This window comes from Paenibacillus xylanexedens (genome assembly GCF_007676705.1).
In the GTDB taxonomy this organism is placed as follows: domain Bacteria; phylum Bacillota; class Bacilli; order Paenibacillales; family Paenibacillaceae; genus Paenibacillus; species Paenibacillus xylanexedens_C.
The window spans coordinates 921,483-1,382,855 of record NZ_VEBF01000001.1 but is presented as its reverse complement, the minus strand read 5'-3'; the positions used below and the strand labels follow the sequence as shown (position 1 = coordinate 1,382,855).

The 461,373-nt window shown below is 46.9% G+C and carries 418 protein-coding genes, 4 tRNA genes, 1 other RNA gene, 2 pseudogenes and 2 riboswitches (1 of these 427 cut by a window edge); of the genes and pseudogenes, 324 read left to right on the top strand and 101 right to left on the bottom strand.

What is annotated here, in order from left to right; translation table 11 throughout:
* Positions 1 to 72: 72 nt before the first annotated feature.
* Complete coding sequence (locus tag FS628_RS06090) at positions 73 to 642, top strand: DMP19 family protein (RefSeq protein ID WP_145320011.1); 570 nt, start codon at positions 73 to 75, stop codon at positions 640 to 642.
* A 64-nt stretch (positions 643 to 706) separates the two neighbouring features.
* On the top strand, positions 707 to 991 hold the full coding sequence (locus FS628_RS06085) for a hypothetical protein (protein WP_145320009.1): 285 nt from the start codon (positions 707 to 709) through the stop codon (positions 989 to 991).
* A 92-nt stretch (positions 992 to 1,083) separates the two neighbouring features.
* Here the strand turns inward: FS628_RS06085 and FS628_RS06080 are convergent, their stop codons facing one another.
* Both FS628_RS06080 and FS628_RS06075 read right to left on the bottom strand, forming a co-directional pair.
* On the bottom strand, positions 1,084 to 2,448 hold the full coding sequence (locus tag FS628_RS06080; protein WP_313958533.1) for a hydroxysqualene dehydroxylase: 1,365 nt from the start codon (positions 2,446 to 2,448) through the stop codon (positions 1,084 to 1,086).
* A gap of 142 nt (positions 2,449 to 2,590) precedes the next feature.
* Positions 2,591 to 3,364 carry a sporulation protein gene (locus FS628_RS06075; RefSeq protein WP_145320007.1) on the bottom strand — a complete coding sequence of 258 codons (774 nt, stop codon included), beginning with the start codon at positions 3,362 to 3,364 and terminating at the stop codon, positions 2,591 to 2,593.
* A gap of 224 nt (positions 3,365 to 3,588) precedes the next feature.
* On the opposite strand from FS628_RS06075, the gene FS628_RS06070 reads away from it, so the two are divergent.
* The 20 genes from FS628_RS06070 (at position 3,589) to FS628_RS05975 (ending at position 23,168) form a co-directional block, all read left to right on the top strand.
* Complete coding sequence (locus FS628_RS06070; protein ID WP_145320005.1) at positions 3,589 to 4,029, top strand: hypothetical protein; 441 nt, start codon at positions 3,589 to 3,591, stop codon at positions 4,027 to 4,029.
* A 15-nt stretch (positions 4,030 to 4,044) separates the two neighbouring features.
* The gene (locus FS628_RS06065) at positions 4,045 to 4,587 is read left to right on the top strand and encodes a GNAT family N-acetyltransferase (RefSeq protein ID WP_145321421.1); all 543 of its coding nucleotides are present in this window, start codon (positions 4,045 to 4,047) and stop codon (positions 4,585 to 4,587) included.
* A gap of 44 nt (positions 4,588 to 4,631) precedes the next feature.
* Positions 4,632 to 5,156 (top strand): YfiT family bacillithiol transferase, encoded by a 525-nt coding sequence (locus tag FS628_RS06060; RefSeq protein WP_145320003.1) that lies wholly within the window; start codon positions 4,632 to 4,634, stop codon positions 5,154 to 5,156.
* A gap of 37 nt (positions 5,157 to 5,193) precedes the next feature.
* On the top strand, positions 5,194 to 5,715 hold the full coding sequence (locus FS628_RS06055) for a GNAT family N-acetyltransferase (protein ID WP_145320001.1): 522 nt from the start codon (positions 5,194 to 5,196) through the stop codon (positions 5,713 to 5,715).
* A 117-nt stretch (positions 5,716 to 5,832) separates the two neighbouring features.
* Positions 5,833 to 6,216, top strand: a complete 384-nt coding sequence (locus tag FS628_RS06050; RefSeq protein WP_145319999.1) for a VOC family protein — start codon at positions 5,833 to 5,835, stop codon at positions 6,214 to 6,216.
* A gap of 220 nt (positions 6,217 to 6,436) precedes the next feature.
* Positions 6,437 to 7,156: a class I SAM-dependent methyltransferase gene (locus tag FS628_RS06045; protein WP_145319997.1), complete on the top strand. Its 720-nt coding sequence runs from the start codon at positions 6,437 to 6,439 to the stop codon at positions 7,154 to 7,156.
* Between the two features lie 50 nt (positions 7,157 to 7,206).
* On the top strand, positions 7,207 to 7,971 hold the full coding sequence (locus FS628_RS06040; RefSeq protein ID WP_145319995.1) for an SDR family NAD(P)-dependent oxidoreductase: 765 nt from the start codon (positions 7,207 to 7,209) through the stop codon (positions 7,969 to 7,971).
* 155 nt (positions 7,972 to 8,126) lie between these two features.
* Entirely contained in the window at positions 8,127 to 8,816 is a 690-nt protein-coding gene (locus tag FS628_RS06035) for a response regulator transcription factor (RefSeq protein ID WP_145319994.1), read from the top strand.
* Entirely contained in the window at positions 8,813 to 9,817 is a 1,005-nt protein-coding gene (locus FS628_RS06030; RefSeq protein ID WP_145319992.1) for a sensor histidine kinase, read from the top strand. The genes FS628_RS06035 and FS628_RS06030 overlap by 4 nt, the downstream gene beginning before the upstream one ends.
* 116 nt (positions 9,818 to 9,933) lie before the next feature.
* Positions 9,934 to 10,689 (top strand): ABC transporter ATP-binding protein, encoded by a 756-nt coding sequence (locus FS628_RS06025; RefSeq protein WP_145319990.1) that lies wholly within the window; start codon positions 9,934 to 9,936, stop codon positions 10,687 to 10,689.
* A complete protein-coding gene (locus FS628_RS06020; RefSeq protein WP_145319988.1) occupies positions 10,686 to 12,611 on the top strand; it encodes an ABC transporter permease in 1,926 nt (641 codons plus the stop codon). The genes FS628_RS06025 and FS628_RS06020 overlap by 4 nt, the downstream gene beginning before the upstream one ends.
* Positions 12,612 to 12,810: 199 nt before the next feature.
* Positions 12,811 to 13,356 (top strand): ClbS/DfsB family four-helix bundle protein, encoded by a 546-nt coding sequence (locus FS628_RS06015; RefSeq protein ID WP_145319986.1) that lies wholly within the window; start codon positions 12,811 to 12,813, stop codon positions 13,354 to 13,356.
* Complete coding sequence (gene pgsA, locus FS628_RS06010; protein WP_145319984.1) at positions 13,356 to 13,895, top strand: CDP-diacylglycerol--glycerol-3-phosphate 3-phosphatidyltransferase; 540 nt, start codon at positions 13,356 to 13,358, stop codon at positions 13,893 to 13,895. The genes FS628_RS06015 and pgsA overlap by 1 nt, the downstream gene beginning before the upstream one ends.
* Before the next feature lie 190 nt (positions 13,896 to 14,085).
* Positions 14,086 to 16,755, top strand: a complete 2,670-nt coding sequence (locus FS628_RS06005) for a LuxR C-terminal-related transcriptional regulator (protein WP_186327720.1) — start codon at positions 14,086 to 14,088, stop codon at positions 16,753 to 16,755.
* A gap of 136 nt (positions 16,756 to 16,891) precedes the next feature.
* On the top strand, positions 16,892 to 18,973 hold the full coding sequence (locus tag FS628_RS06000) for an S-layer homology domain-containing protein (protein WP_145319980.1): 2,082 nt from the start codon (positions 16,892 to 16,894) through the stop codon (positions 18,971 to 18,973).
* Between the two features lie 158 nt (positions 18,974 to 19,131).
* Complete coding sequence (locus FS628_RS05995; RefSeq protein WP_145319978.1) at positions 19,132 to 19,557, top strand: GNAT family N-acetyltransferase; 426 nt, start codon at positions 19,132 to 19,134, stop codon at positions 19,555 to 19,557.
* Between the two features lie 49 nt (positions 19,558 to 19,606).
* Positions 19,607 to 20,041 (top strand): GNAT family N-acetyltransferase, encoded by a 435-nt coding sequence (locus FS628_RS05990; protein ID WP_145319976.1) that lies wholly within the window; start codon positions 19,607 to 19,609, stop codon positions 20,039 to 20,041.
* Positions 20,042 to 20,149: 108 nt separating this feature from the next.
* Positions 20,150 to 20,572, top strand: a complete 423-nt coding sequence (locus FS628_RS05985) for a hypothetical protein (RefSeq protein WP_260870934.1) — start codon at positions 20,150 to 20,152, stop codon at positions 20,570 to 20,572.
* 175 nt (positions 20,573 to 20,747) lie between these two features.
* Positions 20,748 to 21,968, top strand: a complete 1,221-nt coding sequence (locus tag FS628_RS05980; protein ID WP_145319974.1) for an RtcB family protein — start codon at positions 20,748 to 20,750, stop codon at positions 21,966 to 21,968.
* A gap of 21 nt (positions 21,969 to 21,989) precedes the next feature.
* Positions 21,990 to 23,168 (top strand): DUF4272 domain-containing protein, encoded by a 1,179-nt coding sequence (locus tag FS628_RS05975; RefSeq protein ID WP_145319972.1) that lies wholly within the window; start codon positions 21,990 to 21,992, stop codon positions 23,166 to 23,168.
* 160 nt (positions 23,169 to 23,328) lie between these two features.
* Here FS628_RS05975 and FS628_RS05970 read toward each other — a convergent pair whose 3' ends face one another.
* Positions 23,329 to 24,366, bottom strand: coding sequence for a LacI family DNA-binding transcriptional regulator (locus FS628_RS05970; RefSeq protein ID WP_145319970.1), 1,038 nt, complete (start codon positions 24,364 to 24,366; stop codon positions 23,329 to 23,331).
* A 527-nt stretch (positions 24,367 to 24,893) separates the two neighbouring features.
* Here FS628_RS05970 and FS628_RS05965 point away from each other — a divergent pair.
* From FS628_RS05965 to FS628_RS05920, 10 genes are all read left to right on the top strand, one after another.
* Positions 24,894 to 26,276, top strand: a complete 1,383-nt coding sequence (locus tag FS628_RS05965) for an ABC transporter substrate-binding protein (RefSeq protein ID WP_186327719.1) — start codon at positions 24,894 to 24,896, stop codon at positions 26,274 to 26,276.
* A gap of 125 nt (positions 26,277 to 26,401) precedes the next feature.
* Positions 26,402 to 29,329, top strand: coding sequence for an extracellular solute-binding protein (locus tag FS628_RS05960; protein WP_145319968.1), 2,928 nt, complete (start codon positions 26,402 to 26,404; stop codon positions 29,327 to 29,329).
* Between the two features lie 75 nt (positions 29,330 to 29,404).
* Positions 29,405 to 30,316, top strand: coding sequence for a carbohydrate ABC transporter permease (locus tag FS628_RS05955; protein WP_062833376.1), 912 nt, complete (start codon positions 29,405 to 29,407; stop codon positions 30,314 to 30,316).
* A 2-nt stretch (positions 30,317 to 30,318) separates the two neighbouring features.
* Positions 30,319 to 31,182: a carbohydrate ABC transporter permease gene (locus FS628_RS05950; protein WP_017689719.1), complete on the top strand. Its 864-nt coding sequence runs from the start codon at positions 30,319 to 30,321 to the stop codon at positions 31,180 to 31,182.
* 11 nt (positions 31,183 to 31,193) lie between these two features.
* Positions 31,194 to 32,660, top strand: a complete 1,467-nt coding sequence (locus FS628_RS05945; RefSeq protein ID WP_145319966.1) for an NHL repeat-containing protein — start codon at positions 31,194 to 31,196, stop codon at positions 32,658 to 32,660.
* Entirely contained in the window at positions 32,641 to 33,261 is a 621-nt protein-coding gene (locus FS628_RS05940; protein WP_145319964.1) for a YIP1 family protein, read from the top strand. Before FS628_RS05945 ends, FS628_RS05940 begins: the two co-directional genes overlap by 20 nt.
* A 14-nt stretch (positions 33,262 to 33,275) precedes the next feature.
* A complete protein-coding gene (locus FS628_RS05935) occupies positions 33,276 to 35,861 on the top strand; it encodes a DUF5696 domain-containing protein (RefSeq protein ID WP_145319962.1) in 2,586 nt (861 codons plus the stop codon).
* Positions 35,858 to 36,757 carry a carbohydrate ABC transporter permease gene (locus FS628_RS05930; protein ID WP_076327086.1) on the top strand — a complete coding sequence of 300 codons (900 nt, stop codon included), beginning with the start codon at positions 35,858 to 35,860 and terminating at the stop codon, positions 36,755 to 36,757. The genes FS628_RS05935 and FS628_RS05930 overlap by 4 nt, the downstream gene beginning before the upstream one ends.
* Positions 36,758 to 36,785: 28 nt before the next feature.
* Complete coding sequence (locus FS628_RS05925) at positions 36,786 to 37,796, top strand: carbohydrate ABC transporter permease (protein ID WP_083656930.1); 1,011 nt, start codon at positions 36,786 to 36,788, stop codon at positions 37,794 to 37,796.
* 28 nt (positions 37,797 to 37,824) lie between these two features.
* Positions 37,825 to 38,787, top strand: coding sequence for a glycosyl hydrolase (locus FS628_RS05920; protein WP_145319960.1), 963 nt, complete (start codon positions 37,825 to 37,827; stop codon positions 38,785 to 38,787).
* A 125-nt stretch (positions 38,788 to 38,912) separates the two neighbouring features.
* On the opposite strand, the gene FS628_RS05915 is transcribed toward FS628_RS05920, so the two are convergent.
* The gene (locus FS628_RS05915; RefSeq protein ID WP_145319958.1) at positions 38,913 to 39,182 is read right to left on the bottom strand and encodes a SunI/YnzG family protein; all 270 of its coding nucleotides are present in this window, start codon (positions 39,180 to 39,182) and stop codon (positions 38,913 to 38,915) included.
* Between the two features lie 230 nt (positions 39,183 to 39,412).
* On the opposite strand from FS628_RS05915, the gene FS628_RS05910 reads away from it, so the two are divergent.
* From FS628_RS05910 to FS628_RS05870, 9 genes are all read left to right on the top strand, one after another.
* Entirely contained in the window at positions 39,413 to 39,949 is a 537-nt protein-coding gene (locus tag FS628_RS05910; RefSeq protein WP_145319956.1) for a hypothetical protein, read from the top strand.
* Between the two features lie 205 nt (positions 39,950 to 40,154).
* The gene (locus FS628_RS05905; protein WP_260870933.1) at positions 40,155 to 41,732 is read left to right on the top strand and encodes an extracellular solute-binding protein; all 1,578 of its coding nucleotides are present in this window, start codon (positions 40,155 to 40,157) and stop codon (positions 41,730 to 41,732) included.
* Between the two features lie 45 nt (positions 41,733 to 41,777).
* Positions 41,778 to 42,725 (top strand): ABC transporter permease, encoded by a 948-nt coding sequence (locus tag FS628_RS05900; RefSeq protein ID WP_222125209.1) that lies wholly within the window; start codon positions 41,778 to 41,780, stop codon positions 42,723 to 42,725.
* A 61-nt stretch (positions 42,726 to 42,786) separates the two neighbouring features.
* Positions 42,787 to 43,659, top strand: a complete 873-nt coding sequence (locus FS628_RS05895) for a carbohydrate ABC transporter permease (protein ID WP_440131248.1) — start codon at positions 42,787 to 42,789, stop codon at positions 43,657 to 43,659.
* A 43-nt stretch (positions 43,660 to 43,702) separates the two neighbouring features.
* The gene (locus tag FS628_RS05890; protein ID WP_145319950.1) at positions 43,703 to 46,111 is read left to right on the top strand and encodes a helix-turn-helix domain-containing protein; all 2,409 of its coding nucleotides are present in this window, start codon (positions 43,703 to 43,705) and stop codon (positions 46,109 to 46,111) included.
* Positions 46,112 to 46,153: 42 nt separating this feature from the next.
* Complete coding sequence (locus FS628_RS05885) at positions 46,154 to 47,671, top strand: sulfatase family protein (protein WP_145319949.1); 1,518 nt, start codon at positions 46,154 to 46,156, stop codon at positions 47,669 to 47,671.
* 148 nt (positions 47,672 to 47,819) lie between these two features.
* Positions 47,820 to 49,718 (top strand): rhamnogalacturonan lyase family protein, encoded by a 1,899-nt coding sequence (locus FS628_RS05880; protein WP_145319947.1) that lies wholly within the window; start codon positions 47,820 to 47,822, stop codon positions 49,716 to 49,718.
* A 23-nt stretch (positions 49,719 to 49,741) separates the two neighbouring features.
* A complete protein-coding gene (locus tag FS628_RS05875) occupies positions 49,742 to 50,815 on the top strand; it encodes a formylglycine-generating enzyme family protein (protein ID WP_260870932.1) in 1,074 nt (357 codons plus the stop codon).
* Between the two features lie 166 nt (positions 50,816 to 50,981).
* Positions 50,982 to 51,590 carry a DUF1349 domain-containing protein gene (locus FS628_RS05870; RefSeq protein ID WP_145319945.1) on the top strand — a complete coding sequence of 203 codons (609 nt, stop codon included), beginning with the start codon at positions 50,982 to 50,984 and terminating at the stop codon, positions 51,588 to 51,590.
* 25 nt (positions 51,591 to 51,615) lie between these two features.
* On the opposite strand, the gene FS628_RS05865 is transcribed toward FS628_RS05870, so the two are convergent.
* Together FS628_RS05865 and FS628_RS05860 are read right to left on the bottom strand one after the other, a co-directional pair.
* The gene (locus tag FS628_RS05865) at positions 51,616 to 52,722 is read right to left on the bottom strand and encodes an MFS transporter (protein WP_145319943.1); all 1,107 of its coding nucleotides are present in this window, start codon (positions 52,720 to 52,722) and stop codon (positions 51,616 to 51,618) included.
* Between the two features lie 88 nt (positions 52,723 to 52,810).
* Entirely contained in the window at positions 52,811 to 53,341 is a 531-nt protein-coding gene (locus FS628_RS05860) for a TetR/AcrR family transcriptional regulator (protein ID WP_145319941.1), read from the bottom strand.
* Between the two features lie 203 nt (positions 53,342 to 53,544).
* Between FS628_RS05860 and FS628_RS05855 the strand changes: the two genes are divergently transcribed.
* The 21 genes from FS628_RS05855 (at position 53,545) to FS628_RS05755 (ending at position 69,984) form a co-directional block, all read left to right on the top strand.
* On the top strand, positions 53,545 to 54,390 hold the full coding sequence (locus FS628_RS05855) for an AraC family transcriptional regulator (RefSeq protein ID WP_145319939.1): 846 nt from the start codon (positions 53,545 to 53,547) through the stop codon (positions 54,388 to 54,390).
* Positions 54,391 to 54,611: 221 nt separating this feature from the next.
* A complete protein-coding gene (locus tag FS628_RS05850) occupies positions 54,612 to 55,163 on the top strand; it encodes a nucleotidyltransferase family protein (protein WP_145319937.1) in 552 nt (183 codons plus the stop codon).
* Positions 55,164 to 55,213: 50 nt separating this feature from the next.
* Entirely contained in the window at positions 55,214 to 55,948 is a 735-nt protein-coding gene (locus FS628_RS05845) for a YdcF family protein (protein ID WP_145319935.1), read from the top strand.
* Positions 55,949 to 56,107: 159 nt separating this feature from the next.
* The gene (locus FS628_RS05840; protein WP_145319933.1) at positions 56,108 to 56,629 is read left to right on the top strand and encodes a hypothetical protein; all 522 of its coding nucleotides are present in this window, start codon (positions 56,108 to 56,110) and stop codon (positions 56,627 to 56,629) included.
* Between the two features lie 116 nt (positions 56,630 to 56,745).
* On the top strand, positions 56,746 to 57,636 hold the full coding sequence (locus FS628_RS05835; RefSeq protein ID WP_145319931.1) for a TIGR01777 family oxidoreductase: 891 nt from the start codon (positions 56,746 to 56,748) through the stop codon (positions 57,634 to 57,636).
* A 117-nt stretch (positions 57,637 to 57,753) separates the two neighbouring features.
* Positions 57,754 to 58,755 carry a beta-ketoacyl-ACP synthase III gene (locus FS628_RS05830; RefSeq protein ID WP_145319929.1) on the top strand — a complete coding sequence of 334 codons (1,002 nt, stop codon included), beginning with the start codon at positions 57,754 to 57,756 and terminating at the stop codon, positions 58,753 to 58,755.
* Positions 58,745 to 60,037, top strand: coding sequence for an ATP-grasp domain-containing protein (locus tag FS628_RS05825; protein WP_145319927.1), 1,293 nt, complete (start codon positions 58,745 to 58,747; stop codon positions 60,035 to 60,037). Before FS628_RS05830 ends, FS628_RS05825 begins: the two co-directional genes overlap by 11 nt.
* Complete coding sequence (locus FS628_RS05820) at positions 60,034 to 61,029, top strand: NAD-dependent epimerase/dehydratase family protein (RefSeq protein ID WP_145319925.1); 996 nt, start codon at positions 60,034 to 60,036, stop codon at positions 61,027 to 61,029. The genes FS628_RS05825 and FS628_RS05820 overlap by 4 nt, the downstream gene beginning before the upstream one ends.
* Positions 61,023 to 61,883 carry an MBL fold metallo-hydrolase gene (locus FS628_RS05815; RefSeq protein WP_145319923.1) on the top strand — a complete coding sequence of 287 codons (861 nt, stop codon included), beginning with the start codon at positions 61,023 to 61,025 and terminating at the stop codon, positions 61,881 to 61,883. Before FS628_RS05820 ends, FS628_RS05815 begins: the two co-directional genes overlap by 7 nt.
* On the top strand, positions 61,880 to 63,208 hold the full coding sequence (locus FS628_RS05810) for a F390 synthetase-related protein (RefSeq protein ID WP_145319921.1): 1,329 nt from the start codon (positions 61,880 to 61,882) through the stop codon (positions 63,206 to 63,208). The genes FS628_RS05815 and FS628_RS05810 overlap by 4 nt, the downstream gene beginning before the upstream one ends.
* Before the next feature lie 65 nt (positions 63,209 to 63,273).
* On the top strand, positions 63,274 to 64,194 hold the full coding sequence (locus FS628_RS05805) for an SDR family oxidoreductase (protein WP_440131247.1): 921 nt from the start codon (positions 63,274 to 63,276) through the stop codon (positions 64,192 to 64,194).
* Positions 64,195 to 64,271: 77 nt separating this feature from the next.
* Complete coding sequence (locus FS628_RS05800; protein ID WP_145319919.1) at positions 64,272 to 64,853, top strand: DJ-1/PfpI family protein; 582 nt, start codon at positions 64,272 to 64,274, stop codon at positions 64,851 to 64,853.
* The gene (locus FS628_RS05795) at positions 64,850 to 65,428 is read left to right on the top strand and encodes a GNAT family N-acetyltransferase (protein ID WP_145319917.1); all 579 of its coding nucleotides are present in this window, start codon (positions 64,850 to 64,852) and stop codon (positions 65,426 to 65,428) included. The genes FS628_RS05800 and FS628_RS05795 overlap by 4 nt, the downstream gene beginning before the upstream one ends.
* Positions 65,425 to 66,309: a serine/threonine-protein kinase gene (locus FS628_RS05790; protein ID WP_145319915.1), complete on the top strand. Its 885-nt coding sequence runs from the start codon at positions 65,425 to 65,427 to the stop codon at positions 66,307 to 66,309. Before FS628_RS05795 ends, FS628_RS05790 begins: the two co-directional genes overlap by 4 nt.
* A 90-nt stretch (positions 66,310 to 66,399) precedes the next feature.
* Positions 66,400 to 66,771, top strand: coding sequence for a hypothetical protein (locus FS628_RS05785; RefSeq protein WP_313958530.1), 372 nt, complete (start codon positions 66,400 to 66,402; stop codon positions 66,769 to 66,771).
* Between the two features lie 35 nt (positions 66,772 to 66,806).
* Positions 66,807 to 67,487, top strand: a complete 681-nt coding sequence (locus FS628_RS05780; protein WP_222125182.1) for a GNAT family N-acetyltransferase — start codon at positions 66,807 to 66,809, stop codon at positions 67,485 to 67,487.
* Positions 67,484 to 67,699, top strand: coding sequence for a hypothetical protein (locus FS628_RS05775; RefSeq protein WP_145319911.1), 216 nt, complete (start codon positions 67,484 to 67,486; stop codon positions 67,697 to 67,699). The genes FS628_RS05780 and FS628_RS05775 overlap by 4 nt, the downstream gene beginning before the upstream one ends.
* Positions 67,659 to 67,919 (top strand): GNAT family N-acetyltransferase, encoded by a 261-nt coding sequence (locus tag FS628_RS05770; protein ID WP_145319909.1) that lies wholly within the window; start codon positions 67,659 to 67,661, stop codon positions 67,917 to 67,919. Before FS628_RS05775 ends, FS628_RS05770 begins: the two co-directional genes overlap by 41 nt.
* Positions 67,920 to 67,945: 26 nt before the next feature.
* Entirely contained in the window at positions 67,946 to 68,332 is a 387-nt protein-coding gene (locus FS628_RS05765) for a hypothetical protein (protein WP_145319907.1), read from the top strand.
* A gap of 293 nt (positions 68,333 to 68,625) precedes the next feature.
* On the top strand, positions 68,626 to 69,408 hold the full coding sequence (gene murI / locus FS628_RS05760; protein ID WP_145319905.1) for a glutamate racemase: 783 nt from the start codon (positions 68,626 to 68,628) through the stop codon (positions 69,406 to 69,408).
* A gap of 24 nt (positions 69,409 to 69,432) precedes the next feature.
* Positions 69,433 to 69,984 carry a histidine phosphatase family protein gene (locus tag FS628_RS05755; RefSeq protein WP_145319903.1) on the top strand — a complete coding sequence of 184 codons (552 nt, stop codon included), beginning with the start codon at positions 69,433 to 69,435 and terminating at the stop codon, positions 69,982 to 69,984.
* 72 nt (positions 69,985 to 70,056) lie between these two features.
* Here the strand turns inward: FS628_RS05755 and FS628_RS05750 are convergent, their stop codons facing one another.
* Positions 70,057 to 70,419 carry a DUF423 domain-containing protein gene (locus FS628_RS05750; protein ID WP_145319901.1) on the bottom strand — a complete coding sequence of 121 codons (363 nt, stop codon included), beginning with the start codon at positions 70,417 to 70,419 and terminating at the stop codon, positions 70,057 to 70,059.
* Positions 70,420 to 70,486: 67 nt separating this feature from the next.
* Complete coding sequence (gene coaA, locus FS628_RS05745; protein ID WP_145319899.1) at positions 70,487 to 71,416, bottom strand: type I pantothenate kinase; 930 nt, start codon at positions 71,414 to 71,416, stop codon at positions 70,487 to 70,489.
* A 194-nt stretch (positions 71,417 to 71,610) separates the two neighbouring features.
* Here coaA and FS628_RS05740 point away from each other — a divergent pair, with 194 nt between their 5' ends.
* From FS628_RS05740 to odhB, 6 genes are all read left to right on the top strand, one after another.
* Complete coding sequence (locus FS628_RS05740) at positions 71,611 to 72,399, top strand: DUF3891 family protein (protein WP_145319897.1); 789 nt, start codon at positions 71,611 to 71,613, stop codon at positions 72,397 to 72,399.
* 230 nt (positions 72,400 to 72,629) lie between these two features.
* Positions 72,630 to 73,139 (top strand): 8-oxo-dGTP diphosphatase, encoded by a 510-nt coding sequence (locus tag FS628_RS05735; RefSeq protein ID WP_145319895.1) that lies wholly within the window; start codon positions 72,630 to 72,632, stop codon positions 73,137 to 73,139.
* Between the two features lie 355 nt (positions 73,140 to 73,494).
* Complete coding sequence (locus FS628_RS05730) at positions 73,495 to 73,980, top strand: GNAT family N-acetyltransferase (RefSeq protein WP_145319893.1); 486 nt, start codon at positions 73,495 to 73,497, stop codon at positions 73,978 to 73,980.
* Positions 73,981 to 74,033: 53 nt separating this feature from the next.
* The gene (locus FS628_RS05725; RefSeq protein WP_145319891.1) at positions 74,034 to 74,468 is read left to right on the top strand and encodes an NUDIX domain-containing protein; all 435 of its coding nucleotides are present in this window, start codon (positions 74,034 to 74,036) and stop codon (positions 74,466 to 74,468) included.
* 632 nt (positions 74,469 to 75,100) lie between these two features.
* Positions 75,101 to 77,974 (top strand): 2-oxoglutarate dehydrogenase E1 component, encoded by a 2,874-nt coding sequence (locus tag FS628_RS05720; protein ID WP_145319889.1) that lies wholly within the window; start codon positions 75,101 to 75,103, stop codon positions 77,972 to 77,974.
* 5 nt (positions 77,975 to 77,979) lie between these two features.
* Positions 77,980 to 79,251 (top strand): 2-oxoglutarate dehydrogenase complex dihydrolipoyllysine-residue succinyltransferase, encoded by a 1,272-nt coding sequence (gene odhB, locus FS628_RS05715; RefSeq protein WP_145319887.1) that lies wholly within the window; start codon positions 77,980 to 77,982, stop codon positions 79,249 to 79,251.
* 129 nt (positions 79,252 to 79,380) lie between these two features.
* Here odhB and FS628_RS05710 read toward each other — a convergent pair whose 3' ends face one another.
* From FS628_RS05710 to FS628_RS05695, 4 genes are all read right to left on the bottom strand, one after another.
* Positions 79,381 to 80,376, bottom strand: coding sequence for an alpha/beta fold hydrolase (locus FS628_RS05710; RefSeq protein WP_145319886.1), 996 nt, complete (start codon positions 80,374 to 80,376; stop codon positions 79,381 to 79,383).
* A gap of 41 nt (positions 80,377 to 80,417) precedes the next feature.
* The gene (locus FS628_RS05705) at positions 80,418 to 81,395 is read right to left on the bottom strand and encodes a type I phosphomannose isomerase catalytic subunit (protein ID WP_145319884.1); all 978 of its coding nucleotides are present in this window, start codon (positions 81,393 to 81,395) and stop codon (positions 80,418 to 80,420) included.
* 189 nt (positions 81,396 to 81,584) lie between these two features.
* Positions 81,585 to 82,169 carry a class I SAM-dependent methyltransferase gene (locus tag FS628_RS05700; RefSeq protein ID WP_145319882.1) on the bottom strand — a complete coding sequence of 195 codons (585 nt, stop codon included), beginning with the start codon at positions 82,167 to 82,169 and terminating at the stop codon, positions 81,585 to 81,587.
* Positions 82,170 to 83,123 (bottom strand): TIGR01212 family radical SAM protein, encoded by a 954-nt coding sequence (locus FS628_RS05695; protein WP_145319880.1) that lies wholly within the window; start codon positions 83,121 to 83,123, stop codon positions 82,170 to 82,172.
* Positions 83,124 to 83,441: 318 nt separating this feature from the next.
* On the opposite strand from FS628_RS05695, the gene FS628_RS05690 reads away from it, so the two are divergent.
* Together FS628_RS05690 and trmB are read left to right on the top strand one after the other, a co-directional pair.
* On the top strand, positions 83,442 to 83,642 hold the full coding sequence (locus FS628_RS05690; protein WP_017689675.1) for a hypothetical protein: 201 nt from the start codon (positions 83,442 to 83,444) through the stop codon (positions 83,640 to 83,642).
* A 152-nt stretch (positions 83,643 to 83,794) separates the two neighbouring features.
* Positions 83,795 to 84,550 (top strand): tRNA (guanosine(46)-N7)-methyltransferase TrmB, encoded by a 756-nt coding sequence (gene trmB, locus FS628_RS05685; RefSeq protein WP_145319878.1) that lies wholly within the window; start codon positions 83,795 to 83,797, stop codon positions 84,548 to 84,550.
* Positions 84,551 to 84,668: 118 nt separating this feature from the next.
* On the opposite strand, the gene FS628_RS05680 is transcribed toward trmB, so the two are convergent.
* Positions 84,669 to 86,921 carry an AraC family transcriptional regulator gene (locus FS628_RS05680; RefSeq protein WP_145319876.1) on the bottom strand — a complete coding sequence of 751 codons (2,253 nt, stop codon included), beginning with the start codon at positions 86,919 to 86,921 and terminating at the stop codon, positions 84,669 to 84,671.
* A gap of 408 nt (positions 86,922 to 87,329) precedes the next feature.
* Between FS628_RS05680 and FS628_RS05675 the strand changes: the two genes are divergently transcribed.
* From FS628_RS05675 to FS628_RS05665, 3 genes are all read left to right on the top strand, one after another.
* Positions 87,330 to 88,235, top strand: coding sequence for an ABC transporter permease (locus tag FS628_RS05675; RefSeq protein WP_017689672.1), 906 nt, complete (start codon positions 87,330 to 87,332; stop codon positions 88,233 to 88,235).
* 96 nt (positions 88,236 to 88,331) lie between these two features.
* On the top strand, positions 88,332 to 89,195 hold the full coding sequence (locus tag FS628_RS05670) for a carbohydrate ABC transporter permease (protein ID WP_370511436.1): 864 nt from the start codon (positions 88,332 to 88,334) through the stop codon (positions 89,193 to 89,195).
* Between the two features lie 100 nt (positions 89,196 to 89,295).
* Positions 89,296 to 90,849: an ABC transporter substrate-binding protein gene (locus FS628_RS05665; protein ID WP_440131246.1), complete on the top strand. Its 1,554-nt coding sequence runs from the start codon at positions 89,296 to 89,298 to the stop codon at positions 90,847 to 90,849.
* A gap of 107 nt (positions 90,850 to 90,956) precedes the next feature.
* Here the strand turns inward: FS628_RS05665 and FS628_RS05660 are convergent, their stop codons facing one another.
* Both FS628_RS05660 and FS628_RS05655 read right to left on the bottom strand, forming a co-directional pair.
* Complete coding sequence (locus tag FS628_RS05660) at positions 90,957 to 92,108, bottom strand: MGDG synthase family glycosyltransferase (protein ID WP_145319872.1); 1,152 nt, start codon at positions 92,106 to 92,108, stop codon at positions 90,957 to 90,959.
* Positions 92,109 to 92,158: 50 nt separating this feature from the next.
* Positions 92,159 to 92,686, bottom strand: a complete 528-nt coding sequence (locus tag FS628_RS05655; RefSeq protein WP_145319870.1) for a phosphatase PAP2 family protein — start codon at positions 92,684 to 92,686, stop codon at positions 92,159 to 92,161.
* Between the two features lie 711 nt (positions 92,687 to 93,397).
* Between FS628_RS05655 and FS628_RS05650 the strand changes: the two genes are divergently transcribed.
* The 9 genes from FS628_RS05650 (at position 93,398) to FS628_RS31265 (ending at position 102,117) form a co-directional block, all read left to right on the top strand.
* Complete coding sequence (locus tag FS628_RS05650) at positions 93,398 to 94,636, top strand: glycosyltransferase family 2 protein (RefSeq protein WP_145319868.1); 1,239 nt, start codon at positions 93,398 to 93,400, stop codon at positions 94,634 to 94,636.
* A gap of 329 nt (positions 94,637 to 94,965) precedes the next feature.
* Positions 94,966 to 95,460: a translation initiation factor IF-3 gene (gene infC, locus FS628_RS05645; RefSeq protein WP_145321407.1), complete on the top strand. Its 495-nt coding sequence runs from the start codon at positions 94,966 to 94,968 to the stop codon at positions 95,458 to 95,460.
* Between the two features lie 24 nt (positions 95,461 to 95,484).
* Positions 95,485 to 95,688, top strand: a complete 204-nt coding sequence (gene rpmI, locus FS628_RS05640) for a 50S ribosomal protein L35 (RefSeq protein ID WP_017689665.1) — start codon at positions 95,485 to 95,487, stop codon at positions 95,686 to 95,688.
* Between the two features lie 89 nt (positions 95,689 to 95,777).
* Positions 95,778 to 96,137, top strand: a complete 360-nt coding sequence (rplT, locus tag FS628_RS05635) for a 50S ribosomal protein L20 (protein WP_017689664.1) — start codon at positions 95,778 to 95,780, stop codon at positions 96,135 to 96,137.
* Between the two features lie 577 nt (positions 96,138 to 96,714).
* Positions 96,715 to 97,755, top strand: a complete 1,041-nt coding sequence (locus tag FS628_RS05630) for a BMP family lipoprotein (protein ID WP_145319866.1) — start codon at positions 96,715 to 96,717, stop codon at positions 97,753 to 97,755.
* Between the two features lie 184 nt (positions 97,756 to 97,939).
* Positions 97,940 to 99,478 (top strand): ABC transporter ATP-binding protein, encoded by a 1,539-nt coding sequence (locus FS628_RS05625; RefSeq protein WP_145319864.1) that lies wholly within the window; start codon positions 97,940 to 97,942, stop codon positions 99,476 to 99,478.
* Complete coding sequence (locus FS628_RS05620; protein WP_145319862.1) at positions 99,471 to 100,550, top strand: ABC transporter permease; 1,080 nt, start codon at positions 99,471 to 99,473, stop codon at positions 100,548 to 100,550. The genes FS628_RS05625 and FS628_RS05620 overlap by 8 nt, the downstream gene beginning before the upstream one ends.
* Complete coding sequence (locus tag FS628_RS05615; RefSeq protein WP_145319860.1) at positions 100,551 to 101,513, top strand: ABC transporter permease; 963 nt, start codon at positions 100,551 to 100,553, stop codon at positions 101,511 to 101,513. It begins immediately after the preceding gene.
* Positions 101,514 to 101,727: 214 nt separating this feature from the next.
* The gene (locus FS628_RS31265; RefSeq protein WP_186327717.1) at positions 101,728 to 102,117 is read left to right on the top strand and encodes a hypothetical protein; all 390 of its coding nucleotides are present in this window, start codon (positions 101,728 to 101,730) and stop codon (positions 102,115 to 102,117) included.
* A 6-nt stretch (positions 102,118 to 102,123) separates the two neighbouring features.
* Here the strand turns inward: FS628_RS31265 and FS628_RS05605 are convergent, their stop codons facing one another.
* A complete protein-coding gene (locus FS628_RS05605; RefSeq protein ID WP_397351990.1) occupies positions 102,124 to 102,567 on the bottom strand; it encodes a GNAT family N-acetyltransferase in 444 nt (147 codons plus the stop codon).
* Between the two features lie 602 nt (positions 102,568 to 103,169).
* Here FS628_RS05605 and ilvB point away from each other — a divergent pair.
* From ilvB to FS628_RS05585, 4 genes are all read left to right on the top strand, one after another.
* The gene (gene ilvB, locus FS628_RS05600; RefSeq protein WP_145319858.1) at positions 103,170 to 104,921 is read left to right on the top strand and encodes a biosynthetic-type acetolactate synthase large subunit; all 1,752 of its coding nucleotides are present in this window, start codon (positions 103,170 to 103,172) and stop codon (positions 104,919 to 104,921) included.
* Complete coding sequence (gene ilvN, locus FS628_RS05595) at positions 104,918 to 105,400, top strand: acetolactate synthase small subunit (RefSeq protein WP_024628317.1); 483 nt, start codon at positions 104,918 to 104,920, stop codon at positions 105,398 to 105,400. Before ilvB ends, ilvN begins: the two co-directional genes overlap by 4 nt.
* Before the next feature lie 264 nt (positions 105,401 to 105,664).
* On the top strand, positions 105,665 to 106,657 hold the full coding sequence (ilvC, locus tag FS628_RS05590; protein ID WP_062833429.1) for a ketol-acid reductoisomerase: 993 nt from the start codon (positions 105,665 to 105,667) through the stop codon (positions 106,655 to 106,657).
* Positions 106,658 to 106,797: 140 nt separating this feature from the next.
* On the top strand, positions 106,798 to 108,339 hold the full coding sequence (locus FS628_RS05585) for a 2-isopropylmalate synthase (RefSeq protein WP_145319856.1): 1,542 nt from the start codon (positions 106,798 to 106,800) through the stop codon (positions 108,337 to 108,339).
* Positions 108,340 to 108,593: 254 nt separating this feature from the next.
* Here the strand turns inward: FS628_RS05585 and FS628_RS05580 are convergent, their stop codons facing one another.
* Entirely contained in the window at positions 108,594 to 109,574 is a 981-nt protein-coding gene (locus FS628_RS05580) for an aldo/keto reductase (protein ID WP_133384119.1), read from the bottom strand.
* Positions 109,575 to 109,806: 232 nt separating this feature from the next.
* Here FS628_RS05580 and leuB point away from each other — a divergent pair, with 232 nt between their 5' ends.
* From leuB to FS628_RS05510, 14 genes are all read left to right on the top strand, one after another.
* Entirely contained in the window at positions 109,807 to 110,892 is a 1,086-nt protein-coding gene (gene leuB, locus FS628_RS05575) for a 3-isopropylmalate dehydrogenase (RefSeq protein WP_145319854.1), read from the top strand.
* 277 nt (positions 110,893 to 111,169) lie between these two features.
* On the top strand, positions 111,170 to 111,709 hold the full coding sequence (locus FS628_RS05570; RefSeq protein ID WP_036610146.1) for a peroxiredoxin: 540 nt from the start codon (positions 111,170 to 111,172) through the stop codon (positions 111,707 to 111,709).
* Between the two features lie 356 nt (positions 111,710 to 112,065).
* Positions 112,066 to 112,482: a hypothetical protein gene (locus FS628_RS05565; protein ID WP_017689649.1), complete on the top strand. Its 417-nt coding sequence runs from the start codon at positions 112,066 to 112,068 to the stop codon at positions 112,480 to 112,482.
* Positions 112,483 to 112,929: 447 nt separating this feature from the next.
* Positions 112,930 to 114,036 carry a PAS domain-containing sensor histidine kinase gene (locus FS628_RS05560; RefSeq protein WP_145319852.1) on the top strand — a complete coding sequence of 369 codons (1,107 nt, stop codon included), beginning with the start codon at positions 112,930 to 112,932 and terminating at the stop codon, positions 114,034 to 114,036.
* Between the two features lie 122 nt (positions 114,037 to 114,158).
* Positions 114,159 to 115,124 (top strand): AAA family ATPase, encoded by a 966-nt coding sequence (locus tag FS628_RS05555; protein ID WP_145319850.1) that lies wholly within the window; start codon positions 114,159 to 114,161, stop codon positions 115,122 to 115,124.
* Positions 115,125 to 115,128: 4 nt separating this feature from the next.
* A complete protein-coding gene (locus tag FS628_RS05550) occupies positions 115,129 to 116,244 on the top strand; it encodes a DUF58 domain-containing protein (protein WP_145319848.1) in 1,116 nt (371 codons plus the stop codon).
* On the top strand, positions 116,241 to 117,554 hold the full coding sequence (locus tag FS628_RS05545) for a DUF4129 domain-containing protein (RefSeq protein WP_145319846.1): 1,314 nt from the start codon (positions 116,241 to 116,243) through the stop codon (positions 117,552 to 117,554). Before FS628_RS05550 ends, FS628_RS05545 begins: the two co-directional genes overlap by 4 nt.
* 83 nt (positions 117,555 to 117,637) lie before the next feature.
* A complete protein-coding gene (locus FS628_RS05540; RefSeq protein WP_053780435.1) occupies positions 117,638 to 118,594 on the top strand; it encodes an aldolase catalytic domain-containing protein in 957 nt (318 codons plus the stop codon).
* A 289-nt stretch (positions 118,595 to 118,883) separates the two neighbouring features.
* Positions 118,884 to 121,010, top strand: coding sequence for a bifunctional diguanylate cyclase/phosphodiesterase (locus FS628_RS05535; protein WP_145319844.1), 2,127 nt, complete (start codon positions 118,884 to 118,886; stop codon positions 121,008 to 121,010).
* A 160-nt stretch (positions 121,011 to 121,170) separates the two neighbouring features.
* Positions 121,171 to 121,241: transfer RNA gene (locus FS628_RS05530), tRNA-Gly, on the top strand.
* 518 nt (positions 121,242 to 121,759) lie between these two features.
* Positions 121,760 to 123,652 carry a ribosomal protection-like ABC-F family protein gene (abc-f, locus tag FS628_RS05525; protein ID WP_145319842.1) on the top strand — a complete coding sequence of 631 codons (1,893 nt, stop codon included), beginning with the start codon at positions 121,760 to 121,762 and terminating at the stop codon, positions 123,650 to 123,652.
* Between the two features lie 410 nt (positions 123,653 to 124,062).
* Entirely contained in the window at positions 124,063 to 125,097 is a 1,035-nt protein-coding gene (pheS, locus tag FS628_RS05520) for a phenylalanine--tRNA ligase subunit alpha (RefSeq protein ID WP_145319840.1), read from the top strand.
* An 82-nt stretch (positions 125,098 to 125,179) separates the two neighbouring features.
* Positions 125,180 to 127,633, top strand: a complete 2,454-nt coding sequence (gene pheT / locus FS628_RS05515; protein ID WP_145319838.1) for a phenylalanine--tRNA ligase subunit beta — start codon at positions 125,180 to 125,182, stop codon at positions 127,631 to 127,633.
* 138 nt (positions 127,634 to 127,771) lie between these two features.
* Positions 127,772 to 130,480: a hypothetical protein gene (locus tag FS628_RS05510; RefSeq protein WP_145319836.1), complete on the top strand. Its 2,709-nt coding sequence runs from the start codon at positions 127,772 to 127,774 to the stop codon at positions 130,478 to 130,480.
* A 104-nt stretch (positions 130,481 to 130,584) separates the two neighbouring features.
* Here the strand turns inward: FS628_RS05510 and FS628_RS05505 are convergent, their stop codons facing one another.
* Both FS628_RS05505 and FS628_RS05500 read right to left on the bottom strand, forming a co-directional pair.
* Positions 130,585 to 130,971: a cytochrome C oxidase subunit II gene (locus FS628_RS05505; protein WP_145319834.1), complete on the bottom strand. Its 387-nt coding sequence runs from the start codon at positions 130,969 to 130,971 to the stop codon at positions 130,585 to 130,587.
* Positions 130,972 to 131,188: 217 nt separating this feature from the next.
* The gene (locus FS628_RS05500) at positions 131,189 to 131,548 is read right to left on the bottom strand and encodes a phage holin family protein (RefSeq protein WP_036610114.1); all 360 of its coding nucleotides are present in this window, start codon (positions 131,546 to 131,548) and stop codon (positions 131,189 to 131,191) included.
* A 187-nt stretch (positions 131,549 to 131,735) separates the two neighbouring features.
* Here FS628_RS05500 and FS628_RS05495 point away from each other — a divergent pair, with 187 nt between their 5' ends.
* From FS628_RS05495 to FS628_RS05480, 4 genes are all read left to right on the top strand, one after another.
* Positions 131,736 to 134,102 (top strand): endonuclease MutS2, encoded by a 2,367-nt coding sequence (locus FS628_RS05495; RefSeq protein WP_145319832.1) that lies wholly within the window; start codon positions 131,736 to 131,738, stop codon positions 134,100 to 134,102.
* A 70-nt stretch (positions 134,103 to 134,172) separates the two neighbouring features.
* Positions 134,173 to 134,592: a DUF350 domain-containing protein gene (locus tag FS628_RS05490; RefSeq protein ID WP_062833445.1), complete on the top strand. Its 420-nt coding sequence runs from the start codon at positions 134,173 to 134,175 to the stop codon at positions 134,590 to 134,592.
* A 120-nt stretch (positions 134,593 to 134,712) separates the two neighbouring features.
* A complete protein-coding gene (locus FS628_RS05485) occupies positions 134,713 to 135,279 on the top strand; it encodes a hypothetical protein (RefSeq protein ID WP_145319830.1) in 567 nt (188 codons plus the stop codon).
* Between the two features lie 131 nt (positions 135,280 to 135,410).
* The gene (locus tag FS628_RS05480) at positions 135,411 to 136,625 is read left to right on the top strand and encodes an MFS transporter (protein WP_145319828.1); all 1,215 of its coding nucleotides are present in this window, start codon (positions 135,411 to 135,413) and stop codon (positions 136,623 to 136,625) included.
* Between the two features lie 96 nt (positions 136,626 to 136,721).
* Here the strand turns inward: FS628_RS05480 and FS628_RS05475 are convergent, their stop codons facing one another.
* Positions 136,722 to 137,942, bottom strand: a complete 1,221-nt coding sequence (locus tag FS628_RS05475) for an NAD(P)/FAD-dependent oxidoreductase (protein WP_145319826.1) — start codon at positions 137,940 to 137,942, stop codon at positions 136,722 to 136,724.
* Between the two features lie 97 nt (positions 137,943 to 138,039).
* Between FS628_RS05475 and FS628_RS05470 the strand changes: the two genes are divergently transcribed.
* The 7 genes from FS628_RS05470 to FS628_RS05440 all read left to right on the top strand — a co-directional run bounded on the left by FS628_RS05470 (position 138,040) and on the right by FS628_RS05440 (position 142,292).
* Entirely contained in the window at positions 138,040 to 138,273 is a 234-nt protein-coding gene (locus FS628_RS05470; protein WP_145319824.1) for a hypothetical protein, read from the top strand.
* A gap of 81 nt (positions 138,274 to 138,354) precedes the next feature.
* Complete coding sequence (locus FS628_RS05465) at positions 138,355 to 138,714, top strand: spore coat protein (protein ID WP_440131245.1); 360 nt, start codon at positions 138,355 to 138,357, stop codon at positions 138,712 to 138,714.
* Between the two features lie 158 nt (positions 138,715 to 138,872).
* Positions 138,873 to 139,373 carry an Lrp/AsnC family transcriptional regulator gene (locus FS628_RS05460; RefSeq protein WP_145319821.1) on the top strand — a complete coding sequence of 167 codons (501 nt, stop codon included), beginning with the start codon at positions 138,873 to 138,875 and terminating at the stop codon, positions 139,371 to 139,373.
* Between the two features lie 13 nt (positions 139,374 to 139,386).
* Entirely contained in the window at positions 139,387 to 140,595 is a 1,209-nt protein-coding gene (locus FS628_RS05455) for an aminotransferase class I/II-fold pyridoxal phosphate-dependent enzyme (RefSeq protein ID WP_145319819.1), read from the top strand.
* A gap of 175 nt (positions 140,596 to 140,770) precedes the next feature.
* Positions 140,771 to 140,992, top strand: coding sequence for an aspartyl-phosphate phosphatase Spo0E family protein (locus FS628_RS05450; protein ID WP_186327769.1), 222 nt, complete (start codon positions 140,771 to 140,773; stop codon positions 140,990 to 140,992).
* 168 nt (positions 140,993 to 141,160) lie between these two features.
* On the top strand, positions 141,161 to 141,712 hold the full coding sequence (locus FS628_RS05445) for a hypothetical protein (RefSeq protein ID WP_145319815.1): 552 nt from the start codon (positions 141,161 to 141,163) through the stop codon (positions 141,710 to 141,712).
* Positions 141,713 to 141,749: 37 nt separating this feature from the next.
* A complete protein-coding gene (locus FS628_RS05440; protein ID WP_145319813.1) occupies positions 141,750 to 142,292 on the top strand; it encodes a bifunctional adenosylcobinamide kinase/adenosylcobinamide-phosphate guanylyltransferase in 543 nt (180 codons plus the stop codon).
* A gap of 87 nt (positions 142,293 to 142,379) precedes the next feature.
* Here FS628_RS05440 and FS628_RS05435 read toward each other — a convergent pair whose 3' ends face one another.
* Positions 142,380 to 142,991, bottom strand: coding sequence for a DedA family protein (locus FS628_RS05435; protein WP_145319811.1), 612 nt, complete (start codon positions 142,989 to 142,991; stop codon positions 142,380 to 142,382).
* Between the two features lie 148 nt (positions 142,992 to 143,139).
* Here FS628_RS05435 and FS628_RS05430 point away from each other — a divergent pair, with 148 nt between their 5' ends.
* From FS628_RS05430 to FS628_RS05395, 8 genes are all read left to right on the top strand, one after another.
* A complete protein-coding gene (locus FS628_RS05430) occupies positions 143,140 to 143,715 on the top strand; it encodes a cob(I)yrinic acid a,c-diamide adenosyltransferase (protein ID WP_145319809.1) in 576 nt (191 codons plus the stop codon).
* Complete coding sequence (locus FS628_RS05425; RefSeq protein WP_145319807.1) at positions 143,712 to 144,695, top strand: RluA family pseudouridine synthase; 984 nt, start codon at positions 143,712 to 143,714, stop codon at positions 144,693 to 144,695. Before FS628_RS05430 ends, FS628_RS05425 begins: the two co-directional genes overlap by 4 nt.
* A gap of 468 nt (positions 144,696 to 145,163) precedes the next feature.
* Positions 145,164 to 145,529: an arsenate reductase family protein gene (locus FS628_RS05420; protein ID WP_145319805.1), complete on the top strand. Its 366-nt coding sequence runs from the start codon at positions 145,164 to 145,166 to the stop codon at positions 145,527 to 145,529.
* A 138-nt stretch (positions 145,530 to 145,667) separates the two neighbouring features.
* Positions 145,668 to 146,561 carry a 5'-3' exonuclease gene (locus FS628_RS05415; protein ID WP_145319803.1) on the top strand — a complete coding sequence of 298 codons (894 nt, stop codon included), beginning with the start codon at positions 145,668 to 145,670 and terminating at the stop codon, positions 146,559 to 146,561.
* A complete protein-coding gene (locus FS628_RS05410; RefSeq protein ID WP_145319801.1) occupies positions 146,558 to 147,673 on the top strand; it encodes a phosphodiester glycosidase family protein in 1,116 nt (371 codons plus the stop codon). The genes FS628_RS05415 and FS628_RS05410 overlap by 4 nt, the downstream gene beginning before the upstream one ends.
* 30 nt (positions 147,674 to 147,703) lie before the next feature.
* Positions 147,704 to 148,390 (top strand): MOSC domain-containing protein, encoded by a 687-nt coding sequence (locus FS628_RS05405; protein ID WP_145319799.1) that lies wholly within the window; start codon positions 147,704 to 147,706, stop codon positions 148,388 to 148,390.
* A gap of 72 nt (positions 148,391 to 148,462) precedes the next feature.
* Positions 148,463 to 149,341 (top strand): ROK family protein, encoded by an 879-nt coding sequence (locus tag FS628_RS05400; protein WP_145319797.1) that lies wholly within the window; start codon positions 148,463 to 148,465, stop codon positions 149,339 to 149,341.
* Positions 149,342 to 149,515: 174 nt separating this feature from the next.
* Positions 149,516 to 150,517: an HRDC domain-containing protein gene (locus FS628_RS05395; RefSeq protein ID WP_145319795.1), complete on the top strand. Its 1,002-nt coding sequence runs from the start codon at positions 149,516 to 149,518 to the stop codon at positions 150,515 to 150,517.
* Positions 150,518 to 150,588: 71 nt separating this feature from the next.
* On the opposite strand, the gene corA is transcribed toward FS628_RS05395, so the two are convergent.
* Entirely contained in the window at positions 150,589 to 151,524 is a 936-nt protein-coding gene (corA, locus tag FS628_RS05390; RefSeq protein ID WP_062833460.1) for a magnesium/cobalt transporter CorA, read from the bottom strand.
* 451 nt (positions 151,525 to 151,975) lie between these two features.
* Positions 151,976 to 152,100: riboswitch (SAM riboswitch) on the top strand.
* Positions 152,101 to 152,341: 241 nt separating this feature from the next.
* On the opposite strand from corA, the gene metA reads away from it, so the two are divergent.
* From metA to FS628_RS05360, 6 genes are all read left to right on the top strand, one after another.
* Positions 152,342 to 153,259, top strand: coding sequence for a homoserine O-acetyltransferase MetA (gene metA / locus FS628_RS05385; protein WP_145319793.1), 918 nt, complete (start codon positions 152,342 to 152,344; stop codon positions 153,257 to 153,259).
* 24 nt (positions 153,260 to 153,283) lie between these two features.
* Positions 153,284 to 154,471, top strand: a complete 1,188-nt coding sequence (locus FS628_RS05380) for a PLP-dependent transferase (protein ID WP_145319791.1) — start codon at positions 153,284 to 153,286, stop codon at positions 154,469 to 154,471.
* Positions 154,468 to 155,640, top strand: a complete 1,173-nt coding sequence (locus tag FS628_RS05375; RefSeq protein WP_145319789.1) for a trans-sulfuration enzyme family protein — start codon at positions 154,468 to 154,470, stop codon at positions 155,638 to 155,640. Before FS628_RS05380 ends, FS628_RS05375 begins: the two co-directional genes overlap by 4 nt.
* A 239-nt stretch (positions 155,641 to 155,879) precedes the next feature.
* A complete protein-coding gene (mqnC, locus tag FS628_RS05370; RefSeq protein WP_145319787.1) occupies positions 155,880 to 157,016 on the top strand; it encodes a cyclic dehypoxanthinyl futalosine synthase in 1,137 nt (378 codons plus the stop codon).
* 233 nt (positions 157,017 to 157,249) lie between these two features.
* A complete protein-coding gene (locus FS628_RS05365) occupies positions 157,250 to 158,221 on the top strand; it encodes an aldo/keto reductase (RefSeq protein ID WP_145319785.1) in 972 nt (323 codons plus the stop codon).
* 2 nt (positions 158,222 to 158,223) lie between these two features.
* Entirely contained in the window at positions 158,224 to 159,237 is a 1,014-nt protein-coding gene (locus FS628_RS05360; protein WP_145319783.1) for a zinc-binding alcohol dehydrogenase family protein, read from the top strand.
* 278 nt (positions 159,238 to 159,515) lie between these two features.
* Here FS628_RS05360 and FS628_RS05355 read toward each other — a convergent pair whose 3' ends face one another.
* From FS628_RS05355 to FS628_RS05340, 4 genes are all read right to left on the bottom strand, one after another.
* A complete protein-coding gene (locus tag FS628_RS05355; RefSeq protein ID WP_145319781.1) occupies positions 159,516 to 160,421 on the bottom strand; it encodes a YitT family protein in 906 nt (301 codons plus the stop codon).
* A 112-nt stretch (positions 160,422 to 160,533) separates the two neighbouring features.
* Positions 160,534 to 161,772, bottom strand: coding sequence for a cation:proton antiporter (locus tag FS628_RS05350; protein WP_145319779.1), 1,239 nt, complete (start codon positions 161,770 to 161,772; stop codon positions 160,534 to 160,536).
* Positions 161,773 to 161,776: 4 nt separating this feature from the next.
* Complete coding sequence (locus tag FS628_RS05345) at positions 161,777 to 162,271, bottom strand: cation:proton antiporter regulatory subunit (protein ID WP_062833468.1); 495 nt, start codon at positions 162,269 to 162,271, stop codon at positions 161,777 to 161,779.
* 291 nt (positions 162,272 to 162,562) lie between these two features.
* The gene (locus tag FS628_RS05340) at positions 162,563 to 162,967 is read right to left on the bottom strand and encodes a hypothetical protein (RefSeq protein WP_145319777.1); all 405 of its coding nucleotides are present in this window, start codon (positions 162,965 to 162,967) and stop codon (positions 162,563 to 162,565) included.
* Between the two features lie 171 nt (positions 162,968 to 163,138).
* Between FS628_RS05340 and FS628_RS05335 the strand changes: the two genes are divergently transcribed.
* From FS628_RS05335 to FS628_RS05260, 16 genes are all read left to right on the top strand, one after another.
* Positions 163,139 to 164,092, top strand: a complete 954-nt coding sequence (locus tag FS628_RS05335; protein WP_145319775.1) for a putative sporulation protein YtxC — start codon at positions 163,139 to 163,141, stop codon at positions 164,090 to 164,092.
* Between the two features lie 413 nt (positions 164,093 to 164,505).
* Complete coding sequence (gene thrS / locus FS628_RS05330) at positions 164,506 to 166,443, top strand: threonine--tRNA ligase (RefSeq protein ID WP_145319773.1); 1,938 nt, start codon at positions 164,506 to 164,508, stop codon at positions 166,441 to 166,443.
* Positions 166,444 to 166,873: 430 nt separating this feature from the next.
* Entirely contained in the window at positions 166,874 to 167,404 is a 531-nt protein-coding gene (locus tag FS628_RS05325) for a 3D domain-containing protein (protein ID WP_440131264.1), read from the top strand.
* A gap of 111 nt (positions 167,405 to 167,515) precedes the next feature.
* Positions 167,516 to 167,731: a hypothetical protein gene (locus tag FS628_RS05320; protein ID WP_145319771.1), complete on the top strand. Its 216-nt coding sequence runs from the start codon at positions 167,516 to 167,518 to the stop codon at positions 167,729 to 167,731.
* A gap of 184 nt (positions 167,732 to 167,915) precedes the next feature.
* Entirely contained in the window at positions 167,916 to 168,944 is a 1,029-nt protein-coding gene (liaF, locus tag FS628_RS05315) for a cell wall-active antibiotics response protein LiaF (protein WP_145319770.1), read from the top strand.
* Positions 168,945 to 168,947: 3 nt separating this feature from the next.
* The gene (locus FS628_RS05310; protein WP_076330279.1) at positions 168,948 to 169,973 is read left to right on the top strand and encodes a HAMP domain-containing sensor histidine kinase; all 1,026 of its coding nucleotides are present in this window, start codon (positions 168,948 to 168,950) and stop codon (positions 169,971 to 169,973) included.
* 18 nt (positions 169,974 to 169,991) lie between these two features.
* Complete coding sequence (locus FS628_RS05305; protein WP_145319768.1) at positions 169,992 to 170,654, top strand: response regulator; 663 nt, start codon at positions 169,992 to 169,994, stop codon at positions 170,652 to 170,654.
* Between the two features lie 149 nt (positions 170,655 to 170,803).
* Positions 170,804 to 172,465, top strand: a complete 1,662-nt coding sequence (locus FS628_RS05300) for a S1C family serine protease (protein WP_145319766.1) — start codon at positions 170,804 to 170,806, stop codon at positions 172,463 to 172,465.
* 171 nt (positions 172,466 to 172,636) lie between these two features.
* Positions 172,637 to 173,326 (top strand): response regulator transcription factor, encoded by a 690-nt coding sequence (locus tag FS628_RS05295; RefSeq protein ID WP_145319764.1) that lies wholly within the window; start codon positions 172,637 to 172,639, stop codon positions 173,324 to 173,326.
* Position 173,327: 1 nt separating this feature from the next.
* Complete coding sequence (locus FS628_RS05290) at positions 173,328 to 174,788, top strand: sensor histidine kinase (protein WP_145319762.1); 1,461 nt, start codon at positions 173,328 to 173,330, stop codon at positions 174,786 to 174,788.
* A gap of 67 nt (positions 174,789 to 174,855) precedes the next feature.
* The gene (locus FS628_RS05285; RefSeq protein WP_145319760.1) at positions 174,856 to 175,809 is read left to right on the top strand and encodes a 4-hydroxy-3-methylbut-2-enyl diphosphate reductase; all 954 of its coding nucleotides are present in this window, start codon (positions 174,856 to 174,858) and stop codon (positions 175,807 to 175,809) included.
* 256 nt (positions 175,810 to 176,065) lie between these two features.
* Positions 176,066 to 177,130, top strand: coding sequence for a 3-deoxy-7-phosphoheptulonate synthase (aroF, locus tag FS628_RS05280; RefSeq protein WP_036610039.1), 1,065 nt, complete (start codon positions 176,066 to 176,068; stop codon positions 177,128 to 177,130).
* A gap of 414 nt (positions 177,131 to 177,544) precedes the next feature.
* Complete coding sequence (glnA, locus tag FS628_RS05275) at positions 177,545 to 178,969, top strand: type I glutamate--ammonia ligase (protein WP_145319758.1); 1,425 nt, start codon at positions 177,545 to 177,547, stop codon at positions 178,967 to 178,969.
* 239 nt (positions 178,970 to 179,208) lie between these two features.
* Positions 179,209 to 180,297: a 3-phosphoserine/phosphohydroxythreonine transaminase gene (serC, locus tag FS628_RS05270; RefSeq protein WP_145319756.1), complete on the top strand. Its 1,089-nt coding sequence runs from the start codon at positions 179,209 to 179,211 to the stop codon at positions 180,295 to 180,297.
* Between the two features lie 139 nt (positions 180,298 to 180,436).
* Positions 180,437 to 180,904 carry a tRNA (uridine(34)/cytosine(34)/5-carboxymethylaminomethyluridine(34)-2'-O)-methyltransferase TrmL gene (trmL, locus tag FS628_RS05265; RefSeq protein ID WP_145319754.1) on the top strand — a complete coding sequence of 156 codons (468 nt, stop codon included), beginning with the start codon at positions 180,437 to 180,439 and terminating at the stop codon, positions 180,902 to 180,904.
* 167 nt (positions 180,905 to 181,071) lie between these two features.
* On the top strand, positions 181,072 to 181,326 hold the full coding sequence (locus tag FS628_RS05260) for an AbrB/MazE/SpoVT family DNA-binding domain-containing protein (RefSeq protein ID WP_036610032.1): 255 nt from the start codon (positions 181,072 to 181,074) through the stop codon (positions 181,324 to 181,326).
* 98 nt (positions 181,327 to 181,424) lie between these two features.
* Here the strand turns inward: FS628_RS05260 and FS628_RS05255 are convergent, their stop codons facing one another.
* A complete protein-coding gene (locus FS628_RS05255; protein ID WP_145319751.1) occupies positions 181,425 to 182,342 on the bottom strand; it encodes a serine hydrolase domain-containing protein in 918 nt (305 codons plus the stop codon).
* A 514-nt stretch (positions 182,343 to 182,856) separates the two neighbouring features.
* On the opposite strand from FS628_RS05255, the gene FS628_RS05250 reads away from it, so the two are divergent.
* The 6 genes from FS628_RS05250 to FS628_RS05225 all read left to right on the top strand — a co-directional run bounded on the left by FS628_RS05250 (position 182,857) and on the right by FS628_RS05225 (position 190,477).
* The gene (locus FS628_RS05250; protein WP_260870931.1) at positions 182,857 to 183,579 is read left to right on the top strand and encodes an alpha/beta hydrolase; all 723 of its coding nucleotides are present in this window, start codon (positions 182,857 to 182,859) and stop codon (positions 183,577 to 183,579) included.
* 11 nt (positions 183,580 to 183,590) lie between these two features.
* Positions 183,591 to 184,550 carry an ABC transporter permease gene (locus tag FS628_RS05245; protein ID WP_145319745.1) on the top strand — a complete coding sequence of 320 codons (960 nt, stop codon included), beginning with the start codon at positions 183,591 to 183,593 and terminating at the stop codon, positions 184,548 to 184,550.
* A gap of 18 nt (positions 184,551 to 184,568) precedes the next feature.
* The gene (locus FS628_RS05240; RefSeq protein ID WP_145319743.1) at positions 184,569 to 185,471 is read left to right on the top strand and encodes a carbohydrate ABC transporter permease; all 903 of its coding nucleotides are present in this window, start codon (positions 184,569 to 184,571) and stop codon (positions 185,469 to 185,471) included.
* A gap of 53 nt (positions 185,472 to 185,524) precedes the next feature.
* A complete protein-coding gene (locus FS628_RS05235) occupies positions 185,525 to 187,120 on the top strand; it encodes an ABC transporter substrate-binding protein (RefSeq protein WP_145319741.1) in 1,596 nt (531 codons plus the stop codon).
* Positions 187,121 to 187,217: 97 nt separating this feature from the next.
* Positions 187,218 to 189,383 (top strand): beta-glucosidase BglX, encoded by a 2,166-nt coding sequence (gene bglX / locus FS628_RS05230; RefSeq protein WP_145319738.1) that lies wholly within the window; start codon positions 187,218 to 187,220, stop codon positions 189,381 to 189,383.
* Between the two features lie 77 nt (positions 189,384 to 189,460).
* Positions 189,461 to 190,477, top strand: a complete 1,017-nt coding sequence (locus FS628_RS05225; RefSeq protein WP_145319735.1) for a LacI family DNA-binding transcriptional regulator — start codon at positions 189,461 to 189,463, stop codon at positions 190,475 to 190,477.
* A 296-nt stretch (positions 190,478 to 190,773) separates the two neighbouring features.
* Here FS628_RS05225 and FS628_RS05220 read toward each other — a convergent pair whose 3' ends face one another.
* Together FS628_RS05220 and FS628_RS05215 are read right to left on the bottom strand one after the other, a co-directional pair.
* The gene (locus tag FS628_RS05220) at positions 190,774 to 191,838 is read right to left on the bottom strand and encodes a phosphodiester glycosidase family protein (RefSeq protein WP_145319732.1); all 1,065 of its coding nucleotides are present in this window, start codon (positions 191,836 to 191,838) and stop codon (positions 190,774 to 190,776) included.
* Complete coding sequence (locus FS628_RS05215) at positions 191,835 to 192,245, bottom strand: uroporphyrinogen-III C-methyltransferase (RefSeq protein ID WP_062833490.1); 411 nt, start codon at positions 192,243 to 192,245, stop codon at positions 191,835 to 191,837. Before FS628_RS05215 ends, FS628_RS05220 begins: the two co-directional genes overlap by 4 nt.
* 438 nt (positions 192,246 to 192,683) lie before the next feature.
* On the opposite strand from FS628_RS05215, the gene FS628_RS05210 reads away from it, so the two are divergent.
* From FS628_RS05210 to FS628_RS05200, 3 genes are all read left to right on the top strand, one after another.
* Positions 192,684 to 193,340, top strand: a complete 657-nt coding sequence (locus FS628_RS05210) for a response regulator transcription factor (RefSeq protein WP_145319729.1) — start codon at positions 192,684 to 192,686, stop codon at positions 193,338 to 193,340.
* Between the two features lie 134 nt (positions 193,341 to 193,474).
* Positions 193,475 to 194,698, top strand: coding sequence for an aminotransferase-like domain-containing protein (locus tag FS628_RS05205; RefSeq protein ID WP_145319726.1), 1,224 nt, complete (start codon positions 193,475 to 193,477; stop codon positions 194,696 to 194,698).
* 189 nt (positions 194,699 to 194,887) lie between these two features.
* A complete protein-coding gene (locus FS628_RS05200) occupies positions 194,888 to 195,514 on the top strand; it encodes an FMN-dependent NADH-azoreductase (RefSeq protein WP_145319723.1) in 627 nt (208 codons plus the stop codon).
* A gap of 110 nt (positions 195,515 to 195,624) precedes the next feature.
* Here the strand turns inward: FS628_RS05200 and FS628_RS05195 are convergent, their stop codons facing one another.
* Positions 195,625 to 196,470, bottom strand: coding sequence for a DUF2161 domain-containing phosphodiesterase (locus FS628_RS05195; RefSeq protein WP_145319720.1), 846 nt, complete (start codon positions 196,468 to 196,470; stop codon positions 195,625 to 195,627).
* A 361-nt stretch (positions 196,471 to 196,831) separates the two neighbouring features.
* Here FS628_RS05195 and FS628_RS05190 point away from each other — a divergent pair, with 361 nt between their 5' ends.
* From FS628_RS05190 to FS628_RS05170, 5 genes are all read left to right on the top strand, one after another.
* Positions 196,832 to 198,727 carry a PrkA family serine protein kinase gene (locus FS628_RS05190; protein WP_036610009.1) on the top strand — a complete coding sequence of 632 codons (1,896 nt, stop codon included), beginning with the start codon at positions 196,832 to 196,834 and terminating at the stop codon, positions 198,725 to 198,727.
* 241 nt (positions 198,728 to 198,968) lie between these two features.
* Positions 198,969 to 199,976, top strand: coding sequence for a globin-coupled sensor protein (locus FS628_RS05185; RefSeq protein WP_145319717.1), 1,008 nt, complete (start codon positions 198,969 to 198,971; stop codon positions 199,974 to 199,976).
* A gap of 129 nt (positions 199,977 to 200,105) precedes the next feature.
* Positions 200,106 to 201,110: a LacI family DNA-binding transcriptional regulator gene (locus FS628_RS05180; protein ID WP_145319714.1), complete on the top strand. Its 1,005-nt coding sequence runs from the start codon at positions 200,106 to 200,108 to the stop codon at positions 201,108 to 201,110.
* A gap of 265 nt (positions 201,111 to 201,375) precedes the next feature.
* Positions 201,376 to 204,201, top strand: coding sequence for an endo-1,4-beta-xylanase (locus tag FS628_RS05175; protein WP_145319711.1), 2,826 nt, complete (start codon positions 201,376 to 201,378; stop codon positions 204,199 to 204,201).
* A 267-nt stretch (positions 204,202 to 204,468) separates the two neighbouring features.
* Complete coding sequence (locus FS628_RS05170; RefSeq protein ID WP_145319708.1) at positions 204,469 to 206,952, top strand: EAL domain-containing protein; 2,484 nt, start codon at positions 204,469 to 204,471, stop codon at positions 206,950 to 206,952.
* 86 nt (positions 206,953 to 207,038) lie between these two features.
* Here the strand turns inward: FS628_RS05170 and FS628_RS05165 are convergent, their stop codons facing one another.
* Together FS628_RS05165 and yhbH are read right to left on the bottom strand one after the other, a co-directional pair.
* Entirely contained in the window at positions 207,039 to 208,475 is a 1,437-nt protein-coding gene (locus FS628_RS05165; RefSeq protein WP_145319705.1) for a SpoVR family protein, read from the bottom strand.
* Positions 208,472 to 209,641 carry a sporulation protein YhbH gene (gene yhbH, locus FS628_RS05160; protein WP_145319702.1) on the bottom strand — a complete coding sequence of 390 codons (1,170 nt, stop codon included), beginning with the start codon at positions 209,639 to 209,641 and terminating at the stop codon, positions 208,472 to 208,474. The genes FS628_RS05165 and yhbH overlap by 4 nt, the downstream gene beginning before the upstream one ends.
* Positions 209,642 to 209,896: 255 nt before the next feature.
* Between yhbH and FS628_RS05155 the strand changes: the two genes are divergently transcribed.
* From FS628_RS05155 to FS628_RS05115, 9 genes are all read left to right on the top strand, one after another.
* Positions 209,897 to 211,231, top strand: a complete 1,335-nt coding sequence (locus FS628_RS05155) for an MFS transporter (protein ID WP_145319699.1) — start codon at positions 209,897 to 209,899, stop codon at positions 211,229 to 211,231.
* A gap of 422 nt (positions 211,232 to 211,653) precedes the next feature.
* Entirely contained in the window at positions 211,654 to 212,922 is a 1,269-nt protein-coding gene (locus FS628_RS05150; protein ID WP_145319696.1) for a sulfotransferase family protein, read from the top strand.
* A complete protein-coding gene (locus tag FS628_RS05145; RefSeq protein ID WP_145319693.1) occupies positions 212,919 to 214,850 on the top strand; it encodes an asparagine synthase-related protein in 1,932 nt (643 codons plus the stop codon). Before FS628_RS05150 ends, FS628_RS05145 begins: the two co-directional genes overlap by 4 nt.
* Before the next feature lie 29 nt (positions 214,851 to 214,879).
* Positions 214,880 to 215,017 carry a paeninodin family lasso peptide gene (locus FS628_RS05140; protein WP_174806426.1) on the top strand — a complete coding sequence of 46 codons (138 nt, stop codon included), beginning with the start codon at positions 214,880 to 214,882 and terminating at the stop codon, positions 215,015 to 215,017.
* 136 nt (positions 215,018 to 215,153) lie between these two features.
* The gene (locus FS628_RS05135; protein ID WP_145319690.1) at positions 215,154 to 216,101 is read left to right on the top strand and encodes an aldolase; all 948 of its coding nucleotides are present in this window, start codon (positions 215,154 to 215,156) and stop codon (positions 216,099 to 216,101) included.
* Positions 216,098 to 216,397 carry a lasso peptide biosynthesis PqqD family chaperone gene (locus FS628_RS05130; protein ID WP_145319686.1) on the top strand — a complete coding sequence of 100 codons (300 nt, stop codon included), beginning with the start codon at positions 216,098 to 216,100 and terminating at the stop codon, positions 216,395 to 216,397. Before FS628_RS05135 ends, FS628_RS05130 begins: the two co-directional genes overlap by 4 nt.
* 3 nt (positions 216,398 to 216,400) lie before the next feature.
* Positions 216,401 to 216,883, top strand: coding sequence for a lasso peptide biosynthesis B2 protein (locus FS628_RS05125; protein ID WP_145319683.1), 483 nt, complete (start codon positions 216,401 to 216,403; stop codon positions 216,881 to 216,883).
* A complete protein-coding gene (locus tag FS628_RS05120) occupies positions 216,873 to 218,069 on the top strand; it encodes a nucleotidyltransferase domain-containing protein (protein ID WP_145319680.1) in 1,197 nt (398 codons plus the stop codon). The genes FS628_RS05125 and FS628_RS05120 overlap by 11 nt, the downstream gene beginning before the upstream one ends.
* A complete protein-coding gene (locus tag FS628_RS05115) occupies positions 218,069 to 219,886 on the top strand; it encodes an ABC transporter ATP-binding protein (protein WP_186327768.1) in 1,818 nt (605 codons plus the stop codon). The genes FS628_RS05120 and FS628_RS05115 overlap by 1 nt, the downstream gene beginning before the upstream one ends.
* A gap of 167 nt (positions 219,887 to 220,053) precedes the next feature.
* On the opposite strand, the gene cysC is transcribed toward FS628_RS05115, so the two are convergent.
* Positions 220,054 to 220,692, bottom strand: a complete 639-nt coding sequence (gene cysC, locus FS628_RS05110; protein ID WP_145319674.1) for an adenylyl-sulfate kinase — start codon at positions 220,690 to 220,692, stop codon at positions 220,054 to 220,056.
* Positions 220,693 to 220,843: 151 nt separating this feature from the next.
* Here cysC and FS628_RS05105 point away from each other — a divergent pair, with 151 nt between their 5' ends.
* Both FS628_RS05105 and pdaA read left to right on the top strand, forming a co-directional pair.
* Complete coding sequence (locus FS628_RS05105; RefSeq protein ID WP_145319671.1) at positions 220,844 to 221,251, top strand: hypothetical protein; 408 nt, start codon at positions 220,844 to 220,846, stop codon at positions 221,249 to 221,251.
* 261 nt (positions 221,252 to 221,512) lie between these two features.
* Positions 221,513 to 222,292: a delta-lactam-biosynthetic de-N-acetylase gene (pdaA, locus tag FS628_RS05100; protein ID WP_145319668.1), complete on the top strand. Its 780-nt coding sequence runs from the start codon at positions 221,513 to 221,515 to the stop codon at positions 222,290 to 222,292.
* Between the two features lie 206 nt (positions 222,293 to 222,498).
* On the opposite strand, the gene FS628_RS05095 is transcribed toward pdaA, so the two are convergent.
* Positions 222,499 to 223,347 carry a DegV family protein gene (locus tag FS628_RS05095; protein ID WP_145319666.1) on the bottom strand — a complete coding sequence of 283 codons (849 nt, stop codon included), beginning with the start codon at positions 223,345 to 223,347 and terminating at the stop codon, positions 222,499 to 222,501.
* Between the two features lie 106 nt (positions 223,348 to 223,453).
* Positions 223,454 to 223,924: a hypothetical protein gene (locus FS628_RS05090; RefSeq protein ID WP_145319663.1), complete on the bottom strand. Its 471-nt coding sequence runs from the start codon at positions 223,922 to 223,924 to the stop codon at positions 223,454 to 223,456.
* 280 nt (positions 223,925 to 224,204) lie between these two features.
* On the opposite strand from FS628_RS05090, the gene FS628_RS05085 reads away from it, so the two are divergent.
* Positions 224,205 to 224,591 (top strand): DUF423 domain-containing protein, encoded by a 387-nt coding sequence (locus tag FS628_RS05085; RefSeq protein ID WP_145319660.1) that lies wholly within the window; start codon positions 224,205 to 224,207, stop codon positions 224,589 to 224,591.
* Positions 224,592 to 224,744: 153 nt separating this feature from the next.
* Here FS628_RS05085 and FS628_RS05080 read toward each other — a convergent pair whose 3' ends face one another.
* Positions 224,745 to 225,323, bottom strand: coding sequence for a hypothetical protein (locus FS628_RS05080; RefSeq protein ID WP_145319655.1), 579 nt, complete (start codon positions 225,321 to 225,323; stop codon positions 224,745 to 224,747).
* 299 nt (positions 225,324 to 225,622) lie between these two features.
* Here FS628_RS05080 and FS628_RS05075 point away from each other — a divergent pair, with 299 nt between their 5' ends.
* Together FS628_RS05075 and FS628_RS05070 are read left to right on the top strand one after the other, a co-directional pair.
* Positions 225,623 to 225,883: a hypothetical protein gene (locus FS628_RS05075; protein ID WP_145319652.1), complete on the top strand. Its 261-nt coding sequence runs from the start codon at positions 225,623 to 225,625 to the stop codon at positions 225,881 to 225,883.
* Between the two features lie 395 nt (positions 225,884 to 226,278).
* Positions 226,279 to 226,581 carry a YunC family protein gene (locus FS628_RS05070; protein ID WP_017689545.1) on the top strand — a complete coding sequence of 101 codons (303 nt, stop codon included), beginning with the start codon at positions 226,279 to 226,281 and terminating at the stop codon, positions 226,579 to 226,581.
* 114 nt (positions 226,582 to 226,695) lie between these two features.
* On the opposite strand, the gene mtnA is transcribed toward FS628_RS05070, so the two are convergent.
* A complete protein-coding gene (gene mtnA / locus FS628_RS05065; protein WP_145319649.1) occupies positions 226,696 to 227,769 on the bottom strand; it encodes an S-methyl-5-thioribose-1-phosphate isomerase in 1,074 nt (357 codons plus the stop codon).
* A 22-nt stretch (positions 227,770 to 227,791) separates the two neighbouring features.
* Positions 227,792 to 229,009, bottom strand: coding sequence for an S-methyl-5-thioribose kinase (mtnK, locus tag FS628_RS05060; RefSeq protein WP_186327715.1), 1,218 nt, complete (start codon positions 229,007 to 229,009; stop codon positions 227,792 to 227,794).
* Between the two features lie 296 nt (positions 229,010 to 229,305).
* Here mtnK and FS628_RS05055 point away from each other — a divergent pair, with 296 nt between their 5' ends.
* The 9 genes from FS628_RS05055 (at position 229,306) to FS628_RS31895 (ending at position 237,350) form a co-directional block, all read left to right on the top strand.
* Positions 229,306 to 229,767, top strand: coding sequence for a Dps family protein (locus FS628_RS05055; RefSeq protein WP_145319641.1), 462 nt, complete (start codon positions 229,306 to 229,308; stop codon positions 229,765 to 229,767).
* Between the two features lie 123 nt (positions 229,768 to 229,890).
* The gene (locus FS628_RS05050) at positions 229,891 to 230,466 is read left to right on the top strand and encodes a DUF1802 family protein (RefSeq protein ID WP_145319637.1); all 576 of its coding nucleotides are present in this window, start codon (positions 229,891 to 229,893) and stop codon (positions 230,464 to 230,466) included.
* A gap of 367 nt (positions 230,467 to 230,833) precedes the next feature.
* Positions 230,834 to 231,616, top strand: coding sequence for a Fe-S cluster assembly ATPase SufC (gene sufC, locus FS628_RS05045; protein ID WP_017689540.1), 783 nt, complete (start codon positions 230,834 to 230,836; stop codon positions 231,614 to 231,616).
* Positions 231,617 to 231,641: 25 nt separating this feature from the next.
* On the top strand, positions 231,642 to 232,946 hold the full coding sequence (sufD, locus tag FS628_RS05040; RefSeq protein WP_145319634.1) for a Fe-S cluster assembly protein SufD: 1,305 nt from the start codon (positions 231,642 to 231,644) through the stop codon (positions 232,944 to 232,946).
* Positions 232,943 to 234,163 (top strand): cysteine desulfurase, encoded by a 1,221-nt coding sequence (locus tag FS628_RS05035; protein WP_145319632.1) that lies wholly within the window; start codon positions 232,943 to 232,945, stop codon positions 234,161 to 234,163. Before sufD ends, FS628_RS05035 begins: the two co-directional genes overlap by 4 nt.
* Positions 234,153 to 234,584 carry a Fe-S cluster assembly sulfur transfer protein SufU gene (sufU, locus tag FS628_RS05030; protein ID WP_017689537.1) on the top strand — a complete coding sequence of 144 codons (432 nt, stop codon included), beginning with the start codon at positions 234,153 to 234,155 and terminating at the stop codon, positions 234,582 to 234,584. The genes FS628_RS05035 and sufU overlap by 11 nt, the downstream gene beginning before the upstream one ends.
* A gap of 20 nt (positions 234,585 to 234,604) precedes the next feature.
* Entirely contained in the window at positions 234,605 to 236,002 is a 1,398-nt protein-coding gene (gene sufB / locus FS628_RS05025) for a Fe-S cluster assembly protein SufB (protein WP_053780522.1), read from the top strand.
* A 338-nt stretch (positions 236,003 to 236,340) separates the two neighbouring features.
* The gene (locus FS628_RS05020; RefSeq protein WP_145319629.1) at positions 236,341 to 237,060 is read left to right on the top strand and encodes a M23 family metallopeptidase; all 720 of its coding nucleotides are present in this window, start codon (positions 236,341 to 236,343) and stop codon (positions 237,058 to 237,060) included.
* A gap of 158 nt (positions 237,061 to 237,218) precedes the next feature.
* Positions 237,219 to 237,350: a YjcZ family sporulation protein gene (locus FS628_RS31895; RefSeq protein ID WP_222125181.1), complete on the top strand. Its 132-nt coding sequence runs from the start codon at positions 237,219 to 237,221 to the stop codon at positions 237,348 to 237,350.
* Between the two features lie 67 nt (positions 237,351 to 237,417).
* On the opposite strand, the gene FS628_RS05015 is transcribed toward FS628_RS31895, so the two are convergent.
* Positions 237,418 to 238,467: an HD-GYP domain-containing protein gene (locus tag FS628_RS05015; RefSeq protein ID WP_145319625.1), complete on the bottom strand. Its 1,050-nt coding sequence runs from the start codon at positions 238,465 to 238,467 to the stop codon at positions 237,418 to 237,420.
* A 123-nt stretch (positions 238,468 to 238,590) separates the two neighbouring features.
* The gene (locus FS628_RS05010; RefSeq protein WP_145319622.1) at positions 238,591 to 239,337 is read right to left on the bottom strand and encodes a molybdenum cofactor biosynthesis protein; all 747 of its coding nucleotides are present in this window, start codon (positions 239,335 to 239,337) and stop codon (positions 238,591 to 238,593) included.
* Between the two features lie 119 nt (positions 239,338 to 239,456).
* On the opposite strand from FS628_RS05010, the gene FS628_RS05005 reads away from it, so the two are divergent.
* The 7 genes from FS628_RS05005 (at position 239,457) to FS628_RS04975 (ending at position 246,199) form a co-directional block, all read left to right on the top strand.
* Positions 239,457 to 240,890 carry a bifunctional metallophosphatase/5'-nucleotidase gene (locus FS628_RS05005; RefSeq protein ID WP_145319619.1) on the top strand — a complete coding sequence of 478 codons (1,434 nt, stop codon included), beginning with the start codon at positions 239,457 to 239,459 and terminating at the stop codon, positions 240,888 to 240,890.
* Positions 240,891 to 240,957: 67 nt separating this feature from the next.
* Positions 240,958 to 242,079: an HD-GYP domain-containing protein gene (locus tag FS628_RS05000; protein ID WP_145319617.1), complete on the top strand. Its 1,122-nt coding sequence runs from the start codon at positions 240,958 to 240,960 to the stop codon at positions 242,077 to 242,079.
* 221 nt (positions 242,080 to 242,300) lie between these two features.
* Positions 242,301 to 243,437 (top strand): radical SAM/CxCxxxxC motif protein YfkAB, encoded by a 1,137-nt coding sequence (gene yfkAB / locus FS628_RS04995; protein ID WP_145319614.1) that lies wholly within the window; start codon positions 242,301 to 242,303, stop codon positions 243,435 to 243,437.
* 46 nt (positions 243,438 to 243,483) lie between these two features.
* The gene (locus tag FS628_RS04990; protein ID WP_145319611.1) at positions 243,484 to 244,836 is read left to right on the top strand and encodes a hemolysin family protein; all 1,353 of its coding nucleotides are present in this window, start codon (positions 243,484 to 243,486) and stop codon (positions 244,834 to 244,836) included.
* 266 nt (positions 244,837 to 245,102) lie between these two features.
* Positions 245,103 to 245,342, top strand: a complete 240-nt coding sequence (locus FS628_RS04985; protein ID WP_179088483.1) for a spore coat associated protein CotJA — start codon at positions 245,103 to 245,105, stop codon at positions 245,340 to 245,342.
* Positions 245,332 to 245,607 carry a spore coat protein CotJB gene (locus FS628_RS04980; RefSeq protein ID WP_076209123.1) on the top strand — a complete coding sequence of 92 codons (276 nt, stop codon included), beginning with the start codon at positions 245,332 to 245,334 and terminating at the stop codon, positions 245,605 to 245,607. The genes FS628_RS04985 and FS628_RS04980 overlap by 11 nt, the downstream gene beginning before the upstream one ends.
* Before the next feature lie 22 nt (positions 245,608 to 245,629).
* Complete coding sequence (locus FS628_RS04975) at positions 245,630 to 246,199, top strand: manganese catalase family protein (RefSeq protein WP_145319609.1); 570 nt, start codon at positions 245,630 to 245,632, stop codon at positions 246,197 to 246,199.
* A 211-nt stretch (positions 246,200 to 246,410) separates the two neighbouring features.
* On the opposite strand, the gene FS628_RS04970 is transcribed toward FS628_RS04975, so the two are convergent.
* From FS628_RS04970 to FS628_RS04955, 4 genes are all read right to left on the bottom strand, one after another.
* A complete protein-coding gene (locus FS628_RS04970; protein ID WP_145319606.1) occupies positions 246,411 to 247,403 on the bottom strand; it encodes a 3-oxoacyl-[acyl-carrier-protein] synthase III C-terminal domain-containing protein in 993 nt (330 codons plus the stop codon).
* A gap of 54 nt (positions 247,404 to 247,457) precedes the next feature.
* The gene (locus tag FS628_RS04965) at positions 247,458 to 247,808 is read right to left on the bottom strand and encodes a hypothetical protein (protein ID WP_145319603.1); all 351 of its coding nucleotides are present in this window, start codon (positions 247,806 to 247,808) and stop codon (positions 247,458 to 247,460) included.
* Positions 247,809 to 247,994: 186 nt separating this feature from the next.
* A complete protein-coding gene (locus tag FS628_RS04960; RefSeq protein ID WP_017689521.1) occupies positions 247,995 to 248,363 on the bottom strand; it encodes a carboxymuconolactone decarboxylase family protein in 369 nt (122 codons plus the stop codon).
* A gap of 12 nt (positions 248,364 to 248,375) precedes the next feature.
* Complete coding sequence (locus tag FS628_RS04955; RefSeq protein WP_145319600.1) at positions 248,376 to 250,007, bottom strand: thiamine pyrophosphate-binding protein; 1,632 nt, start codon at positions 250,005 to 250,007, stop codon at positions 248,376 to 248,378.
* 409 nt (positions 250,008 to 250,416) lie between these two features.
* On the opposite strand from FS628_RS04955, the gene FS628_RS04950 reads away from it, so the two are divergent.
* Positions 250,417 to 251,388: a Gfo/Idh/MocA family protein gene (locus FS628_RS04950; protein WP_145319598.1), complete on the top strand. Its 972-nt coding sequence runs from the start codon at positions 250,417 to 250,419 to the stop codon at positions 251,386 to 251,388.
* 144 nt (positions 251,389 to 251,532) lie between these two features.
* On the opposite strand, the gene FS628_RS04945 is transcribed toward FS628_RS04950, so the two are convergent.
* A complete protein-coding gene (locus tag FS628_RS04945) occupies positions 251,533 to 253,251 on the bottom strand; it encodes a methyl-accepting chemotaxis protein (RefSeq protein ID WP_145319595.1) in 1,719 nt (572 codons plus the stop codon).
* 293 nt (positions 253,252 to 253,544) lie between these two features.
* Here FS628_RS04945 and FS628_RS04940 point away from each other — a divergent pair, with 293 nt between their 5' ends.
* Complete coding sequence (locus FS628_RS04940; protein ID WP_145319592.1) at positions 253,545 to 254,231, top strand: HAD family hydrolase; 687 nt, start codon at positions 253,545 to 253,547, stop codon at positions 254,229 to 254,231.
* 96 nt (positions 254,232 to 254,327) lie between these two features.
* Here the strand turns inward: FS628_RS04940 and FS628_RS04935 are convergent, their stop codons facing one another.
* From FS628_RS04935 to FS628_RS04915, 5 genes are read right to left on the bottom strand one after another with little or no spacing between them, the layout of a single operon-like run.
* A complete protein-coding gene (locus FS628_RS04935; protein ID WP_260870930.1) occupies positions 254,328 to 255,506 on the bottom strand; it encodes a YheC/YheD family endospore coat-associated protein in 1,179 nt (392 codons plus the stop codon).
* Between the two features lie 36 nt (positions 255,507 to 255,542).
* A complete protein-coding gene (locus FS628_RS04930) occupies positions 255,543 to 256,649 on the bottom strand; it encodes a YheC/YheD family endospore coat-associated protein (protein ID WP_145319589.1) in 1,107 nt (368 codons plus the stop codon).
* Positions 256,649 to 258,022, bottom strand: a complete 1,374-nt coding sequence (locus FS628_RS04925) for a YheC/YheD family endospore coat-associated protein (RefSeq protein WP_145319586.1) — start codon at positions 258,020 to 258,022, stop codon at positions 256,649 to 256,651. The genes FS628_RS04930 and FS628_RS04925 overlap by 1 nt, the downstream gene beginning before the upstream one ends.
* Positions 258,023 to 258,082: 60 nt before the next feature.
* Positions 258,083 to 259,273, bottom strand: coding sequence for a YheC/YheD family endospore coat-associated protein (locus FS628_RS04920; RefSeq protein ID WP_145319583.1), 1,191 nt, complete (start codon positions 259,271 to 259,273; stop codon positions 258,083 to 258,085).
* A gap of 32 nt (positions 259,274 to 259,305) precedes the next feature.
* On the bottom strand, positions 259,306 to 260,673 hold the full coding sequence (locus tag FS628_RS04915; RefSeq protein WP_145319580.1) for a YheC/YheD family endospore coat-associated protein: 1,368 nt from the start codon (positions 260,671 to 260,673) through the stop codon (positions 259,306 to 259,308).
* Positions 260,674 to 260,909: 236 nt separating this feature from the next.
* On the opposite strand from FS628_RS04915, the gene FS628_RS04910 reads away from it, so the two are divergent.
* The 3 genes from FS628_RS04910 to FS628_RS04900 all read left to right on the top strand — a co-directional run bounded on the left by FS628_RS04910 (position 260,910) and on the right by FS628_RS04900 (position 263,221).
* Positions 260,910 to 261,257, top strand: a complete 348-nt coding sequence (locus FS628_RS04910) for a YlbF family regulator (protein WP_036609862.1) — start codon at positions 260,910 to 260,912, stop codon at positions 261,255 to 261,257.
* Positions 261,258 to 261,353: 96 nt separating this feature from the next.
* Positions 261,354 to 261,641 carry a hypothetical protein gene (locus tag FS628_RS04905; protein ID WP_440131244.1) on the top strand — a complete coding sequence of 96 codons (288 nt, stop codon included), beginning with the start codon at positions 261,354 to 261,356 and terminating at the stop codon, positions 261,639 to 261,641.
* Positions 261,642 to 261,886: 245 nt separating this feature from the next.
* The gene (locus tag FS628_RS04900; protein ID WP_145319575.1) at positions 261,887 to 263,221 is read left to right on the top strand and encodes a DRTGG domain-containing protein; all 1,335 of its coding nucleotides are present in this window, start codon (positions 261,887 to 261,889) and stop codon (positions 263,219 to 263,221) included.
* Positions 263,222 to 263,367: 146 nt separating this feature from the next.
* On the opposite strand, the gene FS628_RS04895 is transcribed toward FS628_RS04900, so the two are convergent.
* The 3 genes from FS628_RS04895 to FS628_RS04885 form a co-directional block, all read right to left on the bottom strand.
* Complete coding sequence (locus FS628_RS04895; protein WP_145319572.1) at positions 263,368 to 263,709, bottom strand: YtpI family protein; 342 nt, start codon at positions 263,707 to 263,709, stop codon at positions 263,368 to 263,370.
* 94 nt (positions 263,710 to 263,803) lie between these two features.
* The gene (locus tag FS628_RS04890; RefSeq protein ID WP_145319569.1) at positions 263,804 to 264,292 is read right to left on the bottom strand and encodes a hypothetical protein; all 489 of its coding nucleotides are present in this window, start codon (positions 264,290 to 264,292) and stop codon (positions 263,804 to 263,806) included.
* A gap of 21 nt (positions 264,293 to 264,313) precedes the next feature.
* Positions 264,314 to 264,643, bottom strand: coding sequence for a YtrH family sporulation protein (locus tag FS628_RS04885; protein ID WP_026081169.1), 330 nt, complete (start codon positions 264,641 to 264,643; stop codon positions 264,314 to 264,316).
* A 262-nt stretch (positions 264,644 to 264,905) separates the two neighbouring features.
* Between FS628_RS04885 and FS628_RS04880 the strand changes: the two genes are divergently transcribed.
* The 8 genes from FS628_RS04880 to FS628_RS04845 all read left to right on the top strand — a co-directional run bounded on the left by FS628_RS04880 (position 264,906) and on the right by FS628_RS04845 (position 275,017).
* On the top strand, positions 264,906 to 268,958 hold the full coding sequence (locus tag FS628_RS04880; protein WP_145319566.1) for a DNA polymerase III subunit alpha: 4,053 nt from the start codon (positions 264,906 to 264,908) through the stop codon (positions 268,956 to 268,958).
* A gap of 184 nt (positions 268,959 to 269,142) precedes the next feature.
* Positions 269,143 to 269,634 carry a phosphatidylglycerophosphatase A family protein gene (locus FS628_RS04875; RefSeq protein WP_145319563.1) on the top strand — a complete coding sequence of 164 codons (492 nt, stop codon included), beginning with the start codon at positions 269,143 to 269,145 and terminating at the stop codon, positions 269,632 to 269,634.
* 283 nt (positions 269,635 to 269,917) lie between these two features.
* Positions 269,918 to 270,106 carry a hypothetical protein gene (locus FS628_RS04870; protein WP_017689496.1) on the top strand — a complete coding sequence of 63 codons (189 nt, stop codon included), beginning with the start codon at positions 269,918 to 269,920 and terminating at the stop codon, positions 270,104 to 270,106.
* A 406-nt stretch (positions 270,107 to 270,512) separates the two neighbouring features.
* On the top strand, positions 270,513 to 271,406 hold the full coding sequence (accD, locus tag FS628_RS04865) for an acetyl-CoA carboxylase, carboxyltransferase subunit beta (RefSeq protein ID WP_145319560.1): 894 nt from the start codon (positions 270,513 to 270,515) through the stop codon (positions 271,404 to 271,406).
* A complete protein-coding gene (locus FS628_RS04860) occupies positions 271,407 to 272,438 on the top strand; it encodes an acetyl-CoA carboxylase carboxyltransferase subunit alpha (protein WP_145319557.1) in 1,032 nt (343 codons plus the stop codon).
* Between the two features lie 105 nt (positions 272,439 to 272,543).
* Positions 272,544 to 273,971 (top strand): pyruvate kinase, encoded by a 1,428-nt coding sequence (pyk, locus tag FS628_RS04855; RefSeq protein WP_062833547.1) that lies wholly within the window; start codon positions 272,544 to 272,546, stop codon positions 273,969 to 273,971.
* A gap of 103 nt (positions 273,972 to 274,074) precedes the next feature.
* On the top strand, positions 274,075 to 274,611 hold the full coding sequence (locus FS628_RS04850) for an acyl-CoA thioesterase (RefSeq protein WP_145319553.1): 537 nt from the start codon (positions 274,075 to 274,077) through the stop codon (positions 274,609 to 274,611).
* 7 nt (positions 274,612 to 274,618) lie between these two features.
* Positions 274,619 to 275,017 (top strand): FxsA family protein, encoded by a 399-nt coding sequence (locus tag FS628_RS04845; RefSeq protein WP_145319550.1) that lies wholly within the window; start codon positions 274,619 to 274,621, stop codon positions 275,015 to 275,017.
* A 93-nt stretch (positions 275,018 to 275,110) separates the two neighbouring features.
* Here FS628_RS04845 and ytvI read toward each other — a convergent pair whose 3' ends face one another.
* Positions 275,111 to 276,229 (bottom strand): sporulation integral membrane protein YtvI, encoded by a 1,119-nt coding sequence (gene ytvI, locus FS628_RS04840; RefSeq protein WP_145319548.1) that lies wholly within the window; start codon positions 276,227 to 276,229, stop codon positions 275,111 to 275,113.
* A 529-nt stretch (positions 276,230 to 276,758) separates the two neighbouring features.
* On the opposite strand from ytvI, the gene citZ reads away from it, so the two are divergent.
* The 4 genes from citZ to FS628_RS04820 all read left to right on the top strand — a co-directional run bounded on the left by citZ (position 276,759) and on the right by FS628_RS04820 (position 280,828).
* Positions 276,759 to 277,871, top strand: coding sequence for a citrate synthase (citZ, locus tag FS628_RS04835; RefSeq protein WP_145319545.1), 1,113 nt, complete (start codon positions 276,759 to 276,761; stop codon positions 277,869 to 277,871).
* Positions 277,872 to 278,018: 147 nt separating this feature from the next.
* Positions 278,019 to 279,311, top strand: coding sequence for an NADP-dependent isocitrate dehydrogenase (icd, locus tag FS628_RS04830; RefSeq protein WP_145319541.1), 1,293 nt, complete (start codon positions 278,019 to 278,021; stop codon positions 279,309 to 279,311).
* Positions 279,312 to 279,326: 15 nt separating this feature from the next.
* The gene (gene mdh / locus FS628_RS04825) at positions 279,327 to 280,268 is read left to right on the top strand and encodes a malate dehydrogenase (protein ID WP_076330336.1); all 942 of its coding nucleotides are present in this window, start codon (positions 279,327 to 279,329) and stop codon (positions 280,266 to 280,268) included.
* Between the two features lie 134 nt (positions 280,269 to 280,402).
* Positions 280,403 to 280,828 carry a hypothetical protein gene (locus FS628_RS04820; protein ID WP_145319538.1) on the top strand — a complete coding sequence of 142 codons (426 nt, stop codon included), beginning with the start codon at positions 280,403 to 280,405 and terminating at the stop codon, positions 280,826 to 280,828.
* A gap of 218 nt (positions 280,829 to 281,046) precedes the next feature.
* Here FS628_RS04820 and FS628_RS04815 read toward each other — a convergent pair whose 3' ends face one another.
* Complete coding sequence (locus tag FS628_RS04815) at positions 281,047 to 282,606, bottom strand: histidine kinase N-terminal 7TM domain-containing diguanylate cyclase (protein WP_145319535.1); 1,560 nt, start codon at positions 282,604 to 282,606, stop codon at positions 281,047 to 281,049.
* A gap of 390 nt (positions 282,607 to 282,996) precedes the next feature.
* Here FS628_RS04815 and FS628_RS04810 point away from each other — a divergent pair, with 390 nt between their 5' ends.
* The 12 genes from FS628_RS04810 (at position 282,997) to FS628_RS04755 (ending at position 296,181) form a co-directional block, all read left to right on the top strand.
* On the top strand, positions 282,997 to 283,866 hold the full coding sequence (locus FS628_RS04810; protein WP_145319532.1) for an SDR family oxidoreductase: 870 nt from the start codon (positions 282,997 to 282,999) through the stop codon (positions 283,864 to 283,866).
* 297 nt (positions 283,867 to 284,163) lie between these two features.
* Positions 284,164 to 284,511, top strand: coding sequence for a cupin domain-containing protein (locus tag FS628_RS04805; RefSeq protein ID WP_145319529.1), 348 nt, complete (start codon positions 284,164 to 284,166; stop codon positions 284,509 to 284,511).
* A gap of 43 nt (positions 284,512 to 284,554) precedes the next feature.
* Positions 284,555 to 286,378, top strand: a complete 1,824-nt coding sequence (gene pnpS, locus FS628_RS04800) for a two-component system histidine kinase PnpS (RefSeq protein WP_145319527.1) — start codon at positions 284,555 to 284,557, stop codon at positions 286,376 to 286,378.
* 116 nt (positions 286,379 to 286,494) lie between these two features.
* Entirely contained in the window at positions 286,495 to 287,223 is a 729-nt protein-coding gene (locus FS628_RS04795) for a response regulator transcription factor (RefSeq protein ID WP_145319524.1), read from the top strand.
* A 152-nt stretch (positions 287,224 to 287,375) separates the two neighbouring features.
* On the top strand, positions 287,376 to 288,557 hold the full coding sequence (locus FS628_RS04790; protein ID WP_145319521.1) for a methyl-accepting chemotaxis protein: 1,182 nt from the start codon (positions 287,376 to 287,378) through the stop codon (positions 288,555 to 288,557).
* Between the two features lie 228 nt (positions 288,558 to 288,785).
* Positions 288,786 to 289,541 (top strand): phosphate ABC transporter ATP-binding protein PstB, encoded by a 756-nt coding sequence (gene pstB, locus FS628_RS04785; protein ID WP_036609821.1) that lies wholly within the window; start codon positions 288,786 to 288,788, stop codon positions 289,539 to 289,541.
* Positions 289,542 to 289,604: 63 nt separating this feature from the next.
* Entirely contained in the window at positions 289,605 to 290,264 is a 660-nt protein-coding gene (gene phoU / locus FS628_RS04780) for a phosphate signaling complex protein PhoU (RefSeq protein WP_145319518.1), read from the top strand.
* 235 nt (positions 290,265 to 290,499) lie between these two features.
* On the top strand, positions 290,500 to 293,154 hold the full coding sequence (polA, locus tag FS628_RS04775) for a DNA polymerase I (RefSeq protein WP_145319515.1): 2,655 nt from the start codon (positions 290,500 to 290,502) through the stop codon (positions 293,152 to 293,154).
* Positions 293,155 to 293,272: 118 nt separating this feature from the next.
* Complete coding sequence (gene mutM / locus FS628_RS04770) at positions 293,273 to 294,109, top strand: DNA-formamidopyrimidine glycosylase (protein WP_145319512.1); 837 nt, start codon at positions 293,273 to 293,275, stop codon at positions 294,107 to 294,109.
* 132 nt (positions 294,110 to 294,241) lie between these two features.
* On the top strand, positions 294,242 to 295,015 hold the full coding sequence (locus FS628_RS04765) for a manganese efflux pump (protein WP_440131243.1): 774 nt from the start codon (positions 294,242 to 294,244) through the stop codon (positions 295,013 to 295,015).
* A 9-nt stretch (positions 295,016 to 295,024) separates the two neighbouring features.
* Positions 295,025 to 295,621, top strand: a complete 597-nt coding sequence (gene coaE / locus FS628_RS04760) for a dephospho-CoA kinase (RefSeq protein WP_145319506.1) — start codon at positions 295,025 to 295,027, stop codon at positions 295,619 to 295,621.
* Positions 295,618 to 296,181 carry a lytic transglycosylase domain-containing protein gene (locus FS628_RS04755; protein ID WP_062833563.1) on the top strand — a complete coding sequence of 188 codons (564 nt, stop codon included), beginning with the start codon at positions 295,618 to 295,620 and terminating at the stop codon, positions 296,179 to 296,181. Before coaE ends, FS628_RS04755 begins: the two co-directional genes overlap by 4 nt.
* An 82-nt stretch (positions 296,182 to 296,263) precedes the next feature.
* On the opposite strand, the gene FS628_RS04750 is transcribed toward FS628_RS04755, so the two are convergent.
* Positions 296,264 to 296,485, bottom strand: coding sequence for an alpha/beta-type small acid-soluble spore protein (locus FS628_RS04750; protein WP_091032511.1), 222 nt, complete (start codon positions 296,483 to 296,485; stop codon positions 296,264 to 296,266).
* 116 nt (positions 296,486 to 296,601) lie between these two features.
* Between FS628_RS04750 and nrdR the strand changes: the two genes are divergently transcribed.
* From nrdR to FS628_RS04715, 8 genes are all read left to right on the top strand, one after another.
* The gene (gene nrdR, locus FS628_RS04745; protein WP_062833564.1) at positions 296,602 to 297,069 is read left to right on the top strand and encodes a transcriptional regulator NrdR; all 468 of its coding nucleotides are present in this window, start codon (positions 296,602 to 296,604) and stop codon (positions 297,067 to 297,069) included.
* A 186-nt stretch (positions 297,070 to 297,255) separates the two neighbouring features.
* Positions 297,256 to 297,328 (top strand) — tRNA-Ala (locus FS628_RS04740).
* A 257-nt stretch (positions 297,329 to 297,585) separates the two neighbouring features.
* Positions 297,586 to 298,395, top strand: a complete 810-nt coding sequence (locus tag FS628_RS04735) for an alpha/beta hydrolase (RefSeq protein WP_145319503.1) — start codon at positions 297,586 to 297,588, stop codon at positions 298,393 to 298,395.
* Between the two features lie 46 nt (positions 298,396 to 298,441).
* The gene (locus FS628_RS04730; protein ID WP_145319500.1) at positions 298,442 to 298,969 is read left to right on the top strand and encodes a MarR family winged helix-turn-helix transcriptional regulator; all 528 of its coding nucleotides are present in this window, start codon (positions 298,442 to 298,444) and stop codon (positions 298,967 to 298,969) included.
* 147 nt (positions 298,970 to 299,116) lie between these two features.
* Positions 299,117 to 300,466 (top strand): FAD-binding oxidoreductase, encoded by a 1,350-nt coding sequence (locus FS628_RS04725; protein WP_145319497.1) that lies wholly within the window; start codon positions 299,117 to 299,119, stop codon positions 300,464 to 300,466.
* A 185-nt stretch (positions 300,467 to 300,651) separates the two neighbouring features.
* Complete coding sequence (locus tag FS628_RS32560) at positions 300,652 to 301,032, top strand: hypothetical protein (protein ID WP_260870929.1); 381 nt, start codon at positions 300,652 to 300,654, stop codon at positions 301,030 to 301,032.
* A 38-nt stretch (positions 301,033 to 301,070) separates the two neighbouring features.
* Positions 301,071 to 303,350 carry a LuxR C-terminal-related transcriptional regulator gene (locus FS628_RS04720; RefSeq protein ID WP_260870928.1) on the top strand — a complete coding sequence of 760 codons (2,280 nt, stop codon included), beginning with the start codon at positions 301,071 to 301,073 and terminating at the stop codon, positions 303,348 to 303,350.
* Positions 303,351 to 303,443: 93 nt separating this feature from the next.
* Complete coding sequence (locus tag FS628_RS04715) at positions 303,444 to 304,364, top strand: NAD(P)-dependent alcohol dehydrogenase (RefSeq protein ID WP_145319494.1); 921 nt, start codon at positions 303,444 to 303,446, stop codon at positions 304,362 to 304,364.
* A gap of 211 nt (positions 304,365 to 304,575) precedes the next feature.
* Here FS628_RS04715 and FS628_RS04710 read toward each other — a convergent pair whose 3' ends face one another.
* From FS628_RS04710 to FS628_RS04700, 3 genes are all read right to left on the bottom strand, one after another.
* The gene (locus tag FS628_RS04710; RefSeq protein WP_145319491.1) at positions 304,576 to 304,872 is read right to left on the bottom strand and encodes a putative quinol monooxygenase; all 297 of its coding nucleotides are present in this window, start codon (positions 304,870 to 304,872) and stop codon (positions 304,576 to 304,578) included.
* Between the two features lie 98 nt (positions 304,873 to 304,970).
* The gene (locus FS628_RS04705) at positions 304,971 to 305,621 is read right to left on the bottom strand and encodes a nitroreductase family protein (protein WP_076209073.1); all 651 of its coding nucleotides are present in this window, start codon (positions 305,619 to 305,621) and stop codon (positions 304,971 to 304,973) included.
* 27 nt (positions 305,622 to 305,648) lie between these two features.
* Complete coding sequence (locus FS628_RS04700; protein WP_145319488.1) at positions 305,649 to 306,068, bottom strand: MarR family winged helix-turn-helix transcriptional regulator; 420 nt, start codon at positions 306,066 to 306,068, stop codon at positions 305,649 to 305,651.
* 394 nt (positions 306,069 to 306,462) lie between these two features.
* Between FS628_RS04700 and FS628_RS04695 the strand changes: the two genes are divergently transcribed.
* From FS628_RS04695 to FS628_RS04635, 13 genes are all read left to right on the top strand, one after another.
* Positions 306,463 to 308,064, top strand: coding sequence for an AraC family transcriptional regulator (locus FS628_RS04695; protein WP_145319486.1), 1,602 nt, complete (start codon positions 306,463 to 306,465; stop codon positions 308,062 to 308,064).
* Positions 308,065 to 308,172: 108 nt separating this feature from the next.
* On the top strand, positions 308,173 to 309,153 hold the full coding sequence (locus tag FS628_RS04690) for an ABC transporter substrate-binding protein (protein WP_145319483.1): 981 nt from the start codon (positions 308,173 to 308,175) through the stop codon (positions 309,151 to 309,153).
* Positions 309,154 to 309,972, top strand: coding sequence for a hypothetical protein (locus FS628_RS04685; protein ID WP_145319480.1), 819 nt, complete (start codon positions 309,154 to 309,156; stop codon positions 309,970 to 309,972).
* 235 nt (positions 309,973 to 310,207) lie between these two features.
* Positions 310,208 to 310,729 carry a TetR/AcrR family transcriptional regulator gene (locus tag FS628_RS04680; protein WP_145319477.1) on the top strand — a complete coding sequence of 174 codons (522 nt, stop codon included), beginning with the start codon at positions 310,208 to 310,210 and terminating at the stop codon, positions 310,727 to 310,729.
* A 119-nt stretch (positions 310,730 to 310,848) separates the two neighbouring features.
* Positions 310,849 to 311,802 (top strand): NAD-dependent epimerase/dehydratase family protein, encoded by a 954-nt coding sequence (locus tag FS628_RS04675; RefSeq protein ID WP_145319474.1) that lies wholly within the window; start codon positions 310,849 to 310,851, stop codon positions 311,800 to 311,802.
* A gap of 351 nt (positions 311,803 to 312,153) precedes the next feature.
* Complete coding sequence (locus FS628_RS32995) at positions 312,154 to 317,142, top strand: beta strand repeat-containing protein (protein ID WP_313958523.1); 4,989 nt, start codon at positions 312,154 to 312,156, stop codon at positions 317,140 to 317,142.
* A 113-nt stretch (positions 317,143 to 317,255) separates the two neighbouring features.
* Complete coding sequence (locus FS628_RS04665) at positions 317,256 to 317,495, top strand: DUF896 domain-containing protein (RefSeq protein WP_036670038.1); 240 nt, start codon at positions 317,256 to 317,258, stop codon at positions 317,493 to 317,495.
* Between the two features lie 329 nt (positions 317,496 to 317,824).
* Entirely contained in the window at positions 317,825 to 319,252 is a 1,428-nt protein-coding gene (locus FS628_RS04660; RefSeq protein WP_145319471.1) for an NAD(P)-binding domain-containing protein, read from the top strand.
* 174 nt (positions 319,253 to 319,426) lie between these two features.
* Positions 319,427 to 319,876, top strand: a complete 450-nt coding sequence (locus FS628_RS04655) for a hypothetical protein (RefSeq protein ID WP_222125180.1) — start codon at positions 319,427 to 319,429, stop codon at positions 319,874 to 319,876.
* A 355-nt stretch (positions 319,877 to 320,231) separates the two neighbouring features.
* Entirely contained in the window at positions 320,232 to 320,978 is a 747-nt protein-coding gene (locus FS628_RS04650; protein ID WP_145319465.1) for a DeoR/GlpR family DNA-binding transcription regulator, read from the top strand.
* A 2-nt stretch (positions 320,979 to 320,980) separates the two neighbouring features.
* Positions 320,981 to 321,892 (top strand): 1-phosphofructokinase, encoded by a 912-nt coding sequence (gene pfkB / locus FS628_RS04645; protein ID WP_145319462.1) that lies wholly within the window; start codon positions 320,981 to 320,983, stop codon positions 321,890 to 321,892.
* A 91-nt stretch (positions 321,893 to 321,983) separates the two neighbouring features.
* Positions 321,984 to 323,951: a PTS fructose transporter subunit IIABC gene (locus FS628_RS04640; RefSeq protein WP_145319459.1), complete on the top strand. Its 1,968-nt coding sequence runs from the start codon at positions 321,984 to 321,986 to the stop codon at positions 323,949 to 323,951.
* A 244-nt stretch (positions 323,952 to 324,195) separates the two neighbouring features.
* On the top strand, positions 324,196 to 324,984 hold the full coding sequence (locus FS628_RS04635; RefSeq protein WP_145319455.1) for a class I SAM-dependent methyltransferase: 789 nt from the start codon (positions 324,196 to 324,198) through the stop codon (positions 324,982 to 324,984).
* Between the two features lie 77 nt (positions 324,985 to 325,061).
* Here FS628_RS04635 and FS628_RS04630 read toward each other — a convergent pair whose 3' ends face one another.
* The 3 genes and pseudogenes from FS628_RS04630 to FS628_RS04620 all read right to left on the bottom strand — a co-directional run bounded on the left by FS628_RS04630 (position 325,062) and on the right by FS628_RS04620 (position 327,407).
* Positions 325,062 to 326,201, bottom strand: coding sequence for a zinc-dependent alcohol dehydrogenase (locus FS628_RS04630; protein WP_145319452.1), 1,140 nt, complete (start codon positions 326,199 to 326,201; stop codon positions 325,062 to 325,064).
* A 77-nt stretch (positions 326,202 to 326,278) separates the two neighbouring features.
* A pseudogene (locus tag FS628_RS04625) lies at positions 326,279 to 326,535 on the bottom strand (cupin domain-containing protein); the annotation flags it as partial.
* A 2-nt stretch (positions 326,536 to 326,537) separates the two neighbouring features.
* A complete protein-coding gene (locus FS628_RS04620; RefSeq protein WP_145319449.1) occupies positions 326,538 to 327,407 on the bottom strand; it encodes an SDR family NAD(P)-dependent oxidoreductase in 870 nt (289 codons plus the stop codon).
* A gap of 172 nt (positions 327,408 to 327,579) precedes the next feature.
* Between FS628_RS04620 and FS628_RS04615 the strand changes: the two genes are divergently transcribed.
* From FS628_RS04615 to FS628_RS04590, 6 genes are all read left to right on the top strand, one after another.
* Positions 327,580 to 328,014, top strand: a complete 435-nt coding sequence (locus FS628_RS04615; RefSeq protein ID WP_260870927.1) for a MerR family transcriptional regulator — start codon at positions 327,580 to 327,582, stop codon at positions 328,012 to 328,014.
* 243 nt (positions 328,015 to 328,257) lie between these two features.
* The gene (locus tag FS628_RS04610; protein WP_145319443.1) at positions 328,258 to 330,861 is read left to right on the top strand and encodes a tetratricopeptide repeat protein; all 2,604 of its coding nucleotides are present in this window, start codon (positions 328,258 to 328,260) and stop codon (positions 330,859 to 330,861) included.
* A complete protein-coding gene (locus FS628_RS04605) occupies positions 330,845 to 331,519 on the top strand; it encodes a DUF1266 domain-containing protein (protein ID WP_186327713.1) in 675 nt (224 codons plus the stop codon). Before FS628_RS04610 ends, FS628_RS04605 begins: the two co-directional genes overlap by 17 nt.
* A gap of 4 nt (positions 331,520 to 331,523) precedes the next feature.
* On the top strand, positions 331,524 to 332,426 hold the full coding sequence (locus FS628_RS04600; protein WP_091017588.1) for a LysR family transcriptional regulator: 903 nt from the start codon (positions 331,524 to 331,526) through the stop codon (positions 332,424 to 332,426).
* A gap of 161 nt (positions 332,427 to 332,587) precedes the next feature.
* Positions 332,588 to 333,331: a spermidine synthase gene (locus tag FS628_RS04595; RefSeq protein ID WP_260870926.1), complete on the top strand. Its 744-nt coding sequence runs from the start codon at positions 332,588 to 332,590 to the stop codon at positions 333,329 to 333,331.
* 265 nt (positions 333,332 to 333,596) lie between these two features.
* A complete protein-coding gene (locus tag FS628_RS04590) occupies positions 333,597 to 335,108 on the top strand; it encodes a sensor domain-containing diguanylate cyclase (protein WP_313958521.1) in 1,512 nt (503 codons plus the stop codon).
* A 123-nt stretch (positions 335,109 to 335,231) separates the two neighbouring features.
* On the opposite strand, the gene FS628_RS04585 is transcribed toward FS628_RS04590, so the two are convergent.
* Positions 335,232 to 336,224, bottom strand: a complete 993-nt coding sequence (locus tag FS628_RS04585) for a Gfo/Idh/MocA family protein (RefSeq protein ID WP_145319430.1) — start codon at positions 336,222 to 336,224, stop codon at positions 335,232 to 335,234.
* A 224-nt stretch (positions 336,225 to 336,448) separates the two neighbouring features.
* Between FS628_RS04585 and FS628_RS04580 the strand changes: the two genes are divergently transcribed.
* Positions 336,449 to 336,533: transfer RNA gene (locus tag FS628_RS04580), tRNA-Leu, on the top strand.
* A gap of 100 nt (positions 336,534 to 336,633) precedes the next feature.
* Here the strand turns inward: FS628_RS04580 and FS628_RS04575 are convergent.
* Complete coding sequence (locus FS628_RS04575) at positions 336,634 to 336,819, bottom strand: hypothetical protein (protein ID WP_145319427.1); 186 nt, start codon at positions 336,817 to 336,819, stop codon at positions 336,634 to 336,636.
* Positions 336,820 to 336,978: 159 nt separating this feature from the next.
* On the opposite strand from FS628_RS04575, the gene FS628_RS04570 reads away from it, so the two are divergent.
* Complete coding sequence (locus FS628_RS04570; protein ID WP_145319424.1) at positions 336,979 to 338,127, top strand: sn-glycerol-1-phosphate dehydrogenase; 1,149 nt, start codon at positions 336,979 to 336,981, stop codon at positions 338,125 to 338,127.
* A gap of 228 nt (positions 338,128 to 338,355) precedes the next feature.
* Here the strand turns inward: FS628_RS04570 and FS628_RS04565 are convergent, their stop codons facing one another.
* Entirely contained in the window at positions 338,356 to 338,952 is a 597-nt protein-coding gene (locus FS628_RS04565) for a helix-turn-helix domain-containing protein (RefSeq protein WP_145319421.1), read from the bottom strand.
* Between the two features lie 439 nt (positions 338,953 to 339,391).
* On the opposite strand from FS628_RS04565, the pseudogene FS628_RS04560 reads away from it, so the two are divergent.
* The 10 genes and pseudogenes from FS628_RS04560 to FS628_RS04515 all read left to right on the top strand — a co-directional run.
* Positions 339,392 to 339,784: pseudogene (locus FS628_RS04560) on the top strand (phage holin family protein); the annotation flags it as partial.
* 285 nt (positions 339,785 to 340,069) lie between these two features.
* Positions 340,070 to 340,357, top strand: a complete 288-nt coding sequence (locus FS628_RS04555) for a Dabb family protein (RefSeq protein ID WP_145319417.1) — start codon at positions 340,070 to 340,072, stop codon at positions 340,355 to 340,357.
* A gap of 173 nt (positions 340,358 to 340,530) precedes the next feature.
* Positions 340,531 to 340,992: a DUF86 domain-containing protein gene (locus FS628_RS04550; RefSeq protein ID WP_145319414.1), complete on the top strand. Its 462-nt coding sequence runs from the start codon at positions 340,531 to 340,533 to the stop codon at positions 340,990 to 340,992.
* 10 nt (positions 340,993 to 341,002) lie between these two features.
* Positions 341,003 to 341,917, top strand: coding sequence for a DUF4261 domain-containing protein (locus FS628_RS04545; RefSeq protein WP_145319410.1), 915 nt, complete (start codon positions 341,003 to 341,005; stop codon positions 341,915 to 341,917).
* A gap of 177 nt (positions 341,918 to 342,094) precedes the next feature.
* A complete protein-coding gene (locus FS628_RS04540; RefSeq protein WP_145319407.1) occupies positions 342,095 to 342,475 on the top strand; it encodes a YtxH domain-containing protein in 381 nt (126 codons plus the stop codon).
* A 224-nt stretch (positions 342,476 to 342,699) separates the two neighbouring features.
* A complete protein-coding gene (racE, locus tag FS628_RS04535) occupies positions 342,700 to 343,509 on the top strand; it encodes a glutamate racemase (RefSeq protein WP_145321401.1) in 810 nt (269 codons plus the stop codon).
* Between the two features lie 230 nt (positions 343,510 to 343,739).
* Positions 343,740 to 344,951 carry a M14 family zinc carboxypeptidase gene (locus FS628_RS04530; RefSeq protein ID WP_440131242.1) on the top strand — a complete coding sequence of 404 codons (1,212 nt, stop codon included), beginning with the start codon at positions 343,740 to 343,742 and terminating at the stop codon, positions 344,949 to 344,951.
* A gap of 193 nt (positions 344,952 to 345,144) precedes the next feature.
* Complete coding sequence (locus tag FS628_RS04525; protein ID WP_017689423.1) at positions 345,145 to 345,402, top strand: hypothetical protein; 258 nt, start codon at positions 345,145 to 345,147, stop codon at positions 345,400 to 345,402.
* A 141-nt stretch (positions 345,403 to 345,543) separates the two neighbouring features.
* The gene (locus FS628_RS04520) at positions 345,544 to 345,846 is read left to right on the top strand and encodes a heme biosynthesis protein HemY (protein ID WP_036609727.1); all 303 of its coding nucleotides are present in this window, start codon (positions 345,544 to 345,546) and stop codon (positions 345,844 to 345,846) included.
* A 21-nt stretch (positions 345,847 to 345,867) separates the two neighbouring features.
* Positions 345,868 to 346,089 carry a DUF1450 domain-containing protein gene (locus tag FS628_RS04515; protein WP_017689421.1) on the top strand — a complete coding sequence of 74 codons (222 nt, stop codon included), beginning with the start codon at positions 345,868 to 345,870 and terminating at the stop codon, positions 346,087 to 346,089.
* A 99-nt stretch (positions 346,090 to 346,188) separates the two neighbouring features.
* On the opposite strand, the gene FS628_RS04510 is transcribed toward FS628_RS04515, so the two are convergent.
* A complete protein-coding gene (locus tag FS628_RS04510) occupies positions 346,189 to 346,587 on the bottom strand; it encodes a hypothetical protein (protein ID WP_145319404.1) in 399 nt (132 codons plus the stop codon).
* Between the two features lie 149 nt (positions 346,588 to 346,736).
* Between FS628_RS04510 and FS628_RS04505 the strand changes: the two genes are divergently transcribed.
* Entirely contained in the window at positions 346,737 to 347,018 is a 282-nt protein-coding gene (locus tag FS628_RS04505; RefSeq protein ID WP_145319402.1) for a hypothetical protein, read from the top strand.
* Between the two features lie 175 nt (positions 347,019 to 347,193).
* Entirely contained in the window at positions 347,194 to 348,024 is an 831-nt protein-coding gene (locus FS628_RS04500; protein ID WP_145319399.1) for an aldo/keto reductase, read from the top strand.
* 355 nt (positions 348,025 to 348,379) lie between these two features.
* Here the strand turns inward: FS628_RS04500 and FS628_RS04495 are convergent, their stop codons facing one another.
* From FS628_RS04495 to FS628_RS04480, 4 genes are all read right to left on the bottom strand, one after another.
* Positions 348,380 to 349,105 carry a DsbA family oxidoreductase gene (locus FS628_RS04495; RefSeq protein ID WP_145319396.1) on the bottom strand — a complete coding sequence of 242 codons (726 nt, stop codon included), beginning with the start codon at positions 349,103 to 349,105 and terminating at the stop codon, positions 348,380 to 348,382.
* A gap of 85 nt (positions 349,106 to 349,190) precedes the next feature.
* Positions 349,191 to 349,616 carry a cytidine deaminase gene (locus FS628_RS04490; RefSeq protein ID WP_145319393.1) on the bottom strand — a complete coding sequence of 142 codons (426 nt, stop codon included), beginning with the start codon at positions 349,614 to 349,616 and terminating at the stop codon, positions 349,191 to 349,193.
* 61 nt (positions 349,617 to 349,677) lie between these two features.
* Positions 349,678 to 351,678, bottom strand: coding sequence for an LTA synthase family protein (locus FS628_RS04485; protein ID WP_145319390.1), 2,001 nt, complete (start codon positions 351,676 to 351,678; stop codon positions 349,678 to 349,680).
* A gap of 214 nt (positions 351,679 to 351,892) precedes the next feature.
* Positions 351,893 to 353,047 (bottom strand): THUMP domain-containing class I SAM-dependent RNA methyltransferase, encoded by a 1,155-nt coding sequence (locus FS628_RS04480; protein ID WP_145321398.1) that lies wholly within the window; start codon positions 353,045 to 353,047, stop codon positions 351,893 to 351,895.
* Positions 353,048 to 353,287: 240 nt separating this feature from the next.
* On the opposite strand from FS628_RS04480, the gene FS628_RS04475 reads away from it, so the two are divergent.
* A complete protein-coding gene (locus FS628_RS04475) occupies positions 353,288 to 353,920 on the top strand; it encodes an O-methyltransferase (protein WP_145321396.1) in 633 nt (210 codons plus the stop codon).
* Between the two features lie 176 nt (positions 353,921 to 354,096).
* Here FS628_RS04475 and FS628_RS04470 read toward each other — a convergent pair whose 3' ends face one another.
* Positions 354,097 to 355,308, bottom strand: coding sequence for an asparaginase (locus FS628_RS04470; protein WP_145319387.1), 1,212 nt, complete (start codon positions 355,306 to 355,308; stop codon positions 354,097 to 354,099).
* A gap of 547 nt (positions 355,309 to 355,855) precedes the next feature.
* On the opposite strand from FS628_RS04470, the gene FS628_RS04465 reads away from it, so the two are divergent.
* A complete protein-coding gene (locus FS628_RS04465) occupies positions 355,856 to 357,049 on the top strand; it encodes a cytochrome P450 (RefSeq protein ID WP_145319384.1) in 1,194 nt (397 codons plus the stop codon).
* 96 nt (positions 357,050 to 357,145) lie between these two features.
* Here FS628_RS04465 and FS628_RS04460 read toward each other — a convergent pair whose 3' ends face one another.
* Complete coding sequence (locus tag FS628_RS04460) at positions 357,146 to 358,357, bottom strand: MFS transporter (RefSeq protein WP_145319381.1); 1,212 nt, start codon at positions 358,355 to 358,357, stop codon at positions 357,146 to 357,148.
* Positions 358,358 to 358,561: 204 nt separating this feature from the next.
* Between FS628_RS04460 and hemE the strand changes: the two genes are divergently transcribed.
* From hemE to FS628_RS04430, 6 genes are all read left to right on the top strand, one after another.
* Entirely contained in the window at positions 358,562 to 359,626 is a 1,065-nt protein-coding gene (gene hemE, locus FS628_RS04455; protein ID WP_145319378.1) for a uroporphyrinogen decarboxylase, read from the top strand.
* Positions 359,619 to 360,569: a ferrochelatase gene (hemH, locus tag FS628_RS04450; protein WP_145319375.1), complete on the top strand. Its 951-nt coding sequence runs from the start codon at positions 359,619 to 359,621 to the stop codon at positions 360,567 to 360,569. Before hemE ends, hemH begins: the two co-directional genes overlap by 8 nt.
* Positions 360,569 to 361,993 carry a protoporphyrinogen oxidase gene (gene hemY, locus FS628_RS04445; RefSeq protein WP_145319372.1) on the top strand — a complete coding sequence of 475 codons (1,425 nt, stop codon included), beginning with the start codon at positions 360,569 to 360,571 and terminating at the stop codon, positions 361,991 to 361,993. The genes hemH and hemY overlap by 1 nt, the downstream gene beginning before the upstream one ends.
* Before the next feature lie 185 nt (positions 361,994 to 362,178).
* Positions 362,179 to 363,591 (top strand): CapA family protein, encoded by a 1,413-nt coding sequence (locus FS628_RS04440; protein WP_145319369.1) that lies wholly within the window; start codon positions 362,179 to 362,181, stop codon positions 363,589 to 363,591.
* A 25-nt stretch (positions 363,592 to 363,616) separates the two neighbouring features.
* Positions 363,617 to 364,369, top strand: coding sequence for a glycerophosphodiester phosphodiesterase (locus FS628_RS04435; RefSeq protein WP_145319367.1), 753 nt, complete (start codon positions 363,617 to 363,619; stop codon positions 364,367 to 364,369).
* 38 nt (positions 364,370 to 364,407) lie between these two features.
* A complete protein-coding gene (locus FS628_RS04430; RefSeq protein WP_145319364.1) occupies positions 364,408 to 365,040 on the top strand; it encodes a fumarylacetoacetate hydrolase family protein in 633 nt (210 codons plus the stop codon).
* A gap of 120 nt (positions 365,041 to 365,160) precedes the next feature.
* Here the strand turns inward: FS628_RS04430 and FS628_RS04425 are convergent, their stop codons facing one another.
* Positions 365,161 to 365,568, bottom strand: a complete 408-nt coding sequence (locus FS628_RS04425) for a hypothetical protein (protein ID WP_145319361.1) — start codon at positions 365,566 to 365,568, stop codon at positions 365,161 to 365,163.
* A gap of 374 nt (positions 365,569 to 365,942) precedes the next feature.
* Here FS628_RS04425 and FS628_RS04420 point away from each other — a divergent pair, with 374 nt between their 5' ends.
* The 9 genes from FS628_RS04420 to FS628_RS04380 all read left to right on the top strand — a co-directional run bounded on the left by FS628_RS04420 (position 365,943) and on the right by FS628_RS04380 (position 375,393).
* Positions 365,943 to 366,500 (top strand): MarR family winged helix-turn-helix transcriptional regulator, encoded by a 558-nt coding sequence (locus FS628_RS04420; RefSeq protein WP_145319358.1) that lies wholly within the window; start codon positions 365,943 to 365,945, stop codon positions 366,498 to 366,500.
* Positions 366,501 to 366,558: 58 nt separating this feature from the next.
* Positions 366,559 to 368,007 (top strand): aryl-sulfate sulfotransferase, encoded by a 1,449-nt coding sequence (locus FS628_RS04415; protein WP_145319355.1) that lies wholly within the window; start codon positions 366,559 to 366,561, stop codon positions 368,005 to 368,007.
* A gap of 39 nt (positions 368,008 to 368,046) precedes the next feature.
* On the top strand, positions 368,047 to 369,075 hold the full coding sequence (locus tag FS628_RS04410; RefSeq protein ID WP_145319352.1) for an ABC transporter substrate-binding protein: 1,029 nt from the start codon (positions 368,047 to 368,049) through the stop codon (positions 369,073 to 369,075).
* Between the two features lie 27 nt (positions 369,076 to 369,102).
* Positions 369,103 to 369,879: an ABC transporter ATP-binding protein gene (locus FS628_RS04405; RefSeq protein WP_074094443.1), complete on the top strand. Its 777-nt coding sequence runs from the start codon at positions 369,103 to 369,105 to the stop codon at positions 369,877 to 369,879.
* A gap of 17 nt (positions 369,880 to 369,896) precedes the next feature.
* The gene (locus FS628_RS04400; RefSeq protein WP_145319349.1) at positions 369,897 to 370,670 is read left to right on the top strand and encodes an ABC transporter permease; all 774 of its coding nucleotides are present in this window, start codon (positions 369,897 to 369,899) and stop codon (positions 370,668 to 370,670) included.
* 226 nt (positions 370,671 to 370,896) lie between these two features.
* The gene (locus FS628_RS04395) at positions 370,897 to 371,706 is read left to right on the top strand and encodes a DUF92 domain-containing protein (protein WP_145319346.1); all 810 of its coding nucleotides are present in this window, start codon (positions 370,897 to 370,899) and stop codon (positions 371,704 to 371,706) included.
* A gap of 13 nt (positions 371,707 to 371,719) precedes the next feature.
* Positions 371,720 to 372,298 carry a TetR/AcrR family transcriptional regulator gene (locus FS628_RS04390; RefSeq protein ID WP_145319343.1) on the top strand — a complete coding sequence of 193 codons (579 nt, stop codon included), beginning with the start codon at positions 371,720 to 371,722 and terminating at the stop codon, positions 372,296 to 372,298.
* Positions 372,299 to 372,357: 59 nt separating this feature from the next.
* On the top strand, positions 372,358 to 374,289 hold the full coding sequence (locus FS628_RS04385) for an ABC-F family ATP-binding cassette domain-containing protein (protein WP_145319340.1): 1,932 nt from the start codon (positions 372,358 to 372,360) through the stop codon (positions 374,287 to 374,289).
* A gap of 177 nt (positions 374,290 to 374,466) precedes the next feature.
* On the top strand, positions 374,467 to 375,393 hold the full coding sequence (locus FS628_RS04380; RefSeq protein ID WP_222125179.1) for a hypothetical protein: 927 nt from the start codon (positions 374,467 to 374,469) through the stop codon (positions 375,391 to 375,393).
* Between the two features lie 120 nt (positions 375,394 to 375,513).
* On the opposite strand, the gene FS628_RS04375 is transcribed toward FS628_RS04380, so the two are convergent.
* The 5 genes from FS628_RS04375 to FS628_RS04355 all read right to left on the bottom strand — a co-directional run bounded on the left by FS628_RS04375 (position 375,514) and on the right by FS628_RS04355 (position 379,606).
* Complete coding sequence (locus FS628_RS04375) at positions 375,514 to 376,554, bottom strand: M42 family metallopeptidase (protein WP_145319334.1); 1,041 nt, start codon at positions 376,552 to 376,554, stop codon at positions 375,514 to 375,516.
* A gap of 112 nt (positions 376,555 to 376,666) precedes the next feature.
* On the bottom strand, positions 376,667 to 377,047 hold the full coding sequence (locus FS628_RS04370; protein WP_145319331.1) for a LapA family protein: 381 nt from the start codon (positions 377,045 to 377,047) through the stop codon (positions 376,667 to 376,669).
* 132 nt (positions 377,048 to 377,179) lie between these two features.
* Positions 377,180 to 378,970, bottom strand: a complete 1,791-nt coding sequence (gene pepF / locus FS628_RS04365; protein WP_145321394.1) for an oligoendopeptidase F — start codon at positions 378,968 to 378,970, stop codon at positions 377,180 to 377,182.
* A gap of 213 nt (positions 378,971 to 379,183) precedes the next feature.
* Positions 379,184 to 379,369, bottom strand: coding sequence for a hypothetical protein (locus FS628_RS04360; protein WP_047842378.1), 186 nt, complete (start codon positions 379,367 to 379,369; stop codon positions 379,184 to 379,186).
* Between the two features lie 3 nt (positions 379,370 to 379,372).
* Complete coding sequence (locus FS628_RS04355) at positions 379,373 to 379,606, bottom strand: hypothetical protein (RefSeq protein ID WP_017689395.1); 234 nt, start codon at positions 379,604 to 379,606, stop codon at positions 379,373 to 379,375.
* Positions 379,607 to 379,768: 162 nt separating this feature from the next.
* Here FS628_RS04355 and FS628_RS04350 point away from each other — a divergent pair, with 162 nt between their 5' ends.
* Positions 379,769 to 379,966 (top strand): cold shock domain-containing protein, encoded by a 198-nt coding sequence (locus FS628_RS04350; RefSeq protein WP_017689394.1) that lies wholly within the window; start codon positions 379,769 to 379,771, stop codon positions 379,964 to 379,966.
* A 160-nt stretch (positions 379,967 to 380,126) separates the two neighbouring features.
* Here FS628_RS04350 and FS628_RS04345 read toward each other — a convergent pair whose 3' ends face one another.
* Positions 380,127 to 381,299 (bottom strand): MFS transporter, encoded by a 1,173-nt coding sequence (locus FS628_RS04345; protein WP_145319328.1) that lies wholly within the window; start codon positions 381,297 to 381,299, stop codon positions 380,127 to 380,129.
* A 40-nt stretch (positions 381,300 to 381,339) separates the two neighbouring features.
* A complete protein-coding gene (locus tag FS628_RS04340; protein ID WP_145319325.1) occupies positions 381,340 to 382,680 on the bottom strand; it encodes a multi antimicrobial extrusion protein MatE in 1,341 nt (446 codons plus the stop codon).
* Positions 382,681 to 382,859: 179 nt separating this feature from the next.
* On the opposite strand from FS628_RS04340, the gene FS628_RS04335 reads away from it, so the two are divergent.
* Positions 382,860 to 383,939 carry a tetraprenyl-beta-curcumene synthase family protein gene (locus FS628_RS04335; protein ID WP_186327712.1) on the top strand — a complete coding sequence of 360 codons (1,080 nt, stop codon included), beginning with the start codon at positions 382,860 to 382,862 and terminating at the stop codon, positions 383,937 to 383,939.
* A 53-nt stretch (positions 383,940 to 383,992) separates the two neighbouring features.
* Entirely contained in the window at positions 383,993 to 384,964 is a 972-nt protein-coding gene (pfkA, locus tag FS628_RS04330; protein WP_076292040.1) for a 6-phosphofructokinase, read from the top strand.
* An 87-nt stretch (positions 384,965 to 385,051) separates the two neighbouring features.
* Here the strand turns inward: pfkA and FS628_RS04325 are convergent, their stop codons facing one another.
* The 4 genes from FS628_RS04325 to FS628_RS04310 all read right to left on the bottom strand — a co-directional run bounded on the left by FS628_RS04325 (position 385,052) and on the right by FS628_RS04310 (position 389,136).
* Positions 385,052 to 386,404 (bottom strand): MATE family efflux transporter, encoded by a 1,353-nt coding sequence (locus FS628_RS04325; RefSeq protein WP_145321390.1) that lies wholly within the window; start codon positions 386,402 to 386,404, stop codon positions 385,052 to 385,054.
* A 203-nt stretch (positions 386,405 to 386,607) separates the two neighbouring features.
* The gene (locus tag FS628_RS04320) at positions 386,608 to 387,789 is read right to left on the bottom strand and encodes a putative glycoside hydrolase (protein ID WP_145319322.1); all 1,182 of its coding nucleotides are present in this window, start codon (positions 387,787 to 387,789) and stop codon (positions 386,608 to 386,610) included.
* A 162-nt stretch (positions 387,790 to 387,951) separates the two neighbouring features.
* Positions 387,952 to 388,140, bottom strand: coding sequence for a hypothetical protein (locus tag FS628_RS04315; protein WP_029880762.1), 189 nt, complete (start codon positions 388,138 to 388,140; stop codon positions 387,952 to 387,954).
* Between the two features lie 174 nt (positions 388,141 to 388,314).
* A complete protein-coding gene (locus FS628_RS04310) occupies positions 388,315 to 389,136 on the bottom strand; it encodes a YitT family protein (RefSeq protein WP_145319319.1) in 822 nt (273 codons plus the stop codon).
* A gap of 305 nt (positions 389,137 to 389,441) precedes the next feature.
* Here FS628_RS04310 and FS628_RS04305 point away from each other — a divergent pair, with 305 nt between their 5' ends.
* From FS628_RS04305 to FS628_RS04290, 4 genes are all read left to right on the top strand, one after another.
* On the top strand, positions 389,442 to 391,037 hold the full coding sequence (locus FS628_RS04305; RefSeq protein ID WP_145319316.1) for a DEAD/DEAH box helicase: 1,596 nt from the start codon (positions 389,442 to 389,444) through the stop codon (positions 391,035 to 391,037).
* A 209-nt stretch (positions 391,038 to 391,246) separates the two neighbouring features.
* A complete protein-coding gene (locus FS628_RS04300) occupies positions 391,247 to 392,059 on the top strand; it encodes a YesL family protein (protein ID WP_145319313.1) in 813 nt (270 codons plus the stop codon).
* Between the two features lie 51 nt (positions 392,060 to 392,110).
* Positions 392,111 to 392,302, top strand: a non-coding RNA gene (gene ssrS, locus FS628_RS04295) — 6S RNA.
* A 182-nt stretch (positions 392,303 to 392,484) separates the two neighbouring features.
* The gene (locus tag FS628_RS04290; protein WP_017689382.1) at positions 392,485 to 392,877 is read left to right on the top strand and encodes a DUF1499 domain-containing protein; all 393 of its coding nucleotides are present in this window, start codon (positions 392,485 to 392,487) and stop codon (positions 392,875 to 392,877) included.
* 73 nt (positions 392,878 to 392,950) lie between these two features.
* On the opposite strand, the gene tpx is transcribed toward FS628_RS04290, so the two are convergent.
* Positions 392,951 to 393,469 carry a thiol peroxidase gene (gene tpx, locus FS628_RS04285; RefSeq protein ID WP_145319309.1) on the bottom strand — a complete coding sequence of 173 codons (519 nt, stop codon included), beginning with the start codon at positions 393,467 to 393,469 and terminating at the stop codon, positions 392,951 to 392,953.
* A gap of 148 nt (positions 393,470 to 393,617) precedes the next feature.
* On the opposite strand from tpx, the gene FS628_RS04280 reads away from it, so the two are divergent.
* Together FS628_RS04280 and FS628_RS04275 are read left to right on the top strand one after the other, a co-directional pair.
* Entirely contained in the window at positions 393,618 to 394,244 is a 627-nt protein-coding gene (locus FS628_RS04280) for a rhomboid family intramembrane serine protease (protein WP_145319307.1), read from the top strand.
* 69 nt (positions 394,245 to 394,313) lie between these two features.
* Positions 394,314 to 395,225 (top strand): LysR family transcriptional regulator, encoded by a 912-nt coding sequence (locus FS628_RS04275; RefSeq protein ID WP_062833647.1) that lies wholly within the window; start codon positions 394,314 to 394,316, stop codon positions 395,223 to 395,225.
* A 41-nt stretch (positions 395,226 to 395,266) separates the two neighbouring features.
* Here the strand turns inward: FS628_RS04275 and FS628_RS04270 are convergent, their stop codons facing one another.
* Both FS628_RS04270 and FS628_RS04265 read right to left on the bottom strand, forming a co-directional pair.
* The gene (locus tag FS628_RS04270; protein ID WP_145319304.1) at positions 395,267 to 395,947 is read right to left on the bottom strand and encodes a zinc metallopeptidase; all 681 of its coding nucleotides are present in this window, start codon (positions 395,945 to 395,947) and stop codon (positions 395,267 to 395,269) included.
* A 28-nt stretch (positions 395,948 to 395,975) separates the two neighbouring features.
* On the bottom strand, positions 395,976 to 396,404 hold the full coding sequence (locus tag FS628_RS04265; RefSeq protein WP_076209500.1) for a MerR family transcriptional regulator: 429 nt from the start codon (positions 396,402 to 396,404) through the stop codon (positions 395,976 to 395,978).
* A 352-nt stretch (positions 396,405 to 396,756) separates the two neighbouring features.
* Between FS628_RS04265 and FS628_RS04260 the strand changes: the two genes are divergently transcribed.
* Genes FS628_RS04260 through FS628_RS04250 form a run of 3 tightly spaced genes read left to right on the top strand, consistent with a single transcriptional unit; the run spans position 396,757 to position 400,018 of the window.
* Positions 396,757 to 398,157 (top strand): ammonium transporter, encoded by a 1,401-nt coding sequence (locus FS628_RS04260; protein WP_074094452.1) that lies wholly within the window; start codon positions 396,757 to 396,759, stop codon positions 398,155 to 398,157.
* Between the two features lie 41 nt (positions 398,158 to 398,198).
* Entirely contained in the window at positions 398,199 to 399,284 is a 1,086-nt protein-coding gene (locus FS628_RS04255; RefSeq protein WP_440131263.1) for a DUF294 nucleotidyltransferase-like domain-containing protein, read from the top strand.
* On the top strand, positions 399,281 to 400,018 hold the full coding sequence (locus tag FS628_RS04250) for an exonuclease domain-containing protein (protein WP_145319298.1): 738 nt from the start codon (positions 399,281 to 399,283) through the stop codon (positions 400,016 to 400,018). Before FS628_RS04255 ends, FS628_RS04250 begins: the two co-directional genes overlap by 4 nt.
* Here the strand turns inward: FS628_RS04250 and FS628_RS04245 are convergent.
* Positions 400,004 to 400,495, bottom strand: a complete 492-nt coding sequence (locus FS628_RS04245; protein WP_145319295.1) for a M67 family metallopeptidase — start codon at positions 400,493 to 400,495, stop codon at positions 400,004 to 400,006. The genes FS628_RS04250 and FS628_RS04245 overlap by 15 nt on opposite strands.
* 226 nt (positions 400,496 to 400,721) lie before the next feature.
* Between FS628_RS04245 and FS628_RS04240 the strand changes: the two genes are divergently transcribed.
* The gene (locus FS628_RS04240) at positions 400,722 to 401,273 is read left to right on the top strand and encodes a TlpA disulfide reductase family protein (protein ID WP_145319292.1); all 552 of its coding nucleotides are present in this window, start codon (positions 400,722 to 400,724) and stop codon (positions 401,271 to 401,273) included.
* An 82-nt stretch (positions 401,274 to 401,355) separates the two neighbouring features.
* Here FS628_RS04240 and cimA read toward each other — a convergent pair whose 3' ends face one another.
* Complete coding sequence (gene cimA, locus FS628_RS04235; protein WP_145319289.1) at positions 401,356 to 402,975, bottom strand: citramalate synthase; 1,620 nt, start codon at positions 402,973 to 402,975, stop codon at positions 401,356 to 401,358.
* 509 nt (positions 402,976 to 403,484) lie between these two features.
* On the opposite strand from cimA, the gene FS628_RS04230 reads away from it, so the two are divergent.
* From FS628_RS04230 to FS628_RS04220, 3 genes are all read left to right on the top strand, one after another.
* The gene (locus FS628_RS04230) at positions 403,485 to 404,807 is read left to right on the top strand and encodes a DNA polymerase IV (RefSeq protein ID WP_260870925.1); all 1,323 of its coding nucleotides are present in this window, start codon (positions 403,485 to 403,487) and stop codon (positions 404,805 to 404,807) included.
* Between the two features lie 117 nt (positions 404,808 to 404,924).
* Entirely contained in the window at positions 404,925 to 405,167 is a 243-nt protein-coding gene (locus FS628_RS04225) for a ferredoxin (protein ID WP_145319286.1), read from the top strand.
* Positions 405,168 to 405,395: 228 nt separating this feature from the next.
* Positions 405,396 to 406,838: a L,D-transpeptidase family protein gene (locus FS628_RS04220; RefSeq protein WP_145319283.1), complete on the top strand. Its 1,443-nt coding sequence runs from the start codon at positions 405,396 to 405,398 to the stop codon at positions 406,836 to 406,838.
* Positions 406,839 to 406,880: 42 nt separating this feature from the next.
* Here FS628_RS04220 and FS628_RS31260 read toward each other — a convergent pair whose 3' ends face one another.
* Positions 406,881 to 407,018, bottom strand: coding sequence for a hypothetical protein (locus FS628_RS31260; RefSeq protein ID WP_017689367.1), 138 nt, complete (start codon positions 407,016 to 407,018; stop codon positions 406,881 to 406,883).
* Between the two features lie 254 nt (positions 407,019 to 407,272).
* On the opposite strand from FS628_RS31260, the gene FS628_RS04215 reads away from it, so the two are divergent.
* The 3 genes from FS628_RS04215 to FS628_RS04205 all read left to right on the top strand — a co-directional run bounded on the left by FS628_RS04215 (position 407,273) and on the right by FS628_RS04205 (position 409,789).
* Positions 407,273 to 408,370, top strand: coding sequence for a quinone-dependent dihydroorotate dehydrogenase (locus tag FS628_RS04215; protein ID WP_145319280.1), 1,098 nt, complete (start codon positions 407,273 to 407,275; stop codon positions 408,368 to 408,370).
* Between the two features lie 134 nt (positions 408,371 to 408,504).
* Complete coding sequence (locus FS628_RS04210; protein ID WP_105410597.1) at positions 408,505 to 409,320, top strand: GTP pyrophosphokinase; 816 nt, start codon at positions 408,505 to 408,507, stop codon at positions 409,318 to 409,320.
* Positions 409,307 to 409,789: a DUF309 domain-containing protein gene (locus FS628_RS04205; RefSeq protein WP_145319277.1), complete on the top strand. Its 483-nt coding sequence runs from the start codon at positions 409,307 to 409,309 to the stop codon at positions 409,787 to 409,789. The genes FS628_RS04210 and FS628_RS04205 overlap by 14 nt, the downstream gene beginning before the upstream one ends.
* A 214-nt stretch (positions 409,790 to 410,003) precedes the next feature.
* Here the strand turns inward: FS628_RS04205 and FS628_RS04200 are convergent, their stop codons facing one another.
* Positions 410,004 to 410,552, bottom strand: a complete 549-nt coding sequence (locus FS628_RS04200; protein WP_145319274.1) for a thioredoxin family protein — start codon at positions 410,550 to 410,552, stop codon at positions 410,004 to 410,006.
* A 221-nt stretch (positions 410,553 to 410,773) separates the two neighbouring features.
* Here FS628_RS04200 and FS628_RS04195 point away from each other — a divergent pair, with 221 nt between their 5' ends.
* From FS628_RS04195 to FS628_RS04170, 6 genes are all read left to right on the top strand, one after another.
* Complete coding sequence (locus FS628_RS04195; RefSeq protein ID WP_145319272.1) at positions 410,774 to 412,471, top strand: RsmB/NOP family class I SAM-dependent RNA methyltransferase; 1,698 nt, start codon at positions 410,774 to 410,776, stop codon at positions 412,469 to 412,471.
* Complete coding sequence (locus FS628_RS04190) at positions 412,468 to 413,214, top strand: pseudouridine synthase (RefSeq protein ID WP_145319270.1); 747 nt, start codon at positions 412,468 to 412,470, stop codon at positions 413,212 to 413,214. Before FS628_RS04195 ends, FS628_RS04190 begins: the two co-directional genes overlap by 4 nt.
* 498 nt (positions 413,215 to 413,712) lie before the next feature.
* A complete protein-coding gene (locus tag FS628_RS04185; RefSeq protein ID WP_145321386.1) occupies positions 413,713 to 414,516 on the top strand; it encodes a Cof-type HAD-IIB family hydrolase in 804 nt (267 codons plus the stop codon).
* Between the two features lie 106 nt (positions 414,517 to 414,622).
* The gene (locus FS628_RS04180) at positions 414,623 to 415,663 is read left to right on the top strand and encodes a hypothetical protein (RefSeq protein WP_145319267.1); all 1,041 of its coding nucleotides are present in this window, start codon (positions 414,623 to 414,625) and stop codon (positions 415,661 to 415,663) included.
* A gap of 106 nt (positions 415,664 to 415,769) precedes the next feature.
* The gene (locus FS628_RS04175; protein WP_145321384.1) at positions 415,770 to 416,318 is read left to right on the top strand and encodes a GNAT family N-acetyltransferase; all 549 of its coding nucleotides are present in this window, start codon (positions 415,770 to 415,772) and stop codon (positions 416,316 to 416,318) included.
* Positions 416,319 to 416,720: 402 nt separating this feature from the next.
* On the top strand, positions 416,721 to 417,851 hold the full coding sequence (locus tag FS628_RS04170) for a glycosyltransferase family 4 protein (RefSeq protein WP_145319264.1): 1,131 nt from the start codon (positions 416,721 to 416,723) through the stop codon (positions 417,849 to 417,851).
* A gap of 139 nt (positions 417,852 to 417,990) precedes the next feature.
* On the opposite strand, the gene FS628_RS04165 is transcribed toward FS628_RS04170, so the two are convergent.
* The gene (locus FS628_RS04165; protein ID WP_145319261.1) at positions 417,991 to 419,046 is read right to left on the bottom strand and encodes a YkvI family membrane protein; all 1,056 of its coding nucleotides are present in this window, start codon (positions 419,044 to 419,046) and stop codon (positions 417,991 to 417,993) included.
* Positions 419,047 to 419,250: 204 nt separating this feature from the next.
* Between FS628_RS04165 and FS628_RS04160 the strand changes: the two genes are divergently transcribed.
* The 4 genes from FS628_RS04160 to FS628_RS04145 all read left to right on the top strand — a co-directional run bounded on the left by FS628_RS04160 (position 419,251) and on the right by FS628_RS04145 (position 421,052).
* The gene (locus FS628_RS04160; protein WP_145319258.1) at positions 419,251 to 419,832 is read left to right on the top strand and encodes a xanthine phosphoribosyltransferase; all 582 of its coding nucleotides are present in this window, start codon (positions 419,251 to 419,253) and stop codon (positions 419,830 to 419,832) included.
* A 97-nt stretch (positions 419,833 to 419,929) separates the two neighbouring features.
* Complete coding sequence (locus tag FS628_RS04155) at positions 419,930 to 420,259, top strand: hypothetical protein (protein ID WP_024629266.1); 330 nt, start codon at positions 419,930 to 419,932, stop codon at positions 420,257 to 420,259.
* Between the two features lie 119 nt (positions 420,260 to 420,378).
* Positions 420,379 to 420,597, top strand: coding sequence for a hypothetical protein (locus tag FS628_RS04150; RefSeq protein WP_145319255.1), 219 nt, complete (start codon positions 420,379 to 420,381; stop codon positions 420,595 to 420,597).
* 125 nt (positions 420,598 to 420,722) lie between these two features.
* The gene (locus FS628_RS04145) at positions 420,723 to 421,052 is read left to right on the top strand and encodes a carboxymuconolactone decarboxylase family protein (RefSeq protein ID WP_017689352.1); all 330 of its coding nucleotides are present in this window, start codon (positions 420,723 to 420,725) and stop codon (positions 421,050 to 421,052) included.
* A 97-nt stretch (positions 421,053 to 421,149) separates the two neighbouring features.
* Here FS628_RS04145 and FS628_RS04140 read toward each other — a convergent pair whose 3' ends face one another.
* The gene (locus tag FS628_RS04140; RefSeq protein ID WP_062833670.1) at positions 421,150 to 421,614 is read right to left on the bottom strand and encodes a C40 family peptidase; all 465 of its coding nucleotides are present in this window, start codon (positions 421,612 to 421,614) and stop codon (positions 421,150 to 421,152) included.
* A gap of 5 nt (positions 421,615 to 421,619) precedes the next feature.
* A riboswitch (cyclic di-AMP (ydaO/yuaA leader) is annotated at positions 421,620 to 421,751 on the bottom strand.
* 428 nt (positions 421,752 to 422,179) lie between these two features.
* Here FS628_RS04140 and pelA point away from each other — a divergent pair.
* The 3 genes from pelA (at position 422,180) to FS628_RS04125 (ending at position 424,468) form a co-directional block, all read left to right on the top strand.
* Complete coding sequence (gene pelA / locus FS628_RS04135; RefSeq protein ID WP_222125178.1) at positions 422,180 to 423,133, top strand: pectate lyase; 954 nt, start codon at positions 422,180 to 422,182, stop codon at positions 423,131 to 423,133.
* Between the two features lie 174 nt (positions 423,134 to 423,307).
* Positions 423,308 to 423,392, top strand: a tRNA-Leu gene (locus FS628_RS04130).
* A gap of 200 nt (positions 423,393 to 423,592) precedes the next feature.
* Positions 423,593 to 424,468, top strand: a complete 876-nt coding sequence (locus tag FS628_RS04125) for a divergent polysaccharide deacetylase family protein (protein ID WP_260870923.1) — start codon at positions 423,593 to 423,595, stop codon at positions 424,466 to 424,468.
* Here the strand turns inward: FS628_RS04125 and FS628_RS04120 are convergent.
* On the bottom strand, positions 424,443 to 425,228 hold the full coding sequence (locus FS628_RS04120; RefSeq protein WP_145319252.1) for an N-acetylmuramoyl-L-alanine amidase family protein: 786 nt from the start codon (positions 425,226 to 425,228) through the stop codon (positions 424,443 to 424,445). The genes FS628_RS04125 and FS628_RS04120 overlap by 26 nt on opposite strands.
* Before the next feature lie 194 nt (positions 425,229 to 425,422).
* On the opposite strand from FS628_RS04120, the gene FS628_RS04115 reads away from it, so the two are divergent.
* A complete protein-coding gene (locus FS628_RS04115; RefSeq protein ID WP_145319249.1) occupies positions 425,423 to 425,641 on the top strand; it encodes a YqzE family protein in 219 nt (72 codons plus the stop codon).
* An 83-nt stretch (positions 425,642 to 425,724) separates the two neighbouring features.
* Here FS628_RS04115 and FS628_RS04110 read toward each other — a convergent pair whose 3' ends face one another.
* The 3 genes from FS628_RS04110 to FS628_RS04100 form a co-directional block, all read right to left on the bottom strand.
* A complete protein-coding gene (locus FS628_RS04110) occupies positions 425,725 to 426,687 on the bottom strand; it encodes a hypothetical protein (protein WP_145319246.1) in 963 nt (320 codons plus the stop codon).
* 203 nt (positions 426,688 to 426,890) lie between these two features.
* Positions 426,891 to 428,084 (bottom strand): YqhG family protein, encoded by a 1,194-nt coding sequence (locus FS628_RS04105; protein ID WP_260870922.1) that lies wholly within the window; start codon positions 428,082 to 428,084, stop codon positions 426,891 to 426,893.
* Positions 428,085 to 428,087: 3 nt separating this feature from the next.
* Positions 428,088 to 429,845 (bottom strand): DEAD/DEAH box helicase, encoded by a 1,758-nt coding sequence (locus FS628_RS04100; protein WP_145319243.1) that lies wholly within the window; start codon positions 429,843 to 429,845, stop codon positions 428,088 to 428,090.
* A 505-nt stretch (positions 429,846 to 430,350) separates the two neighbouring features.
* Between FS628_RS04100 and FS628_RS04095 the strand changes: the two genes are divergently transcribed.
* Positions 430,351 to 432,966, top strand: a complete 2,616-nt coding sequence (locus tag FS628_RS04095) for an adenosylcobalamin-dependent ribonucleoside-diphosphate reductase (RefSeq protein WP_145321380.1) — start codon at positions 430,351 to 430,353, stop codon at positions 432,964 to 432,966.
* Positions 432,967 to 433,049: 83 nt separating this feature from the next.
* Here the strand turns inward: FS628_RS04095 and catA are convergent, their stop codons facing one another.
* Positions 433,050 to 433,697 (bottom strand): type A chloramphenicol O-acetyltransferase, encoded by a 648-nt coding sequence (gene catA / locus FS628_RS04090; protein ID WP_145319241.1) that lies wholly within the window; start codon positions 433,695 to 433,697, stop codon positions 433,050 to 433,052.
* A gap of 666 nt (positions 433,698 to 434,363) precedes the next feature.
* On the opposite strand from catA, the gene FS628_RS04085 reads away from it, so the two are divergent.
* The 8 genes from FS628_RS04085 to FS628_RS04050 all read left to right on the top strand — a co-directional run bounded on the left by FS628_RS04085 (position 434,364) and on the right by FS628_RS04050 (position 446,471).
* Positions 434,364 to 436,448, top strand: a complete 2,085-nt coding sequence (locus tag FS628_RS04085) for an acyltransferase family protein (RefSeq protein WP_145319238.1) — start codon at positions 434,364 to 434,366, stop codon at positions 436,446 to 436,448.
* Between the two features lie 258 nt (positions 436,449 to 436,706).
* A complete protein-coding gene (locus FS628_RS04080; RefSeq protein WP_145319235.1) occupies positions 436,707 to 438,020 on the top strand; it encodes an extracellular solute-binding protein in 1,314 nt (437 codons plus the stop codon).
* Between the two features lie 185 nt (positions 438,021 to 438,205).
* Positions 438,206 to 439,087 carry a carbohydrate ABC transporter permease gene (locus tag FS628_RS04075; protein WP_062833683.1) on the top strand — a complete coding sequence of 294 codons (882 nt, stop codon included), beginning with the start codon at positions 438,206 to 438,208 and terminating at the stop codon, positions 439,085 to 439,087.
* A 15-nt stretch (positions 439,088 to 439,102) separates the two neighbouring features.
* Positions 439,103 to 439,978: a carbohydrate ABC transporter permease gene (locus tag FS628_RS04070; RefSeq protein WP_145319232.1), complete on the top strand. Its 876-nt coding sequence runs from the start codon at positions 439,103 to 439,105 to the stop codon at positions 439,976 to 439,978.
* A 30-nt stretch (positions 439,979 to 440,008) separates the two neighbouring features.
* Positions 440,009 to 441,787: a sensor histidine kinase gene (locus tag FS628_RS04065; protein ID WP_145319229.1), complete on the top strand. Its 1,779-nt coding sequence runs from the start codon at positions 440,009 to 440,011 to the stop codon at positions 441,785 to 441,787.
* On the top strand, positions 441,784 to 443,367 hold the full coding sequence (locus tag FS628_RS04060; protein ID WP_145319226.1) for a helix-turn-helix domain-containing protein: 1,584 nt from the start codon (positions 441,784 to 441,786) through the stop codon (positions 443,365 to 443,367). Before FS628_RS04065 ends, FS628_RS04060 begins: the two co-directional genes overlap by 4 nt.
* Positions 443,368 to 443,456: 89 nt before the next feature.
* Positions 443,457 to 446,033 carry a beta-mannosidase gene (locus tag FS628_RS04055; protein ID WP_145319223.1) on the top strand — a complete coding sequence of 859 codons (2,577 nt, stop codon included), beginning with the start codon at positions 443,457 to 443,459 and terminating at the stop codon, positions 446,031 to 446,033.
* Between the two features lie 207 nt (positions 446,034 to 446,240).
* Positions 446,241 to 446,471: a hypothetical protein gene (locus FS628_RS04050; protein ID WP_145319220.1), complete on the top strand. Its 231-nt coding sequence runs from the start codon at positions 446,241 to 446,243 to the stop codon at positions 446,469 to 446,471.
* 113 nt (positions 446,472 to 446,584) lie between these two features.
* On the opposite strand, the gene FS628_RS04045 is transcribed toward FS628_RS04050, so the two are convergent.
* On the bottom strand, positions 446,585 to 447,700 hold the full coding sequence (locus FS628_RS04045) for an FAD-dependent monooxygenase (RefSeq protein ID WP_145319217.1): 1,116 nt from the start codon (positions 447,698 to 447,700) through the stop codon (positions 446,585 to 446,587).
* A gap of 269 nt (positions 447,701 to 447,969) precedes the next feature.
* On the opposite strand from FS628_RS04045, the gene FS628_RS04040 reads away from it, so the two are divergent.
* Positions 447,970 to 448,452: a MarR family winged helix-turn-helix transcriptional regulator gene (locus FS628_RS04040; protein ID WP_145319214.1), complete on the top strand. Its 483-nt coding sequence runs from the start codon at positions 447,970 to 447,972 to the stop codon at positions 448,450 to 448,452.
* A gap of 98 nt (positions 448,453 to 448,550) precedes the next feature.
* Here FS628_RS04040 and FS628_RS04035 read toward each other — a convergent pair whose 3' ends face one another.
* The gene (locus FS628_RS04035; RefSeq protein ID WP_145319211.1) at positions 448,551 to 448,850 is read right to left on the bottom strand and encodes a hypothetical protein; all 300 of its coding nucleotides are present in this window, start codon (positions 448,848 to 448,850) and stop codon (positions 448,551 to 448,553) included.
* A gap of 404 nt (positions 448,851 to 449,254) precedes the next feature.
* Between FS628_RS04035 and FS628_RS04030 the strand changes: the two genes are divergently transcribed.
* The 5 genes from FS628_RS04030 (at position 449,255) to FS628_RS04010 (ending at position 454,204) form a co-directional block, all read left to right on the top strand.
* Positions 449,255 to 451,279, top strand: coding sequence for a Na+/H+ antiporter (locus tag FS628_RS04030; protein ID WP_145319208.1), 2,025 nt, complete (start codon positions 449,255 to 449,257; stop codon positions 451,277 to 451,279).
* Between the two features lie 109 nt (positions 451,280 to 451,388).
* Positions 451,389 to 452,327, top strand: a complete 939-nt coding sequence (locus FS628_RS04025; RefSeq protein WP_145319205.1) for an aldo/keto reductase — start codon at positions 451,389 to 451,391, stop codon at positions 452,325 to 452,327.
* Between the two features lie 65 nt (positions 452,328 to 452,392).
* Positions 452,393 to 453,181, top strand: coding sequence for a polysaccharide deacetylase family protein (locus tag FS628_RS04020; protein WP_145319201.1), 789 nt, complete (start codon positions 452,393 to 452,395; stop codon positions 453,179 to 453,181).
* Positions 453,182 to 453,395: 214 nt separating this feature from the next.
* Entirely contained in the window at positions 453,396 to 453,602 is a 207-nt protein-coding gene (locus FS628_RS04015) for a YwbE family protein (RefSeq protein WP_026081155.1), read from the top strand.
* A 20-nt stretch (positions 453,603 to 453,622) separates the two neighbouring features.
* The gene (locus FS628_RS04010; protein WP_145319198.1) at positions 453,623 to 454,204 is read left to right on the top strand and encodes a DUF4269 domain-containing protein; all 582 of its coding nucleotides are present in this window, start codon (positions 453,623 to 453,625) and stop codon (positions 454,202 to 454,204) included.
* A gap of 221 nt (positions 454,205 to 454,425) precedes the next feature.
* Here FS628_RS04010 and FS628_RS04005 read toward each other — a convergent pair whose 3' ends face one another.
* Complete coding sequence (locus FS628_RS04005; protein WP_145319195.1) at positions 454,426 to 455,835, bottom strand: hypothetical protein; 1,410 nt, start codon at positions 455,833 to 455,835, stop codon at positions 454,426 to 454,428.
* Positions 455,836 to 456,371: 536 nt separating this feature from the next.
* Here FS628_RS04005 and FS628_RS04000 point away from each other — a divergent pair.
* The 4 genes from FS628_RS04000 to FS628_RS03985 form a co-directional block, all read left to right on the top strand.
* Positions 456,372 to 458,171 carry a sensor histidine kinase gene (locus FS628_RS04000; RefSeq protein WP_145319192.1) on the top strand — a complete coding sequence of 600 codons (1,800 nt, stop codon included), beginning with the start codon at positions 456,372 to 456,374 and terminating at the stop codon, positions 458,169 to 458,171.
* Positions 458,146 to 459,759, top strand: coding sequence for a response regulator transcription factor (locus FS628_RS03995; protein WP_186327711.1), 1,614 nt, complete (start codon positions 458,146 to 458,148; stop codon positions 459,757 to 459,759). Before FS628_RS04000 ends, FS628_RS03995 begins: the two co-directional genes overlap by 26 nt.
* A gap of 185 nt (positions 459,760 to 459,944) precedes the next feature.
* Positions 459,945 to 460,931 carry an ABC transporter permease gene (locus FS628_RS03990; protein ID WP_145319186.1) on the top strand — a complete coding sequence of 329 codons (987 nt, stop codon included), beginning with the start codon at positions 459,945 to 459,947 and terminating at the stop codon, positions 460,929 to 460,931.
* 17 nt (positions 460,932 to 460,948) lie between these two features.
* Positions 460,949 to 461,373, top strand: partial view of a carbohydrate ABC transporter permease gene (locus FS628_RS03985; protein WP_076330510.1) — the start only. The gene runs 484 nt beyond the window's last position; 425 of the gene's 909 nt are visible here — the first part of the coding sequence; the start codon lies at positions 460,949 to 460,951; the stop codon falls past the right edge of the window.

Sequence of the window (461,373 nt, the reverse complement as noted above, 5' to 3'; positions counted from 1 at the left end):
GACCGCGTAGTGGTCCAGTGTAAAACATTCGTTCAAACTATTCAGATAGAGAGATACAGGAGGCAGAGAAAGATGAACAAGTTACAAGAAGAACTGCAGGAATTGTTACCACTCGATCAGCTTGAAGAGATGTCGGGTGAAGAAGTGGTGGGCGGTATTGCCATGGACCTTTATCGAGCTGAATTTGCCACGATTCGAGAGAGCGGACCGGAACTTCCACAAGTACTGCGAGATACCATTCTAATCATCGATTTGGATACTGAACTGTCCATGAACGGCATGACCGGTTTCCTTGAGAATACCAGCGGGCAGTATCTGGTTGAGACAATAGCAGCGATGGAGCGGATCGGCAATGACGGAGATGCCGTAATCCTGAAAAAGATAGAGCAGATGTTGTCCGAAAGCGGCGTAACGCCCGGGCAATTACGAGATAATGTGAATGGTCTGTCTGAAGATGACATCACGACAAGCCTGCAAACACACGGGGAACAGATTCATGAGGTATTGCAGCAGATTGAACTGGAAGCCGCGAATTTGAGCATGCAATCGGATAACGAAGAAAGCTTCGACTTGCTGTATCAATATGTGGATGAAAATAAAGATCGTTTAAAACAGGAAATGCAGCACATCTTGTCTAATTGAATGGGAAGAGACTTCGTATAAAGTAATTCTTCACAACCACAATTAAGGAGGCAAAATGGCGAGCATGAACAAACGATTAGCGATGGAATCCGTTCTGGTTACCCTGTTATTCATCATTGGTTATGCAGCTTGGAATGTCGTTCAAGGCATGATCATGACTATGAATTACGTACCTGATCTGACGAATACCGCTCCTTCCGGTACCCCATTTCAATCCAAGGTTGCTTTTGGAACTATTGTTCGATGGAATTCTTCTATGATAATCGTTGGCATAGGCGCAGTTATCCTGTTTGCAACTGCTTATTATGTTATCCGCTCACAATTCCAGCAACGGAAGCAGCGCCCCTAGTTCGATAGTAATCTCGTAACACATATTTCTTTATACACTAAAAAGAGCCCTTATTGTCAGATCACTGATAATAGGGCTGCTTTTCGTTAGCCTCATATATTAAGAATGCCGGCCGCAGCCTTCTGACCAGATATCACAGCACCTTCCATTGTGGTGAACATGGGCTGTTTGGTGTAATCCCCAGCGAGGTATAACCCTTGAATTGGAGTCATTTGTTCGGGTCGCTTGGGCTCATTGCCTGGTGAAATCCGATAAAAGTTCTCATTCCCCCGAACGATCCGGTAATCCGTTACGGAAGACACACCTTCGGCAAGTCCGATATCGACCAACCCTTGTTTGGTACGCTCCCATACTTCCTCATCGGGCAGATCAATGAGTTCGTCGGGATTAACCAGAATGATTGAAGCTCTGCCAGGCCGCCCGCGAAACGTTGTTCGGGATTGCTCCCCAAATGAACCGATGTCGGTGCCTGGCCCAAAGGTCGTACGGTCCTCGGGAAGGAGTGGCAGTTCTGATTCGAATTGTGCTGTAACGTGTGGCATGGCATCCAGACTCAAAAAGGGCTGAAACCATTCATGTTCACTGAAGTGCTCTTCAAGTAATTGTTGGGAACGTCGGATATTGGTAGCTACAACAACACGTGTAGCGGAGAGCTGTTCACCATTTTCCAGTTCAACACCCTTCAGACCTTCCGAATCATAGAGCAGTCGGATTACTGGGGCGTTGATTCGTACTTGTCCCCCTTTTTGCGTGATGGCAGCAGCCAAAGGTGCACACATGACATCCGTCATACCGCCAGTAAAGGCACCAATGCGCATTTTATGAATCCGAGGAATACCCGGCAGGAACAGGCCAAAGAAGGCATACGCAGAATATTTTTCAAGTGGCATGAAAAAAATGCCTGAAGATAACGGTTCAACGATTCGTTGCAGAGCCTGTTCGCTTACCCCGTGCTGATTCGCAAAATCAAGCACCGATATTAAATCCAGTTCCTCGGGGCTGGATACACACTCCTTGAAGCCAGCAGCTAAAAAAGGAATAAGTGAAGCCTTGTCGGCTGGCGTGATGAAATTATTGTTTCCCAGAACACCTGATAGTGTTTTGAGTGGAGCATGAATAACGTCAAGTCCAAATTCACCATACTCATCGGCATTCGGGTGACGGACTTCCATCGTGGTTTCCCACACCAACATATCATCCAGGTCAATGCCAGCACGTTCAAGCAGATCTGGCAGTGCTTTGTAATATCCAATGAATTTGTGGAACCCGGACTCCACCTCCATTCCCCGCTCATTCCAGTTCCCTGTGCGTCCGCCTACATAGGAGGCAGCTTCGAGGACCAGTACAGACTTCCCCTGTTCTACAAGTTCAAAGGCACAACTCAAACCTGCGAGCCCTGCACCAATGACAATGACTCGATCATCGTTCATCTGAGAATTGTTGGGTTGTGTAGACAATCATATTCCCTCCTTTTATATCTAATATACCCATTAATTCCTGTCCAAAAGCTTCTATACATGATTGAGATCGAGTTATCGAAGTACAAAAAACAGCTCTTTGACACGGATGTGCCAAAGAGCTGTTGGGTACAGATAACAATCAGATATGTTTGGATATAACTTCTTCCAGTCCTTGTGCAACAGAATGCGCACCCCGCGCCAGATGTCTTTCATACAGATGCAGGCGGACGAAACTCTCATCCGTGCCCATCGCTTCCGAGAACATTCCACTGAGTCCGCGAGCGCGGCGATCAATCTGTAATAGCAGCTCCAGTGAATCGCCCATCGGATAGAACATGACTTCCAGCTCATCCAGATGCCCACGGAATTTGTTGGTTGGCACATATTCGAATTCCTGAACAAATGGCAGATTGCCGCCCAGTTTCGGTGCATAATCGTTGGTCACTTCACGCAGTTTGAAGCCGAGGATATCCATTGCATCGAGCACGGTGTTCATGTCTTTGGTAGGAACGACATGCAGTCTGTCCCGGTCTGATGGGTCCACAGCGCTTGAGATATCGAGGCCTGTTTCTACCCACACCTCTGCACGATGTAGCGTAATAGGCAGGTTTTCTGGTAAGTCAAATGAGAAGTCTTTCTCCAATTTGGCTCCGGGCTGCAATGTGAAACCTTCGGTGAGCAAATATTTGGCTATAACGGCTGTTTCTTTTACTTTGCGATCATCGCGCTCCCGTATGTAATGGGTTTTGATTGAAAGATAGATTCGATCTACGTTCTGTTCCACATCCCCACCTTCAATGTACACGACCCCCGAGATGATTCCTCCAGGCGTGACCTCAGGTGTATGCAATTCTGTATTCACTTTGGCTGCTCCAACACCTACACTGGCTAACATTTTCTTGAAAAATGACATGCGCTCGACCTCCAGATCAGATGGTTTACTATTTGGGGATAAATATGACTTCGACCTTAATACGGAAACTGGAAGAGATGCGTTTCAAATTTTAGTAAAGATATATCGCGAATTAAACAGGAGAATCGACTTGTTTATGTCGAATGTTTTGGATGAAGGAATTTTTTGTCAGGAGGGCCACTAGACACAAGTATATTTTGCAGGCCGTTAGGAGCTGAGCGCGATTGAATACAGAACCTTCAAGACAGAAAACTGGAGAGACTGGTGTCAAAACCAGCTTTGAACAGATGGCGAACGGGGAAGAGAAATATAAAATGACTGCCGAGGATGGCAGTTATTATTGCAGAACGGTTGCCTCATCCCAGGGAGCTTGGCAAAACAGTCATGTACATGCCAATGTAACGGAGTTTTATGTGGTGCAAACCGGATGGATTGCTTATGCCAGTTATGGGGATGACCAGATGCTTTCCATTCAAGTGATGCGTGAAGGAGAGCACATTATTGTCCTGCCGGGAGTTCATCACAATATATATATGTCAGCCAATAGTGTCATTCATACAATCAAGTATGGAGAAAATACCTCCAGTGATTGGACGCCATCACCTGAGTTGGATAGGTTAACTCAATCTTTAACGGAGAAGGTACTATTTCAAAAGTATGGTTAAGGAGTATGCAGAATGATGAATGTATATGAATCGAATGAAATCGTCGTACGCCTCTTGGAGATTGAAGATGAATATCATCTGGTGAAGTGGCTGTCTGATCCGGAAGTCCTTCAATACTATGAAGGTCGTGATTGGCCGCATGATCTGGATATGGTGAGAGCACATTTTTACAATCAGGATGATGATGCTACTCGTTGTATCGTTGAGTATGGAGGAAATCCGATTGGATACATTCAGTTCTATGAGCTTGAGGATCAAGAACGATCGGAGTATGGTTATGGAGACACGGATGAGATCATTTATGGAACGGACCAGTTTATTGGTGAGATAGACTACTGGAAAAAAGGGATTGGAACACAGTTGATGCAGTCCATGCTGGCTTATCTAATTAATCAAAAGCAAGCCAGTAAAGTGGTTATGGACCCTCAGGCTTGGAATCATCGAGCGATATCCTGTTATGAGAAATGTGGTTTTCAAAAGATCAAACTGTTGGAGAAACACGAGCAGCATGAAGGACAGATGAGAGACTGCTGGCTCATGGAATATACTTCCTTGTAGCAGCTTAAGTTATAGTGAATAACACACACAAGGAGGAATAATGGATGGATGAAAGATTTCCGATAGGACCATTTGTACACACAGGCGAGGTTACGCCTGCACAGAGAGAGCAGTGGATTCAGGACATTGCTGAGTTGCCTGAACGCGCCCGAGAAGCGGTTAAAGGACTGAGTGAAGAGCAATTAAGTCTGCCGTACCGAGAAGGTGGATGGATGCTCAAACAGGTCATTCACCACATGGCAGACAGCCACATGAACAGTATGATTCGTTTCAAGCTGGCACTGACAGAGGATACACCTACGATTCGGCCTTATTATGAAGAACGCTGGGCTGAATTGAGTGATTCAAGAGACCTGGATATCGAATTCTCGCTGCAAATTCTGGATGCGCTGCATCGTCGCTGGGTGTTTCTGTTAAACGCGTTGACGGATGCAGATTATGCCAAACAATTCTATCATCCCTCATCGCAAGAAACGACGAGACTGGATTACAATCTGGGCATGTATGCTTGGCATGGCAAACACCATGTTGCCCACATCACATCGCTTAGAGAAAAACTGGGAATATAAAGAATCAACAAACCTGTTGTAAAGGGAGAGAGCTGTGATGAATATACATATACGCCTCTTGAATGAGAATGATCCACTTGTAATCTCGCAGGCTTTTCAAGCGCAGGGATGGCAAAAATCTGCCGAGCAGTATCTTCATTACCTGACCGAACAGCAGAATGGGGAACGTGTGACCTTAGTTGCGGAGTTGAATGGAGAATTTGCCGGTTACGTCAATGTATTATGGGCATCATACTATCCAGCGTTCAGGGAGCAGGGGATTCCTGAAATCAACGATTTTAATGTACTGAAGAAGTACCAGCGTCAAGGTATTGGTTCACGGCTTATGGACCGAGCAGAGGAAGTTATTCTGGAACGAACAGATGTGGCAGGCATTGGTGTAGGCGTGTTTTCCGATTATGGCAAAGCGCAAATTCTATATGCTCATCGCGGATACATACCAGACGGTCACGGTGTACACAAGCATGATCATTATATTCAGCCGGGTGAAGAAACGATAATGGACGATGATGTTGTACTTTATCTTACGAAGAAGTTAAAAGCCGCGCAAGAAATGTAATGTTTACATGCTAAGAAAGATGATAAAAAAGCCGTCCTGCATGTTATACTCTATTGGAATTAGAGGAATGATCAGCAGAATGTTGGGAGATTACTTGATTAGAGGAGTGAATGATGCATGTTTAGCAAAGTCGGCCAGATTATGTTGTATGTCAACAATCAAGATGAATCACTGGCATTTTGGACGGAAGTTGCGGGATTCCATATTGTGGATGAAGTAAACCTGGATGAGGGCATGAGATGGATTGAGATTGCGCCTACCCCAGATTCGCAGACGAGTATTATTCTCCATGACAAGGAGTTCGTGGCGCGGATGTCAGCAGGTGTAAATCTGGGCACACCTTCGTTAATGTTCTTCACTGAAAATCTGGATCAATTATATACCGACTTATCCAGTAAACATGTAACGGTGGGAGAGATTGTTGAGATGCCAACCGGGCGTGTCTTCAACTTTGCTGATAACGAAGGGAATTACTTCGCCGTCCTGGAACGGGCAAAGTAAATTACAACTGAAAACGGATATTATTTCAAGCGATCGACATCCCATGTCGGTCGTTTTTTTGTTGAGAATATACCTGTATTTATGAGTGAAAAAGCACAAGAAAAATAGAGAACTACTGGGTAAAAATGTTATAATGGAGCGTGGCTGATTTCATGCAAATAACGAGGATGAATAGTCAGAAATGAAGATTGGAATGGAGAACTTAAGGAGGAATGTGGTTGTGGAAAAGACGATTAAAAGTGTGCAGGATCTATATGATATGCTCGATGCGGACTTCAGATCTGCCAAGCAGTTTTGGGAACCTTTCTATGAGGATCGGAACAGACCTATTCCCTTTTTTCCAAACAAACCGGATGAGAATCTGGTAGCACATGTGAACGCAAGTTTGTTACGTGGTGGCAAAGCACTGGAACTGGGTTGTGGGCCGGGCAGAAATGCGCTGTATCTGACTCGCCAAGGATATCAGGTCGATGCTTATGATCTTTCGGAGACAGCTATTGCCTGGGCTAAGGAGAGGGCTGCAGAAGAGCAGCTGGACGTGCATTTTGAATGCCGCTCCGTGTTCGAACTGGCTCCGGAGCAAGAATATGATCTTGTCTACGACTCGGGTTGTCTGCACCATCTGCTACCACATCAGCGTATTCCCTACATAGAGATGATCCACAATGCACTCCGGCCTGGAGGATACTTTGGAATGACTTGTTTCGCTCCGGGTTTTGGTGATATTGGTGGGCCGGAGATCGTTATGAATGATTGGCAGGTGTATCAAGAGAAGTCGATGCGAGGTGGTCTGGCATTCACGGAGGAGAAGCTTCGCTACATGCTGGAAGATGGCTTCGAATGTGTCGAGTTTCGTGCGATGAAGGCGATGGAGCAGCATGAACCGTATTTTGGTGTACCTTTTCTCTGGGCCACGTTGTGGAGAAAGAAAGATTCGTAAGCTTATATGGCGATATGATCGATTGTAAATAGAGGAGACGTGGTATTGGAATGGGAACAGGAACAGGAAAAAGACACTTTATCATTACAGGTACATCGAAAGGAATCGGTCTACAGCTTGCAGAGTTGTTATTAGCCAAGGGTGAATGGGTCTACGGTATTTCACGCGGGAGCTCGGATCTGTTGGAATCAAGCGAGGAATGGAGCGGGCGTTATCAACATATTCAGTACGATCTCGCCGACCTGACCGGGATTGACGATTTGATTACACGCATATTGGACCAAATACCTTCTCAGGAAGCTGAATTCATTGGACTCATTAATAATGCAGCGATGCTGGAGCCACTAAGACCTATAGATCAATGCAGTGCGGCAGAGATAAGTCAGAGTCTCAACATCAGTCTCGCAGCCCCAATGATATTAAGTTCCTCTTTTATTCAACACACGAATCACCTGTCCGCTAGACGTAAAATTGTTAATCTCTCTTCAGGTTCAGGAAGTTATCCCGCGCCTTCCATGACAGTGTACTGTACATCCAAGGCAGGTATGAACATGTTCACCCAATGTGTATCCTTGGAGCAAACGGGAAAGCTGAATCCTGTTGAGATTATTGCTTTTGATCCGGGCATGGTCGACACGGAGTTACAGGCTGTTGCACGCGGAAAAAGTGCAGAGGAATTTGCGCTATCCGGGCTATTCAGCCAAGTTTATGAGGCAGGCCAGTTAAGATCGCCACAAGATGTAGCGAAGCAGTTGATCGAGCGGATCGACGAATACAGTGATGCAAGCCATGTTATACACTCCACCGAGAGTTAATATCGTATACTTCATTTTGCTCGTTTTCTTGTGGATTTCCCTGTACACTGGTAACAGCGATCGGAAGAACGATTCATAACGATAACGGTCACCCGTAATAACGGAGTCTAATGACCTATTCAACCTTAGAAGATCAGAAACGTAGGTGAAATCTTTTGTTTAAAATTATGCTCATTGAAGACGATGAATCGTTATTCAGTGAAATCAAGGAACGTTTGTCCCAGTGGTCGTATGACGTGTACGGTGTGCAGGATTTTGGCAAGGTACTGCAGGAGTACAGCAGGATTCAGCCGCAATTGGTCATTATTGATATTCAGTTACCTCAATATGACGGATTTCATTGGTGCCGGATTATTCGTTCGCACTCCAATGTGCCGATTATCTTTTTGTCCTCACGGGATCATCCCGCGGATATGGTCATGTCCATGCATTTGGGTGCAGACGATTTTATCCAGAAGCCTTTTCACTTCGATGTATTGATTGCCAAGATCCAAGCGACTTTGCGGAGGGTGTACAACTATAACACAGAGCATACTGAACTCCGAACCTGGCGCGGTGCTGCTATTGAATATGTGAAAAATACGTTGACCTGCGGGGATGAATCTGTCCTGTTGACCAAAAATGAGATGTTCATCCTTAAAGTGCTGGTCGAGCACAAAAATCAGATTGTTACCCGTGAAGATCTCATCCGGAGTTTGTGGGATCATGAGCATTTTGTAAGTGACAACACGCTGACGGTTAACGTTAATCGGTTACGGAAGAAACTTGAACCCATTGGATTGGACGGTTACATTGAAACCAAAGTAGGTCAGGGCTACATGGCAACGGAAGAGGCGGAAGCATGATCGGCAAGTACATACGAGAAAAGGCTAGTTGGTTGGGGCTACTGGTAAGCATGCAGCTTATTATCTTATTTGTGGCCTACATGGACTCGTCCATTCCATTCAGATCTGTAGCGTATATCGTAGTACTCAATGTGGTGGTATGTCTTGTTTTTATCTGGGCGAGATACCCGAAAGAGTCCCGTTTCTATAAAAAGTTAAATGCCTGGGATCATACCTATGATCTTGGGGAGCTTGACATCGCCGAGAGTCCGTATGAACTTATCGTACACGAGGCCATTACCTCCCAGACGCAGCGTTATCATAAGGAGTCATCACATCATTTTATCGCTCTGGAACAGGAGAAGGATGAGATGTTGTCCTGGATTCATGAGGTGAAGACACCCCTGACTGCACTGCAACTCATGATCGAGCGTTTGCCAGATGACAAGCTACAGACCCAAATGACATATGAATGGCTACGAATCCATCAGTTGCTGGATCAGCAGCTTCACCAGAAGCGGATTCCATTTATGCACAATGACTTGTTCATCGAAGAGACGGAACTTGAACCGGTGCTGAAGGGCGAGATTCGAGCCCTGAGATCGTGGTGCATTTCCAAAGGCATTGGCTTTGATGTCTCGCTCACGGATACTCGCGTGCTGACAGACAGCAAATGGTTAGGATTTATTATCCGGCAGTTGCTGAGCAATGCGGTGAAGTATAGTGATTCATCGGATATCCTCATCGAAACGCGGGAACAGGATGGACATATTGTACTGATCATTCAGGATCACGGGCGAGGGATTGAGACTCAAGATCTGCCACGTATATTTGATAAAGGATTTACGTCCACCCGAGGCAGAATGGATGGGGCGGCTACCGGGATGGGGCTATATTTGGTTCGTCAGGTGGTCCAGACGCTTCATATGAACATTCATGTAGAATCTTCTCCTGGCGAGGGCACAACCGTCACACTTACTTTTCCGCGAAAAAACGACATGGTGCATCTTGCAAGCGTGTGACAACAATGTCACATGCTTTTTGGTTTTGTTCGGTGAATCGCACGATAACACTGCACATCCCGATTATGATATAGACATGAGCATTTTGCAGAAGATCAAAGAGGAGTGAGTGGGATATGTGGATACTGGAAGCCAAAAAAATTCATAAAGTCTACGGTAATAAATTAAATAAACAGGAAGTGCTGAAGGGGATTGATCTCGGGGTAAGCAAGGGAGAGTTTGTCGGTATCATGGGGCCTTCGGGTTCAGGCAAAACAACACTCCTTAATGTACTTTCTTCCATCGATCGGGTGAGCCAGGGCACGATTGATATTGAGGGCAAGGAATTTACCGGAATGAAGGAGAAACAGCTTGCTGAATTTCGCAAGCATCATCTGGGCTTTATTTTTCAGGAATACAATCTGCTGGATACGCTAACGGTGAAGGAAAATGTATTGTTGCCGCTCTCCATCACGAACATTCCAAAGCAGGAGGTACACCGGAAGTTTGAACAGATCGCCCGTGAACTGGGGATATATGAATTGAAAGACAAGTATCCATCTGAGATTTCAGGGGGTCAGAAGCAGCGGACTTCGGCAGCACGAGCATTTGTCCACGAACCAAGTATCATTTTTGCGGATGAGCCGACAGGAGCGCTGGATTCCAAGTCCGCTTCGGATCTGCTGGGTAAGTTAAGTGATATGAACAGTGCAAGAAAGGCGACCATTATTATGGTTACCCATGATCCGGTTGCCGCAAGTTATTGCAGCAGAGTGATCTTCATTCGTGATGGTCAGATCTATACCCAACTGAATAAAGGAGACGAGTCCCGGCAATCGTTCTTCAACGACATTATCAAAACCCAGGGCGTGTTGGGTGGTGTGCAGCAATGAGCTTGAGTTATATCATCTTCCGCAATCTCAGGAAAAATCTAAAGAATTATTATCTCTATGTTTTTGCACTTGTGTTCAGTGTGGCCTTGTATTTTTCCTTTGTGACGTTACAGTATGATCCTTCCATGGATGAGGTGGCTGCTTCAACGAAAGGTGCGGCGGCCATAGGTGCTTCTTCGGTACTGTTAATTGTCATTGTCGGCATCTTTTTGCTCTATGCCAATACGATCTTTATCAAGCGGCGTAGCAAAGAAATTGGATTATTTCAATTGATTGGACTGACAAAGGGCAGAATTTTTGGCATTTTGAGTGCGGAGAACAGTATTCTCTATTTCGGCTCCATGGCCATCGGTGTGTTGATTGGGTTCCTTGCGTCCAAGCTGGTATTGATGATATTGTTCAAAATTCTCGGTGTGGACGCGATTACGAAACTGTATTTCTCTCCGATGGCGCTGATGCAAACGGTGATTGTCTTTACGATGATGTATCTGCTCATCATGCTGATGAACTACACCTTTATCAAGAGACAGAGCATTCTCTCGCTCTTTCGGGTGTCGGCCACTTCGGAGCAGCAGGTGCAGAAGATGTCTGTCGGACAGATGATTATTGGCGTCTTGGGCATTGCGCTCATTGTGTATGGATACTTTTTGTCTGCACGGTTATTCAGCGGTGAGGCAATGGATATGCAGCAGTTGATGTATACGATGATCCTGATTCTCTTCTCGGTCATACTGGGGACATACCTGTTCTATAAGGGTTCGGTAAGTTTTATTTTTAATCTGATTCGCAAAAGTAAAAACGGATACCTTACCATTCATGAGGTGTTGTCTTTATCTTCAATCATGTTCCGCATGAAGTCCAATGCATTGTTGCTCACAATTATTACAACCGTGTCGGCGCTTGCTATTGGCATGCTGTCACTCAGTTACATTTCGTATTATTCGGCAGAGGCTCAGGCCAAGGAAAGCTTGCCGGAGGATTTCTCTTTTGCTCAGGCGGAAGTGAAAAATCGCTTTGTAGCGGAGTTGGAACACAAACAGATTCCATATGAGGAGAAGCATAGACAGCCCATTTACATCGAAATTGATGCTCAAGCAGTGATGGATGAGTCCATGACGGAACAATACCTGTTCAGTAGTGTAGTCAGTGACAATATGGTAGATAACATCGATCTGCAACCAGGTGAAGTGGTCTTCATGGGATACGGAAATGCCATTCAGCAGTTGATTTCCATTCAGGAGACAGGTCCAATCGTCTTGCATGGATTGAAGCGAACGCTAGACCAACAACTGATCGGAACCACTAAACAGGGGGTTCTTCCTTCATACTATACTAGGGGCACGCCGGTTGCCGTAGTGGATGAAACGGTATATGAGCGATTGCAGCAGGATCTCGATCCCGAGCTTCAGAAAGCCGAGTGGGCTGAATACTATGGTGTGCATATTATGAACGAGGGACAGGCTGAAGAAGCATATGCTGTATATAAGGAGCAGCAATTGGAAGCTCCGAGCTTCTCCCAGCTTGAGTTCAAAAATAACCAACGTAACACTATGGGACTGATTATGTTCATTGTTGGTTTCCTTGGATTGACGTTCTTAATCACATCGGGGTGTATCCTGTACTTTAAGCAAATGAATGAGAGTGAAGAGGAGAAGGGCAATTATACCATTCTGCGAAAGCTCGGCTTTACGCAAGGTAATCTCTTGCGTGGCATTCAGATCAAGCAATTGTTCAACTTCGGTATTCCGCTTGTGGTGGGACTGAGCCATAGTTACTTTGCCGTGAAATCAGGTTGGTTCTTCTTTGGTACGGAGCTTGCGACACCCACGGTCATTGTCATGATAGTCTATACATTGTTATATTCGATTTTTGGCCTGCTGTCTGTGTGGTACTATAAGCGGGTGATTAAGGAAGCCTTGTAGAGTTGGGATCAGGAGTGTGCTGATATAGCAAAATAGGTTGAGTAAAGGGCAGCTGTATTGTTTACAGACTGCCCTTTTTTCTTACAGAAATGAATAGAGCAAACTGAAAAAAAGGATGATTATGGAATTAAGTCGAAATGATGATAGAGTCCATGATTCTGATTCATGTATAACGGTGAAACGAGGGGAGTGAAGTAGCGTGCCTGGAGTTCTTTATGCATCGAAGAATGAGTTAAGTGAGGCGATTCGACGCACCTATGTATTGTTTGAGGGTGAATTCAATGACATCCATAACAGTGACAAAGATAAGTGGGTTGAAGGTGTGGATAAGACCCCTGCCCAGATGATTGCCTACCAGCTGGGATGGATGAACCTGGTGATGGACTGGGAGCGCAATGAACAGTTGGGACATGAAAGTCATATGCCGGCACCAGGATATAAATGGAACCAATTGGGGCCGTTAAATGAATCATTTTACGAAAAATATTCAAGTTATACGCTGGAGGAGCTACGCTCTTTGTTTCGGGAGACAGAACAACAATGGCAGAACTGGATTGACTCACTGAGTGAAGAGGAATTATTTGTACAAGGGATGAGGCAGTGGACGGGAACGAAGCCCGGGTGGGCTATGGTGAAGTGGATCCAGATTAATTCGTTAGCCCCTTTTAAATCTTTTCGGACCCGAATTCGTAAATGGAAAAAAGGTCAGTTAGCCAACATGGATATGAGGAGTGGAGATATCTAATGAATCTGGCAAATAAAATCACGTTGGCTAGAATCGCGTTGATTCCATTGTTTATGATCTGTTTTCTCAATCAGCAAAGCGTGATGATTGCACTAATTATATTTGCAGTAGCGGCAGGTACGGATAAATTGGATGGATATGTGGCGAGGAAATATAATCAGATCACGAATCTGGGAAAGCTGCTTGATCCACTGGCGGATAAACTGTTGATTGCGGTAGCGCTGGTCATGATGGTTCAGGAGAGTATGATCAGTTCATGGATCGCTGTAATCATTATTGGACGTGAGATTGTCATTACAGCGTTACGAATGGTAGCGACAGAGCAGGGCATTGCTCTTGCAGCCGATCAGTATGGAAAAATCAAAATGGTGCTTCAGGTGGCAGCCATCATTGCCATTTTGTTGAACAATGTTCCGTTTAGTTTGCTGACTGAGGTGCGGGTTGATGTAATTTTATTGTGGCTGGCGGCAGGAGTTACGCTGTTATCGGGATTGAATTATATTGTAGTAAACTATAAGTTGCTACAGACAGGAAGATAGGGAGCGTCAATTAAATCATGTCTTCACAACCCAAATGGTACCCTGCATTCAACGTGCAGGGCTTGTTTGTCGTTGCTTCTGCTCAAAAATATGTGGGGCATGGCCATGGTTCCTTGTATACTTAGGGTATCTGAATGTACATATATTGAATCGGAAAAAAGGGCACCATGGTGCTGATTCAGGAGGACTTATGCAACAGGAACATACCGCTGGTCTGCACGGGGACTGGCTTCAATTTATGATTTTGACAACCAAACTGGAACTCCCGCCATTACCAGTGGATACAATGGACCGTCCGAGGCTCAGTTCACAACACAAAGAATTGTTCCAATCCAAAGTCACCTTGTTGACCGCCCCGGCGGGTTCAGGGAAATCAACACTCTTAGGTAGCTGGGTGAGAAATGAAGAAGCACATGTGGCATGTGTCTGCCTGGATGATAAGGACCAGGACCCACTTCAGTTCTGGCTCTACATCATTCATGCACTGGATCGAGTGAGAGAGGGATTCTGCGGAGATGTCCTGCCACATTTTATGCAAAGGTATCCAATAGATCCGAGATCAGCATTAATATTGTTGTTGAATCGTGTTGCCCAGGCTAATCAACATGTACTGCTTATTCTGGATGATTATCATGCAGTAACCCGGTCTGAGATTCATGAGCAGATGCAGTATTTTATTGAAAATCTGCCCCTATCTGTTCATCTCGTACTATCAAGTCGTACCTATCCTCCGTTCAAGCTTGAGAAGCTGCGTCTGCGAGGTGAATTGAAGCAAGTTACGCTTCAGGAACTGGCGTTTACGGAAGAAGAAGGCATTGAATACTGTCAGGAAATTATGCAGTTGGATATCGCCGGGCAAGAAGCGCGTGGCTGGGTACAGCAGACTGAAGGATGGGCTGCCGGATTGAAGTTGTTTGCTTTATCTCAAGGATCGCATGCAGAAGAGTGGGTGAACCCAATGAATTCGATATCATCTTCTCTGCCTCATGAAGATCAAGTGCAACTTGGCGAGAAGACAGTTTCGGATTATCTGCTTGAAGAGGTATTCCAGCGTCAATCACCAGAAATGCAGCAATTTCTGCTTCGGACATCCATCACGAGAAGAATGAACAGCAGTTTATGCCAGGTATTAAGTGACATGGTGGACGCCCCTCAAATGTTAAGACAGCTGGAGAGAGAACATCTTTTCCTTATTCCACTTGATCGGGAAGCACACTGGTATCGTTATCATCATTTGTTCTCTGCATTTCTAAAGCGTGAGCTGGCTCGTTGTGGCTCAGAACAAGTGAATGAGTTACATGCTATTGCTGCACTTTGGTATGAACAACAAGGATATCCGGCTGAAGCGCTGGATCATTATATTCTCGGGCAACATATGCAGGATGCAGCCAGACTGCTGGAAGAGTTGTTTGCCCATTTTATTATGGGAGAGTGGTGGACACTCCGGCGATATTTCGATGTTTTGCCACTGGAGATTGTGAAAGCCCATCCGAAATTATATATGTCTTACCTGTTCCTTGTTGCACGTGAAATGCCTTATGGACAGATGGTGAAGCAACTTGATGAATTGGAACACGTCATCCGGGTGCATCTTCAAGGTCAGCTTGAACCTGAGATTATCGGATATTTATTGCAAGTTATATGTGTAATGCGAGCTTATATGGCCTATCTGAACAGAGATTTGGATGGGTTGGCTCATTATTTGGTGTCCTATATTGATCAGGGATATCCCGATGATATTGCCTTTCAGTATATGGACTATGACCGGAGAGAGAGCATGCGCTTACGCAGCTTCCATGGAGTTAATGGCTACCTGAGGCGTGGTGAAGCCTGCTTTGGAGCGATTACGACGCGTTGGTATGCTGAACATGCTTATGTGACGTCCTACTATGGTGTAGGGTATGGTGAGATTTTAATGGAACAGGATCGAATAGCAGAAGCGGTCGGTTATGCGGACCGAGCGCTTGAAGTGGCTTTGCAGATCAAGGTGGCTGCGTTGCTCGTTCCTGCGTATGTACTCAAGGCCAGACTTGAACTTATACTTGGCAGACCTGAGGAAGGCTTGAAACTGCTTCAGCAGGTCTCGGGTTTATTATCTGTGAAGGATATGGATTACTGGCAACCTGCACTGTCAGCGCATCAATACCGAATTTTACTTGAAATGAGTCCCGTGGAAACGGCCCAAACCATTCTGGACAAGCCTGCAAGCGAAGGTGGTATGGCTGCTGAGATCAGTTGTGATCAGATCTTCCATTCCATGGTTCGCATACGTGCGATGATCGTCCTTGAACAGTATGATCATGCACGAGAGGAACTGAGACGAATCCGTAAAAAGGCTGAAGAACGGGACTGGCTCACTGAACAGGTAGAGTGTGCTCTGCTAGAGTCAATCCTGTTACAAAAGCAAGGATTCACAGATGCCAGTATTGCAACGTTATCTCGTGCTCTGGTGTTGGGTGGACCCGAAGGGTATATCCGTTCATTCGTTGCTGAAGGTGATCGGATGAAGCAGTTGCTGCAACAGTATCTGTATCTGTGCCGTACGAAAGAGATACAGGATCATGGTGTAAAAATGGCTTATGTGAAGCAGTTAATATCAGCATTTGCTAAAGACAAGCGGGGACGGAGCCGTTCCTCTTTAGGGGAAGCGAAACTTGATTCGAAGGAAGTTGGACTTAGTCCCATGGAGCAAAAGATATTCGGGCATATAGCGGAGGGTCTGACCAGCAAACAGATTGCAGCTGAGTTCGGTATCTCGCCCGGTACTGTTAATACGCATATTCGCCGAGTTTTTGCGAAGCTGGGTGCAAGTAGTCGTACTCATGCTGTTCAAATCGCGGAGCAACGGGGATTATTATAATTTTGTGAAACGGTGTCTACTCTTTTGTAGACTGTTTTCGAACGAAGGTCTCTCCTACAATGAAGATAATTAAATAACTCTGACGAGTCTTTGCGGAGACCAGGGTTTATGTTCATGTGGGAGGTAACATTAAGAGATGTCAACACGAATATCCAAGCGAAAAGTTCATACTAACAATAAGATCCGTAAGGTCTCGCCTTATTGGGCAGTCCTTCTGTCTTTATCCGTCATTACAGTTCCCGGGACAGTGAGCGCAGCGACCGATGCAGTAATCATTCGTGACTTGCAGGAGGCAGCGCCATGGGCCAAGCAAGCCATCGAAAGGGCTGCCGAGCAACAGGTGATTCTGCCGGACCAAGCAGGGAATTTCAATCCGAGCGCAACATTAACAAGAGGGGACCTTGCGTATGCACTGGCTCAACTTTTGCATATGAACGAGTTGTCTTCTAATCAGCTTCCAGATCTGTTATTCAAGGATTTGGATCGTAACGCGGAGAATGGATCCTATATTCATTCACTTCAATTGGCTGGAACTATAAACGGTTATCCGGATGGTACGTTTCGACCAAGGGGTCTGGTGACACGGGAAGAGCTGGCAACAACGATCATTCGGGCGCTCAAAGTTAAGGGGAATGATGAAACGTCAAATCAGACTAAAGAGTTGTTATTCAAGGATACCTCCGACATTAGTGCCTGGGCTCTGCCAAGTGTACAACAGGCTGTTGCGTTGGGAATCTTGAAAGGGGACAATGGAAACTTTGCGCCGAAGCGTTCTACTTCCAGACAGGAAATGGCCGTGATCGCTTTACGTACAACTGAAGTTATTCAAGCGCTTGAAGCTGCGAGTCAAGAGGGTGATCGTGATAACCCGGAATCCAATCCTGATGAGCCAGGAAAGGTAACTGAGGTGCAGGGAACGACTACAGGTGGCAATGCCGCAGGGAACGGTACTGGAAACGCAAACGGTGATTCCGGGACAACGCCAGGGAATGGAAATGGAAGTGGAAGCACGGGTGGAGGCAGTGGAGCTGCGCCAACCACTCCGACGAATCCTTCCACTCCGTCCAATCCAGGTACGGGGAACAGGGCGCCACTGGTTACTAGTGGCGGTATGCCTGATCAGGAACTTACACTAGATCATGCCGCATTGGACTTGAACGTCTCTACGTATTTTAGTGATCCAGATGGAGATCAATTGCAGTTCAGTGTCACAGCAGGAGATGAAACCATTGTTTCCTCCACGGTGGTTGAACAAGTGATTCAACTTGTACCACAAGCTGCTGGAGAAACATTGCTGACAATCAAAGCTGTCGATGTTCGGGGCGCAAGTATCACGGCACAACTCAAGGTTAAGGTGCAGCCCAACACGATAATCCGTCAATTCCCTGATCCGCATTTGGCTGGAGCGATTGCTTATTGGTTGCAAAAGGATGTGGATGATCCGCTAACCAAGGATGAATTGGTGGAGGCTCTCATTCAAACCAATGGAGGATTGTATGCGAGAAATGCGGGCATTTCCGATCTGACAGGAGTTGAGATATTCAAAGGATTGAACGTAACTGAAATCGACCTTTCCGGAAATGAAATAAGCAAAGCGGATGCCTCTGGGTTCGATAGACTGAATTGGCTTGATTTATCCGGTAACGAACTGACGCAGATTAATGTTACAGGATTGGATCAGCTGGAGCATCTAAAACTCGCGAATAATCGACTTGCTTTATTGGATGTGAGCGGACTAGACTCCTTACAAGAACTAGATATGAACAGTAATGAGCTTGTTCATCTACCAACTGGAATTGCTGGACTGTCTGATCTGCAATACTTGGATGTGAGTAACAATTCCATATCCCTGAGACAAGAGCCTGACTTCACACTGCATCACATGTTGCTGCAACGTGTGTACATGTATGATTTTGATGATGCACCTCCTGTACTGGTAGAGGCACCTGCGGATAATACCGCTTATGTTAATGGAGATGAGCTTGAAATTGACCTGTCCTTCATGTTTGAAGATGAAGATGACGCTGGTCCAACCCTCATCCTACTCGCTGACTCACCTGATCCACAATTGGCAGAGGTCAAAATGGTTGGACAGAAATTATACGTTACAGCACTGGAGACGAGTAGTGAGCTTATTCGGATTGAGGTGAAGGCCACGGATTCCCTAGGTAAAATTTCTATAGGTCATGTGTACGTTGATCTGAGAGAAATAGAGTAGAGTATTTTAAAACAGCATATGTGAACTAATGCAAGTTACATCGACGTGCCTTCCTCTATGGAAGGTGCGTTGTTTTTATTTTTGTGGGGAATCAAATTATGTTAAAATATGCAAGAAATGAATGAGGCTGCGAGTAATGACGATAGGGGGAGAAGCGGATGTCTGATATAAACATCATTGCAAGTACTGCGGAGGAATCGGAATATGTTCGCCAGCAATTAGTCGCATACAATGCGACCCATGTGAGTGAGGAATTAAGGAATCGGTACGAAGAATTGAATTTTAATATCAAAAATGAGGCTGGCGAAATTGTCGCAGGAGTGCTCAGTACACTTTGCTGGAACTGGGTGGAACTTGATATTCTCTGGGTAGATTCTGAACAACGGCATCGGGGTTACGGCTCCCAATTGCTACATGAGGTCGAACGTCTTGCGCGCGAGAAATCCTGTGATTTTATTATGTTGAACACCTTCTCATATCAAGCACCGGAATTCTACAAGAAGCACGGATACCAATTGATCACAACGATAGAGGATGCACCAAGAGGGCATCATCACTACTATTTCAAGAAGGACCTCACTTAAGATAGAATAATAGAACACCAATTAAGAGAGAACGTCAGGGGGACAGGTTATGGTTACAATCAAGGCCATTGAACTACAGGATTTATCGGCTTTAAGCAAACTGTATCATGAGTTAATAGGAACGCCGTCGCACGAGCAGCAGATGCAGAAAATGTTTCATTACATACAGCAGAATGGTCATTATCACGTTCTGGGTGCATTTTACAATGGCGAACTTGTCGGGTCTGTTATGGGGATTGAGTGTATGGATCTGGTAGGCCAATGTAAACCGTTCATGGTTGTGGAGAATGTGATTGTATCGGATCGGGTGCGCAGGCAGGGGATTGGTCAGAAGCTGATGCTCCAGATTGAGCGGATTGCCAGGGATCTCGGATGTGAATACATGATTCTGGTGTCTGGCGATCAGCGTAAGGAAGCGCATATATTCTATGAGAAGCTGGGTTTCAAGGATGAGAAGGTTCAGGGTTACCGGAAGCATATCTGAATAACCGAGCCTGTGAAAAGTTCTTGTACGAGTGGAAGGATTACTTAATGAGCATGGCGAATAAGGCATAGTCTTAACAAAAGAGATGAATAAGAGGGAGGCACTCTCGTGTTCAAAAAATGGGCTAATGTGTTCATGATTCTAAGTCTGGTATTCGCCGTCTGCTCCCCAACTTCCCATGCTGCTGCCAAAACGGTTAAGGTCACCGTGACGTTGGTGAGCGCTGAGCTTGTGGAAAATAACTCTGTTGGCAACGAATGGGCCATCGGAGCAAGTGTGAACGGCAAAGATCTGGAAGAGGGTTCGTCAGTCACCTTAAACCTCAAATCCACGGGTACATTGAAACTGGAAGGCATCGCCGAAGAACAGGACAAGATTCCTGACTATGGGAGCAAAAGTACCAACGTCAAACTATCTTCGTTCTCCAAATCAACCAACAAGACGCTTTCCGTGGTGGTGACTGAGAATAGAGGGCGATATTCTGGTAACACAGCGACTTGGGCGTTCAAGTTTAAGATTAGCAAGAAGTGAATAGGAATCACCTGTGAGAAAAGGGAGCCGAGCTCTCTTTTTTTTATGCGCGAATAATGGTGAACTGAAGGAAGACGACGTTTCGAGCCACACTGATCTTTGTTAAACTAATGAGAGCAACAGATAGAAATATAAGATGAAGTTCCAAAAAAGTACATAGGAGGTTAACACGATCATGCGTATTGTAGATAACATTAAAGTCTGGGGGGAGCCGCTGGAGAACGCCGTAAGTCAGGCGGTGACTTGCTCGCAATATGGAGATGTACTGGGTGTGGCTCTGATGGCCGACCATCACAAAGGCTACTCGCAACCCATCGGTGGTGTTGTCGCTTACCGGAATATGATCAGTCCGTCAGGTGTCGGATACGATATTGCCTGTGGCAACAAGGCTGTGCGCACGAATCTGATGTGGGACGATATTCGAAATCAGATCGCAGAGATCATGGATGACATCAATTCGACCATTTCTTTCGGCGTGGGCCGCAATAATCCAACACCGGTGGATCATGAATTGTTTGATGATGCGAGCTGGAAGCTGTTGGATACCATTGAACCGGGATTACAGCATAAGCTGAAGACACTCGCACGCAACCAGCTTGGAACTGTAGGCAGTGGCAATCATTTTGTGGATATTTTTGTAGAAGAGGCAACGGGAAAGGTATGGATCGCGAATCATTTTGGCAGTCGCGGGTTCGGTCACAAAGTGGCGAGTGGATTCCTTAACCTCGCTGCAGGACGCGAGTTCAGTGGTAAAGCTCCGGGCGAATCGATGGATCAGCCACCTACACTGTTTGACCTAAATAGCGAAATGGGTGATATGTATTGGGACGCAATGACTTTGGCGGGCCGGTATGCCTATGCAGGGCGTGACTATGTCATTGAACAGGTGCTTGGAATTCTCGGGGCAAGTGCTGAATATGCCGTTCATAACCATCACAACTTTGCCTGGAAAGAACAGCACAAGGGTGAAGAGGTAGTCGTGGTCCGCAAAGGCGCAACGCCGCTGGCACCCGGGCAGCTCGGTTTTGTCGGTGGAAGCATGGGAGATATCTCGGTAATTGTGGAGGGGATCCACAGCGAAGAGAATACCGAATCATTCCGCAGCACTGTGCACGGAGCAGGGCGTACGATGAGCCGAACCCAGGCGGCTGGCAAAATGAACTACAAGCTGCGCACACGCATGGGCGGTGAGATTAGTGAAGCACAGATGCATGAAGCAATTCGTGCCTATGGGGTTGAGCTCCGGGGAGCGGGCACGGACGAAAGTCCGTTTGTGTACAAGAAACTGCAAGACGTACTGAACGCACATGCGAATACACTGAAAATCAACCATGTGCTGCGCCCAGTAGGCGTTGCCATGGCCGGAGGCAATGAATTCGATCCGTATAAGGATTAGTCAGAGGAGAAGGTGAACTTCATGAGAAATTGTGCGATATATAGCTCTCAGTTTGACCTGGATCAGCTGTTTGAAGTGATTCAATCCATTTATCCTGAGGGTTCGATTGAACGCCGGGAAGATAAGACCCATATTCAAGTGACTCAGAAGAAATGGTTCAGTAAGAAAACCAAAGGCTTTAATATCATGACCAGCCAGACGCATCCTGAGGAATTTACGACAATGATTCAGGGGATGCTTGGATTTTTGGGTCAGATTCAAGGGCGCAATGCTGCGCTCCAGGAAAAGGTACTGATCAAATGTTCCACACTCAATATGGTGGTTGGTATTGAGACGGAAGAGGACATATCGGAAGAATTCTTCGGCGAATTGTTGCGGTTGGCTGATGCGCTGGATGCCGTCATCTTCTGGGGAGGTGGATCTCTGCTCAATGCACAAGGCCAGCTATTACTGGATGTGAATGGAGAATCTGAGGTGGAGGATTACACGGTGACAGCACACACCAGTTTCCTTGACGGTAACAGCCCCCAGTCGGAGTCTGGCATTCAACGTAAAGCGCGTTCAGAGCAACTGTTGACTGAACAAGGCATTCCGTATAATGCGAACTTGCCCGCAAGGGCCGGAGACGAGCACACCACGATTCGGAGTAAAGAGGAAGTTGCGCGCCGTGCGGTTGCCCTATGTCTTGCTGCGCTTAAAGGAGAGTGTCTGGGAGCTGGCGAAAGTGCGGAAGATACCGCAGCGCTGGTTCAGGAAGTGATTGACAAGTATGAGGCTGAATCCTTTTTCTCACCCGTAGAGAAGAGGTTTATCGATCAGCACGGAGCAGAGCAGCAGGAGATCATATCCTTCTCCTGGGGATATGAAGCATACCACGTGATGTTGTGGGCGCTTGGTTACGTGAAGGAACTAGGCGCACCAACGGAGTTGTGTAACGTAGGGAAGGATGTCGGTTATTTGCAGCAGAAGGATAGCTTTACGGAATTTCTCACGGATGCATCCCTGCGTAGCAAGAGCGAGATTCTGGATGAAGCAGATCTGATCTACCGTTACAACTGGGTGTGTGTGGATAGTCGGGTAAATGACAGAACGCCTCCCGCTGGTTTGAATGGCGGGGTGGCTTATGAACGTCACCGTGCATTGAACTGGCTGATCTGTTACCTGGATCAGGACTGGGATGATGTGCGCACGGATACGTAGAACGGCCCAACATAAAATAATCAAGCCAAATAACCCAAAAGCCGCATGATTACACGGTTAAAGGGGTATTTGGCTTGCTGTTCTGTGTGGCATAAGTGTTATTCCATATATGATTTTCAGTATGTACACTCACATATGTACCACCATGTACCCTACCTTTTTAGCCGCTATGCCGGCTGAACTGTTCACGAATAATAACGTCAGCAAGAATCAGCTTTTTCTCTACGCTGCTCTCTGGGTTCGCAATGCGCCATAACATCTGATCCACTGCACGTGACCCCAGCAATTCCTTGTTCACATTGACTGTGGCCAGTAAGGGAATATTTTCGTATAGATTATCAAACCCGGTGACAACACACTGATCGGGCACACGAATGCCCATACTCTCAAGAGCTTCTATGGTGTATAGCCCATAGAAATCATTCGCACATACAAACACTTCAGGCAGGGTATCCTCATTGATCACTGAAGTGAACGTCTGGCGGAACTCATCCAATGCCTGATTACTTAGCTCGGGAATCTGGTGTATCTCCATTCCATGGCCCATGAGCACAGAAGTATAAGCAATCCAGCGTTCATAGAAGCTATGAGCATCACTGATATTGCCGACGAACTGGAAGGTTTTGAAGCCCTTGCGGAGCAAATAGAGCATGATCTCGCGCATGGATGCAAAGTTATCGGTAAATATGCTGTCACTGTGGAAAACAGGGTCCAGATGATCTACCATCACAACCGGAATGCCCAGACGCTTGATTTCAAGTAGAATCGGCGTCGAGATGGAACCAACGGTAATAATTCCCCGAATAGCATCCGGATTCAATAGCGTGAACAACTGATCTGCTGAAGGTTCCGTCAAGGTCAGGATATTTATACCTTTCTGGTTCAGCTTGGACGAGATTCCGTTAAAGACAGGTCCCCAGTACACGGACTCTTGATTTTGATAACGAACATTGGGAAACAAAATCAAGATGGTACCGCTTGAACGTGTGTTCTTCGGGTCGTGTGATTCACTGCTGTGAGACAGTTCACCAGACAAGATGCTGTTATCTTTGAAATATCCAAGTTTGCCGGCGGCCTTGAGAATAACATCCCTCGTCTGATCGCTAACTCCCGATTTTCCAGACAAAGCTCGTGACACCGCGAATTTCGACAAACCCGTAAAATGTGCAATTTCCTGAATTGTTACCTTCGTTTTCATCATACCATCCTTACACTCGTAGTTCTGCCGTATTCCTTATTTGGAGCGATATCCAACTGATTCTAGTATAGCATGATGTATTTCTCTTAATCTAATAACGGATAGAGAATTCAAAATGTTAGTGATTCGCAGTATTTTACGATAGCCATCCAACGTGAAGGTAAGCACATTTTCAGATAGTATGACGAATTTTGTCTCAGGAATTATTATTTTGTTATTTAAATAAAATAACAAATGATTGAAATGTAGTGCTGATTATAACAAGTGTGTACTTAGGGACTGACCTGGTGAATAAGTTGTAATACAGCTAAAATATAGATTTATCAGCATTTTATCAGAATAAATAGAAAATGTTAACAACAAAAATGTTGACGCTTACATTTTGCTGTGTTAAATTTTGTTTGTCAAAAACAAACAAGAAAATAACAAATGGTGGTGGTCGTTTATTTTCGATTGGTTGATGATCGGGGTTAATGAATTAGCGTGGACCATGATTGGCATACACATTCGGGGAGGTTGTTAAAATCATGATTAGAAGATGGAATGTTCTACCTCTGATGTTATTGGCTGTGATTCTTTTTGTATCCGCTTGCAGTGGTGGGGGAACAACGCAGACGGGGACTGATGCAGAGGGAACAACGAACTCAGGCAACAGCACCGAAGTTGCTGAAACAGAGAAAGAGGACGTAGCGGAAGAAGCTGTGGCGAATGTGCCTGATCTGGGTGGACGTGTCATCAAGGTTGCGGCCTGGTGGGATCTGAAACCGGCGGGAGAGACGGCCTCGGATAAGGCCAGACTCGATAAAATTGCAGAGGTAGAGAAGAAATACAACGTAAAACTGGAGTTCGTCAACGTACCTTTCGAAGAATACATGAACAAATTTACAACGTCTGCACTAGCCGGCGAACCATTCGCTGACATCGTTCAGATGGAATACAAATCCGCACTACCAGCCATCCTCAAAGGGCAATTGTTGCCCATCTCCGAATTCACTACACCTGAGAACAACATCAACCAAGAGGCAAACCTGATTGCTAAATTCCCTGCCATTGCAGGCAACGAATACGCCTTCGAATCTCCAACCAGCATCGGTCTGGGACTTCACTATAATCGTGACTTGTTCAAAAAACTGTCATTACCTGATCCGCAGGAACTGTATAGCCAAGGTGAATGGAATTGGGATAAATTCTTGGAACTCGCCAAACAGGCAACCAAAGATACGGATAATGACGGCAAAACAGATGTATACGGATTTTCTGGCTGGGCCCTTGATGTCGTTCGTCATTTTACTGCAGCCAACGGTGGAACCATCGTGGATGATACCAATAGCAAAGAAGGATTATCCGATCCGAAAACGATTGAAGCTGCTGAATTCGTGAAACGCCTGTATAACGTGGAGAATGTCGTGAAGGTCAAAACCGGCGACAAAACCAACTGGGAGGAAAGCAATACGTTCAAGGATGGAGACGTAGCTCTGTTCACTGCTGCTGAATGGCAGTTGGGCGATCTCACCTTTGCTGTCGGCGTTGTACCGATTCCGAATGGGCCACAGGGTAGCAAAGAGGTAACGTATGCAAACAACGCGGCATCGGCGAAGTTCATTCCGAAAGGTGTGGAGGATCCGAAGATCGTCTACCAAATCTATGAAGAGACCTTCGACATCCCGCAGATCGAAGAGTATCCAGGTCAAGATTATCTGGAGAGTCGTTATACCGATGAGAAGGATATTGCGATCATTCGCGAGCACATCGCTGGAACGGGCCGCATTTTACTGGATGATGCTTACACGGGTTACCCATTTGGAGATTACGTGAACGATATCATCAAAAACAACGCTTCCGTGACAGCAACAGCCGAGAAATACAAAGCACAGGCACAAGCTGCAATTGATAAACTCGGCAAACAATAACAACACTTATCACCAGCAAACGATTCAGGCAGGGGCTCGTGTCGGCAAAGTTGCACGGAGCCCTTTTTTCCTGAACCACCAAATCGGCATTGCTGGCATCAGCCTTGATGAGGAGGACTCGTAGGATGGCTGGAATTCTACAACGTAAGAAATGGATATTGTCCACAGTAATCATCGTGGCGGCAGCCTGCATCATTCTATATGTAACTTCCGGCGCTGATGTGAAGAGTGCAAACATTCCGCCTGGCAGTCTGCCTGCCATTGAAGTGGATGCAGTCTTGCAGCAGACCCGGCAGAAAAAGGGGTACGAACAGTATCGATCCGGAACGGATCAGGCTACACAGCCGAATGTGGACATCACCATTGAAGCAGGAGATTACATAAAAGCCGAAGGTGAAGACGTCCGCAAACTGACTAATTATGAGGGAATGGATGGTGTATCTCTCCATACCGGAGAGACCGGACAAGTCGATTGGACCATTAACGTGCCGGAGACCGGGCTGTATAACCTGTCCGCCATCTATTATCCCGTTGAAGGCAAGAGTTCGGCCATTGAGCGTGCATTGTACATTGATGGTGAACTTCCTTTTGCGGAAGCCGCCTATTTGCAGTTTGACCGGGTGTGGGCGAATGAGAAAGATGTCGTGGAGCAGGACAATCAAGGCAATGACCTACGCCCGAGACAAGTGGAGCAACCACGCTGGATGGAAGAAACGTTTCAGGACTCCGACGGGTACGAACAGACTCCATTCAAGTTTTATTTGGAAAAAGGGGAACACACGCTAACGCTAAAATCATCACGCGAACCCATGGTGATTCGGTCCATTCGTCTTTTCAATGAGAAGACAGCTGTTCCTTACGCGGAAACTGCAGGTGCACAACAGTCGGATTCCTCCGGACAGCCGAAGGATGTACTTATTCGCATTGAAGGAGAAGCCGCGATTGCCAAATCTTCACCTACGTTATACCCGACCAGCGAAAGGTCAAGTTCTGCTGTATCTCCTTACAGCGCTTCCCAGGTACGCATTAATACGATTGGCGGCTTTAACTGGCGTCTGCCAGGACAATGGATTGAATGGGAAGTGGATGTGCCGGAGAGTGGACTTTATCATATCGGTTTTACCGGACAGCAGAATTTTGTCAAAGGCATCTATTCCACACGCAAGCTCACCATTGATGGTGAAGTTCCGTTTGCAGAGATGGCCAAAGCCCCTTTCCGTTATCAGAGTGACTATCGCATTGACGTCATGGGCGGCAAGGAAGCATACAAGTTTCACTTGGAAAAAGGAAAGCATGTGCTACGGCTGGAGAACAGCCTCGGAGATTTTGCACCTCTTATCCGCAATGTGGAGGACAGTCTGTACAACTTGAACTCCATGTACCGACGAATTCTGATGATTACAGGTACAAAGCCTGATGAATTCCGGGATTACCGGGTGGAGAAACAGATTCCGAACCTGCTGGAAGTGTTCAGCGGGGAAAGTAAACGACTCAAAGACGTGGCCGCACAGCTTCGTCTTCTGTCAGGACAGTCCAGCGATCAGGAAGCGCTGATCAAGACGATGGCGTTGCAACTAGACGAGATGATCGACAAGCCGGATACCATTCCAAGACGGCTCTCGGCTTATAAAACCAACACGGGTGGTCTCGGAACATGGGTGCAGCAAGCACGAGAGCAGCCCCTTGAGATCGATGCACTGTACGTCACTTCGATTGACCGCGATATTCCCGGAACAGGCATGGGACCACTCGCGAAGCTTGGTCATGAAGCAAAGATATTCTATCATTCGTTCTTCATTGATTATAACCAGATCGGCAATGTAGCTACATCTGAAGATCAGCGCACGGTAACGGTCTGGATTGGTAGCGGACGTGACCAGGCGAATACGATGAAAGCGATGATTGACAAAACCTTCACACCAGACAGTGGCATTAACGTGAATCTGAAGCTGGTCAACATGGGAACCTTGCTGCCAGCAACCTTGTCCGGTGAAGGACCCGATGTTGCCATGCAGATCGGTAATGACCTACCCGTGAACTTTGCGATGAGGAACTCGGCTGTTGATCTGACGCAATTCAGTGATTATAGCGCCGTGGAACAGGAGTTCAGGGAAAGTGCAATTGTGCCGTATGCCTATGATTCAGGCGTATATGCCCTGCCGGAAACGCAAACCTTTAACATGCTGTTTTATCGTAAAGACGTGCTCGAAGAACTCGGACTTGAAGTGCCTCAGAACTGGGAGGATGTCGAGGCTCTACTCGCGATTTTGAGCAAGAATCACATGGAATTCGGCATGCCGGTTGTGACCCAGGCGAATATGCAGGGTGTCAATATTCCGCCGAACTCGCAGTATGCAACGATGCTGCTCCAGAACGGCGGCGCCTTCTATCGTAACGATGACAAGGAATCGGATCTGGATTCCCGGATCGGAATCGAGACCTTTAAGCAGTGGACGGAATTCTATACCGATTACAAGCTGGAGCGGGAATATGATTTTGCCAACCGTTTCCGTACAGGACAGATGCCTATTGGACTAACGGATTACACCATGTACAACCAGCTGTCTGTATTTGCACCGGAGATTCGGGGACTGTGGGGATTCGTTCCTGTCCCAGGAACCGTTCAGGCAGATGGTACCTTGAATCGTGACGTCCCGGGTGGAGGCAGCGCGGTCATGATGCTGGAGAGTGCCAAGGATCAGGACGCGGCGTGGGAGTTCATGAAGTGGTGGACCAGTACGCCGATTCAGGCTGAATTCGGACGGGAGATGGAAGGACTGATGGGTGCGGCTGCCCGTTATCCAACGGCCAACATCAAGGCGCTGGATTCCCTGCCTTGGCCTGCGGAGGATTATGCGAATCTCAAAGCCCAATTCGAAACCGTGAAGGGTATTCCCGAAGTACCTGGTGGTTATTTTACAGGCCGCCATCTGTTCAATGCATTTTACAAAACCGTTGTTGGCCAAGTGGAAGCCAGGGAATCCATCATGGATTATACCCAATATATTCAGGACGAGATTCGCGTCAAGCGTAATGAATTTGGTCTTCCGTAAGCAGAGGGAGGGTTAATCGTGCCACAAATATCACTCCGAGACGGACAAAACAGTCCTCCTGAGAAAGCGTCAAGGATGGGCATGAAATCGTGGTGGAGCTGGAAGCTCCAGGAAATGAAGGCCAGCAAACATTCCTATGTTCTGCTTGCACCTTATATGCTCCTGTTCATCATGTTTACCGTGATTCCGGTTGTCATCTCGATCATACTCAGCTTCACCTACTTTAACATGCTGGAATTTCCACGTTTTATTGGCTGGCAGAACTACACCCGCCTGTTTCTGGAGGATGATGTATTCCTGATTGCGATCAAGAATACGTTGTTGTTCGCCATTATTACCGGGCCGATCAGTTACATTGCCTGTTTCGTCTTCGCGTGGATCATTAATGAGTTAACACCGAAATGGAGAGCGTTCATGACGCTGATCTTCTACGCGCCCTCCATCTCGGGCAATGTGTATTTTATCTGGCTGATGATCTTCTCGGGAGATCGTTATGGTATTGCAAATGGGCTGTTGATCAAATGGGGTTTTCTGCTGGAGCCGATCCAGTGGCTGAAGACAGAAGCTTACATTATGCCGATCCTCATTCTCGTGCAGCTGTGGCTGAGTCTCGGAACCGGATTTCTGGCGTTTATCGCCGGTTTGCAGACCGTAGACCGGACGTTATATGAAGCAGGAGCGGTAGATGGGATCAAAAATCGCTGGCAGGAACTATGGTACATTACCCTGCCTTCGATGCGTCCACAGTTGATGTTCGGCGCAGTCATTCAGCTTACAACCTCGTTTGCCGTGGCCGATGTGTCGATCGCGCTGGCTGGGTTCCCGAGCGTGAACTATGCAGCAGAGACTGTGGTGACCCATTTGATCGACTTTGGTACAACGCGGTTTGAGATGGGATACGCATCGGCGATTGCCACCGTGCTGTTCATGATTATGGTGGGCACCAACTTGCTGGTACAGAAACTGCTTCGAAGGGTGGGAGAATAGCTATGGCTGCAATTGCGACAGGCAAAAAGCGGGTGAATCGCTCGCTATCGGGAAGCCTCTCCCTGTTTGCCCTTCTGCTCGTATTCGGTGCTTTCATGGTACTGCCGTTGATCTATGCGATCAACAATGCATTCAAACCATTGGATGAAATCTTTACCTTTCCACCAACGCTGTTTGTCAAAAATCCCACGTTCAGCAACTTTACGGATCTGCTGAATCTGCTGAGTGACTCGTGGGTGCCGTTCTCACGTTATATATTCAACACGGTATTTATTACAGGTATCGGAATCGTAGGCCATGTGCTGCTAGCTTCCGCAGCGGCCTACCCGCTTGCCAAACACAAGTTTCCAGGTAAAGTATTCATGTTCCAGGTGGTTGTACTCTCACTAATGTTCACACCAGCGGTGACAGCCATTCCGAACTATATGATCATGTCATGGCTCGGATGGATTGACACGTACTGGGCCGTTATCATTCCGGCATTTGCCTATTCACTAGGGTTGTATCTGATGAAGCAGTTCATGGAGCAAATCCCGGATGCGCTGCTGGAAGCAGCCAAGATTGATGGTGCAAGTGAATACCGGATCTTCTGGTCCATTGTGATGCCCAATGTGAAGCCAGCCTGGCTTACATTGATCATTCTGCTGTTCCAGATGTTATGGGGCAGTGATGGGAATGGATACATCTACAGCGAGCAGCTCAAGACTCTGCATTATGCAGCAGGTCAGATTATTCAGGGCGGAATATCCCGGGCAGGAGCGGGTGCTGCGGTAGCACTGATTTTGATGAGCGTGCCGATCACGCTATTTATTTTCTCTCAGAGCCGAATCATTGAGACGATGGCGAGCTCGGGCATGAAGGATTAAGGGGGAACGATATGGCACGCACAGTGAAAAGATGGCTTGTTCTCCTGGCGGCAGTATCTCTGCTGCTGGTGAATGCCGTGCCTGCGGCGGCCTCCCCGGCGCCGTATGAAAGTTATAACTACAACTACTGGAAAGAGGCTGTACCTTCACCGGATGCCTATCTGCCCGAGCGTACCCTATCAGGTCGTGATCTCGGCATTAGTGAGTTCAAAGACCCCGGTGATGTGAACGTTTCGCCCTCCGGGTTGATCTATATTTTGGATAGCGGCAACAGCCGAATTGTCGTATTAGACCCAGACTTTAAGCTGCTGCGCGTCATTGATGGATTCATGATGGATGGTAGCAAGGAGACCTTCAACCTTCCGGGTGGATTGTTTGTGGATGAAGAAGAACACATATACGTCGCCGATACGGGCAACGGTCGTGTGGTTGTCCTGGATGGAGAGGGGACGCTGATTCAAACCATTACGAAGCCCGAGTCGGATATCCTATCGACCCAATTCCAGTTCCAGCCTTTGAAGCTGACGGTTGACCATGTGGGCCGGGTGTATGTTGTGGCACAGGGGGTCTACGAGGGCATTATGCAGTTTGACGAGAGCGGAAAATTTATCGGATACGTCGGTACGAACAAAGTGGAGCGGGACTACGGAGAATATATCTGGCGCATGTTATCGACCAAAGCCCAACGCGCACAGATGGTCCTGTTTGTCCCAACGGAGTTCTCCAATGCGGATATCGACCACAAAGGATTCGTGTATGCGACGAATATTGATCCTGGCTCGAATGAACCGATCAAACGTCTCAACCCGTCGGGCGAAGATGTACTGAAGCGGTTTGGTTATGTTGACGTCAAAGGCGATATCCGGTTCCGCAACAATCCCGGTCCATCCAAACTTATCGATGTAAAAGTGCTGGGTAACGGCATGTACAGTGTACTGGATGCGACACAAAATCGGGTGTTTACGTACGACGATGAAGGTCATCTGCTCTACATATACGGTGGCAAAGGAAATCAGGTGGGTACCCTCAAAACGCCTGTCGCGATTGAACAATCCGGTGAGCACCACTTGGTTCTGGATCGGGGCAAGAACAATCTTGTCGTCTATGAGCCAACCCGTTTTGGTTCCCGTGTGAACGAAGCGGTGGCACTCCACTATCGCGGAGAGGACACGGAGGCCGTGAATATTTGGAGAGAAGTGCTGAAGCTGAATGCCAACTATGACATCGCCTATATTGGTATCGGCAAGTCCTTATTAATGGAGAAGGAAAACGAGGAAGCGCTGGGTTACTTCGAACTTGGGATGGACCGAAAGAGTTATTCTGTCGCGTTCAAGAGGCACCGGCGGGAGATGATGAAGGAACACTTCGGTACATTCCTGACCGCTGCGATCGCGCTGATTTTCATTCTGATCCTGACCCGAGTGGCGGTTAAATGGAGACGGAGGAGGCAGGTTGATCGTGAAGCAGGATTTCATTAAGTTTCCGCTGCATCTGATTTTTCACCCCATTGATGCATTCTGGGACCTCAAGTCGGATAACCGGGGACGGTTGCTCGTTGCTTTTGCAGCGCTCGTGCTCACCATCATCATGATGATTTTGCAAAAGCAGTACGCAGGATTTCTCGTCAATTACATCGATCCTCGTACGATTAACAGCATCATCGAGATCGCCACAGTTGCTATCCCGTTCTTTCTATGGTGCACAGCCAATTGGGCAGTAACGACCTTGATGGAAGGGGAAGGGAAATTCAGAGAAATCGTTCTGGCGACAGGATACTCGCTCATTCCGGTTATTCTGATCTATGCCCCGATGATCGTGATCAGCCGCTTCATGGTGCAGGAGGAGACTGCTTTTTATTATCTTTTTAATAGCATCGCGTTCTTCTGGTTTGTGTTGCTTCTGTTCATTGGCATGATGACGGTTCATCAGTACACCGTGATTAAAACAATCATTACGATGGTGCTAACGCTCATTGTGATGGGCATTATCGTATTCCTTGGTGCCCTCGTCTTCAGCATGCTGCAACAGTTGTACGAATTCGGTTATAACATTTACCGTGAGTTGATTTTTCGGACCTAAAGGAGGCGGCATCCGTGAACAAAAGGCAACGACTATATACGGTGCTGGCTGGTGGTGCAGCTGTAATCATGATTGCAGCCGGGCTGCTGTATATAAACAACAGGGGGGTTCCTGCTGTAGAAGCCGCGGCTTATCTGGATACAACAACCCAGGCCATGCCCGTCACGGAGGAACCGTTGCAGTTCCTTGGCGACTCTTCGCAGGGGGTGCCTGGTATGCAACTGGTCGCCGAAGATCAGGGATTGGCCCTGTACTACAACGAGGAGACAACAGAAATTGCAGTACGTGACGGAAAAAGTGGAGAGATCTGGTATAGCAACCCGAAAGAACGGGATGGGGACAGTCTCGCTTCCGCATATGAAAAAGAAGTGCTGTCCTCCCAGCTGAACGTGTCTTTCCGGGATGCGATGGGAACACTGGAGAACTTTCCGAATTTCAGTTCCAGCATCAGCAACAAGCAATTCACTGTGGGGCAGATCGATCAGGGGATTCGGGTGAACTATACGCTTGGTGATACGTCGCTTGGCATTGACGCGCTGCCCAAACTGATTAGCAAGCAGCGCCTGGAGGAGAAAGTGCTTTCCAAACTGGACACTACTGTCGCAAGATACACATCTGCCCGTTATTATCCAACCAAGAACAATCCGGATATTCTGGAGCGGCTGGATGGACAGATCTCGAAGCAGCTTGTGCTGAACAAGATGTTGGGAGCCTTTGAGACGGCGGGTTACACGGCGGACGATCTGGCTTTTGACAATCAGGAGAACGGTGTCGAAGGCGGAGGTGTATCGGATAAACCCAGCTTCGTGATTCCTGTGGAATACCGGTTGGATCAGGGCGCACTTGTCGTAACCGTTCCTTTGAGTCAAGTTCAGGAAAGTGGGCAATATCGCATTCGGAATGTTGATTTGCTCGCTTACTTTGGTGCTGTGGATACGAAGGGTGAGGGCTACATGCTCGTACCTGACGGTTCAGGCAGCCTGATCCACCTGAACAACGGGAAAACCCAAGAAGAACAGTATGTGCAGCGCGTCTATGGCGCAGACCCAAATGATAATTCGCTTAGTCGTCCTCAGGTGAGTGAATCAGCGTATATGCCTGTGTTTGGTCTGAAGAACGGGGAGAATGCCTGGTTTGCGGTGATTGAAAAAGGGGACGGCATAGCCAGTATCACTGCAGATATTGGAGGCAGGCAGAACAGTTACAATCATGTGCATGCGACCTTCTCCCTGCGGGGTGAGGATGAATTGGAGATGTACACCTCGCAGAAAATGCAGGAGATTCAGCTGCTTAGCGAAGAGCCTTTCCGTGGAGATATCCAGGTGCGTTATCATTTCCTTCATGGAGAAGATGCCAGTTACTCGGGTATGGCCCGCCTGTATCAGCAGCAATTGATAGAGCAGGATGTATTGAAGCCACTCGCAGAACAGACGGAGTTGCCGTTCTATGTAGATGTACTTGGTGCGGTGGACAAAGAGGCTTCGTTCCTGGGCGTGCCATATCGTTCCACCTTAGCTATGACCACGTACGAACAGGCTACTGAAATGGCGGCGAAGTTGCAGCAGGAAGGTGTAAACCGCGTGCAAATGCGGTATCAGGGATGGTTCGGCGGTGGGATCAGTCATCATATGCCAACCCAGGTGAAGTTGGACAGTGAGGTAGGCAGTCGTTCCGAACTTCAGGCGTTGTCCGCTAAGCTTGGGCAGTCTGGCGGAGCCTTGTTCCCGGATGTGGCTTTCCAGCACATTTATCACGACGATATGCGCTTTGCTCCCTCTTCGGATGCGGCACGCTTTGTAACGAAAGAGACAGCGGAACTGTATCCATACAGTCCTGCCCTTAATCGCATGGATCAGAGCAAGGACAGCTATTATCTGCTCTCAGCGGCCAAGCTTCCATATGTGGTGACTGAGTTTGCTGATAAATTCAATAAACTGGACCTCGGTGGATTATCCCTCCGTGATCTTGGGCAAGTCCTGACTTCCGATTATCGGGATAGTCGGGTGATTCATCGGGAGACGGCGAAGAACATTGTGAAGGAACAGCTGGGACAGCTGGAACAGTCCTATCCCAACTTGATGATATCTGCAGCAAATAGCTACGCTTGGGGAAGTGCACAACATGTTGTGAATGTACCCGCAGGGTCAAGTCGGTTCAATATTACCGATGAAGAAGTTCCTTTTTATGCGATGGTTATTCATGGATACATGAACTATGCTGCATCTCCGATGAACACGTCGGGGGATCAGGATCTCCGCAAACAATTGCTGCGCAGCCTGGAGCTTGGGGCAGCTCCGTATTTTCAATGGACATATGAACCATCTTCCCGGCTGAAACTTACGAATTATGATTCGGCCTACGCGACCGAGTATGGCTATTGGGTAGATGACGCTGTTGCCTTGTATAAGCAGGCCAATGAAGTGCTGGGAGAACTGGAGAATGAGCAGATCCTGAAGCATGAACGCATCCAGGATGGCGTGGTCCGGATCACTTATACGGGCGGTACATCCATTCTTGTGAATTACAATGTGGATTCAGTTACTGTTGGTGGAACAACAGTTGGCGGGACGGATTATGTGGTGGAAGGAGTGAACCGATGAGAACCATTCGATTATCGCTGAAGTCACGGAGAGCGCTGCTTGGACTTGCATTTATATCGCCGTGGCTGGTCGGCTTCATCTTCCTCTTTGCCACGCCACTCCTGCAATCCATCCGGTTCAGCCTGAGCAACCTGTCTGTTGCTCCGGGCGGATACGTCCTAGAATACGTTGGATTTAAAAATTTCAAGGATGCGCTTCTGGTTGACGCGACGTTCAACCGGATTCTGGTTGACTCGGTTGGAGCAATGCTGCTGAATGTGCCAATGATACTGTTTTTCAGTTTGTTCACGGCGACACTGCTTAACCAGAAGTTCAGAGGCAGAACGATGGCGCGTGCAATCTTCTTCTTGCCGGTTATTCTGGCTTCCAGTGCAGTTGCAGCAGCTGAGTCTGCGGGATTAATTAATCTGATGGGAGATGCGAGTGCGGTCGATGCATCTGCCGATGGCGGGGCTTCGTTCAACGTAGTATCCATTGTGCGAATGCTGGCGGATGTGGGATTGCCGATGGCCTATGTGGATTACATTGTAGAAGCCATCATGCGGATCTATGAGATTATTAGCAGCTCTGGCGTCCAGATTCTGATCTTCCTCGCCGCGCTGCAATCGGTGCCGGGATCGATGTACGAGGTTGCGAAGATCGAAGGGGCGACAGCCTATGAATCATTCTGGAAGATTACATTTCCCATGGTGAGTCCGTTGATTCTGACGAATGTCATCTATACCATTATTGATTCATTTGCCGGAAGTCCGGTCACACAAGCTATCTATCAGACCGCATTCAAAACCCAGAACTTTGGCTTAAGCTCGGCGATGTCCTGGTTATATACCTTGGTGATTGGCCTTGTACTGATCGTAGTGGGCTGGGTGCTGTCACGGCGGGTTCATTACAACTGACGGTTAACGTTGAGGGAGGCTTCAGATTATGGCTGCGTCAGGAACAGATCGCATGGTGGTGGTTCCAAAACAGAATTACCACATGCAGCGGGTACGAAACAAGACATCGGACCTTCTCTATTCCATTTTCAGATATGCACTGGTCATCGGAATTTCATTTATTATTTTATATCCGTTATTTCTCAAAGTTTCAGTCGCGTTCAAGGATAAGCAGGATATCTACAATCCGACGATCTATATGATTCCCCAGCATTTTACACTGGATAACATCCGGCTTGCAGCCCAAGTGATGGATTTTCTTCCCTTGCTGGCGAACACCTTACTCTTTGTTACCATCACAACGCTTCTGACAGCCATATCCTGTGCACTTGCCGGATACGGCTTCGCCCGGTTCTCGTTTCCGGGTAGCAATGTGCTATTCATCCTGGTGATTCTAACAATTCTGGTTCCGACAAGTACGCTTATGGTACCGATGTATCTGCATTTCCGCAGCTTCGACTTTATGGGCATCATCCAGTTGTTCACGGGGAAAAACGGGATTAACCTGCTCAATACGTACTGGCCTTCAATGATTACGGCTGCTACGGCAGGAGGGCTGAAGGCGGGGCTATTCATCTATATCTTCCGGCAATTTTTCAAGGGGATGCCGAAGGAAATCGAGGAGGCCGCACTGATTGACGGCGCAGGTGGATTCAAAACATTTGCCCGTATCATGTTACCCAATGCAATCTCGCCCCTGATTACGGTCATTCTGTTCTCGTTTGTCTGGCAGTACAATGATACGTTTTATTCGGCACTGTTCATGAGCGAAAGTCCGCTGATTTCACTGAAGGTGGCTTCTTTACCGGCTCAGGCGAACCAATTGATTCCGCAACTGATGGGCTTTGGCTCGAACTCGGGCATCAAGGCCGATCCGAACTATGTGGCCATGATCGTGGATACAGGCATTTTGCTGGCGATTGCACCGCTGATAATTCTGTATCTGTTCGTGCAACGTTACTTCGTGGAGAGTATTGAACGTTCTGGTGTAGTGGGTTAACAAGGTAAATCCAATTGGAGGTGTAGAGATGACAGTGCGTGAGATCAGCAGAGTTCCGGTGAATAAAGCAGCGACACCCGAAGCGAGAGAGCTTATGGCGTTCCTGGTCGAGCATTATCGAAAAGGGATGTTGTCAGGCCAACAGGATTACAGCAATCTTAACTGGATTAATGAAAATACAGGCCGGAAGCCAGCTGTGATTGGCTTTGATCTCATGGAATATTCGCCATCAAGAACAGAGCGTGGTGCGGTCTCCCAGGAGATTCGGGATGCGATAGACTGGCATAAGCAAGGCGGGATCGTGACGCTATGCTGGCACTGGAACGCACCGACGGATCTGATCGATGAACCAGGTAAAGAGTGGTGGCGGGGGTTCTATACGGATGCTACAACCTATGATCTTGCCTATGCGCTTGCTGATACTGAATCGGAAGCATATCAGTTATTGATCCGGGATATCGATGCGATTGCAATTCACTTGCAAGAGTTGAAGGATGCTGGTGTGCCTGTATTATTCCGACCGCTTCATGAAGCAGAAGGTGGGTGGTTCTGGTGGGGAGCGAAAGGCCCCGAACCTGCCAAACAGCTATATTGTTTGTTGTATGATCGATTGGTTCAAGAACATCAGCTGCACAACCTTATTTGGGTCTGGAACTCGGAAAAACCGGAATGGTATCCGGGTGATGATGTCGTGGATATTGTCAGTGTGGATGTATACCCGGAAGCAGGAGACCACAGCCCGTTGGCTGCGCGTTACGCCAACCTGCGTGAGCTTGTGAAGGATAGCAAAATCATTGCTCTGGCCGAGAACGGCTCTATTCCGGACCCCAAGAAGATGAAGGAACAGGTTGTACACTGGAGTTGGTTCTGTACCTGGACAGGTGGATTCCTGAGAGACGGGACGCATAATGATGTGGCATTTTTGAAGGAAGTGTACCATAGTGCAGAGGTTATTACGCTCGATCAGTTACCGAAGTGGAGTTGGACATAGGGCTGTCATCTGAAAGGATACTCAACTTACAAAAAGCGTCAGCAAGGCATGAGAGAATTATGCCAATGCTGACGCTTTTTATATGAAACGATCTCTTGCGAATGGATGCAAGTTCGATGAATGAGCTAACTTACTGTGCTGGACACCAAATCACTAATTTTCGGAAACAATGCTTCGTTAGAAGTAAACAGAATGTAGGATTGATTGGTAGTACGGATCAGGATGGTTTCGGAGGCACCATACGCTGCTCCTATTCGAACGGCTGATAGTTCGCTGCCACCATATGTATCGTCAAGGGTAACTGACGTAATGTTGGAGATGGGAATTTCTACTTTGGAAAACTGCCAACGGATGACCAGTTGATCTTCTATTTTTTTCACGTTAACACCTAACATAATATAACCTCCTTTTAAGCCGCTGAAGATAAATACTTTTTATTAGTCTACCACTTATTGGTTAATATTTCCTTAATAATAGTGGATTTCCCCCGTGCAATTGAAGTGCCCAAGGGTAACTTTATCCACGGGTAATATTTCGCTACAGATATTTCCATAAATGTTGGCATGATGTACACTATGACTAACGAATATGGATACGGAGCGATTTGTTGGAGGTGGAGATTCGTATGACGGATTTGAACGCATATCATTATTTTGAAAAAAGTCTTGGTCCTTTCCGAAATCTCTCCAGCCTGTCTAATGAGGAAGCCGAAACAGTTACTCAACAAATCCGTGATCAAGGGCGGAATTTTGCCAGTCAGCGATCAGCGGATTATATGACCATCCGAAGAGCACTTGAACATAAAGCGTACGAGCAGTTTAAGGGCAAAGGCGGAACCCCGACCAATCCATATCCCCACTATATGACCCTCGGTGCATGTGAATGGTTGTCATCCTGGTATACCGAACCGGATCAAGTGATCATTTCGTGGGAAGATCTGTCTGCCGAAGTTGTGAGCTTCACGTATGGAGACCTCTTTCCAACCATGCGTTATTCCGATGATAAACCTTACCGTAAGCAGATCTACACCAAGGATGAAATCCTGGAAATTATTCAGGCCTATGGTTGGCCTCAAGAATGGAACCGTCTAGGCGATCAAGGCCCGGAACGATATATTGAAGTACAAGTATGGGACGAGCGTGTCATCAGAACCTATCGTTGAAGTGAAAGGGTTCATGGCGCATTTTTTAACGTTTCTAACAGGTGCAAAAAAGTGCAATTGCAGGAAATACGGGTGTTCGTTATAGTGAGTGAAAGCTTTGACTGGTCAGGAAGAATCTTCTTCAAAGGCCTGTCAAAGCCCCTTTTTTAATCGTTAATCCGATTAAGACTATAGGTTTAAGAGACTAAGGAGGATGGGAAAGCCTATGCAAAAAGTGGGGAAACGTAACACCCGTAATCTGACCTGGATCATATCGGTTGTCATGGTCATGTCCGTGGTACTTAGTGCATGCGGAAGTAAAGAAGAAGGACAGGTAAGTGGGCACAGCGGCAATGCAGACGATCCGTTAGAAGTCAGCATTATGACCATCACGCCGAGTGCCGTCCCCGCTGCTGATGATAATGTAATCAAACGTGCCATTGAAGAAGTAACTAACTCCAAATTGAATATCCAGTGGGTCTCCAACAATATCTATGGTGACAAGCTCAATCTGACCCTGGCTTCCGGGGATATACCTGATCTGATCATGATTAATGATCCGTTTGGAAGTACTTTCACCAAGATGGTCAAACAAGGTGCTTTCTGGGACATTACCCCTTATATCAAGGACTATCCGAATCTCAGTGGAGGCATTCCTGATATTGCATGGGATACGACCAAGGCAGCAGACGGCAACAATTATGGTATCCCGCGGCCTCGTCCAGTCACTGGAGATTCTTTTTTCATCATCCGCAAGGATTGGCTCGACCGATTGAATTTGCAGGTGCCAGAGACCACGGATGAGTTATTCAACGTGATGGAGGCTTTTGTAGAGCAGGACCCTGATGGTAACGGAACTAAAGATACCACAGCACTTGCCGCGTATATTAGTCCCGATGATCTCGGCTGGGGAGGTAATCTGGGCCCCGTTCTCGGTGCCATTGAGAATTCCTTTATCGGAACCAATAGCAGTTGGAAATGGAATGAGTCTCAGGGGAAGCTGGTCTACAGGGAGCTGTTACCCGAGGTGAAAGAATCCCTTCAATATCTAACCAAAGCCTATAGCAGCGGCATGATGCCGGAAGATCTGCTTTCGCTCAAGCTGACGCAGGCCAGAGAACTGTTCAAGCGCAATCAGGCGGGTATTATCGTGGACAAGACAGGTACGATGCGCAAAATCTATGCCGATGACCTGAAGAAGGTCGATCCTTCTTTTAAATATACGGATTTCTATCCCTTGACCAATCTGAATGGATATAATCCGAAAGGTTCGGGGTACAACGGTATTCTGGCGATCCCTGCCAGTGTGCCGGAAGAGAAGATGAAACGAATTCTCCAACTCGTCGATACCTGGATGAATCCGGAAGTGTTTGAAATCCAGCAGTTCGGGATTGAAGGTACACATTATGAAGTGGTCGATGGCAAAAAGGTAGCAAGTAGTGAAAAGTTGACGGCGGATAACGCGTCGGATTTCAATCATATCGTTAACGTCATCGACCTGCCTTGGGATACCACTGGTGAAACGGATGAAGAGACACAGGCCAATGAACTGTTCAAAAAAGTGGAGGCAGAGCGAGACAAAACGAGCGTGGCGGATCTGGCCGCCGGCCTTCAATCGGAGACCGGGCAGAAAGTGCTGCCTGAACTCAACAAGAAGATCCAGGATCTGAAAGCAAAGATTATTCTGGGCCGGGAGCCAATTGAAGCTTGGGATGCCTTTGTGGAAACCTTGCGGAATGATCCGAATTTCCAGGCCATGAGTGATGAGATGACCGAAGCATACAAGAAAAGAAATGGACAGTGAATCTGAGGGAAGGAGCTGCAAACCATGAGCACCCATGAGCAACGAATGAGTACGGTTAAGGGGAAGCAGACTTCAACCAAAAAGAAAGGATTAAACTTGCTGTCTGCACTTCGGCGTGACCGGTCGTTATATGTGCTTGCACTGCCGGGCATATTGTTCTTCCTCGTTTTCAAATACATCCCGATGTGGGGCATTATCATTGCGTTTCAGGATTACTCGCCCTTTCGGGGGATTCAGGGCAGTGAGTGGGTTGGTTTGCAGCACTTTACAGCACTCTTTGATAATCCGGACTTTGCCTTGTTGTTCCGAAATACGCTGGCGATCAGCCTGCTCAATCTGATATTGTTCTTTCCTTTTCCGATCCTGATCTCCCTGGGACTCAATGAACTGCGAAGTGTGGCGTATAAGAGACTCATTCAAACGATTATCTATATGCCGCATTTCCTCTCCTGGGTAATCATTGCTGGCTTAACGTTGCTGCTGTTCGCCAAAGGAACGGGACTGATTAACGAGTTATTCGCTTTATGGGGATGGCCCCGCGTGGATATCTTAACGAACCCGGACAGCTTCTGGATCATGGTCACCTTGCAAGCGATGTGGAAGGAAGCAGGTTGGGGCACGATTGTGTTTCTGGCGGCCATGGCGAGTGTGGATACTCAGCTGTATGAGGCGGCACGCATGGATGGAGCGGGACGATTGCGCCAGATCTGGCACATTACGCTGCCTGCCATCCGCAGTGTCATCATCGTACTCTTGATTTTAAGGCTGGGAGACATCATGGAAGTGGGGTTTGAGCAAATCTTCCTCATGTACAACGGCGCTGTATCTGAAGTGGCCGAAGTATTCGACACCTATGTATACCGCACAGGGATTGAGCAGGGAGATTTCAGCTACAGTACAGCGGTTGGACTGTTCAAATCCGTAATTGGTCTGGTGCTGGTCGTTGTCGCAAATCGTGTGGTAAAGCGCTTGGGTCAGGAAGGCGTCTATTAGTTAGTACCGGTACCCTACCCATATCCGTACCAGCCTTTGATCAATGGAGAGGAGGTTTCGAATGCATCGCATGAAATGGAGTGAGCGGATTGGACAGTCCCTGAATGTGGTTACGCTTGGACTATTGGCTGTGGTTATGTTTTTCCCGCTATATTATGTTTTCGTCGTTTCATTCACGGACCCCGGAGAGTATTTGCAAAAGAAAATCGTACTCTTCCCGGAACGCTGGTCTGTTGAAGCCTATACGTATTTGTTATCCACGCCTGCCTTTGCACGCTCGCTGGGAAACAGTGCATTTCTGGCAACCGTCGGTACGGTGTGCAGCCTGGCTGTATCATCCTCTCTGGCTTATGCACTGTCCCAGAAGCGATTCCAATTCAGAAAAATACTGATGTTCCTGATTGTACTAACCATCTTGTTTAGCCCGGGCATCATTCCAAATTACCTGCTGGTGCGGGAACTGGGGCTGATCAATAATATCTGGGCACTGATCCTGCCTGCGCTTGCCAATGGCTGGACGGTGTTGCTGATGAAAAATTTCTTCGACAGCCTGCCCGCAGAGATCAGCGAAGCAGCGTCCATTGATGGCTGTAGTGCCATCCGAACCTGGTACACGATTGTGTTGCCCTTATCGATGCCTGCGCTTGCTGCCTTTGGATTGTTTTTTGCCGTAGGGTACTGGAATCAATTCTTCACGGCACTGTTATATCTGAACGATTCTGCGAAATGGCCCATTCAAGTATTACTGCAAAATATGCTGCTGAATGCATCCAACATTGATCTGGTTGCGCCTGGACAGCAGGTGGAGACACCGCCGACAGAAATGTTGAAGATGGCCGCGATCATTGTAGCCATATTACCAGTGCTGGTGGTGTATCCGTTTATACAAAAGCATTTTGCCAAAGGAGCCCTGATCGGCTCGGTCAAAGGATAAGTCTGCATTCAGGCGGGTATTCCCGGAAAGGAGGTCCATACAGATGATATTCAAGCGCACAGCAGACCCACTACCCAAAGGGCGTTATTTCAGGCGAAGCCTGATGATGATTCTGTTGATCGCCTGTATTCCGGGAGTCATTACAGGGGTGTTGCTGTATGGCTGGGTCACCGTCAAAATGGAAAAGATTTTGCAGCAAACCCATCTGCATCAATTTGGACAACGCACCGTGTGGGTTGGCGAACAATTGGATGCGCTTGAATTGACCTTCTCGCAGTGGGCCTTCGATCCGGTTTTCGATAACCGTCTGAAAGAGCTCGATTTTGTATTCAAATATAAACAGGTTCATGAACTGTACCGATTGCTGCTGATGATTCAGAATTCCAATACACTGATCAGCAAAGTTCAGTTGTATCTGGGGGAACCCCGGGCCGTGAAGATGGATTCTGAACGATATGATTTTGTTAAAGACGCTGGGGAGATTGAGAAGTATGAACTGCTAACTCACCAGCCCCAGGCCACATATTGGTCCCGCTCCATGGATGGCATGTCCATGATGATGGTGAATCGACTTCCGGGTGGAAGCGACGATGCACTGGGTGCACTAACGATTACGCTGGATAACAAGCAACTGGGTAACATGTTACAGACCTTGTCTCCGTATAATGGCGGGACGACATTCCTGCTGGATGAGCAGGGCAAGCCCATGCTTCCGCAAGACCAAGCGCTTGGCGGATTACAGCATGCTGTCCGTGAACATATGTTGAACCTGAAAGGGAATCTGTCTTCTTTCCTGATGGAATATGAGGGACTGACCTACTCGGTTCAATCGGGCACCTTCCGCAGACTAGGTACCGATTGGACTTATGTGTCCGCGGTTCCCCTCAATGAAATTGTAGCTCCGATTGTGTCTGTACCCCGAATCGTTCTTCTCGTCAACGGATCAGGACTCTTACTGGCTCTTATTCTGGCGTGGGTCGGTTCGCTCCAGCTCTATAAACCGTTTACGAAATTACTGCGAATATTTACCGTGACTGGAGCACCGGTCGACGCTATAGCGCCAGAAGTGTCATCCTCTCCCAAAGTGTTGTCTGCAGCGTCTACCCGCTCAAATGGGTCTGTACAACTGGATGAAATCAAGCATATTGAACAGCGCTGGATCGGCGTTAATCAGGAGAGAGAATCGTTGCAGCAACGGTTGGAAGAGCAGCTTCCACTCGCCCGGGAGAGCTTGCTGATTCAGCTCACGCTGGGTCATCTGTTACTGTCATCCGACCATGAATGGAAGGAACGTCTGGCACAGCTGGGCTGGGTCCTTCGGGATGAGCGGTTTATCATCCTGTTTGCTCACATGCGTCCGAGTGCATTTCTTCTATATGGGGCTAAGGAGCGAAATCGGAGCGAATCTCAGGAGTGGATCAGTTTTGCCGCAACGGACATGCTGAACAGGCAGTTGGAGGGACTTCCTTACCGGGCCGAGACGATCAATTACCATGACATGTCCATTGCGCTGTTGCTCGCTGTCCCTCCAGAGGTCCAGACAGAGACACCTGAATTCAGGCAAGAATTATCTCGGATGGCCCAGCATTGGCTGGAAGCCGTGCAGTCGGAATGGAACGTTCGCATGACAGTCTCGATCAGCAAACTCACATCAGATGCTTCCCATATCCCACAGCTGGTCAGAGAATCGAGGGCTGTGTTGAGGAAAAGACAGTTCTCTTCCAATGTGACCATCATTGATATGAATGAGGAGGCAGAGCAGGATGTGAATGAACATGGAGCTTATCCGCTTGAGCTGGAGCAGGCCATCATCTCGGCATTACGGAGTGGTGAACAGGACACTGCTCTGGAACAGTTCAGCCTATTTATAGGCAGATCTGAAGCGCCAAAGAAGCATGTTCGTCAGGCTTTATTCCAACTGCTGGCACGCATACAACATACCCTTTTGCAATTAGGGGAAGATCCGGTTGAACTGTTTGGTGTAGGGATGTATGAAGAGGTGCTGCAACTGCATGATCTGGATGAATTGTTCCTGTGGTTCAGGGAACGGGTTGTGCATGTATGTGTAGAGGAATTCACAGGCAAGGAAGAGAAGCAGATACAGATGGCTGTTCATCAGATGAAGGAGCATGCGCAGCAGCAGTATGCAGAAGCGTTATCGCTGGATGAATTGGCAGATCTTTACGGGATTCATTCCTACACATTAAGTCGGGCATTCAAGCAGGCATTCGGGCAGAACTTTGTGGACTATCTGACTGAGATAAGGCTCCAACGGGCCAAGGAGCTGCTTGAATCGACAGACGTCAAGATCAGTGAAATTGCGGAGCAGGTGGGCTATCAGCCCAGTTACTTTAATCGTTTGTTCAAGAAAAGTGAAGGGACGACGCCAAGTCGTTACCGGGAAGACATTCACAAGCATACCGGGCACAATCGGGGTAACCGCTCCGTTTAAGACACGCCCTAGTTTTCAGCCCAAAGGAGAGTGGGATGTGACGTGTCACAGGACAAGCCAAATATTATTTTTCTCATGACGGATCAGCAGCGATGGGACTGTATTGGAACGTTCAATGAACATATTCATACACCGAATCTCGATAAACTTGCAGCCGAGGGAATCACTTTCCGCGATGCGGTCTGCCAATCGCCGATGTGTGCGCCGAGCCGAAGTTCCATGATGATGGGATATTATCCGTCACAGCTTGGGGTTCGAACGAATTATGGCGGATTGTTCGAGGAAGACAAGCTGCCTTCTGAACCTTTGCCGGAGTTAATGCACCGCGCAGGGTATCAGACAGCCGGATTCGGAAAAACGCATTGGAACCATAGCGAAGGCGTAGATGAGCCTTCCACGCGAGGGTTCGAAGTAAGATCCATCGGACTTTCTCGTCAAAGTGGTCATTATGAACAGGGAGCGACAATGATGGGTGACTCCCATCCGGAAGCGCTGGAAGCCTACCATGAGGAGACCAAGGATTTTGGAAGCGGTGAGGAAAATGTCAATGGCTATACAGGGCTTACAAGTCAGATTCCGATGAATCAGCATCGGGATGGCTGGGTAGCCGAGCAGGCGCTGCAATTTTTGGATGAAGGGATAGACCCGGAGCGGCCGTTATTTTTTTATCTGTCTTTCCTGAAGCCACATGCCGGGTTCAATGTGCCCAAAGCATTCGAAGACCTGTACAGGCTGGAAGATATTCCGGATATCCCGCAACCGCCGTGGGAGGATGAAGTGCAGACTCACCTGGCCGCTTCCGATGAATTGAATTCGAATAGTCGACAGTCGTACCTCGACAAGAAGAAGGTATGGGACCAGCGCAGCTCGGAGGAGCGAAGGAGGACTACGCTTAGATACTGGGCGAATTGCTCCTGGCTCGATCATTACTTTGGACTCGCTTTGGAGAAGTTGGAGAACCAGGGGAGGCTGGATAACGCGCTGATTGTATTTGTCTCGGATCATGGAGAGATGCTGGGGGAACGACAGTTTCGTTTCACCAAATATAATCTGTATGACAGCAGTGTGAGGGTGCCGCTTATATTGTCCGGTACCCACATTCAGGAGCAGAAGCGCGGAACGATTGATCGGGGGCCTGCGGAATTGGTGGATCTGGTGCCGACATTGACACGTGCAGCTGGGCTTGAAGCGAATCCGATGCTGCCTGGTGTCGATCTGCTGGGCGATCTCCGGCATCGGGGAACGTTCTGTGAATTTCATGGAAAGGGAGTAACGGCACCTCATTCGGCTCCGGCCTATATGTGGCGGACTGCGGAGTGGAAGCTCATTCTGTACCTGGAAGGCTCTGTCGCGGAGTCTGCATCTAGAGTGCATGAAACGAAGGGGGAATTGTATCACCTGACGGTTGACCCTCATGAGTGGACGAACCTGTATGATGAGGAGCAGCATGCTGTAATTCGGGAGCAATTAAAGACCGAACTGCTGATGCATCTGGCTGTCAGTTGGGCGAAAGGCCCCTTTTTCTATGATCGTGGAGGAACCAAGCCGTTAGAGCGGTAGATAGACCATGTTGACCGGGCATCCGGAGGCAAAGCAGTTATTACTGAACCAGAGCAGTCGATCTCATTAGATTGGCTTGTGGGGACAGAGATAACAGGCTTTGCCTTTTTTTATGCATATACAAACCATCGATGGAGGGGCATTGTAAATGAAAACCAAATCAACTGTGGCCAAAGGAACCAAAGTACTATTCACGTTACTGTTAAGTGGAGTTATTGGATGGACCGGCATTGTATCACCGGGAGGGGGAGTACTTCAGGCAGATGCCGCAGAAGGGTCTGCACCACGTCTGGTTGAAAATCTGGGACGAGGCCTTACTGCCGTATATCTGGGAGAGAACAAGGTATATCTGAGCTGGCGTCTGCTTGGGACCGAACCGCAGCAGGTTACATTTGATATCTATCGTCGGACGGGCACAGAAGAGGTGAAGCTGAACGCCCAGCCTTTGACGCAGGGAACCAATTATACGGATACAAATGTGGATGTAACCCTGAGCCACACGTATATCGTGAAGTCTTATGTGGACGGTGAGTTGCAGGATGCGAGTGCCGAGGTCGTATTGGCAACCAATCCCGAGATCCGTAATTATTTCAGTATTCCGCTGCAAAATATAACACCCAATCCGTCCGATTATTTTGTGCAGCATGGCTGGCCTGGGGATCTGGACGGTGATGGGGAATATGAATACGTGGTCACCCGAATTCCGGTGAACGGAGGGAATAAATATGTGGAAGCCTACAGTCTGACCGAAGGTTTCCTGTGGCGGATTGATCTGGGTCCATACAGTGTCACAACGATAGATACATATAATGCGCCGCCTGCTTCCGTCAGTGAATTTGGAGTGCCGGGACTTGGAGGCTGGCGGGACAACGACAATATAACGGTATTTGATCTGGACAGTGACGGGAAGGCTGAAGTACTGCTGCGTACCTTTGAAGGAGTGAGGTTTGCAGATGGTCAGGTCGTTCCTGCGACAACGGAGCGTGCTCAATATGTGTCCGTCGTGGATGGACTGACCGGAACAGAAGCGGCACGCACAGCGATAACCAATGATTATGCAGCCGATGGTCCACTCAGTGGGCACTTTGGCATTGCTTATCTGGATGGTGAACATCCAAGCTTGATTACGGCGCTCAAGAATCGTGCGCTTAGCCGTAATTTTCAGTATGTGACCTCAGCCTATGATTATGCAGACGGTGCCCTGACCGAGCGTTGGAGACATGCTGGAGCGGACGGTGAGTTTTTCCACCAGATTCGTATACTGGATCTTGACGGGGATGGGAAGGATGAGGTGTCATTCGGAGGCTGGGCGCTGGATGATAACGGAGAGACCTTATACAGTCTGCCGGGCGTAGTCCATGGTGATCGATTCCACATTACAGACATTGATCCGGATCGACCGGGGCTGGAGCAATTCGGGGTTCAGCAGGCGAAGAATGGAAACGTCAATCAATTTCCTTGGTTTTATGCCGATGCGGCGACGGGCGAGATTATTCGTACAGGGGAAGTCCCACAGGACGTCGCACGGGGAACGCTGGCGGATATTGATCCACGGCACAATGGGCTTGAGATGTGGTCCAGTTCAGGCCATATCTACAATGTGCACGGTGAAGTGATCAGCTCAGTCCAGCCCTCGACCAATTTCAGAATTTGGTGGGATGGTGATGTGCTCGGCGAGCTGTTGGATAAGAACTTTGTGGAAAAGTGGGATTGGGAGCAGAACACGACAACACGTCTGTTTACAGCCGATGATGTTCGCGTAAATTCCAGAAACGCCCCAGTACTCTATGGCGATCTGCTGGGGGATTGGAGAGAGGAAATTCTCTATGAAACGAGTGATTTCAAAGAACTGCGTCTGTACACAACAACGATATCATCCGATGTCCGCATCTACACCCTGTCGCATAATCCGGCTTACCGTAATGGACTGGCGGTGAAAGGATATATGCAATCCTTGTTGACTGATTATTATCTGGGTGAAGGAATGACAACACCAACGGTTCCGAACATTCGTCCTGTCTTGTACAGTGGGAATCAGGAGTCTTAAAGCAGTGAAAGGGGATGTTTCAGATGCATGGTCAGATACCCGAAAAGGGAGTTTCTTGCTGTTGTTCTGCAAGCCGGAGCGGCAGGCTTAAGGAGGGAATTCGATCAGAAAACACGTCTGAATCGACGGCTTACCGTGAGATGAGTGCAGCGTCCGACCATGTATCTCCACTTTTCGTTGACCGTCTACCGCCTAATGCGCTGGCGGGAGACGATGAATACATCGCCGGACGAAACGACAGGAACAGCATATTAATTGAAGGTGGACGTTTCCTTATGGGCACCAATGACCCGGAAGCCTTTGCAGGAGATGGGGAAGGGCCTGTCAGGGAAACCCAGGTAGACTCCTTTTATCTGGATGAATGCACGGTGACCAATGCGCAGTTTGGACAGTTTGTGCGGGAGACCGGGTATCGAACAGAGGCCGAGCGATTCGGCTGGTCCTTTGTTTTTCATGTATTCGTTTCTTCGCAAACGGCTGCGCATGTTCGTACCGTGGCGCAGCAAACGCCCTGGTGGTGGGTTGTCGAAGGTGCGGAATGGTCTCATCCGGAAGGACCTGACTCTGATGTGCACGACAGGGCTGACCATCCCGCTATTCATATCTCCTGGAACGATGCGAATGCGTATTGTGGCTGGGCGGGGAAGCGCCTGCCTACAGAAGCTGAGTGGGAATATGCAGCAAGAGGTGGATTAATCCAGAAGAAATATCCCTGGGGCGACGTTCTGAGGCCGGATGGACAGCACCAGTGCAACATCTGGCAAGGTACCTTTCCAACTCAAAATAATGCCGCTGATGGTTATGCGGGCACGGCCCCATCCCGATCCTTTCCTGCTAACGGATATGGATTGTACAACATGTCAGGAAATGTATGGGAATGGTGCGCTGACAACTACGTGACGGATCATGAGAAGTCTTTACTTGCTGAGACTGTTGCTTCTCCCGATGAAATTCGCAAGGTGTTAAAAGGTGGTTCCTACCTATGCCACCGTTCCTATTGCAATCGGTACAGAGTGGCAGCACGGATTTCCAATACGCCGGATACATCGACCGGACATATCGGGTTCAGATGTGCATCTGATGTATTGCCGGTATAGTGTGCTATTGATATGACATACCGAATACGATTATGTATATATGAAATACAAGCGACTCATGTGAGTCGCTTTTTTCCTTTTACTGATCCGAAAGGATAATTCCGTTATTTCACGAATACAACAGAGAACTCAGCGAATTCAAAATCACAGACAAAGGGTGTGCCACATGACGAATCTATTCGAACAATGTTCAGGTAAAACATTATCTGCCAACCTGGGATGGCTGAACGAGCCAGCAGATTGGTCCATTGAAGACGGCAAAGTAACAATAACCGTTTCGCCAATCAGTGACTTTTTTATTGATCCGGGAGGTGAGCCGGTGAAAGCCTCAGCTCCATTTTTACATACGATAATCAAGGGAGATTTCAGCATCACCACTCAAGTACAGGTGGATATGAAAGAACAGTATGATTCGGGCTGCCTGATGGTGAGGGTGGACGATACGAATTGGGCTAAAGTTTGCTTTGAGTATTTCGAAGAACAGCCGTCCATTCTTAGTGTCGTTACTCGTGGTAACTCGGATGATTGTGTATCAGCACCTGTAGAGGTTAACAAGCCTTATTTACGTGTAGCCCGGGCAGGCAACAGCTTTGCTTTCCATTATTCTCAGGATGGAGAGAAGTGGAAGCTGGTACGTTATTTCGGCCTCGACTGCCCGGATGAGATCAAAGTTGGCATTGTGGCCCAGTCCCCAATTGGGCAAGGGACGACGGTTACTTTTACAGATGTACAGCTTCAACATGGAGTGACCGGAAGTGTCCGCCGAGTAGAATAACACGATCAGAAGGTTGTTCTGTTATTCATTTCACTCGAATTAGCAATCCGAACAGGCCGAGTACAGCAAAGGACAGGAATGCCGTTGTATTGGAAAACACTTCAATTGTGTAACCTGCCATGGAAGAGCCGAGAAATTGCCCGACACCCAGCGCGAGAAAGGCAAGGCTGATTCCGATGGATACATTCGGACTGAATAGTCTCGTTGCCCATACGATAAACACACTGGTCAGGAAAATATACGTGCTGCCAAACATGATGGCAGAGATCAGGCTGGCAGTCATCGATGGCAGTAGGATAACCCCCAGCGAAATAGCCAATAACAGTATGCCTATTCGGTAGGACCGCCCAATCTCGATACGTTCAATAATGCGGCCAGCGCATCCGCCGAGTATCCCCATAACCCCCATCACAATCCAGAACAACACGGCTTCCGAATCGGAGGCCCCCTTCTCGTCCGTGAGGAAGTTGCGGGCAAAAGTCCAATAGATTGCAGAACTGAAACCTGTCAGCAGACAAGCCATAAGCAGAGCAGAACCTGGTCTGGTTGGTTTCATACATGTCCAGAGAGATTTGGTACAAGGCGGTGTCTTGGTTGCCGGAATAACACGTCTGTTCCAAAACAGAACCACAACACCGATTACAGCAAACAGGATGTAGGTTAGACGCCAGTAATCCGTGAATAGCCAGTAGAGTGGGCCGGATATAACAATCCCGAAGCTGGTCCCTGTGTTAATCCAGCTGTTGCCTCTTGCTTGCAGATCGGGTGCAAGCTCGGCATTAACCGTGTTACCGAGGGCTGGAGAGGACCAGCCTGTACTCAAACCGGCTAGAAATACACTAAAGGCAAGAACCCATGCATTTTGAGAAAAGGCAATGCCGGTTAATCCGAGCACTGCGCTGATCCCTGCCAACTGAATGACATAATGATGTCCCCTGCGATTAATTAATAGTGGTGCAGTTAGAAGGGACAGACAGTAGGCAATATACGTTCCTGAGTTAATCGCGCCAGAGGCTGCATCATTCAATTGTAAGGCTTCCGAAATTTCCGGCATAAACAATCCATAACTGAATCGCCCGAACGCATAACATACAGCGATAAGTGCAATGCCTGGAAAGATAATTTTTTTCATTAAATCCACCGCCTTTTAGATAGAACGATCATTATATTTCTTATGAAATAAAAAAGTGAGTTGAAATATTAACTCACCCGGAATAGCTTTATTTGAAACTGGTTTGCGTCATATGGATCAGTTCACGGCAGACGTCATTTACATTTTCTGTCTCAGCGAGTGCCGTGGAACCCTCCAGCAGCAGGGAGAATCGCAATAGATCTCGATCACTTGCAGCAGGCGCCAATGTTTGGATTAAAGTTCTCATATGTCTTTTATGCGCATTCACTGTCTGGACGATGATATGGTCTGCATGACCTCCGAATTCTTCTTTGGCGCGTAAAAATAAGCACCCTCTTGATTCGTGTTCCTTCAGCCAGGTTGCATGTCCTTCAGCCAGATTGAGGAACATGGGTTGTGCTTTATTGTTTGCATATTGCCTTAGCTGTTCTAAATAACGCTGTTCGCGCCGCAAGAGTACCTGGACAATGAGATCATCCTTGGACTCAAAGTGATTGTATAGCGTCATAATCGCGATCCCTGCATCCGTGATAATCCGCTTCAAGCCAATGGAATGGAAGCCGTGAAGGTAGAACAATTCTTCAGCCACGTTCAAAAGCATTTCCTTTTTGCTGCTCATGATCAGTGATACTCTCCCTTCAAAATAAGATAGAACGATCATTATACCCACAGGCTATAGTAAATCGTTTACATTGTCAAATTTTGTGAGCAGGGGTTATATGAACTACATCGCCTGCGCTTAAACCGGACAAATGAAAGCACAGTATGACAGGTTATTGGGGTGTTTATCCGTTATATTAGACATCAAGGAGTGATTATCACATGAACTGGATCAACTCATTACAGGTCGCTATTCAATATATGGAAGACCACTTGCTCGAAAATATGACGATGGAGCAGATTGCAGCGGAGGCTCATATCTCTCCTTTTCATTTTCAACGTACCTTTGCCTTATTAACTGATGTTACTGTAGCCGAATACATAAGACGCAGACGATTGACACTGGCGGCACATGAGCTTCTGCAAAGTGAACACAAAATCATTGATCTGGCGCTTAAATATGGTTATGAAACACCTGAATCTTTTTCCAAAGCATTTCGTAGACAACATGGTATCGCACCCCGTGAGGCTCGAAAGAATAGTAACGCTGTCCACTCGTATAATCGTCTGGTGATTCAAGTGAGTCTAAAAGGAGCAGAGCCGATGAAGTACAAAATTGTTGAGCAAGCTGAATTTACGTTGGTCGGAGTAAAACAAACGTTCTCATATGCAGATGGGGAACATCTGCAAGGGATCGGGAAGATGTGGCAGGAAGCGTGGACGAGCGGTACAGAAGATCGTTTATTTGATCTGAACAACGGGGATATTCCAGGGTTACTCGGTGTCGTAGTGGATCAGAGCGAAATTCAGGAGAAACAGATGCAGTACTGGATTGCTACGACTTATGATCGTGAAGCGCCGGAAGGATTATCAAGCTTCACCATGCCTGCTTCCAAATGGAGTGTATTTGAAGTAGAGGGCCCGATGCCGGAGAGCATGCAGCTTCTGTGGAAACAGATTATTTCGGAATGGTTTCCATCGAACCCTTATGAGCACGCATATATGCCGGAGCTGGAAGTATACCCGGGTCTCAATCAGCCGCCACAAATCTGGATACCAATTAAATAAATATAACCGTCTCAAACTCCATCATTGTAGCCCGTAAACACTCGGATAACCGAAGCTGTTTATGGGTTATTTGGATGTGATTGATCAAAGATTCGAAGTAGTTACAGAGGATGTTCAAGCGTTGTTCATTTTATTGCAGCTAGGTAAACATGATATATTGGAACGAGGGTTTATCTCTATCAAGAGGACAATGAGGTAAACCGCAGGAGGAGGAGGGAGACATGTTATATGAGGACCCATTCATCCAGACGATCATTAAGCACGAGGCATTAATGCATGACCTGCGGAGAGTTCGTAGTCTCCATTTGCCTCAAAGTTACATAGGTGCAGGATATATTCGTAATTATATCTGGGATGTTCTTCATGGATATGCTCTTCGTGACCTTCATAGCGATATTGATGTTGTCTATTATGATGCGCAAGACTTGCGTGAGGAGCGAGACATACAGCTCGAACAACAGCTTCGTGAGGAGACTGGCAATCCAAAGTGGTCGGTCAAAAATCAGGCGAGAATGCATCTGCGCAATGGCACAGTTCCTTATCATTCTACTGAAGATGCTCTTCGTTATTGGCCAGAAGTTGTGACTGCCATAGGAGTACAGTTGGATGAAGAGGATCGGGTGAACATCTGTGCTCCGCATGGTTTGCATGATCTGTATCACCTCGTGGTCCGGAAAAGTCCGTTCTTCACGGATACTGATGATTACAATCAGCGCGTACAGAAGAAGCGCTGGCAGGAACAATGGCCGAAACTAACGATAATAACAGCTTGAATAATAAGTGATTTGAGGAATTGTGGGTACAAGAAGGAGTGTCTACGGATTTGATAAAAAAGTTCTTACAAAAAAATGGGCTGATCATTGATCTTGTTCTGTTGGCATGTTTTGTGGCGTTTCTGACCTTCTGGGGCCAAAGATTCCCAGTCATGTTTTTCGGAATGATCACGGTGGCTTTTATCGTACTAAGGCGGATCGACTATCAGAAGCATGTTATTCTGAAACGGATTATCCTTACCGGATTTGGCGTGGCTGCCGTCTCTTTTGTCATTATTGAAGCACTTGTATTCACACAGCTCGGTGCGAATGATCCGGATGAGGCAGACTATGTTATCATTCTGGGTTCAGGCATCCGTGGAACGGAATTGTCATTGACCCTGAGGCAAAGGTTAGACGCCAGTCTGGACTACATTCGCAGTCACCCTCAGACACCCGTCATTGTATCAGGTGGGCAGGGACCTGGGGAATCGATTCCCGAAGCGCTCGCCATGAAAAACTATTTGATTGAACAGGGGATTAGCCCTGCCCAAGTCATTATGGAAGATCGTTCCACAAGTACACAGGAGAATTTGGCCTTTTCCAAAAAAATTATTCTTGAATCTGGGTTGGAGCACCCCGAGATCATGATTGTCACCAGTGACTATCATATGTTTCGCTCCAAATATATTGCTGCCAAGAACGGTTATGCGGCAGAATACGGCATATCGGCCCCGTCACCGGGATATCTGAAACCCGTCAACATGATTCGTGAATATTTTGCTACGATCAAAACGTTTATCTAACCGATTGGCATATATTCGAAAAGACAACGTTAGACTCTCCGAATAGAGTTTATGTTGTCTTTTTGTCATTGTCTCTGCACAAGTTGAACTGAATCAAATATTTGAATCTCAAACCATGCTATAATATACGTCATTAATAGAAGAACGATGTAGGAGTGAATGATCATTACAGCATATCAATTACCTGCTCTTTATGAGCAGAAGAAAGTTTCAATGCAAGAGATGGAAGAGATTGTACGCCTGCTGGCCCAAGCACCGCTACTATATGATGATGGACAGAGCATTCAGGTCCAGGATTACATGGGAGGATTGGAGATTGAACTTGAGCATGAGGTACGTCGTGCAGTGACCGAGTTGTATGAACTGGCTGTTGAGGCCTGCCGCGCCTTCGCTGATCCATTGGCGTACGAGCAACTTCAGGATGCGTTTGGGTTACAAGCCGAGTTATGGCAGGAGGAAGTGCTTACTCTTGCGAAGTGGATGGACTGGCTGAAGCAGATCAGTGAAGGAAAGAGAACACTGCCGCAGTATAACTTTACAGCCATGCTTGGTAATTTGCCAGACGGATTCATGATCCATGATTTTTATGATGAACTTCGATATCAGCTGGAACAAAACCCTGCAAACACATGGGCTATCGAAGAGCGGGATCGCTTGTACGCAGCTCTGGGTGTGAAATAAACCAAACCAAAGGGTCAGCGACGGTGTTTAATCTAATATCTGCATTTTGCATGCATAGAAGTATTCAATCTATATCTTGCGAATTCTTTACCCAGTATGGGAAATGAGGGGATACCGTGAAGAAGGTTGTATTGGCTGGTGGAACGGGATTTGTAGGACAGGATTTTGCTCAAAGGTTCAAGAAGCTGGGTTATGAGGTATTGATTATCTCGCGTCAGCCCGGTCATATTGCCTGGGAAGATCGTGCAAGGATTATTGAGGCACTGGAAGAAGCAGAAATGCTGATTAACCTGGCGGGTAAATCGGTGAACTGTCGTTATACGGATGAGAATCGCAAAGTCATTCTGGAATCCAGGACCCGTACAACACGTATTCTTGGCGAGTCCGTCTTGGCTTGTAACCACCCTCCTGAGCTATGGATTAATTCGAGTACGGCGACTATATACAGACATGCTGAAGATCGTCCCATGACGGAAAAAGAGGGCGAGATTGGCTCCGGATTCTCGGTCGACGTTGCCAAGGCATGGGAACAGGCTTTCTTTGAATTCAGTCTGCCGTCTACGCGTCAGATTGCACTGCGGATTGCGATTGTGCTTGGTGAGGGGGGCGTGATGGTGCCCATGACGAACCTGGTCCGTTTTGGCTTAGGTGGATCGCAAGGCGCAGGAACACAGCAGTTCAGCTGGATTCATATCGAGGATCTGTTTCGTATGGTGAAATATTTGCAGGAGCATCCGCAATTGAATGGTGTATTCAATGCTTCCTCACCGCATCCGGTTACGAATCGGGAGCTGATGGCGAGCCTGAGAGAACATATGGGTGTTCGGATCGGACTGCCTTCTCCTCGCTGGATGCTTGAACTGGGTGCACGTTTCATTCAGACCGAGACGGAACTGGTTCTCAAAAGTCGTTGGGTCATTCCTGAGCGATTGGAGAGGGAAGGCTTCACTTTCACATACGGTACGCTGGATGCGGCACTTGCCGAGATTTTGAATAAGAAGAAATGACAGTACTTAATAACAAAAGAAAACACAACAGGAAGGGCAGAGGCATCTGCCCTTTTATTATATATGTTCAAGGCTTCTACTATTAATCAGTCAGATGAACAGAAAGAGGTTGGGGAAATGCAACTTAGAAGAGTAAGGATCGCGGGAACAGGGAAGTACCTGCCTGAAAAGGAAGTCACTGATGAGGAACTGGATCGCCGCTTGGGCGTGCCTGCTGGATGGGTCAGCAAAGCAACAGGCGTAGGTGTACGCCATTATGCCTCTGGCGAAGAAACCTCCTCGTTCATGGGCGCGCGTGCTGCGGAAGCTGCACTGGCGGATGCAGGACTGCAATTCGGGGATATCGACTGCCTGGTGTGCACCAGTGGCACGAAGGAACAACCGTTGCCAAGTACGGCGGTGTTTATCCAGCAGGCCATGGGGCAGCAAGATTCAGGTATACCCGCCTTCGATATGGATGCGACCTGCCTGAGTTTCATTAACGGACTGGATGTAATCTCCTATATGGTAGATGCCGGACGTTACCAGCGAGTACTGCTCGTAGCGACTGAGATTGCCTCAGCCGGATTGAATTGGTCTGATAAAGAGAGTGCGGCCCTGTTCGGTGATGGAGCGGCGGCCGTCATTATTGAGCGTTCGCCTGAAGGATCATCGTCGCAGATCGTACATGCTTCACTTCGAACTTACAGCCGAGGTGCTCGCTTCTCAGAGATTGCAGGTGGGGGTACACGGCTGCATGCTTCGAAGTACAAGGCGGATCAGCCGGAGCCCTACCTATTTCATATGGATGGACAGGCCATCTTCCGCATGGCTTCCAGACTCCTGCCCGGATTCATCGGCGATATGTTGCAAGCGACGGGGATTCAGATGGAGGATTTCCAATTGGTTATTCCTCATCAGGGGAGTGCCATGGCGATGAGACTGATCCGTAAGAAGCTCGATATTGCTGAAGATCGATTTATGGATATCACACGAAATCACGGCAATACGATTGCTTCATCTATCCCAATGGGGCTACATGAAGCGATTAAGCAGCAGCGAATCCAGCGGGGGGATCGGGTGCTGATGATTGGCACGGCCGCCGGATTATCATTGGGAGGACTCATTTTTGACTACTAGATCTGAGGGAACCGGACATCGTGCATCTGCTTCTCTCCGTGTGCTGCTTACCGGCGGAAGAGCTCCTGTAACGCTTGACCTGGCGCGTATGCTTCATCGGGCAGGTCACCAAGTGTATGTTGCGGAGAGTGCAGCACGGCATCTGACCCGATCAACAGGTGCAGTGGAACAGTGCGCTGAGGTCCCATCGCCGCGTCATGACACATGTGCATATCTGGCGGAGCTGGAGCGGTTGGTTCAGGAGTGGCAGATCGACCTGTTGATTCCGATGTGTGAAGAAGTCTTCTATGTTGCTCAAGGGGCAGAAAGGCTGCGTGCACATTGCCGTGTGCTGGTTACGACTCTGGAACAGCTGCATGAACTGCACCATAAATACAACTTTATCCAGCTTGCAGGATCACTTGGTCTCTCGGTTCCGGATACACGCCTCATCAATAATAAGCAGGAATGGATTGAAACTCAGTCTGTTCTGCAAACGGTGGGGAATTGGGTATGGAAACCCGTGTATTCCCGCTTTGCCGCCAAAGTACGCATGCCGAAAATCATAACCTATGACAATGGGACAGGCAGTGATCAGCAATGGGATGTAAGCCATAAAAATCATCGACATTTCCGAAACGACCCTCCAGACGAAGAAGAATTATCTTCTGTTTCACCGTGGGTTGCACAGGCCTACATTCCCGGTCAGATGTTATGTACATACAGCATAGCGCATGAAGGGCAACTGGTTGCGCATTCCACCTACGACAGCCGCTATCGTACAGGAAGCGTGGGAGCCAGTGTCTTTTTTGAACAGGTGGAACATGAGGGTGCCCTTGCGTGGGTAAGACAATTTGTTGAGGCAACGGGTTTTAGTGGACAGATTGGGTTTGATTTTATAGAAGATCAGGATGGGCGAGTATACGCGATTGAGTGTAATCCGAGGGCAACGAGTGGGATTCATCTGTTTCATCCCGGAGGTGACTTGGTGCGTGCACTGACTGAACCGGAGACATTGGTCAAAGAAAGAAGAATGATCACGCCCGCACGAGGCAGCAAAGCCATGCTCATGCTTCCCATGCTGGGAAGCGGAGTACAGCAGATCTTCGGCAAAGGGAAGCTCCGTGCATGGATAACTGCGTGGCGTGGAACCAGGGATGTGGTCTATGTAGGGCAGGATATCCAGCCAATATTTGAACAATTCGGAGTGGTGTTGGCCGCCTGGCATCTGGCAAGATCGCAGAAGATCTCGCTGACTGAAGCTTTGACTCACGACATAGAATGGAACGGTGAACAACAATGAATAGAGCATTGGTTACAGGTGCTACGGGATGTCTGGGTAGACACCTCGCGATACGACTTGCAAAAGAGGGCTGGGAAGTAACTGGCATGGGCCGACAGTCAAAGGTTGGTGCAGCACTTGAATCGGCAGGAATTCGATTCCTCAATGGAGATATACGGGATAAGGCAGCAGTGAATGAAGCGTGTGCAGGAAAGGATGTGGTGTTTCACTGTGCGGCACTATCATCGCCATGGGGTAAATATCGTGACTTTTATAGCAGTAATGTAGAAGGCACACAAAACCTTACGGAGGGCTGCCTGCATAATAAAGTACAGCGATTCATACATGTCTCGACTCCAAGTATATATTTTAACTACATACCACGATATAACGTACATGAGAATGACCCGTTGCCATCCAAACCAGCTAATCATTATGCAGCCACGAAGCTTCTCGCTGAGCAGGTTGTAATGGAGGGGCATGCGAAGGGGCTTCCGTCGATCATCATTCGACCGCGTGCCATCTTTGGTCCGTATGATCAGACGTTATTTCCCAGGATTGTCGCAGCGAACGCGAAATCGGGAGTGCCCATGATCGGTGATGGACAGGCATTAATCGATCTGACATGTGTGGATAATGTGGTGGATGCCTTATTATTGTGCCGCGATGCCTCTACAGAAGCACTTGGTAGAGCCTACAATATCTCCAATGGCGATCCGAGGACGTTCAGTGAGTTGGTAAGCAATCTGTTTGGCATGCTGGATATGCCTCTGCGTCGACGGAACATTCCTTATCGCACGGCATATGGTGTGGCAGCATTGCTGGAGCGGGTTCATGGCTTTATTCCTGTGTTGGGTGAACCTCCATTAACACGGTATACCGTTGGCTCCTTATCTATTCCACAGACGTTGGATATTACAGAGGCACGGGAGCAATTGGGGTACGTCCCTCGGGTGTCCATTGAAGAGGGTTTGCAACAATTTGCAGACTGGTGGAGGGCAGAATCATGCTGACGACAACTCCGGTAGAACTATATCTGGGTGCGGCGGGTTACTGCACACATCCAGAGTTTCTGACGCTGCGCGGTGGTCGATTGACCCCAGTGCCTTTCCCTGCAGGATTTGCCTGCATCATTCATCCTGTACATGGACCGATCCTACTGGACACGGGATATAGTTCCCGCTTTTTCGAGGAAACGGCTCATCTGCCTAACGCACTGTATCGTCATATTACACCTGTGGTCTATCGTGAAGAGGATAGTGCGTTTCATTTTCTGGCTCGAATCGGGCTGAAAGCTTCGGATATTCGGTATATCATCCTCTCGCATTTTCACGGCGATCACATCGCGGCTGTACGAGATTTCCCGGAGGCACAATTCATCTATCTTCCAAGAGCCTATGATGCTGTGTGCTCACTCGGTCCGATTGCGGCTGTAAGGGCAGGTTTTCTTGCTGGGCTGTTGCCCGAGGATTTTACGGCCAGATCATTGCCTGTTACGCGTCAGCCTGAGCGTTGGACGAGAGCGGGGGAAGAGTTCCCTTTTGATGAGGTCTACGATATCTTTGGCGATGGCAGTCTGCTGGGGGTGGATGTGTCTGGTCATGCGGAAGGAATGATGGGGCTCCTGCTGCGTACGGAAGAACATGACTATTTCCTATGCGCGGACGCGGTGTGGTCGAGTCGAGCTTTTCGTGAACGGCGTAGACCGAATATACTCGCTGGAATCATTATGTCGGATCGACAGGAGTATGGACGAAACTTTGACCGACTAGTTCGGCTGCATCAGCAGTTTCCCCACATTCGTATTGTGCCAAGTCATTGCCGAGAGGTACTGGACGCTTGGGGTACAGGAGGGCAGAAACGATGAGCAATACCCTTCGTATTGTGGTTCATTATGCTCTCGCACGTGGGCTGAGAAAGTGGAAAACGCGAGAACAACTTGAGCGCTGGCAAGAACGACGGATTATTCGGCATGTGCATCAGGTCCGTGCCCGATCTCCGTTTTACCGGAAGTGGTGGGGTGACGTGGACGCATCCGACTGGAGAAGATTTCCGTTGATTGACAAATCGATCATGATGGAACATTTCGATACACTGAACACGGTGGGCATTACCAAGGATGAAGCGCTGGCTCTTGCAGGCGAAAGTGAAGAAACACGTGATTTCAAACCTTCCATTCAAGGGGTGACGGTTGGACTGTCTTCGGGTACGTCAGGGAACCGGGGGATATTTTTGGTGAGTGATCGGGAGCAGGACGCTTGGACCGGCACGGTGCTGGCTAAGTTGCTGCCTGGTGGACTGTGGAAACCTGCCAAGATTGCATTTTTCCTGCGGGCCAACAGTAATCTGTATGAATCGGTGCAACGTGGCAAATTGCAATTTCAGTACTTTGATCTGCTGGAGCGTGTGGAGACCTTGGTGAAGCGACTTGAAACGTATCAACCTACCGTGTGGGTAGCTCCTCCATCCATGCTGCGCATGTTGGCGGACGCTTATGTGGCAGGACATCTGACCGCTGTACCGGATAAAATCATCTCTGTTGCCGAAGTGTTGGACCCCCTGGATCGCAAGGTGCTGGAGCAGGTCTTCGGACAGACCGTTCATCAAGTCTATCAATGTACAGAAGGATTTCTAGGTGCGACCTGTCGCTACGGCACACTGCATTTGAATGAAGACATCGTTCATATTGAAAAAGAGTTCATTGATCCCGCCACCCGGCGGTTCGTGCCCATTATTACGGACTTCTCCAGAACCTCACAGCCGATCATGCGGTATCGACTGAATGATATTCTGACCGAGGCAGCCATGCCATGTGCCTGTGGTTCACCGTTTACCGCCATTGAGCGGATTGAAGGCCGCTGTGATGACACGCTTTATTTTTCACAACTACATACGGGTGAGGCGGTACCCGTCTTTCCGGATTTTGTCACCCGTTCAGTCATTGCGGCTTCGCCGGATATTGAACATTATCGTGTGGTGCAGCAAGGAGACGGGACAATGGAAGTATCCCTTCGGCTTGGCGGGAGCGCAGTGCTGGAACAGGTTGAGGCTGATGTAATGCGGGAACTGATGAAGCTGGGAGAGCGGCTCGAATGCACTTTGCCTGAGGTTAGATTCGTTCCGTATACGTTCGAACCGGGAATCACGAAGCTGCGCAGGGTGGAGAGACGGCATAATGGAGTGGCGGATTAATCAGGAGTCGTGCGGTACAGGTCGGAACGGAAGTAAGCAATTTACCGAGGAAAGAAGGACACACCGTGACAGTAGAGGAACACTTAACAGAGGAAGGGCAGGGACGAATCAATACGGGTCTTGATGTAGTGAAGAAGACCAAGGAAGGAGCGAACGCTCCGGTGGCTTTAATTACGGGTACCTCCAGTGGCTTCGGTATGCTCACCGCAATTACTCTAGCCAAGCAGGGGTATCTTGTTGTTGCTACGATGCGTGACCTGAGTCGGAAAGAAGAATTGGCAAGGCTGGCTGAACAGGCGGGGATAACCGAACGTTTGCAATATGTGCAACTGGATGTGACCGATGCTGTATCAGTGGACAAAGCTGTGGGGACCGTTCTTCAAAACAATGGACGAATCGACATGCTGGTGAACAATGCGGGATTTGCGGTGGGCGGGTTCATTGAGGAAGTATCGATGGACGATTGGCGGCGCCAGATGGAAACGAATCTGTTTGGATTGATTGCTGTGACACGTGCCGTCCTGCCTGTGATGCGTGAACAGAAGCAGGGGTTAATTGTTAACTTGTCCAGCGTTAGCGGTTTATCCGGTTTTCCAGGATATGCGCCCTATGCTGCCTCCAAATTCGCTGTGGAGGGATTCACGGAAAGTCTGCGGCATGAGATGTCTTCGTTCGGCGTTCGGGTGGTATTGGTTGAGCCAGGCGCTTATCGCACGCCGATCTGGAATAAGGGTCTGGGGGAAATTCACAGAAACGAGGATTCTCCGTATAAGCATAAGCTGGATGCGGTTCTTCGCTATTCCAAGCATGCGAGCGAGACAGCACCTGATCCACAGGAAGTGGCAGATCTGATCGGCCGAATTGCACGGATGCGTGCACCTAGACTTCGATATGCGCTCGGAAAAGGTTCGCGTGTGCTCATCATAGGCAAAGCGCTGCTACCGTGGAAGTGGCTGGAGCGGATCATCGCCCGTGGATTAAAATAGAAGTAAGGAAGCGTTGGAACAGGATCGGAATCAGAAACATAATCAGGATGCTCCAAATTAAAACACGGAGGTTACCAATGAAAATTGCATTCGTTTTGTTTGATGGACTGACTTTCCTTGACTTTGCAGGATTTTATGATGTGATCAATCGGTTGAATTTCTTTGAACAAACCAAAGGAACGACGTGGGAAACCTGTGCCATGACAGATCAGGTCACGGATGAGTCTGGTTTAACGTTGAAAGTAGACCGAGTGAAGCCTGACTTGGCGGATTATGATCTCGTGTTTATCCCGGGAGGCATGGGAACGCGTAAGCTGCGGTATGACGAGGCATTTGTAGGCTGGCTGAGACAGGCCGAGCAAGTGCCTTTGAAGGTTTCGGTGTGCACAGGCTCTTTGCTGCTGGGTGCAGCTGGTTTTTTATCCGGCAAAAAAGCAACGACACATCCTCATGCATATGATCTCCTTCAGACGTATGTCGATGAGGTGATTCCGAAGCGGATTGTAAAAGATGGAAATGTAATTACAGCCGGTGGGGTAGCTACATCTATTGATCTGGGGATCTATGTTGTTGGGTTGCTTGCAGGACAGGAAGCGGCAGCGAATGTAAAACTTCAGATCGATTACCCTTATCAGATGCAGGGAGTGGTCGAAGAATGAGCAAAGATCGAAAGCAAGAGACCTATATTATTCGTAATATTCAGCGGGATGAAGCAGACCTCTACTGGCCTTTGCGACTGGAAGCACTGAAAACACATCCTGAAGCCTTCGGTGCTTCGTTCGAGTTGTCCATTCAACTCCCCATGAGTGAAGTGCAGGAGCGCATACATAATGAACCGGATGATTATATTTTGGGAGCATACACAGAAGAAGGAACCTTGGCGGGAATGATGGGGTTCAAAAGGGAGTACGGCCTGAAACTCAGGCACAAAGGCATGATCTGGGGCGTCTATGTAGCTCCGCAATATCGGGGATGTGGGCTGGCTTCACGCTTGCTCCGTGAAGTATTGGATCGGGGAAGGCATCTGGAGGGCATCAAGCAGATTAATCTGAGTGTAGTGACAACGAATGAAGCAGCCAGACGTTTATATGAGCGATATGGATTTGAAGTTTACGGCATCGAGCGTAACGCGTTGGAAGTCCATGGCCAAGGATATGATGAGGCGCATATGAATTACTTTTATATGGAGCACTCAAGATTGAATGATGATGTTACGACAGGAGGGGTCCTATGACAGGTCAGATTGAACTTGAGATAGACGGTGTTTCGTTTGTCATAAAAGAAGCCCATTCTTTCGATTGGTTACAGCCCTTGGGTACGGTCTTTCGCGTATTCGATCAGCAGGATTCAGGAAATCTCTCCTTCGGTATCGTGCAAAAGGATGGAAAGAGATTGTTCGTAAAGTATGCGGGAGCACATACGATTCATGCGAATCATACGGGAAGTCCCCCGGAAGCCATTCGTAATCTGAAATCATCTGTTTCCGTCTATGAGGATCTGGCGCATGACACGTTGATTCGACTAACGGATCATTTTGCAACGAATGAGGGTTATGCCTGTGTCTTCGATTGGGTGGATGGGGAGTGTCTGCATTCCCACTGGTATTTCCCGCCTCCGGCCAAATATGAAGATCCGCGTTCGCCCTACTATCGGTTCAGACAACTCCCAGTGCAGACACGTATTCAGGCAATGGAGCAGATTCTGAATTTTCATATCGAGGTGGAACGGAGAGGTTATGTGGCTGTTGATTTGTATGACGGCAGTCTGATCTATGATTTTGACAGAAACTTCATGAAAATTTGCGATATTGATCTGTATCGGAAGGGCTCTTTTACCAATACCATGGGACGTATGTGGGGATCTTCCCGCTTTATGTCTCCCGAAGAGTTCGAGCTAGGCGCACCCATAGATGCGGTTACCAATGTATTCAATATGGGTGCAACGGCGTTCGGGTTGCTTGGCGGGGAGAAAGATCGTTCTTATGCGAGATGGGATGCTGGAGAAGCGTTGTATCAGGTTGCCAAGCGTGCAGTGAACGCCGATCGGTCCCAGCGGTACGCAACGATTGCGGAACTTGGTGAGGCCTGGAAACAAGCAGCGATGCAAGATGAATAAGTAGTGTGAAGGAATTGTTCGCAAATGTGCAAAATCAAGTCGTATCCGCACTGGAAATCCCGTATAATGGAAATTAATGAGGAGGTGCAGATGATGTGCAGATATGCCATGTCAGGACCATACAAGGACATCTATGCCTGTTTCAACTGTCGCAAATCATTTAAACAAGTTTCCAGACATGACCTGAGCCCTGAAGTGGTGGCAAAGCTTGAATATAAGTGCCCGCAATGTGCCGCATCTATGGTTAGCATGGGACAGGATTTCCAGGCTCCGAAGCAAAATGATACCAAACAATGGACCAAAGTGATGATGCTGTATCGTCATGGCTTTACCTATCATAATTGCGGGTGCGGGGCTGGATATCGTCCGACTGATTTACGTGAATTGCCCGAATTTCTGGAGCAGCAGGAAACGGGTAAAGGCAGTGTAGGCGAACGATTATTGCAAAGGTTGACTTCATAGATATGGTTCCAAAATCGAACCTGTCGCCTATGGAGATGTTGAAGATACAGGCGAGCACTTTATATACGATCAACGAGCAACAACGTCTTCTAAGTATTAACGAGCCGGGTGGTGGGAAGGCTCCAGCCCTTTTTATCGGCATGACTTCGGCCGGTTCACTCACCTATTACCATGAACAGTTACCGCCGGATCTAACGGTTGAGTTAGGTAGGAATAGCGAGCTTCCATTGGATATTCCGAAACTGATTCGGAAGGTGGAAACCTTTGAGCCAGTTAACCATATGTGGATGGGACCAGCCTATGCTTTTCCTGAGACATCTGACGAGTGGAATCTGAACGTACAACTAATTGGTCATGAGCAGCGTTATATGCTGGCAGAGCATTTCCCGGAATTAACGGATCACTTGCATGAAAGAAGCCCTGTTGCCGCTTATGTTATTGGGGATTCTGCTGTGGCAGTGTGCTGCTCTGCAAGGGTCTCCATTCATGGTGCAGAGGCGAGCTTGTATACTGCACCGGGTTTTAGAGGGCGTGGGTATGCAGCGGAAACGGTGAAATGCTGGCAATATTATGTCAGGGAAAGTGGACGCATGCCGATCTACAGTACTTCGTGGGATAATCTTGCTTCACAGCATGTTGCCCGTAAACTGGGGTTGATTCAGTTTGGTGTGGATTTCAGTATTACGACCCTTGATTTGAGGCGGGGTAGCAGATGATTCGCACGTTTGTAGAAAAGGACCTGCAATATGTCATTGAAGCGCATATCCGTATTTATCGAAAAGAGTATAATTATGATGATAGCTTTGCTGAATTTATCACGAATGCGGTGAATTCGTTTGGACTTACGGGCAATTACTCCAAGGAGATGTTATGGATTGTTGAGCTGAATCAGTCAACTTCCGGCTCAACTGCGCTGGTTTCTGATTGAACCCACAGCACGAGGTGCAGGATGGGGGAGACAGCTTATTGAACAGGCCGTTCTTTTTGCAAAAGAAAAGGGATATACTTCCATGATCCTGTGGACCAACGAGTCCTTGGATGGTGCACGCAGATTATATCAATCTGCGGGCTTTGAAGTGAAGGAAGTCCGCAAGCAGGTTTTGTCAGGTCAAGAGCTTACCGAGGAGAAATGGGAACTTGCTCTATAACTCTCTTTGTTGAAAGGAGTGGGACGGTGAATCGTAAAAAACTGATTCTCGGCTTGGTATCACTTTGCACTGCATTGATGGTGACAGCGTGTTCGACTCGGACGGAAGAACAAGTGTTATCAGCAACAATTGAAAGCAACCTGCAGAAGATGGTTCACGACCCTGTCCTCATGACCAGCAGCAATCCCAATGATTATATTGCTGGTAATCCGGAGGCTTACGAGGATATCCTGAATACGGGTGAAGCAGGGATGCACTACCTGCTACAACAGCTCGAATCCAGCTCGGATAACGGTCTTAAGGAATGGATTATGGCTCAGGCAAGTACTGAATTGCTTGGAGTACATAACCCTGTAGAGGCGTGGCATAGTGGCAAGGACTGGCTCAGGCAGTATAAAATGAGCGTAGAATAATGGCTCATCATCTATAGTATCTGACTTAGCGGAAGTAATGGAGGGGGCGGAATCGATTCTGAAGAAGCGATAGCGTTCGCCTTTGTCTCCGAATGTATACATCTATAAGGTTATTCAAGAAAATTTGGAGACAACAGCGATCAGAAGAACGATCCGTAACCGGAATGATTCCCGCAAGTCGTCAAGCACGGTAGTGTGTGATGAGCCGGAAGTACAAACCTCACCTCCAGTCAGCATGAGCAGCATTGAGAGGTTCTTGGAACCCGAAAGAATACATTATAGAGGTGAAATCCTTGACTAAGAAAATTGCATTTTTTGATTCAGGCATCGGTGGTTTAACCGTTTTGCATAAGGCCTTGCAACAATTCCCGGAAGAACAATTCCTGTATTATGCGGATACCAAGCATGTTCCTTATGGAACCAAGTCTGCGGATGAGGTCAGAGGCCATATTTTTGATTGCGTGGAAGCAATCGTTCAGGAAGATGTTCAAGCCATTGTGATTGCTTGTAATACAGCGACCAGTCTGGCTGTTAAGGATCTGCGCGCCAAGTATGATATTCCGATCATTGGCATGGAGCCTGCGGTGAAACCAGCCGTGGAGATGAATCGCGATAGCGGGAAGAGAGTGATTGTATTTGCTACGGCCCTCACCTTGAGCCAATCCAAGTATAACGAACTTGTATCGCGTGTTGATGATCACCATAGTGTGGATTCCATTGCGCTGCCGGAACTTGTGGAGTGGTGTGAACAGCTGGATTTTGATCCGAGCAAAATTGCTGATTATTTCCGGTTGAAGCTGGCAGATCTCGATCTTCGTGGGTATGGCACAGTGGTGCTTGGCTGCACGCATTATCCGTTCTATACGTCCATTCTGCGCACGGTTCTGCCAGATCATATACAGATTATTGATGGCAGTACAGGTACGGTCAACCACCTGAAGCAGCGGCTTCAATTGGTGGGTCAACATGCAGGCAGAACAGGGGAACAAGTCACTTTCCTCAGTTCATCAGGCCGACCTGAAGAGCAGGAGAAGATGTACCGTGCACTCCAATATCTTGAGAAGAGTTCCATGTAGGTTACACCATAGGAGGTGACAGCCATGCAGTCCATTTATCTTATCCGTCACGCCAAAGCAACTGGGCAGGAACCCCATGCAGAGCTTACCGATGAAGGGCTCAGGCAGGCTGAGAAACTTGCCAATATGTTGGCTCATCATACCATAACGTACATTGTATCCAGTCCATGGAAAAGGGCCGTACAGACGGCTATGCCACTGGGCATAGCAACGCTGCAACATATACATACGGATGAACGTCTCCAAGAGAGAATACTCAGCTCCCTAGATCTGTCTAACTGGATGGATGTGCTGAAACGTACATATGACGATGTGGATTGGGTAGAAGAAGGCGGGGAATCTTCAAGGGCTGCGGCTGCAAGAGGGATGGTATTACTGGAAGAGCTGTGGAGCAGACCGGAACAGCACGGAGCTGTGGTTACGCATGGGAACTTGTTATCCCTGCTTATCCGCCAATATGAACCATCCTTTGGCTATGAGGAGTGGACCAAACTCTCTAACCCGGATGTGTATGTGCTGGAGCGACAAAGGTCAGATGGAGAGCTGCCCACCATTCGCAGAATTTGGACAGATTGAAGAACAGCAAAAGAGTGCTCCAGCGATAGGATATCAGCCAGGACACTCTTTTCGTTTATCTATGGGGCATGTTTACAATGCGGCAATCATGATCATTACCCATCCAGCCAGAAATGCGACTCCGCCAAGTGGGGTAATGGCTCCCAATTTGCGAACCCCCGTTACACTTAATGCGTACAGGCTGCCAGAGAACAGGATAATTCCCGCGAACAACAGCCATCCGGCAAGCATGACGAGTGAAGAAGATTCGAGACGGTCTGCCAGCAGTCCGATCAGGATGATCCCAAGTCCGTGAGCGATATGATACTGAACACCGGTTTCGTAGATTTTGATCATGTCAGCGGATAATTTGCGCTTGAGCGCGTGTGCTCCGAATGCACCCAAAGCGACAGCCAAGAACATCATAATACTGCCGAGTATAATTAGGGTTTGCAATGTGTTTTTCTCTCCTTTTAAGGGTAATTAGGTACAACACCACAGTGTCGTCCTCCCCGAATGCTGTTTACAATTTGCGTAATTGAATCTGCCCAATGGAGTGATCTGCTTCCTTTTTCAGGATCAATCTGGCCCGTCCTTTGGTGGGTAAAATGTTTTCATGCAGGTTTTTGGCATTGATATCCTGCCAGATCTGGTTGGCTGTCTGAACGGTTTCCTCTTCATCAATATTGGCGAATCGTTGATGGAAGAAGGAGTCCGTGTTCTGAAACGCTGTATTGCGGAGCAACTTGAAACGCTCAACGTACCAGTGCCTTATATGTTCTTCTTCCGCATCAATGTAGATGGAGAAATCGAAGAAATCACTGACCAGCAAGGGTGTTTCCTTTTTGATCTGAAGCACATTGATGCCTTCAATAATAAGAATATCCGGCTGAGAGATCTGCTTCTCTTCCCCTTGAATGACATCGTAGGCGAGGTGTGAATAGACCGGTGCTTTCACTTCAGGTTTGCCTGATTTCACATCGCCCATGAATTGAATCAGGGATTTGATATCATAGCTTTCCGGGAACCCCTTGCGGTTCATGATGCCCTTCTCTTGCAGCACGGCATTGGGGTATAAGAAACCGTCGGTTGTGACCAGGTCAACCTTGGGTCTGTTTTTGCCTCTGGCGAGCAACGCCTGAAGCAAGCGGGCAGCAGTACTTTTGCCCACGGCAACACTTCCCCCGATTCCAATGATGTAAGGCGTGGGGGATGCTTCTTTTTTCATAAAGGAGGCCGTCAGTCGATTCAGCTCTCGTGAAACTCTTGCATATAGGTCAATAAAGTGGGTAAGAGGCAGATATATATCTTCGACTTCTTGAATCGATACCTCTTCATTCAATCCCTTTAACTGTTCTAATTCGGCTTCCGTCAGTGGAAGAGTGGTCTGATGTTCTTTAAGTTCAGCCCATTCCTTGCGGTTAAACTCGATGTAAGGAGAGTATGAATTCATGAGATCCCGCTTTCTGTATGTAATATTATCGTGGACACAACCTTTAGTGTACCAAATTTCAGGAAACTGACAACACATTTACATTGTCCATTCCATGAGGCCTTTCGTAAAATTGGAGCGAAAAGCAACTTATAGGAAAGTTTAACCCAATTTATGTTAAAGTCAACGTATACCATGCGGAAGGGTGACAGCATATGATCGTATATGAGAGAGAGCATGATTTTGTTTTGACCGCACAGCATGAGCATGGATTAGTAGCCGGCGAGATGGCTTCCCACTGGAAAAATGAATTGCTTGCCGATGCCGCGCATCGGGATGAGTTAGTCTTGGCGGCCAAAGAACATGATCGGGGCTGGATCGAATTGGATTCGTCACCGTTCTGGAATGATTACAGTCAATCGCCATATTCGTTTCGTGATTTTCCGCTGCGTCCGCGTTTTGTATTCTACCATAAAGGCATTGAAGAGGTTCGGCAGAAAAACCTCTATGCCGGATTATTGTGCAGCTTGATGTATACGGAGTTGTTTCAGAAAAATCTGGGGGCCAATGCTCAGGATGATGATGACATCCGAGAGTATCTGCAGGAAGAACGCGAACGTCAGTTGAGTTTGGAGAATCAGCTGGGTGGCGATGCTGAAGCGCTGAAACGAAGGCTGCAAAGCGATGTGGAAATTATGCTTTTTTGTGATCAGCTCAGTCTGTTTCTCTGTATGGAGGAACCTGGAACACCTGCTGCACGTTATGACTTTTTTGCAGAGGGACTTAGTTGTACGTTTGATGCTTGTTCCAGACAACCGATTCAGGCGGAGTGGTTATCCAATGAAAAAGTAGGCCTGTCGTTTTTCCCGTTTGATGAGGACTTTACAGTCGTTTTACCTTACAAATCGGTACCAAAGGCAAGTATCCGAAAATTCGGTATGCAACAGGCTTATCGCCGAGCTGAGTGGAAAGAACGTCGTGTGTTGATTACGGAATTGAGCTAAGAACGTCAACTTCCAAGCTTGAGGTATAAACAGCATAGAATATCACAAAACAGGCGGGCTTCTGATGTTACAGGGTGTCCGCCTTTCGTATGCATATATATTATCGTGGACGATACTACGAGAATGGTGAAAATACCGATGAATCAGAGTGGGAATAAAGAAGGAAAACACATGTTATTCCCAGAAATGTTAGTGTACAACTTAGAAAAGCACTTAGCGGGAGGACGAATATGAATACCAGAATAGAGATATTAACGATGTGTATGGTCTGGGACAAAAAGAATGATCAGGTGTTATTGATGAATCGGCCGGATCGCAAAGGTTTTCCGGGATACATCGCTCCTGGGGGGAAGGTAGATTTTCCAGAGAGTATCGTGGATGGTGCTGTGCGGGAGGTTCTGGAGGAGACAGGGCTGGCGGTGAATGAGATTACATACAAAGGACTTGATGAGTTCTGTGATCCCGAACAAGGATTGAGGTATATGGTATTCAACTATCTAGCGACTTCATTCGAGGGCGAGTTATTGCAAGATCCGCCAGAAGGCGAACTGTTATGGGTGCCTATGAAGCAGGTTTTTGAGCTGCCTATGCAGGATTGGTTTGCTGAGCGTGTTCCCCGCTTTTTTCAAAAAGGTACTTTTGAGCGGAGCGTGATCTGGGAGAAGTCATCCGGACGTACCCTGCAAGAGACTTTTATGGTGTATAGCGATTCGGTTCTTGAACAGAGTGGAGTTAGATAAGCCAAAACGGCCAGGAGGGAAAAATCATGGGATACCAGTATGCCCTGGAAGGATACATTGTGGCGACGCTTGATGGGGAATGGAAATTAATCCATGAGCATTTAAGCTTGGGTTAGGAGTAACAATAATGCCTCATAATGTATCATCCATATCTATATATTTATATCCAGATATTATGATATAATGAAGTTTACTATTTTTATGGGAGATGACTAGTCTGCGAGTAATATGTGGTTAATAGATTGAGTGAACTAGTTTGCTGGATGAAGAATGATATATTTGTAGATTCGCCATACATAGGCTTCTGCAAACAGGACGTAAATGAATATTGTACGATGAAAAGGTGGAGATTGGCATGAAATTGTCGTTCCGGATTTTGGACTGGGAAGAAGAGAGACCATATGAACTCTTATTGATGGCTGATCCTTCAAAAGCGATTGTTGATGAATACTTGAGCCGGGGTGTTTGTTTTATTGCCGAGTATGAAGGAGAGATGGTTGGGGAGTTCGTATTGTTGAAGACTCGTCCGGAGACTGCGGAGATTGTTAATATTGCCGTACAGGAAGAATTGCAGGGACAAGGTGTAGGCAAACATATGATTAAGGAAGCGATGGAAGCTGCACGTAGACTGGGCTGCCGGATTCTCGAGATTGGTACAGGCAATTCAAGCTTTCACCAATTGAAGTTATACCAACGTTGCGGTTTCCGCATTATCGGGGTCGACCGTGACTTCTTTGTGAGGCATTATGAGGAAGAGATTATAGAGGACGGTATCCCCTGTGTGGATATGATCCGTATGGCCATAGATCTGGATGCTGTTACAGAGGATGAAAAGAAATAGGAAGTATTCGCTGGAAGTAAGGTACATCTTACTGACGAGAGGAAGAGATGTAAGTGGATCGATATACACATATTGGGGTATATGGCTTGGTCGCTTGGGAGCACAAATTCCTGTTGATTCATAAGGCTCGCGGAGCATATCAGGGGCAATGGGATTTACCAGGCGGAAGGCTGGAATTTGGTGAGCAGCCAGAGGCTGCTCTTCATCGTGAGATTGAAGAAGAGACGGGCCTGACCCATCTACAATTGGTGATTAATTCTGCGGAGTCTAGTCTACTGGAATGGGTGCATCAAGGTGAGCCGGAAGAGCTGCACCATATCGGGATGTTGTATGATGTCGCTTTGACCGCAGCCAGTCAGCCGAATCATATCAAAAAGGAACCCGATGGTGAAGATTCGTTAGGCGCGGACTGGTTTACACTGGAGCAGGTTAGAGAACTGTCTCTAACGCCGTTTGCAGAGTATATGATTAGTCAAAGTAGAGCTTGAGGCGCATCATCAACTATATTGTTAACTCAACTTGTTGTTTCCAAATAAGTTGCTCGGATAGTTTATGTCTGGGCCAGCTTTTTTCTAATGTTCTCCTGAAGAAAAATCCAATGATTTGTTGAATGTGGTGCCAATTGGTTAATATTTAACTTGATGGTTTGTTTTTGCCCACAATGGACCACAATTCAATAAAGGAGGTAAAATGGGGAGCCTATGCCTATTTTGATGTAATTAAGTGTTCATTGTCCTGCTCAAGTTGCTCGATTTATTCGATTCATCTAATTTATGCATCAATTGGACTAAAAATAGGAAATGCTCCTGAGCGTAAAAGTTTATAGAATAGATATTAGAACACGGACTTCGCTTGAAAAAGAGGAGAAGGTGTAACCTTCGAACGGATCAGGACAGTATTCGACATCTGTGCGACGGTATATACAATCATTTTTTTACTATGATTTTGAAAACGCAGACAAACCTTGACGGGAGCGTCGGACTAACGTTACTACCACCAACAGCACGATTATTGGACTTCATGAAAAATTTCGCTTAAAATGTTGAACGAACGCAAATTACGGCTTAGTCAATGATTTCCGTCAAAAACTTATGACTAAATCAAGACGGAGGGAACGTCGATGACGATCGTGGAAGGCAACAAGAAGCCCTGGGAAAGTTACTATGGCCCCAATATGGGATACGTACAGGAACAATATGAATTATTCACTCAAGACCCTGGTTCGGTTACACCGGCCTATCGGGAACTATTTGAACAATGGGGTGCACCGCCGATGTCTGGCAGGGATGCACGCACAACTTCGAATTCCGGCAACGCCCAATCTGCTTCCGGAAACGTAGACATTCAACTATTACAGAAAGCGGTTACAGCGGGAAAACTGGTATGGAATATCCGTACCTATGGTCATCTTGCTGCAGACATAGATCCGCTTGGAATCAGTGAAGATACAGATACATCTTTGCTGGAACCTCAGCATTTTGAATTAAACGAAGAAGATCTGAAAGCTCTACCTGCTTCCCTGATCTGGGAAGGAGCAGATGGGCAGACAGCAACCGGATGGGATGCAATCCAACGCTTGCGTCAGATCTACACTGGTCCTATGGCCTATGAATTCAGTCATGTGCACGAAGTTCAAGAGCGTGAGTGGCTGAACCGTCGTGCGGAATCTCGGACATCACCGGCCCCGCTTACGCCGAAGGAACGCAAGAAGTTGCTGGAACGGTTAGTTGAAGTTGAGCAATTCGAAGATTACCTTCACAAAACATTTGTTGGTCAGAAACGTTTCTCCATCGAAGGTAACGATGTGCTTGTACCGATGCTGGATGAAGCAGTTCGCATCATGGCAGAAGCCGGATCAAGCCACATACTGATGGGGATGGCCCACCGTGGGCGGTTGAATGTACTGGCACATGTTTTGGGTAAACCGTACAGCAAAATTTTCTCTGAATTTCATCATGCTCCGAACAAAGACATGGTTCCATCGGAAGGTTCGACCGGAATCAACTACGGTTGGACGGGGGATGTCAAATATCACATGGGTGCCAACCGTTTTGTAAAAGACGGTGAAACCGTACAGGCCCGCCTTACCCTCGCCAATAACCCGAGCCATCTGGAGTATGTTAATCCGGTTGTACAAGGGTTTGCGCGTGCGGCTCAGGATGACCGTCGTGACCCTGGATATCCGAAACAGGACGTAACGAAAGCAGCCACCATTTTGATGCATGGTGATGCAGCATTCCCTGGAGAAGGGATCGTTGCAGAGACGCTTAACTTCAAGGCTTTGCCAGGTTATCAGAATGGCGGAACCATCCATATTATCGTCAACAATCGTCTGGGCTTCACTACAGATAGCAGTGATTCCCGTTCGACGTACTACGCAAGTGACCTTGCTAAAGGGTACGAAATTCCGATTGTACACGTGAATGCGGACAATCCGGAAGCTTGTATTGCAGCCATTCGCATGGCAGCAGAGTATCGCAATCGTTTCAAAAAGGATTTCCTGATCGACTTGATCGGTTACCGTCGTTACGGCCATAATGAAACCGATGATCCCGAAACGACGCAGCCTACCGTCTATGACAAGGTGAAGAACCATCCAACGGTAAGTCACTTGTATCAGGATCAGTTGAAGCAGGAATCGGTTATCGATGATGCTTCCATTACGAGCATTCGTGATGGAGTTATGAACAAGCTAAAAGAAGCTTATGACCAGATGAAGAAAAATGAAGTACATGAATATTACCAGCGGAAAATCAGTGAGCCGGAAGCGGTTACGATTACGCCTACTGCGGTACCGCTTGAGAATCTGCGCAGCATTAATGCTAATCTGCTGAAATGGCCTGAGAATTTCAATGTGTATCCGAAGTTGCAGCGGATTTTGCAGCGCCGGAGCACTTCCCTGAATGAAGGCGAAAAAGTGGATTGGAGCCTTGCAGAGACACTTGCATTCGCAACCATTCTGGCAGATGGCAAACCGATTCGGATTAGTGGACAGGATGCCGAGCGCGCTACATTTGCTCATCGGAATTTGGTACTGCATGACTCGGAGAACGGAGCAAAGTTCTGTCCGTTGCATCACTTGCCACAGGCAAAAGCATCCTTTGCGATCTATAACAGTCCGTTGTCTGAAGAATCCGTCGTTGGATTCGAATACGGCTATAACGTATATTCACCAGATACATTGGTCATTTGGGAAGCTCAATTCGGAGACTTTGCCAACTGTGCACAGGTTATATTTGACCAGTTTGTATCAGCGGGCCGCGCCAAGTGGTCTCAGAAGTCCAGTTTGGTGATGTTGCTGCCTCATGCGAATGAGGGTCAAGGGCCTGAGCATACAAGTGCTCGTCTGGAACGCTTCCTGCAATTGTGTGCAGAAGATAATATGACGGTTGCCAACTTGTCGAGTGCTTCCCAGTACTTCCACTTGTTGCGTCGTCAAGCCTCGTTGACTGAAACGGAAGATGCCCGTCCACTTGTGATGATGTCACCGAAAAGTCTCATTCGTAACCCGCGTGTTGCATCACCGGCTGTCGAATTCAGTGAAGGCAAGTTTGAACTTGTACTGGAGCAAGCTGGACTGGGGACACAGCCGGATCGCGTAGAGCGCATTATTCTGTGCAGTGGCAAGATTGCCATCGACCTGGAAGATGCTATTGAAAAAGATAAAGCAGATTGGTCATGGCTTCACATCATTCGAGTGGAACAGCTATATCCGTTCCCGGCAGAAGAGATCAAACGTGTCCTTGCACGTTTCAGTAATGTAAAAGAATTGGTATGGGTACAGGAAGAGAACAAAAACATGGGTGCCTGGACATACATGGAGCCTCGTCTTCGTGAAGTCGCCCCGGAAGGCACAACGGTTAGATACGAAGGTCGCCCGGAACATGCAAGTCCTTCCAGCGGTTATCAGCTTGTGCATAGTATGGAACAGCAACAGATTATTACATCTGCGTTGAAGCAAACGGCGAAGAATAATATTCCACTGGGGAGGTAACAGCTGTGAGTGAAATTAAAGTACCTGCAATGGGTGAGTCTATAACTGAGGGAACTGTATCCAGATGGATGGTTAAAGAAGGAGAAACCGTTAATCAGGGCGATGTGCTTCTTGAACTGGAAACGGATAAAGTAAATATCGAGATCAGCGCAGAAGAAAGTGGTGTGCTGGAGAAAATCATTCGTCAGGAAGGAGAGACCGTAGAGATCGGTGAAACGATCGGTACACTCTCCGCTGGATCGGGAGGAGGAAGCGGTGCACCCGCTTCCGAACCGGCAGCAACGGAAGAGAAAAAGGCTGCTGCACCTGCACCTGAAGCTCCAACACCATCGGCACCTGTTGCCGCAGCGCCAGAGTCATCTGATAGTGCCAAGACGGCTTCGCCGTCAGCTCGCAAGCTTGCACGTGAGCGTGGTATCGAGCTGGATCAGGTTCAGAGCAAAGATCCGATTGGACGGGTATACCAGGATGATGTGAAGAGCCACAGTAATCAGGCACCTGCTCCTGCTGCTCCACCTGCAACTAAAGCTCCAGCCGCACCAAGTGCTCCGGCAGCTGGAAGTTCCACCTATACCAAGCCGGTAGAGCGTCAGCGGATGTCTCGTCGCCGTGCTACGATTGCCAAACGTCTGGTAGAGGCTCAGCAGACTGCAGCCATGTTGACTACGTTTAATGAAGTAGATATGACAGCTATCATGGATGTACGTAAACGCCGTAAGGACAAGTTCAAAGAGAAACATGAGATTAACCTGGGCTTCATGTCCTTCTTCACCAAAGCGGTTGTGGGTGCTCTGAAAAAGTTCCCAACCATCAACGCAGAGATTGATGGAGAAGATGTTGTGCTCAAAAAGTATTATGATATCGGTATCGCCGTATCTGCGAAGGAAGGACTGGTTGTACCGGTTGTACGTGATGCTGATCGTCTGGGCTTTGCCGAGATCGAGAAGAGCATTGCGGACCTGGCATCCAAAGCTCGTTCCAACACACTGGCGTTGTCTGATCTTCAAGGCGGAACGTTCACCATTACCAATGGCGGAACATTTGGTTCCTTGTTGTCTACGCCAATCCTGAATACACCTCAAGTGGGTATTCTGGGTATGCATAAGATTCAGCTTCGTCCAGTGGCAATTGATGCAGAACGGATGGAGAACCGTCCGATGATGTACATCGCGTTGTCCTATGATCACCGGATTATCGACGGTAGTGAAGCGGTACGTTTCCTTGTGACCGTGAAAGAACTGCTTGAAGACCCGGAATCCCTGTTGATTGAAGGATAATCCATAAGTTATAACCTAGCTATTATTCATATCGTTTAACGAAAAGCCCCTGAACTGGAGCGCAGCGTAAGCTGTACATCCAATTCAGGGGCTTCTTGTGTTTCGTATTATTTGTTAAGGAATGACTACTTACATAGATTCAGATATCGCCGCAGCAGGGCTCGCTGCACTGCTTACTGCACGGTGGTATTCACTAGAGTCAGGTGTATTCCGCTCCAGCCAGTTCAGAACATGCTGGGCCACTTCGGTCCGATTCGTCTCATGCAACATTTCGTGGCGTCCACCCGGATACAGGTGATACTCAATATTCTCCAGGTGAAGCTTCTTATACTGGGAGACCAGATTAAGAACGCCTTTGCCATGAAGTCCAACAGGGTCTTTCTCGCCTGAGAACAGATATACGGGTTTATGTTTGGGTATGCGCTCCATATTGTGTGGGAGATGGACTTCGAGCAGCAATTTGAAGAAGTCGCGGAAAAATCCTGCTGTACAGACTGCTCCGCACAGGGGATCATCAATGAACCGTTGAACTTCTTGCGAATCCCGTGACAGCCAATCAAACGGTGTCGTCGCAGGGCGAAAAGAGCGATTGAATCCACCAAATACGATCGCGTTGAGCAGCATGCTGGGATGACTGGCCCCCTGAATGCCACACTGCAAGAATGCCAGTTTCTCTCCAAATCGTAGGAGACCGCGTCTGCCATTCGTTCCAGATAAAATAAAGGCATGGTACTGCTCATGACCAGCGTACATGAGATGCTGTACCAAGAACGAGCCCATACTGTGTCCCATTAGAAACAGGGGAACTCCGGGGTTCTCTTTGACGGCAACTTCGCCCAGATTAATCATATCACTCGCCATCCAGCGGAAAGCATCAATGCCAGCATTACCGAGCAGAGCGGTATTCTCCACGGTTTTGCCATGACCCCGATGGTCATTGGCATAGACCGCGTAGCCGTGTCTGGAGAGAAATTCGGCAAATTCGGCGTATCGGGCCGCGGTCTCACCCATGCCATGTGCAATCTGCACTACGCCCTTAACGTTACATTCCGGATCGGGAAGCCAGCGGTACACATGAATACGGGTACCTTCACTACCGACCAAGGCAAAGGTAGATTCCTGCATCTCGTGTAATTCCTCCTTCACAGGTTACATATAAAGTTGATTTATGGCAGATAAGAGCGAAGAACAGTCGTATTCCCATCTAATGTATAAGAACCCAGATTGGCTGGCAAGAGATAACATTGTCCAGCCTTCAATTCAATGTTGTCTGATTCAGCATCAGCCCACGAGAGTGTTCCAGCGCCTTCACAGACAACGAGAATTGTGAAGCTGTCAGGACTTGTGGAGAGTTCCCAACGTTCCGTTACAATCCCTTTTTCAACCACAAAATAAGGGCATTCCGCAAGTTTGAGCCATCCACCGGGAGTAGCGTTATTTGTTTTCATCGTTGAAGCACCTGCGCCCTCATAGGCCGTTACATTCAACGAATCTTCAACATGCAGTTCACGTGGCTTGCCATCCAGCCCCGGACGATTGTAATCGTAGATCCGGTACGTCGTATCCGAGTTTTGCTGGATCTCAGCGACAACTACACCTGCACAGAGCGCATGTACTGTTCCCGCAGGGATAAAGAACGTATCTCCAGCTTCAACAGGGACCTGACGGAGGGTATCCATCACTGTACCGTTCTCCAGTGCTTCTTTCAATGTTGCACGATCCACGCCGTCATTTAAGCCATAGATGATGTGTGCGCCCGGTTTCGCGTCGAGTACATACCACATTTCTGTTTTGCCAAGCTCACCAGGAGGAAGTGCCTCGTATTCATCTGTTGGATGAACCTGAACGGACAGATCATCATTACAGTCGAGCAACTTAATCAAAAGGGGGAAACGCCCACCTTTCTCAGAAACACCTTTCGTTCCGAGCCATTCGGTGCCCAGTTGTTCGCGAACTTCATCCAGACCTTTGCCAGCAAGTGCTCCATTTAATACCTTGGTTGTACCGTTGGGATGATCTGCAATCATCCATCCTTCACCAATATGTCCTTCAGGGGGCGTAAGGCCGAATTGCTCCAGAGCACGACCGCCCCACACACGTTCTTTGAATTCAGGTTGGAATTGTAATGGATATGGCGTAGACATCAGTAATCTCTCCTCTAGTATATGAAATGGTGGATCGCTTTAACCAGTCATGGGCAAGTAGTCCCCATGTACAAACAAGTGAATACGTTTGCATATGTTTATGTAGAACACAGATCGCAGTAAGAGAAAGTTAGTGATGGCTCGCCTTGCGATTGTGTCTAGTTTATTGTATTTGGTGAACAAAGGAAATTATTTTTTCTCGATTCCGATCAGGAAAGGCGAAGTTTCTCGCTGTAACTGGCGATAGATCACGACCTGTGCCTGTTCTACCGGCAGGGCAGAGGACCATTTCAATACGGCTTCCGCTTCCTGTGAGCCTCCGTCATGACCGGGGTAGAGCACAACCGTAATGATTCCGCGAGGACGTAATAGTGCCAGTGCAGCCTCAAGTGCAGCAATTGTGCTGTCTGTCTCCGTTATAATGGAGGAATCAGCACTTTCTGTAGGCAGGTATCCCAGATTGAACATAACTGCGCCCACCGCACCAACCCATGATTCAGGCACAGCTTCTGCCATTCGGTCATGGCTTAGTTGAAGCATGGAAATGGAGCCAAGCTTGGCTTCGTCATCTTGTTTTCGAATACGGGCCTGTGCCAGGGTGAGGGCTTCATTTTGAATATCGAATCCGATCACTTGACCACGTCTACCTACTTTTTGTGCCAAAAATAGCGTGTCTGCACCTGTGCCGACTGTTGCATCTATTGCCAGATCACCAGGTTGCAGACGGGAAGCAATCCACTGATGAGCACAGCTGAGAACCGAAAGAAATCCCATCTATGCTCGCCTCCAATACTTCCCTTGCCATGAATCCCGCTCTCGCAGCTCACGATCAATGGAGTTCAACACTTCCCATTTGTTCAGGGACCACATCGGCCCAATCAGCAGATTACGTGGTGCATCGCCTGTAAGGCGGTGTACGATCATTTCCGGTGGAAGCATCTCCAGTGTATCTACAATCAGCTTGATATACTCGTCCTGATCCAGAAAACGTAGAAGACCGGCTTCGTATTGCTTCACCATTGGTGTTTTGCGCATGAGATGCAGCAGGTGAATCTTGATGCCCTGTACATCCATATTGGCGACTGCCCGTCCGGTGTCCAGCATCATCTCATGCGTCTCTTGAGGCAGACCATATATGATATGTGTGCACACGCGTATATTCCGTTTGCGAAGTTTCTCAACCGCTTCTTCGTAGCACTTCGTGTCGTGCGCCCGATTAATCAAGGTTGATGTGGAATCATGGATCGTTTGAAGCCCCATCTCAACCCACAGATAGGTGCGCTCGTTCAGTTCAGCCAGATAATCCACAACATCATCTGGTAAACAATCCGGGCGAGTGGCGATAGATAATCCAACAACACCTGGTTGCTCTAGAATTTCTTCAAAATATTCACGTAACTCCTCAACCGGAGCATACGTGTTCGTATAGGCTTGGAAGTAGCCAATATAATGGGCCGTAGGCCACTTTAGGTGCTGTTTATCTCGAATCGTATTGAACTGGGTGACCAGATCTTCACGTCGGCTGCCAGCAAAATCGCCTGATCCACGCGCACTGCAGAAGGTGCAGCCACCTTTGGCAATGGCACCGTCACGGTTGGGACAGGTGAATCCAGCATCCAGCATCACTTTGAAAACCTTATTGTTAAATTGATCTCGCATCTCATAATTCCAGGTATGGAATCGTTTATCTCCCCACAACAGAGGGGGCTGTAATGCAGGTGCATTCATCTTCAGGGTACTCCTTTGGCTGTCGAATTACAGTAATCATACGTGAACAAAAATAGAAGCGCTATGCGATTTCCGTCAATGACAATCGATAGCGATTTTAGGTGTCTTCATGAACTTTTATCATTGTATCAAAAAACTGAAAAAAAAGGGAATCGAAACGCAAAAATAGGCCGTAAAATCAAGGTTTTCTCCTTGCTATAGTTTACACCTTGTGTTATATTTAAATCAACGTCAGACACCATCTAATGGGTATTATTCATCATAGCATTTGCATCAATGTTGACGTCATGGACCATACTATACCGTGAGGTGATATGAATGAATTCCCAAGTTAAAAACAAAGAATTGAATCATGTGTCTGTTGAACTGACGGCAGAAGAAGCATTGGCCTTAACAGGTGTTCGTTTTAATGGAAATCCGAAAGTGAAAGCGGCTGCAAGACAAAAAGTTCGCGATGCTTTCGAAAAGACATTTGATTTTTCACACCAAGATAAGGTAGACTATGAACTACTAAAGTAGTTGGACCCCAATTCCAAATAAATCGAAAAGGGAATCTTTGAGATTTGCCCAAAGTGGCAGATCCGAAGATTCCCTTTTCATTGCTCTTTACAATTTGCCAGTTCTTCGGCAAAATAAGTTTGAGACAAGTATGGGACAAACGGAGGAATAAAATGCGTTTACGTGGCAGAAAAGGGATAAGAGAAAATCTGGAGCAGCAAGTCGATCTTGTTGTACTGGACCCCAAGCAGCACAAAGGAAAATGGTCTGAACTGTTTGGCAATGACCATCCGATCTTCGTGGAATTTGGTATGGGTAAAGGTCAATTTATCAGCCAAATGAGTTATAAATATCCGCAATTTAATTTTATCGGAATTGATATGTATGATGAGCTGGTGCGTCGTGCCAGTGAGAAGGCTCGCAATGCATGGAGTCAGGCTGATGTGGAGACACCACCGAACCTCAAGCTTGCGCTGGCGAATATTGAACAGATTGAGGAAGTTTTTGAACCGGAAGAACTGGAACGCATTTATTTGAACTTCAGTGATCCTTGGCCAAAAGCCAAGCATGCGCGCCGTCGGTTGACGCATCCACGCTTCCTGAAAAAATATACGGAATTGCTTAATGCAAAAGGACAGATTCATTTCAAAACCGATTCGGAGACGTTGTTCGATTTTTCACTCAACGCGATTGCCGACTTCGGCCTGCAAATGACCAACCTGTCTTTGAATCTGCATCGTGATGGCTTGAACGAAGAGCATGTGATGACAGAGTACGAGCAGAAATTCATGGGTAAAGGGATGAATATTCACCGAGTTGAAGTAATTGTTGGTGAAGAGGCTTTGCGTGAGTACCAACAGACACGTCTGGACAAGTATAAAGTTCGTGAAGCTTCGGATGAGTCTGGCGAAGATCAGGAACAGGAATAAAAGTAACTTCATACAAAAAAAGAGCGACCTATGAGAATGAACCATTCATCTCATCAGTCGCTTTTTTTCGTTGACGCTCGTTGCACAATGAACCTTTAAACTCATGTCTTTTATGTTTTCAAAAGTTCTCTGAATGGAACTCTTTGCGGCGATAATCGTTTGGTGTAACGCCATTGAACTTTTTGAACATGCGATAGAAGTATGAACTGTTGGTGAATCCGGTTCTCTCGGCAATATCGGCTACGGAGTTCTCCGTCTCCACCAATAGATGCTGAGCCTTGGCTATGCGAGTTTCGTTAATCACATCGGTGAGCCCTTTCAGGGTGAGTTGTTTGTAGAGCCTGCTCACATAGATTGGCGACATGCCCAGTTCATCTGCAATCGAGGTTAGACAGAGATTAGGGTCTGCATAGTCCCGTTCAATAATGCCATTGATTCTACGAATCAACTCTTCATGCTTCAGTGTACGTTTCTCCTCAACTTTGGAACCAAGCTCATCAAACATCCGATAGAAATGTTCATGTACCTCACTGATGTCCTCAGCGTCTTTAACAGGCAGCATTAGACCATCGGAGACTGAATCAAGCGTAAGCTGATTATTCTTCTTGAGCGTATTTCGTACATGATTTAGGGTCATCGTCAGATGGGATAAAGCTAGTTGGAAGACGGTGAACGGATATGCGGCTGTTTCGCCGACAATGTCTGCATAGACTTGTTTGGCTTCTCGTGTCTTGCCTGTCATTAGATAATCGATAAGTTGTCTTTCCTTACCTGCGGGGAATGCGTATTCTTTGGTGTGATAAGCCATGATGTCAGAGGTATAGATCAGACAGCCCGCTCCCATGAACAAACGATGGAGTGAAGCTTCGGCTGATCTGGTGTAAGATGCAATACTGTCTTCCAAGGAATCTTCTTCCGTGCCGATGGTAAAGGAGATGGAGCATTTTAAATGGGTCATTACAGCTGCCTGCATCATACGTAGCAGATCTTCGATCCGGTTATGAGCAGGTTGCCCAAGTTCATGGCTTTCCTCTTTTTCATTGAAGATGAGTGTGATCAGATCACCGCCCATGTCCACAGCTTCCGCATTGTAGTGGAGATCGGCTGTCTCGGTGCATATGTTCATCATGGCGTATTTTACAAGTTGGGTCTCATCACGGTACGTTTCGCAGAATTCGGTAAAATGGTCAATACGCAGCAATACCAGCCTGGATGTACGCTGAACGTCAATAGAGGAGCCGTAGAACTTCATCCGTTCTTCCAGCATACCTCCAGTTACTGTTTCGCGGCCCTGCAGGGCCCCTCGTAGAAAATCCTGCCGTAACAAATGAAGACTGCCACGTCGCTCTGCTTCCATCACACGTAAACGAACAAGCACCTTATCAATAGGGTGATAAAGTTTTCGGGACACAAGGTAAGAGAGCAGTAACCCTGCGAAGAGAAGTCCAACACAAAACAGAACGGTATGTGTGCGCATACTCCGTATATCTGAGGTAATCAGATCATAAGGTGTTATTCTCACATAACGCCAACCCAGGTCATCGGGAGCGGTATAGGTGATGAGAGATTTCTCTCCGTCGACCTTCTCGGTAAAGTAAGCTGACTGCTCCGTATCCTGCATAATTGGCTTCATAAAAGCTTCGCTGGAGAGATTTTTCATCAATGAACGGTCGCCAAAGTCAGATAAAAGGTCTCCATTCTCATTTACGATAAAAGTTTTGCCTGGTTGATCCACAGCATTCATATTTGGACTGAGCCAATCATCCTTGATATTAACGACGACAGCATAGTTTAGCTTCGCGTTATCATTAATCGTGTCATAACAGAGATAGGTGTAGCTGTTAACCTCTGTTGCTTCGGTAGAGCCGACCTGATATGTACGCGGGATGGGCACAAAAGGTTTATAGTCATGGAAGCGTTGGAGGATGCTTGTAATCCCCTGATCATCGATCTCCGAGATGGACTGCTGCCCATTGCGCACGTTGGAACTGATATAGAATTCATTACTTTTGGAGTTATATACATAGATGGATTCGATAAAGGGAAGGGACATACGGTAGTTGTCTAGCTGCTCCATCGCCGATGTGATCTCATAGATATTTGGTTTGGAATAGAGCAGTAATGAAGAGATAGTGTAGTCCTGATAAATCTGATATGACAATGATTTTGCAGTCTCGGTCATTTTGGCCACTTCACGGCTGGTTTGAGTAAGACTGTTCATATCTGTACGATACACCTGGCGAAGAGCAATCCGATTATAGTTGACATACAAAATAGAAGAAGCCACAAGTAAGGTAGCGACGGTACTGATAATAATGCCGATCAGAATCCGTGTGAAGACCTTCTGACTGTCCTCTGAACGTTTACGCATTCTGTTTCCCCCTCAGACCTCCTATTTTGGGTGAACAACATAGAATTTCATATACATACGTGAGGCTTCATATATGGATGAGCAGAAGAACAAGAGTAACTTGAATTATATATTATGTATGCGTTTACATCAATGATAGACAGGCTGTTTTGCCTGTTTTGTCTACATAAAGTTCAACTTTCGCTGGATTGTTCACTAGGTGTAGCCTATGCACGATATCAACATTTGTGAACGGATGTGTGTGGATGTCTGTTCATTTCATGGTTCGTTCGTTTTGTTCATAGTTCATTTCGCAGAATCGTTCATTTTCTGAAGGGAAGCTTCAGTATCCGTGAGTGAAGAGAGCATCTACAATAAAAAGAGAGCTCCACCACGCAGCACCGCAAGAAATTCGGGAGGGATCGAGCCATGCTCAAAGAATTGAACAAAAACAAAATCATGTTTCTGATGCTGTTGCCCACGCTGATCTTTTTTCTGATTAACTCGTATTTTCCGATGGTCGGCATCTATTATGCGTTCACCCGGTATGATTTTGAAGGCGGATTATTTGGTAGTCCATTTGTCGGTCTGGAGAACTTTAAGTTCCTGTGGCAATCCGGAATGCTGCTGAAGCTCACAACCAACACTGTGGGTTACAATCTCGCCTTCATTATATTAGGAAACGGTCTGGCGATCTTCTGTGCGATCATGCTTAGCGAGATCCGGGGCAGGTTATTCAAAAAAATCACGCAATCCGTCATGTTCTTGCCGTATTTCATCTCATTTGTACTATTAAGTGTAATCGCTTACAACATGTTTAACTACGAGTCGGGTTTTGTGAACACGGTGCTCAAACGTTTTGAGGCTGGCCCGGTCGACATTTATAACACACCCTGGATCTGGGTGTTCCTGATCATCATCTTTTATCTATGGAAAAATCTTGGATACAGCATGGTCATCTATCTGGCCGCCATAACGGGTATCAGTGACGAGTATTATGAAGCCGCCCGAATCGACGGGGCCAATATATTTCAGCGGATCTGGTACATTACGGTACCGATGCTGAAGCCAACCTTTGTCATATTGTTGTTGTTCTCGCTCGGTAGCATTATGAAGGGGCAGTTTGATCTGTTCTATCAACTGATCGGCAACAACGGGGTTTTGTACAACGCTACAGATATTATTGATACGTATGTGTATCGTTCACTGAAAGTAACTTTTGATATCGGGATGGCAACGGCAGCTGGTCTGTATCAGTCCTTGTTTGGATTCATTTTGATCATGACCGTCAACTATATTATTCGCAAAGTAAATGAGGACTACGCCTTGTTCTAGAACGCCCGCAGGGCAGGAGGGAGAACGATCATGAACACGCCCATGAATACTCACACTCGTACGAATACTCGTCTCAGAGATTCGGAATTCACTTTCATGTTTCAACTGATTTCCTACAGCTTCATCATCATTTTATCAATCATGTGCTTGCTACCGTTTCTGTTGATTCTATCCGGTTCATTCAGTAGCAACGAGTCCATTGTGAGGGATGGTTATCACCTCTTTCCAACGGACTTTTCCCTGGAAGGTTACAAAATGGTGTTCAAATTCCCGACTCAGGTACTCAAGGCTTATGGAGTAACGGTCTTTACAACGGTGGTGGGGACTACGCTAGGGCTATTCCTCATCACGATGGCCGGATTTGTGCTCCAGCGTAAGGATTTTAAATATCGTAACACGTTCTCGTTTTTTATCTACTTCACAACCCTGTTTGGTGGGGGACTTGTACCTTGGTACATTATGCTGGCGAACTACTTCAATCTCACAGATACGTACACCGTACTGATTTTCCCGGGGTTGATGACGCCATTTCTCATTATCCTGATGAAAAACTTCATTCGCTCCGCAGTGCCGGATGAATTGATTGAGTCCGCCAAAATTGATGGAGCGAATGACTTCCGCATCTATTTCAGCATTGTGTTGAAACTGGCGATGCCTGGTATCGCCACCGTAGGTCTGTTTCTGGCACTGGGTTACTGGAATGACTGGTTTACCTCATCCCTCTTCATTAACAACCCGGATATGTACCAACTTCAATTTTATCTCTACAACACGATGAACACGATTACATTCATTGACCAGATGGCGATTGGCACAGGGATCACACTCAGTCAGGATGTGCCTACCGAATCAACCAAGATGGCAATGGCTATCGTTGTAACGGGACCGATTTTGTTCCTGTATCCGTTTGTACAACGTTATTTTGTCAAAGGACTCACCATTGGTGCAGTGAAAGGTTAGAACGTGAACACGCTGTGGGTGTCAGGCCATTGACATCATTTCCGGTCTGAAACATGGCGAGTCTGCGCTAACATATAAAGGTTCACCACAAAAAGGGAGGATGCGTATGCGTAACAAAACAATTCGGCACCTGTCTCTGGTACTTGCCCTGATGTTGTTCGCCGGGGTACTTGCCGCATGTAATAACGGTTCGGGGGGATCGACGCAAGGAAGTGAACAAGGAGGAACATCCGAGAACAAAGGCGAGAAAGTCACGCTTCAATTTTACATGCTTGGGGATGCTCCAAAAGATCTGCCTGTTATTGAATCCGAGATCAATAAGCTGGCGGAGGCTGATCTGAACGTCAATGTGAAATTCAACTACACCTCATGGACCGACTGGGATCAAAAATATAAACTGCTGCTGTCTTCCGGGCAGCCGATCGATCTGATCTTCACAGCGGATTGGACATTCTACCAGTCCTATGCCAAGAAGGGCGCGTTCCTGCCACTGGATGAAATGCTGCCTACAGCAGCGCCGGCACTGAAAGCCCATGTCCCTGACGACATGTGGAATGCAGTCAAAATCAATGACAAAATCTATACCGTTCCATCGACATGGATTGAGTATGTAACAGAGGGAATTGCATACCGCGAAGATTTGCGCGAGAAGTACAATCTTCCGAAGCCGGAATCGTTGGAGACACTCGAAGCGTATCTGGAAGGAATCAAAGCCAACGAACCGAATATGATTCCGATCGCAGACAGTAATGCCAACCACACCCACGGTATTCGTCAATTGACATCCAAGCTGGTGAATACAGCAGGTCAACTCCCATATGGACTGGATATTATGTATGACACGCCGTCCACTGTGACGTCTTATTGGGGATCGGCGCAACATCTCGAAGACCTGAAAACATACAAGCGGTGGATGGACAAAGGCTTTTTCCCGAAAAACGTACTGAATGTAAAGGATACTTCCAACTCATTGCTGCAAAATGGAAAAGCAGCTGTTGTTCTGTCTGGAGAGAACCCGAACAAATTTAATGCAGATGTCATCAAGGTACAGTCTACGCATCCCGATTGGAAACTGGCTTATTTCCCGTACCCGAATGCGAAAGGGTTTGCACAGCCGGTTCACCCGATTCACAACGGTTTTGCGATTCCGCGTAGCAGCAAAAATCCTGAAAAAGCCTTGGCCTTTTATGAGAAGCTGGTGACAGACAAACGATATAACTGGTTGACTGAATACGGCGTTGAAGGCAAAAACTTTGAGGTAGATAATGGATACTACAAGATGGTAGGCGATGCACAGACGAACGGCTTCCCGCGTGAGGGCATGAATGGTTGGGCATGGCGTAATCCGGAATTCATGCTCTATGACAAAACCTTTGATGACGTGCTGACCATGTTTGAAGATCTCGACAAAATCAAAAAACCTGATATTTATACCGGATTTGCTGAAGACTGGACACCGTACCAAGCCGAGAAGGCTGCATTGGAACAAGTGGAAAAACAATATTTGTATCCGCTTAATGTAGGTTTGGTGGCAGACGTAGAGGCTGGATTGAACACGTTCATGGAGAAGGCAAAACAAGCAGGTTTGGAAAAAATTCAGGCGGAGTACACCAAGCAGTGGCAAGAGTACTTGAAGTTAGCTGGCATTCAATAGTTTGTACTTTCCTTCATAAGAAAAGGTGCCTTCCGATTCGAAGGCACCTTTTCGATGTGGTTGCAGGCTTGTTTGAAGCCGTTGGTTAGAGGCTTGATTGGATAAAATTATAAACGGGCCTCTTCTGCGGATGAAGGACGAACGTCCTCCAGCAGGTCGATAATACTTTGAGCGCTCTCCATCGGATGAACCTTGGCGATTTCCGCCAGATGGCGTTTGCGTTTACGTACGATATCCGGATAGTGATTCAGCAACTTATTCATCCATTTGATCACTACATCGAGCGAAGTTATGGGTTCTCCCAAACCTCTTGCGGTAAAATAATGAACGTTCTCTTCTTCCTGACCTGGTATAGGATTATGGAACAACATTGGAATTCCCTTGGCCAATCCTTCGCTGCAAGTCATGCCGCCAGGCTTGGTGATCAGCAGGTCGGATACTTCCATCAATTTGTCGACTTCGTTGGTGTAACCAATAATATGAATGTTTTCTTTGCGATACATCGAGTTCTGTTCCATGCTGATCCGTGCTTTATCATTGCGTCCGAAACAGAAAATGATCTGAATATCTTCATGCCAGCGTGTCAGTAACGGATGAACTAACTTGTCACTGAGCATTCCCCAACCCCCGCCCATTACCAGTACAGTGGGCATGTTTTTGAGATTAAATCTGCTTCGGATCTCATCTCGACCGGGATGCTCCCAGAAGTTTGGATGTACGGGAATGCCTGTGACTCGAATTTTGTCTTTAGGTACGCCACGCAACATTAGTTTGGACTTAACCTCATCTGAAGAAACCAGGTAAAGGTCTACTTCACGGTTAATCCATGTCCCATGTGCATCATAATCGGTAATGACTGTGCAAAGGGGAACCTGTACACCCAGTCGCTTCAGTCTGGATATGACAGCACTTGGGATCGGATGGGTGCATACAATCGCATCGGGACGTAACTGACGCACGACGCTGCGTGTATGTGTATAGAACAGTTTATGCAGCGCCAGCGTTGTGAGCCGGTTCAATGACTTTTTATATTGATGCCTGTATACGTACCCCACGAGTTTGGGCTGGTTAGTCACCGTTTTTTTGTATGCCGTTATAATAAGAGGTGCAACCTTGGGATTTAAGAAACTTCCCAGTTCAAGCACTTTCGTCTGCACGTCTGGCGACAGCTTTCGCAAATGGCTGGACAGTGCATAGGCGGCTTGAGTATGCCCCGTACCAAAGCCTTCAGATAATAGTAATACTCTTTTTTTCTCCACGCTTGCTTCACCTGTTCCTGCTAGGTTTTTCTGAGTCTAACATATCGGCTTTAAGACCAGAATGCAACTGTTGCAAGTGCGACTAAAGTACCTATTGTAGCACCTGCCAGAACATCGGAAGGATAGTGTAATCCCAGATAAATTCGAGAGAATCCGACAATAAGAGCCACAGGCAACAATATTAGCAATAAGATCGGATCAGCGGTCATAAATGGAACCGTGACCGAAAAAATGGCAGTTGTGTGTCCTGAAGGAAACGAGTGGTCCGTCAGGGGATTACGAAACGTAATGGTATCCGGCAAGGCCAGATAAGGCCGAATGCGAGGATACAATTTTTTCGCGATGGCTACAGGAATATGGCTGACCGCAAGAGCGATACAAGCCTGAAGTCCTGTTGTGCTCCATGGAGCTGGAGCAAGCAGCCAGATTAACAAGGATACTGCAATAGAAGAAGTTGCCCCACCCAGATGAGTGAAATAATACAGCCAAAAATTCATAAAACGATTATGAAGTCGGCCGTTGATCCACATAAAAACATTTCGATCATAATCTTGAAACTTTAAGAAAAAACGGCTCATATTGGCCTCCTGCCAGTCAGGCCGCCCGTAATGGCGGCAGTATTTCCGGTGAATTTCTGCATCCGGTTTCGTCCTGATTAGTATATAACCGTTTTTCGCGAACTTGAGGTTATTTCAGGTATATGTTTATCATATTTTTAAATGTTGTCCTTTTCAAGACGAACACATGTAAAGAACGTAAAATTCATGTTAAAGAGTGGATAGATATCCATCTTAACTTTTTGACTTGAGTAAGCCAAAAAAGATACAATGATTCAACATGGCTGAAATGAGGTAAAAAAATGTGAGTTTTGTTTTAAACTTTTTGAGGTCTGTTTGCGTTATTTGTTATAGAGCCTCTGACGAAGAATAACATGCTGATGAAAAAAGCAGGGACTTTAGAAATAAAAATCAAGTAAACGGCTGAAAATAAGATATAACAGGCATGAATGCGAGGTTGTGGTATCACGAAGTGTCTATTCAGCCTTTAAAGATCACATTTCTGCTTTAGAAAGTGGAATTGGGGTTTTGACAAATGACTGAAAAGAATACAGAATCGATAAAGCAGCCAACTGATAGCAACCAAGCTTTGAAACATTGCCTGATATATTCGCGTAGTACACAAAAGAACAGGGTCATATTCTGCAGATCAAAAAAAAATAACTTGCAGAATCAGGAAGAGAAAATGCTTTAGTAAACTGGGTTTCGAAAAAAAGGGGGTAACAGAGAACGATGTTGGACGCTATATTCGTCACGATGCAGGTCATTCTGGCACTGCTAGCCGTGTACCAATTCACGTTTTCGCTGTTTGGTCTGATTAGGAAAAAGAAAAAGAAACATTATCCGGCGACAAAATCTTTCGCTGTACTCGTCGCAGCACACAATGAGGAACAGGTCATTGGTGCCTTGATGGAGAACCTCAAACAACTTGATTATCCGGAAGATCTGTATGATGTGTTTGTCATCTGTGACAACTGTACGGATGGAACGGCACAGATTGTCAGAGAACATGGGTTAAATGCCTGTGTGCGTACCAATGCCGATCTAAGAGGTAAAGGGTATGCCATCGAATGGATGCTTAAGTACCTGTGGAAATTGCCGCGTCAGTATGACGCAGTTGTCATGTTTGACGCGGATAACCTGGTTGACCGTAACTTCTTGCTTGAGATGAATGATGACTTGAACAATGGTTCGCGTGTTATCCAAGGATACATTGATACGAAAAATCCGGAGGATTCCTGGATTACTGCAGCATACGGTGTATCTTACTGGTACATCAACCGTCTGTGGCAGTTGTCTCGTCATAACTTGAATATGGCGAACTTCCTCGGAGGTACGGGGATGTGCTTCGAGACCAACCTGCTGAAGGAAATTGGCTGGGGCGCAACAAGTCTGGTTGAGGATCTGGAGTTTACGATGCGTAGTGTGCAACGTAATGTATATCCTGTTTTCAACTACGATGCCAAAGTATTTGATGAGAAGCCATTAACATTCAAAGCTTCAGCGAGACAACGTCTGCGCTGGATGCAAGGTCACTTTACAGTTGCTCGTAGATACTTCTTCCCACTGCTCTGGCAGTCCATTAAGGAAAGAAGCTTGGTGAAATTTGACCTTGCTATCTATGGAGCCAATGTCTATGTTGTATTGCTTACATTCCTCATGACTGCTGCGATGTGGGTAGACATGGCTATATTCAAGGGTCCGCACATTGCAAATATTTATGGATACTTCCCGCTATGGGTTGGATTTGTGGCTATTGGCTTGAACATCCTGACGTTCCTGTTGTCGATGGCGTTAGAGAAGGTTACCTTTGCCAAAGTTTATCTATATCTGATCCTGTTCCCGATTTACCTGTTGTCATGGTACCCGATCACGTTCTACGCTTTCTTCACGCAGAACAACAAACAGTGGAGCCACACGCAGCACACGCGTGTTGTACGTTTGGATGAGGTACAGAGCAAACAAGGGTAAGAAGCAGGCATACATGAGTTGTTGCATCTGATATAACAAATGTATAATTACGAAAAAAGTTGTGAAGATGTTGACAAGGTATTTCGTGGATGTTATAGTATTCAAGTGCGTTAAAACGAATAGCAATGGAATCACAAGTAGAAGTCCGACTTCTCACCTGATCAACACTATGTTGGCTGGTCAACGATCCCAATAATTTATGAAGTGTATACTCATGAAGAATTGTGTTGATTACAGGGATGTCGGTAGCTTGACCGGCATCCCTTTTATTTTTGTGTAACAGGATATTCAAAATGACCTGGAGGTGGACGGTTATTAGTAAAGATCACATGATTAATGATGAGATTCGGGCGAAGGAAGTACGCCTTGTCGGAGCTGAAGGAGAACAAATTGGGATTACGCCCATTCGCGAAGCACTGCAAATGGCAATTGATCTGAATTTGGATCTGGTCAATGTGGCACCACAGGCTAAACCGCCGGTGTGTCGCATCATGGACTATGGCAAATTCCGCTATGAGCAACAAAAGAAAGATAAAGAAGCCCGTAAGAACCAGAAAATTGTTGACATTAAAGAAGTATGGTTCCGTTCCAATATTGAGGAGCACGATTATCAAACGAAGCTTCGTAATGTAGTTAAGTTTTTGAACGAAGGCGACAAAGTGAAATGTTCTGTTCGTTACCGCGGACGTGAAATTGCACATGCCGCGATTGGTCAACGGATTTTGGAGCGCGTTAAGGTAGAAGTTGCAGAACTTTGTACTATTGAACGTCAACCGAAATTGGAAGGCCGCAGTATGATCATGATTTTGGCTCCTAAAGCCTGATAACATTGGAGGAGGAAACACAAAATGCCTAAAATGAAAACACACAGCAGTTTGAAAGGACGCTTCAAAATTACCGGTTCCGGTAAAGTCCTTCGTTACAAAGCTCACAAAAACCACTTGCTTTCTCACAAATCCAAACGTGCTAAGCGCGTTCTGAACGGTAACCCAGTTATGGCTGCCGGGGATGTTAGACGTTTGAAACAAGGTTTGGCTAACTTGAAAGGCTAATTCTAATTAGTACATTCCGTATGGGGGGATCGGCTACGGCCGTACACATACAACGGATACATTTATATTTATTTGGGAGGTTCTTTAATATGGCAAGAGTAAAAGGCGGTTTTGTAGTACGTCGTCGTCATAAAAAGGTTTTGAAACTGGCAAGAGGTTATTTCGGTTCCAAACACCGTATCTTTAAAACAGCAAACGAGCAAGTAATGAAATCCCTGGTATACGCATACCGTGACCGTCGCAACACGAAACGTAACTTCCGCAGACTGTGGATCGTTCGTATCAATGCAGCAGCACGTATGAATGGTTTATCTTACAACAAACTGATCCATGGTTTGAAACTTGCTGGTGTAGACATGAACCGCAAAATGTTGGCTGATCTGGCCGTTAACGACATCAATGCGTTCAACTCTTTGGCTACTGTAGCTAAAGGCAAAATCAACGCTTAAATTGTATGATACAAGCCGCCGTACCTATATGGCGGCTTTTTTACGGCTTTGAGGGGATTAGGAGATGAATCTCTGAAGGAGTAGAACGAATAGGCTATAGTCTGGAAGGGAACAATGAGACCAGACAACGAATGAATAACAGACCATGGGAATACATAAAATACGAACGGTGAAATAGTACAAAAGAAAACAGGTGAATTTCACATATCACTAAAGTTAGCGGTATGTTTTTGTTATATAACATCACATCGTTGTAACGTTAGTGTGTTAAAACGCTAAATTATTAAGCGTTTTCAATAAAAAAAGAACAAAAATATGTGATATTTGGTGATGAAACATCTGGATTTTAACACTGGTTGATTGTATAATCACCTCTAGTAGGCTAGTCCTAATTTTTCTCTCCATGTCGTAATGTTCGGTTTTTCGACAGATGATTGGATGCTTCAAGGGTGAGAATGCGCTTTTAATGTCGAAGAAACCATACATTCTGCATAAAAGTCATTCCTGCTATCTGTTGATCCGATCAATGTAGGCTGGATTGGAATGAAGGATATATCATTAAGGGGGAAAAAGAGAAATGAAAAAGATGCTCAGCTTGTCTTTGGTAATGTTGCTGGCGGTATCGGTTATGCTCGCAGGTTGCGGTAGCAAACCGAAAGAAGAAACAAATGCCGGAGGAGATACAGGTGGCACATCCACTGAAGCAAAATCCGATCTTAAAATCGGTATGGTTACTGACGTAGGTGGAGTTAATGACAAATCCTTTAACCAATCCGCTTGGGAAGCTCTGCAAGCGACTGAAACAGAAACAGGTACTGCAGTTAAATACCTGCAAAGTAAATCCGATGAAGAGTACATTCCGAACCTGAACGAATTCGTTAAAAACGGATATGACCTGACTTGGGGTATCGGTTTCCAATTGGCTGATGCAATCAAGACTGTTGCTGAGCAAAACACAGAAGCTAAACTTGCGATCATTGACAGTGTAGTTGATGTTCCTAACGTTAAATCCGTAACATTTGCTGAAGAGCAAGGTTCTTTCCTGGTTGGCGTTGTTGCCGGTCTGACTACAAAAACGAACAAAATCGGTTTTGTTGGGGGAATGGACAGCCCATTGATCAAGAAATTTGAAGTTGGTTTCAGAGAAGGCGTTAAAGCAGTTAATCCTGATGCTGAATTGATCTCCAACTATACAGGTGCATTTGACAAACCAGACCTTGGTAAAGCAGCAGCAGCTACGATCTACAACCAAGGTGCGGATATCATTTTCCACTCTTCCGGTGCTACTGGTAACGGTGTGTTCAACGAAGCAATCGCTCGTAAGAAACAAGGACAAGAAGTATGGGTTATCGGTGTAGATAAAGACCAATCCCTGGAGTTTGGTGATGAAGTAACACTGACTTCCATGATCAAAAAAGTTGATGAAGCAGTTAAGAAAGTAAACCAAGAAGTGATCGACGGCACATTTGCTGGCGGTTCCGAAAATCTGACTCTGAAAGAGAACGGTGTAGGTATTGCTGATACTTCTACAAAAAATGTTTCTGCTGACATCCTTACTAAAGTGGATGAATACAAAGAAAAAATCATCAGCGGCGAAATCAAAGTACCTACTGAGTAATTTGATCCTAGTCGCATAAGAATAAATCATCAGGGCCGGTCTTGACCGGCCTTATGATTGCAAGAACAGGAACATTTGATCAAGTCATCATAACAATTGTACAAGGTCATTGTGCATCAACGCTCCGGTAGGAGCTTTTCTTTCGTTTGCGGAACCACACTATATCAGTTATAAGGGTGATTACATGGGTGCAGCAACCCCCGTCGTTGAGTTAAAACAAATAACGAAGCGTTTCCCAGGCATTGTTGCCAACGACGCTATCAGCCTTCAGCTTCGTAAAGGCGAGATTCATGCGCTACTGGGCGAAAACGGCGCTGGTAAGTCAACGTTGATGAATATTGTATTTGGTCTCTATCAGCCAGATGAAGGTTCCATTGAAGTGAATGGCAAGCCTGTCATCATCGACAGCCCTAACCGAGCGATCGATCTTGGCATCGGCATGGTGCATCAGCACTTTAAGCTTGTACAGCCGTTCACGGTAACAGAGAACATTATTTTGGGATCTGAACCAACGAAGGGTCTCAATATTAACTATAAAAAAGCAGCCGCTGAAGTGCAGCGTCTGTCCGAACAGTATGGACTCAAGGTGAATCCGCATGCCAAAATTCATGATATCTCTGTCGGAATGCAGCAACGTGTGGAGATCGTTAAAACCTTGTATCGCGGTGCAGACATTCTGATTTTTGACGAGCCTACAGCGGTATTGACTCCTCAAGAGATCAAAGAATTGATGATCATCATGAAGAAGCTCGTAGCTGAAGGCAAGTCGATTATTTTGATCACGCACAAACTGAAAGAGATCATGGAGATCTCCGACACGGTAACGATTATTCGTCGGGGTAAAGTCATTGATTCGGTCAAAACATCGGAAACCAATCCGAATGAATTGGCAGAGAAAATGGTAGGTCGGAATGTCACATTCAAAGTGGACAAAAAACCGGCTACACCAGGAGCCAATGTGCTTGAAGTTAGTAAATTGACTGCGAAGAATAAAGAAGGTATTTCGGTTCTGAACCAACTTAACCTGAATGTGCGTGCAGGAGAGATTGTCGGAATCGCAGGCGTGGATGGTAACGGTCAAAGTGAACTCATTGAAGCCCTTACCGGACTTCGTAAAGTCGAGAGCGGTTCGATTCGTTTGGAGGGCAAGGAGCTGTCCAATCATTCTCCGCGCCATATTTCTGAATCGGGCATAGCCCATATCCCGGAAGATCGACACAAACATGGACTTGTCCTTGATTTTTCAGTGAGTGAAAATATCGTTCTGGAATCGTACTATAAAGCACCATACACCCGTAAAGGATTCCTTAACTTCGATGCGATCAAAAAGCAGGCGAAGCGGCTTGTGGAGGCATTTGACGTGCGTACACCAAGCATCGAGACCAAAGCTCGTTCCTTGTCCGGAGGAAACCAGCAGAAGGCCATTATCGCCCGTGAGGTGGATAAAAACCCTGAATTGCTTATTGCTGCCCAACCAACACGTGGTTTGGACGTAGGGGCTATTGAGTTCGTGCAAAAGCAACTGATAGCACAACGCGATCAAGGTAAGGCTGTTCTACTGATTTCATTTGAGCTTGATGAGATTATCAATGTATCTGACCGAATTGCTGTTATCTATGAAGGCCAGATCGTTGGCGAGGTGCTGCCGGAAGAAACCAATGACAGGGAGCTCGGCTTGATGATGGCGGGCAGCACCCAAAAGAGAGGTACTGCGCATGAATAACGTATTGAAATGGTTTACCCGAGATTCATTTATTTTGCCTGTCGTCGCCATTGTTATGGGTCTGATTCTCGGTGGGGTTGTCATGCTGATCGGTGGTTACAATCCGGTTGAAGCTTATGGCGCATTGTTCACCAAGGTATTTGGAGACATGTACAACTTTGGTGAAGCGGTACGTGAAATGACGCCACTGATCATGACTGGACTTGCATTTGCATTTGCATCACGTGCAGGGCTGTTCAACATCGGGGGAGAAGGTCAATTTCTCGTCGGTATGACAGCTGCAACATTTGTTGGTGTTAAGTTTGCAGGTTTGCCGATCTACCTCCATGCGCCACTGGCTTTGATTGCCGGTGCATTGTTTGGTGGTCTTTGGGCCGCGATTGCTGGTTATCTGAAAGCGGCACGTGGGGTCAATGAAGTTATCAGCAGTATCATGTTGAACTGGATTGGTCTGTATCTGGCTAACCTTATCGTTCGCCAATTCTTGCTGTTAAAAGGCGAGAATCGTTCCGTGGATATCAGTGAATCGGCTTCGATTAGTTTGACATGGCTCTCTGAACTGATGGGCAACTCCCGTGTACACATGGGGACGTTGATTGCCATTGTGATGGCTGTGCTCTTTTATATCTATATGTGGAAAACAAAACAGGGTTATGAAATCCGCGCGGTAGGCTACAACCCGAATGCGGCTGAATATGCAGGTATGCATGTTAACCGGAATATCGTAAAAGCGATGTTCATCAGTGGTATGCTTGCAGGTCTTGGTGGTGCATTCCAGGTGCTCGGGGTGTTCCAGTACCAGACTGTCATGTCGGGTTCGCCGGGAACAGGTTTTGACGGAATTGCGGTTGCCCTGATTGGTTTGAATCATCCGTTTGGGGTGTTATTGGGGGCAGTGCTGTTCGGTACCCTCACGTACGGATCTGCAGGTATGAGTTTCGCTGCGGATGTTCCGCCTGAGATTATTCGGATTGTGATCGGTTCGATTATCTTCTTCATTGCGGCACAGGGCATCGTGCGCTGGATACTTAAACCGTTCTATTCGAAGCGCAAGAAAGAGAAGGTGTTGTAGATGGACTTGTTGACAATTGGGCAAATTATCAATACGACGCTTGTCTTTGCTACGGCATTGATTTTTGCATCCCTCGGCGGAATTTTTTCGGAAAAATCAGGTGTGACTAACCTCGGACTTGAAGGCTTCATGGTCTTTGGTGCCTTTGCAGCTGGAATCGGGGCACATTATGCGCAAGAAGCGGGCATGGGTGGAACCACATCGGCCTGGATGGGTATTTTGCTTGCGATTGTATTGGGCGTACTCGTGTCGCTGATTCATGCCGTTGCGTCTATTACATTTAAGGCAGACCAGATTATCAGTGGTATCGTTATTAACTTTTTGGCAGCAGGAAGTACGTTGTACCTGGTTAAACTGTTGTTTGAAGGTTCTGGTGATTCACCGTTGGTATCAGGGTTCAGCAAGTTTGATGTGCCGTTCTTGAAAGACATTCCTTTGCTTGGAGAGGCCTTCTTCAAGAATGTATATCCAACGACATATCTGGCCATTCTGTTCGTATTCCTGACGTATTACATCATGTTCAAAACGCCATTTGGTCTGCGCCTGCGCTCTGTAGGTGAACATCCAAGTGCGGCAGATACGGTTGGTATTAAAGTGCGTCGGTATCGCTATGTTGCCGTTATGATCAGTGGTGCACTTGCGGCCATTGGTGGAGCTGCGATTACATTGACGACTACAGGTACATTCTCACACAATACGGTTTCCGGCCAAGGTTATATTGCCATTGCAGCTATGATCTTTGGTAAGTGGAATCCGATCGGTGCCTTTGGTGCGGCTGTGTTCTTCGGATTCTCTCAAGCGATCCGAAACTATGTACAGTTGTTCGAATGGTCACAGAGTATTCCCCAGGAAATTATTTATATGCTGCCTTACCTGCTTACCATTATCGTTCTCGTTGCAGCGGTTGGTCGTTCTTCGGCTCCGTCTGCCCTCGGTGAAGCGTACGATCCGGGTAAAAGGTAACAACCTTCAGCATATCAAGTTAGCTATCCAATGCTTTGTTAAAAGGGTCCGCCTTGTGCGGGCCTTTTTTGTTTTCTTGAATGCTCATCCACTTTTGCATACTCTCCCTGGTTCTCGTTCAGATACCCATATTTTCAGGTAGGGACAAAGAAACAGGCGAATCCGGTCATGGACGAATACACTGTTTTGAACGATCCGAGGAGGAGGGGAAAGTATGAAACAACAAGTTACGCGTGATGAAGCGATGAAATTAATAGGCAAAAATATTGTGGTAATCAAAAAAGACGGCACTCGGGTTACGGGAAAGCTGTTGAAAGTATCTGGCAACAAACTGGTACTGAAGCGTCTGAATGGCAAAAAAGTACGTACAAAAGCGATTCTGCCACTGGTGTTGTTTGATCTGCTTGCTATTGCCACACTGCCTTACGCTTATGGTCCTGGCCCCGGCTTCGGTCCCGGATATGGACCTGGACCGAAACCAGGCCCTGGATATGGTCCAGGTTACGGACCGGGATATGGACCTGGAGGACCTGGTGGCGGTTATGGCCCGGGCCCTGGTTTCGGCCCATATGGACCGGGTCCACGTCCACCAGGATTTTTCTAGGTCATTCTATAATGTTTTTTCCATTTCGTAGCAGCGGCTTATCATAATGTATCGAATCGCACTATATCCATTTTTTTGATAAAACTGAAGCCCTTTGGTATTGCCTTCATCCACCATGACTTTCGATCTTTTACAACCCCGAGATGCCGCAAAGCTCTCTGCTTTAAGTAACAAAGTCTGACCGTAACGTTTGCGTTGCTCTTTCGGACTAACGGCCATCATATCGACATAGAGCAGTTCACCATGCATGAGAAAATGGATGAATGCAACAGCAGCTTTGTCTGGCTCTGGCGAGACAACAAAGGTCATGCCCCTGTTCATTCGCAGGGGTATTTCTTTGCGGATTTTATTAATTTCTTTTTCACTCATATGAGATAGAGGAACAAGTTGAGTGTCAATCAGCTTCATGATGGCGCCATCATCCAGCTTGGATGTGCGTTGCCGAATCACCATGCGGAGCCTCCTTTCAGGACCAGTCGTGCTGCTCGTATATTCTATGCCCGAAGCAAGATAAAAGGTGACTGAATGAAGTGCGGGGATTAGGGCAAACTTATAGGCTGAACAGGGAGGAAGGAAGGTTCTCTGAATTTTTATGCAAAACAGGTATTGACTTATCGGTTGGAGGAATCATATAATGTTCCTAACATTTAACGAGAATATTTCATCGGCTATGAAGAGGACGAAGTTTTAAGGGCTCTTTTGCTCAGAGAGTGGCTGGAATTGCTGAAACCACCACCATAACCCCTTATATACGAGCTCACCTCGGAGCTGTTTTCCTGAAAAGCACTGGATGTCACTCCTTTCGCGTATTAGGGAAAATCGTATGTCTGCGTTACAGACAACAGGTATGGGAAACGACTATGTTCGTTTGAGCTATCGTTTTGTTGTACCTGGTAAGGTCCGTTATTGCGAAATTTCGGACAAAGTTGGGTGGTACCACGGAAGCGATAACCTTTCGTCCCTCGCAAGCATGAACTTGTTTGCAGGGATGGAAGGTTTTTTTTGTAACTTTAAATGTCAGAATGATGTAAATTCCGAGAGGAGGATGACTGATGGGAGCTCAAATTCCAGAAGTACGGTCAACAGATGAATTACGCGAAAAATGGATGAAGCCTGAGGTCATTAGCGGATCAGAAATTCTGCTGAGAAGCTTGTTGCTTGAAGGTGTAGATTGTGTATTTGGTTACCCGGGCGGCGCAGTGTTGTACATTTACGATGCAATGTATGGTTTCGAGGACTTTAAGCACGTCTTAACCCGTCACGAACAAGGTGCAATTCACGCGGCTGACGGATATGCACGGGCAAGCGGAAAAGTGGGTGTATGTATTGCTACCTCCGGACCAGGAGCAACGAATCTGGTTACCGGTATTGCAACAGCATATATGGATTCAGTACCACTCGTAGTCATTACGGGGAACGTAATCTCGAGCCTGATCGGTTCAGATGCTTTCCAGGAAGCGGACATTACCGGGATTACAATGCCAATTACCAAACACAGTTACTTGGTGAAAGATGTAAAAGACCTGTCCAGTGTAATTCATGAGGCATTCCATATTGCCAATACCGGTCGTAAAGGTCCTGTACTGATCGACATCCCGAAAGATGTATCTGCGAACAAAACATTGTTTGAACCGACAACTGAACCTGTTATATTGAGAGGGTACAATCCACGGACAGTACCGAACAAACTGCAGGTTGACCGTTTGGCTCAGGCCATTCAGGAAGCAGAACGTCCAATGATTTTGGCCGGTGGCGGTGTGGTATACTCGGGTGGACATGAAGAACTGTTCGAGTTTGTTGAGAAGACAGGCATTCCAATTACAACTACACTTCTTGGTCTTGGCGCATTCCCGAGTGGTCATGAATTATGGACGGGTATGCCAGGTATGCACGGAACGTACACTTCCAATCAAGCCATTCAAAAAGCGGATCTGCTGATTAACATCGGCGCACGATTCGATGATCGGGTAACAGGCAAGCTGGATGGATTCGCTCCACATGCCAAGATCGTTCATATCGATATTGATCCGGCTGAGATTGGTAAAAACATCGCAACGGATATTCCAATTGTTGGTGATGTGAAAACCGTACTGGAAATTGCAAACAAAGAAGTTAAGCGTGCAGAGCGTGCAGATGCATGGAGAGACCAGATCAAACAGTGGAAACAAGAGAAGCCTTACAGCTATACGGATTCAGACGAAGTGCTGAAACCTCAGTGGGTTGTAGAAATGCTGAATGATACAACCAAAGGTGAAGCGATTGTGACGACGGATGTGGGACAACATCAGATGTGGGCAGCACAATATTATAAGTTTAATCAACCACGTTCATGGGTAACTTCGGGTGGTCTCGGAACGATGGGCTTTGGATTCCCTTCTGCAATTGGTGCTCAGATGGCTAATCCGGACAGACTCGTTATCTCTATTAACGGTGATGGCGGAATGCAGATGTGTTCCCAAGAACTCGCGATCTGTGCCATTAACAATATACCGGTAAAAATTGTTATCATTAACAATCAAGTACTTGGAATGGTTCGCCAATGGCAGGAACTCATCTATGAGAACCGTTACAGCCACATTGATCTGGCAGGAAGTCCGGATTTTGTAAAACTGGCTGAAGCATATGGCGTGAAAGGATTGCGTGCAACGAATAAAGAAGAAGCGGCGCGGGCTTGGCAGGAAGCTCTGGATACACCAGGACCAGTCGTTGTAGAATTCGTGGTACGCAAGGAAGAAAATGTGTATCCAATGGTTCCGCAGGGAGCAACAATTGATCAAATGCTGATGGGGGATGCTGAGGAATGATTAGACATACGATTTCAATATTGGTTAACGATCAGCCAGGCGTCCTTCAGCGGGTATCAGGGTTGTTCGGTCGACGCGGATTTAACATTGAAAGTATTACAGTGGGTCAATCGGAAGAACCCGGACTCTCCCGGATGGTTATTGTCACCATTGGTGACGATAAAACACTGGAGCAGATTGAGAAACAATTGTACAAAATCATCGATGTCATTAAAGTGGTTGATTTCAGCCTGAAACCGATGGTAGCCCGTGAACTCGCGCTGATCAAAGTGAAAGCAGAGCCTTCCGAGCGTCCTGAAATTCTGGGTGTGGTGGAAACTTTCCGCGCATCCGTTGTAGATGTTGGTCCAGGCAGCCTGATTGTGCAGGTGGTCGGAGATACGGACAAAATTGATGCGATGATTGAATTGCTCAAGCCATACGGCATTCGCGAATTGTCCCGTACAGGCATAACTGCATTGGTACGCGGCAACGTATAAGGCTATAATGAATGAAGAGGGGACGACGGTTAGCTAACATATACAGTTGATCTTATGTGAGAGTGTCAGTCCCTTAACAGTTATAAGGTAACATTTTAGTGATGTAACGCTTGAAAAGATAGCCACACTCCCGCATTAATGGGCGGGTGTCTGAACGGATCGGATCAGACCAGAGACGCTTTCAATACTTTAAGCGAGCCGGTCCCTTGAGACACCCGCTCATTAATGAAGGGTTCTTTACAATACAAAGGAGGACTAATAAACATGCCAGTAACTACTTATTATGAACAGGACGCAGAGCTTAACGTATTGAAAGGAAAAACGATCGCGGTAATCGGTTATGGTAGCCAGGGCCACGCCCAAGCTCAAAACCTTCGTGATAGCGGATTGAACGTAGTCATCGGACTTCGTGAAGGTAAATCCTTCGACACTGCAAAAAATGACGGATTTGAAGTTCTGTCCCCGGCTGAAGCAACAAGCCGCGCAGATGTAGTTCAAATCTTGCTCCCTGACGAAACTCAAGCTTCTGTATACAAAAACGAAATCGAACCAAACCTGAAAGAAGGCGCTGCATTGCTCTTCTCACACGGTTTCAACGTTCATTTCGGTCAAATCGTTGCTCCAAAAAACAGCGATGTATTGCTGGTAGCTCCTAAATCCCCTGGTCACATGGTACGTCGTACTTATGTAGAAGGTTTTGGTGTACCGGGCCTGATCGCAATCGAGCAAGATGCAACAGGTAAAGCGAAAGAAATCGGTTTGGCTTATGCAAAAGGTATCGGTTGTACTCGCGCAGGGGTTATCGAAACTTCCTTCCGTGAAGAAACAGAAACAGATCTGTTCGGAGAGCAAGCTGTTCTGTGTGGTGGTGTAAGTGCTTTGGTAAAAGCTGGATTCGAAACATTGACAGAAGCGGGTTACGCTCCTGAAATGGCATACTTCGAATGTCTGCACGAACTGAAGCTGATCGTTGACATGATGTATGAAGGCGGACTTGCAAGTATGCGTGATTCCATCAGTAACACAGCTGAGTACGGTGACTATGTAACTGGACCTCGCGTTGTAACTGAAGATACGAAGAAAGCAATGAAAGAAGTCCTGACGGATATCCAACAAGGTAAATTCGCACGCGACTTCATTCTGGAGAATCAATCCGGACGTGCATTCTTGACAGCAACTCGTCGTAACGAAGCTGAACACCCAATCGAAGTGGTTGGCGGACAATTGCGTGAGATGATGCACTGGATCAAGAAGTAAGCATTAACTTTCAGAACATGCACTTATAAGGTATTCAAGTAAACTTAGAGCTTTAACTGGGAATAGCGGCCGTGCTTATGCGTGAGCCGCTATTGCTGGTTCAGAGAAACATAATATTACAAGTACAGGAGGTGCGAAGCGTGCGTAAAATCTATGTATTTGACACAACGCTGCGTGATGGAGAGCAATCCCCGGGAGTCAATCTGAACACTCGTGAAAAGGTGGAAATTGCCCATCAGCTCGAGCGGCTTGGCATTGACCGGATGGAAGCTGGTTTCCCGGCGGCATCTCCAGGTGACCTGGCCGCTGTCAATGCAGTAGCAAAAGCGGTCAAAAATGTGACCGTAATTGGCTTGTCCCGTTCCAGAGAGCAAGACATTGATGCGGTTAAGGAAGCGCTTAAAGGTGCACAGGACCCATGCATTCACGTTTTCCTGGCAACTTCGCCTATTCACCGCCAACATAAATTGCGTATGGATAAAGGGCAAGTCCTGGATACGGCTCGTTCCGCGATTCGTTATGCGAAGAAAACATTTTCAAAGATTGAATTCTCGCTGGAGGATGCAGGTCGTACGGAGTATGATTTCCTTGTGGAAATGGTGAATATGGCTGTCGAAGAGGGTGCTTCCGTCGTGAATATACCGGATACAGTCGGCTACCTGAGCCCATATGAATACGGAAACATTTTCAAACATCTCAAGGAGAATGTGCACGGTATTGAAAAGGTACAGCTAAGTGCCCACTGTCATAATGATCTGGGTATGGCGACAGCCAATACACTTGCAGCCATTCTGAATGGAGCCGATCAGATCGAAGGGACGATCAATGGCATCGGTGAACGTGCAGGCAACACGGCGATCGAGGAGATTGCTATGGCACTGGAGACACGTCAGGAATTTTTCCAGGCGAAAACATCGCTGCAGTTGTCTGAGATTGCACGGACCAGTCGTTTGGTTAGCCGTTTGACAGGTATGGTTGTGCCCGGCAACAAAGCCATTGTTGGAGCGAACGCATTTGCACATGAATCCGGAATTCACCAGGACGGCATGTTGAAGGAAAAAACAACGTACGAGATCATGACTCCAGAGTCCATCGGTTTGAAGGAAAGCAAACTTGTACTGGGTAAACATTCCGGTCGTCATGCCTTCCGTGAGCGTTTGATTGATCTGGGATATGAGCTGGAAGAAGAAGCGTTGAATCGTGCTTTTGCCCAGTTCAAAGATCTGGCTGATAAGAAGAAAGAAGTGACTGACGAAGATCTGCTCGCGGTAATTGAAGAGAAATTGCAGGATGCACCTGAGGTGTATAAACTGGAATCGATCTTTGTTACGTACGGTGATGAATCGGTACCAACAGCCAAAGTCCGCATTGCGACGCTTGACGGGGATACGGTTGAGAAGCAAGCAGAGGGTAATGGATCAGTAGATGCAATCTACAACGCGATTGACCAGGTGAGCGGGGAAGAGGTAACGTTGTCTGACTATTCCATCAAATCGGTAACGCATGGTAAGGATGCATTGGGTGAAGTACATGTTGTGCTGACTCAAAATCAGGTCTCGGTACAAGGGCGTGGTGTGAGCACGGATATACTGGGTGCAAGTGCACGTGCCTATGTGGACGGTCTGAACCAATTGATTGAGAAACGCAAAACATACACGAATCGTGTAAATGTGAACCTGTAGGTCTCGGTGCAGCAAGCACGAACTCTTAATTAAACTAGGAGTTGGAACTCATTTAAGTCGTTAGAATGATCGTCTTAATCTGAATGGATATAGAAGTTCGTGTGGCTTTCTTTGCTCCGTTCAGTGAGGTACGTAAAGAGTCTGACTCTCTTGTGAGGGTCAGACTCTTTTGCCTTTTATTTATATGATTATGACAGTAAAACACAGTGCAAGTTGCACGCTTAACTCTCGAATTGGCTTATGCTATCAAGCTTTTACCACGCATAAGCATTAGGTGCATGTCCACCTGGACCCGGGAAAATCTCATCCAGACGTTTGAGCACGGCTTCATCCAGAGTCACATCCAGACATTTGAGTGCGGTTTCAAACTGCTCCAATGTACGCGGTCCGATAATCGGGGCAGTTACTGCCGGGTTGGCAGCAACCCAGGCCAAAGCCACCGTATCCTGTGGTTCACCGAGATCACGACAGAGTGCTGCAAAGTCTTCGAGTTGAGTCTGCTGTTGCTCGATCCGCCCAGCGATGCCTCCGCTGCGTGTTCCTTCCAGCTTCTGAAGCGCATTACGTCCCAGTAACCCACCATCCAGTGGACTCCATGGAATGACACCGAGGCCCAGTTCTTTGGCGGCAGGCAGCACTTCCAGTTCAGGTAAACGACAGTTGAGACTATATTTATGTTGTTCGGAAACTAGGCCGAGGAAATGGCGATTCTTGGCTTCGCTTTGTGCAATTGCAATCTGCCATGCAGCAAAGTTGCTTGACCCTACATAACCGATTTTACCCTGGTGAACGGCATTCTCAAATGCGCCCCACAGCTCGTTCCACGATATGGCAGGGTCCACATGGTGCATCTGGTACAGCTCGATATGATCCGTCTGCAAGCGGCGGAGGGAACCTTCCAGATGACGTCTGATTTTGTATGCAGAGAGGCCGGCTTCGTTGTTGGGGCCGTCTGTATCATCATGCATGGAGCCATAGACTTTGGTGGCCAGAACTACTTTTTCACGTCTGCCACCGCCCTGATTGAACCAGCGTCCGATAATTTCTTCGGTAAGACCGGAATTCTCACCCCAGCCGTAGATGTTAGCGGTATCAAAAAAGTTCACGCCTGCATCGAGTGCTGCGTCCATAATGCGGAAAGCCTCTTTCTCATCTGTAGCAGGCCCGAAATTCATGGTACCAAGACAGATTCGGCTGACCTTAAGGCCTGATTTACCCAAATACGAATATTGCATGTTAACTACCCCTCCTGCGTACTGATTTGAATTCAGTTATATTTTACCCCACCGGGAGGGTCAGGAACAACTTGTGCAGGCTAATCTCTATTAGCTTATAGGTAAAATCTATTAAAGTCATAGATTGTATATCTTGGTCAAATGACCTTGGAATATGATACAAAAGAGAGAGTTAATATGAGACGTTACTTTATGAATAATTAATGAATGAAATATAAGGAGTGGACAACCCATGGCAGACGTGAAAAAAATTGCAGTTATTGCAGGTGACGGAATCGGTCCTGAAGTCGTAGCTGAGGCTGAGAAAGTTCTTAAACGTACGGAGGAAGTATTCGGTTATCGTTTTGAGACAGAGCATGCGCTGTTCGGCGGAATTGCGATCGATGAGAAGGGTACACCTCTTCCTGAAGAAACGCTGACGGTATGTAAAAGTGCAGATGCAGTCCTGCTTGGAGCGGTTGGCGGTCCAAAATGGGATAACAACAGCAAGGAGCTTCGTCCGGAAACGGGCCTGCTGGGTATTCGTAAAGCACTCGGATTGTTCTCCAACCTTCGTCCAGCTGTCGTATTTGATTGCTTGAAGGATGCTTCAACTCTGAAGCCTGAAGTCCTTGAAGGTACAGATCTGATGGTGGTACGTGAGTTGACAGGTGGTATCTACTTCGGAGAGAAGTTCAGACGTGAAAGTGCACAGGGCGAAGAGGCAGTAGATACATGCGCATATAATGTTACAGAAGTGGAGCGGATCGTTCGTCAGGCGTTCGAAATTGCGCAAGGACGTCGCAAAAAGCTGGCTTCTGTAGACAAAGCCAACGTATTGGAAACGTCCCGTCTCTGGCGCGAAGTTGTAAACCGGGTAGCACCGGATTATCCGGATGTTGTACTGGAGCATGTGCTTGTGGACAACTGCGCGATGCAATTGTTGCGTCGTCCATCCAGCTTCGATGTCATCGTAACAGAAAACATGTTTGGGGATATCTTGAGTGATGAAGCAGCAATGCTGACGGGTTCCATCGGTATGCTCGCATCTGCATCACTGGGAGAGGGCAGCTTCGGACTCTATGAGCCGGTACACGGTTCTGCACCGGATATCGCAGGTCAAGGCTTGGCCAATCCAATTGCAACGATTCTCTCGCTGGCGCTGATGTTCCGCACAACCTTTGGTTATACAGAAGGTGCAGATGCCATTGAAGCAGCTGTGTCTGATGTGTTGAACGCAGGACACCGCACGAGTGATATTGCTGTAGACAAGAGCACAGCGATCAGCACAACTGAAATGGGCGATTTGATCGTCGCTGCTATTCAAAAACAGGCGTAATTATATTACCAACAACATGGCAGCCCTTTGTTTCCAATTATGGAATGTACAGAGGGCTGTTCCTTTGTAAATTTGGCACGAAAAATCCTTATTTATAATGATTATAAAAAAATAATGTTTATAATCTTGACTTTGGGAAGTCCGGATGATAACATTTTACTTGTACTTGTTATCAAGTATCAAATCATTTTAATTACAGGAAAAGCGTTCGCGTTTTTCTTGATGATGAGCAATCCGTATGGATGCTTACATAATCCCAAAGGAGGAATTTTTAGTTATGGCAGAACGTTTGGTAGGTAGACCAGCACCGGATTTCGCAATGGAAACAGTATCGGGAGACGGACAAGATTTTGGTTCCGTTAAACTGTCCGATTATCGTGGCAAATGGCTCGTATTCTTCTTTTATCCTTTGGACTTCACATTTGTGTGCCCAACTGAAATTACAGCTTTGAGCGTTGCTTCTGAGCAATTCAAAGCTTTGGATACTGAAATCCTTGGCGTGAGTGTAGACTCCGTACACAGCCACAAAGCATGGATCAATACACCTGTAGACAGCAATGGTCTGGGTCAATTGAACTTCCCACTGGCTTCCGATATCACGAAGCAAGTGGCTAAAGATTACGGCGTTCTGATCGAAGAAGAAGGCGTAGCATTGCGCGGTCTGTTCATCATCGATCCAGAAGGCGAACTGAAATATCAAGTGGTTAACCACAACGATGTAGGCCGTAGTGTTGAAGAAACACTTCGTGTACTGCAAGCACTGCAATCCGGCGGATTGTGTGCAATGAACTGGAAACCAGGCGACACTAACCTGTAAGCCAAGTCAACTTGAACGGTTATTGTTCAAGCCCTCATCCCGTTAGGGATTGAGGGCTTTTTGCACCCTTTTGCCGGAAGTTATCACGAAGTAAATCAAAAGTGTTTGAACAAGCAGCTAAACGTGTTAATGATGTAATAGAAGAAAGTCTTCTTTTTATCTGTTGAAAGAGGAATTGATGGCCTTCAAGGCGAATAGGGTATGGAAACCCGGTAAATATTCCGGTGCTCTGCATTTATAATTTGTACATGAATGTGATACACTGATGGAACTATTCCTTTTCGGAAGTGCTGGAAGTGTACGGGATTGAATGTTTAACAAAAAAGTCCCGGCACGAATAAGGAGGGTGAACAAAAATGAGTTACTGTTGTGGGGCAAGTATGGTTGGAACGAAGGGCACGCTGAAGCATTACCGCACCCAGGTTCATAATGTTCCCCTGCTGTTTTGCCCGGTATGTCACCGGGTTGAGGTGCATTATAAAGTGGAAAATGAATATGAAATTCTCGCTGAATATGCACATGGAGACGGTGCATCCGAGATCGATTTTCAGGATTATGTAACAGAAGACGAGGATGCTATCTTCGAAAACTGTGTAAACCGTGAGAGTGAGGATGCCATGGTCATTGTGCAGCGCCAGATTGATATGGCTCTGGATTTGCTCAGGCTCGCAAAAGAAACAAAAGACGAGAAGTGGGAAAGTGAACTTAAACGTCGATTAGCTGTGATGAGTCAGCGCAGACTGAAAATTCAGCATAATAAGACCGGACTATAGATGACCTCGGATATATCATAAAGTAAAGATAATAAAAACGAAGCTGAATTGCCTGTTGGGTGAATCGGCTTCGTTTTTGTGCTTTCTTTCGAAACTAATTCGAGGTTTTTTTTAAAATAATTTCCATTCGACACTTTCTCCGATTGACTCCCTTCTATAAACTTGTCTATGATAAAAACAGACTTGCAAAAGAGGCGGAGCAAAAAAAGTTCGTGTTTGGGAATAGGAGAAGGTCACAATGGAACAAGCGTATATGATTTTCCGGATCAACTGTTGGTTACCGGGAATAGACCAGCTTGAGTTCCGGACATGCCATCCATATTTTCGGCTCAGCCCCCCAACGAAAGGGCACCGGTAATGAACAATAAAATCGGCCCTTCCTGTTTCTGTGATGATATGATGTCCGAATGGCAAGTTTATCATTTACGTGAAAAGGAGGAACCTGACATGATTAGTGAATTTCAGGATACAGTGCCTCAACCAACGGATGGATTCCCGCCTGTGCATCTGGATAACAACAAGTATGAGAATGTACTGGAGCATCTAGATAGCGGTATTATGTTGTTTGACAGTCACGGTGTATTGACGTTTATTAACGTTCAGATGGCAAAGTTGTTGGAGCTTCCCAGAAGTTTGCTCAGCGGCTGCACCCTGATGCAAATGCTGCATCATCCACAGATGAGCCGATTCAAGAAAAAGAAAATTTTACGTATCTATCGGGAAACCATCTTCCACCGTAAGCGCTATCATGAGTTGATTGATGAATATGGGAGGCATTGGCTGGTTACGGTGACGTACGGCGATCAGATGGACGGGGACTTCTTGTTTAGTGTCAAGGATGTATCTGATTATAAACAGATTGAGCAGACCGCTTATCAAAATGACAAACTTGCGATGCTGGGGCGCATTTCAGCGTCTATTGCTCATGAAATTCGTAATCCGTTGACAGCAATCCGCGGGTTCATTCAATTGCTGCGGCCTCATCTGCTGCAACTTGGCAAAGATGAGTACGCCCGCATCATACTGACGGAGATTGATCGAGCGAATGACATCATCTACGAATTTTTGAATTCTTCCAAACCATCAGCACCACAGAAGACGGTCATGTCCGTTGACTCTTTGCTCAAAGAAGTGGTCTTGCTGACAGAGAGCGAGGGTTTGATGAAGGGATGCGAGATCACGCTGGATGAAGGGGATGCCCCACTGAATGTGTCCATTGATGTCAAACAGATTAAGCAGGTTATTTTGAATATGGTGAAAAATGCAATGGATGCTATTGAAGAAGTTGGCGAAGAGCATACCGGTCTGATTCGAATATCAACTTCCACGGAAAACAAGTTCGTGGAGATCTCCATCGCCGATAATGGTCATGGGATGGACCATAACACGCTTGTGCGTCTGTTTGATCCATTCTTTACGACCAAGGAGAGCGGAACGGGGCTCGGACTCTCGGTGAGTTATCGCATTATCAAGAACCACGGTGGTACCATCTCGGTAGATAGCAAAAAAAGCGAAGGTACGCGATTTAAGATTATGTTACCCTTGGTATTTTGAGAATTATGATGACTAAAGGAGTCGGCAAATGGCCGACTCCTTTGTTTTTTGTTGGCAATTAGGGTTATAGTTAGTAATGAATGCGAATACATAAGCTCCATTAACGGAAGGATGGGAATGCGATGGATATCCAAGGAATGGAACAAATGAATCAACAATTGATGAATCATGTGGGAAAAGTCATTGTGGGGAAAGAGCATACCATAGAGTTGGTCATGACAGCGATCATAGCGTCAGGACATGTCCTGTTGGAGGATGTGCCAGGTACCGGAAAAACGATGCTTGCCAAATCGGTAGCCTCTTCATTGGACTGTACATTCCAGCGTATACAGTTTACACCGGACTTGCTTCCATCTGATTTGACAGGTATTCATTTCTTTAATCAAAAAGATGGAGATTTTGAATTCCGACCGGGCCCATTGTTCGCCAATCTTGTACTGGCCGATGAGATTAACCGGGCTACGCCGCGTACTCAATCAAGCTTGCTGGAGTGCATGGAAGAGCGTCAGATCAGTATCGATGGTTCAACGCGACAGCTGGAACGGCCATTTATCGTCATAGCCACTCAGAATCCCATAGATAACCAGGGAACTTTTCCGCTTCCTGAGGCACAGATGGATCGCTTTATGATGAAGATTCGTATGGGCTATCCAAGCAGCGAAGAGAGTGTAGAAATTCTGAGACGCACGGTGGCAAGTCGCTCTGTTGACGATTTGTCGGCGGTGATCAGCCGTGAAGAACTTTTGAAGGCACAGGATACGTATAAAACAGTGCAAATCAATGAAGATTTGCTACGATATATCATTCAGTTAACCGAAGCGACAAGGCAACATCCGGAGCTCTCGCTTGGCGTAAGTCCACGAGGGGCTCAGGCATTACTCAAGGCAAGTCAGGCTTGGGCCGCACTGCATGGCAGAGACTTTGTTTTGCCGGATGATATTAAAGTTCTGGCGGAACCTGTGCTGGCCCACCGACTTGTATTCCGTAACCGGGTCAGACAACAAGAAGGCTTGGCGGAGCGTATCATCCAGGAGCTTCTGAATCAGATAGAAGTACCCACAGAGAACCTCGCTACAAGCGGGCGCTAGTCTTATGGCATTATTATGGCTTGTCCTTGTTGGAGGCATTGTCGTTGGCATACACGGTGTATGGTTCGGACGACCTGCACTACGAAAGCTCAAGTACAGCAGACAATTCAGCAAGCTGCGTTGTTACGCTGGAGATGAACTTGAGATGGTGGAGACGATATCGAATGAAAAACGAGTCTCCGTTCCGTGGCTCAGACTTGAATCGATGATGCCTGTGTCGTTTGTATTTCGTTCCGGCTCGGGTATGGATATTAGCCAAGGCGAGATTTATCAGAATCATAAGAGCATTTTCACACTGAAACCTTTTACTCGTATTACACGCAAGCATCCGTTCGTATGTACTCAGCGTGGGATCTATCCACTCAATACAGCAAGTATGACAGGTGGAGATCTCTTTGGCATATGGCGCTCCACCAAACCAATTCCTTTACACATGTCCATGGTCGTGTATCCTTCATTAATGAATACAGAGGATCTTCCGGCGATCTATCAAGTGTGGCAGGGGGAAGTGGAAGTATCGCGATGGATCGTCGAAGATCCGTTCCTGATTCTGGGAGTTCGTCCCTATGGTGCAGGCGACCCCATGAATCGCATTCACTGGAAGGCGAGCGCACGTACGGGTGAATTACAAGTCTACAAGCAAGGATGGACAGCAGATCCGCAATCCTGGATTGTAGTCAACATTCAGGAGTCAGCAGATATGTGGAGTGTGGTTACTCGTCCGGAAAAGATTGAACGGGCACTTCGTTACGCCGCCACGGCTGCAGTGGATGCCATCGGAAGAGGGCTACCTGCAGGCTTCGCCCATAATGGTTATCATGTGGGTGGAGGTCGGGATGCACTTCGAATTGAGCCGGATTATGGTACACCTCATCTGGAGAGGCTGCTGGAAGCTATGGCAGAGACAGAGTTAAAATGTATGGTGCCGATGGAGCAATTCTTGAATGATGAAGTACGTCTGAATGAAGAAGCGCAGCAAATCCGCAGCTATCTGTTGATTACATCCTATGTATCTGCCACTATGGAGCACGAGATTGCACGTCTGCACGAACAAGGACATCGCGTGACGATTCTGCCCGTACAGGACATGAAGGGCGATACGAAGGCGGTGAGTGCATGAGGGACAGACATATAGTAACGATCAAGGCGCTCATAGCGATGTTGGCTGTCATGATGGCGGGCATATACCTTTTTCCGATATTTACGCTCGCTTCATTTTACGCAATGAAACATTTGCCGTACACATTATTCATCCTGGTTGTTCTCACGGGTTGGTTGGGGCAATTCATTCAGTATAAAATTCCGGGTTATCGCGAGAAAAGCACATTCATTCGTGGAGTAACAGCACTTGTCATAGGCCTTCTCTTCGCACTCTTTATCGGGATGATTCTCATTCTCCCGTTGCCGGATATCATCACACTGGCACTGTGCGGAGTCATCTCAGCTTATGCAGGCCTGACCTTTGAGCCAGCCTTTCATTCTGTTTTGTTATGGCGTTTGCAGATTATGGGGATAATCAGTGCGATCGTGCTTACGGTTGCTTCGAGCCAATTTGCATTCATGCAGCCATTGCAAGACTACACGATATGGATCTATATTGCTGGAGTGATCAGCTTTGCCTTCTGGCTGCTTGGACGATATATGCTACAACTGGACCGGGCAATACTCAATGACGGCAAGCGAAAATTAGTACTGCGCGATTTTGCGCGTGCGAATCATCAGCGGTTCATGTGGATGTTTATTGTCATCGTCGCCATCGGTGCTTTCCCAAGTTTGGCTGCGTGGTTGAGACCGCTACGCGACCGTTTGCTCGCATGGATCAGGGGATGGTTTGGCCCGATTTCCAGCGAGGAGCCACGACTACCCATGGACGACCCCAATCAGCCGTTAAATATACCGCAGGAATGGAGAGAGCCACCTTCCGAGCCCTCGGTCTTCTGGAACATTCTCGGATGGGTAGTGATGTGTGCTGTAGCAGGAGCAATCCTGTGGCTGCTTCTCAGGTTGGGGAAAAAGGCGATAAACAGACTTATGGATCGATTCAAGGGAATATTGCAACCCGGTGAAAAGAAGGTAGAACCACGGACGGAATATATGGATTTCAGTGAGACACTTGAGGCGCCGGCAAAAATCCGAAAACCTTGGTTTCGGAAGAAAGAAGCGCCACCAGTACAGGATGCAGAACGTATCCGATATTACTATCGGACATGGATGGACAGGGCCACTCACCGAGGCGTGGGAATACAGGCGACGCAGACTCCGCTGGAGGCTGCACAAACCATTATTCAGAATGGTGTGAAGCCGGAAGAAGATGAGCTGTCCAAGAGACTGCCAGATACGTATAATGCCATTCGTTACGGAGAGAAAGCTCCTGATGGCGACGATATGGTTGAGATTGATCGAATCTGGAAATCTTATCGAAGTAAATAAGCCCGGAATCCCTTTACTTTTCTTGTCACGTTCAAGTATCATGAGAGGAATACACAAGTTGGTCAGAAAAGGAGCAGACATTAATGAAGACAAATCATTGCAAAATAGTAGATTGTACGATCCGTGATGGCGGATTAGTGAATAATTGGGACTTTAGCGTGGACTTTGTTCAACAGCTGTATGCTGGATTGAATGAAGCTGGCGTTGATTATATGGAAATTGGATATAAAAACTCTCCGAAGTTGCTTAAAGGTGCCGAGGAAGCAGGACCATGGCGTTTCCTGAACGATGATTTCCTGCGTAAAGTTATTCCTCAAAAGGGCAATACCAAACTGTCTGCACTGGTTGACGTAGGACGGGTGGACGAGAATGATATCTTGCCTCGCAGTGAAAGTATGCTGGATCTGATCCGGGTTGCTTGCTACAGCAAAGATGTAGACAAGGCACTTGCACTGGTTCAAACATTCCATGATCGTGGATATGAAACAACACTGAATATTATGGCCCTCTCCAATGTTATGGAGAATGAGTTGCTGGAAGCATTTGAATTGATCAAAGAAAGCGCTGTGGATGTTGTCTACATTGTAGATTCCTACGGTAGCCTGGACCATAATGATGTGAAATACCTAGTAGAGAAGTTCAAGACCCACTTGCCTAACAAGCGTCTTGGCGTTCACACACATAACAACATGCAGCTCGCGTTCTCCAACACATTGGTTGCGGCAGAACTCGGAGTCGAACTGCTTGATGCTTCTGTATATGGTATGGGACGTGCGGCAGGTAACTGCCCAACGGAATTGCTCGTAGCTCATCTGAAAGGTACGAAATACAATCTGCGCCCAGTACTCGGTGTATTGGAACAGTTAATGGTACCCCTCAGAGAAAAAGAAGAATGGGGCTACATTCTTCCATACATGATTACAGGTACATTGGACGAGCATCCACGTTCGGCCATGGCGCTTCGTTCATCGGAAGACAAGGACAAGGTTGTTGATTTCTATGATAAATTAACAACACCTGAAGTGAATTTTGATAAGTAATATAGTCTTAAATACAGTTGCAAACTAGGGAAACATGGACTCCACCTGGAGGTCCATGTTTTTTTAGTTCTTAATGCCTTGTTTTTCTCCATTTTTATGAATAAATATTCCTAGGAGTAACTATTTTTTAGTTCACGTATACAGAATTAAATGTTATTATGTACCAGATAGCATGTGTATGCATGTGAATTGAACGTTGGTAAATATGTTTTTGTCGAATTGTGTAGCAGGCTTGGCAAGTTTCGTTAATGTAATTCAGGATAGGTGATCCCGGGAAGGAAAACACGGCATGAAGGTTAATCTGCAAGATCAGAGAAAAATTGGTTGGGTCGCTGTATGCGGCATATTGTGTTTCCTCGCAAGTCAATGGTTTCGTTCTTCTTCAAGCTCTGATCTGATCATATCGGGTTACCCTGTTTTGACACTCTTGGGTGGATTCGCTGCGGCGGCGGCTTGTATCGGCATTTATAATCAAAGCTGGTTGTTTCGGACACAGAAGCTGACTCTTCGAAGAGTGTTATTAACAACACTCTTTTTATTGATTGGTCTATTTGAGCTGGTTCATATCGTGTCATTTGCAGAAGAGATTCCAAACGGGGCAATGATGGAATCAGAATTCTCCTTGATGATGTCAACGATGGGATCTTTGGTTTGTTCAATAGGTTTGCTGCTCGTGTATACCTTAAATGAGAAGGAAATTGCATTACCACGCAAATTTTTACTGTTCAGTGGTACATTGGGTACCTTTGTTATTTTATACATACTGGCTATTCAGGAATGGAGCATGTTGCCGAACATGCTTGAGGGTGAAGTTCTCGGTGGAATTTTCACCCGGGTTCATTTTATGGTCGGATTACTGTATGGCCTTATTGCCGTTATTTTGTTTGTCCAGTGGAAAAAAACCAAAGATGGTGACTTGCCATCCATTCTATGCGGCATCCTGTGTTTCTTCTTTGGGCAATGTTATTTTGTTTTCGCAACAGGGGTGAACGATCTCAATCTACTATTAGGATTGCTCAGTAACTGTATGGCCTATTTCTTCATCCAAAAAGGGCTGTATACGTCCGTAGTGGATACGCCGTTCCTGCAACAGCAGGTTGCCGAAGCCAAGATGAACTATATTGCTCATCATGATGATGTGACGGGGCTTCCAAACCGTCGTCGCCTTTCACAGCGGTTAAAAATGATGATGGATGATGCCGTGGTGCAGGAACAGCTTGTTGGTGTGCTGGTCCTGAATATTAATCGGTTCAAGACGATCAATGATTCGCTCGGACAGCAAGCGGCCAACAGGGTTCTGCGTCAGGTAGGTCAACGTCTGAAACATTCGTCACTTCCAGGGGAAGAAGTATTCGGCTTGGGAAGAGATGAATTTGCATTAACGATGACAGATTTCAGTACAACGGATACAGCGTTACGGCGCACAAGATCCATACTGCAACTTTTTGAGAAACCGGTCCTGGTTGACGGTAATGAGTATCATCTTACACTTGGAATCGGTATGGCGATTTTCCCACACGATGGTGAGTCACCACAGGAGATTATTCAGAATGCCGATACAGCGCTACATAATGCCAAAGAACAGGGCATGGAATTAAATCGTTATGCCCATGCGATGCAGATGAAAGCTCAGGAGCGTTTGCAGCTTGAGAACGATCTGCGCAAGGCGTTGGATCGAGGTCAGTTCTACCTGGTCTATCAGCCGCAGGTAAATCTGCAAAGTGGGCTGATTGTCGGCATGGAAGCACTGGTACGCTGGCAGCACCCGCAACGGGGCTCGGTGTCTCCAGCGGAATTCATTCCCTTGGCAGAAGAGAGTGGGCTGATTGTGCCGCTTGGTGAATGGGTGCTTCGTGAAGCTTGTGCCCAGAACAAACTATGGCAGGAAGCCGGTTATCGTAAACTGTGTGTATCGGTGAATCTGTCCATGAGACAGTTCAGACATTCTCATCTATTGGACAATATCAATGGTATTCTCAAGGAGACAGGGCTTGAGCCTGTATGGCTAGAACTGGAGATCACGGAGAGTATGACATTTGATAAAGATCGGGCATTCGAGCAGTTGCGTAAAATTAAAGAAATTGGTGTGCATATCAGTATTGATGATTTTGGAACGGGATACAGCTCGTTGCATTATCTGAAGGACCTGCCGATTGATCGGCTCAAGATTGACCGTTCATTCGTAAATGAAGTCATGGAGGACAGCAATAACGCTGCGATTGTATCCACCATTACTTCAATGGCGCATCATTTACATCTGAAAGTGACAGCGGAGGGTGTGGAGAACGAAGATCAGATGGTCTTTCTTCGCAATCAACATTGTCATGAGGCTCAGGGGTATTTTTTCAGCAAACCGATTGAGGCCGCAGATTTTGAAAGGCAGTTCTTAAGAGATGTGGATAAACCCACAGGATAGCGAACAGCAGGGGCGCGTGAGTACTCCTGCTTTTTTGTGTGGATGTATAATGAAAAAAATGGTAAATATGACTTGCATGCTATGGAGGTTCATGGTATATTATTATTTGTAAAATCAATGTTAACTTCCTAATGGAGCTTAACTACGAATCGTCATTCATGCGGGTGTAGTTCAATGGTAGAACTTTAGCCTTCCAAGCTAATAGCGTGGGTTCGATTCCCATCACCCGCTTCATTAAGCAGTACCAAAGCCCTTGCGATGCAGGGGCTTTTTCTTTTGCCCTAAAAGAATCTGGGTGTAATAGCGATCAGGATGATTGTTCTGTTATTGGAGTGGTGAGTAAGTAAGTATTCTTTAGTTTAATTTATATAACCTTTGCTTTTTTACAATGATCTGGTACAATAACGGAGAAATTGATACTACACATGAATGAGAGGTAACCATACGTCCCATGAAGTAAAACACATGAATTGAACCCCAGTTAACTGCAGACGGTTGTATAACGCAGTCAGCCAGAGCGGCTGAGCAATGAGGGGATTCGTGTGTCCAAATTCAGCTATGGGATCAGGTGTGGAACCAGTAAGCCTTTGAGGTTTACGTGTACCCTGTATTTGGGGTTTCTTTGTTCATGCCGTAGCTTACCTTAGTTCTGTCTTTGAATGCTTGATCCAACCCTGAATTGCCAAACCGCCGGCTGATGCCAGCGGTTTTTTTGTTCAGCAAAAAGGATGCAGGAAGGATGAGGCCTCATGATGACATTGGTACGCTTACATGAAGTATCAAAAGAGTGGAACGGCAAAGAATTGTTTACAGGATTGAATCTGGAGATTAATGAGGGCGAGCGGCTCGCCATTCTGGGTCGCAACGGATGCGGCAAGACAACGTTGTTAAGCATCATTTTGGGTGAAGAGCATGGTGGTGGACGGATTGAACGTCATATCCCGCAGCAGGAATGGGGGTTCATGCGTCAGCGCTCAGAGATTGAGACGGGGATGAATGTTCTGGATGCGGTCCGACGTGAGAGCGGTCAGATCTATGAAGTGAAACGGGAACTGGAAGAACTGGAACAACGCTTGAGCATCAGCAGTGAGGCTGATGATGAGCTGCTTGCAGCCTATACGCAAGTGACAGAGCAGTATGAACAGTTGAACGGTTATATGTGGGAGACCGAAGTAGAGAAGGTGCTGACACGCCTTGGATTGTCCGGAGAACATTGGAACAGACCCTATCATTCCTTAAGCGGTGGGCAAAAAACAAAGGCCCGTTTGGCGGGTCTGCTTGTCAGCAAGCCCAAATTCCTGATTCTGGATGAACCGACGAATCATCTGGATGAGGGAAGCATGCGCTGGCTTGAAGAGTGGTTGTCTTCATATGAAGGAACGCTGTTATTTGTATCTCACGATCGTACGTTTATTGATCAGGTAGCCACAGGGGTCATTGAGTTTAGTGCAGAGGCTCTGACCAAATACAAGGGCGGATACTCCGACTACAAGATCCACAAAGAGCGTGAATTAAGGGAACAGGAAACGATCTACCGCAGGCAGGAGTTGGAACGTAAGGCGCTGGAAGAGACGATTCGAAATTATCAGGAATGGTTCCATAAAGCGCATAACTCAGCGACCGATGTGGAGGTAAAGATCACCCAGAGCTTTTACAAAGCCAAAGCCAACAAAAATATTTCTCGTTACCATGCGAAACAAAAACAGTTGGAGCGGTTGGAAAAGGAACGGGTGGATAAACCTCGTGAAGCTGCCAAGTTGAACATGGAACTACAGATGAGCACACTGGCTGCACGTCAGCTGCTTGCGCTGGAAGAGGTGAGTTTTTCGTATACACGTAACCAGCCACTGCTGCGCGATCTTCGAATTACTGTGGAACGCGGAGATCGGCTTGCTGTACGAGGCCCTAATGGAACGGGCAAGACGACACTGCTGAAGTTGATGATTGGTGAACTGGAACCTTCGCAAGGCAAGGTAACACGGCATCCACAGCTGAAAATCGGTTACTTTTCACAGGAACTGGAAGGACTTCCCGAGAATCAGACGCTTCTGGATAGCTTGCTTACCCTTCCATCCATGACACAAAGTGCGGCACGGACCATTCTTGGATGTTTTCTGTTTTCCAGAGATGATGTATTCAAGCGGATCGGAAATTTGAGCATGGGGGAAAAGTGCAGAGTAGCCTTTCTAAGGCTATACTTTGGCGGAGCGAATCTGCTGGTGCTGGACGAGCCGACGAACTATCTGGACATCGATACCCAGGAAGTCATGGAGAATGTATTGAAACAGGCGTCAGGTGCTTTGGTGCTTGTATCCCATGACCGGATGCTAACGAAGACACTCGCGAATCGGTTGTGCGATCTGGAGGCTGGAGGCACAGCAACCCTGTTTGAAGGAGGTGTATCCGATTGGGAGCAGTCCAGCAAACTTCGGGAAATGGCGTTGGAGACCCGGGAATCCGATGATGAGCGATTGCGACTTGAAATGCGATTATCCGAATTACTTTCTCCTGTGAGTACTGCTGGGAAAGACAGTCTGACACTGCCCGAACATACGAATGAACGAGCAGCCGAGGCAGCGGAGATTCGAGAAATCCAGCAGCGCTTGAGACAATTGAAAGATAAGGGTGCAAGCATAAATTAGAATATGGACGACTTGCTATTTCGATCTATTTTGCATATAATTATGAACGATCATCGATCATTGCATCGATATAGGTAAACTAAGTAAACGTGATGATGGAGATAAGTAAGCAGTGCCTCTGGACAGGGAGGAAGCGCCGTAGATTGAGAGCGTTTCTGTAGAACAAGGCTGCCGAAATTCACTCCGAAGCGGTTCCCTGAACCTGTTTGTGTGTAAACACAGAGACAACAGTAGGGGCAAACGGTTAACGGTCGTTATTCCGTACAAAGTGAGACAGAACAAGTTGCAGACCGAAAGGGTTGTGCAGCAATGGATGTCTAACAAGGGTGGTACCACGGTCTTTTCGTCCCTTCAGGGGAGAGAAGGCCTTTTTTTGTTGCAAAAACACCACAAAAAGGGGGCAATTACACATGAAAGAACGTTTAGAGGCATTGAAGATCGAAGCGCTGGAGCAGTTGTCTGGTGTCAGTGATCCGCAGACGCTCAGTGATCTGCGTGTGAAGTATTTAGGGAAAAAGGGTGCATTGACTGAAATTTTGCGCGGTATGGGTGCGCTTAGTGCGGAGGAACGTCCAGTTATTGGTCAAGTAGCCAATGATGTTCGAGCTGCCATTGAGGAAGTCATCGACAGCAAGCAGGATCAGTTCCAGAAGGAAGAGACAGCGAAGCGTCTGCAATCCGAGAAAATTGATGTGACCCTGCCAGGACGTCGTGGACGTCAAGGCGGACTGCACCCACTGACCAAAGTGGTACAGGAGATCGAAGATATTTTCATCGGTATGGGATACCGCGTTGCGGAAGGTCCTGAAGTCGAAATGGATTATTACAACTTTGAAGCGTTGAATCTGCCGAAGAATCACCCGGCGCGCGATATGCAGGATTCCTTCTATGTTACAGAAGACTTGTTGATGCGTACCCATACATCTCCGGTTCAAGTACGTACCATGCAGAGCATGAAGGGCGAAGTGCCTGTCAAAGTCATCTGCCCAGGTAAAGTATACCGCCGTGATGACGACGATGCGACGCACTCTTTCCAATTCAACCAGGTCGAAGGATTGGTTATCAGCGAAAACATTCGTATGAGCGATCTGAAAGGAACCCTGCTGCAATTCGTGCGCGAAATGTTCGGTTCCCACACGGAAATTCGTCTGCGTCCAAGCTTCTTCCCGTTCACGGAGCCAAGTGCGGAAGTGGATGTAACTTGTGTACAATGCGGCGGCAGCGGCTGTCGGGTATGTAAACAAACAGGCTGGCTCGAAATTCTGGGCGGCGGTATGGTTCACCCGAAAGTGCTTGAGATGGGCGGTTATGATCCGGAGAAATACAGTGGTTTCGCATTCGGAATGGGCGTAGAACGTATCGCGATGCTGAAGTATGGTGTTGATGATATCCGTCACTTCTACAACAGTGATCTGACCTTCCTGAAGCAATTCGGACGGCTGTAACTTTACAATAAATAGATCTGCATTCATAGAGCAAGCGTTAGGAACGGCAACACCAATTTATAGATGAAGGAAGTGAACGTCCATGAGAGTATCGACAGATTGGCTGTCTGATTATATTTCCCTTGAAGGTGTGACGCCACAGGAATTGGCGGAGAAAATCACCCGTGCGGGAGTCGAGATTGATGTAGTGGAGAACCGCAACAAGGGCGTGAATAAAGTTGTTGTGGGTTATGTGAAGAGTAAGGAAAAGCACCCGGATGCAGACAAACTTAATGTATGTGTCATTGATGCCGGCCAGGAAGAAGATCTGCAGATCGTGTGTGGTGCGAAAAATGTGGATGCTGGTCAAAAAGTAGTTGTAGCTCTGGTTGGAGCGAAGCTCCCTGGTGGATTGGATATCAAAAAAGCTAAACTTCGCGGTGTTGTATCCCTTGGCATGATCTGTTCCGCTAAAGAGCTGGGCATGAACGATAAATTGCTGCCAAAAGATCAGCAGGAAGGTATTCTTGTACTGCCAGAACAAACGGAGATTGGCACGCCAATCAGCCAGGTTCTTGGTCTCGACGACCATGTGCTTGAACTGGACCTTACCCCGAACCGTTCCGACTGTCTCAGCATGCGTGGTGCAGCTTATGAAGTGGGTGCCATCCTGGGACGTGAAGTGAAGCTGCCGAGTCCCAAAGACCAACTGGTTGAGGTTGGTGATGCGGCTGCGAATCATATCTCGGTAGAGATTAAGGCGCAGGAGCAATGCAGTCACTACGCAGCTCGTTATGTAACCGGCATTAAGCTGGGGGCTTCCCCGCTCTGGATGCAAAACCGTTTGATGGCTGCAGGTGTTCGTCCAATCAACAATATCGTTGATATCACGAATTATGTCATGCTGGAATACGGTCAACCGCTACATGCATTTGATGCGGATAAGCTGGATAAAGGCCATATTGAAGTGCGGATGGCTAACGAAGGCGAAACGATTGTTACGCTGGATGGACAGGAGCGCAAGCTGGAGCCGCACATGTTGCTTATTACGGATGGCGTGAAGCCAGTAGCCATCGCTGGGGTTATGGGTGGAGAGAATTCCGAGGTATCAGAAGGCACAGTGAATCTGTTGCTGGAGTCCGCCAAGTTCGACGGCGGAACCGTTCGGAAAACGTCGCGCCAACTGGGGCTGCGTTCCGAAGCAAGCATGCGTTTTGAGAAGGAAGTGGATCCGGGTGCAGTCATTACAGCTCTGGATCGTGCGGCTGAACTGATTCAGCGTTATGCTGAAGGTGAAGTGCACCAGGGAATCGTGGAAGCTGGAGCAGAAGCTGCAGAGAAACGTGTAATTCAATTGTCGCTGGACAGACTGAATCGTTATCTGGGAACAGATCTTTCATTGCTCGAGGTGAAAACCATCTTCGCTCGCTTGCACTTTGCATGTGGTGATGCTGATCAAGGATTGCTGGATGTGGAAGTACCAACACGCAGAGGGGATATTACGCTCGATGTAGACTTGTTTGAAGAGATCGCGCGTCTGTACGGATATGACAACATTCCAACCACATGGATTGAAGGACCGACGACTCCGGGTGCTTATACACGCTCTCAAGCGATGCGTCGCACCATTCGTGGATTACTCTCAGGTAGTGGCTGGCAGGAGATGATCAGCTACTCCTTTGTACACCCGGATAAAGCAACACTGTTCCCAGCGTTGACACAAGGCAGTAAAGCCGTGAAGCTCGCGATGCCTATGAGTGAGGACCGCAGTGTGCTTCGTACGAGTATTTTGCCGCAAATGCTGGATGCAGCGGTGTACAACATGAACCGCAAACAGGACTCACTGGCTGTATTTGAAGTGGGCAATGTGTTCTTCACTGAAGAAGACCAGTTGACCAAGCAACCACATGAGATTCCGGTACTGGGCTTGTTGCTCACTGGGAATCGTGCAACTCAGCAGTGGAATGTTGGAGCGGAGAAAGTGGACTTCTTCGATCTGAAAGGTGCGCTTGAGCATCTGTTCGCCTATGTGGGTCTGGAACAACGCATTCGCTTGGTAGCGAACAGCCCTGAAGGATTCCATCCGGGACGTTCCGCATCGGTTTATCTGGAAGGAAAGGATGGCGGGGAAGGTAAATTGATTGGTACGCTGGGTCAATTGCATCCGGAACTGCAACAACAGTATGATCTGAATGATGTATACATCGCAGAGATTGCGCTTGAATCAATCTACAGTGAAGCGGACGCTGATATTCGTTATCGTGAACTTCCGCGTTTCCCGGCCATGGAACGTGATATCGCGGTTGTTGTGAATGAGGATATCGAAGCAGGGGATATGCTGCGCGCCATTCGTGAATCTGCAGGTGAATTGTTACAAACCGTACAGGTATTCGATGTGTTTACTGGCAGCAAACTGGGTGAAAACAAGAAGAGCGTGGCGATGGCACTGGTGTACCGGAATCGTGAACGTACACTGACTGATGAGGAAGTTACTGAAGTTCACGCCCGTGTAGTGGCTCGTCTGGAAGAGCAATTTGGAGCGGAATTGCGTAAATAGGACAGAAGAAGATTTTTTGAACAAAGATTAGCAGGAATTGTTTGAAGTCACATCGAATCCTTAGCATTAGAGGATCGATGTGACTTTTTTGTGATTACAGCTTAGAATCAACATACAGACTTGAAGGAGGGCACAACTGTGACTACACCTGACCGTACACGCGTCACCGTAGAGATCTACGGGACTTCCTATAAACTGGTTGGCAGCAGTGCCGACTATATGAAACAAGTAGCTAACCTGGTAGATGAGCGTATGAGCGCGATCTCCAAGCAAAATTCCCGTCTGGATACTCCGCGTATTGCGGTACTGGCGGCTGTACATATGGCTGAACAGTCTCTTCAGACTCATGAAATCCGGAATGAACTGAAGATGCTTACTGGAGAACGTACAGAACTGAGAAACGAATTGAATCGGTTAAACGCCATACAAAATGAACATCAACAAGAATTGGAACGTCGTGATCAGTCTCTTGCTGAATTGCAGAAGCTAAAGCTCGAAGCAGAGCAGGCGTTGCAAAAGTCCGAAACGGACAAAAATTCAGAGATAGCCAAGTTGAATAAGCTGCTGGAGCAAGAACGCGCTCAAGCAACGGAGCGAGTGCAGAAATTGCAGGCCCAAGCGACGGCACAACTGAAGGAAGCAGAAGCCAAGGGAACGAAACAGCTGAAGGAAATGGAAGAGAAAGCGGCTAACCAGCTTAAAAATGCACAGGCACAGGCTGCTTCCCAGCTCAAAGAAGCTCAGAACCGTTCTGCAGCTGAATTGCAGCAGGCGCAGGCAAAAGCTGCGGCGCAATATAAAGAGTTGCAGGACAAGACTGCAGCTCAATTGAAAGAAGCCGAAAGCCGTGCCGTTGCAGAACGTCAACAGATTGAAGCCAAGGCTGCGCAACAGGTTCAGACAGCCAAGGAAGAAGCCGAGTCGGCCATTTTGTCCGAGTTGGAGCAGGCAGAGAGCAATCTGAAGAAAGCTGAGGAAGAAGCGGCACTGCGATATCATGAACTTCAGCAACAGATGGAACTTCGTCTTCAACAGGCTGAAGAAAAAGCGCTGCAACAGACACAAGAGCTCACGGATCAGGCGAATCAGGAACGGGCTGACTTGCAGGAACAAGCGGAGCAGAAGCGCCTGACTGAGATAAATCAGTTGAATGCGGAGTTCAAGGCGTTATCCGAGCAGTTGGAACTCGAATGGATGGAGAAAGAAGCAGCCCTCGAGGAACAATTGCAGCAAGCCAAGGAAGCAGCAGCATCCCAGGCAACAGAAGCGGCATCGGCTGCAGAGTCCATACTGCAAGAAGAACGGGGCAAGCTTAAGCAGCAACTTGAGGAACAACGTAAACAGGCGGAGACTCGACTATTAGATGTCGAAGAGCAATTGGAAGAAGTGATGACCCAGCTCATCAGTGCACAGGATGTGGTTGCGGAGCAAGAACAGCAGCTTCAGCACGAGCGTGATCAATTGGAAACGTTGCGTCATGAGTATGAGGGTCGTAAACAGGAGCAGGAAGTTCAGGCTCGCCGAATCACGGAACTGGAGCAGCAACTGGAACAGTTGAAAGAGGATCGTTCCCAGTTACAGGAGCTTCTCCGTGAAACGGAGCAGGCTGCTCAGCAATCTCGTGATGCACAGCAGCAATGGAAGCAGAAGTATAATGAAACTGTTGATAGAGAAGCCTCTCTCACAGCCCAGCTACGCAAACTTCAGGAGCAACACGCACAGCTTGAACAGGAAGCCCAAAAGCTTCGTGAGGCTGAAGTGAAGTCGGAAGAGGAACAGCGTAGGCTGCATAAGGTGCTTGAACAGGCTCATGCTGCGGTGCGTACATTGCAGCATGAGATCAGCACACTCACGGAACGTGAGCAGTCCTGGAAAGACCTTGCTGAGCAGCGATTGGCTGAGATCGGTGACCTGGAGAATCAGATTCTCGAAGTTGCTGAACAAAATGAAACGCTGGAGTCTGGTGTGCAATCTCTTCATGATGAATTGTCCGTGGTGAAGGAAGAATCTCGTTTCAATCATGAGGAGGCTGTGCATTATCAGAAGAATGCAGAGCTTTTGGAAGAGAAGTGCAAACAGCTTGAAGTTGAGCTAAATGGGGTCCGGGAAGAGTTGAACCGACTTCAGGATAGTTATAAACAAATCCGTAATGATTACAGTGATGCATTACAACGAGAAGAGAATTACAGTTCCAAGCTTGATGAATTGAGTAAGGAGAAACAAGAAATTGTAAGTGCGCTTGAAGAAGCAAGACAGTCTTCAGCGAAACTGTCCGAGCGCTACTCGGAGCAAGAGAGCCGGTTAGCCCAGACCGAAGAAGAAGCGTTGGAGTGGCAGATCAAACACGAAGAGTTGTCAGTCAAACAGGCCGAGTTGTCATCCCGCCTAGAGCAGTTGACGAGACGTGAAGAAGAACTCCGCTCAAGCGTTGAACAAGCAGAGCAGAACGACCAGGTGTGGCAACGCCGTGCAGAAGAATGGGCGGCTCAGGAACAATCCTGGCAGGAACGCTGGGCTGCGCTTGAGAATGAACTGACGGTATGGAAGAGAGAAAGTGCGGCAAGTAGCGAGTTGCTGGAGGGACTGGAGCAAGAACGACAGCAGCTGGACCAGTTACGGGCAGAAGCGACCCAGGAGAAACAGATCATGGAAAATGAACTGCTTGAGATGGGGGAGCGTTACGAACTAGCGGCCAATCAATTACGTTTGTTACAGGTTGAACGCGAAATGGAGCAGGAAAAGGCAGAGCAGCTGAATACGGAATATCGTCAGTTGCATGATGAATATACGAAATTGCAGACGGAATATAACGAATGGATTGAATTGATTGAACAGGACCAGACCTAGCGGATTGATTGTAGCAGAACTGGCTCGTGTGCAACGCACTCTGGTACAATTTGTTATACTAAAGAAGGAGCTCCCGTCGCTGCGGGGGCTCCTTGTCTTGAATACTATTCTTCAACGATAATTTTGGAGATCATGCTGCTGTGTCCGGAACCACAGAAGACCGAACAGGACATTTCAAATTCACCGACTTTGTCCGGGGTGATCACTTTGGAACTATTTCTGGTGTCGAGCGTAAGATTCAGCTCAGGCACGAGAATACCGTGGTTTCCGTTTACATTTTCATAAACAATCTTAACCGGGACACCTTTTTTAAGATGGTACTCGGGTTGATCAAATTTGTAGTTGCTTGCCTTGATGACCAATTCTTCACTGGCTGTAACGCCAGCATCCGACCCGTTGCTGTCAGAGTCTGCGGACTGATTCGCTCCTCCGCATGCAGCGAGGACCAGAATTAACATACAGGCAGCAAGCCATGCTATGCCTCTCTTCATCATGTGCCTCCTTAGGGTAATATGGGTAAAATGTGAATGATTGCTCCAGTCATCATACCGCAATATGTGGATGCCTGTACACGCAGCGTATGTCGTTTTTTTGAAAACTGTATGTGTTTGTTGCACTATCGTTATGGCCCGAATGAAATAAACCTCTTCCGGCAAAGGCCTTCAGAGGTTTAGGAGTATTCATGCACACGAAAAGGAGAAACTGATATTAGCTTTTGGAGCTTCGTCCGGCATCAAAAGGGGTGGAAACCGGAATGAAGAGATCGATAATCCCGATAACCAGGGCGGCCAAGATGGCACCGAGCAGGCTGACCTCAACATGATCGACAACATATTGACCTAGCCAAATCACCAGTGCGCTAACGATAAATCCGACAATACCGCGACCAAAGGGGTTGACCCTTTTGCCGAAGATACCTTCAACGATCCAGCCGAGCAGGGCAATAACGAGAGCAAGCAACAGAGCGCTCCAGAAGCCTCCAACGGCGAATCCGGGAACGATCCAGCTGACCACCATTAAAACAATTGCGGCGATAACAAATCGCACAACATGTCCCAGAAAATTCATGGTGTTTACCTCCTTTTATTCGGATTGAACTGAGCAGGGCATCTCTAAGGCTTTGGAGAGGTTGCACAATCCTGACACCTGTAGTTTGTGGTGCTATGGTTGAAGTTATGTGTGGAAGGATTCGTTAAATAGCGCAAGAAAGTTTCTTTCGTTATAATACAGATATAGTTTGGAAGGAGTTGTACTCTTGGACACGAAAATTTTACACACACTGGAATATCGCAAGATTTTAAATACATTGCTTAGCTTTGCCCAAACTACAATGGGCAAAAAGAAAGCGGAGCAACTTGAACCGATCAGTGAACTTGAAGAAGTAAAGCGGTTGCTGCAGCAAACCGATGAAGCATTCACATTTGATCGTCTGAAAGGTTCGCCGTCTTTTGGAGGGATTGTAGATATTACGGCCTCGATCAAACGTGCTGAAATTGGAGGAACGCTTAATCCTCACGAACTTTTGGGAATATCCAATACAACCTTTGCTGCACGACGATTGAAGCGCCTGATTGCCACAGTGCATGAAGATGAGACGATTGACTCCTTGTTTTATATCAGCGATCAATTGTCAGAGCAAAAAGCGCTTGAGGATGCCATCAAAATCTGTATCGACGATAATGCAGAAGTTGCCGACAGTGCAAGCGTAACGCTAGCGCAGATTCGTCGTGAGCTGAGAGGCGGAGAAGCACGGATTCGCGAGAAACTGGATTCCATGATTCGATCCTCTACCGTATCCAAGATGTTGCAGGATCAGCTCATTACGATCAGGGGAGACCGTTTTGTTATCCCGGTGAAAGCCGAATATCGTTCGTACTTCGGAGGGATTGTGCATGATCAATCCGGTTCAGGTGCGACATTGTTCATTGAGCCGGAATCCATTGTTGCGATGAACAACAAATTGCGCGAGACCCGGATTCGGGAGGAGCGCGAAATAGAAATTATTTTGCAGAAATTGACGGCACTTGTTAGTGAACAGGGAGAATGGCTGCTGTATGATGTCGACTTGCTGGGCTCTCTTGATTTTATCTTTGCCAAGGCACGCCTGGCTCGTGAGCTGAAAGCAACGTTGCCACGCATGAATGACCGTGGATTCCTTAAGCTCAAGAAAGGCCGTCATCCGCTGATTCCGATTGAAAATGTGGTCCCAATTGACATAGAGCTGGGCAATGATTACACCTCCATCATCGTGACAGGTCCAAATACCGGTGGTAAGACGGTAACGCTCAAAACAATTGGATTGCTGAGCCTGATGGCGATGTCCGGCCTATTCGTTCCGGCAGAGGATGGCAGTCAGCTATGTGTATTTGATGCGATCTACGCCGATATTGGCGACGAGCAGAGTATTGAGCAGAACCTGAGTACCTTCTCCAGTCATATGACGAACATCATTCGCATTCTGAAGAATATGACACCGAAAAGCTTGGTATTGCTCGATGAACTTGGAGCAGGAACAGATCCAGCTGAAGGTTCCGCACTGGCAATCTCTATGCTGGAGCATATGCACCGGACGGGATGTCGCATGGTTGCAACTACCCATTACAGTGAACTGAAAGCATACGCATATGAGCGTAAGGGCGTCATTAATGCCAGCATGGAATTTGACATTAATACATTGAGTCCAACCTATCGCCTTCTGGTGGGTGTACCTGGACGAAGTAATGCATTTGCCATTGCAGAGCGCCTGGGGCTTCCGGGTTATATTCTCGACTACGCTCGTGGCGAAGTGAAGGAAGAGGATCAACGGATCGAGCATATGATTGCTTCTCTTGAAGAGAACCGACTTACGGCAGAGCAAGAGCGTGAGAAGGCGGAGAGCTTGCGTCAGGATATGGAGAAATTACGCAGTCGTCACCAGTCTGAACTGGAAAAGCTGGAACAGCAGCGTGATCGTCGGATTGAAAAAGCAGAAGAAGATGCACGGAGCATTGTGGACAAGGCTCGTGCGGAAGCGGAGAAGATTATAGCAGATCTTCGCCAGTTGGCTATGGAGGAAGGTGCTTCCGTGAAGGAGCACAAACTCATTGCTGCCCGCAAACAGCTGGATGAAGCTGAACCAGAGAAACGCAGGAAAACCGTCAAGAAGACGACATCAGCACCGAAGACTCGTGCCATCGGTCCTGGTGATGAAGTGCTGGTCTATAGTTTGAATCAAAAAGGCCATGTTGTGGAGATGTCGGGTAGCAAAGACGCGATGGTGCAGCTAGGGATTATGAAAATGAAAGTATCCCTGGATGATTTGGAATTGCAGCAATCGGCTCCCGCAGCCAAACCGAAACAAAAACCGGTAACTGGCATGAAACGCACGCGTGATGACAATGTGAAGAGTGAACTGGATCTGCGTGGTACCAACCTGGAAGAAGCCCTGATGGAAACAGATCGTTTCATTGATGAAGCTTTCCTCGCCAACCTGGGCCAAGTGTATATTATTCATGGTAAAGGTACAGGGATTTTGCGTTCCGGTATTCAGGATTACCTGCGTAAGCATAAACATATTAAAAGTTACCGGCTGGGCAATTACGGAGAAGGCGGGAACGGTGTGACCGTCGCAGAATTGGAATAGCCGGACCATGAATCAATGATATTCTGCAACTTTTTCATGAAGGTCGCAGATGGGGAGAGGGGAACGGTGCGTGAAAGAAAGCATTGACCAATTGCTGTCTCATCCCTTGGGGATGGTACTCGGTTTTTTCTCGGTAGCGATTATGGAGCTGCTTGTATTTCTGGCTTGCTTCGAACTGGTGACCAAATATAAATGCTGGACAGAGATCAAGAAGGGCAATGTGGCCGTTGCCATGGCAACAGGAGGCAAGATCTTCGGGATCTGTAACGTACTGCGTTTCTGCATACAGGCTAAATCTTCGGTATATGAAGCCATGACGTGGTCGTTTGTCGGATTCATCCTTCTGCTCGTTGCCTATTTTTTGTTCGAATTCCTGACGCCCGTGTTCTCCATTGATAAGGAGATCGAAGCGGATAACCGAGCTGTTGGATTGATATCCATGATTATTTCCGTCTCATTGTCGTTTGTTATTGGCGCGAGTATTATCTAGGGGGACCGGTCATGAAGATATTGATACGGATTCTGTTTGCGGCATCAATTGTGTTCTTTGCCATCGGTGTCATCTATGTGATGAATACATGATTATTTGAAAGAGAAAGGTTGATTCAATATGGAAACAACAGTATGCCCTTGGTGTCACACGGAGATTGTATGGGATGAGGAACTCGGTCCTGAAGAAGAGTGTCCATACTGCCACAATGAATTGAAGGGATATCGTACGCTCAACATTGACATCGGTGATGAAGAGCAAGATGAAGTTGAAGACGACATTTATGATGTGGATCATGCAAACGATGATAAACAGACTACGGATCTTTCAGATCTGTGGGGGGATGAAGTCGAGCTTAAATTGCCTGAGTTGCGAACGTTAACCAAATACGCGGATGAAGGCAATGACCTGATTCAATATGAACAAGGTGTCCAGAAGCAACTTGATCATCAGGAAGAAGTACCGGAGTGCCCGAATTGTCGGGAATTCATGATTCTCGCTGGCACTCAAGCTGCAACGGAGGATAACTTTACTTCAGTTGCTAACGCAGCTTCGGGTGAAGGCTCCCTACTGTCACCACCATTCACGGTACAAACTTATGTATGCTCGGGATGTTTCCAAGTTCAATATAGTCTGTCTGAGAATGATCGCTTGCGTCTGATTAAGAACCTGAGTGCGCATAAATAGATAGCATTCGGAAATGCATACCAATTTCAAAGCAATCCTGAAGATTCATCATGTTTTCCTCCAGCTTGGGGCACGTTAACCCTAAGACCTACCTGTAAACAGTTCACTTCAGGTGGATTAAGGAGGAGCAGATGAAGATTACTTTAGGCCGACAATCCATTCTGCTTTTGGGCGTGAATGGATTGTTTGCGTTAGCCGGAGCGCTGTCGGGAACCTTTTTGAATGTGTTTCTGTGGAAAAGCCGTCCGGATTATGCCATGTTGGGTTGGTTCACAATCAGTCAGCAATTGGCCATTGGACTCACGTTCTGGCTTGCTGGCAAATGGGTCAAGGAACACAATAAAATGAGTGCTTTACGACTGGGTACTGCGCTGTCCGGCCTTTTCTATATGGTTGTCCTCTGGGCCGGTTCCAGAGCTGTAGACTGGATTTGGCCTCTGGGCATATTACTGGGTTGTTCTCTGGGGCTATTCTGGATCGCATTTAATGTCGTGTATTTTGAAATAACGGATCGGGAAAACAGAGATCTATTCAATGGCTGGGTCGGATTACTTGGCTCGATGACAGGAATTATAGGTCCATGGTTCTCCGGTCTGATTATTACCCGAATGGCGGATAATACAGGGTATCGACTCATATTTACGGTATCACTCGTCATTTATGTTATCGCGGTAGTCTTTAGTTTTTTTCTCAAAAAGAGAAAGGTAAGCGGAACATACCGCTGGTCCGAGCCTTGGATACAGTTATCCAAACCGGATAGTCCCTGGAGGACCTTGGCTTTGGGTTTGTTCGCTCAGGGTGCGCGTGAAGGTGTTTTTGCCTTTTTGATTGCACTGCTTGTATACGTGGCCACTGCACAGGAGTATAAATTGGGACAGTTCTCACTCATCACTTCTGCTGTAGCATTACTAAGTTATTGGGCAGTGGGGAAATGGTTTAAACCACAGTATAGATCAAGAGGCATGTTCATTGGAGCTCTGATTCTGCTGATTGTGCTGATTCCTCTTCTGTGGAAAGTGACCTATGTTACGCTGTTAATCGTGGGGATTGGAAGTGCAGTCGCGATGCCATTGTATATTTTACCTATGATATCAGCGGGATTCGACATGATGGGTACAAGTGGCGAAAATGTGGAGAAAAGGGTTGAACTTGTCGTATTGAGAGAGTTATGTCTGATGGGTGGCCGACTTTTCGGGTTGACCATATTTATTGTAACGGTCATGAATACTCCGTCCCTGCGCATGTTAACTTGGCTTATTATCGTTCTGGGTGCGTTCCCGCTGATCGGCTGGTTCTTTATGCGTAAATTATTGAAGCGGCCGGAAGGTCAAGAGTCGGCGGGCTAGCAGCCTTTCAATATATAAACAGGGTACAATGCAGGGAAAGATAAAACTTTCCTTGTACTGTACCCTGTTTGTATTGGTATTGGTTCATATAGTTGGTTATACAGGAGATGGTTTACTTGTACGTGTAAGTGAGAATAGATCCATATCAGGGTTCTGCTTGCCCGTAATGGCATCCACAATCAGAGAGGCAGCAATCATACTGTACACGGTACCGTTGCCTCCATACCCTTCAACAAAGTACGAATTCGGATAATCTGGATGTGGACCGATAAACGGAAGACCATCATGGGTACTGCCAAATACAGCTTCCCAAGCGTAATCGACTTCGAGATCAGGTAATGGAAAATACTCGGCAATCTTCTGTAACAAAATCTCACCTTTATGAACCGCCTTGATCGCCCGTTGTTCTTCTCGAGGACGATTCTCATCAAGTCCACCAGCCATTATTCTTCCGTCTGGAGTCGTGCGCATATATAGATAAGGTCGTTCGGTCTCCCATATCATGCACTGCTTATACCAGCTGCTTAGATCCTGTATTGGCTTGGTAGCTATAGCATATGTGCTTATCAGGTATGCGCCTCTGTCTTTTTTGATTTCTTGTGTTTCATAGCCTGTTGAGAAAATAACATGTTTGGCACGTACAGTGCCATGAGGTGTGTAACATAGGACACCATTTCCATCGTAATCACAGTGGGTGAATTCACTATGAGCATAGACTTTAGCTCCTTGACGTGAGGCTGAGTGGAATAGTGAATGAACCAAACGATAAGGATTTACCTCAGCATCCCCGCTTGTATATAGTGCAGCGCGTCTGCTGAACGGGAACAGTGCACTGATTTTTTCCTGATCCCACAGCTCTACATCAAATCCATAATGTTTCAGGTTACGATATTCTTCCTCCAGCAACGGTACATCTTCCTCGTGACTGGCGCAATACAGACTTGTGCGAGGCACAAACCAAGGATCAATCTCAAGCTTCGATGAAATTTTTTCGAGATGTTGCATGGCATCACGGCATAATTCGTAGAATCGAACACCGCGTTCTTCTCCGAATGTCTGGATACAAGAGGTGAGCGTTTTGTCGTTCGCATATTGGAGCAGGCCCATATTTGCCATGCTGCTGCCATGACCGATATCTCTTTTGTCAATAACAACGGTATCAATCCCCTGATCTATCAGAAGCTTGGCAGAGAGTGCGCCTCCTATTCCACCGCCGATGATTAGGCAATCACAGGACAGATTTTCTTTCAAAACAGGATAATGGGGATGGGAATCAAAGGTGGTTGGCCAAAACGTTTCCCCGTTAATAAGTTCCACAATTAATCACCTCTGTAGAATGTAGTTGAAGTATACTTTTTCAGGTTAGGGTAACAATAAATTCGCAATAACTTTAGGTTAAGGAGGTCAGACATACATGCAAAATTCACAAATGCAAGCACTGAGCCCCAAGGAACTGAACTATATCGCGGATTCAATTTCCAATGAGGAAATGTTAATCAAACAATGTGCAGCTACAGCCTCCATCACACATAATCCGCAAATTCAACAGGTGCTGAATCATTATGTTCGCTCACATGAGCAGCATCTGAATACTCTTGTCAATGCGTTACAGCAACATCAATCTCTTGCACCAGCGCAATCCCAGTAAAGCTCAAAACACGACAAGTTATTCTAAAGCATAGGAGGAAAATAAGTGTACACTCAATCTTTGTCATCTGGTGGGAATTTTATGCAAGAACAAGATTTGTTGAAGTCGATTCTTGCAGATTTAAGACGAACCTCACGTGAATATACAACAGCAACTACTGAATCTTCCTGTCCCACAACTCGTAGAATGTTCAATGAGTTAACGAACGATACATTAAGATTGCAAGGTGAATTGTTCAATCTGATGCAACAAAACAACATGTATTCCGCTTCATCCAAAGCACTTCGTCAGGATGTGGACAAACAAATCCAGTCTGCACAACAGACCCAACAGAAGTGTCAGCAATTCATTCAAGAAAAGAACACGCAGAACAGTTCATATAGCCAAGCTCCTAATGTGCCTCAGCATCAGCCGAATTACGGTAACCCTTATTACATGTAACCCGTGTATAAGAGGTTTGAGCACCTACGATCCAGGACCATACCACCGCTTGCCTGAATTCAGGGCAGGCGGTCTTTTGTCTTTGCATCAACGTTAAATTCATGTAATATAAGTATTAATTCATTTTCAGGAACCTGGATGATGCTGGAGGGAAAACCATGAAAGATTTGAACGATCTGCAATTAAAAGTTCTGGATCTTCTAAAGGAAGACGCGAGAAGGACTCCCGCACTGCTGTCGACGCTGCTGGGGGAGTCGGAAGACAAGATCAAGAACGTCGTGGCACAGCTTGAACAAGACCACGTCATCGTGAAATACGCAACCGTCGTGAACTGGAGTAAAATAGATGATGAGAAAGTAACGGCCTTGATTGAGGTGCAGATTACGCCGGAGCGTGGTCGTGGCTTTGAAGGAATTGCTGAGCGCATTTATCTATACCCTCAAGTGAAGTCCGTATATCTCATGTCAGGCGCATACGATCTGCTCGTTGAAGTGGAAGGTGGCAACCTGCGTGAAGTCGCTAATTTCGTGTCGGAGAAACTGTCTCCGATTGACTCTGTACTTTCAACCAAAACGAATTTTATTCTTAAAAAATATAAGCAGGACGGGATTATCTTTGAAGACCATCAGGAAGACAACCGTCTCATGATCTCGCCGTAAAGGAAGATGTGTCATGATAGTGAATGAACAGACAACCGGGAACAACAAGAATATGACATCTTATCTGGCACCTCTCGTGCAGCAGATACCTCCATCCGGAATTCGCAAATTTTTCGATCTGGTTGGTGACAACAAGGATATTATCACATTGGGCGTGGGTGAACCTGACTTTGTTACACCTTGGCATATGCGTGAAGCTTGTGTATACTCGCTGGAAAGAGGTATGACCAGCTACACATCCAACGCAGGCATGCCGAAGCTGAGAGAAGCCATCAGCGAGTATCTGGATACGCAGTTTGATACCAAATATGATCCCAAGGATGAGATTATTGTTACCGTGGGTGGCAGTGAAGCGATTGATTTGGCTTTGCGCGCATTAATTGTACCTGGCGACGAAATTCTCATTCCTGAACCTTCGTACGTAGCTTATTCACCAATCGCTTCGATCGGTGGAGGGATACCGGTCGGTGTTGAAACCTATGCGAAAGATCAGTTCAAGCTAACGGCTGAAGCACTTGAAGCAGGCATCACACCGAAGTCGAAAGTGGTTATTCTGTGTTATCCGAGTAATCCAACAGGGGCGATCATGACCTATGAAGAGTGGCTGCCGATTGCTGAAGTGATCAAAAAGCATGATCTAATCGTGATTGCGGATGAAATATATGCTGAATTGACCTATACGCAAAAGCATGTCAGCTTTGCTGCTATTCCTGATATGAAGGAGCGGACCATTCTGGTAAGCGGATTTTCCAAAGCCTTTGCAATGACAGGATGGCGGATTGGATATATGTGTGGTCACCCTGAACTTATTGCAGCCATGCTCAAAATCCACCAGTATACGGTAATGTGCGCGCCGGCCATGGGCCAGGTTGCTGCACTTGAGGCATTGACGAATGGTCTGGGTGAGAAAGACCGGATGGTAGAATCGTATAATCAACGTAGACGTTTGATTGTGCAGGGATTCCGGGATATTGGACTTGACTGTCACGAACCTCAGGGAGCATTCTATGCATTCCCGAGTATTCAAAAGACAGGCATGAGTTCCGACCTGTTTGCCGAGCGATTGTTAACGGAGAATAAAGTTGCTGCTGTTCCTGGGAATGTTTTTGGTCCTCAGGGTGAAGGCTTCTTGCGTTGCTCGTATGCTACTTCCGTAACCCAATTGAATGAAGCATTGGAACGAATCGGAAACTTTGTTTACAAATTGCAAAAAGAGGGTTAATACTTTTTACACAGATATACATTTTATCATTGTAAAAAAATAACTTTCTTTTACAAAATATTGTGATATAATTTCAATTTGAAATAAGTTTTCATAATTTGGAAACCATTTTTCCAAGGAGGGGTTGGCTTTGTTTTGTGTTGAATATGATTTACCGACTAATCGTGGGCACTATCTGGCAGAAGGCGATCATGGCGACCGATGGTCGGTGAAACCTGATCACGCATCTTTGCATGACATTTCCTTGGAAGATGAGATTCATATGCTTCGTCGCAAGATGGAACAGATCTTCCTTGAAGAGAAATCATTCACATCCGATATTGTAATTGAAATCAGCAGTTTGCTGGATCTAAAGATTAATGAATACATGAAGGCTAACCCGATTAAAGGGAAATAACGTTTTCGCTGGATTTGAAACGTTTCGTTAATGGAGTTAGAAAAGGAGACCTGAGAGGGTCTTCTTTTTTGTGTGTAGAGCAAAGGATATCCCCCGATAAGCCAGGTTATTTTTTTGCGTGGAACAATTGTGATATATTGGACATAGGAGACTAAAGGGGGAACTGGAATGAAGAGATTTTGGGGGCTTACTGCGATCATTTCTGTTATTTTTTTGTTGGCTGGTTGTGGGGGAAAGGATGGATTTTCCGTTTTTATCATTGATAACCAAGGAAATCCATCTGTGATCTCGGAGCAGTTGCAGGCCAATCTGCAACAGAAACTTGGCGAGGAGCCCAAGGTGGAAGTGATCACCAGTGCGATGTATGATGTTCAGAAAATTATGGTAGAGTATGCGGCTGGGGGACATGATATCTTCATATTGCCTGAATCCGACATGAAACAATACGGAAGTAATGGTTCCAATGTTCCGCTTGATGATACCTTTGATCCCAAGAAGTATGAACGTGGTGTATTTGAAGGTGGGGTCTTAGTGGAGCAAGGTGAAGGAGATGCAGGTTCAGATCTCAAGCAAGAATCACATCTTTACGGCATTCCACTCGAAGACATGAAGATGTTTAAAGATGTAGAATATGCTGCAAGTAATCTATTTGCCACCATTCCGGTATCAGCTTCCAATGTCGAAGAATCCAAAAAAGTGCTGAAGGCGCTAACAGAGTAAACGAAATACAGAATGGCTACGGAAGGAGGGAAGCGGATTGTTGATTACGGTCACAGGCGGCATAGGTAGTGGTAAAACCCGGTTTGCCCTCAAGTACGCAGCCGGGATTAGCCGGGAGGGCGTATATTTATCCACTGGTGATCATGATCCCGTTATTCCCGAATTGCCATCCGCTCATTATCGTGCCATTCATGCCGGGAACGGTCAGCATCTGACAGAGGTGATCACCCAGATTAATCGGGAATCCAATCTGTTTTTGGCGGATCAGCGAATTGTAATTGTAGACAGTCTTACCTCATGGATGGCTGCCGGCTTCAGGGCCACAGAGGATCTGAATCACCAGCGTGCAGAGACACAGCTTTTGCTTGATGCATTATTGTCTTATCAGGGGAAGTTGCTTGTGATTACCAATGAAATGCATGGCACATTGCATCCTACAGAGGAAGAACGAATATTTACAGCGAGAATGGCTTCGGTTAACCGGATGCTGCAGACACGTGCTGAAAAGATGTACATGCTGGTATCCGGTCTGGCTATCGATCTTAAGCGTCAGGGAATGCGGGATGAAGATGAACGGTAGCGAGATGACATAAACGGGTGATATGAAGAAGCCTCCTCGACCACGAAATGGTGGCAAGGAGGCTTTATTTATTGAGTCTGTCATTATTTATTTCTGCTTTTTGCTACGTCTGATCCACCAGATAATACATCCGATAACAATGATGGCCAAAATAACATACACGACAATGGAATAGACGTCCATAAAGTGCAAAATGCTCTCCCATGATGCGCCGAGCGCAGCGCCAACAGAGACAAGAATAATATTCCATACCAATGTACCAATGGTTGTAAAGAGAAGGAATAAACCAAATTTCATGTTGGACATGCCTGCAGGAATGGAGATGAGACTACGGACAAGGGGGACCATTCGACAGAACAATACGGTCCACATGCCATATTTGTCAAACCATGCATCGACACGGTGAATATCCTCTTTTTTGATGCGCAGAACATGTCCCCAGCGTTCCACAATTTTTTCAAGGCGTTCGACGTCAATGAGTAGTCCAATGCCATACAGGAGCACAGCGCCAAGGACCGAGCCGATGGTAGCGGCAATAATAACACCTGGAAGGGTGAGACTGGTATAAGTGGTCATGAATCCGCCAAACGGCAAGATGATTTCAGATGGAATTGGGGGAAATACGTTCTCAAGAGCAATAATGAGTGCAATGCCTATGTAGCCGTATTGTTCCATGAAATCGGTTATCCAGTTTTGCATAATCGTCTCCTTTACTTTTGGTTTCCTTCGATTTGTCGTATACTCGGCAGAGCACACCAATTCTTATATACGTGTAAAGCGATAGACTGGTTTCTGAAAAAATGGCATTCTCGTATTCATGATTAAATTAACAATTGGAGGGATCACGATGGGTATATATACACGAACAGGTGACGAAGGACAGACTTCGGTCATCGGTGGACGCGTCATCAAGGATGATGATCGAGTTGAGGCCTACGGTACGATTGATGAACTGAACTGTTTTGTCGGTCAGGCGATTAGCCTCATTAATTCTGCTCAAGGACAATTCGAAGATCTGCGTGAACATCTGCTGGAAGTTCAGCAGGAATTGTTTGATTGCGGGTCCGATCTGGCCTTCGTGAAGATTAGTGAGACCAAATATAAGGTGAGAGATGAGATGGTCACACGTCTGGAACAATGGATTGACCAGTATGATGCAGAGAATCCAAAAGTGGAACGATTCATTATTCCTGGTGGCAGCCCGTTGTCTTCCGCTCTTCATGTGTGCCGTACCGTATGTCGCCGCGCGGAACGTCGCACGGTAACACTGGGACAACATACGGATATTAACCCGTCTGTCCGACGGTATTTAAACCGACTGTCTGATTATTTCTTTGTGGTTGCACGGACGGCCAATGCGAGACAACAGGTGGCCGATATTGAATATGTGCGGAGCAAAAAAGTATTCCGCCGCAAAGAATGAGCCACTACTATTCGCCGATTGTCTACACGGTGACCGAACAAGAGGATGGCTGGCTGCTGAAGACCGTGCTTCAGCGCCGGTTGCTGGTGTCGCGCAAGCTCCTATCCAAAATCAAACTGACCGAGCAAGGTGTCATGCTTAATGGAGAACGTGTATACATTAGCGTCAAGGTAGCTGCGGGCGATGTCGTTGAAGTTCGGATGGAGCAAGAGGAATCAGATGATATATTGCCTGAACCTATTCCTTTTACCATTCTGTATGAAGACGAGCACTTGCTTGTTGTCAACAAGGATGCGGGCATCATCGTTCATCCGACACATGGACACTATACAGGTACTTTGGCGAATGGCGTTGTTCATTACTGGAAATCCAAGGGCGAGCGCTTCCGGTTCAGACCCATTCATCGGCTTGATCAAGAGACGTCAGGAGTGCTAGCGATAGCCAAGAATCCCTATGTACATCAGCATGTGTCTGAACAGATGATCGCGGGTACAGTAGACAAGAAATATATTGCACTTGTTCACGGCAGTCCTGTCCCGCAACAGGGAGCGGTGGATGGACCGATTGACCGCGATCCTGAAGAGCCACACCGCCGAATCGTAACACCTGATGGCTACGCTGCAAGAACGTTGTACACAACCTTAACACGTTGGTCAGGAGGCAGCGCCAGTGCGATAAGCCTCAAGCTGGAAAGTGGCAGAACCCATCAGATCCGGGTACATATGACGTCCATCGGCTGCCCATTGATCGGTGATCGAATGTACAAGACACTACCAGTGCACGAGATCGATGAGCAGACCATGGCTGTTCGGGAGGAACGGGATAGCTGGATTGCACGTCAGGCATTGCATGCTTGTGAACTGACGTTTGAACATCCCATTTTACAAGAGCGCATGACGTTCCAGGCTCCTTTTCCACCAGATATGGCCGCGCTTGAGAAGCGTTTGAATGATGAGGCAGCTCCCAGAGAAGAACTGTAGGAAACTGCGACGAGGGCCTTAGATCTGCACCCTGTGTTGAACTTTCTGCAAGGCCCCTCCTGTTTAGGGAGCACACTGGTTTTGATGTGGTGTGATGGATGCTGCCTGCACCCGAACAGCATGCCGTAGGCTAATCCTTATGGTTGCATGTTTCATGTATGGATGTTTAGCACTTTCATAATAAAGCTGTTAACATGTCCAAACTTTAAAATGCTTTTAAAGTGATTAAAGCAAAGTAGTAAGGTCTTGATCCCAAAAAAATATAGCGAATGTGTGTTTTTGATCTCATTCGCAAAAGTCAGTAAAGTTGCATGGCGATGGTATCGATTTGGAGCGACTTTTGGATTTGCGAAGCAAACCAAGGGAAGCGAGAAGTCGAAACCGGAGCCACACGAAACCGGAGCCACACGAAACCGGAGCCACACGAAACCGGAGCCACACGAAACCGGAGCAAAGGAGGGACACACAATGAGCAATTTAAAAGTATATCAATATGCCAAATGCGGCACATGCCGCAAAGCAGTAAAATGGCTTGAAGCTCAAGGACATGAGCTGGAGCTAATCCCTATTTTTGATACACCGCCATCGGAAGCGGAATTAACCGAGCTGATCCAACAGAGCGGACTGGAAGTGAAGAAGTTCTTTAATACGAGTGGGGAAGTATATAAAGAACAACAATTGAAGGACAAGCTGCCAGGTATGTCAGCCGATGAACAGATTCGTTTACTGGCTTCGAATGGTCGTCTGATCAAACGTCCAATCGTTACGGATGGAGAAAAGGTGACGGTTGGATTCAAGGAAGAAACGTATGAGCAGGAATGGAATAACGCATAAACTTGGTGATTATCGGCCTTGAATTGTTCGAAATTCAGGGCTTTTTTGGCTGAACGATGGTTGGCGGAACTATGCTATAATGATAGAATTAGTTTCGATATTTATATGCTAGATTTAGATAGGAGAGAACAAATTCAAGTGAATCAACGTAATGAACCTACTTTGTTGCTGGTAGACGGTATGGCGGTGTTGTTCCGTGCTTTTTATGCGACATCTGCAAGCGGATATATCAGACGTACAAAGGCAGGATTGCCTACCAACGCAGTCTACGGATTTATCCGTTATTTCTGGGATGCGGTTCAGACTTTTGGGCCAAGTCATGTTGTATGTTGTTGGGATATGGGCGGTAAGACGTTCCGCGGTGAAGAGTATGCAGCTTACAAAGGCAACCGGTCCGAAGCTCCGGATGACCTGATTCCCCAGTTTGCCCTGATCCGTGAAGTGATGGATAGCTTGGGTATTCCGAATATAGGTGCACAAGGATTCGAAGCCGACGATTGCATCGGAACGCTTGCGAAGTATTACACCGAAGAGACAGATATGAATGTAATGGTACTGACGGGTGACCATGACATGCTGCAACTGATTAATGACCGCACGAGTATCATTATTATGAAAAAAGGCCATGGCAACTACATGGTGTATAACCCTGAAACGCTCATGGCAGAGAAACAACTTACCCCTCGTCAAGTCATTGACATGAAGGGTCTAATGGGAGATGCCAGCGACAATTATCCCGGAGTACGGGGAATTGGTGAGAAAACAGCGTTGAAGCTTGTACAGGAGTATGGCTCTATCGAAGGGATTCTGAGCAACATGGACAAGCTTACGCCTTCGGTGCGTAACAAGATTGAGAGTGATCTGGACATGCTTCATCTGTCCCGCAAACTGGCAGAAATTCATTGTGCTGTTCCGGTTGCCTGTGCGCTGGATATCTGTGAATTGCGTCTTGATCCGGATATGGTGATGGACAAGTTTGAACAACTTGAGATGAAGAGCCTTGGCTCTTGGATGGGAGTGGCAATAGGGTGAGCAACAAGCAGAACGTACGAACAGGCAAAAAGTGGTGGACAGGGGCTATGGCCCTCGTCCTGGCCTTGCCCGTGATTCTTTCGGGAGCAGTAAGTGCGCCACAGACAGTGGATGCCAAAGCAGCAATTAGCACCAAAGTACAGAAAGTAAAAGCAGCAGGTCGCAATTTTACCGTGCAGACGGTTACGATTCCAAAAGGAACACCGGTTACTGTGGGACTGGCGAAGAAACAAGTTGGCCAAACGGCAACACTGCCATCGATTGTGAAAGCCTATGGCGCACAAGCAGCCATTAATGGAGCATTTTTTGAAGCGTATAACGGAGCACCAGATCCATATGGCATGTTAATAGCAAATGGCAAGGTCATACATATTGGAAGATACGGAACATCCATCGGATTTAAGGAAGATGGCTCGGCGATTATGGATTCACTTCAGGTGAGCCTGACTGGTAAAGTGACAGATACGAAAGGCAAATCACGCAGTTGGTATGCGACCTTTATTAATCGAACACCTTCAGCGAATGCTAGCATTACAATGTTGTATACGCCTGAACGAGGTGCCACAGTCGGTTTCAAAGGTGGTACTGCGGTTGTCATGGAGAAGGGGATTGTGACCAAAAAGGTGCCAAACACCAATGTAGCGATTCCTAAGAATGGCTCGGTATTGGTCTTCACCGGCAATCAGAAGTCTTCTTCGGATCGTTTCACCGTTGGTTCAACCGTAGAAATGAATTATAAGTATACGAACGCAGCAGGCAAAGAGATCCCTTGGCAAGATGTAGTGACCGCTGTTGGAGCAGGACCACGTCTAGTGAAAGACAGTAAGGTAGCTGTAAATCCGGCGAGCGAAGGTTTCAAGGATGCCAAGATTCTTACCGCGTCCGGAGCCAGAAGTGGTATCGCCATCATGGCGGATGGTTCCGTAATGCTGGCTACTGTTTCCGGAGCGACAGTTAAGGAGTGGGCAGGGGTGATGCAGAAACTTGGTGCCAAACAGGCCATGAATCTGGATGGAGGTGCATCCTCAGGCATGTATGCCGCAGGTAAAATGCTGACTTCTCCGGGCCGACTCTTGAGTAATACGCTGGTATTTGGTGGCTCTGTGCGTTAAAAGAAAGTGATTATGGGAGGTATGATGCAAATGACACTCACATCTGATCAAAAGCGGGGGGAAGGCAACACAGCTGTTCTGGCCATTAATGTCGGACTGCCGCGCCCGCTCCCTGGGCAAAAGCGTGAAGTGATGAGCGGCATTGTGAAACATCCTGTATCCGGCGCGGTTTTCCTGTCATTCACTGGAATGACAGGGGATGCGCAGGCGGATCTGGTGCATCATGGCGGACCTGACAAGGCCGTTTGTGTATACGATTACAGTCGTTATCCGGCGCTAGAACAACGGATGGATCGCAAGCTGGAATGGGGAGCTTGTGGAGAAAATCTGACGGTTGAGGGCTGTGCCGAAGAAGATGTCCGGATTGGTGATGTGTATGAGTTGGGCGAAGCTACGGTACAGGTCAGTCAGCCGAGACAACCATGCTTCAAGCTGGGTGCGCGGTATGATTATAAGGAGCTGCCTGTTTATTTTCAGGAGAGTGGACATACCGGCTTTTACTTTCGTGTACTGCAAGAAGGGGAGGTTCGGCCTTCATCGATATTTCGACGAATCAGCACCGATCCTTCATCCATGACGGTTCTTGAAGCTAATCGAGTTATGCATCAGGGGAAGGAAGATGTGGAAGGTATTCAGGCACTGCTGGCCATTTCTGCACTGTCAGATAGCTGGAGGCAGACGTTAATGAAACGACTGTCCAAGCTGGGGATCGAGTAGCAGGGTAATTATAATGTCATCCAGTGAGGAACGATCAATCCTTTTTTAAACTAACTTGGGAGTGTGACTAACATGACGATCTTAGGCGCGATTGAAGCAGGCGGAACCAAATTTGTATGTGGTATTGGCACGGAAAATGGAGAAGTTCTTGAGCGCGTAAGTTTTCCAACGACAACACCGGAAGAGACAATGGCTCAAGTGATTTCTTTTTTTGAAGGCAAAGGCATTGAAGCGCTAGGCGTAGGTTCATTTGGCCCGATTGACCCGATTGAAGGAAGCCCAACGTATGGTTATATCACAACAACACCCAAACCACATTGGGGACAGTATAACCTGATTGGCAAGCTCAAGGAGCATTTTGATGTACCGATGACATTCGATACGGATGTGAATGGTGCGGCACTTGGAGAAGCAACCTGGGGCGCTGCACAAGGTCTTGACAGCTGTCTGTATATCACTGTGGGCACAGGTATTGGTGCAGGCGCTGTGGTCGGCGGTAAAATGGTCCATGGATTGTCTCATCCAGAGATGGGACATATCATTGTGCGCAGACATCCGGAGGATACATACGAGGGTTTCTGTCCGTATCATGGGGATTGCCTTGAAGGTCTTGCAGCTGGCCCGGCCATTAACAAACGTTGGGAGCAACCGGCTTATGAGCTGCCTGCAGATCATAAAGCATGGGAGATCGAAGCACATTACCTGGCACATGCACTGATGAATTATGTTCTAATTCTCTCTCCGCAGAAAATCGTAATGGGTGGCGGAGTAATGAAGCAGGAGCATCTGTTCCCGATGGTTCGTAGCAAACTGCAGGAGTTGCTTGCTGGATACGTTCAGCATCCGGCACTTCAATCTGACATTGACCAGTATGTTGTTTCACCAGGACTTGGTGACAATGCAGGGCTGTGTGGTTCGCTAGCGCTTGCTAAGTTGGCATTGAATATCTAGAAAAATAAAGGATTGACGAAATTTACCATTGTGGTATGATATGGGCAACAGCATAGCACGGTTAATGAGGAAGCACCTCTCTTGCATGGATTTTGCAGGAGAGGTGTTTTTTGTGCTGCCTGTAGGTAGCATATCTAACTCGTATAGGCTGAATATTCAAAGGGAGGAACAAAAATGGAAGTCATTTTTATGAACAGATTGTCCAGAATGTCAGATCAGAACGCAGAGTATGCGCAGCTATGGATTGGGGAAGAGGAAGATAGCTGGCAGCTGGGATGGAGCCGCTATGAGGAAGGGGAGCGAGAGGACAGCATCTGGTACGAAGGAGCTTCTTGGGAGGAGCTGCTTCATATCTACCGTCATCAGCTTGCCATACAGATGAGCGAAGGATACCGACCGCAGCTGCAGGGTTTATTTTACGAGAATGATGATCTGAAGTCACGCAGTTATGGTGGTCAGCGGCTCCATTGCTACAGTGAACTATACGGCAATGAGCAGTTATATACGGATCTGTGCACGTGGCGCAGGAAGAGAGCTGTATCTGACCGGAAGGCACCCTATTTTATTGCAACGAACCGTCTGCTGCGTTTGATCAGTGCCTTTGTTCCGCAATCGATGGATGAACTCATGCAACTGCCTGGCGTAGGGGAGAGCAAAGCGACCGAGTATGGTATGGAGTGGATGGAGATTACGAATGGGTTGGAGCGTTCAACAACGTTCCCGCTGGATTGGGTATACACGGCTCTGAAGGAAGAAGAATATGAAAGCTGGTTATACAAGCAGAGAGAGCAGAAGTACAAGCAGGAACTCGACAAGTTCACCACACGTAAGCAGGTGCTTGAGGGCATGAAGGACGGGCATACGTTAGAAGAGATTGTTAATCGATCCGGATTATCCCGACGTGAATTGATTGAGCTGTTGGAGACACTGGATCTTGAAGGTTATGACACCGATTGTCTTCTGGATGTGGAGCTGGCAGTTATGCCAGAGAACGAACAAGAGGCCGTATGGAGTGCGTATGAGGAGCTGGGAGATACGTTCCTGAAGCCGGTATTACATAAGGTGTATGGAGGAGACAAGCCCGACGGAGGAAGTCTGGAGCAGGTCTATGAAAGACTGCGCATGATTCGAATCCGCTTTCGTCGGCACGCAGAGACAGAGCGGCATGTTGGTTAATGATCGGAAATGAAAAAAAGACGAGGCGTTCCTCCAGAAGGAGCGCTTCGTCTTTGTTATTTCATACGAGTTCATACCCAGTCTTTTTTGCGGAAAATAAAGAACATGCTCAGGCCCAGCGTTACCATCAGGCCAATCACAACAAAATAGCTGTATTTCCAGTTAAGTTCTGGCATATTCGTAAAGTTCATACCGTATATACCGGTAATGACCGTCAGCGGCATGAAGACCGTAGTAATCGCGGTAAACACGCGCATGATCTCATTCGCCCGGTTCGCAATACTGGATTGATAGGCTTCTCGCAAGTTACCCATCAGGTCGCGGTAGGTTTCAAAGGTTTCAGATATTTTTACGGCATTCTCATAGATGTCACTGAAATATTTTTGCAGTTGATCATCAATGAGACGCAGATCTTTTTTGTTAAGAGTGTTAATGACCTCTTTCTGAGGTCCAAGCACTTTTTTCAGCCACAGAATCTCACTGCGTAGCCCGATGATTTCATTCAGATGAGACTTTTTGGTGTGCATCAGAATATCTTCCTCAAGCTTCTCGATCCGAGCTTCAATTCGGTCACCTACGGTGAAATAATTGTCAACAATCAAGTCAACCAGCAGATACAGCAGACGATCGGGTGTACTGATTTCCTGTTCCCACAGGATGGGTTTTAATGTGCGTAATTCGCTGACCTTCTGTTTTGTAACACTTATAATGAAATGTCTGCCGAGGAACAGGTTGACCGCACGTAGAAATATCTCTTCATCATCAAAACGGATGCTATTAATCACAATAAAATAATGGTTCTCATAGATCTCAATCTTCGGACGTTGTTCCTCGTCACTTAGACAGTCTTCCACAGCCAGATCATGCATCAAGAACAGCGGCTGAAGTACCGCCAAATCGTCTACGTCTGCATCAATCCAGTAAAATCCTTCCGCTGGTGGAGTCAGCGCCTGCTGAATGTCGTCCACCGGAATAAATACACCGTTGTTTACCAACCGGATTTTCATCGTTAATCTACTCCTTCTGCACCCGCCAAGCTGGCGGATATTATCATTATGGGCGCAAAAAGAACAAATCAGCCGGTCGGCAGCGGAGCCTGGAGATCAGGGCTGCGTTCACTTTATAATCAAACGGAAGTTACGTCCCGCTGCCGGCATGCTGATGTCAATTCTCTATGCAGTTTGTCGGAATTCGGCTGCCAGTCAGGCCTCGGGTCGCCATCCATTTAATATGTCACCTCTCACATAAGGGTTTATAACACCTTGTTTAGTATACCGCTGGTACAAGGTGCTTTCAAGCGCAAAAATGTGTCTATTTCGCGCTCTGAGGCAGTGTATGACAACGGATGATGAACGGTTCCGATCTGGAAAGCAGACATTGAACTGCAACTTGACGTGAGGGCATTAATGTAATAAAGTAGACGGTGAACCATATTAAATTACAATCTAATACAGCGAAATCTTATCAAGAGTAGGTGGAGGGACTGGCCCGATGAAACCCGGCAACCGGCGGTATACCGCACGGTGCTAATTCTTGCAGCGACCAAGTGCCCATGTGGCACTGTTGTAACTGAGAGATGAGAGAGGCGCATATCTATTTACATATGACCTTTCTCGAAATCCGAGGAAGGTCTTTGTCATATGCCCCGACTTCTCAGCAGTGATTTTCGCTAAGGAACTTGAGGTTGTCTGTAACTTTTTTTGGATGGACGTGTAATCCAACATATGTAGACAAACTCATGGCAGCCTATAACTGTATTGATGTGGACACATCAAGCCAGCGGTAGCTGCATCTATCAATGCACAAGGAGGAGTTAGATTTACCATGCCAATCAAAATACCTGATACTCTGCCAGCAAAAGAAGTACTTGAAGGAGAGAATATCTTCGTCATGGATGAAACTTCTGCATACCAGCAGGATATTCGTCCACTCCGTATCGCTATATTAAACCTGATGCCTACAAAGGAAACGACGGAAACACAATTGCTTCGTTTGGTGGGGAATACGCCCATTCAGGTAGATGTCGTTCTGGTACATCCCAAATCCCATACCTCGAAGAATACGTCTCAGGAATATTTGGATTTGTTCTATAAAACGTTCGATGAGATTGAGCACCGCCGCTTCGATGGAATGATTATCACAGGTGCTCCTGTGGAGCAGATGGATTTCGAAGACGTGAACTATTGGAATGAAATCCAGGAGATCTTCGAATGGACCAAAACGAATGTGACATCAACCCTGCACATATGTTGGGCCTCCCAGGCTGGTTTATACCACCATTTTGACGTACCCAAGGTTGCACTTGAAGAAAAGTGTTTTGGCGTTTTCCCGCATACCATCAACAAACCCCATGTTCCGTTGCTGCGTGGATTCGATGAAGTATTCAATGTTCCGCATTCCCGTCATACGGAAGTGCGACGTGAAGATATTGAAAAGAACGAGAAATTAGAGATCTTGGCTGAATCCGAGGAAGCGGGGATCTTCCTGGTTGCTACCAAAGATGGCAAACAGATTTTTGCCACAGGACATGCCGAGTATGATCCCTTCTCATTAAAGTGGGAGTATGACCGGGATGCCGCGAAAGGGCTGGATATCGCGCTGCCTAGACATTATTATCCGAATGACGACCCTTCCCGTGTGCCACCGGCTACATGGCGCGCTCATGCCAACTTATTATTCTCTAATTGGCTCAATTACTATGTGTATCAGGAAACACCTTACGATATTGGCCCGCAAATCTAATCGAGATCACAGGAGGATGCAGCAATGGAAGACAACAACAAGTTGAAAATTGAAAGCCGCTTAGCACAAATTGGGTCCATCAATGAACCGGTAACAGGCGCCATTAACTTTCCGATCTATCAATCCACTGCGTTTCGCCACCCGAAGCTTGGACAAAGCACGGGGTTTGATTATATTCGTACAACCAATCCAACCCGCAAAGTGTTGGAAGAAGCCGCCGCAGCGCTGGAATCCGGTGATGCAGGGTTTGCCTGTAGCTCAGGCATGGCAGCGCTGCAAACCATCTTTGCCATGTTTGGTCAGGGAGATCATCTAATTGTGTCGCTGGATCTGTATGGCGGAACCTATCGTCTGCTTGAACGCATCTTGTCTCGTTTCGGTGTAACCGCAAGTTATGTGGACACGAATGATCTTGTAGCATTGGAGAATGTTCGTCAGCCGAATACCAAAGCTGTATTCATCGAGACGCCGACGAATCCGCTGATGATGATTACCGATGTAGAAGCCGTCGCTTCCTGGGCGAAAAGTTACAACCTGTTGACCATTGTTGACAACACGTTGCTCACTCCATTTTTCCAACGTCCGATTGAACTGGGTGCCGATATCATCATTCATAGTGCTACCAAATATCTGGGCGGACACAATGATGTACTGGCCGGATTAATCATAACCAAGGGTGAGGCATTATCCGCGGAAATGGCTTTCCTGCATAATTCGATTGGAGCCGTATTGTCTCCAAGTGACTCTTATCAGTTGATGAAAGGCATGAAAACGCTAGCTCTTCGCATGGAGCGTCATCAGCACAATGCACTTACCATTGCCAAATACTTGCTTGAGCATCCAGCGGTGGTTGAAGTGTACCATCCAGGCCTATCCGATCATCCGGGGTATGAAATACAGAATAAACAATCCACCGGTAACACAGGTATCTTCTCTTTCAAAGTGAAGGATGCCCGTTATGTTGAACCGTTGCTGCGTCATATCAAACTCATTGCTTTTGCCGAAAGTCTCGGCGGAGTGGAATCACTCATGACTTACCCGGCAGTACAAACTCATGCGGATATACCGCTTGAAATTCGTGATGCCATAGGTGTGGATGACCGCCTGCTCCGGTTTTCCGTAGGCATTGAACATGCGGATGATCTGATTGCAGATCTCGGCAATGCGCTGACAGCTGCACAACAGGAAGTTGAAGGAGGCGTGCACTCATGAGTGAGTCCAACAACAAGCCGAATTCCGAGTTGAAATTTGATACGAAATTGCTCCATTTCGGCGATGAGATTGACAAAACGACTGGGGCCTCCAGTGTACCGATCTATCAAGCATCCACATTCCATCATTTTGATATCTTCAATCCGCCTCAACATGATTACAGTCGTTCGGGTAATCCGACACGTCAGGCATTGGAAGATTACATCACATTGTTGGAGGGTGGAGCACGAGGATTCGCCTATTCATCCGGGATGGCTGCGATCTCTAGCGTGTTCATGATGTTCTCCGCAGGAGATCACATGATTGTAACGGAAGACGTATATGGAGGTACGTATCGTTTGCTTACTTCCATATTGAGCCGTATGCAGATCGAGACGACCTTTGTGGACATGACTAATATAGATGAAGTAAAAGCGGCGCTCAAGCCGAATACAAAGGCAGTTTATATGGAAACACCGTCTAACCCGACCCTGCGAATTACGGATATTGCTGCCGTAACTGACTGGTCGAAGGAACATGACCTGATTACGATTCTGGATAACACCTTTATGACACCGTACTACCAGCGTCCAATTGAGCTTGGTGTGGATATCGTCGTACATAGTGCTACCAAGTTTCTCGGGGGTCACAGTGATGTGTTGGCGGGGTTAGCCGTTGCTCGCACGGAATCGCTTGGCATACAGCTGAAACAGTTGCAAAATGGACTTGGAACAGTACTCGGGGCACAAGAATCATGGCTTTTGATGCGCGGGATGAAAACCTTGGGGGCTCGCATGGCTCACAGTGAACAGAGCACAGCCAAACTGGCCGCGTGGCTGAATGAGCGTAGTGATATTGCCGCTGTCTTTTATCCTGGGCTGGAGGATCATCCGGGCCGCGAGGCACATGAGCGCCAGTCAACAGGTTATGGAGCTGTCGTTTCGTTTGACGTCGGTTCAGGGGATCGGGCAAAAGCAGTGCTTAACCGGGTGAAGTTACCCATTGTGGCTGTAAGCTTGGGAGCTGTGGAAAGCATCCTGTCTTACCCAGCGATGATGTCGCATGCGGCAATGCCGGCTGAGGTTCGCCGTGACCGTGGCATTACTGATGGATTGCTTCGTTTCTCGGTAGGTTTGGAAGACATCGATGATCTGATTGCCGACTTGGAACAAGCACTTCAGGAATCCTAGAAAAGTGGTACCGGAATACGTCTATGCATATCATTTAATATCAAATTAATTGGATTTTATATGTAAACATTTTTACTTATTTTTAAAGCACCTGTTCATAAGGTGCTTTTTTTCACATGTAACCTGTGTTACGATATGTGGAGTACAGAAATACGATGTTGCCACCAGAACTTGCTTTTCTTGAACAAGTCGGGACGGATCGTTATATAATTTCTCTTCATGAGGGAGGCTTTTTTACGATGAGTACGGTAGACCGTATCTTAGATAAAGCCCTTCGGGGCGAACGTTTAGACTTGGAAGACACGATTGAGCTATTTGAATCGAATGAAGTGGACAAAATCGGGGCAGCTGCTAATGTCATTATGAAACGCATGCACCCTGAACCATACAGAACATTCGTAATTGGGCGTAACGTCAACTACACGAACGTGTGTGATGTGTACTGCCGTTTTTGTGCTTTCTACCGCAGACCTGGTTCTGAGGAAGGATACGTACTTCCAGACGAGGTCATTTTCCAGAAAATTCAGGAAACAGAAGATGTGAATGGTACCGAGATTCTGATGCAAGGCGGAACGAATCCGAATTTGCCTTTCAGCTATTACACAGACCTGTTGAAAGCCATCAAGGAGCGTTTCCCGAACATCACGATGCACTCTTTCTCACCTGCCGAGATTATGAAAATGGTTGAAGTATCCGATGGGCTTACTTTGGAAGAGGTTGTACGTGCTATTCATGAAGCTGGACTGGATTCCTTGCCTGGTGGCGGTGCTGAAATTCTGGATGACCGCACACGTCGGAAGATTAGCCGTTTGAAAGGTTCATGGCGGGATTGGATGGACGTTATGCAAACGGCACACCGCATCGGTATGAACACCACCGCTACGATGGTTATCGGACTTGGTGAATCGATGGAAGAGCGTGCACTGCACTTACTCCGTGTACGTGAAGCACAGGATGAATGTATTGCGAACAAGTATGACTCCGAAGGTTTCTTGGCGTTTATTCCGTGGACGTTCCAACCGGATAATACAAATCTCAAGCTGGAGCGTCAGACGCCAGAAGAGTACTTGAAGACTGTAGCCATCAGCCGACTGGTGCTGGATAATATCAAGAACATTCAATCCTCTTGGGTAACGATGGGTCCCGAGATCGGTAAGAAGTCGCTTGAATTTGGCTGTAATGACTTCGGTAGCACCATGATCGAAGAGAACGTTGTATCTGCTGCAGGTGCAACGTATAAAGTTAACATTGAATCCATTCTCCGTTTGATTCGGGAGTCCGGTTATATTCCGGCACAACGTAACACCCGATATGACATCGTGCGCATGTTCGACGAAGAGAATTCCGTGCATGAAGATTTCGTAATGCAGAACTAATCCTAATTATTTGAATACTATTCCAATAAATGCTGATCATTTGATGAGTATTTATGAAGCAAGCCCGCTGACTACTCCGTTTGGAGAGACGGCGGGCTTTTGTTTTTTTCCGCGGATCGAGGTCATTAAACAGTACATGTTACGCAATTGCCGATATTTTATATTGAAATTGAACTGTTACAATGAGAAGGAACTTGTGAAGTCAGACATGCTGGAAAGGGGCAAGCCAACCGATGAAGAGAAGAATTCTGGGAAAGACAGAACTGGACGTACCTGTATTGAGCTTTGGAGCATCCTCACTCGGTTCCGTGTTTCGTGATATAGATCGGGATGAAGGTATTCGTACCGTACATGCTGCCGTTGATGCGGGGATGAATTACATAGACGTTTCGCCGTACTATGGACTGACGAAGGCAGAGACGGTGCTGGGTGAGGCCATTCGCAGATTGCCGCGCAATTCGTATATTTTATCCACCAAAGCCGGACGGTATGGAGAAAATGAATTTGATTTTTCACGTCAGCGGATTTTGAATAGTGTGCAAGAGAGTCTGGATCGACTGCATACGGACTATATTGATATTTTATTCCTGCATGATATTGAGTTTGTACCAGCAGAGATCATTGTAGAAGAAGCCTTTCCGACGTTACTGCGTCTGAAAGAGCAGGGAGTTATTCGTCATGCGGGGATATGCGGATTGCCCTTGCCATTGTTTGAAAAGGTTCTGCCACAGATCGATGCGGACGCCATTATCTCGTACTGTCATTACGCATTGAATGATAACTCACTGTTATCGTTGCTGCCGCTGTTGGAAGAGAAAGAAATTGGCCTCGTGAATGCTTCGCCTCTCTCTATGGGCTTGTTAAGTACTCGTGGCGCTCCTGCCTGGCATCCGGCAGATGAACGGGTGAAACAACTTTGTCTGGAGGCTGCTCGCTTCTGTGCAGAACAAGGCAGTGACATTGCCAAGCTGGCCGTGCAATTCTCCACGGCAAATGAACGAATTCCAACAACACTGGTTAGCAGTGCCAACCAGCGCAATATTATCAATAATGCAGCCTGGATAGAAGAACCGTTAGATCAAAATCTGCTGGATGAAGTGCTACGGATTTTGGCTCCATTGCATAATGAGACTTGGTCAAGCGGACGTCCTGAATATAATACAAAGTACAGCAACATGACATCAGAAGCATCCAAGGGGGAATAACGATGAGGGCTATTGTATGTGAAGGAATAGATCAATTGAAGCTCCAGGACTTGCCTCAACCGGAACGAGCAGAAGGAGAGGCGTTGGTTGCAATTCGGCGGATCGGTATCTGTGGAACGGATCTTCATGCGTACAAAGGCAACCAGCCATTCTTTACCTATCCCCGCGTTCTGGGTCATGAACTGGCGGGTATTATTGAAGAGATCGGTCCGAACGCTGCCGGGTTACAGCCTGGGGATCAGGTAAGCATTATTCCGTATCTGCACTGCGGTCACTGTGTTGCTTGTCGCAGTGGAAAAAGTAATTGCTGTGTGTCCATGCAAGTCATGGGTGTGCACGTAGACGGAGGCATGAGAGAGAGAGTCAGTGTACCTGTCTCACATCTGCTCTCAGCAGGAGGCTTGACGCTGGATGAGACGGCAATGGTAGAACCATTAAGCATTGGTGCTCATGCCGTCAGGAGAGCAGGAATCAAGCCTGGTGAGCATGTGGTTGTGATAGGAGCAGGTCCCATTGGACTTGGTGTGATGGCATTCGCCAAACAGGCCGGGGCGCGTGTTATTGCCGTTGATCGTAATCTGGACAGGCTGGAGCTCAGCCGGACTTGGGCTGGAGCGGATGACCTGGTTCAGGCGAATGAACGTACTGTGCAGCAAGTGGCTGAAATCACGGGAGGTGACTATGCTACGGCTGTCTTCGATGCAACGGGTAACGTGAATTCCATGAATGAGGCCATTCAGTATGTGGCACATAGTGGTCAACTCATTTTTGTAGGACTGGTGAAGGCCGATATTACCTTTCATGATCCTGAGTTTCACAAGCGCGAGATGAGCATATTGGGCAGCCGAAACGCAACCCGTGAAGATTTTGAACATGTCCTGTCGAGCTTGCGTAAAAAGAAAATTAGCATGGATGGGTACATCACACACCGAGTGAAATTTGATGAGTTACCTTCTGCAATAGATCGATGGCTATTGCCAGATTCACATGTAGTCAAAGCCATTGTTGAACTATAATATTAAGTAATTCTGATAACAGAAAAAAACGCTCTCTGACCTTGTTGAACAAAACTGTTCATCCATAGGGTAAGAGAGCGTTTTTTGTATGTTGAATTAAAATTACACGATAACGAAGAGGACAGAAGAAACCTGAAAAAGCGAAGCGTTCGCCTTTATCCCCGGATTTTTCCCTTCAGAAAAGGGAATCGAAAAAATCTGGGGATAACAGCGATTGGAAGGTTGTTCTGTCATCGTAGTGTCAGTGTAAATATCTTTAGTTCAACTTACATGAGCTATTATTTTTCCGGATTCGTCACAATGCCCGCATGTGGATCAATGTGACGAACAATGGATTTTAGCCAGATCATTTCCAAGACATGTACTTCATAATAAAGTGCACCGGGGATCTGTTTGATCCATCCTTCAGCCTTAGCAAATTGTGTTGAGTCAGAAGCTGCTCCCAGCGTTCCAGGTTCACGGCGCAGCCGTTTGCGTACAGCTTTTTCAACTTGAGAGCTTTGTGTGGTCAAAATGCATATTTTGCGTTTGGAAGAGAAACCCCTGAACGCAATGTACACCATTTCATAAGCAATAAGGTAGGCGATTACGGAATACATCGCTTGGTCCCAGCCAAAGACAACACCAGCGGCTGTCAGTATCAACAAGTTAAACAGCATGATTATTTTTTCGATAAGCATCCGTTTTCCGCTAAATACACGTTCGGGTGGGCGGGAAGACGGATCACCAATTTCCAGCGTATCCAGTGTCCCACCATACCGCACGACGAGCCCAATTCCGAGTCCGAGACACAAACCACCAAACATGGCGGCAGCCAGCGGGTGCTCTACAAGTGGCGGCATGGGATGAAGCACAATGGCACCGATCGAAAAGACAACCAGACCCAGAACAGTTACGAGTACAAATTTCTTCTGCACAATCTTGTAGGACAGAAATATAAACGGAACATTGAATAAAAATAAGAACAATCCAATCCTCATTTCGGTCCAGTGGGCGAACAGTGAGGAAATGCCTGTAATGCCTCCAATAATGATCTTATTGGGGTGTAAAAACAATTCAAGTCCCACGGAGGCCAGAATTCCGCCCGCGATCACGAGCAACAGGTTCAACCAGCGGCGGGTAGACGATATTCTGGTCTTGGCGGTGTTTGGCACCGGGTTAGCCGATATCAGAGGTGCTTTCATAGGTCATCCTCCTTAGTGCGGCTTTCGAGCCATTCTCCCTGGGTTAGTCACAGAAAGATCGGCGTAGAGCCGCGAAGTACGATAGTATGTCTGTCTGTACAGACATAAGGAATTATCCTTCTTTCTGCAGAACCTTCGGCTCTTCTTTCTTTTTCCGATTATCTTTGAACTTGAATATCTTATCTAAAATACGGAATACATGTTTGGACTCTTTGGTCAATAAAGGACCCAAAATGGCCAGAATCAGGACATACAACGCGGCAAACGGTTGAATCATTGGTAACAGTCCCCCGGCTTTACCCATGTTAGCCAAGATGATGGAGAATTCACCCCGTGACACAATGGTTAATCCAATATTGGCCGATGCTTTGGGAGATAGTCCTGCACTGCGTCCTGCCAGCATGCCTGCCAGGAAGTTACCAAACAATGTAATAACAACTGCAATCAGAGCCAGCCATACGGCTTCTCCACCTAGGGACAACGGATCAATGGACAATCCGAAGCTGAAGAAGAAGATTGCTCCGAAGAAGTCACGGAACGGCAGAATCAAGTGCTCAATCCGCTTCGCATGTTCTGTTTCAGCAAGTACCAGTCCAACCAGCAATGCACCGATCGCTTCGGCAACATGAATGGTTTCAGAGAAACCGGCTACCAGGAACAAGGCTCCGAATACAACGAGTGAGAATAACTCATTCGATCGAATTTTAAGGGCTTTGTTTAAGAGCGGTGTTGCTTTGCGTCCAAGGATAATCACGATAAGCATGAATCCGAGGGCGATAAGGGCGGACATGATGACGCCTCCGATGGAAGACGAATCACTAAGCACAAGTCCGGATAAGATCGAGATATATACTGCGAGGAATACATCTTCGAACATAATGATACCGAGTATCATCTCTGTCTCCGGATTGGCCGTTCGTTTCAAATCGACGAGTACCTTGGCCACGATGGCACTGGAAGAGATGGTAGTTATACCTGCGATAATAAGTGCTTCTGCAACTGGGAAGCCGGAAACAAAACCGAATATTAATCCCAGCGTAAAGTTAATTCCGATGTAGATCGAGCCACCAACTGCAATAGAGCGGCCCGATTTAATTAAACGACCTACCGAGAATTCAAGTCCAAGGTAGAAGAGAAGGAACAAGATACCGATCCGACCCATGAATTCAATAAAAGGCTGACTTTCAATAAAGCGGAAGTCCAGATGCCAGATTTTCATGGCATGAGGCCCAACGGCCATCCCGATCAGAATATAAAACGGAACGACCGAAAATCTTAGTTTTGCCGATAAAAGGCCGGCTGCCGCAATGAGCACAAGGGCCAGACCTACTTCGAATATCAGATGATCCATCTATTTACCCCCTTCCAGTCAGGAGGAGGGATTTAAACAGTTTCTGTTGATTGCGTTCGCCAACGGCTACCACCGTGGATTCTGCACTGATAACTACCTCCGGACCTGGGCTGATGTGTTTTTTGTGATTTTTCTCTACAACGGCAATTACCGTTGCCCCAGAGTTTTGACGTACGTCCAATTCGCCGATGGATTTACCGATACATCCGAAGGATGCTTCGATTTTGTACCACTCGATAATCAGGTCGTCAAACGTGACTTCTATATTTTCAAGCTGCTTCGGTTTGTAGGTTAATCCACCAACAATAGCAGCAATCTGTCGTGCTTCGTAGTCGTCAAGCGTAATCATCGAGATACTTTGATCGGGATCATCATACTCGAAGTGGTACATTTCCCGGCGACCGTCATCGTGAATGATAATGACAATTTTATCACCGCTGCTTGTTTCAATCTGAAATTTTTTGCCGATTCCCGGCAAGTCTGTTTCGCGTACATCCATGGATAGTGCCTCCTTATAATAGGGGCTGGCCACAGAAGATAGGCTTATTTCCCGAAGTTGAATAATCTGCTGCTCAAAGGAACATCAAATGATGCGGGTAAACAGAGCCAGCAATTCCTGACACAGCCATATGATTTGAATTTGTCGGTGTGGGTACAACAAAAATAGGTACTGTCATATACATTGGTTTATCTAACGTGTGCTAAAAGGGTTATAAGTTATGCACAAGCACACCGTCTAAAAATACAGAGGTGTCTCTATGCAAAGCAACCTGTAAATACGTCGTAACGTCTAGTGAAGAACGTTCACGTATTTTGGTGCCAAAGGGGTGAGGGATACATACATGCTGGTAAACTTAATAGGCAGCAGAAATAATCTGCGTTTAAACAGACAATACCACGGTTTAAAGGACAGACCCGGTGTAGGGATTCGCAGCATCAATACCAATGCGAGGACAAGAAAGACAGGCTTATTATGCGTAACCGCAATCAGCTTGGACATGACTTGTGGGTATTTGCGAATGACAGGTTTCTGCTGGGATTCGGGTATTTGCAACAAAACTTCCTTGTTGGAAGTTGCATCAACAGACACCCCAACGGCAGATTCGGACTGCATTGGAATAGGGAAGCACAAGGCTTGGAATACGCACAAAATGATAATAATGGTGTAATGGAGTATTCTAGGTTGTTGTCTCATTTTGGCTTCCCTCCTTTTCCGTGAAACATACTGTTATTAAAATAATAACACATTTTTGTCTTAACTCCAAACCTCTTCATAATATACTGAGAAATCATGACACGCTTTCCATCAATCCGCTTCGTATATCCCCATCGGCCTTGCCATATACTTTGAACAGGAAGGAAAGGAGTGATTCTAGTGGAACTGTTCGCTGTATGGACCGATGTATCGGGGCAAGAGGAAGCAGATCAATTTTATCGTTGTGTCAAGGAAAAAACCAAAGGTTTACATATAAGTAAAAGAGGCTTCCGGCTCACCTTCAAACATAATGATGGAAGAGCAACTTGGGTGTGCAGAGGGAATGAGAATCACGAAGACTTTCAGCAATGGCTTCCCCGAATCAGTGATCTTCTCTCCCTGGGACTCGCCGACTTCATTATGGATACACAAGAACGGAACATGGTGGAGAATATAATTGCCAAAGCGTGTTCTGTCATGGATGAGCATGAGGTGGAGAAGGTCAATCGGATCTGCATGCCTCTACTATTAAATGGGGATCTGGATCAGCCTGGACTTCGGGAACGCCGCCGTACTACGTTGGCAAGTGGACTACGGCAGGATCTCGAGGATGTTCACTTTTTTCACCTTGAAGGCATTATCAATTTTCGCATACGGCCATATAAGCAGGAGCTTCAGGAACTAGTGGAGTATGCGCTCGATGAGTTCTGGATGGATCGGCAATATGAAGAGTTTATGGGACTGTTAAAATATTTTGTATTCTTTCAGGAAGCCAAAGTACCTCTGATCCATCTTGTACACAAGGGCATGCATGAATTTCAGGTGCTTGATGCTGGACTTAATCTGTTGCCCGTGCAAAAGGATGAGCAGGTTGTTGTGGAGATGCCGGGTCTGGAACTGGAAATGGATATCGAAGATATGATTGTGAGTACACTCATCTCGATCTCTCCTGAGAAAGTTATGCTGCATACGCGTACCCCCGATCTGCCGATTATCTCGACCATATGCCAGATCTTTGAAGACAAGGTGCAAATATGTCATCAATGTCCGGAATGCGAAGTGCTGCGCTCAGGATTGTTGACAGGTCTTGACGCAAGTGATCTCGGCAATTATAATAACTGTTGATCCATGAATTTTTCATGTGTACCATTGAACCAAAAGCGTTGACAAAGACAACAACCACACGCAAGATCGGTGCAGAGAGAGGAACCCAGGCTGAAATTTCCTCCGGATATCACGTATGGTTTACCCCTTTGTAGCTGCAATTTTGAAAGTGGAGTTTAATATCGCCTTTATTGGGGATTATCCGCGAGTAAGGATCTGCCGGGTCATGCCCGTTATCGCCATGCCAATGAGGGCTGTATTCCGAATAGGAATGAATCAGCTGAATTAGGGTGGAACCACGAGTATATATCACTCGTCCCTTTGCCGGGACGGGTGTTTTTTGCGTTCCTTTGCATAATGATTGGAACAGCAATAGATAATCAGTCCATGAACATCTGGACACGAAGGTTACATTTACAGGAGGAATGAGACAAATGGCAGTGAACATTAAATTACCGGATGGTTCGGTACGAGAGTACGCAGATGGTAGCAGCATTGAGGATGTAGCGGCTTCGATTAGCAGCGGATTGCGCAAAAATGCTGTAGCGGGTAAGCTCGATGGCATCGTGGTGGACTTGTCCACAACACTTCATGAAGGAGCATTGGTGGAGATCGTAACTTTGGATTCACCAGAAGGACTTGAAGTGATGCGTCATAGTACAGCTCACTTGATGGCTCAAGCAGTAAAACGTTTATATGGTAACAAAGAGGTACGCCTTGGCATTGGCCCTGTCATCGAAGATGGTTTCTACTATGATATGGACCTCGAACACCCGCTCAATCCTGAAGATCTGCAAAAGATTGAGAAGGAAATGGAACGTATTGTGAACGAGAACTTGCCAATTGTACGTAAGGAAGTTAGCCGCGAGGACGCGATTAAAACGTTTGAAGAAGTAGGCGATCCTTACAAACTTGAGTTGATTCGTGACTTGCCGGAAGACAGCGTAATTACCATCTATGAGCAAGGTGAATTCTTCGACTTGTGTCGTGGTCCTCACGTACCATCGACTAGCAAAATCAAAGTGTTCAAACTGATGAATGTGGCTGGTGCATACTGGCGTGGAGATAGCAAAAACAAGATGCTTCAACGTATCTATGGTACGGCTTTTGTGAAAAAAGCACAGTTGGACGAGCATCTGCACTTCCTTGAAGAAGCTCGCAAACGTGATCACCGTAAGCTCGGTAAAGAGTTGGAAATGTTCACATTCTCCCAACTGGTCGGTCAAGGTCTGCCAATCTGGTTGCCTAACGGTGCAAAACTGCGCCGGACTTTGGAGCGTTATATTGTGGATCTGGAAGAAAGCCTTGGATATCAGCATGTATACACACCGGTTCTGGGTAACGTGGAATTGTACAAAACATCCGGACACTGGGAGCACTACCAGGAAGATATGTTCCCGAAAATGGTGATGGATAACGAGGAACTCGTTCTCCGTCCAATGAACTGTCCTCACCATATGATGGTGTACAAGTCCAGCATGCACAGCTACCGTGATCTGCCGATCCGGATTGCCGAGCTTGGCATGATGCACCGTTACGAAATGTCGGGGGCGTTAACAGGTCTGCACCGTGTGCGTGCAATGACTCTGAACGACTCACACATTTTTGCTCGCCCGGATCAGATCAAAGAAGAGTTCGCTCGTGTTATCGAGTTGATTCAAACGGTATACAAAGATTTCGGTATCAACGAATACCGTTTCCGTCTGTCCTATCGCGATCCGAAGGATACTGAGAAATACTTCCAGAACGACGAGATGTGGGAGATGTCCCAACGCATGCTGCGTGAAGTTGTGGAAGAACTTGACCTTCCATTCTATGAAGCTGAAGGTGAAGCGGCGTTCTATGGCCCGAAACTGGATGTGCAGATCAAAACAGCACTGGGTAAAGAAGAGACATTGTCTACGGTTCAACTGGACTTCCTGTTGCCTGAGCGCTTTGAACTTGAATATGTGGGAGATGACGGACAGAAACACCGTCCAGTCGTTATTCACCGCGGGGTAATTAGTACAATGGAACGTTTCACAGCATTCTTGCTGGAGAACTTTGCAGGAGCCTTTCCACTGTGGTTGTCTCCGGTACAGGCCAAGGTTATCCCGGTATCCGGAAACTTCGACGATTATGCGCGTGAAGTAGAAGCGAAGCTTAAACGTGCGGGTATCTCTGCTGAAGCCGATCTGCGAAACGAGAAGCTTGGATATAAAATTCGTGAGGCGCAGCTTGAGAAAATGCCTTATATGTTTGTCGTAGGTGAGAACGAGCGTAATGCAGAAGCAGTATCTGTGCGTAAGCGTGGAGAAGGCGATCTAGGCATGAAGCCGGTTGATGAGATTATCGCTCAACTGAAAGAGGAAATTTCAACACGTTTGGTGTAATTGAACAAATGAACTATCAAATAACCAGTGCATAAGTTGCACTGATCAATCAGAAAACGCCTGGATAACATGGGATTGCCCTATGTTATTCAGGCGTTTTTTCGTAGTGTTTGGTGTGAAAAGTATAGATTAATTGCTTTTTGGAAAACCTTTGCAGTGAGGGGGAGGTTATACAATGAAAAAGCAATTCTCAATTCAAAAGAAAAATATACGGTGTTTACTGGTTGGCTGCGTGATGTTCGCCGGAATGATGATCAGCCTGAATCGGGCGGATGCTTATACATTTGAAGAGGAAAGTGCGGTACTGCATGTCGAGAGTCGAAGCAGTGAAGCTTCGATTATTGAGACTTCAAGCAAATCTGATCAGAAATTTTCGGAACATGTAAGCGATCAATACAGCGATGAGGCCCAGCTGACGACCATGGTGTATATGGCTTTACTATGGTCACCGCAACCAATGGTCATTCCAAGGCCTGAGCTTCCCGAGAAACAATTGACTGATCCAGCTATGCCGGTGCTTGCTCCGCGTTCTGAACAAGTACTGGGTACACAAAAGGTGACAGCAACGGGATATACGGCAGGGGTCGAGTCTACAGGAAAAGGACCTAAACACCCACAATACGGAATTACGTATTCCGGTGTAAAAGTACGTCGTGATAAAGAAACGGTTTCCACGATAGCAGCTGATCCAAAATTATTCCCAATGGGCTCCATTCTGTATATTCCGGGCTACGGATACGGAATTGTTGCAGATACCGGTTCAGCGATCAAAGGCAATAAAATCGATCTGTATTTTCCGACAACGAAGCAAGTGTACAAGGAATGGGGCAAAAAGGACGTTGAGGTACAAGTGATCAGACAAGGTGCTGGGAAATGCACAGAAAAGATGCTGAACGAGTTGGCAGATGCGATCGACGTGTACAAATCCGTACCGGACTCGTGGCTGGACAAGGCCATATAATTTCACCTGGTCACATGAATAACTGAGGTGCTCTCTTCACATAATATTGACTGGGGACGAACCCCGCGGTGCAGAAATGCAACGTAAATATGAAGAGAGAGGTGATTCGTTGTGGCTAAGAAAACTCAAGGACAAGGCTACCAAACGCCAAACGAGAAGTACAATGCAGAGTTTGGAGAAGAGAATGCAGCAGCTAAAGTGAAGCAATCCGCTCAAAACAAAGTACAAGATAATTTCCAAACACCTGATGAAAAATTCAATGCCGAGTTCGGTGTAGAAAACACTGGTCAAACAAACCAAGGCCGTGCAGGGAAATTCCAGAAATAATTGAAGATAAAGATTCAGCACCCTGGAGCAAAAGCTCCGGGGTGTTTTACATATGCGAATTTTTTACATAAATATCCTCCCATCTCAGTCTCGAGACCGAGATAACTTCCATCTGCCGCCGCTGTTCTCATTGTCCTGTCTGAGTTACACTGGATACATAATACAGACGAAGGAGACTTGAGCGATGAAACGATCTACGCGTGACCGCTGGTGGGTTGGCATACCTCTTATTGCTATTGGTGCGATGATCTTGTTCAGACAATTGGGATATGACATTGATGTTGGATATATTTTCAGAACATACTGGCCGTTATTTCTGATCTGGTGGGGGGTCAAAGGAATATCCGAGATTCGTCGTAATGGGGGGTACGCCTTCATTGGACCGGTAATTGTCCTCGCGATCGGTGGTTACTTCCTAGCCCGTAACCTGGGATGGATTGATTACTCCATGGGGGAGTTCATCCGTTATCTGATTCCGGTTATGCTGATTGGCGGAGGATTGTTCGTACTGATTGGGCCACGACGTCGTGATCGGAAACATCATGACAAGATGCAGCCACCTCCAGCACCTGAACAACCTTATAAACCGTTGTCTCCGGAGGATCTGGAGATGCCATCGTCGTTTGACGAACAATTCGAGAAAACATTTGGCAAACCAAAACAGGAACAGAAGAACGATGCACATGGCCCTCAATTCACAGGATCAACGGATTCATCATCACAAGGGCAACAGTTTAAGAAGAAATATCAATCGTATAACTCTAACGATACCGGATATGGAGAACATTATGATGATGGCTACGGAAATGGTTATGGGGATTATGGCAGTGGCAATACCATTAATAAATCGGCGTTCATTGGGGATTTGTATATGGGACAGGAAGTATTCTCGTTGAAACCCATGAACATCTCGGCTTTTATCGGCGATACCGTAATTGATTTGACCAAAGCACAGATTCCTTATGGTGAGACGAAGATTGTCATTTCTTCATTTATTGGGGATGTGAAAGTATTTGTACCGGAAGATATGGATCTGGGTGTGACAGTAACGACGAATTCCTTCATTGGAGATATGTCATTGTTGAACCAGAAACGCGGTGGATTCCTGAGTAGTGCCCAGGCTGAAACTGCCCACTATCGTGAAGCAAGCAAAAAGGTACGGATTATTGTGAGTGTGTTTATCGGAGACGTCAAAGTTAATAAGGTGGGTTAATGCATGATTCGAACAATTCTCAAAGCCAATAAGTGGGAACTGATGATGTATTTTGCGCTAACTGGTCTGATTACGCTGGGCGGATTCTATCTATTGTATGGAGAGGTATTAATGGGGGCTGGTCGTCAGCGGGCATGGACCTATGTTGCCGTTGTTGTGCTGGCCACCGTTATCACCGGATACATCGCTGCATTACGGCTTCAGCGCAAGATCGACCTGCTAGATCTCAACATGTTGAAAGTATCCAAGGGCAATCTGGCGGTGCGCATGCCTGAAGCGGATGACGCTTCGTTTGGTCGTGTCTATCAGGAGTTCAATGTCATGATGGATTCGATTGAGAAAAAGATGAGACTGCTTCAGCGCCTCGGTGAGCAGGAAGTCATTGAGAAGGAGCAAGCCTCGGAGCGGGCTGTGCTTGAAGAGCGCAAACGAATGGCAAGGGACCTCCATGACACGGTTAGCCAGCAGCTGTTTGCCATGCATATGTCGGCTTCGTCCTTACCTCGTCTGCTGGAGATGAATCCTGAACATGGCGGTAAAGTACTGGACCAGTTAATCCAGATGTCACATATTGCACAGCGTCAGATGCGAGGACTTATTGCCCAACTTCGACCGGTGGAGCTGGAAGGGCGTGACCTCACCGCAGCACTGGATAGCTGGTTTCCTGATTATTGCAGGCAGAATGGTCTTAAAGGTGTGAAAGAGCTGGAACTGGATGGCGGAATCTCGGATGCCATTGAGCACCAGCTGTTTCTTGTTATCCAGGAGGCCGTTGCCAATGTAGTGAAGCATGCAGAGGCTGGGCTGGTCAGTCTGTCCATACGGGAAAGTGAACATCAGATCAGCATGAGCATCAGCGATGATGGCCAGGGATTTTTGCAGCAAGCCGAGCGTCCAGGGTCATACGGGTTATCCACCATGCGTGAACGGGCGGAGAAGCTTGGGGGGCAAGTTCAGATTATATCGAAGCCGGGAGCGGGAACGACGGTACGGGTATTCATCCCGAAATTCCCGAATGTTCCTGAGTGAACCAGAGGGGGAGACGGAATGAGTGGTAAAGTAAACGTGATGATTGTGGATGATCATGATATGGTGCGCATGGGATTGAAAACGTATCTGATGCTGGAACCTACTTTTCATGTGATGGGGGAAGCGAGCCAGGGGCAAGATGCGCTTGATCAGTTGCGTAAGTTAAATGATATTGAAATGCCGGACTTGATCCTGATGGATCTGATGATGCCAATAATGAATGGCGCTGAAGCAACAAAAGCCATCATGACTGAATTTCCGAAGATGAAGATTGTGATGCTGACCAGTTTCCTGGAGGATGATCTTGTTGTTCAAGCGATTGAAGCGGGTGCGGTGAGTTATGTACTGAAGACGGTGTCGGCCGAAGAACTGATCTATGCTCTTCAAGGGGCTTACAGAGGCATGCCTGTGATGACAGGTGATGTGTCGCAGGCATTAACTCGGGGAATCAGACAGCGTACAGCGAGAGAGAGCGAATCAGGTCTGACTGAACGAGAGAAGGAAGTGCTGTTACTTATTGCAGAGGGAAAGACCAACAAAGACATTGGAGAAGAATTACATATCAGTATCAAAACCGTCAAAACACATGTGAGCAACCTGCTGATGAAATGCGAGATGGATGATCGTACACAATTGGCTATCTATGCGCATCGTCAGGGCTGGGTGAAAACGAAAGGGTAAAATGCTGTCATGACGGGGGAAATTAATCTATTCTTACTTGCTTTTATCTCCTTTTTAATTGTTTTTAAGGTACGGTTAAGGTTTAAAGTACAAAATAAGGACAGTTAAAGAATATCTCTTGCGAATAAGAGATTGGGAGGTAGAGAGGCATGGACGAACGTAATTATAGATCGAACCGTCAAGAAGATGAAAACGAAATCAAACAAACGGAGAATCGCAATTCTTCCGGAACGGACGAATCCTCCTATTATTATTCTTATGGACCTTTTCAGTCCGTAAATCAGGAAGATACAGCAAATCACATGGGAAGCAGTAATCAGCGTGAAGAAGGCAATGTAGAGATTACAAAACCTGAACCGGTGAGACCCGTACCTACTTACTATAACAACGGATCATCCGAGCAAGCGAAAAGATCGTCCGGAGTCGGCGGAAACGGCTCAGGTAATGGTGGAGATCAAGGGAATGGCGGCAAAGGCAATTGGAATTATAATAACCGCAAGCCGCGCTCTTCCGTAAGATCACTTCTGTTTTCCTTTATTGCAGGGATGTTGGTCATTACCGTTCTCATGTACACAGCTGACAGAACGAACATGTTCACACCGGAGACAGCACTTACGAACGCGGACAGTCAAAGCTCCGGACAGGAAGCATCCACGAACACAGGCGGAGGCAACAATGTAACCGCGTCGTTACTGCCAACAGGCAAAGAAGATGTTTCTTCCGTAGTAACAAGTACAAGTCCGGCTGTCGTCAAAATCGAAACACTCGCGAAGCAGTCCTCACGTACAGGTACTGGTCAGGGTGGATCGAATACAAGCGATCCGCTGTACCAATACTTCTTCGGTAATGGGGGCGGAACGGAAGGCAATCAAGGCCAAAGCCAGCAACCACAAAGCAGTAATCAGCTTGTGCCTATGGGCATTGGTTCCGGATTTATTTTTGACAAAGAAGGATATATCCTGACGAATCAACACGTAGTTCAGGGTGCAGATGTAATCCAGGTAACCCTGGAGAACAACAGTAAACCTTATGAAGCTAAACTGCTGGGAAGCAGCTTTGATCTGGATTTGGCTGTATTGAAAATTGAGAAAAACAGTGGTGACGATGCGTTCCCTGTAGCTCCACTGGGTGATTCCAATAGTACTCAAGTCGGTGAGTGGCTTGTAGCTATCGGTAACCCTGAAGGATTCGAACACACGGTTACAGCAGGTGTACTGAGTGCCAAAGAACGTACGATCAGCATTCCAGATGAAGAAACAGGAAAAACACGTGAGTACAGCCATTTGCTGCAAACGGATGCTTCGATTAATCCGGGGAACTCCGGTGGTCCGTTGCTTAACCTGAATGGGGAAGTCATCGGAATGAACGTTGCAGTAAGCGCAGATGCACAAGGAATTGGTTTTGCGATCCCGTCGAGCGTCATCTCTGAAGCCGTTAAATATCTTAAAGAGAACAAAGAAGTTCCTAAAGAGCCAGTACCCTTTATCGGTGCATCTCTGATGGCTCTCACACCTGAAGTCGCTAAACAAATGGGAACAGATGTGACCGAAGGTTCAGTTGTAGCCAGCACGATCTTCCAATCGCCGGCTTACCAAGCAGATCTTCGTGCATATGACATCATTACAGGTGCGAACGGTACCCCTTACGCCACAAGTCAGGATCTGATAGATTTTATCAAGAAACAGGAAATCGGCAGTGAAGTGACATTGAATGTTGTGCGTGATGGTAAGAAGATGGATCTGAAAATCAAAATTGGAAACAAAAATGATTTTGATACTTCACAAACAACAGATACACAACAACAACCATAATATTGGGTTAGGATTGGCAGAACGGAAGGGTTTGAAGGCCCTTCCGTTTTTTTGCCCTGAACTAACGGGATAACAATGGAGCATGCTTGAATGGAGCCTTCTACTTGAAGATGCAGATTGTGCTTCTGCCTGTTACAATGGGATAAAACGTTAGGATAAAGGAGAAAGACCATGCGCTCAACTATTTTGATTGTCGATGATGACGAAAAAATTGTGTCCATGCTCCGCCGGGGGCTGGCTTTTGAAGGATATGAGGTACAGACCGCTTCCAATGGAGCCGAAGGCCTCAGCAAACTGATGGATAAAGAGCCGGACATCGTTGTACTTGATGTGATGATGCCGCAGATTGACGGATTTGAGGTATGTCGCAGACTGAGAGAAGCAGGCAGCAAAGTGCCTGTGCTAATGCTGACGGCTAAGGATGAAGTGCAGAGCCGGGTGACCGGATTGGACACAGGGGCCGACGACTATCTCGTGAAGCCTTTTGCGTTGGAAGAATTATTGGCACGTGTTCGTGCATTGTTGCGTCGCAAGTCAGACATCGCGGGCACGCCGGACAATCGCCTGATGTATGAGGATATTATTCTGGACAATGACTCACGTGAAGTATTGCGGGATGGGCAACGTCTGGAACTGACTGCCAAGGAATTTGAACTGTTGAATCTGTTTATGCAAAATCCAAGACGGGTCCTATCCCGCGATCTGATTATGGATAAAATCTGGGGTTATGATTACAGCGGTGAGTCTAACGTGCTTGAAGTGTACATTGCCATGCTCAGACAGAAGACCGAAGAATACGGTGGCAAACGTCTAATCCAGACCATCCGGGGAGCCGGCTATATTCTGAGAGGTGACTCCTGACATGTCCATCCGGTTAAGATTAACCGCATGGTATTCTGGTATCCTGGCCGCCGTGCTTATTTTTTGGGGCGTTGTCATCTATGCCTTTGTGTATTTTAACTCCTATCAGGAAGTCGAACAGCAATTGAAGGTGAAGAGTGCCCGGATAACGGAGCAGATCGGTGTAAATCCTCTTTCACAGTCGTTGGATCTGGACCCATTTACAGAGAGTCAGCTTCAGGAGGCACAAATCTATATTCAACTCTGGGATTATCAGAGTCGTTCAGGCAGAATTTCCGGTAATATGGAGAAACTGAGGATTCAGTTTCCAGTATTGAAATCCAATGAAATTATTGAAAAGCGGGGCATATCCAAGATCTATGTGGATGGAACGCCGTTTCTGGTGAATCAGCTCCCCCTTTCTCTTCAGGGAACCAATGAAGTCAGAGGAATTCTTCAGGTTGGTGCGAATGTAAGTTCACAGGAGCGCTTGCTGGAAGCGTTGCTTAATATTTTGGTTTTTGGCTGGCTGGTAGCGATGGCCCTCGCTATTACCTCAGGTCTCGTTCTGGCCCGCAAGTCGATGCGTCCGCTCGTGAATGTCATTGATGCTGCGAATCAGATCCAATCCGGTGATGACTTAAGTGTACGAATTCAATATGCGGGGCCGAAGGATGAGATCGGGCGTCTGATTGAAACGGTTAATAATATGCTTGAACGTACAGAATTGTCATTCCGCGGTTTAGAGGAGACGAATGCTGCCCAGCGCCGCTTTGTATCCGATGCATCGCATGAACTTCGTACGCCGCTGACCACCATTCGCGGGAACGTAGACTTCCTGAAGAAGTTATGGGATCAGGAGGGAACCGACCGACCGAATCTGGATGAGGAGACTGTCAAACAAATGTCGCTGGAAGCCATTGAAGACATGGCGGACGAGGGAAAACGTATGAGCAGGCTGATCAGCGACATGTTATCGCTGGCGAGAGCGGATACGGGTCAGAAAATTGAACTGAATCCGATCCCACTGCAGATTCTCGTACAGGAAGTGGCACGCAGAGCACAATTTCTGGATCGTCAGGCAGACTGGCTTCCAGGAGATTTTTCCATCCTTAACGGCATTTATGTGAACGGTAGCAAGGACTATCTGCAACAGATGCTGTTTATTTTCATCGAAAATGCGTTTAAATACACACCTGAAGGCTCTGTGACGCTGGATGCCGTATTATACAAAGGTCAGGTGGGACTACGCATCAGCGACACCGGTATTGGGATGGATCGGGACGAAGTGCCGTTCATCTTTGATCGCTTCTATCGGGCAGATGAATCACGCGGGGCTACACCGGGCATAGGTCTGGGACTTTCGATTGCGAAGTGGATTATTGAGGAACACCATGGGTCGGTCGAGGTTGTGACTAGACGCGGAGAAGGAACGACCTTTATTATCTGGTTGCCGGTTGTCTTTGCTCCGCCTATCGAATAAAGGTATAATAGACAGGACTGCAATTACATCGGCAACGTTGCCGAGAAAGAAAGCGGGTGGCAACCAAGTGGAAGTACTGCGAATTTCGCCGCGTGGATATTGTTACGGCGTTGTGGATGCGATGGTGCTCGCGCGTCAAGCGGCACGCAATCTGGATTTACCACGGCCTATTTATATATTGGGGATGATTGTGCATAACCAACATGTGACGGATTCCTTTGAAGATGAAGGCATTATTACATTGGACGGTCCGAACCGGATGGATATTTTGAGCCAAGTGGAGAGTGGCACGATTATTTTCACAGCTCACGGTGTGTCTCCTGAAGTGCGCAAGCTGGCACGGGACAAAGGATTGACAACAGTGGATGCAACATGCCCTGATGTGACCAAGACACATGATCTCATTCGCGAAAAGACAGCAGAAGGTTATCAGATTATCTATATTGGTAAAAGGAACCATCCTGAACCAGAAGGTGCTGTTGGGGTTGCGCCAGACCTAGTTCACCTGATCGAGAAGGAAGAAGAGATCGATGGACTGAACGTTCCTTCAGGCAAAATCCTGATTACGAATCAAACAACGATGAGTCAATGGGATATCAAGCACATTATGAGTCGTCTGCTGGAGAAATTCCCGGGCGCTGAGATTCATAATGAGATTTGCCTCGCAACTCAGGTTCGTCAGGAAGCTGTTGCTGAACAGGCAGGTCAAGCGGACCTGGTTATCGTGGTGGGTGATCCTCGCAGCAATAACTCTAACCGTCTGGCACAAGTGTCGGAGGAGATTGCGGGTGTTACGGCCTACCGTGTATCCGATGTTTCCGAGATTCAGCAAGAATGGTTGAAAGGTGTAAATAAGGTGGCGGTTACTTCGGGTGCTTCAACACCAACACCGATCACGAAGGAAGTTATTCTTTATCTGGAACAGTATGAACATGACAAGCCGGAGACGTGGGAAATCAAGCGTACCGTGAACATGAGCAAACTGCTGCCTCCAGTTAGAGAAAAAACACGTACACCGTAGGGCAACGAAATGTAAGTGGAAATGAGAAGAACCCTGTTACACAGAACCGAATTCGGAGCCTGTGGAACAGGGTTCTTTTTGTGCATGGATAAGGAATGTGTACCTTGACGCAACAGGGGAACTATGATATATTTACTTTAACGGATAAAAGCTTAAAAGCGAACAAGCGTTTAAGCGTGACAGAGTTTTTTTATTTTAATCAGACGCACGTTAAGAAATATACAGTGCTCTCATACAAGGAAGGATGGGAATTTATATGATCGTTATTGCAGGCAAGGCTACTCCAGAGGAACAGATCCAGGATATCGTGGCAGTCATCGAAAAAGAAGGGCTTCAGGTGCATATCTCTCGCGGAGAGGATCGTACCATCATTGGTCTGATTGGCAAAGTTGAACCTAAAATGCAAGAACATCTTCGTCAAATGAAGGGCGTTGAGAATGTCGTCAAGATTTCAAAGTCCTACAAATTGGCGAGTCGTGACTTCCATCCGGAAGATACGGTGATCTCCATCAAAGGTGTAGATATCGGCGGAAAAGAACTTGTTGTCATGGGCGGACCTTGTGCGGTTGAATCCGCTGCACAGATTGATGAGATTGCTGGGCTAGTGAAAGCTGCTGGTGGGCAAGTGCTGCGTGGGGGCGCATTTAAGCCACGTACGGGTCCATACAGCTTCCAGGGAACGGGTGTAGAAGGATTGATCATGATGGCGGAAGCAGGAAAGAAACATGACCTGCTGACGATTACAGAAGTCATGACGCCAGAGTATGTGGATATTTGCGCCGAGTACGCAGATATTCTGCAAGTAGGTACACGTAACATGCAGAACTTTGACCTGCTCCGCAAATTGGGTGAGTGTGGCAAACCGGTATTGTTGAAACGTGGCTTCAGTGCGACGTACGATGAATTATTGAATGCGGCTGAATACATTCTTGCGGGTGGTAACCCGAATGTCATGTTGTGTGAGCGTGGTATTCGTACGTTTGAATCCTACACACGGAATACGCTTGATCTGTCAGCGATCCCTGTTCTGCAGTCTCTGAGCCATCTGCCAGTTATTTCGGACCCGAGCCATGGTACTGGACGTCGTGAACTGGTGGAACCAATGACGAAGGCTTCCGTTGCTGCGGGTGCCAATGGTCTGATTATTGAAATGCATACCGATCCGGATAACTCCATGACAGGAGATGGTGTGCAGTCCTTGTTCCCTGATCAATTCGCCAACCTGCTGCAGGATCTGGAGAAATTGGCACCAATCGTGGGTAAATCATTCAGCACAGCCAAACAACCGGCAGAATTTTTCCCGGCTCGTGTAGGCGTATAGTTTAAGAAATCATAGTCAAGAGTCTGGATCAATTCCGGGCATCTCCTGTGGTCGTATTTATTGCGACGGAAGCAGGTGGATGTCCGGTTTTTTGTACATTTTGCAGTTTTGAACGTATTTATTAATCAATGGTGATAAGAAATATTTATGATGTGAAGTTTTTTCCATGATTTAGGATGTAAAAAGGGTCACTTTACCGCATTAAATCGGTTAAATGTATAGTAATAGTGTTGTTATATGAATTTATTATATTTATAAAATGTGAGTATATCTAACATCCTCGCAAAAAATACCTTACATACGTATTGACGATGTCATGTTTCAGAATTTATAATGACGACAGAAAAAAATTCGAATTTAGACATTTTCTTAGTGGGGTTGTTTAATGTTCGGAATATTTGGGAGGACGAATACATGTCGGTTGAAAACGTATTGAAATCAATTCAAGAGAACAACATCGAGTGGGTAGATTTTCGTTTTGTAGATTTAGCTGGTCGTGCACATCACATCTCGTTGCCAGCTTCGGCTGTTGATGCAGACACGTTCGTAAATGGAGTAGCTTTTGACGGTTCTTCTATCCAAGGTTTCCGCGGAATTGAAGAGTCCGATATGGTTATGATGCCAGATCCTGAAGCGACTTATGTCGATCCGTTCACTGCACACCCTACATTGAATGTTATGTGTGATATCTTCACTCCGGATGGCGAGCGTTATGAGCGTGACTCACGCAGCATCGCTGTTAAAGCAGAAGCTTACTTGCAAGAGAGCGGTGTAGGTACAGCGGCATTCTTCGCACCTGAATCCGAGTTCTTTATCTTCGACGATGTACGTTATGAGAGCGGAACGAACAGCTCTTCCTACTTCGTAGATTCCGAAGAAGCTTCATGGAACACGAACCGCAAAGAAGAAGGCGGTAACCTGGGCTTCAAAGTTCGCACTAAAGGCGGATATGTTCCAGTAGCGCCAGTCGATACACAACAAGATATTCGTAGCGAAATGTGTCGCCTTTTGGAAGAAGCTGGCCTGTCCATCGAGCGTCATCACCATGAAGTGGCGACAGCGGGTCAAGCCGAAATCAACTTCCGTTTTGATACACTGAAGAAAACAGCAGATAATCTGCTTGCATACAAATACATCGTGCACAACACTGCACGTCAATATGGTAAAGTAGCAACATTCATGCCAAAACCATTGTTCGGTGATAATGGTAGCGGAATGCACGTTCACCAATCCATCTTCGATGGCGATTCCCCATTGTTCTATGACAAAGCGGGATATGCTAACCTGAGTGAAATGGCTCTGCACTACATCGGAGGTATCTTGTACCATGCTCCGGCACTGATCGCTTTGACTAACCCTAGTACGAACTCGTTTAAACGTCTCGTACCTGGTTACGAAGCACCAGTAAACCTGGTTTACTCCAAAGGTAACCGTTCTGCAGCAGTACGTATTCCGGTTGCAGCTGTGACACCAAAAGGTTGTCGTATCGAGTTCCGTACACCTGACTCCACAGCTAACCCGTACTTGGCATTCTCCGCAATGCTGATGGCTGGTCTGGATGGAATCAAACGCAAAATCAACCCAACTGAGCTTGGATATGGTCCGCTCGACAAAAACATCTATGACCTGTCTGATGCAGATAAAGAAAACATCCGCAGTGTGCCAGCTTCCCTCGAAGAAGCACTTGATGCATTGGCAGCTGATAACGAGTTCTTGACTGAAGGCGGCGTATTCACAAAAGAATTCATTGAAAACTACATCAACCTCAAACGTGATGAAGCGAAAGCAGTAGCGATCCGCATTCATCCGCACGAGTACAGCCTCTACTTCGACTGCTAATCGGTCGGGGTCGGAACAGCTCTTGTTCCAACTTAAAGCCTCCGGGACACGCTCTCGGAGGCTTTTCCTTGAATTAAACAATGTAGTGCTTTAACTTTGCAGGGTGATAAAGGAATTTGATGGCCTGAAATCAACACTTCAGTGCATATTGCCCTTGAAGCAGATAGAGAATACTGCTATCATAGCCATAATATTTACTTTGTATGTCAGAGTTACGGATGGAAAGGGCGGGGGATTTTGTGACAAAGAGAGCGTATAATTTTAATGCAGGACCTGCGGCGTTGCCACTTGAGGTACTGGAGCGTGCACAGGCGGAATTTGTAGATTTTCGTAACACAGGCATGTCGATCATGGAGATGTCTCACCGTGGAGCGGTGTACGAGTCTGTACATAATGAAGCTCAGGAGCGCTTATTGTCGCTTCTAGGCAATCCAAAAGGATATAAGGTTCTCTTTCTGCAGGGTGGTGCAAGCACTCAGTTCGCGATGCTGCCAATGAACCTGCTTGGGGCAGGACAGACTGCAAGTTATGTGATGACTGGCAGCTGGGCCAAGAAGGCTCTGTCTGAGGCGAAGCTGATTGGCGAGACGCATGTAGCAGCATCTTCGGAAGCAGAGAAGTTTATGAAATTGCCGGATGTTTCGAATCTGAGTTTGCCTGAACGTACGGCTTATGTGCATCTGACTTCTAACGAAACGATTGAAGGTACGCAATTCAAGTCATTCCCGGACACTGGTTCTGTACCTCTGATTGCTGACATGTCGAGTGACATCTTCTGTAAACCATTTGATCTCAATCAATTTGGTATGATCTACGCAGGTGCGCAGAAGAACTTGGGTCCATCCGGGATTACGGTTGTCATTGCTCGTGAGGAACTGGTTAGTGAATCGCCCAAAACGATTCCAACCATGCTTCGTTACAGCACGCATGTAGATAATAACTCCCTATATAACACGCCACCTTCCTTCTCCGTATATATGGTGAATGAAGTGTTGAAATGGATTGAAGAACAGGGCGGATTGGCTGGCATTGAGCAAAAAAATACGAAAAAAGCGGAATTGCTCTATAACACGATTGATTCTTCCGGTGATTTCTACCGTGGTTGTGTCGAAGCAGAAGATCGTTCTTTGATGAATGTAACCTTCCGTCTAGCCTCTGAGGAACTGGAGAAGAAGTTCATCAAGGCATCGGAGGAAGAAGGATTCGTAGGTCTGAAAGGACATCGTAGTGTGGGTGGTCTACGTGCCTCCATATACAATGCTGCTCCTTATGAGAGTGTTAAGGCGCTCACAGACTTTATGAACCACTTTCAGAAGACAAATGGATAAATAGTATAGGGTACTGTGTCATAGACCTTAGTGTCTAATCCTGTGCTTTACCAGAGCCTTCCACATTGACGTGTGGAGGGCTTTTCTTTAAGATTAGAGGGTTGTCGTCAACATGAAATGAAAAGGAGATTGAACACATATGGCTTTACACATTGTTCTGGTTGAACCAGAAATTCCGGCAAACACAGGGAATATTTCTCGTACTTGTGCGGCAACCGGCACCCATCTGCATCTCGTGCGTCCACTTGGATTTCGAACAGATGATGCTACATTGAAACGGGCAGGGCTGGACTACTGGCATGCCGTTCATATTGAATACCACGACTCGTTCGCCGAGGTTCAGGAAAAATATTCGGAAGGTCGTTTCTTCTACGCAACTACGAAGGCGAAGAACCGATACAGTGATTTTAAATTTCAGGATGGGGATTTCCTCGTCTTTGGTAAAGAGACTAAAGGCCTGCCGCCTGAATTAATTGCTGCCAATCCCGATACATGTATGAAAATGCCAATGACTGGTGATGTTAGATCATTAAATCTGTCGAATTCGGCAGCCATTATTGTGTATGAAGCATTACGCCAGCTCAATTTTCCGGGGTTAGAGGGATAAATTAAGGTTATTCATACCGACTAGAATTCGGTAAAAAAACATTTTTCAAAAAAAAGGACAAAAAATGTTTATTTCCAGCAGGATTCGACAAAATCTTGGCGAATCTATAAACATAGTACAAATGTACCTAGAAATTTAGAGTAAGATAGGAGAGGTGTGCCGTAGCTATGAAGCCAGCTGGAGTAGTTCGCAAAGTTGACCAATTAGGTAGGATCGTATTGCCTAAATCTTTGCGTAAAAGGTATCAAATGAATGAGGGAGATCCTGTAGAGATTTTAGTACAAGGGGACCATATTATCTTGGAGAGATATCGTCCAAAATGTATTTTCTGCGGATCCATCGAGGAAGTCAACGAGTTCAAAGAGCGTTACATATGCGCACAATGTTTAGATGAAATGACTCAGCTTCCACAGCACGGGTAAGAAGTAACGCCATGGGGTTTTATGACCCCGTGGCGTTTTTTGTTTTAATATCTAGCGAATCGCATAATATCAAATTGAAAAAAGATAAGATAAATAGACTAATGCTGGGTGTAAAGGGGTAAAACCTCAGACCATACAGCATTCAAGATGCCTTGCATATTTTCTTCCTCACTATTAATACATATGACAGCTTCCTTTGAGGGAATGATGATACACAATTGACCATAGGCTCCATCGGCTCGGTATGCGCCATGAGAACACATCCAGAACTGATATCCGTATCCTTCTCCCCAATCACCGCCTCCAGTCGTTTCGATCTGCCGCGACGTAGCCTGTCTGATCCAATCCGCAGGTACAAGCTGTGTGCCGTTCCAGAGGCCCTCCTGCAGCATGAACTGTCCAAATCGACTTAGTTCCTCATTGCTTATCCATAGACCAGCACAGCCGAGCGTTACACCGAGTGGAGAGGATTCCCACTCTACATCATGGATACCAAGCGGCTCAAATAACCGTGGAGTCAGGTAATCTTTCACGGTTTGGCTAGTAGCAGCCTGCAGCATGGCCGAGATCATAAAGGTATCACCACTGCTATATGTAAATTGTTCTCCAGGTACCCGGTCCAGAGGCAGAGACATGTAATATTTTGCCCAGTCCTTCTCGGTCAATGAAGCTCGTTCATCAGCCCAAAGAGGGGGAGAGTCATGGCCCGAAGACATTCGGAGAAGATCACGTAGTTTCAATTCCCGCGGCGAGGGGAGATTGTGCTGTGCAATGGGTGCGTGATTGTAGGCGAAATAATCACCGAGTGTGGCATCCAGATGTAATAGACCTTCTTCAATCGCAAGACCAACGGCCATGCTGGTGAAGGATTTGCTGATGGAATGTTGCACACGGCGCTGATCTCTGTCCCTGTCCCAATGGGCAAGCAGCTGCCCTTTTTGTAATATGCGAATGGAGAAAACATTCAATTGTTGTTCTGTAATCGTTTGAACGAAGCCTTTGAGTTGCTTAGACATATTAACCTCCCTAATCTCAGGTAAAACCTGAGTAAAATCGGTTGGTGAAACGTTTCCGTAATTTGAATGCAAAATCAGAACCCATGTTAGTATAAACCTAGTTGGGTGTCAATTAAAGTTGTAATACCACTGACTAAAATTTCATTTTTTCGCAATAATAGTGTCTTTGGACGCAAATTTAGACTTAAAAAAGCATTTTTTCGAGAAAATAACGCGAAATTTGTAAAAAGGTTATTGACAGGATTTACTCATCGGGCTTATGATTTATTCGAAACGATTCGAAGAAATCGCTTCCACATTAAAAGTGTTGTAATGAAGTCCATGTGGATCAACGTTGGTTATGTTTTGAAACGATTCGAGAAAATCGTTTCGATAACCCATCGTAATACAAGGGAATCTACAACAGCCTGCAATCCAACGCCAGAGAAGCGAATGAGTAAAGACAGCAGGCGATGATGAGAGGGGTTACATTATGGCGCATATAACGATCGAAACTGGATCGCCAACATTATGCATGAATACGAGCATACATGTTGTGTCCAGTGACTCCGGAGAGACTTCAGGCGGTACACTATATTTGTTGCACGGGGCAGGCGATAATGCGAGTACCTGGCAGCGGTTAACCACAATTGAGATGTATGCAGCGCAGTATGGCTGTACCATCATTATGCCAGAAGCGAATCGAAGCTATTACACCGATATGGAATACGGCCTGAATTACTTCCACTACATCACTCAGGAGTTACCTGAAGTATGCAAACGTCTACTCAATCTAAATCCTGATCCGGAGAAAACGTACGTTGCCGGTTTATCCATGGGTGGATATGGTGCACTGAAATGTGGGCTAACTTATCCAGAGCGTTATCGCAAAGTCGTGTCTTTATCTGGCGTTACGGATATTCAAACACGACTTCATGACCCCCATATGCCAGCGACTATGATCAAGGAAATGAAAGCGGTTTTTGGAGAACGGTTACAGGTAAAAGCCGATCAGGATATTTACGCACTGTCAGCCAAGTTGCTGGAACAGGGTGTTCCTTTACCGGATATCCTCAGTTGCTGCGGCGATAGTGATCCCTTCGTGGAGATGAATCGCGATTACGCGAAATACATGCAGGGTACTGCCTTTGATTTTCGGTATGTGGAGACGCCGGGTGCTCATGAATGGAGATTTTGGGAGCACCACCTGAGAACGATGTTTGATTTTCTGTACAACGACAAGACCAAAGTAGAGTGAGGAGATGCAATGTGAAACCTGCAGCCGAAGGACCTAGCAAAAAGCTGAAGGGAAACGTGAAGGGCAATTCGCTCTGGACTGAAATCTGGAAGCACCGAATGACATACACCCTGCTTATTCCGGGGCTTGTCTGGCTAATCCTGTTTGCCTACTTGCCAATGGGCGGCCTGTCTCTGGCGTTCAAAGATTACAAGGCTAATCTGGGCATCTGGGGAAGTCCATGGAGCGGATTCGAGAACTTCAAATATGTTTTCCGTGATCCAACCTTTATCGATGCAGTATGGCGTACGCTGTACATCAATATTCTAAAGCTGATTATTCAGTTCCCGTTCCCGATTATTCTGGCGTTGTTGCTGAATGAACTGCGGATGCGCAGAGGGAAAAAGTGGTTCCAAACCGTACTTACGTTCCCGCACTTCCTGTCTTGGATCATCGTATCCGGGGTTGTCATCAATGTCCTGGCATATGACGGATTGGTCAATAGCGCGCTCGGATTACTCGGATTGCCAACGATTAACTTCCTGGGTTCCGAATCCAACTTTGTACCGATGTTGCTGTTGACTGATATATGGAAATCAAGTGGATGGGGCGCGATTATCTTCTTGGCTGCCATCTCAGGTATCGATCAGGATCAGTATGAGTCGGCACAGATTGACGGGGCTTCTCGTATGCAACAGATGTTCCGTATTACCTTGCCAAACATTCTACCAACCATCACGGTAATGTTCATTTTGTCGGTAGGTGGACTGATGTCTTCCGGTTTCGACCAGATCTTCAACTTGGCAAATGCAGCAACCAAAAACGTATCGGAAGTACTCGATGTATATATCTATCGGATTACGTTCCAGTCATCAACCGATTTCTCATTCTCGACAGCGGTCAGCTTGTTCCGTTCCCTGGTGAATATGGCCTTGCTACTTCTCGCTGACAGATTTGCCAAGTGGCTTGGCGGAGACGGTTTGTTCCGATAAGAGAGGAGGAGAAATGAGATGAGCAAGAAAGCTAACAAAAAGCCGAGAATTGGCACAGAAAGAATGACACTTCTTGATTACTTCATATTTGCCATATTACTTGTACTTGCATTAATGATTCTGATTCCATTCTGGAATGTCATCATGATCTCGTTTGCAACACAAAAAGAATATGCTGACAATCCATTTTTGATGTTCCCTAAAGAATGGACATTGGATTCCTACAAGGCATTGTTCGCTGACGGAACGATTCTGTCGGGGTACAAAAATACAATTATATTGCTAGTCATCGGCTTGCCACTCAGCTTGTTCCTGACAACAAGCATGGCATATGGCCTTAGTCGCAACAAATTTCCGTTTAAGAAATTTCTCTTTTTCCTGGTACTGTTCACCATGATCTTTAATGGTGGTATCGTACCACTGTACCTGATCATGAAATCACTTCATCTTACAGGTACGCTGTGGTCCGTTATCCTGGCGGGAAGCTTCAGTGCTTTTAACATGATTCTGATGATGAACTACTTCTACACCTTACCGGAATCACTGATGGAATCAGCGAGACTGGATGGTGCCGGAGAGTGGAGAATCCTGTTCTCCGTCGTTCTCCCGCTGGCTACACCTATTATGGCTACGATCACATTGTTCTACGGTGTGGCTTACTGGAACAGTTGGTATGATGCGATGATATTCCTTCGAAAAGCGGATCAGTTACCGCTCCAGAATGTACTCCGAAATATTATCGTGACATCTACGACGAATGCATCCAATGCATCCAGTGTGGATGCTGCCCAGGCAAGCAACTTCTCAATGGGCATGAAGATGGCGGCCGTATTTGTCACCATGGTACCAATTATGTGTTTCTTCCCAATGCTGCAAAAACACTTTGCCAAAGGGGTATTAACAGGGGCAATCAAGACCTGATTATACGTATAGGATTTTGCAATAAAATTCTACTAAAAACATGGGGGTAAAACATGAAAACGAACAAAAAGTTGTCAGTAAGAGCTCTCTTTGCCATCACGCTTAGTGTAGTTATGCTGATGGTGACCGCTTGTTCCAGCCAAGGAGCTTCAGGTGGTAACGAAAAAGATGCAGAGGGAAATTACAAAGACAACCTGACCATCTCTGTAGCTAACCTGACAGAAATCAAAAACGGGAACCTGGATAATGACTTCCACAAGTTCTGGACAGACAAATTCAATGTAACTTGGGACTACAACTATATTGATTGGGATTCATGGGGCGAGAAGCTTCGTCTGTGGATCAACTCTGGTGACTTGCCGGATGTAGCGGTATGGAACTACGTACATGGCGATGCCATAAACAGCATTGAACAAGGTTTGTTCTACAAATTCCCGGATGACTGGAAAGAACGCTGGCCTAACGTGGCAGCAGCTTACAATTTGACAGGTCTTGGAGACAAGTTGGAAGAATTGACGGGTGGAACATATGTCCTGCCTAGACCAATCTACTTCGAGAACAAACCAGCTGACCCACTCACGAACCAAATTGGTGTCATTGCGCTTCGTAAAGACTGGGCTGAAGCAGTTGGTTTTGAACTGAAAGATGCTTATACAACAACCGAATTGAATGAATATGCTGCGCTAGTGAAAGAAAAAGATCCAGGCAAAGTGGGTAACAAACTTGTACCTCTGTCCTACAATGCGGCAGATGCCATGACAAACATGATTATGCCAAACAGTGTGCATGCCATGACTGATTCTCCGTTCTACAAAGGTGAAGATGGCCAATTCCATTGGGGACCAGCAGATCCTGAAACGCTGACAGGACTTAAATTGATGCAAAAAGCCTATAAAGACGGACTGCTCAATCCTGAGTTCTACACATGGAAAAACAATGAAGGTCAAAACAACTTCAAAGTAACAGGTACAGCTGCTGTAACAAGTCTGGGCGGACTGGCTTCGTACAGACAAGGTCTGGATTCTGATATGAGAAAAAATCTGGGTGTAGATAGTGATGAACTGGTACACACAGCAATCGTAGTAGGCGATGACGGGAAATACCGTAACATGGAGCAAGCCAACTTCTGGTCTGCATTGATCTTCAATCCGGACATCAGTGACGAGAAATTCGAACGGATCATGGATCTGATCGATTACTCCGCAACAAAAGAAGGACAGTTGCTCATCAACATGGGCTTTGAAGGAAAAGATTGGAAATATGATGAAAACAACGAACTCGTTAGCTTGTTGCCAGAAGGAACGGTATTGGAAGATAAATATCCAGCACGTTTCGAAGGTCTGTATCTGCTCGGTGACGACTTCAGTGTTGTAAACCCTGCAATCAAAAAAGATTACCGTGATAGAGCCGTGAAATTGTTCGAAGAAAAAGCAAAACTCGGTACAGAAGGCAAATCACTTGCAGCATATGATTGGGATATCAACCTGTACGATTCCAAAGCTAAGAGTCAAGCTTCATTCGATTACCAGAACGAATATGCCAACCTGATCCTGAAAAGCGGAGATCTGGAGGCTAACTGGAAAGAATGGGTGAACAGTAAAATGTCCCTGGTTCAACCTTATCTGGATGAGCTAAACGAGAAATTCTAGTAATCGTTCAGTAATTAATTTTGAACCCGGTGCGCGGTCTCTCCCCGAACGCAGCCGGGTTCTTTATTTCAACAACTTGTAGTGGAGGATACTATTGATGAATAACGAGCAGTTGTTAGACCTGGTGAAACAGATGACGTTGGAGGAAAAAACAGCACAGCTTCTTCAGTTGACTGCCAACTTCTATGAAGGAACGAATGTGGAAGGTCAGATCACCGGACCGATGGAAGAAATGGGAATCACGGAGCAGTCCGTGGATGCCAGTGGCTCCATTTTGGGGTTGTCCGGTGCACAGGCCATCATTGATGTACAGCAAGCTTATATGAAGAAAAGTCGTCTGGGCATTCCACTCTTGTTCATGGCTGATGTTGTACATGGATTTAAAACCATTTTCCCGATTCCGCTGGCCATCGGTTGCTCATGGGATACCGAACTCGCTGAGAAAAGTGCTGAAATTGCAGCACGTGAATCGGCTGTATCCGGTTTGCATGTTACCTTTGCACCGATGGTGGATCTGGTTCGTGACCCGCGCTGGGGTCGTGTGATGGAGACGACAGGAGAAGATCCTTATCTGAACAGCTTGTTCGCGGCTGCATTCGTACGTGGATATCAAGGAGACAGCTTGAAGGATGAGCCGGAGCGTCTTGCAGCTTGTGTCAAACACTTTGCGGCGTATGGAGCGGCTGAGGGTGGTCGGGATTATAATACGGTGGACATGTCCGAGCGTAACCTGCGTGAGTACTATTTGCCAGCGTACAAAGCAGCATTGGATGCGGGTGTGGAAATGGTCATGACTTCGTTCAATACAGTCGACGGTATTCCGGCGAGCGGCAACGAAAAGCTGATGCGCGGTATATTGCGTGACGAGTGGGGCTTTGATGGCGTACTGATCTCGGATTGGGCTTCCATTCGCGAGATGATTGCCCATGGCGCTGCGGAAGATGACCGTGAAGCGGCATACCGTGCCATTCGCGCAGGGGTGGATATGGAGATGATGACACCTTGTTATGTGCATCATCTGCCTGAGTTGATTGAGAGCGGTGAAGTAGAAGAGGAACTCATTGATGAAGCCGTTCTGCGAATTTTGCAACTGAAAGAAAAGCTGGGATTGTTCGACAATCCACTGCGTGCAGCTGATCCGGAACGTGAGCGCGAGATTGTGTTCTCCAAAGAGCACCGTCAGGTATCGTATGAACTGGCAACGAAATCAGCTGTTCTGTTGAAAAATGATGGCAACGTTCTTCCGCTTCAGCCGGAAGCTAATGTAGCCCTTATTGGTCCTTTTGCACAGAGTCCAGACATTCTGGGTTGGTGGTCCTGTGAAGGGGTTAAGGAAGATGCAATCAAGCTGGGAACAGCTCTGCAAGAGCGTTTGACGGGTGGGAAAGTTCAATTTGCCCAAGGCAGTGATGTTCATACCATCACAGCTGAGCAGATTGCCGAAGCTCTGGAAGTGGCAAGCAAAGCAGATCTGATCGTCCTGGCTCTAGGGGAAGACTCCGAGATGAGCGGAGAAGGTGGCTCACGTACGGATATTCGTCTGCCAGCGGCCCAATTGGAATTGGTCAAACAGCTCAAAGCAGCAGGGAAACCTATTGCCACCGTTATTTTCAATGGCCGTCCATTGGATCTGCATGGTGTAATCGATGAAACGGATGCTGTTCTTGAAGCCTGGTTCCCGGGTAGTGAAGGCGGAGCTGCGATTGCAGATGTTCTGACAGGTGTAGTGAATCCATCTGCACGTCTGACCATGTCCTTCCCGCAATCCGTAGGTCAGATTCCGGTGTATTACAACCATTTCAATACAGGCCGGCCGCTTAACCCGGAAAAGACGGAAGAACGTTATGTATCCAAATACATTGACAGCCCCAATGAACCTTTGCTTCCATTTGGCTACGGTCTCTCTTACACTTCCTTCGTTTATGGTGATCTTGAAGTGTCAAGTAACGAGTTGACTGCTGATGAGTCTTTGAGCATCCAGGTTCGTGTAACGAACACAGGTGAGCGTGCAGGAGTGGAGACCGTTCAGTTGTATGTTCGTGATGTAACGGGTGAAGTGGTTCGTCCGATGCGTGAGTTGAAAGGATATGTGAGACTTGCACTTGCACCAGGCGAGAGTGGTAAAGCCACGTTTACATTAAATGAAGAACAGCTTCGCTATCACCATTCTGACTTAAGTCATCGCAGTGATCGAGGCGAATTCCATATTCTGGTTGGTCCGAACAGCCGGGATACCCAAAAGAAATCATTCCGACTCGTGTAATCCGATGGATGGAAAGAGTAATGTGTCAGGCCTTTCACTATGGGAGGCCTGATCAACATAACAGGGGAGCGAAGAATGTGGTCAGTATCAAGGATATCGCCAAACAGGCGGGAGTTTCTATATCCACCGTGTCATATGCGCTGAATGGCAGCAACAAAGTGACCGATGAGACGAGTTCCAAAATTTTGGCCATAGCCAAAGAGCTGAACTATGTTCCAAATGCCGCTGCAAGAACACTGAAGAAGAGAGAATCCAAAATTCTGGGTGTTTTCTTGACCGATTTTAGCGGAGATGTATATGGAGACTTACTTAGTGGCATGAAAGCCGTATGTAATGCTCAAGGTTATGACCTGATCGTGTGCAGCGGTAAACAGTCCCATCGCATGCTTCCGGAACGGATGATTGATGGTGCAATCATTCTGGATCATACGTTTGCAAGTGAAGAACTGATGCAATATGCCGATCGAGGGCACAAAATCGTTGTACTGGACCGGGAGATGGATCATCCCAACATTAATCAGGTTCTGCTCGATAACAAAGCCGGGGCGACACTTGCCATGGAGCATCTGATTGAACAGGGACATAAGAAAATCTATGTGGTGACGGGACCGGAAGGTTCGTTTGACTCTGTGCAGCGTTTGAAGGCTGTAAGACAGGTTGCGGAACGTGAAGCCGATGTAGAATGGATTGAGATCACGGGGGATTTTGAGAAGAGTGGTGGAGAACGAGCCGCAGATCAGATTGTACAGGCGTATGATGGACCAGCAGCTGTATTCTGCCTTAATGATGAGATGGCTATTGGCTTGTGTGATCGTCTCGCAGACAGTGTACTTGGCGTGGGTCAGGAGATTGATGTCATCGGATTCGACAATATTGAACTGAGCAAATACGTGCAGCCGAGATTGGCAAGCATTGATTATTCCAAACGTAAGTGGGGATCACTCGCTGCTGAACAATTAATCAAGATTATTGCTGGAGAACCCGTTGACCATGAACGGATATACGTGACACTGGTTGAGGGTGGGTCGGTGAGTGGACCTACTCTGTCTGATTCTATGATATCAATGCAAAGTGACCGGGCGGTTAGCTATTGATCCCGTCTAGCAAGAGACAAGGCTTAGAAGAATTGAAGCATTCTTTTAAGCCTTGTCTCTTGCTATTTCGAGAATAGAGCATTAAAAAAAGCCTCTCCGGAGAGAGGCTTGGCCTTTACAGGCCTTTTGTCTTGTCATTGTTGTAGGATGAAGTGAGAATGCCTGTAATGAAGAGAGTCAATACAACTGCAATAATCCAGAATGTCAGTGAAAACGACATACCCTTCGCACCTCCTGCACAAGCTCATTTTCTTCTATTATAACCATTATAAGTAGAAAAGAAATGCTTCACCCCATCATTTATAAAATAAAAAGTGTGTGGGCACCGGTCTGAGGCTGCCATCCGAAGGGTTATTCACAACCCGATTATTCAGAATAAGCGAGGAAGATCCACCGCCATCCAGATTATAGGCATCGATGACCCCAAGCTTGTACAACCGTCCTTGCAACTCTTCAAGGGTAGCACCAGAACTTCCGCCTTCATTATATCCATCGACCACGATGATCAACAACTGATCGTCTTTGTAATTGCCGATGACAGTACGAGGTGCTCGTTTGGGTGATACCTTCCACTTATCGGGAATTGCTGTTTTGCGCCCATTCTGTAGCAGCACCGGTACAAACGTAGCCCCGAATTGCGGTTGCAGGCGATCCAGCGAGTTTTTATCGAAGAACTTGCCTCCGACCAGCTTGCCGGCATCGTTAAGTCCTACAAAGAACAAATCTTTGAAACTGGCCTGAAAACCATTCACGTATTTCCCATCCATGACGGTTGTGCTGAGAGGATAACGTTTGCCGCCACTGTCAGCGAACCCTCCTGCGTTGATACCGGCAATTGCGCCGTTACGCTTCACAGCCTGCATGGTTGTCTCAGAACGTCCAGGTTCGCTATCCAGAGCCATCTGCATGGCCGTGGGATCTTTTAGCTTAATCTTCATGGCATAGCCCTTATAACTGCCAGGATTCACTCTGTACATTTCAATCGTCAGCCGGTCACTGTCTACCCGTTCAAATGGAACGCCCAGCTTGGATGAGATTCGTTTGTTATAAATGCTTTCTGGGCGATCCGCCTGAGCAGTCGCCTTCTGCACAAGTGTAGACATCGTACTCGTTGTCTTATTATAGAGCTGTGTCGTTCTTTTAATAGAAGAAGAAGTCTGGACAGCAGCGTCTTTTGCCCCGGCAAGCTCTTGGCTAATTGCTTGGGTCCGGGGAGTAATGCTGTCCTCTGACAGCTCGGTGGGAATCAAACCTCCGGGTTCAAGCGGAGGACGAAGCAGCAGCAGACATACTATGAATCCAACAAAAGGAGCGAGTGCAAGCATAAAAAAACGATTAACCTGTTTGACGGGTGTAATCATTTGAGCAGGTCCATCTTTTTCTGGAGTGTCTCCAGTTGTTTTTTGACTTCGCTCAGCTGGGTATACAGTTTGTTGCTGTTATCCGTTTTGTCACTTGCATTATCCTTGGTAAAAGTCAGCAATTCATTGAAGGATTGAACCTGTCCTTGCAGGTCGGCTACTTCCTTCGATATCGTTGTTAGCTGCTTTTCATAGTCGGTTTTTAGCGCTGCAATCTGCTGCTGATTATGGGCCTGAAGCTGGTTAATCATCTGTTGCTGGAGATGGTTACTATAGTAGTAGGTTCCAACGACTCCTAGTGCAATCAGAACAATCCACATTACCAGAAACAGCTTGATTGAAGATCCGGCCTTGCCTTTGGCACTCCGGGTGTGATGGATGTCAGAGGGCGGGGCAGATGGTTTCATATCATCACTCCTGGTCATTTATAGGTACAAAAATTTTTCCAGTCCTCATTCTATCATGCCCCTATTGATTACGCAAAAATGAAATTCTTTACTTAATAGAGCAAAAAGAGATTGCATCGGAAGGAAGTCCTAGGATACAATTTCTTATAGATGCAATAAGTAGGAACTTTGGGCAGGTTTTTCGACTTTTTTAGATAGAAATGCAGGAAATTTATACTATATTTTGACCTTTCCGGGCATGGAGAGATGAACATCATGGTGTTTTTAGAACAAAATACAGTGAAGATAGAGCTTTTTTAACTGCCTCATCCTGTATTTTTATGTTTTTCGACATAATCCGACCTGTGCTTCTTCTATACTCGGACTGTCGCAAGACGATGGAATCATCATGACAGAAGGTAGAAGTTATTTGTCCAATACATAACAGGGGGAACAACAATGAAAAAAGTATGGCAGGTGGTCATCGTAGATATCCACCCCACCAGCATGCTCGGTACAAAATTGATTTTGGAAGAGCAGCAAGATCTGACGGTACGTGGCATGACTTCGACCGGAACAGAAGGGCTCGAACTGGTGAACATTCACCAGCCTGATCTGGTTCTCATGGATTATCGTCTTCCGGAGGGCCAGGCAGATCAATATATTGCCCAGATGAAGAATCTGTCAGCACATAGTCACATCATCATTTTAACGGATGAAGACAATGTGAAGCTGTTTCGTCATCTGATGAGTCTTGGTGCAAGCGGCATGCTATCCAAACAGGCTTCCCCTAGCCAGTTGATTCATCTGATCTCGGGGTTACGTGAGGGCCATGTATCCATTCCATTATCGTGGTTGAACAGTGCGGAGTGGGCGCAACCCGTAGAGTCTCCAACAGAAGAACGTGTCATTGAATTAACCGAAACTGAAACTTTTATCATGGAAAGAATTGTTCAAGGGGTAACCTATGATAAAATAGCGAGTGAGATCAACGTTAGCAGGCGATCGATTGATAATTATCTGCGTAAAATATACGTGAAGCTGGAAGTAAGCAGCAGAGCACAGGCCATTGAACGTTATGCCTTGCATGCAAGGCAATCGAAGACGGTATCCTGACGAACCAGGTATGTTCTTCTAGCATCACAACAGGTCAGGTGTGCATCCGGTCATATTCGATGGCGAGCAGGAATAGGTTGTAGGGCTGCGGACTGCGAGTTCAGTTTCGATAGGGATGAAAGGGGATCGGATCGATGAAATATTTCTTTGCTTCCCGTACCAACAGGCTATTGTCATCACCGCTGAGGGATATACGTGAGATGTCTGGCAGGGATTATTTCATTTCTCTGGCAGAGGAATTGCCTGCGGAGGAGTTGTTTCCTTTCAAATTGCTGGAAGAAGCAGCGGTGTCTGTCTTTAGTTCAGGCCCCTCTGCATTGCAATATGGTGAGCCTGCAGGCTACACACCCTTAAGAGAGTGGCTGAACAAAGACTGGAATGCACGCAAAGGCATACGAACGGTACCCGAGCAGATTCTGTTGACCACTGGTACCCAGCAGGCCATCGATCTGGTGATGCGTCTATTGCTTGAACCAGGAGACTCCGTGCTGGTTGAGCATCCTACATCTCCAGGTTGTCTTGAGGTTCTGGAGATGCAAGGGGCCAAAATTGTGCCCGTGATGGGTGATCGGGACGGGATACTGCCTGACCTTTTGGAGCATCACATGCAGCAGGTGAGACCGAAGCTGCTTTTTGCTGCACCCAGTTTCTCGAATCCGACCGGTGCTTTGTGGAGTATGGAGCGGCGGGAGGCTGTGCTTGATCTGTGTTCACGCTATGGTGTACTGCTTGTGGAAGATGATTCTTACGGAGAACTTCATTTCGATGGCCTTGAGCCGGCGGAATTCTATCGTAAATATCCTTCACTCTTTGCACTGGATACTGCCGACCAGGGTGGACATGTTCTCTACATCGGTTCGTTTAGCAAAACGGTAGCGCCCGCTCTTCGAACCGGATGGGCTGCTGGGCACCCTGCACTGATTCAGGCCATGGCTTCAGTTAAACGAATTGCAGATGGTCAATCCAGTCCGATGAATCAGCGGCTGTTGTATCAGCTGCTGGCCCATTCTCCTTTTCGATGGAGTGATCATCTATCCATGTTGAATCGGGAGTATAAGACCAGGCTCAAGCTGATGCTTGAACTGTTGAAAAGACCGGGCTGGAAAGGGTGTCAATACACCATCCCTGAGGGTGGAATGTATCTGTGGGTACAATTGCCCGAAGGATTGGATAGTGGTGCTCTGCTTAAGGCGGCTCTGCCCAAAGGTGTATCTTTTCTTCCTGGATCGTTATGCTCCACAGGTGTACAGGATCAACGCTACATTCGATTGAACTTTAGCCATCCGGGACGCGATGAATTGCTGCTTGGCATGAACCTGATCAGTGAAACCATATCTGAATTTACGGCTCGCAGCTGAGCCGGATCGAAAAATAGATTGTAGCAAAATCCAAATTGGTTCATAAACATCGTGATTACGTTATTGCATCCACTAACATTTTTATATATAATATGAATTAATGAGTTGTTGGTTTCTTTATATAAGCTGCAATTGTGGTGAGTTCAGAAAAAGCACTCATATATTTTATTTAACGGGGGAAAATTCAACATGTCTAATATTTTATTCGTAAAAGCAAATGACCGTCCTGCAGATCAAGCAGTCAGCGTTAAATTGTACGATGCATTCTTGAGCGCATACAAAGAGTCCCACCCAGGTGACACAGTTACTGAGCTGGATCTCTACAATACAGATATTCCTTACTATGGCAACACTGTAATTACTGGTGGCTACAAAGCAGCAAACGGCATTGAAGCAACTGCCGAAGAGCAAAAAGCTGCAGCACTGGCTGCACAACTGCAAGATCAATTCCTGGCAGCAGACAAAGTGGTATTTGCATTCCCGCTCTGGAACTTCACTGTTCCGGCTCCACTGGTGAATTACATTTCCTACCTGAGCCAAGCTGGTAAAATGTTTAAATACACAGCTGAAGGCCCTGTAGGTCTCGTAGGCGACAAAAAAGTGGCATTGCTGAATGCTCGTGGTGGCGTATATTCCGTAGAGCCAATGGCATCTGCTGAAATGTCCGTTAAATATGTAACTAACGTATTGAACTTCTGGGGCATTCAAAACCCTGAAGTGGTTATCGTTGAAGGACATAACGCTTCTGCAGATCGTGCTGAAGAAATCGTTACTGCAGGTCTGAAATTGGCTTCCGAAGTAGCAGTAAACTTCTAATAACAATCTTCTATATAGAACACATCAAAACACCTGTAGTCTCCAGTGGAGATTACAGGTGTTTTTTTGCATTCTCATTTTTTCACATCCGTTACTTCGGATGATCCGAATCAGATCTTGCCTGTATTTTTCAAGTACAACTCTGCTGCTTCAGCAATGTGTGCAAGGTCGTCCTTATTTTCACCAGATACGGAATACGTTACATCAAGTTCATTAATGGTTCGTTCAATCATATCATTATCCTCAAGCATGTGTGCATGCTCGGTTAACGCCTGTACTCCCTTAATCGTCAAAATATACTTTCCGCGGGAGAGGCGTTCAAACCAGCCATAATAATTCTTTTGCAGAATCGCCGCTGCAGAACCTACGCCTGTCTGTCTGGCAAGGTTGGCGGGAGAGGCTTCTCCGTTCGTTCGTAGAGCGGATGCGACACGTAAAGCCTTCTCACGATATGCTGTGACCAGCTGTCTTCGTGTGCTGCCTCCCGTATTGTAGTCTCCACTGCGTTCGTCGAATTCCTTGAGCAATCGTTTCCGCCGAACACCGCTTTTGCGGGCAACTTGATTGGCGCCAGTAAGGGGCGTCTGGGCGGAAGGTTCGCACAGTACATCAATCAGGGGGGCTTTGGTTTTGTAAAATGTGACAGTCAGCAGCCCCAGACCAAGTTGTCTGCATAGTGCAGCCAGTTCGCTCCAGCGTTGGTTCACGGCTCCGCGTTTACTGCGATTGCGCTCGACGGCCAGATACACGAACGGGCTAAGCTTCAAGCGCTGCATGCCCTGCAATAACAGGGAGAGGTTGAATGTTTTTTTCATCTCCACGATCAGTGGTTCGTCTTGGTCCGATCTGACCCCGACGAGGTCACAATGTCTGACTTCCGCCTTGACGTCGAAGCCACGCTGCTCGAAGAAAGCCTTCACAGGCGAATATAATTCGGTTTCGTATTTCACTGCCATCGTCCGTGCTCCTTTCCTGAAGTGGCCTGTCCCTGGCCATACGTTGTACGTTTTCCTGAATTTAGAACCCTCATTATATCATATTCGTTCTTTTTTTTCTGAAGGCACAAGATGTCTGATAGAACAGGGAATAGCCAAAATTCGAAACCTTGGATTGAAAAAAAGAGGTCAACTTATCTGAATTGCCGCATAGGTATGTAATACACTTTTCACAACAAAACAAGATGTTTGGACAGAGGGTGGCGGGACTACACAGGACCGCAAGATTGGTATTCAAGCAGGAGCCGCAATTCTATTGATTTCTTCATACCATTCGGAATGGTTGACAATCACACTAAAGGAGCCATGGGAGGTACCAAGCATGAATATTTTTGAACGCGTTGCGGAACATCGGGCAGAGAGTGACCGTTTGACATGGAACGGAACATTTGAAGATTATATTGCACTGCTGAGAGAGGACCCGACTCCGGCAATGACGGCTCACGCCAGAGTGTATGAGATGATTGAATCGTTTGGGGTGGAAGAAGTAGGTGGGCATAAGCGGTACAAGTTTTTTGAGCAGGAGATCTTTGGGCTGGACCGTTCGATTGAAAAGCTGGTTGAAGAATACTTTCACTCGGCAGCACGCCGTCTGGATGTACGGAAGCGGATCTTGCTCCTGATGGGTCCCGTAAGTGGCGGGAAATCGACGCTGGTGACGCTTCTAAAGCGAGGTCTTGAACAGTTCTCGCGGACAGAGAAAGGTGCCATATACGCCATTGATGGATGCCCAATGCATGAGGAACCGCTGCATCTGATTCCATTGGAGCTTCGTCCTGAAGTGGAAAAGGAGATTGGAGTCCGAATTGAGGGTAACCTTTGCCCATCCTGCCAGATGAGACTCCGTACCGAATATGGTGGTGATATCAGCAAGGTGCCGGTGGAACGGGTCATTGTTTCCGAAGATAATCGCGTGGGAATAGGAACGTTCAGTCCATCCGATCCGAAATCGCAGGATATTGCCGATCTCACAGGGAGTATCGACTTCTCCACCATTACGGAGTTCGGTTCCGAATCCGATCCACGTGCCTATCGTTTTGATGGGGAGTTGAACAAGGCGAACCGTGGGTTGATGGAGTTCCAGGAGATGTTGAAATGTGATGAGAAATTCCTGTGGAATCTCCTGTCACTCACGCAGGAAGGGAACTTCAAAGCAGGACGCTTCGCCTTAATCAGTGCGGATGAAATGATTGTGGCGCATACGAATGAATCGGAGTATAAGTCGTTTATCTCCAACAAGAAGAATGAAGCGCTGCAATCCCGGATGATTGTCATGCCAATTCCGTACAATCTGAAGGTGTCCGAGGAAGAGAAAATCTATGCCAAGCTCATTCAACAAAGTGACATGAAGCATGTTCATATTGCACCGCATGCACTGCGGACTGCAGCCATTTTTTCGATACTTACCCGCTTGAAGGAAACGAAGAAACAAGGCATGGATCTCGTTAAAAAGATGCGCATGTATGATGGTGAAGAAGTGGAAGGATACAAAGAAGCCGATCTGCGCGAGATGCAAAATGAGTATTTGGATGAAGGGATGTCTGGCATAGATCCACGGTATGTCATTAACCGGATCTCCAGTGCTTTGATCAAGCAAAATCTTCAGTGCATTAACGCGCTGGACATTCTGCGGGCGATCAAGGATGGTCTGGACCAGCATGCCTCGATCACGAAGGAAGAGCGGGAGCGTTATCTGAATTTTATCGCTCTTGCACGCAAGGAGTATGATGAACTGGCCAAGAAGGAAGTGCAGAAAGCATTTGTGTACTCATTCGAGGAGTCCGCAAGAACGTTGTTCGAGAATTATCTCGATAATATTGAAGCGTTCTGCAACTGGTCCAAAATTCGTGACCCGCTCACGGATGAAGAGATGGACCCGGATGAGCGTCTGATGCGTTCCATCGAGGAGCAGATCGGGATCTCCGAGAATGCAAAGAAAGCGTTCAGGGAAGAGATTCTGATCCGAATCTCGGCATACTCCCGCAAGGAGCGCAAGTTCGAATACAGCAGCCATGACCGTTTGCGTGAAGCGATTGAGAAGAAGTTGTTCACCGATCTGAAAGACATCGTCAAGATCACAACCTCAACCAAAACACCGGATGCAACACAATTGAAACGTATGAATGAAGTCATTAAACGCTTAATTGAGGAACATGGATACACCGCAGCCAGCGCGAATGAACTGCTGCGTTATGTGGGCAGTCTGCTTAATCGCTAATCGGTAACGAACCATTCCGGATCAGGCTCCTGATGCCTGCTGTGAGGCTCCTTCACAGCAGGGTCAGGGCCTTTTTAATTCCATGAAGGTCATATTAATCTAAAAAGCTGACAAATAAGGTTAATTTTAAAGAATTAGTTCTAATGGTATATGTATATTTAGGTATTTTAGTCTATAATCGATACATATATTTACAATTTAAAGTAATTTAGTGTTTATTAAGGAGCTGACTGAACCCGATATGAGCAGTATTTCCACAACAAGACAGAAGCAACTTGATTACATGGGATTAAACGCAGGGGATCTTAAACTGCTTGCCGATCATCGGCCTGTTTTTAAAAAAGTCGTTAATGAAGTGGTAGATCATTTCTACAATCATGTGGGAAATTATCCTGAATTGGTAGATCTGATCGCTCGATTCTCTACCATTGATCGTCTAAAAGAAACACAGAAGATGTACTGGTTATCCATGACGGACGGAGTCGTTGACGACGCATATATTGAGCAACGGATTGCGATTGGACTCGTGCATTCACGTATTGGTCTGTCTGAAGATTATTATCTGGGTACCTATATGGTCTACCTGGATATTGCAACGAGCATATTCCAACAGGTTATCCCTGATTCCTGGCATCTTGTCATTCAAGCCCTCAGCAAAATGTTCAATCTGGATTCACAGCTTGTCCTTGAAGCCTATGAGAAGAAAGAAAAAGAAAAGTTACATCAGCTTGCCGATGACCAACAACATACATTGCAGGCCATTACACAGATTACCCAAGAGCTTACAGGCATGATTAGTGAATTAAATGAAAATGCAATGGCTATATCGAGTGTAGCCAAAGAAACAGCGGCTTCTCAGGATCAGGCTCAAGTTCTGCTCACCGAATTAACAGGGGAGATCCATCAGATTGGAAAAATGGGTGAACTCATTCGCGAGATATCGGATCAGAGTCATCTTGTCGGCCTGAATGCAGCAATTGAAGCTGCTCATGCAGGCGAGTTCGGCAGGGGCTTCGAAGTGGTCGCCAGTGAGGTGCGCAAACTTGCCGCCAGTTCCCGGGATGCCCAAGGTAAAATCCAGTCTAATCTGGAGCAAATCATGAAGAAACTGAGCAGTGTGCAGCAGGAGTCGGATCATACGTCCAGAGGGGCACGCAGCCAAGCGTCACGCTCGGCTGAACTCGCTGTATTTGCAACAACAATGGAGAAACTGTCTCTGGATTTGAAGAAACTGGAACAGCAGGAATAGACGTTTAATCCATTAGGAAGCTTCCATACCGTTTCAGGCTGTTTTAAGCTATAATGGGTAGACAAACCTGCCGATGTTATAGAATAAGCAGCCGGAGACAGGGGATTTGAAAGAGGTTGAGGTGATCAGATGGCTTCTATCCATGATGTGGCCAAGGAAGCGGGAGTATCTGTTGCAACCGTTTCCAAAGTGATAAACGATTATCCTGATGTAAGTGAAAAAACGCGCAAAAAAGTCAATATAGCCATCGAATTATTGAAATATCAACCCAATGTGGTCGCACGTGGACTTGTAAAACGCCGTTCATGGACGGTAGGCGTACTGTTAACGGTTCCGTTTACGAACCCTTTTGTATCAGAATTGCTGGAGGGGATCAAGACTGCGCTGGAGAACAGTGGATATGATCTTGTCCGCTTGTCGACTCGATTCGATGATCCGGCTTACTCATTCATCAAACATTGCCGTAGTCGGAATGTAGATGGCGTTGTGGTATTCGGGGAAGGCAGAGAAAATGCGAGTATTCAGGAACTGGTGGATGCAGAGATTCCAACGATGTTTGTTGATACGGACATGTTAGGCAAGCGTGCCGGTTACATTACTACGGATAACGCAAACGGCATCTCGATGAGTGTCAAACATCTGCATGAGCTTGGGCATCGCAAGATTGCCTATATCTCAGGGACACTAGGACCTGCCGTAGCCAATCTGCGATTGGAAGGATATCGGGAAGGGCTGCGAGAATGCGGCATTCCGTATTCTACGGTATATCTGGAAGTCTGCGATTATTCATTCGATGGGGGAAGCAAGGCTGCCCGGCGATTGCTGGCACTTCAGGATCAACCCACAGGAATTGTCTGTGCTTCAGACATGTCTGCCTTTGGTGCAATTCATGAAATTGAAAAGCATGGACTGAGTGTGCCAGAAGATATCTCGGTTGTCGGATTCGACAACACGTATTATGCTGAGGTGTTCAAACCTGGGTTGACCACGGTGAATCAGAATATCTATTCCATTGGCATCAAGTCCATCGAATATCTGATTGCCATGATCGAGAATCCGGCTTATTCTCCTCCCGTCGTTACGGAACCTTCCAATCTGGTGATCCGTCAGACGACAGCACCTTTAAAAGTGTAAATATGTAATGACGGTGACACGGAGCACAGCTAACCAGCTGTGCTTTTTGTCGTTCTATACTTCCTTGAATAGGACTAAACATATTTAGAGCAAATTCTATAGTTTAACGGGTAAACAAAGTCTGCTGGCAATCGTATAATGAAAGTGCTTACAATTTCTCTGTTCATTAACGTCTATCTTATCCTGCACAACGATCTTGTAAAGGGCTGGCACATGACAGAGCAAAGGTTACTCTTCACAAACAACCAACCAAGGAGGAGATTGGATGCATTTGAGAAAATGGTGGAGCTTGTGCTTGTCGGCGGTATTGATCTTCAGTCTGTTCCCAAGTATGGGAACAGGAGGGGCACATGCTCAAGCGGCTGCGGACGTGAAGACAGATAATGGTGAACCGCTGTTTGAAGCTAATTTTGAAGACGGTGTGTTGGGACAATGGCGTCCACGTGCGAATGAGAAACTCGATATCGTGACGGAAGTGGGCCATGACAGTATGCACAGCCTGAGAACCTCATCCCGTACCGAAACGTTCCACGGGCCCTTAATTGAGGTAATAAACCATGTACAGAAGGGCAGTACGGTTCATATTTCGTTTTGGGCCATGTACGATGAAGGACCCGACAGTCAGGTCATTAACGGGTCACTGGAGAAAGAGTACAATAACGACGCCTCGAGTCGAGAATATGCTACGTTTGCTTCTGCTACCCTGAACAAAGGGCAATGGAAAAAAATCGAGGCCGATGTGGTGATTCCTGGAGAAAATAGCGGCATCACGGGATTCCGGATGTATGCAGAGACACCATGGAAGACGTCAGCAGAAGTGACGCCGTCCGATACGATTACTTTTTACGTGGATGATGTTCTGATTACGGAAGCTGAAAAAATTGAAATAGAGCCGAACATTCCGGATCTAGTGGATATCGTCGGACAACATTATGCAATGGGAGCGGCAATCGATCAGTCTGCATTGGATTCGGAAGATCCGCATTCCCAATTGTTGACGAAACATTTTAATAGTATTACAGCTGGGAACTTTATGAAAATGGATGCGATGCAGCCTCAGGAAGGACAATTTGTCTGGTCAGAAGCGGATCGTCTGGTGAACTTTGCCGAGGCAAATGGCATGGAGGTCAGAGGTCATACGTTGTTATGGCATAGCCAGGTGCCAGAGTGGTTCTTTACCGATCCGAACGATGCATCGAAACCTGCCACGCGGGAACAGTTGCTTTCGCGGATGAAAACCCATATTCAAACCATTGTGACCCGGTACAAAGGAAAGGTTCATACATGGGATGTCGTCAATGAAGTCATCTCGGATGGAGGCGGCTTGCGTGACCAGGCAAGCAATTCCAAGTGGAGAGACATTATAGGGGATGTGGATGGCGATGGAGATGACAGTGATTACATTGAGCTGGCTTTCCGATATGCACGCGAGGCTGACCCTGATGCGGTATTGGTGATTAATGACTATGGACTGGAGGGCAGTGCAAGCAAGCTGAACGATATGGTGAAGCTTGTAGAGAAACTGCTGGCGAAAGGGACACCCATTGATGCGGTTGGGTTCCAGATGCATGTGTCTATGTACGGACCGGATGTAAAGCTCATTCGTGAAGCTTTTGAGAAAGTGATTGCTCTTGGTGTGAATGTACAGGTTACAGAGCTGGACGTTTCGATCTATTCAAGTAATTCCGAACTGGAGATGCCTGTCACAGATGAATTAATGCTGCAACAGGCATATCGTTATCGTGAACTGTTCGACCTGTTTGAAGATTTGGGGAAACGCGGCGTAATGGACAGTGTCACCGTATGGGGACTTGCCGATGATGGGACATGGCTTGACAATCATCCGGTCAAAGGACGTAAAGATGCCCCGTTGCTGTTCGATCGTAAATTGAAAGCGAAACCAGCCTATTGGGCATTGGTGGATCCTACCACTCTTCCGATATATCGAAATGAATGGACAGCGCCTAAGGCTAGCCCTTCTCTCCCAGATCGCAAAGGGCAGGAAGATATACTGTGGGGTGCTGTAAGAGGACTGAATATTAATGATCTGGCAGATGGTACATCCGGGGTTACGGGTGAGGCGAGAGTTCTCTGGGATGCCAAAAAGGTGAATATGCGAGTGGAAGTTAAGGATACGACACGTCGCAAAGGAGATCAGGTTCAGGTTTTCCTTGCAGAAGAAACGCAGGGCACAGCCGCTGCACCTTCTGGAGAGATTTTATCAGCCAAGAAAAAAAATCCGCCTTCCACGAATGGTCAGTATACGTTCAAGCGGGAGGGAAGCAAAGGCAAGGATAAGATTGCATACAGCGTACAGGAGACCAAAACGGGATATATCGTATATGCCTCCCTGCCTTTGTCAGCCGTTTTATTAACAGAGGGGCAGGTACTGTCTCTGGATTTTCGAATTATGGACGAATATGCTGCTGGAAATACAGCCACGATCGTATGGAACGATATTTCCAATCAGCAGCCCGATAAACCTGCCAATCGGGGTAAACTGAAGCTTGGTTCTGCCCTGAAGCATGCGAAGGTCACTTATGGCACGCCGGTTGTAGACGGTCAGAAGGATCGAGTCTGGAAAAAGGCAACATCGATCTCCACAGATGTCTGGGTGCTTGGAAATTCCGGTGCAACGGCGACAGCACAGCTCCTATGGGATGAACAGTATGTATATGTGCTGGCAGACGTCAAAGATCCTTTGCGAAGCAAGTCAAGTTCCAATGCACATGAGCAGGATTCAATCGAGATTTTTATCGACCCAAGTAAAGACCAGACAACATACTACCAGGAGGATGACGCCCAGTACCGGGTTAACTTTGATAATGAGACTTCTTTTGGAGGAAATGCACAGAAAGAAAGCTTCAAATCAGCCACCCGATTAACAAGTGAAGGATATACAGTTGAAGTGGCCATACCACTGGAGAGTGTTCTGGATGAAGGGAAAAGATGGATTGGATTTGATCTCCAGGTTAATGATGATGGAGCCGGGGACGGCAAGCGAAGCAGTGTCTCCATCTGGAGTGATTTATCAGGTAATTCTTATCAAGACACTTCCGGTTTTGGCAGTCTGTTACTGACTCGCAAATAGATTATTCAGATCTGTATTTGGATGTGCCAATGTCAGGTATTAAACATCCGTGTTTCTGGAAAAAAGTGTTGATTTTCAAGGCTAGGACGTTTAGACTATACACATTGATATTAAACGGGTTCCGATGTATGACACTGGCTTGAACTAAGTCGGTGTTCACAAGTCAAATGATGCGGAGGGAGTGCCTGTCATCCAGACAGCGCACTCGCTTCTTTTTTACATTTTTGCATACATATGAGGCATTTCCCGGTTGAAAGGACAGAGTGAGTGGAGCACCTACATGGTACGTACAACTTAGAACTTGTTATTTTATCCTATATTATTGCATCATTAGCTTCTTATGCAGCGCTTGACCTTGCAGGCCGTGTAAGTCAGGCTAGCGGGGTAGCGCGGAATGTATGGCTTACCTGCGGTGCAGTCTCCATGGGTTTGGGAATCTGGTCCATGCATTTCGTGGGTATGCTGGCTTTTGTTCTGCCTACGCAAGTCTCCTATTCTACGGGTAAGGTTGTTTTATCTGTTCTACTCGCTATTGTCGCATCCGGGGTGGCCTTGAACATAGCGGGCAGACAATCCGGCAAGATGAGCAAGCTCTTGATTGCTGGAGTACTGATGACTGCAGGGATCAGCTCGATGCATTATGTGGGCATGGCAGCGATGTCGACTCCTGTTACGTATGAACCAGGCAGAGTGGTGTTGTCCATTCTGATTGCAGCAGTTGCTTCATTTGCGGCATTGTGGCTTATGTTTTTCTTCCGTTATCGTCAATCCAGACATACCTGGGTTTACAAGATGGGCAGCGGCCTCATTATGGGAATCGGAATCTCAGGAATGCACTATACCGGGATGTCAGCCGCACAGTTCCATCAGTCACATGGCTCGATGGCAAGTTCAGGCATGCAGATTGAGCCAGGCATTCTCGCCTACTTGATTGCATCAGGTACATTTATTGCATTGGGCTTGACGTTGTTCGGCATATTTATCAATCAACGAATGTCTCAAAAGGATCAACGGATTCATGAGAATGAGCAGTGGTATCAGGCCCTGTATCATAACCATTCCGATGCCATAATTTCAGTGGACAAGGAAGGCATCGTCAAAGGCATTAATGCTGCTGTAACGACGATCACCGGATACCCTGAAAAAGAGGTCATGGATCGTTCCATTGATGATATCGCTCAGCAGATCGATATCGAGTGGATTAGTGAATTTGATTCCATCGATTGGGATGATTATGGGCTTGAGCAGGCGCATTATATGGCCAAGATGAGGGACGTACAGGGTGAACTTCTGGACCTTAGTATCGTCGTGGTTCCTGTTGTCATTGATGGTAAACATGTGGGAAGCCACATTTTGATCAAAGATATAACGGAAGAGAAGAGGGTTCAGGAGAGCATTCGTCACCAAGCCCTGCATGATCCGCTGACGGGACTGCCCAATCGGCGCAAGTTGGATGACGTGCTGGCTTACACGATCCAAGCTTCGGAGGAAAAAGGGAACTCTTTTGCCGTTATGGTGATGGATATAGACCGTTTCAAAATGATTAATGATTCACTGGGACATTCCATTGGGGATGTATTTCTAAAAGAAGTCAGCAGCCGAATCATGGCAGCGATCGAAGCTTCTGATCCAAAAGCCATGGAAAATGTCATGCTGGCCCGTATGGGCGGTGACGAATTCACATTGGTGGTAACCCATGAGCAAGCGACTGAGGTTCGGGTGGCCGAACTTGCGAAACAGATTGTAGAAGCCATACAGCTACCTTACCGATTGAAGGAAAATGACTTTTACGTGACAGCCAGCATCGGGATTGCGATGTATCCACACCATGGAGCAGGAGCAGATTCTTTGCTGAAACATGCGGATTCCGCGATGTATGAAGTGAAGAAGAACGGCAAGAATGGTTTCCATTTCTACACCGCCCAACTGGACTCGGAGCTCTATGAACGCATTGAACTGGAAGGTTACCTGCGTAAAGCGTTGGAGCGCGATGAGATGGTCCTGTATTATCAACCGCAGATTCGTACCGAGGATAGCCGCATGATTGGTGTGGAGGCACTTATTCGTTGGAATCATCCACTCAAAGGTCTGCTCGCACCGGATGTGTTCATCCCGCTTGCAGAAGAGACGGGCATGATCTATGAGATTGGTAACTGGACGCTACGGGAAGCCTGCAGGCAGATGAAGCTCTGGCATGCCAGTGGGGGACCGCTCATTCCGGTATCGGTTAACTTGTCCAGCCAGCAGTTCCATCAATCCAACTTGGTGGAACAGGTCAGGAATGCCCTCCATGAGACAGGGCTGGAAGCCCGTTATCTGGAGCTGGAGATTACAGAGAGCATGATGATGGATGCAGCAGTATCCACGGCAATCCTGAAAGAACTCACGGCACTGGGTGTCAAAATCAGCCTGGATGATTTCGGTACGGGATACAGTTCACTGAGTTATCTGAAGCATTTCCCGATTCACAAGCTCAAGATTGATCGTTCATTCGTGACGGACATTACAGAGAGCCATAGCGATCAGGCGATTGTAGCGACCATTATATCGATGGCTCAGAATCTCAAGATGGAAGTCATCGCCGAAGGTATTGAGACGAAAGGTCAACTGGATATTCTGATGCAGAATGACTGCCGTGAGATTCAGGGATATTATTTCAGTCGTCCGCTGCCGGCAAGTGAAGTCGAACATGACTTTTTTGTACCGCTGCGTTTGCAGGGCAATGGTACTCCAACGGTACAATCAGAGTAAAGTAAATGCCAAGCGGCAAGTCCCCGTGTATGTCTGGAACTTGCCGCTTTTTTGTGTCTTATCTTACGATAATTTTATTTACAACCTCACAAAAACTTGCGGTGGTGTTTCTTGCCATCATACGTAAACCAGATCGGTTTATCCTCGACACGTGTCTCCACATGTACGGTACGGCCCCAGAGGCGATACAGATAAGGCATGGTGCGCTCCATATATTTCAGGTCCAACTCGATGCCTTCGTATTGATGCTTCAGTACGAGTTCCCCGGTCCGCATATAGTCGGCATCTTGCACGACCAGATAAGGGGAACCTCCGTTGACACGTGAAAATACGAGCTGATCCCGTATGTTTTCCCAGGACTTGTCGGTAATTTTCCAGTCCGGGCCTTTTTTCTCAAAGACGTAAAGGTCGAGGTCCTCAGTTAATTGTTTAGTCATGTAATTCCGAATAAAGGAGGTATCGGAATCGAATTCACGCACCTCGAACATTTTGGCACGACCTTGGCCGGGTTTACGGCCCCAACGATCCTGTTCTTCCCGGGTTGGGTTATCCCAACGGCGTTCAATATCCTCGAAAATCTTCAGTCCCAGATAATACGGATTCAGACTTTGTTTGGATGGCTGCACCACGGAGGAGTTGAGCTTCGCGAATTCGATCGTATCCTCACTGTTGAGATCGAGTTCACGGATAATGCGTTGATGCCAGTAGGAAGCCCAGCCTTCGTTCATGATTTTCGTTTCCATCTGTGGCCAGAAATAAAGCATCTCTTCACGCATCATACTCATGATATCCCGCTGCCAGTCCGTCAACACTTCGGAGAATTCCTGAATAAACCACATGACATCCTTCTCTGGTTCAGGCGGAAAGTGATGGACCTGAATGCCTTCGGCTGGTGTTTCTTCGGTCTTCACATCATCAAGCGACCATAAATCATCATAGCGGCCTTCCGGTTTGGGTGCTTTCTCACCGCGCTGCTCCCGCATTTTCATCTCCATATAGCGTTGTTTGTCCAAATGGCGGGGTTTAATCAACTGTGGGTCCACATGTTCCTGAATCGCGATCACGGCATCGATAAAGGCTTCAACCGCTTCGGTACCATACTCCATCTCATAATTGCTGATCCGGTCCGCCGTAGCGGCCATACTTTCGACCATATTCCGGTTGGATTTGGAGAAGCGGGCATTATTTTTGAAGAAATCGCAGTGTGCCAGCACGTGGGCTACGATCAATTTGTTCTGAATCAGGGAATTGCCATCCAGCAGGAAGGCGTAACAAGGGTTGGAGTTGATGACAAGCTCATAAATTTTGCTGAGTCCAAAATCGTATTGCATTTTCATCTTATGAAATGTTTTACCAAAGCTCCAGTGACTGAACCTGGTCGGCATACCGTAAGCTCCAAAGGTATAAATAATATCCGATGGGCAGATTTCGTACCGCATGGGGTAATAATCCAGGCCGAATCCATCGGCAATCTCCATAATCTCGGCAATGGCGTATTCGAGGTCGCGGATCTCATCTGTCATCTAACAATGCCTCCTTCCCGTTTCTGGAAAAAGCTGCGCAAAGCTTTGTACACTTCGCCTTTTTCTTTGATCACATAATACATGAACTGATCCATCTTGATATGACGGTAAGCCGACATCAGTGTGCTGCTGCGGTTGTACTGATTCACCTCGCCGTATCCGAACATGTTGCTGCGTTTCATTAACTCACCGATCAGCTTCACACACCGTTCGTTATCCGAGGTCAGGTTATCCCCGTCAGAGAAGTGGAATGGATAGATATTGTAGCTGGAAGGCGGATAACGACTGTCAATAATATCCAGTGCCTTCATATATACAGAGGAGCAGATGGTGCCTCCGCTCTCGCCACGGGTAAAGAACTCTTCTTCAGTCACTTCCTTGGCTTCCGTGTGATGGGCGAGGAAAACAATCTCGACTTTCTCATACTGACGGCGTAGAAAACGGGTCATCCAGAAGAAGAAGCTGCGCGCGCAGTATTTCTCAAAAGAACCCATGGACCCGGATGTATCCATCATGGCAATAATAACGGCGTTGGATTGCGGAATAATTTTGTCTTCCCATGTCTTGTAGCGAAGGTCATCCGGGCTGATGTGATGGATGCCTGGCGTACCGGTCGTAGCATTGCGGCGCAGATTCTCCAGAATGGTACGTTTCTTGTCAATATTGGACTGCATACCTTTTTTGCGAATATCGTTGAATACTACCGTATGTGTCTCAATCAGGTCTTTGTCCTTCTGCTTCAGATCGGGTAATTCCAACTCAGCGAAGAGCATATCTTCCAGTTCCTCAATACTCACTTCGGCTTCCACAATATCATGACCAGGCTGGTCACCAGCTTTTTCGCCTTTGCCGGGTTTCTGCGAAGCGGCGGGATCACGACCGATGACGTCTCCGACCTGACTGTCACCGTCTCCTTGACCGACATGCTTTTGCTTCTGGTAGTTATACACAAAACGGTACTCATCCAGACTGCGGATTGGTACCTTGATGATTTGTTTTCCATCAGACATGATGATGTTTTCTTCCGTGATCAGATCAGGCAGATTCTGCTTGATGACATCTTTCACCTTTTGCTGATGGCGCTGCTGGTCCTGGTACCCTTTGCGGTGAAGCGACCAATCTTCCTTCGACACGACGAACGAGTAAGGCTGGTGTGAATTTGACATGTAGGCACCCCCCATTGATTACGCGGCACAGTTTGGCCTGTCGGTAATTAAGTATATTCACGGGCGAGGACGATATGTGATGAGAGCGGATATAAAATGATACAATTACGCAAGTTCACCTTGGAGGTAAGGTGAGTCTTCAGAACAGAAGATGCTCCATTTTTTACAGAAACAGTGAACAAGTGTGATATCCTTCCTTTACAATAGGAGAAAGACATCAATCATTTAATAGATGCATGAAAAGGAAGGATTTCTGTGAACAAAAAGGCGATCAAGGCTTGGATTATGTATGATTGGGCCAATTCGGCTTATGCGACAACTGTGTTGGCAGCGGTACTGCCCGTATTCTATGCTTCGGTGGCAGCAGCAACGCTGGATACGGATACAGCCGCCTCCTATCTGGCCTATACACATTCCATTGGCATGTTGTGCGTAGCTCTGCTAACACCGCTGCTTGGTACACTGGCTGATTTGTCAGGGCGTAAAGGCGACTTCCTGCGTGTATTTGCAATCATAGGCGTCCTTGCGACGTTGGGATTCAGCGCGATTGGAGAAGGGGACTGGTTTCTTGCTTCGGCGTTGCTGGTCATTTCCACCATTGGTTTTGCGGGTGGCAACACCTTTTACGATGCAATGCTGCCGGACCTGGTACCTGTGGAACGAAGGGATATGATATCCTCCAAAGGTTATGCTTATGGTTACATTGGAGGAGGTTTGCTGCTTGCCGTAAACATGCTGATGATACAGCAACCAGGCTGGTTTGGGATGAGCAGTACACTGGCAGGTACAAGGCTTGCGTTCATCTCCGTATCATTGTGGTGGTTACTGTTCTCGATACCGATCTTTCGCCATGCTCCGAGACGGCCTGCTTCACCGGACATGCCCGGCTCGTGGAAAGGGTATGCTGCGATGGGAGTGCGCAGACTACGGCAGACCTTTCGTCAGATGCGGCGTTTTCCCCAATTAATCCGCATGCTGGTGGCTTTCTGGTTTTTTAATGACGGGATTAATACCATCATTCTGATGGCTACCATCTATGGGACAAGTATAGGCATAGGCACAGCCGACTTGATGCTCGCACTACTGTTAACCCAGTTCATCGGTTTCCCGTGCACTTTGTTACTGGGAGCATGGGCACAGCGTTGGGGAGCAAAGCAGGTATTAATCGTTAGCTTATCCGTATACATATGTATCGTGATTCTGGGTTATTTCATGACACAAGCGATTCACTTCTATGTGCTCGCCGGGTTGGTTGGAGTCGTGCAGGGTGTGAGTCAATCCACAGCGCGTTCCCTGTTTAGCAATCTGATGCCGGCAGGCAGAACAGGAGAGTATTTTGGTTTTGTGAATATTACAGGCAAATTCTCTTCGATCTTCGGTCCATTTGTGTTTGGTTATGTCGGACAGATCATGGGTTCCACACGTTGGGGCATTCTGTCGCTTATTTTCTTCTTCGTCGCGGGCATTGCTGTATTGTTAACTGTGAAGGTACAGAAGGGGATGCAGGATGCAGCATTGGCAGATCAGGAAGAAGGGCGAAATGGGAGTTTCGGAGCTCCTGGGAAAAGTTCAAATGTAAGGTTCACCTGATAATTGTTCAACGGTTTTCATAGTAAGTTTCTCAACAGATTACGCATGGCTTCAGGCATTGTTCCTCACAGAACATGTCTGGAGTTTATTCGCGTTTGTGCAATCAAACATAACTGATCAGGAATAAGTGCTTAAACGACAGACAGCAGAATACAGTGAAAGAGTAAGAATTTATGAAAAGGTGAAAATAAAAGATTGACATGATACATTTTGTATCATAGAGTAAAACTATAAATACATATTGTATCTGAGAGTTGTCGAAAGAATACATGTATTTGCATCACTCTCGGGTAAGGTTCCGACGGAATGTTGCAAAATACTGATCTAATAGTTTGCGTAGTATTCGTTTTGCCAAACACAAAAGTAGAGTCTGGTCTATCCCGGCTGCATGCTTATTTTATTGAACAGAGGAGAGGCTGCCATTGATCGACGCTCAAGGTAACGGACTTGTTTTCTTACTATGTGTTCCCCGCAGTGGTAGTTCATTATCCACAGTCATGCTGCAAAATCACAGTCGTATATTCGCCACCCAGGAAATGTGGTTTCTGATGAGTCTTGTCGATCTGCCAAAAACCGATTCACGCGCTTATGGTGGCAGCTCCATCATGCGTCAGTTCTACAATGCCATGGTATCCGAGGATGTCTTCGAAAAGGCGTGTAGAAGTTTTGCTCTTGAGATCTACAATGGATTCCTGGAAGGGAGCGGAGCTGACTTCATCGTTGATAAATCTCCGCGTTATTATTACATGCTTGAGTGGCTGGATCGTCTGTTCCCACAGTCCAAGCGCATTCATCTGCAGCGTAATCCTCTAGCCATAGCAGCATCATTCAAAAAGGTAAACCGCCATACAGGTGAAGGATTCGACCTGACTCATAGTTTGCAGAGCTCCAAATTAAATATGAAATCTGTAGATCTCACACTGGGTATGCTCCGCTTGAATGATTATTTTGCCGAACCACATGTGAACGCATATGAACTGCAATATGAACAATTGGTCGCCAGACCTCAAGAAGAACTTGAGAAATTATGCTCATTCTTGGGAATTCGATATGAACAGGGTATGGAGCAGTATGGACAGTTTTTGGACAGTGCAAAGTCTGACATGTTCTACAGTATGGGCGTGGGTGATCCATTCCTCTCTTCACATCAAGAGGCTCATCAAGGTTCTGTTAACAACTGGAAAAACATATTGGAACCCCAAGAAGTTGAGCTGTATTGCCGTGTGATGGGAGCGGATCTGTTCCATCGGATGGGGTACAGCGACCAGTTGGCAGAAGCTGAACAATGGACGGGTGTTCGTTATGAAGCAAAACCGGATCAAGAGGTCATTGAGCGAATCACGCATCAGTTGACGACAGCGACCGGTTGCGACTGGCAGCAGCACTATCGGATGCAGCCAGCTGATTCTCTCGTCCATGATTCCCATGAAAATCGGAATGATTCAGTTCTCGAAGACCCGGAAAAGATAGATCCCACACTGGCTGCACTGGCAACGATCAGGCAGCTGCAGGCCGCACTACGGGCGGCAGATCATCGTCTGGAACGGGGATACAGTGAACGAGAACGCTTGAAAGTCCAGCTGGCTTCTGCTCAAGGTAAAATACAACGCATCAAATCATGGGTACCATTCGGTCATCAGATCAGCGCCTGGGCTTCACAGCGCAAGATACTTCGGGGAGGTAAGTCATGAGCGCCATAGCAGGAATTGTTCACAACGATGGTCAGCAGGCGCTATGGGAAGATAGCTGGCGCTTGTACGCAAGCCTGGGGCATGTCCCTGCAGATACGACAGGGGTATGGAAAGGCAATGAGGCGTTCCTTAGCTGTCATGCCCAATGGATTACACCGGAATCGGTTAGCGAGAAGTTGCCTTTATATGATGAAGAGAGTGGTCTGACCATCACGGCAGATGCCATTCTGGATAATCGGGAACAACTGGCGGATCAATTACAGATATCCAGGGCTGAACTGGCGATGTTGGCGGATAGTGAACTGATCCTGCGTGCCTATCAACGCTGGGGAGACGATGTGGCTGTCCGATTGCTAGGGGATTTTGTATTTGCCATCTGGGATGATCGTAATCGCAAATTGTATGCAGCGAGAGACATTACAGGCATGAGAGCTTTTTATTATCGACATGATGGTTCACGTTTTGCTTTCTGCACACTCATGAATCCGTTGCTTGGGCTTGAAGGGGTACATAAAGAACTTGATGAGACCTGGTTGTCTGAGTTCCTTGCCATTCCTGACATGCACGATTCAGCAGATATCAACTCGACCGTATATCAGGGAATAAGTCAGCTACCTTCTGCACATACACTTATCTTCCGGGACGGGAGGCTGGAACTGAAGCAGTATCATCGCTGGGATGAAGTGGAGCCTCTAAGGCTTAAATCCGATGGTGAGTATGTAGAAGCGTTTCGAGAGGTCTTTGGGCAGGCGGTCGGATCACGACTACGAACTCACAGGCAGGTGGCTGCTGCATTAAGTGGCGGGCTGGACTCGGGAGCCGTGGTTGGTTTTGCTTCCGGTACACTGAGAAGTCAGGGCAAACGGCTGCATGCTTATAGCTATGTTCCCGTGCCGGATTTTACGGATTACACGTCGAAAACGTTGCTTGCTGACGAGAGACCATTCATACGTTCGACCATTAACCACGTCGGGAATATCACAGAGAACTATCTGGATTTTGAAGGCAGAAGTCCTCTCAGTGAAGTAGACACCTGGCTCGACATTATGGAAATGCCCTATAAATACTTTGAAAATTCGTTCTGGATTCGCGGATTCTATGAAAAAGCGAGCCAGCAGGATGCAGGTATTCTGCTCACAGGAGCACGCGGTAACTTCACCATCTCCTGGGGGCCGGCTCTGGATTATTACGCCAGTTTACTGAAAGGTGGCCGTTGGTACCGCTGGTTCCGTGAGATGCAGCAGTATAGTGAGCGGACCGGGATGCCCTTCTCCCGTATTGCCAAGATCACAGGGCGAAAGGCATATCCCGAATTTTTCAAGGCTCAGTCCAAAGGAGCCAGCCAGGCTGCATCCGTGCAGTTGATCCATCCTGATTTTGCTCAAAGAACAGGTGTGCTGGAACGACTCAAATCCATTATTGTTCTGCAGGGCGGTGCCCAGGCTGATGCACTCAAAGTACGTGCCGAGAAATTCAATAACCTGGCCATCGCGAACAAAAACGGTGCTGTAGCTACGAAATGTTCTCTCCGTTATAGGGCTTGGGAACGTGATCCGACAAGTGATGCCAGAGTCATCCGGTTCTGTCTGTCCGTTCCGATTGAACAATATGTGAAACACGGGACGGATCGTTCATTGATTCGCCGGGCAACTTCACCGGAGTTGCCTGACAAGGTCAGACTGAATCAACGGGTACGGGGTGTACAACCGGCGGATTGGCTGCATCGCATCATTCCGAATTGGGATGCCTTTACGGCCGAGTTGCGTGCCTTGTGTTCTGATAGCAAGGTTGCTGGCATATTAAACACGGAGCGTATCAAGTCTGCCCTGGCCAATTTCCCCAGTCCAAGACCTGAACTTGCTTCGCATCCAGATCTGCGATTGATGATGCATAGTCTAATCGTCTATCGGTTCATTCGGAAATTCTGAATGAAGGCACATGAAAGGAGGTGAATACGATGCAAATGGAAAAAAAGGAATGGCAAGCACCAGCTCTTGAAGTGTTGGAAGTCAATCAAACAATGGCCGGTACTGGCTACAGACAAATTGACTGGATCACTGTTCACGATGCGGATCTGTACGATCCAACTTCCTAAGTTGTTTAGTTCTAAAACGTGTCATCATACTTAAAGGGCGGAAATGGAACCAATCCAGCTTCGCCTCCGCCCTTATATTGAGCAACATGAATATAAGGGCTTTTTTTTACATTTTATTACGAGGAGGCGTCGTTCATTGTTGCCTGTGCATTATGTAGCGTATGGCTTGCGCTGGTCGAGCCAAATTCCGATGCCTGAACTGCAGTGCGTACCCGAGGGTGCAGAGCACAATGCTGATGCCGTAGATGTACACATTGAGTCTTCAGATCTGAACCCATTGTGGGAGAGCTGGGATGTTGGCAATGACAACTTTGTGGCACGGGAAGGCAGCCTTTTTTTCAAAATCGAAGATGCAGGCCTGTTTCTAATGAAGAATGGAAAGCGTATCGTTGTATCCCCTCAGCCAGGAGCGGATGAGAAGAAGGTCAGATTATTCATTCTGGGCACCTGTATGGCGGTCATTATGATGCAGCGTGGCATCCTTCCATTGCATGGTAGTGCAGTTGTTATTGATGGCTGGGCTTACGCATTTGTCGGACATTCGGGGGCAGGTAAATCGACGTTGTCGGCTGCACTGGCATCACGCGGATATCCGCTTCTCACCGATGATGTTGTCGCACTGACCTGGGATGCCGGAGGAAGAGCTATCGTATCACCTGGTTACCCGCAACAGAAGTTATGGCAACCCAGCCTGGATGGTTTCGGCATGAAGGAGCAGGATTATGCAACGGTTCACGCGGAGATTACGAAGTATGCGATACCTGTTCAACACTATTTTCATGGAAAGGCCGTGCCACTAGCGGGGGTATTTGAACTTGCTCCACAACCGGAAGAAGCCCATACGTCCGTTCAACTGGTTGAAGTGGCGGGGCTGGAACGATTGCATCTATTGTGCTCTCATACGTTCCGCGGTGGACTGGTTGCAAGACAGGGGCTGGCACAGTGGCTGTTCGAGACCGCCTCCAGACTCTCGGCAAGTGTGGAAATTGGCAGATTGACCAGAACGGGTGCTGAATTTACAGCTTTTGAGATGGTGGATCGAATCACAGATCATATACGCAAAGGAGTGCATTCAGGACAATGACAGCGACTACGCCGATGAATGTGGAAGACAAGGTAACCCGGAAGGAAGGCAATCTGGTTAGTGATATGGGCGGTGAGAAAGTCATGATGAGCATTAACACTGGAAAATATTATAATCTCGGGAGTACCGGTGGGCGAATCTGGGATCTGATCGCAGAGGAGCGGACGCTGGGTGAACTGGTTGAGGTGCTGGCTGCGGAGTATGAGATTGAGCCAGATGTATGTCGTGAGCAGGTGGTGCAATTTCTTGAACACCTCTCCCGTGAAGGATTAATCGACGTTACTCGCGGAGTATAGAACATGCTGCGAAAAATAAAGGCTTATTTCTCGCTTCCGCGCGCGATACGTCGACTGGTATGGGAGGCCTATATCCTCCTTGGCTGGGCACGCATACAGAAGGCTATGCCTTTCGCCAAAATTGCACCAGGGCTGGGGACGCCTATGGTAGAAACACCGATGACCGGGCTGGATCGCAGCGAGGTGATCGCTATACGGAATATTTCCAAGGCGATTATGATCGCCAGCAAATATACGCTATGGGAGAGCCGCTGCCTTGTGATGGCGATCGCCGGGATGAAGATGCTTGAGCGCCGCAAGATAGGGAGCACGTTATATATGGGGACTGCACGGAATAAACAAGGACATATGATGGCTCATGCCTGGCTGCGAAGTGGGAAATTGATCGTGACCGGAGCGGATACTATGGACCAATATACGGTTGTCGGCGTGTTTGGCAAACGTTGTCCGGAGAAGGGATCTGGGGAGATTGTCTATGACACATGAAATTGAACTCTATTCATCAGGGTTTCCGAAGGAGCTTAAACTGATTTTAAGCATGATTAGAGGTGATCTGACGTCTCTACCCCCTGAAGAATTCCAGGCGCGTTTGCAGGGAACGGATTGGCAGCTTTTTCTGCGGCTTGTGTATCATCACCGCTTGTACTCTATTCTCTACTTGAAAATGAAAGAATGGAACTCGTCGATTGTTCCCGCAGATGTTCTGGAGAGTCTGAGACAACAATACACGGCGAATACATTTCGTATGTTACATCTGACAGCAGAAATGGAGCAGGTGTGCGGAGCATTCCGAGAATGTGGTATCCGCAATATTACCCTGAAGGGACCAGCGCTGGCTCATGATCTCTATGGGGATGTATCCATGCGTACCTCCAAAGATCTGGATATCCTGATTCCATTGGCTGATGTGGAAGCGGCCGAAGGGATTCTTTCAACTCTGGGTTACGTGTGCAAGGATGGAGATCGAACAGCTACGGTTGGCAGCTGGAAGTGGCGTGAACACCACATCTGTTACACCCATCCGGTCAAACGGACTCAAGTCGAGATTCATTGGCGGCTCAACCCGGATTCGGGGAAAGAAACCGATTTTGAATTGCTGTGGAAACGCAGCCGGTTCAGTTCATACACACAGACACCTGTCCGTATGCTCGAACAAGAAGACCTGTGGGCTTATCTCGTAACCCATGGCGCACGACACGGCTGGTTCAGACTGCGCTGGTTACTGGATATCGACCAGATGATCCGCAGCATGCCACTCGATGTGAAGAAAGTAGAAAGACGTCTAAAAGCGGAGGGACGTTTATCAATCGGTTCACAGGCTCTTTATCTGGCCTCGGAACTTCTGAACACGCCGCTGGATGCAGCGTACAGGTCTTTGATGTCCTTGAGTGACCGTACAGGCAAGCGATTAGCCAGCGAGGGCGCAAGGTTCATGAATGACATGCTCGAAAGTCCAGCTGACATGAAAAATTATCAATCGTATCTGTTTAAACTTCGAAGTACGAAACAGAAATGGTTCTTTTTTATTGAACGTTTGTATCCAAGTACATGGGATGTGGATCAATTGCCGCTTCCACGTTCATTGTTTTTTCTGTACTTTCCGTTACGTCCGTTTCTCTGGTTCTGGCGGCGCATTAAAAGGTATACGATGACGGAAAGGGGTAAAGTATGATCTCCGAATTAAAGTACTTCATGCGAAAGTTGCATCATGTCACGGGGCCCATTTTATATTGGAATCTGCTGGGGATGATCTGTATCAGTCTCATGGAAGGGATCGGCATCTACATGCTTGTTCCGATGCTGAGTCTGATCGGCATTTTTGAGATGGGCTCCACAGGCTTGAACATTCCCTGGATTGGAGAAGTGTTGAATCGTTTTTCTGAGAATAGCCAATTGTTACTCGTACTGTTCACCTTTGTGTTGATTGTCTCCGGACAGGCCTGGATGCAGCGTCTCCAGACGATCCGTAATACTCGAATCCAGCAGCAATTTGTGCGAACGCTGCGCATGGAAACCTATGGTGCCATTATTATGGCGCAATGGTCATTTTTTCTCCAAAAACGAAAATCCGATTTTAACCATATATTAACCACTGAACTTGCACGTGTGAGCCAGGGAACGAACATTATGCTGCAAATGGCAGCCTCCCTGATCTTTACGGGAATTCAGATCGGTCTAGCTTTCTGGTTATCCGCCAAGTTGACGGCACTTGTGCTGGTCTGTGGATTATTATTATTTTTTGTCTTGCGAAAATTCGTCAAGCGGGCCAAGCAGATCGGGGATCAGACTTCTGAATTTTCCCAAAGTTACTATAATGGCATTACGGAGCATTTCAACGGAATCAAGGATATTAAGAGCAATATGCTCGAACATTCACACATGAACTGGTTTGAGCGCATGTGCAGACAGATTGAACGCAACGTCATTCAATTTAGCCAATTGAACAGTGGAACACAGCTCATTCATCGGGTGTCCGCGGCTGTCATTATTGCGGCATTCATCTACCTGTCTCTCCGTGTAATGACGGTACCTCCCGCAAGTTTGCTGCTCATCATTCTTATCTTTTCCCGCTTATGGCCAAGGTTTACGGCAATTCAGTCCAATCTGGAGTACATCAGCTCGATGCTGCCTGCATTTCGGGTGGTAAGAGAACTGCAAGCGCAAACGGCGAAAAGTCGTGAGATCAGCGAAGAGATTGCCTCAGTAGGAGATGCTGGAATGGATGGGATTCAACCTATGGAACTGAAGGAATCCATCACGTGTCAGGATGTCTGTTATCGTTATGAGGGAAGTGATATGTACTCATTGATGAATGTGCAAGCTTCTATTCCGGCAAGGGGCATGACCGCAATTGTGGGCAAATCCGGAGCAGGCAAGAGCACGTTGATTGATCTGGTTATGGGACTTGTCAGACCTGAGAGTGGTCGCATTTTGATTGACGGTGTACCTCTGTCAGAGGAACGATTACTGAGCTGGCGAAGTTCCATCGGATATGTCTCCCAAGATCCATTCCTGTTTCATACGAGTATTCGTGAGAATCTGCGTCTGGTTGATCCGAATGCAAGTGAAGAACAGATGTGGCAGGCTTTGCAGTTTTCATCCTCTGCAACTTTTGTACGGAAGTTACCTCAGGGTCTGGATACGATCATAGGTGATCGGGGTATTCGGCTATCCGGCGGGGAACGTCAGCGATTGGTGCTTGCCCGGGCTATGCTGCGTAATCCTTCTGTATTGGTACTAGATGAAGCAACGAGTGCGCTGGACAGTGAGAATGAACAGTACATTCATGAGGCGCTGGAACGATTGAAAGGACATGTGACCATTATCGTGATTGCACACCGTTTGTCTACGATCCGAACGGCAGATCGTGTGATTGTGCTGGATGAAGGTCGCGTAATTCAAGAGGGCGGATATCAACAGCTATCTACTGATCCGGTAGGGACGTTCAGCAAGCTTTTGAACATGCAAGCGGGTGTTGTGGGACAGTAAGAGGGTGGATAGCAGAATCCATTCCAAAATTCAAACCCGAGTATGGGACATATGTATTTGCTTCTGTTCATTCGTTTATTTATTGAATAATCAGGCACGACACATGTAAAGAGGCGCGCCACGATGGGCGCGCCTTTCATGTAGGTGGTTCGTATATTGAGCAAGGATTAATGAACAACGGCTGTTTTCGTAGGAAGCGGCAGCTGAAGAGCACCGATCTGCTCCAAATGCTGTACGATCTCTTGCACAGCTCCCTCAATGGACCATTGCTCTGTATCGATGATGAATGAAGGAGATTTCGGTACATCATAGGGGGCGGAAATGCCTGTGAAATGCGGAATATCACCATTGCGGGCTTTTTTGTAAAGGCCTTTGGGATCACGTCGCTCACATTCTTCAATCGAACAGCGCACATAGATTTCAATGAAATCATCCGGTTCGAATAATTGTCTAACCATCTCCCGATCCTGTTCATGAGGAGAGATAAAGGCCGAAATTACAAACAACCCGGCATCCACCATTAACTTGGATACTTCCCCAATTCGGCGCAGATTTTCTTGACGATCCGCAGCTGTAAAACCAAGATCGCGGTTCAGCCCATGACGTACATTATCCCCGTCCAGAACATAACAGCGTACACCTTGGTCATAGAGATACTGCTCCAGAGCAAATGCAAGAGATGATTTGCCTGCACCGGATAAGCCGGTGAACCATATGGCTCGACTATGATGGCCGTTATGTTTCTCCCGGTCTTGTCTATCAATGCTGGATGATTGCCAGGTTATATTACGCTCTTCCTTCGACATGGTATCCCGCCTCTTCCTATAGGTATGATCTGTATTATATTTTAACATATTTTCAAGATTATAGCACCTTGTGGTTTTCTTCATACATAAGCGTGAATCGACAAAATATCGGGTATAGATGTAGTACATACATAGCAGGAGGAACAATGTCATGAGCGAAAACATTAAAAATATAGAGGTTGGGTTCAAATGCCCGGATTGCCAGCAGAATATAAGAGCAGAATTCATACACGAACAAGTAAGTACTGTTCGTTGTGGGGGTTGTGACAGAGCGTATACGCTTATGAAGCCAACCATCGGTGATGAGATTCTACTTGATTGGGAACAGGAGGCTTTGTATCATAAGCTGCGAGCGGAGCGGTCTGAACTGGATAACCATAATATGTCGGCCTTGATTATCAAAGTGATAGAGCTGCTGACATGGCGTGATCGGGGAGATGGCCAGACACGTGCCATACAGACTGTGAGAGAATGGCTCGCTTCCAGTGGAAAACCTCAGACCTTGCTGGAATTGTTCCATCAAACTCCGCCACAACATGAAAATAAACGTTTCGATTAGGGCGTGTCTGAAAACTCCGAAGGAAGCAGATTTTACTGAATTTTCGTTCCAAGCAAGGAAGTTTTCCGCAGGCGTGCCGGGGCACGTCAAGGGAAAGTGACGCAGCAAGGGGCGAAAAGGCAGTAAAAGATGCACTTCAGCGAGTTTCAAGATACGCCCTAATGAGCATTTACATACATTAGCCGTTCCTGTGGCATATTACCTGAAGGTGTTCGTGTGCAAACGACAAACCAAATCTTTTCAGGAACAGGAGCGGATAGAATGAAGCGAATGGTTCTATACATACTGTTGGGGCTATTATCCATCAGTGTGGTTCCGGCACAGGTCGAAGCATCGCCGGTTACCGGAGCTTATCACTTTGGCTTCAAGAAAAGCCAGAACGGTCAGCTGCCCTCGATTGATCAGGAAGGCTTTAAATCGATCTTACAACATAACGATGCCATTTTCCTGGGGGATACAAAACAGAAGGAATTGTATCTCACGTTTGATAACGGGTATGAGAATGGACTCACGCCTGCGATACTGGATGTTTTGCGTGCCAAGAAGGTACCTGCGGCTTTCTTTGTGACAGGTCACTACCTAAAGGATCAACCTGAGTTGGTTAAACGCATGGCGGCTGAAGGTCATATCGTGGGTAATCATTCATGGAGCCATCCGGATATGACCCGCATCTCCAATGAGAAGCTTAGAGAGGAACTGGAGAAGGTCAAGTCGGAGGTGAATCGGCTGACGGGTCAACAAGCGACCTTTTTGCGACCGCCGCGCGGAATTTTTAACAATCGTACGCTCGCAGAGAGTCATGCCCAAGGGTATGTGAACGTGTTCTGGTCTGTTGCCTACAAAGACTGGGATACCAATGTGCAGCGTGGTGCACAATATGCTCATCAACAGGTGCTTAAACAACTCCATCCGGGCGCTGTCATTTTGCTTCATTCGGTATCCAAAGACAACACTGAAGCCCTGGGTTCCATCATTGATGAGGCGCGTAAGCAAGGATACGCATTCAAAAGTTTGGATGATCTGAGGACCAAAAGTTATTGATCCATTATCATCATAATGACCAATGAGCCAGACTTAAGTCTTTCCGAAGTTTAGCTAATATAAAGGGCATCCTGAGCGACGAAGCTCGGAATGCCCTTTTTAGGTTGTATCGGTATATTGGTCGCAATCGTTAGATGTGACCAATATACCGATACAGAATCCAGACGAGAAGGATTCTGGGATATTATATAATGTTGTGTGTAATTCTATAAAACGGTGTTATAGATGATTCCGATGGTTTTGGGACCGCAATGACTGCATACAACACAACCAGCAGTGGTCAGTTCTACCCGGGCACCGGTTTGCTCCTGCAAAGATCTCTGCAAGTCGAGCGCATCCTCTTCAGCCATCGTATGCACAACGATCAGCAGGTCTGGATCAATCTGATCCTTTGCACTAAGCGTGTTTTGCAGCATTTGTTCAAGGGCTTTCTCCCTTTTACCGCGAACTTTATATGCAGGGGCCATCTTGCCATCCGTAACCCGGATGACAGGGCGGATTTTCAACAGACTTCCAATCAGGTTCTGCATACCTGAGCAGCGTCCCCCTTTGTGCAGATACTCCAGAGTATCGATGACAAACTCCGTGCGCACATTCGGTTTCATTGCCTCAATCAGGTGTGTAATCTGATTCAGGGTTTGTCCTTTCTCGGCCGCATGGACAGCCTTCATTACCATAAGAGCAATCCCTGATGACAGATTCTGTGAGTCGATGACAGAAATGCGACCTTCCGGGAACTCGGAACTCGCGAGTCGTGCATTTTGGTAAGTAGAAGAAAGTTCAGAGGATAAGCTGATATATAAAATTTCATCCCCTTGGTCTATGTAAGGTTGAAATGCCGTCATGAAATCAGCGGGTGAAGGTGCAGCCGTTTTGGGAAGACGCCCATCTTGACTGACACGCTCATATAGCTGCTCTGGCTTAATCTCAGCCCCGTCTTTCAGTGATTCTTCACCGAACACCACATACAAGGGGATGATGCCGATATCGTGCTGCTGGACCCATTCTGGAGCCAGATCACTTGTGCTGTCCGCAAAAATTTTGATTCGTGACATGTCAATCTCCTTTGAAATACAATAATTTTGGCGAAAAATATAGATTATACTTATGTGTAAACCCATTCATTTTAATTATAAGGAAACATGACGCTGATGCAAACCGTTACATCAGCGTCATGCCTACCAAGATAAGTCCAACGAATAACAGAATCATGATTCCATTTAATATGGTCCCGATAATGGCAAAGACTTTCTTTCGATTCTTAAGGACAAGACCAATGATTCCGAGGATGCTTCCGACCAGATTGAGAATCAGGCAGACCAGAATGGATAATGAAGCCAGAATGACCGCTGGATGCAAGGCCAGTTCTTCGGCCTGCAACGGGGTGAGAACGCCGATCGACTCGTTTACAGCCATGGTGGCAATAAAGAATATCAGAAGATAACCTAAGATCGCAAGTAATCCAATGACAAAGCTGGCGATTCCAGGTCCAGAATGTTTTAGTGGAGCCAATGGTTGCCTCTCATAATCCGGCGGGTATGGTTCATAGATATTGTTATTGTATTGATCTGCATGGTTAGCATTCTGATCCGTGTTGTTGGAGCCTGAATTGTAGGAATTGTGATTATCCATAATTGTAATATCCCTCCCTTACTCATTGTACTGATTGATTAACCTAATCGGTGTGAATTGATTCTCCTTAAAATAGAACGATCGCATACCTGTTTACTTTTCCATAATTATCGATAAAAATCAAGGATTTACGCCAGTTTTCAATGATATATAGGGCAGGGATAGGACTAGTAAGTATAAACAGACATATAACTCTTCGTAACTCCGAGCCGACTGGTAAAGGTGGAGTGGATTCGCTACAATAAAGGGAGTGAAAGTTGAATTAAGGGAGAGAACTTACATGCAACGAAGATGGATGATGCTTGGAGCTATATTAACCATGTTATCTGTGGCAATTGGTGCGTTTGGTGCACACATGCTCAAGGATGCGATTGGACCGGCTGCCATAGCTACGTATGAGACTGGTGTGCAGTATCACATGATTCATGCACTTGCTTTGCTCATTATCGGCTTGACGGCTGGTCAGCTTGGGGCATCTACGAAACTGAAGTGGGCAGCTCGCCTTTTATTTATTGGAATTATCGTGTTCTCGGGTAGCTTATATGTGCTTAGTATTTCAGGTATCAAGATTTTGGGAGCCATCACCCCAATTGGTGGGGTAGCCTTTATTGCTGGTTGGCTGTTACTCGCAGTGGACGTATGGCAGCGAGGTAAGGATCGCACCTAATTCAGGAAGAGAATAGTCCCCAATTCGAAGTCCGTTTATATGAAAAATAAGTTGTTTCTTGATTCGTAATCGTCAATTAAAAAAGCAACTTGCGTGAGAATTGTATGTGAAATTCCCACGTAAGTTGCTTTTTTAATGTTTTGGATCTCATAGTTACAGAAATTCATCGATTTCATTGGTCCGGAACGTGTACACTTGTTTTTCATCTACATGGTAGATACTCACAATACTTGTATCCCGATCAAAATTCAAAATGCGGCATGGAATACTCTGATGTTTACCGTTCTTGTTATTGACAACAATACGGGTGAGTTTATTCTCTTTAATGAGCGTGTCAATCCACGCATCAAATGAATTTCCATCGGTAACATTGGATGTTGGGGGGGCAGTTTTTTTCTCACTAACTGGTTTTTCTTGCTGATTCTGTGTTTTGGCTGGAGCAGGTGAGGCAGGTGTCTGAGTTGCAGTTGACGCCTTCTGTGCAGCGATGGCTTGTGATTTTTTACGTTCGTTGTGAAGTGTGACGAAGGAGTCCTTCTTGGACTGGAGTGTCGCTTCAATAATTTTGCCAAGCTCTATGCCGGATTGAATCCGAAAGTCCGCAATTTGTTCCTCTTTGTTTATGAACTCCAACAGGGACTGCAGTGCCAATGCATTTGAGCGGCTCTTAATAAGTATATCGACATTAAATAAAAAGCCGATTTCCTCTTGATTGGATAAGGTTTCTTTCATTCATCCCAGCCCCGTTAAAAGATATGTCAGCTCAAAAAAACGCTTCAATACACTATATCATTAAAAAGGTGATAATCATAGTGCTAGAGACGCAGAAAATGAGTTGATAAACTGGGAAAATGTTACAATAACAACCCAATATTCACGTCTTTCTGCAGGTGTCCATACGACAATTGAAAATGAGGCATACAATTATGGTGACGATGGACCTTCAAAGGAAATATCATGTGCGGAGTAACTATCGTATCTCATTTTCGTTATGATACAATATGTTCATCACATATTAAGGAATGAAGACCATGCGTCAAGAGGACAGTGTATTTGAACAGATTATGAAGCAGAAAAGATTGAAACCTGTCAAGCCTGAAACTACAAAAGTTCAAGTTAAACCAATACATAAAAAGAAACTAGCTCAGGAGCAATTAAGTGATTTGGATGTCCCGTTCAAAAAATTGGTAGCTGAATCAATAGACCGTAGTGTACTTCATAGACGTGTACTGGAAATTAGAAAAGAGTTAACGGAGATAAGGCGATTAAAGGATGATGATCATAAGTTTTAAGGTAGGCCCAATTTGACTCACCTTGGACGATACTTTATTTCATTCCACTTTGGTATAAACCGCATAGATAGGCTATTTGGCCACTTAAATTAAATCCTATCTTCTAAACTTGAGAAGCTGATGGAATGTTATCAAAGATGGTTAACTCCGAGATGAACTTATAGACGCCCAAAAATATTGATGACTATTATGAGAGCTGCCTCATTTCTGAGGTGGCTTTTTATATTCCGATGAAAGCATATTACTACGATTTAAGTCTGCGAGGAGAATAACCAATAATGTATTTGAACTATAAGTACCTACATTTTCTCAAACACGGCAGGTGTCCACACGACAATTCAGAATGAGGCATACAAATATCGTGACCTGTGGAAGAGGAGGTGGATCGGGAAATTATGGTGACGATGGAGCCCATTGTAGTTGGAGAGCATGTATTGGTAGGGGTAGAAGTTAAGCTACCCAAAACAACGTTGCTGACCATTAACACATCCAAAGGATATATCATGTGCGGAGCACTCGACGTAGGATTACTTAATGAGAAGCTCGGGGATCGCAAAATTATTGCAGCTCGGGCGGTTGGTGTGCGTACACTGGAGCAATTGTTGCATGCACCTATGGAGTCGGTGACAACAGAAGCCGAGGCCATGGGCATTACGGTTGGTATGACAGGTGTAGAGGCATTATTGAAAATGATCTAATGACTAACAAAAGGGCTCCCCTTATGGGAAGCCCTTCTTTAGCAACTTAATATAGAGTCTGGCACGTCGTAGCCACTAACTCTATAATGAACTCTTCTTAAATACTTTATTAAGTTAAGCTTCTTCCTTCGCGAACAAGGCAGCCAGGTTTTCCTTGAAAGGTGCTCGAACAACGCCTTTCTCCGTAATGATAGCTGTTACATATTCGTTAGGCGTTACGTCAAATGCTGGATTGAATACTTTAATACCTTGTGGTGCTGTACGCTTACCAAATCCTTCGGTCACTTCCTCGGCAGCGCGTTCCTCAATTGGAATCAGGTCTCCGGATGGAGTGGACAAGTCGATGGTTGACAATGGGCTCGCTACATAGAACGGAATGTTGTGAGCTTTGGCAAGCACCGCCACACTGTAGGTTCCGATTTTGTTGGCTACATCACCATTTGCAGCAACACGGTCTGTTCCGACAATAACGGCTTGAATCCAACCTTTGGACATCACCATGCCTGCCATGTTATCACAGAGCAGCGTAACGTCGATGCCGGCCTGCTGTAACTCAAACGCGGTCAGGCGTGCACCCTGAAGTACGGGACGAGTCTCGTCTGCAAATACTTTCAGGTGAATACCGCGTTCCTGTGCGAGATACATTGGAGCGGTTGCCGTACCGTATTTCGCTGTTGCCAGTCCGCCTGCATTACAGTGGGTGAGTACACCCATACCATCTTCGAACAAAGGCAGTGCATTCTCACCGATCATGCGGCATACTTCTTCGTCTTCCTTCTGAATCAACAGAGCTTCTACTTCAAGAGCATCAATGCCCTCTTCCAAGCTCATACCAGATTCAACGACCTCATTTGCTTTTTGCATCATGCGATCCAATGCCCAGAACAGGTTCACCGCTGTTGGACGGGAAGTAGCCAGATGAGCACATATGGATTTTACGTGATCCAACCAGCCTTGAATGGTCATTCCATCGTATGATTTGGCACCCAATACGACACCAAATGCAGCAGCGATACCAATCGCCGGAGCACCGCGTACTTTCATGGAGTGAATAGATTCCCATACTTCCTCAGGTGTGTACAATTTCAACATGAGGATCGTTTCGGGCAGCAGACGCTGGTCAAGCATTTCAAGCTTGTCCTTTTTCCAGATCAGGGAGGACAGAGGCTGATATTCAGGGGTTGTCATGGATGTACCTCCGTTCCTTATATTAAACCTTAGTAGTAGAGACAGCTGTAGATACAATATCGAGTACTTCACCGATGGTATTCAAGCGACGATTGTTCTTGATCAATGCTTTACCAATGGACAATGCTTTACGCTGAGCATGCTCACGTTCAGTCGCATCCGAAATGGTATCTATATCGGCCACGTGAGCGAGGCCCACGATACGGCGAACCATTTTGGCACCTGCGAAGCCGATTGAATCTCTGAACAATTGCTGTACATACAGATCCTGGTACCCTGGCGTTTTTGCCATCGGATCTACCAGGTCGTTAGCCCAGAGGCCACGGAAACGGGATTCGAACTCAGTCCATACATCACGAACCATATTCAGCAAAAGCGTTTCACGCTTACGCAGAGCCGTCTCCTCTTGAATCCATCCTGGCAGGGAGGCGTAGTTTAATAGCAGGTTGGCAAGTACTGCACCGACATCGAATCCCATGGGGCCATAATACGCAAATTCGGGATCAATAACCTTGGTTGATTCCGGTGTGACAAAAATACTGCCTGTATGCAGATCTCCATGAAGCAGTGCCTGCCCATGTGTCAGGAATTTTTCCCGCAGCAAAGCCACTTCAAGGTGAAGCTCTCCATCGGAACGAAGCGCTTCAGCTTCATCTTCAATGGAAACATCATAATTATTTTTCTCGGCGATCCGATAGGGTTCATCAAAGATCAGATCTTCCGTTATTTTGCATTGGTCCGGATTAATGAATCTACCCTGTTGTTCCTTCTTCAATTGCTGATCCATGCCCAAGTCGGATGTGAAGAACAACGTTCTTGCCATGAATTCCCCAATATGCTGTGCAAAAAGAGGATAGGTAACACCTTCAATCAAGCCTTTGCGCATGATCACATGATCACTTAGATCTTCCATAACCGTTAACGCGAGATCATCATCGTAATGATACACTTCGGGTACCATACCTGGACACAGACGATACTCTTCCTGCAGAATTTCACGTTCAATGCGGGCACGTACCAGAGAGAGTGGCCATGATTCTCCAACCACTTTCGCATAAGGAAGCGCCTGTTTGATAATGATACTTTTATCGGAGTTCTGATCCGTGATGTGGAATACCAAATTCAGATTGCCGTCGCCGATCTCGTGACAATCCAGATTCGCATCTGCCGCAAACGGACCCGGTAATGTTTTGGCCAGTTCAATTGCATCCTGGGGGGTAAAAGGGCGATATTGGGACAAAGGTGCCACCTCCATATATATGAAGAAACAGGAAAACCCACTTCTTTGCTTGGTATATGTCAGTATATCGGAAATAGCGCGCTTTTTGAACTTTTTTTTGAGACAAGCTAAGTCGATCCTGATTCGAACTTCATGTGCAAGGGTAAAAACAAATAGGCTGGACGTTTGAGAGAAACGCCGTTAACAAGCCTCTCCGCTACCATGCGGTGACGTATTATTAACTCTCTGTTATGCATTGCAGGCCAAACTGCTTACCAAGCATGACAGACTAATTTTAAATAAAGGATGGGATTAATATGGCTACAAAAAACAAAACAGATCAAGCGAAATCGGTGGAACAAGTACTTAATCGTCAGGTAGCTAACCTGAACGTATTGTATGTCAAAATCCATAACTATCACTGGTACGTTAAAGGACCTAACTTCTTCACGTTGCATGTGAAATTCGAAGAATTCTACAATGAAGTTACAGTGCAAATGGATGAAATCGCTGAGCGTATTCTTACGCTGAAAGGTAGCCCTACAGCTACAATGAAAGAGTACCTGGAGCTTTCCTCTATTCAGGAAGCAGCAGGCGGTGAAGACGCGAAGACAATGGTGCAAAACCTGATTGAGGACTTCGCTACACTTTCGAACGAATATCAGGAAGGTATCGAAGTTGCAGATGCAGCTGAAGATCAACCAACATCCGATATGCTGACTGGCTTCAAGGCGGATCTGGAGAAACATATGTGGATGCTTCGCTCTTTCCTTGGTTAATACATCCACGATATAAGTCTAATGCAAGTAGGTTTCTAATGTAAGCTTTCTGATCCGGATCATGTTGTCAGAAATGCCTTGAGCGTCTATACTGCTGACAAGAACGATAGGAGGGGACCGCTTATGTTAGAACCAACGATTCCGGCTTTAAAAGAATGGGCATCTGCAATTAAAGCACTGGAAACGGGTCGCCAGATTATGGTGATGCGCAAAGGTGGTATTGTGGAGGAAACCCGACATTTTGAGTTGAAAAGTCCGGCATTTTACCTGTATCCGACTTATGAACATCAGCGTAAAGAACTGATTAAGTCCTCGGATCAATCCTATGTTGAAGAATCATTGGCCGAATGGGTGCCCGAAGCTTCGACAATCCGCATTACGGCATATGCCGAAGTAACGCAGGACCTGGAGATACGAGATCAGGAGATGCTGGATCGACTTCTTGACTTTCATATGTGGACAGCGGATTTTGCCGAAGACCGTTTGAAATGGAAACGGAAGGATCCGCTCCATGTATTGATTCTACGTGTGTACCTTTTGAAGGAACCGATGGAGATCCCAGTACTACCTGAATATAATGGTTGCCGTTCCTGGATTTCCATTCCGAATGGTCCGGTGCCGCGCGAAATGACGCCGGTGGTGGACGTTGCGGATTTTGACGAACAGGTACAGAAGATTAACGAAATGCTCAAAATGTAATGTTATTAACGGAAGGACTTGTCCATGATATGGATAAGTCCTTTTTAATTAGCATAGAAGAATCAGATAAAAGGTTTGTTTACCGTGATTTTTCTCACTGTCTATCTGTGCCGAAGATGTTTTCTCATTTGATTCAATTAGGCATTTATTATAGAATCAGATAGAATAATGTTTCCTGCAAGGAACAGGGACTCTTAGGAAATGACTTGATTATCATTGAGAATCAGTTTAGAATTATTCTAAAGTGTTCTTCCTTTACAGAATCAAGTACAGGAGAAATTCAGGGGAAGCCCTGTTCAGATATAATAGGCGCTTTTTCGTTTTCGACAGCAAACATCAAATTAATCAATGGAGGGAAACAATACACATGGCTACGAATTTCGTCATTGAAGGTCTGAAAGCGACCATCGAAGGTAAGGAAATCCTGAAAGGCATTAACCTGGAAATGAAAGGTGGAGAAATCCACGCAATCATGGGGCCGAACGGAACAGGTAAATCAACTCTGGCTTCTGCATTGATGGGTCACCCTAAATATGAAGTAACTGACGGTACAATTACACTTGATGGTGAAGATGTATTGGACATGGCTGTAGATGAGCGCGCACGCGCAGGTCTATTCCTGGCTATGCAATATCCAAGTGAAATTGCGGGTGTTACGAACTCCGACTTCTTGCGTAGTGCGATTAACGCACGTCGCGGCGAAGGTAACGAGATCTCCCTGATCAAGTTCATTCGTCAAATGGAAGGTAAAATGAAAGAACTCGACATGAACCCTGAGTTCGCTCATCGTTACCTGAATGAAGGTTTCTCCGGTGGTGAGAAAAAACGTAACGAGATTCTGCAAATGATGCTGCTTGATCCGAAAATTGTAGTACTTGATGAAATTGACTCCGGTCTGGACATCGATGCTCTGAAAATCGTGGCTGACGGTGTGAACGCTATGAAGAGCGAAGATCGTGGCTTCCTGATCATCACTCACTACCAACGTCTGTTGAACTACATTACGCCTGACTATGTTCACGTAATGATGCAAGGTCGTATCGTGAAATCCGGCGGACCTGAATTGGCTCACCGTCTGGAAGCGGAAGGGTATGACTGGGTAAAGGCAGAGCTGGGAATTACAGACGAAACTGTAGGCCAAGAAGCGTAAAGACAAAACGGAGGAGGATTAATCAATGACTACACAAACAATTCTTCCGGTTGAATCTGAAGCGCTTCGCGCCTTGTCGGAAAGCAATAATGAACCCGGCTGGTTGACCGAACAGCGGCTTGAAGCCCTTAAGCTTGCGAGCGGGCTTGCGCTTCCTAAACTGGAAAAACAAAAAATCGAACGCTGGAATGTCAGCGAGTACGGAACATATAAAACAAGTGAGGCCATTTCTTCTTTAGAAGAAGTACCTGCTTCCATCAAAGATCTGGTTAAAGATCAAGCTGAGGGTAGTCTGGTTATCCAGCGTAATTCCGGTATAGTGTACTCCAAGTTGTCTGCTGATTTGGCGGCAAAAGGAGTTATCTTCACGGATCTGGCTACAGCGGTTCGCGAACACGGTGATCTGGTAAAAACGTATTTGAACACAGCAGTGAAAGCAGATGAGCATTCCCTCGCTGCATTGCATGCAGCACTTTGGAATGGCGGGGTTTTCCTCTATGTTCCGAAGAATGTCGAAATTGAAGTGCCGCTGCAAGCAGTCCTGCTTACGGATGATGCATCTGCAACGTTTGCACCTCACGTGCTCGTGGTTGCTGAAGCAAACAGCTCTGTAACTTATGTGGATAACTATGTTTCTGGCGAATTGTCCGCACCTGTTTTCCATAATGGTGTTGTGGAAGTATTTGCAAAATCCGGTGCTAAAGTTCGTTTCGCTTCGGTTCATCAACTGAGTGTGAATGTGACTGATGTTTCATTCCGTCGTGCAGTGTTGGAGAATGATGCTTCAATCGAGTGGATCGTTGGTGAAATGAACAACGGTGATACAGCGAGCAACACGATGACCGTGCTCAAAGGCAATGGATCAAGTTCTGATTCCAAAGTCATCGCTGTGGGTTCCGGTTCGCAAAAAATCAACTACACCACAGAAGCTCGTCACTTCGGCAAGAATACGCCAAGTCAGATGATTACACGTGCAGTTATGCGTGAAGAAGCTTCTGCGATCATCAACGGAATCACGAAGATTGAGAAAGGCGCGACCAAAGCCGATGGACAGCAGACAGAGAAAGTGTTGATGTTGAGCCCTAAAGCACGTGGAGACGCTAACCCGATCCTTCTTATTGACGAGGATGATGTAACAGCAGGTCACGCGGCTTCTGTTGGTCAAGTCAATGCCGAGCAGATTCATTACTTGATGTCGCGCGGAATTAACCGTACGGATGCAGAACGCCTGATCATTTATGGCTTCTTGGCTCCGGTGGTGGCGGATATTCCTTTGGAAGCACTGCGTACCCAATTGCAGTCTCTCATTGAACGGAAACTCGGACAATGAACCCGTCCATTCGCGAGCAGTTCCCGATCCTCCACCAGGAAATTAACGGACACCCGCTCGTATATTTAGATAGTGCTGCAACTTCACAGAAGCCTCATGCTGTGATTGAAGCAGTCAAACATTATTATGAGTATGAGAACTCCAACGTGCATCGCGGTGTTCATACCCTTGGAAGCCGTGCGACCGACGCCTACGAAGGTGCTCGTGAGAAGGTAGCCAAGTTTATCAATGCCCGTCGTACGCAGGAGATTATCTTTACCCGCGGCACAACGACAGCCCTGAACCTGGTGGCTTCATCTTATGCCCGTGCCAATTGCAAAGAAGGCGATGAAATTGTTATTACACAAATGGAGCACCATAGTAATCTGATTCCTTGGCAGCAGGTTGCCAAGGAGACAGGTGCAACATTGAAATACATCCCGCTTCAGCCTGACGGTCACATTGAAATGGCTGATGTCGAGAAGACGATTACGAACAATACTAAAATTGTAGCAATCGCTTATGTATCCAATGTTATGGGCTTAATCCATCCTGTGAAACAAATTGCTGAAATTGCACACCGCAATGGTGCTGTCATTGTTGTTGATGGCGCACAAAGCACACCTCACATGAAGGTGGACGTTCAGGATCTGGACTGTGATTTCTATGCATTATCCGGTCATAAAATGTGCGGACCAACTGGAATCGGTGCACTCTACGGCAAAAAGGCGCTGCTGGAGTCCATGGAACCTATTGAGTTCGGCGGTGAAATGATCGATGATGTGGGTCTGTACGAATCCAACTGGAAAGAGCTTCCCTGGAAGTTCGAAGGCGGAACCCCAATTATCGCAGGTGCGGTAGGGTTGGGAGCTGCCATTGATTTTCTGGAGCAGATTGGTATGGATGAGATTGCACATCATGAAAGTGTGCTGGCAGCTTATGCAACGGAACGACTGGCTGAAATCGATGGGTTAACGATCTATGGACCAGCCAAGCGGCATGTGGGTGTCGTTACCTTTAACCTGGGTGATGTTCATCCACATGATGTGGCAACTGTGCTGGATGCGAGTGGCGTAGCCATTCGTGCCGGACACCATTGCTGTCAACCGCTAATGCGCTGGCTTGAAGTTAGCTCAACAGCTCGTGCCAGTTTCTATCTATACAATAACGAACAAGATGTAGATCGGCTTGTCAGCGCCTTAATCCAGACAAAGGAGTATTTTGGCGATGCAACTTGATGATCTGTACCGGCGTGTTATAATGGACCACTATAAAAACCCGCGTAACCGCGGAACATTTGATAATGACGCTGTCACGGTGAATTTGAACAATCCAACGTGCGGCGACCGGATTTCACTACAAATTTTGCTGAAAGACGGAATCGTTCAGGAAGCCAAATATACGGGTGAAGGCTGCTCCATCAGCATGTCCTCGGCATCAATGATGACGGAGGCTGTCAAAGGCAAAACGATGGAACAGGCACTCGATATCGCTAACCGTTTTTCCTCACTGATGAAAGGTGAAGAAGTCGATTTCGACGATTATGAAGATCTCGAAGCCCTATCCGGTGTGAACAAGTTCCCTGCACGCATCAAATGTGCCACTCTGGCCTGGAATGCATTACGCAAAGGGATTGACGAAGAGAACAAAGTACAATAACGATAGGGAGGTAGAGCAAGATGGCTAAAAAAGCACCAGAAATGGAAGAGTACAAATATGGTTTTCGCGATGAGCACAAATCCATCTTTCAAACCGGTAAAGGTCTGACTGCAGAAGTGGTTACCGAGATTTCCCGGATTAAAAACGAACCGGAATGGATGTTGGAATTCCGTTTGAAATCCTTGAAACAATTCGAAAAGATGCCAATGCCGAAATGGGGCGGAGATCTCGACGGATTGGATTTCAATGAAATTCAATACTACGTCCGTGCTTCGGAGAAGCAAGGTAAAACATGGGAGGAAGTTCCTTCCGAAATCAAGGAAACCTTTGATAAATTGGGTATTCCTGAAGCAGAGCAAAAGTTCCTTGCAGGTGTATCGGCTCAGTATGAGTCCGAGGTTGTATACCACAACATGCAAAAGGAATTGGAAGACCAAGGTGTAATCTTCATGGATACGGATACGGCTCTCAGAGAGCATCCGGAAATCCTGCGTGAATATTTTGCAACGGTTATTCCGCCAGCAGATAACAAATTTGCTGCATTGAATAGTGCGGTATGGTCTGGAGGAAGCTTCATCTACGTGCCTAAGGGCGTTAAATGTGAAGTGCCTCTGCAAGCCTACTTCCGGATCAACTCCGAGAATATGGGACAATTCGAGCGTACACTCATCATTGCCGACGAAGACAGCTTCGTTCACTATGTAGAGGGATGTACAGCTCCAATCTACAGCACGAATTCACTGCACAGTGCGGTCGTTGAGATCATTTGTAAGAAAAATGCCCGTGTTCGTTACACAACGATCCAAAACTGGGCACCAAACATCTATAACCTTGTTACAAAACGTGCGGTTGCAGAAGAAAATGCAACGATGGAATGGGTCGATGGTAACATCGGTTCCAAACTGACGATGAAATATCCGGCGGTTGTACTGAAAGGCCGTGGAGCTAAAGGTTCTGTACTCTCCATCGCTGTAGCTGGTAAAAACCAGCATCAGGATGCAGGTGCGAAAATGATCCACTTGGCTCCAGATACAACATCTACGATTGTATCCAAGTCGATTAGTAAACATGGCGGTAAAGTAACGTACCGTGGTTTGGCTTCCTTTGGACGTCAAGCGGAGGGCGCGAAATCCAATATCAAGTGTGATACACTCATTCTCGATAATGAGTCCACATCGGATACAATTCCTTACAATGAAATCATGAATGATAACATCATGCTGGAGCATGAAGCTACAGTATCCAAAGTGTCTGAGGATCAGCTCTTCTACCTGATGAGCCGTGGTCTGACTGATGCAGAAGCTACACAGATGATCATCATGGGCTTCATTGAACCATTCACGAAGGAATTGCCAATGGAATACGCTGTTGAGATGAATAGATTGATCAAATTCGAAATGGAAGGCTCTATTGGTTAATCCAATACAGCGCTCTTCGAAGCCGTGAAGCAGAACGATGTTGCTGCTATTAAGCTTCAGATCCGTTTCACGGAATCACAAAATCATTGAAGAAAGGTCGAGGGATATTCCTTCGACCTTTTTTTGAATTTCTTAGTGTACTGATGAGCTTGGCGTTTTTCAATTACATAGCTATTATATTTATAGTAGTGTTTTGCGCCGCTTGGAATATACGTTGGAGAGACCACAGGGTTTTTCCAATCATATTCTGAGCGGTATTTTTGTGGGATAAAATAAGACTAATAGCACAAGCCATTTCATAGATTTAAGCATTTAATGATAGAAAAGGATGTGAGTGTATGAGCGTTAACCCTTTCGAGGGATATCGAATTACAAGTTCATTCGGCTATCGAATTCATCCCATTCATGGTGGACAGACATTTCATCGCGGAATTGATCTCGTGACAGAGCCCTGGAATGGCCCCGTCTATGCCTTTATGGAAGGTAGGGTACGTTTTGCTTCCGAGGGAGTTACAGGCTCCGGATTCGGCGGTTACGGGCTTACAGTAGCACTTCAGGATCATCGAGGTTATTTGCATTGTTATGCGCACCTTTCACGTATTGCTGTAAGCGTTGGACAGCAGGTGAAGCGAGGCCAGCTTATCGGTAATCAGGGGAGCACAGGTCAGAGTACTGGTCCGCATGTACATTATGAGATCCGGAAAACCAGCGCGCCATCTTACGGATATACTGCCAGTGAAGATGGTGTGACAGAACCGGGAGCATACCTACAGTCTGAATACGGAACTGCGTCCCAAGAAGAGGAGGCCCAGCCGATGACTACGGAGCAGAAGAGAATGTTTGAAGCCATGCAGAAAACGCTCGAGACTCAGGGAGACTGGATTCAGCAACAGAAGCAACTGTCCAATATGGATTGTCCTGCATGGGCAAAACCAGCGCTAGACTATTATCGACCGTTTATTATGAACGATACAGGCAGTTATGAATTTTGGCGATTACTTGTCATCATGTACCGCAAGGAAAACGGTATCCAGGTTCATTCCGATCCTGATCTATAGAACACTACGATGAAGAGGGATTTAGGATGAGTTCGAATCTTTAAGGCAGGATGCGAGACCTGACAGATAACCATTTATCGAATGTTGCCGTTTCGCCCGGTTCATCTGGCGCGGAGCGTCATATGTTAGGGTATACCTGATGAAGAGGAGGCAATCACATGAGCGAAGTAGGATATGGCTGTGGAGGCAACGTAGGCGGCGTAGGTGGATACAATCCATTCACATCGACTGGTGCAATCTTGGTACTGTTCATTCTGTTGGTTATCATCACAAAAGCATTCTACGTTTAATCCAACATGAACGAATCACGATAGACAAAAGGGAAGCCGATTACGGCTTCCCTTTTTATCCTTATGCTTACTGTACATAGATTTCAACAATAGCAATATCTCTTTCCTTCGCTAAATCAATAAAGGCCGTAGAGGTCTGAACGAGTGGCCGGAAATAATCTGCAGGATTATTCATGACAATGAGTCCCGTTTGACCCGTTGTGAGCAGCACTCGTTTACCAATAAAATTCGGCAGCATGTGCTTGATTAGTTCTTGTGTTGCTTCACCATTTAGCTGACCGAAGCTTAGGCTGTACAATTCGCACAGAACAGAGATAAGCTCCTGTTTGGTCTGGTACACCCGATTCGTCGTCATCGCGCTGTAGACGTCAGCTACAGCGGTTATACGGGCATATGGATGGATCTCATCGCGACGTAGTCCATGAGGATAACCACTTCCATCCTCGCGCTCATGATGCTGAAGGGCAACGGTGGCGAGAATTTCATCTTGCGTCGATTCTTTAATAATATCGTACCCATAGAACGTGTGTTTCTTCATTTCATCGAACTCTTCCGTGGTCAGTTTACCAGGTTTATGTAACATTTCAGAAGGAATCTTGGACTTGCCGATATCATGGAGATATCCTGCTTTCGCTACCGTTAGACATTCCTCGGGGTTGTAGCCCATCCAGCCGGCGATATAAAAAGCAAGCATTCCGACTTGTAATGAATGGTTGTAGGTATAATCGCTATCCCCGTCCAGCATAAGTAACAAGGAGACAACATCTTTCTGTTTTTCCAGCTGTCCCGTAAGGGTAATCAAAATCTCATCGACCTGTGTCTCATCAATAAAACCCTTCTCCATTGCTTGTTGAAATAGAGATTCAGTACCTTTGATCGTATCGTTAAACAGATTAGTTAACAGACGGGTTTGATCGGAAGGTATGGTTTGTGCATCAGAGTGTAGGTCGGATGTTGTATGTTCTACATCTGCGTAATCGATTCCATGTTGCAGCAGCTTGGACAGGTCATCTTCACTGAGGGTGGAACCTTTCATCAGCATGTGGAGACCCGAACTGTTGTATACATCATTTTTTAACAGGTCGCCAGGTTTAAGATCAGTAACATGCACTCTCACGTATAAACCACCTTTTCCTCGACTAATATCGACACATATCTTTATAATAACAAGAAAAAAATGGGTTGACAACGACTTATTTACTATTAACCCACTCCATCAAAAAGGTGTAAGGACTCATGGTTAGTTCTCCATAGGGTTCCAGGGTCCTAATTGATGTCCCTTCCATTCAGACCCATCTTCCCAGATTTCCTTTTTCCAGATCGGGACCGTCTGTTTGAGTCTTTCTATGGCGTAGCGGCTTGCATCATAACAGTCATTGCGATGAGGCGAGGAAACGGCAATGACTACACTAATCTCTGCCACATCGACTTTGCCGATGCGGTGACTGATTGCGCACAGTACACCAGGCCATCGATCGGAGATTTCCGTTCCAATGGCTGCCATCTGTGAAAGAGCCATCGGTACATAGGCCTCGTACTCCAGATGAACGGTACGCTGTTCACCGGTCATTTCACGAGTCGTACCTACAAAAGTAAGAGCTGCGCCGTGATTGGCGGTAATTACTAGCGCTGTTGTAGCTTCCACAGACAAGGCGGATTCGGTAATCAGAAATAACCCATCTTCAGTCCGATGCTCGGTAGAGGCAGAACGTTGCTCTTCATTTGGCATGTTCGTACCATCACCACCGGAGACAGGAGGGATTAAAGCCAGTTCGTCTTCTGACCTGAGTATAGTATCGGCAGGAGCGTACTGCTGGTTAACTGCGAGAAAGGAAGTTCTTATCTGAGATGCTGCCTCGGGGTAGGCCAGACTCAGTTTTTCTTTTACATCGGCAGCAGTCGGAGCATCTCCAATGTACTCAAAATCCAGGAGGGATGTATTTAAACGTTCTGCAATGCCTGCAAATAGTTGAATTGTCAATTTCATGATATGACTCACCTCTTTTTGATCTCTAAACCCTTTAAATATATCATAACGACGTGGAAAATGTTATGCTTATCCATTAGAAGAATGAACGTTTATTGAAGAGCGGGGGAGGCGGTGTGATGAGCACCAGGGAGAAGCAAACATTGACGATTCTGCACACCAACGACATCCATAGTCACTTCGGCTCCATGAGCACCATCGCCGCTATGATCAATGAGGAACGTGAACAAGGTGGAGACATCCTTGTACTGGATATCGGTGATCATATGGACCGGATGGCTGTGGAGACAGAAGGAACTTTAGGCATGGCCAATGTCGATGTAATTAACCTGACTGGCTACGATGCTATAACCATCGGGAACAACGAAGGACTGACCTTTACGCCTGATCAGCTTGCCCAGTCCTACGCTGGACTTCTGTGTCCTGTGGTATGTGGCAATGTCGTTGAACAAGCGACCGGTCTTCCGCCAGTGTGGATGAAACCTTCCCTCATCGTGGAGAAAGGTCCATTTCGCATTGGGCTGCTGGGGGCTACTGCGCCATTCACCACGTTCTACGAACTGCTGGGTTGGGATGTTCTGGACCCGTTGGAGACGCTAAGAGTTCAGGTTGAAGCATTACGCGCCGAAGTGGATGTGGTGGTTATTCTCTCGCATCTGGGACTCTCTACAGATCGGAGACTGGCGGAGCAGATTGCTGGAATTGATGTTATTCTCGGTGGGCATACCCATCATGTTTTGGAAGAACCATTAGTCATTGGGCAGACCGTGCTGGGCGCAGCCGGCAAATTTGGTCAGTGGCTTGGGAAAGTGGTTTTGGAACGAACCAGTTTGGGAGAACCTCTCCAACTGGTAAGTAGCGGATGTATTGCTGCCAAGAGTATATTACTGGATGATCAGGTCACGCTGGCAATCGCCACGAATCGTACGGAAGCCGAAAGGGCACTGGATCAGACAGCAGTGATCACCGACCGATTGTTGCCCATCCAGTATGACCGGGAATCTCCTCTTGCATCATTGCTTGCACAAGCTGTCCGTCAATTCACAGGAGCTCAGCTGTCACTGGTGAATGCGGGTCAGCTTCTTGGAGACCTTCCACAAGGCAAAATTACGAAAGGAATGTTGCATTCCCTATGTCCATCTCCTATAAATGCTTGTACAATATGCTTGAGTGGAAGTCATATTCGTGAAGCACTTGAGCAGTCCTTGTTGGATGAGTTCTCAAGTAAATCCATTGTAGGATTTGGTTTTCGTGGTCAAATTCTCGGTACGTTATGTATGGATGGAATGGAAGTTCAATACAATCCAACTGCACCAGCTTATGAGAAAATCCAATCTATCTCCATCAATGGGGAGCCGATGGACGATCAGGGTGAGTATGTCGTTGGAACGCTGGACATGTTTACATTTAACGTAGGGTATCCTTCTTTGGCTCATGGAACCAACACACGCTATCATCTTCCGGAATTCATACGCGATTTGCTGGAACTGGAATTAAAACGACCAGGGGCGCTGGACGACAGCCTGCGAGCCCGTTGGCGTGAAACTAAATAAAGGACTTGCCTTCTGCTGAAGCGGCGGCTAGTGGTAATTACATCTACGGAGCGGGAGAGGATAGGCTGTGCGTTTAGTACATATAAACTTATTGCAGCCTGGCATGAAGCTGGGGAAACGTATTTATAGTGAAGAGGGCCTGGTATTACTTAGTGAGGATGTAGAGCTAACAAGCCGACTGATTGGACGTCTCAAAGATCTCGGGGTTGGTTATGTTTATATCAGAGATGCCGCGACCGAAGATATCATTGTTCCAGATATGTTGCAGGAAGAGACCAGGAGAAAAGCGCTGGTTGAGATCAAGCAGCAATTTCAGAGTATGTCTGGACTGAAAACGAAGAACCGGATTCCTCATTTCGGTAAAGCGCTTAGTGGTGTGATGAATACCATTCTGGAAGACATCGGCAGTCAAAAGGAAGCCATGATTATGCTGATGGACATGAACTCCAGTGATTTTGACCTGTATAATCATTCTCTGAATGTATGTGTGTACACACTGGTTCTTGGTGTCGCTGCGGGTTACACACGCCGGCAATTAATGGAGATTGGTCTGGGTGCCTTGTTGCATGACATTGGCAAAACACAGATTGCAACGGAAATACTTCATAAGCCCTCCAGATTGAGTGACGAGGAATTTAAAATCATTCAGCAGCACACTACATATGGACATCGTATTCTCAAAGACGAACCAGGTATACCGCTTCTATCTGCACATTGTGCATTGCAGCATCATGAACGAATTGATGGCAGTGGATATCCATTTGGCCTGAAGGACAAAGAGATTCATGAATATGCCAAATGGATTGCGCTTGCTGATTCATATGATGCCATGACAACGAATCGGGTGTACAAGCAAGCCTTGCTGCCGCATCAGGCAGTAGAGGTGTTATATACAGGTTCAGGCACGCTTTACGAACAGCGGATGCTGGAGAGATTCAGGGATTGTGTGGCGATCTACCCCGTGGGTCTTTCCGTCACGCTTAGTACAGGAGAAGTTGGGGTGGTCGCAGCAATCCATCCCCGAGTTCCTCAGCGTCCCCTTATCCGAGTCCTCAAGGATGCGGATGGTCAGACGTTATCTTCACCTTACGAAATTAACCTATCGACAGCACTGTCTGTCATGATCACAGGTGTGGAAGGTGTGGAGGATGCACCTTCATCCGGCCAAAGTGAACGGTTGGAAAGTTGAACAAGCTTGGAAGATGATTAGCGCTCATGTCGCAATATCGGGGCCGTTTCGTGATTCGACCCGGAGTTGTTTGAGCGTTTTTTGTCATGTAATGGACAGGGTCTACGTATGCCGGAGCACTCAAAATTGTGCTATGATAAAAGATAGCTCCAAAAAAAGAAACACAAGGTATGATGTAAATAAAACTTTTTAGGTTAATAAAAGGAATAAGGTGAGGAACAATGACCATGCTAAACTCAGGATCGGTACAACCGATGCCTTTATCGCCGGCGAATGATCCGTGGGATCCGATCGGCTCTCTGCGTACATATGGACGCCATGTGCTGACCAGTGTAGAAATGACGGTGACACATCTGTGCAACATGAGGTGTGAGCACTGCGCTGTGGGAGATATGCTTACGATGCGTGAAGCGCCAGCTCTTCCGCTACCGCTGATGCTGAAACGATTGGATGAAGTCGAGCATCTGCAGACAATTAGTCTAACGGGTGGCGAGCCAAGCTTTAGCCAGAAAACAGTGGATGAGATGATTATCCCACTGCTTAAATATGCCAAGGAACGTGGCATCCGTTCCCAGATTAATTCGAATTTAACACTGGATATTAGCCGGTACGAGCAACTTTTACCGTATCTGGACGTTATGCATATCTCATTCAACTATCTGAATGCAGATGATTTCCATCAGGTTGGATTTGCGAACAGTGGAAGACCTGTGAAACGTGAAGTAGCGGTGAAGATGTATGAGAAAATGATTGAAAATTCGCGCAAATTGAGTGAAGCAGGCATGTTTATCTCTGCGGAGTCCATGATTAACTTCCGTACGCACGACAAACTGGATGGTATTCACCAATTGATTCGTGAGATGGGCTGTGTCCGTCATGAAGTGCATCCGATGTATAACTCTAACTTTGCTTCGTCATTGCCTGTGTTATCACTGGACCATATGAGAGCAGCGATTCATCGTTTGCTTGATGTGCGTGACAAGGATATGTGGATGCTCTTCGGTACCCTGCCATTCTTCGCGTGTAGTGCAGCAGAGCAGGATCGGGAACTGATTAATCGACTATACAGTGAGCCCAATGTGACGGTACGCAATGATCCGGACGGACGCAACCGTGTTAACGTCAACATGTTTACGGGTAATGTATATGTGACGGATTTTGCGGACATCCCGGCATTTGGCAATATTCGAGATCGTAAGCTGGATGATGTGTTCCATGAGTGGTCAGCAGAACATCCGTTGAATCAGACGGTTAACTGCCATTGCGATATCGCTTCCTGTTGCGGGCCAAACCTGCTGGTGGCAGATATGTACTACAAAGGTGTGGATTTCAAATCGAGAAAGGCAATCACACGTTGATATTCCAGGTGTATTCCTGAAATAGATAGAAAAGGGGAGTTTCAACTTGGATATTCATACCGAATTTCATCTTGGACAGCTGGTATTTAATCTGGTCTGTGTCTTTTTGCTCGTATTTTTGAATGGCGTATTTGTTGCAGCGGAATTTTCCCTTGTGAAAGTAAGGCAAACGCGCTTAACTCAATTGCAGAGTGAAGGAAACCGTTTGGCTGGTTATGCACTGAAGGTGAATAGTAAACTGGATTCCTATCTATCGGCAACTCAGTTCGGGATTACATTGACATCACTTGGACTCGGGTGGCTGGGAGAACCAGCCATCTCTGAATTGCTCGTTGAGCCTCTCATGTTTAAGCTCGGTGTAGGAGATACAGGGCTTATATCGACCGTGTCCGTCATTATCGGTTTCTGTATCATTACGTTTCTGCATATTGTGCTGGGTGAGCTTGCGCCTAAATCGTTGGCAATTCAAAAAACAGACGGAGTGGCTTTGTTCTTATCTGCACCCTTGCTGTTGTTCTACAAAATCTTCTTCCCGTTCATCTGGGTACTGAATGTTTCGGCGAATGCTTTGCTACGTCTGGCAGGTATCGAACCTGCCAGTGAAGGGGAAGCTCACTCGGAAGATGAACTTCGTATTCTGATGAAGCAGAGTGCGAAGAGTGGTGTAATTGATAAAGATGAGATCAAACTGATGGATAACATCTTTGATTTCTCCGATATGCTGGCACGTGAAGTGATGTTGCCACGTACAGACATGGATTGTCTGTATACCCATATGTCTTTGGAAGAGAACCTGGAGATTATTAATGCAACCAAACATTCCCGGTATCCTGTGGCAGGAGAAGACAAGGATGAGATTATCGGATTTATACACATCACCGATCTGTTGCTGGCTAAACCGGAGCAACAACATGATCTGGCTTCACTTGTTCGTCCAATCTTGAACGTGCCTGAATCGATGGAAATCAGTCATGTGCTGCGTCTGATGCAGAAGAAACATTCTCAGATGACACTGGTGGTTGATGAATACGGTGGCACGGCGGGACTGCTGACTGCCGAAGAGATTCTGGAAGAGATCGTTGGAGATTTGTATGACGAATTTGAGGATGAGCGTCCGCATATGGAACGCAGTGGTGATTCGTTTTCGATTGACGGTCGTTCTCTTATTGAAGAGGTTCATAAGTGGACTGGGGCGATCATTGAGGATGAAGAAGTGGATACCATTGGCGGATGGCTGTTTAAAGAGCTTGGAGGTAGTCCAGCCAAGGGCAAAACTCGGGAGCTGAATGGATACGTCTTTGAAGTGGAGGAGTCCACTCGTTTGCGAATTACCCGGGTTCGAGTGTACAAGCAATCTGTTCCTCAAGACATGAATTCGGAAGATAAACCAGCAGAATAGATTTTGTTGTAGTGTGATGATGAGTGGGACGAGCAAGTGTGAACATGTTACTCATTTTACGAAATACAGACCTTTGGAAGTGCCGTAAGAGGTGCTTCCAAAGGTCTTTTTTGATTGAGAGTGAAGTAGGCATGAGAAATTCCTTACGAAGTTTTGATAAATGGGGATTAACCTGTAGAACTGAAACATATGCATATAGAGACGGGAAGCAATGGTTTGAATTGTATGGGGGATGCATGTAAACATCGTTGAAGGAGGCGTTTCGAGTGAAGGATCCACAGCTTCGAGCCTATGCTCCTTTTGTGGGGCCGTTTGATCCTTGTAAACCGATGGAAATCCGTACGTATCTTGTTCCACCGCAGTTGTTTATACCTTTCCAGCCCATGGGTTGGCCGCAATACAGTCCGGCAGAAGCGTTAAGACTGGGAACATTATGGCCTGCATTATATAGCCCTTACACATCCAAGAAATCAAAGGAGAGGAAGGTGGAGGCAGATGGAACCTGAAGCACCGAAAGCCTGTGATGCAAAATACTACGAGTTGCTGGAAGAACTTCAGGCGCTGGACTTCGTGTTAGTGGAACTGAATCTGTATCTGGATACCCATCCAGGTGACTTCCAAAGCATTGAGCAGTACAACAAGTTCAGCCAGGAGCGAATGCGGGTAGCTCATGAGTTTCAACAGCTGTATGGACCGCTGATGAATTTTGGTCACGCCTTCTCGAAATATCCGTGGGAGTGGTCCCAGACACCATGGCCTTGGCAGGTATAAAAGTTAAAGGAGGAGTCGTGGAATGTGGGTCTACGAGAAAAAACTGCAATATCCCGTTCGCGTGAGCAAATGTGACCCTTACATGGCCAAATTACTGATGGAACAGTATGGTGGAGCAGATGGCGAATTGGCGGCAGCCTTACGCTATCTGAATCAACGTTATACTATTCCAGACAAAATTATTGGTCTGTTGAATGATATCGGCACAGAAGAATTTGCTCATTTAGAGATGATTGCAACCATGATCTATAAGCTCACCAAAGATGCTACAGTGGAACAGCTGGAGCAAGCCGGGCTGGCTGCTCACTACGTTAATCATGATAAGGCCCTTTTTTACAGCAATGCAGCAGGCGTACCGTTTACCGCTACGTATATTCAAGCCAAGGGTGATCCGATTGCGGATCTGTACGAGGACATTGCAGCGGAAGAGAAGGCCCGGGCTACATACCAATGGTTGATCGACATGACGGATGACGTGGATCTGCAGGACAGTCTGAAATTTCTGAGGGAACGGGAGATCGTGCATTCCTTGCGTTTCCGGGAGGCGGTAGAGATCCTGAAAGACGATCGCGAGACGAAGAAAATTTTTTAAACGTTTGGTATAAAAGCAGAAGTCTGGCAGTCCGGTAGGGCTGCTTTTTGCTTTGAGTTAACTGCTATGAGTTAATAAAGCTAGAAGCAGTGTACGTGGTGAAGTGAGGATTCCGTTCAAATAAAAAGACGATCCTTTTTAAATTAAAATAAAAGGGATCGTCCTGGTTATTATTCTGCTGAACAAAGAAATGTTGGCGGAAAAGGCTAGCCTAGTATTCTACCACCATGGCAACATTTTGCCACCCGGCTCCAACGGTCCAGAACAACACTTTGTCACCGCGCTGAATCTGACCGCTTGTAACCGCCCGATGCAATGCAATGAATGGACTGCTGGTTGAGGTATATCCGAATTCATCGCCAATGTAGACGGCAATATCATCAGCAAGGCCGACATTCTCGGATACAGCCCGAATATTACTAATGGATAGTTGAGAGAAGCAGGCGGCTTTGATCTCGTCTGGTGCAATCTCGTTGCGTGTTAACAGGGTACGAATGGACTCCGAAGCGGCATCCACGCAGATGGAATCATCGAATGGTACGAATTTCACATGAAAGGCACCTGCATCCACACCCGTTTTGCCCAGTTTCGCCAGGCCTTCTGCAGGAAAGAGCGAATTACCATACACACACGTATCCGTCTGATAGATTGAATCAATGAAACCGACAGCCTGTTCATCCCGCTCCACAATAACCGCCGCTGCTGCATCACCGAAGTTAGCGAAGTAGACGGGATCATCCGGACTGGCGTGAGGAGCCACGTAATCTGAGCCGATGATTAATGCACGACGAATGCGAGGATTGCCCAGCATCTGCCGGCTAACCTGTTCGAAAGCTGCTGTCATGCCTGCGCAGTTGGCGTTGCTGTCAATGCAGATCGTGTGAGAAGCGCCGTTAATCAGGCGATGGATCATCAAGGAATTCGTAGGAAAGATGTATTCTGGCGTTTGGCTTGCATAAGCAATCAGATCAATATCTGCACCGGTGAGTCCGGTTTTTTCCAGTAGGTTACTGGCTGCCTCAAAGGCCATGCTTAGTGAGTTTTCGTCATCGTTGTCAATTTTATAACGTGTATCACGACCAAGTGCCTTTAACAATCCGCGAATATCTACACCTCTTGCGTCAAAATGTTCAATATAAAAGTCATTGTGCACCTTGGTTGCTGGATGATAGATATCGATATCTACAATACGAATTCCGGCCATCTTCATTCTCCTCTTGAGCGGAAGGGTAAATTCACAGCTTGTCCGCCTGGTTTATTAAGTGGTAACGGTAGAGATGATTTCGAGATTGTCCAGACCGACTGACCGGCCGAGCCGGGACAACTGCATTTTTAGAATCGCGTTGTTCTCGAGGGTCAACACGACTTTTTTGTATTCGTCTTTTTTGAACATCTGAAGGCATCCTTCCAGAAGAGGCACAATCTCCGGAGCAGTAACATTCAACTTTTTGCAATCGATGTTCAGGTGATACTCCTTGGTATTAATAGGAGCGATCGTATCCTGATAGGCCGAGATGGAACGCAAACCGTCTTCTTGAGAGAAAGAACCCTCCAGTTCAATGTTTAACACCTTGTTCGGAACGTCAGTCTTCAGAATGAAATTTCCCATGCTTGATCTCTCTCCTTTAAATGAGTTAAGGCTATCCTGCTAGTGGATACACAGCCCATTGGGCCTCTGCTGAAAGCTTCTAAGATGCGAGCTGGCTCGAAGGATAATTTAACCATATTATAAAGGTAGGAATGTAAAAAGATCAATAAAAAAGTCGAATCATGTATAAAAATGCAGAAAAGTGAATTACTGTATTTCATCCAAGGTGGCAAGTAAAATATTGAATGCACTAATGATGCGCGGAGCACCTACACATGGAGCCAAATGTAGCAATATCCCCTTGAGCTGATCTACAGTTACCCCGACACTCAGAGCCATCGTGTAATGCACTCCTAGTTGTTCATACTGTCCTTGGGTGATCAAAGAAGATATGATAGCGACTTCCTTCCATTGATCCGTAATGGTGGTGCGCTGAAAAATATCCCCATATGCTGTCCCCATAATAAATTCAGATAATTCGGGAAAATGCTCCTTGATTGGTGCGAGGGCTCTTGCGCCGTACTCACCAGAAAGTTTAGCAAAACGGTCCAGTCCCTGAGCTACATGTTCGCTCATGATATGCTCCTCCTAATTCAAAGTTACGGTGCGGTGAGCCGTAGGTGGAATTTCATCTCGATCAGTCAGAAGCTCAATGACAGTCACCTGATTCAACGTTTGGGCTGTGCTCAGCGCAGATGAAAATTCTTCATGTGTCTCTGCCCGGAAAGCGACAGCTCCCAGAGATTCGGCGAATTTGGCTGCATCCATGGGAACCTCAAATAAGGTGCCATCGATCCTGCCTGTTGTTTTTTCCATTCCTTTGAGAGCCATGTCCAGTTGTTTGTTATTGACGACAATAAAGATCACGGCAAGATTGTTGCATACTGCGGTATTAATCTCAGTCCCCAGCATCATGAAACATCCGTCCCCGGTGATACATACGATAGTTTCCTCAGGAGAAGCGGCTTTGGCACCAATGGCCATACCAATGGCATTACCCATGCATGCAAAGTATGCGTCAAATACAAAACTGCCAGGTTTTTTGACTTTATATCGCTGTACCGCATGAAATCCATGGCTTCCATCATCAACAAACAACTTATGATCGTACGGAAGCAGATCACTCATACTGTCCAGCACAGAAGCCAGAGACAGTTGGGGCAGATCAGGTAAAGGGACAGTGTAATCCATGGGGGACGTGGTTCTCTCAGGAGTAGGGAGGTCTTCTAATGTGCCCAGCAAATATTGCAAGTTGTCCTTCAAATCACCCGTGATATGTAAGGTTTGAGCGCTAAGGATCTTACCTACAAACGTAGGATCAGCATCAAATTGTATGAGGTGTGCCGGGTGGTTCTCAGGCTTCAGGTTGCAGATGGTCATATCACTCAGACGTGAACCGAGTACAATATACAGATCACTTTGATTCAGCATGTCGTCTGCATGTGGGAAACCTCCAACACCACATGGGCCATGATACAGGGGATGGTCCCACGCAATCGCTCCTTTTCCACCAGGAGTGGTAATGACGGGAATGTTGAATGTTTCAGCCAAATGAAGCAGTTCATCATGCGCTCTGGCACGACTTACACCTTTACCTGCGATAATTAAGGGATGACTGGACTGTTGAATTAGAGGAAGAATACGATTCAGGTTAGATATACTAAAAAGAGGTTCCGGTTCGGGAATGATAATCCGGCATTGCGATAACAATTCAGTCTGTACGTCAAAAGGAAGACAGAGGTGAACAGGGCCTTTATTCGGGCCAAGGGCAATGGATAAGGCATGATTCAGTAGGGTGCCGAAGTGATCTCCACGCTCAACGAGTTTGCTGAATAATGTGGCAGGCCGGAACATCTCGGCTAGATCAGCCAGATAGGAAGAGGAATCCTGGCACTGAGGTAGCCCCAGTTCCTGGATGGATTGGTGACCCGTAATAAATAGAACGGGCAGATTGTTGGCCTTTGCATGAGCGGCAGCAGTCAGTAGATTGGTTCCGCCTGGCCCAGATGTGGCAAAGGCAACGCCAAGCTTGCCTGTCTGTAATGCATAACCGGCTGCGGCAAAGCCTGAGCTGGATTCATGACGGCCTGGAATGAATTCTAATCCGTAATCCACCATCTTCAGCACAGCAGGACAGATGGATTTTCCAATAATACCAAAGACATGAGTAACACCTAGATTTCGTAGACTTTCTGCCAAATAGTCCGCAACTGTTCTCATGCGGGACACCTCGCTTCATGAAATAGGTTATTTGAACCATACGCATATTCCATTTGTTGAATGCAAGTCGTTATCTGAGGTTGTAAGAGGAAATATATTCTTGTTATTAGGAAGAGTATCTTTTTTTGTGGTTTTTTGTCAACCTATTTTATAAGTCAAATATCCTGATTCTTAAGTTGGTAACGCTTAAAGTGTTGCTGGATAAAGCAAAAATAAATGGTTATATATTCCTGCAACAAATTACCCATTCAAAGCTAGGATACAAATAATGTAAAATAATGTCTGGAAATGGTGATTTTCAATCTGGAAAATGACATGGCAGCAAGAGGGACATCTCTTTTTCGCATTCGTGTATAGCGTTGGCAATACTTTGCTTTCTGCTATACTGGAATGGATTGGGGTGAATGGAATGACAGTGATTAAGATGGCTCTGATTGGGCTGGGTAAAATGGGATTACATATGGTTCATCAAGTCGAGAATACGAAGATGGACACGAAGATTGAGATTGTTGCAGTGTGTGATTCGAATGAGGAAAATTTGGCGGCTTTTGCAGCTTCCCATGCGGGGATTAGGACGTATACGGATTACAAGCAACTCATGGACGAACATCAGATTGATCTGCTGTATATTGCAGTTCCGCCGAAATTTCATTATCCGGTTGTCATGGAAGCGCTGGAGCGCAAAATTCATGTATTCTGCGAGAAACCACTTGCCAATAGTGTAGTAGAAGCCAAAGAGATGCTGGATGCAGCGCAACAGGCGGGCGTCGTTCATGCCATTCATTTCTCTATGCCGCATGAACCTTCAGTGCTGAAGTTGCAAGAGATGATTGAGCAGGGCACTGTGGGTGCGATTCGCAAAATAGACCTGATTCTGCAATTCCCGCAGTGGCCACGATCATGGCAACAGAATGCATGGATTACGAGCCGGGAACAGGGTGGATTTATTCTTGAAGTGGGGATTCACTGGATTCATATGATTCAAAAGGTGTTTGGTGCCATCCGGGTAGTGAGCACTCAGGTTCATTATCCCGAGAATGGAGACTGTGAACTTGAAGTACAGGCTGCTCTGAGGTTGGAAGACGGAACCCGAATTCAGCTAAACGGCATCTCTCAATTTGCGGGGGAAGAACGTGTATCCATGGTGGTGTACGGCACGAACGGTACGATTGCCCTGGAAAATTGGGAAGAATTGAAAACTGGCCTGGTGGGGCAGCCACTATCTCCGGTGGAAGTGTTTGAATCCGCCAGTGAATTGCCTGTACTTAAACATGTCATTGCCCGTATACAAGGCAAACCAGCTAAGATATATGACTTTAACGATGGGTATCAGGCACAGCTTGTGCTTGAAGCGTTGCGGAATACGGAACAATCAGGATAAGAAAAGGAACTCTAAATGAACCAGCTCTCCTTAACACCAAGAAGCATCGCAGAGGCTCATGTGAGCCTGTCCGCGATGCTTCTTTCCTTTGATATATGCACAAGATATAACTATAAAGATACTCGCTCAGTAGGTTGAATCGGGTTACTCAAGCTTGAATCGCTTAACCAGCTGATCAAGCGAATCGGACATTTCATTCAACTGCTTGGATGTGTCGGACATTTCCTGCAGAGAAGCAAGTTGTTCCTCCGTCATGGCGGATACTTCTTCCGTAGCTGATGCAGTATCCTCCACAACAGCCGATACCTCGTTAATGGACTTCATCACGGTTTCGCTGCCGGAAGTCAGCTCTTCTACAACAGCGGATACCTCCAGTACTTCACCACTGAGGTTGTGAATATGCTGAGTAATCGTTGAAAAAGCATTGCCTGCATCTTCAATAGTTCGCAACCCTTCATTCACATGCAGAGTGCTCTCATCAACCACCTGCACTGTACTTTGAACACCCGCTACAACGGTTTCCAATATACTTGTGATCTCTTTGGCTGATGTTGCACTTTGGTCTGCAAGATTACGGATTTCCGAGGCAACGACGGCAAATCCGCGTCCATTTTCCCCAGCACGAGCAGCTTCAATTCCGGCGTTAAGTGCGAGCAGACTGGTTTGTCTCGCGATACCTGACATTGAATCTGCAATGTTGATCACTTGATCAGACATCTTCGAAATTTCATTAATGGCTCCCTGTACAGAGAGGAAAGATTGCTCAATGGAACTCATTTTGCCCACAGCATTATCGATGCGCTGTTGCCCATCTACGGCAATGGATTCGGTACGCACGGCACGTTCAGCCACGTCAGCAGCAGAGGAGGCGACACGATTAAGTCCTGTGAGAGATTGCTGCATTGCAGCTACCATCGTTTGAGTGAGAGCTACCTGTTCATCAGCGCCTTCAGCGACGCGTTCCATGGCAGTGGCAACCTCTTTTCCAGCAAGATGGCTATCGGAGACCCCTTTATCCAATCGATCCGAAGCAGTACTCAGAATCATGGCATTGCTCTGAACGTCAAGCATCATGTGCTGCAAACCAGCGAGCATCGTATTGGCTGCCTCCGCGAGTTCACGGGTTTCGTCTTTCATGGGCGTAGCAATTCTCAGCGTCAGGTCACCATTGGAAGAAGCGATGTCATTCAGTGCCTGCTTCACTGTACGGATGTTTCTAACAATGGCACGGGACAGGACTAACGCAGTGATGAACGAGATGATGGCGACCACGATAAGTGCACCATAGAGTTCCAAGTTCAGGATTGTGTTTTTCTGCTTAAGCGCTTCTGTACGGGTATCGGTCAACGTAAGTTCGTTGGTACGAAACGTATCCAGGGAGGTGCGAATCTGGTCCATGTCTCGTTTACCAGGATCATCGGCAAAAAAATCTCGAATGGCTTGCGTATTATTCGCTTGGCGAAGGGCGACGACCGGTTCACCAGCGATCTGTATCCAGTTCTCCATGTTACTATGTATGTCTTCCAAGAGTGCAGTTTGGGCCGGGTTGTCCGAAATTAATACCGCAAGTTCATCTTTGAGAGTAATCAGTTGTTCTTTTCCTGTGGTGTAGGGATCGAGGTAATTGTCCTCACCCGTGATGATGTAACCACGTTGTCCCGTCTCCATATCTACCATGCTTCTTTCAAGTTCATAGGTTAGCGCGTGTACTCTCATATCGTGATCAACCAGAAAATCAAGCTCCCGTTGAAGCTGACGGGTACTGTTCTGAATCAGAAGAATGCAACCAGCCAGTACAGCCAGTACAAGTAAATATCCTAATCCGATCTTATAAAAAATCTTGAAGGTCCTACGCGTATTCATGTTTGTTATTCCTCTCTATGGGGTATATGTAATTGTCGAAAAAAATGGAAATGTGAGTTGTTTAGGTCTTTAGATTAGGTGTCTAAAGTACTATTTTTAAGTATTATACGTAAAGCAATCTATTTTGTACATAGTTTGTTGAACTAAAATATAAGGTTTGTTGAGTTTGTATAAGGTTGAGGTTGTCGACTGTTTTACAATCGTTGGTTTACACGTTCAAACGTTATGTTTATCATGGAAAGGGAACGATTCCAACTACATATATATATCCCAATCCGAAAGGAACATTGGACATGACCAAAGAGACAGTATTGCTCAAACCGGAAGCGATGATTTTTGACATGGATGGTACGCTGTTCCAGACAGAAACCTTGTTGTTGCCAGCCTACCAACAATTATTTGATACATTGCGTGCCGAAGGGCATTTTGAAGGAGAAACACCACCAGAGGAACGGATGCTCGGAAGCTTGGGCATGTTGCTCGAAGATATATGGAAAGTCGTGATGCCTGAGGCTTCGGTAGCGGCACATCGCCGTGCAGACGAACTGCTGCTTCAACTGGAGATTGAGGGGCTTGATCAAGGCAGCTCCCAATTGTATCCAGGAGTGAAAGAAACGCTGCAAGCATTGAAGGACCAAGGAGTGCGGCTGTTTGTTGCAAGTAACGGGCTGGAGGATTATGTCAAGGGTGTTGCGTTTGCACACGAGATCATGCCTTTCTTTGAAGGCGTATATAGTGCAGGCCAATACAAGACTCCCTCGAAGATCAACCTGGTGCAGATCCTGCTGGAGAAGCATCGAATTCAGGACGCCTGGATGGTAGGAGATCGCTCCTCAGATGTGGAAGCTGGTAAAATGAACGGTCAGACGGTCATTGGCTGTGCCTATGCAGGATTTGGCCGTGATGAAGAGCTGGCAGGCTCGGATGCGCTGATCTCTGATTTTACAGAACTGCTGCGTCTGTATGATGAAGCGGAATAAGCCAGTCAACGATTAAGAACGTCAGTAATCATACGAGAGCGCCCAACCCCGTGATGTGTCAGAGGGTTGGGCGCTCTTTTATTCGTGATCAACAGATCATCTCTTTTTGCGTGCCTTCTTCAATGCAGATGTTCTGTTGCTTGCAAGCCGGGTGGTTCTGATTTGTTTGACCGGGCGACTGGCCTGGTTGCGGTACACCCATAAGGCATAGTCCAGCGGCTGAGTGATGGCCTTATAATAGATATCCCGCTCACCAATGCGAGCGAATACTTCACGTGCGGGCTTGGGGTTAACTTCGAGCAAGTAGATCCGTCCGCTTTTGTCAATTGCCAAATCCAGTGCCAACTCGCATAAGTCCCCATACGTATCTTCCAGAAACGAAGCGACATCAATGCCGAATTTCTCTGCAGTTGTGCTAATTTCTGCTCGGAGGTCCTCATCAGCAATCCATTGTTTCATGAGTCGATTCATGGCTACAGCCTGACCGCCGCCATGCAGATTGGAGGTTACGCTTTTCTCTGCACCCATACGTCCTGCACATCCGGTAAGCTCCCATTGTCCTTCACCGTTCTTCTGAACGAGCATGCGATAATCATGCACACGCCCATTCGGAAGCTGAAGTTGAATGCCCTTCTGCACAAGATATTTGTCTTTCATGTTCCAGTGCTGGAGCAGCGCCCCGAGACGTGATAAATGGACTTTGCGTGGCGTGATAATACGACGCTTCTGATCCCGTCCCTGTACAAGTACCGTATTGGCTTCACTACTACTGCGTTCAACGCGCAGAATACCACGTCCGCCAGTGCCGTTAATCGGTTTGAGGTAGACGAGAGAAGACGCTTTGAGCATCCGGTTCACATCGGACATATCCTGAAATAACACCGTTTCTGGCAGGTGTTCGCGAAAGTTGGCTTTTTCCGAAAGGGTCTGATGAATGGTCCATTTATTGCGCAGTGGTCTGTTCAGAAAGAGCAGGTGCCCATACTTTTCACGAAACGCAAGAAGTTGCTGGAATCTGCGGTTGCGTTGAATCCGGCAGCGATCAAAGATCAGATCCGGGAATGATCGCCATTCCCGTGACCAGCCTTTTCCCTCATGAAAAACCATCGCTTCAATCTGTTTGCCTCCCGGATGTACGTCGGCAGGTGTGAACACATAGATATCGAGTCCCCGCTTGCGCCCCTCAAGAATCATTCTGCGATAGATGCTTCGTTCTTCAAGAGCGCGATGTTCATTCAAGTACAACGTCATGATGCCCAGAACAGGTGAGGACACAAACAATCACCTTCTTTTTGCAAGTATTCCTGTCTATCATCGTTTGGACTGACGGGCAAGATAGGCGCTGTAATGAAATATGCGTTCCAGTGACCGCCGTCTGATCTGTGGTTCATCGAACTTCATGGGCTTCGCATTGGCTTCAAAGAACCAGATTTCCCCCAGGTCATCAATGCCCAGGTCCATGGACATCTCTCCGAGCGTGTAACCCGATCCTCGTTCCACCTGTCTTGCGATCATCAATGAAGTGGATTTCACACGTTTCATCAGGGTGGTTGTCATTTCTTCACCAAAAAGTTCAGTCAGCAGCTTCTCCGGATCCTCTACGCTACCGCCGCGCGGCACATGAGTTGTGATGCTGCGGGAGCCAGCAAGTCTCGCACCTACACCGGATACGCTCCATTGACCCTTGCTGTTCTTTTGAACAAGAACACGCAGATCGAAGGGACGTTTACGAGAAGAGGCCAGTTCAATGCCTTGTTGCATGATATAGGGTGTACGTCCGGTTTCTTTGCGAATTCGTGCCCATAACTTGGCAAGTGTAGCCGTCTTATAGGTCGTGTTTTTCCGTGTGGTCTGAATTTTCAGCCGATAGGGAAGGCGCTCTTTTTCTTGGAATTTAAGCATCATGATTCCTTTTCCAGCTTTGCCGCTCTCGGGCTTGAGGTACAGATAGGGATATGTCCGTAGAACGGCACCCAGAGAAGAAGCACTTCGCATCCGCCGAGTATAAGGGATCAGTTGCTGAGTCGATTTGGATTTCTTGAGCCATTCGAACAGATTCCATTTATTGAAGAAGAATGGGTTATACAGTTCGATTCCAGACTGCATACATTCGTCAATTTTGCGCTGAACGGAAGGTTTTCCTTCGTCTTCCCGGTTGGGAATACGATTGTACAGCACATGGGGAAGGGGGAAAAGCTGTGAAACCCACTTTCCACTCCCCTTGTTGTACGTATATCCTTTCACGGTGGGACCACTTACGTCCAGATCCCGCACAGTTACAACGTACACTACATATCCCATACTCTCGCCTGTCTGCACAATATCCTGAAAATTTTGATGATTCCCCCTGAACATCCGCTGATTATCATGCATGGTCAAAACAGCAATGACAGGTTTGAAATCATCATGAAGGCTCATCAAATGCCTTCCTTCTTCCGGAACTTGCTCAAATACAGGCAGTGTTCCAAAATGTGCTCCACCGACGATTTTCCCTCCACCCGGAGTGAAGGGTGACGGAAAATGGAGCGCCCGGGTTTGGCGTTCGCTTCGAACATCCATACATGTTCCTCCTGATCAATGCCCAGATCAAAGCCAATCTCACCAATCAGATGCTGGTGCTGAGTTTCAATCGCCTGGGCCAGTGTAATAGCGACGGACTTGGCATGTTGAAGAACTTCTCCCGCACGATCGCCGAAGTTGCGACTGAGCGCCTGCTCAGGAGTCATTAGGGAGCCACCATTTTTGATGTGTGTTGTGACGCTGCCACGCCCTGCCTTCTTGGCGCCAATCCCGACAACAACCCATTGATTGTTACCATTTTTATGCATGTGAAAACGAAAATCAATTGGACATTCATCAATCTCGATCAGCCGTATTCCCTGCTGAACAACATATCCGCGAAGTTGTTTACCATGTCTTCCCTGAAGCATACGCATCAGACTGTTGAAAGATCCGAAGCGCAGGAGTGCGTTGCCGCCTTTTTTACGATAACGTGCGAAATATCCACGTTTGGGCGAATAGGTCAGGCGATAGATCCCGTTCCCCAGACTTCCGGCAGTAGGCTTATAGTAGACAAACTGATGGCGTTCCAGCATTTCTTTCATCTGTTCCACCGACGGATTGGTAATCGATTCAGGGATATACCGTCCTGCTGCCGGCTCGTTCTCCAGCAACGTATAGATATCCGATTTGTTGAAGAAGCTCCAGTTGAAGAACGGAATTTTTCGACGAACAAATCGTTCCCGCAGCTGGTTGATTGCTGGTGAGAAGTCTGAGCGTCTGCTCGGCAATCGGTTGTAGACAACATCGGGCAGAGGTACTGTTTTGCGTGTGAAGCTTCCGTTATCATTCAGGAAAAAACCGGATACGGTCTCGTTCTGCCAATTGATATCCCGAGGAGTAAAGGCGTAAATGTAGGATTTACGGCTACCTTCACGGAGCAACTGTTTGATGAAACCTGTACGGGAACCGAATGGATTGGTGCTTGTCGAAGGCCCGTCGGAGAGTACGCCGATCAGTGGGCCTAACTGAACTTCATCATTCTGCAAGTTACGGAGATAAATACTGCCCCTTTTGGGAACATTCATCAGATTACGGATACCTGAGGCGAGATAGAGATGTTTACCTGCTTTTTTGATTGGTTTGATCGTCGCAGGCACCCGGTCACGCCCGAAGCGCAGGTGCACCGTTTTTTTGCCGGACAGGTTGAGGCTCTTCATTAAAGCGTTGGATACATAAACCACTTTATCTGGTTGCTTGGTGAAATGCAGATTGCAAAAGGTCAAACTCATGATTTATCCTCCTATCCTGAAAAGATCCTTGTGCTCCATGGCAAGCGGGCGCTGCGGGCCTCAGCCGCCGTGAATCGGGATGGGTTTCAGGCCAGCTTTGCTGGATGTATTCGGCATTTTCATTGGACGAATGACGTCCGTGAGAACATGTTGTTGCAACAGATAACGGGCATAGGCAAGCGGACGGGTATATGTCAAGGCATGCATGCGTCGGTCACCCGCTTCTGCGAATGAGGTACGGCCTGGTTTGGAGTTGACCTCGATCAGCCAGAGTTGGCCCTCTGCATCTGCTCCAAAATCAAGCCCCAATTCAGCTAGCCTGCCGAAACGGCTCTCCAGCAGGGTGGGGATAAGAGCGGCAGTCTGCTGTAGGCTCTCGAGCAGAGCTTCCGTGCGGACCGTTCCATATCGCTGGAGCAAATAGGCCTCCGCAGGATATGCCCTTCCTCCTCCGTGAAGATTGGATGTAAGTGAACCCTCGGGTCCTTCTCGCACCATACATCCGGTAAGCGTCCAGCGACCTTGCCCATTCTTTTGCATAAGAGCCCGTATGTCGAACGCTCTTCCGTGATGGCTAAGGTCCAGATACGGCTGTACGATCATCTTGCGCTCAGACTGTTGTAATTCCAGCCAGGAAGATACGGCCTGGGTATTATTAAATGTAAGATAAAAGTGCTCATTGTTCGCGTTGCGACCCTCCACGATCCAAGTTGACGGAATGGTGCCGCGAGACAGGCGAAAGGTATTCTTGCCATGCGTCCCTGAAAGAGGTTTGAAGAACAGTCCCATGGGCCAATGTTCCAGCCATGTTTCCCAAGGGATATGCAATCCTATCCGGGTTGTGGGTGCAAGGCGTGCCCGCAATTCAGCATTCCGGGACAACACTCGATGTACCTCCCATTTTCCTGGCAGGGAAGCGGACCAATAACGGTGTTTATACGCACCATTGGCGGATAACTTTTTCTCAATCTGTTGTCTGACGCTCCTGGGGAGGGGACGAAGACAACGGTCCATAATGAGGTCGAGTGCAGGAATAGGGACCACCTTCCACTTCCCTTGGTCATAGGTATATCCCCTTTGAAGAGGGTAAGGGTCTGCATCAACCGATATAGGAATCACAATAACCTGAAGGGCATATCGCATACTTCCCACACTGAGACGACGGCAGAAAAGTTCATCCGTGAAGGGAGGCGAGCCTTCGGTTGCACGTACCAGAATGGCCAGTGTCTTGGTCTGAGATGATGGAAACATTACGCTGCACCTCTCTTCAATGGGATAACTTTTCAAAACCCGGCCAAGTACGTAGAGTATTCAAGCATGGCTTTGACGGAAGGACGAATCTTGCTCTCACTCAGTGGTGTATTATCATTCTTGGAAGGTTTCGAGTTGACTTCGAGCAGCCATACGCGTCCAGTGGAGTCCAGGGCCAGATCAATACCCAGTTCTCCAAAGTGGGCAGGGATGGCACTCTCGATCCCTTTGGCGATATCCAGTGCTGCGGTGTGCAATCCTGCATATGCGGAAGCTTTGGTAGATCCGGACAACTGTGTTTTGGCAACAGCTTCCTTGACGGTGCTGAGGCTTCCACCGCGTGCCAGATTGGATACGTAGTGACTCCCACCAGCAATCCGGGCTACGATGGAGGTTACACTCCATTTTCCCGTGCGGTTTTTTTGCACAAGTGCACGGAAATCCACGGGTCTGCCACTGTGATCAATGAGAGTCAGCCCTTGCTGGATCTGGTAACGCGTTGTTTTCATTTTTCCAGACATACTGGCATACAGTTTATCCAGAGAAGCATACGTTTGTTTCCGGGTACCCCCGACACCAGTCGCCAGAGTCAGGAAACTTCCGTCCGTCTGACGTGAGACCCGGATGATGCCTTTGCCCAATGAACCACGTACTGGCTTGAGAAATACAACCGGATGTCGATTGCACATCGTCTTGAGCATGGTGGATGTCTTGAGCAAATGCGACTCGGGAAGAACTCGTTTAAGCGTTGAAATGGACTTGAGTGCATCAAATACTTCGTTTTTGTCCAGAAACTTTTCGTTGAAGGTTTGCGTGCCGTAGAGCGATTTTACTTCTTTCATAAAATGCTGTACGCTAGGTTTGTTCTCAAGCTTGCGGGACGTTAGCCGGTTATTGACGACGTCTGCTACAGGCAGAACAGTCTTTTTCCAGCCGTCATCATACACCCAGCCTTTCATATAACCCGTTACCGCTCCAATATCCTCCGGTGTGAAAAAGGATACATAGGCGCCTTTCTTACGGCAGGCGTTCACCAGTTCTTGACAGAACATCGTGATGGAGCCAAAGGGCCGATCGGGCTGATCGGGATAATCCTGGCTAACCAGAACACTGATGTAGGGTCCAAGGCGAAGCGTACGGCTGGCTGAACGATAGGATACCCGCAGGACCGAACGCGGAACAAGGCCGGTCTTGCTGGCAACCGTCTGATTAATGCGCAGCCCGTCATACTTTGGTACCGGAATGACAGTGACTTCACGGCGGAAAGAGCCGAATTGCAGCTGAAGTGGCCTTCCTGAAGGGATCTTAAGCGACTTGAGTACCCCTTCGCCCAACATGATGACGTCGTCCTGCAGGATGCCCGAGCCGGTAACCTGAATCGTTACTTTTTTAGTGGACATCACGGATCTCCTTCCGGGCGGCAACTTGATGTCTGATCTCGAAGTTGAACGGCATCTGAACATGGCATGTGCTTCATCATATGAGGACATATAACCCTTGGTGATTGACCTATATGGATTAAATGCATTTGATTCGAAGCAGGTTATGGATGGCCTGTTTCAGATCGTCCTTGTTTGACAGCGGAGAAAAGCGTGTATTAACACGGATGAACAAACCAATCTGAGGAGGAATAATAGTGAACATTTATGACAAAGCCAATGATTTGGCCAAAGCACTGAGAGAAAGCAGCGAGGTGGAAGAGATTACTTCCGCGATGAAGCTGATTGAAGCTGATCCGGATGCAAAAGCAATGCTGGATAACTTCCGTGATCAACAAATGGAATTGCAACAACGTATGATGAGCGGGGATATGCCGGCTCCGGATGAGATGGAGAAAATGGAAAAATTGTTTGAAGTACTGAGCTTGAATCTGAACATCCGTCGTTTGTTTGATGCCGAGCGTCGTCTCAGTGTGATCATTGAAGACGTGAACAAAATTATTGCAGACAGCCTGGGTCATCTGTATGGTGGCGCAGAAGCGTAAACGCTTGTCTTGTTTTTCTTACTGAACCTTTCATATTACCTCCTTATCGTTCATAGACTAGACATATAGAGTCGATCAAGAACGAAGGAGCTGTGAATGGTGAAGAGGTTGAAAAAAACAAAACATGTGATCTATCTGCTTATCGCGTTGTCGATGCTGGTTATTGCACTGCCACGAATTTCATTTGCCGGAGGAATGGACTGGGTTAATATTTTTGGCATCGTATGGGTGCTGTTCTCTTTATTAATCGTTGGCGCACATCTGCATTTTATTCTCGGTGTGGATGAGGAGAAGAAGCGTGCGCTGGAAGCCGTTCGTCGGGCGAAACTGCGGCAGTGGGAAATGAAACTGCTGGACAAGCAGGAGCGGAGCAAGTCTGTATAAAGGATAGAATGACAATCCGTATGCCAGGGCCAACAGAGTTGGTTCTGCCTTTGGAACAAGACCGGATTCCCTTGCACATAAGGGGCCGGTCTTTTTGGTACATACAAGGATCAGGGAATAATCGGAAGATTGAATTCAAGCAGCCCATTTCCCAATAAGGTTGGGATAGGAAGTGGGGTTATTTTCCTAACGGCGTGTTATAATAGGTACAGTATAGTACAGATGCATCTTCGGGGGTGGTACAGATGGACGGGCAGGAAGAGAACGTAACGAAGCATGAACAGTTACTTCAACATATTGAACAACTGAAAGTTGGCAGTAAAATATCGGTACGTGGACTTGCGCGAGAGCTGGGTGTAAGTGAAGGGACAGCTTATCGTGCGGTGAAAGAGGCGGAGAACTTCGGGCTAGTGGTGACGAAGGAACGAATTGGGACGGTGCGGATCGAGAAGAGACCTCGGGGCATGTCGGAACAGTTGACCTTTGCTGATGTCGTGACCATTGTGGAGGGGCATGTACTGGGTGGAAACGATGGCCTCGCCAAACCGCTGCACAAGTATGTGATCGGTGCGATGAAAGAGCAGGCGATGGCCCGGTATATTGATGCTGGAAGTTTACTGATTGTGGGTAACCGGGAAGATGCTCACTCGCTTGCCCTCGAACAGGGAGCTGGCGTGTTGATTACTGGTGGCTTCGGGACAAGCCGTGAAGTAAGAATCATGGCGGACGAGCTTGGGCTACCGATTATCTCATCCAGACATGATACATTCACCGTGGCTTCAATGATTAACCGTGCGATCTTCGACCGGCTGATTAAGAAAAAAATTATGCTTGTTGAAGATATTATCGGTCAGAAACCTCGCCTGCAGGTGTTGAAGGTCACCAGTTCAGCCGCAGATTTTCATATGCTGGTGTCGGAGACGGGTGAACATCGCTTCCCGGTCGTGGATGAATGGAACCGGGTCATCGGGATTGTGAGTCTTAAGGATGTCAGTGAGCTTACAGCAGATCAGAGTATTGAGAAATGCGTGATACGCCGCCCGATTACGGCCTCATTGCAGACATCTCTCGCTTCTGCTGCCCAGATCATGACGTGGGAAGGCATCGACTTTCTGCCCATCGTGGATCGGAACCGCAAACTGATTGCGTCCGTCACACGCAAGGAAGTGCTGCAGGCCATGCGGGATGCTCAGAAGCAGCCCCAACTGGGAGAGACGTTTGATCATCTGATTTGGAATGGGTTTGCCGAGGAACGCGGAGAACAGAACGAACTGTTATTTCACGGATTCATTATCCCACAGATGGCTACGGACTTGGGTACGATCTCGGAAGGTGTTCTCTTGAATGTGATGACCCAGGCCGGCCGGCGGGCAGCCTGGGATGTTACAGGGAACGATCATGTGGTGGATAATGTGACGACGTATTTTGTGCGACCGGTGCAGATTGAAGATCAGATTCTGGTTCGACCGATTATTCTGGAAACCAGCCGTCGAACGTGCAAGATGGACATTGTGGTTACCCGCGAAGGCAGTGTGGTATGTAAAGCGGTCATGACATTGCAATCCATTGACCATGCCTAACAGGGGAATGAACCCGGGCATAGACCAAGAGAGTACCCCCTAACCCGAGAAGATCTACTGAATTCCGCATAAGTGCGTGTTCAGTCTTCGTATGGTGTAGGGAAGTACTCTCTTTTTTTACATAACGATAGGGTGGGCCTAGTGAATCATGCAGATTGTCCTGAGGTTTTGCTGGTTCCATTCTGCGAACGTTGTTGAAGCCGGGCATAATAACTGCGGTTGCGTATTCCAGCAAATACATTGTATGCCCCCATAATTAGAAATAGCGCTTCCACAATGACAGATACGGTAGAACCCGTGAACACAAACATCAGGATCAGGGCAAGGATAATAAGCATGCCTCCCATCCAGATATTCGTCCAAGAGCGGTAAAGACCAGCGCTGGCCGCATCCGAGGTTCTGCGTGAACGAATGCTGTTCAGTGCGGCAAAGACCATGGCAACAGCAAAGATAGCGATCAGAGCATATTTGAGTACATCGATGAACACCAAGACGCAGCTCCTTTTCTGGAAAGCTTTTACTGCCCTTATTGTACCATGCAGTGATGGAGACAAGGGCAGTTTTTTTGCTATTATCCCATCATTATGCAGGAACATGCAGGCGAATCTGTACCCATACTTGCAACACGCCTTCCATAACCAGCATCGTTTTCACCTGAACGGTATACTCTTTTTCCCTGACCGTATATACTTTCTGATTCAGCATGATTCGCGTCATTTTGCTGTACTCGTCGATGTTGAATACATCTCTGCCCCGAAGTACCTCAAGTTCGTCCCCGAGCTTCTGTAACATCACTTTTAGAGAAGCTTCGTCCGGCCCCTTATCAGATTCCTCTGCACGGACCTTGATTTCCTTGATAACGGTTTGGCGTTTACTGTATTTTTTCAGCGTTTTGATATCCTCCTCATTCTGATGCAGCTGAAGCTGCAGCTCCTGATTGTTCAGCCACAACGCATTGTAACTCAGGTGAAATACCCCATTGTAGACGACACATCCAGCGATCATTCCGAGAACAAATACAGCGGTCATTCGCATCAGCGGGCGGTAACGGGAGAATGGCGGAATTCTCATGAACGCTGTTCCTGTCTCATGTTAGCTCCGGCCTCCGCCGCACACCCATTTCACCAATTCGGTTCCCATATGCGCACCCATAAAAGCAGAGATCAGATACAGAATTTGTTTGACCGCCGGAGACAGGTTACCATCCAGGAAATTGCTCTCGATGACACGCATGGGATCGATGGTGCCGCCGACTGCAGCTGCAAGTGCCCATATTTTTATTTTCCCGGAAATATCGAGCATCGTCTGAGTCGGAGGCTGAAGAGAGATCACTGCTCCAATACCTCCGATCATCGCGCCGCCCAGCACGATCCCAAACGCAATAAAGAAATCAAGTATGGCTTTGGACAAAAATGTGCTCATTGGCAACACCCCTTTCAGACCCAGCAGCACACCTCCTGTCGTTGGTCTGTAACAGGGGGAGCGGCTTGTACTTCTATTGTATGGGCGTGCCCCCGAGCGTTATGATAAAATAGGATAATAAAGTCTTCTTTTAAGAGGTTGTCACGAATTTTAATAGGAGATTCCATTTTTTATTTATTTAATTCATATATATGAGAGATAGGGCAGTAAACGGATCAGAAGATCGATGCTGCGACTATCTGCGGCGAAAGGAAGAAAAAACATGAGTTCTTTTGTGCATTTGCACGTTCACAGCGAATACAGTTTGCTGGACGGCGCTGCGCGTATTCCGGATCTCGTGGGTAAGGCTGCAGATCTTGGAATGACAACACTGGCGCTGACCGACCATGGCGTGATGTATGGTGCTATTCCTTTCTATAAAGCCTGCGTTGAACGAGGCATCAAGCCGATTATAGGTTGCGAGGCATACATGACTGCAGGGTCCCGCAAAGAGCGGGGAAGCCGCAAGGATCAGCCGATTCATCATTTGATTTTACTGGCCAAAAATATGACGGGTTACCGGAATCTGATGAAATTGTGCTCGATTGGACATCTCGAAGGTTTTCATTACAAACCACGTGTAGATATGGAAAGTCTGGCTGCCCATCACGAAGGCATTATCTGTCTAAGTGCGTGTCTTGGTGGTGAAGTACCACAACATTTACTGCATGGACGAGAAGAAGAGGCGAGACGTGCGGCGTTACGCTACAAAAATATCTTTGGTGACGACTTCTATCTGGAACTTCAGGATCACGGGCTTTCGGAGCAAAAAAGGGTAAATCCTCAGCTTATTCGTCTGGCTGCCGAGCTTGAGATTCCGCTTGTAGCCACCAATGATGCGCATTACCTGTCCGAAGAGGACGCGGAGCTTCAGGATGTATTGATCTGTATCGGAACAGGCAAGACCGTAGATGACGAGACACGGCTTCGGATTGGAACCAATCAGCTCTATCTGAAAAGTGAAGAAGAGATGGCTCGTTTGTTTCCTCATGTGCCCGAGGCTCTGGCCAACACCGTCCGCATTGCGGAATCTTGTGAATTGGAGCTGGAATTCGGCAAATCGATTTTGCCTGAATACAGACCACTCCCCGATGGACTCAGCCCTTCGGCGTACCTGCGTCAACTGTGCGAAGAAGGAATGGAGGAGCGTTATGCGCAGTCCACACGTTGGACAGACGCGGAGCTTCGATCCGAACTCGAACAACGATTGGCGTATGAGCTGGGTGTAATCGACAGCATGGGATTCTCGGATTATTTCCTGATTGTCTGGGATTTTATCGCCTATGCGCATAAGCAAGGCATTGTTACTGGACCAGGCCGGGGCTCCTCAGCAGGTAGTCTGGTAGCATACACGTTGCATATCACCGATGTTGATCCGATGAAATACAACCTGCTCTTCGAGCGGTTCTTGAATCCCGAGCGGATCTCCATGCCGGATATTGATATTGACTTCAGTGATGAGCGGCGGGATGAGGTCATTGATTATGTAGCGCATAAATATGGCAAAGCCCATGTCGCTCAGATCATCACGTTTGGAACGATGGCTGCCCGGGCAGCCGTACGGGATGTCGGACGGGCCCTGAATGTGCCTTACGGCGAAGTGGACAAGGCTGCGAAGCTGATTCCAGCGCAGCTCGGCATTAACATAGAACGGGCCATGGAGGCTACACCTGAACTGAAGGCGCTATATGAAACCAAGCCAAAGACTCGTGAGCTGCTGGATATGGCCATGAAGGTCGAAGGCATGCCACGTCATGCTTCGACGCATGCGGCGGGAGTGGTCATCTCCCGTGATCCACTAACCGATGCAGTGCCGCTACAGGAGGGCAGTGAAGGGACAGCGTTAACCCAGTATTCCATGGAAAACCTGGAGTCGATTGGTTTGCTTAAGATGGATTTCCTTGGTCTGCGTACCCTCTCGATCATTGAGCGTTGTCTACGCTGGATTGGGGAACATGGAGAAATTCCGGATTTCCGTCTTATCCCGGATGATGATGCGTTAACGTATGAGATGCTTGGGCGAGGGGACACGATGGGCATATTCCAACTGGAATCTGCCGGGGTGCGCCGGGTGCTGAAAGAAATGAGGCCCAGCGTATTTGAAGATGTGATCTCCGTATTGGCCTTGTATCGTCCAGGTCCGATGGAGTTCATATCTAAATACATTCAGGGCAAGCATGGACAGATCGAAGTGGATTACCCGCACGTGGATCTGGAGCCCATTCTGAAAGATACGTATGGCATCATTGTGTATCAGGAGCAGATTATGCAGATTGCTTCACGGATGGCTGGTTTCTCGCTGGGTGAAGCGGATTTGCTTCGTAGAGCGGTCTCCAAGAAGAAACGGGAAGTACTGGATCTGGAGCGTGGACACTTTGTACAGGGCAGTCTGAAACAAGGGTATAGCGAAGAAGAGGCAGATCTGGTCTATGATATGATCGTCAAGTTTGCCAACTATGGCTTCCCGCGTGCCCATGCTGCGGCGTACGGCGTACTCGCGTTCCAGACGGCTTATCTGAAGGCACATTATCCTGTTCATTTTATGGCATCGATGTTAACAGCCGTAATGGGCAGTCATCGTAAAGTGGCCGAGTACGTGGTGGAATGCCGTCGTATGAATATGGAGGTACTCCCACCGGATGTGAATGAGAGCGGTATTCTGTTTACGCCTGTCTTTGTGCCCACCGGCAACGGGAGTTCCTTTGGGGAGCATTCCGACCATGAGGAAGATGGTTATTCGGGACAGGCCGAGTATGGTGAAGCACCTTTGCCAGATGACCCGGGGCCGGGACCGGATGAGGAAGATGGCGGATATGAGTGGCAAGCATCGGCATCCATGCCTGAGGCATCCGACAACCGGAAGGGACCGGGATTGGTGACGGCTGCTTCAACGGAAAATGGTGATGATCAGGTACGAGAGGCTTCTACTTCTTCTACTTCTTCTTCGCAAGCGGAGCATGGTGAATTGTCCACTGTGGAGAAGACTGTTGCCATGTCTGATGAGAATCCGGATGAGGCAAAATTATCTGGTGCGATACGTTTCGGTCTGGCTGCTGTGAAAAATGTCGGTACCCAGGCGATGGAAAGCATCATGATCGTAAGACAGGAGAGACCATTCGACAGTTTGCTCGATTTTTGTCGTCGCGTCGATCTGCGCGTGTGTAACAAACGTGTGATTGAATCGCTGATCCAGGCAGGAGCTTTTGACACCTTGCCTGGGCACCGGGCACAATTGCTCGCGATGCTGGATGAGACGGTGGAGGCGGCGCTGAAATGGCGCAAGGAACGTGAGGATCTGCAGATTCAATTGTTCGACTTCGTTGAGACGCCGAACTGGGAGATCGAATACCCGGAAATTCCTCCTTATTCCTCAGGTCAGCAACTGGAGCTAGAGCGTGAGTTGTTAGGCTTGTATCTTTCCGGTCATCCGCTGGATGACTATGAAGATGTGCTGGAATCGAGTGGGGCTGACCGGATCATGGAGCTGACCGAGGCGGCTGACGACACGATGACGGTGGCCGCGGGAATGGTTGTGTCTGTGAAGTCGATTACGACGAAACAGGGCAAAGCCATGGCGTTCATGGAGCTGGAAGACCAGATTGAACGCTGCGAAGTGGTTCTCTTTCCTGAGGTATGGCGGCGTAGCCAGCAGCATGTCGGGAAAGGTGAACTGCTCGTCGTGCGTGCCAAAGTGCAGCAGCAGGACGAAGGGTTTAAGCTGCTGGCTGAGGAGGTGGCGCCGCTGTCACCGGCGGCACTGGAGCAGCAGCTGCGCAGCCGTGACCGGCGCGGCAAGCCCGGCAGCGGCAGCTCTTCGCGCCCGGCGCAGGCGGCTTCGCCGCGGCGGCCAGCGGGCGCAGGAGCCCAAGCGCAGCAGAGCAGCGCAGGCGTAGGTGCTTCGGCTGCGCATGGCAGCGGAAGCCAAGGCCCAGCAGCGACGCGCAGCGATGCGGCGGGTATGGGCGCAGCCACGGCGGCAGAGTCCCGGGCCGATAGTGCCGCAGAGACGGCTGGCAGCCCGGAGCAGGGCCGCGGACCGCGGGCGGTGGAGCAGCGGGTGTTCGTGAAGATTGCGCCGCATGCAGAGAAGCCTGAGCTTCTGGCACGACTGAAGCAGCTGCTTCAGGAGCATCCCGGGCCTGTGGCGACGGTTCTCTTCTATGAGCAGCAACAGAAGTTACTTGCCTTGAGTGATGCCTATCGGATTAAGCCATCACCAACCTTGTTCTCCGATATGGAGAAGATGTTGGGTGAAGGCACGGTCAAGATTAAATAAAACTTGAATGTCCCTTGAGACTCCTAAGAACCTGTTCAGTGAACTGCTGAACAGGTTCTTTTTGATTATTTTAACGGTTTCAAGCATCCGCACATTTTATGAACATTTTAGCAGTTTGCTGCATACACTTGAGAACACCGAAGGACCTCGCGGTCCTCGGGGGATTGATGCGGGAGGTCGAGATATGTCATATGAAATCGTAGAAGCCATGCTGGCCCGGCGAGGTGTACGAATTGATGCCATCGCAGCAATAGTATACCGTTTGCAAAAAGGGTACCACCCGGAACTGACCTTGGACGACTGTGTAACCAGCGTGAAATCCGTTCTGCAGAAACGAGAGGTGCAATATACGCTCTATACAGGTATTGCGCTCGACGAACTTGCGGAGAAAAAACTCTTGCCCCAACCGTTACAGGCTATTATGGAAGCGGATGAATCTTTGTATGGAGTGGACGAGACTCTGGCCCTCGGCATTACTCATGTGTATGGTATGATCGGTTTAACCAGCTTTGGTTATCTGGATAAAGAAAAAATAGGTGTTATTCATGATTTGAACGAACATGCATCCGCCATTCATGTCTTTTTGGATGATCTGGTCGCAGGGGTGGCGGCTGCAGCTTCTGCCCGGATTGCTCACAAAAATATTAAAGCCAAAAAATACCCCTCCGACCTGTAACCCCCTGCATTTCCATGCTTACATGCTAGTGTCACTCCAATGGCTCATATGAAGTCATCAAGGGCGGCTGAGGCTGCCCTGGTAGGCTTGATGCTGCTTGTTGTTGAGGTGTGACCAAGAAGATTTCGTCAACCATATGAGTTGTCCGTGGGGGACAAATGTCCCTCATGATCCCAAATTCTCCCCAAAGGTCCCGAACCCTTTCTTGCAGAAAAAAAGTGAGGTATGTTATCATTAGTCCAATATACGGGCTCTGAACATTAGCTTAGGGGGCGGACAAGGCATGTGGACGGTGATTTACATTGCACCGACAGCAAAGGTTGCGGACAAGATTAAGACCAAGCTTTCGGAAGAAGGTTTTCTGGTACAGACCCGTCCCATCAGTTTATCCAAGCAGCAATTTGAGATTCGCGTCCCTTCTGGGGAATTGGAAGAGGTCCAGGAAGTGCTGAATTCCATTCTGCATTCCTGATTTGTTCGACATCGACGTGCCTTGGCAGATGAAGAAGTACCATCGGTACATAAGGGACTAATCGCGTAAGCGGAGAGAGGAATCGACTTGCATGTATTGTATGCTGCTGTCCTTCCTTCTTTTTTTGTTAGGACAAGGACCGACCTGGTTGCTCCCGGAGACCCTACCAAGATAGATTCAAACATCGGCGCAACAATCTTTCGGTTATTGCAGGTAACATCAATCGTGCTGACAGAAGCCGCTGATCCTTGCCCTGTACCGGCGGATTTTTTTGTTGTGAATGCTGGACAAGGGCTCATGGCAGTGTGTGGGTCGTAAGCGGTTTACCGTAGCGCGCGGGTGAAGCTGCCTCAAGCAGCGAACTGCAGGTTGCGGCCATCAAATCAACGGCTGGAGAGGTGTAGTTGTGTTCAAAGATATATTCCAGAAGAAACGGAAGTACGCTACCATACCTTCCGAGCGTGCACTTCCAGGTGAAGGCCAGGAAGTCCTAGAACGCCCAAAACGTGAAATACCTGAAGGGCTTATGAACAAGTGCAGCAAATGCGGCACCATTCAATATAGCAAGGAATTGGAGAAAAATCTGAAAGTATGTCCTGCCTGCGGTTACCATATGCGTCTTAACGCTATGGATCGTATTGCCATGGTACTTGATGATCAAGGATTTGTTGAGTTTGACGCTGATATGATATCGGTTGATCCGCTTGGCTTTCCCGGATACAGCAACAAACTGGAACAACAGCGCCTGAAATCGGGCCTGAAAGAAGCCGTAATTACAGGGGAAGGCACGATTGATGGCCTGCCTGTGGTTGTGGCTGTCATGAGTTTTGATTTCTTCTCAGGGAGTATGGGTTCGGTTGTAGGGGAGAAAATTACTCGTGCCATTGAACATGCAACAGAGAAACGTTTGCCATTGATCATTTTCTCCACATCAGGTGGTGCCCGGATGCAGGAGAGTATTCTCAGTCTCATGCAAATGGCCAAAACAAGCGCAGCTTTATCCCGTTTGGATGAGCAGGGCGGGCTGTTTATCTCGGTCATTACGGATCCAACGACAGGTGGAGTCTCGGCAAGTTTCGCGAGTCTGGGCGATATTAATATTGCCGAACCTGGCGCTGTATTTGGTTTTGCCGGCAGAATCGTTATTGAGCAGACCATCCGTCAGAAGTTACCTGATGATTTCCAGACGGCTGAATTTAATATGCAACACGGCCAGCTGGACATGGTTGTCCACCGCAAAGAACTGCGGGCCACTCTTGGCAAGCTTCTGGATATGCATAGTGAAAAAGGAGGGGTCTAAATGGCGGGTGAGTTGCCATATGAAGCGCCTCTGGTTGAGATGCGCAAAAAGATTGATGAACTTGTACAGTTTGGGCAGGAGAAAGGCATCGACTTCACGGACGAGATTGCCCGCCTGGAAGAACGTTATCATAGACTTGAAGAAGAGATCTACACAGGCATAACGGCAGCTCAGAAGATGCATCTGGCGCGTCATCAGCAGCGCCCAACTGCTCTGGATCTGATCCAGTTGATATTTACGGACTTTATTGAGCTGCACGGCGACCGTATGTTCGGAGACGATCTTGCGGTTGTTGGCGGGCTTGCCAAGTTAAATGGAAAAACGGTAACCGTCATCGGACAACAGCGGGGGAAAGATACGAAGGACAATATCGCCCGCTTTTTCGGGAGCGCTCATCCGGAAGGTTTCCGAAAAGGGCTGCGTTTGATGAAACAAGCGAACAAATTTGGTCGCCCTATTATTACGTTTATTGATACTAAAGGGGCGTATCCGGGTAATACTGCAGAAGAGAGAGGTCAATCGGAAGCTATTGCCCGCAACCTGATGGAAATGGCGAAGTTTTCGGTTCCTGTTATAGTTGTGGTCATCGGCGAAGGAGGAAGCGGCGGTGCCCTCGCTATGGCTGTGGGTAACCGTGTGTTGATGCTGGAACATGCGATCTATTCTGCGATCTCTCCGAATGGTGCTGCTTCGATTCTCTGGAAGGATGCATCTAAGGCAGATCAAGCGGCTGAAGCGATGAAAATAACAGCCAAAGACCTGCTGGAGATGGAAGTCATTGAAGATATCATCCCTGAGCCACGCGGCGGTGCTCATCGGGATTATGAAGCGTCTGCTGCGTTCATCAGTGAAGCTCTGGTTCGTCATCTCGAGGAGATGAAAGGTTGGAGCGGAGAGCAGTTAAGGCAGGATCGTTATGAGAAATTCCGTAAAATTGGATCGGTCACGTTTGAGCCTCAAGCGCCTGTTGAAGTCCCTGAAGAGCGGGTAGAAGTCGATGTGGCGAGTAATTTGTCGGGAAATGCAGAATAATGTGACGAATTTCCTATACAAATGAGCAAAAGTATAGTAAATTTAATAGTTGGAAAAAGAAAAATAGATAAAGAGATATACCTTTAAAATCGGAGGAAACCCAAAATGCGCAAAACGAAAATTGTATGTACGATTGGTCCATCCAGTGAATCTCTGGAGAACACCAAAAAATTGATTATGGCCGGTATGAATGTGGCCCGTCTGAACTTCTCCCACGGTGATTTCGATGAGCACGGCGGACGGATCATAGCGATTCGCCAAGCATGCGAAGAGTTGAACAAAACAGTAGCGATCCTGCTGGACACCAAAGGACCGGAAATTCGGACAGGTAAACTCGAAGTTGAGCCGATTGAATTGGTTCAAGACGAGTACATCACTTTGACAACAGAAGAAATTCTGGGCACCAAAGAACGTCTTTCCATTACGTATACAGATCTTCCGAATGATGTTGAACCGGGATCTACAATTCTGATCGACGACGGTCTGATCGGACTGACTGTGGTGGAAGTGCAAGGCACCGAGATCAAATGCCGTATCGTTAACGGCGGATCGATCAAAAGCAAAAAAGGTGTTAACGTTCCGGGCGTTGCCATTTCTCTGCCGGGTATCACTGAAAAAGATGCTAACGATATCGTATTCGGTATTGAGCAAGGTGTCGATTTCATCGCAGCTTCTTTTGTCCGTAAAGCGAGTGACGTACTTGAGATTCGTGAACTGCTTGAAAAACACAATGCTGGACATATCCAAATTATCTCCAAAATCGAAAACCAACAAGGTGTCGATAACCTCGATGAAATCCTTGAAGTGTCTGACGGCCTGATGGTTGCTCGTGGAGACCTGGGTGTTGAGATTCCTGCGGAAGAAGTACCATTGGTACAAAAACGCATGATCGAAAAATGTAATGTTGCAGGTAAACCGGTTATCACAGCTACACAAATGCTGGATTCCATGCAACGTAACCCGCGTCCAACACGTGCGGAAGCAAGTGACGTGGCGAATGCGATCTTCGACGGTACGGACGCAATCATGTTGTCCGGTGAGACAGCTGCGGGTAAATACCCAGTTGAATCCGTTCTGACAATGTCCCGTATTGCTGAAAAAGCAGAATCTGCTCTGCCTTACCAAGAGCTGTATCTGAAGCAACGTGTGGCTCAACAAACAACAGTAACAGAAGCGATCAGCCAATCGGTTGCCCTTTCAGCTCAAGATTTGAACGCGAAAGCGATCATTACTTCGACTGAATCCGGACATACTGCACGCATGATCTCCAAATATCGTCCAGAATCTCCAATCATCGCTGTGACAACGGAAGACAGAACTTCCCGTCGTCTGGCCCTGGCTTGGGGTGTAACTCCTGTCAAAGGAAGACTGGTTGATTCCACAGATGCATTGTTCGAAAACGCAATTGAAGGCGGCGTAAAATCCGGACTGGTTAAAGAAGGAGACTTGGTTGTGATCACAGCTGGTGTACCTTTGGGTCGTTCCGGTTCTACCAACCTGATCAAAGTAAGCCAAATTCCAAACAACGCTTAATTGCGTTTTTTGGATGGAGAAGCAACAGGAAAGAAGCAATGGGGCGTTATTGTCCCGTTGCTTTTTTTCCATCTTAATGACACTTTACAGTGATGTAACACGTATGAATGGTAGAGCGAAGGAGGCCAATAACGTGCGAGAGCAGAGCAAGGGTAGCTGGTATGCGGCACGTCTTCGTGTACGCTATCAAGAAAGTGACCAGATGGGCGTGGTCTATCACGCGAACTATTTAAATTGGTTTGAAATCGGTCGAACTGAGATGATTCGCCAAATGGGGTATACATATCGTAAAATGGAGGAACAGGGGTTACTGCTTCCCGTAACCGGACTGGATGTGAAGTATCACAAACCTGCCCGATATGATGATGAGATTATCATTTTCACCCGTATTGCTGCATTTAGTGGTCTGCGACTGAACTATGAGTACGACGTAAGGCGCATGTCTGAAGCCCTTGATGAACATATGGCGATTGGAGAACGGGTATGGACAGCTGATGAATCACTCCCCGGTGAACGGTTGGTTACAGGTTCTACCCAGCACGTATGGGTGAACGGGAACTGGAAGCCAGTCCGGCTGGATAAAGCAGCTTCTGAGCTATACAGCGCGCTTGAAAAGGTGTGGCTTTCGGGAAAGGGGTAATTCGTCAATGCGAAAATGGATGTGGGCTCTACTATTAATCATTCCGGTGATTGAATTATTTGGTTTCATTCTGATGAGTGACTGGATTGGAGCCGGAAAGACATTGCTTCTCATGATTCTCACGTCCTTGATTGGTATAGCCATGTTGCAGTTTGAAGGGCGAAAAGTACTTGTAGACGCCAAATTGGAGATGGAGCGCGGCAAGGTACCTGGACGAAAAATGGTCGATGGTCTTTTTATTTTTGTCGGTGGTTTTTTGCTCTTGATTCCAGGCTTTGTAACCGACCTGATTGGATTCACACTTGTGTTTCCATTAACACGTCCGGTCTACCGTCTGTTCTTCCTGGGATGGCTGGAGAAAAAAATGAAAAATGGCAACATCACGTTTTATCGTCGTCCGAAATGAGAAACCTGTGCTATGCCAAAAGGCTCCGTTCAACAGATAGTTCTGTTGAACGGAGCCTTTTCTATTATACCTGTATGCTCCTGCAGATAAGCCTCATCGGACACGTCCGTTAATGATATACGTTCTGAGATCACGCAATACGTTAGCACGATTGAACGCATCAAGGATCACCAGACTGACAGGACCAATAATCAAGCCGAGTACGCCAAAAAGTTTCAAACCCACGAACATGCCAACGAGCGTGGCGAGCGGGTCGAGTCCTACGCTGCTGGCAAGTACCTTCGGTTCAATTATCTGACGGGCAATCAGTAAGATCAGATAGATAACACTAATGCCAATACCAAGATACAGATCTCCATTCATAAACAGGTATGCTGCCCAGGGCACCATGACAAGACCAACACCCAGATAAGGAAGCAGATCGACCAAACCAATCATCAGAGCGATGGTGAAGGCTGAATTGACCTGCAAAATAAGTAGTCCAATCATGACGAATAGTGCTGTAATCGAGATCATGATCAATTGTGCTCTTGCGTATCCGAACAGTGCCTTCTTAAGGTCAGTCCATATGTCGGAGATCGGCTTGCGAATGGAAGAGGGTACCCATCCCGATACGGTGATGCTGTGCCTGGTCCAACTTTTGCTAATGAAGAATGTAGACAACAACACAACGATTAATACCGCGCCCATGTTAGGCAGGGAAGTCAGCAGACTCAGAATCATGTTGAAAAATCCGGTGACCAGATCTGTCACGGCTGTACCCACCGTTTCGGTCGTTTTACTAATATTGCTGTTGATGGTTTCCTGGTAGTTGGGATTTTCCTTGTAAAATTCATTGATCTGCGCAGTCAAGCTCTGAATCGTGTCATTCTGGGTCCAGCGCACAAACGTGTCCTTGATCTCATCAACATGAAGATCGAAGCTCGTCGTGAGTGAAATGACTTCTTTCACCATACGGGTAACTGCCGCAGACAGCACTACCGCTATGGCTCCAAAATAAAGGATCAATGAGAGGGTCACAGCCAGCCACCGGGGGAATCGTGCTCTATGCTGAAGCAATTTCACCAATGGATTCATGGCATAGGCGATAATCCAGGCGATCACAAAAGGGTATAAGAGCGGGAACAGCAAGTATATGGCAACGGCGATCAGAAAGGTCGCAATAATAACCCATAAGCCGCGGAGCAGGCGTTTCAATATGATTCTATCCAAGCATCAACTCTCCTTATTTCAATTAAGCCGACCTATGTATAATTCATGAAGCCGTATTAGAATAGATGGCTATCTTAATTAATATAGAGCATTTACAAGGTTTTGAAACGCCGGGATGCTAACAGTGTGCGTTCAAAGGGGACTTTTTGAAGTACCTCTACCCAGAATCTTTCTTTTGCCTAGAGTATGCCTCAGTACTACAGAATATAGCAATAGAAAGTTCCTCAGAAGACAAGATTGGTTAAAAAACATTAAATGTCAACCTTGTTTTTGTAAAGGCTTTCAAAAATGCTTTATCACTCCGATAAAGAAGTTTGATGTGCGAATGATCTCGCATCATGTTCACATAAACGACAAAATCCAGTATGATGTTATAAGTAAATAGCGATTGACAGATAGGAAAACCGTATTTTGTATTATTTGGTAATTTTAAAATGAAAATGTTTACAAAAAGAGGATAGGTGCATTTTGGCACTTATATGGCACTCTGGAATGGTTCTTGATTTCGCTTATTAAAGGAGAGATGTATATGACAGCTACCAAAGGTCTGGAAGGCATCGTTGCAACAACCTCTTCGATCAGTTCTATTGTAGACGGTGTGCTCACATACCGTGGTTACGATATCGACGATTTGGCTGAACATGCTAGCTTTGAAGAAGTTGCCTATTTGTTGTGGTTTGGTAAATTGCCAACAACGGATGAACTGAAATCCCTTCGTAAAAGCCTGAGCGATTACGCGCCGATTCCGAGCGAATTGATTGCACAAATCCAATTGTATCCGAAAAACATCAGTACCATGGCAGCACTTCGTTCCGCTATCTCTGCACTTGCACTGTACGACGAGCAAGCTGATGAGATGACAACGGAAGCGAATGAAAACAAAGCAGTTAAGTTGCAAGCACAGTTGCCAACGATTGTGGCAGCCATCGCCCGTATTCGTCAGGGCAAAGAACCTGTGGCTCCAAAAGAAGGCGCTTCCATCGCAGAGAACTTTTTATATATGATGACTGGTGAAGAACCGTCCGAGACCGCAGTCAAAGCACTGGACCAAGCGCTCGTCCTGCATGCGGATCACGAATTGAACGCTTCGACATTTGCAGCCCGTGTAACGGTTGCTACGCTGTCCGATATCTATTCCGGTGTAACTTCCGCCATTGGCGCACTGAAGGGACCACTGCATGGCGGTGCTAATGAAGCCGTTATGAAAATGTTGAATGAGATCGGTACGCCTGATCGTCTGGAAGCGGCTATTCAGGAAAAACTGAACAACCGTGAAAAGATCATGGGCTTTGGACATCGCGTATACAAAAACGGTGATCCACGTGCCAAACATCTGCAGAAGATGTCCAGAGAACTGGGCGAAATGAACAATGATACACGTCTGTATGATATGTCTGTGAAGATCGAGGAACTGGTAACAGGACAAAAAGGACTGAAGCCAAACGTAGACTTCTATTCTGCTTCTGTGTATACCCAACTGGAGATCGAACAGGAATTGTTTACGCCGATCTTTGCGATCAGCCGGGTGTCTGGATGGACTGCGCATATTCTGGAACAGCTTGCGGACAACCGCATCATTCGTCCACGTGCGGAGTACACCGGTCCTACAGAACAGAAATACGTTTCTATTGAACTTCGCTAATAGTCGCAAAACCAGTATAATAATATAGACGAGGTGAAGGGTTGGAAAGTAGAAGCCTTACTAGCTTGGACTTTCAGGACCCTTCCTTCAACAAGACTAGTGGTATGATAAATACTGCATATACAAAACTTAGGAGGAATTTTAACTATGAAATTAGAAAAATTTGCTCACCCAACTGAAGGCGAAAAAATTCAAATTGATAACGGTACACTTCAAGTACCTAATAACCCGATCATTCCATTTATCGAAGGTGACGGTACAGGCCGTGACATCTGGAAAGCTTCCAAGCGTGTATTGGATGCAGCTGTTGAAAAAGCATATGATGGCAACAAAAAAATCGCATGGTATGAAGTGTTTGCTGGACAAAAAGCATTCGATACATACGGTGAGTGGTTGCCGAATGATACACTTGAAGCCATTCGTGAGTATATCGTAGCGATCAAAGGACCATTGACTACGCCAATCGGTGGCGGTATCCGTTCCCTGAACGTAGCGCTGCGCCAAGAGCTTGACCTGTACACATGCTTGCGTCCGGTACGTTATTTTGACGGTGTACCTTCTCCGGTAAAACGTCCTGAGTTGGTAGACATGGTCATTTTCCGTGAAAATACGGAAGATATCTATGCAGGAATCGAGTATGCTGAAGGTTCTGAAGAAGTGAAAAAAGTAATCCAGTTCCTGCAACAAGAGATGGGTGCTAACAAAATCCGTTTCCCTGAGACTTCCGGTATTGGTATTAAACCGGTTTCTTCCGAAGGTTCCAAACGTTTGGTACGTGCAGCAGTGCAGTATGCAATTGATCATAACCGTAAGAGTGTTACATTGGTACACAAAGGTAATATCATGAAATTTACTGAAGGTGCCTTCAAAAACTGGGGATACGAAGTGGCTGAAGAAGAGTTCGCTGACAAAGTATTCACTTGGGCACAATACGACATCATCAAAGAAAACGAAGGTACAGATGCAGCGAATGCAGCACAAAAAGCTGCTGAAGATGCTGGTAAAATCATCGTAAAAGATGCGATTGCCGATATCGCTCTGCAACAAGTATTGACTCGTCCAGGTGAATTTGATGTTATCGCAACATTGAACCTGAACGGTGACTATCTGTCCGATGCACTTGCAGCGCAAGTTGGCGGAATTGGTATCGCTCCTGGAGCGAACATCAACTACGTAACAGGACATGCTATCTTCGAAGCAACTCACGGTACTGCACCTAAATACGCGGACAAAGATGTTGTGAACCCTGGTTCCGTTATTCTGTCCGGAGTAATGTTGCTTGAGCACTTGGGATGGCAAGAAGCAGCTAACCTGATCTACAAAGGTATGGAAACATCCATTAACAATAAAACAGTAACGTATGACTTTGCACGTCTGATGGACGGCGCTACTGAAGTGAAATGTTCTGAATTCGCGGATCAAATCATTAAAAACCTGTAAGGGGAGATGTGAATCTTGACTATTCAGCGCAAAAAAATCACAGTAGTCGGCGCCGGTTTTACCGGTGCTACGACCGCATTAATGCTTGCCCAAAAAGAACTCGGGGATGTTGTGCTGGTTGATATTCCTCAACTGGAGAACCCGACGAAGGGGAAAGCACTCGATATGATGGAAGCAAGTCCTGTTCAAGGATTTGACAGTCATATCGTCGGTACTTCCAACTACGAAGATACTGCAGGTTCTGAGATTGTAATCATCACCGCTGGTATCGCCCGTAAACCGGGTATGAGCCGCGACGATCTGGTCAATACGAATGCGGGTATCGTGAAGTCCGTTTGTGAAAATGTGAAAAAATATTGCCCTGATTCCATCGTCATTATTCTAAGCAACCCGGTGGATGCGATGACGTATGCTGCCTATCAGACCCTCGGTTTTCCTAAAAACCGTGTTATCGGTCAGTCAGGTGTTCTGGATACAGCACGTTATTGTACCTTCATTGCACAAGAGCTGAATGTATCTGTTGAAGATGTTCGTGGATTCGTTCTAGGCGGCCACGGAGACGACATGGTGCCACTCGTTCGTTATTCGAGCGTAGGTGGTATTCCGATTGACACGCTGATTCCTGCAGACCGCATCGAGTCCATTGTTCAACGCACACGTGTTGGCGGTGGCGAGATTGTGAACCTGTTGGGTAACGGCAGTGCCTATTATGCACCAGCGGCTTCACTCGTTCAGATGACCGAAGCGATTTTGAAGGACAAGAAACGCATCATTCCAGTGATCGCTTATCTCGAAGGGGAATATGGCTACAATGATCTGTTCCTTGGTGTACCAACCATTCTGGGTGGTAACGGCATTGAGAAAATATTTGAACTTGAACTGACAGCGGAAGAAAAAGCAGGATTGGACAAATCGGCTGATTCGGTACGCAACGTCATTTCGGTAGTAAACTTATAAGTTTGATCACTTTTTGAACAGAAATAAAAAGAAAACCTCCGGAGAGCCGGAGGTTTTCTTTTCTTTGGATAAGTTCCCCAGTATAATGGGATGTGATGTATAGCACACCGAAAATGTTGAGGAGGATGAAAATTTTGACAATGATTATGTATCTGCTCCATATTGTTGGAGCACTGGCGATGGGGTTCTATCTGATTTTGCCATTCGTGGTCGGTAAAATCCGTACCTTGAATGCTGCAGCACAAGAGGGAGCATTTGCGTCGCTTCGTTCTTTGAACAAAGTCGCGCAGTATGGACTTGTGATTCAACTTCTTACAGGCGGTTACCTGATGACAAAAGGTGAGTATTCTCATATCTGGATGGCTGTCGTTGTTGTTCTGCTCTTGGCTATTGCGGCTATTGGAGGAATTATGGGTAAACCGCTGCGACTCGCTGCAGAAGGTGTGAAAAACAAGCGTGATGTGGGCGCGGAACAAAGCAAGATCCGTATGTTCAGTACACTTCTGGCTGTGTTCTTGCTGATCATGGTGTATCTGATGGTGAATAATCAGGTAATCTAAGTACGTTGTGGACGGTTAAACCAACTCTACGATGATGTATTCTGAGCCGTAGATGAAGCGTTTGCATGTCATATGGACAAGCTAAATCAGTTTACGTAAGAGGGTATTACGTTATAACGAATGAAAAATAGACAGCCTCTTGGGCTGTCTATTTTTGTTATTGCGACGAGAAGCTCGCAATTAACTTCATACATCGCATCAGAGAAGGCCAGCTTTGGTTAGACTGTACTCACAGCATGTGTACGAACTGCATTTCGACCATTGCGCTTGGACTCATACAAGGCAGTGTCAGCGTCGCGCAGCAAGGACTCCAGGGAATCCACCCCGCCATTGTACTGGGCAATACCAAAGCTTGAGGTCAGCGTAATAGGGAGACCCTGAACATCGAGCGGTTCATTCAACAAGGCAACTCTCAGTTTCTCTGCCAGTTTCTCAGCTTCTTGAAGCGATGTATTCGGAAGAGCGATGACGAACTCTTCTCCTCCATAACGGGCGAACAACATCTCAGGGTTCAAATATCGATTACATACGGAGACCACATGAATGATGGCCTGATCTCCAACATCATGTCCGTAGGTATCGTTGATGCGTTTAAAGTGATCAATATCAAATAAAATAAAGGAAACAGGTTGCAGATTAAGCTGAGCTTCACTTAAAATTTCCCGCCCCTTATGCAAAAATTGCGTGCGGTTATATATTTTGGTCAGACCATCGAAATATGCCAGTTGCTTCAACTGTTCTTGCAAGAAACGTTGTTCCGTTATATCAATAAGCATAATGAGGCTGCCCACAGTCTGTGCGTCCTTGTTGTACACGTAAGATGTTCGGACCTGATAACAGACGGTCTCTCCGTTTAACTGCCAGTACAGATCGGTTTGTAATCCTTCCCTGCCGTATTCGACGGGAAAGGCCTCTCCTGCAAGATTAAGCCATATGTCATCCAAGGGTTGGCCGATCATCGCCAGATTAAGCTCTGGCAACATGTCACGCAGAGATCTGTTGTAATCGACCAGGCGATTGGAACTATCCAGTACAATAACACCTTCACGCATGCTCTCGAAGATACTGTCTTTGGCGATTGGTACGATGGTCAGCAGACGTGAGGATAGAATCGCCCAGATATACATGGCAGAGGTAATACACATGAGTACTGGCACGGGGTCCATCCCGCCTGGCGTCAGACCAAGCAAATACAGGAAAGCGGCGACCATCGGAATAATCTGCGAAGTAATCAGTGTAAGTAATTGACGACGATACATCTTCTTGGTGTGTCTCCATTGTCCAATCAGAATAAGACAGGCACACAACAGACAGGAGAAAGTGAAGGCACCGTGCACGACATACCATTGGCCTACTGCGATATCCATCAGAGGTACGGGACTATCTTCTCTTAGCCATACTTTTTTATAAAAGAGATGATGGAAGTCATTGGTTGCTACCATACATAGCGTAATGGAAGGGATTACAAACAGCGCGGCAGTTACCTTTTTGGATAACGTTTTTCCTGTATATTTTATCATCAGTATAAGGCCGAGAGAGGCGGAGAAAGGCATGCCTATATACTCCACGGTGGTCCAAAACTTCATTTGCTCCAGCGTGTTGCTGGCCAGCTCAATCGCGTAACCAAAAGTGTAGATGGAGAGTGCTGCTGTGTAGAGAATGAATATTTTGGCACTGGGAATCTCGGATCTTCTGAAATAGGTATACAAACACAAAAACACATTCAGTACGGCTGAAGTGGCTACGAGTGTTATATATGAATTAATATGCGATTCCATTGTCAGGTCTCCATGTCAGGTTAGAATGATTAAGCCAGCAATAATGAAAATCTAAGCACATCTGTATACTGTACATTGTACATCAGCCCAAGCAGCATAGGAATACACTTTGTATCATGAAACAGTCTAATTTCGAATGAATTTCGAATTTTCGGCAAAAGAAGTAATGACGCAAACAGGTTGTTTGATATCCAAGTATCGTGGTAAATAACGATTAGAGACAGCACGCTGAGGCTTGAGTTGCTGTTGATCGCAGAAGAATAATCTGGACTATTACTGCCATCCTACAGAATGAGACTTTTTTCAGAGAACGAAAGACAGGGAAGTGTGCAGTTATGTCCATGTCTTCTGTAATCCAAATATGTTCACATTTTGAGAGGAGAATGTTAGATGTCAACTACACCACAAAATCAAAAAACAATGCCGGCACAGCACCAGGATCAACGCCCCGGAATCGAATCGGAGATGCATCCCAGACCGGAATTTGAGAAGCCTGAATACAAGGCAGCAGGAAAACTGACGGGTAAGGTGGCGCTCATTACAGGGGGTGACAGCGGGATCGGACGTGCTGTTGCTGTGACGTACGCCAAGGAAGGCGCGGATGTCGCGATTGTATACCTGAGCGAGCACGAAGATGCCAAAGAGACGAAGCGTCAGGTCGAACAAGAAGGACGCAAGTGCATCTTGATTGCCGGGGACATTGGTGACGATACCTTTGCCAAGAAGTCGGTTCAGCAGACTGTAGATGAACTGGGTAAACTGGACATAGTCGTGAATAACGCTGCAGAACAGCACCCACAGCAGAACCTGGAGGATATCACACCAGAACAGCTGGAACGTACATTCCGTACCAATATTTTTGGCATGTTCTATGTGACGCAGGCTGCACTGCCCCATCTGAAGAGTGGCAGTACGATTATTAACACAACATCCATTACGGCCTATCGCGGCAGCCCGACCTTGCTTGACTATTCATCTACCAAAGGAGCAATCACATCGTTCACACGTTCTCTGTCGATGAATGTGATTGAGAAGGGCATTCGTGTCAATGCCGTTGCACCGGGACCGATCTGGACACCGCTCATTCCATCCACATTTGATGAGAAGAAAGTAAGCGAGTTCGGCGCAACGCAACCAATGAAGCGGCCGGGACAACCGGATGAACTGGCTCCCGCTTACGTATACCTTGCTTCGGATGACTCTTCGTATGTGAGCGGACAGGTGATGCATGTGAATGGTGGCGAAGTGGTGAACGGGTAATTCGTTAAGAAGGTTCAGGTTCGGAATAGGATTAATATTAAAGAGGCGTATCGCTTTCAGCATTGCTGAGCGGTGCGTCTTTTTTTATGTGAGGGTATACAAGGCAAAGGATATAGTTTAGCACCTGTTTACAAAAGTCTGCATCTCTGTTGATACAACTATGATATTTTACCATTAGCCCTGTCTGTCTGAAGCCGAAGTAGCACCGTTTGTTGCAAAGCTCGATTGAAAAGAATGGAAGACTAATGATCTATGATATGATAGATCGAGCAAGTTTACTTCAGGGGGTTCATGCATATGAAAATGAGCAAACAGAATGCAGCACATTATATATGGGGTGCACAGTGTGATGGATGGCATCTCGTTCAAAATGAAACACTGAGCATCATTCATGAGCGGATGCCGGCAGGAACGGCTGAAATACGACATTATCATTCGATAAGCCGTCAGTTCTTTTTTATCCTCAGCGGTGAAGCCTGCATGGAACTACATGGAGAAGAGTTCGTGCTCGAAACCCATGAAGGGATAGAGATTCCTCCAGGAGAGCCTCATCAGATGATGAATCGAAGCGATTCAGATACCGAATTCCTGGTTATTTCCCAGCCTGGCACCCGCGGGGACCGAATTGAATTGGATTCATTGTAGAGCAAGTCATTAAATATTAATTTGATCATAAAGGAAGAGATAGATGAGACCGTTCCGAATTCGCCTTGCCATCATTATGATGGTGCTGATCGGTGTATCCGTCATTGTGGCTGGATATACGATGGGCAGAGTGTTTAAGACTACACATACTACCGCACTGGAGCAAACCATGGTACGCGAGATTAATTTGCTCAAAGCCACATTCCCATTCCATGATGCAAGTGATCCAACCTCGCAAGAAACACGAAAGTATTATTCAGATCGGGCGCTGGAATTGGATCGTCTGACGGATTCCCGGGTAACCTTCATCAATAAAGATGGAACGGTTATCGGAGATTCAGAGAGTGACCCGGCCTCCATGGATAATCACTTGGACCGGGAGGAGATTAAGGGCGCCGTTGGAGACGGGTATGGGCAGTCCATACGTTACAGTGAAACATTGGGACAAGACATGCTCTATGTGGCACTACCTGTGAATTCGGATCAAAGTGACATGATTGAAATACCGAGCGGCAAATTTGATGGCTACATCCGTCTTTCCATGAGTCTGCAGGCTGTGGATCAGGGGCTTCAGCGTGGCTGGATAATCATGTTTGCTGCACTGGGACTCCTGTTCCTGATTGTCGCGTTTGTCAGTTACCGGGTTGCACGGGGATTAACCTCTCCGATTGAGCATATTACGAAAGTAGCCCATCGAATTACCAAGCTGGAATACGATGCGAGAGTTGATGTCACGCGCAGGGATGAGATCGGACAACTTGGGCTCGCGATAAACGGAATGGCGGATAGTTTGCAGTCTCAGCTGAAGACGATTCGTGATAATGAGGCACTGCTACAGAGTGTCTTGGCGAATATGACCGGAGGCATTGTCATGATCGATGCAGCGCAATCCATTGCACTGGTCAATCGGGAAGCGGAGCGTATGCTGGGTATTCAGGCTGGAAAGGTTACGGGTAAGCCTTATATTGAACTGAAGAGACACTACGAGTTGACCCGTACCATTGAAGAGAGTGTTGCACTTCGTGATCGGATGCATGAAGAAGTGAGCGTGTTCAACCCGGAAGAAAAATTGATCCGTATTGACGGCGTACCGATGTCCGAAGATGATGGCGGGTATCGAGGCATGTTGTTCCTTTTGCAGGACGTGACAGCAATCCGGCGACTGGAATCAATGCGCAGTGAATTCGTTGCGAATGTCTCTCATGAGCTCAAAACACCTGTTGCTGCAGTCAAAGGCTTTGCCGAAACGTTGCTCAGTGGCGGGGTTCAGGATAAAGAGACAGAGCGCTCATTCTTGCAAATCATCTATGATGAAGGCGATCGACTTAATCGTCTAATTGGGGATATTCTGGAGTTATCCAAAATTGAATCCAAACGCGCACCGCTGCAATGCTCACCTGTTCATGTGCACTCTTTCTTCGAAATGGTGCTGGGTACTCTATCGAAAGTGGCGGAGAAAAAGCAGATTCGTCTGGAAATGAATGTTCCCGAGGAACTGTACATTGAAGCAGATGAGGATAAAATGAAGCAGATCTTTATCAATCTGTTATCCAACGGAATCAACTACACCCCAGAGGGCGGACGTGTGAAGTTGCAGGTGAATATGGATCAGAACGATGATGAAGTCGTGTTTGCTGTGTCGGATACGGGCATTGGCATACCGAAAAAAGATTTGCCGCGAATCTTCGAACGTTTCTATCGCGTGGATAAAGGCAGATCCCGTAATTCCGGGGGCACGGGGCTTGGACTTTCCATTGTTAAGCATCTGGTGGAATTGCATCATGGCAAATTGTCTGTAGAAAGTGAGCTGGGCATGGGCACAACGTTCCGCGTTATCCTTCCATTAATTCAGGACGAAGAGATCTAGGTGTTTGGGCGCAAAATGTAAAAAGTATGTATTGTTTTACACAGCGTTAACATTTTAGTGCTATGATAGAAAAAGTGTTGTGGCAACAGACAACCTATGAAGAGAGAAGGGGTATCATGGCACAGCGTTTGCTAGTTATTGAAGATGAACCTACATTATCGAGATTGCTCACGTATAACCTGACACAGGAAGGTTATGACGTTACAGCCGAGGATCACGGATCTGCAGGATATGACCGGGCCTTGTCACAGGAATTTGATCTCATTTTGCTGGATCTGATGCTTCCGGGCATGAATGGTCTGGACATTCTGAACAAGCTAAGAATTCAAGGTGTCACTACGCCCGTTATCATTCTGACGGCCAAGAACGGTGAAGCCGAGGTTGTGCAGGGGCTGAAATCGGGTGCCGATGATTATATTACCAAACCATTTGGCGTATCTGAGTTATTAGCCAGAGTGGATGCGGTATTAAGACGTTATTCCAATGGTGAAGATTTACCACAGCCTGAGGACAAGGATGGCTCGCGAATTATTCTGGGAGAGCTGGAGATCTATCCTCTGAAGTATGAAGTGACTCTGGGTGGACAATCCATCAGCCTGCGTCCGAAAGAGTTCGAAGTACTGCTATATTTGGCCAAAAAGCCGGGTGTGGTGCTGACCAGGGACGATCTGATGAACGCTGTGTGGGGCTTCGATTATATCGGAGGCCAACGAACCGTGGATGTTCATGTCAGTTCATTACGTAAAAAGCTGGAGCTTGATCCGGAATCGGTTCACATTGATTCGATTCGTGGTGTAGGTTATAAATTGGTTGTCAAAAGAAAAACTCCCCATCATTCAAGTTAGCAATGATCGGGGAGTTTTATTTTACGTTCATTTAACATAAAGGAAGACTTTTCTTTACGTAGAGGGAGTAGCATGGACTTATCTTAGTGATACTTTGTACCTATACATCCCGCCTCAAGACGGAGCTAATACGTAAAGGAGATTGCGCATTTATGCCCATGTTGCTCGAAGTGAAACCCGATCAGCCTCATGTTGTTTTACATAATGAAGAATTAACGACACCCATAATGGAGCAAACTGAAGTAGCACTAGTTGCTGAAGAACCTGTAATCCATTTGCATGACTATTATCGTCAGGTTCCTGTCGCCGGGGTCCATACAACCTGTGGAGAAGCTGCGACGATGATGAATCAGGATCAGGAGTACCCATGTATTGTACTGTGTGATGAACAGATGAAACCGACGGGATTGTTAATGCGAGAGACGTTATATCGAATGTTAAATGGTCGGTTTGCCGCAGATCTATTTTACCGTAAGCCGGTCATACAAGTAGCCAATGCTTCTCCGGTTATTGCGGATATTCATATGGAAGCCACAACGATTATCGATATCGCCCTTGGACGGGATGAACAGCATTTCTACGACTGTCTGCTGGTTACGGAACAAGACAGACTGCTCGGCGTGCTGACGATGCGTGATGTGATGTCCCTCTCCCGCAGGCTGCAACAGGCTTCATCGGCAGAGCGTGTACGTACGGTAACCGAGAGCAGACAGGAGATATCCAGAATCAACGATGCAGTCACCAAGCTGGTGCATGCAGCTAACCAGACGGTACATGAAGCCCGTGAGATCATGGCATTGTCCAAGCATGGAGAAGAGAGTCTGAAGGACGTCGATGCTTCCTATAACCGGGTGCATCAGCACATGGAGAGTCAAGGGCAACATGCAGATCATATGCTGAATTCGATTAAAACAGGATCGGGCATGGCACAATCCATCCGGTCGCTGGCAGATCAGAGTGGCCTCCTTGCCCTGAATGCTTCCATAGAAGCAGCTCATGCGGGTGAATATGGACGAGGCTTTCAGATTGTTGCAGGCGAGATCCGCGCGCTCGCGAAACAGACCCGCGAAGTTGCAGGGAGCATGTCTTCTTTGCTTGAGAACATTGGTGGACTGACCCTTCAGACCGTGGAACTGGTTAAGGCAAGCGGAGCGGAGATTGACGACAGTTCAGTGCATGTCACCGCGGGAGGAGCAACGTTCCGGCAACTGAACAGTGCGGTGAGAGACCTCTCCCGTATAGCAGAGGAGATTGCCATGGAAGGCGGCAAAGCTGGTGAAGTCGCAGAGCATATTCGAATGAAGCTGGATGAGATGGTCTCGGATAGCGAGTGAATTACATGCAATTCAATAAGGCAGACATCAGGAATCGGAATGATCGATGAAGCAGATCATGAAGGTTAAGGATGTCTTTTTACATTCCGTTAACATGAAAGTGATACTGTTTTTACAATGAGAGGGTAGGATAATAAAGATGGCCGAGCAGCGATGAAAGAATATCAGCATCGGTCTCAACGTAAAGGGAGTTTCAGTGTCCCTGCAGCGAAGGAGAAGTGAACATCCATGAAGGACCTCATTCACATTGAAAATCTTAATTTATACTATGATACGCATCACGCGCTTAAAAATATATCCATGGATCTGCCGGAAAAAACCGTTACTGCGTTCATCGGGCCTTCGGGTTGTGGTAAATCAACATTGCTTCGCACATTAAACCGGATGAATGACATGATTCCGGGTGTTCGTGTGGAAGGACAGGTTATGCTGAATGGCTCCGATATTTACAGTAATGAGATTGAAGTGGAGACACTGCGTAAACGGGTCGGCATGGTGTTTCAGCAACCGAATCCTTTTCCGAAATCCATTTATGACAACGTGGCTTATGGACCGCGCCTACATGGGGTAACCCAAAAGGCTGAACTGGATCAGTTGGTGGAACAAAGTCTTGTCCATGCTGCACTGTGGGATGAAGTGAAGGATGTATTGAAGAAGTCGGCACTTAGTCTGTCTGGTGGACAACAACAACGTCTCTGTATTGCACGGGCGCTGGCTGTACAGCCTGACGTTCTGCTGATGGATGAAGCGACGTCAGCGCTTGATCCGATCTCCACATTGAAGATTGAGGAATTGGTCAAGGAATTGCATCACAAGTACACGATCGTTATGGTTACCCACAATATGCACCAGGCGGCACGGGTGTCTGGACGCACGGTATTTTTCCTGAATGGTGAAGTGGTGGAGGCAGCTGATACGGAGACGTTATTCTCCACACCGCAAGATTCCCGAACCGAGGATTATATCTCCGGAAGGTTCGGTTAAGCGAGCTGAATTGGAACGATCCCGGCATACCCGGAGATGATGGACAAGGAGGACATGAAATCTATGATTCGCAGAAAAGAATTTGATCAGGAGCTTGAAGAGCTGCGTACCTTGCTCAAGCAAATGGGTGAACATGTTGGAGCGGCACTGGATGGTGCCATTGAGAGTTTACAGACGATGAACGCGGAGAAAGCTCAGGTCATCATCAAGAATGATGCGAATCTGAATGCCCTTGAAGACAAGATTATGGAACTTGGCTCCAAACTGATCATCACACAACAGCCGGTGGCGAAAGATCTCAGACGTATAATCGTTGCATTCAAAATCTCCAGTGATCTGGAGCGTATGGGAGATCTCGCACTCGATGTGGCGAAGGTGACACTGCGGATGGATGGGCAGGAGCTGATTAAACCATTGGTGGACATCCCGCAAATGGCAGAAATCGTGAAATCCATGATCGATGAATCCATCGAATCTTTCCTGAAAGAAAACACAGACCTGGCCTATAAAATGGCTCAAACAGACGATCAGGTCGATCAATTGTACAGTCACATGATCAGTGATCTCTACACGTTAATGACTGAACACCCGAATCAGGCTTCTCAGGCCATGCTGCTGATGATGGTTGGGCGTTACATTGAACGTATTGGCGATCATGCGACCAATATTGGTGAGAGCACGGTATATCTGGTAACAGGTAAACGTCCGGATCTGAATCAATAGGAAGAGCATTGCTTTGGAATTGGGGAATCAGTGCTTGCAACAAAAGCAATAATACCGTAAAAAAGAACTTTCTCTTGAGTAGCCTGTTCACAGACTACCTACAGAGAAGGTTCTTTTTTACGGGTAAAACTAAAGTGAAAAGTTGGCTATTCTTTTTGATGTGACAGGTGGGTATGGTATCATGGGAGTAGATGTAATTTGAAGATGTTGACCATATGATACGCGAGGTGCTGGAATGGACAAGTTTATTCTCATAGATGGAAATAGCATTATTTACAGGGCGTTTTTTGCAATGCCGCCTCTGACCAACTCCAAAGGTTTGCATACGAATGCGGTATATGGCTTCACCACAATGCTGCTGAGACTGCTTGAAGAGCATAAACCTACACATGTCATGGTCGCTTTTGACGCAGGCAAAGTCACGTTCCGCCACGAAGGGTATCAGGAATACAAGGGCGGTCGGGAGAAAACACCACCAGAATTGTCAGAACAATTCCCATTGCTGAAGGAACTGCTCAAAGGACTTGGCATTGCCCAGTTTGAGCTGGCTGGATTCGAAGCGGATGACATTATCGGAACGCTAACCAAACGCGCAGATGAAGCGGGCAGACAGGTGCTCGTTGTATCGGGTGACAAAGATATGCTGCAGCTCGCTTCTGAACATGTACATATCGGACTGACGCGTAAAGGGGTAACCGAGATTGAGTTGTATGATCCTGCTCAGATTAAGGAGCGCTACGGTCTGACACCACTGCAAATTATTGATCTAAAGGGTCTGATGGGCGACACATCCGATAATATTCCGGGTATTCCCGGAGTCGGGGAGAAAACCGCGTTGAAGCTTCTGCATCAGTTCGGATCGGTAGAGGATGTGCTGAACGGCACAAGTGAACTGAAGGGCAAGATGAAAGAGAAGATTGAGGCACACGCCGATGATGCCCGGATGAGCAAACAACTCGCGACGATTCACCGGGAAGTTCCGCTGGAGCAGACGTGGGAAGATATGCAATTCGCCGGATTAAAAGAAGAACATGCCGGCCCCGCACTAGCTAAGCTGGAATTCAAATCGTTGCTCGAACGCCTGTCGTTTAGTGGCACTATCGGTTCTGAACAGGAAGCTGTACCTGCTGCCGAGGTGGAATCCTCCATTGCAACAGAGGACACGATCAGTGAGCTGTTCAATTCTCTGGATTCCATTGATGTCCTCCATGTGGAGACACATGGGGATAACCCGCACCAAGCGAAATTGATTGGACTAGCTGTAGGTTCCGCTGGAACCTATACGTTCATATCTCCAGAATTGCTTCATTCCGATGCTGCGGCTCCAGTGCGGGAATGGCTCGGTAATTCAGACCAGCCGAAGCGCGGGTATGATCTTCATCGTGTAGACCTGGCCCTCCATGCGCATGGCATTGAATTCGCTGGCGCGTCATTCGATGTACAGCTGGCGGCGTATTTGCTTGACCCAACAGAATCCAACCAGACGATTAGTGGACTCACGACCAAGTATGGTCTGCCGTCCCTCGTAGAGGATGACACGGTCATGGGCAAAGGCGCCAAGTACAAGGTGCCGGAAGTGGAGATCTTGGGCGATTTCCTGTGCCGCAAAGCTGCTGCAGTCGCAGCCATTATCCCACTTCAGGAGCAGGTGCTGGAAACCGATGAGATGAATTCGCTGTTCCATGAACTGGAGATGCCGTTGTCACGCATATTGGCAGACATGGAGAAACAGGGCATCAAGGCCAATACAGCCGATCTGCAGGCTTTGGGCAGTGAGTTTGAAGAACAGATCAGCAGATTGATGGCTGAGATCTACAAGCTGTCAGGAACGGAATTCAATCTGAATTCACCAAAGCAATTGGGTGAGATTTTATTTGATAGATTGGGCTTGCCTGTCGTGAAGAAGACCAAAACGGGTTATTCCACAGATGCGGAAGTATTGGAGAAATTGGCTCCTTATAATGATGTGGTCAAGCATATTCTGCAATATCGTCAGCTTGCCAAGCTGCAATCCACTTATGTGGAAGGATTGCTCAAAGAGATATCTGACCGGGATGGCAAGGTGCATACGTATTATCGGCAGACCATTGCTGCAACAGGGCGACTTAGCAGTCAATTCCCGAACTTGCAGAACATTCCGATTCGGATGGAGGAAGGTCGCAAAATTCGGAAGGTATTTGTTCCTTCCGAGCCAGGATGGTCCATTTTGGCGGCAGACTATTCCCAGATTGAACTGCGTGTACTGGCACACATTTCGGACGATGAGCGCTTGAAGGAAGCATTTGTCAACGATATGGATATTCATACGAAGACCGCATCGGATGTATTTGGCGTGAAGCCTGAGGATGTGGATGGAGATATGCGTCGTTCCGCCAAGGCAGTTAACTTTGGTATCGTTTATGGAATAAGTGATTACGGCTTATCACAGAACCTGCATATTACGCGTAAAGAGGCTGCGCAGTTTATTGATCAGTATTTTGAAGTATTCCAGGGTGTGCGCCGATATATGGATGACATTGTGAAGGAAGCTCGTCAGGATGGTTACGTTAAAACGTTATTGGAACGCCGTCGCTACCTGCCGGAGATTAATGCCAGCAACTTTAATTTGCGTTCCTTCGCAGAGCGTACGGCGATGAATACACCTATTCAGGGAACAGCCGCGGATATCATCAAGCTTGCCATGGTACAGATGGATGAAGCGCTTCGGGAACGCAAGTTGAAGAGTCGCATGTTGCTTCAGGTGCACGATGAACTTGTATTCGAAGTACCTGCCGATGAATTGGAACTGATGAAAGAATTAGTGCCTTCTGTCATGGAAAAAGCTTTGGAACTATCGGTTCCGCTGAAAGCCGAAGTCAGCTTTGGGGATAACTGGTACGAAGCGAAATAAATCAAGTGCTGCGCGGTTTTTCCGGTATTTTACAATAGACCTTTCCATGTTAGTGATATAAGAAAAGGGTCCCGCTGAGCGCCATCTTCCGTTATAATATAGGGGAGGTGAGAACATCATGCCGGAATTACCGGAAGTCGAAACAGTCAGAAGAACATTGAATCAGCTTATTGTAGGCAAGACCATTGATCATGTTACGGTTAGCTTGCCGCGGATTATTCAGCGGCCAGACGACATAGATGCATTTGCACTGGAACTCGCGGGACATACCGTAATTGGGGTGGAGCGTCGAGGCAAGTTTTTGCGTATTTTGCTGGATGGGCTGGTGCTTGTCTCCCATCTGCGGATGGAAGGAAGATACGGTGTGTACGAGCAGCATGAAGATGTGGAGAAACATACACATGTGATCTTCCATTTTAATGATGGTACGGAGTTACGTTATAAGGACGTGCGTCAGTTCGGTACGATGCACCTGTTCAATGCAGGTGAGGAACTGGTATCCAAACCTTTGCTGAAGCTGGGACTGGAGCCGCTTGACCCGGCCTTTACGTTAGCAGCGTTCCGAGAAGCAGTGGGCAAACGAACAACCAAAATCAAGGCTGTACTGCTAAATCAGGCATATGTGGTTGGTATCGGGAATATTTATGTGGACGAGGCTCTATTTCGCGCAGGCATCCATCCCGAGACCATCGCTAAGACACTGACCGAAGCTCAGTTAACGGTGCTCCATGAAGCGATTGTGGCTACGTTGCAAGATGCAGTGAATGCAGGGGGATCTTCCATCAAATCCTACGTGAACGGACAGGGTGAGATGGGGATGTTCCAGCATCAATTGAAAATCTATGGACGCAAATCGGAACCTTGTGCAACATGTGGTACGTTAATCGAAAAAACGGTGGTTGGTGGCCGTGGTACGCATTTTTGTCCGAACTGTCAGCCGCTGAACATGAACTGAATGAACGAAATGATGAAATCATAGCACCCTTGGATTCCTCCCTCCATATACTGATATGGCAGAAATAAGCGGGCGTATACCCATACTGGCATCTTCAGTTGGCACGAGTACCGCACAGAGGAGGAGTCCGGGGTGCTGCATCATTTTATTTCATTGCTGGCGCTTGCTTTAGCGCTTAGTTTAGATGGTTTTGGAGTCGGGATTACATATGGGTTACGGAGGACTAAGATTCCCCTGTTATCTATCGCTGTTATTTCGATCTGTTCGGGATTGGTTATTGCTTTGTCGATGCAAGTAGGTGTGCTGTTGTCCCATGTGGTGTCACCGGATATCGCTTCGATTGTGGGAGCCGTTATTTTGATAGGTATTGGTGCATGGTCACTGTTGCAACTTATTCGAAAGCAAGGCAAGGAACAGCTGGAAACAGACACTAGAGCGGGTGAGGGAACAGAAACAACGGTAACTGGTGTTAGAGAAGCCCAAAAGACGCTGACGGATTCAAAAGGCAGGAATCAGGTGCTTGCGCTGGATCTGGAGCAGTCGGCTTCAGGTGGATCGCTGGAACGCATGGTTTTTACATTGGAGCTGCGTAAGCTGGGGGTCGTCATTCAGATTCTTCGCAGTCCCTCCAAGGCGGATATGGATAACTCGGGAAGTATATCTGCCCAAGAAGCGATGTGGCTGGGTATTGCCCTGTCTCTGGATGCGTTTGGGGCAGGATTGGGAGCGGCACTTCTGGGATTCCCTACACTGTGGACGGCACTCATTATTGCGCTGTTTAGTGGAGCGTTTCTGTTACTTGGGATGAAAGTTGGACTGCGATTCTCAGCTCTGCGCTGGATGCGAAGACTGTCTATACTGCCAGCACTATTGTTAATGATTATGGGAATAATGAAGCTGTTATGAGGTGAAACGATGAATATAGGCTTAACCGGCGGGATCGCGACAGGCAAAAGCAGTGTTTCCGCCTATCTCGCCAGTAAGGGAGCGTTGCTCATCGATGCAGACGTTATTGCCCGGGAAGTTATGATGCCCGGGCATCCCGTGTTGGCCGCCGCTGTTAAGCGGTTCGGACAAGCCATACTGAACGAAGATGGAACACTGGATCGGAAAAAGCTTGGAAGTATTGTTTTTCAACAACCAGAGGAACGAAAGGCATTGGAGGCCATCACACACCCGGCGATTCGTAGAGAGATGCGTGAACGGGCTGCCGCATACGCATTGGAACATCCGGATAAACTTGTGGTATCGGATATTCCTTTGCTGTACGAATCGGGTCTGGAAGATGGTTTCGAGGAAGTCATGGTTGTATATGTTCCAAGATTAGTCCAACGAGATCGCTTGATGAGTCGGGATGGAATGACTGCAGAACAGGCTGAGGCTCGAATGGATGTACAGATGGATATTGAGCGCAAAAAGCAGCTTGCAGACATTGTCATTGATAACAGCGGCTTATGGCCTGCGACGGAGCAGCAAATTGACTCATATCTAAAGCGTAAGGGTTTGTTATGAAAATATTGCGCAAGAAACGTGTACTGTTGTTGATGTTTGTGTCCTTTGTATTGGTATTATTCCTGAATACAAACTGGATGGCATGGTTCTATCCGATTCATTATAAGGAAGAGATTCGTGCCCAATCCCAGAGCTATGAGGTTGATCCGTTTCTGATTGCTTCCATAATCAAGGTGGAGACCAATTTCAAGACAAGCAAGGAATCCAAACGAGGAGCCATTGGACTCATGCAGCTGATGCCGGACACGGCCAACTGGATACTGGAACAAGCCAAAATTCCCGACACTTCGCTGGAGGAATTGAAGCACGAGCCTGAACGAAATATTCAGTTAGGGACATGGTATCTGCGGAATCTGTCTGATCAATTCGATGGTAATGAAGCGGTGATGATCGCTGCCTATAACGCGGGTCCGGGCAAAGTGAACAGTTGGCTTAGAGATGGTGTATGGGATGGCTCATTCGATACGGTGAAGGATATTCCGTTTGGTGAGACGCGTCACTATGTACAAAGAGTCATTTACTATTATAATCAGTATGTAAAGATCTATAATACGTTCTGAATATATAAGTAGAAGCACAGAGCAGGCCGGTTGTTCACCGGCCGCTCCATGCTCCTCTGTGTAGCGTATTACGATGCAGATATTATTGGTATTGACCTGCCAATTGCTGTTCTGCAATTGTTACCAGACGCTTCGTGATGTATCCACCGATCGAACCGTTCTCGTAAGAAGTCATGTTACCTTGGTATCCGTCTTGTGGGATGCTGATTCCGAGTTCTTGAGCAACTTCGTATTTCAGTTGTTCGAGGGCTGCGGAAGCTCTAGTTACCACCAGGTTGTTGGAGTTACCGTTGCTTTGTGCCATTGCTGTTCACCTCCTCGCGGGTTGGTAAAAGTATTATGTGTCGGCAATGCATTTTTCATTACAAGATCAGTACAGGGAATATGTGGTAAAAAGTAAAACATGGGAAGTGATCTGATTTGAAATGTCCTTATTGCGCTTTTCTGGGCACCAAAGTCCTTGATTCACGGCCGGCCAATGAATCAAAATCGATTCGTCGCCGTCGTGAATGTGAGCAATGCGCCAGAAGATTTACAACGTTTGAGATGATTGAGGAAACACCATTGATCGTCATTAAGAAAGATGGCAGCCGGGAAGAGTTCAGCCGTGACAAGATTCTCCGCGGGCTTATTCGTGCCTGTGAGAAACGTCCGGTCTCTGTTGAGACGCTGGAGATGATGGTATCTGAAGTAGAGAAGTCTCTGCGTAATACAGCCGATGCTGAGGTCGAGAGTCGCCAGATTGGTGAGCTATTGATGGAGCAGCTGTTTCCAGTCGATGAAGTGGCGTATGTGCGCTTCGCTTCCGTGTACCGTCAGTTCAAAGACATCAATATGTTCATGAAAGAACTGAAATCCCTGTTGTCCAAAGACAATCTGGAGGATTAGTGAAGTGGGTAAAGGGAGAAGAGCAGTCTGGGGTTCCAGTCCGTATGTGCCAGTGAAATCGGTTGTTCTTCTCCAATCACTTTGGATCTTGAAAAAGTGATTGACAGCGAAAGCTGGATTTTATATGATATAGAAGTCGCTTGCGGAACGCAGCAGTGTTGGACAAGCTTATCAATTTCATATCCTGGGGCCTTAGCTCAGCTGGGAGAGCGCATCGCTGGCAGCGATGAGGTCAGGGGTTCGATCCCCCTAGGCTCCATAGTCAAGAACGCCATCACAATATTGTGATGGCGTTTTTTTGTTTTATGTTTCTGTGAATATGATTCTATGGTCGATTTTGTGTAAGCGCTTCAATCTATCGTGGACAAAAGAAACATACAGGTGATATATTGTTTCTGTAAGAAACGATATTATTTTTAACGCATATTATTTGATCACAGTAAATTAAATTATATGTGCCCAAGACAAAATATCTTATCTGAATGTTCTTGAACATTACGAAGGAGTGGGATAAATATGAGTAAAATCGAGACAACAATTGAAACCTTTGACAGTACTCGGCTATATTCGAGTAAGAATTTAGTTAGTGATGCGAAGGCAGCCGTGGTCATTGTTCATGGTCTATGTGAACATGCAGGGCGCTACGATTATGTGACCGAACAACTAAATAAACGTGGTTTTAATGTGTATCGCTTCGACCATCGCGGTCATGCCAGATCCGAAGGGCAGCGTACGTTCTACAGTGATTTCCACCAGATTATAGAGGATGTCAACGTTGTGGTGGAAAACGCATTGCAAGAGAGCGGCGATCTTCCGCTGTTTGTTATCGGGCATAGTATGGGCGGCTTTGCAACCTCATCCTTTGGAACAAAATATCCAGGCAAGGTTAAAGGCATCGTACTATCCGGAGCGCTCACTCGTTACAATACAAGAGTTGCCGGAGAACTGCCGATGGATCTTCCTGCAGGCACGTATTTCCCGAACGAGCTGGGCAGCGGCGTATGCAGCGATCCCGCAGTTGTATCCGCTTACACGAATGACCCGCTGGTTGAAAAGGAGATCTCTGTAGATTTATTTAACAGCTTGGGAAATGGCATAGCATGGCTCAAGGAGAACGCCAAGCAGTTTGTAGATCCCGTACTTGTTCTGCATGGGGCCAATGACGGGTTGGTCAGTGAACAGGATTCTCGTGACTTTTATGGGGATATCGCTTCAACTGATAAAACACTCAAAATTTATGCTCATCTGATGCATGAGATATTTAATGAACCGACTCGTGATGATGTTATTGAAGAAGCAATCACATGGATTGAAAAACGGATCTGATTTCAGTAGAGTAAGAGAGAGAATCTGAATATGAAAGGGATTACTCATGAAATTAGATTGGATGGGCGACCATCGGGAACTGATTGAGAAAATTATCAAATACGGCAATGCGTACTCGAACACCTATAAGCTGCAGCGAAGTTATGGTACGGACATGATGTTCTCGGCTTCACAGATTCAGACGCTGGAATACATTCTTGAAGCCGAGGACAAGGAAGAGAACATGTCGGAAATGGCCGTACGCCTGGGTGTAAGCCGTAGTACATTTTCCAAGAACGTGAAGAATCTGACGGAAAAAGGTCTGCTCGAAAAATTTCATTTAAGCGGCAACCGCAAAGACATTTACGTCAAACCTTCGGCGAAAGGACGCGACGTATATGCGAAGTACACCGAATTTGTGCGGGAGCTTTGCTTTGATGAGATTTTCAAGTACGCAGATCAGATTTCAGAAGCGGATAAGCAGAACTTTGTTCGCATCATGGATTTGTTTGCCGACGTGCTCGTCTGGTATGGTGAAAAAGAACAGGAAGCGCGCAAGTTAATCAGAATTGATTCCGATTCGCGCAGCGACTAGTTTCGAGATACACATACAGATTCAATCTGAAACACGAACTTTGAAATTAAGGCACCAGCCCATTCCCTCCGCGAATGTCCGTCATACAGTATAAAGTGCCTTGTGTTGAAATACTGTAGAACATTTGTTCAATAGGGAGTGGGATGTGTGAAATCATCAACAAAGCTTACCGGACGGGTTATTTATAAAGGAGATCCGGGATACGAAGCGGCGCGGAAGAACTGGGATCCGCATACCGACAAGTATCCTAAAGTCTTTGTATTTGCCCAAAAGACGAAAGATGTCTCCAATGCCATCAAATGGGCTCGTGAAAATAATGTACCGATCAGGCCGCGGAGTGGAAGACATGCGCTTGAGGTCAATCTTTCACAAGTGAATGGTGGAATTGTCATTGATGTAAGTGATCTGAATTCCATCAAGCTCGATAAAAAAAATGGAACCGTTGTTGTGGGGACGGGTAACCGAGTAGGGAGAATTGCGAATACCCTCGCCAAGCAAGGATTCATAGCTCCTTTTGGTGACAGCCCCTCCGTAGGGATCGGTGGAATTACGTTAGGTGGGGGAATTGGGCCTCTCCAGCGTACCATCGGTCTCATCAGTGATAACCTGCTTGAGGTGGAGATGGTGGATGCGAACGGAAAAGTGATACGGGCCAATAAAAATCGTAATGCGGATCTCTTTTGGGCCTCGCGGGGAGGCGGCGGTGGTAACTTCGGAGTATATACCCACTACAAATTCAAAGTGCGTCGTGCTCCAGCGAAGGCAACTGTATATAAGATTACCTGGCCATGGGCTCAATTCGAAAAGGTGCTCAAAGTATGGCAGAAGTGGGCTCCCTCTGTGAATACAAGATTGGGTAGCGAACTGTCCATCGGACCGAAAAAGGGTGGCAATGTTGTCATGGAGGGGCTGTTCCTAGGGTCAAAAACAGAGGCTCTCCGTCTATTGCAGCCGATTACAAGTGTTGGCACACCGACAAGCTCCATTGTTCGTTTGTTACCTTACACAGAAGTTGTGAAGTTCTTATTACAACCTGATCCGACCGAGACTCAACGGTATAGCAACCAGTTCTCGTCCGGTTTTGGACGAAAACCATTCCCCGACAAAGCCATCAAATCGATGCGATCATTCTTGGAGAACCTAGAAGAGGGACCAGGCGGATTCTATTTCCTCAACTGGGGCGGAGCGGTAAGTCGCAAATCACCTAGATCAACCGCGTTCTTCTGGCGCAAAGAGAAGTTCTATGTGGAATGGAACAGTACGTGGGTCAAACCATCCCATGCCGCTAAAAATATCGCACTCACTCGGAACACGCGTAAGAAGTTGCAACCATACATTGTGGGTTCCTATATCAACGTTCCGGATCAAGGGATCAAAAATTCCGGTTTAGTTTACTATGGAGCCAACTATGCCAGACTGCGCAGAGTCAAAGCCAAGTATGATCCGAAAAATGTGTTTAACAATCCGCAAAGCATCACGCCGGCTCGGAGAGCATAAAGGTAAAGCCATTCATTTTTACTAGCAGCTTGTGCTAATCAGAAGTGAAATTCATCTATGTACTACTAATAATAAAGACACGTCTTTTATGGCGTGTCTTTTTGATTTTTATGGTAGTATAGATGCCAAAACGATATATGAAACAATACAGTTGCTGTTCGTAACCCTTGAATGGAGGTTGGCTCATGTATGCACCGATCTTATCTACGAAATTAACCATTCCAGTTCAGCGCTCCCATGTAGTCGATCGTCCCCGCCTGTATGTCCGTTTGGACGAGGGGATGCAGGCTAAACTCATACTGGTCTCTGCTCCTGCAGGATCAGGCAAAACACTACTCGTCAATCAATGGGTTAAGTCTTCTTCAATAGATACAGCTTGGCTCTCGCTGGAAGAAGCGGATAACGATCCTTCACGTTTTTTGACATACCTATGTGCTTCGTTACAGACGATTGTCCCCCAACTTGCTGAAGGAATCATGGGATTTGTTCAATCTTCCGAGCCGCCACCGAGCCGCCACCGATCGAGACAATTATTACATGCCTCCTTAATGAAGTTTCTGAAATAACCGATCATTTTGTACTTGTTCTGGATGATTATCATCTCATGACTTCAGAAGTGATCCATCAAGCGCTTGTCTACTTACTGAGGCACATGCCCCCGCATATGCATATCGTCATGACTACGCGTCAGCAACCCAAGTTACCTTTGGCTCGACTGCGGGTTAAGGGGGAATTGATTGAATTACGTGGTAGTGATTTGCGTTTTACTTCTGCCGAAAGCAGTGAGTTTTTGGATCGGGTCATGAGATTGAAACTTTCAGAGGAACATGTTGCTCTCCTTGAAGAACGAACAGAAGGCTGGGTTGCCGGGTTGCAGTTAGCCGCCTTATCCATGCAGGGTTCTTCTGATCCGAATCACTTTATGGAAACGTTCAGTGGCAGGAACCCATTTGTCCTGGACTATCTAATGGAAGAAATATTACAAGGGCTAACCGAACAGGTACAGAACTTTTTGTTGAAAACGTGCATGTTGGATCGATTATGCGGTTCATTGTGTGATGCGATCTTTGATATAGGTGAACCAAAGGAACATGAATCATTTGATTTTACCGGACAGGACATGTTGGAGTGGCTGGAGCAAGCCAATCTTTTTATCGTTCCCCTGGACAATGAGAGGCGATGGTATCGTTACCATCATCTGTTTGCAGATTTATTGCGTAAAAGAGTACACCAGAATTCAAATTACGTCGGCACAGCGGAGACCGATCTGTCTGTTACTGAGATACATAAGCGAGCGAGCATCTGGTATGAGAAGCATCAAATGGAGCTGGAGGCTTTCAATCATGCTGTAGCTGCGGCAGATACTCATCGGGCATCGGATCTGTTGGAAGGTAAAGGTATGCCACTTCTTTTTCGCGGGGGTGCTGTTCCTGCGCTTCAATGGTTGAGTTCTCTATCCTCAGCAGAAATGGATTCAATACCTTCCCTATGGGTGATGCATGCCGCTGCGTTGTTAGTGTCAGGACATATGGTAGACGTGGAACCCAAATTGCAGTCTGCTGAACAAGCGTTACAAAATATGGAATTAGAACATACCGATTCTGATCTGATTGGACATATCGCTTCCATCCGAGCCACGCTGGCTGTCAGCCGGCACGATGCGGATACGATTATTACAGAGTCACTCCGAGCACTCCAATATTTGCATCCTCATAATCTGCCCATTCGTGCAGCGACAGCTTGGACATTGGGATATGCATACCAGCTTCAGGGAAAACGTGTGGAAGCCGAATTGTCTTACGAGGAATCATTAGCGAACAGTACCAAGATCGGACATCATACCATCACCATGATGGCGACACTGGGCTTGGGGAATATACAGGAATTCAACAATCAACTACATCTGGCAGCTGAATCCTATCAGCAGGTGGTACTTATGGCAGGTAAGCCACCGCTACCTATTGCATGTGAAGCCCATTTGGGTCTGGCGCGAGTGCATTATGAATGGAATAATCTTGATGTGGCGATGTTGCACGCTCAACAGAGTGTGCAGTTGGCACATCAATTTGTCCAAACGGACAGGGTTGTTGCAAGTGAGTTATGGCTCGCCCGAGTGACGCTTGCGAAGGCGGATCTTCATAAAGCCGCTATCATGTTAGATAGAATCAACGAAACGGCCCAACGGTTAAATTTTACAAAGGCGATCCCTGATATTACTGCTGCATACGTTCTTGTGCTCCTTCGTCAGGGCGATCTGAAAAAAGCAATGCGATTATCATGGGACAGAAATCATGCGCTTAGTCAGGCCAGAGTAATGTTGAGACAGGGTGCTACTATAGAGGCACTTGGTATTATGGAATCCTGTCTTCGCTTGGCCATAACCAAAGGCTTCAAGGATGAACAGCTCAAGGCAACAATCCTTCTAGCGGCTATCCATGAGGAATATGGAAATATAACAAAAGCTATCGAGCTCCTGACTGAGGCAATGATGATGGCAGAGCCAGCAGGCTTCATTCGTGTATTTGTAGACGAAGGTGTTGTTGTGCACAGTCTTTTGAAGAGGATGACAGCACGCGGTGAATCACGTTTATATCTGCTTCAATTACTGGCTGCATTTGAAGGTGAGGACAACAGAATAGAAATGATTTCCGAAGAGACAGATGTATATCCGAGCGTCTCTGAACTGCGAATTGATCCGTTAAGCGTGAGAGAGCTCGAAGTATTACATCTCATTGCACAGGGAAGATCCAATCGGGAGATTAGTGAGATACTTCATATTGCACTGCCTACCGTGAAAGGACATAACCGGATTATTTTTGACAAAATGCAGGTGAAGCGACGAACCGAAGCAGTGGCAAAAGCACGTGAATGGAAACTCCTATAACGGGTGTGTCCTTGAAACGATACTTTAGTATCTAGGGTCCGAACCCACTTCCCGATATACTCATGGCAAACAGGAACATGTGGGGGGAAAGATATGAGAGCTATCATATGTACGAAGTATGGATCACCAGATGTGTTGCAGCTTAAAGACATAGCGAAGCCATCACCCAAAGATCATGAGATTCAGATTAAAATACACGCAACAACTGTAACATCCGGGGACTGCAGAGTTCGTGGTTCCAATGTTCCGTTTCTGTACTGGGTACCGATGCGTCTTTTTCTGGGATTCCGAAAACCTCGAAATTCGGTCCTGGGCGTAGAGTTGGCAGGAGAAATTACGGCGATTGGCAAGGAAGTAAAGCAATTTAAGTTAGGTGATCAGGTGTATGCCATCAATGGATTGTCTTTCGGTGCCCATGCTCAGTATATATGTCTATCCGAAGAGGATCCAGTCGCTCTGAAACCGCTCAACGCAACGTATGAGGAAGCAGCAGCTATTCCGTTCGGTGGAACTACGGCCTTATATTTTCTGCGCAAAGGAAACATTAAACGGGGAATGAAAGTGCTCATCTATGGAGCTTCGGGAGCCGTAGGAACTGCTGCTGTGCAGCTTGCCAAATATTTTGGAGCAGAAGTAACAGGGGTATGCAGCACAACGAATGTGGAGTTCGTGAAGTCACTTGGGGCCGAGCATGTTATCGATTATATGAAGGAAGACTTTACAAAAACAAGTCAGCGGTATGATCTGATATTGGATGCAGTCGGCAAAGTCTCCAAAGGTCAGTGTCGGCACCTATTGGCACCTAACGGCACATATGTCACTGTTGAGGGGCAAGGCATCGCAAGGGTGACTGCAAAGGATCTGATACTTCTTAAAGAGTTGATGGAGGCTGGTGAGATCCAAGCAGTGATTGACAGACGTTATCCGTTGGAGCAAATTCCGGAAGCTTATCGTTATGTGGAAACGGGGCGAAAAAGGGGCAATGTCGTGATTACGGTCAAACATGAGAACTAATTGGCAGTGTGGCCTTTTTGAGTTGGAACGGAACCTAACGTCGCACAATTAGCCAACCTATTTGCAAACAGTCCTTATGAGATACACGAGGCCACCAAGTAACAGTGAATCTGAAGTGAACTTACTTTTCAAAGGGAACTAAAAACCGCCCTCGGTCATATGACCAAGAGCGGCTTCTTCCATGCCAATTATGCATGCCAGTTCAGGAGTATTAAGCTTTAACTTGTTCTCCAGCAAATACTTCAACGTTCATTGGAGCGGCCATGAATGCTGCTGCTTGTTGAACAAAAGCTTGGAAATGCGCGCTGGTGTTGTGAGAAGCTGTAGCAGCTTCATCTTTCCACAGCTCGATCATTGTGTATTGGTGTTCGCGTTCTGTGCTTTTTGCCAAGTCATAGCTAATGTTGCCTTCTTCTTGACGTGTTGCAGCGATCAGTTCTTTGGTTGAAGCGAGGAATGCTTGCTCTTGATCCGGTTTAACTTGCAGATGCGCGTGAATGATAATCATAATATATAACCTCCATATTGTGTTTGTTTGGAATGTGTTAAGAATGTATGCTTATTGACCAATATAATCGAGACTTACAGGGAAACAAGTCCCTGATATTATGCCCAAGTTGTGATGGTTTCTACAGGCAGACGGTAGGATGGGTGACCTTCTTTGGCCGATTTACCGATCGAGATCAACATAACGGGTTGATAACGCTCTTTGTCCATGCCGAATGCTTCTGCAATTTGATCTTTCTCATAACCACCAATTGGGTTGGTGTCATAACCATGCGCACGTGCAGCAAGCATCAATTGCATGGAAGCAAGGCCAGCATCGATCAGGTTAACGTCGCGAAGATCGGAAGCAGCCATCTTTTCGTAATAAGGCATTACGGTTTTGAGCTGCATATCCTTAATGTCTTGTGGCATGTAACCAAGTTCTACAGCTTTACCAAAAATCTCATCCATGTATTCAACGTTGTTCATATCAATAAATACGCCAATAACAGCGGCAGAAGTCAAAACCTGATTTTGATTGAATCTTGCAAGAGGCGCAAGCTTTTCTTTGCCTTCAGCCGTATCTACAACCAGAAAACGCCAAGGCTGCAAATTGATCGAAGATGGTGCACGGGAAGCTTCTGACAGAATTTCAGTCATTTCTTCACGGCTGATCTTCACTTCAGGATCGTAAAGTTTAACAGAACGACGACCGTAGGTGATTTCGTTAAAATCATTGGTTTTTTGGAATTTGCTTTGAATGGTACTCATGAATGGATCTCTCCTCTATATATGGGTTTAGAAATTGTTCTGCATACGTTCCAGGAAATCAGCGAGCGCTTGAACCTCGTCTTCACTGAAATCCTGCAAAATCTGATTGATAAAATTGGTCTTCTCAGCTTTGTAGCCTTCAATCTGCTTCCGACCGTGGTCCGTCAGACGAACAAAAGTGACCCGATTATCTTCGGGGTTCTTGCGTCTTGTAACCATCAGGTCTGCCTCAAGTTGCTTCAGGTGACGTGTAATGGCAGCACTATCTATGTTGATCATTTTTTGAAGCATAGACTGGTTAATCTCATCGACCTGATCGAGCTCATGCAGAATCTCAAACCGTGAAGAACTGATGCCAGTACAGCGTTCGAACTTTGGACTGATTTTGTTACCCAGCACGTTCAGCAGGTTGATGATCTGTTCTTCTTTGGAAACAATACGTGTCATGACTAGACCTCCCGGGTGAATCTGAATCATGAACAACGGCGTATGTTAACCAATAATTAAAGTTGCAGTATACAATGCCATTGCCTAATGATTATTTGGATGCTCTCGATCATTGATGTATCAATATTTGATGCCTCAATCATTGATGGCTCAATTAATATAGCATGCCTTTTATGATTTTGCAACAGGTTAGAAAATGTTGCTGATGCTGGCGCTTTTATCCCGCTACATATACATTGCAGTCCGTATAGGATGTCCAAATAGATAAGTTAATATTGATTATTTATGTTATTGAGAATTGTTATCAATCTATCTATAATTAACTGAAAGGCAAAAAAATATGGTTTAATCAGGTGATTATAGGGTTCGATCCAAACAGGGAGGTGACGTGAGCATGGAGGAAAATGATTGGATCAAACGACTGGAGCAACTACATTTCTCTGCTGTCCACGTCTGCCATTACTCTAGCAATCCGGGGGCCGTTCAGCGTCGGATCTGGAAGAGGTTCGCTATTTGCAGGGTTATCGCTGGCAAGGGATCTTTGTCTATGGATAACGTTGTACATACGGTGTCTCAAGACGAGTGGTTTTTGTTGAAGCCAGGCATGCATGTGGAGTTTCAGACAGATATGGGAGCACCTGTCCGATATCAGATCATTTTATTTTCCTGTGTTACACTTACCCGGCGTCGGAATGCTTGGCATACCGAGGCATTTGATCTCCCTGTGACGGGCAAGCTTAATATTCCTTCCAATACACGTGATATTCAGGAGATGATGGATACCCTGGTGAGTGGAAAGCACTCCATCACGAGTTTGGAAAAGACGCGCAGGAAACATCTTTTGCATCAGTTGTTGATTCAATTAATGATGCACGTGAAAGAAGCAACTCCAGCTGTAGCAGGGATGGATCTGGCACTTGAATATATGACGCATCAGTATATGGAAGACATTCGAATTGATCAGATGGCCCGCATGGCAGGGCTTAGTGTGAATCATTTTATAAGAACATTCAAACGGCAATTAAATATGACCCCGATTGAATATATACTGAAACTACGTATGGCGAAGGCCAAGCAGCTGTTATTTTCTTCAGATAAAATCAAGGAAATTGCGGAGCAAGTGGGTTATAAGGACGAGCACTATTTCAGCAGAGTCTTCAAGAAAAACGAAGGAATCGCCCCAACGTTGTATATGAAAAATAAAGTGAATCGCATTGCGACCTTGTATTACGGGTTGGACGATTATGTGATAACGCTCGGTTTGAGGCCAGTATCTGCTTTATCCTATGGTCAGAGAGTGGCTCGTCATGTTGCCATACCTGCGCTTCAGGCACACAGTCATCAGGGACTTATCCTGGATAGCTTCAACCAGAACTATGATGATTTGAGGCGAGTCCAACCGGACCTAATCATTACAAGTGATCGTTTGGAGCCAAATGACTCCCTCCATCGTATCGCGCCTACCACCATGCTGGAGCACACCAACCATTTTGGCGAGAGGCTTCTGTATATGGCGGACATTATGGGCCGCACCGAACAGGCTGTACAGTGGATTGAACAGCATGCTGAACTGAGCCGGGTTCTTCGAGGGCGCATTCAATCGAGGTGGGGGAAACAGAGTGCCATGTTCATCCGGGTGACTTCTCATTTCTATCGAATGTATGGGTTGAATAACCAGACAGGGGCCCTGTTGTATGATGATCTGGGATTTTATTTGCCTCGTGATTTTCCGAAACAACAGTGGGCTGTAGAGAGTAAAGTTCGCAATTTGCAGTTATACGACGCGGATCATGTGTTTGTAATGGTCGATCCCACAGAAGAGGCACGTGCTCAACTGAGGCAATTACAGCAATCCAGGGCATGGTTGGCATTAAAGGCTGTTCAAGAAGGCCATGTATATAATGCAGGAGATATTTTCTTCAAAACGCTGGGTCCAACCGGACGCATGTGGGCCATGCGATATGTGGCAGAGCAACTTGGGGTTACCTTACGGTGATATTGTGCAAGAGAAGAGAGTGGAATAATCCATGGTAAGCCTGTTCGCTTTTCCCTACTATAGTGATAATGATTATTATTATTAAATAGTAGAGGGGATTTACTACAAATGGTAAGACAGAGAGCAGCAACGATGATACTGTTGGCCCTGCTTATGCTCGTTCTGACGGCATGTGGCAAGGACACAGAAGTAACGGAAGCAACGCCTCCGCAACAGGATACACCTGTGGAAGAGAGTGGTACGCAAACGATTGAGCATCTTAAAGGAACAGCGGTTGTACCGCAAAAGATAGAGCGCATGGTGGTATTATCTGCTGCTTACATCGATCACATGTTGACGATTGGTGAGAAACCAGCAGGCGTTAATGTAGAAGTTCGTTACGGAGGAGATTATTTGCCTTACCTTGCAGATCAGCTTGCCGGCGTTCCAACGGTAGGGTCGGCAGACAGTCCTAACCTGGAGGCTATCCTTCAGATTGATCCGGATGTCATCGTTATTGAGAGTCGAACTGCGGAGAGTACGTATGATCAGTTGGAGAAAATTGCTCCGACGATTGTACTTGGTACTGAATGGCTGGATTATGCTAATGATACAACGTATTGGACACAGGATCTGTTGACCATTGCCGAGATGTACAACAAAGTGGATCTGGCAAAAGAAAAGATAGTCGAGGTAGAGCAGCAGGCGAAGCAACTAAAGGCGGAGATCGAACAACTGGATCAAAAAAAGTTGGCTTATCTGCGTGTAAGAGAGAAGACCTTGCAAATTTACGCGGCAAAAGGACATCCAACCAACACACTTTTGTATCATGATCTTGGATTTGTGCCAACGGCTGTGACACCTGCCGAACAACGTGAGGACCTGTCCATGGAGAAAATTGCAGATGTGGATGCTGATTTCGTAGTTCTGGAGATTGACCCGAATGCCGATGAGTATTTAAACAATATCAATGCAAGCTCACTCTGGAAGGGAGTACCTGCTGTTGGGGCAGATCAGGTCTATACGACAGACTCGTTCTGGTTGTTTAAGGGCTGGGGAGCCATTGGGCGAAGCGAGATTATCAACGAAGTTGAAGACATGATTCAATAGATGAGACGTTATCCAAGACATGACTATTTAGAGATGACGGAAGCATTACAGCAATTTTTTGTGACGACGATTCGTGCGAATTGCGATGATTCCAAGTATCCCTACCGTGTGAAGGATCTGCTGAATGAAGAGAAACGAAACTCGATATTGCGTGAACAGGCTATGCAGCAAGGGCTTCAACTGGGCGGCAGAGGAAGTGCGGCCGTCGGTACACTTTTTGCCAAACGTTACTCCGTATTCGTTATGTCCGTAATCTCAGCATTCAGTCTATACGATACGATACTTAGCATTGCAGACGATGATGTGCGGTTTGAATTGAATGGAGCAGGTGGCATGCGATATGCGACTCGGCTGGAGAGAACCTCTCTGGAGGCTGAAGATCCTGTTCAGCGCAGGTCAGAGAGTGGCTTGCTCAAGAAAAGAGTGCTGCTACATCTGGAACCTGTCCTGCGAGCGGTAGCCGTCGGTACAGGAGCGAGCGATAAGGTCATGTGGTCTCTGGTTGCGCATAATGTGCAACAATTGTATGCACGTATGATCAATGATCAGAGCATATGGAAGACAGATGAACGGCTTGCAAAGATTCAAGCAGATCAAAGCCTCTGGCTGGATCGGCAAAACGATAATGCATGTACATGTACATTTGCCAATGAGCTACAGCACTTCGAACATTCCGGGTGGCAGGGACCGCCGTTCCTGATACGCCGATATTGTTGTTTGGCATATCAGGTTGGGAGCGGCAGTCACGCACATGCATATTGTAACAGTTGTCCAAAGCTGGATTCGGAATCCCGATTGCGCAAACTTCTCCAGCAGTGAACAGACACTCTTGTACCGCATGGTACGAATCTGTTTCAGACAATCCATGTTCTCTTCGGTTTCCAGTGGATAGAATCTGTGATCGACAAGCTACACAACCTGCAGCGGCTTGAGCCAGCGTCTGCAGGTTTGTTGGCTTTGTACAGGGTCACGATACCTTTGCATTGAGGGATAGTATTCGCTATACTTCAAGCTATTGATCAATTAATCACTAACTATTGGAGGACGGATGATCATGGCTAAGGATACAGCAGCGTCAATTAACCGGCGAAATGATATTATCTCTGCAGCGATTGAGGTCTTCGCGGAAATTGGCTATTATCGTGCAACGACAGCCCAAGTGGCTGAGAAAGCACAGATCTCACAACCGTATATATTTCGTTTTTTCAAGACCAAAGAAGCGCTATTATTAACTGCACTTGAGGTCTCGTGGACTCGGGTGATTGAATCGTTTCGAAGTGTAGTGGAGAAGGCGACACCAGATCAGTTGGAGAATGATCTCATTGAAGCCTACGATAAGATTCTGGAATCTCACAAGAACGAAATCTTGCTTCAGATGCAGGCGCAAACGATCCGGGAAGAAGTTATTCGTCAGGCCATGCAAAAAGGCATGAGTGATGTAAGAACCATGGTACTGGAAGCTTTCACAGTTGCAGGAATTGCTGAACCGCTGAAAAGAACAATGATTTTCCTGGCGATCGGGATGTTGTGTAATATATCTACTGCACTGGATATGCCGGAGCTGAAGGATCGATAGAGAGGGAGGGAAATTCCCTTTTTAAATTTTAGTTATTGATCAATCACTAAATATGGTTTATATTATTTTCAGGTAAGTAATTGATCAATAACTAAATGGATGGAAGAGGTAGATATACGATGAAAAAAGCTATTGTGATTGGAGCCACAGGTGGAACAGGTGCAGCGGTTACGGAGGAATTGATTAGAAGAGGAATTTCTACGATCGCATTTGGGCGCTCCCGTCAAAAACTGGAGCAAATTGCGGTAAAATTGGGATCTCCGGATCACCTGCATATCGCAGTTGGAGATGCATTTCGGTCGGATGATATTATTGCTGCTTCCCAGGGTACCGATGTCATATTTCATTGTGCGAATGTGCCTTATAACGAGATGGAGAGCAGGCTGATTCCGCTCGGCGAATCTGTGATGACGGCGGCAGAACACTTGGGGCTGAACGTGGTTGTAATAGACGGAATCTATCCCTATGGCAGAAGACAAATGAAGGAAGTAACGGAAGAACATCCGAAACAGCCACATACCCGTAAAGGCAAGACACGACTTGCCTATGAACAGATGTTATTCAGCACAAGATGGAGCAGAGCTCAGGTGATGATTGTTCGCTTGCCAGACTATTATGGCCCAACGGCCAATCAGGCTTCCTATCTGGGTTCAACACTTGAAGCGATAGCAAAAGGAAAGATGGCTTTTTTTATCGGGAATATGAAGGTACCCAGAGAGTACATCTATTTACCGGATGCTGCGGTCATGGTGGTGGAGCTGGCAAGCAGAGAGACGACGTATGGACAGAACTGGAACATTCCTGGATCGGGGATCATCTCGGGTCATGACATCGTGCGATTGGCACAGAAGGTTGCGGGAAGAAACAAACCTGTGATGGCGTTAGGAAGAGTGGGATTGTCGTTGATTGGACTAGGTGTACCCGTTATGAAAGAAATTGTAGAAATGTTATATCTGACCGAGGAACCGCTGGTTTTGAGCAGACAGAAGTATGAGGAACGTATTGGCCCGGTTGTGGCAACCTCTTTTGAAGAAGGAATTGCTTTGACGATTAAAGAGCTGCAAGGAGAGTAGAAGGGAATATATTTTTTAGATTAAAGTAATTGATTGATCACTAACCAATTGACATGTTTAGGCTTAATAATAATGTGCGCACAAAGCTAGTCCAGGGCATAAAGTGTACTATTGTAAAATGCGGAGAATTGACGTGGTGTACAAGGAGGGGGGGATTTTCTTGTGAGCGATATGTCTAAAAAGAAACGCAAAATTTCCTCAATCAGTAAAGTTAAACGGAAAGGAAAAAAATCAAAAACGCACACCATCCCAAAGAAGAAGGGTAAATCTTGTAAGAAAAACAGACGTAAATGTAAAAAAAAGAAAAGCCACAGGAATCCTTTCCTTCGCGGCCCACGGGGGTATCGGGGAATGAGGGGATTCACCGGAGCAACAGGAGCTACTGGGTTAACCGGAGACCCTGGGTATCCCGGCATATGGGGAGCAACCAATTTAACAGGACGGACCGGAGTAACTGGAACCACGGGAATTACCGGAATAACTGGAGTCACAGGTGCAACAGGAGCTACCGGACTGATGGGCACCACAGGTGTGACTGGAACTACAGGATTTACAGGTCCGACCGGTCCAACGGGTGAGGCGGGAGCAACTGGATCTACAGGAAGCACAGGAGTTACAGGTGCAACGGGTACAGGATCGACTGGAGTCACAGGAACAACCGGCGCAACAGGAATTACCGGATTTGGTGTTACAGGCGTGACCGGGGCTACAGGAAATATAGGTATAACCGGCTTTACGGGCAGCACCGGATTTACAGGTCCAACTGGAGTTGCTGGGTTAGCTGGGGCTACTGGAGCAACTGGTCCGACTGGAATTGGTGTGATGGGACTAACTGGATCTAGTGGTGAAACAGGACCAACAGGTACAACCGGATTAACTGGTATTACTGGATTTACAGGTAGCACAGGTGCGATCGGAGCAACTGGTGCCACTGGCACAACCGGAGTCACAGGTACGACTGGTGTGTCAGGACCCACTGGGGATACAGGAGTAACGGGAACTACCGGTACCACAGGAATAACTGGCGTTACCGGAGCAACTGGTGCCACTGGAGAGACGGGTCTAACTGGGAACACCGGCACGACAGGACCGACCGGGGCTACTGGAGAAACGGGGACCACCGGAGTTACAGGTGCTACAGGATCTAGTGGGGCGATAGGGGCAACGGGAAGTACAGGTACAACCGGCGTTACTGGCATAGCAGGTACGACCGGTACTACGGGAGTTACAGGAATTACTGGAGCAACTGGAACTACTGGAGATACCGGTCCAACAGGGGTCACAGGAACGACAGGTGTGACGGGATCAACTGGCGCAACTGGAGAAACGGGGATTTCAGGTGCAACCGGAGTTAGTGGCACAACAGGAATTACCGGAGCTACCGGAATTACGGGTGCTACAGGAAACACCGGGACGACAGGTGTAACTGGAGAAACAGGGTTCACAGGACTAACGGGAGTTACCGGCCCAACAGGAACGACAGGATTAACAGGGGTAACCGGAATCACCGGGGAGACCGGAGCCACAGGGATTACAGGTACAATTGGACTAACTGGCATTACTGGAACCACGGGTATCACAGGCGTGACCGGAGTTACCGGACTGACTGGTGTCACTGGGGAAACGGGTCTAACAGGATTCACAGGCACGACAGGAGCGACGGGACCGACTGGGGCGACTGGAGCAACTGGAGCAACCGGAATTACAGGTATCTCGGGAGTGACTGGCGTAACCGGAACGACGGGAATTACGGGAGCGACCGGGGCCACTGGTGTCACTGGAGAGACGGGGCTAACAGGAGTCACAGGTGTAACGGGCTCAACCGGTTCGACTGGCCCAACAGGAGAGACAGGACTAACAGGAGAGACAGGACTAACAGGTATAACTGGAAGTACGGGTGCGACGGGAACAACTGGTGTTACAGGTGCAACCGGAGTTAGTGGCACAACAGGAATTGCTGGTGTAACTGGCGCGACAGGACTCACCGGGGCTACTGGTTCAACTGGTAATACCGGAGCTACTGGCATAACCGGGGTCACCGGCGAAACAGGGCCAACCGGTTCGACTGGCTTAACTGGTGTTACGGGTACAATTGGTGTGACCGGAGCAACAGGCCTCACTGGAGAGACCGGAGCTACAGGTCTGACGGGAAATACAGGACCAACGGGTGACACCGGATTTACGGGTCAAACAGGTGAAACAGGAATAACTGGAGTTACTGGCCCTACTGGAGCAACCGGAGCTACTGGAGATACAGGTCCAACAGGGGTCACAGGTACGACTGGTGTAACGGGACCAACTGGCACTAGTGGTATAACGGGAACAACTGGTATTACGGGAGTAACCGGAGCAACAGGTGTCACTGGAGAGACGGGTTTAACAGGAGGTACAGGTGCAACTGGTATTACAGGTGCTACGGGTGCGACTGGACTAACTGGTATTACCGGAACCACGGGTACAGCTGGTGTAACGGGCCCAACAGGTGCCACTGGAGCAACAGGAAGTACAGGTGCCACGGGAGTAACCGGAACAACTGGTGTCACTGGAGAGTCGGGTCTAACAGGATTCACAGGCGCGACGGGACCGACGGGATCGACTGGGGCGACAGGAGCAACCGGAATTACAGGTATCTCGGGAGTGACTGGCGTAACCGGAACGACAGGTGTTACTGGAGAAACAGGGTTCACAGGACTGACGGGAGTGACCGGGGCCACTGGTGTTACTGGGGAGACCGGTCTAACAGGAAACACAGGTGTAACAGGCCCTACCGGTTCGATTGGCCCAACTGGTGAAATAGGACCAACCGGCACGACTGGTTTAACTGGCGTAACGGGTACAATTGGTTTGACCGGAGCAACAGGCGTCACTGGAGAGACGGGTCTAACTGGGAGCACAGGAGCCACAGGAATTACTGGTGCAACCGGAATTACTGGAGATATAGGTCCAACAGGGGTCACAGGTACGACTGGAGTGACGGGCTTAACTGGCGCAACTGGAGAAACGGGGATTTCAGGTGCGACCGGAGTTAGTGGCACAACAGGAATTACTGGAGCTACCGGAACTACGGGGGCTACAGGAAACACCGGAACGACAGGTGCGACTGGAGAAACAGGAAGTACAGGTGCAACTGGAGAGACGGGGCTAACCGGAGTCACTGGTGTCACCGGGGTAACGGGTCTATCCGGGGCCACAGGTGTAACGGGCTCAACCGGTTCGACTGGCCTAACAGGAGTGACAGGACTAACAGGTATAACTGGATCTACTGGAAGTACGGGTGCGACAGGAACAACTGGTGTTACAGGTGCAACCGGAACTACTGGAGATACGGGTCCAACAGGGGTGACGGGCTCAACCGGTTCGACTGGTCCAACAGGAGAGACAGGACTAACAGGTATAACTGGAGTCACTGGAAGTACGGGTGTGACAGGAGCAACAGGTGTCACTGGAGAGACGGGTCTAACTGGGAGCACCGGTCCGACTGGAGTTACTGGTATAACCGGTCCGACAGGCACTACAGGACTAACAGGGAATACTGGTGAAACAGGACCAACAGGTACGATTGGGGCAACGGGTATCACGGGAGTTACTGGTGCAACCGGAACTACTGGAGCTACAGGTCCAACAGGGGTGACAGGTACGACTGGAATGACGGGCTTAACTGGCGCAACTGGAGAAACGGGGATTACAGGTGCAACAGGAGTTAGTGGCATAACAGGAATTACCGGAACGACAGGTGTAACTGGAGAAACAGGGTTCACAGGACCAACGGGAAGTACGGGTACTACGGGAGCTACTGGTGTAACGGGCACAACTGGCATCACAGGGGAAACAGGTCTAACAGGAATTACTGGTCCAACTGGTGTTACGGGATTAACTGGAGCCACGGGCACGACAGGCACGACAGGACCAACAGGACCAACAGGACCAACCGGAGCCACTGGTGCGACTGGCATAACCGGAGTCACAGGTACGACTGGAGTTACAGGAGCAACGGGGAGTACGGGTTCCACAGGAATAACTGGCGTAACCGGGCCGACTGGTGCTACTGGAATTACTGGCCAAACTGGTGTGACAGGATCAACCGGAGTTACTGGAGTTACGGGACCAACCGGTGCGACCGGAGCCACTGGGGAAACAGGTATAACAGGGGTTGCAGGAACGACTGGGGCGACCGGATCTACGGGAGTTACTGGCGTAACCGGCTCGACTGGAGAGACGGGTGCAACAGGCGTTACTGGCACGACAGGTACAACCGGAGTCACAGGTACGACTGGTGCTACAGGGGCAACCGGTCCAACGGGTATTACTGGTGAAAGAGGAACAACCGGCACGACCGGCGTAACTGGCATTACGGGTGTGACCGGAGCTACTGGAATTACAGGTGCCACCGGCACAACTGGCCAAACTGGTGAGACGGGTCTAACAGGGGTCACAGGTACGACTGGTGTGACGGGACCCACCGGGGCTACTGGAGCAACGGGAACTACGGGAGTTACTGGCGTAACCGGCGCGACTGGTGCCACTGGCATAACCGGCACAACTGGCGTAACTGGTGTTACGGGTACAACAGGTACGACTGGAGCAACGGGAACTACGGGTATCACAGGTGTGACTGGAGCAACAGGAACCACGGGTATTACAGGAGAGACGGGTGTAACAGGCGTTACCGGCCCGACAGGTGTAACGGGACCAACCGGCACTACTGGAACAGCAGGAACTACGGGAACCACGGGTATTACTGGCGCGACCGGAGCAGCTGGGGCTACAGGGCTCACAGGTGTATCAGGAGCCACAGGCACAACAGGAATTACGGGTATCACGGGGGTGACTGGAGCTACGGGCCCAACTGGGCCCAACTTTGCAACACAAGGGTTCTCGGCCTTCCTGGCTACACTCTCTACAACAACAAGCACACAGTTAACCAACTGGACGACCGCGGCTCCCTATTACGGTAATGCCAACTTCAATGCAACAACAGGAAATTATACCGTCCCGGTAACAGGAAGATATTCGATTGTGGCCACGATCAATTATGCAACGACCGCAGCGATTGCTCTTTCCCTGGGTGCTGGGGTTAACCCAGCCTTTCTTGTACAGAGAACATCACCTACGGTAACGACGCTTGTTAGTGGTTTGTTGCCCGTCCTAAACGTCGCGATTACGCTACTTACACTGCGGGCAGTGCTGGGAAGCGGTTCAGTGACTTTGGCAGTGGAAGTCGCACTGAATGCGGGAGATGTGATTGGACTGTTCTATGCAGCAAACGGGCTGACGATTACGTTGAACCTGGGCAGTGGTGCTACGAATGGCATTGTGTGGTCTGTGCATGAGATTACCTAAAAATACTTCTTAACGGACTGTGCCTATGGACAAATTCGCAAAGTTGTAATAAGTTAGTTTGAAGATATTCGAAATATCTTTCAGAAATTGGACTAACAAGTGAGGTGGATTTCATGATTCCTATTTTGGGACGCATTAACGAATTAAGTCGAAAACAACGCAGCAGCGTCGGTTTGACGAAAGCAGAACAGAGCGAGCAGCATGAGCTTAGAAAACAATATTTGCAGGCTATTCGAGGTCAGGTACTGACAACCATGCTGGCAGTATCCGTTGTGGACCCGCTGGGTCATGATGTGACCCCTGAGAAATTAACTAATGAAAAATTGCAGCGCCGTGAACAGGCCGGCCAATAGCATTCCATTAATAAGACAGACCAAGGATACATCTTGGTCTGTCTTTTTTATTTTCTGTAAAGCATCCATCTAGAAGAAAGCTCATCAAAGAAGAGGGTACCGCCCAGTTAGGATTTCGTGTGAATTAACAAGCATGTTAGATATTTTTAGTTTTGATGACAATAAAGCTACCGCGAACTTCAAATCATCCCCGATAACTCATATAATAACGCTAATATATGTCATGATTACAAGTGGGAAACAGAATTTTCTTCATATAACTAACAAGAAACTAACATTAAATAATTTTAAAAAAAGTTCATATGTGTCCTTGAAAGGGTTGATGAATCATGAGCTTGGAAGCTTTGAATGAACGTGTGAAGAAAGATCTAGCTTATTTGTCATTTGGTGGTTCGAACTGGGTACGCCCAAGAGAACATTCGGATGGTCATGTCTATGATGTCGTCATTGTGGGTGGAGGTCAGAGTGGATTAGGGGCGGCATTTGGACTTCTTCGTGAACGAATCTCTAATATTCTCGTTATTGACGAGAATACCTCAGGCCTTGAAGGGCCTTGGGAGACTTATGCGCGTATGGTTACTTTGCGCACACCCAAGCATCTGACTTCCATCGATCTGGGTATTCCTTCGTTAACCTTTCGCTCATGGTGGGAAGCGCAGGTGGGGCCCGAAGGTTGGGAAGAGGTAGACAAGATCCCGCGTAGAGACTGGATGAATTATTTGCGGTGGTATCGGGAAGTATTGAATCTGCCTGTTCTTAATGAGATAGAATTAACGCTTGTTGAGCCTATGGAGTACGGAATACATCGACTTCATGTGAACAAGGCAGGAACTCAGAAGGATGTCCTACTTGCTCGCAAAGTCGTCCTAGCTACGGGAATACAAGGTGGCGGCGAGTGGCATGTACCTTCCATGATTGCTGACAGATTACCTCGGGAGTTGTATGCCCATACGTCTGAAGCGATTGATTTTGATCGGTTAAAAGGTAAAAGAATTGCTGTGCTTGGTGGTGGTGCTTCTGCTTTTGACAATGCGAGCTATGCCCTTGCCACAGGCGTGGCGGAAGCTCATGTATTTGTACGGCGGGAACAGCTGCCTAGTGTTAATCCCATTCGTCAGATGGAACAATCCGGTATGATCGAGCGTTACCACGCTCTTCCGGTTGCTGATAAATATAAAGTGATCTCTCATTTCTTCAAATTCAATCAACCACCAACCAATGATACGTTTAATCGTGCGGCAGCCTGGCCTGGTTTCGAGCTGCATTTGAACTCTCCATGGCTAAGTGTAGAAGCATCCGATCATGGAGCGATTGTGCATACCGCACAGGGAACATTTACGTTTGATTTTCTGATTATTAGCACGGGTCTGCTTAGTGATCCGGCTCTCCGTCCTGAACTGAAGCTTGTGGAGCCATTCATCGCGCGTTGGGAGGACTGTTATCAGGCTCCGCCAGAACATCGCAATGCATTACTAGATGCACATCCATACCTGAGCTCCGGGTTTGCGATGACGAGCAGGAGCGAACAGGGTGAGAAAACGTTGCATGGACTGTTTGTATTCAACTACTCTGCACTTGCCAGTTGTGGTCTGTCGGCCTCGGCAATATCGGGGACCAAGAGTGCGGTGCCCAAACTGGTCTCTGCCATAGCGGATCAGTTGTTCCTCGATGATCGGGAGGTTATTCTGCAACAATTCTATGCGTATGAAGAAGAGGAATTTACGGCTACATGGGTGAAAAGTGGTGCCCTCGGCTAAATGAATACACTCCATAAGTTAGTGAGCGTGTGGCATCTGATGCTGCACGTTTTTTTATTTTTCACAGGATGAAGGTTACACTTGCCTCTAATTTGTTGTAAAATGTCGGTTGGAACATGTTAAAGGCAGGGATAATAGATGAATGTAATGAACTATGAGCAATTTAGAGCTCATTTGAAGAAAGCGTCGCGTAAACGAAATGTACCTTTGATTAAAATCGTTGCATTTCAGGAGAGATACATGAAGATTGAAGAAGTTCAATTTTACGATGTGGAACAAAATCATATGAGTGTTCAGGCCTGCAATACGTTGTGGATGCATCTGGAGAATAAATCTTTCCGTAATATGGTGTCCCAACATTTGCAGTTTTATAGAGATATGGAGAATCTCGGTCGGCATTCCTTTGAGAATCTGATCAAAGAACTATATGATACGTCTGTTCCTGTGCAGCTCGATTACAATCCTGCTGATTATTACACCTCGGGGCAATTGGCTGAGATTCTGGTCATGGATGAGGAGCGATTGATAGAACAATTGGAGATGGGCCGCTTCAAGGGGGCTTTTATTAATGAAGAAGGCAAATGGCTTAAACCCAAGCCGGATGCAATGGTTGTAGAGTCATAAACGCGCATGAAATTCCTATGAATAGTTAAATCCTGCAACGCCGCGCTTGAAGCGCCGGATGCTGCAGGATTTTTAATGGATATGAAGCGCACGGAATGACATCTTTATGGACAGGGAAACTTCGTTCAATGAATACTCAAGTCTCTGACGAATCGTAAATCCATCTTTACTTGGATTAGGAGTCCCGGCGATCGGAACGAGGCTCGCGGGCCCGAATAATATTGATTAGTGCGGAAGAGTATGAGTTACGTGAGTCGAAAGTTGCGGGTTTTTGAATGTTTTTAAATTGTTTTGAATGAAAGTGGTTGTTTTTTGAGGGATTTATGATACTATAGAAGCAGTTGGAGGAATGAAGATGCTGACTGAAGAACGATATGCTGCAATTATAGAGCGCTTACATTTACAGGGAATTGTGAAATTACAAGAGCTTGTTGATGTGTTAGGTGCGTCTGAATCAACGATTAGACGTGATTTGATTGATCTGGAGAGTCGTCAGATGCTCAAACGCATCCACGGAGGGGCCGCTCTGGTGAATGAAAAAACGCTAGAACCGGGCATGGAAGAAAAAACGTTCAAAAACATTCAACAAAAAATAACGATTGCCCGTTTGGCTGCACAGGAGATTGAAAATGGCGAATGCATCTATCTGGATGCAGGTACGACAACGTTAGCCATGATTCCCTTTATTGAAGCCAAGGACGTAACGGTTGTTACCAACGGACTTTCACATGTTGAAGCATTGGTAAGCAAGCGCATTCGCAGCTACTTGCTTGGAGGTATGATGAAAATTCATACCAAAGCAGTCATTGGCAGTATTGCATTGCAGAACATGGATAATTTCCGTTTTGATAAATGTTTTCTTGGAAGCAATGGAGTGGACCCCGAAATGGGGTATACAACACCTGATCCCGAGGAAGCCTTGATTAAAAGGCGTGCACATCAATTGTCGGGAAAATCTTATGTGCTGGCTGATTCCAGCAAAATAGGGGAAATTACTTTTGCCAAATTGTTTGATTTGGAGGAGGCCGATTTGATTACCGAGCAGATGCCAGAACACTGGCGGCCTGGAATCGCCCAGAAAACTAAAATAATTGAGGGATAACGATGATATATACGATAACACTTAACCCGTCCATTGATTACATCGTGGAAGTGGATGAGCTGAAGCTTGGCGGATTGAATCGAATGAATCGGGATTTGAAGCTCCCTGGTGGCAAAGGCATTAATGTCTCTCGCATCCTGAATCAACTCGGGGCAGATAACACGGCTATTGGTTTCCTTGGTGGATTCACGGGACGTTTCATTAATGACAAGTTGCATGAAGATAACATCCGAACAGACTTTGTTACGATTGCAGATGATACCCGCATTAACATTAAGCTGAAGCATGGAGAAGAGACAGAGATTAATGGTCTTGGACCTGCAATAAGCGCAGAAGAGGCAGATCAGTTGCTACGCAAATTATCTTCATTGCAAAAAGGAGATATTGTCGTTCTGTCCGGAAGCGTACCACCTTCTCTTGGATCGGATTTCTATGATCGTCTCATTAAAGTATGCAAGCAAACGGGTGCCGAATTTGTAATTGATACGACTGGACCTGCGCTAATGGCAGCTCTAGAACATGAACCATTACTGGTGAAGCCGAATCATCATGAGCTGGCTGAACTGTTCGGTGTAACCATTGAGACACGCGAGGAACTGGTGTTATACGGGCGTAAGTTGCTTGAAGCTGGTGCTAAACATGTGTTGATCTCCATGGCAGGCGAAGGTGCATTATTCATTACCAAAGCGGAAGTTCATCATGCAAATGTTCCTAAAGGTACCGTGAAAAACTCGGTCGGTGCCGGAGACTCCATGATTGGCGGATTCGTAGGTACCTACGTCCTGAACGGGGACCTGCTGGAAGCTTTCCGGACAGGGGTTGCATCCGGAAGCGCGACTGCGTTCTCCGATGACCTGGCAACACGTGAACGGATTGATGAACTGCGCAATCAAGTAACCATTACGGCGATTTAGTTTAACGCTCACATAAAATTAATTTATTGTAATTGTAATGTAGTGCGGCCTGCACATCGCAGGCCGATAGAACTTAAGGGAGTGTACCAAGATGAGAATAACAGACTTGATGATCCAGGAAACGATGATCATGGACCTGCAAGCCACAACCAAAGACGAGGCTATTGATGAATTAATTGCAAGCCTTAACCGAAGCGGACGTATTAATGATCCGGTCCTGTTCAAGGAAATGATCTATAAAAGAGAAGCTGAATCCAGCACAGGTATTGGTGGCGGAATTGCGATGCCTCACGCCAAAACTACAGCGGTGAATGAACCAACGGTTGTATTTGCTAAGAGTAGAAAAGGACTTGATTTTGAGGCGTTGGATGATCAGCCAGCTCATGTGTTCTTCATGATCGCGGCTCCAGAAGGCGCAGGTAATACCCATCTGCGTACGCTTGCAGCTCTTTCCAGGTTGTTGATTGATAGCGATTTCATCTCACAACTGATGAGCACAGATACACCTGCAGAAGTCAGTGCATTGTTTGATGCCAAACAGGCGGAAGCCGCAGAGAAGGAAGCAGCCAAAGAGAAAGCAAAAGCTGAAAAAGCTGCCAATGCCGCATCCGCTTCTACTACTGGTCAGCAACAGAATACTTCTGGTGTGATTGTAGGTAATGCAAATTCGGAGGATTTTGTTGTCGCGGTTACAGCCTGTCCAACAGGTATAGCTCATACATTTATGGCTGAAGATGCACTTAAAAAGAAAGCTCAGGAAATGGGCATCAATATTCGCGTAGAGACGAACGGTTCCGAAGGCGCGCAGAATGTTCTCACTGCTGACGAGATTGCCCGCGCCAAAGGGGTTATCGTTGCCGCAGACAAAAATGTGGAAATGGCACGTTTCGATGGCAAACCGGTATTGCAAAGACCAGTGAGCGATGGAATCCGCAAATCCGAAGAACTGATTCGCAAGGCCGTTAACGGCGATGCACCGATCTATCGCAGTCAGGGCGGAAATGCCAAGGAAGAGGGCGCAAGCACTGGTAAGATTAGTGTAGGTAGCAAAATCTATAAAGATCTGATGAATGGTATCTCGCATATGCTGCCATTCGTTGTAGGTGGCGGTATCCTGCTAGCAATCTCCTTCTTGTTCGAACAGCTTGCTAGCCCTGAGAATCCGATTGTGCAACTGCTTCAAACGATCGGTGGCGGAACAGGTGCGTTCCACTTCCTGATTCCGGTACTTGCCGGATTTATCGCGATGAGTATTGGTGATCGCCCGGCTCTGATGCCTGGTATGGTCGGTGGATTGATGGCAGTTAACTCGAACGCTGGTTTCCTTGGCGGTTTGGCTGCCGGTTTCCTGGCTGGTTATGTAGTCATTGGACTCCGTAAGTTGTTCAAAGGTTTGCCGAAAGCGATTGATGGCTTAAAACCAATCTTGCTGTATCCGGTATTCGGCTTGCTGATCGTGGGGGCAATCAGTTTCTATGTCTTTGATCCAATCTTTGGTTCCCTGAATACTTGGCTTGTAGACGCACTTGGTAATCTGGGTACAGGTAATGCGGTATTGCTGGGCTTGCTGCTTGGCGGCATGATGTCCATCGATATGGGTGGACCGTTCAACAAAGCGGCTTACACGTTCGCCATTGGCGTATTCACATCCAGTGGTAACACAGACGGTGCATGGATGGCAGCGGTTATGGCAGGCGGTATGGTACCTCCTCTGGCCATTGCACTTGCAACCACGTTCTTCAAATCCAAATTCACGGAGCAAGAACGCAAGTCTGGCCTGACTAACTATGTACTTGGATTCTCTTTCATCACAGAAGGTGCAATTCCATTTGCTGCGGCTGATCCATTACGTGTATTGACTTCATGTATTCTGGGTTCCGCTGTTGCCGGCGGACTGACACAACTGTGGAGCATTAATGTACCTGCTCCGCATGGCGGGATCTTCGTTGCAGCACTGGCGAACCACGCACTGTTATTCCTGCTCGCTGTTGCGATTGGTGCTGTGATCTCCGGTCTGATCCTGGGACTGTGGAAAAAGTCGCCAACGCTCGTGAAGTAACCATAAGGATTAGTACTAGAGGTTAACATGTCATTGTTATGATGATTAAAATATAAGAAGCATCCCCTGAGTGGAATTCACTTGGGGGATGCTTTTATTTCGACTTTTTTGTCGGTGATGGGGAGATGCCTCCGGATCTGGGTGAAATGCTTATTTAGCTTTTATATTTATCTGTGGTAAAATGAATATAATTATGTTATGAAACTAGGTTTCGTCTAATGAAACAAATGTAGGAGGAATTGGAATGTCTGATGTAATCAAGAGTCAGGTCCAGAAGCAGTTTGCAAAAAATGCGGAGAAATACGTGACGAGTGCTGGACACGCCAAAGGTGAGGATCTCGCGCTGCTCGTGGCTTCATCTCAAGCCACTCCGGATATGAGGATGCTGGATATCGCCACTGGGGGAGGGCATGTAGCCAATGCAATGGCTCCACTTGTGCAGCAGGTAACAGCCTTGGATCTGACGGAGGAAATGCTCCAGGTAGCTGAACAGTTTATTCGGAGAAATGGGCATCGTAATGTAGATTTTGTAGCCGGGGATGCAGAGAAGTTGCCTTTCGACGATGATTTCTTTGACCTTGTCACCTGCAGAATCGCTGCACACCATTTTCCAGACGTTTCTTCCTTTGTCTCTGAGGCACTACGCGTCTTGAAGCCTGGTGGAAGGTTGTTATTGATTGACAACGTGGCTCCTGAACGCGATGAGAATGACCAGTTTTACAATGAAGTGGAGAAGTACAGAGATGCAAGCCATGTTCGGGCATGGCGTAAGACGGAATGGATTCACATGCTGGAGTATGCCGGATTCCGAATGGAAACAATGGTTTCCTTCCAGAAGCGCTTTAAGTTTGAAGAATGGTGTAACCGTGCAGCACTGCCGAGTGAAGAGAGAAGGGAACTTGAAGCGAGTATGTTGAGTGCACCATCCATCATCAGAACATTTTTTAACTTTGAAGAGACGGGGCAAGGTAACCTCATCAGCTTCCAAGGAGAAAGTGTGTATATTCAAGCCATCAAGCCGACTTTTGGATAAAAATAAAACAGGCAGACGTACCTTGAACAGGTAGTTCTGCTTGTTTTATTTTGCATATTTAAAACAAAAATGTCGGCTCAGGGTTTGAGTATAACTTTGGTGCATTCGTCTTCATGATCGTTGAAAATGCGGTACGCATCGCTTGCATTCTCCAGCGAAATTCGATGGGAGATGATCTCGGTTGGATCAAATTCACCAGCAGTGATCTTGCGGAACAACTCAGGCATGTAATGTATAACAGGAGCTTGTCCCATTTTGAGATTAATATTACGTTCAAACAGATTGCCTAACGGAAACATATTGTAGGATGAACCATACACACCCGTTAATTGAAGGGTACCGAATTTGCGGATAGCTTTCATGCCGATTTCGATCGCGCTTAGGGAGCCGCCATGAAGTTTTAGTTTCTGCCCGATTTCTTCCAGCATGTTCTTTTTGCCATCCATACCGACACAGTCGATAACAACGTCAGTCCCGCCTTGTGTAATCTCACGAATATGCTCGCCCATATCGTCGTAGTCTTCAAAATTAAAGATCTCTGCATCATTTAAGCGTTTGGCTTTCTCCAGTCGATAGGGTAGTCGATCCACAGCAATAACGCGCTTGGCACCTTTCATCCAGGCGAACTTCTGGGTCATCAGCCCAATGGGTCCACTACCGAGTACGGTAACTGTATCTCCCGGTTTAACTCCTGCATTCTCGACACTCCAGTAAGCGGTTGGGAGAACATCGGACAGAAACAATAAGGCTTCATCTTCCAATTCGCAGGATTCCGGAATCACAAACGGTGTGAAATTCCCGTAGGGGACACGCAACAATTCTGCCTGACCTCCGGGGTGGTTTCCGTAGCGTTCCGTGAATCCAAAATAACCACCTGTATGAATATCCGGGTTGCCATTGGAATTATCGCATTGGCTCTCCATGTCATGATGACAATAGAAGCATTCACCACAAGCGATGTTAAAAGGCAGGACCACGCGGTCCCCCTTCTTCACACGTGTCACTTCCGGACCAACTTCTTCTACAATGCCCATCGGTTCATGACCGATAACGTAATCTTTGGCAGCAGGCAAGGCTCCCTGATAAATGTGCAAATCGGATCCACATATGGCTGTGGAAGTAATACGAACGATAATGTCATCCTTCTGTTGCAGTTTGGGATCTTCAACCTCTTTGACTTGAATATCCTTGATTCCCTGAAACGTAACGGCTCTCATCTTCATATTCCTCCTTGTATAGTGGGATTCTCTGACAATTACCCTATTTCGGTACAAATGATAGAGGTGCATACTACATTCAATGACACATCCTCAAAGCGATCAACTCCGGAATATCTCCAAGAACCATAATGTGTCTGTACCGGTATTCTGTATATAGTGTCCCAATGCCACAGGTACATATCCCACATCTCCAGCCCGATAATTAAATGTGCGAGCAAATGCCATTTCCTCCGGAGACGGTCATTCTTCCTTGTCCTGTCAGATAGTATGGCCATTCATCTGCATTGGGATGCCAGTGCAATTCCCGTACACCTCCAGGCGTCAGATTCATGTTCACGCCACGGGATTTCCAGATTGATTTATAAGAAAACGCTGCTCATAGATCTCATTTACTCGATGTAGAACAGCAGGACCTTGCTCTGTGAAACGAAGGGCTGTCGCTTTATTTTTAACCAGAAACGTACCGGATTCATGTCTGGTTGGTGAGAAGGCCCCATTGTAGAGCAGCGAAGCGCCATGACTCGGATGGGGGAAGAACCATTTCATAATGGGTTTGATATAGAAGGGTAAACCGGATGTTTTGTTGCCCCTTAGCGTATTATTTCCACCGGGATCTACACTTAGCAGTTGTATGCCATCCGCTTTGGCAGATTTGGCAACCTCGCGTGTCCATAGGGAGAGGCCAAGCTTCGATATGGCATAGGGACCAAACAGCTTTTTGAATTCAGTCGGACGTTCCAGGATGTTTAGATCGAATTGTTTGACCATATTGAAAGCAGTGGTAGAGGTATTTACGACGGTTTTCATCTGTCCTTTGAGTAATAGGTCAACTAAATCCATGTAAATGATGTAAGGAACCACGGTCTGAAGTTCAAAGTGCATTTCATGCCCCTGATCAGAAAAACGAAGTTCAGCAGCGCTACCTCCTGCATTGTTAAATAAGACATCGATCGAATCGGTATCGGATTTAATCTGTTCCAGTGCCGTTCTCAGACTGTCGTAGTTGGTCAGGTTAGCCTGAACTAACTGGAGCTGGCCTGATCGTAATGCGTTCTGAATATCGGTATCGTCAGTCGGGAAAGTGGAACGATTGAGACCGATGACCTGCCATTGTTCGGCCAGTAACTTGCGAGTCAGTTCTAGCCCGATTCCTGACGTTGAGCCTGTGATAAGTGTGGTGCGAAGTTGATTTTGTATATTCATATATACCTCCAGAAGAAATGAGATTACAGAACGAATCTGTATGCTGCGCTCATTCTATAACTTGGAGTCGACTCCAAGTCAAGGGGGGAGATGAGAGAGCCGATCATGCTTGACTTGGAGCTGACTCCAAGTTGTAATATGGAGAGAGATGAAAGTGGAGGAGGCCCGTATGATGAGCGAAAATGAATTGTTCTCCATTAAAGAAACGTCAGAAAAGGCCGGATTATCGGAAGATACAATTCGTTATTATGAGAAAATTGGACTTCTTCCCCGAGCAGAACGCAAGGTCAATCGGCATCGGGTATACCGCCCGGAGGATATACTCACGATGAAATTGATCACTTGCCTGAAAAAAACAGGAATGTCTCTGGAGGAAATGAAGCCATATCTACAGATGTCCATGGATTCGGATCTGGCAGATTTCCCAGAGGAACGGGAGATGCTGGTGAATCATCGGAAGAAAGTTGAAGCGCAGATTGCTTCGTTACAACAGGTAGTGGATTTTATCGACGAGAAGTTGCATAAACGAAGTATGTTTCCTGATGAATGTCCTATTACCGGCGAGAATCAGATGTCTGTACTTGAAAAAAAGAATATATTCTCCTGATGGCCATGCTCTCCATTGGAATTTGAAAACCCACGTCATAAATGATGTGGGTCTTTTATTTTTGGAATTCCATATTTTGTGTACGGAAAAGTCGTTTGATTTCGCTTTTGGGTGGGAGAGGGCTGTCGGAAAAGAACCTTAAATAAGCCGGGATATGATATATTAATGATCAAGTTTACTTTTTTTTGATAGCAACTAAATCTGTAGATTGAGAAGAATTCCAGATAAGAGAGGAACGACATCATGGACTACTGGGGAATACTTGGTATTGAACCTACCGAAGATTTGAATGTGATTAAAGGGGCATATGCCTCAAGGTTAAAACACAATCATCCGGAAGAACAGCCCGAAGGTTTCAAGGAACTTAGAGCAGCTTACGAGCAAGCTAGAAAAATGGCATCAACAGTTAAGGATCAACCGATGAAGAATGACTTTGATGATGATCGTACAGACCGATTCACGGAAGATAAGCAGGATTTAGCTCAAGGTATACATATCGAAGACTTACATATAGCTCCTCCAAAGTGGGAAGATCCGCTGCGTGAAGTTGTAAATCATTTTCTGGAGGAAGTGATTAGACTGTATGAGGATTTCAACTTACGCATTCGTTACGATCTATGGGTTAACCTTGTGGAGGATGAGCAATTCTGGGGCATTCAGGTTCGTGAAAGACTACACACGGAATTGTTAGTTGTTCTGTCAGAACGAAGCTGGCTCCCTGGTTTTGTATGGAAATTACTAGATGATACGTTTGGCTGGATGGACAATGAACTGGAGTTAAGCGAGCGATTTTCGTCATCGTTTCTGAGTCATATTCGTTACCAAAATCAAAGTCTATATGATTTGCAGCTGGAATTTTTACACCAAGCGGCAGCAGATGGTTTGGAGATAGACAATTATTTATATATTCGTGAATTCGCAAGACGTGCACTCATTCATCAAGACTTGGACACAGCCCACGAGATGTTGGGCAAAGCTTACGAACTGTATGAACAAGACCCTGTGTTACTGCGCTTGATTGCGGTATATTCGATGAACGTTGAGGATTGGGAGACCGCACTCCATATGTACTCAAGGCTTGCAGTTATTCTACCGAATGAGCCTCTAATTCTCCGTAACTTAGCAGACATGTTACTGAAGTGTGGACATACGAATGAAGCCCTATCCATCAATATGCAGTTGTCGGATGCAACTGAACCAGCCATCTATTGTCCTGCATTATCATCTGCAGCGCAATGTCTGATCCTGTTGGGTAGAAAGAACGAAGTCATAGCCTTATATAAGGCAGCGTTAGAACGATTCCCAGCGGACTTGGAACTACGAACTCGTCTATGGCATGTACGAAATGAATATGAGCAAGAACGTATTACGATTTTGGAAGAAGAGCTTCAAAATAACAGTTATCCTCGAACGGAACATATCGAGGAACTGATTGAGCTTTACCGTATAAGTAAACAATCAGACAAGGTATTATCCTTGATTGAAGGATTTGGATCAGAGGTGCTGTTAAGCAGTAATGCTTGGTTCTCGGCTGCTCAAATTGCATACGATGTTGATCGAAAACTCGCTTTACAGTACCTTAATCATTCTGTCGCAAAGGCTGCAGATGAAGCCTTTGTTCATCAAGAGGCTCTGTACTTACGCACAAAGGTCAATTATAATCTCGATCATTATGAGGCAGTAATATCAGACGGTCTTATTCTAAAAGAATATATGGCAGAAGAGCCTGGAGTCTACTTTTATCTCGGTGAATCCTATCGAATGCTTGAAGAATATGAGCAGGCTATTGAGAATCTTTTGCAGGCACAAACTTTAAAAGGTGGGGAAGGCTACGAATTTGGATTAGCTTTCAGTTACTATCACCTAGAACAGTATGATAAGGCTATAACGTGCTTTGAGACTCATCTGAATGAAGGTAATGAAAGAGCTGATCTCTATTACTACCTTGGCATCTCTTATATGAAATTGGACAGATTCGAAGATGCCGCACAGTGTTTCCAAGCTTCTTTGCGCATCGAGAGTTATCCGAGCACGCTGTATCATCTATTTACAGCCTACAGGAGACAATGTGAGTTTGATCTTGCCTTGACTGTCATTGATCAATATTTGGAGACTGGAGACAATTCGTATCGGGGAGAAGCTCTTGGCGCAGCAGCGGATATTCATTTTTATAGAAAGCACTGGAGCATGGCCTACGATTTCTTGCTGACATTTTATCATGACATACCGGAGAGTCTCTATCTTCAAAAAATGATTGCTGTCTGCCTGCTTGCGGATCGTAAGTTTGAGGAGGCAGCAAAATGGATTCTGATGATTCAGAATCACGAGCCTAATAATCCGTGGGCACTTTTACAGATGATTCGCATCTTTGCCGAACTCAAGCAGTGGGATGAGTTGGACAGCGCTATGGTGCACTATTATAAAACGGTAGAACCTGCCAAGATTGATGGTTACAGCTATTTTTATGGGGGCTTACATCTATATCAAGCACGTAAATACGATGTCGCTCGCAAAATGTTAACCCGAGCCTACGAGTTTGGTTTGCGGGGGGATACATGTAGTTTACTGAGTTTATCCTATATGCATCTTGGTCAAGGAGAATCAGCGCTTGTTTATGCCAAAGAGGCTGTGGCAGAACGACCTAATCATCCGGATTACCTTGCACGTTTGCAGGATTTGGAAGAGCGTCTGAGTCAAAGAGGAGCTTGGTTCAATAAGCTGAAGTTCAATATATTCCAGACGGGATTGAAACAAACGGTACCGCTTCAATTCCCGGATCTTTTAAATGATGAAGAACTCAGACCGTATTATAACGTGGAGGTATTCAACGATGCATTCTTTGCTTGATGCAAGACAGCAGTGGACACTGGCAGCGGGAGCTATTTTACTTGAGGCAAATGCTTTGGAATTCGCCGCAGGGTATGATATTGAACGATTGGATGGGAAAAGGGAAGGCATCATTGAGATGTTTGGTCGGGCATGGAGTATTCGGGACGAGCAGTCATTTCATCAGCAAATGGAAAATTTTCGAGAAGGAAGCGGGCATCATGATAAATTTGATCAACGCAGGGCGTTATTGTCTGTAATGACGCATCAGGAGCAAGAGAACTATATCCTTGGTTTGGAGGATGAGAAGCTCAGAACTCAATTGAGGATAATCCAGCTCTATGACAGTCGTCTGAACGCGGCAAGCATCAGCGCTTGGGACTGGGGACGAGCCATATCAATGGCGATGCAGGTCGGTTATGTAGATGAGAAGACAGCATGGACGTTTATGTATGAAATGGCGCAGCGAATTCAAAAGGCGTATTCAAGTTGGGCGGAATTCGGACTTGCTTACCTTATAGGACGTCAGTATGGGTATGAAGAATTGGACACGGAGTCAGCCTTGGAGCACTTTTCGCTTGTAGAGCATTTGTTCGAACGGGCAGACAGTCCATGGAATGTACTTCCGTGGGAAGAAGCGACCGTTGGTCTGCCTGTTGAACCAGAAAGAGAGGGATAAAACCTTGACCTTACAGCAATTAAAATATGTGATTGAAGTTGCCACACGTGGCTCGATGAATGAAGCAGCCAAACGGCTGTTTATCTCTCAGCCCAGTCTGTCGAATGCCATTCGGGATTTGGAGCAGGAGTTGCGAATTACCATTTTTGAACGTACCAATAAGGGTATATCGCTGTCCAAAGAAGGCGTGGAGTTCCTGAGTTATGCGCGTCAGGTGGTAGAACAAGCTGAACTGCTGGAGAATCGTTATCTGAACGCCAAGCCATCCCCGCAGCATTTCTCCGTATCGACGCAGCATTATGCGTTTGCGGTGAATGCCTTTGTTCGTCTGGTACAGCAGTATGGTCAGGATGAATACGAGTTGGCGCTTCGAGAGACAAAGACCTATGAGATTATTCAGGACGTGAAAAGCCTGCGTAGTGAAATTGGCATCCTGTACTTGAATGAATTCAATGCCAAAGTAATTAACAAATTGTTAAAAGATGCGGGCCTGGTCTTCACAAGCTTGTTCACAGCCAAGCCCCATATCTTTATCAGTGTGAAGAACCCGCTGGCGAAGCAGGAGTCGGTTGCAATCGAGCAACTGCAAGATTATCCGTACCTGTCTTTTGACCAGGGAGAGTACAATTCCTTTCATTTTTCCGAAGAGATCCTGAGTACGTTATCTCATCCGAAAAGCATACAGGTCAATGACCGCGCAACATTGTTTAACCTGTTGATTGGTTTGAATGGGTATACCATCTCTACGGGAGTGCTTAGCGCCGATCTGAACGGAAACGAGATTATTCCTGTTCCGCTGGAATGTGAGGAAACCATTAATGTAGGCTGGATAAGTCACAAGAGTACTTCTCTCTCCAATCTGGGCGTGGAATATGTCCAGGCTCTGCATGAGGCGATAGGCTCTTAATAATGTTGAAAGCTTCATAAAAAGGCTGTTTCCGTATGATCGGAATCAGTCTTTTTTGTTCTATTACGATCATTCAAGTATAGGGTGGAATGTTGTCATCCCGTGTAATAGAATGAAGATATATGTCGAATAAGTGTGAGAGTACGAAGGGAGAACGGTTCGTGAGAGTTCTGTATCGAAATAAAAGTGAACAGCATGAGCTGACGGTATATGATACAAAAAGGCTTTATGGAGAAAAGGGGCGGTTTCGTGTATTAGAATTCTCCAACGCAGCTGTGCAGGGAGCCATGGATCTGGATGAGCCAACACGGATGGTGTTGGAGTATCCCCGAGCGATCGTGCATCTAATGGAACGAAATGACCCTGCATTTGATAAAGTGTTTGTGGTAGGACATGGTATTGGCACGTTGCCAACCTACTTGTCCGATCGTCAGGTAAAGGTGGCCGAGCTGGACGCAGAGGTCGCTGAATTGAGCCGAACCTTTTTTGGATTTCAAGGAAATCCTGTGCTCATAGGGGATGGTCGTGAATTATTAGGGCATGAACCCGCTGAGACATATGATTATATTATTATTGATGCTTTTACGGCAACGGGTACACCTAAGCAGTTTATATCCAGTGATTTTTTTGCCATGGTCAAGGACAAGCTGGACTCGGATGGAGCTGTGATCCTTAATGTGTTCGGACGTGCGGGCAATGATCAGCTTGTCAATGCGATCTATACCACACTTCTGGGACAGTTTGCCTATACACGTGCATTCGCATTGCCTGCAGAAACGGCAGATGAGGTCCAAAATCGTATTTTGATGGGCAGTCATCATCCGATTGATTTTCAGCTTCGTCACATGGCGGGGTTTGTTGAACAGGAGCCAGAAGAAGGATATATCATTGTCGATTCAGGTTGATCCTGAACATTAATTCTGCCAGGAAAAGTAAAATGTCATTAAATCGTCAATCTTACGATGTAATTGTTAAGACTTCACAAACTCTTCATTCGATCTTAACAACTTTCGTATAAGATAGAGGGAATATGCTTTTTCATGAAAATCCGGGGGAAGTAATAAAATGATTGCACCAAACAGGATATCCAGATTACAAAAAAAACTAAAAAATATCAAGAAGATTAGCCTTACGGCCTTGCTTGGCGGGTTGGTCACCATTTCAGTTTTAATGACATTGACCATCATGGTCATCTCATCTTATACATCTCAGAAGCAATCACTCATTGATAACACCTTGTCGCTAAATTACGCAAGCGCTGTGCAAATGAGCCAAACGCTGGATTCGCTTTTTTATTCCATGCAGGAGAGTTTGAAATATGCAGCCAAATATTTCCCGGATATGGATCAATCCAATACAAAAGAATTGAATTCCACATTGGATTTGGTTCGCAATAGCAGTAATTTTTTCAATTCCGTTTCTTTGGTAGATAAAGCGGGAGTAGTCAGGTCTACCTCACCTTACTCACAGGCTAGCGTAGGTCACCATGTTAGTTCCAATGCAGCAAAAGAAGCAGTTAAATTGAGGGCTTCGTATATCTCCGAAGCGTACCAGACACCCAGAACCAAACGCAGAATTGTATTTGTAAGTGAACCGATCTTTGATTCGGCAGGGGAGTACCAAGGAACAATCGGTGGAAATATCTTTTTACAGGAAAATAATATATTGAGTCTGTCTTTTGGCAGTCAGCTCAAGACAAGTAATGGTTCCTACTTTTTTATTGTGGATAAGAAGGGCACTTTGTTATTTCACCCAAACACCAACCGAATTGGTGAAAATGTCAGTAAAAATGAAGTGGTGCAAAAGCTGTTAGCAAACGAGCACGGTAAAGAACAATACAAAAACCTGGCAGGTGTGGATTCGCTTGCAGGTTATTACAAAGTTCCATCAACAGACTGGGGCGTCGTAATCGTGTCTCCAACACAAACGGTGTACGATCAGTTGAATCATCATATCCGTATGTTGTTACTGTACACTTCAGTGCCTTTCCTGATCCTGACCCTTATTGTGGTTCGGGTTGCACGCAAGCTGGCCAGTCCTTTTGCTATGCTGGCTGATTTGGTGAATCAGGTCGATAAGGGACAAGTGGATCTACCGGTGATGAAGCCTCACTGGAATAGAGAGGCAGACCTTCTCACACGAACGGTTGTTGGTGCATTGGCGAACTTTAGGAAACAGACAAACCAGCTTGTCTATGATGCCAGAACAGATGTTTTAACAGGCATGAACAATCGCAGAACCTTCGAAGAAGTCATCCAGGAATGGATTCAGGATGAGGTGCCGTTCTCCATTATTGTTCTGGATATTGACCGCTTCAAATCCATTAATGATACATTCGGGCATCATGCTGGGGATGAAGTATTGAAACACATTGCCAATATCATTCAATTGTCTGTTCGACCAGAAGATGTCGGTGCCCGGTTTGGTGGAGAGGAATTTGTAGTCTTGTTAAGAAATTCCGAGTCTAACGTGGCTTTTGAGATTGCTGAACGTATCCGAATAACGGTCGAAGAAAGTATATTGCCTATTGATCGTTCCGTCACCATCTCGGCTGGAATTGCTGAATATCCATTGCATTCCACCACGGCAACGGAATTGTTCCACTTGGCGGATAATGCTCTGTATCAAGCGAAGGAAGAGGGACGTAACCGCACGATTACAATCCAGACCGTTATCAAATAAGTAAAGAAGCTGACCCCTAAGAACAAGGGACAGCTTCTTTTGTCTTTTATACGTTTACTTTTTGTGAGAAGCAGGCCCAAAGAAAGATCCTCAGTTGCGTCTTGTGAAATGAACGTATATACGTCATTTCAATGACGATAGAATAGAGTCACATAGCGCCATTGTTCCAATATTATCCTTCGCGCTGGAATGTGGGACAGAATGATTTTGGCAGCATTCAATAAAATGAGCCATTTCACCAACGAACCCACGCAGATAAAGATCACGATAAGCTCCAGACATGGGAGATCCGGAAGAGGTATATACGCTATCTTGTTCCTCGAGAGACTTCCAAGGAAGGCTGGTTGAGCGTCGGGATGGATGAACAGTGAGTGTATTGATCTCTTCAGCAGACGCAAATCCGTTATCGAAGGTCACGAGTACACTTTCGCTTTCTCGTGACCATGCACTCATGCCGGTGAAATAGGCACTACCCACGACGTTATTCTCAAATATAAGGGAAATGCTCTGGTTGATATGTTCCCCATCCTTCACAGTTGTGCCTGTAACCCGTACGGCTTCTCCGAACAGGAAACGCATCAGATCAACCATATGAATGGCAGCGAGCTTCATGAATTGTTCCTCATCCTTGCAAAATGGTGTGCTGTCTACCGCGAACTTCATCTGGAACGAACGCACCTTACCTAGCGAACCTCCATCAATGAGTTCCTTGAGTTTCATATATATGGGAGCATAACGTTTCATGAAACCGACCATGACGACGACGCCAGCCTGTTCGGCAGCTTCTGCTACAGCGGCGGCTTCGGCTGCGTTCCATCCAAGCGGTTTATCCACGTATACATTCTTGCCAGCCCGAATACATTCAAGGACAAGAGTGGTCTGATCTACAGGCTGGGCGACGACAACGACTCCATCACAGGTTTCCAGCTGTAACATAAGCTGAGCGTTGTCATACCCTTTTCCGTTGCTGCCAAATCGCAGCAGAGCTGCTTCAGAGCGTTCGATATTGCGAGTGGCAATGGCCTGGATCTGCCCTCCAGCCTCAACAACAGAAGGATATATATTCGTGGATGCATGAGATCCGGCACCGATAAAACAAAGTTTGGCTGTTTTCAAAGTAGATCTCTCCTTCATTTTTCCGGTTGTATGGTTGGTATATTTGCTTAATGCTACGATAGGATGTTTGAATTTGATATAAAAGGACATATGTCCTTTTCCTGAATGAAATAAAAAAAGAAGTTGCATTTTAATTTTGAACCATGTATACTCTGAATTACGGTAAAACAAGGAATTGCTTCACCGGAACGCTTTTCATCGATGGATGAGGAGATACATATTATGCGGTCGTGGCGGAATTGGCAGACGCGCACGGTTCAGGTCCGTGTGGGCTAACCCCCCGTGGAGGTTCGAGTCCTCTCGACCGCATCAAACAAAAGAAAGGTTCATGAGTTGCTCCAGAGCAATTCATGAACCTTTCTTTGTTTTTTGTAGAATTAGTGTGAATATGCCATTTTGCGCCGACATTCTAATGCTGCCGCTGCCGCAAAATGATTGCCATGATGATTCCCGCAATGGCTCCTGCGATACCGAACAGCGTAACACTGGCAATAACTTCAACGGACTGGAGACGAAACAAAAAAGCGATACCGCTACCAAAGGTGGTTCCGGCGAGAAATCCGAGCGAAACCCCTAATTCTTTCGTTAATTTCATCGATTCACCTACTTGGAAATATGAGATATGGATTTGCAAATGTTGGGTACAGGAAGTAAAGTGTGATCAGGAAAATCATCACATTTTATTTCCTTTTTTCATTTTGTGGTTTTAACCTGTTAATTATGCATGATATCTCATATGGGAGGGTAAGAGCGAATGAATATGAACGAACGAATTGCAGCATGGAATGAGGAAGCGCAGCAGTGTGCTTGTGGACATGAACATCGATTGGTGGATATGTTGATTCATCTGGAAGCTGGGGCCATTCAGAGGTTGCCGGGTTATTTGTCTGAGCGAGGGTACAATCATGTGACGGTTGTTTATGATCGTCATACGTTTCTGGCCGCTGGATCTGATGTACTGAGCAGTATTCGGGAAGCGGAAATTCATGTGGATGAGATCAATCTACCGGAGAATCACACGGGTGATATCGTTGCCGACGAAGCCGCTATTGTACAAGTCATGTTGGGTGTGAACCTGACTAGTGAGGCAGTCATCGCCGTGGGTTCAGGTACCATCCATGATCTGGTGCGATTTGTCTGTTCCAAAATGAACAAGCCATTTCTGTCCATACCGACAGCGGCTTCAGTAGATGGGTTTACCTCTGCAGGTGCACCCTTAATTGTAAGCGGAGTCAAACAGACATTTCAGGCTGTGCCGCCTGAGGCCATCTTTGCCGATCTGGATATTCTGGAGCAAGCCCCCCAAGTGATGACTGCTGCCGGTTTCGGAGATATGCTTGGGAAGTATACTTCGCTTGCAGACTGGATTGTTTCTCGTGAGCTGGGCGGAGAACCGTTCTGTCCGGTCGCTTATCGGATGACAGAAGAAGCACTGAACACCTGTATAGATCATGTACAAGCTATTGCGGAGGGACGAGCTGAAGGGGTGGCTGTATTAATGGATGCGTTAATTGTATCAGGCATCTCCATGCTGATCATAGATCATTCCCGTCCGGCGTCCGGAGGAGAACACCACCTGTCTCATATCTGGGAGATGGACCTGATGCAAGCGGGAGAGAGACCTGTTCTGCATGGTGCCAAAGTTGGCGTAGCTTGTGCATTGCTTACTGTAAAATATAAAGAACTCGCACAGACATCGGGTGAACCCGTGTTTGGCATATACGACCATTTGCCGGAGGCTGCTCAGCTCACCGCTTGGTTGGAACAAGTAGGCGGACCTGTAACTATTGAACAACTGGGTGTAACCCCGGAAATGGTAGAGCATGCATTCACCACAGCACACACGCTTCGTCCTCGATATACCGGTTTGAAATATATTAATGAAGTGTTGAACACGAGGTGAGGATGGTCTTTTAGAGAGATCAGTCATGATGAAATGCATAAACTTAGCTTGAGGAGGGCTGTGATGGCTCTCCTTGGAAGCAAAAGGCGAAGAAGGGTAGATTATCTGACATTTCCGATGAAATAGCCAGAAGACTGCTTCAAGTCCGGGAGAGAAGGCATACGTTTTATGTTAAAAAAGGCTCTGGCCTCCCTAGGGGAGAGCAGAGCCTTTTGGCTGTTCGCTTATTTAGTTGTTGCGACGATCTTTCAAGATGACATCTGCGAACAAAATAGTTTTCGGGATGCGGAAAAATTGCTCCGCTTGTTCCTGAAACGCAGCAGAAGGCAGCGTTCCCTGATGCAGCCATTTGCGGAAAGTGCCGGGATGAACCCCGATCCAGTGGCTGACATCTGTCACCGACAAATCATGGACCATACACAAGCCTGTCAGAATACGGTTACTAACCGGAGAACGGGTCACCGTACGCTTCATGAAGCGAGATGCCTCGGGTTGACATATCACAGGGCTATTACGCACAACTTCTTCATTAAAAAGAATGTGGCGCGGGTAACCGAGTAATTGGCATGTCTTGTCCAAATTGGTACTGCCGGGTATCCGTCCTTCATACACCCACGCACTGACACTGCGTGATGAGATGGAGAGGTCCTCTGCGAGCTGGGATAGCTTGATATCATTGGCCATCAGTACGGCAAGAAGAACACGATTGCGGATTTGACAGCGTGTCGGTTTTCGGAATCGTTTAACACGGACGCCTTTTCCCAAGTATTTACGGTTGATCAGAGACCACGCCTGGATGGAATGTTGTTCTGGTTGATTAGGCATATTTCCTCCGATTTTTTTTAACCAAATACTACAATAAACAACGGGGTACTTTCAAGTGCCGGGTTTACCGGTTACAAATGCGTCAATGCGTCAATTCACGATAAAGAGGGAACTACGAACTAGACCATGCGCAATTGACATCCTAGTATATTCCTAGATTACAATGTTTCACTAAAAATGACGGGTCAAATTGAACGGGAATAAAAATAATATAGTTCTAATTAACCACTAATAGGTCTAAAGAACTTTTATCTAATTTTTGTTGATATGATGCGGTTTATTTCCCTGATTTCCCCAAAAACATCCTCTTTTCTTCATCGGCTTGAAAAAAGGATGTGCACAAATCTGAAATGATAATTCCGCAAGTTCAGCATGACATGTGACCTGTCAAATCTCTTACTTTTACATATATTGTAGGGTACTCAAGTGTAAGGGAGAGGTGAGGAACGTGAGTCTATCTGTGAATACCTTTGCTGCTGTCTCGGGAGCGATTGTTACGTTTGCTTTTGGCGGATGGGATCAACTGCTGAGCCTGCTCGCGGTCGCGATGGCTGTGGATTATATAACAGGTTTGGCGGCGGCTGTGAGGACGGGAACCGGATTGAATAGTAACATTGGATTCTGGGGGCTAGCTCGCAAAGGGCTGATGCTGACCGTTGTCTTGCTTGCCCACCGAATTGACCTGCTCATGGGAACCGATATTATCAAAGGTGGTGCTATTTATTTCTACCTGGTCAATGAACTGATCTCAATTACGGAAAATTATGCAAAAATCGGACTTCCGTTGCCTGGGAAGCTCAGACAGGCTATAGCCGTGTTGAAGAAACAGGAAGGTCAGGAGTATCTGACGGATCGGGAATGGCCCCAACCGCAGCAAAGCCCGGTCAGTATGAAGCAGCAGGCCGAAACAGGACAAACTTCGCAGAATGAATCCGCAAAACAGACGGATGATGGATCTCAAGAGAAATCCGAACCGAAAGGAAACGGTTCGGATTAGTTTTTCTTCTCAAGAGAACGTTTCCAAGTATCCTTTCGTAATAGAGAACGTTATGATATATTTTGAATACACGAAAATTCATTCATTTCTACTATTATACCAAACGAGGTGCTTGCTCAGATGATTAAACATATTGTCCTGTTCAAAATGAAAGATCGTTCAGCAGAAAGTATTGAAGCCGCTGCCCAGGTGCTTCGCAACCTGGAGGGCAAAATTGATGTTCTGATTTCACTTGAAGTAGGCATTGATGTGCTTCGCTCGGACAGATCATTCGACATTTCACTCACAGCAGAATTTGCTTCACTGGAGGACCTTCAGGCGTATCAGGTTCACCCGCTTCATCAGGAAGTAATCAAGTACATGAACGAAGTCAGAGAACAGTCGATCGCCGTGGACTATGAAATCTAATCTGTCATTCACACGACTTTAAAATAAAGGGGACTCTGCATGAGCGATTTAAGAGACGTTATGGAATTTCTATATATTTTTGTTGTGTTTCTAATCGCTTGTCCTGTGATGATATTCTGGCTTAAGCGAAGAGGGAAACGGAACCGATAACTCACTGAACGGGAAGTGAACGAATGTATTATGTGAACAGAGAACAGATTGCCCGCCGGCTAGCTGCTGTACCGGAGGTAGCCGAAGGGCTTCGCCGGGCAGCCCAGGCCTGGGATGGCAGTCTCATGCTGGGGATGGTACAGGAACGTTGTCTTCACCTGGCGATCGAGATTGTTACTGATGTGGGAAGTTATCTGATAGATGGCTTCATCATGAGAGATGCGAGCAGCTATGATGATATTATTCAGATTAATTATGAAGAAAAGGTTTTTGACAATGATACCTATGAGATATTGCGTCAGCTTGTTACGTTACGTAAGCCGTTGGTGCAGGATTATTATAGTTGGGAGCGGTCTGAGCTCCATCCGCTTAGCGTAGAGTTGCCAGGCGTACTTGAACATTTTGCCATCCAGGTTAGCGACTACGTGGAAAAAGAACTTGGTCCTTTCAATACGGCACAAGCCGAGGGACAGCGTAAGGAATGAGGGAAATCGCATGACGAATGAATCAAAAGAATTCAATGAAGTAAATACTGAAAGCAAAGATACAAATGAAATACCTTCTGGATTCCATCCGGTATATATGGTTGAACTTTTGTTTCGGGAACGTCCGGAGGTGGATCGTCTGCGATTGCAGGAAGCTCTGATTCGTCACACAGGACAAGTCCGGCTGGATGTGAAACAAGGGGATGGAGAGCGAGCGCATGAGATGCTGGTCTTCTATCATCTGGACCACAAGGTATCCTTTCAGGAAGGGGATATCCCTGCCCAGACCTGCATGCTTCCTGTCAATGAGATTGTGGATCGTGCACGTTTTGGCGGGGCTTTACAGCAAGCATGGCACTGGCCTGAAGCAGGACAAGTTGTAGAAGCTGCGCGGTACTCCATCCGATTACATGACATGTTCACCGCAGCCATGCCTCGCAAACAGCGTCTGGAGTTGTTCCAGAAGACTGTACTGGCAATCATGGAAAGCCTGACCTGTGATGCGCTATATTGGTACGGCAGTGATAAGCTGGTTGAACCGGAAGCATATACGCAAGCTCAGGAACGTGAGGAACATCTGTATGCAGCCATGAACGTTCGGATGTATCAGGCGGGTGGTACGGAAGAACAACGCGAATTAGTTATGGATACGGTAGGGTTGTCGGCACTGGGTGTACCTGATGTACAGTGTCACTTCGTCGGTCTTGATCCGGATACGGTTGCCCAGACCTTACTGGGTGCGGCGTATTACATATTTGATCAGGGAGATGTTCTGCAGGATGGACAGACGTTGGGTTCTTCCGGCGGACGACGCTGGCGTTGTGAGCATCAGGCGGCACTGATCGCACCAGGGCGATATGTCATTGATTTGGACCCGGGAGATGAGCATGCGGCGGCTGATCTGGAGCCTGCTCGTCAGACCTGATTGAGCGAAGATAAAGCTGAAAAGAGAACTGTTCAGATTTTTTTGTTATCTGGAGTGTCAAGTCAAGCCTGTGCTGCTTATAATGCATCAACAGAGTAGGCATTCGCCCGGATGGGTGAGCGACAGGCCGTTGCTTCTGATCCGGTACTTAAACGAAAGTAAAGGGAGAGATGTGACGTGAAGGATTCTAACAAAAGTTTGTTGTGGGGAGCTCTTATCGGCTCTGTAGTGGGTTCGGTAACAGCGTTACTGCTGGCACCAAAATCAGGACGCGAACTTCGTCAGGACATTACGGAAGGTGCTCGTCAGGTATCGGAGAAAGGTCAGGAACTCGCTGGCAAGGTTGGAGAACAGAGTTCACAGATCGTATCCAAGGTCAAAGAGACCGCAGATGTTGTGATTCAGGATATTCAATCCTGGCGTAACTGCGCTGAAGGCAAGGAAATTCGCATATCGGCAGTCATCACAGAACCCGATACGGACAACAAAGCAGCAGATGAGTCCGGAATCGACATTGTAGCGAAGCTTCCTGCGGATGAGTCCAAGGACGACAACTAAGCAAAGTTTGGGATAAAGCAGGCTTTCCTCGGGTTTAGAGGAGAGCCTGCTTTGTTGTGTGTCCACACGGTGTGGACACAGCACGCGGGATTTTATTTGAACCCTGTTATAAAATCGGGTAAGATGTAGGTACCTTTTTGCCGGAATGTTCATACGGTAGGAAGAAAGCTTTGTGGAACAATCATTATCAGAACCAATTCAATGAAGAAGGAAGCGGTGTGTTCGTGCAGCAAGCAATCGCTATATTAGACTCCGGTGTGGGTGGATTGACCGTCGCCAAGGAAGTGATGCGTCAGCTTCCGCGGGAAAAGATCATTTATTTTGGGGATACTGCCCGAACACCGTACGGACCCCGTTCGTCCGAACAAGTGAAACAATTTACGGAACAAATCGTTGATTTCTTGATCCAGTTCGATCCGAAGGTTATCGTTATCGCCTGTAACACAGCGACAGCAGCTGCGCTGGAGTATATCCGTGCCAAGGTGAATGTGCCTGTCATTGGTGTTATACATCCGGGGGCGCGGGCAGCAATCACAGCGACACGTACAGGACGCATTGGTGTGATCGGTACGGTGGGTACCATTGGGAGTGGGGCGTATACATTGGCGCTCAAGCAGTTGTCCCCCTATATCGATGTGGTCAGTCAGGCTTGTCCGGCGCTCGTGCCGTTGGTGGAGCAAGGTGAATTTCGTTCCGAGCACACGACACATACGGTGGAGCAATCATTGGGTGAGATCAAACAACAGCCGATTGATTGTCTTATTCTGGGTTGTACGCACTATCCTTTCCTTATGGACACTATTCAGGAGGTTATGGGACAGGAAGTGAAGCTAATCAGTTCGGCAGATGAAACGGCGCGGGAAATCAGTACGATTTTATATGATAAACGGAAACTGGCCAGCGGGAATGAGACCCCGGTGCATCAATTTTTCTGCACTGGTGACCCGGGCATGTTCCAGAATATCACTCGTCGATGGTTGGGAGAGCAGATCTCCAAGACCCCTGTGGTCTGGCAGGTTACGCAATTACCATAGTTATATGCAAAAGTATGTATGAATAGGACTTATAATTAAAGTATATTGCCTGTGACAATATCCCGGAACTGTGATGTTCCGGGATTTTTTGTCATGTTTCTGCATCGACAGGTGATGGAACATGATTGATGTCACATGACGGACAACCGGGGCTGCATATATATGTTATAGACACGAAATTGGGAGAACCCGACAGGAGGCCTGCCTTTTCCTGTGGAAAGGAGAACAACATGGAACTGCAGTGGATCATTGTTCAGCGGGGAGATACAATGCCGCGAATTGCGTCAGCACACCATATGACCAAAGAATTACTTGCTGCTCTGAATCCGGAAGCTGCCTCCCAGCCTTACCTGCTTGCAGGTCAGATGCTGCGTATTGTCCCTGGGACAGGTCGCAGGTATGCTGTCCCACCTGGAGAGAGCGTAGGGGGGATTGCAGGGCGCTTTGGTTTGGATGAAGAGGACTTGCGTCGGGCCAATCCTGAAATTGCCAATATAGCTGACTGGGTTGGTCGCTGTATTCATATTCCGGCTTCCAATGGAAAAACTATTGTCAAGATTCAGGGAGAGTATGGTTATCGAGAATTAATCAGGGATATAGACCGGCTGGAGAAGCTTTACCCGTTTGTTGAGACGGGCTCGATTGGAACAAGTGTCATGGGGAAGTCACTGCCTTATTTGCGGATCGGGCAAGGGCAGAGACATATTCATGTTAACGCTTCCGTTCATGCCAATGAGTGGCTGACAACAGCAGTTCTGATGAAATTTATCGAAGAATATGCCCAGGCGTATAGCACGCATAAGGCATGGCATCAATTCCAGACAGAACGCTGGATGCAAGAGACGACACTCTGGGCAGTGCCGATGGTTAATCCGGACGGGGTTGAGCTGGTTCAGGAAGGTGTGGTCAATCAGCACCCGCATGCACAGCAATTGTTAGCCTGGAATGCCGGCAGATCGAATTTTACCCACTGGAAGGCCAACATTAGAGGGGTGGATCTGAATGATCAATTTCCTGCCCATTGGGATGAAGAAGCAGCGAGAAGGGGTGTGTCCTCGCCTGGTCCCCGGGATTACGCAGGCACAGCGCCTTTGACAGAACCGGAGGCGCAGGCGCTAGCACAATGGACCCAGCAGCACGCATTCGCTGCGGTCGTATCCCTGCATAGTCAGGGTCAGGAGATCTACTGGAACTATCGTGATCTGGAACCGAGAGAAAGTGCGCCGCTGTCGCGCAGGCTTGCCAAAGCTTCCGGCTACAAAGCAGTGAAGCTCGGCGGAAGTGATGCCGGATACAAAGACTGGTTTATTCAAGATTTCGGTAGACCAGGCTTCACGGTGGAAGTTGGATTGGGTGTTAATCCGCTTCCGGTAGAACAGTTTGATGATATCTGTATAGAAGTGGGAATGTTGCTGGCTGAACTGTTATCCAATGGACAATGAGGCAAGGTCCCTGATTATGAAGGTGTGAAACTTAACGGTGGATTATTCGTATAACAGGAACGGACGCTGTGAGCGACGTTCCGTTTTTTATTTTTTAATTCACATGTTACATCATTCGTTCTGAATGGTTCTTGAAGGGGTAATGATGTGCGTGTCGTTATGGCGACCTATATAATGTTACGGAGGGATTCAAATGAAGTGGAGAAGACTGCTGTCGTTCAAACGATGGACACAAGTTTTCAAAAGGCTCCCCCGGTTGCTCCGGGCTCCGCAGATTCCTTTGGGAGAAAAGCTGTTGTTTATTATTCCAGCCCTGTTGTACTGGGTACTTCCGGACGTAATGCCGTTTATGCCCATAGATGATATCGGGGTCACTTTGATTCTGATGAACTGGTTTGTAAGCCGTGCAGAACGCAAATATCCCGTGCTTCAGGAGGGCGCACCTTCTTGATTGTGATCAAATGGATAGGTTTAACATTGAATTCGCGTCAATGTTATTGCGAAGAGCGGTAACTTTCTTTACAATAGATGCTGTAGTTTAAGAATGCTGAAATTGTTGAAACCAGCAATTACAATATAGGAGATGAAGAGAATGAACTGCAAAATTACGCGTAATGCGGCTAAAGTATTGAAGCTTGAATTGGACAAGCCGGAGAACGAAGGAAAAAAACTGCGCGTTGTCATCACACATGCACATGGTGACCATGCTCACTACGGTCTTGATATCGACACACCAAAAGAAAATGATACGGTTGTATCTACCGATAAAGAGATTGATGTCATTCTCGCGAATGATCAGCCTCTGTTGAACGGTGTTAAAATTGACTATCTCTACTTCCCGGAAGAGGGATTCGTCATAACGAATCCGTCCCAAGGCAATCACGGCGACCACTAAGGGCGCGAAGAAGGGGAACTCATGGCTAACGATATCCGCGTATGCGAAAAGTGTAATCATGTCCGACTAAAATCGATTGTGCCCAAGCTGCAAAAAATGGCTCCAGATACGGAGATCAAGATTGGGTGCAAATCTTATTGCGGTCCTTGCGCGAAACGTGCGTTTGTCTTTATCAACGGTCGGTACATTAGTGCTCCGACAGAAGAAGAAGTGCTCGCCAAAGTCGCAAAGTTCGTCAAGTAATAGGATATAACAAGGTAAGTGGGGAAAACTGTCCACAGACCGGAAAGGAGGGGCTGCGAGCCTCTCTTTTTTTGTGTTTGGGTAGCGTGAAAGGATGTGTTACTCCATAGCACCTTTGACCAATTCAGTAATTTGGAAGGAATCTTCTTGAATTTCAATGGCAATGACGGTAGTATCTTTTTTTAGGAAATGTACATTTCCAAGTCGTTCTTCCTCCAATTCTACCCAACCTGTATCCGCTAACTTCTGAAAATAATCCATTGGCGTGTATAGTCCTTGCTCACCCCCAATATGTTTCAGCTCATACTTAACACCTTCTTTAAGGGTGGGATGATCGGAATAAGCTATGTTTTCAATAAGTTTTGCATTGGTTGGAACCGGGATGTCTGGATTCATGGATGACTCTGTATATCCTTCTATCTCGTATGTTGCAGGAGTGCAGCCTTGTACCCAAATGAGCAAGGGCAACATGCAAAGTGTCAGTAATATTTTCTTCAAATGAATTCCTCCTGATTCGGCATGATTATCTAATAAACGTAGCCAAATCAACTAAAGTTACAATAAAACACAACAGAGGAATAAGGAAGGCTTGTGTTATCCATCCTAAAGGGGTAACAGGAACATGATAATCCCAAGGAGGAATACTCATGCCGAAGCGTTATGATTCCAGTTTGCAGGCTGATACCACCGTATCTCAGGCGCAAAATGCGGTGAACAAGCTTCATTATGCTGTATCTCAGGCGATGTCTCATCCGACGGCACAGACCATTGCACAGGCGGAACGACGTTTGGCACATACGGAGCAGGCGATGCATCAAGCAGAGCTTTCGCTCGGAGGACAAGGTGTTGAGCTCGCAGAAGAGATGTTCATCGAGGAGAAGAGAAGATTGAATTCAATCCAGAGTCAGCACGGTCAAGGGAATCAATAACGTTCCTGTTCACACCAGAACCCGCAGGCAGCAATGCTTTGCGGGTTCTTCATGTCTTTTGCAAGCACTCCCGATCCATGGGTCTTCTTCGACAAGTATGTCGAATGTTCGCTTAAAATTCTGTGAGAAGGTTAATAGAACAAGAGCAGGCAAAATTCCATACGGGAGGTACAGAATGACAAAACATATAACAGATTGTACGATTCTGAACAACGGAGTAACGATGCCATGGCTAGGATTTGGAACATATAAAGCAAAAGGCAAGGAAGTGCAACAGGCGGTCGAGACGGCTTTGGAGGTTGGATATCGAAGTATTGATACCGCGTCCATCTATGGCAATGAGGAAGAAGTGGGACAAGCGATCGCAAGCAGTGGCGTTGCCCGTAACGAACTGTTTGTGACAACTAAGCTCTGGAATGAGGATCAGGGTTTTGATTCAACGTTGAGGGCATTTGAAGCCAGTCAGAAGGCACTTGGACTGAATGTGATTGATCTTTATTTAATTCACTGGCCTGGCAGAGACCAGTACAAAGAGACGTGGAGAGCATTCGAACGTCTATATAGCGAAGGAAGCATCCGTGCAATTGGTGTGAGTAATTTTCAAGTTCACCATCTGCGCGAAATCATAAATGAAGGTGGTACGGTGCCTGCGGTGAATCAGGTAGAATTGCATCCGGGCCTGATTCAACAGGAATTGCAGGATTTCTGTGGGGAGCAGGGGATTCAACTGGAAGCTTGGAGCCCGATTATGAAAGGCAAGCTGAACCAAGAGTCGACGCTTAAGGCGCTGGCCCAGAAATATGGGAAAACACCGGCACAGATTATTCTGCGTTGGGACATTCAGAATCGGATTGTGACGATTCCGAAGTCGGTTACCCCTGAGCGTATTCGTGAGAATGCGGACATCTTTGACTTTGAATTAACACCAGATGAGTTGAAACTGATTGATGCGCTGGATTCGGATAAGCGAACTGGACCACATCCCGATCAACTCTTTTGGGATTGAGTGGGTAGGCGCTAATTGAATATAAGTGTTTGATGATAAGTTAGTGGGGGTTCCGGTTACGAATCGTTCTTCGTGGGTTTAAGATGTAAGTATAATCGGTCACGCTAAGACACTGCGTGTGCAGAACAATCTTTCGATCGCCGTTATCCCCAGATTTTTTTTGAAATTTCTATCAAGGAAGAAATCCGGTGATAAATGCGAGCGCTCCGCTTCTCCAGCTTTTTTCTGCCCACTCCGTTATCGTGAATATTATAAATCCATCTTTAGATTGGGTGGGTAATTAAGAAGGATATAAAAAAAGCAGCAGGATCGGGAAATATCCCCTGATCCTGCTGCTTTTTGTGTGTGAATTGGCTTAATTTTTATTCGGCACTTCGCAGCCGTCATCTGTGCAGACGCCACTGCCGTCTGTTTCTGTTGTGTTGGATTCAACCATTGTGAAAGGGGAGCGCTCGTCCCATGCTTTCTGAATGGCATCTAGGAACACCTCGTCAGGTTGAGCGCCTGATACGGCGAACTTGCGGTCGAATACGAAGAACGGTACACCACGGATGCCCAGTTGCTCGCCTTCTGCTTGGTCAGCGCGGACATTGTCGGTGAATTGATCACTGGACAGCACTGCCGCAGCTGCATCGCGATCCAAGCCGACTTCCTCTGCTAACTGAGCCAACACTTCAGGGTCGCCGGAGTGTTTACCTTCAATGAACACAGCTTGGAATATCCGCTCGCTCAGTTCAAGGGCTTTGCCTTGTGTATCCGCCCAGTGCGTCAATCGGTGAGCTGAGAAAGAATTGGTAGGGATCATGGCATCGATATTGTATTCCAGTCCTGCCGTACGAGCATTGGCATTCATCTGAGCATTCATGCCTTGGGCCTGCTCTGCGCTAATATTATATTTGGAAGCCAGGTATTCCGTATTGGTTTTGCCTGGGTTCAATGCAGCGTTCGGATCAAGCTCGAAGCTTTTGAATTGCAGCTTCACTTCATCACGGTGTGGAAACTGTTCCAATACATTCTCCAGGCGGCGTTTGCCGATATAACAGAATGGACACAGAAAATCAGACCATATCTCAATATTCATATTGTTAAAACCTCCATCATCCATATAGTTGAAACTAATATAGTTACAATTATAAAGCCACTTTCTATAATTCGCAAGGAGATTGCTATTTATCCCGATATGCCTTGGACCAATGGTAAGGTTGAATCTCATCCAATCTTTTAAAAATCAACTGACCAGCAGGATCGTATACGGCAGCCTTGACTTCTTCACCCCAATAAAACAATCGTTCCTGGCATATACCGCAAGGTGTAAGGACCTTGAATTCCGAATGCTCGTCATTACGAGCGATACAGAGAGAGTGGGTGACGCGTTCATTCAATTTGTGGGCTTCCAGATACGCCCCTGTTTCCATACACAGATGCGTGGCGTCGTTGATAACCTCTGGTGCCACGCTAATTAGCAGGGAACCAGCTTCGGTATAGACTGCACCTGCCCCGCCCCATCCCTTGGGATAACGCTGCTGCACGAAGCTTGCGGCTGCATCGAACAGTTGCTGTTCAATATTGAATGTTTCTGTGTGTGAAGTCATGTAATGTAAGTTTCCCTTCTTCAATGCAATTCATTTTATTTCGTGTAATTGTTCATCTCGGTTATTGGGATGTTGCCGCTGAACTGTCATCCTCTCGAAAACGCTGAATCAAATCATAGGTAATCACCGTGTCCGAGACATGTAATCGCTTGGTTGCTTCATCACGAGCGGGACGGCAAGCATTGATATCTGTTTTGTCACGTGTGGACAAGTCATAACAAGCGCCGCTCTCGTAGATATAATCATCCGATGGAATATAGAATACAGAACCATCCGAGAATGCACCATTCCGCAACACAACTGTACGTGCAGACCCGTCATATACGTCGTTGCCCATATGATAATAGGACTGGTCGGATACGCCGAGCAGATGCAGCACGGATGGCGTGATGTCCAGTTGTCCCGAAGGTTCGTCGATGGTTCCTGCAGCTGCTCCGTCCGGTAAATGCACGAGTAGAGGTACCTCGTTCATGATCTGTGCCATATCGAGTTCGTTCAATGAACGTCCCAGAAATTGCTCGTATTGTGATTGTTCCTTAATCGAGTTGTCGTGATCCCCGTAGAACATAAAGATGGTATTTTCCCATAAGCCCCGATTTTTCAGATCTTCGACCATCTTACCCAGTGCCGAATCCACGTAATGAACGGATTGCAGGTAGTCACCGAACATCGTTCCCTGGAAATCGCCTACATCCAGTTGCTGCTTCTCTTTTGGCAAGGCATACGGATGGTGACTGCTGAGTGTAATGAGGAAGGAATAGAACGGTTCGGTCACCTCACTGCTCATTTTCTCAACGGATTGCCGGAAAAAGGATTCATCAGACAGGGACCAGCCAAGCGGGTCATCCTGTGCAAAATCGTTTTTACTATAAAACTTGTCATACTTCATGTTCTGATACATCGTGTACCGATTCCAGAAGCCACTCTCATATGCGTGAAATACGTTGGTGCTGTATCCGTTATCCTTCAGAATGGAAGGAAGGGAATCATACGTATGGTCTGCATATCGAACAAAGGCTGATCCAACCGGAAGTGGATGTAGGGAGATGTTTGCTCCAAAATCGGCATCCGACGTTCTGCCCTGACCTGTCTGGTGGTAAAAGTGACTATAATACTGACTTTCCTTCATCAGTTCATTAAAATGGGGTGTGATCTCCTGACCGCCAATGCTCTGGCCAATCATGAAGTTCATAAAAGCCTCACCCTGGACGATAATGACATTGCTGTCCTTATATTTACCGAACAAGGCATCGTTCTTCGGTTCAGCTCCCTGCCTTTCGGCGAAGAATGCCTTTGCTTGTTCAACATCAGCGGGTTCAGCCTGCGGCCCGGAGCCGATATGGTCTTTGGCAAAGTTGTATAGATCATAACCGTGAAAAGCGAGAAGTCCGGTCACATTATACATGGATACATTCCACCAGTTGTTATCGAACAGGCCCTTAGCCCATGTTTTGCTGTAAAAATAAATCGGGCCGACTGCGAGGCCAAGTCCCAGCACAAGGGCAATGCTGCCAGCAGTGAGACGGCGGCGCAACCGTGTCTTGCCGTCGTTATACGAATAACTCCCATAGCCAAGTACCGACGCACTGGAGTGCTTCGAACGGTAACGTCTGCTGAACAGTACGATAGCTGCGAACGGAATGACGACAAGCCAGTCGGCAAAGAACCAGAGATCGCTTGTGTAAATCAGTGTAGCGATGCTGTCACCCAATGCGTCAACTTGTCTGGCCTGCAACAATACCGGGATGGTCAAGAAATCCTGGAAATAACGATAATACACCATATCGGCATAGATTAGTGCGGTAAGAAGCAGGTTAAGCACCGCGAGAGACACGATCATGCCTCTGCGAGGCAGCCACCAGGTCCAGAAGGAGATGAGCAGTAAAGATCCGATGGCAATGACTTTATCCAGCAGTCCCATCGTAATGTTATAGGCGTGAAGATTGTGATGGAGCCACATGAGTTTGAGCAGCATGAGCACAAGAAAAATAAGATATAACGTTAGTGGGTGATTTAGAAGCCCGCGTGGCATGGAACTGCGCGTAGGCCGAGTGACAACCATATGTATGTCCCCCTTGCTTTCGTTGTTTTGTAATCGGAATGTAAAATAGGGCTCCATCCATTATAGCGTGGCCTCATCTGTTTTCAACTATGCTTCAGGCAGGATCAATTCCTGCGGAAGCGAACACCGATGATTGTGAATTCATATGACTAGAATAACGCACAAAAAAAGTGCCCAAGCCATGGATGGCAGGAGCACTTTATATTCGAAACAATTATGAAGATTGTGGTGTTTTATTTCGCGGGGGCAGTGGACCTAAATACTGATAGTACTGGGTTTCAATTCGTCCGTTGAACAACTTGCGACGCTTGTCTGCCTTATGACCGAAATACTCCTCGAAAGCTTTGGTCGACGTGATTGCAAAAAAGGACCATGTCGGCATGTCGAGGTAACTGCGCCCTAATGAGCGGAGTAACTTCTGAACTTCTTTCTCTTCACTCAAACGTTCACCATATGGGGGATTGGTAATGATGACACCATATTCACCCTGTGGTCTTGCGCGATGAGCAGGCAGGACGCTGACTTCAATGTCATTGGCGAAGCCGGCACTTTTGATCGCTGCCATAGCAACTTCAATTGCTTCAGGATCAATATCGCTACCTGAAATCTGTAACGGGACATCGTCACGTACAGCATCGAATGCTTCTTCGCGCGCCTGTTCCCATAATTCTTCAGGAATAACAGCCCAGTCCTCGGAGTTGAAGGTCCGACGAAGTCCCGGTGCAATGTTCCAGCCGATCATAGCGGCTTCAATCAGCATTGTGCCTGATCCACAGCATGGATCATAGAATGGACGAGATACATTCCAGCGGCTGAGCTGAATAAGAGCTGCAGCAAGTGTTTCTTTGAGTGGCGCTTCGGTGACGAGTTTACGATAACCCCGTTTATGCAGACCTGGTCCCGTCGTATCTAAAGTAAGCAGGGCGCGATCGTTCAGCAGAATGACCTCAATCACATAACGAGACCCATCCTCTGGGAACCACTCTGTGTCATAAGTCAGCTTCAGTTTCTCTACGATTGCTTTTTTTACGATCCCTTGTGATGCAGGCACACTGCTTAACTGGGATTTTTGAGAACGACCCTCTACAGGGAATTCGCCGTCGGCTGGAATCCACTCTTCCCAAGGAAGTGCTTTGGTGCCTTCAAACAATTCGTCGAATGTTGTAGCAGGGAATTCACCCATTTTGACCAATACGCGATCCGAACTTCTCAGCCACAGATTACACCGGCAAATATCAATATAATCCCCAGTGAAGAAAACCCGTCCATTGTCGATCGTAACATCCTCATACCCCAGTTGCTTCAGTTCCCGGGCAACAACAGCCTCGAGTCCCATCGCCGAGGTCGCAATCAATTGCAATTGAGCCATGTGATTCATTTCAACTCCATTTCAAGCTGGAGAAGGGATATCCTTCTCTCTGCTGTATAGTAACGGTGCGGCCTTGCCGCTTTCCGTGAAAAAACTTACAATGAGAAATGCGGTGAACGTATGCATTCCTCTCTCGAGGCAATTGCACCAGTCGACCGCCTGTGTTGATAACAAACATTTATTATAGAACATTGGCATCCATATGGAAAGCAGTCCAAGTGTCCAAGGAGGATTTTAGTGGTGAATCTGACCCCTGATGAATATGTAAATCAATTATTTCAAGAGGATGATCTTTTGCTGAAAGTGAAAGAGGCCATCCGTTCGAACGGTATGCCGGAAGTTTCCGTTGCTGCGGCGTATGGGCGTTTGCTCACGTTTCTAGCCAAGACATCCAAAGCGGAAGCTGCGCTCGAAATTGGCGTGCTGGGCGGATACAGTGGGATCTGCATTGCTCGCGGGTTGAGTGAAGGTGGAACCCTGACGTCGCTGGAACTGAAAGACGAATATGCGGCAATGGCGCGTGGTCATCTGGAAGAAGGCGGTTTTGGTGAAAAGGTCGAGTATCGGATTGGTCCGGCGGCAGATAGCCTGAAGCAATTGGAACAGGAAGGTTGCACATTCGATTTCTTCTTTATTGACGCAGACAAGGAAAACTATCCGGTATATCTCGACTATGCCATTAAGTTGGCTCGGCCAGGTGCGGTCATTGTGGGTGACAACTGTTTCCTGCGTGGTCGTACGCTGAATCCGGACAAGCAGGGCCCGGCAGTGCTTGCTGTTCGTCGCTTCAATGAACAGATGGCAAGTGACCCACGTCTGGTGACGACCATGTTGCCGGACTACGATGGGCTCGTACTTGCTTGGGTGAAGTGAAAAATCCCTAATGATAAAGCACCGATGGAACACGATCTCACGCTCTTATGTTTGTGAGGGTGATCGTGATTCTGTATGGCGTTTTCTGGAAAACACAAAGAAAGAGACGACACACCTTGAATGTCAGGGAGTATCGTCTCTTCTTTTTGTCCAGATTTATAAAGGATGAGTTCTATTTATACTTCCGGTGTTCCGTACGTTTCGAACCATTTTTTGATGGTGTCAAAATCATCACTGAAGGATAATCCCAGCATCAATAATACACGAGCTTGTTGTGGACTTAGGTTGTCGCCGGCAATAATGCCTTTGCCGCCGCCGTATACACTTCCCGAACCCGTCCGAGTGGTAGTTACGAAGATTACACCTTCTTCAATGGCTTTGGTACGGGCTTGTCCCATAGCTCTGGAGATGCCGCCAGCTCCTGTACCGGAGGTTACGATTCCTTGCGCACCATTGCTGACGAACCCTTCAATGGCTCCGCCTCCAGCTTCTTGATACGAGATCGCAATTTCTACTTTAGCGAGGTCTGCCTTTGTGATTTTACTCAGATCGAATACGGGCTTCGCTGTGCCTTCAGGTTTCAAGGCGCGTGCAGGAGCGCGGTAGATTCGAATGTTGTCTTCATCAATATATCCTACGGCACCGAGCATCGGTGTTTCAAACGTATCTGTCCGATAATCATTTGTTTTGCTTACACCGCGTGCGAGTTGAATGGTGTCATTCAGCATCAGTACAGTTCCGAATGAAGTGGTACGACCACTACCTGCAAGTTTGATTGCGTTATACAGGTTGGCTTGAGCGTCAGAGCCGATGACAGTCCATGGACGCATGGAACCTGTGATCACGACCGGTTTGTCACTCTGAACCGTCATGTCGAGGAAATAGGCGATTTCCTCCATGGTATCTGTACCCGTGGTAACCACAACACTGTCATATAGTGCAAGAGCTTTGTCCACCGTTTGCGACAAGTCATAGAGATCAGCCATGCTATAGGATCCCGAACCTGAATTTCCGAATTGGAGTGTGCTAACATCTGCAATCTTCTGCTTATCCGGTAAGGCGTCTACCATCTCTCCAATGGGAAGCGTACCTGCCTTGTAGTTCTGGAAGCTGGTCGCATCCTCGGATTGACCGGCAATCGTTCCACCGGTTCCGATCACCAATACATTGGGGAGTGCAGATTGCTTGGAGGAGTCCGGTACGGCAGGGATAGAGGTATTGCGAGCTGGAGTAGTCGGTGTTGTCTGGACAGTACCTGTTGTGCCTTTCACCTCTACCGTAGCTGCGTGAGCAGCATAGGTTCCGATGGGGGACAACGAGATCGTTAATGCTGTTAAAGCTGCGGTACTCCATACGGCCCAGGGACGAAGATTGGATGTTTTACTCATGAATAGCACTCTCCTTCAAGTAAGTGTGATGTTAAGTTTGTTAAGAAGAATATGTATACCATTTCAAAATGATTGTATTTCATGTTAAGTAATATGACAACAATAGATATTGCTAGAGTAATCGGTTACATTTATAGATAATGGGAGTAAAATGATTGTTTATAAGGAATATTGGAAGAATATTCACTCTGATAGAGCGAGAGGAGTTGATAGATTTAATAGTTTTAGATATTAAACAGCTAGTTACATGTTAGTTAATGTTACGTATCGAGTTTTTTTCCTGATAAACGAAGCTTTTAAAAAGGAATGTTAAATACAGATTTATGCTGGGGGATACCAATGATCAGAAGGTTATTCTGTCATCGTAGTACCAAGAGTAAATATCCTTTAGTTCTATTTACATAAAGTGCGAGAGGAAGTTGGTAGCGGTTAGTAGGTAATGGGTCTCAATTACGTTCCATAGATTGGTTTCGTTATGAAGTTGTGTTTATAATAGGGGTGAACAACATATGTAAATAAATATATAATATTGATTGGAGGAGAAACGATGGAACAGGCACCCAGAAAGTATGCAAATTACATTCCGATTCGGGAACTGGAGACTTTGGAACAACGGCTGTCTCCCTTCCAGGTGTACGCAGAGCTTCGTGACAACACTCCAGTCCGATATGATGAGCATCGAGAATGCTGGGATGTTTTCGGTTATGAAGATGTGAAGTACGTATTGAAAAACCCGAAACTGTTCTCTTCCGCACGTGATCGTGCCAATACGAGCATGTTGACGACAGACCCGCCCAAGCACAAACAGCTGCGTGATCTGGTGAATCAGGCGTTTACACCCAAGGCAATTGAAGCATTGGCTCCGCGTATTCAGGAAATCACAGATGAGTTAATTGCTCCACACCTGTCAGAAGGACATATGGAACTTGTTGATGACCTTGCCATGCCATTGCCTGTCATTGTAATTGCTGAATTGATCGGAGTCCCTGCAACGGATCGTCAAAAGTTCAAGGACTGGTCTGATGTATTAGTGAAGGGTGCACGTGATGATAGTGAGCAGGCTTTTCAGGAGTTGTTGGAGGAGAAAAAAAGAAATATACAGGAACTGCATATCTATTTCACTGGCATCATGGAAGAACGTCGGTTGCAGCCACAGGATGATCTGATTTCGTTACTGCTTGCTGCGGAGATTGATGGTCAGAAGCTGACTGCAGAGGAAGTGGTAGGCTTCTGTATTCTCTTGCTTGCTGCTGGGAATGAAACAACAACCAACCTGATTACCAATGCGGTTCGTATTCTGTCTGAACAACCCGATCTACAACAGGAGTTGCGCGAACATCCAGAACGGATTACTTCTGCGATTGAAGAGACGCTGAGATATTATCCGCCAATTGTTGCGATTGGGCGGGTCGCCAAGGAAACCGTAGAGTTGAATGGACAGACGATACAAGCGGGAGATCAGGTGATTTCCTGGGTTGGATCAGCGAATCGGGACGGTGTGCAATTCGAGCGTCCGGAAGATTTTATATCTGATCGCAAGCCGAACAGACATATGGGATTTGGATTTGGCATTCATTTTTGTTTGGGTGCACCACTCGCTCGTTTGGAAGCAAGGGTAGTTCTGCATACGTTGCTTCAGCACATGGAGTGCATTCAGCTTGTGCCGGGAACGGTCCTGCAGCCGATACAAAGTGCTTTTGTATTTGGTGTGAAACATTATCCGATACAATTCAATACATGATTGATACATGAATGACAAAAGCCGCTTCCAGGCCATTAGCACTGGAAGCGGCTTTTCTGAAGAACGTTGATATGGATTGGTTATATAGATGGGAAATCAGGATTCCCGCGGCAATGCCGGTTTGTTGTACAATTTGAATCTGACCCAAACCATATTGAGCAGTAGCAGTCCACCAGAGACAATAAAGAGACCTTCAATTCCGATGAATCCTGCCATAAAGCCTCCGATGACCGCCCCAAGCATGTTGCCCAACGCCAAAGTGCTCGTATTAAAACTGAATGCACGGCTAATCATGCTATCTGATGTGTAGGAACGGATCAAGGCGTTAACGCTTGGAAGCAGGCCACCCATAAACACACCCATCATGAAACGGACAAGTATGAGCTGCCACACCGTCTGAACAAATGCCTGCGGAATAAGCATGAGTCCTGTTCCGATGAGTGAGAAGGTAAGGACTTTGTGTGGGCCGATCCGGTCACTCAGCTTCCCTAGAATCGGAGACATCGCCATATTGGATAGTCCCGTAACTGCACCGACAAGTCCTGCCCAGAAGGCCACATTTACATCCGAAGCATGCAATTTTTGTACATACAGCGGCAAGAGTGACATGGGGCTTATCATCGCAAATTGCAACAGGAACGTCACAGCAAACAGTGCGGGCAGTTGGGGTGACTTGTTCAACTCCTTGAGACCGGACAATACGGATTGTGCCGGCAGTTTGGCTGCTTCTTTGCGGTCGAATTTCTCTCTCACAAGGAACATGGCGAGCATGGAAGCGACGAAGATCAGTCCGCCTGTAATGTAGAAAATGGGACGGAAGCCTACCGCATCAGCTAGCAAGCCACCAATGAGCGGACCCAGGATCGTGCCGGCAACCTGCCCGGACTGACTGATTCCCATGGCGAAACCCATTCGGTCCTTCGGAGTGGTACCCGATATCAGCGCAACAGCTGCAGGATTGAAACCGGAAATTGTACCGTTAAGCAAACGTAATAAGAGAAGCTGCCAGGGATTCTGTGCCAGACCCATAAGGGCGATCACGATGGCCATTCCGAATCCCGAGCGCAGCAACATAACTTTTCGACCATACTTGTCAGATAATTTGCCCCAGAGCGGTTGGAACAAAAATGAGGTCAGGAAATTGGCTGCAAATATAAATCCGGCCCAAATGCCAATTTCATGTTCGCCAACAACGCCAAGATCTCTTGCGAGATACAGGGACAAAAATGGGGTAATCATGGTCATGCCCGAATTGACCAAAAATTGTCCGAACCAAAGCACAATGAGGTTTACTTTCCACGTTTTCAAAGTGCTTTCACTTCCTTTCAAAGATATTTCTGTAATTCTCAAAAAAACACCATTCTTTCATTATAACATAATTGGCATATGGAGGAGGGGTGTAAGGAATGTCATAGTATTGTCACGTAGAACGCATCTGCATGTGGTTGTTACGGCTGTTTAAAAAGGGCATAATGGTAATTATGAGTCCAAAAACTATTGGAGGCTTCTTACATGAGCTATAATGATCGACTGATTCGGGCAAGTTTCAAGCAACAGGTCGACCGTGTTCCGGTATGGTACATGCGTCAGGCTGGACGTTACGATCCTGAATATCGCAAGATTAAAGAAAAGTACTCCTTACTAGAAATCTGCCAACAACCCGAGCTGGCGGCTGAAGTTACACTCATGCCCGTACGCAAGCTTGGTGTAGATGCGGCTATTTTGTATTCCGATATTATGAATCCGGTTGCCTCACTGGGCATTGATTTTGACATTGTAAAAAATATTGGTCCAGTTATCGATAATCCTATTCGATCCGCTGCAGATGTGGATCGTTTGCGTCCCATTGACGTCGAAGGAGATCTGTCACATATTCTGGAGACCATTCGAATTCTGGATAAGGAACTTGACGTGCCTCTGATTACGTTTGCGGGCGCACCTTTCACGATTGCGAGTTATCTGATCGAAGGACAACCTTCGAAAGGTTACATCCGCACCAAAACGATGATGTACAGCGAGCCTGAAGTGTGGCACAAGTTGATGCAGAAGCTTGGTGATATGGTAATTACATATATCCGTGCGCATATTGCGAATGGCGGTAAGGCATTCCAGTTGTTTGACAGCTGGGTTGGAGCACTTTCTCCCAAAGACTTCAGAACATATGTGTTGCCTACGATTACCCGTATCTTTACCGAATTATCGGATTTGAATGTACCGAAGATTTATTTCCCTGGTGTCGCTTCGGGCGAATTGTTGCCAACGCTGCATAATCTGCAAGCCAATGTGATTGGATTGGACTGGAGAGTATCGATTGCGGAAGGGCGCCAACGACTTGGCGGCAAATTTGCAGTCCAGGGTAATTTGGACCCTTATGTGCTGACTGCACCGATGGAACTGATCAAGGAACAAGCTAAAGTGATTATCGACGAAGGAATCAAGGAGCCGGGGTATATATTCAACCTGGGTCACGGACTATTTCCTGAGGCATCTCTTGATAAGCTCAAAGAACTAACCGCATATATTCATGAATATTCTGCGGAAGCATTGAAGACTGGGGTGACGATAACGAATGACTAAAACTGTAGGTGTACTGGTGATGTCATATGGCACACCAGAAAATATGGAAAGTGTTGAAGCGTATTACACACATATCCGCAGAGGGCGTCCGCCTGAACCGGAGCAATTGAAGGAACTGACGGATCGATATGAAGCTATTGTTGGCGGTGTGTTTCCGCTTCGGGAGAACACGGACAATCAGGTCAAGGCTCTTCAGGAGACGTTAAACCGCGATGAGCGTGGGAGTGACGTGGAATTCCGTTGTTATCAAGGACTGAAGCATGCCTATCCGTTTATTGAGGATGGCGTGGAACAGATGGCGAAGGATGGGATTCAGACAGCAATTGGTATTGTGCTGGCTCCCCATTTCTCAACGATGAGTGTAGGCAGTTATATCAAGCGAGCGCGGGAAAAAGCAGAAGAACTGGGCGTTCATATGTCCTTTATCGAGAGCTATCATCTGCATCCGAAGTTAATTCAGGCCTTGTCCACGCGTGTCAGTGCCAAGTTGGATGCGTTCGAGGAAGCCGGAGCAAAACGCGGAGATGTGAAAGTGTTGTTTAGTGCCCACAGCTTGCCAGCACGTATTGTGGAGATGGGTGATCCGTACCCGCAACAATTGCTGGAGACTTCGGAAGTGATTGCCTCGCGTGTGGGCATTACCAATTGGCAATTCACTTGGCAAAGTGCCGGAAGAACAGCTGAACCATGGCTTGGGCCAGATATCCTCGATACGTTACAGGAACTTTCCCGTGAGCAAGTAGAGGATGTTCTTGTGGCACCAATCGGGTTCGTTTCGGATCATCTCGAAGTGCTCTATGATCTCGATATTGAGGCCAAATCGATTGCCAAAGAGATCGATATGCGCCTGATGCGTATTGATTCTCTCAATAGCGATCCTCTATATATGGAGACGTTAAGCGACGTTATTATAAGCCAATGGCAGCAAGGGTCGGATGAGTAATGGATGACAAGAAACGCCGCGTTGTTATTGTCGGCGGTGGCCTCACCGGCCTTAGCGCGGCATTTTATATCCGCAAGCATTACCGGGAAGCAGGAGTTGAACCTGTGATTACCTTGGTCGAGAAAAGCTCGTCCATGGGAGGCATGATTGAGACGCTGCACCGGGATGGATTTGTGATTGAAAAAGGGCCGGATTCTTTCCTGGCTCGCAAAACAGCAATGATTGATCTGGCCAAAGAATTGGAGATCGATCATGAGTTGGTAAGTCAGAATCCGGAATCAAAGAAAACGTATATCATGCAGCGTGGCAAGCTTCATCCTATGCCAGCAGGACTCGTTCTCGGTATTCCGACAGAATTAAGACCATTCTTGAGAAGTGGTCTGGTCTCTCCGGTTGGTAAACTGCGGGCGTTGATGGACTTTGTCATCCCACCGCGTCGCACAACAGAGGATGAATCGCTCGGTTATATGATTGAGCGACGTCTTGGAGCAGAAGTGCTGGAGAACTTGACCGAACCGCTGCTTGCGGGAATCTATGCAGGGGATATGCGGCGATTGAGTCTCCAGGCTACTTTCCCGCAATTCGGAGAAGTAGAGCGCGATTACGGCAGCTTGATCCGGGGCATGATGACTGGTCGAAAACCTGCCGAGACGCATACTGGAACAAAACGAAGTGCCTTTTTGAATTTCCGGCAGGGGCTTCAAAGTCTTGTTCATGCCCTCGTCCATGAGTTGCAGGATGTGGATCAACGTCTGAACACCGCGGTGAAGTCGCTGCAACCTATTGCTGGGGCGCAGACCCGATACCGTGTTGAACTGGGTAATAGCGAAATGCTTGAAGCCGATGATGTAGTGGTTACCGTGCCGACGTATGTCGCGTCGGAGCTGTTGAAGCCACACGTGGATACAGCGGCTCTGGACGCAATTAACTACGTGTCTGTAGCTAATGTGGTGCTCGCTTTTGAGAAAAAAGAGGTAGAGCATGTATTCGACGGATCAGGTTTCCTCGTTCCGCGAAAAGAGGGCCGGAATATTACGGCTTGCACGTGGACATCGACGAAATGGCTGCATACCAGCCCGGACGATAAAGTCTTGCTCCGTTGTTATGTTGGTCGCTCTGGGGACGAACAGAACGTAGAGCTTCCGGATGAAGCGCTGACCGATCTGGTTCTCAAAGATCTGAGAGAGACCATGGGTATCGAAGCGGTACCGATCTTCTCTGAGATTACAAGGCTTCGCAAATCAATGCCACAGTATCCCGTGGGACACCTCCAACATATTGCCGCTCTTCGTGAGGAGTTAGGCAGTAAATTACCGGGTGTGTACATTGCAGGTGCAGGTTATGAAGGCGTAGGTTTGCCAGATTGCATCAGACAAGCGAAGGAAATGTCTGTCCAGGCTACAAAAGAGTTTGCGGTAGAATAAGTGCAGCAAGAGAGCTGTCTCAAACGTAGAATTATCTACAGGAGAGACGGCTTTTTTTACATGAAGATCTGAAAGTTAACCGAGTTCATACCCTTCCAATTGATACAGTTCCAAGGAATGATGGAAATCCAGAATATGCCTGATATAATGGTATGTATGGCTGTGAAGAAGAAGAGGAGTTGCTTATGTATCCCCCAAGATCAGAGCGAAGTGTACAGAAGAAAAAAGGTAAACGTACCCGCAATACAGTCATCTGGATAGTTAATATTGTATTGATCATGGCAATTGGTCTAGTCGGCATTTTTTATGTCATCCATTCACGTCAGCAACAGGCAGACGAGCCGGTGCAACAAGAAATTGTCGATCAGAATCAGCCTTCCATTGGAGACGATGCCAAAGGCGGCGATCAAGTAATTTCACCAGACTCGGAGTCCGATGAGACTTCGGAAGAAGAACCCGGAGCTGCGGATGAAGAGACATCAGAGGATGCAGAAAAAACATCCGGCGTAGCGACACCTGACACTTCAGGCAACACCAATAGTGGGAAGACGGAGTCTGGAACGAAAAAACCTGCGGCGGTTTCGACACCATCCAGCACCAAGGGAAATGCAGGTGTGGATAAGGAATCTGAGACGTCAAAACCCTCCAACTCAGCGGAGGATGTTACGATTAATTTTGTTGGGGATATTCAATTCTCGGGCAAAGTTGCTGAACTGTTGGATAGGAACGGTTATGATTATCCCTTTGCCAAGCTCGGCAGATTATTCAAGGACGATGATCTTACCATCGGTAACCTGGAGACACCCATAACGCTGGGGGGTACGGGTGCAGCTGACAAAACATATGTATATAAATCTTCGCCCAAAGCATTGGCGGCAATGGCCTCTGCTGGTTTTGATGCTGTGAATTTGGCTAACAATCATATCCTGGATCAAGGTGTAGAGGGCTTGGTGGATACGCTAACCTATCTCAAGGAGTATGGCATAGCCCACACCGGGGCTGGCATGAACAGAGATGAGGCCTATGCACCAGCGTATCTGGAACGCAAAGGCATGAAGATCGCATTGCTTGGGTTCTCCCGAGTTGTACCGGAAACGAGTTGGAAGGCTGAGGGTAATCGGGCTGGCGTGGCTGAAGCCTATGATTCCACAGGAGCAGTTACAGCGATCCAGGAGGCCCGTAATAAGGCGGATCTGGTCATTGTGGTTGCACACTGGGGAGAGGAACGGGTAAGTACTCCGAATAGTGACCAGACCCGATTGGCTCGTGAGTTTGTAGATGCTGGTGCGGATCTGGTCATAGGTGGACATCCCCATGTATTGCAAGGGTTGGAGTATTACAAAGGGAAGTGGATTGCATACAGTACGGGGAATTTTATTTTCTCCAGATCCACAACCGAAGAAACGTGGAAAACGGCTGTGTTTCAGGCACGCTGTAGTCGCGAGGCTGCTTGCAGCATGAAAGTTATCCCTTATGAGGCGGGGCTTGGTCAGGCCATCCCGATGATTGATGAGGCAAACAGACTTCTGCTGCAGCAGATGGCACAGCTATCCCCAGGCATTCGATATGATGCGAATGGAGTGGCTTCGCCAAATTGAGAACCATTGTTGAGGAGGGCATCAAATGAACAACCTTTGTGTAGCGCACCGTGGATTTTCTTCCATTGCACCAGAGAATACGATGGCTGCATTCTTAATGGCTATGGAACGGCCTGAAGTTCAGTGGATGGAGCTGGATGTGCAGTTATCACGTGATGGTGTACCAGTGATCATTCATGATTTTACAGTGGATCGCACGACGAATGGCAGGGGCCTGGTTCGGGAAACCGATTGGGCTGATCTGCAACGGCTGGATGCCGGATCATGGAAAAATAAGTCTTACAAAGGCGAACGGATTCCGGCTCTAAGTGAATTGTTAGATCGCTCGTGCGGGAGAGTGCGTTTGAACATCGAACTGAAAACGCAGGGTGATATGTACCCTGGTTTACCGGCAGCGGTGATATATGAACTAAGAAAACGACATATGCAGAATGATGTAGTGATCACTTCGTTTGAACCAGCCGCTCTGATTGAAGTGAAAAAACTTGCACCGGAGATTCAGACGGGGCTAATTATTGATGCGCGACCGGGTGATCTGTTAACCGCATTGCGACAAATGAATTGCACGTTCCTCTCGATTGGATATACCAATGTAGACAAATCCTTAATGAACGAAATGCGGAGTGCAGGCATTCGTGTGATGGCTTGGACAGTGGATGACAAGAACATTATGAAGAGACTGGCGGCAGTAGATCCAGAGCTCATGTTGTGTACAAACCGGCCTGACGTATGGGAACATGCATTTCAGGAGACGAGCAGCCGATTCTTCAGACCGTAATTTACTCTATTTACACTAATGAAGGTGGTTATATTCCCATGTTGACTAACATTCGCAATGTATACTGTGTAGGACGCAATTATAAACTTCACGCGGAAGAATTGGGCAACGCGGTTCCGGATGAGCCGATGATTTTTATGAAACCATCTCACGCAGTCGTACCCCTGAATGGAGCTACTCTTGAATTGCCTGCTACGAAGGGTGAAGTTCACTATGAAGCTGAACTGGTGGTACATATCGGCCGGAGTTATGAGCCAGGTATGGCGGTAGATGAGCTGGTGGATGCATATGCGTTTGGTATTGATTTTACGTTACGGGATGTACAGACCGTGATTAAGAAAAAGGGACACCCTTGGACAGCGGCAAAAGGGTTCAAAAATTCCGCTCCGGTTACTGCATTTCAGGCATTTCCAGGTGCGGCAGCATTACTGGAGAAAGACTTTACATTGTCCAAAAATGGTGAGGAAGTCCAACGTGGCAACATTCGTAACATGATCTTCAGTTTACAGGATATTATGGATTATGTAGGTAACCATTACGGCCTGGGGCCGGGCGATGTCATTTTTACAGGAACACCCGAAGGTGTTGGACCAACACAAGCAGGAGATGTGCTCGAACTGGCATGGGACGGCGAATCCTTGGGTGCATGCACGATTGGGGCAGCACAATAAGGATTACACATCACACCTGCTTGAGATGGATAGGGTACAAGAAAGGGGCGTGCATACGCTCCTTTTTGTCGTGAGATCAGAAAGGTCTTCAAAATTTCTATCGTACGGATTCGACGCTAATTACGCTAAGTTGTATGCAGTATTCGCACTTTGTGTGACCAACTCTTCCAGTTCAGCTTGTTGTGCAGCATATTGCTCCGAACGGATACTTCCACTTGCGAGCCGTTCATCCAACTGTTCCTTGAGCTGCCTAACCTGTATAGCAATGACCTCATTCAAGTTTCCGTTGTTTTCTTCCGTGATCGTCCTCAGTGATTTGCCGCTATACAATTCCTCGTACAAATCCGCTTCTGAAGGCTGATTCAGAGCGCTGAGCAGCTCGTCGCCGCTTACCTCACGAGTATCCAGGTCAACGATGGACCATTTAGCAGTAGGTATAGGGGAGATGGCAGATTGACCCCATGCTGTTCCGGCGAAGGACATAGTGACAATCATTGTGCCTATAATAATGACTCTTTTCATGTTCATATGGATAATCCTCATTTCTGTAGTTGAGTACGAACTGAATCGTAGCTTGTCGTTGATGTTTTGACCTGAGAATAGTGTAAACGGGAAACCTGAATTGAAACTTAAAACAGGATAAGTAATTTCAAATCAGTGGGGAATAAACGTGAAAGTAAAATTACTAATATAATTCACACTTGACAGGTTGGGTTAGTTGGTTATATGATGATCTCAATTATTTTAATACTCATTAAATGAACAGTGAAATAATTTGAACTGAAAACGGAACTGAGCTGATTGGACCACCAAAGGCTCCCGGGACTACTCCACTATGGAATGTCCACGGGGGCCTTTTTTCGTATGCGATTGAGGCTTCAGACGAACAAGGAGGATATGGAATGAGCGATAGAGATTGGGAAGCGTTGGAGCGGACGGATTGGTTATTTCGCAAAATGGTCAGACGATTTGTCAAAGAGCGGGATCGCATCTCTGTAGAAGGCATTAGCCTGCCGGGCATGCTCATCCTGCACAAGATCATTCGTGAGGGAGAACAACGGCTTGGGGATTTGGCAGAACAATTGGACTTCACATCAGGTGCCATTACAGCGCTAACCGATAAGCTGGAGAAAAAGGGACTCTCCATCCGCAGGCGAAAGGAAGACGATCGCCGGACGGTTTTACTGGACATTACATCCAGCGGGCGAGAGATGTATGCGAGAAACAGCAACATCGGTGCCCGATGTATTACGCTTCTGTTTGAGGGGTTTACCACGGAGGAACTGGAGCAACAAAGTCAATTCTATGAGCGGGTGGTAGCGAATCTGGAGGGATTCTCGGACACGGTGCTGGAATTGGCAGAGAACAACGGGATACAGGAACATGAGCAGTCCTCTACAAGTGACCTTGAGCAGAAGCAGCGGGACAATACCGGGAAGGGGAACTATCTCAGTTATTGAGGTTGAATCAAGTAGTGATATTCGACATTCCACAAACATTCTAGGGGAGAGATGATTAATGGGACACTCAACAATATATCCAACTGGAGCAACGTTATACAATCCGGATAAGGCTTGGGGCGGTTATACCGTCTATCAGGCAGGTGAGGAAGGCGTAGTGTTGATCGATATGAATGGCAAGGAGGTCCACCTGTGGAAAGGGTTGTTAGGGTTTCCGGCCAAAATATTGCCTGGTGGCTACGTGCTGGGCAGCACGGGTCGGAGAGATCCGAAGTTCGGTATTCAGGACAATGTCGATCTGGTCCAAGTGGATTGGGACGGCAACATTGTATGGAAATACAATAGCTACGAACATATTGAAGATCCGGGGTATGAGCCACTATGGTATGCCCGCCAGCATCATGATTATCAACGTGAGGGTAATCCGGTAGGTTACTATGCACCTGGCCTTGCGCCGAAGACGAAGAGTGGTAAAACGCTCATCCTGGCACACAAAAATGTGAGTAACCCTCAAATTTCAGATAAGCCATTGCTTGATGATGCCATTATCGAAGTGGATTGGGAGGGAAAGGTACTCTGGGAGTGGCTGCCTAACGAGCACTTTGAAGAATTAGGTTTTGATGAAGCTGCTCGAAATGTCCTGTTCCGTGATCCGAATACACGTTCTTTCGGTCACCTGGGCGGTGGTGTTGGTGACTGGTTACATATTAATTCTGCTTCATATGTTGGACCCAACCGATTCTATGATGATGGAGACGAACGGTTCCACCCCGACAATATTATCTGGGATGCCAGAGAGGCCAACATTATCGCCATTACAGACAGACAGAGCGGAAAGATCGTGTGGAGACTAGGGCCAGACTATACTTCACCTGAAGCGAAGCACATTGGCACAATTATCGGGCAGCATCATGCACATATCATTCCCCAAGGTCTACCGGGAGAAGGGAACTTGCTCGTATTCGACAATGGCGGCTGGGCAGGTTACGGCCTTCCGAATCCGGCTTCCCCATTTGGATTGAAACATGCGATTCGGGATCACTCCCGTGTGTTGGAGATTAACCCGGTCACCCTGGAAATTGTCTGGCAGTATACATCGGCAGAGGCTGGGTTTTCCGTCCCAACGGACTCCTATAAATTTTATAGCCCATACATCAGTTCTGCCCAGCGTTTACCTAACGGCAACACCCTGATAACCGAAGGTTCCAATGGCAGATTGTTCGAAGTCACAGCGGAGCATGAGCTGGTCTGGGAGTATGTATCCCCTTACACCGATCGGCGCAATACCAATATGGTCTATCGCTCGTATCGCGTTCCTTATCAGTGGGTTCCGCAGTTAGAGAAGCCGCAGGAAGTTGCCATTGAAGCAATTGATGTCTCCAACTACAGGGTGCCGGGAGCAGCACCCAAAGGTTCTGCATCCATCGTGAGCGTGGAGACAACTCTTCCATTTGTGGAGGGTGCAGCCTGTGTGGCAACGTCGGATGAAGGCAAGTCAGGCGGTTAAGCGTCAAGAATCATGACTAGATCGAATGGGGTGTATATTGTGAGAAAATCATCTATAATTACCGGCGTATTGATATTATTCCTGGCTACGGCACTCATATTATCTGGATGCAGTTCAAATGCAGCAGGATCTGGAGCAAAAGACGCTAACGGCAAAAATGCCAATAATGTAAAAATTCGAATTGCAGATACAAGTACCAACCCAACGTTCAGGGTAGCCATTGCCAAAGGTTTCTTTGAAAAACGGGGCATTGATGCAGAGAGTATTACGTTTGGCTCACCGGCTGAAGGTGTAAATGCACTATTTATCAAACAGGTAGATATTGCGTACGGGGCAGACTTCCCTGTATTAAATGCGCTGGCTAAAGGGGAATATTCGGTCATTGCTTCCGCAGGTCAGGCTACGGATGAAGCGGCAGCCGCCTGGAAGCTGTATGCAAAAGAGGATATTCAGAGTGGAGCGGATTTGAAGGGCAAGAAAGTGAGTTTCATTCGAGGCACATTTATTCCGTATCTATGGGATGAATATTTGAAAGATCAGGGGGTGGCGCTGAGTGATGTGACGCAAATTGGTCAGGGGGCTTTTGATGAGGCCTACATCGCACTGAAACAGGGAGACCTTGATGCCGCTTGGGTCATAGGTTCCGCGTTAACCGATAAATTCGATGCACTCGAAGGAGTACATCAGCTGACGGATATGTCTCAGACGCCTATACGCCTTGGTATGGGACTGGTATCAAGTAATGAATTCATCCAGGCAAACCCTGAAAAGATAAGTGACTTCCTTGCAGCGCTGGATGAAGCATCCACGTATGCCCAAGCGCATCCTGAAGAGGTTGCTGATCTGATGTATCAAGAGACCAAACAGCCTAAAGATGCCACGTTGAAAGACCTTCCGATCAATCCATGGGAAGTTGGATTTACGCAGGCTGCTTATGATAGTTTGGCAGGTCAGAAGCAATATATGGTGGACACCGGAATCATCGAACAGGATTTTGATCTCGACACCAAACTCAATCTGACTTCTCTCCAGCAGGCTTTGCCGGAAAAAGTGACATATAGTAAATAATTCTTATTGAAATGGGAGGTGTCCGTTATGTCCTTACCTGCAACTCAGCATACCATTCATATTGAACAGCTTCGAAAAACATATCATGCCCCGACCAATGGGGATGTGCATTATATCATTAAGGATGTCGATCTGGTTATCAAGGGAGGAGAATTCTTCGTCCTGCTTGGACCCAGTGGATGCGGGAAGTCGACGCTGCTGAACATGATCGCGGGTTTTATCTCCAAGTCGGGTGGACAGCTCAAGGTAGACAACAAGGAGATCGACAGGCCGGGCAGGGATCGGGCAATGGTGTTCCAGCAGGCGGATTCTTCTCTCTTTCCATGGCTAACGGTGAGGGAGAATGTTGAATTCGGGCTTCGAATGTCCAAGGTGCCTAAGACACAACGGCGTGAGATCTCTGATCGTTACATCCAGCTTGTTGGACTGAGTGCTCATGAGGGGAAATTTCCGAAAGAACTTTCGGGCGGCATGAAGCAGCGGGTTCAATTGGCTCGGGTACTTGCGAATGACTCGGCGATCTTGTTGATGGATGAGCCATTCGGTGCGCTGGACGCGATGACGAGACGAACCATGCAGAAGGAACTGGTGAATATTTGGAAAGAAACACATAAAACCGTTATCTTTGTCACACACGATATTCAGGAAGCGTTATTACTTGGTGAGCGCATAGGCATTATGTCCGTAGGTCCATCTTCAAATATAACGGATATTTACCACAACACTTTACCTTACCCTAGGAACATCGCCTCGTCTGAGTTCAACACCCTGTATGACCGAATTCAAGGCCACTTTGAAGAATAACTGAGGTGATATGTAAGATGAAATGGTTGGAGAAAAAATGGGTATCTATCCCGCTTCTATGGGTAACGGTCATCTTAATCTGGCAGCTTGGTGCCCTCATCTATGGGCCTGACGTAATCCCTGGTCCGTGGCACACGATCCTGGGAGCACGCGAACTGATTGCTGACGGTACGCTGATGCAGTATATCGGAATCAGTTTCACTCGTGTACTGGCGGGCTGGGTACTCGGAAGTATCATTGCTATTCCGGTAGGACTGATTATTGGCAAGGTGCATATCATCCGGCTGTTCGCCGAGCCATTCCTTAACTTTATACGTTTTATCCCGCCCATTGCTTTTATTACCTTATTTTTGGTGTGGTTCGGAATTGGAGAGCAATCCAAGATCGCGCTCATCATGTACGCTACCTTCTTCATTGTTGTGCTGAATACACTGACAGGTGTACTCTCCGTTGAAGAAGACAAAATCCGTTCGGCCCGCAGTATGGGAGCCAATGAACGGCAGATTCTGCTGCATGTGATTGTTCCGGCGACAACCCCGTATATCTTCACGGGTGTACGACTGGCGATGGGAACTTCTTATATGGCCATAATCGGTGCTGAGATGATTGCCTCGAATGAGGGAGTCGGTTACTTGATCTGGAATTCCAGACTCTTTTTCCGGACGGATTGGATCTTTGTCGGGCTGATTTCCCTAGGTTTTATGGGATTCCTGACGGATCGATTGTTCAATTGGTTTGGTCGCAGAGTACTCTACCGATATGGGGTCATTGGCGGAGCGAAGCGGGTCTGAATGAGAAGATAGGCACACTGAATAACAGACGTTACGCAAAAGGGAATTTATCTTGTTTAACGTTATATCAATAACCTGTTTTGGCACTTCTAAACGAGGCCGAAACAGGTTTTTTGCGTGCTGGCCTCTGGAGTTTCGGCTTTGACATCAAACCGTGGTATAATTGAGTTTCAAAAATACAATAAACGTCATGCGGGCTGTGTATACGCTGCATGCAGGAGACATTATGGATTGGATTATTGGCGCCGTATGCGCTTCTATGGTGGCAGGTGCTGCCTATGCGAAAAAGTCGCTAACCCTGTCTGGCTGCCTGGCAGCAATTATGATGGGAACGATATATTACGGAGCGGGTAACCTGTTCTGGTTTGGCACGTTATTGTTGTTTTTCATCACTTCAACGTTGCTCTCCAGGTTTCGTAAAGATCGGAAGCAGGAGCTGGAGAAATCCTATGCCAAGTCAGGAAATCGGGATGCCGGACAAGTGATGGCTAATGGTGGGATGGGCATGTTCCTGTGTCTGGGATACTGGATATTTCCACATCCGGCATGGATATATGCTTTCATTGGCGTAATGGCTACCGTTACATCGGATACATGGGCAACCGAACTCGGGAGTATCAGTCGCAAGCCACCGCGCTCTGTTCTCACGTGGAAGGTACTTACTCCAGGTGCCTCAGGAGGCGTTTCACTTCTCGGTACCCTGGCTGCAGCTGTAGGCGGGGCTCTGATTGGTGCGGGAGCATTTTTCTTTTCCTGGATCGCCGGGGTAGAAGGGCTTGGGCTGCTTAGTTGGACTTTTGTTGGCCTTGTAGGCGGATTGGCAGGTGCTTTTGCCGATTCCTATCTGGGCGCAACGGTGCAGATGATGTATCGTTGTACCGTGTGTGGTCGTGAAGTTGAAGTACATGAACATTGCGGGCATCCAACGGTTCGGGCTCGTGGCTGGTCATGGATGAGTAACGACCTGGTGAACGTGCTTAGCTCGGTCATTGGGGGATGTGTGGCGATTGGATTGGGTAACATTTTGGCGTTGTAGGAGGGAGTAACATTTGAACACTGTACATGGAGACAAATCGGAGGCTATTTTGGATGCAGCCTATGGTATCTTTGGCTCGAAGGGTTTTTATGAGACGAAGATGTCTGATATTGCAGACGAAGCTGGCATCGCAAAAGGCACCATTTATTTATATTTCAAAAGTAAGGAACAATTATTTGTAGCAGTATCCAAGCGTGACTGTAACAGTTTTATCAGTCGTCTTGAATATGCTTTGAACTCGCATGAGAACACAGGTGATAAACTTGGCGCAATAGCCAAGACCCACCTTACGTATTATTATGAGCGTCGCAATCATACCAAGCTCTTTTTTATGGCACCTAATAATGATCCGGATCTGATGCATTTTATGAAAGAATTTATGAATCAATATATGAGCATGGTGTGCGAGGTGCTGGAAAGTGCAAGTGTACCTGAGCCAGTCTTATTAGCCAAATCGTACATTGGGATTCTGGATCGTCTGAAGATGGATATTATGCTTAATCCAGAGTTCAACGAAGAAGATCTGAACAAACGAATTGCCTTCTCAGCAGCATTATTTCTGGACGGGTGTCGGTCTTTTTTGAAAACGTAAGTGCTTGTGTGGGTACGAGTAATATTGAATTCTATTTTACAGAGAAGTGGGTACGCGCAATGAACATAATGACGGTAGAACAAATTGCAAAAAGTTATGGCGAGAAAATATTGTTCAAGGACGCTTCATTCGGTATGGCTGATCAGGACAAGATTGGTGTCGTTGGGGTAAATGGAACCGGAAAATCCACGTTTTTGCGTGTGATTTCTGGTATGGAACCTGCAGATGCGGGACAGATCTCCATTGGTAATGATGTACGCATTCAGTTTCTGGCGCAAAATCCGGACTTCAATCCGGATAATACGGTACTGCAACAAGTATTCGAAGGTGACAGCATGGAAATGAAAACCGTGCGTGAATATACGGAAACGATGGAGTTATTGGAACTCCAGTCATCTGATCCAGCGTTGCAAGAGCGACTATTACGTTTGAATCAGCAAATGGAGCAGCTTCAACTCTGGCAGATGGAGAGTGAAGCGAAGAGCATTTTGTCCAAATTGGGTATTCGTCAGTTCGATGCACTGATGGGCACATTGTCGGGTGGACAACGCAAAAGGGTAGCGCTAGCGGCTGCGCTGATTCATCCTTCCGAACTGCTCATTCTGGATGAGCCGACGAACCATATTGATAATGACTCGGTAGTATGGCTCGAGCAGTACTTGCAGAAGCGCCGCGGCGCACTGCTTATGATTACGCATGATCGGTATTTCCTGGATCGTGTGGCGAATGTCATGCTCGAATTGGATCATGGTCGTTTGTTCCGATATGAAGCCAACTATACACGTTTCCTGGAACTGAAGGCGGAGCGGGAAGAACGTGAAGCTTCTTCCGAACAGAAGCGTAAGAACCTGCTTCGGACGGAGCTTGCGTGGATTCGTCGCGGTGCCAAGGCACGGACGACGAAACAAAAAGCGAGAATTGATCGCTTCGAACAACTCAAAGACCAACAAGGAATCCAGCGCTCGGGCTCATTGGAAGTATCGGTCGGTTCCACTCGTTTGGGTAAAAAGATACTGGAGATCGAGCATCTTTCCAAATCTGTCGGTGGTCGCATACTGATCGAAGATCTGAGTTATATTGCCGTACCTGGTGATCGGGTAGGCATTGTCGGACCGAATGGTAGTGGTAAGTCCACGCTGTTACAGATGATATCTGGCAAGTTGGAACCCGATGCTGGAGTGGTTGACGTCGGCCCTACAGTCAATCTGGGTTATTTCACACAGGAACATCAAGAGATGGATGAATCACTTCGTGTGATTGAGTACATCAAGGAAGTGGCCGAGAATGTGAAAACGGCCGATGGCTCTCTGATTACAGCATCCCAGATGCTGGAGCGGTTCCTGTTTACCCCGGCATCCCAGTGGACGCCAATCTCCCGCCTGTCTGGTGGAGAGAAGCGTCGTCTGTATCTGCTGCGTGTTCTGATGGCTGCTCCGAATGTATTGCTGCTGGATGAGCCGACAAATGATCTGGATATCCAGACACTCGCTGTACTTGAAGACTATCTGGATGATTTTCCGGGTGTTGTTTTTGTTGTATCCCATGACCGTTATTTCCTTGATCGTACTGTGGATAAAGTGCTGTCTTTTGAGGGTAACGGTGCTGTACGTGTGCACGTTGGCGACTACAGTGAGTATGCGGAATGGATGCTGAAAAATGCACCTGGGACTACCCAAGATAGTGACATGGGCGTAGCGAAGGTGAAACAGTCATCGGAGAAAACGACTCCTGCTGTCTCAGCCGCTAAACCGAAGTTGAAATTTAGCTTCAAAGAGCAACGCGAATACGACCAGATTGATGAAAATATTGAGAAGGCTGAAGCCAATCTCGTCCGGATTAACAAAGAGATGGAAGAGTCATTTAGTGATTCTGCCCGTCTGCAGGAATTGATGGCAGAGCAAGCTGAGGCTGAGCGCCATCTGGACGAATTGATGGAACGCTGGACTGTTCTGAATGAACTTGCAGAGCAAATTGAGCAGAGTAAGTCTTGATTTATAATTAAGAGAGATCGCCCTTTCTCCTAAAGTGACTTTAAGTCGTATTAGGAGGAGAGGGCGATTTTTTGTCTGATTACTTGAACTCAATGTGAAACGTTCCGTATGTTCATTACGTTGTATAAGTAAAGAATTCCATAGAAGGGAGAGAACACCACACTTATGTATAAAGAAATGAATGAACAGTTGGCAGTGCTTAAGGAAAAGGGGAGAATTTACGAGAAATGGACCAAACGCTTGGAGAAGCTTCAAACGGAGGAAACCGAATGGGAAGCAAAGGTAAAATGTCGTCTGGAGCATCTCCAGAAGGAGCAGAAGGATGTTGATCAACTGAACAGTATGACATTGTCAGCATTTTTCTATCAACTGATTGGCAAGAAGACGGAACGTCTGGAAAAGGAAGAGCTCGAACTGATGGAAAGCAAGGCTGCTTACGACACTGCTTGTCGCATGCTACAAGACGTGCAGGAGCAACGAATCCATGTGGAGCAGGAGTTGGAGGGCCAACGGCAGTATCAGTACTGGCAGAGTGACTACAACGCTCTGTGGGGGAAGAAGGAAGGTCGTCTGCTGGACCAGGATGCAGAATTACAGCATATGGCGGAGAATCGGGAGCATCTTGCCAGTGAACTTCAGGAACTGGATGAAGCTTTCCGGGAGGGAGAATATCTGGTTCATGCTCTTGAACGTGCGGAGGAGGCTTTGGCTTCGGCAGGTAATTGGGGTGTGTATGACATGATGGGCGGTGGGGTCATCTCCACACATATCAAGCGAGGACGAATGGATGACGCTCAGGTCGCCATTATGGATGCAGGTAAGCGCCTACGACGTTTCCAGAAGGAGTTGGAGGATGTAGAGATGGCAGTACACGCGGATCTGCATCTCGGAGGTCTGCTTTCATTTGCAGACTATTTCTTCGATAACCTCTTCGTGGACTGGATGGTTCAGGACAAAATTCGCAGAGCCGAAGGTCAGGTGAAGGACGGACTGAGTGCGGTTCATAAGACCATGCATGTGTTAAGAAATGAAATGCGTGACCATAAGGCAGAGTTAGAGATTTTGGACCGTAAATATCATGCATATGTGGAACAGGCAGATTAAAAGATCTGACAACAAAGGCCACTTCCGAGCACACCGAATTGCTGTGCTTGGAAGTGGCCTTCTGCTTAGACGAACATGTGGATGTTATCCATGATAATTTCGTAGATAAATGATGCTGTTTTACTTGGTTGTAATGTAGGCAGCGAGCAATCGTGCCGTATTCAGGACAGCGTCTTTATGCGTACGTTCCATGGAATGAGATGCATGAACTCCCGGACCGATCAGTGCTGCTCGGATATTGTTTCCTCCGCGTAGTGCTGCACTGCCATCTGAGCCGTATTGGGGATAAATGTCGACGACGTAATCCAACCCATCTTGTTTGGCCAGCTCGATGAGACGGCTAGTCATATCATAGTCATAAGGACCAGAAGAGTCTTTGGCACATATGGACACGTCAGTTTCTTTGCAACTGAGATCGTCACCCATGGCTCCCATATCTACAGCGATCATTTCACTAATTTCCGCAGGGATATACGATGCGCCATGGCCAACTTCTTCATAGTTCGAGATGAGTAGAGAGACGTTATGTAATGGTTTCCAGCCTTCGCGATGTGCAGACTCAAGGATACCGAAGAGGGCAGCCACACTGGCTTTGTCGTCCAGATGACGTGATTTGATATAACCACTCGGCGTGATGACTGCGCGAGCATCGAAGGAGATAAAATCGCCCACAGAGATCCCCAGTTTCAATACATCCTCCTTGGAAGAGACGACTTCGTCAATTCGAACTTCCATATGGCTTTCGGTCCGTTCAAAGGTGCGTGCATCCGGATAGACGTGTACAGACGGATGAAGGGAGAGAATAGTACCAGTGTATGTCTTTCCATCCCGAGTATGGATGCTGCAATATTCGTTTTCGATACTTTGCATGGAAAATCCACCGACAGAGGTCAGCTTCAATGTGCCATAGGATGTAATCGAGCGTACCATGGCCCCTAGCGTATCCACGTGAGCGCTTAAAGCAATTGTCTTGGACGAATCCTGTCCGGGCAATGTAAGCATTGCACCGCCCTTGTTGTTCAGCTCACAAGCGATGTCCAGTGCTGCTGCTTCCTTGCGGATCATCTCGATAATATGATGTGTGTAACCACTGGGGCTTGGTGTATCCAGCAATTTTTTCAGAAAAGACAGAACGTATGATTCATCAATTGTAAAACTCATTGTGTAATTTCCTCCTCGGATCGTGGGTATGGTGTTAAACAAATACAGCCTGTCTGGGGGAGAGAATGTGATACTACCATTCCTGACTCGCCAGCAGGCTGTCTCTGATTGGTTACAGTGTTCCCGTAGGGTTTCCTTTGCGCTGATTCTGGATCGAATCATTCTCCAACAGGCTATCCGGTTCATTTGAGTCAAGTGAATCCATCGTTTTGAAAGAATCCAACGTAGATTTGCTTGTTGCGGAAGTTTCCAATTCAGATACGCGCAGTTTTAATTGTTTGTTCTCGCGTTGCAGTCTGTACTGGCGATAGATGCCATATGACCCTACAATAATTCCACCGATCAGGGTACAGCCGAGAATCAGCAAGATCAGCGGGATTTGTACCGTGTTAAATAACAGGTTGACTTGTACGGAATCCACATTAATGACCGCAAAGATTCCCGTGAGCAGTGCAAAAACAAGACCTGCTATGAGTGCCCATTGCATTTTCATGGTGTTGCCTCCTTGTTGAACAATTGAGAACTAGATATGCATTACCCATATTCGGGTATGTTGCATCTTGCAATGATGATAAAATCCCCTGCCCAAACGGGCAAGGGATGGAGGTCACATGGGAAGACAACCTTATTTGGTTAGTTGCTCCATCTGTTCAATCAATTCCTTGAACACACTCATAGCTTCACGAATTGGCTGTGGTGTAGACATATCCACACCGGCTTTTTTCAGAATGTTGATGGAGTAATCACTGCCACCGCTCTTCAGGAAACCAAGATAACGGTCAACAGCCGGTTGACCTTCTTCCAGGATTTGCTTGGAGAAGCTGGTGGCTGCGGAGAAGCCTGTAGCATATTTGTAAACGTAGAAGCTGTTATAGAAGTGGGGAATACGAGCCCATTCCATCTCAATTTCTTTGTCGACAGCCATGCCTTCTCCGTGATATTTCACGTTCAGATCATAATAGATCTCGGATAACAATTGTGGTGTTAATGCGTCACCTTGTTCTGCACGCTCATGAATAATTTTCTCGAATTCAGCAAACATGGTTTGACGGAATACGGTAGTACGGAATTGATCGGCATAATAGGTCAACAGATACAATTTTTCCTTTGGATCTGTGGATTTGTTAAGCAGATAATCCATCAGCAATGCTTCGTTTGTTGTGGATGCAACCTCAGCCAGGAAGATGGTGTACTGTGCATCACGATAAGGAAGTGTTGTATCCGAATAATGTGAATGCAGAGCGTGACCCATTTCATGTGCCAGTGTGAACATACTGTTCAGGTTGTCTTTGTGATTCAATAAGACATATGGGTGAGTACCGTAAGCGCCCCAGGCGTATGCACCTGAACGTTTATTTTCGTTCTCATATATATCGATCCAGCGGTTATCATATCCTGTCTGCAATGCGTCCGCATAGTCTTTGCCGAGAGGCTTCAGGCCTTCTTTGACCGTTTGTTTGGCTTCTTCATAAGTAATATCCATTTTATACTCATCTACGAGTGGAGCGAACAGGTCATACATATGCAATTGATCCACATCAAGCAACTTTTTGCGCAGGTCCATATAACGATGTAACAACGGAAGGCTCTCGTGAATGGTATCAACCAGATTGGTATACACGTCCGTTGGGATGTTATCTCCATAGAGCGACATCTCCATCACGGAAGGGTATTTACGAACATTAGCATAGAACATATTTTTGGTTACATTTGCATTCAGTGCAGCCGCAATTGTGTTCTTTTGTTTGGCATAGGTTTCGTATACGGCTTTGAAGGCACGTTCGCGAACTTCACGATTAGGGTTCTCCAGGAACTGAATGTAGCTACCATGTGTCAGCTCGACTTCGTTTCCGTGTTCATCCTTGATTCGAGGGAACTTGAGATCGGCGTTATTCAGCATGCTAAAGATCGTCTGTGGTGCTTGTGAAAGGTTGCCAACTTGTGCAAGCAGAGCTTCTTCCGTTTGGCTAAGAACATGGGCTTTTTCCCGCTTCATCTCTTCCAGCGTAAATGTATAAGCAGAGAGTTTTTCATCTGCAATGAATGCATCCAACTCGGCATCTGGCAGGGAGAGAATCTCCGGTGTGACAAAAGAAAGTGCTTCACCAACCCGTACGCCTAATTTCTGGGCTTTTTGAGATAGATTTTGATATGTAGGATTAGCTGTGTCTTCATCTTGATGCATACGTGCGTACACAAAGAGGCGTTCTATTTTGAGGCTGATCTCATCTTCGAATTCGAAGCAAGATTTGAGTACATCAGGTTGACCCAGTTTGCCTTGAAATTCGGAGGCCTTCTTGGTCAAAGACGATACTTCTTCATATTCTTGATCCCAGGCTTTCTGATCGGCAAATAAATCTTCCAGTTTCCAGCTATGCTCGGCTGGCACCTCGGAACGTTTCAATAATTGACTCATGGAAATCCTCCTTTGATTATCTGATGAATGTATGGACGAAGCTGCCTTCGTCGTGCTCGCCTGTGCGGAGAGAGACGAAGGAATCAGACTAAGTACCAGGATAACAGATAGTGATTTCTGATATTTCAACGGCCTTCCTCCTTACGATACGAATAATCTCGTATAGTATGACCTCAGGCACGTTGAAATATTTGAGCACTTGGGTCCCCGAGATTAGGTTCCCATGTTATACAGAAAATAAACGATCAGGAAAAAGGCGAAACAAATGAGCAAGGTAGCGATAAGCGCCATTCCCCGTCTTAGGCGATCCGGGATGGAGTTGCGTCCCAGAATAAGCACAATACCAAGGGAAAAGGCAAGGATAATGAAGATGACGACATTGCTTGAGTCAAGCTGCATGGGTTAGACCCCTTTAAAGGCAGCCATCAATTGACGCCATTCATCCTCACGGTTCTCAAAATCTGCTTTTGGGAAACGGCGTTCTGCCCAGTGCATTAACGCAGGACGGCTAAGGAAAGTATGGCATTCTTCGCCCCACTCTTCCGAAATTTCTCGCAGTACGAGATATTTGCCCTGAACTTCTACGGTCATCATATTCCACTTGTCTGTTTTGTATATTTCATGTTTTTTTATCATAGGTAGTCTCCAAACTAACGGTTTTGGTAAAATGATACCGTACCCTACGATTCAAAGCAAATTTTTTCGACATTTATGGAAAGATAAATTGCAAAATGGAAGCCCATACAGTATAATAAGGGTATTCGCCATAGATGGCGATATTTTTAGGAGGTTTTTCATTTGAAAGGTACAGTTAAATGGTTTAACGCAGAAAAAGGCTATGGCTTTATTTCAGTTGAAGGCGGCGAGGACGTATTCGTACATTTCTCCGCAATCCAAGGAGACGGCTTCAAAACATTGGAAGAAGGTCAAGCGGTAGAATTCGAAATCACTGATGGAAACCGTGGTCCTCAAGCAGCTAACGTAAACAAACTGTAAGAATTTTTCCGGTCAACGGACTTCTTATATATGATAAATTTATAGCTGAATACAAGAACCCAAGCACAGTCCCCTTCAAGGGTGGCTGTGCTTTTTTTGATTCTATTTTTCCCCGATGTAATTCGGGGTTTATGAGTGTAGTGTGTGTAGTGCTTTGTGTTCAAGATACACGATTGCTCATACTGGACCATAACTTCAATCCAAAACCGATTAGGGCAGCCAGGGAGAAAGCCATCGCGGTGAGATAGAAGGTTTGTCTGCCTGCATGTTCCAGGAGCAGGCCGCCCAACGTACCACTAAGCAGTCCTGAAGCACTGGACCAGACGATGGTGAACAAAGCCATACCCGTAGCTCTGTAACTGTCTGGAACAAGGCGAATGATATAACGGACTGCCGTAACGTAGAAAATACCGAAGGTAACGCTGTGCATCGTCTGAATTGCAACGACGGCTGCAGGTGTATCGGATATGGACATGAGAAGCAAACGAACCGTATACATGAGTGCAGCAAAAGCAATTAGCGGCAGTTCTTTATAACGGTTTCCATACTTGCTAAGCAGCAGGAAAATGGGAATTTCGCTTACAGAAGAAATCAGCAAAGACCAACCAATCAGCCCCTCACTGGCACCCAGCTCTTTCAGCGTGATGGTAAGAAACGCTTCGTTCATCCGATGTCCCATGGCAAGCAAAAATACACAACCGAAAAAGGTGAGCACATCTCTGCGTTTCAAAATAGCCCATAGCCCCGATAGATCCATTTTGCTACTACTCCCAGAAGGCTGATCTTTTAATTGAAAACTGATCAATAATGTAGTGGCAGCAAGACCGACGCAAAGCCATATCGTCCATCCTGGACCGAAAGATCCAAGGAAATACCCGATACTTAATGCGAAGAAGGCATAACCGATCGATCCGAAGACTCGAATGGAAGTGAAATTTCGGCCGTACTTGCTGGCCGTTGTAATGGCCATCGTATCAGAGAGCGGATAGACCGGATAATAGAAAAAGTAAAACAGGGTCACGAGTACAAATACCTGACCGAAAGTCGTTGCGTTGGCGAGCATGATACCTGTGATCAATTGACCCCCAAGCAGAATGATCATCACTTTGCGTACCGTCTGGTAGCGGTCGCTGGCCATGCTCCAGAACATATTGGAGAACACGGAGATGAGGGGGCCGATCCCGTAAAGGTAACCGATCTCCGCCCGACTGAAGCCCAGATGACTGAAGTAAAGCTGGAAGTAGGATACCACCAGTACGGTGGAACCGAAGATGGTGAACATGAGAGCCCGCAGCCAGTTCTGATCCGGGCGGGCGTCGTGACTTAATTTCATGATGAGATACTCCAATCTTGATAACAGTTCAGTGAATTTATTACCCTTTCAGGGATGATGATTTACCGGCTTTCGGTACGGACATCGTAGGTTCTTGCTGCGTACGCCGGATGACAAGCCAGACAATGACGAGTTCGGCGAGCAGACCGAGGGATTGGGCTACAGCTCCGATCATGCCGTTCCACGCAGGGAAAATACTAACGAGTATAAGCAGAACAATTACCGTGCAGATTGCATTCGCGGTTTGCGAACGAAACATCGTTTTCGTCTGCCCACGAAGAAGAATGAGGCCGTTGCTGAAATCCAGAAAAGGGAAGATCAGCGGAAATAAGACGAACGCACGCAGTGTCCACAGACTTTGTTCCAACAGTTCGCCCTGAACGCTCATGACATTCTCGAATACCCATGGTCCCAAGGGAGTATAGGCAATAGACACCGTCATCGCAAACGGAATAAATCCGGTGACAAGCGCGAATTTTCGTACCAGTTTGGCGTCCACAAGGTAGAAATTAAGCACGATCTGATGGATGTATGTAAAGAAGCTTAGCATCAACTGCATCAGACTGCTTGCTATGGCAAAGGAAGAAATGGCTAGTGCGATCCCGGTCGTTTTGCCAAGTACGATGTTAATGACCGGTCCTATAAATAGCGCTACAAAGCTGGATAACAGCAGCGGCTTATAAAAGCGAAATACGTCTCCCTTGCTCTCGACGGGATGATCCTCGAGTTTGGCTGGCATCTTGCGCTTGATGCTATTTCCCTCCAAAAAGCTGACCAGCGCTTCAATCATCATGCCAGCAGCAAAAATGATAGCGCCTACACGTCCACTGTCAATGCTGTCTGTATATATGAAATACAGGGATAGTCCATACATTCCAGCTAGACGGAATACCATACCGATGGTTAACCACTTGGTTCGGTTATTCGTAATGATGATCCCCTGATAGATGTTGCGAATCACTGAAAAGATACTTACATACATGAGAATTTCATATACGTCGATAACTTTGTTCAACAGATCCGGACTTACGCCAAACAGGTATTTGAATACCCCGGTACCCACGGGAGAATATACGATGAGAAAACCGATGAGAAGTACACAGGCAAGAAATATTTTGGTCACAAACGTGAGGGCCTGAAAGGAAAGGCGATCGCGAACCAATGCGGAGCAGGTTTGCCGCAGCAGGGTGGAGGGACGCTCCGTGAGGGTTAACAAGCTACCTGCGATGGCATAGCTGGCAATAACCGTCTCGGGATGAGCGGAACGTGCTAATGTGCTGTTTATAATGACGTGAGAGATGGTGACGAGAGAGGCGGAAATGCCAAGTGGCACAAAAAAAGAAAATAACCGTCTCCACGAAAGTGATTCACTTGACGACATGTCAACGACTCCTTTGATGGATGAAATATGCCTAGTATATCACAAAGCTTTGGTCGCGGATGCGATTTTTTGTGCGGAATATGCGGCAGATTATTTGTACAATTAAGGGGATCATATTATAATAGGAATGGTTAAAAATCGCTCTAATACGTATTCAACCAAGTGGAGGCACATTTATTTTGAGCCAATCAAATCGAAAACGTCATCAGTATCCGCGTGGACCGCTGGCATTGATGAGAGGGGTGTACAAATACACCATTCCGGAAACACGGAAGGCGCTGAGTGGATGGCGTGCACAAGCTGAGGCGATTCCGAATGAGGAATTGCGTACGCAAGCACTTGCCAGTCTGAGGGATAAGCAGTTTCACTGTGAAGGCGGAACCGTCTACGCTTTAGCTGATTTGCCCAACAGGCACATTCTGATCCCTCTGATCGTTTCATATCAAACTATTAGTGATTATTTGGACAATCTGTGTGACCGCAGCACCTCGATGGACCCGAATGACTTTCGTCTTCTCCATCAATCTATGCTTGATGCGGTAGATCCCGAAGCAACTCCCGTCAATTATTATGCCCTCCGTGAGGAGCAGGATGACGGTGGATATCTGCGGAATCTGGTGACCACATGTCAGGAACTGACCCGTCAGTTACCAGGCTATGCGTCCGCCAAGCCCCAAATTCAGGATCTGGCAGGCCTATACACGGACCTGCAGGTATATAAGCATATCAAGCCGGAACTGAGAGAAACGGCACTGCTCGAATGGTGGTCGGAGCATCGTCATCGCACACCTCAGTTTCGTTGGAACGAATTTGCTGCTGCAACTGGCTCTACACTGGGCGTTTTCATGCTGTTTCTGGCTGCGAGTGACGATCAGTTGACTGAAGAGCAAGCGGCCTCGATCCACACGGCCTATTTCCCACATGTATGCGCATTGCACATTATGCTCGATTATTTAATTGATCAGGATGAGGACCGCATCGGGGGGGATCTCAACTTCTGCAACTATTATGAGAATGTAGAGACAATGCTGGACCGAATTGCTTTTATTGTGGAGATGGCACGCAGTGATGTGCAGAAGATCCCGGGAAGCTCCTTTCACCGGATGATCATCGAAGGACTGATTGCCATTTACCTGTCTGATCCCAAAGTCAGCGAACAGCAGGAAGTTCGCGTAGTGTCCAAACGTCTGATGAAGAATAGTCCGATGACAAGAATATTTTTCTTCATTTTCAGTCGCTGGATACGGAAGAATATGTAAGTCAGGTGTATGGTTGCGGAGCCTGAAGTGAAACTAGAGGAGGAAGAAACATCATGACAGCAGTAAAGAAAATCGCAGTATTAACGAGCGGTGGTGATTCACAGGGGATGAACGCGGCTGTTCGTGCGGTTGTTCGCAGCGGACTGTTTCACGGTCTCGAAGTATACGGAGTTCAACGTGGATACCAAGGTCTTTTGAATAATGACATTTTCCCAATGGATTTGCGTAGTGTAGGGGATATTATCCAACGTGGGGGAACGGTTCTTCAATCGGCACGATGCAAGGAGTTCTACACCGCTGAAGGTCAGCAAAAGGGTGCGGACATTCTGCGTGCACGTGGCATTGACGGTCTGGTTGTTATCGGTGGGGATGGTTCATACAACGGAGCGAACAAACTGAGCAAACTCGGCATTAACACCATGGGTCTGCCTGGAACGATTGATAACGACGTTTCGTTCACCGATTACACCATCGGATTCGATACAGCAGTAAGTGTAGTGGTGGATGCCGTGAACAAATTGCGTGACACGATGTCTTCACACGAACGTTCTTCCATCGTTGAGGTTATGGGTCGCCACTGTGGGGATATCGCCCTGCATGCCGGACTTGCTTCAGGTGCTGAAACGATTCTTGTGCCGGAAGTTCCGTTTGACATGGACGAAGTGGCAGATCGTATGAAAGCTAACTTTGCACACGGCAAACGCCACAGTATTATCATCGTTGCTGAAGGTGTGGGCAAGGGTGAGGATGTAGCAAAAGAACTGATGGAACGTTGCCCGACGTATGAGCCGCGCGTAACCGTTCTGGGTCACATTCAGCGTGGGGGTACGCCAACACCTTTCGACCGTAACCTGGCAAGTCGTCTGGGCGACTTTGCTGTTCGCAGTCTGATTGCAGGCGAAACAGACAAAGGTTGTGGCATTATCAAGGGTGAACTTACCCTGACAGATATTGATAAAGTGGTTAATACGAAAAAAGATTTCGATATGGAAACGTACCAGCTTGCACAACGTTTGTCCCAATAATTCGATTCAAAAACAAAGAGCACAATCCCGCATGAACGAGGATTGTGCTCTTTTTGTTATTTTCCAAAGTAAGTGAGTGTTCTGATGCTAAGCCTTACGGAGTGCCGCTTGTTTTTGTACCAGAAAGAGTCTCCAGAGAAGCGCAGTTGCTCCTACAGCAAGGCCGGCAATAAGTCCGATCCAATAACCAAAGGCGCCAAGTGAAGTATACGTAGCTGTTAGGTAACCTACAGGCAGACCAATGATCCAGTAAGCTACAAACGTAATGATCAATGCCGGATTAACATCTTTGTAGCCACGTAATGCTCCTTGAGTCGGTGTGGCAATCGCATCCGAGATCTGAAAGAAAATGGCGTAGATCAGGAAATGTTGTGTAAGTGCAATGACCTCTCGATCGTTAGAGTATACGCCTGCAATCTGTTCGCCGAACACAATCAACACGATCGCTGTCAGTAGTGATAGCCCAATGGCACCACCAATCCCGAGCAGGCTGTATTGTTTGGCGTCTCTCAGACGCCCAGCACCTGCCTCAAAGCCCACAAGGATCGTAAGAGCCATACATATGCTCACAGGTAACATGTAGAGCGTAGAAGCGAAATTCAGCGCCGCCTGGTGGGCAGCAATTGTTGTGGTATCGAAACGGCTCATCATTAAAGTCACAGCAGCGAAGATGGACGTTTCGAAAAAAGTCGCGAATCCAATCGGAACCCCGATCTTGAGTAACTCTTTCCACTTGGACAAGGACACACGGGTCCATTGACGGAAAATGCCATATTGGGCGAAAGGTTCGACCCGATGGACAAAAAAGAGACTAATAAGAAAGATCAACCAGTATGTACATGCTGTAGCAACACCAGCGCCAACACCGCCCAATTGGGGGAAACCCCAGCGGCCGAATATCAGCAGATAATTCAGAAAGATGTTAACGGGCAGGGAAACCAATGTAATGAACATCGTAGTCCGCGTCTGGCCAAGTGCATCCATGAAGCTGCGCAGCACCGTATATCCGAAGAGTGGGATAATGCCAAAAGCAAGTGCACACAAAAAATAGAAGGCAACTTGAGCAACCCGGGGTTCCAGAGGCATTCCATTCAGTATAGGGCCAAGTAACAACGCCCCGGCTCCGATAACGACGAGACTGACCGCAATCCCGAGATACAACGCCTGGATGACGTTATACCCGATCTGATCATTACGTTTGGAACCTAACAGATGGGACACGACAGGCGTAATACCGATCAGAATCCCGCTTAGTCCAGTTTGAACTGGCATCCACAGACTTGTACCGATTGCGACTCCTGCAAGGTCGGCGGGAGAAAACTTACCTGACATATTGGTGTCGAAGAACGACATGGCAGAGAGGGCGATTTGGGTGGTGAAGATGGGCAAAAATATAATCAGGAATTGCTTCACTTTTTGTGAAAAGCTTGTTGTGTTCATGTTCACTGGCAGTGCCTCGCTATTCTAAAGAAATGTCATCCGGGTGTCATATATGGACAGCTATACATTGTAGTGGATTTTGTCCGTTTTGGATAGGGACAGATACAGAGGAGAGGCGCACCGAGAAAAATGAGCACCAAAAAACCTCGCTCCGCTTCAGGCAGAACGAGGTTGGATGAATTCAAAATATGCAAGAGTGCGGATTACTTATATTGTACACCTGAGGTATATCGGTTGGAGGCATTCCAGAGCAGATATTCATGTACATCCATGTCCTTCATCGCTCTGATCTGGTCTTCCACTTGTTTCTTGCCATACTTGATATAATGTCCACTGCCCAGCCAGCTTGCTGTGAAATCCTGGATCCACGGGCGTATGACGGGTTTAAGCTCCTTAGTAGGGTCCAGTTTCTTATGCGTGTCTTCCATCGAACCCTTGATGGTCGTGTAAGGATCTTTGTCAGGGTCCTTGACCCCATACCACCCAGTTGAATAGTGACTAGGGTATACCATCGGTGAGATGACATCCACATTTTCGGATATTTTAACAAAATCCTGTCCAATGCCTTCAGCCGCAGGTACGGAAGCTGCATAACCGAAAATATCAACGGAGACACGCACACCTAACGGTGCCAGCTCTTTGCGTGCATATTGCACGAATTCAGCTACAACATCGACGCGGGACTTGTCAGATTTGGTGTATTTGAGTACATCAGCACGAGTTTCGAAACCTTCCGGGAAACGAACGTAGTCAAATTGAATCTCTTTGAATCCAAGTTTGGCCGCTTCCTTGGCGATTTCGATATTATAGTCCCATACTTCCTTGCTGTACGGATTCACGAAGCTGTCGCCTTTGCCATTCGCCCAAACCGATCCATCCTTGTTGCGGAAAGAAAGCTCCGGATTCTTCTTCGCAAGAATTGTGTCTTTGAATACAACAACACGTGCAATCGGGTAGACCTCGTGTTTTTGCAATCGTTTCATCAAGGCATCAATATCCCGAATAAAAGGTTGGGACTTGCCCATTTTTTGCAGTGCTTTGTTTTCTGTGGGATAAGTTATGTATCCGAGATCGTCTTTGATATCAATGACCATGGCATTCAATTCCGTATTGTCCGTCAGATCAAGTAATTCTTTCATTCGTGCGCCGCCGGCACTGTAGGCCGTTACATAGATACCTTTGACCACGGGGGCATCAGGTTGTGGGTCGATTTTAGCAGGTGGATTATCGGCATCGATAACAACCTGATCTTTTTGAGATTGGATAATTGCGGTGTTAAAACTGTTGGTTAACGATTGGAATTGAGGATTTCCCTGATCTGCCACTGCCGGGGCAACACCAAAGCCTCCAAAGGCCATAGCCAGTAAAGCCCAAAACATGTTCATTCATTTCCACTCCCTTATGTGCATTCCATGTATGAATTATACATTAAAGCCTCTGGGCTTTTAACCATATTAATCAAGTAATGAAACACATGGAAAAAATGAAAACCGCTTCCTGCGGAGGAAATCCCCCTGCAAGAAGCGGCGTAATCAATCTGAAAAAAATTATTGAATGTAAATCTCATTTTGATGCTCACAAATACTGTACTGAATGATTTCCATTGCATCTCCCTGTTCCAGGATGCCCAGCCCATCCCGGAGGACAATCAGCGAGTCGAGTTCATTCGGTTTCAAGAAAGGGAGCATTTCCGGGCACCATCTGTTGACAATCTCAAACAGTTTTACCGTTTCCATATCCACATTTATCACCCTTTCCTACTCGAATTCCAAAATGGTAAGTCATTCGGCGCGATTCGGGAAAGCATATGGCCTGTGAAATTGAAGGGTTGAACCTGCTATACAACATATTTAGGAGCCGTACACCGTTATTATACCACAATGTTGTGAATTGTTAACCGTACAGGTGCCTCAACTTCTGCGGAATGAGCCCATAACACCAACCGTTTCCACAATGTTAACAAAAGCGTTTGGATCAGTCTCCTTGATAATGCGTTTGATTTCAACCAACTCGTAACGAGTGGTAACGGTCATGAGCATGTCCTTTTCAATATCCGTGTACGCGCCCTGAGTCTTAATTTTGGTAACCCCACGTGGTCGAACAAGCAATTTCTTCAACATGGATTCGGTTTCGTTTGTAATGATGTATAGGGTTACTTTGACGTGACTGATATGAATCAGATCAAGCACTTTGCCTGTAATGTAGATGGACACCATAGAGGCCAAGGCAGTATTCCAGTTGTCACTCAGGTATCCCGCGAGCATAATGATGGTACCGTTCATGCCAGCCATTACCGTACCGATCGGAAAGTCTCGTTTACGCGTGAAAATGGAGCCGACAATGTCCAGCCCACCTGTGGAGCCGCCGACTCTGAAGGAGACACCAGTGCCCAGTCCAATAAGCACACCACCGAATACTGAGCTTAACAAAGGATCTGTAGCCACAGCAAAAACCGGCAGAAGCGCAATGAACCAGGAAGTGGCTGCTACCGAGAGAATACTTAATGTAATGAAGCGTCGTCCAAGAATAAACCAACCTGCAATAAGCAGGGGAATGTTGAGAACAAAATACATTATACTAAGATTCAAAGTCGTAAAATAACCCAGAAGCATTGAAATACCGGATACCCCGCCGCTTAAAAGCTGATGGGGAACCAAAAACCAGTTAAAGCCGCAGGCAATAGCTGCAGCACCCAAAATGATCACTAAAGAGTGCCAAATTATTTTGGGCAATTTAATCACCTCATTTATATTTAAAGCCAGATTGCTGGTAATCTTGAATTGTTTTGTGATATAATAATTTGTGGATATTCTTGAGTAGGAAACTTTTCCTAAATGGAGCAATAAAATTTTGAAATGTTTCAAACACATGTATGTAGTTTTAGTCTTATGTTGGGGACCCATTCATGGAATTATATTCGTTAGTGAAAATAATTCGTCCCGTTGGGATACCCTATAAATATTAACGCTACTTAAGAATACAGACAACAAAGTGGATTGTCCACCATGTCCACCATATAAAAGGAGCATGAATAATTTTGACAAATTTAAATTTCACAGATTTCAATCTTGAACCACTGGTGCTGCAAGCCATCACTGAGCTCGGGTTTGAAGAAGCAACACCGATCCAATCCAAAGCGATTCCTTTGGCACTCGAAGGCAGAGATTTGATTGGTCAAGCTCAAACAGGTACGGGTAAAACAGCTGCATTCGGTATTCCGTTGATCAGCAAAATCACGAAAAGTGATGAGAAAATCCGCGCCCTCATTATGGCACCTACACGTGAACTTGCAATTCAAGTTGCTGAAGAGATCGAAAAACTCACTCGCTTCAAAGGTCTGCGCTCCCTGCCAATCTACGGCGGACAAGATATCGTTCGTCAAATCCGTGCACTGAAAAGAAAACCACAGATCATCATTGGTACACCTGGACGTCTCCTTGACCACATCAACCGCAAAACAATCAAACTAGATGATGTACAAACTGTTGTACTGGATGAAGCAGATGAAATGCTCGACATGGGTTTCATGGAGGATATCCAATCCATCCTGAAACAAGTTCCCGACGAGCGCCAAACAATGCTGTTCTCAGCAACAATGCCTCCTAACATTCAAAAATTGGCACAACAATTCTTGAACAATCCTGAGCACATTTCTGTGATTCCGAAACATGTTAGTGCACCATTGATTGACCAATCCTATATCGAAGTACCTGAGCGTCAAAAATTCGAAGCGTTAAGCCGTTTGTTGGATATGGAATCTCCTGAACTGGCGATCGTATTCGGACGTACAAAACGTCGTGTTGACGAATTGGCTGAAGCTTTGCAAAAACGTGGATATTCTGCAGACGGTCTTCATGGTGACTTGTCCCAGAACCAACGTGATGCGGTAATGCGTAAGTTCCGTGACGGCAGCATTGACGTACTCGTTGCAACAGACGTTGCTGCACGTGGTCTCGATGTATCTGGCGTAACTCACGTTGTTAACTTTGACCTTCCGCAAGATCCGGAGAGCTATGTTCACCGTATTGGTCGTACAGGTCGTGCGGGTAAAGAGGGCGCTGCTTGGTCCTTCGTTACACCGCGTGAGATTGATCACTTGCACTTCATCGAGCGTGTAACACGTCACCGTATTCCGCGTAAACCACTGCCAACAATGGCAGAAGCGGTTGAAGGCAAACAACGTTTGACAGCAGAACGCTTGCTGGAAATCGTACAATCAGGCGAACTGAACGAATACAAAGGTATTGCGATTCAAATGCTTGAGCAATATGATTCTGTTCAACTGTTGTCGGCTGCTCTGAAGCTCCTGACAGGTGACAAGAAAGATGCTCAAGTTGACCTGACTCCTGAAGATCCAATCCGTGCGAAGCGTCGTAAACCAGATGTTCGCTCAGGCGGACGTAAACCATCGGGTTACAGCGGTAACCGCACAAGTGGTAGCGGTGGCAGCGGTGGTGGTTACAACCGTGATCGCAACAGCAGTGGCGGCGGACGTGGCGGTTACAACCGTGATCGTAACGGCGGCAGCAGCACTGGCGGTGGAAGCAGAGAAGGTGGTTACAACCGTGACCGCAAACCGCGTCCAAGCAATAACGAAGGACGTCGTCCAGCGAAAGATTCTTCTTTCGAGTAATATAAACGTGTGAACTGGAAAATGGAGCGGGTGACCGCTCCATTTTTTTATTTTCAAAATTACTGCGTCATTTTTTGTTCACTACCAGAAGCGCTAGTTAAGGACAATGACGATCTCTTTTCGGGAAGTACTGGCTTTTCCTATCTATAATAAGGTATATTAATATTAGACTTCAGGTAATACGCAAGGCTGCAGAGGAGGAGAAATGTTTGGAATTTAAAGGAGCTATGGGTGGGATCTACCGGCTTACAGAGTGGATTACGAGGCTGGCCGCAACCAATCTGTTGTGGGCTATTTGTTCGTCTCCGTTCTTGTTTTTCTTGATTATGAAACTGCTCGTAATGCAGCAGAACCTCGCAAATGAATCATTGCAAATGAACTGGGCTATAGCCATTGTGGCACCGCTTACACTGTTCCCGGCGACTTCGGCGCTGTTTACGGTTGTTCGTAAATGGAATATGGGCGATACGGATGTACCGATCTTCCGTACTTTCTTTGTAGGTTACAAGGAAAACTACAAGCAAAGTTTAATTGGGGGCATTTTTTACACACTGCTGTTCGCGATTATGTATCTGGATTATACGGTGTACATGACGCAGTTCCGCAATATGCAGCTCGTGGGAATCATCATGCTAGTACTGCTTCTCTTGTTATTTGTATCGCTCTTTAACTTTTTCTCGATGGTTGTACACTATCATATGTCCATCGGACTCATTATCAAAAACGCGGTATTGCTTACGCTGATCAGACCTTTCCGTGTATTCTCCACATTGCTGGGAAGCGGATTGCTGTTCTACATCGGTTTCCGTTATCCGGTCTTGTTCATCTTCTTCATCATCAGTATCATCGCCTGGTTTGCTTTCTTTAACTTCTATGCAACCTTCAACAAAATGCAGGAGCAGATGGAGAAGATGCAGTTGAAGAAGGAAGAAGAGGAAGCTGCTGCGCTGGCTGAGAAATCAGAAGATAACGGTGAAGCATCTGAACCATCAGACGACAAAAACATTACACTGCAAAAATAAAACATCATGGATCGCCATTTACTTTTTACACAGTTAGGGATATAATAATTGTACATCCTGCGATGTACGTTTCGGTTATTCGTTGTTTTGAACCAATGATGACGTCTTCGGGAGATCAACACAGAATGTTGCTGAAAAGCCCTGTCTATACGACATGGGGACTTCAAAAAGCATTTTTGCGGTCACCCACCTGCCAAGCAGGTTCATAAGACAATGTAGCCGGACGGCATAAGCGGGTTCCTAAATTTTCATGTACAGCACCCTGACTTTTCCTCTTTTGAAGGAATTTCAGGGTGTTTTTATGTTGTAGTGAATGTATTTGATTGGTTTTGCGATAAATATGATGCTTACCCTTTTGTTACTACTTGAACAATGTTACACTAAGATACATAAATGGAACGGTTACATTCAAAGGAGGAAGGGTCTTGACCTTAAAGAGAACGCTCGTCGGTATCATCCGCAGCATGGAGGGGACCAGCGATCGAGCCAAGGATCCCAAATTAAAAACACGGTATTATAACTTATCCAAAGACAGAGCCTGGGAAGAGGTTTCTTCGACACTGAAAAAGATTCCGGGTTATAAAGTACTGCACGAAGTGCCTTCTGTCGGAGAAGTTATACTGGAGAAGCGGACTACCTTTGGACGGACGATGGATATTACAGTTTCCATTATCTCGGTAAGTCCTGTTCGTAGTGCAGTGGATATGTATTCAGCTTCCCGTGGTTCACTTGGAGACTTGGGCTCTAACTATCGCACGATCATGAACTTATTCTCTGTACTGGATAAGAAGCTAAGCAAGTATAAAGCAAATGATTGAAATAGATGATGAAATAACAAAAAGCGAGAGAAGGTTAACCTTCCTCGCTTTTGTTCTGAACGTATGATTACTTCTACAGCAAAGCTTTTACAGCTGCAATCGCTTGCTCGAAGTTAGGGGAGTCTGTCATTTCAGGCAGATACTCCACATATGTAATCCGGTCTTCGGCATCCAAAACAAAAATGGAGCGCATGTCCAACTGGAATTCTTTGATCAGAACGCCGTAGTCTTCACCGAAAGAACGTGTTTTGTAATCTGACAGTGTTACTACGCGGTCAACACCAGCTGCTCCGCACCAACGTGCTTGAGCGAACGGAAGGTCAACGCTTACTGTCAAGACCACAACATTGTCTCCGAGCTCTCCAGCTTCAACATTGAAACGACGAGTTTGCGCATCGCATACGCCAGTATCCAGGGAAGGAACAACGCTGATTAACTTGATTTTGCCTGCGAAGTCTTTCAAGGATGCATCTTCAACCAGGTTTTTGCTTAGTGTGAAATCAGGTGCTTGATCGCCCACCTTCAGTTCGGGTCCGATCAAAGTAATAGGGTTGCCTTTAAATGTGGCTGCGCCTGTACGTTCTTGTGCCATAATAATGTTCCTCCTTATAAATTGGTGATCCGTGCCAAAATCCATTATAATCTTTTATGAAAGGCATTGTCCAATTCGGGCATGTACCATTACGATGGATCAGAGATGTAAGTCCGATCTGAACAGGGTGGAGTGAAAGAAGAAATTTATGATATTTATTCGCTATGAGAACTGGAAAGGTTATCTGAAGTATTTCCCTTTGACGTCGATTTTTTTAATCGCCAATGTAGTGATGTTTATTGTGTTAACGGTAAATGGTGGTTCAACGAACAATATGGTGCTGCTGAAATTCGGGGCACTTACGAATTATGAACTGTTCGCTTCGGAGTGGTGGCGCTACATTACATCCATCTTCCTGCATGCGGGCTTCAGTCATTTATTGTTCAACAGCTTTGCGTTAATCGTATTTGCACCACCGATGGAACGGTTGCTCGGGTCGGTAAGATATGGTGTGTTGTACTTGGGCGGTGGCGTGTTGGGCAATATTCTTGCTGTTGCGTGGTACAACTCGGTTGGCAGCATTACCATCTCAGTTGGTGCTTCAGGAGCGATATATGCCGTCTATGGTGCATTCCTGTATGTAGCCCTGTTCCAGCGCACCATGATGGATGAGGCTTCGCGCAAAACGATGTACACCTTGCTGGTGTTCGGGATTATATTCTCCTTCGCCATGTCGGGCATCAACTGGATGGCTCATCTCGGCGGATTGTTGGGTGGATTCTTTATTTATGGACTGTTGATCAGATTGTGGAAACCCCGCAGCTTAAAGCGGTAGTCAGAACGTTCTCAAGATGGAATGCAATCAAGGATAAGTAGGGTATAACAGATTGGAGCGATCAGGCGAGTGGAATTAAGACAGTTGCATTACTTTTTGAAAGTGGCACAGAAGGAACATGTAACACAAGCTGCTGAAGAGTTGCATGTGGCGCAGTCAGCGGTGAGTCGTCAGATTCATCAGTTGGAAGAAGAACTGGGCGTGGACCTTTTTATGCAAAAGGGACGAAACCTGCAGTTGACTGCAGTGGGACAGCTTTTTTGTAAACGAATTGAAGGTATATTAAAAGATCTGGACAAGGCAGTGGGGGAAGTTCATGAGTTTCTTGACCCGGAGCACGGGGAGATTCGAATCGGATTTCCGCATAGCCTGGGGATTCATCTCATTCCTTCCGTTGTGGCTGCTTTCCGTCAGCGCTACCCCAACGTGAAATTCAGATTCAAGCAGGGGATGTTTCCTACACTCATACGTGATGTGTTATCAGGAGAGGTAGACTTGGCATTCATTTCTCCTTTTCCGGAGAAACACGATCAAGTGGATGGTGATATTGTACTCACGGAAGAGTTACATGCCATCCTTCCTCCAAATCATCCGTTAGCTGGTGAGGAGACGATTGCGCTCGAACAACTCAAGGATGACAAGTTCGTGTTGTTCAGTAAAGGATATTCTCTTCGTCCTATTGTGTGGCATGCCTGTCTGGAAGCTGGTTTTACACCGAAGATCGCTTTTGAAGGTGAAGAGACCGATACCATCCGTGGATTGGTCGCTGCGGGCATGGGGGTCAGTCTATTGCCTGAAATGGCGTTATTCCAGACTAATCCGTTGCAACCGGCACATGTGGCCATCTCTCATCCCAAAGTAACACGAACCATCGGGTTAATTCATCGTGCGGATGACAAATTGCCGCTGGTTGCCCAGTCCTTTCGTTCATTTTTACTTCATTACTTCGGTTTACAACAAAACAATACCCCATCCGATTAACGGTGGGGTATTGTTTTTGTTTTATTAGGTTTACCTTACCATTAATCGCGGCTGTTGAAGATTCCGATGTAACGAATCAGTTCAAGCAGTGAGATCAGCGCTGCAGCGACGTAAGTCAAGGCTGCGGCATTCAGAACTTTAGCAACGCCTTTTTCTTCTTCGTTACGGATGTAACCTTCGGATACCATGATCTCTCTTGCACGATTGCTGGCGTTGAACTCAACCGGTAATGTGATGAGTTGGAACGCAACAGTTACGGAGAAGAAGATGATACCGATACCTACAAGGTTCATGGCATTGAAGATGAATCCTGCAATCAACAGGAACGGAGCTAATCCGGATGCAAAGTTCACAATTGGGAAGATCCGGTGACGCAGTGCCAGCATGGGATAACTTTCTTTATGCTGAATGGCGTGGCCAACTTCGTGACACGCTACCGAAACAGCTGAGATTGAGTTTTCGTAATATACTGGTTCCGATAAGCGTACAACCCGATTGATCGGATCATAGTGATCAGAAAGTGAGCCGCGTACAGGCTCAATTGGAACATCATGTAGGCCGTTAGCGTCGAGCATCTGGCGAGCGGCATCGTAGCCGGTGATTCCATTCTGGTTCGGTACCTCCGACCAACGTCTAAACGTACCTTTAACGCGAAATTGCGCCCATAAAGAGAGCAAAAAGGCGATAATGATCAATACGAACATACCGTTATTAAAACTCATATTCATTCCTCCGCTTTCTAATAATAAGCTACATCATGGTGTTCTCAAGCAAGATTTTCAGTGCCTCCATTGTCCCGGCACTTTTGGTAAGTAGTCCTGCCATCATCTTGCGTGCTTGTACAGGTTTCATCTCCCCAAGTAGCGGTTTGAGTTCATTAACCTCTCGCTCAAGTTGCTGCACATGAAGCTCCAATGTTGTCAATTTGCTTGCAACTTGTTCTTCCGTGCTAACCAGACGCCACTTCTCAAGAGATTGCTTAATCTCGTCGAGACTATACTTCTCTTGTTTCATCTGTACAATACGTTCAAGCCTGGTTAAAGTTTCATTACTATAGAGACGATAATTTTTTTGTGTACGTTCTTCGGGAGAGATCAGTCCAAGCTTTGTGTAATAATCAATCGTCCGTTCACTAACACCAGCGGTCTTGGCAAGTTCGCCAATCCGAAAAAGTTTCATATCCCCAATGATATTCACCTCGCTTGCAAGTTCAAATGTAGGGAATTGTAGTTTCCAACTGCGAATTTATATACTACGCCCAATTTTTCTTACTAATAAGTATGATACATGATCTTTAACCGTACAGTCAAACGTTATGCTTTAGTAATCAGCATGTTTCATTTCTATATCTATGTACTCATAGAATGTGAATATGTACTTAAGTGCAAGAAAAAGACGCATGACTTTATTCCCAGAAATAATTTTCAGTTTTGATGAAAATACTCTTGTCAACTTTCCTCTCTTCTGCTTATAATGACATTAAGAGTTTCACGATATGTGAAGAAACTTAACATAAGAGGGAGTGGGGTACATGAGAAAGAAATGGTTAGTTTCGGTGTTAGTAATGCTTACTTTGTTCGCTTTTCCGGTCAGTGCATTCGCAGCTGCGGAGGGGCCAACTAACATTGAACTTCAAAGTGGTTTGAACTCAGCCTTTACGTTTCTGGCTGTAGTGCTTGTGTTCTTGATGCAAGGGGGATTTGCTTTACTTGAAGCAGGTTCAACACGAATGAAGAATGCAGGACACATTGCGGGTAAGACCATCCTGACATTGGGAATTTCAGTTATTGCCTTCTGGGCTTTGGGCTTCGGTCTTGGTTTCGGTAATGGTAACAGCTTCTTTGGAACAACAGGATTCTTCCTGAGTGGTGACAAGATGGCTGCTTCCTTCGAATCACTGGCTTTCTCCGATGTTCCACTGACTATTAAATTCGTATTCCATCTCGCCTTTGCGGCGGTATCTCTGGCCATTGCCTGCGGTGGTATGGCTGAACGTGCAAAGATGAGCGTATATATTGTTTTCGGTACACTTTATACCATTATCATGTATCCGGTTGTTGCTCACTGGGTATGGGGCGGCGGCTGGTTGGCTGAGCTGGGTATGCAAGACTTTGCAGGATCGACGGTTGTTCACTTGACTGGTGCGACTGCAGCGTTGGTAGCTACCATTTTGTTGAAACCACGTATTGGTAAATACAACAAAGACGGCAAACCTAACATCATTCCGGGTCACAACCAAGTGTATTCCGTACTCGGGGTTATTATCCTCTGGATCGGTTGGTTCGGATTTAACCCAGGTAGTACATTATCTGCCATGGGGGATGGATTCTTCGGTTATGTTGCATTGACTACTAACGTAGCTGCTGCAGCTGGTGGTGTTGCTGCACTGTTGATTTCTTGGGCAGTTCTTGGTAAGTCCGATATTCCTAGCATGTTAAACGGTGTGCTTGCGGCACTCGTTGCGATTACAGGAGCATGTGCATTCGTTGAACCTTGGGCAGCTCTGGTTATCGGTGCTTTGGCGGGTATCATCACATTCTTCACAGCACAGTACTTCGATCGTAAAGGAATTGACGATCCAATCTACGCTTTCTCCGTGCATGGTATTGCTGGTATGTGGGGGGCGATCTCCACAGGTTTGTTCGCTACTCCTGAACTTGCGGAGAATGCTGGTGTAGGTCAAGCGGGTCTGTTCTATGGCGGTGGCTTCCATCAATTGGGCGTACAACTTCTAGGTTTGGCAGGTGCTTTTGCCTTCGTACTGGTGATGTCCTTCATTATTCTGGGCGGAATGAAAGCGATCATGGGCATCCGTGTTACTGAAGAAGAAGAAACAATGGGTCTGGATATCAGTGAGCACGGCACTTACGGATACCCTGAACAAATGAAAAATGTAGATTCCAAATCCAATGGTGGTACGTTCAGCTCCTGAGGTGAATAATGCTGAAACATGCTTCAAGGAGGCTGGACATGATGGAACCCATCTCGTATACAAACTATTCCTGGTCTTATGAGGGAATCGATGGTGCGATGTCTTCTCAAGGACTGCGCCAGGCACGTGTGATATTACAGAACGAGCTCCAGGAATTGTTGTCCGCTTCCTTGTCGCCGATCGAGTGGTACCAAACGGTAAATGAACTGCATGACCGGATTGCACGGAAAGCAGTAGAGTTATGCATTCAGGGGATGGTTGAGGAAGGCTTCGGCCAACCTCCCGTCCCCTATGCCTTTATCGTATTTGGCAGTTCCGGCAGGGAAGAAGCAACGTTATGGAGTGATCAGGATAATGGCATGATCATTAGCGATAATCCGCATGAAGGCAAAGAGGCATATTTTGCCGAGCTTGGACAGCGAATTACGGATATGTTGGAAGAAGTTGGTTACGCCAAGTGTGAAGGCAAAGTGATGTGCTCGGAGCCACTCTGGAGAAAAACGCTGGAATCATGGAAGCAACAATTAGCAGGTTGGAGCTCGGATCTGAATTGGGAGCCAGTTCGTAATCTGATCATCGCTTCAGACATGCGTTTTGTTGCAGGGGAGCGTAGTCTGGCAGAGGAATGGATTACGAGTTTCTATGAACAGTTTAGACTGGTTCCTGAACTTTCGGATGCAGTTCTTCGCAATACGGTTAAACATAAAGCTACATTAAATGTACTTGGACGAGTGGTTACAGAGCGATTCGGTGAACATGCAGGCGGATTTGATGTCAAGTATGGCTTGTACATTCCGCTGGTGAACAGCGCCCGTTATTTGGCTTTGCAACATGGGATCAAGGAGTCATCTACATTAAAAAGAATGGAGAGACTGACTTCGCTTGAAGCTGTTCCGTTTACATTACTGGATGCCTGTCAGCGGGCATTCACAGCCGCTCTGAAGCTTCGGAGAAGTACGCCGGTTGTCATCCAGCAGGGCTTGCAGCAGAGCAGTGGATTCCTGGATGAGAAACAGATGAAACAAAAACAGATTCATTATGAGCTTAGGGACACGCTGGGGTTGGTCCGACGAGTGCATCGTGCTTTGCAAAGACAGTTGCGTTTTGCAGAAAGGAGACGTCCATGAGAGAGCCGGTAAGGGGCAATACAGGATTCTGGAATTCGCTGCGTCAGGGAGGGGTTCCTTCCGCCATCGCTTCCATCATGGGAGCCCCTACGGCGCAACACATGGCGTTTATCCGTTCGATGATGAGAGAACAGCGCAGACCCGAGGTGCTGCATACTCCCTTGAAAGAGCTGGATGCCGTTGTATTTGATCTGGAAACGACGGGGTTCTCTCCTCAGCATGGGGATGAGATTATCTCATTTGGTGCAGTTCGTATACATGGTGGTGTAGTGCTGGAAGGAGAACAGTTCTATACGGTGGTGCAGTCCAAGACTGCGGTTCCGGAACATATTACTGAACTTACAGGTATTACACAGCAGATGACGCTGGACGCACCAACCTTGCTAGAGGGATTGCATGATTTCATGTCTTTTGTAGGCGGAAATGTTCTGATTGCACACGCGAGTGCGCATGACCGGGCCTTTCTGAATGCAGCTCTTTGGCGGACTTCAAAAGTAAGGCTGACGCATCGTTTAATCGATACGATGATGCTGGCGCGCTGGCTTGAACCAAGCAGGCCGGGATATGGTCTGGATGAATTGCTGGAATCCAGAGGTATTCCGATCCATGGACGGCATCATGCGTTGGAAGATTCAAAAATGACTGCACAATTATGGTCTTGCTATCTGGAGGACATGACTCGTAAAAATGTGGAAACCTTGGGTGATCTGTATACCCAGTTAAGTCACGCATAATGGAACGGGAAGCAAATTGTACGAAGGGACAATGTCTTGAGACTGGTCGTGTGGTATCTTCGAGGATTCAATCTGATAACCGTTCAGTTGCATGTTAGACCTCAATCCGGTTGTGAGGTCAGGTGAGCCGATGAGGTATATTTGAAGCAAACCGGCGAAGGCCGGAAGAGCTTGCATGTCCTCTAAGGAAGGAACAGGCTTTGTATGCGGATGAGAATGGAAGATGCCAATGAGCTTAGGTTCGGAGAATATGCACCGAATCCATTCGGCATCGTCCAGTGCAAAATGGTGCAGCGGGTCAGGTGCTACGTTACGAATGGGCTGAAACCGACTGATTCGTATGCCGCCCGCTGCGGTTTCACCCAGCATAACCCCGCAGGCTTCTTGCGGCAGCGAAAGAAACATGTGCTTTGACATCTCTTGTTCTACGGAAGAAGGGATGTAGAAGACGTTTTGCTGCCCGTGAAGTGCTGCCATTTGTATTCACCCCTCTCTCTTTGGCTCCTGCTTAGGCAGGAGTCCTTTTTCATTTTATTTTGTGTAATCCGGATTGTAAAATTTTAAAGGAAAAGGGTACAATATTAAAGAGAACATTTGGGAATCATGTTCTGGTGAACTGTTATTTGAGAGTGACAACATTTAGCATGCACAAATATTACGGTTTCAGTTTCAATATGCTAATTATATAAAAGGGTGGCGGGTTATGAAACGAAACATATACATACTCCTTGGTGTTGTCTTGCTGGTTGGTATTGCACTGGCCCAAAATGCGGATGACGGTATTGCTACCGTCTTTAAGCAGGAAGAACCCATGCCTACAGAGACGGGACCGCGTGCGGGTCTTCTGGCACCTGCTTTTTCTCTGACAGCAATGGATGGGAAGACGTACAGTGTGGGCGGTGCCAAAGATAAGGCCACGTTCGTCAGTTTCTGGGCATCCTGGTGTGAGCCGTGTAAACAGGAAGCTCCAGAGCTGAATAGAATGGCTGCGAAATACAAGGATAAGCTTGACCTGTATGGCGTTAATGTAACATCTTACGATAAACTCAAAGATGCCAAAGCTTTTGTGGATGAGTACCAACTGACGTTCCCTATTCCCTTGGACGAGAAGGGGACTGTATATGCTCAGTACAATGGGGTAGCTTTTCCAACGAATGTTCTGATTGACTCCAGAGGAGTTATACAGGAGATTATCCTGGGCATTTTGCCCGAAAAAGAGTTGGAACGTAAGATTAAAGAGCTTGTTGCAAATTAATCTCCAATAAAAAGGAAGCCTCCTTTACCCATGATTCATGGATGCAGAGGCTTCCTTTTTATTTTCCGGGAAATAAGCGCTATTAGTGGTTGCTTAACCCGTGAGCAGGAATAGGGAGTATGCCTGGCTCATCCTGCAATTTTTCCTGAAGCAACGCATAGCGGAAACTGTGCACAAGAGCTTCCCAACTTGCTTCAATCACGTTCTCGGATACACCAACAGTGTTCCATGTGTTTTCGGTGTTTTTGGATTCGATCAGTACACGAACTTTGGCAGCCGTGGCATCCTTCTCATCCAGTACACGTACTTTGTAGTCTGAAAGGTGCATGTTGGCAAGTGAAGGGAAGTATTGGACCAGCGCTTTACGAAGCGCGTTATCGAGTGCGTTGACCGGACCGTTCCCTTCAGCAGCGGTATAGACACTTGTTCCAGCCACGTTAAGCTTGACAAAAGCTTCAGAAACAACGGATTTCCCCGCCGTTTTCTCCACAAGCATTTTGAATGATTCAAAAGTGAACAATTCTTTCATGTCACCGTTTGCTTCACGAATCAACAATTCGAGCGAAGCATCTGCACCTTCGAATTGGTAACCCTGATGCTCCAAGTCTTTGATCTTCTCAATAATCTGACGTGAATTGGCACTGCTTGGATCGAACTCGAGACCCAATTCCTGTGCTTTGGACACAATGTTACTCTGTCCAGCAAGCTCCGAGACCAGCACACGCTGTTTGTTACCGACGAGTTCAGGCACAATGTGTTCGTAGGTACGAGAATCCCGGAGGATCGCAGAGACGTGAATACCGCCTTTGTGAGCAAAAGCAGCATTACCGACATATGGCTGATTAATCGGCATATTTACATTGGCAATCTCGCTGACATATCTGGCTACGTTCGTAAGTTGTCTCATGGAATCTTCCGTAACACATTCATAGCCAAGCTTCAGCTGCAAGTTCGGAATGATGGACGCAAGATTTGCGTTACCGCAACGCTCTCCATAACCGTTCATCGTTCCTTGAACCTGACGGGCTCCGGCTTGTACAGCGCTTAGTGTGTTGGCAACAGCTAGTTCACAATCATTATGTGTATGGATACCAAGATGTGCATGAGGCAGGCTTCTGTGCAGTGCAGACACGATCTCGTGTACCTCGTTCGGCATGGTCCCACCGTTCGTATCACACATGACGAGCCAGTCCGCTCCGGCCTCGTGAGCCTTGGTCAAAACCGCTTGAGCATACTCCGGGTTATGTTTGAATCCGTCAAAGAAGTGTTCTGCATCGAAGATCACTTCCATACCATTCTGTTTCAGATAGGCAATGGAATCATAGATCATGGACAAATTCTCTTCCAGCGTAGTCTGCAAAGCGGTATGCACATGGAAGTCCCATGATTTACCGACCAAGGTAGCAGCCTGTGCACCGGATTCGATCATGCGCTTCAGGTTGGCGTCTTCACTAGCGATGCTGCCTTTACGGCGTGTGCTACCAAAAGCAACAACCTTTGCGTTCAGGTTCAATTCCTTGACTCTTTTGAAAAACTCAATGTCCTTGGTATTGCTGCCGGGAATTCCGCCTTCAATATAATGGACACCCAGGTCATCAAGCTTCTTGGCAATTTTGAGTTTGTCGTCTGCCGATAAGCTGACACCCTCCCCTTGTGTGCCGTCACGTAAAGTCGTATCGAAGATGGAAATGGCCTTTGACATGAAGATCCTCCTTTGAGATGAAGCGCTTTTTTATAAGTTTAGATTGTAAGTTGAAAAAGCTGTTAAGTACGTTAGTGGACAAATCCTTCGATTCGGCAACGCTACACTGTGTTAAACTCGATGTGCTGATTTGTCCTAAAGTCGTCAATTTGTATAATTAATTATTATAGCACCATTATAGCCAAATGCTACATAGAAATCGCAGTTTCATGTAACAATTATCGGATTTTAGAGCAAAAAGAAGGATGTTATTCAGAATCGGGAGGTATGTTATAATCTATTATTGAGTTTTAATTGGAATATATGGAAGAAAAGGAGGGTCTATTTTGACTTTTTTATGGGAAAATACGATTATTGCCCTGATCACTTTGATTCTTGTTGTAAGTGTAGGTTGGCTGATTATTCGGTCTCTGATCAGATCTCACAGAAAATAAAAGCACCTGACTGAATTTACATAGTGGTTTTGATATACTATAGAAGAAAGAAATTTGTTTCATTAATTAGTGTGCATGAAAGGGCGGGAGTTCATGATGTCTTCAGACGGCAATCCTCCAGCGAATGTGGATCGATATTACCCTACAGCCGGACGGGTGATTCTGCATGTGGATATGAATGCTTTCTACTGCTCTGTACATGAAGCCGAGGAACCGGATCTATATAAAGGAAAAGCAACGGCCGTTGCGGGTAGCAGTGAACTGCGCAAGGGTGTAATCGTAACCTGCTCATATGCCGCTCGTAACCGGGGCATCTCAACAGGCATGGTTGTACACCAAGCGATGAAAAAGTGCCCTGATCTCATTGTGATTCGTCCTGATTTTCATCTTTATCGCAAATATTCAAGAGAATTTATGCAAATTGCGTATAGTTATACGCCTCAACTTGAGGCGACGTCCATTGATGAGTGTTATCTTGATATTACAGGCTCAAGGCAATTCGGGAATCCGATGGAGATTGCGGAGAGCATTCAGCGCAGAATCAAGGATGAATTGGGGCTGCCTTGTTCCATTGGCATTGCACCCAACAAACTATTGGCGAAGATGGCTTCAGATCTGAAAAAACCAAATGGTATCTCCATTTTGCGTATGAGGGACGTACCCCGGATTCTTTGGCACAGGCCATGTAACGAGATGTTTGGCATTGGTAAAAAAACGGCTGAAAAGCTGAAAAAACTGGGCATCGAAACGATTGGTCAATTGGCCAAGTCGGATGAGAACATGCTGACCGAACTATTCGGAGTCAATGGAGCATGGCTCAAAAATTCTGCGAATGGCATTAACCATTCCGCGGTGCACGCTGAACGTGAGGCCAATAAATCCATTGGACATACGACCACTTTACCGGCGGATGTATCGGATATGAATGAGATTCATCGGGTATTCCTCAATATAAGTGACCAAGTAGCCAGAAGATTGCGCAAGCACGAAATGTTCAGCCAGGGTATTCAGATCACCATTCGGACACCAGATATGAAGACGATCACCCGATCACGTCTAATGGAAGTTCCTACGGAGGATGCAACGGTCATCTATCGTGAAGCCTGTAAACTATTTGAGAAGCATTGGGGCAGTGGCAAGCCTGTGCGTATGCTGGGTGTGACACTTCAGAACCTTATTCCAAGAGAGGAATCCGCTGTGCAGATGGACTTGTTTGAATATGAGCAGAAGCCCAAGAAGGACAATCTGATTCGAATTATGGATCAGTTACGCGATAAGTTTGGTGAGAATGCTGTTGTGACCGCAGGCATGCTTGGGGACGATCCATCCGTGCTGCTTCGCAATCATAAAGTGCGGGGTACTTCCCTGCAAAAAGATAACTTGCAAAGTCTTGATTAAATAAGTGATAATAGAGACTTGTGGTTGTAAAATGATTTGTAATTATTCTTACTTTGGTTTAATATGTTTCTAGATAAAAACACTGTACGTTTCGAATTTTAGGAGGAGAGAATGTAAATGAGTAAATATACTTGGGTTGAAAAAGACACATGCATCGCATGTGGTGCTTGTGGAGCAACGGCTCCTGACATCTACGATTACGATGATGAAGGTTTGGCAGAAGTTATCTTTGACGGCGATGCTAACCATGGTGTTAAAGCTATTCCAGAAGACTTGTTTGACGATATGCAGGATGCATGCGACGGCTGCCCTACAGATTCCATCAAAGTAGCGGACGAGCCTTTCAATAAAGAAGGCTAAGTATTTCTCCTATGAACACAAAGCACTTTCATTTGTCTTTACGACAAGGGAGGTGCTTTTTTTTTGTCTCCATTCAACTGTGATCTTATGATGTTATGACCTGCGGATCAAGGACGATTATTGTCGAAACCCCCTTTTTCCACCGGGTACTGAAGTCCTATGGATTCATCGACTGGTTATGCCGATATATAATGATATACGGAAAAAGGCGAAATAGTGGAGGATCGGATGCAAAATACTCATCTAAGAACATATGTCAAGAAACATCCCGACAATAAAATGGCCTGGTATCTGCTTGGAAAGGAGTACTTGGGCGAGGGACAGGAGGCCAAAGCCAATTATTGTTTTCAGCAAGCGGGCGAGGTTTACGAAGCATTTGAACGTAGTAAAGCTCCTGCTGACATCTGGGTGGACTATCAGGAGAAATTGGTGGAGATGTCTGAGCAAAAGGAGAAAAAACAACGTAGACGCAAAATGTGGCTTACGTTGTTCATGCTGCTTGTGCTGGCAGGTCTGCCACCTGCGGACGCTCCGGGTTTCAGTCGTGAAGCGGCCGACGCACTGTCATCTGCACTGGAATCCACGGATGAGATCCCTGACCCTGTAGGAGCGGATCAACAGGCTGGGACTGCATCGATTCCACCAAGTAATGTGTTCACCGCTGCAGCATTTGGTGGAGGCAACCATGGCGAGGCTGCGCTCGCAGCTGCCTGGTCCGGGTCAGGCCCGAAAATAGAGACATCGGCTGTACTGGGGATGCAAACCTCGGACGACTGGTCTTTATGGAAGCGCAATATGCCTGTGAAATACATCGTACAGACCAATACGAGCGGGAAATTAACCGCACAGAGTTATGATGCCAAGCAGTGTAACTGTGAACCTCCTGAAGTCACGCCGAAAATCAAAAAGATGGCCTTGGTGTGGACCGCCAAGCAGGAAGCCGCTGCATCATTATCGAGCGCAATCGTTGCCTATCGCAAACAAAAGGGCACTTGGCCCAAGAGTGTAACGCAATTGGCCCAGCCATTTCCGAATAATATTTTGGGAGAAACTGCACCGGGTATGACAGAGATGTTTCCAAAACTATTAGCTCTGCATCAAGGAAAGGCGCAGACAGGAAAAGGCGATGCGAGTGGGAAAGAGAGTGGTCCGACAACTTCAAATTCGCCTCAAGGCAACAATGCCGCTTTTGCGGATACGCTTAGTGGTAAGCCTTTTTTGCAGGAACCGCTTGAGATTGTCATTGATAAGGATAAACATAAACTTGCTTTGATCAGTGGGAACACCATAGTTCGTATGTATGACGTGGGACTTGGTGGTAATCGAACACCGGAGGGAGCATTTGTCATTACAGATAAAGTGGTCAATCCGAATGGTCGTTCGAACGGTGAGTTCGGAAGCAGGGGCATGCAACTCTCGGATACGAACTATGCCATCCATGGGACCAACGAGCCGGACAGTATCGGACTGGATGAGTCCCTTGGATGTGTGAGAATGCGCACAGGAGATGTAGAAGAGTTATTCGCTCTTGCTCCGCAAGGCACTCCAGTACGCATCGGAGAAGATGTGCTGCCAGATCTAACGCTTGTTCCAGAAGCGAAACAGCGTTATCAACATACACTTGTTCCGAAACAAAATAATCCGAACAAAACGTATCACTGGCTGAACTGACCTGCTTGATATGTAGAATCAGATGCAATCAGCCTGAATCATCTACATGTTGGCAATAATGATAAGAGCTCCAATGATGATGATCAAGCCGCCTACACTGGCTGCTGTCCAGGCAATGGCTTTGCGATTCACTTCTTCTTTCTTTTGCTGTAGCGCAGGTGGTTTACGTTTGGGAGCCATGAGTTATTCCTCCTTATTGGAATAGAACTGGTGTAGAGTAACCATGCTCTCATTGTAAAGAATTCAACTCGTCATTTCCAGTAGGCGGGTGGATTTCTTGTGAGCATTTTGCATTATTCGATTTGTGCTGTCTATGCGCAAACTACTTTCCTTTTTAATAAGAAACGGATAGACTTGAGTGTAGAGTGTTTTTATACATATGAAAAGACGGCAAACGGCCTTTTGGCGTACCGGACCAGAACGGAGTGAGTGATTTGTTATACAGAAGTCTTGCTAAACCTTTGTTATTCAAAATGGACCCTGAACAGGCCCATCATCTGATTATTGGTGGCCTTAGTGGCATGGGCAGCATCCGTCCAGTTCCTTCCGGACTGCGTGTGATGTATGGTGTTCGTGAAACGTCGGATCTGGCTGTAGACATGTTTGGTTGTCATTTCCCTACACCTGTTGGTCTGGCTGCGGGTCTGGACAAAAACGGACAGGCTGTAACGGGCTTTTCTTCCATCGGATTTGGATTCATGGAAGTGGGAACTGTGACACCACTTGCGCAACCAGGTAATGATCAGCCACGTCTGTTCCGCTTGCCTCCAGATGAGGCTTTGGTGAATCGGATGGGCTTCAACAACCTCGGTGCAGAAGCGATGGCAGGTGAATTGTCCCGACTGCAGGATCGTCGCATTCCAGTGGCGGTTAACATCGGCAAGAATAAAGCCACTTCTAATGAAGAGGCTCATCTGGACTATGCGAAGTGCATTCAGGCGCTATACGATTATGCTGACCTGTTCGTGGTTAATATTAGTTCACCAAATACACCGGATCTGCGTAATCTGCAACATGGGAATGAATTGAAGGAACTGCTCGCTGCGGTCATGAACGAGATGAAAGTGCAGCATGCACGAGCGGGCGGGGCGGTCAAATCAGTACTGGTGAAGATCGCACCGGATGTGAATGATCAGGAGCTTGAATATATGGTTCGCACGATTGCGGATAGTGGCGTTGCGGGCATTATCGCAACGAACACAACGATCAGTCGTACAGGACTTTCTCACCAACATGCGAAAGAAACTGGGGGGTTGAGCGGTAAACCTCTGCGTGAGCGTTCAACGGAAATTATTCGCCAGATCTATCGTCAGACCGAAGGGAAACTTCCGATTATCGGTTCAGGTGGCATTTTCACAAGTGAGGATGCCTACGAGAAAATTAAAGCTGGAGCAAGCCTGGTCGAAATATATACAGCATTGATCTATGAAGGACCTGAGGTGAATCGGCGTATTCATGCCGGACTGCGCGAGTTACTGCGCAAAGACGGTTACCGTCATATCTCTGAAGCGGTTGGAGCGGAGCATCGTTAAGAAGGATTGTGAATCCCCGGAATGAAAATATAGAAGCATGGAAGAGCGTAAAATGGTTCGGGACTCTTCCCCCCACCAAACATCATGTATAATGGAATAGAACAGGGGACGCTATAGAGACAGGAGGCATAAGCATGGACGGTAGAGACTGGGGTACATTTTTACTTCCTTATGAACAAGCGGTAGAGGAATTGAAAGTCAAGTTTAAGACAATGCGGGCGGAACTGAAGAAACGGGAAGAGTATGCTCCGATTGAATTCGTTACCGGTCGTGTCAAAAAAATATCCAGTATTCTGGAGAAATCCAGACGACTGAATGTGTCGCTTGATGACGTGGAAACAGGCATTGAGGATATTGCAGGTATCCGCATCATGTGCCAGTTCGTAGATGATATCCGTCGGGTTGCCGAGTACATTCGGGGCCGCAAGGATCTCACGGTATTAATTGAGAAAGATTATATTACGAATTTCAAAGAGAGCGGCTATCGCAGCTTCCATATGATTATTGAGTATCCCGTTCAGACGGCTCTGGGACAAAAGAATGTATTGGCCGAGATACAGATCCGAACGCTCGCGATGAACTTCTGGGCGACCATTGAGCATTCTCTGAGTTACAAGTTTCGGGAAGGCTTACCGGATGACATGAGAACCAGGTTGAAAAAGACGGCTGAGGCCGCTTTTATACTGGACAATGAGATGTCTGCAATTCGCCTGCAGATCCTGGAGGCACAGAAAGCCTTTGAGGATGATTCCAATATCGTGTCTAGAACGCTGAATATCATTCATCAATTATACTTTTACCACCTTGTCAGTGAAGCGATTGAGGCACAGAAGCGTTTTAATGATTGTTGGGAACGGCATGATATGGAAGGGCTCAAAGACCTGCTGGATGATGTTAAGGAACTTCTGAACAACGCCAGAAAGGGCGAAAACCCGGATGAGCATCTATGAGTCACTGTACATTGACTACTTAATCTATTTCAATCGGGATCAGGATTATTTCGAGTGCCATGAGGTGCTGGAAGAATTGTGGCTTGAACGGGACCGGGATTCTCTCTATAAGGGATTGTTGCAGATTGCTGTTGGTTTGTACCACTTCAGGAATGGCAATCTCCGCGGAGGCATCATGATGTTGCAGAGTTCAGTTGATCTTCTGGAACCTTATCCTGATACAACTCTGGGCATTGATCTTGGGAAGTTGGTAAAGGAAGTAAAGGACCTCGTGAAGGAACTGTCTGAATCCGACGCTCAGTCTGTGACTTACAGGGATTTGTCCATACGGATTATTGATGAGGTACTGGAACAGGAGATACTTAGGAGATCGCTTGAGCTGAAGCCTAATATTCCACAGCGCCGGAGTCCCACTAGAGGACGAATTTACGAAGAGAAGATGAAGGCGATGGATCAGGGCAAAAGTTGAACATAATCACGTAGCGTCAAAATGAGCATTCCATGGATATGAAGTTCCATGTATATGAAACACCCCGATGATTCCTGTAAAGGGAAAGTTCGGGGTGTTTTTTGAATGTTGCGTCATATTGAGATCATTGCAGATGGTATGCCTGTCCGTTATCGGAGCAATCCCGGGTGACACAAGTATCTTACTGCGGTTAGTGTCGATATTGAACTATCCGTTAGCTTGCCGAAGGAGTGGCACTGCCTTTATATTTTTGGAAAAATTGTTTGTAATCGTCCAGCGTATAGCCTTGGTCACTGCCATTCTCTTGCAGTCCGCCAACCATACGGTCTTTCTCGACACCAGCCTCATAGTAAACCAGAGTAGGCGTGAACTCGATGTTGTAATCAGTCCATCCAGCTTCGAATTCGCGTAGGTTGAACTGCGGAAGCTCGATGCCTTCGCTGTCAACCAGCGGCATCAACTGAGGTGTAGTGGCACGGCAGTGTGAACAGTCGGAAGCGAAGAAGTAAACAAAGAAGCTATCTTTGTTATCGATTTTGGCTTTGAGATCAGCTGGCACAATAATTTGTTGATAGTTGGGATCACTAAGCAGTTCCCGCGTAGCTGGATTGAGCTTGGAAGCAGCGATGCCATAAGCATTCTCTACCGTATCCATCTGTTTCTTGGATTGCTGGTCTACGACAACCAGTGCTGCAATCATAATGACTAAAATACCCAGGAAAATCAGGATGGCAGCACTTTTCTTTTTCTTCTTGGATTTCATTGGACATCCCCCATCGATCATATCGAAATATAGTTTTGGCAAAAATAGAGGTTGGGATAATATGCATAAACACCCGAATTTTTGCTCAGGAATCAATCTACTTGCCATTATACTACATTACACGCTGTAGTGGAATAGATACGATATGATAGGAAAGCATAGTCTGGATATGATAAAATAAAACGATAATGCAATCTTACCAAGACAGGATGAGTGGGAATATGGGTGTAAAGCTACCTTTGATATTTGCCGAGCGAATGAAAAGTTTGCTGGGCGATGAGTTTGAACATTTTATGAAATCTTATGAGCAGTCTCCCCATGCGGGGCTGAGAGTGAATACGTTGAAAATATCGATGGAAGAATTCGATGAGATTGCTCCATTTGATCTAAGATCAATTCCGTGGTGTGAGACAGGGTTCTATGTACCACATGGTGTTAAACCGGGTCTGCACCCTTATTATCATGCAGGTCTGTATTATATACAGGAACCAAGTGCTATGGCTCCTGTTGAATTATTGCAGGTGGAACCTGGAGATCGCGTGCTTGATCTGTGTGCAGCTCCGGGAGGCAAGACGACACAGATTGCAGCAAAGCTGCAAGGCAAGGGCGTGCTTGTCACGAATGATATCCATGCCGAACGTACGAAAGCGCTGGCCAAGAACGTGGAATTGTACGGGGTAAGGAACGCCGTTGTGTTGAATGAGTCGCCCGAGCGGATCGCGAATGCATTTCCTCATTATTTTGACAAAGTATTAATTGATGCGCCTTGTTCAGGTGAAGGTATGTTCCGCAAGGATGAAGACATGGTGAAATCGTGGGAACATCATTCGGTGGATAAATGTGTGTTAATGCAGCGAGATATTCTCGAAACTGCGGCACGATTACTGGCCCCGGGAGGAACAATCGTATATTCGACATGTACCTTTGCGCCGGAGGAAAATGAAGCGATGATTGCGGAGTTTCTGAATGTAAACCGTGATTTCGCTGTCATGGACATCCCAGAAGAGACAGGATTCGCTCCAGGACGTCCGGAATGGGTGCGTCAGATGATGCCTGAGAAGGCGGAAGAGACGGAAGCTGTACTGGATCATACGCGTGGTACCGCAAGATTGTGGCCTCACCTTTTGGAAGGAGAGGGGCATTATGTCGCTGTATTGCAGCATCGTGCAGGGCAAGGATTACCAACAGATCAACCAGGAGTAGTTAAAGAAGGAGCAATGGAGTATGGACAGGTCGTGGATGTGTCCAGGATTGAAGTAGAGGGGAACAAGGATCACTCTATTGCTGCTTCTTCAATTGCTATGACCAAGGCTGATCGTAAAAAAGAGCGTTTGATGCGAATCGAATCGAGAGAGTCCCATGACAGACAGACCGGTGGCGGCAAGAATCCGGGTAAACAGGGCAAGAAAGGCAAAGATCACGGTGGTCGCAAGTCGGAACGGGGTAAGGGACGCGGAGCGGATCAGGCGAGCATAGACCCGGTTGAGATCTACACTCAGTTTATGAAAGAACAACTGGAGGTTGAGCTCGTCGGAGAAACGGTATGTTACGGAGATCGTGTGTATCAATCGTCAGTTGGGGCAGCTCGTTTGGAAGGACTCAAAGTCATTCGTCCAGGCTGGTTCATGGGCACGATCAAGAATGGTCGATTTGTTCCGTCGCACCCGCTTGCGTGTGCTCTGAATGCATCGGAGGCAAGGCGAAGTGTAAGTCTGTCATCTGCTGATGGTGAAGCCGTGAGGTACCTCAAGGGTGAAACATTGAATATTGAAGAAGAACGAGTGGTGCTCAAAGCGGATACGTTTGCCAAAGGGTACGTTCTTGTATGTGTAGATGGTTATGCCGCTGGCTGGGGGAAATGGCTGGATGGTGTACTGAAGAATGAATATCCGGCAGGCTGGAGGTGGACATCGGTATGAGTGGAAAAGGTAAACAAACGCTGCGTCTGGATAAGATATTGAGTCATATGGGTGTGGGAACACGGAGTGAACTCAAAAAGATGGTGAAGCAAGGCAGAATCCATGTAGATGGCAAAGCTGTGAAGGACAGCGGCGTACAGGTGAATCCGGAGGTCAACGTCATCGAGGCTGATGGGGAGCGAATTGTGTATCGGGAGATGATCTATCTGATGCTGCATAAACCTCCAGGTGTTGTGTCTGCTACCGAGGATAACAGAGATAAGACGGTGTTGGACTTGCTCCGGAAAGAGGATCGGGTCTTCAATCCGTTTCCTGTCGGACGACTGGATAAGGATACGGAAGGACTACTCATTCTTACGAATGATGGTCCACTTGCCCATGATCTGTTATCTCCACGCAAGCATGTGCCCAAAACCTATGAAGCCCGTGTACTGGGGAACGTGGATGAAGAGGATGTGCAACGTTTCAAAGCCGGGATTCAGCTGGATGATGGATACGAGACATTGCCTGCCGAGCTGACAATAGTTGGTCAGGAAGAGACGGAAGAAGGCACGATCTCGTTGATTTCGCTTGTTATCCACGAAGGGAAATTTCATCAGGTGAAACGTATGTTTCAGGCGGTAGGCAAGCGAGTGATCTATCTGAAACGCGTAGCCATGGGTGACCTGAAACTGGCTTCCGATCTTGCTATCGGGAGCTATCGTGAACTAACCGCAGACGAGTTGAACCTTCTGCGGAAGTAAAGCTCCCGCCCTTCACGAAGTGAAGCAGGGAGTCGTGAGGGAAGCGAAGCCCCGAAACTAACCGCCGCAGGCGAGAAAGCTCCCGACCTTCGCGAAGCGGAGCAGGGAGTCGTGGAGGGAAGCGAAGCTCCGAAACTAACCGCCGCAGGCGAGAAAGCTCCCGCCCTTCGCGAAGCGGAGCAGGGAGTCGTGGAGGGAAGCGAAGCCCCGAGACTAACCGCCGCAGGCGAAAAAGCTCCCGAACTTCGCGAAGCGGAGCAGGGAGCCGGGCAGAAAGCGGAGCCCTGCCCGTAATGGTCCCGGTTAAGCTTGGGCGGGACCGCCGCTGACCAGCGGTGTGCCCGGCAACAAGCGTTCCTACGCCAACCGTGACATAGCAAGACCCGACCTCCCGCCGGTGAGCAAACGGGAGTCCAGAGGGCAGAGCCCTCTGGGGCCCTCCCTCGGAAGGGAGGGTTTGGGTGGGTGCGACTACTAACAGATAAGGATGAAACCAAAATGACCATTAAATTAATTGCACTTGATGTAGATGGAACACTGCTCAATGATCATCATGAACTTACTGAATGGACTCAGGAGACCTTGATCCAAGCTTCCCGTCAGGGAGCGGAGATCGTTCTGTGTTCGGGTAGAGGTCCGGCCAACACGATTCCTTTTATGGAACAGATGGGACTGGATGGATATGTAATTACACATAATGGCGCCGTAACAGCACAGGTGGATACACGTGAAGTGGTTCATCATTTTGCATTAGATGGACAGGGACTGGAGCGCATCATCACCTACTGCCGGACCAATGGAGTGCATTTCGACATCAATACGGCTTTTGGGCTGTATGTCGATCAACCGGAAGGTTTGGGGCTACAAGTGCGTGAGATGTACTACAACTTCATGGCAGAACCGATGAAGCTGCCCAAGTGGGTTGACATGACAGAGCCGCTGGCCAAATTCACTGCATTTGGTCCTATTGAACAGATGGATGCTGTACTGCAGGAGTGGTCTACCTGGAATCTGCCTTATTATATGACACGGAGTGGTGACTTTTTTATTGATTTGATGCATCCCGAAGCGTCCAAAGGCGCTGCGCTCAAAAGGCTTGCCGAATCGAAGGGAATCTTGCCTTCGGAGATCATGGCGATCGGTAACTATTTCAATGATATTACAATGCTGACCTTTGCAGGCAAAGGCGTTGCTATGGATAACTCACCGGATGAGGTGAAAGCTGCTGCAGATGAGGTGACACTCTCCAATAACGAACAGGGTGTGGCACACGCAATCCAAAAATATGTGTTATCCGTCTAACCGTTCTGTCTAGTTCTGATATTCGTTCTGAAATGAATGTCTGCCTCATAATCTACCGTCTTCAGGGGCATCCTATGATAATAACGTTAGGAATGGAGGACAGGTTATGAAACATGAGGTGGAATTGGTTGCTGACCTGCGTACATCAGGTGGTGAAGTACAGGATGTAATGGTCAATGGACAATATGCAGGATCACTTTTTGTGGTATACAGAGAAGGGGATCGCCTATCCGGTAGTCTTCAGATCGATGAAGGGTTACTTCCAGATGATACTGAAGAATATATCGTGGAAAAAGTACATGCCTATGTCCGATCTCTTGCGGACGCGTTGGAGGCTGCATATTATGAAGTGCTGGTCAGTTGTGGCTCATTACATTCGGTTTTGCACATGCCTGAGTCAGAGTCGTTATGGTCATCCGAGGATATGATCTATGATGAAGAGAGCGATGACGATATATCCAGTATTGAAACGAAGGTCATTCCTGGTTCACAAGCCGAATCGTTTACATATGAAGATCGGGATCATGTCCTGGAGATGGAAATGATAAGCGCAGGACGCAGCATCTCAACATATCTATTTAATGATGTCGATGGACAGGAACTTGCGGAAGCTTCCTTAAAACAATATGGTGCTGATGCACAAGGTGAAATACACTGGTACGATGAGCCTGATGAGAATCAATTGGAAGCCGCGGCAGAGTTGCTGGTCAGGGAGCTGGATGAGGACAACATTGATACGATTACAATTCGCATGTGGCATCAGGGCAATGAACTTGAGGCGTTAGAGTGGATACATCGCGATTTTTCCGAGGAGTTTGAAGATAGCCATGAATCGGATTTGGATGAGTTGGAAGCTCCCGAAGAAACTTGTTATGTCATGCTGAAGCGTAAGGATCGGGAGTTCAGGGTATATGAGCTGTTTCTTCAGGAGCGAGGTGGATTGCCTGTGGGTACAGCAACCATAGACACTTCTCATTCCGATCTGACGGGATACATTGATTACGAGGTTCCTGGAACCAGCATGCAGCGAAAGAGCCTGGTCGAGGTGCTCATGCAGGAGTTGGACAAGGAAATGGAGTTCGACACCTTGCACCTGACGATGTTATATCGAAACCAGATTATTGATGAGGCCAGAATAGACGGGTAAAAGGCAGTTGCCTTTTACCTTTTTTTGTTCTCATTTTGACGAAAAATCCATTTCCCGGTATAGTACCATTAGTTTAAAAGAGATCAGGAAGCGGAGGATACCCATGATGCACTCATACAGAATAATTAGCGAATATTTAAACGATGGTTTTCAAGCGGTTCAGGCGAAGCCGGAAGATACGGAGGATGTGATGTCGCTGCTGATGGAAACAGCCGAATGGTTACAAAGCCAAGGTTCTTCTCAATGGAACGCATTGCTTAAAGGTGAAGATTCACATGATACGGCAGGGGCAATTCGGCGTGGGGATGTTTTTGTTTTCAAAAAAGGTGCGGACGTAGCGGGAATGGTTATCCTTATGGTTCAGCCAAGCCCATGGGATATTCATCTCTGGGGTACCAAAGCTCACGCCGAGGATGGCGCAATCTATCTGCATCGTTTGGCGATTCGAAGAAAATATACTCAGAGCGGTCTGGGGCGGTCTATTTTGCAATGGTCCAGCAATGGCATTCAGTTTGAAGGCAAACATACGGTTCGGTTGGACTGCGGTGCGAGCAACGTGACGTTGAATACTTTTTATGCGCGGAATGGGTATACCTTTTTGGGAGAGACAGATGGTTACAGTACATATGAGAAGCCCGTGGAGCTGCTCAGCTGAAAATTTGGGCTATCTAAAAACACGTTGCGGACAACCATTGGAGATTGAAGGATCGTGTTTTTTACTTCTGAGGGGTGAAGTAAGTGAATATGTTGTATATACGACTTGTTGAATAAACAGCTGGATCAGTTTAATCAGTTTAATTAATCAGATTCAGCAGAGTAGTGCAAACAAGTGATCTTCACTGGAGGCTTGCGGCGTCTAATGTAATATAGATGTTCCGGCTTTCCTATGTCATAATGGACAGTAGAGCATTACGCAGACAAGAAAAAGATGTTCATTCATTCAAGGGTGAACAATTGAGAGGGATTCTCATTTTGTATCTTTACTGAACATATGTTCTGATATATCATGAATGTATATGCATTGAAAGAACGTAAGCTAGAAAGGGGGAAACTAACGGTGAAATTGCTGCAGGCGCTTTTCTTTCCTCCGGAGCAGCCCGGAGGTGTATCCTCTATGATTCCGTATATGCAAGAGAGGTTTACAACCCCGAGGTGGGAAATGGATCTGTTCTCGTTGCCGAAGCGTATTCGCAACAAGGGCAGAGAGGAAGTTCAGTTCGAAACATTTGATTGGACCGAATATCAGGACAGTCCTGTTGTCCAAAAATATATTCAAACTTATCGTGATTACCTATGGTGGACCAAACTGCGTATTCAGAAGCCCTATGATCTAATTCATGCTCACCACCCGATTGCGGGACTTGCAATGAAAACGGTTTTCCCGGAAACACCCCTCATTCAGACGATTCACTCCAGTTATGAACGAGAATTAATTCTGAATGGACGCATTGAAACAGATGGGCCTGAGCATCGATTCCTGCTTGCAATATATGGTGAGCTGGAGCATCAGGCGGAGCGCCTCTTGACGGTCTCGGATTCGTTCCGTCGTTATTTGGGGCCTTACGTGAAGAACCCTGATGTTATTGGAGTGATCCCCAATGGATTCGATGAGAAGCGGTTTAAGCCAATTCCTCATGATAATGCCATACCGCAACTGGTCACGGTATGTCGGCTTGTTCCCGCAAAAGGGTTGGATATTCTTTTCAAGGCTTGTGCAGAACTGAAGGGTCGAGGTCATGATTATGTGTTACACATTATTGGAGACGGACCGATTCGTCCTGACCTGGAAGAACTGGCGCAGCGGTTGGGCATTTATAATGAAACCATTTTCTATGGGTATACACTTCACCCTGAGGAATTCATGCCATTCTTCGATATTTTTGTATTGCCTTCACGGGCAGAAGCATTTGGCTCTGTCTTTGCAGAAGCGGCTCTGAGTTGCCTGGCTCTTGTCGGCACGGATGTAGGTGGTATACCCGAACAGATCGAGAATGGTAGCAATGGGTTGCTCGTACCTGCAGAAGATCCTTCTGCGCTGGCTGAAGCACTTGAAAAAGTGATGCTGGACCCGGCTTACCGTTATGAGCTTGCACGTTCAGCGTGTGAAAAAGCCAAAACGCATTACTCTCTCGGCAGGTCGGTGAATGAGTTGAAAAAGATGTACTTGCAGTTTCCCAGTCAAGCCTAGGAAAAAAAGAGCAAAAAGTGCAAGCCGCTGTGCGAAACAGCGGCTTTTTGTCATCTTCAAGGAAATAGTATGCGGGATGAGTTATGGCCATGAACCAATTGATGTTCATCAACATCGTGATATACATAACCGTGAAGTCTTAAGTATTGTTGCGTCCACGAAAAGCGCCCCAGCGATTAAGTACCAATTTGGCAGCCCAGAATAGTGCCATACTTCCGAAGATGGGGTAAAGGATGGATAGCAGAGAACTGAATCCAAACTGACTGAGTGAGTAGCACAACAGCATAATGGTTAATGTAATGAAACGGGGATGCACACGTATATGTTGTCTGAGTTGCAGAGTCATTCCATAGATGTCTGCTACAAATGTACTGAATATCTCCATAAAAATAAGGGATACATATACAGATTGCACTGCCCACCCGAGTTGAAACGCAATGCTGCCCATCGGGATTTCGAATTGGATGATGCCTGGCATCTGCGCTGACATGGCGAAATGAGCTGCCATCAACATGAAACCTACACCAATTCCGCCGACTACACCGCCCCATTTAAGGACACTCCGACTGTGAATCTGGTTACCCAAGGGTACGAGAACGGCTTGGGCCAATACCAGATTAAACGAAGTATACAGCAGTGGAGACAACCACACCTGAAAAGGGCTTGAGTCTGTCGTCAGCGTTATGAATCGGGATGCACCAGGATGATGCAGGGTGCTAGTTATCATGAGCAGAGATAACAGGAGCATCATGGGCACGACGATACTATTCATCTGAAGGATGGCCTGAATGCCACGACCAAGAAGCAGATATGAACCTACAAGTGTGACGATCAGACCCGTCTGATAATGCAAACCCAGATGTTCAACAAAAACGGAACCTGCTCCGGCAAGCATGACACTGTTCACGCCAATGAGAATGAGAAGGGTCACCCATGTGATCCATTTGCCCGCTTTTTGGCCAAATAAATGTTTGTTCAAATCCTCATAAGAGCGGGAACCGGTATCGTGAGCTATGAGCATCATTTTGGTACCTAACCAGACAAAGAGCATGGTGGATAAGCCTATGGTGATGGTGGCCCATTTGCCATACTGGGTAAAAAACTGCAATATTTCCTGCCCTGTTGCGAAGCCGGCTCCGACCACCGTTCCAATGTATGTAAATGCGATCTGCAGCACCCGAAATGCCTGTTTCATGTGTTTCCCCTCTCAGGCCCCTGTATAGTTTGGACATGCGGGTACCATGGTACAAGGTATGCTTGACCCACGAAAGTCATGACAATGGAAAGCGAGCTCTGGCTTGAATTGCACCTTAAGGACAGCACCCAGGCAATTTCGCTTGAACTTATAGATAGATATATGATACTTTTACCTCATAGGATAGGCTTGGGAGGTCAAATCATGGAAGTATTGAAACAACGAATTTTACAAGAAGGTGTCGTCATCTCGGATCAGGTGTTGAAGTTGGATGGTCTGTTGAACCACCAGATCGATCCTGCACTAACGATGGAGATGGGACGGGAGTTTGCTGCCCGGTTTCGTGAAAGTGGAGTGACTCGGGTAATCACGGTAGAATCCTCAGGGATTCCTGTTGCTTTTGCCGCAGCCCATGAACTTGGAGTACCACTTGTATTCGCCCGTCGCAAAAAAACGCTTCTGGCTGATCCTGATGCTTACTGTGAACGCGTACCGTCCTTTACCAAGGGAATTGTAACGGACATTATGGTTTCTCGCGAGTTCATTCATGAGAATGACCGCATTTTGTTCATTGATGATATCATTGCCAATGGAGATGCCGCTCGTGGAGTGATCAAAATTATTGAACGTTCCGGTGCGGAGCTCGTCGGATTCGGCGTTGTGGTCGAGAAATGTTTTCAGGCGGGAGCGCGCACGATTCGTGAACAGGGTATTCCGGTGGAAGCCTTGGTACGCATTCGTTCCCTGAACGATGGAACGGTACAATTTGACGATAACGAAATGTGACATTTTAAAGGAATAGGGCCTATTTTTTGAACTATGCCTTTGCATGACCGCGGATTTCATTTATAATGGGGTTATGTTAGGGAGAGGAGGCAACACCATGGGGAACCAACCGGCAACAGAACAATTTTTTATTGATAAGCTGGCGGAATCGAAAGTTCATTTTGAACGTGCCCTGGATTGTAAACATACGGAATTCGATGACCTTTATCCCTATATGATTGAACATCCTCAATTTTTCTGGTACAAACGCTATGTTGCCTGGTCAGAATTACTGACGATTGTAGGCTTGTGCGAAGAGTTGTCCTTCTCTTGGAAAGAACAATTTACACCGCATCAAGTGGAGTACCTTGAAGAACGTGTGATGTCCGCCAAAGTGCTTGATTTTTGGTTCGAGAAGAACGACAGCAAAGAGCACGCGCAGCGGTAACTTTCAGTCGGGACATAATTTCGAATGACATGACAGTCCAATACAGTCACGTGAGACCTAAATGACATTTCATTTAGGTCTCTTTTTGTAAATAAATTTGGATTATAGGAGCCATGAACATGATCAGTGATACAGAACTGGACGCTCTGCGTCTGTCAGGTGAGAAAGTAAGAGTAGTGAGGGACGAGCTGGAATCTAATGATGTCACAGGAATTGTAGTTGCCTGGGATGGCGAGCAGGTACTTATCCGTCGTCAGAATCGACGTGTCGTTAAGCTGGATCGTAATTACCGATATCAGTTGTTCAGCGAGCCGCGCCAAAGTTTACTTAGTGAGTAACGCTAGAACATGAACGTTTAATTGTTTGCAATTACCATGATTTCTTGGCATAAATGACTCACTCGGGTGAGAAGATAGGTACAGTGAGGATGATCTGTAACTATAGCCGAGAGGGTGTGCTGCAAATGACATTGATGAATGATAAAGTTCATGCCTACAAGGATCAGATTGGAGCATTAAGCGATGTGCTGCCAGGTGTGGTGAAGTCGTATCATGAGTTTACTGGAGAATGTTTTCAGCCAGGTGTGATTGATGCGAAGACAAAACAGCTGATTGCGCTCGGGATTGGACTATTCGCTAACAATGAGGTATGTACCTTCTACCATGTAGAAGAAGCTCGTGCCAAGGGCGCAACAGATCAGGAGATCATGGAGACCGTTGCAGTTGCCGGAGCTGTCGGAGGCGGACATGCTCTGTCTCAAGGCGCAATGCGAGTGCAGAAAGCTTTACATTAAATACAGGTAAGGTAGTACAAAGATTGGTCCATACATGACTAGCTAAACAAAAGAGGAGGTTCCGGGTGATCCGGAGCCTCCTCTTTCTATATCATACCTACATTTTCCCTAACATTTTATCGTACATAAACTGTCCGGTTACCCGACGTGCTGTTACGTAACGATCATTGAAATATGGATTGGACAACTTGGTGATGCTTACCCCTTTACTGCTGGAAGCATGAGCGAATTGGCCTCCGCCGATATATACACCTGTATGTGAAATGCCTTTGCCCATCGTATTGAAGAATACCAGATCACCTGTGCGAATGTTACTTTTGGATACCGGAGTACCTGCTTTGGCTTGCTGCTGCGAAGTACGTGGCAATTCAATGCTGTATTTGTTGAAAAGATATCTCATAAACCCGGAACAGTCGAAGCCGGCCAGCGTCGTGCCACCCCACTTGTAAGGTATACCTGTCATGTTGTTCACTACGGAGTTAATACTGCTTGCCTCTGTGCTTGTTGCCCCGGATGTAAATAGTACAGCTGCTCCAAAAATGGAGATAATCAGTTTTTTCAAAATCAATATTCTCCCTTCGATGCCTACGGAGTTAGCTAAGGGTTCGGTAGAAGGTTCCCTATATTTCCTATGTATAAGAATAATTCACCCAAAATGGTTCCCCCGTTTTCAAACATGAAACTCGGCAATGAATAATTAAGTTTTTGTAACTATTTGAAACTATATTGCATAAATGCGTAATTGTCAAACCCATTTAAAACCCTTCGTAGTACCCCAATGTTATCGGAATTACGGTTTTTATATGAAAGAGGGCATCAAGTTTGGGTATCATTCATGACAAAAACGTCATTATTGATTCGTTGAAGGTGATTTTGGATAAATGAATAGGTTTGTCATGAGTTAAAAGAACTATTCCGTTATGTAGAATTTAAGATATTATATTCTTTAAGTTGCATATATTGACAAAAATCGATTTTTTGCATATTATCGTTTTATCCAATCCACATATTGGATGGAATTTGATTTTATTGTGCGAAAAATTCAAATAAAGGAGGTTTGAGGATTCGTATCTTAAGTAAGGTAGAAGTGGAAGATTTATTAAAACAAACATAGGAGAGTGTTATCTTTGAAAGCAAAAAAAATAGTTACTTTTGTTCTAGCATGTACCATGGTATTCTCAGCCGTTGGAATGGCAGTTCTCCCTGTAGCAACGGTATCTGCTGCCGATGCATCAGGCACAACAGCAAGTATTTCCGATGTTTTGAAGAACCAGCTGCCAGATGGAGGTTGGAGAAAAGATTATAAACAAACCAGTGGAGAATGGGCGAAGTCCACGATTGACAACAAGGCTACATACTCAGAAATTAGAAGATTGGCGAAAGAATTCAAAAAGACGAATGATCCGCGTTACTCAGCGGCTGCAATTAAAGGAATCAACTTTTTGATCAATATGCAGTATTCGAACGGTGGATGGCCGCAAGTGTACCAAAGCTCCGGATATCACAAACACATCACTTATAATGATGATGCCATGATTAACGTCATGTACATGCTGGATGAAGTAGCAACGCGTAAAGGTGACTTCTCGTTTATCGACAGTGCCCTTGCCAATCGCAGTAAGAACTCTGTTGCTAAAGGTGTAGATGCGATTCTGAATACACAGGTCGTTTCAGGCGGTAAGCTGACAGCATGGGGACAACAACATGATTCCAGTTCCCTTAAACCGGCAAGCGCAAGAATCTATGAAGTACCATCGCTGACGGCTGGAGAGAGTGTAACGATTGTTAAATTCCTGAAAACCAGACCTGCTACCGCTAAAATTACGGCATCCATTAACGGAGCGGAGGCATGGTTTAACAAAGTGAAGATTACGGGTTACAAGTATGAAAGAGCAAACGGAGACAGCAAAATTATCGCTGATTCCAAAGCTGCACCGATCTGGGCTCGTTTCTACGAAGTGGGAACGGATAAACCGATCTTTATTGGTCGTGACGGGGTCGTTAAATACAAACTAAGTGATATTGATAAAGAAAGAAGAGGCGGTTATGCTTGGTACGGTAACTGGCCTTCCAAGCTGTAAATAGTAAGGAGTCGCAGGTTTCATTGCGTCAATTCCTAGTAACTATAAGTAAAGCCCGACTCAGACATGGACGTCTGGCTCGGGCTTTATTGTTATTATTTTCACTGTTGACACGATAGATTCCGCATGATATATTATTTCTTGTCGCCGAGATTGCTTACGGAGATATAATATGCGGTCGTGGCGGAATTGGCAGACGCGCACGGTTCAGGTCCGTGTGGGCTAACCCCCCGTGGAGGTTCGAGTCCTCTCGACCGCATCAGAAGAAAAGGCTTGTATGTTGCTCTTGTAGCAATGTACAGGCCTTTTTTAATGTCTTGATTTCACTTTAACGCCTCAACTTATCCTGGTGGGTCAGGGTAAATCAATTTTTTACCGCTGTATCATTTACCTTCCACGTACATATTCATGCCTACATTATGAAACAATGAGGACACGGATAAAAGGAGGGGTTCAATTTTGAGAACGGTGAGAAAAGAATTGAAATCAAATCGGGAATTCAAAATTATCTTCAGGATGATTGTAATAGGAGTTCTTGGAATTTTAGTTTTGGTTGGTTCACTGAGCCGTGCGGACTTGGCCACAGCAGCGGTGACCGAAGTCAAATCAAAGGGTACGCCTAAACGAATGGCAATTATCATTGATGACGTGGGTAACAACATGAAGGGAACGGATGAGATACTGGCGATGCCAATCAAACTGACTGTGGCCGTAATGCCTTTTCTGCCAACAACGAAGAAAGATGCGATTGCAGCACATGAAAAGGGAATGGATGTGATTGTGCACATGCCCATGGAACCCCAGAAAGGAAAACCTGAGTGGCTAGGCCCAGGCGCAATCACATCCAATCTTACGGATGAAGAAGTCCGCGAACGCGTAGAGAAAGCGATAGATGATGTGCCCCACGCGATTGGAATGAACAATCATATGGGCTCCAAAATCACTTCTGACAAACGCATCATGTCGATTGTGCTCGACGTATGCAGGGAACGAGGCCTTTTCTTTGTGGATAGCCGTACGAATTTTCGCTCCGTAGCGGGTGAACTCGCGATATCCAAAGATATGCCACCTGTGGGCAATGACATTTTCTTGGATGATCAAAACTCCAAGCAGCACATTCGCAAGCAAATGGATCTGGCAGCTCAGCGTGCGATTGACAAGAATATATGTGTCGTCATTGGTCATGTCGGCCATACGGGGTTGAACACATCTGCTGTGGTTCGTGAATCGATCTCCCGTCTTCAGGGTCAGGTTGAGTTTGTAGGTATTGGTGATCTGGTGCGCGAAGTGTGGAACTGGCATGCTGCCCCTACACTACCGACAGGTAATAAATAATGCCATTAGCGATGGATTGGGCGATTCGTTTTTGCTCCGTTGGATCACTCATTCTGGCTCGATCTTCGGCATTACTCAAAAAGCCGGTTTCGACGATGACAGCAGGTTGCTTCACGTAATTCAACATATAGAAGGGCTTACCCCACACAACTCTGCGCCTAGTACCGCACAAATCGTTCATCGCATCCTGAATGGATTGGGCCAGCAGATAGCTCCTGCCCTCCTTCTGGTGCAGTACCACTGGGCCGTGTGTAGTGGATCTGGGACTCCAGTTCGCGTGGATGCTGACTACGATATCTGTACTCACTTCTTCGCTGAGGCTTTTACGTTGGGCAAGATCCCTGGTATGACGGGAGCGGCTATTCAGCCAGCGGTTCTCATCACTAAGTGCATAATCACCAAGTCGGTTAATAATGACGGCATAACCTTTGCTGCGAAGCAGGAGATACACCTTTTGGCTAATGGCGAGGTTAACGTCTTTCTCCAGCACACCTTGGGCTGATGTACCACCGTCAATACCGCCATGGCCCACGTCGAGCAGGATGACAGGTGCTGCAAAGGCATGATGACTTGAGCGATAAGCATCTCCATCGGTCACGGGCAGCATGGATGGACTGTTCTGAGCTGGGGTGGAATGATCTGAACTTTGTATTGCGGCAAGATCAAGATAGGCTGCTTTTCCATGAGCGCTATGTGGCAGGATGGGAAGGAACTGGAAGCTGATCAGCAAGGCTAACGAAGCGGTCAGCAGCTTATACATGGGAATACACACTCCTTCATGAAATAGGCATCGGATGCAGATTAATGACTGTATGGATACCTTTGGCATTAGACTGTGCATTTTGAGGGTTTTCATACCCCTTTCAATAAGAAATGTTTAACCATGGCACATCCTGCACACACTAGAACTATCGTAAGCTCCACGAATGTACAGGAGCGAAGGGGGCATAGGTTATGGCCAAAAGTGATGAATTGGTAAAATACATTACGCAGCGTGTAGTTCATTATATTGACACGCCGAAGGATGAACGGAAAGGTCGCGCCAAAAAGAAAGAGCCGTGGGCCATGAAGTGGTTCGGTATGATTCCATTCGCTGTATCCCTGTGGATAGGGAAAAAGGAAAAAGAATTGGATACAGAGTCTCATAAACGAAGTTCTTCGGGCAAAGGGTGACTACCGTTAACTTAATTTCGCGAATGTAAAACCAAAAAGACGCAATCCCTTTGAAACATGGGAAGGCGTCTTATTTGTTATGGTCAACGCTTCACGATGTAAAATTGACCATCTTGTTGCAAAGTGCTTAATGGGACAAAGCGTTGAATGAATGGTTTTCCGCCTAGAGCTACATATAGAACGGACCCTTCTTCCTGATCTGTATGCCATAGCTGATAACCGCTAACGGGGAGAGGTCCGCCGTATACGACGTTACGATCATCTGCTGAGAAAACAATCTCCTGATTCTCCCCGTGCTGTATCACATCTTGTGCCCGGTTGGCATCAACAGGCTTGGATGTAATCCACAACAGATTGTCCGCCGGATTGAAGACAGGACGCGGATGAAGCGGATCGACCGATAAAGATGAAATAGTGGATAAATCAGTAACAGTAACGCTGGCTGAGACTTGGTTGGCGTTAGACTCCAGTCGATTCAAGAATTCTGATGGTAGTAAATCTCCGTTCGTAGCATCAATATAAAGTGCAGGTTGATTCGGTCGCTCCAATTTCCAGTACGCCAGCAGAGGGAGAGCATAATTAGAATGAAGCTCTCCTCCGTTAGCAAGTAATGCATCAAGATTCACATGTTGTCTATTCAAGGCTTGTCCAAGAAGTTCACTGTTGTACGGTGACTGCTCTCCTTGACCGTATTCACTAAGCTTCATCTGTCCCTGTTCTGTGGCTGTAATAATCATATATCCGATGGGGTTTCCTTCAAATGTAGCTTGTACGAGCCAGCTATGTGTACCGGGGCCAAGAGGGTAGAAGTCCAGATCGGCGTTCTTCCAATTGGATTCGGCGTTAGCTGTGCCGAGTGCAGCAGCTTGGTGCTGTGCAAACTGCTGTACTTCAACGGGAGCTAACTTATTATTCTGAGCTGTACGAGTTTCAGAATCATACTCTGTTGATCGTGCAAGCGTTGGTGAAGAGAGTGTTTTATCTTCAGCATTTGCAATCGACCAGAAGGGGAGCAGGGCAACACAACTGAGTAAGACCAAGGTCATGCATGTTGTTCTTCGGGCACTGTTCCACCTTAAATGAAAGAATTGTTTCAATTAAACACCTTCTTTTCAAGTATACGTTACCTAATCGGTTCTAATTTCATTCTAGGGGACAGGCTATGCAAAGGATGCTGCAACCTGTCGGGCGGCTGATCATGAATAAACACTACTTTTGCCAGCATTTGCAGGAAAAGTAGTGTCTTCGTCTATCTTAAGTGAAACATGCCGCTACTAATGGCAGTCACTTTCACTTTGGGCTCATATTGCCAGATCATTTCCGTTCGACGTGTCTCATATTGCAATTTCATGGCTTCACGATCCATTACCGCCTGTTTTGCTTTCTCTTCCTCGGCATCTGTCTCGGAATCGACCTGTACTGCGGCCTCTGCCGCCAGTTCTACATCGGCTCCAATGGATTCAGCGTTGCTTATACCGATAAGTGGCTTCAATGGTACAGGTGGCTTACGATTAGGTTGGACATTTTCCGTGCCTGATGCCAAGTTGTCCGTTGTTTCTACCTCAGGCGTATCTTCTCGAAGTACAGCTTCATAGTATGTGTCCAACACGTCCAGCTCCAGATCAAGTCGCTCTTGGGCTTTCTCTGCCCAGCTATAATCAAGTTCCAGTAAGCGGTTCGTCAAATGAGATTCCAAAGCAGCTCCGGCATCCAATAACGAAACTTTAGCTGCCTGCACATGCATGTTCTCCGCGAGCCTCGGACTGAGGTCGCGTCGATTCAGCTTGGTCCCGAACTTCTCTATAATTTCACCTGAACGAAGGGAGATGCCAAGAAAATGTAATTCCTCCCGTTTCAAGTCACAGGCGAATTCCACCTTGAAACAGACACCGAGCCAAGGCTCATATACGGCCGGTGCTGTAGCGCGTAATTGTCGTTTGGCTGCCTGCTCGAACAGGTTCACGAAGGCACCGCCTTCACGGGCAGCGCCAAAAATCTGTTGTAATCTGCGGCTTCCGTACACGACATCTTCACGCAATATTCGTCCGGGTCCCAGCAGTGGCATGGATGGAGTAATGCCGAAGTATCGGCCCAAAATGGTTTCTTTCGGTGGCTCAACTTGGGGACTCCCGTTAGTGATACCATTCGTTCCGGCAGGATCAGGTGTAACCGGAGGTGAAGCCTGTGCAGCTTTGGCTTCTGCGGCTTCCATGGCTTGCTGATAGCTGTCGGGATCGAATATAAATGTAAAAGACATCGTCTCAGCGGGTGCTCCGGTTCGCTCCACAAACCCCCAATAATAAGGTCGATTAGTCAACGCTTTGTCCGCCTCAGGTGAGAGTTTGACCGTCACATGGGCAGGGGATCGCTCCATGATCTGACAATCGAGTGCTTCCAGGTAGGTGAGTACATAAGCTTGAACTTCATGCGGAGACATGGTCATCGGTCAGCTACCTCCTTTGCGAAGATCCAAACTGGACAAGGGAGGCCCTTCATCTGCAACCTCACGCTGAATGGAGTTCAGCGATTGTCCGAGAGAATCCATTTTACGACGAATATCTTCTTCATTTTGTGATTCCAGTATGATTTTGTATAAACTTTTCTCAATAGATTCTTTCTTCTCGAGCCGTTCCAGAATGACATCCAGTCCGCCGATCACCATCTCAAACATATTAATCTTTTCATGCAGCAGATTTAGAATGTGTTCCTCAATGGTTCCGGTTGTGGACAGATTGAAAATGTTCACGTCATTCTGCTGTCCCAGCCGATGTACACGACCGATCCGCTGCTCCACCCGCATGGGGTTCCAGGGCAGATCGAAGTTAATCATATGGTGACAAAATTGCAGATTAATGCCCTCGCCACCTGCTTCGGTTGCAATCATGGCTTGAACACGCCCGCGGAACAAGTCCATCATCCAGTCTTTTTTGCCTCGATTCATGCCACCCCGATAAGGGACAGCCGTAAGCCCGTTGTTACGGAAGTAGTTCAGCAGATACTCCTGTGTAGCCCGGTATTCGGTGAATATAATTACTTTTTCATTCATGTTTCGAACCAGTTCCATTGTTTTCTCGGCTTTGGTATTCTCCTTAATCGCTTTAATATGGGCAACGAGTTCCCAAATCTTGTCCCGAAGGGGGGAATCCAGCGGAAGTTTCTTCGACAGATTAACGAGTGTTACGAATACAGCATCCCGACTGCTGCACACTTCCCTTTGCAATGTGACAAGGGAGAGCATGCTGCTCAGGTTGCCGCCAGCTTCCTGATATTGGTCCTTCACAAAGGAAGTCACGCCATCGTACAACGCCTGTTCTTCAGGCGATAGTTGCAGATTTACATTGGAGACATTCCGTTTGGTAAATTGAACGGGGCCTTCGCCGCGGCGGTTGCGAATCATGACTTTGGAAAGTTCGTTCTTAAGCTGTTCCTGATTTTTTGGAACACGTTTGTCGACGACAAAGTTGGCTGCAAAATCACCCTGACGACCCAGTTGACCGGGTTTCAGCAGGTTGATCAGATTGAATAGCTCACTCATATCGTTCTGCACAGGTGTAGCTGTAAGCAAGAGACAATATTTTTTGCGCAATTTCAGCATGAATTGATAGTTGGTTGTTTTCTTGTTTTTGAGCTTATGGGCCTCGTCAATAATGATCATGTCGTAATCGGTATTCAGCAGCATATCTTTATGCGGGTCACGTTTGGCTGTATCCATGGAAGCAACGACCACTTCATTCTGCCAGGAATAAGCCTTTTTCTGGGCAATAGCAGGGATGCCGAACTTTGAATTCAACTCACGTACCCATTGCAACACAAGAGAAGCAGGCACGAGAATAAGCACCTTGGATACGAGACCTCGAACCATATATTCTTTCAGAATGAGACCGGCTTCAATGGTTTTGCCAAGCCCCACCTCGTCGGCGAGAATGGCCCGGCCTGACATTTCAAATAATACTCTGCGTGCAGTGTCCATCTGGTGAGGGAGTGGGGTAAGGCCTTGTAGATGCTTCAAACATTGGATCTCATCAAAATTGGGAATCAGGTTGGTCTCTTCGGCCTGAATGCCAAGTTGAAAGAGTCTGTAATCCCCCCAAGGGCCTCCTTTATCCAGTCGTGATTCCAATTGATTAATCCAGCTCCGATCGAATTCCAACGGAACGGGCAGTTCGGCTACAGGTTGATTCGTGTGCGGGTTTTTCCGGTTCATGGTGCTTCCTCCCCTGCCATACGTGATGACGTTCTATTCGTAGGTAATAGTATGGACGAATGAGAGGCAGTTCATAACTATGTGGGTTCAAATAAGGAATATTTACACTTGTCACTCCGATGACAGAATAACCTTCCGATCGCTGTTATCCCCAGATTTTTTTGATTCCCTTCTCCAAAGGGGGAAAACCCGGGGATAGGGTATGCTTTCGATGCAGCTTTCTTTCAGAAAGCTTTTAGGCGAACGCTTCGCTTCTTCAGGTTATTTCTGTCCTCTCCGTTCTTGTGTAAAAAGTTTAGTTGAACCAATGTGAACTACAGTTTATTTACAAGAAGCTTGTCCGAGTATGGGGAGTCTATAAAATAAGGTCTATGATAAAAGTTGCATGGAAAATCAATATATGGTGTATTATACTTAAATTATATCACTATATGTAGTGTTAAATCATAATTTTATTTGTATAGTGAACCATGTAGCTGTTATTCCGGGGAGGTTGAACGTGATGATGAAATCGAACCAACGATCGTACAAATTAGAAGGACTTAGCGAAAAAATATTTCTGGACCGATACGCTTGGAAGGACGCGGACTCGAATCATGCCAAGGTTGGGGATGTTGTATTGGTATTAACGAAGGACGATCCCAAGTTCCCAACCAAGGAAGTGGGTGAAATTATAGAACGTCAGGGTCAGCTTGTACAAGTAAGGACTCGAAGTGGAGAGATCATCGAGACGAACGTAGAGAAATTGACACTCAATATAGAAAAAACACCAGAAGAGATGTGGGACCGTCTTGCCAAAGCGATGGCTTCTGTCGAATCCACAGCGGATCAGCAGGCAACGTGGGAGTCCAAGTTCCGTTCCGTGTTGGAAGACTGGAAATTAGTGCCCGGTGGCCGCATTGCTGCGGGGGCGGGTGCAAGCGATGAGCTGACTCTTTTCAATTGTTATGTCATCCCGTCTCCTCAGGATAGTCGAGGTGGCATCATGAGAACCCTGACCGAGATGACCGAGATTATGGCACGCGGGGGAGGTGTAGGTATTAATCTGTCTTCTTTGCGTCCTCGCCGGGCGATGGTCAAAGGTGTTAATGGATCATCCAGCGGTTCTGTATCCTGGGGTGGCTTGTTCAGTTATACGACCGGATTGATTGAACAGGGCGGAAGTCGCAGGGGTGCACTCATGCTGATGATGAATGACTGGCATCCGGATGTGCTTGATTTTATTACCGTAAAACAAACCATGGGGCAGGTGACGAATGCCAATCTCTCTGTATGTGTGAGCAACGCATTTATGGAGGCTGTCAAGCAGGACGGAGATTGGGATTTGGTTTTCCCCGATACGAATGATCCGGACTATGACAAAGAGTGGAATGGGGATATGCAGCAGTGGAAAGCCGCAGGTCATTCGGTGGTGCACTATCGGACGCTGAAGGCGCGCGAAATCTGGCATACCATTATTGAATCAGCATGGAAGTCAGCAGAGCCCGGTGTTGTGTTCATGGAGTACTATAACCAGATGTCCAATAGCTGGTACTTCAATCCGATCATTTGTACTAATCCTTGCGCGGAACAGGGCTTGCCTGGCTGGGGTGTATGTAATCTGTCAGCGATCAATCTGTCCAAATTCTACGATGAAACGAATCATGATGTGGCATGGGATGAACTGGCGGAAACCACTCGCATCTCGGCGAGGTTCTTGGACAATGTCATCGATGCAACACCTTATCATTTTGAGGAAAACAGACTGAATCAGCAACGTGAACGCCGAGTTGGGCTTGGCACGATGGGACTGGCAGAGCTGATGATTAAGCTGCGTATTCGATACGGCAGCCCGGAATCCCTTGAATTTCTGGATAAACTGTATGGATTCATGGCAAAAGAGGCCTATCTGGCATCGGCTGAGATTGCAGCAGAGAAGGGGGCTTTCCCGGCTTTTGAAGCGGAACCTTATTTACAGAGTGGATTCATGAAAAACATGGTTGCGACCTATCCTGAAGTGGGAGAGGCCATTCGCAAACAAGGCATTCGAAATGTCACACTGATCACACAAGCGCCGACGGGAAGTACAGGTACGATGGTAGGCACCTCGACAGGCATTGAGCCGTATTTCGCCTTCAAGTATTTCCGTCAAAGCCGTCTAGGTTATGATGAACAGTTCGTACCCATTGCACAAGATTGGCTGGATGAGCATCCGGGTGAAACTTTACCAGACTATTATGTGACGGCGATGGATCTCTCGGCTGAGAATCACATCCGGGTACAGGCTGCGATTCAGCAATGGGTGGATAGTTCGATCTCGAAGACGGCCAATTGTCCGGCTGATTTTACGGTGGAGGATACGGCTGAGCTGTACGAACTGGCCTTCGACCTAGGCTGCAAGGGAGTAACGATATACCGCGATGGCAGCAGGGATGTGCAGGTGCTATCCACTTCGAAGAAGGATAGTGCTAAGTCCGAACATGTAGATTCGTCATTAAATATTAACTCGGAGACACTTCCTGATGTATCGGTTAGTGAATTGACGAATAATGCGGAAGTGCAGGCAGGTGTTGAAACATCTGAAGAAAGCCATTCCTCTGCAACAGTGCTCGATAAACAATATAGAAGCCGTCCTCAGGTACTGCGAGGTGCGACATACAAAATCAATACGCCATTCGGTATGGCCTACATCACAATCAATGATCTGGAGGGAACACCAGGTGAGATCTTCCTGAACGTGGGCAAAGCGGGATCGGATGTGTTCGCCATGGCTGAGGCACTCGGTCGAGTATGCTCTCTGTTCCTGCGATACGGAGATCATGGGCACAAGGTTCAACTTCTGATTAAACATCTTAAAGGAATCGGCGGTTCGGGAGCAATTGGATTTGGAGCCAATCGTGTGGAGTCCATTGCAGATGCGGTTGCCAAAGCATTGGAAAGTCATATACAGAGCAATGTGCAGGAGAACGAAACTGGAGCCACACAAGAACAGAATCAAGTGGAGAGCGCATATCCAAAAGTGGAGGATCAGAAAACCTTTATCGAATCGAGAGATTTATGTCCTTCATGCGGCTCGGCATCTCTGATGAATGTGGAAGGATGCAAAACATGCAGTAACTGTGGATATAGTAAGTGTAATTAAATCGTATTTGAAAAAAAAGAAAGAGAAAAGGCATTCCATGACTCCATCATGAAGTCAGGAATGCCTTTTCGTCATTTAGTTAACTAACACCATTCGTGGCAACGATCTGCACGTGATTGCAATTCATTAAATAGAACGCCAGCGTGATAACCGTCGCACACGGCGTGATGTAACTGAATGGACAAGGGAAGATAGACTTTATCATCTTGTTGAACATATTTCCCCATTGTAAAAATGGGCAACAGGTAGGTTCCCTCATTGTAGATATTCAGATTAAATCCTGTAAAGTTCACCCAGGGAATACTGGAAACCGGAAACGTATTCAGTGGTTCATTGGGTTTGGCAGCAAACTGTTTGTGATCTTTGTAATTCTTCATATCTTCCAGATAACGAATATGGAACGTCTCGAAATCTTTATGAAATGCCGTCCAGATCGTTGAGAAACTCTTGTCATCCTCATGAAAAATCGTATAGCTCGGAGACATCTCGTCCCAGTAGCCCAATCTTCCCTCAGCATCAAAACAGGTTCGGAATTCCCTGTGTGCATTGACGACCGTAGAGATCATATGAATAAGAGCTGGATAGAACTTCATGCCTTTAAGCTTGAGTTCGGTGATCAATAGAGTGATATCCAGATTGGCAGTGATGCTGTAGGTACATCTGACCTGATTCAAGTAGTGGTCAAAGTATGGCTTTCGATCCCACTGATCTAACACGATTGCATTAAACATATCGTTATAACCTCCTAAATTTGAATGATTCCTTCATTTAGGAGGTGTATTTCACTGATTTGACCATATCCTATCACATTCCCAGTATCGTATTTTTAGACATTGATTCCTCTCATTATAACATGATACTCATTGTTCCACCTCTAGGGTCCTAGGCAAGAAGAAGCAATTATGAGCAAAACTTTCAATCCGGTCTGACATAGGTTTATAATGGATAGTGGCTGCTGAGCAAGTCGGCAGCCTTTTGCTATGAATTCAATTGTTTCAATGGATGTGTGCGTGGGTATGCTGGTTTGCGCAAGCGTGTCAGGTAATTTTAGCCACTCGATGAAAAGTACTATATTTCACGACAAAATTAGAGTATGATTTTACAGCTGTATGAGCTGGCAGGAAAGGTTACATCGGTTTAAACGTGAACCCACGATGAATATAAAGAATATCGTCATGATTAGAACTTAATGGACAGGCAACACGTCTTCTTTAAGATAATAGAATTTACCCAGAATGTAGCATCATCGGATAGTGCTTCGATCAGAAGCTGTCCTTATGTTGTAAATGAAAGATGGAAGGTGCAATACGTATGTTAATGACAACCAGAACGATCAGGAGTTTCTTTTTGCCCCAAACACCGAAGTTGTTGACTCACAGTAACAAGGAGGGGCATGCATGTCACAATCGTCTAATAACAAACGACATATGAACGGACTGGATGGCTTGCGAGCCATCGCTGTACTTGCGGTAATCGCATATCATCTGAATTTGGATTTTATTCCGGGCGGACTGCTCGGTGTAGGTATATTCTTTGTTCTCTCAGGTTACTTAATTACAGATATTCTCGTGTCACAGTGGCAGGAGCATGGACGCATTTCACTCGGTGATTTCTGGGTAAGGCGAGTAAGACGCCTGCTTCCAGGCATGTTGACCATGACAGCTGTAGTGATGATCTGGCTGGTCTGCACAGATCCATCCCGACTTGCTGCGCTTCGTGGCGATATCGTATCGGGCGTATTATACATAAGCAATTGGTGGTATATCTTTCACAACGTTTCCTATTTCGAAAGTTTTGGCCCGCCATCACCGTTTGGACATTTCTGGTCGCTGGCTGTGGAAGAGCAATTTTATCTCATATGGCCTCTTCTGCTGATCGCAGCAATCGTAGTGTTTAAGAGAAAGGGATGGCTGGTCGTGTTCATTGTCGTTGCAGCTGAATTGTCTGCCGGGGCAATGGCCATCATGTATAATCCGGATCTGGACCCGAGCCGTGTATATTATGGAACAGACACGCGGGCATTTGCCCTGTTAGCAGGTGCTGCTCTTGCTGTGGTGTGGCCTAGTCGCAAGTTGTCGAACTCTCTGCCTGGCATGAACCGACTTGTGCTCGACGTGTCAGGACTCGCTGCACTTGCATGGTTGATCTACATGATGCTGAATAGCAGTGAATATGATCCGTTTCTGTATCAAGGAGGAATGGTGCTTCAGGCCATTGCAACGACGTTACTGGTAGCGGTACTAGCGCATCCTTCGTCTTCCCTGGCCCGCATCATTGGAGCGAAGCCACTACGCTGGATCGGAGAGCGATCCTACGGATTATATCTGTGGCATTATCCCGTTATTATTCTAACCAATCCCGCGGTGGATACGGGAGGAGCGCATCCTGTACGAATTATTTTACAGGTTGCTGCAACGGTTGTGCTGGCTTCATTGTCCCTAAAATATATTGAAAATCCGATTCGGTACAATGGATTCCGTGATTCTTGGTCCCGGTTATGGGGAAGAGGACGACCATCAATCAGCATACGAAACGTATGGTGGAAGCGGGCGGGTCTGTTGATGACGATTCTGCTTTTAACCTATACGGTATCTCAGATGATGGTCTCGCATGCAGCGAATTCTGATTCCCATGCGATGTCGATGTCCAATATATTGAATGGAGAGAATTCCGTAGCGGAGGAACAGGGACAGGATGTTGTACCAGCTACAACAGCAACGTCAGGCTCAGGTCAAACGAACGATTCTCTTCGTCATAAACCGGAACCTGGTCCGAAGCATGATTCGGATAAAAATGAGAAGCCGACAGGAGAGTCTGCTCCAGACTCCAAACCAGGCGATCAGGATACTTCAGTGGATACTGGCAAGGATGATCTTTCTGAAGATAAGCCGGCTGATGACTCCGTGACTTCCGAGAATGATGCTGCGGGAGACGCTGAAGCGAAACCATCCGATAGTACGGATGATATACCTGATGCATCTCAGGAAAATGAAGAAACAGCGCCTCCTGCCCAAGATGGCAAGGTTCATTATTCCATCATTGGAGATTCGGTAATTTTGGATGCAAAACCGTATTTGGAACAAAGTATATCGGGAGTGTACGTGGACGGACATGTCGGCCGTCAGATGTGGGAGGCAGCCGATGTATTGGAAGGCTTGAAGCGAAACAACCAAATGGGCAGCAAAGTGGTGCTGGAGCTTGGGACGAATGGTTCATTTATCTCCAAAAACTTGAACGCTGTGCTTGATTACCTTAAGGATGAGAATCAGGTATATCTAGTTACTGTGCGTGTACCTCGCCCATGGGAGCGAACGGTTAACAGGGCATTGAATGAGGCAGCATCCAGCTACAGCAATGTCTCGTTGATTGATTGGAATAGTGCAAGTGAAGGACATGACGAATATTTTGAAAAAGATGGTGTACATCTTACTACGGAAGGATCGGAAGCTTTTGCAGAACTGGTGAAAAACAGTATCAAATAATATTCAATCCGTATCTAATAAGATTTAGCACTTATTCGTTTGATATATAGCTTGGGTTAAGCCACCCATGGCGGGTACAAGAAAGAGCTCTCATGATGAGAGCTCTTTTTATATGTTGTCAATAATGGTTCAGCAAAGTACGCTCCGGAGAGGGTAACCGATATTTTTCACCCCTGCATCCGTGGATCGTCACCTTACGGTATGATAGCGTTACCATTTACAATAAGTGTATTCAAATCGCCGAGGGGGATTATAGAGATGTTGAAAAAATGGCTTTCGGGTTTCCTGGCAATAGCGTTGTTCTCCATTATTCTTGCTGGCTGTGCTGGCGGGGACACTTCAGAAGGAGGCAGCGGCAATGACAAAGTAACCGTCACACTTTGGCACAACTGGACCGGACAGGATGCGAAGGCGGTTGCGATGCGCAAAATTATTGAAGATTTTCGGGCGGCGCATCCAGATATTGAAGTTGTGGATGAAGGCTTGCCAACAGATGGTCTCAAAACCAGGCTTCGCACGGTGGCAGCTGCCAACGAGATGCCAGACCTGTTCGTGATGTGGCCGGATGCCATGACCAAGGAATTTGTGAAAGGTGACCTGTTACAGCCCATTAATGCAGAGCTGGACGCGAAGCCGGAGTGGAAAGACAACTTTATCCCGAATGCACTGGATGGATACACTGTGGACGGGAATATCTACTCCGTGCCGATGAATCTGGCGCCAAGTTCCTTCATTTATTACAATGAAGCTCTTTTCAAACAGTACAATGTGAAAGTGCCTGAGACGTGGGCGGAATTAGAACAGGCAATTGCTACATTTAATCAAAATAAAGTCATTCCCATGGCACTTGGCAACAAGGCTAACTGGGTAGCTCAATCAACGATATTCAGTACATTGGCTGATCGGATTACCGGCACAGACTGGTTCCTGAAAGCGGCAGCACAAGAGGGTGCAAGCTTTACCGATCCAAAATTTATTGAAGCCCTGAACAAGATGCAGGAGCTAGGCAACACCAAAGCATTCCAGGATGGATTCAACAGTATCGATGAGACGCAGATGATGCAGCTATATTTCCAAGGTAAGGCAGCGATGGTCATGAACGGCGGATGGGCCTTGGCAAATCTGGTGAACAATGCACCTGAAGAGGTATTGAACAACACGCATATTACGATTCTTCCTCCAGTGGACGGAGGTCAGGGTGAACCAAGAACAACATCCGGTGTTGTGGGAACCGGGTTGGGTGTAAGTAAGAAGCTGAGCGGTGCACAAAAAGAGGCAGCGATGGAGTTGTTCTACGCACTGGCAGGACCTGACGGTCAGAAGGCCACATTGGATAGCAGTACATTGGTGAGTTACAAGATTGATCTGGACAAAACCAAGGCACATCCATTGTTCGTTGAATTATATGATCTGATGCAGGAAGTGAAGATCACGCCAGTATACGATTCCAAGCTGGGATCGGCAACGGTTGAGGTAATTAATAATGCGTTGCAAGAGTTGCTTATGGGCGGTAAGGCCGAAGACATTGCGGCTAAGATTCAGGCGGCTCAAGCCAATGCCGTTAGTCAGTAACGATTCGTCGAACTAGACAGCGATTACGATTGTACAGCTTGACGATGAAGAACCAATGAACTTATCACATCACATATTAGCTGGTTATCCGTTAGAACCCCTTCCCGGCAGGGGAGGGGTTTTAAGTATGGATGAGATAGTCAGTTGCAAGTTGAGAAAGGCATTCAAGGAGGGGAAGTGAACAGATGAACGCACTGCGAAGTCGGCGTTTTATTATGCTGGGGCTGGCCCCGGCAGTCATCATTTATGCATTGTTTGTATTTGTACCGGTCGTGTGGTCAGCGTACTACGGTTTCTTCAATTGGTCCGGCATTGGGGCATCCAAATATATTGGTGTGGATAATTACATTGAGATCTGGCATGATCCTGTATTTTGGCGGGCACTGAAAAATAACGTTATCTTCGTGCTGGCATCTGTATTTGGACAAATTCCGTTAGCGCTGATGTTGGCGGTCATATTACACAAAAGTAATCCATTGCAGCGGTTTCTGCGTTCAGCGGTATTTCTGCCGATGGTGTTATCCACTGTCGTTATCGGAATGATCTGGCAGTATATCTATCATCCACAGATCGGGATATTGAACTTTCTGCTGGATGCACTGGGGCTGGAGAGTTGGAAGCTGCAATGGCTGTCCGATGACAAGATTGCAATTTTCTCATTGGTACCGCCGTTGCTCTGGAGCTTTGTCGGGTTGTATCTGATTATATTCATCTCGGCGCTGCAGAATATTCCCGGTGAGATTCATGATGCTGCCAAAATAGACGGTGCTTCAGGAATCCGGAAGCTGGTATCGGTCTCTTTACCCATGATCTGGGGAACAGTTCAGGTTGCCATCATTCTATGTATTTCGGGTAGCCTCAAATCATTCGATCTGGTCTACATCATGACCAAGGGTGGTCCGGCGCATGCCACAGAACTACTCGCTACGTATATGTACAATTCCACGTTTACCACATACCGTTATGGCTTCGGAAGTGCCATCTCGACAACCATCGTACTGATCTCGTTACTGCTGATCGGAACAAGCCAATGGGTAACCAGTCGCAAACGAAAAGAGAACCATTAGAGAGGGGGAGCTATAATGCGCGTGACACCTGTATCCATGCCATCACCACGAAGTGGCTCGGGTCATCCGATTCGACGTCTTCGCAGCGGAATTGTTTGGACGCTGCTGACGGTCTATGGTATTTTAACATTGTATCCGTTCTACTGGCTCGTGATTAGTGCGTTCAAAACGAATGAAGATTTCTATAGCAGGCCTTTCGGACTGCCGGAAAACTGGAACGTAGCCAATTTCAGCAATGCATGGGAAAGCTCCAAGCTAGGGACCGCTTTTAGCAATTCACTCATTGTATCAGTTGGATCATTAATTCTGACGCTGTTTATTGCAGCGCTGGCTTCATTCATCCTGGCCCGCTTCCAGTTTCGCTGGAAAGGGTTGATCATGACTTTCTTTGTTGTAGGCATGCTCATACCGATCCATAGTACACTTGTCCCTTTATTTATTTTGATGAAACAGATGTCATTGCTGAATACGTACTGGGCATTAATCTTACCGTATACGGCCTTTGCATTACCTACGGCTATTTTCGTGCTTACTGCCTATTTAACAAGTGTTCCACGTGACATTGAAGAGGCGGCTTTTATTGATGGAACAGGCCTGTGGGGGCTGTTTACCCGAATCATGCTGCCGATGTCCGTCCCTGCGTTGTCCACGGTTACGATCCTGAGTTTCCTGCATGCGTGGAATGACTTTTCATTTGCGCTTGTGTTCATCAACAAAACCGGATTGAAAACGTTACCGCTGGCGATTGCGAACTTTGCGGATGGATATCAGACGGATTACGGATTAACGCTTGCTGCCATGACCCTGTCGGTCATCCCAACCATTATTCTGTATCTTATATTCCAGGAACAGGTTATGAAAGGCATGACCGCAGGAGCTGTCAAAGGGTAAGCGAGAGCGCATCCAGAGGAGGAGAAACGTTTGGCACGCTGGCTCACATCTTCGTTACAAAGGAAGCTATCCGTCGTTGTGACGGCTTCAATGATTGTGCCTTTGCTGGCCTTGGGCCTGTTCGCCTTTCTGATCTCTTCCCGCATCACAGAGCAAAAAACAAAGCTGTCCGGCATGGATACGCTGAAACAGGTAGAAGCCAATCTTCGTTATATGTTGCAGGATGCCGAGAATCTCTCCATTTTCCTGATTGGAGAACGGGACATCCAGCAGTATCTTAGCCACAATGAAGATCATGAGCTGGACCGGGTGGATATTCTGGGCAGGATGACCAATCTGGCGGCTTCCAAGAAATATATTGCGAACATCGCCATATATCCAAGTCGATTCGATGCCACATTGTCTACGGCTACCTGGTATGAATCCAATAATTCAAGCTTATCTTATCCACCGGTACCGAGCGGAGAAGCAGTGAAAAAATGGACGGGGGTATATCCGGTCCAGAATTATGCGGGTATACAAAATGTGATCACATTGGTTCGACCGATCCGCAGTATCCATGATTATCGACCCATCGGCTGGCTGGCGATCAGTCTGGATGAGAAGGCCATATCCAAGGGATGGGCTGCTCTGGGATTAGGCAGAGGGCAGGGCAGACTGGAACTCATCGGCAGTTCGGGAGAGATCTTGTCTTCCATGGACAAATCCCGGCTTGGACTTAAGCTGGAGCAGGTCGAACCAGGAGTCACAACGTTAATTCAGGGTGGCGGTAACGGAACAACCACATATGGCAGTGGTGAGGATAAACGGACGTTGCTCTATTATCCAGAAGAGCTGACCGGTTGGACGTTGGTTGGAACAGTTCCTTATGACCAGTACAAGTCGGAGAATCGGTATATCCTTATTCTAACCGGGTGTGCCGTTGCGATGTCTGCTGTAATTAGTGCTGGATTGGTCTGGTTTACGGTGCGGCGTGTAACGAGGCCGCTTCGTGTGCTTACCCGGCATCTGTCTCGAATTGATCCGGAACGCCCGCTTCCTTTGTTTCGGTCTGAAAGTGATGACGAGATCGGCAGGCTTGGGGAGAGTTACAATCTGCTCGGTGCACATATTCAGTTGTTGAAGGAAGAGGTTATTCGTGGTGAAGCCCGCAAAAAAGAAGCGGATCTTCGAGTGCTTCAGGCGCAGATTAACCCGCACTTTCTCTATAACACGCTCTCTTCGATTCACTGGATTGCCTTAATGTCTGAAGAGAAGAGAATCGCGGATATGGTGGAGGGCTTGAGTGATTTTCTGCGTATCAGCTTGAACAATGGTCAGGATTACTGCCCTGTAGAACAGGAGATTGCTCATATTCGTCATTATGTGCGTGTGCAGTCGATTCGTTTCCCGGATCAATTTGTCTTGCATTATATCGTAGATCCGGCATTAGAGCAGCTTATGATGCTGAAATTGCTCCTGCAACCGCTCGTTGAGAATGCCATGATTCACGGTATTCAGCCCAAAGCGGCTATGGGAACCATCACCATTATGATTCGCAAGGATCCAGAGAATGAACAGATGAATGTGCTGGTGCTGGATGATGGTGTCGGCATGGAGCCGAGCAAGCTGGAGCAATTAAGGATAAGCATTGTTCAGACGGGAAAACAGACGGAAAAGCAACTAACCCAAGGCGGTTATGGGCTCTGTAATGTGAACGAGAGACTGCTGCTTCATTATGGACCGGAAGCGCAGCTCGAAGTGGATAGCAGGGTTGGTGGCGGTACACGCATTTCGTTTTCCATTCCAATCTTGGAGGGAGCGCCATGAGACTATTAATTGTTGATGATGAAGTCATTATTCGGACAGGACTTGCCAGTGTAATCGCATGGCATGAACTTGGGATTGAATTACTTCAACCTGCTGCCTCGGCAGAGGAGGCGTTAATGCGCATGGCGGAGGAACGTCCACATATCCTGATGACGGATATCCGGATGACAGGCAGATCTGGTCTGGAACTGGCAGAAGAGGGACTGCGATTGCTACCTGAGCTGGAGGTTATTATTTTATCTGGATACGATGACTTTTCTTATGCACAGCAGGCGATTCGCCAAGGTGTTACCGATTATTTGCTCAAAACAAGCAAGCCGGAGGAGATTATCAAGACCGTGTTACAGGCCAAACAGCGAATAACAGAACGTTGGGCAGAGAAGTCCAGAGAGGGACAGCTCTTGCGGGAGAATCGGGAGCGGTTATTTGCCGGATGGATTATTGATGGTGATATCTCTTCTGGTCCTTGTCCATCGTTCTTGCAGTCTAGTGTACAGAAGGAAGCGGTCAATGGTTTGAATGATGAACAGATTCTCAGACAAGTCATGGTTCTACGAGCAGAGGGCTGGGATCGTTCTTCGGATGCACTATTACGATTTGCGGTGCAAAACACACTGGAGGATCTGCTGCCAGGAGCCATTGCGCATGTAGAGAAGCAGCAAATTATCTGTGTTGTCTCATGGCCGCTGGTGGAACAGGAATATCCATTCAGGCTGGAGAGTGCATTACGTCGGGTGGAGCAATTATTAAAGTGCACCTTGCGTGCAGCAATAGGTCTGCCAGTTCATAGATCTGCAGATCTGCACGAGAGCTATAGAACCGCTTCAGCGGCATTCCGATATCGGAGTTTGATTGATTATAAAATATGGCATTATGAGCACATTCAGGACCGTCAAGGTGGCAAAACCGTACTTACGCAAGAAGAGGAGACCGTACTCGGCACATTGCTGCTGGATAATGATTCGGTCACGTTAACGACATGGACACGAGAACTTGTGGCCAATCTTATAGCAGAACCGGAAGTCACACCAGAATCGTTCGGTGCCTGTCTGCAATCTGCCGTTATTGCAGGTCATCGCTGGCTGACTCGTACGATGCGAGCTATAGGACGTGAAGAATCCGCAAGGCTGGAACCCTGGTTGCCGGAACCGGATGCAGATGCTGTGGAACTTGGGGATATGCTGTTCCATCATCTGTATGGTGTGATGCATGCCTATCATAGTCGCATGGGTCAGGGGCAGGCTGCACATGTGCAAAAGGCGATAGGTTATATTGAGTCTTCATTGGCTCAGGATATTAATTTGCAGCAGGTAGCTGGACATGTTCATTTGCATCCAGGCCACCTCAGTGAGTTATTTAAAAAAGAAATGGGTGTGACTTTCGGTGATTTTGTCACCGACACGCGTATACGAAGAGCAATGGATATGCTGGCGGTGTCTCCAGCGAAGGTCAGTGAGGTCGCTGCCATCAGTGGCTACGAAGACGTGAAATATTTTAGCAGGCTGTTCAAAAAACATACGGGCAAGACCCCGAGTGAATATCGCGAGGAGGCAATGTCGTTCAAGCCTTCAGGAAGTTAAAGTGAGCAGATTACGAAGCATGTTATGTATTTCTGCAAACGTTTTCGATGTGGCATAACTCAGGGATCTTGGGGAGCGAGGGCGTAATCATGAAGAACCTTAGTTCAAGTCAGGATTTATCGGGACAATGGAAGATACAGCATTTTGAAGTTGGGGAGAAGCGGGCAATGGATGTGGCAGCTGCTGCACTGGATGATCGCTTCTGGATTGGAGCTGAAGTGCCCGGCGATGTACACGCTGCACTGGTTGAGCGCAGTATCATTGATCCACCCTATTACGGACATAATGATGCCAAAAGTCGCTGGATTGAGCAAAAGGAATGGTGGTACCGTACAACCTTCAATCTCGTGAGAGATGCAGAGACGGAGGAGCACTTTGAACTGGTGTTTGAAGGGTTGGATACGTTTGCAACGGTCTATGTCAACGGCCATGAAGTTGGGAAAACGGCCAATATGCTCATGTCACATACATTTAATGTCACATCTCTGGTGCGCAACGGCTGGAATGCGATTGCTGTCAAGTTTGACCCGCTTCACCTGCATCACCGGGACAAAGAGACCTTCGACTGGTCCTCGTATACGAAGGAACGGCCGTGGTTGCGCAAGGCGGCGATGAACTTTGGATGGGATTGGGGTCCACGCATGGTTACGGTAGGCATCTGGGGTGCAGTACGGCTGGAAAAACGAACAATCGCCAAGCTGGAAAGTGTGTATGCTCGAACGGAATCAGTCAGTACAGAGCTGGCTGTCTTGCATGTCACGGCGGATGTGAAGTCCGTCTTGTCTTTCCGTAACAGACAGAAACGGGAGCAAGCTGTGGTTATGTCATGTCATGTTCGTCTGCTGGATCGCAGCGGAAACGAGGTGGCAGGTGCCACTGAACTGCCTGTAGAAGGTGGTAAGGCAGATATCACATTGAACGTAACGTCACCTCAGTTATGGTGGACTCATGATCTGGGTGACCCTTATCTGTACACACTGGAGGTTACATTGTACGCAGATGGCGTTGAGGTGGATCGTTATAGCGAACCTTATGGGATACGAACGATTGAACTGGCTCTTCACAATGAACGGGGTGAGGATGCATTTGCTTTTATCCTGAACGGAGTCAAGATCTACGCCAAGGGAGCCAACTGGATTCCGGCTGATCATCTGATTGGAGCCATCCCGAACTCCCGATATCGTGAGCTTGTCGAGCTGTCGGTGGAAGGGCATATGAACATGTTGCGAGTCTGGGCGGGTGGTATATATGAGAAGGATGTCTTCTACGATGAGTGTGATCGGCAAGGGGTGTTGGTGTGGCAGGATTTTGCATTCGCGAATGCATTGTTCCCGGATTTCAATCGTGATTTCATGGACAACGTACGGCAAGAGGTAGAAAACAACGTGCTGCGCCTGCGCAACCGTGCCTCCCTCGCCCTTTGGTGTGGTAATAACGAGATTGACTGGCTCTATGATATGAAGTCTGCAAGTGGAGATATTACCAGCCCGTTCTACGGTGAACTGATCTATCATGAGCTGATCCCTGAAGTGTTGGAGCGCTTGGATCTGTCCCGTCCATACTGGCCTTCTTCGCCGTTCGGGGAAAGCAACGGTCAGGACGCCAATGATCCCGATGTTGGGGATCGCCACAACTGGCAGGTATGGCACGGCTCTGTCTATCCAAGGAAGCATGGAGAGCCACCGCTGCTGGACTACAGTATTGAAGGTGTAACGTTCAAAAATTATAAAAAGGATTATGCGCTGTTCAGCAGTGAATTCGGTATGCACGCCTCAGCTAACCGCTACACGCTGGAGAAAAATATGCCCGCAGGGCAGTTTTACTGGGGCAGCCCGGAGATGGCCTACCGTAACAAGGATACCAATCATCAAAAAGGGATTCTGCTAATGGAGGGTTATACAGGCATTCCGCAAGATATAGAAGAGTATATGAACTACTCCATGCTCACTCAAGCAGAAGGGCTGCGATATGGAATTGAACATTTCCGGCGCATCAATCACCGCAACAGCGGAGCGCTCGTATGGCAATTGAACGATAGTTGGCCAGGAACAAGCTGGTCCATGATTGACTATGAGCTGTTGCCGAAGGCATCCTTTTATTACGGGAAAATATTCTTTCATCCTGTCCTGTTGTCACTGGAGCATGAACCGGGTGAGCCGCTTGCGTTGTGGGTCGTGAACGATACGCAGGACGTCTTGAAAGGCGAGCTTCGACTCAATGTCTATGCATTACATGGAGAGAAGATCTACTCCAGCTCACATGCTGTTGAAGTAACATCCCAATCCTCACTGTGTATTGCCGAATTAACTGAAGTAGAGGTGCTACAGGGTAGACGTGCGGAGGAAGTAATGGTTGAGTTGGTTTCTGAAGGGTTTGCGGCACCGAGCAATCGATACTTCTTGCGTGATCCGAAGGATGTGACATTGCCGGAGTCTCAATTGAGCGTGCATGTGAACGAAGAGGAGCAGTCTGTAACGGTTACGGCCAGTGGCGCGATTGCACGATTGGTGAAGTTGGAGCTTCCCCTTGGACGTGTCCGATTCAGTGACAACTATTTTGATCTGCTCCCCGGTGAGAGCCGGACGGTAAGACTTCGTCATCCGGAGCAGTCGTCTCTGCCTCTGACCGAACTTCGGGTCAGTGCCATGAACGGCAGAGAAGGGTGAGATAACAGACTTCGATTATTATTCGAGGCTTAAGGTGGTATTCCTGATCAGGGATGCCGCCTTTTTTGTTGGACTAGGTAAGACAATTTCGCTAGGTCAGGCTATTTATCCCTATTTCATAAACGATAACTTTCAGTCAGGGTTCACATCTTGGATCGTTAACGTTAGAATGATAGAAAGAAATCGTTTTCAAAAGGAGGTGGATTCATGTCTTTTGTCTTTTATCCGGAGATGGTTATATTCATTCTGATGTTGATCCTGCTGATTATTGGTATTGTATATATTGTTCGTAAAAGCAAACAAGTACTGCGCCGCATAAGCAATCTGGAGAAAGCGATATATGAAAAAGAAAGCATGTCGTCCTATCCGAAGGACGTTGCTGGTAATCAAGAAGGGGCATCTCGAGAAGACACATTTGCTCCACGTAAACGAAAATGAAGATGGACAGAGATTACATAAAAAAGATAAATAAGAAAGCCAAACAGCCGATTCTTCTGCACGAGGAAGTGACCGGCTGTTTGGGCTTTTAGGAATATATCCGTATTCAAATTTTAGAGAAAGGATTCATAGCGCTGCTGGAAAGAGGACTCCATCTCTACTTGACGTGCAAGTTGCTGCTGTACCTTTGCTCCGCGAATCGTCTGAAGTTCCTGAAGCAGTTCAGTGGATTGGAATTGATCTGCGGCCATCCGAATAAGCAGATCCGAGAGTGCGTCGGCATCTTCCAACGCCGCATTAAGTCCAAACGCACCAGTTGGTGTCATGGTATGGGCGGCATCACCGATGAGCACAACATTGTCCTTTGTCCATGATTGACAATAGCTGCTTTCGACAGATAACAGAACAAAATCACTCCAGCTCTGAATGTGGGCAGCCACAGAATCAGCCAGACAAGGAAAGGCAGATACAAGTTTATCTACAAAAGGAGCAATCGGTTGCTCACGCAACTTGGCGTATGCCCCCTCAGGGATGTTCCAGCCAATCTGAACATAACCGCCGAATTGTGAGAACAATGCGAGCTGTTGTCCATCCATGCTTGCCATTCGAACAGCCGGTTCCCATCCTGAAGGTGCCGGAATACGTGCCCATAACAGGTCATACCCGTGTTTGCGAATCTCGGGGGTCAAGCCGGAATGTTTGCGTACAGCAGAGTATCTGCCATCTGCACCGACAATAACAGATGCTTCGATGGAAGCAGGAACGCCGTTCTGGCGTATGTTAATACCAACGGTCTGGCCGTTTTTGTCTCGTAGCAAGCCAGTCATGATGGTATTAAACAGCACTTGTTCATTAGAATTGTGCTGCCGAGCATGCGATACGATGGCTTCCAGGAGGTGATCTTGGGGTACATGAATACCAACATGAGATTCTCCATTGCCTGGCGAAACGGTGTGAATAATCTGCCCATTTTCCCAATATTGAATCTGTTCCAAGAGCAGGGCTCCCCGTGCCTGAATGAGCGAATAGAGGCCATGTTTATTCAAAATCGCTTCGCCGTCCACATTGAGCAGCTCTCCGCGAAACGACTTGTGCAGGTGGGGTTGCCGCTCGATGAGAATTGTGGAGATCCCTTTTTGATTCAGTAGATAAGAAAGCAAAGCACCGCCAGGGCCTGCACCGACGATGCAAACATCTGTTTTAAGTTGAGATTGTATATTCTGATTCATGTGCATAAGTCCCTTGCAATATAATGATGACGCTTTATTTACTTTATGACAACAAATTTATTAAAATCATTAAGTAACTAAAAGTAACTTAATGATATAGATTATTATAATCAAACCCATCGCAAGAAAGCAATAGGTGTATGCCATAATAAAACATAGGTCTTCCGTCAAATAAAGGGTGTCCAATACAAGCGTTTTTTTCACAAACAAAATAGTGTAAATATGTTACAATAAAAGGCAGGTTATGATGAAAGGCAGGAGGAACGTTTATGAGCCCGGATACGGAGCGAAACTCTCAATTGGCAAATGTAGATCAATTGTTGGAGGCCTTCTTCAGATATAAAAATAAAGTATTGGATCAGCAGCAGAAGACCGAAACCAACTGCAAACTGAATCCGACAAAAAGTCATATATTGGGCATGATTTTACGCGAAAAACGCTGCATGGCGGTTGATGTGGCCAGACAACTCAGTTTGTCTTCCGGTGCAACCACCATTGTTCTGAATCAACTGGAAACAGAAGGGTTGATCCAGCGTGTGCGCAGTGAAGAAGATCGAAGAATTGTGTGGCTGTCCTTAACGGATGAGGGAACACAGCTTGCCAAGACACTAAATGCGAATCGCGGCCGAATGACGTGGGAATTGTTGCAAGCACTTTCCGAGGAAGAGCAACAGCAGATGTTCGGTATGCTGAAGAAAATTGAGTTGAAACTGCTGGAGAACATGAAGTCATTTGAGCAGATTCATCGGTAGTCCATATATGACTTGATCACTTAAAGACGTCAGTCCTCATGAGTTCGTCCCTAGTTGCGGGGGGATGAACCTTGAAGACTGGCGTTTTTGAGTTGGTTTTACATATGAAAGCGATCCACATGATCCATCATGCCTTCCTGGATCAAAATCTCCTTTTGCTTGCTGCCCATCAGGTCGAAGTGGGGAAATGGCTGCCGCCGATGAATGTATCGCGGGTCCAGTCCATGATCGTTACACCAGCGCTCCAGACGTTCTAGATCTGCGCAGCCGACTTTGGTGACGCTGGTGATACCGGGAAATCGATTGTCAATCCAGAAATGAGTAAGGTAGGCAATCTCACCACGAGCCACTTGTTCCTTCCACGCAGCAAGCTCCTGTCGTTTAATTCCAAATGCCATAGATGCAAGTTCCTTTCCAAACGGGTATTGTCCTGAGCATATTGTAACATCTTATATACAGAATCCATCAGAAATCTTCAATCTATATAAGTTGAACTAAAGTTTATTTACACTGACACTACGATGACAGAATAACCTTCCAATCGCTGTTATCCCCAGATTTTTTGATTCCCTTTTCCAAAGGGTAAAATCCGGGGATAAAGGCGAACGCTTCGCTTTTTCAGGTTTTTTCTGTCCTCTCCGTTATCGTGTAAATGATTAGTTCAATTTATATAGACTGGTCTGAGGCCAGTTGAATGGGTATATGAATATGACAATATTTTTATAACAAAGTCTGGATTATGTTAAAATAAACCTATACAACAAAGGTTTCACCACTTCTATAGCGGAAAGGGATTATCATCATGGAGATATTTATTGCCGTACTTGTGCTACTGGTCCTGATCGGTTTATCCAATATTTTAAACCGGTTTGTACCCTTTATTCCCGTTCCGCTTATTCAAATCGTGCTTGGTGTAGCTATAGCTTTGCTTCCTGCAGGTGTTCACCTGCCTTTGAATCCGGAATTGTTTTTTGTACTCTTCATCGCACCTTTGTTATACAACGATGGTAAGCGAACACCAAGGAATGAATTATGGAATCTGCGTGCACCGATACTTCTGCTTGCACTAGGGCTGGTATTCGTGACAGTAGTCGTGGCGGGATATGCCATTCACTGGCTGATTCCTTCGATTCCGTTACCTGCTGCTTTTGCACTTGCAGCCATATTGTCCCCAACAGATGCAGTGGCCGTTGGCGCCATGGCAGGCCGGGTACATCTGCCCAAAGGCATACATAGGCTTCTTGAGGGTGAAGCGTTGATGAATGATGCATCTGGCCTGGTGGCCTTCAAATTCGCGATTGCAGCCACAGTTACAGGTGTATTTTCCCTGGCGCAGGCAACCTTCAGTTTTATTCTGATTGCAATTGGCGGACTTCTCGTCGGTGCCTTGTTATCGTTTCTGTTAATTAGGCTCGGGGTGTGGATTCGTAGACTGGGCATGGAAGATGTGACGATTCACATGCTGCTGCAGATCCTGACTCCATTTGTCATCTATCTGGTGAGTGAAGAGATTGGGGTGTCGGGCATTTTAGCGGTCGTTGCAGGTGGGATCATTCACGCCATTGAGCGTGACCGCGCTGAATCGGTTCAGTTGAAGATGCAGGTCGTATCTGCGAGCACATGGTCAGTCATTTTATTTATACTAAATGGTCTGGTGTTCGTGATTCTGGGTGTACAGGTCCCGGATGTGCTGAGTACCATTTTTGAAAATGTTTCGTTTAATAACTTGCAAGTATTGGGATATGTGGGCTTGATCTCGGTGCTACTGCTGGTTCTGCGCTTCCTCTGGATCTATCTGTTCTGGCAAGGGAATGAGTTGCTGCGTACCAAATCCTCTATTGGCAGGCCCAGATTTAAGGATATTACGATCATTTCCCTCTCTGGGGTGCGGGGGGCTGTGACATTGGCGGGTGCCTTCTCCATTCCTTACGTGCTTCAGGATGGATCACCTTTCCCTGAACGGGATCTGATTATTTTCCTGGCGGCAGGGGTTATCCTCTTCTCCCTGATTGCCGCGAGCGTGTTTCTTCCGGTTCTGGCCAAGGATGATGGTAAATCCACAGAAGAAACACCGCAGAAGTCAGAACGCAAGGCACATGACATTATGCTGAATGCGGCAATACGAGCTGTCAAATCCGAAATGAACGATGAGAACAAAGCTGCGGCACTCGCGGTCGTCTCAGATCTGTCCAAATACATCAGGCAGGCCGCAGGCCAGCTTACCGCCGGTAAACGCAAAGATATTCAGAAACAAGAAACGACCATCAATCTGATTGCCACCCGTGCGGAGCGTAAAGAAATTGAAACGATGCTGGACGAAAATGCAATTGCTTCTGATGCGGCCTTCAAATGTGACAGTTGGCTCGATCGCAAGGAAACGATGCTGGCGAATCGCACAAACACTCAGTTCATGACCTCGATCAGTGAGATCGGGCGTCTGTTAGGACATCTGTTCACCAACCGGTCCCAGAAGCCGGGTCAACCTTTCATGCTTGAAAATGCAGAACTGTTCCGTCAGGTGAAGCTACGCACCTCTGAAGCAGCAATTAAGGCCATTCGAGCTCATATGAATGATGGGAATCGAGTCGTCGCACTGTCGGTCATTGCCAAGTATGAGCGAGTTATTGCCAAATTGCGCACCTGGAACCAGGGTAAAACGGAAGATCCGTTTAATCAGGAGAAACTGGAGTTACAGATGGTAGCCATTCAGGAACAGCGCAATACGGTTCAGCAACTGTATGAAAACGGCGAAATCACCCGTGATGTGGCTGCCAAGCTGCGCCGATTTATCAACGACGTGGAAGCGACTGCGCTGAAAAATACCTAATCCGATAAATCCGATATTTTAAATATGCTAAACGGTTTGATATAATATGTGACAAGCAAGACGTCACGACCAAATTGTACTTATTCGATCAGTGAAGGAGAGATGAGACATGGCAGAACAACAAGTTCGGTTGGGCAAGACGGATCTGATCGTGAATCCTATTGGACTGGGTGCAAATGCAGTAGGCGGACATAATATCTATCCGGGTATGCTGAATGATAAAACAGGTAAGGAAGTTGTACGAACGGCTTTAAATCAAGGTATTAACTTTCTGGATACGGCATATATCTATGGACCTGAGCATTCCGAACGATTGATTGGTGAAGTGTTGAAGGAAACCGGTCAGCGTCAGAATACGATTATTGCGACCAAAGCAGCCCATACATTTGTGGATGGCAAGATCGTCATGGATAATTCACCTGCTTTCCTGAAAAAAGGCGTAGATGAGGCGTTGAACCGCCTGCAAACCGATTATATTGATCTGTTCTACATCCACTTTCCGGATGAACATACACCGAAGAATGAAGCCATAGATACGTTAAAACGATTGAAAGACGCTGGCAAAATTCGTGCCATTGGCGTATCCAATTTTTCCATCGATCAGTTACGTGAAGCCAATAGTGACGGGCATGTAGATGTACTGCAATCTGAATATAATCTGTTCAAAAGAGAAGCGGAGAAAGAGCTGTTGCCGTATACGGCCGAGCATCACATTTCTTTTGTTCCTTACTTCCCTCTGGCAGCTGGACTGCTGGGCGGTAAATATAATCGTGACACCACATTCCAGGATGGACGGGCGAAGAACCCACTGTTTACAGGTGAGGCATTCATTCAAAATTTGGATAAAGTAGAGCAGCTGCGCAGCATCGCACAATCCAAGGATGTTGAGGTCGCTCATTTGGTTCTGGCCTGGTACCTGACTCAGCCTTCTATTGATGCATTGATTCCGGGCGCCAAGAAACCAGAGCAGGTGATTAATAATCTGAAAACATTGAATGTGGAGCTAACCGCTGAGGAAATTGCTGTTGTGGATCAGATCTTTCGTTAATAGTTCGGGTGAATCGGGAAATGCTAACAGGGAGTTTACGTATGAAGACAAAGTGAGGACACAACATGAACCTGAAGGCAGCCCGATTCATCGGATTGTTCGCGCTAATCATCTTGCTGGGTAGCAGTTCTGCCTATGCAAAGCCTGTACAGAAGAACCGTCAGTATTATGAGGAACGAGGAGAGATCGTGTGGGAGGTTCCCACACAGGACAAACTCATCGCCCTGACCTTTGATGATGGACCGGATCCGATTCAGACCCCGCAGATTTTGGCGTTGCTTCAGCAATATCAAGCCAGAGGAACCTTTTTTGTACTTGGCAAATGGGCAGAGAAGTTTCCTGAACTGATTAAGCAGGAACAGCTCGAAGGGCATGAAATCGCCAATCATACGTATGCTCATACGTATGCAGTTCGATCAACAGCTGCGGACAAGTACATGAAAGATATGAACGTAGCGGAAAGTGCCATTATTGAAGCGGGTGCGGAGCGTCCCTTGTTGTTCAGACCACCAGGCGGCTACTACAATGACATGGTCATTCAGGCTGCCAAACAAAAAGGGTATACCATTGTACTCTGGTCCTGGCATCAGGATACACGGGACTGGGCTTCTCCAGGCGTATCGGCCATCGTTAACAAGGTGCTAAACAACGTACGTAATGGGGATATTGTACTTTTTCACGATAAGGTCGAAGGCAAGTCCCATACGGTAGCAGCACTCAAAACGATCCTGCCGAAGCTGCAAAAGCAGGGATATCGGTTCGTAACAGTGTCTGAGCTACTTGCTGTGAAGGCACGCGAAGCTGCGAAGGACAACACTTCACCTTCGTCAATATTGAAGCACGTGCAGCCCTAAGCATGGTAATCCAATTTAGAAACCGTAAGTCTCAGATGATGAGACCTGCGGTTTCTTTATCTTGGTCTTCATATAAAACATGGAACCGTGAGCAGGAGGTTATTGCCGTGTCCCTTTTGTTTTGAGACCAAAACGTCTACAATAGATGGAGCTTTGTGATTAAGGTTATTTCGTATACATGGTATGAATTACGACATAGAGGAGAGTGAACATAATGAATGGACAACAACGTGTAAATATTAAGCCAGGTCTGGAAGTGGACATTGTGCTGAAGCAGGATCAGGCTACAGGCAAGCTGACACGTGGCATTGTGAAGGATCTATTAACCAAGTCACCTACACATCCACATGGAATCAAAGTAAGACTGACGAGCGGCCAAGTGGGACGTGTGAAACAGGTCATTACAGGAGGGTCAAACTAACTGTGGTTCTAGGCGGGGAGATGAGTACTACCGCAGAGGTAATGGCACATCTGGCTACGGGTAATGAACGTCAGCAGGATGCATACCGCGTGTTACAGAGCAGTGGACTGCTCAATATATTAGCTGACTACCACCCATATCCGGCGGGAACGGTACCGATTGATATTGATATTCCGGGCAGTGATCTGGATCTGCTGTGTTATGCAGAGGATCTGGATGTGTTTGAAGCCGAGATACACAATCGGATTGGGGCCGTTGGTGAGTTTCAATGTGCACGTGGTGGGGATCTTCCAGACCAAGGTCCTTATGTGACATGTAATTTGCAGGTAGGACATTGGCCTGTGGAGATTTTTGCCCAATCCGTGCCGATTAATAGGCAGAATGCATACCTACATATGCTCGTGGAGTGGAGATTGTTACAACTGTGGGGAGAAGCGGGACATCGTGAGATCCGCAGACTGAAACGGGCAGGGTGGAAGACGGAGCCTGCCTTCGCTTTTGTACTTGGACTACAGGGAGATCCATATGTGGACATGCTGCATCTGGCAGAGATGAAGCGTGAAGATCTCTGGAACTGGGCACGTTCACGCACGTCTTTATAAAATGTCTATTTGAGATGAACTAATCATCTACACGATAACGGAGAGGACAGAAAAAACCTGAAAAAGCGAAGCGGTCGCCTAAGGCTTTCTGAAAGAAAGCTGCATCGGAAGCATACGCTATTACCGGATTTTCCCTTGAGAAAGGGAATCAAAAAAATCTGGGAATAACAGCGATTGGAAGGTGCTTCTGTCATCGTAGTGTCAGTGTAAATAACTTTTGGTCAGATCAAAAAAATGGCCACAATCGTCGTTACCGCGAGTCCCAGCAGTACAGGCTTCAGGTTGCGTCTTGCCAGTTCAAAAGGACTGACTCCGCAGATCGCAGCAGCAGGAATCAATGCCCATGGAATCAAGGTTCCGCCACCTACCCATATGGCTGCAACCTGACCGAGTGCTGTCAGTACAGGAGCTGAATCTGCCGACCCTGCGAACATGGACGCAATCGAGCCAACCAGGGAAATCCCCGAGAATCCCGAACCATCCATCCCCGTGACCGCTCCGGTCACTGTCATCGTAATGGCTCCCACCGTATCATTCAGTGGCACCAGTCCAGCAAGTGCAACCCCGAGATCATTCACAATCCCGTGTGAACCTTCAGGAAGCGGATTGTGGAACAACTCTGTAATTGCAGCATCCCCCAGATAAAAGAACGCGGCTATCGGAATAACCGGGCCGAATACTTTGAAACCGAACTGAAATCCTTCTATTAAATAGTTGGTCGTTTCCTCCGGTCCAGCTTGCCGATGTGCAGCAAGGGTAACAGCGATCAGTATGACCACAGCGGTCCCGCCAATCAGAGCTGTTGCGTCACCGCCTTGCAGCTTCAGTACAAACATCAGAATCACATCAACTGCAAATAACAGAGGGATAAGCAGAGCGAATGCTTTTTGCAAACGAGGTGACAAGGCTTGACGTTGAACAGGCAGATTGGCGGGTGGAGAGGTAGACACAACCTCGGATGAGGATGAAGGTTCCGTGCCCACTGTGCCTGATTTCATCTCTTTGCTCAGCATCCAGAAAGCTGTAAGTGTAGATACCGTTCCCATGACAATGACCAGAGGTATGCTGGCTGTCATAACGGAAGTAACGGGTATACCAGCCGCATCAGCCGTAAGTTTAGGAGCCCCTTGAATAATGTAATCCCCCGACAGTGCAATCCCATGTCCGAACAGGTTCATCGCAATGGCAGCACCAATCGGAGGGAGTCCCACACGCACCGCTACAGGAAGGAGTACAGCACCAACCAGAGCTACAGCCGGAGATGGCCAGAAAAATAGCGATACAACCATCATAATCAATCCAATACCCCAATATGCAACCTGAGGAGAACGGATAAACCGGGTGACAGGTGTCACCATAACCTCATTAATGCCTGTTCTGATCAGAACACGGCTCATCGCCACAATAATAGAGATGATGAAGATCGTGCTGAGTAATTCTTTTGTAGCATAGATAAAACTGCTGAAGATTCCAGCGACTGACCCGCTTAAGGTTTCCGTTGCCAGAAGTCCAATGGTCATAATACCCGCGACACATATGATGGTGGTGTCCCTGCGCCGGATCATTACAGCGATGATCAAGATAATAAATGCCAGATAGACATAGTGTAACGCAGTAAGTTGAATATTCATCGAACAGGCCTCCCTACATCCCCGGTGATATACCCAAGGAGTGATATATCGTATGCATGTCAAGATCGGGTGTTCGTGGAGTCCCAGGGCTTGCCGCAGCATTTATTTTAGGGAGAGGCTTCTGAACTATAAATGAAGGATTTTTTTTACAACTGGAGAATTTATTACAACAGAAGTATGATATCCGAAATTGGAGCGGATGGAAGTCACCAGAAGTGATGGATGTAAGTCACGAGACCGCATAGACAATGGCAAGCAGGGGTGACTACAATAAACTAAACATGCCATCATAAGGAAGAAATTAGAAAAAAGTACGCTATGTTGAACTAAAAAGTGTGTGTTCAAAAAGTATGGTTTTCAGTACCGAGAAGATGGAATGAAGATAGAAATGGAGTAGCGGAGCGTAGTGGAAACTACGTGAGCAACGGACATTTCGGCTGAATTTCATATTCGATGCTGATGATGCCGCTAGGCATGATTCGTAATCAAAAACGGACTTTTTAAACTACCTCTAAAAGGGCGGGAATCCTTAATCCATGAATGTGATCCGTTCACTTCGTTTTAAATTTATTGTGGGTCTTACACTGATCATGCTGCCATTATTCATGCTGCTCTATTACAACAACGTCTACGCCATGAAAGTCGTACGTGACAAGGTATCTCTCACCAATATGAATCATCTCGCGAAGAGTGTAGAGCAGAATGAACGTATATTGCAGGAGACGAATCGGTATCTATACAGTCTGGGCGAGCGGGACCCGGATATTATCTCTCTGTTTTTTCTGGAATACGGCAGTGGCGATTATATCATTGCGAAGCAACGCATTATGAATAAATTCATGACAGATATTGGTTTCTATAATCTGATCGATTCTTTTTTTCTATATGATGCAGTGAATGATGATCTGCTGCTCGCCACTTCGGGCAATTATGATGTCAAGAAGTCGGTTGTGCAGGAGAGTATGCCGGTCCAGATGCAGCAATTGGAAGGGGATATCCAGAAGCCCGAATGGAGTATCGTGCGTGGGGGGACGTGGAATGCGCTGGTGAAAACGGTGCGAATCAATCAGCAGTTCTATGCGGGTGCGCTTGTTGATATGAATTCGCTAAATCACACACAGCAGTTCACAGAATCCGGTGACAGGGCAGGTGCAGTCATTGTTGGAACAGACGGTGGGGCATTATCGGATTCCACATTGAATGCTGCACAGATTCAGCTTGCTGCAGCTCATCTTCCCGGTCTGAAGAATCCGTATCAGGTGATCTCTGAAGTCGTGAACAAGGGAGAAGCACGTCAATATTTGATGTTGGGGATGGCCTCGGCCATGTCTGAGATGAATTATATTGTGCTGCTGCCTGAGGAAGACATGATGCGTAACCTCCCGTTCTTCCAGCAGATCATTCGTCTGCTTCCCATTGGTGCGGCAGTAATTCTCGTTACTGCACTGATCTTTTTGCGTCATCTGTTATTCCGCCCGATGAACTCACTGATCCGAGGCATGAGAAGGGTAAGCCGCGGAGATCTCGATGTGAAGCTGGAGCCGCCCTCTTCCTCGGAACTTGAATTCATGACACGCAGTTTCAATCAGATGACCAGTGAGATCCGGCATCTGAAGATTGATGTGTATGAGGAACAGTTGCGGACGCGAGAGGCGGAGTTCAAACAACTGCAGATGCAAATCAATCCTCACTTTTACCTGAATTCACTCAATATTATTCATAGTCTGGCTTCCTTGCAAAAGCATGAGCTGGTGCAGCAGATGGCTGGCCATCTGGCCGATTATTTCAGATTCAGCCTGCGTGCAGGCAAACGTGTTATTCGTCTGGATGAAGAGCTGGAGCACATTCGTCATTATTTGGAGATTCAAAAGTTGAGGTTTCCAAGCCGATTGGATTTTGAACTGGATATCGAGCCGGATCTGGGACAGTATGTGATCCCCCCTTTAACGATTCAGCCCTTTGTGGAGAATGCCATTATTCACGGATTTCAGCGCCGGACTCAAGCCTTTGTCATTCGGATCGTGGCGTGCCATGGGAAGAAGTTATCGGGCCAAGTCGATGAGAACGTGCTTCAGCTTATGATTGTGGATAATGGTGTCGGATTTGATGAGGAACTGCTGGAGCGTCTGCAGCAGGGACAATACGCTGAAGACCCGGGTGGACAGCATATCGGGATATGGAACGTAGCTCACCGGCTGCTAGTGAAATATGGTGATCAAGCCAGTTTGCAGTTCAGAAATGAGGCGGATAACGGCGCCGCAGTCATCATTGATTTACCTGCTCAGACCGAAGAGGAAGAAGGGGGAGCCCATGCGGAACCTGTTGATCGTGGATGATGAAGTATATGCATTACAAGCGATGGTGGAAGGCGTTGACTGGCGCGCAGCTGGCATTGATCAGGTATTCAGTGCTTGTGATGCTGAAGAAGCAAGAAAGGTCCTGAAGGCAAGTGCTATCGATATCATGATCTGTGATATTGAGATGCCTGGTGAAACAGGGCTTGACCTGCAGAGCTGGGTATTGAAGCATGATCCAGGCATGTTGACCATTTTCCTGACGGGCCATGCTTTGTTTGATTATGCTCAGACCGCAATTAAGCTCAACAGCTTTGATTATGTATTGAAGCCGGCTCCGGCGGATCAATTGATCAAGGTGGTAACCCAAGCGGTAGAGAAGATCAAGGATGGAGAGCAGCGTACCCGTACCAACGAAGTTTATGAGACCGTATACAAACGGTGGAAAACCCACAAACCACTCCTGACAGAACGTTTCTGGAAAGATGCCATCTCTCAACGTATCACGTTAACCAAACAACGACTGCAGGAACTTGCAGAATTGTATGGTGCCGAGATTGATCCGCAGGCACGTGTACTACCAATTGTGATATCGGTAGAGGAATGGGTGCGAGAATTTGATTTGCGTGACGAAGAGGTATTGGAGTATGCCCTTCGTAATGCAGCGAGAGAAATGCTGCTGGGCGACAAGCCGGGTGAGGTGTTTCAGGATCATAGTGGACTGAACATTGTGCTTGCTTACGAGCAAGACGGCATCGTACCGAGTGCGAGCGAAGTGGCACAACGTTGTCAGGGGTATATTCGGGAATGTGGTACGTATTTTTACTGTCGTCTATCCTGTTATGTTGGGGTCCCGGTTGCTGTAACGGAGCTGCAAGGCATGTTAAATGAACTCATGGATATGGAGCGGCGCAATATTAAGGAGCTTGAAGAAGTCTTTGTCTACGATGAGCAGGGGAGAGATCAGGAAGATCGCTTTCTGCCTATTCCTTGGTTTTCTGAATTATCCATACTGTTTGAGACGGGTAAAGTTGGGGATTTGCGCGAGCGTGTGGATGAGATTTTCGAGTTACTCGCTGCTCAGGAGGGATTGTCGCCTGAAATGCTGCGTCTCTACTATCATGCGATGCTGCATGTGGTCTATCCGTTGCTTCATCAGAAAAATGTGTCCATACGCACTCTGTATCCAGGTGAACGGGAGCCGGAAGAAAGTGTGGTGACAAGGTCGTTGCCGCAATTGAAGCAGTGGACATCTGATCTGATTGATCGTGTTATCCCGGTGTTGTACCCGGACGATCACAGCCCCATGACCATTGTGGATCAGTTGTGCGTTTATATTGAAACTCATATTGGCGAAGAGCTCATGCGAGAGGAACTTGCAGCATTTGCCGGGTTCAATCCAGCCTACCTGTCCCGTTTGTTTCGGAAGGAGAAGGGGATGTCCTTGTCCGAGTTTATCCTGCAAGGCAGAGTAGCCAAAGCGAAGACATTGCTGTCCCAGTCCACCGTCAAGGTGACGGATATCGCTGGCAAAGTGGGGTACTACAATTACTCGCATTTCACCAAAATGTTCAAAAAGTGCACAGGTATTACGCCGCAGGAGTTCCGCAAACAGTCACGTACAGTATAGCTTAGGACGCAGCATGCTGCGTCTTTTGTTTTTGTTTTTTTTGTCACTAAAGTCATAATTTGATAAGTCAACAGGTCACCACAGCAGATAGAGGTCTCACTCGCCTCGCCGTATACTTGAACCACAGGAGACGCACGGAGCTTCATCCTGAGGAAGAATTCAAGAGGAGTGAGGGAGAACAAGTTATGAAGACACAACCCCAGGCGGGTAAGGGAGTACGGATATCGGAAATATCGGGAGGAACAGTTCCAAAACGCAAGTCTGTGTGGCACAATCTTGGCAAATTCAAGGTGCTGTATCTCATGTTCTTGCCAGGGGTCCTGTTTCTGCTGGTGAATAACTATATGCCGATGTTCGGCGTTCTGATCGCATTCAAAAATGTAAACTATGCTGATGGTATTTGGGGGAGTCCATGGAGTGGTTGGGACAATTTTAAATATTTGTTCTCCACCAGTGATGCATGGGAAATTACCCGGAATACACTTGCATACAACACCGTGTTTATTGCACTCAATCTCTTTGTGGGTGTCGGGCTTGCTATTCTGCTTAATGAAGTGAAGAACAAGGCGATGTCCAAGTTGTATCAATCGCTCATGTTATTGCCGTATTTCTTATCCATGATTGTGGTCAGTTACCTGGTGCTTGCTTTCCTGGGCAAGGATTCAGGCTTCATGAACTCCACCATTCTACAGATGTTCGGCGGTCAGCCGATCGACTGGTATTCCGAGCCGAAGTATTGGCCGTATATCTTGCCACTGGTGAACACCTGGAAGAATATCGGATATTATGCCGTCATCTATCTGGCAGCTGTCGTGGGTATCGATGAAGAATATTATGAAGCTGCTGTGCTTGATGGAGCAACCAAATGGCACCAGATACGCTTCATCACGGTTCCCTTTCTCGTTCCGTTGATCGTCATTATGACGTTATTGCAAATAGGCCGTATATTCTATGCAGACTTCAGCCTGTTCTACCAGGTTCCACTGGAATCAGGAGCGCTGTTCCCTGTAACGAATGTACTGGATACCTATGTATATCGAACGTTCCTTATCGGTGGAGACATCGGGATGTCATCCGCAGCAGGTCTGTATCAGGCGATTGTCGGATTCGTACTGGTTCTTGTATCCAATACCATCGTAAGGCGTATGGACAAAGATAATGCATTATTTTGAGAGGAGGCAAGTCAGCTGTGAAATCACGTGATCCACTAGCCGTATCGAAGCGTTCCGCATCTGTTATTCATGCGATGTTTCTATTCTATGCCATTGCCTGTATCGTGCCGATCCTGCTTGTCTTCGCCATCTCATTCTCGGACGAGACAACAGTTATTGCAAATGGGTATAAGCTTATTCCAGAGAAGTTCAGCCTAACGGCCTATGAGTTCCTGTTCAGGGATATGGACCAGATCCTTCATTCATACGGGATATCCTTTATCGTTACCGTTGTAGGTACCATTACAAGTGTAGCATTGACTGCACTGTATGCGTACCCGCTCTCACGGAGAGATTTGCCTTATCGTGGGTGGTTCGCCTTTTTCATCTTCTTCACAATGTTGTTCAATGGGGGACTGGTACCTTGGTACCTGGTCTACGTCAACGTATTGGATCTGAAAAA

What these genes read in the sequence shown, in the direction of transcription:
- FS628_RS06090 (WP_145320011.1), top strand. Translation starts at nt 73, where the DNA reads ATGAACAAGTTACAAGAAGAACTGCAGGAATTGTTACCACTCGATCAG.
- FS628_RS06085 (WP_145320009.1), top strand. Translation starts at nt 707, where the DNA reads ATGAACAAACGATTAGCGATGGAATCCGTTCTGGTTACCCTGTTATTC.
- FS628_RS06075 (WP_145320007.1), bottom strand. Translation starts at nt 3,364, where the DNA reads ATGTCATTTTTCAAGAAAATGTTAGCCAGTGTAGGTGTTGGAGCAGCC.
- FS628_RS06065 (WP_145321421.1), top strand. Translation starts at nt 4,045, where the DNA reads ATGAATGTATATGAATCGAATGAAATCGTCGTACGCCTCTTGGAGATT.
- FS628_RS06060 (WP_145320003.1), top strand. Translation starts at nt 4,632, where the DNA reads ATGGATGAAAGATTTCCGATAGGACCATTTGTACACACAGGCGAGGTT.
- FS628_RS06055 (WP_145320001.1), top strand. Translation starts at nt 5,194, where the DNA reads ATGAATATACATATACGCCTCTTGAATGAGAATGATCCACTTGTAATC.
- FS628_RS06050 (WP_145319999.1), top strand. Translation starts at nt 5,833, where the DNA reads ATGTTTAGCAAAGTCGGCCAGATTATGTTGTATGTCAACAATCAAGAT.
- FS628_RS06040 (WP_145319995.1), top strand. Translation starts at nt 7,207, where the DNA reads ATGGGAACAGGAACAGGAAAAAGACACTTTATCATTACAGGTACATCG.
- FS628_RS06030 (WP_145319992.1), top strand. Translation starts at nt 8,813, where the DNA reads ATGATCGGCAAGTACATACGAGAAAAGGCTAGTTGGTTGGGGCTACTG.
- FS628_RS06025 (WP_145319990.1), top strand. Translation starts at nt 9,934, where the DNA reads ATGTGGATACTGGAAGCCAAAAAAATTCATAAAGTCTACGGTAATAAA.
- FS628_RS06020 (WP_145319988.1), top strand. Translation starts at nt 10,686, where the DNA reads ATGAGCTTGAGTTATATCATCTTCCGCAATCTCAGGAAAAATCTAAAG.
- pgsA (WP_145319984.1), top strand. Translation starts at nt 13,356, where the DNA reads ATGAATCTGGCAAATAAAATCACGTTGGCTAGAATCGCGTTGATTCCA.
- FS628_RS06005 (WP_186327720.1), top strand. Translation starts at nt 14,086, where the DNA reads ATGCAACAGGAACATACCGCTGGTCTGCACGGGGACTGGCTTCAATTT.
- FS628_RS06000 (WP_145319980.1), top strand. Translation starts at nt 16,892, where the DNA reads ATGTCAACACGAATATCCAAGCGAAAAGTTCATACTAACAATAAGATC.
- FS628_RS05995 (WP_145319978.1), top strand. Translation starts at nt 19,132, where the DNA reads ATGTCTGATATAAACATCATTGCAAGTACTGCGGAGGAATCGGAATAT.
- FS628_RS05990 (WP_145319976.1), top strand. Translation starts at nt 19,607, where the DNA reads ATGGTTACAATCAAGGCCATTGAACTACAGGATTTATCGGCTTTAAGC.
- FS628_RS05980 (WP_145319974.1), top strand. Translation starts at nt 20,748, where the DNA reads ATGCGTATTGTAGATAACATTAAAGTCTGGGGGGAGCCGCTGGAGAAC.
- FS628_RS05975 (WP_145319972.1), top strand. Translation starts at nt 21,990, where the DNA reads ATGAGAAATTGTGCGATATATAGCTCTCAGTTTGACCTGGATCAGCTG.
- FS628_RS05970 (WP_145319970.1), bottom strand. Translation starts at nt 24,366, where the DNA reads ATGAAAACGAAGGTAACAATTCAGGAAATTGCACATTTTACGGGTTTG.
- FS628_RS05965 (WP_186327719.1), top strand. Translation starts at nt 24,894, where the DNA reads ATGATTAGAAGATGGAATGTTCTACCTCTGATGTTATTGGCTGTGATT.
- FS628_RS05960 (WP_145319968.1), top strand. Translation starts at nt 26,402, where the DNA reads ATGGCTGGAATTCTACAACGTAAGAAATGGATATTGTCCACAGTAATC.
- FS628_RS05955 (WP_062833376.1), top strand. Translation starts at nt 29,405, where the DNA reads ATGGGCATGAAATCGTGGTGGAGCTGGAAGCTCCAGGAAATGAAGGCC.
- FS628_RS05950 (WP_017689719.1), top strand. Translation starts at nt 30,319, where the DNA reads ATGGCTGCAATTGCGACAGGCAAAAAGCGGGTGAATCGCTCGCTATCG.
- FS628_RS05945 (WP_145319966.1), top strand. Translation starts at nt 31,194, where the DNA reads ATGGCACGCACAGTGAAAAGATGGCTTGTTCTCCTGGCGGCAGTATCT.
- FS628_RS05930 (WP_076327086.1), top strand. Translation starts at nt 35,858, where the DNA reads ATGAGAACCATTCGATTATCGCTGAAGTCACGGAGAGCGCTGCTTGGA.
- FS628_RS05925 (WP_083656930.1), top strand. Translation starts at nt 36,786, where the DNA reads ATGGCTGCGTCAGGAACAGATCGCATGGTGGTGGTTCCAAAACAGAAT.
- FS628_RS05920 (WP_145319960.1), top strand. Translation starts at nt 37,825, where the DNA reads ATGACAGTGCGTGAGATCAGCAGAGTTCCGGTGAATAAAGCAGCGACA.
- FS628_RS05915 (WP_145319958.1), bottom strand. Translation starts at nt 39,182, where the DNA reads ATGTTAGGTGTTAACGTGAAAAAAATAGAAGATCAACTGGTCATCCGT.
- FS628_RS05910 (WP_145319956.1), top strand. Translation starts at nt 39,413, where the DNA reads ATGACGGATTTGAACGCATATCATTATTTTGAAAAAAGTCTTGGTCCT.
- FS628_RS05905 (WP_260870933.1), top strand. Translation starts at nt 40,155, where the DNA reads ATGCAAAAAGTGGGGAAACGTAACACCCGTAATCTGACCTGGATCATA.
- FS628_RS05900 (WP_222125209.1), top strand. Translation starts at nt 41,778, where the DNA reads ATGAGTACGGTTAAGGGGAAGCAGACTTCAACCAAAAAGAAAGGATTA.
- FS628_RS05895 (WP_440131248.1), top strand. Translation starts at nt 42,787, where the DNA reads ATGCATCGCATGAAATGGAGTGAGCGGATTGGACAGTCCCTGAATGTG.
- FS628_RS05890 (WP_145319950.1), top strand. Translation starts at nt 43,703, where the DNA reads ATGATATTCAAGCGCACAGCAGACCCACTACCCAAAGGGCGTTATTTC.
- FS628_RS05880 (WP_145319947.1), top strand. Translation starts at nt 47,820, where the DNA reads ATGAAAACCAAATCAACTGTGGCCAAAGGAACCAAAGTACTATTCACG.
- FS628_RS05875 (WP_260870932.1), top strand. Translation starts at nt 49,742, where the DNA reads ATGCATGGTCAGATACCCGAAAAGGGAGTTTCTTGCTGTTGTTCTGCA.
- FS628_RS05870 (WP_145319945.1), top strand. Translation starts at nt 50,982, where the DNA reads ATGACGAATCTATTCGAACAATGTTCAGGTAAAACATTATCTGCCAAC.
- FS628_RS05865 (WP_145319943.1), bottom strand. Translation starts at nt 52,722, where the DNA reads ATGAAAAAAATTATCTTTCCAGGCATTGCACTTATCGCTGTATGTTAT.
- FS628_RS05860 (WP_145319941.1), bottom strand. Translation starts at nt 53,341, where the DNA reads ATGAGCAGCAAAAAGGAAATGCTTTTGAACGTGGCTGAAGAATTGTTC.
- FS628_RS05855 (WP_145319939.1), top strand. Translation starts at nt 53,545, where the DNA reads ATGAACTGGATCAACTCATTACAGGTCGCTATTCAATATATGGAAGAC.
- FS628_RS05850 (WP_145319937.1), top strand. Translation starts at nt 54,612, where the DNA reads ATGTTATATGAGGACCCATTCATCCAGACGATCATTAAGCACGAGGCA.
- FS628_RS05840 (WP_145319933.1), top strand. Translation starts at nt 56,108, where the DNA reads ATGATCATTACAGCATATCAATTACCTGCTCTTTATGAGCAGAAGAAA.
- FS628_RS05830 (WP_145319929.1), top strand. Translation starts at nt 57,754, where the DNA reads ATGCAACTTAGAAGAGTAAGGATCGCGGGAACAGGGAAGTACCTGCCT.
- FS628_RS05820 (WP_145319925.1), top strand. Translation starts at nt 60,034, where the DNA reads ATGAATAGAGCATTGGTTACAGGTGCTACGGGATGTCTGGGTAGACAC.
- FS628_RS05815 (WP_145319923.1), top strand. Translation starts at nt 61,023, where the DNA reads ATGCTGACGACAACTCCGGTAGAACTATATCTGGGTGCGGCGGGTTAC.
- FS628_RS05810 (WP_145319921.1), top strand. Translation starts at nt 61,880, where the DNA reads ATGAGCAATACCCTTCGTATTGTGGTTCATTATGCTCTCGCACGTGGG.
- FS628_RS05800 (WP_145319919.1), top strand. Translation starts at nt 64,272, where the DNA reads ATGAAAATTGCATTCGTTTTGTTTGATGGACTGACTTTCCTTGACTTT.
- FS628_RS05795 (WP_145319917.1), top strand. Translation starts at nt 64,850, where the DNA reads ATGAGCAAAGATCGAAAGCAAGAGACCTATATTATTCGTAATATTCAG.
- FS628_RS05790 (WP_145319915.1), top strand. Translation starts at nt 65,425, where the DNA reads ATGACAGGTCAGATTGAACTTGAGATAGACGGTGTTTCGTTTGTCATA.
- FS628_RS05785 (WP_313958530.1), top strand. Translation starts at nt 66,400, where the DNA reads ATGATGTGCAGATATGCCATGTCAGGACCATACAAGGACATCTATGCC.
- FS628_RS05780 (WP_222125182.1), top strand. Translation starts at nt 66,807, where the DNA reads ATGTTGAAGATACAGGCGAGCACTTTATATACGATCAACGAGCAACAA.
- FS628_RS05775 (WP_145319911.1), top strand. Translation starts at nt 67,484, where the DNA reads ATGATTCGCACGTTTGTAGAAAAGGACCTGCAATATGTCATTGAAGCG.
- FS628_RS05755 (WP_145319903.1), top strand. Translation starts at nt 69,433, where the DNA reads ATGCAGTCCATTTATCTTATCCGTCACGCCAAAGCAACTGGGCAGGAA.
- coaA (WP_145319899.1), bottom strand. Translation starts at nt 71,416, where the DNA reads ATGAATTCATACTCTCCTTACATCGAGTTTAACCGCAAGGAATGGGCT.
- FS628_RS05740 (WP_145319897.1), top strand. Translation starts at nt 71,611, where the DNA reads ATGATCGTATATGAGAGAGAGCATGATTTTGTTTTGACCGCACAGCAT.
- FS628_RS05735 (WP_145319895.1), top strand. Translation starts at nt 72,630, where the DNA reads ATGAATACCAGAATAGAGATATTAACGATGTGTATGGTCTGGGACAAA.
- FS628_RS05730 (WP_145319893.1), top strand. Translation starts at nt 73,495, where the DNA reads ATGAAATTGTCGTTCCGGATTTTGGACTGGGAAGAAGAGAGACCATAT.
- FS628_RS05720 (WP_145319889.1), top strand. Translation starts at nt 75,101, where the DNA reads ATGACGATCGTGGAAGGCAACAAGAAGCCCTGGGAAAGTTACTATGGC.
- FS628_RS05710 (WP_145319886.1), bottom strand. Translation starts at nt 80,376, where the DNA reads ATGCAGGAATCTACCTTTGCCTTGGTCGGTAGTGAAGGTACCCGTATT.
- FS628_RS05705 (WP_145319884.1), bottom strand. Translation starts at nt 81,395, where the DNA reads ATGTCTACGCCATATCCATTACAATTCCAACCTGAATTCAAAGAACGT.
- FS628_RS05700 (WP_145319882.1), bottom strand. Translation starts at nt 82,169, where the DNA reads ATGGGATTTCTTTCGGTTCTCAGCTGTGCTCATCAGTGGATTGCTTCC.
- FS628_RS05695 (WP_145319880.1), bottom strand. Translation starts at nt 83,123, where the DNA reads ATGAATGCACCTGCATTACAGCCCCCTCTGTTGTGGGGAGATAAACGA.
- FS628_RS05690 (WP_017689675.1), top strand. Translation starts at nt 83,442, where the DNA reads ATGAATTCCCAAGTTAAAAACAAAGAATTGAATCATGTGTCTGTTGAA.
- trmB (WP_145319878.1), top strand. Translation starts at nt 83,795, where the DNA reads ATGCGTTTACGTGGCAGAAAAGGGATAAGAGAAAATCTGGAGCAGCAA.
- FS628_RS05680 (WP_145319876.1), bottom strand. Translation starts at nt 86,921, where the DNA reads ATGCGTAAACGTTCAGAGGACAGTCAGAAGGTCTTCACACGGATTCTG.
- FS628_RS05675 (WP_017689672.1), top strand. Translation starts at nt 87,330, where the DNA reads ATGCTCAAAGAATTGAACAAAAACAAAATCATGTTTCTGATGCTGTTG.
- FS628_RS05670 (WP_370511436.1), top strand. Translation starts at nt 88,332, where the DNA reads ATGTTTCAACTGATTTCCTACAGCTTCATCATCATTTTATCAATCATG.
- FS628_RS05665 (WP_440131246.1), top strand. Translation starts at nt 89,296, where the DNA reads ATGCGTATGCGTAACAAAACAATTCGGCACCTGTCTCTGGTACTTGCC.
- FS628_RS05655 (WP_145319870.1), bottom strand. Translation starts at nt 92,686, where the DNA reads ATGAGCCGTTTTTTCTTAAAGTTTCAAGATTATGATCGAAATGTTTTT.
- FS628_RS05650 (WP_145319868.1), top strand. Translation starts at nt 93,398, where the DNA reads ATGTTGGACGCTATATTCGTCACGATGCAGGTCATTCTGGCACTGCTA.
- infC (WP_145321407.1), top strand. Translation starts at nt 94,966, where the DNA reads ATGATTAATGATGAGATTCGGGCGAAGGAAGTACGCCTTGTCGGAGCT.
- rpmI (WP_017689665.1), top strand. Translation starts at nt 95,485, where the DNA reads ATGCCTAAAATGAAAACACACAGCAGTTTGAAAGGACGCTTCAAAATT.
- rplT (WP_017689664.1), top strand. Translation starts at nt 95,778, where the DNA reads ATGGCAAGAGTAAAAGGCGGTTTTGTAGTACGTCGTCGTCATAAAAAG.
- FS628_RS05630 (WP_145319866.1), top strand. Translation starts at nt 96,715, where the DNA reads ATGAAAAAGATGCTCAGCTTGTCTTTGGTAATGTTGCTGGCGGTATCG.
- FS628_RS05625 (WP_145319864.1), top strand. Translation starts at nt 97,940, where the DNA reads ATGGGTGCAGCAACCCCCGTCGTTGAGTTAAAACAAATAACGAAGCGT.
- FS628_RS05620 (WP_145319862.1), top strand. Translation starts at nt 99,471, where the DNA reads ATGAATAACGTATTGAAATGGTTTACCCGAGATTCATTTATTTTGCCT.
- FS628_RS05615 (WP_145319860.1), top strand. Translation starts at nt 100,551, where the DNA reads ATGGACTTGTTGACAATTGGGCAAATTATCAATACGACGCTTGTCTTT.
- FS628_RS31265 (WP_186327717.1), top strand. Translation starts at nt 101,728, where the DNA reads ATGAAACAACAAGTTACGCGTGATGAAGCGATGAAATTAATAGGCAAA.
- ilvB (WP_145319858.1), top strand. Translation starts at nt 103,170, where the DNA reads ATGGGAGCTCAAATTCCAGAAGTACGGTCAACAGATGAATTACGCGAA.
- ilvN (WP_024628317.1), top strand. Translation starts at nt 104,918, where the DNA reads ATGATTAGACATACGATTTCAATATTGGTTAACGATCAGCCAGGCGTC.
- ilvC (WP_062833429.1), top strand. Translation starts at nt 105,665, where the DNA reads ATGCCAGTAACTACTTATTATGAACAGGACGCAGAGCTTAACGTATTG.
- FS628_RS05580 (WP_133384119.1), bottom strand. Translation starts at nt 109,574, where the DNA reads ATGCAATATTCGTATTTGGGTAAATCAGGCCTTAAGGTCAGCCGAATC.
- leuB (WP_145319854.1), top strand. Translation starts at nt 109,807, where the DNA reads ATGGCAGACGTGAAAAAAATTGCAGTTATTGCAGGTGACGGAATCGGT.
- FS628_RS05570 (WP_036610146.1), top strand. Translation starts at nt 111,170, where the DNA reads ATGGCAGAACGTTTGGTAGGTAGACCAGCACCGGATTTCGCAATGGAA.
- FS628_RS05565 (WP_017689649.1), top strand. Translation starts at nt 112,066, where the DNA reads ATGAGTTACTGTTGTGGGGCAAGTATGGTTGGAACGAAGGGCACGCTG.
- FS628_RS05560 (WP_145319852.1), top strand. Translation starts at nt 112,930, where the DNA reads ATGATTAGTGAATTTCAGGATACAGTGCCTCAACCAACGGATGGATTC.
- FS628_RS05555 (WP_145319850.1), top strand. Translation starts at nt 114,159, where the DNA reads ATGGATATCCAAGGAATGGAACAAATGAATCAACAATTGATGAATCAT.
- FS628_RS05550 (WP_145319848.1), top strand. Translation starts at nt 115,129, where the DNA reads ATGGCATTATTATGGCTTGTCCTTGTTGGAGGCATTGTCGTTGGCATA.
- FS628_RS05545 (WP_145319846.1), top strand. Translation starts at nt 116,241, where the DNA reads ATGAGGGACAGACATATAGTAACGATCAAGGCGCTCATAGCGATGTTG.
- FS628_RS05540 (WP_053780435.1), top strand. Translation starts at nt 117,638, where the DNA reads ATGAAGACAAATCATTGCAAAATAGTAGATTGTACGATCCGTGATGGC.
- FS628_RS05535 (WP_145319844.1), top strand. Translation starts at nt 118,884, where the DNA reads ATGAAGGTTAATCTGCAAGATCAGAGAAAAATTGGTTGGGTCGCTGTA.
- abc-f (WP_145319842.1), top strand. Translation starts at nt 121,760, where the DNA reads ATGATGACATTGGTACGCTTACATGAAGTATCAAAAGAGTGGAACGGC.
- pheS (WP_145319840.1), top strand. Translation starts at nt 124,063, where the DNA reads ATGAAAGAACGTTTAGAGGCATTGAAGATCGAAGCGCTGGAGCAGTTG.
- pheT (WP_145319838.1), top strand. Translation starts at nt 125,180, where the DNA reads ATGAGAGTATCGACAGATTGGCTGTCTGATTATATTTCCCTTGAAGGT.
- FS628_RS05505 (WP_145319834.1), bottom strand. Translation starts at nt 130,971, where the DNA reads ATGAAGAGAGGCATAGCATGGCTTGCTGCCTGTATGTTAATTCTGGTC.
- FS628_RS05500 (WP_036610114.1), bottom strand. Translation starts at nt 131,548, where the DNA reads ATGAATTTTCTGGGACATGTTGTGCGATTTGTTATCGCCGCAATTGTT.
- FS628_RS05485 (WP_145319830.1), top strand. Translation starts at nt 134,713, where the DNA reads ATGGAAACAACAGTATGCCCTTGGTGTCACACGGAGATTGTATGGGAT.
- FS628_RS05480 (WP_145319828.1), top strand. Translation starts at nt 135,411, where the DNA reads ATGAAGATTACTTTAGGCCGACAATCCATTCTGCTTTTGGGCGTGAAT.
- FS628_RS05470 (WP_145319824.1), top strand. Translation starts at nt 138,040, where the DNA reads ATGCAAAATTCACAAATGCAAGCACTGAGCCCCAAGGAACTGAACTAT.
- FS628_RS05465 (WP_440131245.1), top strand. Translation starts at nt 138,355, where the DNA reads ATGCAAGAACAAGATTTGTTGAAGTCGATTCTTGCAGATTTAAGACGA.
- FS628_RS05460 (WP_145319821.1), top strand. Translation starts at nt 138,873, where the DNA reads ATGAAAGATTTGAACGATCTGCAATTAAAAGTTCTGGATCTTCTAAAG.
- FS628_RS05455 (WP_145319819.1), top strand. Translation starts at nt 139,387, where the DNA reads ATGATAGTGAATGAACAGACAACCGGGAACAACAAGAATATGACATCT.
- FS628_RS05445 (WP_145319815.1), top strand. Translation starts at nt 141,161, where the DNA reads ATGAAGAGATTTTGGGGGCTTACTGCGATCATTTCTGTTATTTTTTTG.
- FS628_RS05435 (WP_145319811.1), bottom strand. Translation starts at nt 142,991, where the DNA reads ATGCAAAACTGGATAACCGATTTCATGGAACAATACGGCTACATAGGC.
- FS628_RS05430 (WP_145319809.1), top strand. Translation starts at nt 143,140, where the DNA reads ATGGGTATATATACACGAACAGGTGACGAAGGACAGACTTCGGTCATC.
- FS628_RS05425 (WP_145319807.1), top strand. Translation starts at nt 143,712, where the DNA reads ATGAGCCACTACTATTCGCCGATTGTCTACACGGTGACCGAACAAGAG.
- FS628_RS05420 (WP_145319805.1), top strand. Translation starts at nt 145,164, where the DNA reads ATGAGCAATTTAAAAGTATATCAATATGCCAAATGCGGCACATGCCGC.
- FS628_RS05405 (WP_145319799.1), top strand. Translation starts at nt 147,704, where the DNA reads ATGACACTCACATCTGATCAAAAGCGGGGGGAAGGCAACACAGCTGTT.
- FS628_RS05400 (WP_145319797.1), top strand. Translation starts at nt 148,463, where the DNA reads ATGACGATCTTAGGCGCGATTGAAGCAGGCGGAACCAAATTTGTATGT.
- FS628_RS05395 (WP_145319795.1), top strand. Translation starts at nt 149,516, where the DNA reads ATGGAAGTCATTTTTATGAACAGATTGTCCAGAATGTCAGATCAGAAC.
- corA (WP_062833460.1), bottom strand. Translation starts at nt 151,524, where the DNA reads ATGAAAATCCGGTTGGTAAACAACGGTGTATTTATTCCGGTGGACGAC.
- metA (WP_145319793.1), top strand. Translation starts at nt 152,342, where the DNA reads ATGCCAATCAAAATACCTGATACTCTGCCAGCAAAAGAAGTACTTGAA.
- FS628_RS05380 (WP_145319791.1), top strand. Translation starts at nt 153,284, where the DNA reads ATGGAAGACAACAACAAGTTGAAAATTGAAAGCCGCTTAGCACAAATT.
- FS628_RS05375 (WP_145319789.1), top strand. Translation starts at nt 154,468, where the DNA reads ATGAGTGAGTCCAACAACAAGCCGAATTCCGAGTTGAAATTTGATACG.
- mqnC (WP_145319787.1), top strand. Translation starts at nt 155,880, where the DNA reads ATGAGTACGGTAGACCGTATCTTAGATAAAGCCCTTCGGGGCGAACGT.
- FS628_RS05365 (WP_145319785.1), top strand. Translation starts at nt 157,250, where the DNA reads ATGAAGAGAAGAATTCTGGGAAAGACAGAACTGGACGTACCTGTATTG.
- FS628_RS05360 (WP_145319783.1), top strand. Translation starts at nt 158,224, where the DNA reads ATGAGGGCTATTGTATGTGAAGGAATAGATCAATTGAAGCTCCAGGAC.
- FS628_RS05355 (WP_145319781.1), bottom strand. Translation starts at nt 160,421, where the DNA reads ATGAAAGCACCTCTGATATCGGCTAACCCGGTGCCAAACACCGCCAAG.
- FS628_RS05350 (WP_145319779.1), bottom strand. Translation starts at nt 161,772, where the DNA reads ATGGATCATCTGATATTCGAAGTAGGTCTGGCCCTTGTGCTCATTGCG.
- FS628_RS05345 (WP_062833468.1), bottom strand. Translation starts at nt 162,271, where the DNA reads ATGGATGTACGCGAAACAGACTTGCCGGGAATCGGCAAAAAATTTCAG.
- FS628_RS05340 (WP_145319777.1), bottom strand. Translation starts at nt 162,967, where the DNA reads ATGAGACAACAACCTAGAATACTCCATTACACCATTATTATCATTTTG.
- thrS (WP_145319773.1), top strand. Translation starts at nt 164,506, where the DNA reads ATGGCAGTGAACATTAAATTACCGGATGGTTCGGTACGAGAGTACGCA.
- FS628_RS05325 (WP_440131264.1), top strand. Translation starts at nt 166,874, where the DNA reads ATGGCTTTACTATGGTCACCGCAACCAATGGTCATTCCAAGGCCTGAG.
- liaF (WP_145319770.1), top strand. Translation starts at nt 167,916, where the DNA reads ATGAAACGATCTACGCGTGACCGCTGGTGGGTTGGCATACCTCTTATT.
- FS628_RS05310 (WP_076330279.1), top strand. Translation starts at nt 168,948, where the DNA reads ATGATTCGAACAATTCTCAAAGCCAATAAGTGGGAACTGATGATGTAT.
- FS628_RS05305 (WP_145319768.1), top strand. Translation starts at nt 169,992, where the DNA reads ATGAGTGGTAAAGTAAACGTGATGATTGTGGATGATCATGATATGGTG.
- FS628_RS05300 (WP_145319766.1), top strand. Translation starts at nt 170,804, where the DNA reads ATGGACGAACGTAATTATAGATCGAACCGTCAAGAAGATGAAAACGAA.
- FS628_RS05295 (WP_145319764.1), top strand. Translation starts at nt 172,637, where the DNA reads ATGCGCTCAACTATTTTGATTGTCGATGATGACGAAAAAATTGTGTCC.
- FS628_RS05290 (WP_145319762.1), top strand. Translation starts at nt 173,328, where the DNA reads ATGTCCATCCGGTTAAGATTAACCGCATGGTATTCTGGTATCCTGGCC.
- aroF (WP_036610039.1), top strand. Translation starts at nt 176,066, where the DNA reads ATGATCGTTATTGCAGGCAAGGCTACTCCAGAGGAACAGATCCAGGAT.
- glnA (WP_145319758.1), top strand. Translation starts at nt 177,545, where the DNA reads ATGTCGGTTGAAAACGTATTGAAATCAATTCAAGAGAACAACATCGAG.
- trmL (WP_145319754.1), top strand. Translation starts at nt 180,437, where the DNA reads ATGGCTTTACACATTGTTCTGGTTGAACCAGAAATTCCGGCAAACACA.
- FS628_RS05260 (WP_036610032.1), top strand. Translation starts at nt 181,072, where the DNA reads ATGAAGCCAGCTGGAGTAGTTCGCAAAGTTGACCAATTAGGTAGGATC.
- FS628_RS05255 (WP_145319751.1), bottom strand. Translation starts at nt 182,342, where the DNA reads ATGTCTAAGCAACTCAAAGGCTTCGTTCAAACGATTACAGAACAACAA.
- FS628_RS05250 (WP_260870931.1), top strand. Translation starts at nt 182,857, where the DNA reads ATGAATACGAGCATACATGTTGTGTCCAGTGACTCCGGAGAGACTTCA.
- FS628_RS05240 (WP_145319743.1), top strand. Translation starts at nt 184,569, where the DNA reads ATGAGCAAGAAAGCTAACAAAAAGCCGAGAATTGGCACAGAAAGAATG.
- FS628_RS05235 (WP_145319741.1), top strand. Translation starts at nt 185,525, where the DNA reads ATGAAAACGAACAAAAAGTTGTCAGTAAGAGCTCTCTTTGCCATCACG.
- bglX (WP_145319738.1), top strand. Translation starts at nt 187,218, where the DNA reads ATGAATAACGAGCAGTTGTTAGACCTGGTGAAACAGATGACGTTGGAG.
- FS628_RS05220 (WP_145319732.1), bottom strand. Translation starts at nt 191,838, where the DNA reads ATGATTACACCCGTCAAACAGGTTAATCGTTTTTTTATGCTTGCACTC.
- FS628_RS05215 (WP_062833490.1), bottom strand. Translation starts at nt 192,245, where the DNA reads ATGAAACCATCTGCCCCGCCCTCTGACATCCATCACACCCGGAGTGCC.
- FS628_RS05210 (WP_145319729.1), top strand. Translation starts at nt 192,684, where the DNA reads ATGAAAAAAGTATGGCAGGTGGTCATCGTAGATATCCACCCCACCAGC.
- FS628_RS05205 (WP_145319726.1), top strand. Translation starts at nt 193,475, where the DNA reads ATGAAATATTTCTTTGCTTCCCGTACCAACAGGCTATTGTCATCACCG.
- FS628_RS05200 (WP_145319723.1), top strand. Translation starts at nt 194,888, where the DNA reads ATGTCTAATATTTTATTCGTAAAAGCAAATGACCGTCCTGCAGATCAA.
- FS628_RS05195 (WP_145319720.1), bottom strand. Translation starts at nt 196,470, where the DNA reads ATGGCAGTGAAATACGAAACCGAATTATATTCGCCTGTGAAGGCTTTC.
- FS628_RS05190 (WP_036610009.1), top strand. Translation starts at nt 196,832, where the DNA reads ATGAATATTTTTGAACGCGTTGCGGAACATCGGGCAGAGAGTGACCGT.
- FS628_RS05185 (WP_145319717.1), top strand. Translation starts at nt 198,969, where the DNA reads ATGAGCAGTATTTCCACAACAAGACAGAAGCAACTTGATTACATGGGA.
- FS628_RS05180 (WP_145319714.1), top strand. Translation starts at nt 200,106, where the DNA reads ATGGCTTCTATCCATGATGTGGCCAAGGAAGCGGGAGTATCTGTTGCA.
- FS628_RS05175 (WP_145319711.1), top strand. Translation starts at nt 201,376, where the DNA reads ATGCATTTGAGAAAATGGTGGAGCTTGTGCTTGTCGGCGGTATTGATC.
- FS628_RS05165 (WP_145319705.1), bottom strand. Translation starts at nt 208,475, where the DNA reads ATGACAGATGAGATCCGCGACCTCGAATACGCCATTGCCGAGATTATG.
- yhbH (WP_145319702.1), bottom strand. Translation starts at nt 209,641, where the DNA reads ATGTCAAATTCACACCAGCCTTACTCGTTCGTCGTGTCGAAGGAAGAT.
- FS628_RS05145 (WP_145319693.1), top strand. Translation starts at nt 212,919, where the DNA reads ATGAGCGCCATAGCAGGAATTGTTCACAACGATGGTCAGCAGGCGCTA.
- FS628_RS05140 (WP_174806426.1), top strand. Translation starts at nt 214,880, where the DNA reads ATGCAAATGGAAAAAAAGGAATGGCAAGCACCAGCTCTTGAAGTGTTG.
- FS628_RS05130 (WP_145319686.1), top strand. Translation starts at nt 216,098, where the DNA reads ATGACAGCGACTACGCCGATGAATGTGGAAGACAAGGTAACCCGGAAG.
- FS628_RS05125 (WP_145319683.1), top strand. Translation starts at nt 216,401, where the DNA reads ATGCTGCGAAAAATAAAGGCTTATTTCTCGCTTCCGCGCGCGATACGT.
- FS628_RS05120 (WP_145319680.1), top strand. Translation starts at nt 216,873, where the DNA reads ATGACACATGAAATTGAACTCTATTCATCAGGGTTTCCGAAGGAGCTT.
- cysC (WP_145319674.1), bottom strand. Translation starts at nt 220,692, where the DNA reads ATGTCGAAGGAAGAGCGTAATATAACCTGGCAATCATCCAGCATTGAT.
- FS628_RS05105 (WP_145319671.1), top strand. Translation starts at nt 220,844, where the DNA reads ATGAGCGAAAACATTAAAAATATAGAGGTTGGGTTCAAATGCCCGGAT.
- pdaA (WP_145319668.1), top strand. Translation starts at nt 221,513, where the DNA reads ATGAAGCGAATGGTTCTATACATACTGTTGGGGCTATTATCCATCAGT.
- FS628_RS05095 (WP_145319666.1), bottom strand. Translation starts at nt 223,347, where the DNA reads ATGTCACGAATCAAAATTTTTGCGGACAGCACAAGTGATCTGGCTCCA.
- FS628_RS05090 (WP_145319663.1), bottom strand. Translation starts at nt 223,924, where the DNA reads ATGGATAATCACAATTCCTACAATTCAGGCTCCAACAACACGGATCAG.
- FS628_RS05085 (WP_145319660.1), top strand. Translation starts at nt 224,205, where the DNA reads ATGCAACGAAGATGGATGATGCTTGGAGCTATATTAACCATGTTATCT.
- FS628_RS05080 (WP_145319655.1), bottom strand. Translation starts at nt 225,323, where the DNA reads ATGAAAGAAACCTTATCCAATCAAGAGGAAATCGGCTTTTTATTTAAT.
- FS628_RS05075 (WP_145319652.1), top strand. Translation starts at nt 225,623, where the DNA reads ATGCGTCAAGAGGACAGTGTATTTGAACAGATTATGAAGCAGAAAAGA.
- FS628_RS05070 (WP_017689545.1), top strand. Translation starts at nt 226,279, where the DNA reads ATGGTGACGATGGAGCCCATTGTAGTTGGAGAGCATGTATTGGTAGGG.
- mtnA (WP_145319649.1), bottom strand. Translation starts at nt 227,769, where the DNA reads ATGACAACCCCTGAATATCAGCCTCTGTCCTCCCTGATCTGGAAAAAG.
- FS628_RS05055 (WP_145319641.1), top strand. Translation starts at nt 229,306, where the DNA reads ATGGCTACAAAAAACAAAACAGATCAAGCGAAATCGGTGGAACAAGTA.
- FS628_RS05050 (WP_145319637.1), top strand. Translation starts at nt 229,891, where the DNA reads ATGTTAGAACCAACGATTCCGGCTTTAAAAGAATGGGCATCTGCAATT.
- sufC (WP_017689540.1), top strand. Translation starts at nt 230,834, where the DNA reads ATGGCTACGAATTTCGTCATTGAAGGTCTGAAAGCGACCATCGAAGGT.
- sufD (WP_145319634.1), top strand. Translation starts at nt 231,642, where the DNA reads ATGACTACACAAACAATTCTTCCGGTTGAATCTGAAGCGCTTCGCGCC.
- FS628_RS05035 (WP_145319632.1), top strand. Translation starts at nt 232,943, where the DNA reads ATGAACCCGTCCATTCGCGAGCAGTTCCCGATCCTCCACCAGGAAATT.
- sufU (WP_017689537.1), top strand. Translation starts at nt 234,153, where the DNA reads ATGCAACTTGATGATCTGTACCGGCGTGTTATAATGGACCACTATAAA.
- sufB (WP_053780522.1), top strand. Translation starts at nt 234,605, where the DNA reads ATGGCTAAAAAAGCACCAGAAATGGAAGAGTACAAATATGGTTTTCGC.
- FS628_RS05020 (WP_145319629.1), top strand. Translation starts at nt 236,341, where the DNA reads ATGAGCGTTAACCCTTTCGAGGGATATCGAATTACAAGTTCATTCGGC.
- FS628_RS31895 (WP_222125181.1), top strand. Translation starts at nt 237,219, where the DNA reads ATGAGCGAAGTAGGATATGGCTGTGGAGGCAACGTAGGCGGCGTAGGT.
- FS628_RS05010 (WP_145319622.1), bottom strand. Translation starts at nt 239,337, where the DNA reads ATGAAATTGACAATTCAACTATTTGCAGGCATTGCAGAACGTTTAAAT.
- FS628_RS05005 (WP_145319619.1), top strand. Translation starts at nt 239,457, where the DNA reads ATGAGCACCAGGGAGAAGCAAACATTGACGATTCTGCACACCAACGAC.
- yfkAB (WP_145319614.1), top strand. Translation starts at nt 242,301, where the DNA reads ATGACCATGCTAAACTCAGGATCGGTACAACCGATGCCTTTATCGCCG.
- FS628_RS04980 (WP_076209123.1), top strand. Translation starts at nt 245,332, where the DNA reads ATGGAACCTGAAGCACCGAAAGCCTGTGATGCAAAATACTACGAGTTG.
- FS628_RS04975 (WP_145319609.1), top strand. Translation starts at nt 245,630, where the DNA reads ATGTGGGTCTACGAGAAAAAACTGCAATATCCCGTTCGCGTGAGCAAA.
- FS628_RS04970 (WP_145319606.1), bottom strand. Translation starts at nt 247,403, where the DNA reads ATGGCCGGAATTCGTATTGTAGATATCGATATCTATCATCCAGCAACC.
- FS628_RS04965 (WP_145319603.1), bottom strand. Translation starts at nt 247,808, where the DNA reads ATGGGAAATTTCATTCTGAAGACTGACGTTCCGAACAAGGTGTTAAAC.
- FS628_RS04960 (WP_017689521.1), bottom strand. Translation starts at nt 248,363, where the DNA reads ATGAGCGAACATGTAGCTCAGGGACTGGACCGTTTTGCTAAACTTTCT.
- FS628_RS04955 (WP_145319600.1), bottom strand. Translation starts at nt 250,007, where the DNA reads ATGAGAACAGTTGCGGACTATTTGGCAGAAAGTCTACGAAATCTAGGT.
- FS628_RS04950 (WP_145319598.1), top strand. Translation starts at nt 250,417, where the DNA reads ATGACAGTGATTAAGATGGCTCTGATTGGGCTGGGTAAAATGGGATTA.
- FS628_RS04945 (WP_145319595.1), bottom strand. Translation starts at nt 253,251, where the DNA reads ATGAATACGCGTAGGACCTTCAAGATTTTTTATAAGATCGGATTAGGA.
- FS628_RS04940 (WP_145319592.1), top strand. Translation starts at nt 253,545, where the DNA reads ATGACCAAAGAGACAGTATTGCTCAAACCGGAAGCGATGATTTTTGAC.
- FS628_RS04930 (WP_145319589.1), bottom strand. Translation starts at nt 256,649, where the DNA reads ATGAGCCTTCATGATGATTTCAAACCTGTCATTGCTGTTTTGACCATG.
- FS628_RS04925 (WP_145319586.1), bottom strand. Translation starts at nt 258,022, where the DNA reads ATGAGTTTGACCTTTTGCAATCTGCATTTCACCAAGCAACCAGATAAA.
- FS628_RS04920 (WP_145319583.1), bottom strand. Translation starts at nt 259,273, where the DNA reads ATGTTTCCATCATCTCAGACCAAGACACTGGCCATTCTGGTACGTGCA.
- FS628_RS04915 (WP_145319580.1), bottom strand. Translation starts at nt 260,673, where the DNA reads ATGTCCACTAAAAAAGTAACGATTCAGGTTACCGGCTCGGGCATCCTG.
- FS628_RS04905 (WP_440131244.1), top strand. Translation starts at nt 261,354, where the DNA reads ATGGTGAAGAGGTTGAAAAAAACAAAACATGTGATCTATCTGCTTATC.
- FS628_RS04900 (WP_145319575.1), top strand. Translation starts at nt 261,887, where the DNA reads ATGGACGGGCAGGAAGAGAACGTAACGAAGCATGAACAGTTACTTCAA.
- FS628_RS04890 (WP_145319569.1), bottom strand. Translation starts at nt 264,292, where the DNA reads ATGAGAATTCCGCCATTCTCCCGTTACCGCCCGCTGATGCGAATGACC.
- FS628_RS04885 (WP_026081169.1), bottom strand. Translation starts at nt 264,643, where the DNA reads ATGAGCACATTTTTGTCCAAAGCCATACTTGATTTCTTTATTGCGTTT.
- FS628_RS04880 (WP_145319566.1), top strand. Translation starts at nt 264,906, where the DNA reads ATGAGTTCTTTTGTGCATTTGCACGTTCACAGCGAATACAGTTTGCTG.
- FS628_RS04875 (WP_145319563.1), top strand. Translation starts at nt 269,143, where the DNA reads ATGTCATATGAAATCGTAGAAGCCATGCTGGCCCGGCGAGGTGTACGA.
- FS628_RS04870 (WP_017689496.1), top strand. Translation starts at nt 269,918, where the DNA reads ATGTGGACGGTGATTTACATTGCACCGACAGCAAAGGTTGCGGACAAG.
- FS628_RS04860 (WP_145319557.1), top strand. Translation starts at nt 271,407, where the DNA reads ATGGCGGGTGAGTTGCCATATGAAGCGCCTCTGGTTGAGATGCGCAAA.
- pyk (WP_062833547.1), top strand. Translation starts at nt 272,544, where the DNA reads ATGCGCAAAACGAAAATTGTATGTACGATTGGTCCATCCAGTGAATCT.
- FS628_RS04850 (WP_145319553.1), top strand. Translation starts at nt 274,075, where the DNA reads ATGAATGGTAGAGCGAAGGAGGCCAATAACGTGCGAGAGCAGAGCAAG.
- FS628_RS04845 (WP_145319550.1), top strand. Translation starts at nt 274,619, where the DNA reads ATGCGAAAATGGATGTGGGCTCTACTATTAATCATTCCGGTGATTGAA.
- citZ (WP_145319545.1), top strand. Translation starts at nt 276,759, where the DNA reads ATGACAGCTACCAAAGGTCTGGAAGGCATCGTTGCAACAACCTCTTCG.
- icd (WP_145319541.1), top strand. Translation starts at nt 278,019, where the DNA reads ATGAAATTAGAAAAATTTGCTCACCCAACTGAAGGCGAAAAAATTCAA.
- FS628_RS04815 (WP_145319535.1), bottom strand. Translation starts at nt 282,606, where the DNA reads ATGGAATCGCATATTAATTCATATATAACACTCGTAGCCACTTCAGCC.
- FS628_RS04810 (WP_145319532.1), top strand. Translation starts at nt 282,997, where the DNA reads ATGTCAACTACACCACAAAATCAAAAAACAATGCCGGCACAGCACCAG.
- FS628_RS04805 (WP_145319529.1), top strand. Translation starts at nt 284,164, where the DNA reads ATGAAAATGAGCAAACAGAATGCAGCACATTATATATGGGGTGCACAG.
- pnpS (WP_145319527.1), top strand. Translation starts at nt 284,555, where the DNA reads ATGAGACCGTTCCGAATTCGCCTTGCCATCATTATGATGGTGCTGATC.
- FS628_RS04795 (WP_145319524.1), top strand. Translation starts at nt 286,495, where the DNA reads ATGGCACAGCGTTTGCTAGTTATTGAAGATGAACCTACATTATCGAGA.
- FS628_RS04790 (WP_145319521.1), top strand. Translation starts at nt 287,376, where the DNA reads ATGCCCATGTTGCTCGAAGTGAAACCCGATCAGCCTCATGTTGTTTTA.
- pstB (WP_036609821.1), top strand. Translation starts at nt 288,786, where the DNA reads ATGAAGGACCTCATTCACATTGAAAATCTTAATTTATACTATGATACG.
- phoU (WP_145319518.1), top strand. Translation starts at nt 289,605, where the DNA reads ATGATTCGCAGAAAAGAATTTGATCAGGAGCTTGAAGAGCTGCGTACC.
- polA (WP_145319515.1), top strand. Translation starts at nt 290,500, where the DNA reads ATGGACAAGTTTATTCTCATAGATGGAAATAGCATTATTTACAGGGCG.
- mutM (WP_145319512.1), top strand. Translation starts at nt 293,273, where the DNA reads ATGCCGGAATTACCGGAAGTCGAAACAGTCAGAAGAACATTGAATCAG.
- coaE (WP_145319506.1), top strand. Translation starts at nt 295,025, where the DNA reads ATGAATATAGGCTTAACCGGCGGGATCGCGACAGGCAAAAGCAGTGTT.
- FS628_RS04755 (WP_062833563.1), top strand. Translation starts at nt 295,618, where the DNA reads ATGAAAATATTGCGCAAGAAACGTGTACTGTTGTTGATGTTTGTGTCC.
- FS628_RS04750 (WP_091032511.1), bottom strand. Translation starts at nt 296,485, where the DNA reads ATGGCACAAAGCAACGGTAACTCCAACAACCTGGTGGTAACTAGAGCT.
- FS628_RS04735 (WP_145319503.1), top strand. Translation starts at nt 297,586, where the DNA reads ATGAGTAAAATCGAGACAACAATTGAAACCTTTGACAGTACTCGGCTA.
- FS628_RS04730 (WP_145319500.1), top strand. Translation starts at nt 298,442, where the DNA reads ATGAAATTAGATTGGATGGGCGACCATCGGGAACTGATTGAGAAAATT.
- FS628_RS32560 (WP_260870929.1), top strand. Translation starts at nt 300,652, where the DNA reads ATGTATGCACCGATCTTATCTACGAAATTAACCATTCCAGTTCAGCGC.
- FS628_RS04720 (WP_260870928.1), top strand. Translation starts at nt 301,071, where the DNA reads ATGACTTCAGAAGTGATCCATCAAGCGCTTGTCTACTTACTGAGGCAC.
- FS628_RS04715 (WP_145319494.1), top strand. Translation starts at nt 303,444, where the DNA reads ATGAGAGCTATCATATGTACGAAGTATGGATCACCAGATGTGTTGCAG.
- FS628_RS04710 (WP_145319491.1), bottom strand. Translation starts at nt 304,872, where the DNA reads ATGATTATCATTCACGCGCATCTGCAAGTTAAACCGGATCAAGAGCAA.
- FS628_RS04705 (WP_076209073.1), bottom strand. Translation starts at nt 305,621, where the DNA reads ATGAGTACCATTCAAAGCAAATTCCAAAAAACCAATGATTTTAACGAA.
- FS628_RS04700 (WP_145319488.1), bottom strand. Translation starts at nt 306,068, where the DNA reads ATGACACGTATTGTTTCCAAAGAAGAACAGATCATCAACCTGCTGAAC.
- FS628_RS04695 (WP_145319486.1), top strand. Translation starts at nt 306,463, where the DNA reads ATGGAGGAAAATGATTGGATCAAACGACTGGAGCAACTACATTTCTCT.
- FS628_RS04690 (WP_145319483.1), top strand. Translation starts at nt 308,173, where the DNA reads ATGGTAAGACAGAGAGCAGCAACGATGATACTGTTGGCCCTGCTTATG.
- FS628_RS04685 (WP_145319480.1), top strand. Translation starts at nt 309,154, where the DNA reads ATGAGACGTTATCCAAGACATGACTATTTAGAGATGACGGAAGCATTA.
- FS628_RS04680 (WP_145319477.1), top strand. Translation starts at nt 310,208, where the DNA reads ATGGCTAAGGATACAGCAGCGTCAATTAACCGGCGAAATGATATTATC.
- FS628_RS04675 (WP_145319474.1), top strand. Translation starts at nt 310,849, where the DNA reads ATGAAAAAAGCTATTGTGATTGGAGCCACAGGTGGAACAGGTGCAGCG.
- FS628_RS32995 (WP_313958523.1), top strand. Translation starts at nt 312,154, where the DNA reads ATGAGGGGATTCACCGGAGCAACAGGAGCTACTGGGTTAACCGGAGAC.
- FS628_RS04665 (WP_036670038.1), top strand. Translation starts at nt 317,256, where the DNA reads ATGATTCCTATTTTGGGACGCATTAACGAATTAAGTCGAAAACAACGC.
- FS628_RS04660 (WP_145319471.1), top strand. Translation starts at nt 317,825, where the DNA reads ATGAGCTTGGAAGCTTTGAATGAACGTGTGAAGAAAGATCTAGCTTAT.
- FS628_RS04650 (WP_145319465.1), top strand. Translation starts at nt 320,232, where the DNA reads ATGCTGACTGAAGAACGATATGCTGCAATTATAGAGCGCTTACATTTA.
- pfkB (WP_145319462.1), top strand. Translation starts at nt 320,981, where the DNA reads ATGATATATACGATAACACTTAACCCGTCCATTGATTACATCGTGGAA.
- FS628_RS04640 (WP_145319459.1), top strand. Translation starts at nt 321,984, where the DNA reads ATGAGAATAACAGACTTGATGATCCAGGAAACGATGATCATGGACCTG.
- FS628_RS04635 (WP_145319455.1), top strand. Translation starts at nt 324,196, where the DNA reads ATGTCTGATGTAATCAAGAGTCAGGTCCAGAAGCAGTTTGCAAAAAAT.
- FS628_RS04630 (WP_145319452.1), bottom strand. Translation starts at nt 326,201, where the DNA reads ATGAGAGCCGTTACGTTTCAGGGAATCAAGGATATTCAAGTCAAAGAG.
- FS628_RS04620 (WP_145319449.1), bottom strand. Translation starts at nt 327,407, where the DNA reads ATGAATATACAAAATCAACTTCGCACCACACTTATCACAGGCTCAACG.
- FS628_RS04615 (WP_260870927.1), top strand. Translation starts at nt 327,580, where the DNA reads ATGAGCGAAAATGAATTGTTCTCCATTAAAGAAACGTCAGAAAAGGCC.
- FS628_RS04610 (WP_145319443.1), top strand. Translation starts at nt 328,258, where the DNA reads ATGGACTACTGGGGAATACTTGGTATTGAACCTACCGAAGATTTGAAT.
- FS628_RS04605 (WP_186327713.1), top strand. Translation starts at nt 330,845, where the DNA reads ATGCATTCTTTGCTTGATGCAAGACAGCAGTGGACACTGGCAGCGGGA.
- FS628_RS04590 (WP_313958521.1), top strand. Translation starts at nt 333,597, where the DNA reads ATGACATTGACCATCATGGTCATCTCATCTTATACATCTCAGAAGCAA.
- FS628_RS04575 (WP_145319427.1), bottom strand. Translation starts at nt 336,819, where the DNA reads ATGAAATTAACGAAAGAATTAGGGGTTTCGCTCGGATTTCTCGCCGGA.
- FS628_RS04570 (WP_145319424.1), top strand. Translation starts at nt 336,979, where the DNA reads ATGAATATGAACGAACGAATTGCAGCATGGAATGAGGAAGCGCAGCAG.
- FS628_RS04565 (WP_145319421.1), bottom strand. Translation starts at nt 338,952, where the DNA reads ATGCCTAATCAACCAGAACAACATTCCATCCAGGCGTGGTCTCTGATC.
- FS628_RS04555 (WP_145319417.1), top strand. Translation starts at nt 340,070, where the DNA reads ATGATTAAACATATTGTCCTGTTCAAAATGAAAGATCGTTCAGCAGAA.
- FS628_RS04550 (WP_145319414.1), top strand. Translation starts at nt 340,531, where the DNA reads ATGTATTATGTGAACAGAGAACAGATTGCCCGCCGGCTAGCTGCTGTA.
- FS628_RS04545 (WP_145319410.1), top strand. Translation starts at nt 341,003, where the DNA reads ATGACGAATGAATCAAAAGAATTCAATGAAGTAAATACTGAAAGCAAA.
- FS628_RS04530 (WP_440131242.1), top strand. Translation starts at nt 343,740, where the DNA reads ATGGAACTGCAGTGGATCATTGTTCAGCGGGGAGATACAATGCCGCGA.
- FS628_RS04525 (WP_017689423.1), top strand. Translation starts at nt 345,145, where the DNA reads ATGAAGTGGAGAAGACTGCTGTCGTTCAAACGATGGACACAAGTTTTC.
- FS628_RS04520 (WP_036609727.1), top strand. Translation starts at nt 345,544, where the DNA reads ATGAACTGCAAAATTACGCGTAATGCGGCTAAAGTATTGAAGCTTGAA.
- FS628_RS04515 (WP_017689421.1), top strand. Translation starts at nt 345,868, where the DNA reads ATGGCTAACGATATCCGCGTATGCGAAAAGTGTAATCATGTCCGACTA.
- FS628_RS04505 (WP_145319402.1), top strand. Translation starts at nt 346,737, where the DNA reads ATGCCGAAGCGTTATGATTCCAGTTTGCAGGCTGATACCACCGTATCT.
- FS628_RS04500 (WP_145319399.1), top strand. Translation starts at nt 347,194, where the DNA reads ATGACAAAACATATAACAGATTGTACGATTCTGAACAACGGAGTAACG.
- FS628_RS04495 (WP_145319396.1), bottom strand. Translation starts at nt 349,105, where the DNA reads ATGAATATTGAGATATGGTCTGATTTTCTGTGTCCATTCTGTTATATC.
- FS628_RS04490 (WP_145319393.1), bottom strand. Translation starts at nt 349,616, where the DNA reads ATGACTTCACACACAGAAACATTCAATATTGAACAGCAACTGTTCGAT.
- FS628_RS04485 (WP_145319390.1), bottom strand. Translation starts at nt 351,678, where the DNA reads ATGGTTGTCACTCGGCCTACGCGCAGTTCCATGCCACGCGGGCTTCTA.
- FS628_RS04480 (WP_145321398.1), bottom strand. Translation starts at nt 353,047, where the DNA reads ATGGCTCAATTGCAATTGATTGCGACCTCGGCGATGGGACTCGAGGCT.
- FS628_RS04470 (WP_145319387.1), bottom strand. Translation starts at nt 355,308, where the DNA reads ATGAGTAAAACATCCAATCTTCGTCCCTGGGCCGTATGGAGTACCGCA.
- FS628_RS04465 (WP_145319384.1), top strand. Translation starts at nt 355,856, where the DNA reads ATGGAACAGGCACCCAGAAAGTATGCAAATTACATTCCGATTCGGGAA.
- hemE (WP_145319378.1), top strand. Translation starts at nt 358,562, where the DNA reads ATGAGCTATAATGATCGACTGATTCGGGCAAGTTTCAAGCAACAGGTC.
- hemH (WP_145319375.1), top strand. Translation starts at nt 359,619, where the DNA reads ATGACTAAAACTGTAGGTGTACTGGTGATGTCATATGGCACACCAGAA.
- hemY (WP_145319372.1), top strand. Translation starts at nt 360,569, where the DNA reads ATGGATGACAAGAAACGCCGCGTTGTTATTGTCGGCGGTGGCCTCACC.
- FS628_RS04440 (WP_145319369.1), top strand. Translation starts at nt 362,179, where the DNA reads ATGTATCCCCCAAGATCAGAGCGAAGTGTACAGAAGAAAAAAGGTAAA.
- FS628_RS04435 (WP_145319367.1), top strand. Translation starts at nt 363,617, where the DNA reads ATGAACAACCTTTGTGTAGCGCACCGTGGATTTTCTTCCATTGCACCA.
- FS628_RS04430 (WP_145319364.1), top strand. Translation starts at nt 364,408, where the DNA reads ATGTTGACTAACATTCGCAATGTATACTGTGTAGGACGCAATTATAAA.
- FS628_RS04425 (WP_145319361.1), bottom strand. Translation starts at nt 365,568, where the DNA reads ATGAACATGAAAAGAGTCATTATTATAGGCACAATGATTGTCACTATG.
- FS628_RS04420 (WP_145319358.1), top strand. Translation starts at nt 365,943, where the DNA reads ATGAGCGATAGAGATTGGGAAGCGTTGGAGCGGACGGATTGGTTATTT.
- FS628_RS04415 (WP_145319355.1), top strand. Translation starts at nt 366,559, where the DNA reads ATGGGACACTCAACAATATATCCAACTGGAGCAACGTTATACAATCCG.
- FS628_RS04405 (WP_074094443.1), top strand. Translation starts at nt 369,103, where the DNA reads ATGTCCTTACCTGCAACTCAGCATACCATTCATATTGAACAGCTTCGA.
- FS628_RS04400 (WP_145319349.1), top strand. Translation starts at nt 369,897, where the DNA reads ATGAAATGGTTGGAGAAAAAATGGGTATCTATCCCGCTTCTATGGGTA.
- FS628_RS04395 (WP_145319346.1), top strand. Translation starts at nt 370,897, where the DNA reads ATGGATTGGATTATTGGCGCCGTATGCGCTTCTATGGTGGCAGGTGCT.
- FS628_RS04385 (WP_145319340.1), top strand. Translation starts at nt 372,358, where the DNA reads ATGAACATAATGACGGTAGAACAAATTGCAAAAAGTTATGGCGAGAAA.
- FS628_RS04380 (WP_222125179.1), top strand. Translation starts at nt 374,467, where the DNA reads ATGAATGAACAGTTGGCAGTGCTTAAGGAAAAGGGGAGAATTTACGAG.
- FS628_RS04375 (WP_145319334.1), bottom strand. Translation starts at nt 376,554, where the DNA reads ATGAGTTTTACAATTGATGAATCATACGTTCTGTCTTTTCTGAAAAAA.
- FS628_RS04370 (WP_145319331.1), bottom strand. Translation starts at nt 377,047, where the DNA reads ATGAAAATGCAATGGGCACTCATAGCAGGTCTTGTTTTTGCACTGCTC.
- pepF (WP_145321394.1), bottom strand. Translation starts at nt 378,970, where the DNA reads ATGAGTCAATTATTGAAACGTTCCGAGGTGCCAGCCGAGCATAGCTGG.
- FS628_RS04360 (WP_047842378.1), bottom strand. Translation starts at nt 379,369, where the DNA reads ATGCAGCTTGACTCAAGCAATGTCGTCATCTTCATTATCCTTGCCTTT.
- FS628_RS04355 (WP_017689395.1), bottom strand. Translation starts at nt 379,606, where the DNA reads ATGATAAAAAAACATGAAATATACAAAACAGACAAGTGGAATATGATG.
- FS628_RS04345 (WP_145319328.1), bottom strand. Translation starts at nt 381,299, where the DNA reads ATGAAATTAAGTCACGACGCCCGCCCGGATCAGAACTGGCTGCGGGCT.
- FS628_RS04340 (WP_145319325.1), bottom strand. Translation starts at nt 382,680, where the DNA reads ATGTCGTCAAGTGAATCACTTTCGTGGAGACGGTTATTTTCTTTTTTT.
- pfkA (WP_076292040.1), top strand. Translation starts at nt 383,993, where the DNA reads ATGACAGCAGTAAAGAAAATCGCAGTATTAACGAGCGGTGGTGATTCA.
- FS628_RS04325 (WP_145321390.1), bottom strand. Translation starts at nt 386,404, where the DNA reads ATGAACACAACAAGCTTTTCACAAAAAGTGAAGCAATTCCTGATTATA.
- FS628_RS04320 (WP_145319322.1), bottom strand. Translation starts at nt 387,789, where the DNA reads ATGAACATGTTTTGGGCTTTACTGGCTATGGCCTTTGGAGGCTTTGGT.
- FS628_RS04315 (WP_029880762.1), bottom strand. Translation starts at nt 388,140, where the DNA reads ATGGAAACGGTAAAACTGTTTGAGATTGTCAACAGATGGTGCCCGGAA.
- tpx (WP_145319309.1), bottom strand. Translation starts at nt 393,469, where the DNA reads ATGGCACAAGAACGTACAGGCGCAGCCACATTTAAAGGCAACCCTATT.
- FS628_RS04280 (WP_145319307.1), top strand. Translation starts at nt 393,618, where the DNA reads ATGATATTTATTCGCTATGAGAACTGGAAAGGTTATCTGAAGTATTTC.
- FS628_RS04270 (WP_145319304.1), bottom strand. Translation starts at nt 395,947, where the DNA reads ATGAGTTTTAATAACGGTATGTTCGTATTGATCATTATCGCCTTTTTG.
- FS628_RS04265 (WP_076209500.1), bottom strand. Translation starts at nt 396,404, where the DNA reads ATGAAACTTTTTCGGATTGGCGAACTTGCCAAGACCGCTGGTGTTAGT.
- FS628_RS04260 (WP_074094452.1), top strand. Translation starts at nt 396,757, where the DNA reads ATGAGAAAGAAATGGTTAGTTTCGGTGTTAGTAATGCTTACTTTGTTC.
- FS628_RS04255 (WP_440131263.1), top strand. Translation starts at nt 398,199, where the DNA reads ATGGAACCCATCTCGTATACAAACTATTCCTGGTCTTATGAGGGAATC.
- FS628_RS04250 (WP_145319298.1), top strand. Translation starts at nt 399,281, where the DNA reads ATGAGAGAGCCGGTAAGGGGCAATACAGGATTCTGGAATTCGCTGCGT.
- FS628_RS04245 (WP_145319295.1), bottom strand. Translation starts at nt 400,495, where the DNA reads ATGGCAGCACTTCACGGGCAGCAAAACGTCTTCTACATCCCTTCTTCC.
- FS628_RS04240 (WP_145319292.1), top strand. Translation starts at nt 400,722, where the DNA reads ATGAAACGAAACATATACATACTCCTTGGTGTTGTCTTGCTGGTTGGT.
- cimA (WP_145319289.1), bottom strand. Translation starts at nt 402,975, where the DNA reads ATGTCAAAGGCCATTTCCATCTTCGATACGACTTTACGTGACGGCACA.
- FS628_RS04230 (WP_260870925.1), top strand. Translation starts at nt 403,485, where the DNA reads ATGAAAGGGCGGGAGTTCATGATGTCTTCAGACGGCAATCCTCCAGCG.
- FS628_RS04225 (WP_145319286.1), top strand. Translation starts at nt 404,925, where the DNA reads ATGAGTAAATATACTTGGGTTGAAAAAGACACATGCATCGCATGTGGT.
- FS628_RS04220 (WP_145319283.1), top strand. Translation starts at nt 405,396, where the DNA reads ATGCAAAATACTCATCTAAGAACATATGTCAAGAAACATCCCGACAAT.
- FS628_RS31260 (WP_017689367.1), bottom strand. Translation starts at nt 407,018, where the DNA reads ATGGCTCCCAAACGTAAACCACCTGCGCTACAGCAAAAGAAAGAAGAA.
- FS628_RS04210 (WP_105410597.1), top strand. Translation starts at nt 408,505, where the DNA reads ATGGACGGTAGAGACTGGGGTACATTTTTACTTCCTTATGAACAAGCG.
- FS628_RS04205 (WP_145319277.1), top strand. Translation starts at nt 409,307, where the DNA reads ATGAGCATCTATGAGTCACTGTACATTGACTACTTAATCTATTTCAAT.
- FS628_RS04200 (WP_145319274.1), bottom strand. Translation starts at nt 410,552, where the DNA reads ATGAAATCCAAGAAGAAAAAGAAAAGTGCTGCCATCCTGATTTTCCTG.
- FS628_RS04195 (WP_145319272.1), top strand. Translation starts at nt 410,774, where the DNA reads ATGGGTGTAAAGCTACCTTTGATATTTGCCGAGCGAATGAAAAGTTTG.
- FS628_RS04190 (WP_145319270.1), top strand. Translation starts at nt 412,468, where the DNA reads ATGAGTGGAAAAGGTAAACAAACGCTGCGTCTGGATAAGATATTGAGT.
- FS628_RS04185 (WP_145321386.1), top strand. Translation starts at nt 413,713, where the DNA reads ATGACCATTAAATTAATTGCACTTGATGTAGATGGAACACTGCTCAAT.
- FS628_RS04180 (WP_145319267.1), top strand. Translation starts at nt 414,623, where the DNA reads ATGAAACATGAGGTGGAATTGGTTGCTGACCTGCGTACATCAGGTGGT.
- FS628_RS04175 (WP_145321384.1), top strand. Translation starts at nt 415,770, where the DNA reads ATGCACTCATACAGAATAATTAGCGAATATTTAAACGATGGTTTTCAA.
- FS628_RS04165 (WP_145319261.1), bottom strand. Translation starts at nt 419,046, where the DNA reads ATGAAACAGGCATTTCGGGTGCTGCAGATCGCATTTACATACATTGGA.
- FS628_RS04160 (WP_145319258.1), top strand. Translation starts at nt 419,251, where the DNA reads ATGGAAGTATTGAAACAACGAATTTTACAAGAAGGTGTCGTCATCTCG.
- FS628_RS04155 (WP_024629266.1), top strand. Translation starts at nt 419,930, where the DNA reads ATGGGGAACCAACCGGCAACAGAACAATTTTTTATTGATAAGCTGGCG.
- FS628_RS04150 (WP_145319255.1), top strand. Translation starts at nt 420,379, where the DNA reads ATGATCAGTGATACAGAACTGGACGCTCTGCGTCTGTCAGGTGAGAAA.
- FS628_RS04145 (WP_017689352.1), top strand. Translation starts at nt 420,723, where the DNA reads ATGACATTGATGAATGATAAAGTTCATGCCTACAAGGATCAGATTGGA.
- FS628_RS04120 (WP_145319252.1), bottom strand. Translation starts at nt 425,228, where the DNA reads ATGTATAAGCTGCTGACCGCTTCGTTAGCCTTGCTGATCAGCTTCCAG.
- FS628_RS04115 (WP_145319249.1), top strand. Translation starts at nt 425,423, where the DNA reads ATGGCCAAAAGTGATGAATTGGTAAAATACATTACGCAGCGTGTAGTT.
- FS628_RS04110 (WP_145319246.1), bottom strand. Translation starts at nt 426,687, where the DNA reads ATGACCTTGGTCTTACTCAGTTGTGTTGCCCTGCTCCCCTTCTGGTCG.
- FS628_RS04105 (WP_260870922.1), bottom strand. Translation starts at nt 428,084, where the DNA reads ATGACCATGTCTCCGCATGAAGTTCAAGCTTATGTACTCACCTACCTG.
- FS628_RS04100 (WP_145319243.1), bottom strand. Translation starts at nt 429,845, where the DNA reads ATGAACCGGAAAAACCCGCACACGAATCAACCTGTAGCCGAACTGCCC.
- FS628_RS04095 (WP_145321380.1), top strand. Translation starts at nt 430,351, where the DNA reads ATGAAATCGAACCAACGATCGTACAAATTAGAAGGACTTAGCGAAAAA.
- catA (WP_145319241.1), bottom strand. Translation starts at nt 433,697, where the DNA reads ATGTTTAATGCAATCGTGTTAGATCAGTGGGATCGAAAGCCATACTTT.
- FS628_RS04085 (WP_145319238.1), top strand. Translation starts at nt 434,364, where the DNA reads ATGTCACAATCGTCTAATAACAAACGACATATGAACGGACTGGATGGC.
- FS628_RS04080 (WP_145319235.1), top strand. Translation starts at nt 436,707, where the DNA reads ATGTTGAAAAAATGGCTTTCGGGTTTCCTGGCAATAGCGTTGTTCTCC.
- FS628_RS04075 (WP_062833683.1), top strand. Translation starts at nt 438,206, where the DNA reads ATGAACGCACTGCGAAGTCGGCGTTTTATTATGCTGGGGCTGGCCCCG.
- FS628_RS04070 (WP_145319232.1), top strand. Translation starts at nt 439,103, where the DNA reads ATGCGCGTGACACCTGTATCCATGCCATCACCACGAAGTGGCTCGGGT.
- FS628_RS04060 (WP_145319226.1), top strand. Translation starts at nt 441,784, where the DNA reads ATGAGACTATTAATTGTTGATGATGAAGTCATTATTCGGACAGGACTT.
- FS628_RS04055 (WP_145319223.1), top strand. Translation starts at nt 443,457, where the DNA reads ATGAAGAACCTTAGTTCAAGTCAGGATTTATCGGGACAATGGAAGATA.
- FS628_RS04050 (WP_145319220.1), top strand. Translation starts at nt 446,241, where the DNA reads ATGTCTTTTGTCTTTTATCCGGAGATGGTTATATTCATTCTGATGTTG.
- FS628_RS04045 (WP_145319217.1), bottom strand. Translation starts at nt 447,700, where the DNA reads ATGAATCAGAATATACAATCTCAACTTAAAACAGATGTTTGCATCGTC.
- FS628_RS04040 (WP_145319214.1), top strand. Translation starts at nt 447,970, where the DNA reads ATGAGCCCGGATACGGAGCGAAACTCTCAATTGGCAAATGTAGATCAA.
- FS628_RS04035 (WP_145319211.1), bottom strand. Translation starts at nt 448,850, where the DNA reads ATGGCATTTGGAATTAAACGACAGGAGCTTGCTGCGTGGAAGGAACAA.
- FS628_RS04030 (WP_145319208.1), top strand. Translation starts at nt 449,255, where the DNA reads ATGGAGATATTTATTGCCGTACTTGTGCTACTGGTCCTGATCGGTTTA.
- FS628_RS04025 (WP_145319205.1), top strand. Translation starts at nt 451,389, where the DNA reads ATGGCAGAACAACAAGTTCGGTTGGGCAAGACGGATCTGATCGTGAAT.
- FS628_RS04020 (WP_145319201.1), top strand. Translation starts at nt 452,393, where the DNA reads ATGAACCTGAAGGCAGCCCGATTCATCGGATTGTTCGCGCTAATCATC.
- FS628_RS04015 (WP_026081155.1), top strand. Translation starts at nt 453,396, where the DNA reads ATGAATGGACAACAACGTGTAAATATTAAGCCAGGTCTGGAAGTGGAC.
- FS628_RS04010 (WP_145319198.1), top strand. Translation starts at nt 453,623, where the DNA reads ATGAGTACTACCGCAGAGGTAATGGCACATCTGGCTACGGGTAATGAA.
- FS628_RS04005 (WP_145319195.1), bottom strand. Translation starts at nt 455,835, where the DNA reads ATGAATATTCAACTTACTGCGTTACACTATGTCTATCTGGCATTTATT.
- FS628_RS04000 (WP_145319192.1), top strand. Translation starts at nt 456,372, where the DNA reads ATGAATGTGATCCGTTCACTTCGTTTTAAATTTATTGTGGGTCTTACA.
- FS628_RS03995 (WP_186327711.1), top strand. Translation starts at nt 458,146, where the DNA reads ATGCGGAACCTGTTGATCGTGGATGATGAAGTATATGCATTACAAGCG.
- FS628_RS03990 (WP_145319186.1), top strand. Translation starts at nt 459,945, where the DNA reads ATGAAGACACAACCCCAGGCGGGTAAGGGAGTACGGATATCGGAAATA.